We start from the raw sequence: 448,077 nt of genomic DNA, 5'->3' as shown, positions 1-448,077 counted from the left end.
CTTACCACTCACGAGTCCTGGAGCCGCGTCGTCCGGTTCGCGAGGAGCGGGCGCCACCTGGCCGTTGTCCTCCGGCGTCTCCTTCTTCGGCGTTTCCTTCTTCGGCGTGTTCGCGTCGAGGAAGCGCAGCAGTTCCACCGGGAACGGCAGGACCAGCGTCGAGTTCTTCTCCGCCGAGACCTGCACGACGGTCTCCAGCAGCCGCAGCTGCATCGCCGCCGGGGTGTCGGCCATGGTCGCGGCCGCCTGCGAAAGCTTGTACGACGCCTGCAGTTCACCATCGGCCGAGATGACCCGCGCGCGCCGTTCTCGTTCGGCTTCGGCCTGGCGTGACATCGAGCGTTTCATCGATTCCGGCAGCGCGACGTCCTTGATCTCGACCCGGTCGATGTGGATTCCCCAGTCCAGCGCCGGGTTGTCGATCATCAGCTCCAGGCCCTCGTTGAGCCGTTCGCGGTTGGACAGCAGGTCGTCCAGCTCGCTCTTGCCGATGATGGACCGCAGCGACGTCTGCGCGACCTGGCCGACGGCCGAGCGGTAGTCCTGCACGTTCACCGCGGCCAGTACCGGGTCGACCACCTTGAAGTACACGACCGCGTCGACCCGCACGCTGACGTTGTCGCGGGTGATGCCGTCCTGCGCGGGGATCGGCATCGTGATGATCTGCATGTTGACCTTCTGCAGCCTGTCCGCGAACGGGATCAGCAACGCGAGACCGGGCTCCCGGATCGTCGCGCGCACCCGGCCGAACCGGTAGACGAGGCCGCGTTCGTACTGTTTCACCACGCGAAGGCTCGTCGCGAGCCAAGCACCGCCCGCGACGGCGATCGTACTGAGAATCTCCACCACCATGACTGCTCCCGGGGTTGTGTTCTCCCTGTTGACGGTACGCCCGGCGGGTCACGGGGGAAACACGGTGGACAGGCCTGCCAAGGTGGGTTCGTGACCGGTTTCAAGATCCCGCCCAAGTTCCTCGACCGCGCCGCCGGCCTCGGCCCCGGAGCCGCCGAATGGCTCGACTCCCTCCCGTTCCTCGCCGAGAAGTACACGGCCAAGTGGAATCTCGAACTCGACGGCGAGGCCATGCACGGCTTCGTCGGCGTCGCCCAGCCCGTGCGCCGCGCGGACGGCTCCCCCGCGATCCTCAAGCTCGGCTGGCCGCACGAGGAATCCGACGACGAACCCCTTGCACTGTCCACTTGGGCCGGTCAGGGTGCGGTCCTGATGTACGACAACGTTCCTGAGGACGGCGTGCTGCTTCTGGAGCGCCTCGACGCCACCCGGTCGCTCGAAACGGAGCCGATCCAGGAGGCCGTCGAGACCATCGGCGCGATGGCGCGACGGCTGGCCGTCCCCGCTCCCGAAGCGCTGCAGCGGTCCCTTCGCGAGGAGGCCGCGGAGCTGGTCGCCGAACTCCCGGAGTCCTGGAGCGAGCTGGGCGAACCCTTCGACCGGAAGTACATCGACGCGGCGGTCGAGATCTGCGCGGACCTCGGTCCCACGGCCGGCGAGCTGATGGTGAACGAGGATCTGCACTTCGAGAACGTCCTGGCGGGTGAGCGCGAACCCTGGCTGGTGATCGACCCGAAGCCGCTTTCGGGCGACCTCGAGTTCGGTGCGATCTCGATCCTCTGGAACCGTGCGGACGAGTCCACAATGGACGACAAGATCGCGTGGTTCACCAAGGCGGCCGGGGTGGACGCCGAGCGCACACGCGCGTGGACTCTCGTCCGCGCGGTGGAGAACTGGATCTGGCTCCACGAAGACCTCGCCGAGGGCGCCTCGCCCGAATCCATCGCCGAAGACCCGGCCTACGCCGCCGTCCCCGGAATCGCCGCCTGGGCATTGCGGTGATCACACGAATCGTCTCCCGGCCCGGGAGCCGATAACCTTCGGGCATGGCCGCCTTGAACAGGGTATTCGCAGCTCAGCTGGCCGGTTTGCCGGTTTTCGGACCCGATGGTGAATCGATCGGCAAGGTGCGGGACCTGGTGGCGGGTCTCCGGCTCGACCAGCAGCCGCCGCGGATCCTGGGCATCGTCGTCGAGCTGACGACGAGGCGCCGGGTGTTCGTGCCGATGTTGCGCGTGACCTCGATCGAGCCGACCGCCATCACGCTCGCCACCGGTTCGGTCAACATGCGGCGGTTCCACCAGCGGCCCAACGAGGTGCTGGTGGTCGGGCAGCTGTTCGACGCGTACGCCACGCTCGCGGGCTCGGACACCCGGGTCACGGTCGTCGACGCCGCCATGGAGCCGACGCGGACCCGGGACTGGGTGCTCGCGAAACTCGCGATCCGCGAGCGGTCGAGCAGGCTCGGCCTCGGCAGGCGCCGCGCGCCGATGCAGGTGCTGCCGTGGTCGGAGGTGTCCGGCCTCGGGCTCACCGACCTGACCGGCCAGACCCAGGGCGCGGCGCAGCTGCTGATGCTGTTCGACACCATGCGCGCGGCGGACGTGGCCGCCACCGTGCGGGACCTGCCGCTGAAACGGCGGCACGAGGTCGCCGACGCGATGGACGACGAGCACCTCGCCGACCTCCTCGAGGAGCTCCCCGACGACGACCAGAAGGAACTGCTGTCCTACCTCGCCGAGGAACGGGCCGCCGACATCCTCGAGACGATGAACCCCGACGACGCCGCCGACCTGCTGGCCGAACTGGCGCCCGCCGAGCAGAGCCGCTTCCTGGAGCTGATGGAACCCGAGGAGTCGGCGCCGGTGAAGCGGCTGCTGAAGTACTCCTCCGACACCGCGGGCGGGCTGATGACGCCCGAGCCGGTGGTGCTGACGCCGGACGCCACCGTCGCGGAGGCGCTCGCGCACATCCGCAACGCCGACCTCCCGGTGGCGCTGGCGAGCATGGTGTTCGTCTGCCGTCCGCCGACGGAAACGCCGACCGGGCGTTTCGTCGGCGTCGTGCACTTCCAGCGTCTGCTGCGCGAACCGCCCGCGGAGATGGTGGCGAGCGCCGTCGACAGCCAGCTGCCCGCGCTGCGGCCGAACGCCACCTTGTCCGAGGTCACCCGCTACTTCGCCGCCTATAACCTCACCTGCGGGCCGGTGGTGGACGCCGAGGACCATCTTCTGGGCGCGGTCACCGTCGACGACGTCCTCGACCACCTGCTCCCGGAGGACTGGCGCGAGACCGGGCTGCACGACATCACCGGCGATATCACTGTCGACACAGAGGAGGCCGAACGTGCCTGAGCTGACGTCCGGGCGGCGGCTGGACCAGCCCCGCGGCCAAGGCCGGTTCAGGCTGAACATGGATCCGGACACCTTCGGCAAGCTCACCGAACGGGTCGCGCGGTTCCTCGGCACCGGCAAGTACCTGTTCTGGCAGACCCTGACCGTCATCGTCTGGATCGTGCTGAACCTGGTGGCGGTCTCCCTGCAGTGGGACCCGTACCCGTTCATCCTGCTGAATCTGGCGTTCTCGACGCAGGCCGCGTACGCCGCTCCGCTCATCCTGCTGGCGCAGAACCGGCAGGACGACCGCGACCGCGTCTCGCTGGAGGAAGACCGGAATCGGGCCGAGCAGACCAAGGCGGACACCGAATACCTCGCCAGGGAGCTCGCGTCACTGCGGATCGCGGTCGGCGAGGTCGCCACGCGCGACTTCCTGCGGAGCGAGCTCGACCGCCTCCGGGAGGATCTTGATGCCAAGCCGCGCAAGGGCAAACCCGACCGTGCCGCTACCGGTACGTAACATGGAGGCGTGACCAGTACGCAGCAACTCCCCAGCGTCGACGATGTCCGCACCGCGCTGAAGGCCGTGTACGACCCGGAGATCAAGAAACCGATCACCGACCTCGGCATGGTCAAGGGCGTGGAGGTGGGTTCGGACGGTGTGGTCACCGTCGGGATCTACCTGACGGTCGCCGGTTGCCCGTTGAAGGCGACGCTGACCAAGGACACCACCGATGCCGTCGCGAAGCTCCCTGGCGTCAGCGACGTCAAGGTCGAGCTCGACGTCATGAACGACGAGCAACGTACGGAACTGCGAAAATCGTTGCGCGGTGACGCCACCGAACCGGTGATCCCGTTCGCGCAGCCGGGTTCGCTGACGCGGGTCTACTGCGTCGCGTCCGGCAAGGGCGGCGTCGGCAAGTCCTCGGTGACGGTGAACCTCGCGGCCGCGATGGCCGAGCGCGGGCTCTCCGTCGGCGTGGTCGACGCGGACATCTACGGCCACTCGGTGCCGCGGATGCTCGGCACGCACGAAAAGCCGACCAAGGTCGACACCATGATCATGCCGCCGCAGGCGCACGGCGTGAAGGTCATCTCGATCGGCATGTTCACCCCGGGCAACCAGCCCGTCGTGTGGCGCGGGCCGATGCTGCACCGCGCGCTGCAGCAGTTCCTCGCCGACGTCTTCTGGGGCGACCTCGACATCCTGCTGCTGGACCTGCCGCCGGGCACCGGCGACATCGCGATCTCGGTGGCGCAGCTCATCCCGAACGCGGAGATCCTGGTCGTCACCACCCCGCAGCAGGCGGCCGCCGAGGTGGCCGAGCGCGCGGGCGCGATCGCGCTGCAGACGCGGCAGCGGATCGCCGGGGTCATCGAGAACATGTCGTGGCTCGAAACGCCCGACGGCGAGCGGATGGAGATCTTCGGCTCCGGCGGCGGGCAGTCCGTGGCCGACTCGCTGTCGAAGTCGGTCGGCTCGACCGTGCCGCTGCTCGGGCAGATCCCGATGGACCCGCACGTGGTCACCCTCGGCGACGCGGGCACGCCGATCGTGCTGGCGGAGCCGGACGCGCCGGCGTCGCTCGTGCTCAAGGAGGCGGCGAAGAAGCTGACCGTCCGGGCGCGCGGGCTGGCCGGGATGATGCTGAACGTGACTCCCGCGGGGCGCTGATCTCGGGTCCGTCCCCCGCTGACGCAATGAAGGGGACTTTCATTGCAAATTTTGCAATGAAAGTCCCCTTCATAGCATTCGGAGTACCACGCAACTAGAGGACTAAACGCGGGAGGGGTCAGGTGGCGTCGGGGTCGACCGGAGGGCGCTCGCCCGGCTTCAGCGGCTCGGGCTGCGCGGCGGTCGCGGGGTAGCCGTTGGGCTTCGAAGCGCCGTTCGTGGCACCGTTGGTCCCGTTGGCGCCATTGGTGCCGTTGACGTCCTTGAGCCCCAGCGGATCCGAGTCACCGTCGAACAAATGCTGGGTGACGACCCGCTTCGGGTCGAAGTTCCGCAGGCCACGCAGGTCCTCCAGCGGCTTGCGCAGCTGATCGAACTCCGGGCCCATCTCCTCACGCAGTTGCGTCTTGGCCCCGGTCGCGAACTCGCGGACTTTGCGGACGCTCTTCGCTATCCACGCCGCCGCTTCAGGGAGCCGCTCCGGACCGAGAATGAACAGACCCGCGACGATGATGATGAGGATCTCGCCCCAGCCGACACTTTCGAACACCCGTGTGAACCTCCGCCTCGGCGTCTTCCCCGTTCAGGGTACCCGTCCGAACTTGCTAGTCCGAGGCCAGTTTCACGTCCACGACGAGTGAAGACCCATCCCGGACAAGGCGGACAGGGACCATCTCGCCGACTTCGCGCGCGCGGACCGCGACGAGCAGCTCCGCCGAGTCGCGCACGAGCCGTCCGCCGACCTCGGTGATCACGTCGCCTTCCTTGATCCCGGCCGACGCGGCCGGGCCGCCGGGGGCGACATTGCGCACCTGCGCGCCCATGGTGCTGGAGCCCGCGACGGTCGACGAAGCGTTGATGCCGATGTCGGGGTGGACGACTTTTCCGTCCTTGATCAGTGTTTTCGCGATTTTCACCGCGTAGTCGCTCGGGATGGCGAAGCCGATGCCGATGCTGCCGCCCTCGGCGCTGGACGAGCGGATCGCCGAGTTGATCCCGACCAGCGCGCCGGTCGCGTCGACGAGCGCGCCGCCCGAGTTGCCGTGGTTGATCGCGGCGTCGGTCTGGATGGCTTCGTAGATCACCGGGGCGCTGCCGCCGTCGCCGCCCGCGGTCACCGGGCGGTTGAGCGCGCTCACGATGCCGGCGGTGACCGAGTTCTGCAGTGCCAGCGGCGAACCGACGGCGATCACCGAATCGCCGACGGCGAGGTCCGCGGACTTCCCGACCTGCAGTGCGGTCAGGTTCTTGACGTCGACCTTGACCACCGCCAGGTCGGTTTTGGCGTCGGCGCCGACGACCTTCGCCTCGACGCGCCTGCCGTCGAAGAACACGGCGGTGACCTTGGTGGCCGTGTCGGCCGTCGCGGCGGAGATCACGTGCTCGTTCGTGAGCACGTAGCCCTGGGTGTCGATGACGACGCCGGAGCCCTGCTGGCCGGAGTCGGCGCCGGGTTTGAACACCTCGAGCGAGACCACGGCGGGCGCCACCCGGTGGGCGATGTCCGCGATCGAGCCCGCCGGGCGCTCCTTGGCCGCGTCGGCCTCGGAAATGCTGGCCTGCCCTGTCAGCTCGGTGCCGGTGTCGGCGAACCACCAGCCGATCAGCCCGCCCGCGGCACCGATGACCAGCGCGACGCCGACGAGGATCGCCAGCGCCTTCGTCTGCACGCGACGCCCGAAGAGGACCTCCGGAAGACTCAGCAGCGCACCTTGCGGGCGCTTCGCGTCCTTCTCGGCTTCCGACTCCTGCTGCACGGCGGGCCCGGCGAGCACCGCGCCGGAGGAGGGGTCGCGCCACGGGTCCGACGTCGTGGTCCAGAGCGGGCTTTCCGCGCCGTTCGTGGAAGCTTCGGAGCCGTTGCTCCCGTGCGGCCGCTCCAGCACGACGCCCTCGGCGCCCGGCGGGCGGCGGAAGGCTTCGGCGAGCGATTCCGGCGTCGGCGGCGCCAGGTTCATCCCCGGCGCGGCCTGCCCGTTCGTCCCGGGCTGGTACAGCTTGTCGAAGGCGCCGTCGACGCCACGCGGCCTGCCGAACGTGGCCGCCTGCGCCGGATCGACGGCGGGCCTGGCCAGCGGGCGCGGTGCCAGCCGATCCCCCGCCGGGTCACCAGGCTGCTGCGGATTCGCGTTCGGCTGCTCGGTCATCATTCCCCGGGGCTGAGATCAGGTTGGCCGGACGCGAGAGTACGCCAGGCCTTGCCCTGGATTCTGCCGTGACCACGGTGAAGTGCGCGTTGATTCCCCGGATCGGCCAGAAATGTGACACTTGAAGCAACCATGTCTCACGTCTGGCAGTCTAACCGGCATGTCGGAAAATCACGGGGGACAGTTCCCGCCTCACCAGCAGTGGTCCCAGCAACAGCAGCAGTGGCCCCAGCAGCAGGGTTGGCCGCAGCAACCGCCCAAGAAGAAGGGTTTGTCCACGAAGCTGAAAGTGCTGCTGCTCGTCGGCGCGCTCGTCGTGGTCGGCGGCGGGATCGGCCTGATCTTCGTGCTGAAGGCGGCCGTCGGGCCGGAGAAACAGGCGAAGGGCCTGACCGAGGGCGACTGCGTCGTGCTGACCGGCTCCGGCAAGGAGGCGGACGCCGCCAAGACGTCGTGTGATTCCCCGCAGGCGCCCTACGCGGTGAGCCTCACCGGCGTCGCCAAGGGCGACTGGAACTGCAAGGACGGCTTTTACCAGTACACCGTCCCCCGGCCGGGTCGCGGCGACGGCGTCGCCCTGTGCCTGGCGATCAATGCCAAGGTCGGGCTGTGCTTCGACGACATCGAGAGCAAGACCCCGCCGCCGCTGAAGGACTGCGGCTCGGCGCGGCTGAGGATCAGCGAGGTCTTCCCGCAGATGAGCGTGGTGAACAGTCCGTGCGCCGAAGGCACGGCGGAGGTCATCTCCTACGCCAGCTACGGGACTTCGAACTTCAAGAGCGCGACGATCTGCTTCGTCAAACCCTGACGAAGCGGATCAGCGGGCCGAGATGGGCACGGGCAGGCTCGACGTGCTCGGGCTCGGCGCGGGGCTGTGCGACGGTTCCGGCTTGGTGCCGCCGCCCAGCTGCGCGGGCAGCAGACCGGCGTTGACACCCTGCGGGGGTACGAACGCGGGACTCGGCTGGTCTTCGACGCCCTCACCCGAGGTCGCGACCAGGGCCAGGGCGCTCAGCACCAGACCCGAAACGACGACGCCGGCGCCCTGCGCGTACTTCCGCCGTGCGAGGCCGAACTTTCCACCACCGAGGACATTCGGGGACTGGCCCAGTGGCGCCGATGAGCCCAACGGGGCTGTCCCGCCCAGCACTCCGGTGTCACGAAGGCCGGCGACCCTGTCGGGCCGCTGGATGGCCACCAGCTGACCGTCGGCCGTCATCGCCAGGTTGTCCGGCGCGCCGGGAAGTTCGGTGTTCTGCGGGATGGAGCACAGGCTGGCCAGGAAACCCGCCGACATCGACGGGGCTCCCGCCTGCTTCACGGCGGTGACGGCCTGGCGCTGCGCGGTGACCTCGGCCGCACACGACGGGCAGCGGGCGATATGCGCCGATGCCCTGTCCTGGGCGCCGAGGGTCAGCTCGCCGTCCACGAAGGCGACGATGGCGTCCGGAAGCAGATGCGACTCGGGGAGTCCCCAGCCTCGCGGTGCGGTCATACCCCCACCTTCGCAGACTCCTGCGCCGCGGCGCGACGACGCTCCAAAGAAGCGCGAAGCGCCTGGCGGCCACGGTGGATCCGGCTGCGCACGGTGCCGAGCTTGACACCGAGAGTGGCGCCGATCTCCTCGTACGAGAGGCCTTCGACGTCACACAGCACGACCGCGGCACGGAACTCGGGCGGCAGCTCGTCGAGCGCGGCCTGCAGGTCCGGGTCGAGATGGGTGTCCGAGTAGACCTGCTCCGGGCTCGGGTCGTCACCGACGATGCGGTCGGTGTCCTCGGGGAGGCCTTCCATCCGCACGCGTGAGCGGCGGCGGGCCATGTCGAGGAAGAGGTTCGTGGTGATGCGGTGCAGCCAGCCTTCGAACGTGCCGGGCTTGTAGGACGCGAGGGAACGGAAGACCCGGATGAAGGTCTCCTGCGTCAGGTCCTCGGCGTCGTGGGCGTTACCGGTCAGTCGGTACGCCAGCCTGTAGACGCGATCGGCGTGTTCACGCACGACCTCGTCCCACGAAGGTGGCGTCCATGCGGTCTCGTCCACGGTCACCGGCGTGACCTGGTCCGCGTGCTGGTCCTGCATCGTCTCCTGCATCGGGGAAGTAGGCACCTCCATCAGCGTCTTCTCCCAACTACTCCACCCAACGCGGGCGATGTGCACGGTGTTCCCGTTGTCGAGACCCAGTCTGTCCGGCCTGCTTATGTTTCTAGTGAGACAGGACTGAGAAGAGGCTGAGAAGTCGGTACCAGGGAGTCTTCGCTGTTTTGTCCACAGGCAGCGCTAACCTCCGCGTGTGAATTCCGGGACGCATGCGGGCTCGCCAGCCGAGGCCGCCGACGCCGACCTCGTCGACGGGTACCTCCCCGACGACGAGGTACTGGCCACCGCGCGGGCGCGGTCGGCCGATCTGGGGTGCGGTCCGCTGAGCGCGGGCGCGGGCGCGACGCTGCGTTTTCTCGCCACGACACTGCGCGCGAAAGCCGTCGTCGAGGTCGGGACCGGGGCGGGCGTGAGCGGGTTGTGCCTGCTCAGGGGCATGGTCGACGACGGGATCCTCACCTCGATCGACATCGAGCCCGAGTACCACCGGGCGGCCAGGTCCGCGTTCCGGGAGGCCGGCTACCCGCCGGGACGGACCCGGCTGATCATGGGCCGCGCGCTCGACGTCCTCCCCCGGCTCACCCCCGGCGGCTACGACCTGGTGTTCGTCGATTCGGCGCCGATCGAGTACCCGAGTTGCTACGAGAAGGCTGTCGCGCTGCTCCGGCCCGGCGGGATACTGGCGTTCCACAACGTCTCCGGCGCCCGAGTGACGGATCCCTCACGGCGCGATCCGGACACGCTCGCGCTGCGCGAGGTCGCGCGGGCCTTCCGGGAGGACGAGCGACTGGTCCCGGCGCTGCTGCCGGTGGGTGGCGGACTGCTGGTCGCCGCGATCGCGTAGCAAGGGACTCGCGCAGTCATCTGAAGGACGCTTTCACCGCGTCGGACGCGGCGAAGGGCGCTTTCACCACGTGCGATGCGGGGAAAGTCCCCTTCAGCACGGCGACCGCCGCGATGGCGAGCCAGGCGGCGGTGAGCACGATCAGCCAAGTCCAGCCCGCGTGCCCGTAGACGGTCGCGCCGACGGCGCCGCCGATGCTGCTGCCGAGGTAGTACGAGAGCGTGTAGAGCCCGCCGACCTGGCCTCGGGCGTTCTCGGGAGCCTCCGCGGCGGCCCAGCCGTTGGCGACCGCGTGCGCGGCGAAGAACGCGCCGGTCAGCACCACGAAACCGAGGATGACCAGCGACAGCGAGTCGGACAGCGTCAGCGCGGCGCCCGCGATCGTGAGCAGCAGCGCGCCCGCGAGCGACCGGCGGCGCCCGAACCGGCCGACGAGCCTGCCCGCGGTCGCCGACGAGACCGAGCCCATCGCGTAGGCGAGGAAGACGAGCGACGCGATCGCGGGCGAGAGGTTCAGCGGCTCGCCGGTCAGGCGGAATCCGGCGGCGTTGTACAGCGCGACGAACGAGCCCATCGCCAGCAGCGCGACCGCGTACTGGACCAGCAGGACCGGCTTCCGGACGGCCGCTCCGAGCCCGGCCAGCACTGCCCTGCCCTGCTCGCGCAGCCGCTCTGACCTGCGACGATCGTCGGAAGTGATAGCAAAGGTCCCTTGCTCCCCCGGTGGCAGGGCCAGCACCGTGACCACCGCGCAGACCAGCCCGATCCCGGCGACGACGAGCAGCGCGCCGTGGTAGCCGAACGGACCGGCGGTGAACCCGGCCGCGAGCCTGCCGACCATGCCGCCGACGGTGTTCCCGGCGATCATCGCGCCCACCGCGGCCGCGAGCCCGGCCTTGCCGAGCCGTTCCGCGAGGTAGGCCGCGGCCACTCCGGGGAACCCCGCGATGGCGATCCCCTGCAGTGCCCGCAGCACCAGCAGCGCCGGGTAGCTGGGCGCCAGCGGCAGCAGGAAACCGAACACGACCGACGCGACCACCGAGGCGATGATCACCGGACGCCGTCCCACCACCTCGGAGAGCGCCGCGATCGGCAGGACGGCGATCGCGAGCGCGCCGGTCGCGACGCTCACCGCGAGCGACGCGCCGCCGGGGTCGAGGTGGTACTGCTCGGCCAACTGCGGCAGCACCGGCTGTGGCGCGTAGAGAAGGGCGAACGAGGAGATCCCGGCCGCGGCGACGGCGATCGTGACCCGGCGGGTGGTTCCGGTGGCAGGCACGATCTTGAAGCTAAGCCGGGCTAATCAATACGTCCAATACGCTCATCTGTCACAATCGATACCGTGATGAATGAAAGGATGACCGCCCAGCTAGCCCCCCAGCTCGCGCTGCTCACCGCACTTCGCCGCACGACGAACGTCACACGCGCGGCCGAACTGCTCGGCGTCCCGCAGCCCACGGTAAGCCGCCGGATCTCGGCGCTCGGCGAGGCGCTCGGCGCCCCGCTGACGGTCCCCGACGGCCGCGGCATCCGGCTCACCCGGGCCGCCGAACTGCTGGCCGACGCCGCCGAACGGGCCCTCGCCGCCGTCGACGCCGGAGTCCGCCAAGCCCGCGAAGAGGTCGACCCGGGATCCGGGCACATCGTCCTCGGCTTCCTGCACCTGCTCGGCCGTTCGCTGGTCCCCACCCTGCTCCGCGGCTACCGCGCGGACCATCCCCACGTGCGCTTCACGCTGGTCCAAGGCTCACGTCAGGACATGGTCGACAGGCTGACCAGCGGCGAACTCGACCTCGCGCTGCTCGCGCCCGCCCCGGTCGACGACCCGCTTCTCGACACCGCCGTGCTCGCCGAGCAGGAGATCTTCCTCTCCGTCCCGACGTCACACCGCCTCGCCGAGCGGCCCAGCGCGGCCATCGAAGATCTCAAGGACGAGGAGTTCGTCCTCCTCGAGACCGGCTACGGCCTCCGCACCATCACAGACGACCTGTGCGCCGAAGCGGGCTTCGAGCCGAAGATCGCCTTCGAGGGCCAGGAGTCCGACACCGTCCGAGGACTGGTCGCGGCCGGGCTCGGGGTGGCGCTGCTCCCCCGGTTCGAACCCGGCAGCCCGGCGGGCGTCGCCGAAGTCCCGCTGGTGCCGCCGGTCGGGCGGACCATCGGGCTGGCGTGGCGGAAGGACGTCGTCCTGACTCCCGCGGTCATGCGGTTCCGGGAGCGAGTCCGCGCTCAGCAGTGGTGACGATCGTCAGGGGCGGCCTTTGACGATGGTGCAAGGCGGTGCCGATGTCGTTTTCGCTAACTTAGGGTGAATGTACGACGACATCGTGAAGATGGCCGGCGAGAGCCCCAGCTGGCTTCAGGCCTCCGGCATCCTGTTCACCGACGCGGGAATGCTGATCTTCGCCGCCTTGATGGTCTGGGTCGCCTGGCGGGCCCGCACCTCGCCCACCCGGCTCGCGGTGTCGCTGCTGGTGCCCGGCGCGTGCGCGATCGCGTACCTGATCAGCGAAGGGGCGAAGAGCGTGATCCGCGAGGACCGGCCGTGCCGGGGCCTCGTCACGCTCGTCGACTGCCCGCCGATCGGCGACTGGTCCTTCCCGAGCAACCACTCCACGGTCGCGGCGGCGGCCGCCGTCGGACTCGCCCTCGCCTGGCGACGGCTCGCGCCGTGGGTGCTTCCGGGCGCCCTGCTGATGGGCTTCTCCCGGGTCTTCGTCGGCGCGCACTACCCGCACGACGTCCTCGCCGGTCTCGTCCTCGGCTCCGTGACGGCGTGGCTCGTGTTCCGGTACCTGAAGGGCCCCGCGACCGGCATCGCCCGCAGGCTCACCGCGCATGCCGGTGACGCGCCGACCCAGCCCATGCCCAGGGTGCGCACGCGGGGCGACAGCAAAGGTCCCTTGCTGCCGCCCCGGCGGTGAACCGCAGGTCAGGCGTAGGAAGCGACCAGTTCGACCAGCGTCCGCGCGGCGAAACCGGTGGCTCCCGGCACGACGTCGGCGTAGGTCTTGTCGGCCCGCGCGGGGCCGGCGATGTCGAGATGCGCCCACGGCACATCGCCGACGAACTCCCGCAGGAACAGCGCCGCGACGATGCCGCCGGGGCCACCGGGCGCCTGCCGGACGTCACCGAGTGAGCCCTGCACGGTTTCGGCCAGGTCTTCCAGCAACGGCATCCGCCACCACGCCTCGCCGACCCGCTCGCCCGCCTTCGTGACCCGCTCCGCGAGCGCGTCGTCGGTGGCGAACACGCCGCCGGTCCGGACGCCGAGCGAGACCTTCATGGCGCCGGTCAGTGTCGCCGCGTCGATCACGGCGTCCGGTTTGTGCTTCTTGATGCCGTAGACGAGCGCGTCGGCGAGGACCATGCGGCCCTCGGCGTCGGTGTTGCCCACCTCGGTCGTCTTGCCGCCGTAGTGGCGGACGATGTCGCCCGGCCGGTACGACGAACCGGACACGTGGTTCTCGGCGGCGGGCACCAGCCCGGTCACCTTGACCGGCAGGCGCAGCGCGGCGATCGCGCGGACCGCGGCGATGATCGCCGCGCCGCCCGCCATGTCGGTGCGCATGAGGTGCATGCCGTCGGCCGGTTTGATCGACAGGCCGCCGGTGTCGAAGGTGATGCCCTTGCCGACCAGCAGCAGATGCGTCGCCGCCCCGCGCGGCCGGTACTCCAGCTCGATCAGCCGCGGCGGAGCGGCCGAGCCGCCGCCGACGGCGAGGACGCCGCCGAAGCCCTGCTCCGCCAGCCACTTCTCGTCCCGGACCGAAACGGTCAGGTTCGGGATACCGCCGGCGGCGCGCGCGGCGGTGTCGGCGAGCCAGGCGGGGGTCTTGATGTTCGAAGGCGCGTTCGCCAGGTCGCGGGCGAACGAGGCGGCCGCGGCGAGTTCGCGGATCCGCTCGAGCGCCTTGTCGTACGCGTGCACGGCGCGTTCGTGGCGAGTGAGCAAGCGCACGGTCCGCAGGCTCGGCTTCGGCTCCTCGGCCGTCACCGTGAACCGGTATCCGCCGAGCAGCAGCCCGAAAGCCAGCTCCTCGAGGTGCTCGGCGCCGACGTCCTCGGGCAGCTCGACGGCGAAGCCGCGGAACGCCTTCTCGCCCGCTTTGACGTCTTCGTCCAGCGCCGCCGAGACGGCGCGGACCAATGCGGCACCGGCCTTGCGGTACTGCCGTGGTTCACCGTCGCCGACACCTGCCAGCCAACGGGTGCGGCCGGTCGGCACGGTCTGCACGTCCCCGGCCTTGCCGGTGGGCCGCACACCGCCGATCTCCGCGAGTCCGGCGTCACCGTCCTCTTCGGACGGCGCCGCGATCAGCGTGGCCAGCGGCGTACCGCGCCGCAGATCGTCCGAGACCTCGATTTCGAGCAGCTTCCCCGGAACGGGGGGTAGCGGGTTACGCACAGTGAGCGACCTCCGGGCGCAGATGAACCGCGACCCCGGCCTCCGAACGGAGACCGGGGTGCGGGTGGTTGAACGTAGGTGCGGTCCGGGCTCAGCCGGTGACCTCCTGCAAGGCCGCGCCGAGATCCTTCGCTTCTTCCGCGGAGAGTTCGACGACGAGGCGCCCACCACCCTCGAGTGGTACGCGCATCACGAGGCCCCGCCCCTCCTTAGTCACTTCGAGGGGACCATCTCCGGTCCGGGGCTTCATGGCCGCCATAGCGTGCTCCCTCCGTCTCAACCGGCGCGCCCGGGTCGCGCTCGTCAAAGCCAGCCGGGTCTACTGTCCATTGTCCCTCATCAGCGGCCGAGCGCGAACGCGGACCGATCTTTTGCCGCCGTATCGGTGCTGGTATGCGGCTCGCGAGGCTGAAAGACTTCGTCTCAGACCGCAGTTTCGCCGACTAGGAGATCCCGTGACCACATCCGACGTTCTGCTGACCGCCGACGCCGATGGCGTGCGCACCTTCACGCTGAACCGGCCGCAGGCGTACAACTCGCTGACCGTCGAACTCAAGGAACTGCTGCTGGCGGGGCTGCGCGAGGCCGCGGCCGACGACAGTGTCCGCGCGGTGGTGCTGACCGGTTCGGGCAAGGCGTTCTGCGCCGGGCAGGATTTGAAGGAGCATGTCGGGCTGCTGCAAGCGGGTGACCCGGCTCCGCTACACACGGTCAAGGAGCACTACAACCCGATCGTCAAGACCATCGTCGGGATGCCGAAGCCGGTCATCGCAGCGGTGAACGGCCCGGCGGCCGGCGCCGGCGCCGCCTTCGCCTACGCGAGCGACCTCCGCATCGCGTCGACGTCGGCGAACTTCCTGATGGCGTTCGCGAACGTCGGCCTCGGGCCGGACTCGGGCGCGTCGTGGACGTTGCAGCGGCTGATCGGCCTCGGCCGCGCGGCCGAACTGATGCTGCTGGCGCGCACGGTCGACGCGGCCGAGGCGCTGACGCTCGGCCTGGTCAGTGAGGTCGTCCCGGACGAGGAACTGGCGGCCCGCGCACAGAAGCTCGCCGCGAAGCTCGCGGCCGGCCCGACGGTCGCGTACGCGAAGATCAAGAACGTGCTGTCCGTCGCCGCCGAGTCCTCGCTCGACGAGGCGCTCGCCGCCGAGGACGACGCTCAGGCCGCGCTCGGTGCGACCGCCGACCACACCGAGGCCGTCGAGGCCTTCGTGGGCAAGCGCAAGCCGACCTTCCAAGGCAAGTAAGCGCCCCCAAGAGACGCTATGAAAGGCCCGTTACTTGCAAAATTTGCAAGTAACGGGCCTTTCATAGCGCGCGGGAGGCGCATTCGGGACCGGTACCGAGCCTGAGCGGATAAAGTTCGGCGGTGACCCCGACCCCGGCCCGCCGCCAGGCGAAAGCCGCGGAGCACGACCTCGGCGACTGCGTCACCCGCTACCGCCGGAGGCCGGGCCTGACAGGCACCTTCTTCGCGTTCGCCCCGCTGGCGGGCGGGATCCTCATCGGCACTCTCGGCGGAGACCCGGTGAAGGCGCTCGGCGTCGTGCTGTTCCTGTGGCCGCCGCTGTTCCTCGCCTGGTGCTACTCGACGAGGAAACGCCTCGACGGCGGCATCTACGTCTTCACCGGCGGCTTCGCCGAGGTCCACGGGCGCAAGATCCCGCATGCGATCACCTGGGCCGAAGTCCGCGCAGTGCGCTACAAGAGCGTCGAGCACTGGCTGAACTTCATCCCCGTCGCCTACGTCGCGAAGTGCACGATCGAACTGCGCGACGGCGGAGTGATCGAGCTCGACGGCAGCTACCGGAAGCTGGAGCGACTGGCCGAAGACCTCCACCACCGAAGCAGCGCCTAACCCGCGCGGAAGCACTCCTTCACGTGGTCGTCGACCATCCCCGTCGCCTGCATCAGCGCGTAGCAGGTCGTCGGCCCCAGGAACGCGAAGCCGCGCTTCTTGAGCTCCTTCGCCATCGCCTTCGACTCGTCGGTGATCGCCGGGACGTCGCCCATCGTGCGAGGCCGTTTGTGCCGTGACGGCGCGAACGACCACAGCAGGTCGTCCAGCGAACCGTCCAGTTCCCCGATCGCCTTGGCGTTGTTGATCGCCGCCAGGATCTTTGCCCGGTTCCGCACGATCGACGCGTCCTGCATCAGCCGTTCGACGTCGTCGTCGGTGAAGACGGCGACCTTCTTCGGCTTGAACTTCTTGAACGCCTTCCGGAACGACTCCCGCTTCCGCAGGATCGTGATCCAGGAAAGCCCGGACTGGAAGGACTCCAGGCACAGGCGTTCGTACAACTCCTCGTCACCGTGGAGCGGGACGCCCCATTCGGTGTCGTGGTACTCCACGTAATCCGGGGCGGAGTTGCCCCATGAGCACCGCTTGATCCCGTCCGCGCCCAGCAGACCCGCCTCAGCCAACCCGGTACCCCTCCGCGTACTTCACGAATTTCTGCAGGCACAGCCGCAGTCCCAGCTCGAAGCCCGGTTTCGCGACCGGCCAGCCGAGCCGTCCGACGACGCCGAACGGCGGCCGCAGATGCTCCGCCCAGACGAACGTCGACGAATGCGGCCCCTTCTCGATCACCTGGAAGACCCCGGTGCCCTGCACGATCTTGCCGAGATGCCGCACGACGCAGCGCAGCGGCGGCTCCCAGCTGGTGATCTCCATGGTGTCGGTGAACCCGATCCCGGCGACGCCGGTGAAGGCCGACAGCTTCGAGCCGACACTGCGCCCGTTGCCCTCGACGACCTTGACCTCGGTGCCGAGCATCCATTCGCCTTGGCGTTCCCAGTCGGTCAGGGCGAGCCAAGCCGTCCCGGCCGGTACCCCGACGTCGACGGAGACGACGACATCGGTCACCTGGCGCCCTCGCGCTCGGCTTCCAGTTCGGCCACCCTGGACCGCAGCTCCTCGAGCTCGACGCCGAGCCTCCGCATCACCCAGTCCACTTCGGACATCTTGTACCCGCGCAGCACCATCTGGTAGCGGACGGCGTAGACGTCCTCGGCGGTGATGTCTTCGGCGGGCAGCCTGGTCGGCGAGCCGCCCGGGGGCAGCGGGGCCAGTTCCTCACCCCTGCCGAACACCACGGCGGCCAGCAGGAACACCACCGCGGCCACCAGCAGCATGACTACGAGATAGATCAGGGCGGTCGTCACGGCACGATCGTGGCACACGAACGCCACGATCGTCTCGCCAGCAACGCGAGTCGCACACTGACCACCACCCAAAGCACCATCAGGATCCCGCACGGCACCGACAGGAACAGCCGTGACGCGTCGATGAGCCCGGTGGCGAACACCAGCAGCGCCACCGAAAACAGGTTCAGCCCGACGGCCTCGCCGATCAGCACGCCCGCGGTCCTGACCAGCCGTCTCCCGTCCATCCGCCGGGAGAGCCAGCGCATGCAGACGAGCGCGAACACCCCCAGCAGCGGCACGACGAACACCGAGCCGTGGGTGAACTGGGCGACGTACTTGTACCAACCCGGTGTCGGCGTCGCGAGCTGCGACCAGTCGCCGAACGTCCACTTGCGGGCGAACTCCCAGGCCAGCTGCATCAACGGCACCCCGAGGATCAGCTTCCACAGGGTGCGGGTCCCGCTGTTCATGCCCAGTTCGGCCTGGTAGTCCCGCGCGATCAGGTGCACCGGCCCGAAGTCGTCGACGGCACGCCGTTGCGCGTCGTGCTCGCTCCAGCCGCCCTCCCGGTAGGCGTCGGCGGCGTCGTTGAGCCCGTCCCGCGCCTCGCGCAGCAGATCCCGCTTCGCCGACGCCGGGCCGTCCAGCCGGGTGCGCAGCTCACCGAGGTAGGCCTCGATCACCGTCATGCCGTGATTCTCCGGCTCCGCGCGGCGACCGTGAGCCGCAGGCTGAACAGGATCCACGCGCCGGACAGGACCGCGCACGGCACACTGACGAGCAGCCGGGCGGGCTCCAGGAACCCTGTCGCACCGCCGTACGTCGTGACCGCGAGAAGGTTCAGCCCCACCGCCGCGGCCAGCGACCACGAGACCACGCGAGCGACGGACGGCCCTTCCCGCCGCCGCGAGAGCAGCCGGGCGACGATCAGACCGCCGATCGCGACGATCGGGGACAGCGCGGCCAGCACGTCGGCCAGGCCGATCGCGCGGTAGTACCAGGACGGCGGCTGCCCCAACCGCGACCAGCCGCCGGAGCTCAGCACGCGCGCGAGATCCCAGGCGAGGATCAGCAGCGGGACACCGACGATCAGTTCCCACAGGACGCGGATGTCGCGCCGTAGTCCCAGTTCCGCCTGGTAGTCACGGGCGATCAGGTCGGCGGGGCCGAAGTCGGCGACGGCACGGCGTTCCGCGTCCGCCTCGTCGAAGCCGCCCATGCGGTAGGCCTCGGCCGCGTCGATCAGACCGTCTCTCGCCTCGGTGAGCAGATCGGCCTTGGCCCCCGCAGGCCCGCTCAACCGCCTGTCCAGGTCGCCGACGTAGGCCTCGATGGCGCTCATGCGACGGCCAGGGGCCGGGACCGGAAGACCGCCGGGAGCAGCCAGAAACTGAACACCGCCCAGCCGGCCGCCAGGACGTTGCACGGCAGGCTCATGTTCATCCTGGACGGGTCGAGGACCGAGGTGCCCACGGTGAGCAGCAGCAGCGCCAGCAGGTTCGTGATCGACGCGGCGCCCACCGTCCACCGCGTCACTTTCCCCAGCCGCACGCTGTCGAGCCTGCGCCCCAGCCGGCGGGCGCCGAAGAGCGCGACAGCTCCGATCAGGGGCGAAACGATGACCAGGACGCCGAAGAGTTCGATGACGGACAGGTACCACTCCGGGGGCATTCCCAGGTTGTCCCAATCCCCGTAGGTCCAGAGCCGTGCCAGCTCCCAGCTCACCTGGAACAGCGGGACACCGACGATGACCTTCCACAGGGTGCCGATGTCGCCGCGCAATGCCAGTTCGGCCTGGTAGTCACGGGCGATCAGGCCGGCCGGGCCGAAGTCCGCGACGGCGCGCCGCTCGGCGTCCCCCTGGCAGGCACCGCCCTCGCGATAAGCCTCGGCCGCGTCGGAAAGACCGTCCCTCGCTTCGGTGAGCAGATCGGCCTTGGCCCCCGCCGATCCGCTCAACCGTCTGTCCAGATCACCGATGTAGGCCTCGATGGCGCTCATGCCGTGCTCCCCCCGAGGACACCACCGATCACGGTGGTGAACTCCTGCCATTCGGCCCGTTCCGCCGCCAGCGCCTTCTGCCCGGAGCGGGTGAGCTTGTACGTACGACGTTTGCGGCCGGACACGACGTCCCATTCGCTGGCGAGGAAACCGGCGCGCTCCAACCGGCGAAGCGCCGGGTAGACGGTGCCCGTCGGCAGGTCGAGCGCACCGTCACTGCGGAGCTGGAGCGCCTCGATGATGGCGTACCCGTGCAGCTTCCGGCCGTCGAGGACGGCGAGGAGCAGCGCGTCGAGGTGCCCGCGCAGGCTGTCGGCCTTCATAGATAGACAGTCTACACATCGCCGCCTACCAGGGTAGCCGGGTCTTTCCGGGGACGGCCTCAGGGAATGTCCCGGAGATGACCCTTAATTCATAGATTTCGTGCCTACATGTAGCCAGCCTACGTATACAGTGCATCGGCATGGACGCACTCCCGATCGCGAGACTCCAGTTCGCGACGACGACCTCGTTCCACTTCCTGTTCGTTCTGCTCACACTGGGGCTCGTGACACTCGTCGCGGTGATGCAGACACGCTCCGCATTCGGCGGCAAGCCTGAACTGATGCGGATGACCCGCTTCTGGGGCAGGCTCTACGTGATCAATTACGCGCTGGGAATCGTCACCGGAATCGTGATGGAATTCCAGTTCGGGCTGACCTGGACAGGCTTGTCCACGGTCGCGGGCGACGTCTTCGGCGCCCCGCTGGCCATCGAGACGCTGGTGGCCTTCTTCGCCGAATCGACCTTCCTGGGGCTGTGGATCTTCGGCTGGGGGCGGCTGAACAAATGGGTCCACCTGACCCTGATCTGGCTGGTCACGCTGACCGCGTACGCCTCGGCGCTGTTCATCATGGTGGCCAATTCGTTCCTGCAGAACCCGGTCGGCACACATGCCGAGAACGGTGTGCTGAAACTCGACGACTTCGGCGCGCTGTTCACCAACCCGGCGCTGGCGATGTCGCTGCCGCACGTGCTGAGCGCGGCGCTCATGACCGGCGGTTTCTTCGTGGTCGGCGTCAGCGCGTACCACTTCATCAAGCGCACCAAGGAGATCGAGTTCTTCCGGACCTCCATGCGGATCGGCGTGCTCACCTCGCTGGTCGGCAGCACGATGGTGATCGGCTTCGGGTTCGCCCAGTTCGGCCCGCTCGGGGAGTACCACCCCGGCAAGCTCGAAGCACCGGAACCGCTGGTCGGCGCCCCGCTGGGGCTCATGATCCAGATCGGCTTCATCGCCTTCCTGGCCTCGATCCTCGGCACGCTGCTGTTGTTCCGGAACTGGATCACCAGGGTGCGGCCGTTGCTGTACCTGATGGTGCTGGCCATCCCGCTGCCGTTCTTCGCCGCGATCTCCGGCTGGCTGGTCCGGGAGATCGGCAGGCAGCCGTGGCTGATCCGCGGGCAGCTGACCACCGCCGACGCCGTCGCGTCGATCCCGGCGGGCCAGATCCTGTTCTCCTTCATCGCGTTCACCGTGCTGTTCGCGACACTCGCGATCGCCGACTGGGTGCTGATGTCCCGGGTCGCCAAACGCGGCCCGGAACCCGAAGAAGAGGCGGCGCCGCCTCGTGCCGAACTTCCCGTCCTGAGCGGAGTCTGACCCATGGTGATCCTGTGGTGGTGTGTGCTCGGTTTCCTGATCTCCGGCTATTTCGCGCTGGCGGGCTACGACTACGGCGTCGGGATGCTGCTCGGCAGGTTCAGCCGTGACGAGGAAGGACGACGGCGCGTCCTCGGTGCCTTCGGCCCGTTCTTCCTGGCCAACGAGGTCTGGCTGGTGGCCGCGGTCGGCGTCCTGTTCGGCGCTTTCCCGCATCTGGAAGGAAAAGTGTTCTCCGGGGCCTATCTCCCGGTCGTCACGCTGTTGCTCGGGCTGGTCGCGTTCACCGCGGCGGTGCAGTTGCGCAGCAGGCGGCCGGACGCCGGCCGCGGTGCCTGGACGCTGGCGATCACCGTCGGCGCCTGGGTGACGGCGGTGTCCTGGGGCGTGTTCCTCGGCAACCTCGTCCTCGGGCTCCCGCTCGACGCCGCCGGGCAGCCGACCGGCGGTGTCCTCGCCGTGTTCGATCCGTACGCGCTGATCTGGGGTGCCGGGTTCGTCGCGCTGTTCGCCTTGCAGGGAGCGGCTTTCCTCGCCGTCCGGGCGCCCGCCGACTTCACCGCCCGCGCAAACCGGATCGCCAAGGCCCTGCTCACGCCGGCGCTCGCGTTCCTGGTCGTGGCGGTCGGCTGGGGCGCCGTCGAGACCACCGCGTCGTGGACCGTGCTGCCCGCGATCGTGCTGGCGTTCGGCGCGCTCGGCGTCGCGGCCGCGGCACTGCGCGCGGGTCGGCACAAGGCGGCGCTGATCGCGACGATGGTCCTGTCCGCGTCGCCGGTGCTGGCCGTCGGGACACTGCGCCTTCCGGACGCGCTCGTGTCCTCTGTGGATGGAGGGTTTTCGCTGAGCCTGACGGAAGCGGCCACCAGTACCGAGACCCTCGATCTGCTCACCATCGTCGGTCCGCCCGCGCTGGTGGCGATCGCCGCCGTGCAGTGGGTGACCTGGCGCAGGCACGGCGACCGGGTCGACCAGCGCTCGCTGCTGCACTTCTAGGAGCCGATGATGCCTCCCCTTCCCGGACTGCGACGCCATTTCGGCGTTCTGGCCGTTCTCGGAACACTGACCGCCGCGGCGATCCTCGTCCAGGCGGACGGCCTCGCGACGCTGCTGACCGGCGGCGGTGTCACCTGGACGCTCGCGGCCGCCATCGCGGTCCGGGTGCTGCTCGCGGGCGTCCAGGGTTCCGTCGGCGGCCGATTCGCGGCGACGGTCAAAGCCGGGCTGCGCAAACGGCTTCTCGGCGCGGAAGCGGAAAAGCCCGGCGAGGTCGCGGCGCTCGTGACCAAGGGGATCGACGCGAGTGATGCCTATCTGACGGGATATCTGCCGACGGTGGTGCTGTCGGCGATCGTGCCGGTCGCGGTGCTCGTCCGGCTGTTCGCCGCGGATCTGGCGTCGGCACTGATCATCACCGCGACGCTGCCGCTGATCCCGGTGTTCGCGATCCTCGTCGGCCAGCACACGAAGGCGAAGACGGCCAAGCAGTGGGCGCTGCTTTCCAAGCTGGGCGGGCATTTCCTCGATGTCGTCCGCGGTCTCGGCACGCTCAAGGTGTTCGGCCGCGCCGACGCGCAGGCCAAGACCGTGCGGGCGATGGCGGACGCGCATACGGACGCGACGATGCGCACGCTGCGGGTCGCGTTCCTGTCCGCGCTGGTGCTGGAACTGGTGGCGACGCTGTCGGTGGCGCTCGTGGCGGTGCCGATCGGCTTCCGCCTGCTGGAAGGCGGGATGGTCGTGCACACCGCGGTGCTGGTCCTGCTGCTCGCACCCGAGGCCTATCTGCCGTTGCGGGCGGCCGGGGCGAAGTTCCACGCCAGCGCGGAAGGGCTCGCGACACTGAAGGAGGCGCTGGCCGTCCCCGCGGAGGAGATCGTCCGGGGTTCGCAGGTGGCCCGCCGCGGTGCGCCGCGGATCGTGCTGGAGCAGGTGAGCGTCGCGTACGGCGGCGAGACCGTTCTGTCCGAAGTGGACATGACGATCGAGGCGGGCGAGCACGTCGCGCTCGTCGGTCCCAGCGGTTCCGGGAAGAGCACCCTGCTGGCGGTGTTGCTGGGTTTCGTCACGCCGACGTCCGGCCGGGTCCTCGTCGACGGCGTCGACCTGCGCGAACTGGATCCGGCGCCGTGGCGCGCCGGGGCGGCGTGGGTGCCGCAGCGGCCGACGTTGTTCACCGGCACCGTCGAGGAGAACATCGCCATGGGCCAGGTACCGGACGTCCGGGCGGCGGCCCGCGCGGCGGCGTTCGACGAGGTCGTGCGGGGACTGCCCGACGGTTACCGGACCCGGATCGGGGAACTGGGCGCGCCGCTTTCCGCCGGGCAGCGGCAACGGCTCGGCCTCGCCAGGGCACTGGCCCGCACGGAAGCGGGCCTGGTGCTGCTCGACGAACCGACCGCCCGGCTCGACGCGGAAACCGAGGCGGCCGTGCTGGCCGCGACCCGCGAACTGCTCACCGGCCGGACCGCGGTACTCGTGGCGCACCGGCCCGCGATGGCCGCGCTGGCCTCCCGCGTCCTCGAAGTCCGCGATGGCGCCGTAAGAGAACGGGAACTGGTGTGAACGTGTGGGGTGTGTCCGCGAAGGACGTCGTCCGGCTGGTCCGCGCCGGGCTGATCGCGGCCGGTGCGGAACTGGCGGGCTTGGCGCTGATGGCCACCGCCGCGTGGTTGCTGCTGAAGGCGGCCGAGCAGCCGCCGCTGGCTTCGCTCACCGTGGCGATCGTCGCCGTCCGGACGCTGGCGTTGCTGCGCGGCGGGCTGCGCTACGCGGAACGGCTCGCCGGGCACGAGGTCGTCCTGCGTTATCTCGGCGCCTTGCGGACCCGCGTGTACACGTCGTTGCTGCCGCACCGGGTTTCCCGGCATTCCGGCGGTGACCTCGTCACGCGCCTGGTGTCCGATGTGGACGCCGTGCAGGACGCGATCCTGCGCTGCCTGCTGCCCGCCGGGGTCGCCGCCTTCGTGGGCATCGTGTCGACCACGTTCGCCCTGATCGTCAGCCCGACGGCCGGTCTGGTGCTGGCGCTCGGGCTCGTCGTCGCGGGGATCGGGCTGCCGTGGCTGTGCGTGCGGATCACTCGCGCGGCGGCGGAGAAGAGCGCTCCGGCGCGGGCCGATCTCGCCGAACGCGCGGTCGAGCTCATCACCGGGCGACGGGAGCTGATCGCCCACGGCGTGCACGAGTCCACTGTGGACGCCGCGCACACCGCCGTCGACGCGCTCGCCGTCCGGGACCGGGCGACGGCGAACCGGACCAGCCTGCTGACCGCGGCCGGGATGCTCGTCCAGCTGCTGACCTGCGTCACGATCGCGCTGACCGCCGGGGTTTCGCCGCCGCTGACCGCCGCGCTGGCCCTCGGCGCGCTGACCGTGTTCGAGCTGGTCCTCCCGCTGACCGCCGCCGCCCAGCGCTGGGTCGAGGTCCGGGCATCGGCGGGCCGGGTGCGCGCGCTGCTGACCGAGCCCGCTCCCGCGCGCGGGACACTGGTGCCCGAGCCTGGACACCTGCGGCTCGAAGGCGTCGGCGTGCGGTTCGAGGGCAGGGCTGCGGCGCTCGACGGCGTCGACCTCGATCTGCCGCCGGGCAAACGGGTCGGGATCCTGGGGCCGAGCGGCGCCGGGAAGACGACACTGCTGAACGTGCTGCTGGGTTCCGTGGCGCCGACCTCCGGGCGCGCTCTGCTGAACGGAAAGCCGCTGGACGTCTACGATCCGGCGCTGCTGCCGTCGGTGGTTTCGGGCGCGCTCGCGGACGCGCACGTCTTCCACACGACGGTCCGGGAGAACCTGCTGCTCGCGAAGCCGGGTTCTTCGGACGCCGAGTTGCTCGCCGCCTGCGCGACGGCGGGGTTCGACCTGCCGCTGGATCGCGAAGCCGGTTCCGACGGCGACGCTCTGTCAGGAGGGCAGCGCCAGCGGCTCGTGCTCGCGCGGGCGGTGCTGGCCGCGCCGCCGGTCCTGGTGCTGGACGAGCCGGTCGAGGGGCTGGACCCGGAGCACGGCGACGCCGTCCTGGCGGACGTGCTCGCGGCCGCGCGCGGCACCGTCGTCCTCGTGACGCACCGTGAAGCGCACGTGGCCGGGTTCGACGAGGTACTACGTTTAGTGCAACCAGTCAGGCGCAGCCTGTCCCTTGAGGGTGGTGGTGGGGCGGGGTCTGGGTTAGGCCGCGCACTTCCCGCATCGGCGGCCGGTCACTGATCGACACCTCGGCCACCTCAGGCAGCCACTCGTCCTCTACTTGCGCGAACTGTGTCAACAGCGCCGGGTCGTCCGACTTGATGCCGCAGCGCGCGAGCGCCGTCCCGAGGATCTGCCGGGCCATCACGCCCAGCTGAAGCAGCGAACGGTTGCGGTGCTTGCGTACGCCGAGGTTGACCTGCGCGAGCCCTTCGAGGCCGTAGCGCGCTTCGGCGTCGAGGATGAGCCCGATCTCGACGCCGTACCCGGCCGCGAAGGGCACTGACTCGAGGAACTCGCGCGTCGCGGCGTACTCGCCGCCCAAAGGCTGGATGAGCGCCGACAGCGACGGGCGCAGCGCCGAAAGGACCGGCCGCGCCAGTAGCTCGGTGACCCGGCCACCGCCGCTGCTCTCCAGCCGCAGCGGCCGCCGGTAGAACCCCTTGACCAGGTGGACACCGTTTTCGCAGAGCAGCGGCCCGAGCAGGGTCGGCACGAAGGCCGGGTCCGGGTCGACGAGGTCGGAGTCGAGGAACACGACGACGTCACCGGTCGTCGCGGCCAGCGACCGCCACAGCACCTCGCCCTTGCCGGGCACCGGCGGCAGCCCGGGGAGCACGTCCTCGCGATGCACCACCCGCGCGCCGGCGCGGGCGGCGAGCTCGACGGTGGCGTCGGTAGACCCGGAATCCATCACGACCAGCTCGTCGACGACCGTGCCCAGCAACGGGCGGACCGTGCCGACGACCTCGGCGACGGTGTCCTGTTCGTCGAGTGCCGGTAGCACGACCGAAACCGTCCGGTCACCCTTCGCAGCGACGATGTCGTCGAGCGTCCAACCGGGGTTCTGCCACGTACGCCGCTCGAACCAACTCATGAGTAGTGATCGTGCCATGCTGGAGTCCGACACCCCGTCGATGGAGGAACCTTGCTACCGCTACTCGTCCGTTTCGTACTCGGTCCGCTGGTCAGGGCCCTGTACCGCCCCGAGATCCGCGGCGTGGAGAACATCCCCGCCGACGGGCCGGTGCTCCTGGCGCCCAACCACCGGGCGGCTCTGGACACCGGCGTGATCACTTTCACGGCGATGCGGCAGGTCAAGTTCCTCGGCAAGGCGGAGTACTTCACCGGCCGTGGGCTCAGGGGCAAAATGATGGCCGGTTTCCTGGGCGGGCTCGGCTACGTCCCGGTCGAACGCGGCAACGCGCAGGCCGGTCTCGCCGCGCTGGAAGCGGCGCGGAAGGTGCTCGACGCGGGCGGCGCGTTCGCGATCTACCCCGAGGGCACCCGCTCGCTGGACGGACGGCTGCACCGCGGCCACACCGGTGTCGCGGCCCTGGCGCTCGCAACCGGCGCGAAGGTCGTCCCCGTCGCCCTGTCCGGCACCGAAGACCTGCAGCCCGCCGGGAAACGGATCCCGCGGCGCGCGAAGATCACGGTCACCTACGGCACGCCTCTGGACTTCTCGCGGTACGAGGGACAGGACTCGTCGCCGGCGATCCGGCGCTCGGTGACCGACGAGATCATGTACGCGATCCTGGAGCTCTCGGGGCAGGAGTACGTGGACTCGTACCACAAACGCCCTGACCAAAGCGCCGCCTGACACTGCCACTGGTCCTTCTCTCGTGTCATGAAAGGGGCTTTCAGGACATTTTTCGTCCTGAAAGCCCCTTTCAAGGCACTCGCTGCAGCACCCGGGCCCCGGCGATAGCAAAGGTCCCCTGCTCCCCCTCCGGTCCCGCGACCCCCGCCTGCCGACGCTATGAAAGGCCCGTTACTTGCAAAATTTGCAAGTAACGGGCCTTTCATTGCACGCGCGGGGGCTCGTCCGGTGTCCGTGAAGGTCCCCTTCCCTACCCTCAAGGTAGGGAAGGGGACCTTCACGGACCTTCGGTTCCCAGCTGGGCCCGGGCGCCGCGTAAAGGTCCCTTCCCTCGGCTCAGCCGAGGAAACTCGACCTTCGCTCTGCCCCAAGTACGTGAAGGACCCCTTCACTGCGTCTAGCGCAAGGAAGGGGTCCTTCACGTACTTACTTGGCCCACTTGGGTCGCGGAGGAGGGACGTAGTCCGCGAAGCCGTCCAGAAGAGAAGAAGCGTCCGAGTCGATCGCGAGCATGTCCCGGTACCCCGCCGACAGGAAGCCCTCCGACACCATGTGGTCGGCGAACTTCAGCAGCGGCGCGTAGTACCCGCCGACGTCGACCAGCCCGATCGGCTTCTCGTGCAGCCCGAGCTGCGCCCACGTCCAGACCTCGAACAGCTCCTCCAGCGTCCCCGCCCCACCGGGCAGCGCGAGGAAGCCGTCGGACAGCGCGGCCATCTTCGCCTTCCGCTGGTGCATGTCGGCGACGACGTGCAGTTCGGTCAGGCCGGCGTGCGCGATCTCGACGCTGCCGAGCGCCTCCGGGATCACACCGATCACCTCGCCGCCCGCGGCCAGCGCGGCGTCCGCGACGACGCCCATGGTCCCGACCGAGGCGCCGCCGTAGACGAGCCCGATCCCGCGCGAGGCCAGCAGGGTGCCCAGCGCCCGTGCCTCATCGGCATAGCGCGGGTCGAAGCCCATCGAGGAGCCGCAGAAGACGCATACCCGGCGCGGAGCCGCCATCAGTGGGTGTCCTCCCATGCCTGGTACGACGTCTGCACGACGCTCACGGCGTCGTCGATGTCGTCCGTGACGTGCAGCAGGTCGAGGTCCTTCTCGCCGATTTTGCCCTCGGCGAGCAGCGTCTTGGCGATCCAGTCGTACAGGCCGCCCCAGTAGTCGCTGCCGAACAGCACGACCGGGAACTTCGTGACCTTCTTCGTCTGCACCAGGGTGAGCGCCTCGAACAGCTCGTCGAGCGTGCCGAAGCCGCCGGGCAGGCAGATGAACGCCTGCGAGTACTTGATGAACATCGTCTTGCGGGCGAAGAAGTACCGGAAGTTGACGCCAAGGTCGACCCACGGGTTCAGGCCCTGCTCGAACGGCAGCTCGATGCCGAGGCCGACGGAGAACCCGCCCGCCTCGTTGGCGCCGCGGTTCACCGCTTCCATCGCGCCGGGGCCGCCGCCGGTCATCACCGCGAAGCCCGCGTTCGCGAGCGCGCCGCCGATCTTGCGGCCGAGCTCGTACTCCGGGTGGTCCCGTTTGGTCCGTGCCGAACCGAACACGGTCACCGCGCGCGGCACCTCGGCCAGCGCGCCGAAGCCCTCGACGAACTCCGCCTGGATCCGCAGCACGCGCCACGGGTCGGTGTGCACCCAGTCACTCGGTCCCCGCGAGTCCAGCAGGCGCTGGTCGGTGGTGCTGCCCTGGTCACGGCGATCCCGCCGCAGTACGACCGGGCCCTTGTGGCGCTCGATCGGACGTTCCGGGTACTGGCCGTCGGGGAACTCGCTTGTCTCACTCACCCCGCCAAGACTACGACGTCGTCACCGTCCGGAGCGGCAGCATCGCCGCGAACAGGAGTTGTCGGATTCGCGAACGCGGGGCCCGCCGGGAGAGCGGGCCCCGCGAAAGCGGTCAGGAACGTCCGGTCAGCGCGAACGCGAGCATGGCCGTCGAGGTGAAGTCGATGGCGGGCTCGTTGCTCGGCCAGGAGGCGAGGTCGTCGGTGTAGCGGGACTCGGTCGTGTCGAAGGCGTCGTACGGCTTCGTGCACTCCTTCGCCCCGGCCGGGAACGGCAGGTCCGCGAAGTGTTCCGCGCCGTTCGGTCCATTCACGACCGCGCCGTAGAGCACCTTCTGCTCACCCGCGAGGTTCGCCGCCTGGTGGTGCGGGCACTTCGGCGACGTCGTGCCGACGCCGACGACCAGCGAGACACCCCACGCGTTCGCGCCGAGGGTGAAGTTCCGCTGCTGCGAACCGAACGCCGCGTACTTCCGGTCACCGGTCACGTCCGCGTACAGCCGCTCGGTCGCGGCGAACCCGAAGCTCTTGCTGGCGGCGTCGAAGTCCTTGACCGAGACAGCCGTCCGGAAAGGACTCTTCGCCGCGTTCGCGACACCTTCGTCGAGCTGACGCCGCAGGTCGCCGATCAGTTCCTTCGGACCGAGCGCGGCACCCGGGACACCGTGCCGCAGGAGCTTCGCCAGTTCGGCGTGCGCCAGCGCGCTGGTGTCGTACAGGTTGAGCGTGCTCTTCTCTTCGAGGTCGATGTACGCCTTGGCCCAGTGCGCCGCCTGCCGCGTCCATTCGCCGGCCCTCGGGTCCCGCAACGCCTTGCCCGCCAGGGCGAGCTGCGTCGCACCGAGTTCCATGTCGTCCCGCCAGGACGATTCCGGGTAGTACGCGTGCGGGAAGGCGGTGACGAGTTCGCCGACGTCCTTCGTCTTGGCCTGCGCGAACACCGAAGCCGCTTCGGCTAGGTACTTCCGCGCCAGTGCCGGGTTCCGCTTCGCCTCGACCTGCGCGCCGAGCGCGAACGCCGCGGCCACCCGGCCCGCCAGGTTCGGGCTGAGCGCCGAACCACCGGGGTTCGCCGGGAAGACGGGCCGGTGCTTGACGAAGTACTTGGGGTCACCGGGTTTCACGTCGAGCGGGTCGTCGTCGTGCGGGTTCCGCCAGACGTCGTGGTCGCCGAGGAAGCCGAACTTGTCGCTGCCCGTCCCGATCCCGACCTGGGCGTACAGCGTCTTGCTCTGCTGGTCCCACATCTTGTCGAGCCAGTCGAGGCCGAGTTTGACCTCCTTGGCCAGTACCGGGTCGTAACCCTCGCGGAGCACGTATCCCAGCTCCGCCAGCGAATACGCCGTGTTCGAGGTGAACTTGACGAAGTCGCCCGCGTCGACCCAGCCGCCCTCGACGTCGATCGGCCCGCCGATCGGCTTGAGCGGTTCGGCGATCTCGTCGCCGCCCTCGCCGACGAACACCGGCCAGTCGTAGACCGTGGCCTGCTTGTCGGCCAGATGCGACGGTTTGCGGTCGAGACGGCCGGGGACGATGTCGTCGCCGTCGCGCTGTGCCTGGAAGAACTCGTTGGTGGCGCGGACGAGCGGCGTGAAGAGCCGGTCCTTCGTGTCCACCCGGAACGTCGGCGACGTCGCCTTGGTCTCGCCGCTGACCTCGATCCGGTACTTGCCCGGCAGCCAGACCTTCGACAGGTCGAGCTGGTACACCGCCGGGTACTTCGCGTTCCACGCGCCGAGCGACTGCCCTGTCCGTCCACGATGGACGGTCCGGCCACGTTCGTCGACCACCGAGAACGACCCCGGCGCGCTGGACAGCAGATAGGCGTACTTGGTCTCGGTGAGGCCGTAGCCGACCTGATCGACCCGCACCTCGCCTCGCACCGCCGCGGCGGCCGAAACCACCGGAACCGTCAAACCCCCGAGGACCAGTGCCGACACCGCGGCCACCGCCCGGGACCAGGAACTCACCATCATCGGCGCCCCGCTCGAATTAGTTAAGAAAGTTTCCTTTTTATTGCGCAAGACGCTAGCCGCCGGGGCCCGCGCCGTCAATATGTCCGATTCGCCGGGCAAAAGTCACACGATTCGACATCCGGTCAGTGGGTATCCCACCGGGATGAACTGGAACGAGCGCATGAGCGGTTGGCACAAATCCAGCTACACCCACTGGGAGGAGAACGCCTGCGTCGAAGTCGGCACCGACGGTGACCTCGTCGGCATCCGCGACACCAAGCAGCGCGAACTCCCGCCCGAGGTCAGACCGGTTCTCGTGGTGCCCGCCCCCGGATTCGCCGCGTTGCTCACCCACTTGATCGGCTGACCCCGGAAACCGCCGGGAAATCGTCTACCGTTGGTCCGGTGCCGTCGTTGCCGACCGAGGCCGAACCACTCGGCGCGCGGATCCGGCGGTTGCGCCAGGCCCGCGGGCTGACCCAGCGTGAGCTCGCCGAGCCCCGCTACGACCGCGGCTTCCTCGCCAAGGTCGAATCCGGCACCCGCGCGCCCTCGGACGACGTGCTGGCCCATCTCGCGCGGCGGCTCGGCCTGACCGCGGACGAACTCCGCTTCGGCAGGCCGCCGGGCGCGGCCGGGGAACTCACCGACGCACTGGAAAGTGCCTATCGGGAATTGCAACAAGGCGGGCTCGAAGCCGCCGAGCGCGAATTCGCGCGGATCGAACAGCGCGCGGCCGCGTACCGGCTGCCCGACGTCCAGTGCCACGCGCGGTTCTATCTCGGCGAGGTCGACTGGCAGCGCTACGACATCCCGCTGGCGGACAAAGGGTTCGCGCACGCCATGGAACTCGCCGAGGCGGCTTCACCGAGGTTGCGCGCGATGATCGTCAACCGCGTCGCCGCCTGCCGCGCACTGTCGGGCGACCTGGGTGCGTCGGTCGCGCTGACCGAAACCGCGCTCGCCGGACTCCGCGCCGCCGGCCCCGTCGACCCCGACGCCGAACTCGCACTGGTGACCGCGCTGATCCACCCGCTCATCGAAATGGGCGCGCTCCGCCGCGCGCGGCGGGCCGCCGAAGAAGGACGGCGCGCGCTGGCTTCCGCCCGCCGCAAGGACATCTCCGCCCGGTACCACCGGCAGGCCGCGCAGTTGTGGCAGGCGATCGGCCTCGCCGACCGTGCCGAAAAGGACCTTTCGCGGGCACTGCGGCTGTTCACGTCCATCGGGTACGACCGGGACGCCGCCCGGAGCCGGTGGGCCCGCGGCTTCCTGTGGCGACGACTGGGCAAACTCGACGACGCGCACACCGAACTCCTGCTCGCCCGCGACCTTCTGGCCAAGGCCGGTTCGCGCGAAGGCGTCCTCGGTGCGACCATCGAACTCGCCGACGTCCGCCGCCGTCAAGGCGCACTCGACGAAGCCGCCGAACTCGCCGAGGGGATCCGGCCGCTTCTGGATCGATCCCCCGACATCGAAGCCAAGGCGGAGGTTCTCCGGCTACTGGGACTCATCGCCCGCGCCCGCGGCGATCTGCCCGAAGCGACCGCGTTGCTCGAAGAAGCCGCCACCGCACAGGAAAAGTCGGAATTACGCGGCGCGCTCATCGCCACTTCACTGCATCTGGGTGACACGTTGCGGGCCCGCGGATTAATCGACAAAGCGGCGGACGCTTATCAGCGTGGCGTGCGCGCGGCCGCTATGTCCGATTCCGGGCCATCGGACTGAAAACCATACGAAAGTCGCCATATATCGCGGCCGACGGCAAAAGCCTTACTACACAGGGATTTCATTCCTCGCATATTGATCTTCACCAGTACCGCTAGGCCATCCGGCCCATTGACGGTGCCGTGACCGGCTCCTTTACTCGGACGTGTCCGTCGAGATAACTCCAGTTATCCGAATGGACACGCTCCCCGTCCCCCGCCGTGCTCCCCGACTCGGTCGAATTCCCCGTCGCGCCTATGGCCGTCCGGGTTCACGGTCCTGCCCATGGAAGGTTCCACATGACCGTTCAGCAAGGGCTCAGAACAGGGTTGGCGGCCATCGCCGGCCTTGCCCTGAGCGCCGCACTTCCGGTGATCCCGGCAAGCGCGGCCACCGCGACCATCCAACCCGCGAGCCCTGACGCCGTCGCCGCGAGCGCCGCCGACCAGGCCGCCGCAGCTGGTGTAGACCAGTTGCGGAAGGGTGCCGACGAAGGCTTCCAGCGCGTCGGGCTGACCCCGGGGGGCGGCGGACTCTTCTACGCCGCTTACGAACGGACCTACCGTGGCCTGCCGGTCGTCGGCGGGGACGCGGTGGTGGTCACCGACGGCGCCGGGCGCGTCCGCGGCACCACCGCCGCGGAGACCGCGACGATCTCGGTCGACACCAAGGCCAAGATCACCGCGGCGAAGGCGGCCGAGGTCGCCCGTGGGCAGCTGTCCAAAGTAGACAAGGCGGCCGCGCCGAAGCTCGTCGTGCTGGCGGGGAACTCTCCCAAGCTCGCCTACGAGGTCGTCGTCACGGGCACCAAGGCGTCGACGCCGAGCAACCTGCACGTCTTCGTGGACGGCGCCACCGGCGCGATCCTCCAGACGCGTGACGACGTCAAGATGTCGAACTTCGCGACCGCCCCGAAGGCCACGTCGGGCGAGGTCAGCACGCTGGGCGCCGGGAACAGCTACTACGTCGGCAACGTCACCATCGACACGACGAACTCCGGTGGCACCTACTCCATGCGCGACCCGCAGCGCCCCAACATCAGCTGCAAGCCGCAGAGCGGCGCGATCTACAGCGGCCCCGACGACAACTGGGGCAACGGTTCCGGCACCAACCTCGAAACCGCTTGTGTCGACACGCTCTTCGGCGTCCAGACCGAGTGGAAGATGCTCAGCGAGTGGCTGGGCCGCAACGGCATCAACGGCAACGGCGGCGGCTTCCCCGCCTCCGTCGGCCTCAACCAGGTCAACGCGTACTGGGACGGTTCCTCGACCACCTTCGGGCACTCGCAGGACAACCAGCGCCAGGCCACCCCGATGGACGTCGTCGCGCACGAGTACGGCCACGCCATCTTCCAGACCACGCCGGGCGGCGCGGGCAGCGGCAACGAGAACGGCGGCCTCAACGAGTCCACCGGTGACATCTTCGGCGCCATCACCGAGCACTACGCCAACAACGCCAAGGACACCCCGGACTACGACGTCGGCGAGGGCGTGAACCTGGTCGGCCAGGGCCCGATCCGCTACATGAACCAGCCGAGCCGTGTTTCGGGCAACCCGAACTGCTACTCGTCGTCGATCCCGAGCACCGAGGTGCACGCGGCGGCCGGTCCGCAGAACCACTGGTTCTACCTGCTGGCCGAGGGCACCGCGCCCGTCGGCAAGCCGGCGAGCCCGACCTGCAACAACACCTCGATCACCGGCATCGGTATCCAGAAGGCCGCGAAGATCTTCTACAACGGCCTGCTGAAGAAGACCTCCGGCTGGAACCACAAGGCCGCCCGCAAGGCGACCCTGGAAGCGGCGCTCGCGCTGTACCCGACTTCCTGCACCGAGTTCAACACCACCAAGGCGGCATGGGACGCGATCAGTGTCACCGCGGCCACCGGTGAGCCGACCTCGTGCACGCCGTCCGGTCCCGACTTCTCGGTCGGCATCACCCCGGCGGCCGGTACCGTCAAGCCCGGCGAGTCGGCCACCACCACGGTGAACACCGGGACCGTCAGCGGTGCGGCGCAGACCGTGGCGCTCACCGCCTCCGGCCTCCCCGCCGGGGCGACCGCGACGTTCAACCCGGCTTCGGTCCAGTCCGGTGCCTCCTCGACGCTCACCATCGCGACGTCGGCGAGCACCCCTGAGGGCACCAGCACCATCACGGTGACCGGGACCGGGACCAGCGGCGCGCACACCGTGCAGTACAAGCTGACCGTCGGCACCGGCACCAACATCCGGACGTTCAGCAACGAAACCGACTACCCGCTGAACGACTACGCCACGGTGAACAGCCCGATCACCTCGAGCGCGACCGGCAACGCCGTGTCGCCGGTGAAGGTGACCGTCACCGGTACCCACACCTGCTCCGAGGACCTTCGCATCAGCCTGAAGGCCCCCGACGGCAGCACGTACTCGGTCAAGGCCACCGGTTCCCTGCCCTGCACCGACCTCGGTACCCGGAACTACTCGGTCCCGGTGACCAACGAAGTCGCGGCAGGCACCTGGACCCTCGTGGTCTACGACGCCTACGCGCAGGACACCGGCACGCTCAGCAGCTGGTCGATCACTCTCTAGCTCTCTCTCGCGTGAAGGACTCCTTCCCTCGGCTCGGCTGAGGGAAGGAGTCCTTCACGCAAACCCCTCCAGGAAGGAAAACCCCGGCATGAAGTGGGGAAAGCGAATAGGAGCGGCCGTCGTCGGTATGGCCGCCGTACTGGGTGTCGTCGTGACACCCGCGCAGGCCGTCACGGCCGCGAACCTCAACGCCGCACCGGACATCTCCCTCGCCAATATCAAGGCGCACCTGAGTTCGCTGCAGACGATCGCCAACCAGAACGGCGGCAACCGCGCCTCGGGACGGTCGGGTTACACGGCGTCGGTGTCCTATGTGGCGCAGAAGCTGCGCGACGCGGGCTACAACGTCACGCTGCAGACCTGCACGAGTTGCGCGGGCCAGAGCCAGAACATCATCGCGGAATGGCCGCAGGGTGACGCCAACCAGGTCCTCATGCTCGGCGCGCACCTCGACAGCGTCGCCGCCGGTCCCGGCATCAACGACAACGGTTCGGGCTCGGCCTCGATCCTCGAAGTCGCGCTGACCCTGGCCCGCGAGAACCCGACGATGGCCAAGCGGGTCCGCTTCGGCTGGTGGGCCGACGAGGAATCCGGCCTGCGCGGGTCCAAGCACTACGTCGCCAACCTGCCCGCCGCCGAGCGCACGAAGATCAAGACCTACTTGAACTTCGACATGATCGGCTCCGACAACTGGGGCTACTTCGTCTACGACGACGTCGCTTCGGTCAAGTCGGTGTTCGACGAGTACTTCAGCTCGATCGGCATCCAGACCGAGGGCGACACGGAGGGCGACGGCCGGTCCGACCACGCGTCGTTCAAGAGCGCGGGCATCCCGGTCGGCGGTCTCGCGACCGGCGCCGGATACACGAAGAGCGCCGCGCAGCGGACGAAGTGGGGCGGCACCGCGGGTGCGCCGTTCGACAGCTGCTACCACCGCGCTTGCGACACGCTCTCCAACATCCCGGACACCCCGCTGGAGAAGAACAGCGACGCGATCGCCTACGCGGTCTGGAAGCTCGCCGTCGGCACTTCGACGGGTCCCGACTTCTCGCTCGGTCTCTCGCCTGCTTCCGGCACCGTCCAACCGGGACAGTCGGCGACCGTCACGGTGAACACCGCGACGACTTCCGGTGCGGCGCAAGCGGTTTCGCTGAGCGCCAGCGGTCTTCCCGCCGGGGCGACCGCGACGTTCAACCCGGCTTCGGTGCAGTCCGGCGCTTCCTCGACGCTCACCATCGCGACGTCGGCGAGCACTCCCAACGGCACCAGCACGATCACGGTGCTCGGTGACGGGACCGCGGTGGACCGCACGGCTCAGTACACGCTCACCGTCGGCAACGTCAGCGTGCGCACGTTCAGCAACGGCACCGACTTCGCGCTGAACGACTACGCCACGGTGAACAGCCCGATCACCTCCTCCGCGACCGGCAACGCCGTTTCCCCGGTGAAGGTGACCGTCACCGGTACCCACACCTGCTCCGAGGACCTCCGCATCAGCCTGAAGGCCCCCGACGGCAGCACGTACTCGGTCAAGGCCACCGGTTCCCTGCCCTGCACCGACCTGGGCACCCGGAACTACTCGGTCCCGGTGACCAACGAAGCCGCTTCCGGCACTTGGACGCTCGTGCTCTACGACGCCTACGCGCAGGACACCGGCACGCTCGACAGCTGGTCGATCACCGTCTGACCATCTGAATGAGAAGGCCATCTCACGAGGACACCCGGCCTCGTGAGATGGCCTTCGTGCGTGGAAGAGAATTTCGGACAACTCTTCGATATCTGGTCTAGACCACCCGATCGTCGGTAGCGCCACTCATGCACGGCGACCTATGTTGAGCCGAACGGCCGCTTCCTGTTCGTTCACAACCGCTTTCGAGATGGGAGCTGGGTATGTTCGGTCGCGTCTCACGGCTGCTCGCAATCACCGGCGCGGCGGTACTCGCCGTCACCACACTCGTCGTCCTGACCCCGGCGCAGGCCTCGGTGGACGCCGAAGTCTGCGCGGTCAAATCGAAGCCCGCGGGCAAGATCCTGCAGGGCTATTGGGAAAACTGGGACGGCGCCGCGAACGGCGTCCATCCGCCGATGGGCTGGATCCCGATCACCGACGCGCGGATCAAGGCCAACGGGTACAACGTGATCAACGCTGCCTTTCCGGTCATCCTGTCCGACGGAACGGCCAAATGGGAGGATGGGATGGACGCGACTGTGAAGGTCGCGACCCCGTCCGAAATGTGCGCCGCCAAGGACGCGGGCGCGACGATCCTGATGTCCATCGGCGGTGCCACCGCGGGCATCGACCTGAACTCGACGACGGTGGCGGACAAATTCGTCGCGACCATCGTGCCGATCCTGAAGAAGTACAACTTCGACGGGATCGACATCGACATCGAGACCGGCCTCGTGGGCAACGGGAACATCAGCACGCTTTCCGCGTCGCAGAAGAACCTCATCCGCATCATCGACGGCGTGCTCGCCGCGATGCCGCCGAACTTCGGGCTCACCATGGCACCCGAGACCGCCTACGTCACCGGCGGCAGCGTCGTCTACGGCTCGATCTGGGGCGCGTACCTGCCGATCATCAAGAAGTACGCGGACAACGGCAAGCTGTGGTGGCTGAACATGCAGTACTACAACGGAAGCATGTACGGCTGCTCCGGCGATTCGTACCAGGCGGGCACAGTTCAGGGCTTCGTCGCGCAGACGAACTGCCTCGACAAGGGCTTGGTGATCCAGGGCCAGACGATCCGCGTTCCTTACGACAAGCAGGCCCCGGGTCTGCCCGCTCAGGCCGGTGCCGGTGGCGGTTACATGTCGCCGAGCCTGGTTTCCCAGGCGTACCGCAGCATTCCGGCACTGAAGGGCCTGATGACCTGGTCGATCAACTGGGACGGCTCGCGGAACTGGACCTTCGGGAACAACGTGAGGTCACTGCAGGGCCGCTAAACAGCGCGAGCAGGTAGTGGGCCTCGTGAGTGGTAAGGACGGTTCTGGTGGACCGGTATTTGCCTAACCACTGGATCCTGATGTCATCTCGGCGAGCTTGTAGAGCTTGTTCTGGATGCCGATGTGGGCGAGTGGGGAGGATTTGAGACGTTCAACGTCCCAAATCCTCCCCACTCGGCTGCCGTCCGCGAGGTTGCGGGGTGACACGGTCTTGATCGACGGAGGATCGGAGACGTTGAGTGTCCCCGATCCTCCGTTGATCAAGCACCAAGACCGGAGCGACCCCTCGACGACGAAGGAATCGGGACGCTCAACGTCCCCATTCCTTCATCATCAAACATCCTCCGCTCTAACCGTCCCTACCACTCACGAGTCTCCGCGAGGGATCGGATCGTCGTACTCCCCCGACGGGCCCGAGTACTGCGTCCCGTCCGGATAGGGCCACGGATTCGGCGCGCAACCGTGCAGACCGAGGGTCTGCTGCTGCATCACCGGCGCGAGGGCGCCCGGCACGGGGCAGGTCTCGTGCCCGCGCCCGAGCCGGTGCCCCACCTCGTGCGTGACCATGTACTGGCGATAGACCGTCAGCGGCGCGCCATAACCGGGGACGCCGTTCGCCCAGCGCGCGACGTTGAGCACGACGCTGTTCCCGTTGCGGCAAGAGGTGTAGCCGTCCGGCCTGCCGCACAACACGTCGCGCGTCTTCGGCGTCGCGAGGTAGAGCGTGAAGTCGAACGGTCCGTCCGGGCCGACGCGTTGGAGCCGCCAACGTCCGCCGCCGGTCCAGCCGCGCGGATCGCTCAAAGTGGACTCGACGGCCTGGGCGAAACCGTCCGGGCTCACGCCGGCGACGTCGGCTTCGACGGCGACGCGGTACCGCAGCAGCCTTCCGGCCTGCCCGGCGACCGGACCTTCGCCGCCGGGGAAGAGCCACTGACCGGATCCCGCCGGCGGGAAGGCGATCGCGGCGGACGGCGGTGCCAGCACGGGCTTCGGCGAAGGAGTCGAAGACGGAACCGGAGCCGAAACGGCGGGCGCCGGGGTCACCACGGGAGGGGCGATCGAGTGAGCTTCGCAGCCGGCCACCACCAGGGCGCACACGACGACGGCCAGAGCCCGGCGCGCGGTCATCGGCCCTCCCTGAGGTCTTCGGTCACATATGGGGATACGTACCGGAGCCGCGAGAGGTTGTGGGACCACGCGCGCAACCTTGCAGCGCGTTCGGCCGTATCGTTCTCGGTCATGGGCGAGGAGGTCGGCGGACGACTGCGGCGGCTGCGCGCCGAACGCGGCCTCACCCAGCGCGAACTCGCCGAACCGCACTACACCGCCGCGTACGTCTCGTCCGTCGAAACGGGGGCGCGGACGCCGTCCGGCGACGCGTTGCGCCACTTCGCCGCGCGGCTCGGGGTGGACACCGGCGAACTGCTCGGCGTGACCTCGCCCCGCGACGACGTCCGGCTCGATCTGGACATCGCGGCGGCCGCGGCGGAGTTCCTCGCGGGGAACGGGTCGGCTCCCCAGATGCGGCGGCTGGCGCGGCGGGCGGAGAAGATCGGGCGCGACCGTCAGGCCGGACTCGCCTGGCTGTGGCTCGCGCGCTTCACCGAGGGCGACGCCCGGTCGCGGCTGGTGGCCGCCGCCGAAGGCGCCCTGGGAGACGACATCCCGCCGTACCGCGAAGTGGCCGCCGCGCTGCGGGCGAACGTCCTGATCGGCCGTGGCGAGCCGCACCACGCGATGCATCTGCTCCGGACGGCGCTCGACGCGAGCCTCGACCGCCATCCGCATCCGGTGCTCCTGCTGACCCTGCACGCGTACCTCGCCGACGGCAGGCTCCGCCTCGGCGAGACCGCCCAGGCCGCGCACCACGCGGGCGAGGCGCTGCGGTTGTCGCGCGGCGACGAGGAGATCCTGACCGAACTGACCGGGAACCAGCACCGGCTCGCCGAGACCTATCTCGCCGACGGACGGGTGGCCGACGCCGTCGCCGCCGTGTCGGTCCTGCACGACCTGCTCCACGAGCGCGCCCTGCGGCCGGTGCTGGCCCGGTGTCTGTTCGCGCGGGCGCTGGCCCGGCGTGCCGACGATCCCGAAGGCGCCCTCGCGGACCTTCGCGCGTCCCGAGCGGCCGTGCCCGATCACGCCGTCACCTTGGAACTCGCCGACGTCTGCCGCGATCTCGGCCGTCTCGACGACGCCGCCGCACTGCTCGCCGAAGCGGCCGAAGCCATCCCGGCGGACTCACCGCACTCCGCGTCACTCACGTTCCAGCAGGGCTCGCTGGCCCTGGCTCGCGGAGACCTCGAATCAGCCGAAGCGGGCTTCGCGCACGCCATCGACGTCGCCGCCCTCCGCGACGCCCGCGGCGTCCTGGCTGCTTCAATCGACAAGGCGGGAGAACTGCTTCGCGACCAGGGGCGCTCAGAAGAGGCCGCAGATCTGTTGCGGCGGGGACTCCTCCTGCTCGGCGCCGAGGAGGACGTTCCGAAATGACCGAAGTGGACCTGGAAGACGTCGGCGCCCGGTTGGCGAGCCGATTCGGCCCGGACGCCGAAGGGTGGCTCGCCGAGGTTCCGGCCCTCGCCGCGCGACTGGCCTCGCGGTGGGGCTTCGAGCTCGGCGAGTTGTTCGAAAGCGGAGCGTCGTCCGTCGTCCTGCGGTGCCGCTGGTCCGACGGGACCCCGGCGGTGCTCAAGCTCAGCCCGGACGGGGCACTGCTGGCCAAACAGGTCGAAATGCTGCGCGTGTTCGCGCCCTCGGGCCGGGTTCCCACCGTGCTGGCCGCCGACGCGGACGCCGGCGCGATGGTGCTGGAGGAGATCCAACCGGGCACCCCGGCCGAAGACCTGCCGGCGGAGACCTTGCCGCGTCTATGGGGTGATCTGCTCACCTCGCTGCACGCCGTGGCCCCGCCCGCGGGCTGGCCGTCGAGTCTGCGCGGCCGGTTCGAGGAGTCCTTCGCCCGGATCGGCAAGAGGCTGGCCGAACCGGCCATCAACGCCCGGATCGGCCAGGACACCTGGCAACGCGCGATCGACCGTTGTGCGGCGCTGCTGGACACCCAGACAGGCGTCGTACTGCTCCACGGCGATCTGCACCTCGGCAACGCCCTGGACGGCGGCCCGTCGCGCGGCCTGATCGCGATCGATCCGAAGGCGTGCGTGGGCGACCCGTGCTTCGACGCCGTGGACTACGTCGTGTCCGGCGCCGAGCACGAAGGGGTCGAGGCCCGGTGTCACGTGGTGGCGGACGCCTGCGGTCTCGACGGAGACAGGCTCTACGCCTGGAGCCGGGTGGTCGCGCCCATGTTCGCCATCTCGTTCCTCACCTACGGCGGTGCGGAGCGGGCGATCGACGAGCTGCTCGCCCTGGCTAGCTGAGGAACTCGCGCAGTACCGCGGCGACCCGCCGGATCTCGCCCGCCCGCACGTTCTCCTGCCGCGTGTGCGCCAGCGTCGGGTCGCCGGGGCCGAAGTTCACCGCCGGAATCCCGAGAGCCGCGAAGCGCGCGACGTCGGTCCAGCCCAGCTTCGCGACCGCCTTGCCGCCTGCCGCGGCGACCAGCTCGGCCGCGGCGGGGGCACTCAGACCAGGCAACGCTCCTGGCGACAAGTCGACAACTTTGACGTCATAGCCCTCGAAGACCTCGCGAAGGTGCGCCTCCGCGGCTTCGGCACTGCGGTCGGGGGCGAACCGGTGGTTGATCGTGAGCACGGCCTCGTCCGGCACGACGTTGCCCGCGACACCGCCGCCGATCTTCGTGGCCTGCAGGCCTTCGCGGTAGGTCAGGCCGTCGATGTCGACCACGCGCGGCGTGTACTCGGCCAGCCTGCGCAGCGGTTCGGCGAGGCCGTGGATCGCGTTGACGCCCATCCAGCCGCGCGCGGTGTGCGCTCGTACGCCTTCGACGCGGATCTCGATCCGCATCGTGCCCTGACAGCCACCCTCGATACCGCCGTTCGACGGCTCGCCGAGGATCGCGAGATCGGCGTGCAGCCACTCGGGCCGCTCGCGCTCGATACGGCCGAGACCGTTCTTCGTCGCTTCGATCTCTTCGCAGTCGTAGAACACGAAGGTGACGTCGTGCTTCGGCTCGCGCAGGGCAGCCGCGAGGTGCAGGAAGACGGCGTCGCCGCTCTTCATGTCGACGGTGCCCAGACCGTGCAGGACCTCGTCGTCACCGGTCCCCTCACGGCGCACCGGCATGTTCTCGTTGACCGGCACGGTGTCGAGATGCCCGGCCAGCAGCACCCGCGAAGGGCGGCCGAGGTTCGTGCGGGCGAGGACCGCGTCACCGTTGCGGATCACCTCGAGATGCGGGGCCTGCGTTTCCAGCGCGGCCTGCACGGCGTCCGCGACGACCTTCTCCTCTTCCGAGACGCTGAAGATGTCCACCAGCGCGGCGGTGAGGTCGACGGGGTCCGCGTGCAGATCGAGCGAAGGCATGCCAGCACCGTACCGGCGGAGCCGCAGGGCTACCGTGAAAGGTGTGCGCATGAGAACGATCTTGGTCGCCCTGCTCCTGGTGGTCAGCGGCTGCGGGGCGAACGAGGTCCCGGTCACCGTGAAGCCCACCCGCAGCACCGGGCCGGACGTGCTGCCGATCAAGCTCAAGGCGCTGACCACGGACCGGTGCTACCTGGCGCCGGGAACCGAATCGCCCAAGGGCTGCCAGAAGTACGTCACCGAACTCTCCGGCGCGGCGGGCAACGTCCGCAAGCGCAGGCCGGACCTGGTGCCGAACGCCGAGGCGCTCGACCGGCCGATCTCCGTCTTCCGCACCACGAACTGCCAGGACCAGGCGGCGCCCGGCGGGCCGTGCACCCAGGCGCTCACCGACATGTCGGCGGCGCTGACCACGGTGCAGAGCCTCGTCGGCGGTTGACGCAGGTCACTGGGTTACCGTTCAGGGCGTGAGCGAGCAGACCCCTGATCCCGAAACGACCGGCGCCACCGGCGTCGGACTGGCCACCGTCACCAGCGACGGGACGGTGCTGGACACCTGGTTCCCGCTGCCCAAGCTGACCAGCGGCACCGAGGGCAAGGCCGGCACGGTCCGGCTGACCGCCGAAGAGGCCACCGAGGCCCTCGGCGAGGCCGCCGCCGCCCAGCTCGGCCCGGACACCGATCGCGGTGTCGAGGTCGTCGCGGTCCGCACGACCATCGCCCGTCTCGCCGACGCCCCCGGCGACACGCACGACGTCTACCTGCGCCTTCACCTGCTGTCGCACCGGCTGGTCCGGCCGCACGGCGCGAGCCTGGACGGCATCTTCGGCCTTCTGGCGAACGTCGTGTGGACCAACCACGGGCCGTGCCCCGTCGAGGGCTTCGAGGCGACCCGGCTGCGGCTGCGGGCACGCGGCAACGTCACCGTCTACAGCGTGGACAAGTTCCCGCGGATGGTGGACTACGTCGTGCCCACCGGCGTCCGCATCGGCGACGCCGACCGCGCGCGTCTCGGCGCGCACCTGGCCAACGGCACCACGGTCATGCACGAGGGCTTCGTCAACTTCAACGCCGGCACGCTCGGCGCCTCGATGGTCGAAGGCCGCATCTCGGCGGGCGTCGTCGTCGGTGACGGCTCCGACGTCGGCGGCGGCGCGTCGATCATGGGCACGCTGTCCGGCGGCGGCAAGGAGACCATCTCGATCGGCGAGCGCTGCCTGATCGGCGCGAACGGCGGCGTCGGCATCTCGCTCGGCGACGACTCGGTCGTCGAGGCGGGCCTGTACGTCACCGCGGGCACGAAGGTGAGCTTCGAGGGCAAGGTCGTGAAGGCACTGGAGCTGTCCGGCATCTCGGGCGCGGTGTTCCGGCGGAACTCCGGGACCGGCGCCGTCGAGGTCGTCGCGCGCACCGGCGTCGGCATCGAGCTGAACGCGGCCCTGCACGCCAACTGACCTGCGGTCGCGCGTGACATGAAAGGCCCGTTACTTGCAAATTTTGCAAGTAACGGGCCTTTCATAGCGTCCGGTGCCGCTCTCACGGCCTGGACCACCTTGCCGGTTCACCTAGAATTCATCTTGTGACAGCCGAGACCCTGCCGCGCAAGAACGTCCCTTCGACCACTCCGGCCGCGCTCGGGCTCGGCGACCGTCCCGCGAAAGCCGGGCCGGACGATCCGGCGGCCACCCACGTCCGGGTCAAACTCGACGTCGAGATCCGCGCGCTCCTCGCGCACGAGCCCGGCACCAAATCCGGCGCCGACCCCGAAGACCTGCACCAGATGCGGGTCGCGCTGCGCCGGATGCGGAGCGTCCTCAAACTCTCGGGCCGCCTCGTCGGCCCGGACGCCGAGCCCGTCCGCGCCGAACTCGGCTGGCTCGGCCAGTCGCTCGGCGACGTCCGCGACTTCGACGTCCTGATCGGACATCTCCGCGAGGTCGTCGCCGAGTTCGAGGTGCGCGACCAGCCCGCCGCGCGCCGCCTGGTTTCGAAGTTCGTCACCGACCGCGGGGTCGCGAAACGGCGGCTCACCCGCGCGCTCGCCAGCCCCCGGTACGCCTCGATGCTGCAGGACATCGGCCGTCTCGCCCGGCAGCCCGCCGCCGAGGAACCCACGTCCGAGGCCGCTCCCACGTCGGCCGACCTGGTCGCCGGTCTCGCGAAGCCGCATCGAAAGCTCGCGAAGGCCGTGAAGGCGCTTCCCTCCAACCCGCCGGATGACGACCTTCACGCGCTTCGCATCTACGGCAAGAAGCTGCGCTACGCAGCCGAGATGGCGAAGCCGGCCGCGAAGAAGAAGCAGGCGGCGAGGATCCAGCAGCTGATCAAGGCGACGAAGGACCTTCAGACCGTTCTCGGTGACCACCAGGACGCCTGTATCGCGGCCGATCGCATGCGCGACGTGGTGAGTTCGGTCGATTCCGAAGTCGCCTTCATCGCGGGCCGGGTCGCGGAGAAGGAGTTGCTGCGCCGGGCCGAGGTCCGTGCCGTGTGGCGCGATGTCTGGGCGGGGGTCGACGCCGCCGCTCAGGCGGTGAGCCCGCGGATGTAGCCGTCCGGGCGGATCAGCACCTGCCGCCCGTTCCCGGCTTCGTACGCGGCGAAGGCGTGCCCGCCGACGTCCTCGAAGTCCTCGTCGGACAGCGTGCTGCCCGCGGGAAGGATCCGGCGCGCCCCTTCGGGAGCGGGACCGTCGCCGAACACCAGCACCGTCGCCCGCGGGCCGCGCAGCAGCTCGAACAGCCGGACGGGCTTGCCGTTCGCGTCCTTCAGCGGCGCGTCCGGCGCGCGGTCACCGGGCCGGATCCGGCCGGTCGCCTCCGGCGCGAGCGGGCCGCCGCGGTAGCCGATGTCGAGCTGGCGGGTGTTCTCGCCGCGCTCGAAGGCGTCGTCCGCGCCCTCGGTGTACTTCTCGAGGATCTCCGTGCTGATCTTCAGTACCCGCGCCGCGACCCCGCGCCGCTCGGGCTCGTAGCTATCGAGCAGCTCGCGCGCCCCGTCGGCGAGTTTCCAGCCCAGGTTGTACGCGTCCTGCACGCCGGTGTTGAGCCCCTGCCCGCCGGTGGGCGGGTGGGCGTGCGCGGCGTCGCCCGCGAGGAACACGCGGCCCTCCCGGAACCGCTCGGCCAGCCGGATGTTCGGCCGCCACACCGTCGACCAGGTCAGATCGTGCAGGCGGACCCCGCCGCCGGACAGCGCGTCGAGGTGGGCCTGCAGCGTGCCCAGTGACGCCTCGACCTCCTCCTCGCCGAGCGGCGCGCCGAACTGGAAGTGCGGGACGCCGGGCAGCGGTGTGAGCACGATCCCCGCCAGCGGGTCCTCGGGCTTCGCGAACCAGTGCCCGTACGCGCGATCGAGGCCCTCGGCCTGGACATCGCCCAGCAACATGCGGATCGATTCGTCGGTGGTGCCCTCGAACGCGATGCCGAGCGCCTTGCGCACGAAGCTCTTACCGCCGTCCGCGCCGACGAGGTAGTCGACCCGGATCCGCTCGCCCGGCAGTTCCGCGGTCACGCCATCGGCGTCCTGCTCGAAGCCGGTCAGCGGGGTACCGAGCTCGACCCGGACCCCGAACTCGGCGAGCCGGTCCCGCAGGATCCCCTCGGTCCGCGACTGGCCGAGGAAGTAGCTGTTCGGATAGGGCACGTCCGGGGTCGGCTCGGTGAGCTCGGCCATCATCCGCTCTCCGACGACCTCACCGCCCAGGTGGATCTTCAGGGGCACCGGCGCCTGCCCGGCGGCCAGCACCGCGTCCAGGACGCCGAGGTCTTCGAAGACCTCCAGCGTGCGCGGCTGCAGACCATCGCCGCGTGAACCCTCGAAAAACGTCTCGGCCTTCTCCACGATCCGCACGTCGACACCGCGGCGCGCGAGGTCGATGGCCAGCGTGAGCCCGGTCGGCCCCGCCCCCGCGATCAGTACCTTCATCATCCCACCCTCCAGTGAATTGCGATTCAGTGAATCTTGATTCACTATGACCGTTGCTAGCCTTCCGTGTCAAGGAGGTGCCGATGACGGCGACGAGCCGCAAGGAGAAGGCGGCAGAGACCGAGGCCGCGCTCAAGGACGCGGCGAAGCGCGTTTTCGCGGCGAAGGGGTACCTGAACACCAAGATCACCGACATCACGGCGGAAGCCGGACGCGCGGCGGGGTCGTTCTACAACCACTTCGCGGGCAAGGAAGAGCTGCTCGAAGCGCTCCTCGCGGACCTCGCGGCGGCGAGCGACGTCAACGCGTCCCTGCCGGAGCACAAAGCCGACTTCACCGACCCGGACGCGGTCCGCTGGCACGTCCGTGAGTACTGGAACTTCCATCGGGACAACGCCGCGACGATGCTCGCCCTGCGCCAGGCCGCCATGGTCAGCGACGACTTCGCGCGCACCTTCGCGCGGTTCGGCGCCCAGCAGGCGGCCGACATCCTCGACCACCTCGGGTACATCACCGCGGCGGGGATGGAACTCCCGGCGTCGGAACGGCTTTCGCTCGCGATGATGGCCGAACTGGTCAACGGCTTCGCGCACACGTGGCTGCTCGACCCTTCATCGGCTTCCGAAGAGGAAGCCATCGAGGCGCTCACGCGGTTCATCTACCGGGGGTTCACCGGCCGCGACGCGGTCTGAGTGCCCCCACCCTCCAGTGCTATGAAAGGCCCGTTACTTGCAAAATTTGCAAGTAACGGGCCTTTCATAGCACGCCGCGAGGCGCACCAACCCCGCCCGACTCAGGCGGTGAGCCGCTCCGCGGCAGCGTCGATCCGCTCGTCCGTCGCCGTCAAGGCGATCCGGACGTGCCGGCCGCCCGTCGGCCCGTAGAACGTGCCCGGCGCGGCGAGGATGCCGCGATCGGCGAGCCAGTCGACCGTGTCGAGCGCGGATTCCCCGCGCGTCGACCAGAGATAGAGCCCCGCCTCCGAGTGCGAGATCTCGAAACCGCTGTCCAGCAACGCCTTCCGCAGCACCAGTCGACGGCGCGCATAGCGTTCCCGTTGGACGGCAAGGGCTTCGTCGTCCTTCAGCGCGGCGACCATGGCCTCCTGCACCGGACGCGGCACGATCAGCCCGGAGTGCTTGCGGATCTCCAGCAGGCCGGCGACGAGTTTCGGGTCGCCGGTGACGAATCCGGCGCGATAGCTGGCGAGGTTCGCGGACTTCGACAGCGAGTGGACGGCCAGCAGACCGTCGAGCGAGCCGCCGTGCACGGACGGGTGCAGGATCGACACGGGCTCGTTTTCCCAGCCCAGCGCCAGATAACACTCGTCGGAGACCACGACGACGTCGCGTTCCCGCGCCCATTCGACCACCTTGCGCAGGTGATCGACACCGAGCACACGCCCGGTCGGGTTCGACGGCGAGTTCAGCCACAGCATCGACGGCCGCTGCGGGCCGAGCGCGAAGGTGCTGTCCGCGCGAAGCAGGGAAGCACCCGCCATCAGCACGCCGACCTCGTACGTCGGGTACGCCACCTCGGGAATGACAACGAGGTCACCCCGGCCGAAGCCCAGTTGCCGAGGCAGCGAAGCGACCAGTTCCTTGGAACCGATCGTCGGCAGTACGGCCGCTTCGGGAACGCCCTCGACGCCGTGTCGCCGCGAAAGCGCTTCGATCGCGGCGACCCTCAGCTCGGGGACGCCGTGCGTGGTCGGATACCCCGGGATCTCCGAAACGGACGCGAGCGCCGCGCGGATGCTCTCGGGGACCGGGTCCACCGGCGTGCCGATCGACAGGTCGACGATGCCACCGGGATGCGCCTGGGCCTTCGTCTTGGCTTCGGCGAGGGAGTCCCAGGGAAAATCAGGAAGGACGACCCGGCTCATTCGCCCTGCGGGGGAAGAGCCTTGATGAAGGCGGGGTCGTGGCTGGTCTTGCCGACCTTCGAAGCACCACCGGGCGAGCCGAGTTCGTCGAAGAAGTCGACGTTGGCCTTGGTGTAGTCGTTCCACTCGTCGGGGACGTCGTCCTCGTAGTAGATCGCCTCGACGGGGCAAACCGGCTCGCAGGCACCGCAGTCGACGCATTCGTCCGGGTGGATGTACAGCATGCGGTCACCCTCGTAGATGCAGTCCACGGGGCACTCGTCGATACACGCCTTGTCGAGCACGTCGACGCAGGGCTCGGCGATCACGTAGGTCACTGCGCACTCCTGCTTTATCTCTGCTTCACCAGTCTGCAACGGACATTACGCGCCCACGGGCGCGACCGGCCCGCTTAGGCCACCCTTATCCGTACCCCGGGTATGGGCTTTCAGCGGTCTTTCCGGCGAGGCGGCGGAGTGGCCCTGCTGTCCCCAGTGATGACGAACTTCGGCGCGGCGGGTTTCGCCTTTTCGGCGTCCGCCTTCTCGACGGCGTTCTCCGAGCCCAAAGCCCGGTTGAAGCCGTCGGAGATCTCGCGGACCAGGTCTTCGTTGTGCCGGTCGTCCTTGCGCGCGATGCTCATCGGGTTCCTCCCACTGCCTTCCTTGTCACAATCTAACCGTGAACACTGCGGAAATGCTCGAGCTCGCCTGCAGCCAGGCCTGGACGCCCCTGCTGGAGAGCCGGATCGGCGACTGGAGGCTGCGCTGGGCGGACGGGTTCACCGCCCGGGCGAACAGTGCCCTGGCGATCGGTGACCCGGGAAAACCCCTGCCAGAGGCCCTGCGGGCGGTCTGTGACTTCGCGCACGATCATGCCATCCCGCCCGTCGTGCAGGTGATCCAGAACACGTCCATCGAAGACGAAATTGCCGCGAACGGCTGGGTCCAGTATGTGGAACACCGCCCCGCGCACGAGGTTCGCCTGATGACGGGCCCGCTCTCGCGCGGGACCTCGGCGGGAGCGGTGGTTTTGGACGAGCCGACGCCCGGATGGTGGGAACTGACGACCGGCGGCGCGGAGCCGGCGGACGGGCCGCGGCACGTTCTCGGCACCGGCAAGATCGGCTTCGGGGTCGTGGAGCTGGACGGCGTCACGGCCGGGGCGGTGCGCGGCGCGATCGTCGGCGAGTGGCTGCACGTCGCCCGGCTGGAGGTCCGGGAGGAGTTCCGGCGGCGGGGGCTGGCACGCGGGCTGATGAACGCCGTGGGCGCCTGGGCCGCCGGTCAGGGCGCGAACGGGATGCTGCTGCAGGTCGCGGTGGCGAACTCCGGCGCGCTGAAACTCTACGAAGACCTGGGCTGTACGGAGCACCACAGGTACCGCTACTGGGCCCCGGGGCCGGACGCGTGCGAGGATCGCCCGTCGTGAAGGTCGTCATTTTGGTCGGCGGAGTGGGCGGGGCCCGCTTCCTGCTGGGGGTCAAGCAAGCACTGGGTCTGCCCGCGATCGGTTCCGCCCCGGAATCGCCGCACGAGGTGACCGCGCTGGTGAACACCGGGGACGACGTGTGGATGCACGGTCTGCGCATCTGCCCGGACCTGGACACCTGCATGTACACCCTCGGCGGGGGGATCGACAAAGAGCGCGGATGGGGCCACTCCGGCGAGACCTGGACCGTCAAGGAGGAGCTCGCCGAGTACGGCGCCGAGCCGACCTGGTTCGGTTTGGGCGACAAGGACATCGCGACGCATCTGATCCGCTCGCGGATGCTGCGCGCCGGCTATCCGCTCTCGCAGGTCACCGAGGCGTTGTGCGACCGCTGGCAGCCGGGCGTGCGCCTGCTGCCGATGTCGGACGACCGCGTCGAAACGCATGTCGTGATCGACGACCCCGAAGATCCGGACCAGCGCAAGGCCATCCACTTCCAGGAGTGGTGGGTGCGCTATCGCGCCGAGCCGAAGGCGCACTCGATCATCGCCGTCGGCGCCGACGAGGCCAAACCGGCGCCGGGCGTGCTCGACGCGATCGCGGGCGCCGACCTCGTGCTGTTCGCGCCGTCCAACCCGGTGGTGTCGGTGGGCACGACCCTCGGCGTCCCGGGAATCCGCGACGCACTGCGGAAGACGCGCGCCAAGGTCGTCGGCATCTCGCCGATCATCGGCGGGAAGGCGTTGCGCGGTATGGCCGACGCGTGCCTGAGCGCGATCGGCGTGGAGACCTCGGCCGAGGCCGTCGGGCGGCACTACGGCTCCCGCAAGGAATCCGCGGAGGGTGTGCTCGACGGCTGGCTGGTCGCCGAGGGCGAGACCGTGGACGTGCCGGGAGTCGCCGTTCGCGACGTCCCGCTGCTGATGTCCGATGTGGACGCGACCGAGGCGATGGTGCGCGCCGCTTTCGAGCTGGCCGGAGTGTCCGTTGACTGACCACGCTTCCGCGAAGATCGAGATCCTGCCGGTCGAAGGCCTCCCGGAGTTCCGCCCCGGTGACGACCTGACCGGGGCCTTCGTCGGCGCGGCCCCGTGGCTGCGCTCCGGCGACGTCCTGGTCGTGACGAGCAAGATCGTCTCCAAGGTCGAGGGCATGCTCATCCGCGTCCCGGCCGACCCCGAAGAGCGTGACGCCGCCCGGCGCAAACTCGTCGAGGACGAGTCCGTCCGCGTGATCGCGCGGATCAACCGGACGGTGATCACCGAAAACCGGCTCGGCATCGTGCAGGCCGCGTCCGGGGTCGACGCGTCGAACGTGGCCTCGGGCGAGGTCGCGCTGCTGCCGTCCGATCCGGACGCCTCCGCGCTCGCACTGCGGAACGGCTTGCGCGAACGGCTGGGCGTCGAGATCGCCGTCGTGGTCACCGACACGATGGGCCGCGCGTGGCGGGTCGGGCAGACCGACGCCGCGATCGGCTCGTCCGGCCTGCGGGTGCTGCATTCGTACGCGGGCGAGATCGACGGCCAGGGCAACGAACTCGCGGTCACCGAGGTGGCGATCGCCGACGAACTCGCCGCCGCGGCGGATCTGGTCAAGGGCAAACTCGGCGGGACACCGGCCGCCGTCGTCCGCGGGCTGCGCCTGACCGACGACGGGTCCACCGCCCGCAAGCTGATCCGCCCGGTCGAAGAGGACCTGTTCCGGCTCGGCACCAACGAAGCCCTCGCGCAGGGCCGCCGGGAAGCGGTGCTCGCGCGCCGCTCGATCCGGACGTTCACCGACGAGCCGGTCGATCCCGAGGTGCTGCGCCGCGCGGTCGGGACCGCGCTGACAGCCCCCGCGCCGCACCACACGAAGCCGGTCCGGTTCGTGTGGCTGCGCGAGGAAGGCTTGCGCCACAAGCTTCTCGACGCGATGAAGGCGTCTTGGCAGGCCGATCTCGAAGGCGACGACTTCACCCCCGAGCAGGTCGCGAAACGCCTCAGCCGCGGCGACATCCTGTACAACGCGCCCGAGGTCGTGGTGCCGTTCCTCGTCGCCGAGGGCGCGCACACCTACCGCGACGACCGGCGGAACGCCTGCGAGCACACGATGTTCACCGTCGCCGGTGGCGCCGCGGTGCAGGGCCTGCTGGTCGCACTCGCCGCCGAAGACCTCGGCTCGTGCTGGATCGGGTCGACCATCTTCGCCGCCGACCTCGTCCGCGAGATCCTCGGCCTGGACGCGCGCTGGGAACCGCTCGGCGCGGTCGCGATCGGGCACCCCGCCGCCCTGCCGCCGGCGCGCGGCCCCGTCGAACCCGGTGAAGGACTTCTCGAACTGTGACCCTGCACGAAGACACCGTGTCCACTTTGTCCCGTTGGCGACCGGCGGACGCCGCGCAGGAATCCTTGCGCCAGGCCTATTTGGGCTTCCTCGCCGCCCGCGACGACGTCTGCCGCCGCGAATGCGCGGCCGGGCACATCACCGCGTCGGCCGTCCTTCTCGACGCCGACGCGGAGAACGTCCTCCTCACACTGCACCCGCGGGTCGGGCGCTGGCTTCAGCTCGGCGGACACTGCGAGCCGGAGGACACCACGCTCGCCGCGGCCGCTTTACGTGAGGCACGCGAGGAATCCGGGATCGACGACCTGGTGATCGACCCGGTCCCGGTGCACCTCGACGTCCACCCGATCACCTGCTCGCTCGGCGTGCCGACCCGGCATTTCGACGTCCGTTTCGCGGTGCGCGCACCCCGGGACGCACAACCGGTCCAAAGCGACGAATCGGACGATCTTCGTTGGTGGCCGGTGAATTCCCTGCCGAAAGGGTCGGAAGATCTCGCCGAACTGGTGGAAGCGGCCCTCCCCGCGACGTCCGGCCGTTAGGGTGTCGGCTGACGTTCAAAAGGGGGAATGATGCTGACGACGCTGACGCCATACCTGGACCGGGTCCGGGTCCACAGCAGCGGGGACGGTGACGGCGCCGGCTGGGTCCTGCTGATCTTGGCGATCATCATTATCATCATCGTGGTCGTGGTGATCATCGTGAAGGTCAACCAGGCGAAGAAGCCGCCGATGACCTTCCCGCAGAACCCGAACTTCGGCGGTGGCGGCCCGGCTCCGGGCTTCCCGCCCCCTCCGCCGCCCGCCGGTGGCCCCGCCCCGCAGGGCAACTGGCAGCAGCCCGGCTTCCCGCCGCCTCAGCCCGGTTACGGCCAGGCTCCCGGCTTCCCGCCGCCCCCGGCCCCCGCTCCGATGGGTTTCGCGCCGCCACACGGCGCCCCCGGCCCCTTCGGCGCGCCCGGTATGTCGCAGCCGCCGATGCCGCAGCCTTCAATGCCGCAGCCTTCGATGTCCCAGCCCGGTTTCCCGCCGCCGCCTCCGCAGGCCGGGCCGCCGGTCGACGGCAGCGCCGACCGCACGCAGGTCGTGTCCCGGCAGCAGCAGGCGGACGCCGGCGCCGATCGCACGCAGGTCGTCGCACCCGCGGGCGGGGACCGGACGCAGGTGGTGCCCGGCGGCGGGGGCGACGCCACCCAGGTCGTCCCCGGTGGCGACCGGACCCAGGTCCTCCCGCCCCGCCAGTAACCCGAGCAGGGAGAAGAACCGCATGGTCAGGGTCGACCCGAACTCCTCGGTCCCGCCCTTCGAGCAGGTGCGCACCGCCTACGCGACGCGGATCAACGACGGCTCGCTGCCCGTCGGGGCGAAACTCCCGACCGTGCGGAAACTGGCCGAGGACCTCGGCATCGCCCCGAACACAGTCGCCAAGGCCTATCGCGAACTCGAAGAAGCGGGCCTGATCGAGACCCGTGGCCGGGCGGGCACTTTCGTCAGCGCCGTCGGCGACGAGACCCGCGAACGGGCCAGGCAGGCGGCCGCCGACTACGCCGCGCTGACCAGGAAACTGGGCCTCGACCGTGACGAGGCGAAGGCGATCGTCGACGCGGCCCTGGGCTGATCTACCGAGAAGCAAGGCCCTCGACCCACGCCACATCAAGATGCACGACAAGCCGAAGCCGTTGCAGCCTCCGCCCGGTTGGTGATCGCCGGACCGGTTAACCTCGGGACATGGTCTTCCTTCTCGTACTCATGGTCGGTTTCCTGGTCGTGGCCGGGATCGGGGTCGGCGTCTACTTCCTGGTGAAGTCGAACAGCAAGCAGCCGCCCGCGCTCCCCCACCACCAGTACCCGCAGCAGCAGCCGCAGTACCCGAGCCAGCAGCAGCCCTACCCGCCGCAGGGCTGGGGCAACTGAGTCACATCGCGCGGTAGTCGCGGAGTTCGATCTTCGGCCCGAACCTCGGACGGCGGAATCCCGCCGTCGACAGGTAGCGCACCGCGCGCTGGCGCTGCGGCGAATACGGCGCCAGCACCTCGGACATCCCGGCGTCGTCGAGTTTCGTGCCGACGAGCGCGTGCCCGACCATCGACGGGATGTTGTAGTCGCCGAAGCTCACCGCGTCCGGGTCTCCCCAGGCGCGCTGCGCGATCTCCGACGCGGTCCAGACGCCGATGCCGGGCACCTTCCGCAGCCAGGCCCGGCCTTCGGCACCCTTGAGTTCGACGGCCTTCTCCAGGCGAGGCGCCACGCGGGCCGCGGTGATCAGCGTCGTCCGCCGTTTCAGGTCCACCCCGGCGCGATGCCATTTCCAGTCCACAATGGAGCGGATGGCGACGGGCGTCGGCGGCACGCGCAACCGTGACGGCCCCGGCCCTGGCGCCTGTTCCCCGAACCAGCGGCACAGTTCGCTCCACGACCGCAGTGCCTCCGTGCTGGTCACCTTCTGTTCCAGCACGGCGAGCACCAGCGCGTCCCACACCCTGCCCGTCGAGCCGAGGCGCAATCCCGGATTGAGGCGGCGCGCCGACGCGACGACATCGTGGTGCGCGACGAATTCGGAGTCGTCGTCCTGCGCGCCCAGCATCGCCGGGACACCGTCGAGCAGCCTGTCCGCGCCGGGGCCCCAGGCCTCCGCCTCGATCTCGCCGTCCGCGCGCCGCAGCAGCGCGAGCGTGCCCGCACCATCCGCGGTGCTGGCGGCCAGCCAGGTGACCCCGCCCTCGGTGCGGACGACGTTGGGCGAGCGCGACCCACGGCTCAACGGACCCAGCACCGTGTCCAGGTCGAGTTCGAAGCCGGGGCGGAACAGCACACGGTGAAACTACCCGGCACTCGGCTAGGGTTGTCCGAGCCACCCGAACCGTAAGCCGATGGAGGACACCGACGATGACCGAGCGACCGGCGAAGGCCTCGATCGTCAGCGGGTACTTCAACCCGCTCCACCAGGGCCACCTCGACCTGTTCGAGGACGCGCAAGCGCGGTCCGGCTACCTGATCGTCATCGTGAACAACGATCACCAGCAAGTGCTCAAAAAGGGCAGGGTGATCCAGACCGAGGACATCCGGGCCAGGATCGTCCGCGCGCTGCGCATCGTCGACGACGTGTACGTCGCCGTCGAGCAGGGGCCGGGCATCAACGAATCGTTCGACCTGATCCGGGCGGCGTACCCGGACACGGAGCTCGAGTTCTGCAACGGCGGCGACAGGCGCAGCGTCGACGAGCTTCCCGCCGACGAGATCGAGGCGGGCGCCCGCAACAACATCGCGCTGCTCTACGGCATCGGCGGCACGGACAAGGCCGACTCCAGCACCCGGATCCTGTCGGACATGGAAGCCTGAGCTCTCCGCGGCCCGCCAGGTGCTCGCCAACATTTGTCGGAAGACGTTTGCGGGTCTGCTGACGGCGGCCGCTCCTAGGGCCTACCCTGAACACAACACAGTCGGCCCTGAACCCAGAGGGCCCCAGGTCAGTCGGGAGGCCTAGGGGAATGGACCCCCGTGCTCGGGCGGACGCCTTGCTCGCACGCGCCAGCGCGCGTGGAGCCTTCGTCGTGACACCGGACAACGCGACGTCGCCGATGGACTCCGCGAACACCCAGCAGATCCCCCGATCGGTGGTCGCCGAAATCGACCGTTCATCGGACCCGGACACGACCACCCAGCTACCGGCCTCGCTGATCGCGGAAAACGATCACCCGCTGGCGGGGCCCGAACCGACGACGCGGATGGACCTGCCGCCGGCGCGGGGCGAGGGCTCGACGCAGCCCCAGCCGTACCCGCGCCGTCCCGGCATGCAGCCGACCAGGCCCTTGCCGCAGGCGACGACCCCGCTCACCCGGCGGCCGCCCGCCGCGCCGGTGAGGAGCCCCCTGATCGAGCACCCGGAACCGGAGACCGCCGAGAACGAGGTCGGCGGCCTGGTCCCGACGGTGAAGCAGAACCCTTCGGGGCGTTCGAACCTTTCGCGCCGGCTGGACGGCATCTAGCCCCTCGCGCGCGCTATGAAAGTCCCCTTCATTGCAAATTTTGCAATGAAGGGGACTTTCATAGCATTCAGGGACCCACCACATCAGCCAGCCCGGATCACCCGATCGATCTCCTGGATCGCCGCGCCCCCGCCGTACGTGGCGTTCGACAACATGGCGACATCCAGCCCCTCACCCGGATAGTGCCGCGCGAGCGAGCAGACGCCGGCGTTGCCGCCGTCCTTGTAGTAGTTCCACACCGAGCCGTCCTGCTCCAGGACGAATTCGAGACCGAAGCCGTACCAGACACCCTTGCTGTGGAGCACCTGCGGCGTGAGGAACTCCTTCGTGCGCTCCGGCGACAGGAGTCGTTCTTCGCGGATCGCCCGCAGGAACAGGACGAGGTCGCCGACGGTGCAGTAGGCACCCCCATCGGGTGAACCGATCGGCGGGTAGCTGAAGATGTTCTGCTTCCACCCGGTGACCACGTCGCCGTCGAAGATCTCGTCCCAGCCCTCGGCGACCCTCGGCTGCGGATCGCGCCGGTCGAAGAAACCCGACTCGGCCATTCCCGCGCGGTCGAGCACGGTTTCCTGGACATACTCGCGATAGGGCCCGCCGACGATCGCCTCGATCACCAGACCGGCGAGGACGTATCCCGAATTGCAGTACCGGCAGCCCTCGCCGGGCGCGAAGTTCGCTGCCCGGTAAGCGAAATTGGGCAGGTGGTCGCGCGTGTTCACGACCGAGTACACCGGCTTGTCGACCCACAGCGCCTCGTAGCTCTCGCCCGCCTCTTCGTCGGCGTCGTCGGCGATGCCGGAAGTGTGCGTGAGCAGTTGCCGCGTCGTCGCCCCGGTCGCGATCGCCGTTCCGGTGAGATCGATGATCTCGCCGATCGGACGGTCGAGGTCCAGCCGCCCCTGCTCGACCAGCTGCAAGGCGGCGATCGCGGTGATGACCTTGGTGATCGACGCGGTGTCGTACCGGATGTCGGGCGCGTTCGGCACCGACCAGCGACGGCTGGCCAAGCCGTATCCGCGCTCGAACAGCGTCTCGTCGCCGCGGCGGATCAGCACGACCCCGGAGAAGCGATCCTCACCGGCACGTTCGGTCAACCAGGCGTCCAACTCGGCGAAATCCATGCACCGACGGTAACGACGGCGGGTTCGCGAGTCGCGTGAGTTCCGTTGACCGGAACGGCTACTTCTTGCGCGTCTCCAGCTTGAGCCGCAGCGCGAGCCCGGCCTTCACCGCGAGCATGACCGGCTTCCACAGGAGACCGCGGTGACGGTCCGCGAGGTAGCGGTACGCACTGTCGTGGTGCGCGCGCAGCATCTTCTCCGAAGCCTGCGAAGTCGAGTGCCCGCCGATGTGCATGACGCTGGACGAAGGCGCGTAAACGTTCAGCCAGCCCGCGCGGGACAGCCGCTCGCCGAGGTCGACGTCCTCGAAGTACATGAAGTAGCGCGTGTCGAATCCGTCGACCGAGTCGAAGGCCTCGCGACGGAACAGCTGGCAGGACCCCGAAAGCCAGCCCGCCGTCCGCTCGACCGGAGTGCCGGTCTCCTGCCGGTACTGGCGTGTCCACGGGTTGCCCGGCCAGATCTTGCCGAACGCCGCGTGCCCGATCCCCCGGCCGAACGACGGCAGCAGCCGGGCCGACGGGTAGACGGTGCCGTCGAGGTCGTGGATGAGCGGCCCGAACGCGCCACCGCGCGGCCAGCGCCCGGCGACCTCCAGCAGCGCGTCGAGCGAACCGGGTTCCCATTCGAGGTCCGGGTTCACCACGACGACCCAGCCATAGCTGTCGTCGAGCTCAGCGACGCCGCGGTTGGCGGCCGTGCCGTAACCGACGTTCTCGCCGATGCTGAGCAGCTTGACGTTCTCCCGGCGGGCGGCCTTCTCCGGCGCGCCGTCGGTCGAGTCGTTGTCCGCGACGACGACCTGGACGTCCCGGTCCGTCGCCTTCTCGAGCGTGTCGAGGAACTTCTCGAGGGTCTCGCCGGGGAAGTACGTCACGGTCACGACGGCGATCCCGTCGCCGTAGCTGGGGTGCTCAGTCACGCGGCCATTGTCCACCCGTCACCGAACGCGATTCCGGCCCCCACCCCCGACGCCGGCAGGAGCTGAAGGGGCCCATACCCGCATCCGACGCGGCGAAGGGCCCTTTCCCTGCATCTAAAGCGGGCAAAGGCCCCTTCAGCCCGCCCGCCGCTGCGCATGCCGGTACCAAGCCTTCGCGTAAGCCTCCCGATGGCGCTCCGCGGTCGTCGCCCACGAGAACTCCTTCGCCCGCAGCTGCGCGGCTTCGGCCAGTTCGGCCCGCCGCGCGGGAGCGTCGAGCAGTTCCGAAATGGCCGCCGCGACATCTCCGGCGCCGACACCGCAGTACGCGACCGCGTCCCCGCCGACCTCCGGCAGCGAAAGCCGCCGGGTCGTGAGCACACTCGCGCCGCACGCCATCGCTTCCAGCACCGGCAGCCCGAATCCCTCGCCGAGGCTCGGGTACGCGACCAGTTCGGACCCGCCGAGAAAACCGGCGAGTGTGTCGAACGGCAGATAACCCGCCCGGATCACCCGCAGCCGGTGTGGCACGGCGTCCAGCGCGCGCTCGACCTGCGAATCCCAGCCCGGCTGCCCGGCCAGCACCAGCGCCGGCGGGTTCGGCCTGCCGATCACGGCGTGCGCGAAGCCGCGGATCAGCGCCGGGACGTTCTTGCGCGGTTCCAGCGCGCCGAGGAAAGCGACGTAAGGCGTCTTCCCGAGGCCGACGGCCTGGCGCGCGGCCTCGATTTCGGCGGGGGACGGCGGATGGAACCGATCCGGTTCGACGCCGTGGTGGATGATCTCCAGTTCGGCCGTCCGCACCTGGCCGACGCGCTCCAGTTCGGCCGCCGTCGCGAGGCTCGGCACGACGCACAGGGTCGCGCGGCGAAGCGCCGTCGCGGTCCAGGCGCGGAAGAAGCGCGCCTTCACCGAAGAGTGCAGGACAGCGTCGGTGAAGAAGGTCGCGTCGTGCAGGGTCACCACCGAAGCGGCCGGGCTGGCCAGCGGCATCGTGTAGTGCGGCGAGTGGACGACGTCGGCGGCGAGCCGCCGCACCAGCCGGGGCAGGGTCGCCTGCTCCCAGGTCAGCCGGGCCGTCCTGGTCGACGTCGAGGGCGAAGTGGGCACGATCCGCGCACCGGGCGCCAGCCGGTCGTACAGCACCGCGTCCCGCGGCTGGCAGACGACGGTGATCCGCGCGCCGTCCTCGTCCAGCGCCGCGACCAGCGAATCCACGTAGCGACCGACGCCACCCCGGTCGGCCGGGACGGCTGTCGCGTCGATCAGCACGCGAGGGTCATCGCTCACCCTCGCAGGGTACGACGGCACCCCTCCCCCGCGGTGGGGAACCGACAAACTAACCGCGCAGGTGAAGGGCCCAAACAGCGGAAGCGGCACGCTGCCAGGTGAACTCACTCGAACGGCTGAGACCGCGGTCACGCAGCGACACGGCCTGCTCCGAATGGTCCAGTACGCCCCTCAGCGCGTCGGCAAGCGCTTGCGCCTTGCCGACCGGGACGACGACGCCCGCTCCCCCGGCCACCTCGACCAGTGCCGGGACGTCCGAGTGCACCACCGGCACCCCGGCCGCCATCGCTTCGATCAGCGGCAGCCCGAAGCCCTCCGCGCGGCTCGGCATCGCCAGCACCGACGCGCCCCGCAACACGAACGCCAGTTCCGCGTCGCTCACCTTCCCCAGCACCCGGACGTCGGCGCCGTGCTCACGCGCCAGGGCCGCCGGGTCGATCCCGCCCCAGCCGGGCTGCCCGGCCAGCACCAGCGGCACCCCGATCCGGCCCGCGGCGTCGATCAGCACGTCGATGCCCTTGCGCGGCTCGATCGTCCCGATCGCCAGCACGTACCGCTCCGGCACCGTGACCTCGGCGAACTCGGCATGCGGCCGCACGCCGTGCGGAATCACGCGCAGCGGCACCGAGACCGGCACCAGCCCGGCGAGCTCGTCCGCGATCGCTCGCGTCGGCACGGTCAGCGCGGTCGCCCGTGCCGCGGCCCGTGCGATCACCGCCTTGTGCCACGCGACGCCGCGCGGGGTCAGCGTCTCGGGATGCGTCCACGGCACGGTGTCGTGCACCGCGACCGACAGCGTCCGCCCCTTCGGTACCCGGGCGGGCGCGAGCGGCGTCGGCGCGTGGACCGCGTCGCCGCCCGGCCACCACGGCAGGCCCAGCTGCCAGGCCGCGATCAGCGCCCGGGGCGGGATCGGCAGCACGCGCGGCCCCTCGACCCCTTCGACGACGGCGGCTTCGACAGCGTCGATGCCGGTATGCCGTGCGACCACACTCGACACCGTCCAACCGGGCGGCGCGGTCTCGGCGAGCGCCCGCAGCAGCTCGCCGGTGTAGCGGCCGGTCCCGCCGGGGACGGGCGCCAACAGCTGCTCGGCGAGCACGACCAGTTCGGGCATGGTCTCTATTCTCTCTGGCATGACCAGCACCACCGTCGTCGTGGTCACCTGGCGCGGCGCCGCGCACATCACCGACTGCCTCGACGCCCTCGCGGCGCAGTCCCGTCCGCACCGCACCCTGGTCGTCGACAACGCCTCCGACGACGGGACGGCCGCGCTGCTCGCCGCCCACCCGTCGAAACCCGAGGTGCTCCGCCTGCGGCGCAACACCGGTTATGCGGGTGCCATCGCCGCCGCACTGGACAAAGTGGACACCCCGCTGATGGCGTGGCTGAACGACGACGCCGCGCCCACCCCGGACTGGCTCGCGACCTGCGAAGACACCCTCGGGAACGCCCCGCTCGCCGCGGCCGTGAGCGCGCGGCTGACGCTGGCCGACGGCACCGTCCAGTCCACCGGCGTCCGCCTGACCGCCGACGGGCACGGCGCGGACCTGCCCGAACCCGCCGCCGAGGTCTTCGGCTTCTGCGGGGGCGCGGCGGTGCTCGACGTGGAGGCGCTCCGTTCCATCGGCGGCGTCCCGGCCTCCTACTTCTGCTACTACGAGGACACCGACACCGCGTGGCGCCTCCGCCTCGCGGGCTGGGACGTCGTCGGCGCCGAAGCCGACGTCACCCACCTGCATGGCGCGAGCACTCAGCCGGGTTCGGTCCAGTTCCACCTGTGGAATGAACGCAACCGCCTGCTGACCCTCCTCCGGTGCGCTCCGCGCGCGGTGGCGATCCGCCAGCTGGTGAAGTTCGCCGCGCTGACCGTGATCCTCCCTCTCCGTGGGAAACCGGCGGCCCCGAACTTCCGTCTGAGCCTCCGATGCCGGGTCCTGGGCGCCGTCGCCGCCCGCCTGCCGCGCACGCTGTTCGAGCGGCGGGCCGTCGGGCGCCGCGCGGCGCTCGACCGAGGCGCGGTCTGGGAGGCGTGGGCCGGGCTTTAAGCTTGGGCCATTCGAGTAGCAGGGAGCACGACTTTGGCGCAGGGGGAAACGCAACCGGTCGTCTCGGTGGTCGTGGTGAACTATCGAGGAGCCGCCGACACCGTCACCTGCCTGCGCGCGCTCGCTGAACACGATTACCCGAACCTCGAGGTCATCTGCGTCGACAACGCCTCGGGCAGCAACGACGTGGCCGAGATCAAGGCCGCCGCTCCGGGCGTCAAGCTCGTCGAGTCCCCGGTGAACTCCGGTTTCGCGGGCGGCTGCAACCTCGGTGCGGAGCACGCCACCGGCACCGTCCTCGCCTTCCTCAACAACGACGCCCGCCCGGCGCCCGGCTGGGTCGGCGCGGCCGTCGCCGAACTGCGCGCGCAGCCGACGGTCGCCGCGGTGGCCAGCAAGGTCCTCGACTGGGACGGCACCGGCACCGACTTCGTCGACGCGGGCCTGACCTGGTTCGGCATGGGCTACAAACGCCACGCGGGCAGCCCGCTGGCCGACGTCCCCGCCGCCGAGCACGAGATCGCGAAGGACGTCCTGTTCGCGACCGGTTCGGCGATGTTCGTCCGCGCCGGGGTGTTCGCCGAACTCGGCGGGTTCGACGAGCGGTTCTTCATGTTCTACGAGGACGTCGACCTCGGCTGGCGGCTGAACCTGCGCGGCTGGCGCGTGCGGTACGTGCCGGAGTCGCTGACCTATCACAAGCACCACGCCACGATGTCCACAGTGGACACACCCGATTCGGGTCGCGAGACGTTCCTGCTGGAGCGCAACGCTTTGGCGGCGCTGTACAAGAACCTCTCCGACGAGACCCTCTCGCGCGCGCTGCCCGCCGCACTGGCGCTGGCCGTCCGCCGGGCGACAGCGCGCGGAGACCTCGACGCCACTCAGTTCGATCTCGCCCGGGGCGTCGGCCCGGCCGAAACCGGCCCGGTCGAGGTGCCGCGGACGACGTTGGCCGGCGTGCTGGCGATCGACCAGTTCGTCGAGTTGCTGCCGTCGCTCGCCGAGTCCCGCGCGGCCGAGCAGGCCGCCCGCGTCCGCACCGACGCCGATCTGCTTCCCTTGCTGCGCAAGCCCTTGGAGCCCGCGTATCCGCTGCCGCGCTATCTCGCCGCGCACGACATCCTGGTCGAGACGTTCGGCATCGACGCGATCTTCGGCCAGCGCCGCAAGGTACTGGTGATCACCGGCGACGCGATCACCGAACGAATGGCTGGCCCGGCGATCCGCGCGTGGAACATCTCCGCGACCCTGGCCGCCGAGCACGACGTCCACCTGGTGACGGTGAACCCCCTCGCCGACCCGCCGCCCGCGCCGTTCCGGGTCAGCGCGGCGACCCGGCGCGAGCTGGAAGCACCGATCGCCTGGGCCGACATCATCGTCCTGCAGGGCCACGTGCTCGAACTCGCGCCCTCGCTCAAGAAGCAGTACGCGCACAAGATCGTGGTCGCGGACCTGTACGACCCGATGCACCTGGAACTGCTCGAACAGGGCAAGGGCGTCCCCGACGACAAACGCGCGCTCGACCTCATCGGCGTCACCAAAGTCCTCGACGCGCAGCTGGAACGCGGCGACTTCTTCCTGTGCGCGTCGGAACGGCAGCGCCACTTCTGGCTCGGGCACCTCGCCGCGATGGGCAGGCTCTCGCCGCGGCTGTACGACGCCGATCCGACCACCCAGTCGCTGCTCTCGATCGTCCCGTTCGGCCTCTCGCCGCAAGCGCCGGTCCGCACCGGCCCCGGCCTCCGGTCCACTTTGGACGGTATCGGGGAAACCGATCACGTCGTGCTGTGGGCGGGCGGGGTCTACAGCTGGTTCGACCCGCTCACCCTGGTCCGGGCGATCGACCGGCTGCGGCAGCGCCGCGGTGACGTCCGCCTGGTGTTCCTCGGGATGAAGCATCCCAACCCCGAGGTCACCGAGATGGACATCGGCGCGCGCACGATGCTGCTGTCCGAAACGCTCGGGCTCACCGGCAAGCACGTGTTCTTCAACCAGCAGTGGGTGCCGTACGAGGATCGCCAGAACTGGCTGCTGGACGCGAACTGCGGCGTCACCACGCATTACGAACACGTCGAGACGACGTTCGCGTTCCGCACCCGGGTGCTGGACTACCTGTGGGCGGGCCTGCCGATCGTCACCACCGACGGCGACTCGTTCGCCGACCTGGTCCGTGAGGAACGGCTCGGCGTCGTCGTCCCGGCCGAGGACGTGGACGCGCTGGCCGACGCGCTGGAAAAGGCGTTGTACGACGAGGAGTTCGCGGCGGGTTGCGTCGAGCGGATGGCCGCCGTCGCCCAGCGCTACGCCTGGCCGGAAGCGCTGAAACCGCTGGTGGAGTTCTGCCGGAACCCGAGGCCCGCCGCGGACCGGCTGCCCGGTTCGGCGGACCTCGTGGTCACCGCGCCGGTGCGGGGCAAGGAAATGCTGCGCCGCGACGCCGACCTGATCCGCGAGTACCTCGCCGACGGCGGCCCGAAGGAACTCGTGCGGCGCGTCGGCGGCCGGGTACTCAAGGTCGCCAAGCAGAGGCTCGGCCGTGGCTGATCGCCCCTTACGCGTCCTGCTCGACGGGACCCCGCTTCTCGGTGCCAGGACCGGTATCGGCCGGTACACGGTCGCGCTGTCCGAAGAGCTCGCTTCGATGTCCGAAGTGGACACTCGCGCGGTGGCGTTCACCTTGCGCGGCTGGCGACGGCTGCGGCACGTGCTCCCGCACGGCGTCCGGGCCCGCGGGATGCCGGTGTCCGCACGGTTGCTGCGCAAGACGTGGCTGCGGTCGCAGCTACCGCCGGTGGAACTGTTCGCCGGGCCGACGGACGTCGTGCACGGCACCAACTTCGTGCTGCCAGGCCGGTTCCGCGCGGCGGGTGTGGTGACGATCCACGATCTGGCCTTTTTGGACGCTCCCGAGGAACTCGCGCCGAGCGATCACGAGCTCCCGCAACTGGTCCGCCGGGGTGCCCGGCTCTCCGACGTGATCTGCACGCCCACGAACGCCGTCGCCGACCAGGTCGCCGAACGGCTCGACGTGGACCGCCGCAAGATCGTGGTCACCCCGCTCGGGGTGAACCCGGCCTGGTTCACCGCGCGCCCGCCGGACAAGGAACGCCGCAAGGAACTCGGCCTGCCGGACAAGTACCTGCTCTTCGCCGGTGCCCCCGGCCCCCGCAAGGGCCTGCACTGGCTTCAGCAGGCCCACGAGGCCGCGCCGGACCTGCCGGAACTGGTGTTCGTCGGCCCCGGCAAGTTCTCCGTGGGCGACCGTTCGCGGCACGTCGGCTACCTGTCGGACGTGAACCTGCGGCGGGTCGTCGCCGGGGCCAGCGCGCTGGTGCTGCCGTCGCGCGACGAGGGTTTCGGGCTCCCGGTGCTGGAAGCGATGGCGTCGGACGTGCCCGTGGTATGCACGGACATCCCGGCGCTGCGCGAAGTCGCCGGGAACTGCGCGAGCCTGGTCCCCTACGAGGACGTCGACGGGCTCGTGGAGGCACTGCGGATCGCCGTCAGCGACCCGCACGCCGTCGCCACCTCGGCCGCGCGCCGCGCCCACGTCGCGAACTTCACCTGGCGCGCGTGCGCCGAACTCACCGTCGCCGCCTACCGCAAGGCCAGCACCACGCACTGACTTCCCCGCCGCGTTCGTCCTCTAGTTGCGGGAGTTGTACGCGCAAGTACCGCAACTAGAGGACTAAACGCGTGAGAGGTCTGCGCGACGCCGGACCTCTGACGCCGACTGTGTGGATTTTGGGACGTTAGATGACCAGAAATCCACACAGTCCCCGCGTGACCGGTCCGCCGGAGACGTGAGGGGTGTGTGGAAACCGGGACGCTCACTGTCCCTATTTCCACACACCCTGGGTAGCACTTCACGCGCTCACCAGCCAGTGGCCCAGGCTCCAATGCCGCAATTGGTCCTCTAGTTGCGGTAGTTGTACGCGCAAGCACCGCAACTAGAGGACGAAACGCGTGAGGGGTCAGGAAGCGAAGTAGGCCTTCAGCGCGTCATGCCAGTCCCGAAGCGGCGTGAGACCGGCTTCGCGCCATGAAGCGTTCGACAGCACTCCGTACGCCGGACGCGCCGCCGGACGCGGGAACTCCGCAGTCGTACAGGGCTTCACGCGCGCCGGATCCGCGCCGAGTTCCGCGAAGATCGCCCGCGCGAACCCGCACCACGTCGTCGACCCGCCACCCGTGCAATGCAGCACCCGCTGCGACGGCCCCTCGCCGGCGGCCACGCGACCGGCCAGTTCCAGCAGCCCGGCGGCGAGATCGCGGGACCAGGTCGGCGCACCGGTCTGATCATCCACAACGGACAGTTCTTCGCGCTCTTTCTCCAAGCGCGCCATGGTCTTCACGAAGTTCGACCCGGTCTTGCCATACACCCAGGACGTCCGCACGATCCAGGACCGGGCCCCCGATCCGAGAACCGCGTCCTCACCGGCCGCCTTCGTCCGGCCGTACGCGTTGAGCGGCCCCAGCAGATCATCGGTCTCGTACGGCGAAGTCGCGTCGCCCGCGAAGACGTAGTCCGTCGATACGTGGATGAGCGGCACCCCGCGCGACGAGCACGCCGCGGCGAGCACCCGGGGGCCGTCGGCGTTCACCGCGAACGCCCGCTCCTCATCGGTTTCCGCCGCGTCCACCGCGGTGTAGGCCGCCGCGTTGATCACCACCGGCGACGTCCCGGTGGCCCGTGCCCGGTCCGCCAGTGCGGTCACCGCGGCGATGACCTGGCCGGTGTCGCGCACGTTCAACTCGGACGAGGACGGTGTCAGGGCATCGGGCACCAGCGCCGCGATGTCCTGTCCCAGCTGACCGGATCCGCCCGGTACGAGAACACTCAGCACCCGTCACGCCCCCGCACGGTTCTTCAGCGACTCCCACCACGGCCGATTTCCGCTGTACCAGGCGACCGTGTCGGCCAGACCGTCCTCAAAGGACTTCTGCGGTGCGTAGCCGAGTTCCTGCGAAATCTTGGTGATGTCGACCGAGTACCGGCGATCGTGCCCCTTGCGGTCCTCGACCGGCTCGACGCTCTCCCAGCCGGCTCCGACGGCGGACAGCAGCAGCTCGGTCAGCTCGCGGTTGGTCAGTTCCGTGCCGCCGCCGATGTTGTAGACCTCGCCCGGCCTGCCGCCGTCGGCGACGAGCTGGATGCCGCGGCAGTGATCGTCCACGTGCAGCCAGTCACGCACGTTCAGCCCGTCACCGTAGAGCGGGACCTTCTTGCCGTCGAGCAGGTTGGTCACGAAGAGGGGGATGACCTTCTCCGGGAATTGGTACGGACCGTAGTTGTTCGAGCACCTCGTGACACAGACGGGCAGTCCGTGGGTGCGGAAGAAGGAACGTGCCAACAGATCCGAGGACGCCTTCGACGCCGAATACGGCGAATTCGGCTCCAGCGCGTGGTCTTCGGCCCAGGATCCCTCGTCGATCGAGCCGTAGACCTCGTCGGTGGAGACGTGGACGAACTTCCCGACCTCGGCCTCGAGCGCGGCCTGCAACAGGGTCTGCGTGCCGAGCACGTTGGTCAGCACGAAGTCGGCGGCCCCGGCGATCGAACGGTCCACATGGGACTCCGCGGCGAAATGCACGACCAGGTCGATGCCCCGCATCAGCTCGCTGACCAGGGTGGCGTCGCAGATGTCGCCCTTTTCGAAGCGGTAGCGCGGGCTCTTGCTCACCGGCTCCAGGTTCGCTTCGTTGCCCGCGTAAGTCAGCTTGTCGAGCACGACCACTTCGGCGTCGGCAAGGCTGGGATACGCACCCGTCAGCACCTGCCGGACGTAATGCGAACCGATGAAACCGGCACCTCCGGTGACCAGCACCCGCATCCCGTGATCCTCCTTTTACGACTTCCCGGACCAGCCGAGTGTGTCACGACCGGGGCAACCTTTCACCAGCCTACGGACGTCTAACACGAGGATCAGTAGAGTTACCGGCGAGGCACGAGTGTGCCCTGGGGAGATTCGTGGAGGACCGCACGTGACCGAGTGGCCCGGGCCACCCATCGCGGCGCGCCGTGGCGGCGGCGTCGTGGTGTTCGCCCGCCGTGGGGTGAAGGTCGTGTTCAGTCTGGTCTCGATCACGATCCTGGCGCTGACCTGGTGGGGCTGGCAGTTCATCGGTGACCCGTCGCAGGGCTTCGCCACCACGAACATCTTCGAGGACAACGGCCATCCGCCCGCGAAACCGCTGGACGGCGCGATCGACATCCTCCTCGTCGGCCAGGACAGCCGCACCGACGCGCAGGGCAACCCGCTGCCGCGCGAGGTCCTCGACATGCTGCACGCCGGCGTCTCCGACGGCGAGCGCCAGACCGACACGATGATCCTGGTGCACATCCCCCAGAACGGTAAGAAGGCGGTCGCGATCTCCTTCCCCCGCGACTCGTGGGTCGAGATCACCGGCGGTTTCGGCAAGCACAAGCTCAACAGCGCGTACGTGTACGCCTACAACGACACGTCGAAGACGCTGCAGCAGCAGGGCAACTCGAACCTCAAGGACGTCGACGCCAAGGCCAAGGACGCCGGCCGCAAGAACCTGATCGCGACGCTCGAGAAGTTCATCGGCAAGCCGAAGATGATCGACCGGTACGCCGAGGTCAACCTGTCGAGCTTCTACGAGATCACCAAGGCGATCGGCGGCGTCGAGGTCTGCCTCAACGGCCCGGTCAAGGAGAAGAAGTCCGGCGTCGACCTGCCCGCCGGACGGCAGTCCGTCGAGGGCGTCCAGGCGCTCGCGTTCGTCCGTCAGCGGTACGACCTGCAGAATGGCGACCTGGACCGGATCGCGCGGCAGCAGGCCTTCCTGTCCGGGCTGGCGAACAAGGTCCTCTCCTCCGACGTCCTGATCAACCCGGCGAAGATCTCGGACCTGATCGCCGCCGTGAAGAAGTCGGTCGTGCTGTCGGCGGGCTGGGACCTGCCGGAGTTCGCCGCCCAGATGCGCGGGCTGACCAGCGGCAACGTCGAGTTCCACACGATCCCGACCCAGGGCGACGCGAACATCGGCGGCGCCGCCGTGCTCCGGGTGGACCCGGCGCAGGTGCAGGCCGAGGTCACCCGCCTGACCTCCGACGGGCAGACCGCGCCCACCGAGACCCCGGCCAAGCTGCCGGGCGCGGAAGCGGTGACCGTCGAACTGTTCGACGGTTCCGGCTCCCCCGCCCTGGCCACCGAGACACGGAACCTCTTGCAGGGCAAGGGTTTCAAACTGGCGCCCGACAGCAAGCTCAGCACCCGCAACTCCACGGTCGTCCGCTACGCGCCGGGCGACGAAGACGCGCTGGCCCTGATCAAGCAGGTCTTCGGCACCACGATCCAGACCGAAGCGGATCGCGACGTCGCCCCCGGCAAGGTGCGGGTCCTGCTCGGCAAGGACTTCAAGGGCGCTTCCGCCGGCCCTGGCGGCGCGACCACGGCCCCGTCGAAGACGTCGCCCCCCTCGCAGCCGGCTCAGCCGCCCTCCAGCGCTCCGGCGGCGCCCACCACGACGCCGATCGTCGCGGGCAATGTGCCCTGCGTCAATTAATGTCCGGGTACTCAGCGTGGCCGCCCTACCGGTGGCCTAGCCTTCTCCTACGATCGGACCAGAGGCAGCGCCAGGGGAGGTGAACAGGGATGGGCAGCGAGGACAAGGACCTCGATGAACATTTTGAGCATTTGGACACCGAGGAATCGGAGCCGGAAGACGACACCGCTTCGGACACCGAGAGTGACGAAAAGTCCCGGTTCGTCCCGACGCCGTACCCGCGGAACCCACTCCCCCAGCCGTCAGTCCCGCCCGAGGACGAAGCGGTCTCGGGTGTGCTCGCCGTGCCCGAACGCCCGCTGCGCCGCGCCGGCCGGGTCACCCGCCGGATCGCGGTCGGCCTCGTCTCGCTGCTCGCCCTCGGCACGACGGGCTACGCCTACGTCACCAAGGACCAGCTGCAGAAGAACGTCCCCACGACGAACGCGCTGAGCAAGCCGGACGACCCCGCCGCGCCACCCGCCGACGACGGCGCGAACGACATCCTCCTGGTCGGCAGCGACGCCCGCACCGACGCGCAGGGCAATCCGCTGCCGCTCAAGGTCCTCAAGGAACTGCGCACCGAAGAGAAGCCGGGCGTCAACACCGACACCATCATCATCCTGCGCATCCCGAAGAACGGCGCGAAGCCGTCCGGCGTCTCGATCCCGCGCGACACGTGGACCGACATCCCCGGCCGCGGGCCGAACAAGGTCAATTCGGCGTACGGGGTCGCGAAGGCCAACTACGCCAACGCGCACCGCGGCGAGCCCGACCAGGCGAAACTCGAACGCGATTCCGACCAGGAAGGCCGCAAGGCACTGGTCCAGACCGTTCAGGACCTGACGCAGATCCGCATCGACCACTACGCCGAGGTCAACCTGCTCGGGTTCTACCTGCTGACCGAGGCGCTGGGCGGTGTCAAGGTCTGCCTGAACCACTCGACCGAGGACAAGGACTCCGGCGCGAACTTCCGGCGCGGTGAACAGACCGTCTCGGGCGGCGAGGCGCTTTCCTTCGTGCGGCAACGGAAGAACCTGCCGCGCGGCGACCTCGACCGCATCGTGCGGCAGCAGACCTTCCTGTCCTCGGCGCTGAACCAGGTGCTCTCGGCGGGCACACTGACCAGCCCGTCGACGATGAGCGGCCTGATGGACGTCGTGCGCCGGTCGATCGTCCTGGACGAAGGACTGGACCTGCTGGAGTTCGCGCAGCAGGCGAAGGGGATCGCGTCGGGCGACCTGACGTTCACGACCATCCCGGTGATCAACATCAACGGCCGCAGCGCGGACGGGCAGAGCATCGTCGAGATCGACCCCGCCGCCGTGCGGACCTTCGTGTCCGGGCTGGTGGGCCGCGGCGGTGGAGGCAGCGCCCCCGGTGCGGCTCTCGCCGCGTCGAGCGTTCCCTGCGTGAACTAGCGTGGAGGCGTGAGCCTCACCGAACTGCTGCTGCGGCCCGTGCTCGGGTCGCCCGCGAAACCGCTGATCACGCACTACGACGACAAGCAGGGCAGCCGCGTCGAACTGTCCGTGGCGACCACGGTGAACTGGGCCGCCAAAACGGCGAACTGGCTGGTCGACGAGTTCGACGTCGAACCGGGCGACGAGGTCGCCGTGGTGCTGCCGTCGCATTGGCAGACCGCCGGTGTCCTGCTGGGCGCGTGGTGGTGCGGCGCCAGGGTGGTGACGGAGACCGCGGGCGCGCGGGTGGCGTTCGTCGTCCCGGGCGGCGAGTCCGGCGCGGCCGCGACGGCCGTCGTCTCGCTGCATCCGATGGGTCTCGGACTGCCCGCCGGCTCCGTACCCGACGGCGCCCTGGACTACCTGACCGAGGCCAGGCTTTCGGGTGACCAGTTCAGCCCACTGTCCCCCATTCCCGGCGATACTCCGGCGCTGGGTTCGTCCACAGTGGATGAAGTGCTCGCCGAAGCCCGTTCCCGCGCCTCCGGCCTGGGACTGTCGGCCGACGACCGCGTTCTGTCCACTGTGGAGTGGGCGGGCGAGGAAGGGATTCTCTCGGGCTTCCTGACGCCGCTCGCGGCCGGTGCGCACCTGGTCCAGGTCACCGACGCGGATCCGGCCAAACTCGCTTCCCGGCGCGAAGCCGAGCGGACGACGGCGGATCTTCCCTCCTGAGCTGCAATGAAGGGGACTTTCCTTGCAAATTTTGCAAGGAAAGTCCCCTTCATTGCGTGCGCGAGAGGTCAGGCGTCCTGAAGCTGCTTCGCCTCACGCTTGCGTCCGAAGAGCACGTGGTCGAGCGACAGTTTTCCGGCGTTGAAGCCGAGCGCGAGCCCGGCCACCGCCAGGATGAGGACGAGTTCGTAACCGCCCTGACCGGTCAGGCCGTTGTCGAGGTGCACCGAGAGCAGAGCACCGACGGAGACCACGACGAAGCCGAGACCCACCAGCGGCGTCAGGAAACCGACGATGAACAAGATGGCTCCGACGATCTCCACCGCGATCGCGAAGATCGCCGCGAGCGTCGGCAGCGGGATGCCTGTCTGCTCGAAGAACTTCGCGGTGCCGTCGATCCCGTTTTCCCACTTCTGCAGGCCGTGTGCGAGGAAGACCACACCGACACCGATCCGGCCCAGCAGGAGGGCGACATCCTTGAAACGAGCGAACATCGGGTATCAGCTTTCTGGTCGGTGAATATTCAACTTACCCGGATCACGGTAGGGCACCGAACGCCTCCGGCGGCACCTCCGGAGCGTGATCGACAGGTACCCGACAGGAACCGGACACGGTCGGCGGCATGTCCTCTGTGGAAGGTCGCAGAGGTTATTCCCCCGTACGGCGCCGTCGCCCGGTACGCCCGGCGGGCACAATCTCCTGGGTGATGGATGAACGTCTGATCGGCCTCTGGTCGGACCGCATGCTGTATCCGAGCGATGTCGAGTCCGCCGAACTGGCGTTCCGCGGCGACGGCTCCGGATGGCTCTACTGGTCGAGCTGGAGCACCGAGTTCACCGTGTCGCGCTACACGTGGGCGGCGTTCACCCCCGGCAAACTGGCTTTGAAGTTCCACCGCACCCTCGGCGGTACGTGGTCGATCGACGACGGCGTCACCCGGCACGACGTCGAGTCCGACGAGAAGGAAGAGTCCGTGGTCGAGGTCGGCTATGAGATCACGCCGGGCGAGGACCCATTCGGCAGCCCGGTGACCCTGCTCTCGCTGGACCGTCCGCTGGACGACCACCTCGCGGGCTCGCGGTTCGCGTGGGCCGAGAAACCGGAATCGCTCAGCGATCCGTCCGCCGATGCTCCGCGGCCAGACCCGTCCAGCCCCCGCTGACGGCCAGCACCGCGAGCACCCGCTCGGCCTGCTCGGCGAAACCGGCCAGATCCGCGTGCAGCAACGCGATCCGCTCGGCGTCGAGAGGGACCTCGTCGTCGGCCCACAGCTCGATCACCGTGCTGACGGTCCACACGAGGAACTGGATGATCCGGATGAACTCGTCGGAGGGCTCCTCGACGGCCTTGCGGTAGCCCGTCTCGATCTCGTCGCAGGCCGCGACCAGCTCGCGCAGCGGTTTGACGACGTCGGCCGCCGTCCCGTCCCACGAGGCCGACGGCCACGTGCGATCCCCGAGCTCGAGCCACAACCGCCAGCCGGCGATCAGCTCGGCTTCGTCGTGCGGTGTCCACGACACCGGTGCGGACCAGAACATCCTTCGAGAGTGACACCGTCGGCCCATGATCGCCGTACTTCCGTGAAGCATCTCACCGGCCCACACCCACGCGTTCAGTCCTCTAGTTGCGGTAGTTGCGCGTGCAAGGACCGCAACTAGAGGACTAAACGCTAAAGGTGATCAGCCCTTGAGCAGGGCGCGTGCCATGACCATGCGCTGGATCTGGTTGGTGCCTTCGTAGATCTGGGTAATCTTTCGGCCGGTTTCGGCCCACCTGGCGATCTTGCCTGAAAATGGCCTCTGAGCTGCTGAACCATCTCTCGACACTTCACGGTGGATCTTGGCCTTACCTGACGTCTGACGGCCTGTAGACGGCCTGGCTCACGTCGGGACTTTGGGCATGACAGCCGCCAATCACGGGTTCGGCAGGGACTCACAGGTGCCGATCGCGCACCACGCATGCGAGATCCCCATATCGCTGCTTACCCTCGCCGGTTCGGCTTTCGCCTCGGGCGCCCTGCGCGCCTGTTGAAGGGGACTGCCCGAACTATGGCTCGCTGCCCGCTGGTCTTCGACTAGTTTCAGCCGTACCCGCCCCCGCTTGTGCCTCTACTCTGCGTTCCCTCACCCCCGCCATCTCTAGCGCCGGGTCGATCGCGTCAAGGCACGCTTTCCCGCCTTGATGCGGGCGGGCCGGTGTTAGACCCTGAGAAGCGAGGGACCTCCTGGTGATCACTGCGCGTCGGCTGGGTGAGCTAAGAGATTGAGCCGAAGTACTCCTTCGATCTCCGTCGGCGGCGGCGCGCTGCGCGGTGCTGCTCGTCGGCGGGCTCGCCGCGACCGGCGGCCGGAGCGGAGCGGCAGGCCGTCCGTGTCGCATGGGCGGAGCCCGCCGTACGGGTGGTGACGTGCGCCGCCGTCGGCGGTGCCTTGATCCCATAGAGCCAAGTTCGGCAGGACCAGAGACACGTAACGCAGCTACTGCTTGCCTGCCTAGCTCTCGCGTCCTTCAACAATCAGTAGCTAGACTCCGCCCATGTCTCTTGAGGCCGAGCTCCAGAAGTACAGGCGCCAGATCGCTACCGATGCCTACCCTATGTCCATAGGAGAGCTAAGCAACCTATACCGAGATGGTGAAATAGATATTCACCCCGAGTTCCAAAGAATCTTCCGCTGGAAGGATGAACAGAAAACTCGGCTTATCGAGAGCATATTACTAGGAATTCCGCTGCCAAGCATTTTCGTGGCACAGAACGAAAAGGGCGTCTGGGATGTAGTAGACGGTGTCCAAAGATTGTCTACCATCTTTCAATTCATGGGAATATTGAGGGGCGAGGATAACGAGCAAATAGAACCATTTACTTGCACCGAAGGGCCCTTTTTAAAGTCCATTAGCGGCATGACCTTTGACCCCTCTGAATCAAGCACGAGCAGCCTAGATACCACTCAGCGACTTGACTTCAAGCGGGCGAGGATCGACGTCAAGATCATCAAAAGGGAAAGCGACAAGCGCACAAAGTATGACCTCTTTCAAAGGCTGAACTCCTTCGGATCAATCGCCACCGAGCAAGAGCTGAGGAACTGCCTCCTTGTAAGCCTCAGCAAGACCCACTTTGAATGGCTGACTGAACTTTCCGACGACGCGACCTTCAAGGAAGTTGTCGAGCTTCCAAGCCGCCTTATAGAGGAGCAATATCACATGGAGTTGGCGCTTCGCTTCATATTGCTCCGCAATATTGAAGAGGATCACCTGAGCAAAATCGGCAATATCGGCGAGTATCTAACCGCAGAGATAGTGCAATTTGTGGAGTTAGACTCTGCCGCAAGAGAGCGCGAGAGTGCCATCTTCAAGAACACATTCAGGCTTTTATACGACGCTGGCGGGTCCCTACTCCTGCGACGCTGGAACAGCAAGCAAGAACGCCCAATTGGCCCCTTCTCGCTAACCGCTTTCGAAGCACTCGCGCTGGGAATCGGCCACTATGACGCGAATCCTCGAATTACCGCCGCAGAAGTTATTGCCAAGAGAGACGAACTCTGGAGTTCGCCAAGCTATCAGGCTGGATTTTCCACTGGCCAACGCGCCGATCAACGAATGCGCAAAACAATCCCATTAGGTCGCACTCTTTTTGCGTGACAGGGACACGCAATGGACATCGAAGCTTTTGCAAATAAGGTACATGGCAGCCTTGCCAGACGAAAAAGAGAACTGACGAGCATCCGACTCAAGATACAAGAGTCCAGCCTCGACCCGAGACATATTGACTGGATATCTCGGAGTGCAATCTTGTTCGCTTACGCGCACTGGGAAGGCTTTGTCAAAGAAGCTAGCGCAAAGTACCTAAAGTTGATCGTTGCACGCAAATTGAAAGTTGGCGACCTGAGCGTAGAGCTCCAAGCTGCTTGCTTAATATCCTGCTTCAAGCGAGCAAGCGGAAGCGAGAAAGTGCGATATCTCGCAAGCATACTTACGGAAATGGACAGCAAGCGGACAGAACTGTTCACCGTGACTCCAGAAAAAGTTATCAATACAGAGAGCAATCTCTCGTCAGTCGTATTCCAAGATCTACTTCTTGGCCTAGGCTTAAGTTACCACGCCATCTACGAGACGCGGCAAGCTTTTATGGATGAGAAGTTGCTTGCCGGCCGAAATCAGGTCGCACATGGCGAACTTGTCGCCTTCAAAGCCGAGGAAGCGTTGGAGAGAATCGATGGAGTACTTTTGCTTCTAGACTCATACGCCGATCAGCTGATTGATGCAGTAAGAGATGAGAAATTTCTATTGCAGAGATAAAACAAGAATTCGATACATAGGCTTCTGTTAAGTGAGTGCCGATCAGGCCTTGCTGGTATCCTGCACTTATGCGTGGTGCGGGTGATCAGCTCAGCATCGGGGAGCGTATTGCCTTCTACCGGAGGCGGCGTGGTCTGTCGCAGGCGGTTCTTGCTGACTTGGTGGGTCGGGACTGAGGACTGGCTGAGCAAGATCGAGCGCGGTGAACGCGAGATCCGGCGCCTCGATGTGCTGGCCGACGTGGCTCGTGGCCTGCGGGTGACGCTGGGAGACCTCCTCGGCGAACCGGTGCTGATGGAGGACGAGGACAAGAACGACGACGTCCCGGCCATCCGAGACGCCCTGATGGCACCGAGGCGCCTGTCACGCCCCCTGTTCTCTTCGGCCATGTCGCCGGAGTACATCGACCCGGCCCCGGTCGCTCAACTGGTCGAGGGTGCCTGGTCCAGCTACCAGAAGGGTGACCTCGGCCGCGTCGTCGCCGCGCTGCCGGGTCTGATCGAGACCAGCCAGGGCATGGAGTCCGCCTCGGCCGATGACGCGGCCTACCGGCGGGCCTGCGCTGCGGTGTCGGCCCGCGTTCACCACCTGGCCGCGACGACGTTGAGCAAGATCGGTGAAGCCGACCTCGCGTGGATCGCGGCGGAACGCGCTATGCAGGCCGCCGACGAGGCAGACGACCCGTTGGTCCTGGCCTCGGCTGCCCGTTCCGGTACTCACGCGCTCCTGGCGGTCGGTCGGTTCGATGACGCGCTTGAGCTGGGCGACGTGGCCGCGAGGTGGCTGGTCCCGAGGATGCGCGCTGGTGATCCGGCCGCGCTGAGTCTCTAGGGGATGCTCTACCTGCGGACGGCCTCGCCGCTGCTCGGCAACAGGACCGGTCGACGGCGAACGAGCTGCTGTCTCACGCAGGTCGCGCGGCTGATCAGCTCGGCGTGGACGCCAACCACTGGCAAACGGGCTTCGGCCCGGCCAACGTCGAGCTACACCGCCTGTCCGCCGCTCTCGACCTAGGCGACATTTCGCAGGTGATCGAGTCCGCTCCGAGAATCACCGTCGACCACCTGCCCATCGAACGCCAGGTGACGCATCTGATCGACTTCGCGCGGGCGTTGAGCCTGGTCGCGAAGGATGACGAGGCGTTGTCGGCGCTGCTGACGGCTGAGCAGAAGGCGCCGGGGATCGTCCGGCACAGTACGGCGGTGCGGGAGGTCGTGCGGTCGATGTATCGCCGTGCCCCGGCGACGGCTGGTAAGAAGTCCTCGCCCTTGTTGGCGTTGGCTGAGCGCTGCGGCGCGGTGAGGTAGGTCGGGTGGCGTCGCGTGTTCTGGGCCTGGTGGGCTCGGGTGCTGGTGGTGTTGAGGATCTTCTTCCGCGCGTGATCCGGCCCCTCCAAGAGGACGGCTGGACGGTCGCGGTGACCTTGACCCCGACGGCTGGGCGCTGGCTGGACGAGAACGGCGGCCGCGCCGAGATCGAGGAGGCCACCGGGTTCCCGGTCCGTGTCGAGTCCCGCATGCCGGCCGAATCCAGCCCGCATCCTGCCCCGGACTGCTACCTGGTCGCGCCCGCCTCGGCGAACATGGTCGCCAAGCTCGCGATGGGCATCGCTGACAATCAAGCTCTGACGCAGGTCAACGAGGCCATCGGCACCCTGAACCTGCCGGTCGTCGTCTTCCCGCGCGTGAATGCCGCGCACGCTCGTCATCCGTCCTGGGAAACCCACATCGACGCGTTGCGGCGTGCTGGCGTGCGTCTGGTGTACGGGGACGACGTGTGGCCGCTGCATGAACCGCGGAGCGCTCCAGGCCGTGAGCTGCCCTGGTCGGCAGTGCTTTCCGCGGTGAACGAGGCCGTTCCTCTCCCTCACTAGTCCCTACCCGGACAGTTTGTCCGGGGTGAGGCTGCTCACTGGGTGTCTCCTGTGTCCAGCGCGCCCGACCGGGCTCGCCGAGACCGAGACATCGGGAGAGCACACATGGGCATTCACGTGGTGATTCAGCCCCTCGTCGGCTACGGCGCGGCGGTGGTTTCACCCTCTCCTGGCGTTCGTCAGCTCGTCGCCGGAAGTGAAGAGACCTCCTTCATCGTCCAGGTGCCCGCCCGTATCGGCGGCCTGATGGACACCGCACGGTTCGCGCAGAGTCTCGCGACCGCTGCCAGCGAGTTCAGCGAATGGTGCGAAACCCAGCACCGCACGCGCTCGCATTCCTCCTCCTTCCACGACCAGTGGTCTGACGCTGCCGATGACGCCGTCACGCGCAAAAACGACTGATCACACGCATCTAGGAGCAAACATGGCTATCTACAAGGGTTTTCGGTTCCCCATCGAGTTCGACGAGGCGTTCGGGCAGGGCTTAGTCATGGTCGGTGAGGTGTCGCCGGACAACGAGTACCAGTCGCGAGAGAACCGGTCGTCGGGTCGTCCGGCTCGGCAGCGAGTCGACGAGATGACGGGCAAGCGTCAGTGGAAGGTCACGGTGACCGACCCGGACGAGGTCAAGGCGAAGCGGGCGTCGTTCGAGATCACGTTGCTGGCCGATGTGCAGCCGGTGCCGACCACATCGGAGGTGCTGCCGGGTATGCGGCCGATCGCACTGGAGGGCCTGACGGCTGAGCCCAAGGTGGCTGGTCAAGGCGAGTTCAAATACCAGTCCTACATGTTCCGCGCGACCGGCTTCAAGGCTGTGGCCTCGGGTGGGGCGTCGAAGTCGTCGCGGACCTCGGGCGCTGCCGAGTCAACGCCCAAGGCTGCGTGATGCCGGGCGGGGTGCCGGGGAGCCACGGTGTGGCCGTGGTTTCTCCGCATCTGGTCCAGGCGTGGGAGATGGCTTACCGCCACTACAGCGCCTTAAGGGCACAGACCGCCCAGGTCGTCGACCCCTTGGCGGCGCACGACGTGGGTGTTGCTTCCCTCGCGGTGGCATCTGCCTGGCGGGATCTCCTGACAGAAGGCCATTTGCCGTGGTGGGTGCTCGCGGCCGTGACAGCGGCGGCCGAGGGATTCGAGGAGAACGCGCGGTCATGGGAGATCCGCGCTCACAGCGAGGAGGGACAAGGCCGTGGCGTTCAACGCGATGTGGAAGCCAGGACGACAGGCGGTCGCGGGAATGCAGGGCAATGGTTCAGCGAACCCCGCCCTGGTGATCTACCTCGACCCGGACAGCCTGGCGATCCTTCCTCCCTCCGACCCCACCGAGTGGCCGGAGTTCATCCGGCTCCTTCGCCAAATCCGCGACAGCGCGGACGAACTGGCCGTGTTCTCGGCAAGCACGCGGCGGTGCGCAATGACGACACCAGGCCGGAATGAGCCACAAACCCTCAAAGACGCGCACCTGGTCGCCTCGACACGACGGCCGAAGCCTGGATCCAACCGGTCGACATGGTTGAAGTTCCACAAGGAGAACGCGCGCATATATCAAGCCGTGTCCGATGTAGACCGTGCGCACCACCACGAACTCAAGTACTGGGTCGACTATGAGAAGCGGAAGGCCGAGGAGGTGGCCTCGCATATCCAGAAGGAGAAGTCGCCAACCAGCTAGAATCGGGCGGCCTGGTGCCCATGACGGCCTGGAAACGGCCTGATCATGAGCAGCCAGAGCCGCCCGAACTACCGGATCAAGATCAAATCAGCCCTTGAGCAGGGCGCGTGCCATGACCATGCGCTGGATCTGGTTGGTGCCTTCGTAGATCTGCGTGATCTTCGCGTCGCGCATCATGCGCTCCACCGGGAAGTCGCGCGTGTAGCCCGCGCCACCGAAGAGCTGCACGGCGTCCGTCGTCACCGACATCGCGATGTCCGACGCGTAGGCCTTCGCCGCCGCGGCCATGTAACCGCCGCGCTTGTCGCCACGTTCGGTCGCCGCGGCGGAGGCGTAGACGAGGTTCCGGGCGGCCTCGATCTTGATGCCCATGTCGGCCAGCATGAACTGGACGCCCTGGAACTCCGAGATCGACTTGCCGAACTGCTTGCGCTCCTTGACGTACGCGATCGACGCGTCGAGGGCGCCCTGCGCGATGCCCAGTGCCTGCGCGCCGATGGTCGGGCGCGTGTGGTCGAGGGTGCGCAGCGCGGTCTTCAGGCCGGTGCCGGGCTCGCCGATGATGCGGTCGGCCGGGATGGTGCAGTTCTCGAAGTGGATCTCGCGGGTCGGCGAACCCTTGATGCCGAGCTTCCGCTCCTTCGAGCCGACGGTGAAGCCGGGGTCGTCCTTGTGCACGACGAACGCGGAGATGCCGTTGGCCTTCTTCTCGGCGTTGGGGTCGGTCACGGCCATCACGGTGTACCAGGAGGATTCACCCGCGTTGGTGATCCAGCACTTGGTGCCGTTCAGCACCCAGTGGTCGCCGTCGAGCTTCGCGCGGGTGCGCATCGAGGCGGTGTCCGAGCCGGCTTCGCGCTCCGAAAGCGCGTACGACGCCGAGGTCTCGCCCGAGGCGATCGACGGCAGCACCAGTTTCTTGAGGTCTTCCGACGCCGAAAGGATGATCGGCACGGTGCCCAGCTTGTTCACCGCCGGGATCAGCGACGCCGACGCGTCGACACGCGCGACCTCTTCGATCACGATGCAGGCGGCGATGGCGTCCGCGCCCTGGCCGTCGTAGGCCTCTTCGATGTGGACGGCGTTGAAACCCGACTTGACCAGCGCGTTGTACGCTTCGATCGGGTAGCGCTCGTCCTCGTCGACCTCGGCCGCGTACGGCTCGATTTCCTTTTCCGCCAAGGCACGGACCGCGGCCCGCAGCTCTTCGTGCTCCTCGGCAAGCTGGTACAGACCCGGGCCGTCAGACACCTTTGTCACCTCTTCTAACGCGAATGAGAGTTCGACCGATGTTAGCGCTCGTTCACATTGTGCGACATCGCGAGCGCTTGTGTCTTTGACCGCAAAGTCCGTACGTTCGAGTGATGCAGCTCACCCCGTTCCCCCGGTCGCTCGACTACCCCGAGGTCCCGGTCGGCTCGGTGCTGGCAGGCGCCGCTGCCCGCTGGGGCGCCCGCACGGCCTTCGCCCACGGAGAGCGGAGCCTCACCTTCGCCGAGACGTACAGCGCGGCCTGCCGGTTCGCGAACGCCCTGCGTGCCGAGGGCATCGGACGGGGCGACGTCGTCGCACTCCACCTGCCGAACTGCCTGGCGTACCCGGTCGCGTACTACGGGACGCTGCTCGCAGGGGCCACCTTCAGCCCGGCGAACCCCCTGCTCCCGCCCGAGGATCTCGCCTTCCAGCTGGCCGACGCCGGGGCGGTCGCCGCCGTCACCGTCGGTCCGGTCGCGCGGGTGCTCGCTTCGGTCCGTGATCGGACCTCGGTCCGGCTGAGCATCGTCGTTCACCCGCCCGAAGCCCTGGGCCAGGGAGAGGTCGAGTTCACGGCGTTCCACTCCGGTCACTCCGACGAGCGACCGGACGTGGAGATCGACATCTACCGCGATCTCGCCCATCTGGCGTACACGGGCGGCACCACCGGACGCTCGAAGGGTGTCCGCCTGCCGCACCGGAACGTCGTGGTCAACAGCCTGCAGAGTTCCTGCTGGCGGCTGGGCGCGATCCCCGCTGTCGACGACTCGGGCGAGGTGATCGTCGAGCAGCTCGGCGGTCCGGACGAGTGGCCGTCCCGGATCGGCACCGGCATCGCGCTCAACCTGACACCGTGGTTCCACGCCATGGGCACCATCGCCGCGCTCAACGTCCCGCTGCTCGACGGCGGCACCATCGTCCTGCACGACCGCTTCGACCCGGCCGCGTACGTGGCCGACGCCGAGATGCTGCGGGTCACCACCATCGGTGGCGCGCCAGCGCTGTTCGCCGCGTTGCTCGCCTGCCCCGAGTTTCACACAGCCGACCTGTCTTCGGTACTGACCATCGGTTCCGGGGCGGCGCCGATGAACCACGAGATGATCCGCGCTCTGCAGAACCGCTTCCCCGGCGTGCTCGTCATCGAGGGCTACGGCCTCACCGAGGTCACCATGGGTGCCGTCATCGCGCCGTCGTATCGCTCCGCCGTCCGCAAGGTCGGCTCGGTCGGCCTGCCCATCCCCGACACCGAGATCAAGATCGTCCCGGCCGAAGGCGGCGAGGATCCCTTGCCCGCCGGGGAACGCGGCGAGGTGTGCCTGCGTGGCCCGCAGGTGATGGCCGGCTATCTCAACCGCCCCGAGGAGACCGAGGCCGCGCTCGTCGATGGCTGGCTGCACACCGGCGACATCGGCATCCTCGACGAGGACGGCTACCTGTCCATTGTGGACCGCAAGAAGGACATGCTGCTCTACAAGGGATACAACGTCTTCCCGCGCGAGCTGGAGGAGCTGCTGATCACCCTGCCCGGTGTCTCCGCGGCGGCCGTCGTCGGGAAGCCGGACACCGAGGTCGGCGAGCTGCCGGTCGCGTTCGTGGTCCGCGACGACGAGAACGTCACCGCGGAGCAGCTCCTGGAGGCCGTCGGCGCCCGCGTCCTGCCCTACAAACGGCTGCGTGCGATCCATTTCGTCGACCAGATCCCGGTTTCGGCCGCCGGGAAGGTGCTCAAACGAGAGCTGCGGAAGCAACTCGCCGACTGACGCCAAGCGAAACGCGGTCAGCCTTCGACGCGTTTGCGCAGGGCCGCGTCCTTGTCGAGCACCAGCTGCTCGAGGTCCGCCTGGAACCGCGCCATCTTCGCCTGCAGCCCCTCGTCGGACGCGGCGAGGATGCGGACCGCGAGCAGGCCCGCGTTCCGTGCCCCGCCGACGGAAACCGTCGCGACCGGGACCCCGGCGGGCATCTGCACGATCGAGAGCAGCGAGTCCATGCCGTCGAGGTACTTCAGCGGCACCGGCACCCCGATCACCGGCAGCACCGTCGCCGAAGCGACCATGCCCGGCAGATGCGCGGCACCCCCGGCACCCGCGATGATCACGCGCACGCCGCGCGAAGCGGCCGACGTCGCGTAGTCGAGCATCCGCTGCGGGGTGCGGTGCGCCGAGTAGACGCCGACCTCGTACTCGATGCCGAACTCGGCCAGCGCCTGCCCGGCCGCTTCCATCGTCGGCCAGTCCGAGTCGCTGCCCATGATCAGGCCAACCTGCGGCGACATACTCATTACTCCTAGTGGATCTCGTAGCCGTCGAGCCAGACGGCGTGGGAAAGCCAATGCGCGGACAGCAGCGCGCGGTCGCGCAGCTCCTCCATGCGTTCGCCGACGAAGTTGACGTGGCCGAGTTTGCGGCCGGGACGTTCTCCCTTGCCGTACAGGTGAACGCGGATGTCCGGGTACCGCGCGAACAGGTGGTGCAGGCGCTCGTCCGGGCCCATCTCGGGCGTCTCGGGGGCGCCGAGGACGTTCGCCATCACGCAGGCCGGAGCGACCAGATCGGTCATCCCGAGCGGGTAGTCGAGCACGGCACGGAGATGCTGCTCGAACTGCGAAGTCCGCGAGCCGTCCTGCGTCCAGTGTCCCGAGTTGTGCGGGCGCATGGCGAGTTCGTTGACCAGCAGGCCCTCGTCGGTCTCGAACAACTCGACGGCGAGCAGCCCGGTCACGTTCAGCGTCGCGGCGATCCGCAGCGCGAGGTCCTGCGCCTCCTGCGTGCGCGCGACGCTGAGCCCCGGCGCCGGGGCGAGCACCTCGGTGTTGATCCCGCCGGACTGCACGGTCTCCACCACCGGCCACGCCGCGCCCTGTCCGAACGGGGACCGGGCCACCAGCGCGGACAGTTCGCGCCGCATGACGACCTTTTCCTCGACCAGCAAGGGGGTTCCGGCGTCGAGGAGTTCGGGGACGGTTTCGCGCGCCTGCTGCGCGGTGTCGAGCATCCAGACGCCGCGGCCGTCGTAACCGCCCTGCGCCGCCTTGAGCACCACCGGCCAGGAGTGCTTGTCCCCGAAGGTGATCACGTCGTCCACAGCGGACACTTCGGCGAACTCGGGGCCGGGGATCTCGAGTCCGGCCATCATCTCGCGCATGATGAGCTTGTTCTGCGCCATCGACAACGCGGCCGGATCGGGCCGGATGGTGACGCCTTCCATCGCGAGCGTCAGCAGGTGCTCGCCGGGAACGTGCTCGTGGTCGAAGGTCAGCACGTCGACCCCGGCGGCGAACGAGCGCAGCGCTTCGAGGTCGGTGTGGTGACCGTGCACGACCTCGCCCGCGACGAGGCCGGCGGATTCGTTCTCCCCGGCGGCCAGCACGCGCAGGGACTGGCCGAGGGAGATCGCCGCCTGGTGGGTCATCCTGGCCAGCTGTCCGCCGCCCACCATGCCCACGATCGGAAGACCGGTTCGTTTGTCCATAACGACGGAGAGATTACTTGGCCGCCACAGCCGCGACCTGGGCGGACCCGCGCCGCAGCTCACGCACGGCCAGGCCTGTGATGGCGATCGCAGCCGTGAGGACGTAGACGTTGCCGAGCAGCGACCAGCCCAGCCCCCAGCCGAACTCGATCTCCCCGCCGTTGGGCACGAACATGATCAAGCCGCTCGCGAACAGCACCGCGACGCCCGCGGCCGGAACCCACGCCCGGCGGACGACGAGCAGGACGAGCAGCGGCACCGTCCACACCCAGTGGTGTGACCAGGACACCGGCGAGAGCAGCAGCCCGTAGAACGCGGTCACCAGCAGCGCGCCGACCGGGTCGCCGCGGCGGTGCAGGCGCACGACCAGCCAGACGGCGGGGACGGCCAAGACCGCGGCGATCGCGATGGCCACCGTCAGCGACCACGGCGCGAGTTCCGAAGCGCGGTTCACCAGCCCGTTGAGTGACTGGTTGAAGATCCAGTGCACGGAGCCGACCCGGCTGGGATCGGTCGCCGATTCGGTCCAGAACCGGACGGCGTCGCCGGGGATCACCGCGAACATCACGGCTTCGAGCGCGACGAACGTGCCCAGCGCCCGCAACGCGTCCTTCCAGCGGCCGGTGAACAGCAGATGCGGCACGAAGATCAGCGGCGTCAGCTTGATCGCGGCCGAAACGCCGATCAGCACCCCGGCCCAGCGCGAACCGCGCGCCGAAAGCACCAGCACGTCGAGGACGATCAACGCCATCAGGATGAGATTGATCTGCCCGAGGAAGATCGTCTTCCAGACCGGCTCCAGCGCCAGCGCGCCGGCCGTGGCCAGCGGCAGGACCCACCACCGGGTGAGGGGCGCGCCGCAAGCGCGGGCGACCACGGAGATCACGACGCTCAGGCAGACCAGCGAGAGCGCGCCGACCACGCCCCAGGTCAGCCCGGCCGGGACGATCGCGAGCGGCAGGAACAGCGGCGCGGCGGCCGGGGTGTAGGTGAACGGCAGCAGCACCCACGGCGGCAGCGTCGTCAGCGCCTCGCGGGTGTAGAGCGGTTCACCCTTCAGCAGGGTGAGGGCACCGGCGCGGTAGACGGCGCTGTCCGCGCCGAGATGCCATTCGCCGAGCCAGGCCACGATGCCCAGCCCCAGCATCGCCAGTGCGAGCGCGCCCGCCAGCGCGGCCCCGACGACCCGAGGCTCAGCCGCCGGACGCGACTTCAGCATGCTTGTCGCCATCCCCCACAGCGTCGTCCCCCACGGCGTCGTTCCCCGCGCCCCGCTTCCGGCGCAGGTACCACCAGCGCCCGGCCAGCGCGAGCGCCAGCACCAGCGGCATGAAGATGTACGCGCTGCCGAGGATGTTCTGCCACACCTTCCAGTGCAGCTCGACATTGCGGCCGTTGGGCAAGATCAGCAGTACGCAACTGATGAAGACGAAGAACACCCCGAAGGTGCCGAGCCAGCGTTTCCACGCCGTGGCGGGCGTGGTCTTCGGCAGGCGCGAGACCAGCAGGACGACCAGCGGCGCCACCCACACCCAGTGGTGGGTCCAGGAGATCGGCGAGATCAGCAGGATCCAGAACGCCGTCACCAGCATCGCCGCGAGCGCCTGGCCCTTGCGGTGGAAGCGCAACACCAGCCAGATCGCGGGGATCGCGAGCAGCGCGCCGATCCCCATCGCCGCCTTCGACGCCCAGGGCGCGAGTTCGGTGAAGCGGTTCATCAGCGCGTTCAGTGATTGGTTGCCCGCCCAGTGCACCGGGCCGATCCGGCCGGTGTCGGGCAGCGTGTAGGTCCAGTACCGGGCCGCGTCGTGCGGGATGATCAGGAACATCAGGCCCTGCATCACGATGAACGTGATGAGCCCGCGGACGGCGTCCATCCGGCGGCCGGTGATGAACAGATGCCCCAGGAAGACGATCGGGGTGAGCTTGACCGCGGCCGCGACGCCGACGAGCACCCCGCCCCAGCGGCTACCCCTCGCCCCGATGACCAGGATGTCGAGCATCACCAGCGCCATCAGGATGATGTTGATCTGGCCGAGGAAGATCGTGCGCCACACCGGCTCGAGGCCGAGGAACACCAGGAAGAACGCGATGGTCGACCGGGCGGGCGAGGCCCACCAGCGGGGGCCGTCGGTCGAGGGCTTCGGCAGCGCGCCGATGGCGATCCGGACGCACAGCGCCAGTGCGAGCAGCGAGACCGCGGTCAGGAGCCCCCAGGCGACCTGCGTCGGGACCACGGCGAGCGGGATGAAGAGCAAGGCGGCCGTCGGCGGATAGGTGAACGGCAACAGCGCCCACCACGGCTCCACCGGAAGTGTGTTGGCGTCGTACAGCGGATCACCGTTGAGCAGTGTCTCGGCACCGGCGCGATACACCGCGCTGTCCACGCCCAGCACCCATTCGTGCTGCCATCCCCAGATGCCGAAACCGATCGCGACCAGCGGGATCACCGACAGGATCAAGATCGATCTCGGCCGGACGGACAAGCGGGCGAGCGACCTGCGCAACGAGAGACGATGCTGTGGTCGTTTCGCCGAAACGTCGCCGTTCGCGTCGGCGGGAACAGTCCGGGTCACGCAAACAGGAAATCATGAACCGGGTCGTCGCACGTCGAGTGGGTCGCCCGTGACCTGGAGAACGTCCTGCGCTAACCCTGCTCAGGACCGCGCGAGACCGGTGAGGAGATCGCACGCCTGGTCGTAGGTCGCCGGAAGCCGGACCGCCGAAATCTGCGGGCGGCCGGTGTCCCGCAGCTGGGCGTCCACCGAAAGCCGCTCGTTGAGCGCCCTTCGCAGCGCGACTCCGGACGAAGCGAGCCTCACGTCCTTCGGCACCAGCACGCCCGCGACGGACGGCCCGAGCGAAGCGACGCTCTCGCCGCCGTCGAACACCTGCTTCAGCGCGTCCGCGACCAGGATCATCCCGGTCAGCCGGGGCCAGCCCGCGACCGAGCTGAAGTCCATCGAGACCACGAGCAGGGTGTGTGCCTCCGCGACCGGCCGCTCGTCGCGGCGGGCCTGGCGGTACAGCTCGCTCAACCGGGTCCTCAGGTACGCGGCGGTGGGCAAGCCGGTGAGCGGTTCGGTGACTTCGGTGTTCACGAGCTGATCGGTCGCGACGTCCGCCCACGCCAGCGCCGTCACCCGGAGTAGCCGGGACGGCGTCGAGTCGACGTCCGGTGCGATGAAACCGTCCACCGCGTCCGGGTCGGCGAGCACGGCGTGCAGCGCCGCGAGGTCCGCGAGCGTTTCGGCCAGCCCGGCACCCGCGGCGGCGCGTGCCCTGCCCAGTCCCGCGAGAGCGGTTTCCGCCACTTCGGCGGTGACGGCCCGGCCGTTCTTGATCACCGCCGCGCAGACGGCGTCGACCTCGGGGAGGCCCCAGTCACTCGGGAAACGCCAGCCGGCGGCCAGGCTGGCGGTCCGCCAGCGAGCCCGCAGGGCGCGGAGAGAACGATCCCGCTCGAACCGGTTCCAGGCGGCTTGCCCGTCGGGTCCCCCGGACGGCGCACCGGTCGCCGGTACGTCCACTGCCCACCGCCCCTTCCGTCCCGATCTTTTCGATCTTGCGATCGCTTCACGGTGGGGACGCCGGTTCACGTCGTGCGTGACGGCGTTTTTCAAGGATCTTTCCGAACTCTTCAGTAACCCAGGGCGGGTGAAGGTGTTGGGCTCTCCGGGTCATCGGCGGGGCCGCGAGGTGACGTGCGTCGCCCAGTCCGTCACACTGAGCGTGTTCGGGCGTTTAAGTCAGTAGACCCGCCGAACCAGCAGATGAAGGAGTCCCGTGTCCACCGTTCCCGCCGATCTCACCGGTAAGAGTGACGCCGAGCTGATCGCCGAGGTGCGTGACGGGAAGATCGCGTCTTACGGAACGCTTTACGAGCGGCACGCCGGCGCGGCGCACAATCTCGCCCGCCAGCTCGCCCGCTCCAGTTCCGAAGCGGACGACCTCGTTTCGGAAGCCTTCGCGAAAGTGCTGGACACGCTGCGCGGCGGTAAAGGCCCCGATGCGGCGTTCCGCGCCTATCTGCTGACCGCGCTGCGGCACACCGCCTACGACAAGACGCGCAAAGAAAAGCGCGTCGACCTGAACGAGGACATGTCCGACGTCGGCGGTGCCGTCGGCGAAGCGCTGACCGTCCCCTTTTCCGACACCGCCGTCGCCGGGCTCGAGCGCACGCTCGCCGCGAAGGCGTTCACGCGGCTGCCCGAGCGGTGGCAGGCGGTGCTGTGGCACACCGAGATCGAAGGGCAGAGCCCCGCCGAGGTCGCGCCGCTGCTGGGACTGACCGCGAACGGTGTCTCCGCGCTCGCGTACCGGGCCCGTGAGGGCCTGCGGCAGGCGTATCTCCAGGTCCACTTGGCCGAGAACTCCGGCGAACGCTGCCGCGCGAGCGCGGACAAACTCGGCGCGTGGACCCGCGACGGCTTGTCCAAACGCGAGCGGGCCCAGGTGGAGAACCACCTGGACGAATGCGAAAAGTGCCGCGCGCTGGCCGCGGAACTGGCCGACATCAACGGCGGTCTGCGCGGGATCATCGCGCCGATCGTGCTCGGTGGCGCGGCTCTCGGTTACCTGGCCACGGCCGGGGCGGGCAAGGCGGGCGCGGTCACCGCGGCCGCGACGGCCGCCACCACGGCTTCGGCTTCGGCGGGCGCGGCCGGTGCCGCTGGTTCGACCTCGGGCTCGGGTTCGGGCGGAGCGGCAGGCGCCGCCGCGGCCGGACCGCGCCAGTTCGCCACGGTGGCCGGATCGAGCGCGGCCATCGTCGCCGCCGTCGCGGTGGCGCTCGCCGCCGGTGGCGGCACCCAGGAGATCCCGGCGGCCGCGGCGGTCCCGCCGCCCGCCGTGGCACCCGCTCCCATCAAGCCCGTGCCGCCCGGGGTCCCGCAACCCCAGCCACAACCGCAACCTCAGCCGCAGCCTCAGCCGCAACCGGAGCCTCAACCCCAGCCGGTTCCGCCCGCTCAGGAGCAGCCGCCGCCGACCCAGCCGACGCCTTCCGTTCCGGCGCCTTCGCCCTCCGAACCGCCACCGCCCTCGCCGGTGATCCCGTCACCTCCGGTGATGACGGCGTCGACCCCGACCGGCGGTGTCCAACTCGAGCCGGGTGAAGACACCAACCTGCCGATCACCGTGCGCAACGACGGTGGATCGAAGTCCGAACCCGTCGCGATCTCGCTGAACCTGCCGAAGGGTGTGACGGCCGTCCCCGCCGGTGGCGGTGGCGCGGCGGGCGTCCGGCAGCAGGCCGGACCGGCGCCGATCGCGGTGAACTGCCCCGGCGGCACCGGAACGGTGACCTGCAGGACCGGCACCGGTCTCGAACCGGGACAGGCCGCGGTGCTGACGTTCCGGCTGCGTGCCGACGAAACGGCCGAACCCGGCAGCATGGTGACCGGTTCGGTGACGGCGGGCGCCCAGATCAAGGTGTCGGTCGTGGTGAAGGTGACCGTGAAGCCGCCGCCGGACGACCTCGTCCTGCGGGCCGAGAGCGACGGGCTGTCGGCGTTCCCGTGGAACCGCAACCCGCTCGTGCTGGTCCGCGTGAAGAACACGGGCAAGACGACGAAGCCGGTGACGATCACGCTCGACCACCGCGTGCTCAGCTCATGGAGCGTGCACGGCATCCCGTGCAGCCCGACCGGCGAAGGCGCGTCGTGCACTTCGCGCGGCTCTCTGACTCCTGGGCGTCAGGTGAGCCTGTGGGTCCGGCTGAAGGGCCGTCCGGCGGACAACCTGCCGGTGACGGTGAACGCCACCCTCGGTGTCGCGAAGGCGAAGCCGGTGGAGGTCTACTTCGGCTGCTGGCACCACTGGTGTGACGACTCCGCGCTGCTTCCGCCGACCACGCCGCCGTCGATGCCTTCGCTGCCTTCGGTCACCTCGAAGCCTCCGGCCACTTCGGAGACGACGAAGCCGGGCCGGCCTGGGTGGCCTTCTCCGTCGAAGAAGCCTTCGCCGTCCGCAACGCCTTCAGAGCCGGCGAAGAAAGAACCCGCTCCGCCCGCCGCGACCACGAGCGCGCCGCCGCGGCCAGGCAAGACGAAGCCGACCACCGAGCCCAACGGGATCATCGACCGCATCTTCCAGTAGCGTTGGCCGCATGCTGGGGAGGCACCGGGAGCTGCTGCGGTTCGCCGTGGTCGGGGGCGCCAGTTTCGTCATCACGATGACGATCACCTACGGGCTGAAATTCACCGTGCTGACCGACAAACCGGTGACCGCGCTGATGATCGGCGTGCTGGTCGCGACCGTTTTCTCGTATGTCGCGAACCGTGAATGGTCCTTTCGCACCCGCGGCGGTCGTGAGCGCGCTCACGAAGCGGCACTTTTCTTCCTGCTCAGCGCGGTCGCGCTCGGCCTCAACGCGATTCCACAGCTGGTTTCGCGGTACGTGCTCCAGCTGGAACAGCCGCACGTCGGACTGCTGACACAGGAAATCGCCGACTTCGTCAGCGGCGCGATCATCGGGACACTGCTCGGCACGGTGTTCCGCTGGTGGTCGTTCAAGAAGTGGGTCTTCCCGCAGGCCGACGCGCGGCCGCGGCTGCTGCGGGGCGACGGGCGAGACGCTTCGGACATCCCCGACGAATCTGCCGCCTGACCCGCCCCCGCAGTCCGTGAAGGCCTCCTTCACTACCTTCAGAGTAGGCAAGGAGGCCTTCACGGACCTGCGACCAACTCCAGCCACAAGCAGCAGGTACCTAAGACCCCTTTGGTACTAACCGTCCCTACCACTCACGAGGTCATGGCTGCGCCCGGAATCGCCCAAAGGGTCCTATAACGCTCTGTCCAAGCCCCTGCCAGCCCGTTCGGTGGCCCGCGCGAATTAGACTGACCTGGTGACCGTGGTCGAATCCGTCCTTTCCCGGACGCCCGAGCCGCTCCGATCCGTGCTGATCAAGCACCGGGAGCTGTTGAAATTCGGAATTGTCGGTGGCACGACGTTCCTGGTCGACAACGGCGTCTGGTACCTGCTGAAGCTCAGCGTGCTGGAGTCGAAGCCGACCACGGCGAAGGCGATCGCGATCATCGTGGCGACGATCGTGTCCTACATCCTCAACCGTGAATGGTCCTTCCGGACCCGCGGCGGGCGCGAGCGGCATCACGAGGCGGCGCTCTTCTTCGTGATCAGCGGCATCGCCGTGGTGGTCAACCTGATCCCGCTCTACACGTCGCGGTACATCTTCGACCTCGAAGTGCCCCATGTGACACGGTTCGTCCAGGAGTTCGCGGACTTCACGAGCGGGTCGATCATCGGCATGCTCCTGGCGATGTTCTTCCGCTTCTGGGGTTTCAAGAAGTGGGTCTTCCCGGACGAGCTGGGCAAACGCCGCCGGGACAGCGACGAGCCGGACGACGACGTCGTACCCCTCCGCTAAGTACTTGTCAAAAGACATGTGATTGTTTAGAGTCATCCATGTCAACGTTCCTTCACTGATGACGCCGGCCGGGTTCGTACGGTCGAGCGGGACGAATCCGAGGTGATCGCCAAGCGCGAAGAGGACCGCATCCGGTTCGGATGACGGTTGAGCCTTTTCCCGTCTTGGCGGGGACCGGAGTGGCCCTCCGTGTCCTTCGCGTTCCCTCGTTTCTTCCAGTGAACGGATCCTTTTCTTGAGTACCGCTCTCGGTGCGCCTCCGCGTGCCCGAAACACCCTTGCCCTCGTCGGGCTCTTCGCCGCCGTTTTCCTGGCGATGCTCGACGCCCAGGTCGTCGCGACCGCACTGCCGCGCATGGTCGGCGAACTCGGCGGCGCCACGTCGTTCGCCTGGGTCACCACCGCGTACCTGCTGGCGGGCAGCGTCAGCGCGCCCGTCTACGGAAAACTCGGCGACCTCTTCGGCCGCAAGCGCGTCGTTCTCGTCGCGATCGCGCTGTTCGTCCTCGGCTCCCTCGCCTGCGCGCTCGCGCCGTCGATGCCACTGCTGATCGCCGCCCGTGTCCTGCAGGGCATCGGCTCCGGCGGGCTGTTCGTCGCGGTCGCCGCGATCATCGGCGAACTGTTCCCGGGCCGCGAAGGCGCGCGCTACTTCGCCTGGTTCTCGATCTGCTTCGCCGGGTCTTCGTTGGCGGGCCCTGTCGTCGGCGGCGTGCTGACCGACCTCGCGGGCTGGCGATCGATCTTCGTGGTCAACGTGCCGATCGGGCTGGTCGCGCTCGTCGTCGCCGCCCGCTTCCTGCGGCTCGAACGCCGCCGGACGGCCGCGCCGTTCGACTTCGCGGGCATCGTCGTCCTGTCCGGCGCGATCATCGGCCTGACCCTGGCGACGCCGCTTTCCGCGTCGATCGGCGTGGTACTGCTCGTCGCCTTCCTGGTCATCGAACGCCGGGCGGCCGAACCGGTCATCCCGCTCCGGCTGTTCCGCGCCAGGATGTTCAGCCTGAGCGTGCTGGCCAGTGCCGCGGCCGGGTTCGTCTTCCTGGGTTCGGTCAATTACCTGGCGCTCTTCCTGCAGACCGCGGGCGGCGCCGGGCCTTCGGAAGCCGGTCTCCTCCTGCTGCCGATGACGCTCGCCGTCGCCGCGTCGTCGATGGTCGCGGGCCGGATCATCGCCAAGACCGGCGCCTACCGCTGGGCACCGATCCTCAGCATGACACTCGGTCTCGCCGCCGCCCTCGCGATGTCCACAATGGACGAAACGACGCCCTTGCCACTCGTCGTCGCCTATCTCGTCGTGTTCGGCGCGGCGGCCGGGCTCAACATGCAGGTGCTTTCCATGGCGGCCCAGCAGAACGTCGCCCGGACCGATCTCGGCGCCGTTTCGGCGACCGTCGGCTTCCTGCGTTCCCTCGGCACCACGGCCGGGCTGACCGTTTTCGGCGCGGTGTTCACGAGTTCGTTCGGTGCCGACAGTCCCGGTGGTTACGCCTCCGCGCTCAACGGGGTGTTCTGGACGATGGTCCCCGCCCTCGTGATCGGCCTCGCCGCTTCCCTCTTCCTGCCGCGCGTTCCCTTGCGCCGCAACCACTAAGGAGTTCTTCGATGATCCTCGTTCTCGGTTCCACCGGTAAAATCGGCCGCGAACTCGTTCCCTCGCTGCTGGACAAGGGCGCCCACGTGCGTGCCCTGACGCGCGACCCCGCCCGCGCCCGGATCGATCCGCGTGCCGAAGTCGTCACCGGCGATCTCGACGCTTTCGATCCCGCGCTGCTCGACGGTGTCGATCGCGTCTTCGTCCTGACCTCCGGGCACGGCTCGGACCCGCTCGCACAGGAACGAGCGGTGCTCGAAGCGGCCACCGATGTCGCGCACGTCGTCAAGCTCTCCACCACCGGAGTCCATTTCGGACAGACCGATCCGATCTCCCTCGTGCACACCGCGGCCGAACAGGCCGTGCGCGAGGCCGGGCCGGACTGGACGATCCTGCGCCCGGGCACGTTCATGGACAACCGGTTCGCCTGGCTGCACGCCGTGCGCGGGGACGGCGTCATCCGCGTCACCGAAGGCGATCCGGCGTCCGCTCTGGTGCACGTCCGCGACATCGCCGAGGTCGCCGCGACCGTGCTGACCACCGACGGGCACGCGGGCAAGACGTATCCGATCACCGGCGGCGAAGCCCTCACGACCCGGCGACAGGTCGAGATCCTGGGCGAGGCCCTCGGCCGACAGCTGACTTACGCCGAAGAGCCCGAAGCCGACTCTCGTGCCCGGATGCTCGGGTACGGCTGGCCCGCTTCGGCGGTCGACGGGCTCTTCGAGCTCAAGCGGCAGTCCGCCGGGAACGAGGAGATCGTGTTCGGCACCGTCCGCGAACTCCTCGGCCGGGCGCCGCTGACGTTCGCCGACTGGGCCCGCGAGCACGCCGCCGCGTTCGCCTGACCTGCGGAAAGAAAGCAAGGGACCTTTGCTCACGCCTGAGTCGGGGTGATCCGCGGTCCGCGAGGGACTCCTTGAGGGACTCTGGGTCCCTCAAGGACTTGCGCCTCTCTCAATACTAAGAGAAGTGATAGCAAGGGACCTTTGCTCACGTTGGTTAGCGTGCTAACGAACGTGAGCAAAGGTCCCTTGCTACCCCGGCTGGGCCGAAAGGGTTAATGACTTGGGCGGATCCCCGCGATACGCGACACTCATCGGGCGTTTAATTCTCGCCGGTCCGCTGTCCGGACCACGCGTTGTCCGCGACCGGCCCTCTCGCTAACGTGCCGCGCGGGGAGACAGGGGGAGCCCGTATGAACGAACGCCTTCGCGTGCTCGTGGTCGACGACCATCCGCTGTTCCGGTTCGGGGTGTGCACACTTCTCTCCAACGAACCGGAGATCGACGTCGTCGGCGAGGCCGCGAGCGGCGCGCACGCGATCAGCGCGGCGAGTGCCCTCGGGCCCGACGTCGTGGTCATGGATCTGCATTTGCCCGACGTCAGCGGCGCCGAAGCGACCCGGCACATCGTCGCCGAACGGCCCGGCGTTGGCGTGCTCATGCTGACGATGGCGGACGAAAGCGAATCGGTTTTCTCCGCGATGCGTGCCGGAGCCCGCGGATATCTGCTCAAAGACGCGGAACCCGACGAAATCATCCGTGCCGTTCACGCGGTCGCAAGGCGCGAAGCGATCTTCGGGCCCGATATCGCGACGCGCGTTCTCGGCTTCTTCAATCACTCTCAGCCGAGTCCGGACACGGTGTTCCCGGAACTGACCGTCCGCGAACGAGAGGTCCTTTCGCTCATCGCCGGCGGCCACAGCAACACCGCCATCGCCAGCACTCTCTGTCTCAGCCCGAAAACCGTGCGGAATCATATTTCCAACGTCTTCAGCAAACTTCACGTCGCGGACCGCGCCGAAGCGATCGTCCTGGCCCGTGAAGCGGGCCTCGGCCGTTGAAAACCTCATTTAGGGCGGCTTTTCGGGCAATGTCGGGACCGGAGTCCCATGCGCCCGGGACACCTCACCCGGCAGGGTGAGCAGTGCGGGGGGTGGGGCCCTCGCACCGTTCGAGGGGAATGGGAATCACATGTTCGAACCGAACAGGACACCGGTGGTCGTCCGTGCCACCGATCCGATCCTGCACAACGGCGTCTGCATGACGCTCCGCTCCCGTGACGACGTCTGGCTGGTGGACGGGGAGGCGGCCGACCCGACGATGGTGGCCCTCCTGGTCACCGACCGCCTCGACGAGGCGATGACGCAACTGCTGTCCGCGCTGCACCACCAGGGGTTCACCCGCATCGTGCTCATCGCGGGTGAAGTCGACGACAACGAAATCCTGAGCGCCATCGAGCACGGCGTCTGCGCGGTCGCCCGCCGCTCGGAGGCGGGCGCCGACGTCCTGGTCCGGCTGATCAAGGCGGCCGCGGCCGGGGAGGGCGCGCTTCCGCCCGATCTGCTCGGCAGGCTCCTGCACCGGGTCTCCCGGTTGCAACGTCAGGTCCTGCAGCCGCGTGGCCTGCAGTTCGGTGGCATGAGCAGCCGGGAAACCGAGGTGCTCAAGCTGGTCGCGTCGGGGTTTTCGACGCAGGAGATCGCCGATCAGCTCTGCTACTCGCAGCGCACGGTGAAGAGCATCCTGCACGACGTGACCAACCGGTTCCAGCTCCGGAACCGGTCGCACGCGGTGGCTTACGCGCTGCGTGAGGGATTGATCTGACACCGTGATCAGCCAGGTCGACGAAGCCTTGTGCCTGCTCATCGCACCTCATCTGCCGGAGGGGACGGTGGTCCGGTTGGATCCGCCGAAACCCACCTGGCAGACGGAGACGCAGGTGTCGAGCGTCGATCTGTTCCTTTTCGCCCTGCACGGCACCGGCCCGGGAACCGGTGCCGTGCGGGCGAAGCGGTGCGAGCTGTCGTATCTGGTCACCGCGCGGGCGGACAAGGTCCGCGACGAGCACACCCTGCTCGACCGATCGCTGCGCGCCTTGATCCGGACCGAGTTCCTGATGGTCGACGAGCAGCCCTTTCCGCTGGCGCTCGGGAAGACCGATCCGACCGGGCTGTGGGTCAGCCTCGGCCTGCCCGCGCGGGCGGCGTTCGTCGTCACGGTCACGGCGGAGTACCGAGACTGAGCACCGAGGCCCGCCGCAGGACCACTCCTCCGATGGAGGCCAGCTGCCCGCCGAAGAACTCGCACCATTCGGACGCCGTCGCCGGCGGCCCGCAGTCACCGGCCCGCCGGGCCCACCCGGCACAGACTTCGAGGCGGTAGCCGAGCACGCCGGTCAAGGTCAGCCCGTTCTTGCCCGCGCCGACCACGCACCTGCCCCGGTAGATCCAGCGGTCCGGGGGCTGGAACACGACGGAATCCTGGACGAACCGGTGCCCCGCCGCGCCGGAGACGGCCGCGACCGGGGTGTCGATCCCGCTGACGAACAGGCCCTTCGAAAGCAGGTCCAGGGCCTCGGCCTCCATCCGTTCCACCACCCCGGGCGGACGGCGGCACGCGAACAGGTCGCCGTCGAAGGACAACCGCAGGGAAATCGCCACCTTGCCGATCTCCACGGTCGCCGCGGCGACCGGACTCACCGGTGGGCGGTACCGGAACGCCGTCGCATGCACCCTCCGACGGTAAGTCGGCGCGCTTCCGCGGCATTGCCCGAACGGGTGGTCCTTGGGGAGGTCTTAGCGAGGGACCCGTTCGGCGGGCCAGCGCACTTCGGCCACATCGCCCGGGCGAGGGACCTTCAGGAAGAGGCTGAACACCGCGGGCTGCTTGCTCGACAGCTCCAGCCGTCCGCCGTCGGCCTCGATGAGCGCACGGGCGAGGGCCAGCCCGACACCGGTCGACCCGCCGCCGGAGAACCCGCGTTCGAAGATGTGCGGCGCCAGCTCGTCGGGCACCCCCGACCCGGTGTCGGCGACCTCGATGACCACGGTGCCGTCCGTGTCACCGCGCCGCGCGGCCAGCGTGACGGTTCCCGCGCCGTGGCGCAGGGCGTTGTCGAGCAGGACGTTGACGACCTCGCGCAACCGGCCCGGCGTCGCCCGCACCCTCAGCCCGTCGGTGACGCGAAGCCGCAGATGCCTTCCTTCGGCGCGAAGCAGCTGTCGCCATTCCTCGGAAACCGCGGGAAGCACTTCCGGCAGGTTGACCGGTTCCGCGCCGACCTCGCGCGCCGCCCGCGCGGCGGCCAGCAGCTCGTCGAGCGCCTCCGCCAGCCGGTCCGCCTGTTCCTGCGCGGCCTTCGCCTCGTCGACGACGTCCTGATCGGGGTGGACGGTGAGCGGTTCGAGCCGCAGCTGCAACGCGGTCAACCGGCTCCGCAGCTGGTGGGAGACGTCGCCCACCAGCTGACGTTCTCGCTGGACGAGTTGCGCCAGCGCCGAACCGGACGCGTCGAGCGCCTCGGCGACCATGTCGAGCTCGCCGACGCCGTAGCGCTTCGGATCCGGCCGGAAATCGCCGCCGCCGAGTTTGACCGCGCGGTCGGCGACATGTCTCAGCGGTTTCGCGAGCCGTCGCGCGGTCACGGTCGCGACCACGGTGCCGGTGCCCACCGACAGCACGACCAGCAGCACCACGAGCAGCGTCACCTGGGTCTGGCGGGTGCGCATCGGCCCGGCGGGAATGGACAGCTCGACCTCGCCGTGCAACGCGATCGGCGCCCGCTCGGACACCACGTCGGGACCGGGGTCGGAGCCATACCGCTTCTCGATCTGCCCCTGCGCGCGGACGGTCAGCAGCCCGCCCTGTGGCACGCCCACCCGGAGCAGGTCGAGGTTGATCGGCTGGCCGACGGCGATCTCGTTGTCCAGCGTCGCCGCGATCCCGCGTGCCGAAGAAGCCAGGTTCTCGCGGTTGAGGTTCTCGACCAGCTGCCAGGCGGTGATCCCGAGCGGGATGCCCAGCACCGCCGCGGTGACCGCGACGGCGAGCAGGATCGCCAGGAGGATGCGACGGCGCATGCTATTCCGAGTTGAAGCGGAAGCCGACGCCGCGGACCGTCGCGATGCGCCGTTCGCCGTCGCCGTTCCCGCCGGGTTTGCCCGCCCTGCCCGCCGCTTCGTCGGCGGCGATGGCGAGCTTCCGGCGCAGCCACGACATGTGCATGTCGAGGGTCTTCGAAGTCTTCGATTCGAGGTCGTTCCACACCTCGGCGAGGATTTCGTCGCGGCTGACCACCTGGCCCGCGCGGTTCATCAGCACCCGCAGGAGCTCGAACTCCTTGTTCGCCAGCTGCACCTCGTGCAGGTCGACGGTGACCATCCGGGCGCCGAGGTCCATCCGCACTCCCCCGGCTTCGAGCACCTCGGGCGCCCGCCGTCGCAGCAGCGCCCGGATCCGGGCCAGCAGTTCGGCGAGCCGGAACGGTTTGGCGACGTAGTCGTCGGCGCCGGCGTCGAGCCCGACCACGAAGTCGACCTCGTCCGTGCGCGCGGTGAGCATCAGCACCGGCACCTCGGTACCGCTGGCGCGCAGGCGGCGGCACACCTCGAGGCCGTCCATCCCGGGCAGCCCGAGATCGAGGACCAGGAGATCGACGCGATCGCTTTCGGTCGCGTCGAGCGCGGCCGGGCCGTCACCGACGACACGCACCTCATACCCCTCCCGCTGAAGCGCGCGCGAAAGGGGATCGGCGATGGCCGGGTCGTCCTCGGCGAGTAGCACCATGCTCACCTGGCCAACTCTACGACTGCCGGGCGTGAAAGCATCGTGACCGTGCCTGGCTACGAGAATGATCTGGAACTCGCCACCCGGCTGGCCGACGCCGCCGACGCCATCACCACCTCCCGGTTCCGCGCGCTGGACCTGGCCGTGGAACGCAAACCGGACCGGACTCCGGTCACCGACGCCGACACCGCCGTCGAAGACACGATCCGTGCGATCCTCGCCACAGAACGCCCGGACGACGAGGTACTCGGCGAAGAGCGCGGCGGTTCGGCCGCGACCGGCCGGGCCTGGGTGCTCGACCCGATCGACGGGACCAAGAACTTCCTGCGCGGTGTCCCGGTCTGGGCGACGCTGATCGCGCTGGTCGAAGACGGCACCCCCGTGGTGGGCCTGATCAGCGCGCCGCTGCTCGGCCGCCGCTGGTGGGCGGCCACCGGGGACGGCGCCTGGATGAGCGACTCGGCGGGCGAACGCCGCCTTGCGGTGTCGAAGGTCGCTTCGCTCGAAGACGCGTATCTGTCCACAACGGACCTGAACTCGTGGGTGAAGTACCACTCGCGGGAGAAGTACATCGACCTCGTCGACGCCTGCTGGGAAAGCCGCGCTTTCGGCGATTTCTGGCAGCACTGCCTGGTGGCCGAGGGTGCGCTCGACATCGTCGCGGAATGCATCGTGAACCCGTGGGACGTCGCCGCCGCCCAGGTGCTGATCACCGAAGCCGGTGGCCGTTTCAGCGACCTGAACGGGGAAGCGCGCTACGACAACGGCTCGGCCCTGTCGACGAACGGCCTGCTCCACGACGAAGTCTTGGCCATCCTGCGGCGCTGAAGCTCACTGCGCGCCGGGGAGAAGACCGACGGCGCCGCGGGCGACCTGCGACCAGGCGAGCCGCCCGAAGAGGTAGTGGCAGGCGACCTGTTCGCTGGTGAACCGTGCCCAGTCGTACCGGTTGCCCTGCTCACGCCAGAACACTTCCCAGGCGGGCTCGGCGTCTTCCTCCTCGGTGCGCATGAGGCACCAGGCGTTGTCCGCCTCCGCGCCGACCGAGACCACCTCGGGCGGCACGCCCAGCGCCGCCAGCCACCGCAGGATCGTCCCCGTGTTCACCGAACCTCCCCCGTGACGTCCGCCAGGAAGCCCAGCGTGACGAGTTCATCGGCGCCCAGCACCGCGCGGAAACGTACTCCGCCACCGGGCTGGCCGAACCATTCGGCGGTCACCGAACGCCAGACCGGCAACGACCGGACGACCCGGTAGCGTCGGTACGCGGCGGCCTGGTCCGGCGGCAACGAGCGCATCGAATACAGGGTCGCGTCCTCGGCGAACACCCGGCCGTGCGGATCCCCGAAGCGGTCGAGATGGGTGCCCGCTTCGAGCATCACCGGTGTCGCCGGGTCGATCCCCCCCTCGGGAAAGAGCGCGCCGGGCGGCCACAGATAGCTCGTTTCGCCCACGAAGCGCTCTCGCCAGTCCTCTGGGGACTCTCCGCCCCAAGGGTCGTGCCCCCGGGTCAGTTCCGGCGGGGGAACCACGGACGGGGGCGTCGGCGATCGCCGGAAACCGCTGCTGACGTGCGACAACGCGTCCTGATCGTCCAGCACGCCAGCCTCGGGGTGGTCGTGCGGCCCGGAACCGCCGCCGGGAAGCGGCAGCTGGCGCGCGGGTTTCCCCATCGCGACCGGGAGATGCCCGATGGGGAACATGTGCACGAGGAACAGCGCGATCACGCTCTCCCGCTCGGTCCGCAGGGCACCCATGGGCGGCGGAGCGACGGGCTGTGGCGGGAAGGGGACTCGCAACGGCGCCACCGCGGGCGGCCACGGCGAAGGCGCGTACGGGGCGCGAGCGCCATGAGGAGGCGTCGGTGCGTCGGCCGCGCCGTAGTGGACGGGCAGCCGGATCGGGCCCGTCCCGGCCTCGCTCGGATCGGTCACCGCACCTCCCCCAAGGAATCGGTCCCACCGGTGAAGGGGGAGGCAGCGGACAGGACGCGCTAAGACCTTAGCGCCGACCGGCGTTCTCGTCGGCGGATACCCGAAAGCGCGGCTCTCAGCCCGCGAGCGCGTTGACCACCCGGGACGGACTCGGCCTGCCGAGCTTCCCGGCCATCCACTTGCTCGTCGAGACCAGCGCGTCGAGATCGACACCGGTTTCGACGCCGAGACCGTCGAGCATCCAGACCAGATCTTCGGTCGCGAGGTTCCCGGTGGCCGATTCGGCGTACGGGCAGCCACCCAGCCCACCGGCGGAAGAGTCCACAGTGGACACACCACAGCGGAGCGCGGCCAGCGTGTTCGCGAGCGCCTGGCCGTACGTGTCATGGAAATGGACGGCCAGGGTGCCGACGTCGGGGAACTGCCCGATCAGCGCCTCGACCTGCCCCGCGGTGGCGACGCCGATGGTGTCGCCGAGCGAGAGCTGCGAACAGCCCAGGTCCAGCAGCCGCTTGCCGACCCCGGCGACCTGCGAGGCCGGAACGGCGCCCTCCCAAGGGTCGCCGAAGCACATCGACACGTATCCGCGGACGTCGAGACCTTCGGCCCGTGCCCGGGTGACGACCGGCTCGAACATCGCGAACTGGTCGTCCACCGTCGAATTGAGGTTCTTCTTGGCGAAGGTCTCGGTGGCGCTGGCGAAGATCGCGATATGCGAAACCCCGGCCTCCAGGGCCCTGTCCAGCCCGCGCTCGTTCGGGACGAGCACCGGGTACCGGACGCCTTCGCGCTTGTCGAGCCCGGCGAGGAGCTGCTCGGCGTCGGCCAGCTGCGGAACCCATTTCGGGCTCACGAAACTGGTCGCTTCGAGCGTGGTCAGCCCGGCATCGGCGAGCCTGTCCAGGAACTCGAGCTTCACCCCGACCGGAACGATCGACTTCTCGTTCTGCAGGCCGTCCCGGGGGCCGACCTCCCAGATCGTGACGCGCTCCGGCAACGCGGCGGCGGACGGGACGCGATCGGGCAGCCCCAGCTCTCGCGTGCCCATCAACGGCGCCGGTTTCCGCGCGGCGGGGGTCCCTGCGGCGGCAGGGGTTCGGTCTGCTGCGGTCCGCCCGCGGCGGGCGGCGCGAAGTCGTCGTACGGGTTGTCGTTGACTTCGCGGTAGATGACCGTGTGCACGCGCTCGACCTTGGGGATGTCGTCGAACTTCAGCGGTTCGTCCGAAGCGGACTCGATCACCAGCGTGCCGCAGCCGAACACGCGGTCCAGCAGCCCGTGCTCGAACTGCACGCTGTTGATCCGCGACAGCGGGATGTCGATCCCGGTCCGCTTGAGCACGCCCTCACGGGCGATCAGCCTGTCCGTGGTCACGATGAAGTGCGTCGTGCGCCAGCGGACGAACGGCGCCAGGAAGAGCCAGACGACGAGCCCGAGACCGATCGCGGCGACCGCGATCAGCGAGATCAGGTCCCACGGGGCCGTGGCGTCCTTCGCCAGGATGCCCAGCCAGATGCCCACGCCGAGGGTGACGATCAGCGCGAGGAAGGGGAAGATCAGCATCTTGAAATGCGGGTGACTGTGCACCACGACGTGCTCGTTTTCGCTGAGCAAATCGTCCGGATAGGCCACGACGGACGCTCCCAAAGTGTGTTCGGCGCTGGTGAGCTCACCGTACCGGCGAACGGTCCCGGCGGAAGAGGAGACGCCGCAATTCGCGGCACACCCGATCAGGACGCGGCGGGCCGTACGTGGACGACGTCTCCGGCGAACACCGTGTACCGCTCACCACCGGGAACGTCGACCTGGAGCTGGCCGGCGGGATCGATGTCGGCGGCCCGGCCGGTCAGCGCCGAACCGTCGGGCAACTGGACCTCGACGTCCTGCCCCAGCGTGGCGCAATGCCGCCGGTAGTCCCCGAGCAGTCCCGCCTCGGCCAGCGACCCGCCGGCGAGCCGCCAGCGGCGTTCGAGGTCGTCGAAACCGGTGAGCAGCCGCGTGGCGATCTCGGCGCGATCGGTCTCGTCCGCCCCCTGCTCGGCCAGGGAAGTCGCAGGCAGGCCGCCTGGCCCGGCCGGGACGTTCTCGCCGAGCGGCAGCACGTTCAGGCCGATGCCGAGGACCACGGTGGTCTCTTCACCGGCGGCGGCCTCCGCCAGGATGCCCGCGCATTTGGCGCGGTCCGGTCCGGCCAGGACGTCGTTCGGCCACTTGAGGACGGCGTCGACGCCCAGGCTCGCGGCGACCTCCCGGACAGCGAGGCCCGCGACCACGGAAAGTGAACCCAAATTGGCGAACGGAACTTCGCGCGGACGCAGCAGCACGCTGACGTAGAGGCCTGATCCCTTCGGCGAAGACCACTGCCGGGCGCGGCGGCCGACACCGGCCGTCTGCTCTTCGGCGATCAGCACGGTGCGGTCTTCAGCCCCCTTCGTGGCGGCTTCCCGCAGGTCGGCGTTGGTGGACCCGGTGCTCGCCACGACCTGGATCGCGGCGTACCGGCCGGACAGCGCGGCACTCAGACGCTCGGCGTCGAGCGCTCCCGTCTCACTCATTCGTCCAGAATATGAGAGTCCCCCTAACGTGCAAGGCGTTCGCTCGTTACGCAGAGGTGGTCTCCAATAACCTGGACGGCGTGACCGAGCCCGAGTCCGCCCCGAGCGCGTCCCCCGCCAGCCCGAAGAAGTCCTGGGCGCGCGGTGTGGCGATGCGAAGCCTGGTCGCCCTCCCGCTGGTCGCGGGGCTCGCGACGGCGGGCTGGCTGCTCGCGGGCGGCAACGATCCGGCGCCCGCCGACGGGATCGGGCAGGTTCCCGTCCCCGCCGCCAACCGGGACCCGGCCACCGTCGGCGGCGGCGCGGGTCCGTCGGTCCTCGAAGTCAGCGCACCGGTCAAGGCCCAGGAGACGCCGAAGGGCGCCCGGCCGCTCGAAGAGTGGGCCGCCAAACTCGCGGGACCGCTCGACATCCCGGCGAAATCGCTGATCGGCTACGCGAACGGCGAGCTGGCGCTGCGCGGCGAGCAGCCGAACTGTCACCTGTCCTGGGTCACGCTGGCCGGGGTCGGCGCCGCGAGTTCGAATCACGGACGCGGCGGCGAAAACCCCCTCGGCCTGTCGGCACAGCAGTGGAAGAAGCACGGCTCGTCGATCCCCGGCATCGCGAAGCCCGCGCTCGCCGACCCCGACTCCGCCTCGGTCGCCGCCGGCCGCGCGCTGTGCGCCTCCGGAGCCGACCTCGGCGGCGGCAACGGCTGGTGGAAGGCGATCGCCGGCTACCAGGGCGGCAAGGGCAACGAGGCCGAACTGTTCCGCCAGCGCGTTCTCGGCAACGCCCAGCTCTACGCGACCCTGTCCCTCGACCCGGCGCGAGGCTCCAGCCCCGCCGTGAAGGCGACCCGGTTCGCCCTCGGCCAGCTGGGCCTCCCGTACGTGTGGGGTGGCAACGGGCCGGAAGCGGGCGCGGCGGGCTTCGACTGCTCCGGGCTGACGAAGGCGTCCTACGACGAAGCCGGAGTCGGGCTGCCGCGGACCGCGGACAGCCAGTTCCGGGCGCTGCCGCAGGTCCCCGGCGGTCAGGAACCGAAGCTCGGCGATCTCGTGTTCTACGGGAACCCGGCGACGCGGATCCATCACGTCGGGCTCTACCTCGGAAACGGCCTGATGATCAACGCGCCCACCGAGGGCCAGGCCATCCAGATCCACACGTATCACTCGAAGGGCGACGACTACACCGGCGCCGGACGGCCCTCGGCCTAGCGCCTCGTGAGTGGCAAGGACGGTTAGAGCGGGCGGCGGCACGGTCGAGCGTGAAGGAATCGGGACGTTGAGTGTCCCAAATCCTTCATCGTCGAGGAGTGTTCCGGCCTCGAAGCTTGATCAACGGAAGATCGGGGACACTCAACGTCCCCAAACCTCCGTTGATCAAGCCCGGACACTCCAGCACAAGCTCACCGAGACGACATCAGGAGCCAGTGGGCAGGCAAATACGGGACCACCAGAACCGTCCTCACCACTCACGAGCCCCGCAGGTCACAAGCGTTCGGCCAGCCACTCGAGCGCGGCTTCCCCGTGGCGGAGGACCGAGATGTGCCCGTCCTCGGGAAACGTGCGTGCCTCGGCCGTGGCGATCTGCCGGGCGAGCCACTCCCCGTGCCCGAGAGGCGCGATCCGATCCTCGCCACCGTGCAGCAGCAGCACAGGGGCCTCGACGTCGGACGGCCGGAACCCCCACGGCGCGACGTACGCGAGGTCGTCGTCGATCAGCCCGCCCGGCCCGCCCTCGACCGCGGGGCCGACGACGTCGAGGAGCCACTTCCAGTCGCCTGACAAGGCCGCGTGATCCGACGCGGTGAACATCTCGGCGTCGTACTCGGCCGTTGCCTCGTAGTTCTCCTTCTCCGCTCGCCCGGCCAAGGCCGCCGTCAGAGAGCCGACTCCCGCCGAGCTCATTCCCGCGAACCAGTCCAGACCGTCGCCGCCGTACGGAGCCATGCTCGCGACACCGACCACCGCCGAAACGCGTTCCGGCAGCAGGGCCGCGCAGGCGAGCGCGTGCGGGCCACCACCGGAATGGCCGAAGACCCCGAACCGCTCGATGTTCAGGGCGTCGGCGATCGTCGCGACATCGGCCGCCGCCGAGGCGACGTTCCTTCCCCGCCTCGGTGTCGAGCCGCCATAGCCGGGCCGGTCGTACGACACCCACCTCACGCCGAGTCGTTCGGCGGCGGGGAATAGCGGTGACGGCGGAGCACCGATGTTCGGGGTCCCGTGATGCCAGAAGACCACCGGACCGGTTCCGCCCGTGTCGTACGTGTGCAGCGTGGTCCCGTCCCCCAGGTCCACGTCGGACTCGTTCACCATGTGCCGAGCGTACTGACGGGGAACGACAAATCCGCTGTACCGTCGGCGACCATGACCGACCGGACGCGCCGGAGCTACGACCTCGTGGCCGACAGGTACGCCGAGGAACTGAGCGACGAACTCCGGCACAAACCCCTGGATCGCGCCTTGCTCGACGCCTTCGCCGAACTCGTTCGCGAAGGAACGGTCGCGGACATCGGCTGCGGCCCGGGACAGGTCGCCGCCCATCTGGCCTCTCGAGGCTCGCGCGTCATCGGCCTGGATCTCTCGACCGCGATGTGCGCGGCCGTCCGACGCCGCACCTCGCTACCGGCGTGTGCCGCGGACATGACGGCGTTGCCCCTGCGAGCAGCAGCGTTGGACGGGCTTGTCTGCCTCTACGCGACCATCCATCTCGACGACGACCAGCGGGCGGCGGCCTACCGCGAGTTCGCCCGGGTCCTGCGGCCCGGCGCGTACGCCCTGCTCTCCTTCCATGTCAGCGATCCCGACTTCCCCGACGGTGGGGTGAAGACCCTCGGCACCTGGTGGGGTCGCGACGTCGACCTGGATTTCCGGTTCCTCGACCCGGACGCCGAGATCTCGGCGTCGCGCGCCGCGGGTTTCGACCTCGTCGCCCGCCTCGATCGCGCGCCGCACCCCGGCTCCGAGCACCCCAGCGAGCGGTGCACGCTGCTGGTGCGTCGGTCAACCTTGACCTAGACCTCCCTCTTCGAGCTTCAGGAGCCACATGTCGCGCTTTCACGAAATCAAGCACCGGGTGGCCACGACCTTCCAGCGCCACGTGGGTAACCCGCTCCTCGTCCGGCTGCCGAATCAGCCGATCCTCGAGACCACCGGACGCAAGTCCGGGGTCCCCCGGCAGACGCCGATCGGTGGCCGCCGGGTGGGCCGCGAGTTCTGGATCGTCTCGGAGTTCGGCGAGAAGTCGCAGTACGTCCGCAACATCCAGGCCGATCCGCGCGTCCGGGTCCGGCTCAAGGGCCAGTGGCACACCGGCACGGCACATCTGCTCCCGGACGACGACCCCCGCGCCCGGCTGAAGGCCCTGCCCAGGTTCAACAGCGCCGCCGTACAGGCGATCGGCACGGACCTCCTCACCATCCGGGTCGATCTCGACGGCTGAGCGGATTTTGCCTTGACGCCAAGGTCAAGGTTTACGCTCGGAACCATGCGGATCGGCGAACTCGCCGCGCGTACCGGAACCACCACGCGCGCGCTGCGTTTCTATGAGTCACAAGGGCTTCTCGACGCACGGCGCGCGTCGAACGGATACCGGGAGTACGACGAGGACGATTACCGGCTGGTCAACGAGATCCTGACCCTGCAAGCGGTCGGGCTCAGCCTCGAGGACACCAGGCCGTTCGTCGAGTGCTTGCGCGCGGGTCACGAGACCGGCGACTCGTGCGCCGATTCGATCGAGGTCTACCAACGCAAACTCGCCGAGGTGGACGCCTGTCTGGCCAGGTTGAACGAAGCGCGGGACAGCCTGCTGGCCAAGCTGGCGGGTGCGTTGAAAACGCCGCCGGGTCCGTGTGTCGTCAGCCGGGAAACCGAGGAGACCTGAATGTCATCCCTTTCTGTCGTCACCGATGAGACCTTCCGAGAACTCGTCCTGGAGCAGGACAAGCCCGTCTTGGTGGACTTCTGGGCGCAATGGTGCCCGCCTTGCCACATGATCGCGCCGGTGCTCGCCGAGATCGCCGAGGAGCGCGCCGACGCGCTGATCATCCGTAAGCTGAATTCCGACGAAAACCCTTTGACGGCAAGGGATTATCAGGTCATGTCCTTGCCGACACTGATTCTCTTCCGTGACGGGAGTCCGGTGTGGACGACCGTCGGCGCCAAGCCGAAAGCCCGGCTGCTGGCGGACCTGGACGCCGTTCTGCAGACGACCGGCGTCTGAGCGCGGGCCGCGTGGGGCAGGTTGGTCGTGAGTGGCGATTCGGGTTCTAGCCCGAATCGCCACTCACGACCCGCCCGGCCTCGGTCCCGTTAATTGTGTTGCGCGCGAGGCCGTCCGTTCGCATCCTTCTGCACATGACTTCGACCCTCGCCTTCCTGCCGACGCCCTCCGTCCTCCGACGGGTGCGGGTGCAGCAGCAGGCCGGGGCCTGCCGGAGGCCGACACCAGTCCGACCGTGAGCACCGCGCTCGTCGCGGGTCTGCTCGCCGGCTTTGGCATCGCCATTCCGGTGGGCGCGGTCGCGACCTATCTGGTGGTGCTGACGGCGCGCTCAGGGCTCAAGATCGGCGCATACGCCGCGCTGGGCGTCGCCACGGCCGACGGCCTTTACGCCCTGGTCGCGGTCCTCGGCGGCAGCAAGCTCATCCCGGTCATCCAGCCGATCGCCGGGCCACTGCGGTGGGTTTCGGTGGTGGTGCTGCTCGGGCTGGCCGTCCACATCGGATTCACCGGGGTCCGGAACTTCCGCGACTCCGCGAAGGCCGACGTGACGCAGCCTGTCGCGATAGGGCCCTTGAAGGCCTACGTGAGCCTGCTCGGGATCACGCTGCTGAACCCGACCACGGTGGTCTATTTCGCGGCGCTCGTGCTCGGCAGCGAGGACATGGCCGCGGCGACCGGGGCGGAACACGTGGTGTTCGTGCTCGCCGCGTTCGTGGCTTCGGCGAGCTGGCAACTGTTCCTCGCGGGCGGCGGCGCGGTACTCGGCAAGGCGCTGACCGGACGTCGTGGACGGCTGGTCACCGCGCTCGCGTCCAGCGCGCTGATCACCGTCCTCGGAATCCGCCTACTCTGGTGAGCCTGGAGGCGACGGATGGCGGAGACACTGCTCGAAACGGCGCAGGCGGGTGACTCGGCCGCTTTCGGGCGGCTGGTCGCCCCGTTTCGCGGCGAGTTGCACGCGCACTGTTACCGCATGCTCGGTTCGGTGCACGACGCGGACGACGCGCTGCAGGAAACCCTCGTCCGGGCCTGGAAGAGTCTCGATCGCTTCGACGGTCGCGGGTCGATCCGGCCGTGGCTGTACAAGATCGCCACGAACCGCTGCCTGACGGCGATCGAGCGGCGGGGACGCCGCGAGCTGCCCGCCGATCTGGGCCCGGACGCGCCGGAAACCGAACGCCTCTGGCTCGAACCGTATCCGGATCAGGGGCCCGAAGCCGGGTTCCTGATCCGGGAGAACATCGAGCTGGCCTTCGTCGCGGCGTTGCAGCGTCTTTCGGCGGTGCAACGGGCGGTGCTCGTGCTTCGTGAGGTGCTGCAGTTTTCGGCGCAGGAGGTCGCCGATCAGCTGGAGACCACGGTGGCCTCGGTCAACAGCGCCCTGCAGCGCGCCCGCAAGGTCGTGCGGCTTCACGGAGAGCCCGGGCCGATCGGCGACTTCCGGGAAGTGGCGGGCAAATACGTCGCGGCTTGGGAAAACCGGGACGTCGACGCCATCGTCGCGATGCTCACCGAGGACGCCAGGTACAGCATGCCGCCGCTGCCCGAGTGGTATCAGGGCCCCGACGCCATCCGCGCGTTCCTGCTCGACGGCCCGCTGACCAGGGAGTGGCGGCTCCTCCCGGCGCGCGCGAACGGGCAGCTCGCGTTCGGCACGTACCTGTGGGACGAAAGGGAGAACGCCTTCGTCCCCGGCGGGCTCGACCTGGTCGTGCTGAACGGCGCGAAGATCGCCGAAGTCGTGTCGTTCCTGACAGCTGATCTGACCCGGTTCGGATTGCCGGGCAAGATTCCCTGATCGAGGACCGCAGGTGTCCGCATTGGTTGCCAAGCTCTGCCCATGACCGAAACCACGGCACGCCCCGCTTCCCTCCACTCCTACCTCGCCTACCGCGACGCTCCGAAGGCGCTTCGCTGGCTCGAAAGCGCCTTCGGCTTCGAGACCCTCATGGAGTTCCCCGACGACAAGGGTCTGATCCTGCATTCCGAACTGCGGCTCGGCGGAGCCTCCATCATCGTGTTCAGCGCGGAGGAGGACTACGACCATGCGACCCGCAAGGGTGAGACGGTCGGCCACGGCCTCTACGTCAGCCTTGCGACGCAAGAGGCCGTGGACGCCGTCTTCGCCTCCGCCGTCGAAGCCGGAGCGACGCAGGTCTGGGAACCGGCGAACACCGAATGGGGCAACTACCGCTGCCGGGTCGACGACCTCGAAGGGTACGAGTGGACCTTCGGCACGCACATCCCCGGACAGCCGCAGAACGGCTGAAAGCTAGAGCAGGCGCGCGAACCACTCGCGAGACCGGCGGAGCAGGTCCACCTGGTGTTCCCGCCCGCGGAGCGAATGCCCTTCGCCGGGATACACGACGAGGTCGTGTTCGACGCCGAAGTGGCGTAGCGCGCGGTGGAAGAATTCCGCCTGGGACAACGGGACGTTCGTGTCTTCCGCACCGTGCACGATCAGGACGGGGGTCTCGACCTTCGACGCGAAGGAGATCGGGCTGAGCTGATCGTGCCGGTGCGGGCCCGTCCCTTCCCAGCCGATACTCCCGCTGTGCGCGGCTTCCATCAGCGGACCGAGTTCACCGGTCGCGGCGAGCATGCTCCAGTCACAGATCCCGGCGACCATCAGCGCCGCCTTGAACCGGCGGGTCTGCCCGACGGCCCAGGCCGTCATGTATCCGCCGTGGCTCCCGCCCACGATCCCGAGCCGCTCCGGATCGGCCACTCCTTCGGCGATGAGGAGATCGATCCCGGTCTCGATATCGCCCCATTCCTCCAGGCCGACCCGTCCGGCGACGGAGGCCGCGAATTCATGCCCATGGCCTTGTCCCCCACGGGGATTCGGCAGGAAGACGGCGTGCCCTGCCAGGGCCAGCCACTGCGCGGACGGGAACCAGCCGAGCATGAAGCGGTCCGCGTGCCGGTCGTAAGGTCCGCCGTGAACCCGCGTGACCAGCGAGAAAGGCCCGTCGGCCCGAGTCTTTCCCGGCGGCAGAACGAGCAGGCCGTCCAACGCGAGGCCATCGGACGCCTTGTAGGACAACCGTTCCTGGGAGCCCCACGAAATCCCGGCGAACTCCGGCGCCGTGTCGCTGACCCGCGTCGACGCCCCGCCCACCGGTCCACAATAGACATCTTTCGGCCGGTGCGCGGTGCTCAGCACGGTCACCACGATCTCGCCGTTCGAGGCCAGCGCGTCAGCTTGCCCACGCCAGAACGACACTTCGCCGGACCCGAGCCGATGGAGGGCCGTGTCGAGCCCGTCGGCGACGAGCACCAGAGGAGCACCGGAATTGACCTGCGCGAGCTCGACCGGGCAGGTCGATTCCCCGGTCAGGTTCCGCTGTTCCCCTGTTTCCACGGAAACGTCGAAGACCGCCCGGCCACCCACCGGTTCCGGATTCCCGAGATACGCGATGTGCCAGCCGTCCTCGTCCCGCCACCAAACGGGGCCGGTGGCTTCGACCGCGACCCGGCCGAGATCGTGCCGCTCACCGGTTTCCAGGTCCAGCACGGAAAGCCGGGGTTCGAGACCACCCGGATCGGCCTCCGGCGTCGGCCAGGTGACGACGGCGAGCGCCTTGTGGTCCGGGCGGCGGGCGACGGCGACGACGTGGTCTTCGACCAGCGTTGCGATCTCGCCGGTCCGCGGGTCGAAACTCCGCAGCCGCGCCGGGCGAAGGCTCTCACTCCAGACCCAGATGGCCGGCGCGGGCGTCTCGTCCTCGGCGATGAATACGATCCTGTCGTGCATCGGAACGAACCCGGTGATCTCGCTCTGCCAGGCGAACAGTTCCTCGTCCCCCGAACAGACACGGCCGTCCCGAACGAAGTAGAGGGCGTCCGCGGACCACTGGGGCGAGGACCCTTCGGCCAGCTTCCGCGGCTTTTCGCTGCCGTCCACAGCGGCGAGCCAGATCTCGGGGACACCTTTCGTGATGGTCGAAACCTGGTAGGCGACCCATTTCCCGTCGGAGGAGAGCGCGGGTACCGACGGGAAACGGCTGTCGACGATCAGCTCAGCGGTCAGCATGTCCCCATCCTGCCGGAAATTGCTACGCCAACGCTTTGCCCAGTTCATCGAGCCAGTCGCCCGTTCCCTGCTCCCGCCAGCTCGGTTCTTCGTGACCGTCGAGGAAGGTGCCCTGTTCGATCAGCGTCAGCCGGGTGCCGCCCGCCTCGGCTTCGAACAAGATCGTCGTGACGGACACGGTCGCCGGGACGTCGTTCGCGGAGAGCGTCGACGCGTAGACGATCCGCTCGTTTTCGGCGATGTCCGCATAATTCGACGTGAAGGCCATCCGTTTCTCGTCATCGGGCGGGCCGGTGGTGACTTCTCGGCCGCCGACGCGGAAGTCCAAGGAGTGGCCGCCGCCCGGCACGGTGAACCAGCCCGCTTTCGCGGCAGGGTCGGACCAGGCGGCGAAAACGCGTTCGGGCGGAGCGGAGTAGACGCGTTCGAGGGTGAAAGTGGCGTGTTTGACGGTCATGACCGTTTCCCTTCATCGGAGTCCAGAAAGCCACCAAGGCGATCGAGCCGGTGTTCCCAGCCGGTGCGCTGCCCGCCGAGCCAGTCTTCGGCCATGCGCAGGCCGTCCGGTTCGAGGTGACAGGTGCGGACTCGCCCCGCCTTCTCCGTCCGGACCAGCCCGCAGGTTTCGAGCACCTGGAGGTGCTGCATCACGGCGGGCAACGACATCGACAACGGCTGCGCGAGCTCCCCCACCGAGGCAGGTCCCCGGGTGAGGCGCTCGATCATTTCGCGGCGCGTCCCGTCGGAAAGCGCCTTGAACACCTGATCCATCCTTTGGTTAGGCACATGCTTAACTATCCGCCCACGCCGAGCGATAGTCAAGTAAATGCTTAACTTTCTACTTCTCCGCGGTCATGCCTTCGACGAGCAGCCACTGCGAGGCGAGGTACGACGTCAGCACGAAGGTCTCGAGGTTCGCCCGCACCCGCTCGCTGGTGACGAAGTTGCGGCGGATCAGGATCGCCAGATCCGACGCGGAGAACAGCAGCGCGCCGGCGGCGATCCAGGTCCGGCGGTCGCCCGACGGGACCACCATTCCACCCGAGACCTTGGCCTTCGGCGCCAAGGCCGGGTCGGCCGCGAGGGTCGACGTAGTGCTCAACAGCCCTCCGTAGACCGAAAGCACCGAGGACACCGGAGACGGCTTCGGCAGCGCCATCGCGACAGCCGCCGCAGCCCAGGCTCCGAGCCGGGGCGACGCGGTCGCGGCACGCGGACGGGCACCGCGACGCCACAAGAACGCGGAGTACAGCACCTGCATCACGCCGAACGACGTCGCGCCCTTGATCAGTTCGCGATCCTCGTGCGACCGGCCCATGAAATGGTCGCCCGCACCGGCCGCGACCAAACCGGCGATGAGCAGGCCCTTCTCCCCTGGTGCAAGCGTTTGCGCGCGGGCGACACGAGCTGCGAGCACGGGGACCGCGGCCGGTTTCGTCACCAGTTGCAACCGCCGGTTGCCCGTCCTGGCGGAGTACACCGTGCCGATCGCGGCGACGCCGAACAGCACCCGTTCGGCGAACTTGAGGGCCTTCACGAACCACCTCCGGAACTTATTTCTGGGTAAGTTACCAGGAGGTCAGCTCACCGACGTCTCTTAAACGGCTTCGCGGAAGGTGTTCCGGTACGCGCTCGGCGAGACACCGAGCGCCGCCTGCAGGTGCTGGCGCAGCGAAGCGGCGGTGCCGAACCCGGCCTCGGTGGCGACCTTGTCCACCGGCAGATCGGTCTCCTCAAGCAGCTGACGTGCCCTCTCGACCCGCTGCTGAGTGAGCCACTGCAAGGCCGAAATCCCGACCTCGTCCCGAAAACGCCGCGTGAACGTCCGCGTGCTCATCGACTCCTTCGCCGCGAGCTCGCGCAACGTCAGCGGCCTGCCGAGGTTCTCCAGCGCCCAGGTCCGCGCCGCCGCCGTCGACGAGGACTGCGGTTCCGGAACCGGGCGGCGGATGAACTGAGCCTGCCCGCCCTCCCGGTGCGGCGAGACGACCGTCCCGCGCGCGACCTCGTTCGCGACCGCGGCACCGTGATCACAGCGGATCATGTGCAGGCAGAGGTCGATCCCGGACGCGACGCCCGCCGCCGTCAGCACATTGCCGTCGTCGGTGTAGAGCACGTTGGGATCGAGGGCGACCTTCGGGAACTTCGCCTGGAAGTCCAGCGCCGAACGCCAGTGCGTGGTCGCCTTCCGGCCGTCGAGCAGGCCGGCGGCGGCGAGCACGAAGGCACCCGTGCAGATCGACGCGATCCTGGCGTCCGGCCGGATCAGCTCCAGCGCCCGCGCGAGCGGTTCGGTGAGGTCCTGCCCGGTCGGCTCGTACTCGGTGGACGACGCGGGGATGACCACGGTGTCGGCCTCGGCCAGCACCTCGGGTCCGACCGGGACGGAGATGGTGATGTCGGCGTCGGTCCGGATCTGCCCCGGCTCCGGCGTGCAGGTGACGACCTCGTAGAGCCGCTCGCCGTCGGCCGATTTGGCCGTGCCGAATAGCCGGGTGACGATGCCCAGCTCCATCACCAGCATTCCGTGCCGGACCAGCACGGCGACCCGATGGCGGTCCGGATGCGCGAAAAAGCCCATGGCTCGATTCTTGCACATGTTGGCCATCGGGCCACTCGCGTCGACCTGAGCGCCGAGGGACGGTGGGGACATGAACGTGTTGTGGATCTTCGCCCATCCGGAACCTCGCTCCCTCGGCGGCGCGCTGCGCGACGAAGGCTTGCGCACGCTCCGCGCCCAGGGGGCGAACGTCCGGGAATCCGACCTGTACGCGATGAAGTGGAAGGCCGTCGTCGACGCCGACGACTTCGGTTCAGCGGCACCGAGTGATCGCTTGATCGTCGGCTCCACGTCGAAGCACGCCTTCGAGACCGGCGAACTCAGCGACGACATCCGCGCGGAACACGAGAAGCTGGACTGGGCGGACACCGTGATCGTCCAGTTCCCCCTGTGGTGGTACGGGATGCCCGCGATCCTCAAGGGCTGGTTCGACCGCGTGTTCGTCAAGGGTTTCGCTTACGGTGTGCGGCGCCCCGACGGCAAGACGTCGCGCTACGGCGAAGGAGCCCTGGCCGGGAAGCGCGCCATGGTCCTGCTGACCGCGGGCGCGCCGGAAGCCACCGTCGGACCACGCGGCGTGAACGGTGAGATCGACGACCTGCTGTTCCCGCTGCAGCACGGAACCCTGTGGTACGCGGGAATGTCCGTCCTCCCCCCGCTGATGATCTGCGGCGCCGACCGCGTTTCCCCCAAGCAGTACGACGACGCCGTCGCGGCCCTGCACGGCCGGCTGCGCACACTGTCCACTCGCGACCCGATCCCGTTCCGCTCCCAGAACGGCGGCGACTACGACGAGCACCTCGTGCTCCGTCCGGAGCTAGCTCCCGGCCGGAGCGGGAACGGCGTTCACCTCCTCTAGACCTACGAGGTCCGCATCGGCGAAGAAGGTTTCGGCCGCCTTGAGCGCGCCTTCGTCGAGCAGGACGTCACCGGGACGACTTCCGTTGCCGAGCAACTGCCCACCCCACCGCATTCCGAGATATTCGGCGGTTTTGCGCAACGTCCCGATCAACGGTTCCGCTTGCTCCGGGCGCTCGGCGAGCGCGCTCACCCCCCACAGGGTCTTGCCGCGCATCCGCGCCTTGAACTCCAGTTCCGGCTGATCCAGCCAACTCGCCCAGTGGTCGAAGTACAGCTTCACCGACGCCGAAACGCTGTACCAGTAGACCGGCGACGCGATCACCAGATCCGTGGCGGCGAAGGTCGCGTCGAGCAGCAACCGCTCGTTTCCGGCCGGTGGCACGAAGTCCTCACCGTCGTGCTTCCGGTCGACGAACGGCGTCAACGGGACCTCGGCCGTCCGGATCCACCGCTGCCCGACGCCGCGAGGAAGCTCTTTGGCCGCCCGCCTCGCCAGGATCTCCGTGTTGCCACCGGCACGGGCACTCCCGACCAGGAACAGAAAGCTTCGATCGTCGGCCATGGCGATCCCCCTCCGAAGTGATTTCAAAGTACATGTATGTGCAAGCAGATTCTGTCACTGCATGTAAACTGGTGTCAAGGAAACTAGGGAGGTCGCCTTGACCGCCGATGAACTGGCGTGGGGCCGCGTCCTCGCGCTGCACGGGCGCATCGAGCAAGAACTCGCGAAGGCATTGCAACGACGGCACGGACTCGGTCTTTCCGAGTTCCGCGCGCTCGGCAAGCTGGCCGCCACCGGGAAGGGTGTCCTGCGCATGCAGGAACTCGCCGAGGCGATCGGGCTCAACCAGAGTTCCGTGAGCCGGATGGTCGTCCGCCTCGAAGACGCCGGACTGACGGAGCGCGACCCGTGCGAGGCCGACCGCCGCGGCGTGTATTCGTGCATCACCAAAGAAGGCAGGAAGCGGCACGCCGAGACCGAGCCGACCTATCAGGAGGTGCTGGCGGCCGCTCTCGACAAGGCGGAAGCCGACCCTGAGCTGAAGGACGCCGTCGCCGCGCTTCGCGGCGTCTCGTGAGTGGCGCCGCGGGTTCTTGAAGGACTCCTTCACGTGGCGGAGTCGGTCGTGAGTGGCGATTCGGGTTCTGGTGGACCCGTATTTGCCTACCCGCAGGATCCTGATGTCGTCTCGGTGGGCTTGTTCTGTTTGCCGATGTGGGCGAGCGGGGAAGATTTGGGACACTCAACGTCCCGATTCCTTCACACTCGACCGTGCCACCGCTGCCACTTCGCACGTGCGCTGGTCAGGTGTAGGTAGGCAGACACCGGTCCGGTCTAAGCCGAATCGCCCCTCCCGACCGAGGCGTCGCTGACCAGTCCACCGTGAGGCCACACCAGCCGGTTCGGGTGTCGCGAAAGCCACTTTCGCGACGTCTGATGTCCCGAAAGTGGCTTTCGCGACACAGCCTCTGGGCATCCCGGACTCCGTGAAGGCCTCCTTCACTACCTTCAGGGTAGGTAAGGAGGCCTTCACGGACTTGCGATCACTCGCACCCAGAATCCAGCACGTACCTAAGACACCCTCGGCTCTAACCCCGAATCGCCACTCGGCCGACCCGCCCCCACCGCTCCCGAGAGCTGATCTCCACCCTGGGGATGACCTCCACCGGACGGACGCGCGAAAGCCCCGCGCCCGGCTAGGTTCGCCGTATGAAACAGCCGTCCGCGCTCCCCGGCCGGGTGCCGCACGTCCTCGACGTGATCGTCGCGCTGGTGCTGGTGGTGTCCGTCGGCGGGAACCTCGCCGCGAAGACGTGGACGTTCACCGTCGCCATCCCGATGTGGCTCGCCTGGGCGACGGTCGCCGCGTGCGCGATCGCGATCGTGGTGCGACGGCACTGGCCCGTGGCGGCCTACGGCCTCGGCCTGCTCAGCCTGACCCCGGCCGTCCTCGCGGGCAACGGGCTGGGCCCGGCCGCGATCCTGGCCATGGCGTGCGCCCTGTACACCCTGGCACTGGAATACCCGCGAGCCCGCTCGCTGATCGCCCTGGGCCTCGGCCTGCTCGTCGTCGCGGTCCTCGAAGTCGTGCAGCTCGGGCCCTCCACGTTCGCGTCGATCGCGTTCGCGGGCGGCGGGGTGGCGGGTTCGTGGGCGCTGGGCTGGACGGCGCGCCAGCGGCAGGCGAATCTCGCCCTGCTCACCGAGGCGCACGCCGATCAGGCGGTGTCCGACGAGCGCCTGCGGATCGCCCGCGAGATGCACGACGTCGTCGCCCACAGCATGAGCCTGATCGCCGTCAAAGCCGCGGTGGGCAATCACGTCGCCGAGGAACAGCCCGAGGAAGCGCGCGAAGCGTTGCGGGTCATCGAACTCACCAGCCGCGAAACCCTCGTCGAACTCCGGCGGATGCTCGGCGTCCTCCGTTCCGGTGACGGCACTCCTGAGGCCGCGCTCGGCCCCGCGCCGAAACTCGCCGATCTGCGGACCCTGGCCGAACGCGCCGGGCAGGCCGGGGTGCGCGTCGAGCTGACCGGCGAGGTGGTGGACGAGCTCCCCGAGGGCGTCGCGCTTTCGGTCTACCGCATCACGCAGGAGGCGGTGACCAACGTCGTGAAGCACGCGGGACCGTCGGTCTGCCGGGTCACCATCACCGAAGGCCCCGGTGAGGTCAGCGTCGAGATCGTCGATGACGGCCGCGGCGAAGGCTCGGCCTCTGCCACGGGCGGGCACGGCTTGATCGGCATGCGCGAGCGAGTCGCGGTCTACGGTGGTGACTTCGAGGCGGGACCACTTCCCGCCGGGGGATTCCGGGTGTTCGCGCGGCTGCCGTACGCCGTCAAGGAAGTGGGGACGCGATGATCCGCGTACTGATCGCCGACGACCAGGCGTTGCTGCGCGGCAGCTTCCGCGTGCTCGTCGACAGCGCGCCGGACCTCGAGGTCGTCGGCGAGGCGGGCAACGGCCTCCAGGCGGCGGAACTCGCCGAGAAGGAGCGTCCGGACGTCGTGCTGATGGACGTCCGCATGCCGGAGCTGGACGGGATCGAAGCGACGAGGCGGATCTGCGCGTCGGCCGCCACCGAAGGCGTCCACGTGCTGATGCTGACGACGTTCGATCTCGACGCCTACGTCTATTCGGCGCTGCGCGCGGGCGCCAGCGGATTCCTGCTGAAGGACACTCCGCCCGCCGAGCTGCTGACCGCGATCCGGGTCGTCGCGGCGGGTGAAGGACTGCTCGCCCCGTCGATCACGCGAAGGCTCATCGCCGAATTCGCCCGGCTGCCCGAGGCGGGCCAGCGCGTCGCGCCGTCGCTCGACGGCATCACCACCCGCGAACGGGAGGTGCTGAGCCTGATCGCGCGCGGCCTGTCGAACGACGAGATCGCCGGGACGCTGCATCTCGGGCTGGCGACGGTGAAGACGCACATCGGCCGTCTCCTGCACAAACTCGCGGCGAGGGACCGCGCGCAGCTGGTGATCGCGGCCTACGAATCCGGTCTGGTGCGCGCCGCGCTCTGATCCGGACGTTGTCTACGCCACACGCGAAGTGACCGTTGAGTAGCTAGGCTGCGGATTCATGAGCAGTGCGACGGAGCCGCTCGGGACGCCGCCCGAGGACGAACCGGACATCCACACCACGGCCGGCAAGCTGGCCGACCTGTACCGCCGGTATGACGAGGCGGTGCACGCGGGTTCCGCGAGGGCGGTGGAGAAACAGCACGCCAAGGGCAAGAAGACCGCTCGCGAGCGGATCGAGCTACTGCTCGACGAAGGCTCGTTCGTCGAGCTCGACGAGCTGGCGAAGCACCGCTCGGTCAACTTCGGCCAGGAGAAGAACCGGCCCTACGGCGACGGCGTCGTCACCGGCTACGGCACCGTCGACGGCCGTCCGGTGTGCGTGTTCAGCCAGGACGTCACCATCTTCGGCGGGTCGCTCGGCGAGGTGTACGGCGAGAAGATCGTCAAGGTGATGGACCTGGCGATCAAGACCGGCCGCCCGATCGTCGGCATCAACGAGGGCGGCGGCGCGCGGATCCAGGAAGGCGTCGTCTCGCTCGGGCTGTACGGCGAGATCTTCAACCGGAACGTCAAGGCGTCCGGCGTCATCCCCCAGATCTCGCTGATCATGGGCGCCAACGCGGGCGGGCACGTCTACTCCCCCGCGCTGACCGACTTCGTGGTGATGGTCGACAAGACCTCCCACATGTTCATCACCGGCCCCGACGTCGTGAAGACCGTGACCGGCGAAGAGGTCTCCTTCGAGGAACTCGGCGGCGGGCGCACCCACAACACCCGTTCGGGTGTCGCGCACTACCTCGGTTCCGACGACGAAGACGCCATCGCGTACGTCAAGGAACTGCTCTCGTTCCTCCCGGCGAACAACCTGTCGGAGGCGCCGCTGTTCGAGACGGACTCCGCACCCGGTGAAGGGTTCTTCGAGAACGTCACCGAGTCGGACCGCGAGCTCGACACGCTGATCCCGGACTCGCCGAACCAGCCGTACGACATGCACGAGGTCATCAACCGCGTGGTCGACGACGGCGACTTCCTCGAGGTGCACGAACTGTTCGCGCCCAACATCCTAGTCGGGTTCGGCCGGGTGGACGGGCGCAGCGTCGGCATCGTGGCGAACCAGCCGACCCAGTTCGCCGGCTGCCTCGACATCGACGCGTCCGAGAAGGCCGCACGGTTCGTGCGCACCTGCGACGCGTTCAACATCCCGGTCCTGACCTTCGTCGACGTCCCCGGTTTCCTGCCCGGCACCGACCAGGAGTGGAACGGCATCATCCGGCGCGGCGCGAAGCTGATCTACGCCTACGCCGAAGCGACCGTCCCGCTCGTCACCGTCATCACCCGCAAGGCGTACGGCGGCGCGTACGACGTCATGGGGTCCAAGCACCTCGGCGCGGACATCAACCTGGCGTGGCCGACGGCACAGGTCGCGGTCATGGGCGCGCAGGGCGCGGCGAACATCGTGCACCGCAAGACACTCGCCGCGGCCGCCGCCGACGGCAAGGACGTCGACGCGTTGCGCGCGGAGCTGATCCAGGAGTACGAAGACACGCTCCTGAACCCGTACGCGGCGGCCGAGCGCGGTTACGTCGACTCGGTGATCGTGCCCGCGCACACCCGCGGCCACGTCGCGAAGGCGCTCTCGCTGCTCCAGGGCAAACGCGAGACGCTGCCGCCGAAGAAGCACGGGAACATCCCGCTGTGAGCGCGCCCGAAACCCCTCTGCTGCGGGTCGTCCGAGGAGATCCGAGCGACGTCGAACTCGCCGCGCTGACCGCCGTCGTCGCGGCGGCGGCGAGTGCGCGGGCTCCGGAGCCCGCACCGAAACGGGAGTCGTGGTGGGCGGACAAGGCCTCGCTCGTGCGTGCCCCGCTCGCCCCGGGCGACGGCGCCTGGCGGGCTTCGGCACTCCCTCGCTGAACCGGCTCCCTCGCGAGAAGCGCGGAACGGGATCCCGCGGGCTATCGTGACAGATCTGGCGGTCCGGCTCGTCCGGTTCGCCAGGTCTTAGGTATCCGCGATCGCCCCAGAAAGCCGTGCGTGACGAACCAGGACCATCTCTCCGCCGAGTTGCGCCGTCTGCGCAAAGCCGCCGGGTTGTCCGGTACCGAGGCGGCGATTCTCACCGGCCTCAGCCAGTCCAAGGTCTCGCGGGTCGAAACCGGCGCGTTCATGCCGACCGAGGACCAGGTCGTCGCGCTGTGCCGCGCCTACCGCGCGCCCGCGAAGATCCGGCGGGCGCTGGTCGCGATCACCCGGGACCTCCGAGAGGAAGCGTCGTCCGCCCGCGTCGTGCTGCAGCGTGGTGCGTGGCGGATGCAGCAGCGCATCGGCAAGATCGAGACGGCGTCCGCCCGGATCCGGAGCTTCCAGCCGACCATCGTGTTCGGCCTGCTCCAGACCCGCGACTACATCACCGCATTGTTCCGCGACCCCCTGCCGGACAGCGAACGCGACCAGACCGTCGAGGCCCGGCTGGAGCGCCAGCGGATCCTAGATTCGAACCGTGAGTTCCACTTCGTGATCACCGAAGGCGCCCTGCGCTGGAACATGGGCGGCGCGGCGACCATGCAGGCCCAGCTCGGCCACCTCATCGAGCTGTCCTGCAGCGGCCGGGTGCGGCTGGGCGTGATCCCGTGGACCACGCCCGTCTCGGTCCCCGTCCTCCACGGTTTCGACATCTACGACTCCCGGGCGGTCCTTCTCGGGACGCAGACGGCGACTGCGATCGTCACGGACGAACGGGAAGTCGCCGACTACGAGAAGAACTTCGCCGAAGTCGAGCGCTACGCCACTTACGACGACGTCGCCTGCGCCCATTTGACGCGGATCGCCACCGACTACCGACAGCTCGCGGTCGAACCGCTTTAGTGACAAAAGACCCTTGGCGCTATGCACTCCGAGAGTGCATCGTGAGTAAAGCGGCTTGCGGTGAAGGTCCCTTTTCCTGCGCCGAACGCGATCACCGGAGCCGTTCACCGACCAATCGGAACAGATCACCCGATATCGCCAACCTTGCTGCCGCGCAACCCGTCTACTTGCCGAAACAGTCACTGGGGAAAGGCCCTCCGATGACCATCTGGCACGAACGCATGACCGACTGGCACAAGTCGACTTACACGCACTGGGAAGAGAACGCCTGCGTCGAGGTCGGCGGTTCGCCCGGCCTGATCGGCATCCGCGACACCAAGCAGTGGGCGCTGCCGGACGAGACCCGCCCGATCCTGGTCCTCCCGGCCGAGTCCTTCGCCGCGCTCCTCGATCACCTTGGCCGATGAACGACGTCGCCGAGCCGTACATGGTCCACGATCCGCGGGAGATGGCGGGCCAGCTGATCAACGGCAACTGGATCGTCGCGCGCTGGGAGCACCTCGGTGAAGACGAGGACCTGGAGCACTGGACCGCCGTCCTGCGTCAGAACTGCGAAGAACTCGATGTCGACCCGTACGTCATCAACATCCCGCGCAAGAGCCTGACGATCGTCTTCAACGGGGCACTCCCCGCGCCGACGTTCGAACAGCTGGAGAATTCGATAGCGGCCATCGAGTACCACCGCTTCCTCGAACGCGAAATCGGGCCGAGACGCCTGAACTAGGCGACCTTCGGGGCGGCACGCATCCCGATGTACACACAGTCCGTGCCGGTCGAGAGCGTCGAAAACACCACGGGCATCCAGTCCTCGCTGAACGACGGGCCGGCACCTGACGCGGCGAAGACGGTGTCGGTGACAGGCACCAGATCCATGTCCAGCGGGGGCGAAAAGTCCTTCATGCCGTCGACGAATTCGTACCTCAGCCGCGAATCCCCGGTCACCGTGATGACCACGCCTTCGCGGCGGTAGACGCCCTCGAAGCGCGCCAGGTCCACGATCGGCGGTTCGGCGGGCGGCGCGAAGGCGTCGGGAATGCGGACTCCGGCGAACTCGTCGAGCAGTTCACGGAACAGGGCCGCGTAAAGCTGCCGGGCGCCGCCGCCGTTGGTCACCAGCGCGACGGCCACTCCCGCCGACGGCACCACGCGCAGGTACGCGTACTGCCCGATGGACGCGCCGTCGTGACCGATGCCGGGCGTGCCGTCCCAGTCGTAGAGCGTCCAGCCGAGTCCCCAGCCGTCCGCGCTGACCGTCCACTTGTCGGGGACGTCGGTCTCGCGGTGCTGCATCGCCTCGACCGTTTCCGGCGCCAGGACACGGGTCCCGTCGGGCGCCAGGCCGCCGTCGAGGTGCATCCGCGCGAGCCGGACGACGTCGCCGGCGGAGGCGATCACCCGCGCGCCCGGTCCCGCCGACCGCGGCATCAGATCCCAGGCGGGCGCGGGGTCCGGCTCCTGTCCCGGTTCGCCGAGGTGGCTCATCGCCGCGCGGAAACTCAGCGCCTCCTCGGGCAGGGTCATCGACTGCTTCAGCCCGAGCGGCGTGAAGATGAACTCCTTCAGCGCCTGATCCCAGGTCAGCCCGGTGACCACCTCGGCGATGCGGCCGAGCACCTGGTACCCGACGCTGCTGTAGGAGACCGCGGTCCCCGGCGGGCAGTCCATCGCGATGCCCTTGCTCGCCTCGACGAAGCGGGCGATGCACTCGTCACCCCGACCGGTGTCCAGGTGGAAATCGCAGGTGAGACCGCTGGTGTGGCTCAGCAGCTGCCGGATGGTGATCGCCCTGGTCGCCTCGGGATCGATCGTCTCGAACTCCGGCAGCACCTCGACGACCGGCGCGTCGAGGTCCAGTTCGCCGGTTTCGGCCAGCCGCATGACCAGGGTCGCGGTGTAGATCTTGGCGATCGAGCCGAGCTGGAACACCGAATCGGTCGTCGTCTCGACGCCGGTCCCGCGATGCAGGACACCGCTCGCGAGTTCGTGGATCTCGCCACCCGCCAGCACGGCGAGCACGGCGCCCGGAACGTGGTGGGCGGCGCGGAGCTCGTCCAGCTTGGCCTGCCAGCGGCCGGCGTCCCAGTTCACGGTGTTCGTCATGGCTTTCCCCTTCGTTGCGTACGTCGTTCTCGTCTTGCGCACACTGTACGCACAAGCGATCGGCGTACGCAAGCAGTGGGCTCCCTTGAAAAGATCCGGACTCGTGCCATATAGTCCACGCGGAATAATCGATCCGGAATCTTCCGAGAGGACCATGCATGGCCGCGAAACTCACTCCGCTCGCCATGGCGGTGCTGGAGCTCCTCCACGAGCGGCCCATGCATCCCTACGAGATGGCGCAGCTGATGAAGGAGCGCTATGTCAGCACGCGCGTCAAGGTGAAGGCCGGATCGCTCTACCACACGGTGGATCGCTTGCAGCAGAACGGTTTCGTCGAGATCGTCGAAACACAGCGCGACGGGAAGCGCCCCGAGCGCACCGTGTACGCGATGACGGACGCCGGCCGCGACGAATTCGTGGACCGCGCGCAGGACATGCTGAGCACGCCTGCCGAGGAGTACCCCGAGTACCTCAGTGCCCTCGCCGTCATCGACGAACTCGGCCCCGAAATGTCGCTCACCCAGCTCAAGCACCGTGTCCTGCGCTTGCAGGCCTCCGCCGCCTCCGACCAGGTCGTCCTCGAAAGCCTGGTCGAAGAGCACAAACTCCCCGAGATCTATTGGCTCGACTGGTCCTACGCCACCGCGCGGCGGGCCTTCGAGCTCGAGTGGACCCAAAAACTGGTCGAGGACCTGGAATCCGGCCGCATCGACTTCCAGGGCCATTGCAAGCCCCATCTGAACCTGGTCACCAAGGACGACACCGATGAACGCAAGACAAGCTAATCCCTGGGCCGCGCTTTCCGCGCTGTGCCTCGGTTTCTTCATGATCCTGCTGGACACCACGATCGTTTCGACCGCGATCCCCGCGATGCTGCGCGAACTCGGCGCCGGGCTGAACGCGATCGTCTGGGTGATCAGCGTCTACCTGCTGGCCTACGCGGTGCCGATGCTGTTCGCCAGCCGCCTCGGCGACCGTTTCGGACCGAAACGCGTTTACCTGGCGGGCCTCGTGGTCTTCACGCTGGCCTCGCTGTGGTGCGGGCTGTCCGGCACGGTCGAGATGCTCATCGCGGCCCGCGCGGTGCAGGGCCTCGGCGCCGCTTTGATGACGCCCCAGACCCTGGCGTTCATCAGCCACCTGTTCCCGCCGTCGAAACGCGGCCCCGCCATGGGACTCTGGAGCGGTGTCGCCGGGATCGCGGCCATCGTCGGCCCGCTGCTCGGCGGCGTGCTCGTCGACCATCTCGGCTGGGAATGGATCTTCTTCGTCAACCTGCCGGTCGGCGTGGTCGCGCTCGCGCTGGCGCTGCTCAAGGTGCCGGACTGGCAGCCGAAACACTCGCATTCCTTCGACGTTCCCGGGATCCTGCTCTCCGGCGCGGGACTGTTCCTCGTGGTGTACGGAGTCCAAAATGGACAGCAGTACGACTGGGGACGTGCCCTGGGCCCGATCACCGTGTTCGAGATCATCGGCGCCGGTCTCGCCCTGCTGGTCGCTTTCGTGGTGTGGCAACGGTTCAACCGCAACGAACCGCTTCTGCCGCTGAGTGTCTTCTCGAACCGCAACTTCTCGGCCGGAACGCTGGCCGCGGTCACCGTCGGCTTCGCGATGACCGGCATGTTCCTGCCGCTGGTGATCTACATCCAGGCCGTCCTCGGCGAGTCACCGACGATGTCCGGCCTGCTGTTCGCGCCGATGTCGTTGCTGGCGGGCATGATCGGCCCGTTCGTCGGCCGGGCTTCGGACAAGGTCAACGGCAAGGTCCTGCTGATCATCGGGCTGACCGCGCTGGCGGCGGGCATGGGACTGGTGGCCCTGATCGCCCGGGCGGGCGCGAACGCGTGGACGCTCACCCCGGCGCTGCTGGTGGCGGGCGCCGGGATCGGGTTCATCTTCGCGCCGATGGGCAACATCGCGATGAGTTCGGTGGAGCCGCGGCTCACCGGGACCGCGTCGGGCATCTTCAACACCGCGCGTCAGGTCGGCGGCGTGCTCGGCAGTGCCGCCGTCGGCGTGCTGCTGCAGGCGCGGATCAGCGCCTCGATCGCCGACGAGGCGGCATCGGCCGCGACGGCGTTGCCGGAGCAGTACCGCGCGCCGTTCGCGGAAGGGGTCGCGAAGGCCGCGGAATCGACCGGGGAGTTCGGTTCCTCCGGGCAGACGGGCTTCTCGGGACTTCCCGCGGACGTGGCGGAGCAGGCTCAGCGGCTCGCTCTCGACGCCGTCCACAATGGACTCACGGACGCCGCCCGGGTGACGCTGCTGCTTCCGGCGGCCGTGCTGCTGCTGGGCGTGCTCGCGGCGCTGACGATGCGTCGTCCGGCTCCGCGTGTCCCTCCCGCTCCGGCTCCGGAACCCGCCACCAGCGCCGCCTGACCCCCCTCCCCCGTGCAATGAAAGGCCCGTTCCTTGCAAAATTTGCAAGGAACGGGCCTTTCCTTTCATCCGCGGGAGGGCGGAAGCTTCCTACCGGCGGTACCGCAGGCCGAAGCCGTACGGGTACAGCGCCTTCTTGCCGTCACCGACGTTCACCGGTTCCTGGGCCGCACTCGTCGGCCAGCTGAACGTCAGTTTCCCGGTCGGGTTGTAGTCGCCGTAAAGGACATCGGCGACACCGGCGCCTTCGCTACCCGGGAGCCAGGCGGCGACGAGGCCGTTGAATCCCGGCAGTTGCGAAGCGATGTCGAGCGGACGCCCGGACACGGTCACCACGACGACCGGGGCCCCGGAACTCTTCAGTTTGGCGATCGTGGCGAGGTCTTCGGCATCGAGCCCGAAGCCATCGGGCCGGTCTCCCTGCCCTTCGGCGTACGGCGTTTCGCCCACCACTGCGACAGCGACCTGGTAGCTGTTGTCGATTCCGTTACCCGCACGGTCATACGTCACCGTGGTTCCCTTCCCCGCGCCCGACTTCAGCCCGTCGAGAACGGTGGTGCCCGGGATGACCGGGCCGCTCTGGCCCTGCCAGGTGAGCGTCCAGCCGCCCGCCTGGTTGCCGATGTCGTTCGCGTTCTTGCCCGCGACGAAGATCTTGTTGTTCTTCTTCGCCAGGGGCAGCACACCGTCGTTCTTCAGCAGCACCTGGGATTCGCGGACGGCCTGCCGGGCCAGTTCGCGGTGTTCCTTGCTGCCGAACGTCTTCTGTAGCGAACGGTCGGTGTACGGGTGCTCGAACAGGCCGAGCTTGAACTTCTCCGCCAGGATGCGGCGGTTCGCGTCGTCGATCCGGCCACGCGAGACACGGCCCGCCTCGACCTCGGCCTTGAGGTAGGAGATGAACTGCGGCGCGTCCCACGGGACCATGAACATGTCGATGCCCGCGTTGACCGAAAGCCGCACTTCTTCGGGCGTGAAGCCTTCCTGCCCGTCGATCTGGTTGATCGCGTTGTAGTCCGAGATCACCAGGCCGGAGAAGCGCAGTTCCTTCTTGAGGACGTCGGTGATCAGGTACTTCTGGGCGTGCATGCGCACCCCGTGGAAGCTGGAGAACGAGATCATCACCGAGCCGACGCCGCGGTCGATCGCCTCGCGGAACGGCGGCAGGTGGATCTGGCGCAGTTCGCGTTCGCTGACCTCGGTGTTGCCCTGGTCGACGCCGTTCGTGGTGCCGCCGTCGCCGATGTAGTGCTTCGCGGTCGCGAGCACCGAGCCCGGCTTCTCGCCGAGCCTGCGCCCCTGGAGACCGGTGATGGCCGACGCGTTGGCGATGGCGTCGCGCGGGGTTTCGCCGAAGGACTCGTAGGTCCGGCCCCAGCGGTCGTCACGGGCGACGCACAGGCACGGCGAGAAGTCCCACTGCGGTCCTGTTCCGGCGACTTCCAGCGCCGTCGCGCGGCCGATCTTCTCGACCAGACGCGGGTTGTTGGCCGCGCCGAGGCCGATGTTGTGCGGGAAGATCGTCGCGCCGTAGACGTTGTTGTGGCCGTGCACGGCGTCGACGCCGTAGATCGTGGGGATGCCGAGCGGCGTCGAAACCGCCGCCTTCTGGTACGAGTCGACCATGTCGGCCCAGCCGGCCGGCGTGTTGGAGGCGGGGACGGAGCCACCGCCGGACAACAAGGACCCCAGTTTGAGGGCGGCGGCCTGGTCGGGGGTGACCGCGCCGCGTTCGGCCTGGGTCATCTGGCCGATCTTGTCGTCGAGGCTCATCCGCTTGAGCAGGTCGTTCACCCGCGCGGACGTCGAAGCGTGAGGATTCTTGTACACCGGGCCAGGACTGGCGGAAGCCGCCGGTGCCAGCGCCGAACCGGCCAGGAGCAGACCTGCGAGCAGGGTGGTTTGCGTCGTGCGAAGTGATCTTCTGACGCGGAGGCGGGACGACATTGTTTCCTCCGTAGCTCGAACAATCCATATGTTGCGCGCCACAACAAACTAGCTCCACGTTCGGGTGTCCCCGGTCACAATTAGGCAACGGCGGGCCGTCGAGTACCTTCCTCCAGGTGCGTTTCGTCCTCGCTTCCCAGTCCCCCGCCCGTCTCGGCGTCCTGCGTTCCGCCGGCTTCGATCCCAGCGTCGTCGTCTCCGGCGTCGACGAGGACGCGGTGGCCGCGTCCCTGACCGACCCCGCCCCGGCGGAGCTGGTCCGCGCGCTCGCCGTCGCGAAGGCCGAAGCGGTTTTCGAGACGCTCACCGGCTCCCACAGTGACCATGCCGGACACGCCGACATGGTCATCGTGGGCTGCGATTCGATGCTGTCGATCAAGGGCGAAATGGTCGGGAAGCCGATCACCCCGGAAGCCGCGCGCGAGCGCTGGGCGTCGATGGCGGGCGAAACCGGTGAACTTCTGACCGGCCACGCCATCATCCGCGTCGAGAACGGTGAGCGGACGAAGGAAACCTCAGGCACCGAGGGCACCACTGTTCGCTTCGGCACACCGTCGCAGGAGGAGATCGAGGCCTACATCGCGTCCGGCGAACCGCTTCAGGTGGCAGGCGGTTTTACGCTGGACGGGCTAGGCGGCTGGTTCATCGAGGGCATCGACGGCGACTTCTCGAGTGTCATCGGCATCAGCCTGCCGCTGACCCGGCGTTTGCTGACCGAGGTCGGCGTGAGTGTCATCGATCTCTGGACGCGTCCCGCATCCTGAGACAGCTCCCACACGATCGGGTGATCCGGAAGAGTCCTGCCTTGACGAACGTTCTTCACGTTCGGCCAATCAGGAAACTTTCACGCACCGGAGTCGCCCCGTGTCTTTCATTCGGACCTACACCAGGCCAAAAGTCTTCGCGGTGGCAGTTCTCGGCTCGCTCGTCGTGGGTGCCCTTCTCGGCCTCCTCGCCAGGAGCACCGAAACGAGCTGGCTGACCGAACTGCTCGGCCAGATCGGCACGATCTTCACCACGTTGCTGCAGATCGCGGTGATCCCGCTGGTCTTCACGGCGATCGTGGTCGGCATCAGCAGCCTGCGCAATCTCGGTGGCGGGAAGAAGGCCGCCCGGCTGGGCGGCAAGACCGTCCTGTGGTTCGCGATCACCTCGTTCATCGCGTCGCTGATCGGCATCGCCGTCGCGAAGCTGTTCAACCCGGGCAGCGGCGGCCTCGGCGAAGGCGTCGCCGCGACCGCGAAGAACACGGACAGGGCCGCCAAGGCCACTTGGGGATCGTGGAGCGACTTCATCAACGGGTTGCTGCCGAAGAACTTCTTCACCGCTTTCACCGAGGGCGAGACGCTTCAGGTGCTGTTCCTCGCCGTCCTGATCGGCGCGGCCGCCTACAGCCTCGGTGACAAGGCGAAGCCGTTCGTCGACTTCACGAGCAGCGTCTTCGAGATCATCCAGCGCTACCTCGGCTGGATCGTGCGCCTGGCCCCGATCGGCATCATCGGCCTGATCGGCGAGGCCGTGTCGACCTACGGTGACGCGCTGTTCAAGCCGCTGTTCACCGCCACTCTCGCGGTGTACGTCGGCTGCTTCCTGGTGCTGCTGGTGGTCTACCCGATCCTGCTGCAGTTCGTGGCGAAGGTCAGCCCGCTGAAGTTCTTCTCCAAGGCGGGCACGGCGATCCAGTTCGCGTTCGCGTCGTCGTCCTCGGGCGCCACGCTGCCGCTGACCCGCCAGGCCGCGGTGAACCTGGGCGTCCAGCCCGGTTACGCGGGCTTCGCGACCCCGCTGGCGAGCGCCACGAAGATGGACGGCTGCGCGGCGGTGTTCCCGGCGATCGGCGCGATCTTCATCGCGAACCTGTCCGGTGTCTCGCTCAACTTCTGGCAGTACCTCGGGATCATCGCGGCCGCCGTGTTCGGCGCGCTGGCGACCGCGGGCGTCACCGGCTGGCTGGCCGCGCTGACCCTGACCGCGTCGCTCATCGGGCTCGACCCGGCGCAGGTCGCGCTCGGCATCGCGCTGATCTACTCGGTGAACCCGATCATGGACATGATCCGGACCGCGACCAACGTCGCCGGCCAGATCGTCGTGCCGGTCATCGTCGCCCGCAGCGAAGGCCTGCTGGACGACGAAGTGCTCAACTCGCTGACGGACCCTTCGCCCACTGACGATGGAGAAGCGGCTACGTCGGAGAAGGAGCCTGTCGCGGCGGGCACGAAGTAGCTTTCCCAGTCCGTGAAGGCCTCCTTCCCTACTCTCAGGGTAGGCAAGGAGGCCTTCACACCTTCCCTCACTACGTGAAGGACCCCTTCATCGAGCTAGGCGCCAGGGTCTCGGCAAAGTCGGCTATTCGCACGGGTCAGGTTTCGAGGGTGTCCAGCGGGCGGGTTGTCGCCTGGCGGGGTGCGGCTGCCCACAAGGGGCTGCGTCAGGTTCTGGTCGCGATTCGGGCGCTGTGCGGTTTTGCGGGGGGTCGTGAGTGACAAAGAGCGTTAGAACGACACTTACCGCTCACGACCCCTCGTGGATATTCGAGGAGCGTGTCAGGCCGCAGGGGTGACGACCCCACGCCGTCACCCCTGCGACCAGCGGATAGCCGACTTTGCCGGAACCCTGGCGCTAGACGCAATGAAGGAGGCCATCACGTACTTCCCGCAGGCAAGGGTGACGGCAGGGCTCCGACGCAGAGAGGCGTGACCACGCCACCTTTGCCTTACTTCTCAATAACGAGAGCAAAGGTCCCTTGCTATCGCCTCAGGGACAGGCCCGCAGGTCCGCCTTCGTGAGCCGCACGTCCGGCCAGCCCCTCAGCTCCGAAGGCGAGGTGTACCGGCGCGTGCAGCCCACCGAGCCACTGGCGACCTCGTAGACCTCCGCGAGCACCGGCGCCGCCTGGCACCGGGCCGAGCCGGATTGCGCACCGGGGCATTCGTGCCGCACGACGATGACGTCCGCGACGCCGTCTGCGGTCACGTCGTTCAGGGCGATCGTCCCGGCGTCGGAGTAGTACGGCTTCCCGGGGTCCCGCCAGACCCCGCCGCGCGCGACGAACAGCTCGCCGGCCGAACCGCCACCGGTCTCACCGCGCACCAGGCACACCGGCGTCGCGCCGTCGATGCAGCGCAAAGAATCGCCCTTGAGGGTGACCCCCAGGTCGTTGATGATCAACGGGAACACCGCGTCCGCCCCGATCCGGACCACGCCCTGCTTCCCCGCTTCGTCGGCCAAGAGCACGACGGGCACCCCGCCGACGGTCATCGCGCCGATCTCCCGGCAGGCCGAGTGGCCGCAGTTGACCTTCGGTGCACTCGGGGCGCCATCGGGCAAAGGAGCCGCTCCGGGGTCACCGGCGGGGACCGGGGCGGACGGGCGGAGCAGGATCACGGTCACGATCACCCCAGCCGTGACCACCACGGCCAGCAGCGCGGTGAGCAGCACCGATCGCGACGTCCGCGCTTCCTGAGTCCGCATATCCGAGAGCGTAAGTGATCTAGCACAGAGTGCACGTCTATGTTGTTCCCGTGACGAACCCCGGATTGCCCAACGCCCTGTTCCTCCCCACGGCGAAAAAGCCGAAGGACTTCACGAGCGCCGAGATCGAGCTCCGCCGGACCAGCGACGGCCGGATGGCGCTGATCGCCTTCAGCTCGGTGCAGCGCCTGGTCGAATGCTGCGGGCAGCACCAGCCGTGGGCACTGGTCAAGGCCGAGCACCTCGGCCGCGTCTACCAGGTCCAGCCGTACGACCTGATCGTGCTCGATTCAGACCTTCCGGAAGAACTGCGACACCGTGAGGCGCTGGTGTAAGCCTTTCCAGGAGAACTGCGGCGCCGCGGAACGCTGCTATAAACAGTGTCACTGGGTGGCCTTGCTCTCATCAATCGGGGCGGGAACTTCCGTAAACTGCTGCGGAGCCGCATCGGGGCGGCCCGACGTGCGAACGCAGGAGGTACGGCGTGACCGAGCAGGCCGGCACAGGTGGTCCGGTGACCAAGATCCTGATCGCGAACCGCGGCGAAATCGCGGTACGGGTGATCAGGGCGGCGAAGGACGCCGGGCTGACCAGCGTGGCCGTCTACGCCGATCCGGACCGTGACGCACCCCATGTCCGCCTCGCCGACGAGGCCTTCGCCCTCGGCGGCACCACCGCGGCCGAGAGCTACCTCGTCTTCGACAAGCTGCTCGACGCCGCCAAGCGCTCGGGCGCGGACTCGGTCCACCCCGGCTACGGTTTCCTCTCCGAGAACGCGGAATTCGCCCAGGCGGTGATCGACGCCGGGCTGACCTGGATCGGCCCGAGCCCGCAGGCCATCCGCGACCTCGGCGACAAGGTCACCGCGCGCCACATCGCGCTGCGCGCGGGCGCCCCGCTCGTGCCCGGCACGAAGGACCCCGCCAAGAACGCGGACGAGATCGTCGCCTTCGCCGACGAGCACGGCCTGCCGGTCGCGATCAAGGCGGCGTTCGGCGGTGGCGGCCGCGGCCTCAAGGTCGCCCGCACCCGCGAGGAGATCCCGGAGCTCTTCGAATCCGCGACCCGTGAAGCGATCTCCGCCTTCGGCCGCGGCGAATGCTTCGTCGAGCGCTACCTGGACAAGCCGCGGCACGTCGAGGCCCAGGTCCTCGCCGACCAGCACGGCAACGCCATCGTCGTCGGCACCCGCGACTGCTCGCTGCAGCGCCGTCACCAGAAGCTGGTCGAGGAGGCGCCCGCGCCGTACCTGACCGACGAGCAGCGCAAGCGCATCCACGAGTCCGCGAAGGCGATCTGCAAGGAAGCCGGCTACTACGGCGCCGGGACCGTCGAGTACCTCGTGGCCGTCGACGGCACGATCTCGTTCCTCGAGGTCAACACGCGGCTGCAGGTCGAGCACCCGGTGTCCGAAGAGACCACGGGCCTCGACCTCGTGCGCGAGATGTTCCGCATCGCCCGCGGCGAGAAGCTCCGCATCACCGAGGACCCGGAACCGCGGGGCCACTCGATCGAGTTCCGCATCAACGGCGAGGACGCCGGCCGCGGATTCCTGCCCGCGCCCGGCACCGTGACGAAGTTCGTCGCGCCGAGCGGCCCGGGTGTCCGGGTCGATTCGGGTGTCGAGTCCGGCAGCGTCATCGGCGGCCAGTTCGACTCGATGCTCGCGAAGCTGATCGTCACCGGATCGGACCGGCAGAACGCGCTCGAGCGCAGCCGCCGGGCGCTGGCCGAGATGGTCGCCGACGGGATGGCGACGGTCCTGCCGTTCCACCGCGTGATCGTGGACGACCCGGCCTTCATCGGCGACGAGAACGGTTTCAGCGTGCACACCCGCTGGATCGAGACCGAGTTCGAGAACAAGATCGAGCCGTTCGTCGCCCCGGAAGCCGCCGAGGCCGAGGAAGAAGAGCCCCGCCAGAACGTCGTCGTCGAGGTCGGCGGGCGTCGTCTCGAAGTGTCGCTGCCCGGCGGGTTCTCGCTCGACGGCGGTGGCGGCGGCACGGCCGTCAAGGCCAAGCCGCGCAAGCGCGCGGGCGGCACCAAGGCCGCGGTGAGCGGTGACGCGGTCACTGCGCCGATGCAGGGCACCATCGTCAAGGTCGCCGTCGAAGAAGGCCAGCAGGTCGAGGCGGGCGAGCTGGTCGTCGTGCTCGAGGCGATGAAGATGGAGAACCCGGTCACCGCGCACAAAGCGGGCACCGTGACCGGCCTTGCGGTCGAGGTCGGCGCCGCTGTGACGCAGGGAACCCAGCTGTTCGAGCTCAAAGACTGACGGATGTCGTGGTTGACGGCACCTCGCTCGGCCTACCATCGCAAGGGTGAGCGAAGTGCCGTCTCCGCAGCTGCGGATCAGTGACCAGGATCGAGAGTCCGCCCTGACCGCGCTAGGCGAGCACATGAGCGTGGGCAGGATCGACATCGACGAATTCGGTGAACGGTCCGCCAAGATCACCGCGGCCAAGACGCGCGGTGAGCTGTCCGAGGTCTTCCTCGATCTGCCTGAGCCGCACCCTCTCCTCGACGCCCCCAAGACGGCAGTGAGCGAACCGGTGAAACCGGCGTCACCGCTGGCGGGCATCTCCCCTGCTCAGCGGGTCATGGGCGCGATCCTGCCGATCCTCTTCATCGCCTCCATCGCACTCATCGTCACCACCGGTGTGACCTGGTGGTTCATCCTCGTCCCGATCGGGATCAGCGCCCTCGGCGAGGGCATCTGGGGCAAGGGCTGGGAGAACGCCCACAAGAAGCTCACGAAGCAACGCCGCCGGGAACTGGACGGCTGATCCGCCCGTAGACTCGGAACGTGAGTGCCGAGAGACCGGACATGCGGCTGAGCGACGCCGAACGCCAAGACGCGCTCGACGCGCTGGAGGAGCACGTCCGCACCGGCAGACTCGACCTCGACGAGTTCGGCACCCGCTCGGCCAAGGTCAGCGCCGCGAGGATGGCGAGCGACCTCGAACCGCTGTTCACGGACCTGCCCTCACCCCGGCCCAGCGCCCTGCTGCCCCTGCCTCCGATGCCCGGTGTCGCGCAGGCGTCCGCGAAGAACGATGCCCCGCCGTCGAAATGGCTGACCGCCAGTGCCGTGCCGATCGCCGCGGCGGTGGCGATCGCGCTGTTCTTCTTCACCCGCGGGACGTTCATCGTGTTCCTGCTCCCACTGGCCGTGGCGCTGATCATGAGCCGCCGCCGCTGAAGATCCGGTTACCCTCGAAGAGTGGAACCGGTGGAGATCAACGCGGGCGAGTACTACCTGCGACAGCTGCGGGCGGACAAGGCCCTCGACGACCGTCCGGCGCTGGTCGCGGCCTTCGCCGATCCGACACACCGCAAATACGTGCTGAACTACCGCTTGCGGGACCTCGACGAGGCGACCGAGTACGTCGCGCTGCGCGCGGCCCAGTGGGCCGGTGACGAACGCTGCTCCTGGGCGGTGGCCGAACCGACGACCGGGGACCTGCTGGGCGAGGTCGGCCTGCGGGATCTCGATCTCGACGTCGGGTACGCGGAGGCGTCGGTCTGGGTGCGCGCGGCGTCCCGGGGCAAGGGCGTCGCGAGCACCGCGCTCAACGCGGCCCTGCGGTTCGGTTTCGGCGGCCTCGGCCTGCGCGAGGTCAGCTACCGCTACGAGGAGACGAACGAGGTTTCGGCCTCGGTCGCCCGGAAATGCGGGTTCACCCTGGTCGGGCCCGAACTGGAACCGGCCCCGACCGGGGAACGCCTCATCCGCTGGCGCCGCACCGCCTGACCTCTTCCCGCGTTTCGTCCTCTAGTTGCGGTAGTACGTCGTGCGAACTACCGCAACCAGAGGACGACTTGCGGTGGTCAGAAGGGGTAAGCGGGCGGCGGGTTCCGGACGGTGACCCAACGCGTCTCGGTGAAGGCCTCGATGTTCGCCGCCGCGCCGCCGAAGCGGCTTCCGGTGCCCGAAGCGGCGACGCCGCCGAAGGGGCTGTTCGCCTCGTCGCTGACCGTCTGGTCGTTGATGTGCACGATCCCGGTCGGGACGCGGTCGGCCAGCTCCAGTCCTTTGAGGACATCACGGGTGACGATCCCCAGCGACAGCCCGTATTCGCTCGCCGTGGCGAGCCGTACGGCCTCTTCCGCGTCGGAGAACCGCACGACCGGCGCGACCGGGCCGAAGATCTCCTGGGCGACGGCCGGCGCGTCCGGCGGCACGTCGGCGAGCACCGTCGCGGCGTAGAACAGCCGGTCGTATTCGGCACCGGCCGCGACCCGCGCCCCCGCGGCGACGCTGGCCGTGACGAGCTCGTGGATCTTGTCCCGCTGCCCGGCGTCGATGATCGGCCCGAGCGCGACCTCGTCCCGCGCCGGATCGCCGACCCGCAACGCGGCCGCCTTCGCCGCCAGCCGCTCGACGAAGTCGTCGTAGAGCCGCTCGTGCACCAGATGCCGCCCGGTGGTCATGCAGATCTGGCCCTGGTGGAAGAACGAGCCGAAGGCGGCGACTCCGGCGGCCTCGTCGACATCCGCGTCGTCGAGCACGATGAGCGCGGAGTTCCCGCCCAGCTCCAGATGGGCCCGCTTCAGGTGTTTCCCGGCGAGTTCGCCGACCTTGCGCCCGGCGCCGGTCGAGCCGGTGAAGGAGATGACCCGGACCGCCGGATGCGTCACCAGCGTCTCGCCGACGTCCGCGCCGCCCGGCAGCATCTGCAGCACACCCGGCGGCAGGCCCGCTTCCTCGAAAATCCGCGCGAGGACGACGCCGCCGGTGACGGCGGTGCGCGGATCCGGCTTCAAGATCACCGCGTTCCCCAGCGCGAGCGCCGGGGCGACCGAGCGGATGCCCAGGATGATCGGCATGTTGAACGGCGAGATCACCGTGACGACACCGGCGGGCACCCGGCGCGCCATCGAAAGGCGCGGTTCCTCGCTGGGCAGGAGTTCGCCGTACGGGCGGCCGGGCAAGGCCGCCGCCTCGTAGCACTCCTGCTCCGCGACGTGCAGCGAGAAGCCGGCCACGCCCGGCACCGCGCCGACCTCGCGCACGTTCCACCAGCTGATCTCGTCGGCGTGCTCGGACCACAGCCGGGCGGCTTTGCGCAGGACGGCGGCGCGCTGGACGTGCGGTGTCGCCGCCCAGGCCCGCTGCGCCTCGGCCGCGGTTTCCGCCGCCTTCGCGGCGTCTTCGGCCGAGGCCATCCCGACGCTGCCCAAAACGGCACCGGTCGCGGGCTCCGTGACGTCCCGGGTGCCGCCGGTGCCGGGCACCCACGAGCCACCGGCGAAGATCCGGTCCGTCCACGTCGACGAGTCGAGAAACACCACAGGGCCGCCTTCCGTCTCAGTGTCTGATCAGGGAGCCCGCGACCGCGATCGACGTCGGCAGGGCGCTGATCAAACTTCTCCCGTTCGCGGACGAAGGCCCCTGCCACCGCGATAGCGGGACCTTCGGCCGCGCGGGCTGGGACGGCCGACGCTATGCCAGATTCACCCAATCAGGCAATGATCCTTGCGCGCGTGGCACACCACTCGGCAGAACTGATCAACTCACCGGTTCGATGATCCCGGAGCGCGCTTCCGGCGCGGCCGAACGCAACGCGTCCGCGGCCTCGTCGCTCGGCTGCGACTGCGACTCCCGTTCCGCGTCGACCCTCGCCTTGTACACCTCGACTTCGCGTTTCTCCTCGTCCTTCGACCAGCCGAGCACCTCGCCCACCAGCGTGGCGACCTGCGCGGCGCAGTCGACCCCGCGGTGCGCGTACTCGATCGAGATCCGCGTCCGGCGGGCCAGGACGTCTTCCAGGTGCAGCGCGCCCTCGTGACTGGCCGCGTAGACGACCTCGACACCGAGGTAGTCCGGCGCGTGCTCCAGCGGCTTGAGCAGTTCCGGCCGTCCTTCACCGAGCGCGAGGACTTCGTGCACCATCGAGCCGTACCGATCGAGCAGGTGGCGGACGCGGTACGGGTGCAGCCCGTGCTCGCTGGCCAGGTGGTCGGCCTGGTTCACCAGCGCGTGGTAGCCGTCGGCACCCAGCAGCGGCACCTTGTCCGTGATGGACGACTGCGGCCTGCCGGGAAGGTCGACGGCCGCGGCGTCGACGGCGTCGGCCGCCATCACCCGGTAGGTGGTGTATTTGCCGCCCGCGATCGCGACCAGCCCCGGCGCGACCCGCGCGACGGCATGCTCACGCGAAAGCTTCGACGTCTCTTCGCTTTCCCCGGCGAGCAAAGGCCGAAGACCCGCGTAGACGCCTTCGATGTCGTCGTGCGTCAGCGGTGTCGCGAGCACGGTGTTGACGTGTTCGAGGAGGTAGTCGATGTCGTGCTTCGTCGCGGCGGGGTGCGCGAGGTCGAGGTTCCAGTCGGTGTCGGTGGTTCCCACGATCCAGTGATTGCGCCACGGGATGACGAACAGCACGGACTTCTCGGTGCGCAGGATCATGCCCGCTTCCGAGACGATCCGGTCGCGCGGGACGACGATGTGCACGCCCTTGCTCGCCCGGACGCGGAACCGGCCGCGGCCGCCGGAAAGCCGCTGCAGTTCGTCGGTCCAGACGCCGGTGCAGTTGACCACCGCGGAGGCGTGGATCTCGGTTTCACGGCCGTCTTCGACGTCGCGCACGCGGACACCGGAAATGCGGTCCGCCTCGCGGAGGAAACCGACCACCTGGGTGGAGGTGCGCACCACGGCGCCGTAGTGCGCGGCGGTGCGGGCGACGGTCATCGTATGCCGCGCGTCGTCGGATTGCGCGTCGTAGTAACGGATCCCGCCGATCAACGCGGACCGCTTCAGCGCCGGGACCATCCGCAGCGCGCCCGCGCGGCTCAGGTGTTTCTGGCCGGGGACCGACCGCGCGCCGCCCATCGTGTCGTACATCAGCAGGCCGGCCGCGGTGTACGGGCGTTCCCAGATCCGGTGGGTCAGCGGGTACAGGAAGCTGACCGGCTTCACCAGGTGGGGTGCGATCGTCGTCAGCATCAGCTCGCGTTCACGCAGAGCTTCACGCACCAGGCCGAATTCCAGCTGTTCGAGGTAGCGGAGCCCGCCGTGGAAGAGCTTGCTGGACCGGCTCGACGTGCCCGAAGCGAGGTCGCGCGCTTCGACGAGGGCGACCCGCAGGCCGCGCGTGGCGGCGTCGAGGGCGGTACCCGCGCCGACCACTCCGCCACCGATGACGACGAGGTCGAACTTGTCCTTGCCCAGCCGCTGCCACGACTCTTCCCGCTTGAGCGGTCCCAGCCTGGCGGGGCTGTTTTCGGCTTCGCGCTGAGAGCTTGCCACGTGACATTCCTCCTTGGGGCCGCTGTGGCTCCAGCATCGCACGATCGGCCGCGACCGGTCCGTTGTGCGGGTGACACGTGTGGCGTAACCCTCGTCGATCTTGAAAGAATTCGTCCGCTCAACGCCTGGAAGGAACAAATACGCGGCGGTAACGTGCGTCGGACGTGGGTCGGCAAGGGCGCCGTAGCACACCGTGTACGACCCTGCGCGGAATGTCCAATGTGGAGGTCGAACGGTGAGTGTGGGAGCCATTTTCGTCTGGGAGCTGCTGGGAACAGCGGTCCTGATCCTGTTGGGTAACGGCGTGGTCGCCAACCACGTGTTGCGGAAGAACAACGGCCACAACGGTGGCATCGTGATGATCACCCTCGGCTGGGCGTTCGCGGTCTTCGCCGGTGCCAGCATCGCCGCGCCGAGCGGCGCGCACCTCAACCCCGCGGTGACGCTGGGTCTCGCCATCGCGGACAAGACGAAGTGGGCGGACGTCCCGATCTACTTCGCCGGGCAGATGGTCGGCGCGATCCTCGGCGCCGTGCTCTGCTGGGCAACCTACAAGCTGCAGTTCGACGACCACCCCCAGCGGGACGAGACGCTCGGCATCTTCTCGACCGCGCCGCAGATCCCGAACAAGGCCTGGAACCTCGTCACCGAGATCATCGGCACCTTCGTGCTGGTCGCGTGGATCCTGCTCAGCCCGGTCTACGCCAACGCCTCGGGTGAAGGCGGAACGCCGAACTTCGGCAACTCCGCGCTCGGCTACGCGGGTGTAGCGTTCGTCGTGCTGGTCATCGGCCAGTCCCTCGGTGGCCCGACCGGTTACGCCATCAACCCGGCCCGAGACCTCGGCCCCCGCATCGCGTACGCGTTCCTGCTGCCCATCAAGAACAAGGCCAACCCGAACTGGGGTTACTCCTGGATCCCGGTCGCCGGTCCGCTCATCGGCGGTGCCCTGGCCGCCCTGCTGTTCCTCGCCGTCCACAACCTGACCTGAGACTGGAGCTTCGATGACTTCGTACGTAGCCGCGATCGACCAGGGCACCACGTCGACCCGCTGCATGATCTTCAACCACTCCGGCCGGGTCGTCGCCGTCGACCAGCGCGAACACGAGCAGATCTTCCCGAAGGCGGGCTGGGTCGAGCACAACGCCGAGGAGATCTGGGAGAACACGCGGGCCGTCGCGGCGGGCGCGCTCGCCAAGGGGGACCTGGTCGCGAGCGACATCGTCGCGGTCGGCATCACCAACCAGCGCGAGACCACGCTGGTCTGGGACCGCACCACCGGCAAGCCGGTCTACAACGCGATCGTGTGGCAGGACACCCGCACCGACAAGATCGTCAGCGACCTGGGCGCGCTCGGTGGCGGGCAGGAGCGCTACCGCGAGAAGGTGGGCCTGCCGCTGGCGACCTACTTCTCCGGACCGAAGATCAAGTGGATCCTCGACAACGTTGACGGTGCCCGTGCCAGGGCCGAAGCGGGCGACCTGCTCTTCGGCAACATGGACACCTGGGTGCTGTGGAACATGACCGGCGGGGTCGACGGCGGCGTGCACGTCACCGACCCGACCAACGCCTCGCGGACCATGCTGATGGACCTCGACACGCTGGAGTGGGACGCCGAGATCGCCAAGGAGATGACGATCCCGCTGTCGATGCTCCCGGAGATCCGGTCGTCCTCGGAGGAGTACGGCAAGGTCCGCGAGAAGGGCGCGCTGGCCGGGGTCCCGATCTCGGGCATCCTGGGCGACCAGCAGGCGGCGACCTTCGGGCAGGCGTGCCTCTCGCCGGGTGAAGCGAAGAACACCTACGGCACCGGCAACTTCATGCTGCTCAACACCGGCACCGAGAAGGTCATGTCGGACAACGGGCTGCTCACCACGGTCTGCTACAAGATCGGCTCGAACGACACGGTGTACGCGCTCGAGGGATCGATCGCGGTCACCGGCTCGCTCGTGCAGTGGCTGCGGGACAACCTGGGCCTGATCGGCTCCGCGGCCGAGGTCGAGCAGCACGCCCGCACCGTCGAGGACAACGGTGGCGCGTACTTCGTGCCGGCGTTCTCGGGCCTCTTCGCGCCGTACTGGCGCTCCGACGCCCGCGGCGCGATCGTCGGCCTCACCCGGTTCGTCAACAAGGGGCACATTTCGCGGGCGGTCCTGGAGGCGACCGCGTTCCAGTCGCGCGAGGTGATCGACGCGATGAACGCCGACTCCGGTGTCCCGCTGAAGTCGCTGAAGGTCGACGGCGGCATGGTCGTCAACGAACTGCTCATGCAGTTCCAGGCCGACATTCTCGGTGTGCCGGTGATCCGCCCGGTGGTCAACGAGACCACCGCGCTCGGTGCGGCGTACGCGGCCGGTCTCGCGGTGGGCTTCTGGAAGAGCGAAGACGACATCCGCAACAACTGGGCGCAGGACAAGCAGTGGGACCCGTCGATGGACGAGGCCCGCCGCGAGTCCGAGTACCGCAACTGGAAGAAGGCCGTCACGAAGACCTTCGACTGGGTCGAGGGCGAAGACTGACCTTTGAGTCCGTGAAGGCCTCCTTCCCTACCGTCAGAGTAGGGAAGGAGGCCTTCACGTGTTTCAGCCGAAAGCGCCGCCGCCGGTCTGCGGAGCACCCATCGGCGTGACCTTCACCTGCGGCTTCTTGCCGGAAGGCGGCGGCGTCCCGCACGGCTTCGTCAACGCGGCCGGGACGACGGCCCGCGAACTGCTGCCGGGCGGCGCGCTGGAACTCGACGGCGGCTGGCTGCTGGACGGCGGCTGGCTGCTCGATGGCGGCTTACTGCTGGACGGCGGCGCGGTGGGCGTCGTCGTCGGGGGCAGGCAGACGATCTCGAACTCGACGGTCGCCGTCCCGCTGGCGGCCGGGAGGTTCGGCCCGCCGTCGCAGTGGAAACTCGCCTTGTACTTGCCCGTCTTCCCCGCCGCGTTGCCGTGCCCGATGTACGGCGCCTGATTCCCCGAGCCCGGCTGGACCTGGAGCGTGACCGGACCGGTCAGGCCCGCCGACGTCACCGCGGTGCGTGTGCCGTAACAACTGGCGGTGAATTCCAGCGCCTGCCCGGGCGCGACCTTCGCCGGGCTGACCCACAGTTTCGGCGGCGGCGCGGTCGCCGACGCCTGCGGCGCGAGGATCACTCCCGCCGTCATCGCGAGCAAACCCGCGCCCGCGACGATTCTCTTCATTCCCATGATCTTTCTCCCTCAGTGCGAGCCCTCGCATCAAGAACACTTCCGGGAATGGGAAAAGGTTGCCTTTCACGACAAAAAACTCGTGAGTGGTAAGGACGGTTCTCACCGTCCTTACCACTCACGAGATCAAAACGTGGTTCCGCCGCCACCGGTTTGCGGAGCCCCCACCGGAATCTTCGAAACCTGACGACCCGCCGCGGGTTTCACCGGCGAAACCGAGCTCGTTTTCGGCGGCGTCGGCTTCGGCTTCGGCGGTTTGCTCGACGAGGTCGGCAGCGCGACCACTTCGAGATTGATCGTCACCGTCGTCGTCTTGCAGGTCGCCTTGACCGCGTAGAAACCCGGTCTCACCTTGTCGCCGATATGCGCGACGGCACCGAGGATCACCGGGTCCTCCGAAGTCACCTCGAACTTCGCGATGCGGTCCAGCGCCATGGACTTCACCTCGCCGAGGTCGGCGACCGGGCAGCCGACCGAGACCAGGATCTCCTCCCCCGGAATCGACTTCGTCGGGGAGAGGGCGACGAACGGGTACTGCATCGGCGGCGGACTGGGAGACGTCGTCGGAGTGGCCGAGACGTCCTCGGCGTACGCGGCGGCCGGGGCCATCCCGCACGCCACGACCGCCACCATCAGGGCGGACCGGTACCTGATCATGGAACTCACCTCTGGATCAGCCGAGCGAAGACGATGATGTTGTCGAGATAGTTGTGCGACGCCTTGTCGAAGACCCCGCCGCAGGTGATGAGCCGCAGTTCCGGCGCGGTGGTGTCGCCGTAGACCGCGTCGGTGGGGAATTTGTCCTTCGCCACCCGCTCGACCTTCGTGACCGCGAACTCGGCCGTCTTGCCGTCCTTGCGGGCGACCGAGACCTTGTCGCCGGGCGCCAGCTCCTTCAGCCGGAAGAAGATGCCCGGCTGCTTGTTCCCGTCGACGTGCCCGAGGACCACCGAAGGCCCGACCTCCCCCGGGGTCGGCCCGTTCACGTACCAGCCCGCCTGCATCGGCTGGGTCACCGGCGGCACCTCGACGGTGTTGTCCGCGTTGAGCCCCAGCGGGACCAACGTGGACTTCGCGCCGATCTTCGGCACGTCGATCGAGACCGGCTCCGCCTTCGGCATCCCCTCGACGGCGGCCCCGCCGTCAGCGACGGGCGCATCGGGTTCGCTCGGCTCGGCCGACGGTGTCTCCGCCTGGCTCGCGACCGCCTGCGGCGCCGCGGCCTGGCCGGTCTCCCCCGGACCGGACAGGACGAACGCCAGCGTCGCCAGTACGGCCAGCAGGACGACCGCGAGCACCAGCGGTGCCCGTCGTCCTCGCCACCATGTCGACTTCATGTTCACCCCTGTAGTGAAACGGCGTGGCGGTGACTGAGCCGGCCCCGGCCCCCAGACCGGAACCGGCTCGTCGTTCACCCCCACGCCTGCCTGACGCGAAGCGCGGCCGGACGGTTGCCCGCCCAGGTCACGAAATGATCGCGATCGCTACGCCCGGTCCGCACGACGACGGTACGCGGCCGCGCCGACCCCGCCCACCACCAGCGCGAGACCACCCGTGACGGCGGCAAGGACACCGACGTGGTCGGCGGGCCCCTCGGTGCCGCCGGTCTGCGGGGCACCGGCCGGCACCTTCGCGACCTGGCTCTTCTGCGGGAGCACCTCGAAGGTCACCGTCGACTTCTGCCCCCAGCAGGTCAGTGTCACCGGGTACTTGCCGGGCTTGATGTCCTTGACCGTCGCCGACCACTTCCTGGAGTCGACCGAGTTCGCGGAGTCGACCATGAGAGCAGCCGAAGTGACCTTCGGGCCGAGTTCGTTGTTGCGGTTGGCGCACTGGAAGCGCAGCTTCACCTTGTCCCCGGGCTTGCCCTTGGCGGGCGAGAGGCTCAAGTTCTCGAGGATCCCGACCGGGGACGCGTGCGGGCCGGGGCCGTCGGGGTCCTCGGTCGGGGACGCCGACGGAGAGGGAGACGGAGAAGGCGAAGCCGACGAAGAGGAAGGCGACGGAACACCCGTCGGAGAAGTCGCGAAAGCGGCTCCGGGCGCGAGAAGAAGGAATCCGGCAATGGTACCGGCAGTGAGCATGATGGTGCGCTTCATTGGATTACCCCTGAAAAAGGAATGTGGATGGAAATCGGAAAGAAGAATCCCGCGCCCCTGTTCCCCCAGTGGCGGTTCTCTGTTTCTCCGACACCCTCATGACGCCCCGGCCGGGGGCCGGGTTGCCCGGTTTCATCACGAAAAGGTCGCGAAATCCGGGCGAGGGAACTCGCCCTTCACGAGGCCCAACGCGATTCGCACCCTGGTCGCCATAAGTACGTGAAGGACTCCTTCCCTACCCTCACAGTAGGGAAGGAGTCCTTCACGGACCGGCAATCGACTACACAAGACCCGCCCCCACTCGCCCAAACAGAACCGCCCCCGGACAAAGTCCGAGGGCGGCACGAAACACTTGGTAACTCAGGAGGCCATACTGCCGTCACCCGCGCGGGCGCCACCGGAAGGAACCGCGCCCACCTGCCGGGCAGGAACGGAAAACGTTGCGGTGTAGGACTTTCCGTTGCAGTTCACGGTCAGCGGGTAGCTCCCGGGCGCGGTGCCCTCCTTGAGCTCGACCTCCGCGCTGACGTTCGCCGGGACCCCGATGAGCGGCCCGTAGTCGTACTTCCCGACGCTCAGCACCGGCGAGGAGAACGTCGTCGACGTCGGCGCCTTCAGCCCGTCTCCGGGGCACTGTGCCAGCGCCACATTGGAGTCTCCGTGCACGTATTTGTTGACGAGCCCGAGTTCGTAAGCGGTGTTGTCGTTGAGCTGAACCGTGACGCCGGGATCGGGCTGGGGTTGCTGAGCGAGACCGGTCGCCGGCCCCGCCAGCACCGCCGCACCGATCGCCACCACTCCGGCGAGAACCCTGCGAATCACGAAAAACCCCTAGCTGTCAACGAAACACCGACACGCGCTAGACGCGGTCACCCCCGCGAGGGTTGCTTCGCCGGAGAAGATCAGTCCAAGTCGTCGTGGCGCATCAGCTGGCGGCCCGCTTCGGTGATCGAGCCCGACAGCGACGGGTACACCGAAAATGTCAGTGCCAGGTGTTCCACTGTGAGCTGGTTCTGGACGGCGAGCGCGATGGGAAGGATGAGTTCGCTCGCGTTCGGCGCCACGACCACTCCGCCGACGACCACGCCGGTGGCGGGGCGGCAGAACAGCTTCACGAAACCGCGTCGCAGGCCTTCCATCTTCGCGCGGGCGTTCGTCGCGAGCGGGAGCATGATGGTGCGGGCGGGCACCTCACCCGAGTCGATCGCCTGCTGGCTGATGCCGACGGTGGCGATCTCGGGGTGGGTGAACACGTTGGCGGCGACGGTCTTGAGCTTGATCGGCGCGACACCTTCACCGAGCGCGTGCCACATCGCGATGCGGCCCTGCATGCTCGCCACCGAGGCGAGCATGAGCACGCCGGTGCAGTCTCCGGCGGCGTAGATGCCGGGCGCGCTGGTGCGGGAAACCCGGTCGACGCCGATGAAGCCGCCGGGGCCGGGCTCGATGCCGACCTTCTCCAGGCCGATGTCGACGGTGTTGGGCACCGAGCCGACGGTCATCAGCGCGTGGCTGGCTTCGATCACGCGGCCGTCGGCGAGGTGGATCTCGACGCCCTTTTCGGTGCGCTCGACCTTGTCGGCGCGGGCCTGCTTGGCGACCGTGGTGCCGCGCTGCGAGAAGACCTCTTCGAGCACGGCGGCGGCGTCGGCGTCCTCGTGCGGGAGGACGCGGTCGCGGCTGGACACGACGGTGACCTTGACGCCCATCTCGGTGTAGGCCGACGCGAACTCGGCGCCGGTGACACCCGAGCCGATGACGGCCAGGTGCTCGGGCAGTTCGCGCAGGTCGTAGAGCTGACGCCAGTCGAGGATGCGCTCGCCGTCCGGCACCGCGCCGGGCAGCACCCGCGGGGTGGCGCCGGTCGAGATGAGGACGACGTCGGCGTCGAGGGTCTCGACGGTGCCGTCGTGGGCGGTGACGGCGACCTTGTGCGTGGCGAGACCGGTCTCTTCGTCGTCGAACCGGCCCTGGCCGATGACGACGCGGACGCCCTCGCGCTGGACACGGGCGCGGATGTCGGCGGACTGCGCGAGCGCGAGGCCCTTCACGCGACCGTGGACGGTCGGCAGGTCGACACTGGTGTCGGCCATGTCGGTGTTGATCCCGAGTTCGCGGAGGTCGTGCATGTTCGCGAGCGCGCCGGAGGAGGCGATGAAGGTCTTCGACGGAACGCAGTCGTAGAGCACGCAGGCGCCGCCGAGACCGTCGCGTTCGACGATGGTGACGTCGGCTCCGTGCTGGGCCGCGACCAGTGCCGCTTCGTAACCGGCGGGGCCTCCGCCCATGATCACGATCTTGGTCACTGGTCTCCTCCTCGCAGCGGTGTCTGTGACTGCGTTTACCGTACGCGGGCGACCGTTGGGCGGATTGAGTGGCCGGACACGGCATGTGCGTCCAGCCGGGTGACCGCCGGGTCGCTAGGCTGTCGCCGTGCCGTTGTATGCCGCGTATGGATCCAATATGGAGCCCGCCCAGATGTTGGAGCGCGCTCCGCACTCGCCGATGGCCGGCACCGGCTGGCTGGAAGGCTGGAGGCTGACCTTCGGCGGCGAGGACATCGGCTGGGAAGGCGCGCTGGCGACCATCGTCGAAGATCCGGGCTCCCGGGTCTTCGTGGTGCTCTACGACGTCACCCCGCTGGACGAGGACGGCCTCGACCGCTGGGAAGGCGGCGAGCTCGGCATGCACACCAAACTCCGGTTGCGCGTGCAGACCATGGAGGGCTCCGTCCTGCCCTGGCTGTACGTCCTGGACGCCTATGAGGGCGGACTCCCGTCGGCGCGGTATCTCGGCGTTCTCGCCGACGCCGCCGAAGCCGCGGGCGCGCCCGCGGACTACGTCGACGCGCTCCGCACCCGCCCCTGCCAGGGGATCAGCGGCTGACACCCACCCTGTGGATACTTCGGCCTCTACGGCCGTCCACAGCTTTCACCCGACCTGGTGAAAAATCGGACTTTCGCCTGCTACCACCCCGAAATCAGTGCGCAGCACAGGCCCCCGGAAAGCTTTTCCGGGGGCCTGTGGACAACTCTGCGATCTGTGGATAACTCGGTCAGGCCAGGGTGGCCAGAGCGGTGTGGACCAGGGTGCGAACGCCGCACAGCAGCGACCGCTCGTCGAGGGTGAAGGTCGGGCGGTGGATGTCGGCCATCGGGCCTTCACCCGGCCACACGCCGAGCCGCGCGAAGGCACCCTGGACGTGCTCCAGGTACCACCCGAAGTCCTCGCCACCGGACGACTGCTCGGTACCGGCCACGGCGGACTCGCCCAGTGCGGCTTCGACACCGGCCCGCATCAGCGCGGTCGATTCCGGGTCGGAGACGACCGGCGGGACCCCGCGGCGGTAGTCGAGCGAGAACCCGACGCCGGTCGGCGCGAGCAGCGACTCGACCGAAGACGCGACGAGCGGTTCCAGCATCGTCCAGACCTCGTGGTCGGCGGTGCGGAGCGTGCCGCGCAGCACCCCGTCCTGCGGGACGGCGTTGGCCGCCTGCCCGGCGTGCACCGCACCCCAGACCAGGACGGTCCCGGACCGCGGGTCGACGCGCCGCGAGAGCACCGCGGGCAGCGACGTGATCACCGTGCCGAGCGCGTGCACCAGGTCCGCGGTCAGATGCGGCCGCGAGGTGTGCCCGCCGGGCGAGGTGAGCCGCAGCTCGATGAGGTCGGCGGCGGACGTCAGCGCGCCTTCGCGCAGGCCGACCTTGCCGACCTCGAGCCGAGGGTCGCAGTGCAGCCCGTAGATCCGCTCGACGCCTTCCATCGCGCCCGCCGCGATCATGTCCAGCGCGCCGCCGGGCATGACCTCCTCGGCGGGCTGGAAGATCAGCCGTACCCGTCCGGGGAGCTCCGGTGCGCCCGCCAGCGCCCGCGCCGCGCCCAGCAGGATCGCGGTGTGCGCGTCGTGGCCGCACATGTGCGCGGCGCCGTCGGTCTTGGAGGCGTACGGGAGCCCGGTGGCCTCGGTCAGCGGCAGGGCGTCCATGTCGGCGCGCAGCGCGACACAACGGTCGCCGCTGCCGATGTCGCAGACGACACCCGTGCCGACCGGCAGTACCCAGGGCTTGAGCCCGACCGAGCGGAGCAGGGACATGACCATTTCGGTCGTGGCGAACTCGTGGCGGGAGAGCTCCGGGTGCGCGTGGATGTGCCGGCGCCACGCGAGGACGTCGGTGGCGTTCGCGCGGAGCCAGTCATCGAGCCAAAAAGGGCCGCGTCCGGCACCCAGATCATGCACAGGTGCCATGCTGACGCCGGCCTCGGAGATCAGCGCGGTGGGCGCCTCTTTAGGGGCAATGACGCGACCCTCGGGGTCGCCTGGAATGTCCGGACGTGAATCGAGCACCGTCACGCCGCACCTCCTCCCGCAACACAGTTGCCTTCGTCTACCACCGTACGAGTGGTCACTGAAGACACGCTGGGTGCCGTTCGATCTGTGATACGCATTTGCGATAGATCGTGCACCATGCAGATGACAAGCCGCTCGTCGAGTGATCGAGCCCTAGACGGCCGGTAGTGGATCTGCGTTGAACGGCTTGGAGGAGTTCGGCCCGGGCTAAGCGGAGAGTTTCTCTACTTACCGGTAGCGGTTCAGGACTTCTTTTTCTTGGAACGGGAGCGACGGCCGAGGATCACCAGGCCCAGCAGGATCGCCGCGGCGATGCCCGCGATGACCTTGTTCTTGGTCTCCTGGCTGTTGGCCTTGTCGGTCTCGGCGGGGTCGAGCACCGGCCCCGGAGGTGCCTGCGACAGCACGTCCTGCACCGCCGCTGCCTGCATGATCACCGGCGCGGGCGCCTGGATCTCACCGGCCTGCGCGACCGGCGCGCAGACGACCAGCCCGGCGATCAGAAGCCCGGCCAGCTGCCCGAAACGAGACCTTGTAGCCATGACTCCCTTTCATCGGCGACGCGCGTTTTCGATTCTGCACTGTGCCGGGTTCCGGCGTCAGCCGCCACGCGGAGGACCGGAGAACGCCGCCAAGATCCGTTGGGCGGCCAGCGTCGGGGTCAGTTCACCGTCCCGGACCGCCCGTTCGACGTCCGGAACGACCGCTCGCACCTCGGGATGGGCGGCGAGCCGCCCGAGAAGCTGTTCGCGGACCATCGACCAGGTCCACTCCACCTGTTGCCGCCGTCGCCGTCCGTCCAGTTCTCCGGATGCGGTCAAAACGTCACGGTGACGGCCGATCTCGGCCCACACTTCGTCCAGCCCGACGTCGGTGAGCGCGCTGCACGTCAGCACCGGCGGGGTCCACTCGGCGTCACGCCCGTAGATCATCCGCAACGCGCCGGAGAGTTCGCGGGCCGCGCGTTTCGCGTCGCGTTCGTGGTCGCCGTCGGCCTTGTTGACCGCGATGACGTCGGCCAGTTCGAGGACGCCCTTCTTGATCCCCTGCAACTGGTCGCCGGTGCGGGCCAGGGTCAGGAACAGGAAGCAGTCGACCATGTTGGCCACGGTCACCTCGGATTGCCCGACCCCGACCGTCTCCACCAGCACGATGTCGTATCCGGCCGCTTCCATCAGCACGATCGTTTCGCGGGTCGCCCGCGCGACACCGCCGAGAGTCCCCGAAGTCGGCGAAGGGCGGATGAACGCCTTCGGGTCCACCGCGAGCCGGGCCATCCGGGTCTTGTCGCCCAGGATCGACCCGCCGGTCTTGGTCGACGACGGGTCGACGGCCAGCACGGCGACCTTGTGCCCGGCCTCGGTCAGATCCGTGCCGAGCTGGTCGATGAAGGTCGACTTACCGACCCCGGGGACGCCGGTGATGCCGACCCGCTGCGCGCCGCCCGCGTGCGGAAGCAGCTCGACGAGCAGTTCCTGCGCCTGCGCCCGGTGGTCTTCCCGGTTGGACTCGACGAGCGTGATCGCGCGCGACAGCACCCCGCGGTCGCCTGCGAGGACGCCCTTGGCCAGCTCGCCGACGTCGATCTTGCGCGGCAAGGTTCAGGACTCCACGGCCGTCAGCTGCCCGATCAGGTCGATCGCCGCGTCGGCGATGACCGTGCCGGGACCGAAGATCGCCGCCGCGCCCGCCGCGCGCAGCTCCTCGTAGTCCTGCGGCGGGATGACGCCGCCGACCACGACGATGATGTCCTCGCGGCCCTGGTCGGCGAGTTCGGCGCGCAGGGCGGGGACCAGCGAGAGGTGCCCGGCGGCCAGCGACGAAACGCCGATGACGTGCACGTCCGCCTCGATCGCCTGCCGCGCGACCTCGCCGGGAGTGGAGAACAGCGGGCCGACGTCGACGTCGAAACCGATGTCGGCGAAGCCCGTCGCGATCACCTTCTGGCCGCGGTCGTGGCCGTCCTGGCCCATCTTCGCGACCAGGATCCGAGGACGGCGGCCTTCCTCCTCGGCGAACTTCTCGACCAGCTCGCGCGCCTGCTCGACGTTCTCGGCCTTGCCGACCTCCTCGCGGTACACACCGGAGATGGTACGAATCTGGCCGGAGTGGCGCCCCCAGATCTTCTCCAGCGAGTCGGAGATCTCGCCGACCGTGGCCTTCGCCCTGGCGGCGTCGATGGCCAGCGCGAGCAGGTTGCCGTCGGACTGCGCGCCCGCCGTGAGCCGCCGCAGCGCGTCCTGTGTCGCGTCCTCGTCCCGCTCCTCGCGCAGCCGCCGCAATTTCTCCAGCTGCTGCGTGCGCACACCGGCGTTGTCGACCTTGAGCACGTCGATCTGCTCGTCGTCGGTGACCTGGTACTTGTTGACGCCGATCACCGGCTGGCGGCCGGAGTCGATCCGCGCCTGCGTCCGCGCGGCGGCCTCCTCGATGCGCAGCTTCGGGATGCCGGCGTCGATCGCCTTCGCCATCCCGCCCGCCTGCTCGACCTCGGTGATGTGCCCCCACGCCTTGCGCGCGAGGTCGTAGGTCAGCTTCTCGACGAACGCGCTGCCGCCCCACGGGTCGATGACGCGCGTGGTGCCGGATTCCTGCTGCAGCAACAGCTGCGTGTTCCGCGCGATGCGGGCGGAGAAGTCCGTCGGCAGCGCGAGGGCCTCGTCGAGGGCGTTGGTGTGCAGCGATTGCGTGTGGCCCTGGGTCGCCGCCATCGCCTCGACACAGGTGCGGACGACGTTGTTGTAGACGTCCTGCGCGGTCAGCGACCAGCCCGAGGTCTGCGAGTGCGTCCGCAAGCTCAACGATTTGGAGCTCTTGGGCTCGAAGCCCTTCACCAGCTTCGCCCACAGCAGACGCGCCGCGCGCAGCTTCGCGACCTCCATGAAGAAGTTCATCCCGATCGCCCAGAAGAAGGACAGGCGCGGTGCGAACTTGTCGACGTCCAGCCCGGCCTCGGTACCCGCGCGGATGTACTCGACGCCGTCCGCGAGCGTGTACGCCAGCTCCAGGTCGGCGGTCGCCCCGGCTTCCTGCATGTGATAGCCGGAGATGGAGATCGAGTTGTACTTCGGCATGTTCTGCGAGGTGAACGAGAAGATGTCCGAAATGATCCGCATCGACGGCTGCGGCGGGTAGATGTAGGTGTTGCGGACCATGAACTCCTTGAGGATGTCGTTCTGGATGGTCCCGGCCAGCTTGTCCGGCGTGACACCCTGTTCCTCGGCCGCGACGACGTAGAGCGCGAGCACCGGCAGGACGGCGCCGTTCATCGTCATCGAAACGCTCATCTTGTCGAGCGGGATGCCGTCGAAGAGCTGGCGCATGTCGTAGATCGAGTCGATCGCGACGCCCGCCATGCCGACGTCACCGGCGACGCGCGGGTGATCGGAGTCGTAACCGCGGTGCGTCGCGAGGTCGAAGGCGACCGAAAGGCCCTTCTGCCCGGCAGCGAGATTGCGGCGGTAGAAGGCGTTCGACTCCTCGGCGGTGGAGAAGCCCGCGTACTGGCGGATGGTCCACGGCTGGTTGACGTACATCGTCGGGTACGGGCCGCGAAGGTACGGCGCGACACCGGGATACGTGCCGAGGAAGTCCACTCCGGACAGATCGTCGGCGGTGTAGACCGGTTTGACGCCGATGCCCTCCGGCGTCTCCCAGGCGAGCGCGTCGGGGCCTTTGCCGGTCGCGGCGTGCAGCGCCTCGGTCCATTGAGGACGGTCGACCGGGTCCGGGGCGCCGAGGTCGACGCCTGCGAAGTTCGGGATGGTCATCACTGCACTCCGAGCTCGGTCAACGTGCCGGTCAGGACTTCGAGGGCGTCACAGCCAGTGAAGAGGTAGCCCGAGACGTCCGCGTGGTCGCCGGGTTTTCCGGCGAGAAGCACTGACGTGGCGCCTGCTTCCTTCAACGCCTTCGCGACGCTGTCCGCTTCTTCCGCGTAGGAAGTGTTGCTTCCGCAGAGACAAGCGACCTTCGTTCCGCTGGCCCGGAATTCCGCGACGACGTCTTCGGGGGCGCCCGGGTTCACGGCCTCGATGCCGCCCGCCTGGAAGAGGTTCGCCGCGAAACTCGCCCGTCCGGTGTGCGCCGCGACCGGGCCGAGCGTGGCGAGGAAGACGCGGGGACGGCTGGGGTGCGCGTCCGCCCGGTCCCGCAGGGCCTCGAACGCCTCGGCGTACCGATGCCGGGGCAGACCGCCCTCCGGCAGGTCCTCGACGGGATCGCGAACGACCGCTTTCTCCGTCAGATTGGGGAATTCGCTGACGCCGGTGATCGGGTCGCGACGGGTCGCGAGCCGTTTCGACCGCTTTTCCCAGGTTTCGGCGAGCCGTCCGGCGAGCGCGCCGGACGCCAGCTCGGCCTCGATCCCGCCCGCCGCTTCGATCGCGGTGAACTCGCGCCACGCGGCCTGGGCCAGGTCTTCGGTGAGCTTCTCGACGTACCAGGATCCGCCCGCGGGATCGATGACCCCGGCGAGTTTGGACTCCTCCAGCAGGACGGCGTGCGTGTTGCGCGCGATCCGCGCGGAGAACGCGTCCGGCTGGCCGATCGCGGCGTCGAACGGGAGCACGGTGATCGCGTCCGCGCCGCCGACCCCGGCGCCGAAACAGGCGAGCGTGGTCCGCAGCATGTTCACCCACGGGTCACGCTGGGTGAACATCGCGGGCGAGGTGACCGCATGCTGCCGCATCCCCGCTCCCGTGCCGCCCGAAACCTCAGTGACACGGGCCCACAGGCGCCGTGCGGCACGGAACTTGGCGATCGTGAGGAACTGGTCGGCCGTGGCGGCGAGCCGGAACTCGAGCTGACCCGCCGCGGTGTCGACGTCCAGCCCTGCCTCGGTCAGCGCCCGCAGGTACGCGACGCCCGCCGCGATGGTCGCGCCGAGTTCCTGCGAGTCCGAACCGCCCGCCTCGTGGAACGGCAGGCCGTCGGCGACGATCGTCCGCACCTTCGGGTGACTGACGGCGACTCGCGCCGCCAGTTCCGCGGCGGGGGCGAGCGGATGCGCCGAACCGGTGCGCGCGGTCAGGCCGATCGGATCGGCGCCGAGCGTCGCGGTGACCGCGCTCGCCGGGATCTCGCGTTCGGCGAAAAGCGTGAACAGCTCGTTCGCGGCGGCTTCGTACTCTTCGCCCGCTTCGAGGGTGACGGGCGCGAGGTCGACGTAGACCTCGTTCAGCGCGTCGGCCAGGTCGGCGACGGGAACCCCGGTGCCGCCCGCGCGCAGCCAAATCGAGCTGACGCCGCCTTCGAGGTCGGCGAGGATCGCGGTGTTGGTGACCTTGGCGTCGCGGCGCGCGTACCGGCCGCGGATGTCCCAGCCGGTCGTCACGGAACCCTCGGGCCGGGCGCTTCTCACGAACGGCGGAAGACCGGGGAAACCTGTTCCCTCGACCGTGTCATCGGCGGTGTAGAGCGGCTGGATCTCGAGGCCGTCGTACGTCCGGGTGACGAGCTTGCTTTCGGGCAGGCCGTCGAACCCGTCGTCGATCGCGCCGCTCTTGCGCAGCACTCCGGCGACGAGCTCGCGCCACTGCTCACGGCTCACTTCCGGGAACTCGGCGGCCAGCTTCAACTCGTCCGGAGCGTCCGGCTCGTCGGGTGTCGGCACTGACTCCGTCTCGGCCACTTCCGTCATAACCCACGATGCTAACGGCCCTTAACAGGACCTACCTGTGACGCTAGTCGCGCCGAGGAGTGGTCTTGAGTGGCCTTTGGGACCACGTAGTCCGTGAAGGGGGCCATCACGTACTTCCGGGTGACCGGGGTGCCGGAGCGGGCACTCACGAGAGGTCCGTTCACTCCGCCAGGGCACGGTGCATAGGCCCGCCACGGGGGCATACGACACAATTGGGGCCGTGCCGTCCGACACCCCCGAGTCCAGCGAGAGCCCCGCCGACGAGAAGCGTGTCGTCGCCGGGCGATATCGGTTGCGCTCGGTCATCGGATCGGGGTCGATGGGCACGGTCTGGTCGGCCTACGACGAGTTCCTGCACCGCCCGGTCGCGGTCAAAGAGGTCCGCCTCCCGCCCGGCGTCCCGACGGCGCAGGCCGACGAACTGCGCGAACGGACCCTGCGCGAAGCCCGCGCGATCGCCGTCCTGAGTCACCCGAACGTGATCATCCTGCACGACGTCGCGCGCGAGAACGACGAGCCTTTCGTGGTCATGGAGCTGCTGCCGTCGCGCAGCCTCGCGCACATCCTGCGCGACCACGGGCCGCTGACGGTCGAGCAGGCCGCGGCGGTCGGCATCGCGGTGGCGTCCGCGCTCGAAGCCGCGCACGCCGCCGGGATCACCCACCGTGATGTCAAACCGGGGAACGTGCTGGTCGCGGGCGACGGCCGCATCAAGCTCACCGACTTCGGCATCGCGCGCAACGTCTCCGAAGCCACCATGACCCGCACCGGGATGATGCTGGGCTCCCCCGCCTACATCGCGCCCGAAGTCGCCTCCGGCGGCGCGGTCGTCCCCGCCGCCGACCTGTGGGGTCTCGGCGCGACGCTGTTCGCGGCCGTCGAGGGCTCACCGCCCTACGACGCCGACGGCGACCCGCTCGAAACTGTCGGCAAGGTCGTCAACGGGAAGGTGCCGAAGCCCGGACCCGGCCCGCTGTCCGACGTCATCGGCGCGCTCATGAAGAAGGAGCCGTCGAAGCGGATCGCCCTGCGCGAGGTGCGGCGCCGCCTGTACCCGCTGCAGGCCAAGACGCTGATCGACCTCTTCCCCGCCGAGCTGTTCCACACACCCGACGGCAAGAAGACCACCGCGCACCTGGACGCGACCGACACCCAGGTGATCAAGCCGGTCGTTCCCGACAAGCCCAGTGAGGGCACGAGTTCCGAACTCGCCGCCGACCCGGGCCCGCTGCCGTTCCTGAACCAGCCGGCCGCGGCTCCGGAACCTCCGGCCGAACTCGCGCCGATGCCGACGGTCGTCCCGCTGCCGCCTCGCCCGCCGGGACGGTCCCCGGCGGCCAACGTGCTGCTGGCGCTCGCGTCGATCGTCATCTTCCTGCTGGCCGCGGGAGGCGGGTTCGTGCTGGCCAGGACCGTCGGCGGGCAGGATCTGCGGCCGCCGGAGGGTATGCAGGAGGGCGACACGATCGTCACTCAGCCGCCGCCGAAACTGATCACTCAGCAGGGTGACGCCAGCACGGTGAACGGCATCAAGGGCGGCCGGTTCAGCATCGGCGTCCCGGAAGGCTGGCAGAAGTTCGTCGCGCCGCACGTCACCAGGGGTGTGCCGAGCACGGTGGTCCAGTACGTCTCGCCCGACGGCCGTCAGGTCGTCCGGGTCGAGCGGCTGAGCGGTTTCCTGTCCGACAGCCCGCCGCCCGCCTATTTCAGCTGGCTGAAGAGCCAGCATCCGGACATCGACCCCATCGGCGAGCCCGACGTCGTGCCCGGCCGGGGCGACAACAGCATGCGGTACACCTACCGGACGACCGAGCGCTCCACCGAGACCAGGGACGCCACGAACGAGACGATCAGGCGCACGACGTTCATGGACCTGTTCAGCGGGGGCGCGGACCTGTGGATCCTCTCGGTGACCTCGCCGATCGAGCAGGAGACGACCGCGAAGACCGCGGTCTTCGAGCCCATCGCGCGGTCACTCGTCGTCGACGGCTAGCCGCGCGAAGTGCTCCTTCGAAGCACGCTGCTGCGCCAGCCTCCGCAACACCGAAAGCAGCCTGTCGCCGAGAACGGTCTCCACGACGGCGATCTCGATGATCCGCTCCAGTGACTCGACCCCGGCGATGCCTTCGAGGTCCAGGTCGGCGGTCCGGTCGGCGATCTCGGCGTAGTCGTCGAGTTTCTCGAGGTACCAGCCGTGCCCGACGTCCCGGATCGCGCACAGGACGCCGACGAGGGCCTGGATGATCAGGTCGTCGTAGTCCTTGCACGGCCAGTTCCGGCGCTCGGCGAGGTCCCGGACCGTGGCGAGCGCCCATTCCCGGCTTTCGCCGTCGACGACCTGGCGGGAGCTCGTGATGCCTTCCTGGGCCAAGCCGAGGATGCGATGGGGACTGGCCTTCCCTTCGTCGACCGCTGCCAGCACCTCGCCGACCGTCGCGAGCGAAAGGCCTCCGACGTCCATGAGTGCCCTGATCAGCTTGATCCGCTGAACGTGCCCGTCGTCGTACTTGGCCTGATTGGGGCTCGTCCGCTCGCCCGGCGGGACCAGCCCCTCCCGCAGGTAGTACTTGATCGTGGCGACCGGGACCCCGGCTTTTTCGCTCAGCTCCGCCATCCGCACGCGTTGTCACTCCGATCTCGGGGACGGTTCCAGGGTCATCCCTGAAGACTTCTCAGGATGGATAGCTTAGCTTCCCATAACGGAGAGCTTGACTATCCATCCCGGGAGGGACCCATGACCATCTTGACCGATCTCCGTGAGAGAACCCGCACCTGGCACCGGGGTTCGTACCGGCTGGCCCAGGCCTTGGCCGTGGTCACCGTGCTGTGCGTGCTGGCCATGCTGATCGACCAGCGGACGCTGGGCGGCGCGCCGCTCTGGGCCAAACCGTTCAAATTCGCCGTCTCCGGCGCGCTGTACTTCTTCACCTGGAGCTGGCTCGTCTCCCTGCTGCCGAAGTTCCGGCGGACCGCGAACTGGCTGGCGAACGCGCTCGTCGTGATCTTCGCGGCCGAGTACGTGCTGCTGGTGTTCCAGGCCGCCCGCGTCCGGGCGAGCCACTTCAACAACGAAACCCCGCTGGACAACACGATCTTCCAGGTCATGGGCGGGATGATCGCCATGCTGTGGGTGGTCAACCTCGTCCTGACGATCGGCGTCATGTTCACCCGGCTCCCCGACCGCGCGACGACGTGGGCGGCCAGGATCGGCGCCGTCCTCGGCATGATCGGGATCTCGCTGGCGACGCTGATGAGCAGCCCCACCCCGGACCAGCTGGCCACTCTCGACGCGACCGGCCAGTCCGCGATGATCGGCGCGCATACCGTCGGCCTCCCCGACGGTGGCCCCGGCCTGCCGATCCTCGGCTGGAGCACGGTCGGCGGCGACCTGCGGATCCCGCACTTCCTCGGACTGCACGGCCTTCAAGTGCTTCCGCTGCTCGCGCTCGCCCTCGGTGTCCTGGCCGCGCGTTACCCGCGGCTTCGCGACGACGCCGTCCGGCTGCGCCTGGTCGTGATCGCCGGCGTCGGCTACGCGGGCCTTCTCGCACTCCTCACCTGGCAGGCTCTCCGCGGCCAGTCGATCGTCGCCCCGGACGGCCTCACCCTGGCAGCCTTCGCCCTGCTCGTCGCCGGCGTCGCCTTTAGCGGGCTAATCGCGATCGGGCGGCCGTCGAGGGACCGGGAGCTGGAGGGCTCCGTCCGATGAGCGTCGAGACCTTGTTCACCTGGACCTTTCCGCTGGCGACGCCGTTCTGGCTGCTGATGATCTTCCTGCCTGGCTGGTCGTGGACCCGCCGGATCATGGCCTCGCCGTGGGTGCCGCTCGTGCCGCTGCTCCCGTACTTCGCGCTCGCCATCCCGCATCTCGGCGAACTCTGGACGGCGGTGAGCAAGCCGGATCTGGACGTCCTCAGCGCGTTCACCGGTTCGCCGTACGGGGCGGCCACGATCTGGGCCCATCTGATCGCCTTCGACCTGTTCATCGCGCGGTGGATGTACCTCGAATCGCGCGAACACCGCATCCACCCACTGGTGACGGGCCCGATCCTGGCGCTCACGATCTTCCTGTCCCCGTTCGGGCTGGTGGCGTTCCTGCTCGTGCGAACCGTCCGGATACGCTCGTCGGCATGAGTGAGAACGAGGTCGCGGCGGCCGCCGCCATCGCCGAACGCACCGGCGTCGAGAAGCACGACATCGCCGTCGTGCTCGGTTCGGGCTGGCGCCCGGCGGCGGACGTCATCGGGGAGCCCGAGGCGGAGATCCCGCTGGGCGAACTGCCCGGATTCGTCGCGCCGGGCGCGGTCGGGCACGGGGGAACCGTCCGGTCGGTCCGCGTCGGCGAGAAGCGCGCGCTGATCATGCTGGGCCGCACGCATTTCTACGAGGGCAAGGGCATCGACCCGGTCGTGCACAACGTGCGCACCGCCGCCGCCGCGGGCGCCCAGACCGTCCTGCTGACCAACGCGGCCGGTGGCCTGCGCGAGGGATTCCGCGTCGGGCAGCCGGTGCTGATCTCCGACCACCTGAACCTGACCGCGCGTTCGCCGATCGTCGGCGCGAACTTCGTCGACCTGACGGATCTCTACTCGAAGCGGCTGCGCGACATCGCGCGGACGATCGATTCTTCGCTGGAAGAGGGCGTCTACGCGGGGCTCACCGGGCCGCATTTCGAGACCCCGGCCGAGATCCACATGCTGCGGACGCTCGGCGCCGACCTCGTCGGCATGTCGACGGTGCTGGAGGCCATCGCCGCCCGCGCCGCCGGGGTCGAGGTGTTCGGGCTTTCGCTGGTGACCAACCTGGCGGCCGGGATGACCGGGGAACCGCTGAACCACGAAGAGGTCCTCGAAGCGGGCCGTCAGTCGGCGACGCGGATGGGCACCCTGCTCAGGGAGCTCGTCGCCCGCGCCTGAGAAGTGTCAGGAAAGGGGCTTTCAGGACAAGAAACGTCCTGAAAGCCCCTTTCCTGACATCTGGAGAACGTCAGCCCGCGAATTCGGGAAGCCGCTGGGCGACCTCCGCCGGTGACGGCATCGCGGCGACCTCGGCGGCGAGTGCCCGCGCGGCCCCGAGAACAGCCTCGTCGGTGAGCAGTTTCCGTGCCTGCTCGTGGATGACGTCCTCGACGATTTCGGCACCGATCAGCTGCGTGCCCACCCCCGCCGCGACGACGGCTTGGGCGTTCGTGAACTGATCCGCCCCCTGCGGCAGCACCAGCTGCGGCAGCCCCGCACCGAAGGCACCGAGCGTCGTCCCGCTGCCACCGTGGTGGACCACGAGGTCGACGTGCGGCAGCAGATCGACCTGCGGCACCCAGGCCTCGACCCGGACGTTGCCGGGGACTTCGCCCAGCAGCACCGGATCCACCGCCGGACCCGCCGCGACGATGACGTCCGCCTCGATCCGCGCCAGGCCGGCGATGGCCCGCTTGAACACGACTTCGTCCCCGAACGCGGTGCCGAGGGTGAGGTAGATCAGCGGGCGGCTCTTGTCCCGGCCCGCCACGCCCGCCGGGAGGTCTCCCGGCTCGGCCCAGCCGACGGGACGCAGCGGGATCCTGTTCGCCCCGGCCAGGAAATCGGGTGATTGCACCGATTCCGGGCAGATGTCGATGACGGGATCGCCGAAGGACGGCAGGTTCACGCCTTCGAAGCCGACCTCCGCGGCGAATTCCGCGAGGCGGCCGAAAATGACGTCCATGACGTCATCCGGCGAGAACCGGCCGAAACCGTGTCCGATCGCGGGGATGCCGGCGAGGCGGGCGGCGATGGCGCCCCCGGCGTTGCCGCTTTCGTAGACGACGAGATCCGGCCGGTGCCGCTCCAACAACGGCGTGAGATCGGCGGCGAACCGCCGGGGCATCACATTTCCGAACACTTCCCCGATGATCGGATGGAACGACTCGGGCGGGGCATCGGAGGCGTTGGGTTTGGGAGCGTCGGGCCCGACGACCGACTCGTACGCCTCCCGCATCCCGAATCCGGCGCTTTCCACGGCCAGACCTGCCTTTTCGACCACCGTCAGCATGTCGTCGCCGGTGGCGAACACGACTTCGTGCCCGGCGTCACGAGCGGCGACGGCGAGCGGTAGTAGGGGATAGAGATGACCATGACTCACCAAAGAAGTGAAGATCAATCGCACCCTTTCCAACGTACCCGTAGGCTGACTCGGTGACGACTTCCTTGACCCCGGAACTGCGGGATCGGGCGTTCCGCTGGATCGCCGACGATCCGGACGACGATTCCCGTGTCGAGCTGCAGAACATCCTCGCCCGCGCGATGGGCGGCGAGGCCGGTGCGGCCGGCGAACTCGCGGACCGGATGTCCGGCCCGCTCGAGTTCGGCACCGCCGGGCTGCGCGGCCCCGTGCGCGCCGGCCCGCAGGGCATGAACGTCGCGGTGGTGACCCGCACGACGGCCGGTGTCGCGGCCTGGCTGACCGCGCAAGGACATTCCGGCGGAGTCGTGGTGGTCGGCCGCGACGCGCGGCACGGTTCGGAGGCCTTCGCCAAGGCCGCCGCCGAGGTGCTGGCGGCCGCGGGTTTCGCGGTGAAGGTGCTGCCCGGTCCGCTGCCCACCCCGGTGCTCGCGTTCGCCGTCCTGGAACTCGGCGCGGTCGCGGGCATCCAGATCACCGCGTCGCACAATCCCCCCGCCGACAACGGTTACAAGCTCTACGACGCGACAGGCGGCCAGATCGTCCCGCCGTCGGACGGCCAGATCGAGCAGGCCATCGAAGCCGCTCCCCCGGCGATCAGCGTGCCGCGCGAGGCGGGCGCCGAGGTGCTGGGCGACGAACTCCTGGACGCCTACCTCGCCAAGGTCGCGCTTCTCCCGCGCGGCCCGGAACGCGGGGTCAAGGTCGCCGCGACGGCGTTGCACGGCGTCGGCGCGGAGACCCTGCGCGCCGCGTTCGCCCGCGCCGGTTTCACCGATCTCCACGTGGTGGCCGAGCAGGCCACGCCGGATCCCGACTTCCCGACTGTCGCCTTCCCGAACCCGGAGGAACCGGGCGCGACGGATCTCCTGCTGGCACTGGCGTCCGAGGTGGACGCCGACCTGGCGATCGCGCTCGACCCCGACGCCGACCGGTGCGCGCTGGGTGTCCGCGAACGGGACGGTTCGTGGCGAATGCTGCGGGGCGACGAAACGGGCGTCCTCCTCGGCTGGCACGTTCTGTCCACTGTGGACACAGTCGACGCGGATCCGCTCGTGGCCACGACGATCGTGTCGTCGTCGATGCTCGGCGAAGTGGCGAAGGAGTTCGGCGCGCGCTACGCGGAGACGTTGACCGGGTTCAAATGGCTGGTCCGCGCGGGTGACGGTCTCGTGTTCGCCTACGAAGAGGCGCTCGGCCTCTGCGTGAATCCCGGTTTCGTCCGCGACAAGGACGGCATCTCCGCCGCCGTGCTCGCCGCGGGACTGACCGCTTCCCTGCGCGCGGCGGGCCGCGGCCCGCTGGACGTCCTCGACGAACTGGCCGCGAAGCACGGAGTGCACGTGACGGACCAGGTTTCGTTGCGGGTCACCGATCTTTCGGTGCGCGAGAAGCTGATGGCGGGCCTGCGCGCCGATCCCCCGGCGTCGCTGGGCGGCACCGGCGTCACGATGGAGGACCTCCTGCCCGACGCCGACGTCCTGCGCCTGACCGGTGATGGCGTGCGCGTGGTCGTCAGGCCTTCCGGAACCGAGCCGAAGCTGAAGGCGTACCTGCAGGTGAAGCAGGCGGTGACCGGTGACCTCGCCGAGGCGCGCACCGCCGCGGACGCCCGGCTGGCCGCGCTCCGCGCCGACATCGAGTCCCGTCTGGCCTGACGACCGTGGCCCAGTTGCTGATCGTCCACCACACGCCGTCGCCCTCGACGCAGGCGATGTTCGAAGCCGTCCTCTCCGGCGCGAACCATCCGGACATCGAGGGCGTCGACGTCGTGCGGCGGCCGGCACTGGGCGCGACCGTGCCCGACGTCCTCGGCGCGGACGGCTACCTGCTCGGCACCCCGGCGAATCTCGGCTACATGTCCGGCGCGCTGAAGCATTTCTTCGACACCGTCTACTACCCGTGCCTGGACGCTACGCGTGGACGTCCATTCGGGTTCTTCGTGCACGGCAACAACGACACCGCCGGCACCGTGCGCGGAATCGAGAGCATCACCACCGGGCTCGGCTGGGAACGCGCTGCTTCGCCGGTTCTCGTCACCGGGGAACCGGGCAAAAAGGATCTGGCCGCCTGTTTCGAACTGGGCGGCACTCTCGCGGCCACGCTCATGGCCTGACGCTCTGCCGCATTCAGTCCTCTAAATGTGCAGAGTGTCCTCTAAATGCGAGGGGTGAAAGTAAAGGGGCCTGTCACCGGAAGCCCTGGGGGTCGACCTCCGGCAACAGGCCTAGGCCAAGGGTTCGCCGTGATGGCGATCAACCTTGGCTGCCCAAGCGTACTACATCGAGCACGATCTTGTGCACCCGCCTGGGAAAACGCCTCTCACTCCGGCGTCCGTACACCCCCAGGGCACGGAATCCGGAGCGAGAGGCCAGGACACGGCACGAAACCGCTCACAACTGTAAACCACTGCATACATACGCTGTCAACAGCTGCGGACAGGCCGAATCGCGTTACACTCCCACTACGCAACGGGACGATGAACGAACGGGGGGTCATGTCGCCGCACCAGACCTTCGCCCAAAAACTGAGCGCGCTGATCGACTCCGTGCGCGCGGACGAAGGCGCCCCGCACAGCTATCGCGAGCTGTCGGCGGCGATCGATCGCGCCGGCGGGCCCGCCATGTCGCCCGCGTACCTCCAGCAGCTCGCGACCGGCAAACGGATCAATCCGAAGATCCACTACGTCGAGGCACTGGCGCGGCTTTTCGGGGTCCCGATCACCTACTTCTTCGAAGAGCAGGAAGCGCAGCCCGTCGGCGAGGCGAAGCTCATGGCCATGCGCGCGCAGGAGCTCTCCCCGCAGGGCCGCCGCCAGGTCATGGATCTGCTCGAACTCGTCGAACGGTACGAACGGGCCGAGCGCGATCAGCCGGGCGAAAGCCGATGAAGGAACGCGAGCTCCGCAAACGCTGCCGCAAGATGCTGAACAAGCTCGACATCGAACCACCGCTCGACGTCGGCGTGCTCTGCGAGCGGCTGGGCGAGCAGCGCGGCAGGCCGATCCGGCTGATGCCGTATCCGCTGGAGGTACCCGGCCCGTTCGGCTGCTGGATCGCCACCGGGTCGGCGGACTACATCTTCTTCCAGCAGGAGACCACGAAGTCCCACCAGGATCACATCATCCTGCACGAACTCGGGCACATGCTCGCCGATCACCATCCCGGCGGGGACGCCGAACCCGCCGACTTCCTGCGCGGCCCCGCGCCCGGGCTCGACGGCGACGCCGTCCACCGCGCTTTACGCCGCACCTCCTACGATGAGGCGCACGAATGGGAAGCCGAGACCGTGGCGACCATCATCCTCGAATGGGCGTCGGTCTTGAACTACACGATTCCCCGTCGCGCCGACGACGATGACGTCCGCCGTGTCCAAGGCGCGCTGGGCGACCATCAAGGGTGGATGTGAACTCGCTGTTCTCCCCTCTCAACGTCGTGGCGATGGTGCTGTTCGCGACGGCGCTCGCCTGGCGGATCTACCAGACGTACCGGGCGCCGAGGGTCCTGCCGAACTGGGCGATCACCATCACGATCGTCTGCGTCGCCGGTTCCTTCCTCGCCCAGCAGAAGCTCATCTCCGGCTGGCTCGACGGGCTGACGGGCAAAGGCACCGGCCGTCTCGTCAACAACGTCCTGCTCGCCATCGGGGTCTGCGCGCTGCTGATCGTCTTCCTCGGCTCCGCGCTGGGCCCGCGCAGACCGCGCCGGGTCCTCTTCGAGCTGATCCCGCTGACCGGCGCGATCGCGCTGATGCTGGTCGCCATGGCCGTCACCCCGCCGCAGGCACGCGGGCTCGCGCTGAGCCCGAAACTCGTGCACGAGCCCGGGGTGGCGCTGTTCTACCTGGGAGCAGGGCTCTACCTGATCTACGGCCTGTCCGCCTGCGCCTGGTGGATCCTGCGGTACATCCGCACCGCAGACCGCCATCTGAGGACGGGCTTGAAACTCAGCGCCGCCGGACTGCTCTGCCTTTCGGTGGGCAGTGTCTTCCGCGCGCTCTACATCGTGATCGCCTGGGCGTTCGGGCCGTCGATCCCGCTCCTGCTCACCGTCGCCGTCCCCCTGGTGCTTCTCGGGATCGTGCTCTTCCTCGCGGGGATCACCTATCCGGGCGTACGCGCGCGGTTCGCCGCGCTGCGACGTCGTCGCCAGCACCGGCTCCACCACGAGCGGCTGACGCCGTTGTGGACCGTGTTGGCCGAGATCTACCCGAACATCGTGCTCCGGACCACGCCGCAGGGACCGTGGGAGCAGTGGCGCCCGCGCACGGTCCACCGCCACTACTACCGCCGCGTGATCGAGATCCGGGACGGGCTCGTGCAGCTGAGCCCCTATCTGGAAACCGATCTCACCGCGCTCGCCGTCGACGATCCGCGGGCGGCGGCGGAGGCGCTGAAGACGGCGATCGCCCGGCAGGCCGCGGGCGAGGAGAACGACGGGCGCGCGAAACTCGTGCTGCCCGGCGGCGGCGCCGACATCGAATCCGACGTACGGCCGTTGCTCGCGCTCTCGGCCGCGGTATCCCGGAACGAGGCATGACCTTGCAGCTTCTCCTTACCGCGGAAAGGATCCTGCCGCGTCCGAGCACACCCGTCGAGGACGGCGCCGTGCTCGTCGAGGGCGACCGGATCGTCGCGGCAGGCCCCCGCGCCGAGGTCGAGGCACAGGCGTCGCCGGACGCCGAAAGGCTCGACTTCCCCGGTGCCACGCTGATGCCCGGCCTGTTCAACGCGCATGTGCATCTGGCGTTCGACGCCACCCGCGAGATGCTGCCGAACTTCCTGGCGAGCGACGACGCCGCTCGCCGCGCCGGCGCCAAGGACCGCCTGGGACAGCTGCTGCGCAGCGGCGTCACGACGGTACGGGATCTCGGCGATCGTGACGCTCTGGGCGCGCGGGTCCGGGCGGAACTGGCAGCCGAAGGCGTTGCCGCGCCGCGGTTGCTGACCGCGGGAGCGCCCCTGACAGTCCCTAATGGACATTGCCACTTCTTCGGCGGAGAGGTCGCCGACGACGGCGCCATCCGGGCCATGGTCGACGCCAACGCGGCCGCCGGGGCGGACGTCGTCAAGGTGATGGCCAGCGGCGGCCAGATCACCGAGGGCGGCGCGGACATGTGGGAATCCCAGTTCGGCGTCCGGGAACTCCACCTGATCGTCGAGCACGCGGCGAGCCACGGGCTGCCGGTCGCGGCGCACGCCCACGGCGCCGACGCGATCGAGGCGTCGGTCGAGGCGGGCGTCCGCACGATCGAGCACTGCACCTGGATGACCGGCCCGCAGCGGCAGGACCGGCGCGACGGCGTCGCCAAACGGATGGCCGACGAGGGCATCGCGGCCTGCTCGACCAGCAGCCGCAACTGGCGGATGATGGCCGAGCGCATGGGCGAGGAGCTCGCGAAGACCGTCTACGGCAGGCTTTCCTGGCTGGAAGAACTCGGTGTGCCGCTCCTGTCGGGGACGGACGCCGGGTTGCCCGGTTCCGTTTTCGACGATCCGGTCGGCGCGCTCGAGCTCTACGAATGGCTGGGCTTCGGCCGTCGCCGGATCCTCGAGATCGCCACCGAGGACAGCGCCACCGGACTCGGCTTGGGCGACGTCACCGGACGGCTCGCCCCCGGCCTGAGCGCCGACGTCCTGGTGGTCGACGGCGACCCGCTCGCCGATCTTTCCGCCCTCCGGAACCTCCGCCTGGTCCTTTCGCGCGGCGCCAGGGTCTGACTCCCGAAAGTGGGACGGCAAATTTGGTGACAGCGTTTTAAAACAGTGTTATCTTCGCCTTCCCCACCACGAAGGGAAGAGCACATGGAAGGCCCGCTCAGACTGTTCACGGTCATCGCGCTCGTCTCACTGCCGACGGTGATGTACGGCGGGTACGCGCTGATGGGTGTCCTGCGCGACCGGAAACTGACCGAACACCAGCGGAACATGTTCCGCGCGGGTCACGCCCACGCCGGCGTCCTGCTGGTTTTGGCGCTCGTCGCGCTGCAGATCCTCGGGCAGACCGGACTCCCGGACGTCGCGTTGTGGATCGTGTGCTCCCTGCTCCTGTTCGGCGTGCTCGCCCAGTCCGGCGGCTTCTTCCTGCACCTGGCACCGGGCAAGGGCAAGCTCGGCGGACGGGTCACCAGCGCCGGAGCCGTCATGCTCGGGGCGGCGATGCTGACCACCGCGTACGGCGTGGCCTTCCCCTGACAAAAGCGCTGGCGACGGCTCGTTAAGCTTGCTGACGTGCCTGAATACCTGCCGACAGCCCCCGCGAAGGGGACCCGCGACTTCCTGCCCGCCGAGATGTCCGTCCGGACGCAGGTGTTCGGCCATCTCTACGACGTCCTCGAACTGCGCGGCTTCCTCCGCTACGACGGGCCGATCCTCGAACCCGCCGAGATCTACGAGCGCAAGTCCGGCCAGGAGATCGCGGACCAGCAGCTGTACACGCTGACCACCAAGGGCGGCGAGCGGCTGGCGCTGCGCCCGGAGATGACCCCTTCGGTCGCCAGGATGATCGCGGGCAACGCGAAGTCGCTGCAGTTCCCGGTGCGCTGGTACAGCCACCCGAACTGCCACCGCTACGAGCGGCCGCAGCGTGGCCGGGTCCGCGAGCACTGGCAGATCAACGCGGACATCTTCGGTTCGGACAGCGCGAACTGCGAGATCGAGATCTTCGAGCTCGTCCACGACATGATGAGCACGCTCGGGGCGACGCCGGACATGTTCCAGGTGCGCGCCAACGACCGGAACCTGCTCTCCTCGGCGCTCACCGACATCGTCGGCGTGACCGCGGAGCAGCTGCCGCAGGTGTTCACCCTGGTGGACCGCTGGGAGAAGTCGGACCGCACGAAGCTGAGCGACACCGCGGCCGAGATCGGCCTGACCGACAAGCAGTTCGAGAAGCTGACCGAGACCCTGTCGTCCGGTGTCGCTCTGCTCGACGAGCTGCCCGAGCAGGTCAAGGAAAACTCGAACCTGGTCAAGGTGCTGAACAGCGGCGCCGCGGACCTGATCACGTTCGACCCGATGATCGTGCGCGGGCTCGCGTACTACACGTCGACCGTGTTCGAGGTCTTCGACACCTCTCCGGAGAACCGCCGCGCCCTCTTCGGCGGCGGCCGGTACAGCGACCTGGCGTCGTTGTTCACGTCGCAGCAGATCCCCGGGATCGGCTTCGGCATGGGCGACGTCACGCTGATCGACTTTCTCGACACCCACGAACTGACGCCGAAGCCGCGCAGCGAGGCCGATGTCGTGGTGATCCCGGTGGTCGAAGAGCTCACCGACGCCGCTCGCGAGGTCGCGGGACGGCTGCGGAAGGCCGGTCTGCGCACGCTCACGCCCGTCGAGCTCCGCAAGCTGGGCAAGGAGCTCACCCGGGCCGACAAGGCCGGGGCGCGGGCCGTGGTGATCGTCGGCCAGGAGGACTGGGACGCCGGGAACGTGACGGTTCGCAGCCTCGAGACCCGCGAGCAGCAGACGGTCGACGTCGACGCCGTGGTTCCGACGGTCAACTCACTGCTCTGACAACGAAAAGCCGGCGCCCTTGAGTGGGGCGCCGGCTTTTCGTTTTCAGCGCGACAGGGTCTTCATGGACGCTTCGGGGTATCGCTCCCCCGCGACCGCGTCGGCCGGAACCGCGGCCTCGATCGCGGCCACGTCCTCGGCGGTCAGCTTCAAGCCGACGGACGCGACGTTCTCTTCGAGGTACTTGCGCCGCTTCGTACCCGGGATCGGCACGACGTCCTCGCCTTGGGCCTGCACCCACGCCAGCGCCAGCTGCCCCGCGGTCACCCCCTTCTGCCCGGCCAACGCGCGAAGCGCTTCGACCATCGCCAGGTTCCGTTCCAGGTTGCCGTCGGCGAAGCGCGGCTGGGTCGTCTGACGGAAGTCGCCGTCCGCGAAGTCCTCTTTGGACTTGAAGCGGCCGGTGAGGAAACCGCGCCCCAGCGGGGAATACGGCACCAGCCCGATACCGAGCTCACGGCAGACCGGGACGACCTCGTCCTCGATGTCGCGCGACCACAGCGACCATTCCGTCTGCACCGCCGTCACCGGGTGGACGGCGTGCGCCCGCCGGATCGTCTCCGGACCGGCCTCGGACAACCCGATGTGCCGGATCTTCCCCTGCTCGACCAGGGAGGACAGCGTGCCCGCGGTCTCCTCGATCGGCACGTCCGGGTCGACGCGGTGCTGGTAGTAGAGGTCGATGTGATCGACGTTCAGGCGTCGCAGCGAGGCCTCGACCTGTTGCCGCACATAGAATTCGTCGCCGCGGATCCCGCGCTTGCCGGGGTCGGCCTCGTCGCGCACGATGCCGAACTTGGTGGCCAGCACGACCTGGTCCCGTTTGCCCGCCAGCGCGCGGCCGACCAGTTCCTCGTTGCGGCCGAAGCCGTACATGTCGGCCGTGTCGATCAGCGTCACGCCCAGCTCGATGGCACGGTGGACGGTCGCGATCGATTCGGTGTCGTCGCCCTGGCCGTAGAACTCGCTCATGCCCATGCAGCCGAGCCCTTGCGCGCCGACTTCCAGCGTGCCGAGCCTGCGGGTGGGCAGGGTGGAACCCGTCATGATTTCTCTCGCAATTCTTTCGGTTTACTTGCCGGCGGCGCGGGCGAGCCGCTCCGGGTAACGCTCACCGGCGATCGCCTCGGCGGGCGCGGCCTTTTCGATGGCCTCGATGTCCACTTCGGACAGTTCCAGTTCCGCCGCTGCGGCGTTCTCTTCGAGGTACTTGCGACGCTTGGTGCCCGGGATCGGCACGACGTCGTCGCCCCGCGACTGCACCCACGCGAGCGCCAGCTGTCCGGCGGTGACGCCCTTCTCCGCCGCCAACGCGCGCAGGGCTTCGACGATCGCCATGTTGCGCTCGAAGTTGCCCTCGGCGAACCGGGGCAGCCCGCGGCGCATGTCGTCCGCCGGCAGGTCCTTCATCGAGGTCACGCTGCCGGTGAGGAAACCACGGCCGAGCGGCGAGAACGGCACGACACCGATCCCCAGCTCGCGAGTCGTCGCAAGGATCTCGCCTTCGATGCCGCGGGTCCACAGCGACCATTCGCTCTGCAGCGCGGCCACCGGGTGCACGGCGTGGGCGCGGCGGATCGTCTCGGCGCCGGCTTCGGAGATCCCGGCGAACCGGATCTTGCCCTCGTCCACCAGCTCCGCGAGCGCACCCCAGGTCTCTTCCACCGGCGTGTTCGGATCGACGCGGTGCTGGTAGTAGAGGTCGATGTGATCGACGTTCAGCCGGCGCAGCGACTCTTCGCAGCTCTGCTTGACGTAGGCCGCGTCGCCCCGAGCGGCCATCCCGCCGTCTTCGGTCCAGATGATGCCGAACTTGGTCGCCAGCACGACCTGGTCCCGCTTGCCCGCGATCGCGCGGCCGACCAGCTCTTCGTTCGCTCCGGCGCCGTAGACGTTCGCGGTGTCGAGCATCGTCACGCCGAGTTCGAGCGCGCGGTGGACGGTGGCGATCGACTCCGTGTCGTCGTCCCGGACGCCGTAGGCCTGGCTCATCCCCATGCAGCCGAGCCCCTGCGCCCCGACTTCCAGCCCGCCGAGCCTCCTGGTGCTGATCACGCTGAAATTCCCTCCACGGTGGTGCCGATGCCGAGCACCTTGCGTTCCACCTGGTCGTAGTGGTCGATCTTGTAGTCGAGGATGTCGAGGCAGGCCTGCAACTCGGCGATCCGGTCGGCGACCGACGTGCGCTGGTCGACGAGGATCGCCTTGCGCCGTCCCGCGCTCGACGCGCCGTGGTGACGAAGGGAGGCGTACTCCCGCATGCGCTTGATGGGCATGCCGGTCAGGCGCAGCTTGGTCAGGAACCCCAGCCACCCGAGGTCGTCGTCGGTGTAGGCGCGGCGCCCCGCGGCGTCCCGTGCCGGGGGCTCGACGAGTTTGATGCGCTCGTAGTACCGGAGAGTGTCGATGGACAACCCGCTACGTCGCGCGGCTTCCGCTATCGAGTAGCTCATGTGAACGACAGTACGACCTGGAGTGCGCTCCAGGTCAACTCCGAATTCCCGCGATTGATAACAGCGTTGCGTTACGCTCTGCTCATGCCCCGCCCCAGGACGCACGACGAGAACCTCCGGCTGAAACTGCTGGACCGCGCCGGTGAGCTCATCTCGGCCGACGGCCCGAAGGCCCTCAGCCTCCGCAAGCTCGCCTCCGACGTCGGCACGTCCACCACGGCGGTCTATTCACTCTTCGGCGGGAAGACGGACCTGGTCAGCGCCCTGTTCTCCGAAGGCTTCCGCCGCTTCGGCCAGCGGATGTCCGGGGTCTCGCTGAGCGGCGACCCAGTCGAGGACCTGGTGCGGCTCGGCGTCGCGTACCGGGAAAGCGCGCTGGCCGACCCGCATCTCTACGCGATCATGTTCACGAAGTCGGTGCCGGGTTTCGAACCGGCGGAGGAGACGTCCGAGCAGGCTCGCGCCACGATGGCGCCACTGGAGGAGACGATCCGCAAGGCCGTCGCGGACGGCGTCTTCATCGGCGCGCCGCCCGAGGTCATCGTCGTGAGCTGCTGGGGCACCGTGCACGGCCTCGTGTCACTGGAGCTGAACGGGAACCTGCCGGAGGCGTACACCGTGAGCCCGGCTTACGAGGTCGCGCTGCGGGCGAACGCCACCGGCTGGCTGCGCCGGTGACGGATCGCGTTTAGCCCGCTAAACGCGATCCGGTCCGGCCGCGCTCGGGTGTGGCAGGTCCGTGAAGGCCTCCTTGAGCGCGCGACTTGCCTTCGGTGGTGGCGCGTCGCGTTTAGCGGGCTAAACGCGACGCGGTGACGCGCTCAGACCGCCCCGTACTGCCGGTCACCCGCGTCCCCGAGACCCGGCACGATGAAGCCGGAGTCGTTCAGCCGCTCGTCGATGCTCGCGGTCACCACCCGCAGCGGCAGTCCGGTCTTCTCCAGATGCGCGATCCCCTCGGGCGCCGCCAGCGCGCAGATCGCGGTGACGTCGGTGGCGCCCCGGTCGGTGAGCAGCCGGATCGTGTACTCCATCGACCCGCCGGTCGCCAGCATCGGGTCGAGCACCAGCACCGGCCGGTCGGCGAGCGATTCGGGCAGCGACTCCAGGTACGGCGTCGGCTTGAGCGTCTCCTCGTCGCGGGCGAGCCCGACGAAGCCCATCTGGGCGTCGGGGATCAGCTTGTGCGCCTGGTCCGCCATCCCCAGCCCGGCCCGCAAGACCGGCACCAGCAGCGGCGGGCTCGCCAGCGCGTAGCCGTCGGTGCGTGCCACCGGCGTGTGGATCCGGTCGATGCGCACGGGCATGTCCCGCGTGGCTTCGTAGACCAGCATGACGGTCAGTTCGTGCAGCGCCGCGCGGAAGGCGGCGCTGTCGGTGCGCGCGTCGCGCATGGTGGAAAGCCTGGCCTTGGCCAGTGGGTGATCAACGACGTGCACATCCATGCCGGTCAATTTAGCTCGTCAGCCCTGTCGCGCGAACCAGCCGACCCAGCGGCGCTGCCACGGTGTCTCCACCGAACGCGCGTGGTGATTCGCCCGCGCCCACGCCACGGCCTCCTCGGCGGAGAGCCCCGAAAGGGTGGCCAAGCACGACATGACCGTGCCGGTCCGGCCGACTCCGCCGTAACAGGCGACCTCGACGCCTTCCCCGGCCGCGGCCCGCTCGTGCAGCGTCACGATCCGCCGCCGCGCGTCCGCCCAGTCCGTCGGCAGCAGGAAATCGGGCCAGCGGATCCATTCCCGCTCCCAGTCCATTTTGTGGTCGTGCTTCCGGCGCAGCTTCGCGCCGCCCAGATACAGGCCGAAGTCCGGCGAAGGCCCCTCGGGCCAGGGACGACCCAGTCCCCGCCCTCGTACCTTGACACCGTCCGGCAGTTCGATCGCACCAAGTAGTGAGTTCCCCATCACGGCAGAATCCCACTGTCGGCCATAAGATGGACGCCCGGCCCTCCCACCGGCGCTAGGCTCCTGCGCGTGAGCGAAGAGCCGGCCCTGCCAGGACCCGAACAGATGCGCATCTCCGACGCCGACCGTGAACAGGTCGCGCAGGTGCTGCACGCGGCAATGTCCGAGGGGCGCATCACCATCAACGAGCTGGAAGAACGGCTCACCATCGTCTACGCGGCCAAGACCGTCGGCGACCTCAAACCGGTCACCGCGGACCTGCCGCAGACCCGCTCGGCGATCCAGCCGGCGACGTCGCGCGCGCTCGGCCTGCCCGACGACCGCATCGGCGGGCATCCGGGCTCCGGTGCCTCGATCGCCGTCATGTCCGGCGCGTCGCGCAAGGGCAGCTGGGTCGTGCCGCCGCAGCACAACAGTTTCGCGTTCTGGGGCGGGACCGACATCGACCTGCGGCACGCGCGCTTCGCCGAGAAGAACACGACGATCACCGCGGTCGCGATCATGGGCGGGATCGACATCGTCGTGCCCGACGACATCAACGTGGACGTCACCGGAATCGGCTTCATGGGGGCTTTCGAGCTGGAGGACCGCGCGGGCACGCCCGCCGCGCCGCCGACCGCCCCGACGGTGAAGATCACCGGACTGGCGTTCTGGGGCGCCGTCACCGTCGTACGGAAGTCACGTAAGAAGGACACACCTGAACTCGAAGGCTGAGCCGAACCAGGGGGACCGTCTGATGCGCCGAAGTTTCGTAGCGATCGCTTGTGCCGCACTGCTTTCCGTCACCGCCTTGCCCGCGGCGGCCGCCGGGAAGGCCGACCCGCGCCAGGCCGCGATGGACGCGGCGGTCGCCGCGGGCATCCCGGGCATGGTCGCCGTCGCCGACGGTTTCCGCGGGGTCAGCGGCGTCGCGGACATCACCCGGCCCGGTAAGCCCACCGCGTCGGGACGCTGGCGGATCGCCAGTGTTTCCAAGGTGTTCGTCGCCACCCTGGTCCTGCAGCTCGTGGCCGAAAAGCGCGTCGGGCTGGACGAGCCCGTGCAGCGCTACCTGCCGGGGCTGCTGCCGTACCCGGAACCGATCACCGTCCGCCAGGTGCTCCAGCACACCAGCGGCCTCCCGCGTGACCTGCTCCCCGAGGACTCCTGGGCGACGGGGCCGGAGATCGACACCGAGCGCTTCGAGCATTTCGACAGCGACGACGAGATCCGTCTGAGCACGTCGAAGCAGCCACTGCAGTTCAAGCCCGGAACGAGCTGGGCGTACTCCAACACCGGCTACAACGTCCTCGCCCTGCTGGTCGAGAAGACCACCCGGAAGCCTCTCGAACGAGTGCTGGCCGAGCGCATCACCGGGCCGCTGCACCTGCGCGACACCTCGCTCCCCCGCGACTTCCCGTTCCTGATCGGCGCGGCCGCCCGCGGCTACGAGCAGCTGTACGACGCGCCGCGCGGCCTCACCGACGTCACCACCTACAACTACTCGCGCTACTACGGCGCGGGAGGCATGGTGTCTTCGGGCGCCGACCTCAACCGCTTCTTCGAGGCCCTGCTGGGCGGCCGTCTGCTGCCCGCCGACCTGCTCGCGCAGATGAAGAAGACGGTCCCGGCGGCCGGCATGGAATACGGCCTCGGCCTGATGAAGCTGAACCTCAAGGAACTCGGCGCCTGCGCGGAGGACATCACCATCTGGGGCCACGGCGGCGACCTGCCGGGCTTCAACACCCTCAGCTTCCACGACGAATCCGGCAAGAACATCTCCACGCTGGCCACCGTGGACCTCACCGCGTCGCCGGACGCCTCGCTCAAGCGTCAGCTGCCGATGGTCAACGAGTTCTGCACGCCGGTGATCCCGGTCAAGGCCGCCGCCCAGGCCCCGGTGCCCAGCTTGTAGGCCGCCTACACTCACCCGTATGACAGCTACGACCAGCTCGTCAGCGGCGACGGCTACCCCGGCGCCGCTGACGGACGCGACTCGCGACGAGGCGAGCCTGCGCCGGTTCCTGCACGGGCTGCCCGGCGTCGACCAGGTCGGCGTCGAGCAACGGGCAGCGGGCCTCGGCACGCGCAGCATCAAGAAGGCCGCCAAGCTCTGGGCGATCGACACCGCCATCTCGATGGTCGACTTGACGACCCTCGAAGGCGCCGACACGCAGGGGAAGGTCCGCGCGCTCGCCGCGAAGGCCAAGCGGCCGGACCCGGAACGGCCGGACACGCCGCAGGTCGCGGCCGTCTGCGTGTACCCGGACATGGTCGAGACGGCTGTCGAGGCCCTGCGCGGTACCGGCATCCACGTCGCGAGTGTGGCCACCGGGTTCCCAGCGGGCCGCACCAGCCGTGAGATCAAGCTGGCCGACACCAAGATCGCCGTCGACGCCGGTGCCGCCGAGATCGACATGGTGATCGACAGGGGCGCGTTCCTGGAGGGCCGTTACCTGGCGGTCTTCGAGGAGATCCAGGCGATCAAGGCCGCCTGTGGCAGCGCGCACCTCAAGGTCATCCTCGAGACGGGCGAGCTGGCCACCTACGACAACGTCCGCCGCGCCTCCTGGCTCGCGCTGCTGGCGGGCGGCGACTTCATCAAGACCTCCACCGGCAAGGTCTCGCCCGCCGCGACGCTGCCGGTCACCCACGTGATGCTGCAGGCCGTCCACGACTGGTTCGCCCAGACCGGTGAACTGCGCGGCGTCAAACCCGCCGGTGGCATCCGGACGACCAAGGACGCGATCAAGTACCTGGTCGCGGTGCACGAGGTCGCCGGCGAGCAGTGGCTGACCCCGGATCTGTTCCGGTTCGGCGCGTCCAGCCTGCTCAACGACCTCCTGCTGCAGCGCCGCACCCAGGCCGACGGCCACTACAGCGGCCCCGACTACGTCACGGTGGACTGATCCATGGGCATCTTCGAGTACGCGCCCGCGCCCGAATCGCGCGACCTCGCGAACCTCAAACCGCACTATCGGCCGTTCGTCAACGGCGAGTTCGTCGACGGCTCCGGTGAGCCGCTCAAGACGATCAACCCGGCCACCGAAGAGGTGCTCGCCGAGGTCGGCACCGCGTCGGTGTCCGATGTGGACACCGCGGTCAAGGCCGCGCGCAAGGCGTACACAGGCGTCTGGTCCAAGATGCCGGGCTCCGAACGCGCCAAGTACCTGTTCCGCATCGCGCGCCTGATCCAGGAGCGCTCGCGGGAGCTGGCGGTGCTGGAGAGTCTCGACAACGGCAAGCCGATCAAGGAATCGCGCGATTCCGACGTGCCGACGGCCGCCGCGCACTTCTTCTACCACGCGGGTTGGGCCGACAAGCTCGACTACGCGGGCTACGGCCCGAACCCGCGGCCGCTCGGCGTCGCGGGCCAGGTCATCCCGTGGAACTTCCCGCTGCTGATGCTGGCGTGGAAGATCGCGCCCGCGCTGGCCACCGGCAACACCGTGGTGCTCAAGCCCGCGGAGACCACGCCGCTGACCGCGCTCGTGTTCGCCGAGATCTGCCAGCAGGCCGAACTCCCGCCCGGCGTGGTCAACATCCTGCCCGGCGCCGGGGACATCGGTGCCGCGCTGGTGGGCCACGGCGACGTCAACAAGGTCGCCTTCACCGGATCCACCGACGTCGGCAAGGCCATTCAGCGCCAGGTCGCGGGCACGTCGAAGAAGCTCACGCTGGAACTGGGCGGCAAGGCCGCGAACATCGTCTTCGACGACGCCGCGCTCGACCAGGCCGTCGAGGGGATCGTCAACGGGATCTTCTTCAACCAGGGCCACGTCTGCTGCGCGGGCTCGCGTCTGCTGGTGCAGGAGTCCATCGCCGAGGAGCTGCTCGAAAAGCTCCGCTACCGCGTCTCGACGCTGCGGCTGGGCGACCCGCTGGACAAGAACACCGACATCGGCGCGATCAACTCCGCCGAGCAGCTCGCGAAGATCAAGGGCCTGGTGGAATCCGGCGACGCCGAGGGCGCGCAGCGCTGGACCAGCCCGTGCCCGGTGCCGGAACGCGGTTTCTTCTTCGCTCCCACGGTGTTCTCGGATGTCCAGCAGTCGATGCGCATCGCCCGCGAAGAGATCTTCGGGCCGGTGCTTTCGGTGCTGACCTTCCGCACGCCGGACGAGGCCGTGACGAAGGCGAACAACACGCCGTACGGGCTCTCCGCCGGTATCTGGACCGAGAAGGGCTCGCGCATCCTGTGGATGGCGAACCAGCTCCGCGCCGGCGTCGTCTGGGCCAACACGTTCAACCGCTTCGATCCCGCCGCGCCGTTCGGCGGCTACCAGGAGTCGGGTTTCGGCCGCGAAGGCGGACGCACCGGACTGGAGGCCTACCTCGATGTCTGACCGTATTTCGGTGGCGAAGACCTACAAGCTCTACATCGGCGGCAAGTTCCCGCGTTCGGAGTCGGGCCGGGTGTACCCGGTCACCGACAGCAAGGGCAAGTTCCTGGCGAACGCCTCGCACGCGTCCCGCAAGGACGTCCGTGACGCGGTTTCGGCCGCCCGCAAGGCTTTCGGCGGCTGGTCGTCGGCGACGGCGTACAACCGCGGCCAGGTGCTGTACCGGGTGGCGGAGATGCTGGAAGGCCGCCGCGAACAGTTCGTCGCGGAGGTTTCCGCGTCCGAGGGCGTGGCGGCGAAGAAGGCTCAGTCCCTTGTGGACGCCTCGATCGACCGCTGGGTCTGGTACGCGGGCTGGACGGACAAGATCGCGACCGTACTCGGCGCGGCCAACCCCGTCGCGGGCCCGTACTTCTCCTTCACCGTGCCCGAGCCGACCGGCGTCGTCGGCGTGCTCGCGCCGCAGCAGTCGTCGCTGCTGGGCCTGGTGAGCGTGCTGGCACCGGTGCTGGCCACCGGCTCGACCGCGGTGGTCGTCTCCAGCGCGGACCGGCCGCTGCCCGCGATCACGCTTTCGGAGGTCCTGGCGACGTCCGACCTGCCCGGCGGGGTCGCGAACATCCTGACCGGACGGGCGTCGGAGCTGGGTTCGTGGCTCGCCTCGCACGGCGACGTCAACGCCCTCGACCCGACCGGCGCGGAGCCGTCCGCGCGGGCGGACCTGGCGCGCGACGCCGCGGGCACCGTCAAGCGCGTCCTGACCGTGCCGGACACCGAACCGGACTGGACGGCCGACGCCGACATGGCGCGGCTGCGCCGGTACCTGGAGGCGAAGACCGTCTGGCATCCGCTGGGCGTCTGACCCCTGTACCCACCGCAATTGGTCCTCTAGTTGCGGTGGGTCACCCAGCGTCCAGCCGGATCTCACGCGAGTTCGGTCCCCAGACACGCGGGGTCGCGCCCTCCGGCGTGGCGCGGTTAGCGGGCTAAACGCGATCTAGGGGTCCAGGTCGGCGCCGGTCAGCACCCGGCCCGGAAGCGGCTCGTTCGAGCCGTCGGCCCGCAGCCCGTCGATCATGATCCCGATGCAGCGCCGGGTCGCCATCCGCGCGATCTCCTCGCCCTTGCCCGGCATCTGCCGCAGCACGGTCGCGAACAGGATCGCCACGTCGCCGGTCGCGACGTCCGGCCGGAGCCGTCCCTCCGCCTGTGCTCCCCGCACGAAGGCCTCCATCACCAGGAGCAACTCGTCACGCAGGGCCTTGATCGCGGGGTCGCTCGTGAGGATCACCAGCGCGCGGGGCGACACCATCGCGAGCTGAATGCTCAACTGCAGTTCCATCGACTGGTGCAGCAGCCGGATCAGGGCGTCCCAGTCAGAGGACTCCTGGTCCTTCGCGGCCTTCGCGTCCCTGAGCACCCGATCGAAGTTGTCGACGGCGACCGCGCGGATCAGCGCGTCCCGGTCCGGGAAACGCCGGTAAAGAGTGCCGACGCCGACACCCGCCGAGCGCGCGATCTCCTCCATCGGGACCTCGGCGCCCTGGGCGGCGAAGATCGTTCTCGCGGCGGCCAGGATCTGATCCCGGTTCCGGCGCGCGTCGGCGCGCAAGCGGGTCTCGGGGTCGGCAGTCATGGTCCTCGCCTCTCGAAGGTCCTTCAGGGCCGTGATTCTCGCACGTAAGGGCGTGCCCTTCACGCTTCCCGGGAAACCACCCCTTCGCGAGTGGACGACTTGTCTCCACTTGAGTACCTTGGAGTCATAAGCGGAATGAAACCATCCGCATACGTTTTGGGGCCTCCTGTCCGATATCGCCCGAACCCACCCGACACCCTGGGGAAGGACACCCGATGACTGACGTCGAGGAAACCACCGCAACCTTGCCGCTGGTACGTAAATGCCCGTTTTCGCCGCCTCCGGAATACGAGGCGCTTCGCACGGAAAATCCGGTTTCCCGGGTCGGTCTGCCGTCAGGCCAAACGGCGTGGGCGCTCACCCGGCTCGAAGACATCCGCGAAATGCTGAGCAGCCCGCACTTCAGTTCCGACCGGCTGGATCCGGCGTTCCCGATGATGGTCGCGCGCCAGATCCGGCGCGAGGACAAGCCGTTCCGCCCGTCCCTCATCTCGATGGACCCGCCGGAACACAGCCGGGCCCGGCGCGACGTCGTCGGGGAATTCACGGTCAAGCGGATGAAGGCACTGCAGCCGCGAATCCAGCAGATCGTCGACGAACACCTCGACGCCCTGCTCGCGGGCCCCAAACCCGCCGATCTGGTCCAGGCGCTTTCGCTTCCGGTTCCGTCGCTGGTCATCTGCGAACTGCTCGGTGTCCCCTATTCGGACCACGAGTTCTTCCAGGCCCGCAGCTCCAAGATGCTCAGCCGGGAGGTCAGCCCGGAAGACCGGCAGGCGGCGTTCGAGCAACTCGAGAACTATCTCGACGAACTCGTCACCAGGAAAGAAGCGAACGCCACCGAGGACGACCTTCTCGGCCGCCAGATCCTGAAGCAGCGGGAAGCAGGTGAAGGCGACCACGACGAACTCGTCAGCCTGGCGTTCCTGCTGCTCATCGCCGGTCACGAGACGACGGCGAACATGATTTCGCTCGGCACGGTGACCCTGCTGGAGAACCCCGAACAGCTGGCGAAGGTCAAGGCGGACCCGGACAAGACCCTCCCCGCGATCGAGGAGCTCCTGAGGGTCTTCACCATCGCCGAGACGGCGACCTCACGCTTCGCCACGGCGGACGTCGAGATCGGCGGCACGCTCATCCGCGCAGGTGAAGGCGTCGTCGGCTTGAGCAACGCGGGCAACCACGACCCGGACGGGTTCGAGAACCCCGACGCCTTCGACATCGAACGCGGCGCGCGGCACCACGTCGCGTTCGGGTTCGGCGTGCACCAGTGCCTCGGCCAGAACCTCGCGCGGATGGAACTCCAGATTGTTTTCGATACGCTGTTCAAGCGTATTCCGGGCATCCGGATCGCCGTTCCGGTCGACGAACTGCAGTTCAAGCACGATTCGACGATCTACGGCCTCCACGCCCTTCCGGTCACCTGGTAGGAGGAGCCATGAAGATCATCGCGGACACGGGCAAGTGCGTGGGCGCGGGCCAGTGCGTGCTCACCGACCCCGACCTGTTCGACCAGAGCGAGGACGACGGGACGGTCATCGTGCTGACCCCGGAGCCTGAAGGGGACGAGGCGGAAGAGAACGCACGCACGGCCGTGCACATCTGCCCCGGTCAGGCATTGTCACTCGCGTAAGACGAGGGTCTCGTGAGCGGTAAGGACGGCTAGACCGGACCGGCATTCGCTTAGCTAGCCCTGACCAGGGCGAGCGTGAAGGATTCGGGGCGTTGAGTGTCCCAATTCCTTCATCGTCGAGGGGTGTTCCGGTCTCGGAGCTTGATCAACGGAGGATTGGGGACACTCAACGTCCCCAATCCTCCGTTGACCAAGCCCAGACCATCCCCTCGCCCGTCGAGTGGGGAAGATTTGGGACGTTGAACGTCCCAAATCTTCCCCACTCGCCCACATCGGCAGCCAGAACAACTCACGAGGCGTTACTTGACCGCGCCCATCGAAAGGCCGCGGACGAGGTGGTTCTGCGCGATCCAGCCGACGATCATCACCGGCAGTGACGCGAGCAGGGCGGCCGCGGACAGCTGGGCCCAGTACAACCCCTCGCTGGTGATGAACCCGACCAGGAACACCGGCACGGTCCCGGCCCGCGCGGCGGTGAGGTTGACCGAGTAGAAGAACTCGGTCCACGAGAAGATCACGCAGATCAGCGCGGTCGCGGCCACCCCGGGCGCGACGACCGGCATGATGATCTTCCGCAACAGCACCGGCAGGGTCGCGCCGTCGATCCGGCCCGCTTCGATCATCTCGTGCGGCACTTCGAGGAAGAACGACCGCATCATCCAGATGGCCAGCGGCAGGTTCATTGACGTGTACAGGATGATCAGCGCCCACACGTTGTCCAGCAGCTGGGTGTTCTGCGAGATCACGTACAGCGGGATGATCGCCGCCACGATCGGCAGCATCTTCGTCGACAGGAAGAAACCGAGCGCGTTGCTCGTCCCCTTCACCGGCGCCAGCGACAGCGCGTACGCCGCCGGGATTCCCAGTAGAAGTACGAAAATCGTCGAAATGACGGTGACGAACGCCGAATTCGACAGGTACGGCAGGAATCCTCGTTCGAGCACCCCGGCGAACTGGTCGAGCGTCGGAGTGAAGAACAGCCGCGGCGGATCGGTGTAGGCGTCGGCCTCCTGTTTGAAGGCCGTCAGGATCATCCACAGCAGCGGGAACACGAACAGGATCGCGATCACCCAGGTCGCGACCGTCAGCGCGCCCGCGCCGAACCGGCCTTTCATTTCGCGCCTCCCTGCACCGAGAACGTGCGGAACATCAGCCGCAGCGCGAAGGTCGCGACGATCATCGTCAGGATCACGACGATCACGCCCATCGCGGACGACTGCCCGATGTCGAAACCTTGGAACGCCCGTTGGTAGATGTAGAAGGGCAGGTTCGTGCTCGCCGTGCCCGGACCGCCCTGGGTCATCAGGAAGATCGCGTCGAAGCTGTTCACGATGTAGATCGCGCCCAGCAACGTCGCCAGCTGCAGGAACCTGCTCAGATGCGGCAACGTGATCGCGGTGAACGTCCGCCAGCGGCCGGCGCCGTCGACCGACGCGGCCTCCAGGACGTCCTTCGGCTGGCTCTGCAGCCCGGCCAGGATCAGCAGCATCATGAACGGCGTCCACTGCCAGACGACCTGGGCCATCACCGCCGCGAGCGGGAACTCCGAAAGCCAGTCGACGTCCGTGCCGAACACGAAGTGCAGCAACCCGTAGGTCGGGTCGAACATCGTCGTCTTCCACAGCAGCGCGCCCGCCGCGGGCAGGATCAGGAACGGCGTGATCAGCAGCGTCCGGACCACGCCGCGGCCGAGGAACTTGCGGTCCAGCAGGATCGCGAGCCCCAGTCCGAGCAACAGGGAGAAGAAGACGCAGACGACCGTCAGCACGACGGTGTTCAGCAGCGCCCCGAGGAACGTCGAGTCCGCGAAGACGTCGATGTAGTTCTGCAGGCCGACGAAATGCCGCGAACCCGGCCGCACCAGGTTCCACGACTGGAACGAGTAGAACACCGTCAGCACGAACGGCAACTGCGTCACCGCGACGACGAACAGCAGAGCGGGCAACAACGGAAGCCGTCGTTTGAACGGCGTATCGGTGCCGCGTTTCGGCGGCGCCTTCTTGGTGTGGGCGGGTTCGGTGCGGGCAGGAGCGGAGATCGTGGACATCACTGCGCCTCCTGATACGACTTGCCGACGGTCTGCGCGTATTCCTGGGACTGCTTCAGCGCCTCGTCCACGGTGATCTGGCCCGCGATCGCCGCCGAAAGCTGCTGACTGACGCGAGTGCCGAGATCCTGGAACTCGGGGATGCCGACGAACTGGATCCCGGGGTAGGGCACCGGATTCGCCATCGCCTTCTGCTGGTTCGCGTCCGCGATCCCGTCCAGCGTCGGCTGCGCGTAGGCCTTGGCGGCCTCGCGATACTGCGGGATGTCGTAGGTCGACTTCCGCACGCCCGGCGGGACGCGGTTCCAGTCGCCGAACTCCTTGGCGACCCGCTGCACGTAGGCCTTGTCGGTCATCCAGGCCATGAACTTGAAGGCGGCGTCCTTGTCCTTGGCGACCTTCGGGATCGCCAGCGCCCACGTGTAGAGCCAGCCGCTCGCCTGCGTCTTCTCCACCGGCGCCGGGGCGTACCCGGACTTCCCGACGACCTTGCTCGCCGACGGGTCCTCGTTCGTGCCCGCCATGACCGTGGCGTCGTACCACATCGCGGCCTGGCCCTGGGTGTACCGCGTGCCGCATTCGGAGAAGCCCGCGCTCGACGCGCCGACCTCGCCGTGGTTCCGCACGAGGTTCACGTAGAACTCGGCGGCCGCCTTGAACTCGGGGCTGGTCAGCTTGGCGTTCCAGTCCTTGTCGAACCACTGCGCGCCGAAGGTGTTGGCGACCGTGGTGAACGGCGCGAGGCTCTCGCCCCAGCCCGGCTTGCCACGCAGGCAGATCCCGGCGAGCCCCTTCGACTTGTCGTCGAGTTTCGCGGCGTACTCGGCGATCTGCGACCACGTCGGCTTGGCGGGCATGGTGATCCCGGCCTGCTCGAACAGGTCCTTCCGGTAGGCCAGGAACGACGACTCGCCGTAGAACGGCACCGCGTACATCGATCCGTTGTGCGACAAGGATTCCTTGATGCTCGGGATGAAGTCGGCCGAGTCGTAGGCGGGGTTCGCCGCGATATGCGGCTCGAGGTTTTCGAGCCAGCCGTTCGCCGCCCACTGCGGGGCTTCGTAGTTGCTGATCATGACGACGTCGAATTCGCCGCCCTCGGTGGCCGTCGACGCGGTGATCTTCGCGCGTGCCTGGTTTTCGGGCAGCGACACGAACTTGAGGGTGACGCCGGGATTCGCCTTCTCGAACTCGCCGGAAAGCTCGATGGCGTCCTTCATCTGCGGGTTCGCGACGATCCCGACCACGAGCGTCCGGTCACCGGTCCCGAGCGCGCCCGCACCGGCGCAACCGGTGAGGGCCAGCGAGAGAACCGCGAGCAGAGCGACTGCTTTACGCACTTTCGCCTCCCGGTAAGACCTGCACCTTCAGGCCGGCGCCGCTGCGCATGAGGGCGAGCGCGTCGGGGTACTGCTCCAGCGGCAGCGTGTCGGTGAGCAGCGCGCCGGTGTCGACGGCGCCGTCGGCGACCAGATCGAGCGCGGCGCCGAAGCTGTTCATGACGGCCATCGAGCCGACGACGGTGATTTCGTCGTTGTAGATCCGGAACGGCGAAAGCGCGACGCGTGCTTCGGCGGGCGCGACCCCGAAGACCAGCAAGCGGCCTCCGCGCTGGAGGGAGTCGAAGGCGGCTTCGATGGCGGGCGCGGCGCCGGTGCAGTCCGCGGCGGCGTCGAACTTCTCGTCGTCCAGATCCTTCACGTCACCGGCGACCGCGACAGCGCCGAGGTCCTTGGCACGGCCGAGGCGGGAGGTGTTGCGGTCGACCACCGTCACGTGGGCGCCCGCACGCTGCAGCAACTGCTGCATGATCAGGCCCATCGTGCCCGCGCCGACGACGAGGAACCGCTCCCCCGCCTCGACACCGATCCGGCGCACGCCGTGGACCGCGCAGGAAACCGGCTCGACGAGCGCGCCCTGTTCCCAGGTCATCGTGTCCGGCATGCGATAGCAGTTCGCCGACGGAACGGCGACGTACTCGGCGAAAGCGCCGTTCACGGTGTCGCCGGTCGCATTCCAGTTCTCGCAGAGGTTGCCGCGGCCGGACCGGCAGGGTTTGCAGTAGCCGCAGAACAAGGACGGGTCGACGGCCACCCGGTCGCCGACCTTCCAGCCACCCGGCACGTCGGCGCCGAGTTCGACGATCTCACCGGCGAACTCGTGGCCGGGGACGATCGGATAGGGCGTCGGCGGGAAATGCCCGTCGGCGATGTGGAGATCGGTCCCGCAGATCCCGCAGGCGCCGACCTTGACGACGACCTGGCGATCCCCCGGTTTGGGATCGGGTACCTCGCCGACCCTGATCTCACCGGGCTTGTCCACGATCGCGGCACGCATGCCAGTTCCTCTTCTCTCCGCTCATTTGAGCGGGGTGGGCCCATGCTTCGGACTGCATGTCAGCGCTGTTAATGCACCAGCATGGTGAACTTTTCCCAGTTGTTACGTCAACCTTTCGGGTGGATTTCGCGCTATAGTGCTCAAATGAGCGGTAAGAAGCAGAGGCCCGGCCTGGTGGAGTCACTGCGCCTGGCCGCGGTGGCGCGGCGGTTCTACGAGCAGGGCGCCTCGAAACTCGAGATCGCCGACGAGTTCGGCATCAGCCGGTTCAAAGTCGCCCGGATGCTCGACACGGCCAGGGAGAGCGGCATCGTCAAGGTCGAGTTCCGGCTGCCGGCGCCGGTCGATCTCGTGCTGTCCGAAGAGATTCGCGCCGCGTACCGGCTGGACCGGGTGCTCGTGCTCGAACGAGCACCGGAACCGGAATCGCGCGAAGTGGCCCGGCGGAAGATCGGCACGCTCGCGGCCCGGCTCCTGACCGAGATCATCACTCCCGGCGACGTTCTCGGCCTGTCGTGGGCACGTTCCGTGAACGCGATGACCGAAGCGATCCAGTCGCTGCCGAAATGCCCGGTCGTGCAACTGTGCGGGGTGCAGGCGGGAATGGACATGCGGGACCGTTCGGTGGAGACGGTCAGCCGGGTCGCGTCGGTCTCCGGCGGGCAGGCGTACCCGATCTTCGGACCGCTCGTCCTCCCCGACCGCCGCACCACCGAGACGCTGCGCAGGCAGCCGGGGATCGCGGAAACCTTCGGGCAGTTCAAGAACCTGACCAAGGCCGTCGTCAGCATCGGCGCGTGGAAGCCCGAGGAATCGACGGTTTACGACGCGCTCGACGAAACGGAGCGGAGCGCCATAGCGAAACGAGGTGCCAAAGCGGAGGTTTCCGCGCGCCTGTTCGACGCCGACGGGACACCGATGTCGACCGGGCTGGCCCACCACGTGCTGGCCATAAGCGCCGAAGAACTCCTGGCGGTCCCCGAGGTGATCGCGCTGGGCTACACGGAGCCGAAGGCCGAAGCGATAGACGCCGTCCTGCGCTCCGGCATGGTCTCGACACTGATCACCGACGCCGCCGCGGCCGTCCCGCTCCTCAAGCTGGCCGAGGCTCGCCCGCCCGCTTAGCCGCCTCGTCCTGCGCCGCCATCACCTCGTCACCGTGACGGAAGGCCCACTCCCCGAAGGCCTCGATGGGCGCCAGCAAGGTGGTCCCGAGGTCCGTCAGCGCGTACTCGACCTTCGCCGTCCGGCCACAGTCACGCCTGCTGACCAGGCCGTTGAACTCCAGCCGCCGGACAGTCTCCGTGAGCACCTTCGTACTGATCCCGCCGAGCCGTCGCCGCAACTCGGCCGGGCGGAGCGCGCCGTCCCGCAGGGCCCAGAGAACGACGGGATTCCACGTGTTCGCCATCAGGTCGAAGGCCAGCCGGGCACGGCAATCGGCGAGGAAGACGTCGTTCATGGGACCTCCGGTAACCACTTGGTACCCGCGCGGCTTTCTACCGTCGTGCTGTAACTCGATCTTAGGGAGCGGCACAATGCGTATCGGTATTTTCGGCGCGGGTGGGATGGCGGAAGCGCTCGGGGGCCAGTGGACGGCGGCGGGGCACGAGGTGATGGTCGCCGCGCGCGACCGGGCCAAGGCCGCCGCGATCTCCGCCCGAGTGGGCACCTGGGCGGAAGCCGCCGCCGCGAGCGAGGTGATCCTGCTCGCCGTTCCCGCCGACGCGGTGACGGAAGTCGTTGCCGCCGCGGGGAATCTCGCCGGGAAGGTGCTGATCGACTGCACCAACGCGGTCGGCCCCGGCGCCGTGCTCACGATCCCCGACCAGGCCGCGCGCATCGCTCTCGCGGCAGGAGACGCGCACGTGGTCAAGGCGTTCAACCTGTGTCACGTCGACGTCTGGCGGATGACTCCCCCGGCGTTCGGCGGCCGCCCGCTCGCGGTCCCGCTCTGCGGCCCGCCGGAGGCAGTCGGGGTGGTGAGCTCCCTGGTCCGCGACATCGGGTGCACGCCACTGAACGCCGGCGGGCTCGACCGGGCGCGGCTGATGGAGGCGATCATGGCGTTCATGGTCGGGCTGTGGTTCGACGGCCACGACGCCCAGGCCTGTTTCCCTCCCCTTCCGGCCTGATCTCAGGGTCGCCCCGGATGTGCCGGGCCGGGTGCGCACGCGAATGTGTACGGCATGGCGAAGAAAACCTGGCGACAGCTGACCGTTTGGCTGCACGTCGTCTCTTCGGTGGGCTGGATGGGACAGGCCTTGGCGCTGTTCACCCTCCTGGCGATCGGGCGCACCACCGACGACGGCGCGATCCGCGTCGCGGCGACGTCCATGGCGCACGAGATCGACTCGCTTCTCCTGGCACCGCTCGCCAACGCGTCGGCCTTCACCGGCTTCATGCTCGCCGCGACGACGGCGTGGGGTTTCACCCGGCATTGGTGGGTGCTGGCGAAGTTCGTGATCACGCTCGTGCAGCTCTACGCCGGGATCTTCCTGCTGTCGGGCGCTTTGCGGGACTCCGTCGTGGCGGCGAGGGCCGGTGATCCGGCGCCCGCGTCGGTGGCGCTGGTGGCGGGCACCGCGCTGATGGCGAGCGCGCTGGCGTTCCAGGCGTGGCTTTCGGTGGCGAAGCCGTGGGGCAAGGCCCGGACCGGACCGAAACTGCCGACGGCGCCGACGTGGATGTTCGTCGCCGCCGTCGCCGCGCCGCTCGCCGACATCACGGTGGGCCTGATGCTCGGGTACCCGTTGCCGGCGCTCTCGCTGATCGTGCTGATCGTGCGGCTGGTCCAGCGCCGCCGGGAGCTGAAGGACGCCTTCCCCTCATCCCACGCGGTGAAGGGCGCTTTCCCCACATGACATGCGGGGAAAGTCCCCTTCAGCCCCCGAGCCGGTCCACCGCCGTGATCCGGATGACCGCCGCACCGGCTTCGTCCGAAGCGGCCAAGTCGACCTCCGCGCTGATGCCCCAGTCGTGATCGCCCGCCGGATCGTCGAAGATCTGCCGCAGCCGCCAGACCTCCGCCTCCTTCTCGATGATCAGCAGCTGCGGCCCGCGGGCGTCCGGCCCGATGCCGAGCGTTTCGTGCTCGTCGAAGTAGTCCTCGATGGCGTCTTCCCACGCGTCCGCGTCCCAGCCCGACGCCGCGTCCAGTTCACCGAGCGCCCAGAAGGACCGCCGCGACGCCAGCTCGACCCGCCGGAACAGCTCGTTCCGCACGAGCACCCGGAAGGCCCGCTCGTTCCGCGTGACCGCGGGCGGTTCGGACGGCGGCCGGACCGAAACCGGACCCTCTTCTTCGGGATGCCGCAAGGCTTCCCATTCGTCCAGCAGGCTCGAGTCGACCTGGCGCACCAGTTCACCCAGCCATTCGATGAGGTCCTGCAGCCCCTCGGTCTTGGCCTCGTCGGGAACCGTGTGCCGGAGCGAGTCGTAGGTGTCGGTGAGGTACCGCAGCACCAGCCCTTCCGAGCGGGCGAGCTGGTAGAACCCGATGTACTCGACGAAGTTCATCGCGCGCTCGTACATGTCGCGCACGACGGACTTCGGCTTGAGCTCGTAGTCGTCGACCCACGGATGTCCTTGCCGGTAGCGGGAATACGCCGCTTCCAGCAGTTCCTCCAGCGGCTTCGGGTACGTGACGTTCTCGAGCAGTTCCATCCGCTCGTCGTACTCGATGCCTTCGGCCTTCATCGCCTGCACGGCCTCGCCGCGCGCCTTGAACTGCTGCTGCGAAAGGACCGGACGAGGATTGTCCACTGTGGATTCCACAATGGACACGACGTCGAGCGGATAGGACGGCGATTCGACGTCGAGCAGTTCGATCGCGGCCAGCGCGAACGGCGAAAGCGGCTGGTTCAGCGCGAAGTCGAACTGCAGGTCCACGGTGAGCCGGACGATCCGGCCCTGCTCGTCGGGTTCGTCGAGCCGTTCCACGACACCGGCCGCGAGCAGCGCGCGGTAGATCGCGATCGCGCGCAGGATCAGTTTCCGCTGAGCGGGACGGTCGGAATGGTTGCCCTCCAGCAGATGCCGCATCGAATCGAACGCGTTGCCCGGCCGGGAGACGACGTTCAGCAGCATCGAGTGGCTGACGTGGAAGCTCGAAGTGAGCGGTTCCGGTTCGGCCGCGATCAGCCGGTCGAAGGTGCTCTCCGTCCAGTTGACGAACCCTTCGGGCGCCTTCTTGCGGACGATCTTCTTTTTCTTCTTGGGATCGTCGCCCGCCTTCTCCAGCGCCTTGGCGTTTTCGACGACGTGGTCCGGTGCCTGCACGACGACGTACCCGTCGGTGTCGTAGCCTGCCCGGCCCGCGCGTCCGGCGATCTGGTGGAACTCACGCGCCTTGAGGTGCCGCTGCCGCACTCCGTCGTACTTCGTCAGCGCGGAGAAGACCACTGTGCGGATAGGTACGTTGATGCCGACGCCGAGCGTGTCGGTTCCGCAGATCACCTTCAGCAGCCCGGCTTGCGCGAGCTGTTCGACCAGGCGCCGGTACTTCGGCAGCATCCCGGCGTGGTGCACGCCGATACCGTGCCGGACCAGCCGCGACAGCGTCTTCCCGAACCCGGCGGCGAAGCGGAAATCACCGAGCAGCTCGGCGATGGCCTCCTTTTCCGCCTTGGTGGTGACGTTGATGCTCATCAGCGTCTGCGCGCGCTCGATCGCCGCCGCCTGCGAGAAGTGCACGACGTAGACCGGCGACTGACCGCCGTTGAGCAGCTCGGACATCGTCTCGTGCAACGGCGTCAGCGCGTAGCGGAAGGTGAGCGGCACGGGCCGCTCCGCCGAAGTGACCACCGCGGTCGGCCGCCCGGTCCGGCGGGTGAGGTCCTTCTCGAAGAACGAGACGTCGCCGAGTGTCGCCGACATCAGCACGAACTGCGCCTTCGGCAGTTCCAGCAGCGGCACCTGCCACGCCCAGCCGCGGTCGGGCTCGGAGTAGAAGTGGAACTCGTCCGCGATGACCTGGCCGACCGGCGCGTCGGCACCGAACCGCAACGCCATGTTCGCCAGGATTTCCGCCGTGCAGCAGATGATCGGCGCGTCGGCGTTCACCGCGGAGTCGCCGGTCATCATGCCGACGTTCTCCGGGCCGAAGATCTCGATGAGCTGGAAGAACTTCTCCGAGACGAGAGCCTTGATCGGGGCCGTGTAGTAGCTGCGGCGGCCGTACGCGAGCGCGGTGAAGTGGGCCCCGACGGCGACCAGGCTCTTCCCGGACCCCGTCGGCGTCGACAGGATCAGGTTCGCGCCGGAGACCACTTCGATGATGGCCTCCTCCTGCGCGGGGTACAGCTCTAACCCGCGCTCGGCCGTCCAGGTGGAGAAGGCTTCGAACAGCGAGTCGGGGTCGGGATCCGCAGGCAGGAGGTCTGTAAGAGTCATCAGAGGACCTATCGTGCCATCCGTTGGTCGCTTCTTGCCCAGGGGTGATCGCGCCCATCGGTGGAAACCCGTAGGCTTCGCGGTACCGCGCACCCACCGGGCATGACATCATCCGGCCGCGCGTACACGGGCGGTAATCCGAGAGGGCTAAGGAATGGCACAGGACATCATCCCGATCGAACTCGGCCTGCCACAGGGTGACGTCGTCACTCTCTGGGCGCCGCGCTGGCGGGAAGACGGCGAGGAGTGGGAAGCCTTCCTCGGCGACGAGGAAGACCTGTACGCCTTCCCCGACGCCGCGCATCTCGCCGCGTTCGTGCGGACTTCGGAGCAGCACGACCTGCTCGACCACCCCGCGTGGGAGGTCGTACCGGCGCTGAACGTCCCCGAGCTGATCCCGGACGACGACCACACCTACGACCTGGTGGGTGTCCCCGAGCTCGTCGCCGAGAAGCCGGACCAGTGGACGCTGGGCGAGCTGGCCGAGATCATCGGCATCGTGCGTTCGCTCGCGGACGTGTGCGAGCTCGAAGACGTCCACGAGGTCCTGGACGCGCACGAGAGCTTCTCGCTGCTGGATCAGGGCACGCTGCCCTTCTCCGGCCGCGACGGCGAGCGCCTCTGGGCCGACCTCTCGCAGGCCGTCTCCGAGAAGTGGGACATCGTGCTCGACGCGATCGACGGTCTCGTGACCGCGCCCGACGTCGACGAGAAGCTGCTGGAGCAGACGGCGGAGGAGCTCGCGACCTTCCTCGCGGAGTCCGCCGAAGCCGAGGCCGCCGCCGCTGACGACGAGGACCTCGAAGACGTCGACGCGGACGATGACGAGGAAGACGACGAGCCCGTCGGCTTCTGGGGCGAGGTCGGCATCGACCCGATCAAGATCATCACCTCCGGCGCCGAGTACTACACCCTGCGCTGCTATCTCGACGACAAGCCGATCTTCCTCGGCAGTGAAGGCGAGATCGACGTCTTCTCCTCCGAGAAGGCCCTGATCCGCGCGATCGCGGACGGCAAGGAGCTGGCGGACAACGATCTCGCCCAAGTGTCCACTTGGGACGAGGTGACCACGAAGGCCACCGCGGGCGAGCTCGAGATCGAGGTCGACACCGAGAACACCTACGTGCTGACCGGGATCGCCGACGACATCGCCGAAGGGCCCGAGTCGATCGACCCGACCCAGCTGGAGCTGGCCGTCGAGCTGATCACCGACGCCGCCGAGTGGGCCGAGGACGACAGCGTCGAAACCGCGCTGGCCGCCAACGAAAGCCTCGGCTGGCTGGTGTCGTTCGTGCTGCGGCCGGACCCCACTCGCCTCGAGCCGAGTGCCCCGTTCGACGCCGAGCAGTCCGAGTGGCGCAAGCTCGTCGAGACCTTCGAGAACCGCCTCACGGTCGTCTGATCCACCCGCGAAAGGGCCCCTCAGGTTCGTCCTGAGGGGCTCTTTTCGTCTTTGACGGGCACCAGCGCGATGGCCAGCACCGGGAAGACCGCGGCCACGCAGAACGCCAGGGCGTACCGCGAATCGCCGATCACGAGGCCCAGCATCGGCGGGGTCAGCGCGGCGGCGATGTTCTGGCCGGTGTTCTGCGTGCCCATCGCCCGGCCCGCCCACGCGAGCCCGGCCATCTCCGCCGACGCGGTGAAGCCGAGTCCGTTGTCGGACACGGTGATCACCGCGGCCAGGACGAGCGCGAGCAGCACCAGCCACGGGCCCGTCGCGTCCCCGAGCGCGACCAACAGCATCACCGCGGCACTCGCGATCGCGAGTTGCCGCATCGGCCGCAACCGGCTGCCGACGCGGTCGGACCAGCGGCCCGAAACGAGCCTGCCCAGCGCGCCGAGGATCTGCACGGCCCCGACGAACCAGCCCGCCGACGCGGCCGTCCAGTGATGCATGGTCACCAGGTACACCGGCGTGAACGCGGAGACGGTGAACTGCGGGACGACGAGCAACGCGCTCGCGCCGTGGACCCGCCACAACGCCGGCTTCCGGTACGGCGACGGCGGCTTCTCCCCCGTGCCCGCCCCGGTCTCCGGACGCGGCGGGTCGACCAGCAGCCAGGCGACGAGCAGCGCGACGACGATCGCGGCCAGCGCGGGCAGCATGAGCGAGACCTGGAAACCCCAGCGATCCGCGAGCGGCGGGAGGCCGAACGCGGCGACGCCCACCCCGAGCGGCTGGGCCATCTGGCGGATGCCCATCGCGAAGCCCCGTTCGGCCGGGCCGAACCAGCCGAGGACGGCCCGGCCGCTCGCGGCGTTCACTGACGCGGTGCTCGCACCGGCGAGCAGGAACACTCCAAAGAGGATCCCGAGCGAGTGGTCACCGGCGGCCGCGTACACGAGGAGTAACCCCGAGACGCCCAGTCCGAGCGCCATTACCAAACGCTCTCCGTAACGGTCCGCGGCCGCACCCCACAGGATCAAGGTGAACAACAGGCCAAGACTCGGCGCCGCGACCACCGTTCCCGCTTCGGCGAGGCTGAGGCCCTCCGCACGCTGCATGGACGGCACCAGGAACGGGATCCCGTAGAGGAACGAACAGCTCGCGGTCTGCGCGGCGAGGCCGAGCGCGAGGATGAGCCAGCGTCGTTTTCCGCCGATCCCCACGTCCATGACCTGCGCCATCGTCGCCACCGTTCCACTATTTGGGAAAGTTCTCCTATATAGTGAAATATAGTTGGCTATGCTAACGAACGCAACCGCCCCTCGGGCGTCAGCGCAGCGCGGCGTACCCGGGCTTGATGACCGTGTTGATGATGTCGAGCCGCTGGTCGAAATCGAGGAACGCGGATTTCATCGCATTGATGGTGAACCACTCGAGATCGGCCAGCCCGAAGCCGAAGGCCTCGGCCAGCGCGGCGAATTCGCTGGTCATCGAGCAGCCGCTCATCAGCCGGTTGTCGGTGTTGACGGTGACCCGGAAGCGCAGCCGGGCGAGCAGGCCGATGGGATGCTCGCCGAGCGAGCGCACCGCTCCCGTCTGGACATTGGACGTGGGGCAGATCTCCAGCGGGATCCGGCGGTCGCGGACGTAGGCGGCCAACCGTCCCAAATGGACCGTGCCGTCACTGTCGGTCTTGATGTCGTCGACGATGCGCACACCGTGGCCGAGCCGCTCCGCGCCGCAATGCTGAATCGCCTCCCAAATGGACGCGAGCCCGAACGCCTCCCCGGCATGAATGGTGAAATGCGCATTATTCGTCCGCAAAAACTCGAATGCGTCGAGATTTCTGGTAGGCGGAAATCCGTCTTCCGGTCCGGCGATGTCGAACCCGACGACGCCGGCGTCGCGGTAGCGGACGGCGAGACCGGCGATCTCGAGCGCGCGGGCGTGCTGGCGCATCGCGCAGAGCAACGTCCCGACCCGGATCCGGCCGCCCGCGGCCGCCACTCTCCGTTCACCTTCCGCGAACCCGGCCTGAATAGCCTCGACCACCGCATCGAGTGACAGCCCGCGTTCGACGAAGAGTTCGGGGGCATAGCGCACCTCGGCGTACACGACCCCGTCGGCGGCGAGGTCTTCGACCGCTTCGGCGGCCACTCTGACCAGCGCTTCCTCGGTCTGCATCACGCCGCAGGTATGCGCGAACGTCTCAAGGTACGAGACGAGAGAGCCGGAATCAGCGGCGTCGCGGAACCATCGGCCGAGGTCGACGGGATCACTGGTGGGCAAGGCGGTGTACCCGGTCAGGTCGGCGAGTTCGGCGACCGTCGCGGGACGCAAGCCGCCGTCCAGGTGGTCGTGCAGGAGGACCTTGGGAGCGCGGGTCAGTACCGCCTCCGGGATGCGGGAACTGGTGCTTTCAGAGGACATACGTAACGGTAACCAGGCTGTCATTCCCCTACATGGAGGTAACTCTCCGGCGCCGGTTAACCCTCAGCTTTGTCGATCACGGGCTGAATCGGCCATCAGGGCAGAGCTCGGCATTGTCCGATACCCGGGGGCCATACGCACAGCAATTTCGCAATGGATAAGCTTCACGTCACGTCCCTCCCATTTCCCCGCCCACGAAGGACACCGCAGTGACCACTGACAACCACATTGCAGCCCCGTCCTTCGACCGGATGCGCAACATGCTGGTGCGCGCGGCCGAAGTGCGTGAGAGCGAACAGCAGCAGATCTTCGACGCGCTCGACGACATCTACGCACGTCTGGCGCCGGTCGACTCCCTCGGCGCGGTCCGCAAGCGCCTCTCGGAGATGCCCGACCGCACCGAGACCAGCGTGCTCGCCGAGCGCCTCGACGAGACCATGTCGCGGCTCGAAGCGCAGGACACCGCGATCGCCGCGCTGACCCGCGCCGTCGAAAGCATCGTCGACAAGCTCGCCAAGCCCTTCGCCCAGCTCGACGGCCGCCTCGACGGCATGGCCGCGAAGTTCGAAGGCGTCGCGGGCCGGATGGACGGGCTCGAGGACAAGCTCCAGAACATCCACCGTCGTCTCGACGAGCTCGGCTCGCACCTGGACAAGCAGGACGTGAAGACCGACTCGCTGCCCCAGTCGGTGATCGGCCCGGTGCGCGAGCGCGTCGAGCAGGCCGAGTCGGTCCTGCGCGACCGCGTCGACACCGTCGACCGCGAGCTGCGCACCCGCGTCGAGAACCTCGACAAGGCCACCAAGGAAAGCCTCACCGCGAACACCGAGGCGCTGAAGACCGCGCTGACCGAGACCGGCGAGATGATCGACGCCTCGGAGCGCCTCGACGGCCTCGGCGACCGCCTCGAGAAGGTCACCTCGCGGCTCGACGACCTGGCCGAGCGGCTCGACAAGGTCGAGGACGGCTTCACCGGGCGCCTCGGCGACCTCGACGGCTCGATCCGCAGCGGTCTGTCGAAGGTCGAGAGCACGCTGCAGAAGCAGCCGGACACCGACTCGGTCGACACCCTGGTGCGCAAGAGCAACGACGAGTCCGTGCGCCGCATCGGCGGTCAGCTGGACGAGGCCATGGCGACCTTCGCGGAGCTGATGCTCGGCGGCGGCCCGGCCGTGCAGCAGATCTCCCCGCCGCCGCCCGCCCCGCGTCAGCCGCGCCGCAGCTCGCGCAACGGCCGGGCTCCCAAGGCGGCCGACGCCAAGGCCAAGGCCGACGGCACCGACGAGACCACCGACTGACGTCTCGCCCCTTCCGCGTTAGTCCTCTAGTTGCGGTCGTTCGTACTACGCACCTCCGCAACCAGAGGACCACACGCGACTCGCCCCTTAGCGCATGAAGGCCCCCCTCCCACGGCTCAGCCACGGGAAGGGGGCCTTCACGCTTCCCGCCCCTCGCGCCCCCTCCGCCCACCTGCGTTTAGCCCCCTAATCGCGATCCGGTGCCCTAGCCCGGCACGTCGCGTTTAGCGGGCTAAACGCGATCCGAGCGGGGGGGGTGGGCACTCCGCGCCCGCGACCGCCTCGCGATCAGTGCCCGCCGCAAGTAGTCCTCTAGTTGCGGTAGTGCGTAATACCAACTACCGCAACTAGAGGACGAAGCTCGGTCAGGAGGGGCGCACGGTCTCCAGGACGAGCGGAGCGGAGGCCGGGGCCTCGGAGCTGACCGCGTAGGCGTCAGCGAGCGCAGCGAGAGCCGAAGGAACCGCATCAGGCGTGTCGGTGTGCAGCTCCAGCAGCGGCTGCCCGGCCGCCACCTCGTCGCCCGGCTTCGCCAGGCACAGCACACCCGCCGCGGCCTGCACCGGATCCTCCTTGCGCGCCCGCCCGGCCCCGAGCCGCCAAGCGGCGACCCCGACCGAATAGGCGTCCAGGGAAGACAAGACACCATCCGCGGGCGCCTCCACGACATGGACGTGCCGAGGCCGCGGCAGCGCGGCCTCCGGATCCCCGCCCTGAGCGGAGATCATCCGGCACCAGGTCTCGTACGCCTGCCCGGACGCGAGCACCGCGGCCGGGTCCACATCGGACAGACCTGCCAACGCCAGCATCTCCCTGGCCAAAGCCACGGTCAGCTCGACGACGTCCGCCGGGCCACCGCCGCGCAGGACCTCGACCGACTCCGCGACCTCGATCGCGTTGCCGACGGCGTATCCCAACGGCACGTTCATGTCCGTGATCAGCGCCGTCGTCGCGACGCCGTGCGCGGTCCCGATCTCCACCAGCGTCCGCGCGAGTTCACGGGCCTGCGGCAGCGTCTTCATGAACGCGCCCGACCCGGTCTTCACGTCGAGCACGAGACCGGCCGAGCCTTCCGCGATCTTCTTGCTCATGATCGAACTCGCGATCAGCGGGATCGACTCAACCGTCGAAGTCACGTCCCGCAGCGCGTACAGCTTCTTGTCCGCGGGAGCCAGCCCGGACGTCGCCGCGCAGACCACCGCGCCGACCTCGTCCAGCTGCCGGATGATCTCCGACGTCGACAAAGCGGCACGCCAGCCCTGAATCGACTCCAGTTTGTCCAGCGTCCCGCCTGTGTGCCCGAGCCCGCGCCCGGACAGCTGCGGCACGGCCGCCCCGCACGCCGCCACGAGCGGCGCCAGCGGAAGCGTGATCTTGTCGCCGACACCGCCCGTCGAATGCTTGTCGATCGTCGGACGGCTGACCTTCAGGTCCAGCCGCTCCCCCGACTCGATCATCGCCCCCGTCCAGCGCGAGATCTCGCCCGAGTCCATCCCCCGCAGGAAGATGGCCATCGCGAGCGCGGCCATCTGCTCCTCGGCGATGTCCCCGCGCGTGTACGCGTCGATGGTCCAGTCGATCTGCTCGTCGCTGAGCCGTCCGCCGTCCCGCTTCGCGCGGATGACGTCGACGGCGGCGAACGCGCTCATTTGTTCTCCGGCAGATCGTCGGGCCCGAAAGCGTCCGGCAGCACCGACGACATCGGCAGGATGCCGCTCGGGGTGTCCACCAGGCAGTCCGCGCCGCCGTGCTCGAACAGGATCTGACGGCAGCGCCCGCACGGCATCAGCAGATCGCCTTCGCCGCTGCGGCACGCGACGGCGACGAGCTTGCCGCCGCCGGTCAGCCGCAGCTGCCCCGCCATCGTGCATTCCGCGCACATTCCCAAGCCGTACGAAGCGTTTTCGACGTTGCAGCCGACGACGATCCGGCCGTCGTCCACCACACCCGCGACACCGACGTGCAGACCCGAGTAGGGCGCGTACGCCGACTTCGCCGCCTCGACGGCTTGAGCCCGCAGGGCTTCCCAGTCGTACTCCGCCATGTCAGTCCTCACCTCGCCGGTACAGTGCGCCGTCCGCCTTGGGCGGCCGTAGCCGCTGCGAAGCGACGGCCAGCACGATCAGCGTCACGAAGTGCGCGGTGTACGGGATGAGGTCGCCCGACAGGTCGTCGTTGGTCCAGTAGATCGCGTACAGCAGACCGGCGCCGGCGACACCGAGCGCGGAAGCGATCCACTGACGGCGGAACAACTGCACGACCACGATCACGGCGAGCAGGATCACCGCGCCGTACAGCAGCGCGAGCACCGCGGTCCCGCCACCGGAAAGCTGGAGCCCGTCCGCGTAGCCGAACAGCGCCGCGCCACCGAGCAGGCCACCCGGCCGCCAGTTGCCGAAGATCATCGCCGCGAGACCGATGTAACCGCGGTTGTTGGTCTGGTTCTCCAGATAGTCCGCCCCGCCGGCGAGCAGCACGAGCGACGCGCCACCCATCCCCGCCAGCCCGCCGGAGATGATCATGGCGACGTACTTGTGCGCGTACACGTTGACACCGAGGGACTCGGCCGCCACCGGGTTCTCACCGCACGACCGCAGCCGCAGGCCGAACCGCGTCCGCCACAGCACGAGGTAGCTGATCGGGACGAGCGCGATCGCGATCATCGTCAACGGCGCCACCTCGGTGATCAGGCCGTTGACGACCCCGGCGAGGTCGGACAGGAAGACACGCTGCATCTTCTCCAGGTCCGAAAGCCAGTCCGAGAGGAACGTCGCCGAGTAGGTGTCGAACTTCGGGACCGGCGGCGACTGGCGCGGGTTCCCCGAAAGCGGGGTGAACACCAGGTTCGCGAGGTACTTCGCGACGCCGAGACCGAGCAGGTTGATCGCCACACCGGAGACGATGTGGTTGACGTTGAAGGTCACCGTCGCGACGGCGTGCAGCAGACCGCCGAGCGCGCCGAACACGATCGCCGCGACCAGGCCCCACCAGACACCGCCGTAGTACGCGCCCCAAGCGGCACCCCAGGTGCCGAGGATCATCATGCCTTCGAGGCCGATGTTGATCACGCCCGCGCGTTCGGCCCAGAGGCCGCCGAGCGCGCACAGCAGGATCGGCAACGCCAGCCGCAGCGCGGTGTGCGCGGTGTTGGTCGAGGTCAGCGTGTTGACGCCGGTGGCGTACGAAGCGGCCGAAAGCACACCGATCGCGAGCAGACCCCAGATGGCGCCCTTGGCCCAGCCGGGAAGACGGCGCTTCTGCCGTTTCACCGGCATGGTGGTCCCGCCCGAGTTGGGCGAAAGAACGTCCGCGGTGGTCACACCGCACCTCCCTCGGACACGCTGGAACCCTTACCCGCCAGCGCGCGACCGACGCGTCGCTGTTCGGCGGCCAGGTCCGCGCGGCGCACGATCTCGTACGCGATGACGACCGACAGCACGATCACGCCCTGCATGATCACTGCGATCTCTTTGGACACGTTGATCTGCTCCAGCGAAACGGCGGACCGGTCGAGGAACGCCCACAGCAGGGCGCCCAGCGCGATCCCCGCCGGGTGGTTGCGCCCGAGCAGGGCGACCGCGATGCCGGTGAAGCCGTACATCTGGGTCGAGGTGATGCCGTAGGTGAAGTCGCGGCCGAGCAGTTCCGGCATCGCGATCAGACCGGCGACACCGCCGGAAAGCAGCATCGCGATCAGCGTCATCTTCTTGGCGTTCACGCCGCCCGCGGCGGCCGCCGTCGTCGATTCGCCGGAGGCCTTCAGCTCGAAGCCGAACCGGGTCCGGTTGAGCATGAACCAGTAGGCGGCGCCGATCAGGATCGCGATGAACACGAACCCGAACAGCTCACCGGAGCCGATCGGGATACCCGGGATCCGGCCGGTTTCGGCGATCTCGCGGGTGGCGATGTTGTTGCCGGTCTGCACGCCGAACTGGTCGGCGTTGACCAGGAACGCCACGATGCCACCGACGATCGCGTTCAGCATGATCGTCGAGATGACCTCGGAAACACCGCGGGTCACCTTCAGCACGGCCGGGATGGCCGCGTAGAGCATGCCGCTGGCCACCGCGACGACGAGGATCGCCAGCACGTGGATCACCGGCGGCAGCTTCAGCGCCCCGCCGATGATGGCGGTGACGATGGCGGCGAACCGGTACTGGCCCTCGACCCCGATGTTGAAGAGGTTCATCTGGAAGCCGATGGCCACCGCGAGACCGGACAGGTAGTACACGGTCGCGAGGTTGACCGTGTCGATCGCCGTCGAGCCCTTGAACAGCTGGCCGATCATGGTGCCGTAGGCCTCGAGCGGATTCGCGCCCGAGATGATCAGCGCGATCGCGGTCAGGATGACGGCGAAAACGATCGCGAGCAGAGGCGGCAGCAGCCTCGTACGCCAGGAACTCACGACACACCTTCTTCATCGGAATCTTCGGAAGCCCCGGTCATCGCGGAGCCCAGTTGCTGCGGCGTCACGGTCGCGGGGTCGGCCTCGCCGACCAGCCGCCCGCGGAGCATGACCTGGATGGTGTCGGACAGCCCGATCAGCTCGTCGAGGTCGGCCGACACCAGAAGCACGGCCAGCCCGGCCGCGCGCGCCTGCCGGATCTGTTCCCAGATCAACGCCTGCGCGCCGACGTCGACACCGCGCGTCGGATGCGAAGCGATCAGCAGCACCGGGTTCCCGGAGAGCTCGCGGCCGACGATCAGCTTCTGCTGGTTACCGCCCGAAAGCGCGGCGGCCGGGACGTCGATGCCCGGCGTGCGGACGTCGTACTGCTCGACGATGCGGCGGGTGTCCTGGCGTGCGCCGAGGATGTCGAGAAGCTGGCCTTTCGCGACCGGCTTCCGGGTCTGGTAGCCGAGGATCCGGTTGACCCACAACGGCTGGGTGAGCAGGAGGCTGTGCCGCGTGCGGTCTTCGGCGATGTAGCCGATGCCTGCCTCGCGGCGGGCGAGCGTCCCCAGTTTGTGCAGTTCGACGGCCTTGCCGTCGGTGTCGACGAGTTCGATCCGGCCGCCGCCCTTGCGCATGCCCATGATCGTTTCGACGAGTTCGGTCTGGCCGTTGCCTTCGACACCGGCGATGCCGAGCACCTCACCGGCGTGCACGGTGAAGGAGATGTGGTCGAGGACGTTCCGCTCGGAACCCTCGACGCTCAGGCAGACGTCGTCCAGGCGCAGCACGGGCCGGTCGGTCACGGTGGACTCGCGGGTTTCCGGGCTGGGCAGTTCCGAACCGACCATCATCTCGGCCAGCTGACGCGAGGTGATCGCCTTCGGATCGGCCGTGCCGACGGTGGTGCCGCGGCGGATCACGGTGACCGTGTCGGCGATCGCGCGCACCTCGTCGAGCTTGTGCGAGATGAAGAGGAAGGTGAAACCCTCCGCCTGCATGCCGCGGACCGTCTCGAACAGCGCGTCGACCTCCTGCGGCACGAGCACCGCCGTCGGCTCGTCGAGGATGATGATCCGCGCGCCGCGGTAGAGCACCTTCACGATCTCCACGCGCTGGCGATCGGCGACGCCGAGTTCTTCGAGCAGCGTGTCCGGGCGGACGTGCAGGCCGACCTGCTCGGCCAGCTTCCCGAGCTTCGCCTTGGCCGCGCGGCCGATGCCGTGCAGGCCCTCGGCGCCGAGGAAGACGTTCTCCCCGACGGTCAGGTTGTCGGCCAGCATGAAGTGCTGGTGGACCATCCCGATACCGGCTCGCATGGCGTCCTGCGGGTTGCGCAGTTTCACCGGTGAACCGTTGATCGCGATGCTGCCCTCGTCCGGCTGCTGCATGCCGTAGAGGATCTTCATCAGGGTGGACTTGCCGGCGCCGTTCTCGCCGCAGACGGCGTGCACCTCACCCTTGGCGACGGTGAGGTTGACGTCGGAGTTGGCCACCACACCCGGGAATCGTTTGGTGATCCCGGTCAGCTGCACGGCCGGTTCACCCCGGTCGGGGGCGTCGGTGACCTCGGCCTGGGGAGCGCTCATGAAAAGCCATCCAGTTCTGGGAGACAAAACAGGTGGGGGCTCGGAAGGGTTACCCTCCCGAGCCCCGCTGTCTGGTGGAGCTTACTTCTGCGGCTTGTCCGAGACGGTGATCGCCCCGGAGACGATCTGCGCCTTGTAGCCGTCGAGCACGTCCTTGATGTCGTCGATCTTGCCGCCGGAGGTGGCGTAGCCGACGCCGTCGACCTTGAGGTCGAAGCGCTTCGGCAGCGACGTCAGGTCACCCTTGGCCAGCGCGCGCAGGTAGTCGAACACCGCCACGTCGACACGCTTGAGCATCGAGGTGATGATGACGTCCTTCGACGCCTCGACCGTCTTCTGGTTGAACTGGTCGGAGTCGACGCCGATGGCGAGCGCGTTGTTGGTCTTCGCGGCCTCGAAAACGCCCTTACCGGAGGCTCCGGCGGCGTGGTAGACGACGTCCGCGCCCTTGGCGATCTGCGCGGCGGCCTTGACGTTGCCCTTCGCCGGGTCCTGGAACCCGGAGAAGTCGCCGGCCGGGGTGAGGTACTCGTCCTCGATGACGGCCTTGGACGAAGCGGCCTTCACGCCCTGCAGGAAGCCGGCCTCGAACTTCTGGATCAGCGGCGTGTTCACGCCACCGACGAAGCCGACGTGGCACTTCTTCGACTTGTAGACGGCGGCGACACCGGCCAGGAACGAGCCCTGCTCCTCGGCGAAGACCAGCGGGGTGACGTTCGGGGCCTTGACGGAGTCGTCGTCGACGATCGCGAACTGGGTGTTCGGGTACTTCGGCGCGATGGCGCCGACGGCCTTGGCGTAGGCGAAGCCGACCGCGATGATCGGGCTGAAGCCCTGAGTGGCGAGCTGGTCGAGACGCTGCGACTTCGCGGCCTCGTCTTCGGACGTCGCCGCGGTGCTCTCACTGACCGCGGTCACGCCGAGTTCGGCCTTGGCCTTGTCGGTGCCGGCGGCTGCGGAGTCGTTGAACGACGCGTCGCCACGACCGCCGACGTCGAAGGCCAGTGCGACCTTGAGCTTGCTGCCGTCGACCTTCTCACCGCTCTGGGTGCTGCTCGAGGCGGCGGCCGCGGCGGGCGGCTTCGGCGCGGTCACGCAGCTGGCGGACTGGTCCCCCGTGCTCGCGTTGTTGTTGTTCCCCGCTCCGGAATCCTTCGCGCACCCGGTCAGTGCGAGTGCACCGGCCATGGTGACGGCGGCCAGCGCGGTTCCACGCATGCGACGCAACGTGTGTCTCCCTCCCCGCTGATCCAGCGGATGGTCCGAAGAAACGACCCGGCGACACTGCCGGGTTCGACCGAGAGACGGTACCTAACGGCTGCTTAGCCGCCATAGGAAAGGCACGCTACGTAACACAAACGTTTACTCATGAGTCGTAAGCGCGACGGAGGGAGTACTTACGGTGATCATTGCTGGCAGTACTCGGCCCCCTGGCCGCGTGAAGGCCCGAAGATCGTCACGCACCGTTCAGGGCCATCCGGCGGGTGACCTGTGACGACCGTCGCGTCCACAGTGGACGAACTGGTGAGTTACGCGGTCCCCGTCACTCGATCGTGCGATGGCCTCGATGTCTGGTCCATCACACAGACGAACCCGGAGGTGAGCCCACCGTGAGGAGCGGGTCTAGCATCCCTTTTATCCACGCTCGATGACCATGATCTCGGCACCGTCGCCGGAGCCGTCCCCAGGTGGGCGACCCGGCGGCAGGCGCGGAAACCAGCGGTCAGCGGGCCCAAGCCATGACGTTGGAGGCCGTTCACCGATGTCCACCACGGCTAGCACCGCCTCTGAGGCGGCCGCGAGCGATCGGGCGGGTGCCTCACGCCGGCAGGGGACCTTCTACCGGGGCGACCCCGGTATGTGGTCCTGGGTGCTGCACCGCATCACCGGCGTGCTGACATTCTTCTTCCTCTTCGTGCACGTCCTCGACACGGCGCTCGTGCGCGTGTCGCCCGACACGTACAACGAGGTCATCGAGACCTACAAGACCCCGCTGGTCAACCTCCTCGAGGTCGGCCTGGTCGGCGCGGTGCTGTTCCACGCGCTCAACGGCATCCGGGTCATGCTGGTCGACTTCTGGGAGAAGGGACCGAAGTTCCAGAAGCCGATGCTCTGGACCATCCTGGCCATCTGGGTCGTGGTGATGATTCCCGGTGCCTTCTTCATGATGAAGCGCACCGTCGAGGTTATGTTCGGGGGGCACTGACCATGGCTGAACTCGCACTCGAGCGCCCGCGCGCACCGAAGCGCGCCGCCGCCCGCCGCAGCAATTTCGAGCTCTACAGCTGGCTGTTCATGCGCATCTCGGGCCTCGCCCTGATCGTGCTGGTGCTCGGCCACCTGTTCATCATGAACATCCTCGACGGCGGCGTGCACCGCATCAACTGGGGCTTCGTCGCCGGCCGCTGGGCTTCGCCGTTCTGGCAGTTCTGGGACCTGTCGATGCTGTGGCTCGCCGAAATCCACGGCGGCAACGGGCTGCGCACGATCATCGACGACTACGCCCGCAAGGACAGCACCCGGTTCTGGCTGAAGATCGTGCTCTACGTCTCGATGGTGCTCATCCTGGCCGTCGGCACGATGGTGATCTTCACCTTCGACCCAGGTATCTCGGCCAACTGACGCCCACCACACGTTAAGCGGAGTCCTCAATGCAGTTCCACAAGTACGACGTGGTGATCGTCGGCGCCGGAGGCGCCGGCATGCGCGCGGCCATCGAGTCCGGCCAGCGCACGCGCACCGCGGTCCTCACCAAGCTCTACCCGACGCGTTCGCACACCGGCGCCGCGCAGGGCGGCATGTGCGCCGCGCTGGCGAACGTCGAAGAGGACAACTGGGAGTGGCACACCTTCGACACGATCAAGGGCGGCGACTACCTGGTCGACCAGGACGCCGCCGAGATCATGGCGAAGGAAGCCATCGACGCGGTCCTCGACCTCGAGAAGATGGGCCTGCCGTTCAACCGGACGCCCGAGGGCAAGATCGACCAGCGCCGCTTCGGCGGGCACACCCGTGACCACGGCAAGGCCGCGGTGCGCCGCGCCTGCTACGCCGCGGACCGCACCGGGCACATGATCCTGCAGACGCTGTACCAGAACTGCGTCAAGCACGGCACGGAGTTCTACAACGAGTTCTACGTGCTCGACCTGGTGCTGACCCCGGACGAGAACGGCAACCCGGTCGCCTCCGGCGTCGTCGCCTACGAGCTGGCCACCGGCGAGCTGCACGTCTTCCAGGCGAAGTCGATCGTGTTCGCCACCGGCGGCGCGGGCAAGATCTTCAAGACGACGTCGAACGCGCACACCCTCACCGGTGACGGCCTCGGCATCATCTTCCGCAAGGGCCTGCCGCTGGAGGACATGGAGTTCTTCCAGTTCCACCCGACAGGTCTCGCCGGGCTCGGCATCCTCATCTCCGAGGCCGTGCGCGGTGAAGGCGGCATCCTCCGCAACGCCGACGGCGAGCGGTTCATGGAGCGCTACGCCCCGACGATCAAGGACCTCGCGCCGCGCGACATCGTCGCCCGGTCGATGGTGCAGGAAGTGCTGCAGGGCCGCGGTTGCGGTCCGAACAAGGACTACGTCGTCCTCGACGTCACGCACATCCCGGAAGAGACGCTGAACGCGAAGCTCCCGGACATCATGGAATTCTCCCGGACGTACCTGGGCGTCGACCCGGTGACCGAGCCGGTGCCGGTGTTCCCGACCTGTCACTACGTGATGGGCGGAATCCCGACGAACATCCACGGCGAAGCGTTGCGGGACAACGAGAACGTCATCCCCGGCCTGTACGCCGCGGGTGAGGTGGCGTGCGTGTCCGTGCACGGCTCGAACCGCCTCGGCACCAACTCGCTGCTCGACATCAACGTCTTCGGGCGTCGCGCGGGCATCGCGGCCGCCGAGTACGCGCTGGCACACGACTTCGTCGAACTGCCGGAGAACCCGACCACCATCGTCGAAGACCAGCTCTCGGGCCTGCTTTCGGAGCACGGTGACGAGCGCGTCGCCGACATCCGCACCGAACTGCAGCGGACGATGGACTCGCACGCTTCCGTGTACCGCACCGAGGACACGCTGAAGCAGGCGTTGACCGACGTGCAGGCACTGAAGGACCGGTACGAGCGGATCACCGTGTCGGACAAGGGGAAGCGGTACAACACCGACGTCCTCGAAGCCGTCGAACTGGGCTTCCTGCTCGAACTCGCCGAAGTTCTCGTCGTCGGCGCCCTGGCGCGCAAGGAGTCCCGCGGCGGTCACGCGCGCGAGGACTACCCGAACCGCGACGACACGAACTTCATGCGGCACACCATGGCCTACAAGCAGGGTTCTGGTCTTGCCTCCGATATCCGACTGGACTACAAGCCGGTGACCTTCACCCGCTACGAACCGATGGAGCGGAAGTACTGATGACCACGGCCACCCCCGAGAAGTCGGAGGCCGTGTCCTCCGACCACACGCCGATCACCGTCACGCTGAAGATCCTGCGGTTCAACCCCGAGATCGACAACGAGCCGCACTGGGAGTCCTACGACGTCCCGGCGCAGCGCACCGACAGGCTGCTGAACCTGCTCTTCTACGTGAAGGACTACATCGACGGGACGTTCTCGTTCCGCCGGTCGTGCGCGCACGGCGTCTGTGGTTCCGACGCGATGCAGATCAACGGCATCAACCGCTTGGCGTGCAAGGTCCTGATGAAGGACCTGCTGGAGACCAACGGCAAGAAGACCACCATCACCATCGCGCCGATCAAGGGCCTGACGACGCTCAAGGACCTTTACGTCGACATGGACCCGTTCTTCGAGGCGTACCGTGCGGTGAAGCCGTACCTGATCGCCTACGGGAACGAGCCCACGCGCGAGCGGATCCAGTCGCAGGCCGACCGCGACCGGTTCGACGACACGACCAAGTGCATCCTGTGCGCCTGCTGCACTTCCTCGTGCCCGGTGTACTGGAACGACGGCTCGTACTTCGGCCCGGCCGCGATCGTCAACGCGCACCGGTTCATCTTCGACTCGCGTGACGAAGGCGCCGAAGAGCGGCTCGACATCCTGAACGACTCCGAAGGCGTTTGGCGCTGCCGGACGACGTTCAACTGCACCGACGCGTGCCCGCGTGGCATCCAGGTGACGAAGGCGATCCAGGAAGTCAAGCGAGCGCTGCTCTTCAAGCGCGTCTAACGCTTCTAGCTGTCCGTGAAGGCCTCCTTCCCTACTCTCAAGGTAGGGAAGGAGGCCTTCACGGCATTCCGGGAGTTATCCACAACACCCCAGTTATCCACAGGTTCGCAAAGTGGGGCTGCCACGGCCGGGTCCCATGCGGACAGGCTGGACCACGTGGTCAAGAGGGGAAGATGGGCACAGCATCCCGAACTGCTGCTAGCGCGAAGCCGTAATGGCGTCGTCCGGGTCGCTGACCTGGAATCACTGGAGATGCCCAGCAAGACGATCTACAGCCGATGCTTGCCGGGTGGTCCATGGCAGCGACTTCTACCCGGCATAGTCCTGCTGCACGACCAGAAGCCGACCTCCACGGAACTGGTGACCGCGGCGCTCCTGTATTCAGGCGCGGAGGCAATGCTCACCGGCCTCGAAGCCTGTCGGCTCCACGGACTGCGGCCGTCCGCACTCCCGGACGCCCCTGGGCTGCACCTGCTGATCCCGCACGGCCGGAAGGTACGGAGCGTCGGCTTCGTCACCACCGAAAGAACCGTACGACTACCTTCGCCGAACACCCGGGACGGAGTTCCTCTCGCTCCTCTGATCCGCGCGACAACCGACGCTGTTCGGCGGCTCACCGATCCGCTGGTGTCGGAAGAATTGCTCGTCGAGGCGATCCAGCAAGGCAGATGCCATCCGAAGGCTTTACTACGCGAACTCGATCACGGCACTCAGCGAGGAACCGCAGTGCCGAGACGTCTCTTGACCGACTGGGTGGACATCCGCTCGATGGCCGAGTCTCGGGCGAAGGTGCTCAGCCGGCGCCTGAAAACGCCTCCCAGTCACTGGAATGCCGAACTCTTCGACGCTTCCGGTAGATACCTGGGACGGCCGGACGCGTGGTGGGACGACGTCGGCCTCGTGTGGGAAATCGATTCGTTCGACTTTCATTTCCGCCGAGCCGGATACCAACGGACCCTGGACAGGAACACCCGGTACGCGAAGTCCGGGATCGTCGTCGTCCAGACGCTGCCTTCGCAACTGTTGGAGGATCCGGCTGCCGTCCTCACGGACCTGACAACCGCCTGGCAGATCGCGGCTTCCCGCCCTCGCCCCCAGGTTCGTCTCGCCACCGCCGCCTGATGGTCCGTGAAGGCCTCCTTCCCTACCCTGAGCGTAGGGAAGGAGGCCTTCACGGACTTGAGAAAAACCCCTACTCCAGCACGCGTGCCGGTGCGGGTGCGAGTGCGGAGGAGTCGGCGGTACCGGGCAGCCGGTCGAAGGCCTCCGGATCGATGTACTCGACAGCGCCCGTGCTCACGTCCCGCAGCATGTTGTACAGCCCCGCCATCACCGCGCGCGTGAAGTGCTCCCGGTGCTGTTGCCCGAGCGTCTGCGTCTGGCCGCGCACCTCGAACAGCACCGTCCCCGTCCCGTTCAAGGCGAACGCACACCGCGCCTGCCCCGGCAGATCGCGATCCGGCGCATGCGGATAGCGCGCCCCGACGAACCCGCGCGACGTCATCCCGTTGAATCCGCTGATCGCCAGCTGCCGCGATTCGTCCTTTGTGTACACATCGCGGTACTTCGCGTATTTCTGGCCGGGCTCGAAGAACTTGTCGGGCAGCGGCGGGTAGTCGATGCCGACGTCGAGGAACCGGTTGCTGCCCTCCTGCCGGACGCACGCGCCTTGATGGTGCAGATCGACGTACACGTCAGGCACCTTCCCGCGCCGCGCGGTCAACTCGACGTACACCGAACGCAGCGCCCGCGCCTCGGGCGTGATGAACCAGCCCGGTTCGTCCGGCGCACCGGGGAAGTCCTCCGCGCGCGGGACGTAGTTCAGGTCCGGGTTGAAGTCGCGGTTGACGTCGAACCCGGGACGCTTCCGGTAGTCGTCACCCTGGAGGACGTCGCTCAGGTAGTTCCAGGCGGGCGGCCGGTCCTTGAGTTGCGGGAACCGCTGCTGGACCTCGGCCCACGACAGGTCGTTGCCGCGCCGGTCGAGTTCGGCGCCGTCCGGGTTCAGTTTCGGCACCGCGACGAACGTGATGGTCTTCCGCAGCCGCTCGGCGTCCCGCGACTCCGACGTACCGAGGTAGTCGAGGATGCGCAGCAGCGCGTCGGTGCCGGTCTTCTCGTTCCCGTGGATCTCGCTGGAGACCACGAAGACCTTCGGCCCGGTCCCGACGCTCGCCTGGTGGATCACCCGCCCGCGAGTGGACCGCCCGACCTCCTTGACCGCCACCCGCCCCTTGCTCACGCGCTCGAGCCTGCCGAGTTCCCGCACCATCTCGCGATAGTCGGTGAACTCGTTGATGGGCAGCTCCCGCGGTTCCTCACTGCAAGCCTGGGCGGGCGCCGCCACCGCGGCGGGCACGCTGACGAGCGGGAGCACCGCCAGGCCCACCATCACGGGAACCAACCGACCGAACACCGACATCGTGAACTCCCCACTGTCGAAGGTGTTCACAACGTAGCGAGGACGCAGTCGAAAGGGCCAGGAAAACGAAACGGGGCCGGCCCACGAACGTGGACCGGCCCCGTGACAGCCGAACTACTTCACCGCGTCCAGAGCGTTGACGCGGCCGTGGCCGTAGTACGAGTTGTCCTTCGCCGGGCCTTCACAGACCGGCGCAGCGGTGCCGCAAGCGATCGTGTCGGCCTGGTGCTCCAGCAGCCACCTCAGCGCGACGGGCGGAGCGTGGCGGTAGCGGGACGCGAGCAGCGCGGCGACACCGGCGGCGTGCGGGGACGCCATCGAGGTGCCGCACTTGGTGCCGTAGGCGCCGTTGAAGATCGTCGACAGCGGGCAACCGGCGCCCTGGCCGGTGGGCGGCAGCTGGGCGCGGTCGCCACCGGGAGCGGTGACCGAAACGTCGTTGCCGTAGTTGCTGTACGACGACTTCGAGCCCGCGTAGCCGATGGCCGAGACGTTGACGACGCCGTCGATGGCCTTCGGCAGGATGCCGCAGCTCTTATCGACCGGGTGCGGCCGGTTCGGGTCCACGGTCTGCTTGTCCGGGTCGAAGCCGCTGTTGCCGGCTGCGGCGACGTTCAGGACACCGCGGCCGGTCGAGTAGGTCACCGCGCGGCGGACGGCCTCGTACGCGGCCGCGTCACCCGGCTCCTTCGAGCAGTAGAACATGCCCGGGTCGATGTAGTAGCTGTTGTTCGTCACCGGGAAGCGGTGCTTCGCGGCCCACATGAACCCGCAGACGGCGGCTTCGGGGAGGATCAGGCCGTCGTCGTTCACGACCTTCACCGAGGCCAGCTTGACGCCGGGCGCGATGCCGGTGAAGCCGCGCGCGGTGTCCTTGCCCGCGATCGTGCCCGCGACGTGCGTGCCGTGGTCGGAGGTCGTCGGCGCCCAGGCGGCGGGCGTGGTGTCGGGGGCGCCCGTGTTGCAGCCCGCGGACGTCTTCGGGTCCAGGGCCGCCTTCAGCGCGGGGTGGGTGGGCTCGATGCCCGAGTCCAGCACGCCGACGGTCACCGAGCGGCTGCCACCGGAGACCTTGTTGGCCTCGGGAGCCTGGATCGCCCGCATGTCCCACTGCTGCGCCGACAGGTCCTCTTCGGCGGCGACGCTGGTGGTCTCTTCGTTCTCCTTGGTGTCGACCACGGCGGAGCGGGTCGACCTGGCCGAGGCCGCCGGCGGGAACGCCACGTCACGGCCGCCCGAGTAGGCGCGGAAAACGCCGATCTTCGCCTGGAAGTCGGCGTTGCGCGAGGTCGCCACCGCGACCCCGATCTCCGGGTAGTACGCCACCTTCTCGCCGCACTTGGCGCGCAGCTCGGTGTCGACCTTGCGCTCCGGGGTACGCGGGTTGTAGAGCACCACGTAGTTGAACGGCGCGCTCGCGGTGTCGCACTGCGGTGCGGGCGCGGCACTCGCCGACGGGGCCGCGAAGACACTTCCCGCCGCCGCCGCGACGAGCGCGGGGACGAGCAGGCGTCTGATCCGGGACATTCCACCTCCATGATTCGGTGAGGTGAACGTTAGGGAGCCGACGCCGGGCCCACCACCGTCAAAAGGACGACAAACCCGATCAGGCGTCAGCCTTTTCCGCGTCCCGTGACTTGGCGCCACGAAGCGTGCGCAGACCGATCAAACCGATGATGGTGCCGAGCACGAACGAGACGACCGTCAACACCGCGTGCACGATGAAGTACGCGGTGGGCGAGCCGTCGGCGGCCCAGGCGCGGTCGCTGTCCCAGAGGTTCTTGGCGAACGTGATCCAGATGATCCACGACCACACGCCGAAACCCAGCAGGAACATCGAAGTACCTCGCGAAATGCGCATGCCCCTGAGTATGAACCGGGCCTGGCGACGCTACATTGCTCGGGTGCACAGCGCTATCTCCCGGTCGCTCATGGTCCTCGTTTCCGGTGTGCTCGCCCTCGCGGTGACGCCGGTGGCCACAGCCGCGCCGAAGCCACCAGCCCAGGCGCAGCCGTGCGCGAACAAGACGACGCCTCCCGCGCCCATCGACACCTCCGAGAAGCCGCGCCCCGGCGAGGTCGTGCCGGAGCCGTTGCCGGTTCCGCCGGTCCCGGTGGGTGGCGACCGGATGGCCGAATGCGGGCTCGTGCTCCCGAAGCGCGCGCTGAACCCGCCCGAGGGATCCACCGCCGCGTCCTGGGTGCTGCAGGACCTCGAAACCGGCGACATCATCGCGGCGAAGGATCCGCACGCCCGGCAGCGGCCGGCGTCGCTGATCAAAACCCTGCTCGGGCTGGTCGTGGTCACCGAACTTCCGCCGAACAAGGTCATCACCCCGACCAAGGAGGACGCCGAGCAGGAGTGCACCTGTGTCGGCATCGCCGCCGGCGGTCAGTACACAGTGGACCAACTGCTGCACGGGCTGCTGATGCATTCCGGCAACGACGCGGCGCACGCGCTCTCCACCGTGCTCGGCGGTGTCGACGCCACCCTCGCGAAGATGAACGCGTTGGCGCTCCGCATCGGTGCCACGGACACGCGGGCCGCGACGCCGTCCGGGCTAGACGGCCCCGGCATGTCGACCTCGGCCTACGACATGAGCCTGATCTTCCACCACGCGATGAAACAGCCGGAATTCGCGAAGGTGGTCAAGACCAAGAGCTTCGAAATCCCGCCCACCGCGGGAAAGCCGGTCATCACGGTCTACAACGACAACAAGCTCCTCGGCGTTTATCCCGGATTCCTCGGCGGAAAGACCGGTTTCACCGACGACTCGCGCCACACCTACGTCGGCGGCGCTCTCCAGAACGGCCACCGGGTCGCGGTCGTGATGCTCCGCGCCGAGCAGCGTCCGACGCGGGTCACCGAACAGGCCGCGAAACTTCTCGACTACGGCATCGCGCTGCGCGAGGCCAAAGCCGAATCGGTCGGGCGGATCGACTACAAACCGGCGGAAGCCGTGAACCCGGAAGTGGCCAAACCCGCTCCGAACGGTGACGGCACGTCGAACAGCGGCGCCGCCGCCGCGGCGGAAGACCCGTTCGGAGTGACGGGCTGGATCATCACCCTGGTCGTCTTCCTGATCATCGTGGCTTCGTTCGTCATCGGTCACCAGCGCAAAAAGGCGTTGTCCGGGAACTGAACGGCCCGGAACGTGAAATCGGCGGACAGCGACGGCTCCGGCCGCTAACCTTTCGGTCTCCACCTGCGAGCCGTTCGGGGGACGGCCATGGGTGTCCCCGATTTCACGTACTCATTTCCGAGGTGTTTTCTCCATGCAGAGACTCGCGTTCCTGTTCATCCTGCTCGGTTTCGGCTCGGTCGCGCTGACCTACACCGACCGTCAGTTCGTCCTGCTGATGTGGGCCGAGGACTACCAGCCGGTGCTCGGCATCGTCGTCGGCGTTCTCGGCATCGCCCTGCTCGTCGCGGGCCTCGTCCGCAAGAACAAGGCAGCGCAGGCCGAGCCGGCGCCCGTCGCCCAGCAGGTTCCGCAGCAGCCCGGCCAGTAGCCGGTCAGGACTTCCGGCGGCCGAGCCAGCCCAAAAGCGCTCCGGTCGCGAAAGCCCCGCCGACGGCACCGAGCCCCGGCCCCTGCTGGACGGTCACCCTCGGGTGAATGGACACGGGGGCCGGCGGCTCGATGACCGTCGACATGTTCTCCTTCGCCGTCGCCGTCCACGCGGTGACGAACAGTAGGAACCGCGAAACCAGGTTCGCGAAAACCAGCAGGCCGATCACCGGGCCGAACAAGGTGAACGCCGGTGACTTCGTGACGCTGCCGAGGTAGAGGGTCGCGCCCTGCTGGAGCACGATGAACCCCACGGCGGCGAAGATCGCGCCCTTGACCGCGCTGCGCAGCGCGACGTGCTCGCGCGGAAGCCTCGCGATGACCCACAGGAACACCAGTGTGTTCGCGAGCAGACCGAGCAGGATCGTCGCGACCTTCAGCAGGAACACGGCCCAACCTTGGTCCTGCAGGCCGACCAGTTCGAGCAGGAACCGCCCGATGCCGCTGCCCGCCGCGGTGAGACCGAACGAGACCACCAGCGCGACACCGAGCCCGACCAGCGACAGCAGATCCTTGATCGTCGTCGAAACCAGCGGCAGCTGCTTCTTTTCCTGACCCCATTGGGCGGTCAGCGCGTCACGCAGGTTCGTCATCCAGCCGACGCCGGAGTACAGCGCGAGCACCAGACCGAAGATCCCGATACCGCCGCCGGACTTCAGCGCCGCGCCGACGATGCCGCCGACCAGATCGCGCAGACCGTCGGGCACCGATTTGTTGATGCCGTCGGTGATCTGGTTGAGCACCGTCTGATCGCCGGCGACGACCAGCCCGATGACCGCGAAGGCGACCATCAGGATCGGGATCACCGAAAGCACGCTGAAGTAGGTGATGGCCGCGGCGTAGTGGTTGCCGTAGCGCTCGGTGAAGGCGTCGTTCGCCCGGATGAGGTGATCGAGCCAGCCGTACTTCCGCCTCAAGCGCGGTAGCAGCTTGTCCTCGTCCGGCTTCGCGCCGTCATCTTTCGCCACCTGTTGACGCTAACCACGCCCACCGCGGCGCGCAGCGCGAATCAGCCTGCCGGGGGAAGGAATCCGATGTTCTCGTAGACGTTCCGCAAAGTCACCGAAGCGACTTCCCGTGCCCGCTGTGCTCCGAGGGCCAGCGCCTTGTCGAGCTCGGCGACGTCGTCCATGTAGGACTGGACGCGTTCCTGGACCGGAGTGACCCAGTCGACGAACGCCTCGGCGACGCCCTTCTTCAGGTCGCCGTAGCCCTTGCCCTCGAAGGCGGTTTCGAGTTCGGCGACCGGCTGTTCGGTCAGCGCGGAGAGGATCGTCAGCAGGTTGGAGACGCCCGGCTTGTTCTCGGTGTCGAAGACGATCTCGCGGCCGGTGTCGGTGACCGCCGAGCGGACCTTCTTCGCCGACTTCTTCGGGTCTTCGAGCAGCTCGATGAGGCCGTTGCCGGTCGACGAGGACTTGCTCATCTTCGCGGTCGGCTCCTGCAGGTCGTAGATCTTCGCCGTGTCCTTGACGATATGCGGCTCCGGCACGGTGAACGTCTTGCCGTAGCGGTTGTTGAACCGCTGCGCGAGGTTGCGCGTCAGCTCCAGGTGCTGCCGCTGGTCCTCGCCGACGGGGACCTCGTTCGCCTGGTACAGCAGGATGTCCGCGGCCTGCAGGACCGGGTAGGTGAACAGGCCGACGCTGGCGCGATCCGTGCCCTGTTTCGCGGCCTTGTCCTTGAACTGCGTCATCCGGCTCGCCTCGCCGAACCCGGTCTGGCACTCCAGCACCCAGCTCAGCTGGGCGTGCTCGGGCACCTGGCTCTGGACGAACAGCGCGCTGCGGGCCGGATCGACGCCGAGTGCGAGCAGCTGCGCGGCCGAGCGGCGCGTGCGGTCCCGCAGCACCTTCGGGTCCTGCTCGACGGTGATCGCGTGCAGGTCGACGACCATGTAGAAGGTGTCATGGGTGTCCTGCAGCCGCACCCATTGCCGCAGCGCACCCAGGTAGTTGCCCAGGTGGAACGAGTCGGCGGTCGGCTGGATCCCGGAGAGCACCCGCGGGCGCTTCAGTTCGTCGGACACGCCCGGATTCTCTCAGGCCACGCCGCGGCGGGTCATCCGGCCTCGCCCCGGCCGAAAGGTCTAAACGGTTAAACGCCACATACTTCCGACGGTTCTGGGCGCGGTGTCCGATTCCTAGCGTTCATGGCACCGGATCTTCCGGCCACACCGAAGGAGAACCCAGATGAAGGCACGATCCCTGCTGATGGGCTTGGCCATCGCGGCTGCGGCCGTGTTCACCCTCCCCGGCGTCGCGACGGCGGCCGAGCCCACCGGCGGCGTCCAGCCGAACATCGTCGGCGGCGGCAACGCGACGCAGGTCTATTCGTTCATGGTGTCCCAGCAGTCGAGCGGCGGCGGGCATCAGTGTGGTGGGTCATTGATCAGCTCGACCTGGGTGGTCACCGCGAAGCACTGCGGCACGCCGTACCAGGTGCGGGTCGGAACCACGAACCGCACCAGCGGCGGCACCGTGGCCCGCGTGGCCCAGCGGATCGCCCACCCGAGCGCCGACCTGGCGCTGCTGCGTCTCTCGACGGCGGTTTCGCAGGCGCCGGTCACGATCGCTGACGCGTCCGGGGCCGTCGGCACCGCGACGCGGATCATCGGCTGGGGCCAGACCTGCGCCCCGCAGGGCGGCTGTGGTGCCCCGGTCACCCTGCAGCAGCTGGACACCTCGATCGTCGCCGACAACCGTTGTCTCGGGATCAGCGGCGCGAGCGAGATCTGCACCAACAACCCCGGCGGGAACAAGGGCGCCTGCTACGGCGACTCTGGCGGCCCGCAGGTGAAGCAGGTCAACGGTGTCTGGCAGCTGGTCGGCGCCACGAGCCGCGCCGGGAACAACAGCAGCACCTGCGCGACCGGGCCGTCGATCTACGTGGACGTCCCCTACTTCCGCAGCTGGATCCGCACCAACTCCGGAGTCTGACCCGGCCCCCGCGTCGCCCCACCGCCCCCTGGGGCGACGCGGTCCCAGCCGGTTCAGCAAGGAACCGTGCGGAAGTTCGAAAAGCCGCTCCAGCAGCGCGACCGCCTTCAGGGAGTCGCACCGCTCGGGGCGGCTTCTTCCTGTCCGCCAGTAGCTCAGGGTCGCGACACTGACCTTGACGCCCTGCTGGGCGAGCCGGTGCCGGATCCGGTCGAGTCCAAGGCCGCTGTCGGTGATCGCCCGGTCCAAGGCACGCGGAAAGGGGTCACCGGGCCGGCTGCGACGCCGCGTCACCGTCATGCACCCGAGCGTGGCGATCAGCGAGCGCCTAAACAATCCGGGCCGGACTAGGTGCCCCTACTCAACAAATCCAGCGCGTCGCCTTTAGCAGGCTAATCGCGATCTACCGGGCTCCGCGCCGACCTGCGTTTAGCGGGCTAAACGCGATCCGGGAGCCGGTGGCGCACCCGCGGGCGGACTCGCCTTTAGCGGGCTAAACGCGATCCGCAACGAGACCGGCGCCAGGTCGACTTTCGCGGGCTAATCGCGATCCGGCGGGCGTGTCGCGTTTAGCGGGCTAAACGCGATCCGCAAACGAGAAGACGCAGGTCAGGGACGCTGCGGGCGGGCGAGGGCATCGCGCTCGCCGAGGACGGCCTCGGCCATCGCGGCGACACCCGGGCCGGTGGGCTGGACGGGAACGGGGGCGGCATTGGCCGCGGCGCGAGCCTTCCGGCGCTGCCGGAACACCCCGAACGCCATGCCGACGATGCCGAGCGCGACGGCGATCAGGCCGACCGGGCCCAAGAGACCGAACGCCATCTCCGAGCGCGACGTCGACTCAGCGGCCGACGCTGGCACAGCGCCCGCGACGAGCAGCGCGGCCGGGACCGCGATGACCGCCGCCACCCTGGCCGAGGCCAGGGCCGACCGCATCAGGAGATGAACTGGGTTCCGCACCGGAGTGCCTCCCGTGACGTGACTTTGCTGAACCGGAACGCTAACCCGAAAGAGTGAGCATTTCCAGGTTGCTGGTCAAAAAACTACCGAGCGTGTCAAGACCTGTGGGTTCTGATCAACTCGGGGCACGAGACTAGCCCCTCACAGGGGGGATCTTTCGAGCACCCCTCGTCTCAGAGTTGCCATGCCCCGAAACGGTTTCTGACAAAACCGGACAGGGTTAGGCCGTTCGGATGTCGCCACAGGGCCGAACAGGGACTATCCGACTTTCACCGGTTGGTTTCTTGTCCGCAATGGTCTATACCTGTTGGCCATACCCCTTAAAAGGTATAGACCAATCTCCCTGCATGGTCCCCTCGTACGAAGGAGCCACCGATGTCTCTTCGACGCATTCTCGCGGCGGTCGCCGCCACCTTCGCCGCCACCACGGTCGCCGTGGTCGTCCCGGCCCAGTCCGCCTCCGCCGCGGACTGCGTGGCACCGTGGAACGCGAGCTCGGTCTACTGGGGTGGCAACACCGCCTCCCACAACGGGCACAACTGGTCCGCGAAGTGGTGGACGCAGAACGAAACCCCAGGTACGGCGCAGGTATGGGCCGATCAGGGCACCTGTGGCGGCGGCGGGCAGCACCCGTCCGGTTTCGTGGTCAGCGAAGCCCAGTTCAACCAGATGTTCCCGAGCCGGAACTCCTTCTACACCTACAACGGCCTGGTCACCGCCCTCAGCGCGTACCCGGCCTTCGCGGGCACCGGCAGCGATACCGTCAAGAAGCAGGAGGCGGCGGCCTTCCTGGCGAACGTCAGCCACGAGACCGGCGGCCTGGTCCACGTCGTCGAGCAGAACCAGGCCAACTACCCGCACTACTGCGACACGAGCCAGTCCTACGGCTGCCCGGCGGGCAACGCCGCGTACTACGGCCGCGGCCCGATCCAGCTGAGCTGGAACTTCAACTACAAGGCCGCCGGCGACGCGCTGGGCCTGCCGCTGTTGACCAACCCGTGGCTGGTGCAGAACGACGCGGCGGTCGCCTGGAAGACCGGCATCTGGTACTGGATGACGCAGAACGGACCCGGCACGATGACCCCGCACGACGCGATGGTCAACAGCCGCGGCTTCGGCGAGACCATCCGCAGCATCAACGGGAGCCTCGAGTGCAACGGCGGCAACCCCGGCCAGGTCCAGAGCCGCGTGAGCAAGTACCAGCAGTTCACCGGGATCCTCGGCGTCAACCCCGGTGGCAACCTGTCCTGCTGACCCACCCGAAGAGCTGAAGGGGCCATTCACCGCATGCGATGCGGCGAAGGGCCCCTTCGTCACTCAAGGGAGTTCAGCAGCCGCCGCAACGAGGCATCCAGGACGTCGAGATCCTCGCCCAGCGGCGAAAGCAGCTTCGCGACGTTCGCGGTGTGCTCGGTCATCGCGGCGTCGACGACCTCGAACCCGCGCTCGGTCAGCGTGACCCGGAAACTGCGCCGGTCCTCGGGGTCGAGCGCACGCTCGACCAGCCCCGCCGACTCGAGCCGGTCGATCCGGCTGGTCATCCCGGCCCTGGACATCATCAGCGTCGCGGACAGCTCGGACGGGATGAGCGTGTACGGCTTCCCCGACCGCCTGAGCGCCGCGAGCACGTCGAACTCCCCCTGCTTCAAGCCGTGTTTCGCGAACACGGCCTCCACCATCGGCGTGGTCAGCAGTACCGCGCGGCCGAGCCGCCCGGCGACCCCGATCGCGGTCAAGTCCAGTTCCGGTCGCTCGCGCCGCCAGGCGCCGACCACCGCGTCGATCGCGTCGGCGTTTCGCACTTCGTTCACGGGCGCAGTCTATTCGACGGGAGATAGTTTGACAGCGAACTATCAGCAGTGGAACTATCCGGGTATGACTCAGCGCATCGAAACCCGCGAACCCGTCCTCGTCCGCGCCGGCGAAGCCGAGACCGTCGGCGCGGCCCCCACACTCGTCACGCTGCTCGCCGACGTCTCGACCACAGGCGGAGTGATGAGCAGTGCGAGAACACAACTAGGCGTCGGCGCAGATGGAGCGGCGCCGCACTACCACACCGGCTCGTCCGAGATGTTCTTCATACTCGGCGGAAAGCTGGAAGTCCTTGTGGGAGAAGAGATCGTCACCGTTTCCGAGGGCGACATGCTCGTCGTCCCACCGCTGACCACGCACGCTTTCCGCGCGGCTGCGGACTCCTCGGCGGACGTGCTGATCGTGTTCGTCCCCGGCGTGGAACGGTTCGACTACTTCCGGCTTCTGGAGAAGGTCGGACACGGCGAGGCGACTGTCCAAGATCTCTTGGACAGCCAGGAAAAATTCGACAACCACTTCACCGAGAGTCCAGTGTGGACGGAAAGCGCGAAGGCCCGTCAGTAGCCGCGCGGCGGGTATCCCGGCGGCGGTCCGTACGGCCCGGGCGGCGGATATCCGGGCTGGTACGGCTGCTGGCCGTACTGCGGCGGAGGCGGATATTGCTGCGGGTGACCGGGATTCTGCGGCGGATACGGCTGCTGCGGATACTGGGGCTGCTGCGGTGGTGGCGCGGCGGGCTGCCCGCCACCGAGGTGGAACGGCAGCATCGAAACCAGCTGCGCGAGCCTGCCCAGCGTCGCGAGCACGTCCTCCGGTTTGGTCCGGCCGAACGTCGGATTCTCGACGTAGACCAGTTCCGCCCCCACCAGCGACCACGTGTGCAGCTTCGACGACCGCATCAGGCCGGCGACCTGCGGCGTGAGCACCTGGACCGCGACGTTCGGATCCGTGTCGATCAGCTTGTACCAGCGGTTGAACTTCCGGTCCGCCGTGGCGGGCTCGGGATACTGCTCGACGTCCCAAGCGGATTCGATACTCGACACGATCTGGAAATTCGGCATCGGCGCGGGCAGGGTGATCACCCAGACCGAGTCGATCGAGAGCGTGTCGAGTTCGTTGACCTTCTTGTTCGTCCACCGGGTGTGCACGCTCGTGACCGTCGGGCGGCGGTGGTAGTCGAAGACGTTGAACCGCAGCCCTTGGTAGGCACCGCTCAGCGCGCCGAACGCGATCCGCTTGTCCCCGCGCTGGTTGAACGGCAGCACCGTCCAGCGTTCCAGGAGGTTCGGCGCGTCCGGGCTGAACTCCCACCCGTACTGACCGGACATCGCGTAGCGCTCGGCGTTCGTCGCCTCGATCCGCTTGGCTTCGTTCGTTTCCAACACAGCCCCCGATTTCTTCGTGTGTCAGCCGGAGCAGGCCGCCGTCACGAGGGGGCGGTGCATCGTTCGGACCTACGCATCCTGCAACCGCCGCAGAACGTCGATCAAGCCAGGAAGCCTCTCAGTGAGTACCTGCCACACCAAGGCGTCGTCAACCGTCGCGTATCCATGGATGAGGATATTGCGAAATGCGACGATACGCCCGAGGTCGGGCACTTGCGCCGCAAGACCGCTATCCAACTTGGACAGCTGGTTCAGCGCCTCACCGATGATCTCGAACTGACGCTCAACCGCCGAGCGCAGCATGGCGTTCGATCGATAGCTGTCGAAGTCCTCGCCCTCGCTGAACTCTCTCAGCAGTTCCGCTGCCCTGGATGCATCCCAAAGGTAAGCGCGAGCGTCACGCCGCATAGAGAAGCTCCCGGGTCTCCAGTACCTGTTGCTTGAAGTAAGGATTGCGGATGCTGGTCACACTGACGAGGTCGACCGGCCGGTCCAATATCCGCTCGAGGCCTTCCTTCAGATCGAAATACGTACCGAAGTAGTCGAACCCCGGCCCCGCGTCGAACTCGACGAGCACGTCGACATCGCTTGACACCGAGTCGAACCTGTCACTCACGGCGGAGCCGAACAAATCGAGGCGGCTCACCGAGTGTGTCCGGCAAAGCTCCTCGATTTCGCGCTTCTTGAGTTCGATCGACTCGTGCACGACCTCCACCTCCTGAGCCTGATTGTGCCTGACCTGATCTCTCAGGTCACGGCGAACGCTCAGTCCCTGTAGGTCGCGGTCACCGGCGCGTGATCCGACCAGCGCTGGTCGTAGGACTCGGCGCGCTCGACCACGACGGAGGTGCACCGCTCGGCGAGGCCGGGGGTGGCGATCTGGCAGTCGATGCGCCAGCCCGAGTCGTTGTCGAACGCCTTCCCGCGGTACGACCACCAGGTGTACGGGCCGGGGCCTTCCGGATCGAGTTTGCGCTGCACGTCGACGTAACCGGCCTCGGTGAACACGCGGCCGAGCCACTCCCGCTCCTCCGGCAGGAAGCCCGAGCTCTTCTGGTTCCCTCGCCAGTTCTTCAGGTCGATGTTCTCGTAGGCGATGTTCCAGTCACCAACGACGACCACCTCACGGCCGCCGGCCGCCGCCTTGGCGCGCAGGTCGACGAGATACGGCAGGAACGCCGCCATGAAGCGTTCCTTCTCGTCCTGGCGCGGAGTACCGACATCGCCGCTGGGCAGGTACAGGCTCGCGACCACGACGTTCGGCAGGTGGATCTCGGCGTAGCGGCCGCTGTCCTCGAATTCGGGCTCGCCGAAACCGATGCGGACCTCGTCCGGCTCGGCCCGGCTGAAGAGCATGACGCCGTTGCGCCCCTTCTGCGCCGAGGGCGCGTGCACCACGTGCCAGCCTTCGGGCGCGGCGGCACCGGCCGGGAGCTCCTTGAGCTCGGCCCGGACCTCCTGGCAGGCGACGACGTCGGCCTTGGTGGAGCCGAGCCACTCGATGAAGCCCTTTTTCGCGGCGGCGCGGAGGCCGTTGACATTCACAGTGGAGACGGTCAGCACCCTCCGCACGCTACTCGGAGGGTCCGACAGATTCGTCAGGGGTTGAGCCGCGCGGAGAGATCCCGTTCGTAGCGGTCCGAGATCTTCCGCAGCGACGGGCCCATGGTGAACTCCAGCAACCGCAGGAATCCGTGCGTCTCGATGACGACGTCGCAGATCACCTCGGTCCCGGTGCCGGTGCTCTTGAGATGCCAGGCGCCCGACACGGTGACCGGGCCCGGATCCAGCGTGCGGAACGCGACCTCGGCTGGCTTGTCGGCGCGGGTCAACTCGACTTCGCTGTCGATTTCCTTGCCTCGCGGTTTCACCCGCTGGTGGTACTTCGCCCCCGGCGCGCCGCCCTCTCCGGACGCGAGCGAGCACGACACGACGTCGAAGCGCCATTCCGGCTGGTTGGTGAAGTCGGCGAGATAGGCGTAGACCTCGTCGATCGGCTTCGGGGTGACGACCCGGCTCTGGACCTGCTTCATGACGGACCTCCGGTCACGAAGTCGCCGGAAAGCGCGCGCCGTTACCGCGCGGGTTCTGCGAGACTGCGCGCATGAGCGAGCTGACCGTGCTGGGCAGCTGCGGCGCTTGGCCGGAACCCGGCCGGGCCTGCGCCGGATTCCTCCTGGTCCACGAGGGTTTCAAGATCGTGCTCGACCTCGGCTACGGCGCCGCGTCGCGGCTGTTCGAACACTGCCCGGGCGGGCGGGTCGACGCGGTGGTGGTCACGCACGAACACCCTGATCACTGTGCCGATGTGAGCGCGCTCGGCCGTGCCCGCGCCTACGGGCTGCCGGGCGAGCCGAGGATCCCGCTGCATTGCACGCCGGGGACGGTCCGGCGGCTCGAAGCGCTGGAGCCGCGGCCGCATCCGACGACGATTTTCGACGTGTCCGGCCTCGGCCCGCCGCGAGAGGTCGGGCCGTTCCGGATGACGACGTTCCTGCTGCCGCACCATGTGCCGAACTACGGGGTCCGACTGACCGCGCCCGGGCTCACCGTCGCGTACACGGGCGACAGCGGACCCAGCCCGGTCCTGGCGGAGCTCGCGCGCGACGCCGACCTGCTCATCGCCGACGCCACGCTGCAGGGCCCGTCTCCCGACGAGACGCCGCGGCTGGTGTCGACGGCGGGCGAGGCCGGGTACTGGGCCGAACGCGGGGGTGCCCGGCGGCTGCTGCTGACCCACTTCTGGCCCGGTTCCGACCGCGAAGTCTCGGTGGCGGAGGCGCGGGAGGAGTTCAGCGGCGAGGTACTGGCGGCCGAGGAAGGCACCCACTTGCGTTTAGCGGGCTAAACGCGATCCCGCAGGTCAGCGCCCACTCGCGTTTAGCGGGCTAATCGCGACGCGTCTCGCCGGTCGCGTTTAGCGGGCTAAACGCGATCCGGCAGGTCAAGGGCCGCATTTGGAGCCTTCGACCGGGGGCGCGAACTGGGCGGAGACCCACTTGCCCTCGGCGATCTTGCGGAAGCCGTTCTCGACCACCGGCTGCGCGTCGATCTTCGCGTCCTTGACGTACTTGCCGACGATCTTCTGACCGCCGGGGGTGTCGCGCGCGTTGAGCACGTCGGCCGTCACCACGACCTGGCAACCGGTCGGGCTCGAAGCGCTCGACTCCCTGTCTTGTCCCGAAATGGCGACGACGACGATCAGCGCCGCACCGGCGCCGAGGAACAAGACCGGTTTCGAGATGGCCATGATGGTCACTCCTCGAACAAGGGAATCGTTTTCTGCCTCGACCAGAGTGGCAGAAGCCGGGGCGGTCGCCCAGTTCCCTGATTGCCAACCACCCGGAGGCGCCAACCGGACGGCGTTCGCGCTACCCACCGTCACAACGCTGCCCCGGATACGTGAAGGCCCCCTCCCGTGAGGAAGGGGGCCTTCAGGTACTTACCGCGAAGCTCAGCCCTGGGCGATCTTCTTGGCCAGGTTGTCGTCCAGCGTCGCGAGGAACTCCTCGGTGGTCTGGAACGCCTGGTCCTTGCTGATCAGCAGCGCGAGGTCCTTGGTCATCTTGCCGCTCTCGACGGTCTCGACGACGACCTTCTCCAGCTTGTTCGCGAACCCGATCAGCTCCTGGTTCGAGTCCAGCTTGCCGCGGTGCTCGAGGCCCCGGGTCCACGCGTAGATGGACGCGATCGGGTTGGTCGAGGTCGGCTTGCCCTGCTGGTGCTGGCGGTAGTGCCGGGTCACCGTGCCGTGCGCGGCCTCGGCCTCGACGGTCCGGCCGTCCGGGGTGCGCAGCACCGACGTCATCAGGCCCAGCGAGCCGAAGCCCTGCGCGACCGTGTCGGACTGGACGTCACCGTCGTAGTTCTTGCAGGCCCAGACGTAGCCGCCTTCCCACTTCATCGCCGCGGCGACCATGTCGTCGATCAGGCGGTGCTCGTAGGAGATGCCCTTGGCGTCGAAGTCGGCCTTGAACTCGGCCTGGTAGATCTCCTCGAACACGTCCTTGAACATGCCGTCGTAGGCCTTCAGGATGGTGTTCTTGGTCGACATGTAGACCGGGTACTCACGGTCGAGGCCGTACTGCAGCGAGGCGCGCGCGAAGTCCTCGATGGACTTGCGGTAGTTGTACATCCCCATGGCGACGCCGCCGCCCTCGGGGAACTTCGCGACCTCGAACTCCATCGGCTCGGAGCCGTCGTCCGGGGTGTAGCTGATGGTCAGCGTGCCGGGACCGGGGACCTTGAAGTTGGTCGCCTTGTACTGGTCGCCGTGCGCGTGACGGCCGATGATGATCGGCTTGGTCCAGCCCGGCACCAGGCGCGGGATGTTCTGGATGACGATCGGCTCGCGGAAGATCACGCCGCCGAGGATGTTGCGGATCGTGCCGTTCGGCGAGAGCCACATCTTCTTCAGGCCGAACTCTTCGACGCGCGCCTCGTCCGGCGTGATCGTGGCGCACTTGACGCCGACGCCGTGCTTCTTGATCGCGTTGGCCGAATCGATGGTGACCTGGTCGTCGGTGCGGTCCCGCTCCTCGATGCCCAGGTCGTAGTACTCCAGGTCCACGTCCAGGTACGGGTGGATCAGCCTGTCCTTGATGAACTGCCAAATGATGCGGGTCATCTCATCGCCGTCGAGCTCGACGACGGTGCCCTGGACCTTGATCTTGGCCATGAGCAGCGGTGCTCCTTCCGCGGATCTTCGCGTTCTTCTTAAGTCTCCGGTAGCGGTACAAGCGTACTGCTTAACCGCGCTGGATGGTTCCAGTAGTGGTGGGTATCAAGTCTCCACGAGGCCGATGTGGCCGACGTCACCCGGTCGGACGACGGCCATCCGGCCGTCACGGGACACCGGGGAACCGCGACATCATCGAACCGCACTCCTCAGCCGGCCACCGGAAAGGGCGGTCCCCATGTCCACCAACCCCTACGCGGTGCCACCGCACGAGCAGCCGCCCGCGCCGGAGCCGTACCTCCAGCCTAGGCAAAGCAGCCGCGTCGTGCCTCGCGTGATCAGCGCCCTCGGCGGGGTCCTGCTCACCCCGGTCGCGCTCGGGCTGGTGATCTACGGCGGCTCGCGGCTGCAGCGGATGTACGCGCAGGCCTACACCGTTGGCGAAGACCCGCTGGGCTTGATCCTGATGATCGTCGGTGGCCTTCTCCTGCTCGGCGTCGCGCTCCTCGGCGTGCTGTCCGGACTCGGTCCGGTGCTCGGCGGGTTGATCTGGGGCGTGGTGCCGGGGCTGACCACGCTCCTGGGCGGGCAGAGCGTCATGAGCACCATGTACGACATCGGCGGCCGCGAACTCGGCGTGGGCCTGGTGACCTGGCTGGTCATGGGTGCCCTGTTCGGGAGCGGCTTCCTCTTGGCGGGGGCAGGCCTGGTCGGCACCCTCACCCGGCGCCGCACGGATCGCGTTTAGCGGGCTAAACGCGATCCGCGGAGATCGAAGTGAACCGGGTGGGCCTCGGATCCGTAGTCCGGATCAGGGAGGTGGCCCGCCCATGTCATCGCACCGGTACGTCGCGGAGTACGACGACGAGGACTACCAGGAGTACGGCGAGTACGAGCAGCAACCGAAAGACCCGCGAAGGCCCTACGAGGACGTCGAGTCGTACGAACCGTACGAGCCTCCTTTCGACGACGACCTGGGCGTCGAAGACAGCCGTGCCGGCCGTGGCGTGCGCCGGGTGCTCAGCGGCGCGGGCGGCCTGATCCTGACGCCGGTCGCCCTCGGCCTGCTGGCCTGGGGCGGCCTGCGGCAGCAGATGCTCGTCCAGGCGACGCTCAGCACCCAGCGTGACGTCTTCAGCATCGGCCTGCTCGTCGGCGGCGGGATCCTGCTGCTCGCGGTCGGGCTGCTCGGCGCGCTCTCGGCGACCGGCCCGATCCTCGGCGGCCTCGTCTGGGGCATCGCGCCCGGCGTGGCCACCGCCGCGGTCCCGGAATGGGGCTTCCGCCTGGTGAAGTACCTGCCGCAGAACGACGTCACCTACGGCGTCACGAGCTGGCTGTTCATCGGCGGGCTGCTCGGCACGGGATTCCTCCTCGTCGGCGCGGGCCTCGCGTCGAGACTCGCCCGGCGGCGCCGCTGACCGGGCTGGGACCATCGGCGCATGGGTTTGTTCACCGTTCCTGAAGCCCGCGCCGAACTCGCCCGGCTAGGCCCCGTGCTCGACGAGCTCGTCCGCCTCCGCGCCGACGCGGCCGAACTCGCCGCGGCGCTGCGCCCCGGCGGCCGGGAGACCGCGCTCGGCGGGATGCCGGAGTGGAAGGCCGCGCAGGCCCGGTTGGACGACTTGATGACCACGGTCCAGCGGACGGGTGCGGAGCTGAAGGGGTTCGCCCCGCTCCTGATCGACTTCCCCGCCGAGCTCGACGGCGTCGACGTCCTGCTCTGCTGGCTCGAGGGTGACCAGGAACTGTGCTGGTACCACCGCGCCGACCTGGGTTTCGCCGGCAGGCGCCGCCTCCCGGCCAGGGTCGCCGTCGTGACCGAGGAGACCGCGGCAGGCCTCTTCGACGGCGTCGCCGCCCACTACGACGAAGACACCTTTCACGGCCTCGTGGCCGACGCGCTCGTCAACGGCCTCGGCCGCACGGCTCCCGAACGCGTTCTCGACGTCGCGACCGGGACCGGCGCGGCCGCGTTCGCCGCGCTGCGCCTGGAGCCGGGCGAAGTGCTCGCGATCGACATCTCGCCGGGCATGATCGCCCGAGCCGAGACGAAGGCCGCGACGCGCGATCCCGGCAGGCTCATCACCTGGCAGGTCGCCTCGGCGGTCCCGTCGCCGGTGGAGGACGACGGTGCGGACGCCGTGCTGTGCGCGTCTTCGCTGCATTTCCTCGGCGCGGCCGCGCTCCGCGACTGGCTGCGGGCGCTGCGCCCCGGCGGCCGCGTCGGCTTCAGCCTGCCGCTGGCGTCGGCGTTCCGGCCGTCGGAGGCGTTCGCCGCGATCGTCCCCGCCGACCTGAAGCTGCCGGAAACCGAGGACGACGCGGCGGAACTGGCCTCCGAAGCGGGCTTCACCGAGGTGACCGTGAAGCGCCTCGACGTCGAGTCAGGCGACAGGGTCCGGTCGGTGTTCGTGGTGCACGCGACCAAACCCTGAGCGGACCTACAGCGGCGCGAAGAACGGCACGCACTTGGGCGCGGGCGCGCCCGCCGGATCGAGGGCCTTGAGGATCAGGCTCGTCACGTTCGGGTCGATCGCCTGGCTCAGATGCCCGGACACGTCCACTCCGCAGCGGTCCTGCAGCACGATGTCGGTCGTCCCCGGTTCGCCCAGCACCCCGCTGGTGTACGGCGTGACCACTCGATCGTGGCGGCTCACGATGCTCGTGTAGGTCGGCCCCGGCACGCTCACGCCACCACGGGCGAGGTCGTCGAGGAAGTCCGACGGCGCGAGGTATTCGCGGCACGCCCCGCACACGCCGTCGGCGAGCAGATCGAGGCCGGGCAGCGAAAGCACGGCCCTGGCCAGCCCGGAAAGGCCGTTGAGCGACGTGCCCTTGAAGTTCGAGCCGAAGCCGACGAAATGCTTCACCTTCTCCGCGCCACCCTCGAACTTGAGGTAGTACGCGGGCATCGTCGTGCCCTCGGAGTGGCCGACGATGTCGACTTTGTCCGCGCCGGTGCTCGATCGCACGCGGTCCACGAACGCGCCGAGTTCGACGGCGCTCTTCCGCATGGAGCCGAGCCCGCCGAACAACTGTCCACCCAGGACAGTCGCGCCGTAGGTCAGCGAGTAGACGCAGTAGCCGGCGCTCTTGAGCTTCGGCGCGTGGTAGAACCAGTTGGTCGTCGCGTTGCCGCCGAGGCCGTGCACCAGCACGACGGGCTCGGGGTGCTTCGCGCTCGGCTTGCACGACCAGTCGTTCCAGCCGCTCGACGGGGCCGCGCTCGCGACGGCCGGGGCGGCGATCGTGAACGTCAAAGCCGCGACAAGCGTGGTGAGGATCCTTCTGGTCTTCGTGGCACCGCCGTTGGTGACCCGAGCCCGCATCCCTGCCTCCGGTTACTCGTCAGTATGTGATGCGAGTCATCATGCGTCACAAACCGGCGACCGGAACCGGGAGAACGACCAGACTTACCCGCAACGACTTGTGACAGATCACAAGGGCAGCAGCGCTCGTCGTTCGATCGGACTGGACATGATGATCGAAGTCGTCGTCGCCCCCAGCGTGGACAGGTCTTCGAGCAGGTCCTCCAGATGCGTGGTGTCGCGGACGGCGATCTTGAGGATCCAGCAGTCCTCCCCCACCACGTGGTGCAGCTCGAGGATTTCGGGGCGGTCCATGAGCTTCCGCGTGCGGGGATGCCGGACGGTGAACCCGCTGTGCGGCGCCATCCGCACGAACGCCCGCAGCCCGAGACCGACCCGGGACGGCGAGACGAGCGCCGCGTAGCCGGTGATCGTGCCATCGGCTTCGAGGCGTTTGACGCGTTCGCCGACGGCGGCCGGGCTCAGGGAAACGCGGCGCCCGAGCTCGCTCAGGGTGATGCGCCCTTCCTCCTGAAGGAGTTCGAGGAGTCGCCGGTCGATCACATCTAGTGAGCTTTCAGTGAAATCGCGATTCGACCGAGATTCTTTCAGTGATTCTGCTGATTCGCCCATGTTCTCCCCTTCAAGCCACTGGATCACCAACGTAACACTGGTCAGCATGAAGAAAGTGCTCGTTCTGGGCGGAAGCCGGTACTTCGGCCGCGGGGTGGTCGAGCGGCTGCGCGACGCCGGACTGGACGTCACCGTGCTCAATCGCGGCTCCTCTCCCACGCCGACCGGCGTCGCCCATCTGATCGCCGACCGCGACGACGAAGCCGGACTGAAGGCCGTGCTGGGTTCCCGTTCCTTCGACGTTGTGCTCGACCAGGTCTGCTACACCCCGGTCCAAGCGGGCATCGCGCGCCGCATCATCCGGACGGACAGGTACGTGATGACCTCGACGATCGACGTCTACGACCAGGTCCGGGCGGACACCCCGATGGCCGAATCGCTGGTCTCCCGGTCTCCTGTCGACGTCAGACTTCCTTGGCACGACGCGGATTTCCTCGAAGCGCACTACGGCGAAGGCAAGCGCCAGGCGGAGGCCATTTTCGCCGACGGTGACGTGGAGTTCGCCTCGGTACGGGTCGCGCACGTCCTCGGCGGCGACGATTTCACCGGACGGCTGCGCCATTACGTCGAACGGCTGGACGCGGGGGACGTCGTCGAGATCCACGCGGAACCACGGCCGTCGACGTTCATCCACGCGGATGAGATCGCGGACTTCCTGGCCTGGGCGACACGCGCGGACTTCGCGGGCCCGGTCAACGCAGGTTCGCACGGCGAGCTGTCCGCGCTGGATCTCGCCGCCGCCGTCACCGCCGAGCCCCGGTTCAAGATCGTCGAGCGGGACGCTTCGCCGTTCTCCTTCGACCGGTACGCCGTCCTGGACACCTCGCGCGCGACAGATCTCGGCTTCTCGTTCTCCACCACCACCGATTGGCTCGGCGAAGCCATCGAAAACCTCAGAAAGGCTTGAGCGAATGCACTACCGCAGCATCGGAGACGTCGAAGTGAGCGCGATCGGCCTCGGCGCGATGCCGTTGTCGATCGAGGGCCGCCCGGACGCCGGCCGCGCGATCGCCACGATCCACGCCGCGCTCGACGCCGGGGTCACGCTGATCGACACGGCCGACTCCTATCACTGGCACGCGGGGGAAACCGGGCACAACGAGGTGCTGATCGCCGAGGCGCTGGCGGGCTACGGCGGCGACCCGGACACGGTGCTCGTCGCGACCAAGGGCGGTCGTGGCAGGCCCGGTGACGGCTCGTGGACCGTCACCGGGACGCCCGCGCATCTCAAGAACGCCTGCGAAGGCTCGCTGAAGCGGCTCGGCATCGACGCGATCGGGCTCTACCAGTTGCACAAGCCCGACGAGAACGTGCCGTGGGCGGAATCCGTCGGCGCGATCAAGGAGCTGGCCGACGAAGGCAAGATCCGGCTCGCCGGAGTGTCCAATGTGTCCAGTGCGCAGATTCTCGAAGCGCGGGAGATCCTCGGCGAAAAGCTGGTTTCGGTGCAGAACGAGCACTCGCCCGCGAATCTGACGCACGAACCCGAGCTGGCGCTGTGCACCGAACTCGGCCTCGCCTACCTGCCGTGGGGTCCGCTCGGCGGGATCGGCGGGGAATTCCTTGCCGTGGCGGAGGAACACGGCGTCAGCCCGCAGCAGGTGTGCCTGGCATGGCTACTCGCGAAGTCGCCGTCGATGATCGCGATCCCCGGTTCGACGAGGCCCGCGACGATCCGCGATTCGGCGGCCGCCGCCGACCTCGTGCTCACCGCCGACGACCTGGCTCGCCTGCCGTGATCAGGCGCTGGCCACCAGCGTCACACCCATGGCGATCATCATCGCGGCGACCAGGCCGTCCAGCATCCGCCACGACGACGGCTTGCGGAAGAACCCGCTGAGCAGCCTCGCGCCGAAGCCGAGCGCGAGGAACCAGAGCACGCTGGCGGACACCGCCCCGACGCCGAACGCCCACCGGCCGCCGCCGTGCCCCGCCGCGATCGCGCCGAGCAGGAGCAGCGTGTCGAGGTACACGTGGGGGTTCAGCCAGGTGAGCGCCAGCGTGGTCAGCACGATGCGGCGCAGCGATCCGCCGGTCTCCGGGCCACCGGTTTCCAGTGCCGACGGCTTGAACGCGCGACGGGCCGCGAGAGCGCCGTAGCAAAGCAGGAAGGCGCCGCCGATCAGGGCGACGATGGTCAGGGCTTCGGGCGACGCCCCCACCAGCGCGCCGACTCCTCCGACACCCAGGCTGACCAGGATGACGTCCGAGACTATGCAGATCAGGACCACCACGGGAACCGCTTCGCGGCGGATGCCCTGGCGCAGCACGAACGCGTTCTGCGCGCCGATCGCGACGATGAGGGCCATGGTGGCGCCGAACCCGGCGACCGCGCTGAGCAGAACGTTTCCCATACGAAGGACACTAGGAAGCGGATAGTCAACAGTACAGCTAAAGATTCTTACGTAACATTAGCGTTCGTGATGAAAGAATTGCCGCTGGACCTCGTCCGCACGCTGCTGGCGGTCGCCGACGAAGGCACGTTCGACGCGGCGGCCTCGGCCCTGCACGTGACCCCGTCGGCGATCAGCCAACGCGTGAAAGCGCTCGAACAACGCACCGGCCGGGTACTGCTGATCCGCACGAAACCGGTGCGCCTGACCGAATCCGGGCAGGCGGTCGTGCGCTTCGGCCGTCAGCTGGCCCTGCTGGAGGCCGACACCCGGGCCGAACTCGGCCTGACCGCCGACGACGAACCGGTCCGGATGCCGATCGCGGTGAACGCCGATTCGCTCGCGACGTGGTTTCTGTCGGCGCTCACGCGGGTGTCGTTCGACCAGAAGATCTGCTTCGAGCTGCATCGCGAGGACCAGGACCACACCACCACTCTGTTGCGGGAAGGCCAGGTGATGGCGGCCGTGACGTCGTCCCCGGATCCGGTCGCGGGGTGTTCGGTGCACCGGCTCGGGCACATGCGCTACCTGGCCGTGGCGAGCCCGGCGCTCGGCACGGACCTCGACCTCGCCGAAGCCCCCGTCGTCGTCTTCGGCCGCCGAGACGACCTCCAAGACCGCTTCGCGCGCGAGCGGGGCACGATCGCGAGCTCGCTGCGGCACTGTGTCCCGTCGTCCGAAGGGTTCTACGACGCTGTCGCCGCCGGGATGGGCTGGGGCATGGTGCCGCTCACGCAGATCGGCGACCGCCTGCGCGACGGCACCTTCGTCTGCCTGGACCCGGACCACCCGATCGACGTACCGCTGTTCTGGCAGCGGTGGAAACTCGACTCCCCCGCGCTGGCGGCGGTGTCGGCCGCCGTCACCGCCGCGGCCGCGGACCTGCTCGTCGACCCACACGGATGAGGACGCGCGCGGCGGCGCGTTCGTGAGATCCTGGGCGCATGACGCGCGCATTGCACCTGGTCGGGGACGAGGAAGCGGACCGGCTGCTGACCGAAGACCCGTTCGCGCTGCTCGTCGGGATGCTTCTCGACCAGCAGTTCCCGATGGAACACGCGTTCCGGGGCCCGCAGAAGATCGCGGACCGGATGGACGGTTTCGACATCAAGAAGATCCACGCGATGGACACCGAGACCTTCGTCGAGCTCTGCGTGGTCCCGCCCGCGATCCACCGCTACGGCGGATCGATGGCCCGGCGGGTGAAGGATCTCGCGGAGCACGTCGTCGAACACTACGACGGCGACGCCGCCGGGATCTGGACCGCCGGACGCCCCAAGCCGGACGGCCCCGAGGTCCTCAAGCGGCTCAAGGCACTGCCCGGCTACGGCGATCAGAAGGCCGCGATCTTCCTCGCGCTGCTCGGCAAACAGCTCGGCGTGCAGCCGAAGGGCTGGCGCGCGGCCACCGGCTCCTACGGCGACCGCGGCTCCCGGCGTTCGATCGCCGACGTCGTCGACACGAAGACCCTCGGCGAGGTGCGGGCGTTCAAGAAGGCGGCGAAGGCCGCTGCCAAGGCGCCCGCGAAGTAGCTACTTCTTCCCCGCACCCGGCCACGGCCCCGGCGTCTCCGCGGGCAGTTCGGCCTGCTCGGTTTCGGTGCGGAACAGCCGGAAACCACGGGCCTGGTAGTTCTTGAGCGCGGCGGGGCCGTCGGTGGTGCAGGTGTGGACGGTCACGCGGCGCGTCGCCGTCTTGCCTGGCCAGCGCTCCGCGAGCGCCCATGCCTCCCGGAGCGCGACGGTGAGCAGGTGCCCGCCGATGCCCTTCCCGACGAAGGACGACATCAGGCCGAAGTACGCCAGTTCGACGTCACCCTCGCCGCTGCCGTCGAGTTCGAAGTAACCGCACGGCGTCCCCTTCGCGTACGCGACCCAGGTCTCGACGCCGGGCCTGTCCAGCCACTCGATCCACTGCGACCACGTCCAGCCGAGCCTGTCGATCCAGAACCAGTCGCCGCCGACGGCGGAGTAGAGGTAGCGGTTCAGCTCGGGGCTGACCAGCTCCGCGCGGGTGACCGTCACCGGGACGGCGGGCGGTTTCGCCGCGCTCAGGTCGTCCGGCGAGGTCTGTTCGAGGTGCCAGGTCGTGATCTCCATGCTGGGATCATTTCAGCCACACCCGGAGCGGCCCGAGTGCCGTGTAGCCGTTCCGCAGGGCCGCGTCGAGATCGTCGCCGCGTTCGTAGCCGGTGATCGGCAAACCGGGGAAACTCGCCGCGACGGCCGAGGTCGCGCCACGCCAGGCGTCGTCGAGAGCGCCGCGAGTGTACAAATTGGACAGTCCGGCGAAGTCGCCGTCACGGTTGGCCGTCACCCCCGAGACACCGTCGGACCACACCGCGACGGACGGATCGCCGAACCGGTCATCGTCCCGGGACCAGCCCGGTTCGAGGGGCGCCTGAGCCGTACAGGCGATCCACGTGGCTTCGAAGAGCACCGCGAAACCCGCTTGCGAAAGATCGAGGCAGCCGAAGCTGTCCTTCACCGAACAGCCCGGCGAAGTGTCGATCCCTTCCAGCACTTCCGGCACCGTCGCGTCCGGCGTCAGGGTCACCGCGTCCGGGTACAGCGGTGGCGTCCGGCGTGCCGACTTCCAGATGTGACGGGTGAAGGTCCCCGCTAACCCGTGTGCCCGGCAGACCGTGTCGCACCAGCGGGCGTTGACGCGCGCGGCGTCCGCTACGCCCGCGCGAACCACAGGACGTCCGGTTCGCCTTGCGGCACCGGGATCTTCAGCTCCCGCACTTCACTGAACCGCGCTCGCAGCCGCCTCGCGAACGACGGCGCCGACTCGGCGCTCCACACCGCGAGCACGCCGCCGGGCCGCAGCCGCGCGGCGAGCATGTCGAGCCCGTCGCTCCGGTACAGCTTCGCGTTGCCGTCGGTGACCGTCCACTCAGGACCGTTGTCGATGTCCAGGCACAGCGCGTCGAACCGCTCCTCCGTCCGGCGCAACCACTTCACCAGATCGGCCTCGACGACGGTGACCCGCTCGTCGGAAAGGGCGTCGTCGTGGACGTCCTTGAGCGGGCCCTCGCGGTTCCAGCCGATCACCGCGGCTTCGCGCTCGACGACCACGATCTCGCCGACGCCGGGGTGATCCAGCGCGGCGCGCAGCGAATAGCCGACGCCGAGGCCGCCGATCAGCATGCGTGCCTTGCCCGGCACCAGATCGGCCGCCACCGAGACGAGCAGCCGTTCGGATTCCCCGTTCCGGGTGTCCATCAGGAAGACGCCGTTGGCGATGACCTCGAAATCGTTCCCGGCCCGGCGAAGCACCAATTCGCCGCTCTTCCCCGCCACTGTGTCGAGCACGTCGGTCATCCGGGCAGCTTATCGGCGACGGTCACAGCAGGCCCGCCATTTTGTACAACACGAGACTGCCCGCGACGGCGACGTTGAGGCTCGCCCCGATGCCCACCATCGGGATTTCGACGACGGTGTCGAGCAGATCGAGCGCTTCCGGCGGAATGCCCTGTTGCTCGTGGCCCAGCACGACGATCGTCCGGCCCCGTGCGGACGGGAGATCAGCGAGGCGCACGGCTTCGTCGGCCAGTTCGACACCGACGATCGCCGTGCCCGCCGCCCGCTCCCGCGTCAGCCAGCCCGGCGGGTCGTGGACCCAGTGCACACAAGCCGGGCGCCGCAACGTGTTCCCGCGGCGCAGCGCCTCCGGCACCCACGGAAACCTCGGCACGGCGAGGCAGGCGCCCACCGCGTCACAGGTTCGCAAAAGGGTGCCGAGATTCGCGCCGTGCAGCGGCCACAGCGGTGCCGCGACGAGATGTCCCCAGCAGGAGTGGGTTTTCCTTCTTCTGGCCGCACGCAGTTCCGACGGTGTGCGGACCCGGATCGACGGGCTCACCGGCCGTGAGGCGTCGCGCCTCCAAGGATTTCGAGGATCATGCCCACACTGTAGCGGGATCACCTCCGGCACTCTTAACCTTGAAGCCTCGGAGGTGGTAGTCATGCAGGCGACCGTCGGAGACGAGATCCACGTGCACGGGCGCACGGTCGGATCCGTGGGACAGCGCGGCGAAATCCTCGAAGTACGCGGCGAACACGGTGGCCCGCCGTATCTCGTCCGGTTCACCGACGGGCACGAAGGACTGGTCTTCCCCGGTCCTGATTGCGTGGTCCAGTCTCGCGGCGATTAGGCGTCACTCGGCCAAAGCGGGCTGCCTCACGCGGCTTCGCCAGCCCGCCACGACCACGAGAGCGGCGATCGCGGTCAGTACCGCCGCGATCTCGGGCAGCAGGAGCGGTCCGCCGCCGCTGAGCACCGCTCCCCCGACCAGGCCGGAGAGGCCGACGCCGAGATAGATGGCGGACGCGTTGAGAGAGAGGACGAGACCGGCGTTCTGGCTGGAGAGTTCGATCAGGCGGTGCTGGATCGGCGGGTTGATCGACCAGGTGGCCAGTCCCCAGAGGAACAGCACGACGGCCGCGCCCGCGATGCTGGTCGCCACCAGCGGCAACAGCGCGAGGACCACGGTGATCCCGGCGAACACGACCAGCAGCGGTCCCCTGGCGCCCCAGCGGTCGGTCGCACGGCCGCCGAGGACGTTGCCGAGCGCGCCGCCGGCGCCGTAGACGAACAGCAGCAGGCTGACCGTCGTGCCGTGGACGCCCGCCGTGGCGGACAGGACCGGCGAGATGAAGGTGTAGACGGAGAACGCGGCGAGGCAGCCGAGCACGGTCGCGCCGAGCATGGCGAGGACGCGCGGGTCCTTGGCGACGGTGAACCGTTCGGCCAGGCGGACCGGAGGCGGCGCCGGGACGGCGGGCAAGACCATCCGGACCGCGAAGGCGCCGAGAAGCGAGAAGGCCGCGACGAGTCCGAAGACGGCCTGGTAACCGACGCTCTGCGAAAGCACGCTGCCGAGCGGGACCCCCAGGATCGTCGCGATGGTCAGGCCGCCGAAGACGAGCGCGACCGCGCGGCCCCGGCGTTCCGGCGAGGTGAGTTCGGCGGCGACGGCGCTCGCGGCCGGGGTGAAGACCGCCGCGCCGATCGCGGTGACGACCCGCGCGAGGAGCAGGGTCACGTAGCCGGGTGCGAGGGCGGCGAGGGCGTTGCCGATGGCGGTGACGACGAGGGCGGCGACCAGGAGCGTCCGCCGTTCCCAGCGGCCCGTGACCGCGGCGAACAGCGGTGAGCCGACGGCGTACGCGATGGCGAAGGCGGTGACCAGCTGTGCGGCGGCGGTCTCGGAGACCCCGAGCTCACCGGTCAGCGCGGGCAACAGCCCGGCGACGACGTAGCCGCTGGTGCCGACCGCGAAGGTGCCGAGCGCCAGCACCGCGGTCCTGGGTGGTGCGAAAGTCATGACTCCCCAGCTCCAGACCCCCTTTTGCGCCCGGTCCCGCTCCCGGCCGAGATCGCGATTAGGGGGCGGAAGTCGCTCCGGGCCCCGGTCGCCCAGGTGCCGCCCGGATCGCGATTAGCCCGCGAAAGTCGACCTGGGTCGCGGGGCACCCGGCCGGCGCCGGATCGCGTTTAGCCCGCTAAAGGCGCGTGGGGGTCATTGTTCGATGGTTGTCGTAGTTCGATGGAGACCGTACTACGAACTCGCGGAAAGTTCGAGGGGCGTCGTACTATGGACGGATGGCCGCGACCACGACCCCGCAGTACGTCTACCCCGGGCAGGACGAGATCCGGATCGAGGCGGTCCTCTCCGCACTCGCCGACCCGGTGCGGCTCGACATGGTCCGCCAGCTGGCCGAACCCGGCACCGAGATCTCGTGCAGCGGTTTCGACGTCGCCGTGACCAAGTCCACACTCACCCATCACCTGCGCACCCTGCGCGAAGCGGGCATCATCATGGGCCGCCAGCAGGGCACCGCGCGCTACAACTCCTTGCGCCACAACGATCTCGACGAGCTCTTCCCCGGCCTCCTCCAGGGAGTGCTCGCCGCCCGCCGCTGAGGGTGGGCAGCCTCACCCGAAACCGGGATGACAAAAGCCCCCGTGATCCGTTGAACTGGACGCAGGACAGCTCGTCGACGTCGGGGCCGAACGCGCTGTCTTCTTTTGCGTCCGAGACCTAAATCGATTCAGTTGCCCATCCGCGACGGTGGGCGAGTAATCGTTTACTCACGTACGACCCTCGAAGGGAGAGCCGTGCCCGTCGCGCTGCTCGCGCTCGCCATCGGTGCCTTCGGCATCGGGACCACCGAATTCGTCATGATGGGCGTGCTGCCCGAAGCCGCCGCCGATTTCGGCGTGTCGATCCCGTCCGCCGGCTACCTGATCTCCGGTTACGCCCTCGGCGTCGTGGTCGGCGCCCCGCTGCTCACCGCGGTCGCCGTCCGGCTGCCGCGCAAGACCATGCTGCTGGCGATGATGGGGCTGTTCACGCTCGGCAACGTCCTCTTCGCACTGTCGCCGAACCAGGAGTTCGGCGTCGCCTTCCGTTTCCTCGCCGGCCTGCCGCACGGCGCGTTCTTCGGCGCCGGCGCGGTCGTCGCGTCCAGCCTGGCCAAGCCGGGCGAACGCGCCAAGGCCGTCTCGATGATGTTCATGGGCCTGACCCTGGCCAACGTCGTCGGCGTCCCGCTGGGGACGTTGCTCGGCCAGAAGGTCGGCTGGCGCGCGACCTTCGGCGTCGTCGCGGTGATCGGCCTGGTCGCCATGGCCGCGATCGCGAAACTGGTCCCCCACCAGGGCAAACCGGTCGAGCCATCGCTGCGCGGCGAACTCGGCGCCTTCCGCCGTCCGCAGGTGTGGCTCGCGCTCGCGATCGTCACCTTCGGCCTGGGCGGCGTGTTCGCCTGCCTGTCCTACATCGCGCCGATGCTGACCGACGTCACCGGCTACTCGCCGTCGGACGTCACTCTGCTGCTCTCGCTGGCCGGGGTCGGCATGACGATCGGCAACTACCTCGGCGGCAGGCTCGCCGACAAGGCGCTGATGCCGAGCCTCTACGTCTCGCTGTCCGGACTCGCCACGGTGCTGGCGATCTTCACCTTCACCGCGAACGGCAAGGTCGGCGCGGCGGTGACGATCTTCTTCGTCGGCCTCGCCGGTTTCATGATCGGCCCGATGATGCAGGCCCGGATCATGGAGAAGGCCGGTGGGACGCCGTCGCTGGTCTCCGCGGCCGTGCAGTCGGCGTTCAACATCGCGAACTCGATCGGCGCCTACCTCGGCGGCCTGGTGATCGCGGGCGGGCTCGGCCTGGTCGCCCCCAACTGGGTCGGCGCCTCGCTGGCCGTGCTGGGGCTCTCGCTGGCCGTCGTCTCCGGCGGCCTCGACCGCCGCGAAGCCCGGCTCACGCCCGCCATGGCCTCCTGATCGACCACCGGCGGTCCTCTCAGGACAGAGGGCCGCCGGTGATCGTGAAGGCGATGAAAAGGATCAAGACAGAAAGCGCGCCATAAGTCAGGACGTCGACCGGCTTGCCCCGGATCGCCAGCAGCCCGGCCTTCGCGTTCGGCAGGACCGCCCTCAGCAGCCCCGCGAGCATCAGCGCCCCGCCGATCAGCGCGGCCCCCTGACGCCAGTGGTACTGCCCGATCCGCAGGGCGGCGACGGCCACCACCAGCATCACCAGCAGGAACGGCAGGTGATGGAGCAGTGCCCCACGGTCACGCCGCTGTCCGGCCAACGTCATCAGTCCTCGTCCTTCACGGCCTCGCGGGCAAATCGGGTCACGCCGTCAGTATCCCGGGTGAGTCATCCGGCAGCAGGTCAGGGCGTCTTCCACATTGTCAAGAGCGGCAAAACCCACATGCGGGGTGCACACGAGCGCGGATACGGTCAAAATGTGACCGTGGCACAACCGACGACTCAGCTGAACGCGACCGAGCAGGACACCCTGGTCAAGCAGATCGGCCTCGCCCTGCTGCGGGCCGCGCCTCGTGATTGGCGGAAGGTGACCGCCGAGTACCGAGCCGTCGGCAGGTACCACGAGATGACCGGCGAGATCATCACCGAGGACGGCACCGCGCACGAGTGGGTCGCGACCCACGACATCGCGACGCTGTTCGGCAGGCTGCGTGCCGGGATGTACCGCGACGGCCGCGGCACCTGGTTCAACGCCCGGTACCAGCTCGATCACCCGTCCAGCTACAACCTCGAGTACAACCGCGACGAGCCCCAGTGGCGCCTCGCGCCGCCTCCGCAGGCACTCTCCGACGAACTGCGCATGTTCCCCCGCTCCGAGGAGAACGTGCCCGAATGGCTGATCCGGCGCATGTCCGGCCTCAGCCCCGAGCAGCCCGGACCGCATTTCCGCATCGCCCGCATCTTCGACACCATCGGCCCGGCCGGGCGTCCGGTGATCAACCGGCCCGACCTGGAGATCGAGGAGCAGGACAGGCTGCTCGAATACCTCGACCACGCGCCGCTGGTGGTCACCGAGCGCGGCTACGACATCGACAGGCTCGCGCAGACCCCCGAGGCCACCGTCCCGGTCGCCTTCCACAGCGACGGACAGTGGATCTGGCCCGCCGCCGTCAACTTCTACCTGCGCGAGTACGGCGTTTCGCCGGAACTCGACCTGATCGACCACGTCCGGCAGAACGGCTTCACGCTGCCGGAGGTCGACGACCCGACACTGCAGGCCGCCGCGGGGTACCTCACCCGGGGGAATCCGCCCCCGCAACAGCGCCCCAACGGCCCGGGTGGCCCCAACGGCGGCCCGGGTGGGCCCGGGGGCCCGCCTCCGCAGGGCCCGCCCCAGAACGGCCTCTCGCAGAACGGCCCAGGACCGAACGGGCCCGTGCCGCCGCAGCAGGCCGCGGTCAACCAGGGCGGTCCCGGTCAGCCGGGGCCCAACGGTCCCGCAGGTCCCGGCCCGAACCAGGCCGCTCAGCCGCCCGTCCCGCCGCCGCACCAGCCGGGCCCGGACCCCGCGGTGGTGGCGGCCGCGGCAGCGGCACCGGTCGCCGCCGCGGCGGCCGTTCCCGCGGCCGAGGCGAGCGTTCCGGACCAGGCCGAGCAGGCCCAGCGGTACGAAGAGGACTACGACACCCAGGACTACCAGGCGCAGGACTTCCACGAAGCCGCTGCCGAGCAGCAGTACGAAGCCGGCTACGAAGACCAGTACGCGCACGAAGAGGCGCCGTTCCGCGAGTCCGAACAGGACGCGTACACCGACGAGGCCCGGCAGGACGACGCGCCGCATCAGCACGCGGAGCCCGAGCCGGAGCCTCAGGTCGCCGACCCGGAGGCCACCACGTACGCGCGGGCCCCGCAGGTCGACGCCTACGAGCAGCCTCGCGAGGAAGCTCAGGACGCGTACCCCCCGCAGGAGGAGAACCAGCCGTACACGCCCCCCGAGCTGGAGGCGACCACCGGCTACACGCCGGTCGAGCAGGCCGACGCCGGTCCTGAGCTGCCCCTCCTGACGCACGACGCGGAGCCCGACGTTCCTCCGCTCTCGGACTCCGAGGTCACGCAGGTCGACGGCCCACAGCAGGAGCGGGGGACCTTTGCTACCGCCCCCGTGTCCCGCCCGGAGCCCGAACCGCAGCGTGAAGAAGCCCCGCGCCGCGCCGCGCCGGAGCGGCCTCGCCGCGACGAGCACCCGGTGCCGGTGCTGAACGAGCTGCAGTCGAAGTTCGACGACCTCGACGTACCCGAAGACGTCTACCGCATCGGCGGCCCCGCGGAGCACGGCTGGAGCGTCGAGCAGGTGGACGGCGGCGGCTGGCGGGTCGGCTGGTACGACGGGAAGCTGACCAACCCGGCGGTGTTCGGCGACGCCGAGGATGCGGCCGCGTTCATGCTCGGCAAGGTCCTGCTGAACCCGAACGGTGCTCCGCCCGCCGACGAGCCGCACTTCGACGAGCCTGCCGCTGTCGAGGAGCAGCCGGTCGAGGAGCCGCCTCCGGCTCCGGCTCCGGCCCGGCCCGTGCTGACGACGCTCTCCCCCGAGATCGCGACCGGTTCGCATCCGGTGCCGCCGCGGGAGTCGATCCCGGCACAGGAGCAGACGGCGTTCACGACGGCAGAGGAGCTGCTCGGGGACGATCTGGACGACGAGCCCGCCCCCGCACCGGTCCCGCCCGCGCCTCCGGTGCGGCCGCCGAACCCGGCGCTGGCGAGCCCGCCGCCCGCCCCGCCCCGGCGCGAACCGCCGGTGACGCCGCCTCCGCCGCCGCCGATGCGGCGCGAGGAGCCGGCCCGCCCGCAGGTCTCGGCGGCCGGACCTCCCGACGCCAAGCAGAACTGGCCGATCTCGCCGCTCAACGGTGAGCCGCCGCTGACGCTGTTCCGCGGCAAGGAACTGCGTGAGCTGCCCGCGGGCAGCGAGCTGGACCGCTTCGGTGGCCCGAACGGCAACCTGACCTATGCGGCCGGGACACCGTTCGAGGAGCGCTCGCTCGTGCCGGAGTGGGTGAACCGGCCGTACCACGTCTACCGCGTGCAGCGCCCGCTCGAAGCGCTGGCCGGTGTCGCGATCCCGTGGTTCAACCAGCCCGGTGGCGGGTCGGCGTACCTGCTGCCGGCGTCGATCGAGGAACTGCTCGCCGAGGGCGACCTCATCGAGCTGGACCCGGGCGAACCGCCGATCGACTAGTCACCTCGCGTGCTATGAAAGGCCCGTTACTTGCAAATTTTGCAAGTAACGGGCCTTTCCTGGCGTTCAAGGGGTCAGTGGATGACGAGGCCGTGTGCGGCGGCGTAGGCCACCGCGGTCTCGGTGTCGACGTGGACGCCCGCGAGATTCGCCTGCACCAGGCCGTTGGCGTCGATCCGCGCTCCGCGCAGGTCGGCACCTTCGAGTTTCGCTCCGGCCAGCCGGGCACCGGTGAGGTCGGCGCCGCGCAGATCGGCGCCGGTGAGGTCCGCTTCGGTCAGGTTGGCCTCGCGCAGCCGCAGCCCGGAGAGATCCACTTTGGACAGTCGGTTGCGACTCAGCGAGACCAGCGAGAGATCGCATTCGGTGAACGCGACCTTCTGAAATCGGCAGTCCACAAAGGACGATCCGAGCATCGAACAGGAGCTCCACCGGGTACCGGCGAGCACACTGCGGTCGAAGGTGCAGGACCGGAACGCCGACGCCTCGTGGCGCGAGCCCTCGAAGTCGACCTTGGTGAAGTCGCATTGGTCGAAGGTGCAGCCCTGGGTGCGCAGCCCGCGCAGGTCGGCCTCGGTGAAGTCACAGCCGACGAAACTGCGTTTTTCCCACCATTGCTGGGAAAGGACGGCTTCTCGGTAGTCTTCCGCGGTCTCGATCACCCGTTCAGGATCGCATACCCGCTTAAGCCCAGGTGATCCCGTCGAACAACGCGCGCAGCTTCGCCGCCCGCGCCCCCGACGACGTAGCGATCCAGCCGATGCGGCCGAGCAGATGGGCGCGGAAGTCCGGATGCGCGGCCCGGTTCTGCGCCTCCGGCCCGGTCCGGACGCAGTTGTGGAGCAGCGCGCGCAGGGCGTCGTAGTCGGCGCGCGTCGCGGCGGGCGCGCTGTTGACCACCAGCCCGCGACCCGTTGCCGCTGGTGTGCGCCCGCGATCGACGTCTTGTCGTCCCGCAGCCGGAAGCCCTCGTCGGTCACGATCCGCCGGACGCCGGGCAGCAACCGGTGCAACGGCAGGGAATCCCCGGAGAACGCCAGATCGTCGGCGTACCGCGTGTAGGCCGCGCCCAGTGACCGTGCGAGACCGTCCAGCCGCCGGTCCAGATGATGCGTGACCGCGTTCGCCACCGCGGGCGAGGACGGCGCGCCTTGCGGCAGATGCGTGGCCGCCAGGTTCCTCAGCAACCGCACCCGCGCGGGATCCCGCCGCCCCTCGGGCACGGCGGCGAGAACGTCGGGCGGGGCGGCCGTGGTGAGCACGCCCGCGAGGGCTTCCGCCACGGCGGGCGGGTACCCGGCGAGCGCGAGCAGGGCCGAGATCCGGCGCGCGGACACCGCCGGGAAGAACCCTTCGAGATCCATCCTGACCACGGTCTCCCGGCCGGCGTGCGGGGTGGCACACGACATCGCCGAACGTCCGCGCCGGAACCCGTGTGCGGCCTCGTGCACCGGCAGCGCCTCGACGACGTGCCGCAGGATCCGACGCTGCAGTTCGGCGAGCCGCGGCTTCGGCCGCTCGATGAGCCGCACCCCGCCCGAAGCGGTCGGGATCCACCGGTGGCCGTAGTGCCGGACCGGATCCGCCGCGCGCCGGTTCCAGCCCTTCGTGTCGGCGAACCACGAGAGTTCACCGGTCGTCAGGTCGAGCGCGGCGGCGCAGTCGTCGAAGGTCGCCCAGCGGGCCACCTGCCACCGCCAGACCGGCATCGGCCTGAGGAGCGACGCGGAGGTGACTTTTTCTCCTGTCATCCGCGCGGACCCGTACGCGAAGCATGCCGAGCTCGCGCGGGGCGCCGTGTCTCGCTGTCGTCGTGCTCCCCGGGGTTGCCCCGGAGTGGGTGGTGATCCACCGGCTCACCTCCGCGTCGCTGTCACCACCCTACCGACTTCAGCGGCTCGGAATGATCTTCGAACCCGAGACGTACCGCATGGCCTCGACGAACTTCGGGTCGTTCATGCGGCGTTCCATCTCGGGGAAGTCGAGGTCGACCAGCCGGGTCTGGATCCACCACAGGTTGCCGAACGGGTCACGGACCCGGCCGACGCGGTCGCCGAAGAAGAGCTCGGTCTGCTTCGTGACCTCTTCGGCGCCCGCCTCGACGGCCCGGCGCTGTGTCTCCACGCTGTCCTCGACGTAGAGCCGCAGGTACGCCGGGGTCTCGACCCAGTCGTCCTGCGCGTCGAACAGCATGACGACCGAGTCGCCGACGCGAACCTCGGCGTGCCCGATCTTGCCGCCCTCGACGTACACCGGTTCGCCCATCGGCTCGGCGTCGAAGACCCGCTTGAGAAAGTCGATCATGCCCGCGGTGTCGCGCGAGATGATCCACGGGGTGACCGAGTGGTAGCCGGCGGGGATCGGGTTGCTCATCAGGGTTCTCCTCAGTCGTCGTGGTGCGTTGAGAAGAACGCTAAAGGGCGTATAGGACAGATCTTGTCCTAATGAGATTTCAGCAGGAACGACGGCTTCGCGTCCCGCCACTCCGGCATGTCCAGGGAGTCGAGCGCCTCGACGATGCGCTTCTCCTCGTACCGGAAATGCGTCTCCATGATCGCCGTGAGGCCGTCGAGTTCCCGCTGGACGTGCAGGATCTCGGCCGGGCTCGACGCCGGGCCGACGCCGCCGACCAGTTCTTCGAGCCGCTCGATGATCCCGGACATGACGTCGTGGTCGTGTGCGAGCTCTTCGAGCGTCGGCCGCAACTCGGGGAATTTCTCCGCCAGCACAAGGAAAGCGCCGCCGTCCTCCCCGGTGTGATGCCTGGTCAGCGCCGAGCAGAAGGTGAGGCAATGCGCGCGGAGATCGCGCAGCCGCTCGGCACGCCCGTCCGCGACCGAGCCGAGGTCGTCGTGCAGCCTGGCCAGCTCTTTACGCAGCCAGTTGTGAACCTGAACGAGTTGATTTCCGAACGCCGTCAACCGGCCGTTCGATGAAGAAGGGGTTTCCATGATTTCCCATGGTCCGACGCCTCCGCGCCCACGACGGTCTCTTTGCCGGGTGCACTGCGACGTTGATCGAACTACAACATGGACACCGCCGGGCCGTCAAGTGAGGTCAGTGGAAGTCACGGGACTTGGCGGTGATCCGCAGCGGCAGGTGCCGGATCTGTTCGGCGAGGACGTTCACCACCTCCCCGGTGCGCTCGACCACACCCCGGATCAACAGCGCCGGACTGCCGCGCGCGACCCGGTGATAGCGCTGCCACACCCCCATCGTGCAGATGATGTTGATCATCCCCGTCTCGTCCTCGAGGTTCATGAAGGTGACGCCGCCCGCGGTCGCCGGCCGCTGGCGATGGGTCACCGCGCCACCGGTCAGCACCCGCGTGCCGTGCGGGACCTCGCGCAGGCCCGCCGCCGTGACGACGCCGAGTTCGTCGAGGCTCTCCCGGATGAACTGGGTCGGGAAGCTGTCCGGCGACACCCCGGTCGCCCAGACATCCGCGGCCGCGACGTCGATTTCGTCCATCCCCGGCAACATCGGTGCCTTGACCCCGGTGGCGAGACCGGGGAGTTTCTCCAGGCTTTCGTCGGCGACCGCGCCCGCCGCCCAGAGCGCGCTCCGCCTGCTCTCGCCGAAACAACCGAACGCGCCTGCCGTGGCCAGCGCCTCGACCTGAGGTTTGGTCAGCCGCACCCGCCGGGCGACCTCGGGCAGATCCGCGAACGGGCCGCCGCGCTCTCGCTCTTCGACGATCTCCTTCGCCAGGTTCTCGCCGATCATCCGCACGGTGGACAGGCCACCCCGCACGGCGAGCAGTTCTCCCCCTTCCGGCAAGGGTTCCAGCGTCGCGTGCGGGAGGCTCGCGTTGATGTCGGGGCCGAGCACCTTCACCCCGTGCCGCCGCGCGTCGGCGACCAGCGACTGCGGCGAGTAGAACCCCATCGGCTGCGCGCGCAGCAAACCGGCCAGGAACGCGTCCGGGTGGTAGTACTTGAAGTACGCGCTCGCGAACACCAGCAGGGCGAAACTCAGCGCGTGACTCTCCGGGAAACCGAAATTCGCGAACGCCTTGAGCTTGCCGAAGATCTTCTCCGCGAGCTCCTCACCGATGTCGTGCTTCGCCGCACCTTCGAGGAATCGGCGTTTGAGCCGTTCCATCTTCTGCTCGGAACGCTTCGCACCCATGGCGTGCCGTAACTGATCGGCCTCCGCCGGGGTGAAATCGGCGACGTCGAGGGCGATCTGCATCATCTGTTCCTGGAACAACGGGACGCCGAGGGTCTTCTTCAGCGCGTTCTCCAGTTTCGGATGGTCGAAATCCCATTTCTCCTGATCGTTCTTTCGCCGGATGTAGGGATGCACCGAACCGCCCTGGATCGGACCGGGCCGGATGAGCGCGACCTCGACCGCGAGGTCGTAGAACTTCTTGGGGCGCAAGCGAGGCAGGGTGGCCAGCTGCGCGCGGCTCTCCACTTGGAAAACGCCGATCGCGTCGGCACGGCAGAGCATTTCGTAGACGTTCTGATCCTTGAGATCCAATTCGGAGATGTCGACCTCTTCCCCTTTGTGGTCGTGAACCAGATCTATCATATAGTGCAGGACCGACAACATCCCGAGTCCGAGCAGATCGAATTTGACCAGTCCCGCGGCGGCGCAGTCGTCCTTCTCCCACTGCACGACACTGCGGTTCTCCATCCTGGCCCATTCGATCGGCACCACCTCGCTCACCGGCTGTTGGCAGATCACCATGCCGCCGGAATGAATGCCGAGATGCCGGGGGAAGTCTTCGAGCGCGCAAGCGAGTTCGACGACTTCGCCGGGAATGTCGTGATCGTGATCCTTCTCCGTCGACCGCAACGCACCCCAGCGGTCGATCTGCTTGCTCCACGCGTCCTGCTGGCCGGGTGAATACCCCAGTGCCCGCGCCGCGTCCCGGACCGCGGACCGCGCCCGATAGGTGATCACGTTCGCCACCTGCGCGGTGTTCAGCCGCCCGTACTTTTCGTAGACGTACTGGATCGCCTCTTCGCGGCGGTCGGATTCGATGTCGAGATCGATGTCCGGATAACCGTCGCGGTCGGGGGCGAGGAACCGTTCGAAGAGCAGTCCGTAGCGCACGGCGTCGACCTTGGTGATGCCGAGCGCGTAACAGACCGCGGAATTCGCGGCCGAACCCCGGCCCTGGCAGAGGATGTCGTTCTCCCGGCAGAACCGCACGATGTCCCAGACGATCAGGAAGTAGCCGGGGAAGCCCAGCTTTTCGATGATCTCCAGTTCGTGCGCGATCAGTTTCCGGGCTTTTCGGCGGTACTCGGCGGTCTTGTTCTTCTCGTGGTCCTTCGCGCCCTTGAGAGTGAGTTCCTTCAAGTAGGACGCTTCGGTGTACCCCGCCGGAACGTCGAACGGCGGCAGCTTCGGTTCGATGTGATGCAGTTCGAACGCGCATTCCCGGCCGAGCAGCGCCGCGCGCTGCACCGCGCCCGGATACCGCGCGAAGATCTCGGCCATCTCCTCCCCCGACCGCAGGAACGCCGTCCCCGCGGCGGGCAGCCAGCCCTCCATGTCCTCCAGGCCCCGTCGGGCGCGGATCGCGCTGAGCGCGTCGGCGAGCGGGGCCCGCTCCGGCCGCGCGTAATGCGCCGCCGTGGTCGCCACCGTCGGCAGCCCGAACTCCGCGGCCATCTCGCTCAGCAGGTCGTTGTGCGTGCTGTCCAAGGGGAGGCTGTGGTCGATGAGTTCGACGTAGACGTTCTCCCGGCCGAAGCAGTCGACGAGTTCCTTCAGTTTCTCCACCGCCGCGACGGGACCTCCGGCGACGAGGGCCTTGCGCACCGCGCCCTTGCGGCAGCCGGTGAGCACGACGCACTTCCCGCTGACCTCTTCGGCGACCGCGCGCAGGTCGTAGACCGGCCTGCCTTTCTCGGCTCTTTCCTTGGGCGACAAGGATTCCCTGTCGAAGCCGTACAGCTGTCCGGCGGTGATCGCGCGGTTCAGGCTCAGGTAGCCGTCCTGTTTCTTGGCCAGCAAGAGAAGGTGTTCGCCTTCGGGATCGGCGAACCCGTTCTGCGGTCCGGACAGGCCGAAGCTGAGCTCCGTGCCGAAGACGGTGTGCACGCCCAGTTCTCTCGCCGCTTCGGCGAAGCGCACCACGCCGTACATGCCGTCGTGATCGGTGAGGGCGATCGCGTCCAGGCCCAGCCGCGCGGCCTCCTCCACCAGTTCCTCGGGATGGCTCGCCCCGTCGAGGAAGCTGAAGTTCGAATGGCAGTGCAGTTCGGCGTACGGCACCCGGCGCGCGGTGGCCCCGTCGTCTTCGCCGATCTGCCCCGTCAAGTCGGGGGGACGCTCGTAGCCCTCCCGTTTGGCGCTCCAGGCGGGGCTGTCACCGCCGTCGCCGGGCTGGACCTCGCCCGCGAGTTCGCGGGCGAGATCCTTCCACGGCTTCGGAGGGTTGTTCCAGCCCATCGGTCACCGATTCTCGATCGAGCGTCTCGGCGGGGGGACGAACACTTCCGCTCGCGGGACGCACGCCGCCCAAGCCGTGTTTCGTTCGAGGCACTCTTTACCGCCGAGAGCGCTTTGACACTGCTCGGCACGCTGTACCGGGATGGCCGGTTCCTCCAGCCACCGCCGCACCAGCCGCGTGTACTCCTCGTCCATGGTCAGTCGTACTTCCCTTCCAGCGTCCACATCGGGTTTTCGTGGTGTTCGAAGCGGAGCAGCACCGCCTCCTCCGCGTCCGGCCCGTCGGCCAGCAGCACCTGCAACCGGATCCGGGTCCCCGACCGCGCATGGCCCGCCCCGGCCCGGACGCCGACCAGCCACGGCCCCGCCCAGGCGAGGACCTGGCGCGGCTCACCGCCCTCGAAGCTCACGAGGAACGGTGTGGCGGTGACCCGGCGCCGCGCGGTGATCTCCACGACGCTCCCGTGTTCGTCCAGTACCTGGGCGGGCACCGGCCGGGGGAACACCGTCGCCGGGGAGGGCGACGGGAGCCGTCCGGCCCAGTTCGCGTCCGCTTGCGCGGACCGCTCCCGTCTGTCGCCCCACGGCACCAGCCGGACACGCTCGGCGGGATCGCGGCCGCCGTCGAGCACCGCGGTGAAGACGCTCTCCGGGCCGAGCAACCCCTGCACCCGCACCAGGGCGCGGGCGGCGCGCTCGCCGGACAGGCCTTCGTCCTCTGTGGACGGACGCAGCGCGCCTGCCGCACCTGCCTGCCACAACCCGAGCTGCAGCGACCGGCCCTCGACGGTCTCCTCCGGCTCCAGCCGCAGCCGCACGACGCCGGATCGGGGCCGCGCCGAGGTGTCCCGGACCTTCAGCCAGCCTTCGAACTGCCAGCGCACCCTGTCCGCGACGCCGGACGGGGTCAGCGGTTCGGCGCAGCGCCACACTCTGCCCAGTTGTTCGCCGGTCTCGGTGGTGGCGTAGATGCCGAGGCGAGTGCAGGCCAGCCCGTGCGCGGCGAGCCCGGCATGGAAGCGCTCACCGAGCCCTTTCGCCACGAACGCGGCGGCGTCGACCCTGTCGATCGGCGGGTCGAACGCCTTCGCGAGCGAGAGTTCCGGTGGTGGACGGCGGCGCAGCGGTGGACGTTCGGACCGCCCTCGTGCCAGCCGGTGAGCGAGGACGCCCTCCGTCCCGAAACGCGCGGAGACGTCGCTTTCGCCGAGCGCCGCGAAAGCACCCAGCGTGCGAAGGCCCAACTGCCGGAGCAAGGTGACCAGCTCGGTTCGCCCCGCTTCGGGCTGATCGAGCTCGCGGATGGGCAACGGGGCGAGGAAAGCCGCCGTCTCGCCCGGCCCGACCAGTGTCGAGCGGCGGGCGGCGAGCGTCGCGGCGAACAGGCCGTCGGCGACGCCGACCTGAGATTCCACCCCCGCCGCCACGGACACCTCGTCGACCAGCCTTTCGAGGAGACCGTGCTCGCCGCCGAAGTAACCGGCCGCGCCGTCGACCGGGACGGCGACGATCCCCGGACGGACGACCTCGACGCCGACCGCCAGCTCCTCCACCGCCTGCGCGACGGACTCGAAGAGCCGGGCGTCACGACCGTCGTCCTCGCCGAAGACCGCCAGATCCGGGCAGGACGACTGGGCCTCGCGCCGCCGCATTCCGCGACGGACGCCGAATCCCCTGGCCACCGCCGTGCAGGCGACCACGCGGTTCGCCGAGAAGACCGCGGCCGGACGGCCGACGGGCTCGCCCGCGACGGCCGCGGCGGCGACCGCGGGCCAGTCCGGGCACCACAGCACCAGCATGCGTACAGGTGGGTTCACGCCGTCCCCCACCTCGCCGCGGTCGCGGTGGGGAAGTCGGCCTTCTCGACTTCGCCCTCGCCGGGGAACCGCAGCAGCGCCGACATCGGCCGGGCGGCCGCACCCCGGCCACCGGCCCGCACCTCGACCTCACGGGTCCGCAGGTAGCCCGAGCCGCCGCCGGTGAAGCCCGTCCAGCGCGCGCGACGGCAGCTCAGCTCGACCTCCGCACCGGGCCAGGAACCCAGCGAAAGCAGCACCGAACCACGGTTGCGCGCGCGGGCGGACAGCCGTCTCGCCACGTCGGGCCGGGCGAGCCCCGGACCGACGACCACGAGATCGAAGCCGTCGAGCAAGGCTGCGGTCACCGCCGGGAACTCGGCACCGGGACGGGGGACCAGCGCGAGCCTGCCCACCTCGACCCCGAGTTCCGCGGCGGCGACCACCCCGAGCGCGGGCAGGCCGACCGCGACCGCCCACGCACCGCCGGCGGTGGCGGCGGCGAGCAGGGTGAGCATCAATGACGTGGACCCCAGCACCGAAACGGTGCTCCCGCGCCGGAGCCCCGCGGCGGGCAGCAGACCGGACAACGCCGCGGACACCGGGAGCACCCTTCCCGTCGTCCTCGCGTGTTCGGCCGCGGAGGCCACGCCACTGGCCGTGCTCACTCCTGGCAAAGCCGCCAGCCTCGCCAACGGCAAGGCCCGTGCTTCGACCACCTCCGCTGTCACCGGACCTCGCCTCCCCACGACACCTGAACCGTCCTTTGTGGACGGTTTGAGGGTGCCACGGGGAAGGCGGCACATCGAACGCCTGTTCGATGTCTCCAGTACACCGGTCGGCGCAGCGGTTGTCAAGCGATGAGGGAACCGTCACCGGACCTGTCATCCTGGACGCCATGTCCTCGGAAGCCTTGCGCCGCGCGCTGTCCGACCCCGGCGAGCCACCGCTGCGTCCGCTGCCGGACGAGGTCGCCGCCCTGCTGGAGCGACTGGCCGCTCCCCCTCGGCTCGCCGCCCATCTGCGGGCGGTCCACGACGTGGCCCGCACGCTGGCCGACTGGCTGGAGAAGGAGTATCCGGCGGTGGACCTCGACCGCGAAGCGGCCCTTTTCGGCGCCGCCGTCCACGACATCGGCAAGACGGTTCACCCCGGGGAGCTGTCCGGTCCCGGCTCCGCACATGAGCAGGCGGGCCACGAACTCCTTCTGACCCAAGGAATCAGCGAAGGGCGGGCTCGATTCGCGCGAACGCACGCCGCCTGGGGCGAAGACGTCGGCGTCGAGGATCTGCTCGTCAGCATCGCGGACAAGATATGGAAGGCGAAGCGGGTCGAGGATCTCGAACAGCTGCTGGTCGACCGCCTGACCGTCGCGAGTGGACAGTCGCCGTGGGAGGTCTTCATGGCGCTGGACGACCTGCTCGACCGGATCGCGGCGGACGCCGACGGGAGGCTCGCCTTCCAGGCGCGCCACCCCGTCGACGGCTGATCGGTCAGGCCACGCGAGGCAGCGGGGCCGGGTGATGGCGCCGGAAAGCGGGCGCGGAAGTGCCCGGCTCGCCGTGCAGCCAGTCGTAGAGGAAGTGGAACTCCGGCCCGAACCGGCTCGCCTCGGCGTTCAACCGCTCCGGTGACGTGGACGGCCAGCGACCGGTCTCGACGCGATCCCGCAGCAAGCGCAACGCCGTCAGCTCCTCGGCCGCGGTGTGCTGACAGTGACCGCCCCGGTTCACGAAAACCTGCCGGATCCGGGCGGGATCGACGCGGTCGCCATAGGTCCGCTCGTGTTCGGGGGCGACGCCGTCACCGATCGGGTGCAGCGTGACGATCGGCTGGTGGCCGCGTCCCGTCGGCGTCCCGATGCGGTCGAGCAGCCGGGCGGCGGCGTGGTCGGCCTTGACGCGGGGCGCGGCGGCGAGCTTGGCCAGATCGGCGCCGAGGTCCAGGCTCGCGGCGCGGTAGGCCTGCTTCACGAGGTCACGTTCGCTCGACCGAGCGAGCAGGCCGCGGTAATCCACTCCGGTGTTCCCGGTCGGGTTGCCGCCGGCCTGCTTCTCCAGATCGGCGCGGTGATCACCCCAGGAAAGCTGGTCGTAGACCGCTTGGACGAACTTCGTCTGCTGGCGGATCTGCTCGGTGACGTCCGTGGAGCGGGGATGGTGCGCCGTCGACCAGCCGGGGACGTCGGCGAACGCGTTGGCGAGGGCGAGCCGCGCCCGTCCGCCGGGTGATTCCAGCGCTTTCGCGATCACCTGATGGGCTTTCGCGAGGTTCGCCCGCGGGTCGGCGATACGGACGATCTCGAGTTCGGGCGCCAGCAGCGTCCGGACCGCGAACCCGAGGTCCAGCGCCTGACCGAACAACGCGGAGCCACCGGCGACCGGACCGCACATCGCCAGCGCGCCGTCGATCCGGTGCGGGAGCCGCTCGGACAGCAGTACCGCGTTGAGCCCGCCACCGGAAGCTCCCCAGGTGAGTACCTGCGCCGGGCGTCCGACGTTGCGGTCGAACCAGGACAGCAACGCCGTCTGATCGTGAACGGCTTCCCGGGCGGAGAAGCCGTTCGGCTTGCTGTAGAGCGACGCGGCCAGCGCGTACCCCTCGCCGAGGAGGACGGGCTTGGCCTCCGGCCGGTTGGCGAGCTCGATCTCTTCGGGAACGTAGCCCGGCGGGTAGATCCCGTGGTTGTACAGCAGGAGCTTGCCGTTCCAGTTCGACGGCACCTCGACCCGGTACTGGGCGCCGTCGATCGCTCCGGTGTGGACACGGACGTCGTCCGCGGTGAGGGCTGGCGCGCCGGTGACGATCAGCGCGGCGGCCAGGATTCCTGTCAACGTCATGCCGGAAATGCTGGCAGCGCAAAGCTTCACGGGAATCCGTCGAGACGCGGCTTCTCGCCTACGCCTCCCGACGTACGAGCTCTTCCGCCAATTCGACGACGATCCCCTCCGGGCTGCGGACGTAGCAAAGCCGGTAGCTGTCCTCGTACTGGACCAGTTCACCGACGAGTTCGGCGCCGTGCGGCCGCAACCGCTCGAGGGCGTCCTCGATGTCCTCCACGGAGAACACGAAGTGACGGATGCCGGGAGTGTTCATCGGAGCGCGCGAATCGTCTGCCCGACCGGACGGCGTCCGGTACTTGATGAGCTCCACACCGCCCTGGCCGTCCGGTGGCCGCAGCACCGCGATGTTCGTCAAGACCCCTTTCAACCCGGTGAGGCGATCGACCGTGTCACCCTCGAGCGACGCCTCGCCTTCCAGTTCGAGACCGAGTGCGACGAAGAACCCCTTGGCCGCTTCGAGGTCGTGGACGACGACGCCGACGTGTTCCAGTTTCTTGAGTGCCATGACAGTTCCTTTCAGGCGCTCTGACGGCGCATGAGCTCTTCGACGGCGGTGGGCAAGGTCGTTTCGAAGTCGATGAGCTTGACCCAGGTCGGGGTCACCACGATCCGGACCATGCCGTCGTAGAGCGACCGCACCTGCTTCTCCCACTCGACCCGCTGCTCGGGCGTCATCTCGTAGGTGCCGCTCCACTGCATGTACTCGTCGGGGATGCCGTCGACGTAGTCCAGCTCGACGGTGCCGCGGAGGAGCAGGATCTTCGGCGGGTGCGATTCGGTGTCGATGGTCAGGGCGACGGCGGGGTTGCGGCGCAGCGACGGCAGTTTCGGCGCGTTCGTCGGGGTGCACATGACGATCTCCTTGCCGTTCCAGTGGATGCCGATCGGGATCGACCGCGGCGTGCCGTCGAGCGCGGTGTAGGCCAGCCGGGCCAGGTCCCGGGCCAGGAGCTCCTGGCTGAGCGGGCGGTTCAGGATCTCGTCGATCGTGTTCTGCTGCATGTCGCTCTCCTCGGGTCGCTGTCTTCGCGGACGCCCCAGGGACGCCGCCGTCCTCCGCACTTCGACACCCCAGAATGTGACCCGCGTCACATCGCCTTTAGCGGGCTAAACGCGATCCGTTGTCGAAAGCGCCCCTGGCCAGGCGTCGCCTCTATGAAGGCACACGAGAGAGGACAGTCATGGCGAAGGAATCCGAGGTCCGCTTCGAGGGCTTGATGCCCACCACACCCGCCGACACCTGGGCCGCGATCACCACGGGCAGCGGCGGATGGCTCTGGCCGATCCGGTACGAGCCGCGCGACGGCGGCACCGAATCCGGCCTCACCCCGAACGGCGGCATGGTGACCGTCTGGAAACCGTCGAAACGCTTCGTCACCTATGCCGAAGACGAGAAGGGCTGGTTCAACACCCTCGAGTACGTCCTCGAGCCGAAGGACGGCGGCACGTACCTGCGCTACGAGCACACCACCGTCTTCGACGACTGGGACGTCGACTACGACGCGTGCGAGCGGCACACGGCGTTCTACTACCACTCGCTGAGCGAATACCTGACGCACTTCAACCGGCGTCAGGCGAAGTACTTCAAGGCCGACGCGCTCGAAGCGTCGACGGCACCGGAGGCGTTCGAGGCCGTGCGGGTAGCGATCGGCGCGACGGTCGCGGGCGATCAGGTGCGCTTCGAGGTGCCGGGCGCCGGCACCGTCGAAGGCGTCGTCGACTACCTGACGCCGGAATTCATCGGCGTCCGGACCGAGGACGCGCTGTACCGCTTCTACGGCCGGAACGCCTGGGGCTGGCCTGTCGGCATCGGCCATCACCTGTTCGCCGAAGACGCTGACGCGGACAAGGCCGAGAAGGCGTGGACGGCCTGGCTGAACGGCCTGTACGCCTAGCGGGGCAGGTTCTTCGCGAGCTCGGCGCCGACGGACTTCGCCGCTTCGGCGGACTCCGCGGGCGGGATCGGCGAGTTCGTGAAGAACCCCTTGTCCCAGCCCTTGTAGGTGACGAGGACGACGTACACGCCCTGGGTGAACCGCAGCTCGGCGCCACTGAAGGCACTGTCGGTGTCCAGGGAGACGAGAACCGCCTTCTCCCCGATCCCCTGCACCTGCTGCTGGCGCTCGGACGGCGCGGCCGACCCGACGGAGGACTTCGCCGCCCGCTCCTGGGCGTCCGGTCCTTCGTGGCGGTAGACCATGACCTGGAGGGTGCGGTCGTGGACGTTGTCGCCGTCCGGCGCCGACCAGGAGCAGCCGACCTGCTTGGTGACGATGTCACCGGCCTTGATCTCGTTCTCGCGGGTGCCTTGGAAGCTGTTGGTGACCGTCTTGTTCAGGGCCTCCGGGGAGACCTTGCACTCGGTGGGCGGCTGCTCGGAGACCGGCGCCTTGCCGACCGACGAGTAGTACTCCGACGCGAAGATGCCGCCGGGGATGCCCAGTCCGAGCAACACCACGCCGCCCACGATCAGGCCGACGATCAGCCCGGTCTTTTTCTTCTTGGGCGGCTGCCCGTAACCCGGCATCGGCGGGCCGTACCCGGGCGGCGGACCGTATCCCGGGCCACCAGGTGCGCCGTACCCCGGGGGCGGGCCGTAACCCGGCTGCTGCCCGTAGCCCGGCTGGCCTCCTTGCCCAGGTGGCGGACCCTGACCCGGTCCCTGGCCGTACCCCTGCGGCGGCTGGTGCACCGATCCTCCTAGCGATCCTCGCGTACGCGCGCGTCGCGATTAGCCCGCTAAAGGCGACACGCGGCCAGCATGGCACGGCGGCCCGGGGCGCGGGTGGCCGATGAGGTCAGCCCACCGAATCGAAGGCGACCGGCTTGCCCCCGGAACGCGTTTAGCGGGCTAAACGCGATCGGCCGGATCGCGATTAGCCCGCTAAAGGCGCTTTGACGTCAGTGAGCGAAGTGGCGCGTACCGGTGAGGTACAGGGTGACCCCGGCGGCCTCGGCGGCGGCGATGACCTCGGCGTCACGGATCGAGCCGCCCGGCTGGACGACGGCGCGGACACCGGCCTCCAGCAGGACCTCGAGCCCGTCCGGGAACGGGAAGAAGGCGTCCGAAGCGGCGACGGCGCCCTTCGCCCGGTCTCCCGCCCGCGAGACCGCGAGCCGCGAGGAGTCGACCCGGTTGACCTGGCCCATGCCGACGCCGACGGTCGCGCCGTCGTTCGCCAGCAGGATCGCGTTCGACTTCACCGCGCGCAGCGAACGCCACGCGAACTCGAGGTCGGCCAGCGTCCGCTCGTCGGCGGCCGCGCCGGTGGCCAGCGTCCAGTTCGCCGGGTCGTCGCCCTCGGCGGCGATCGTGTCGACGGTCTGCACCAGCACGCCGCCGGAGATCGGCCGGAACTCGATCGGATCCGGCGCCGTGATCGCGGGCAGCTTCAGCAGCCGCACGTTCTTCTTGCGCTGCAGGATCTCCAGTGCCTCGGCGTCGAAGTCCGGGGCCAGGACGACCTCGGTGAACACCTCGGAGATCTGCTCGGCGGCCTCGCGGCTCACCGGCCGGTTGGTCGCGATCACCCCGCCGTAGGCCGAAACCGGATCGCAGGCGTGTGCCTTCCGGTGCGCCTCGGCGATGTCCTCGCCGACGGCGATCCCGCACGGGTTGGCGTGCTTGATGATCGCGACGGCCGGGGCCTCGAAGTCGTAGGCGGCGCGGCGCGCGGCGTCGGTGTCGACGTAGTTGTTGTACGACATGGCCTTGCCGTGCAGCTGTTCCGCGTGCGCGAGGCCGGGGCGCCAGTGCTTGTACAGCGCGGCCTTCTGGTGCGGGTTCTCGCCGTAGCGCAGCACGTCGCCGCGTTCCCACGTCGCGCCGGTGAAGTCCGGGAAACCGGAGTCGTCCGCGGGCGCGTAGACGTTGGCGAACCACGCGGCGACGGCGGTGTCGTACGCCGCGGTGTGCGCGTAGGCCTGGGCGGCGAGCCGCTTGCGGTCGGCCAGCTCGAAACCACCGGCGGCGACGCGCTCCAGCACCCAGCCGTAGCGGGACGGGTCGACCACGACGGCGACGCTGCTGTGGTTCTTCGCCGCCGCGCGCACCATCGCCGGGCCGCCGATGTCGATGTTCTCGACGCAGTCCTCCGGGCTCGCGCCCGAGGCGACGGTCTGCGTGAACGGGTACAGGTTGACCACGAGCAGGTCGAACGGCGCGATGTCCAGCTGCTTGAGCTGCTCGACGTGCTCCGGGCGGTCACGGTCGGCGAGCAGGCCCGCGTGCACGCGCGGGTGCAGCGTCTTGACCCGGCCGTCGAGGGACTCGGGGAACCCGGTGACCTCTTCGACCGGCGTCACCGGCACCCCGGCGTTCGCGATGACCTTCGCCGTGCCGCCGGTCGACACGATCTCGACACCCGCCGCGTGCAGCCCGGTGGCGAGTTCGAGCAGGCCGGCCTTGTCCGAGACGCCGATCAGCGCGCGCCGGACGGGACGCTGTCCCTGTGCGGTACTCACGAAAACCTCACCTTTCGTCCCTCGACCGCGCACCCGCTCCGGCCGAGCTTTTCGATCGTTTCCACCAGGAGCCTGCGTTCCACGGCCTTGATCCGCTCGTGCAGGACGTGTTCGTCGTCATCGGATTCCACGATCACCGGCTCCTGCGCGATGATCGGCCCGGTGTCGACTCCGGCGTCGACGAAATGGACCGTCGACCCGGTGATCTTGACGGCCATCGCCAGCGCGTCGGCCACGGCGTGCGCGCCGGGGAACGACGGCAGCAACGCCGGATGCGTGTTGATCACGCGGCCGGGGAACCGCGCGAGGAATTCGGCGCCGAGGATCTTCATGAACCCCGCCGAGACGACCAGGTCGGGCTGGTAGGCGGCGACGGCTTCGGTGATCGCCTTGTCCCAGGCCTCGCGGTCCGGATGGTCGGCCATCCGCACGGTGAACGACGGCACGTCGGCGCGTTCGGCCCGCGTGAGCGCCTCGATCCCGGTGCGGTCGGCTCCGACGGCGACCACCTTCGCCGGGAAGTTCGGCTTTTCGACGGCGTCGAGCACGGCTTGCAACAGCGTGCCGGAACCGGACGCGAGGACGACGAGCTTCACCGGAGTGGGCAGATCCAACCGACTAGCCAGAACGGGCTCCTTGCCACGGCGGTACGCACTCGGGCGTACGGCGCTTCACCTGGTCGCGACAACCCTAACGGTCGCCGCCGGGCGCGCTTTCGTCGCCGGACCCGTCGGTGGACTCGGTCACAGCGTCGTCGACGACACCGTCCTGCTCGGGCTCGGTTTCGGGCTCTGGTTCCGCCGGGGGCTCGTCTTCGTCCTCACCCAGCTCGCGGGCGAGTTCCGCTTCGGCCTCGTCATCGAATTCGTCGTCGACGTCGGTTTCGGTTTCGTCAGCCGCTTCGTCTTCTTCGGACTCGACGGCTTCCTCCTCGACTTCGGCGAGGTCTTCGACGCCGGGTTCCCCTGGCGGCTCGGGAGCCTCGTGCGCTCCGGCGAAGAACGCGACGAAACCACCGGGGACGACGATCCAGCAGAAGGCGATCACCGACGCGACCCCGACCGGCACGCTGACCGGGTCGAACGGCCCGTCGCCGAGCCTGCCGCCGGCGACGGTCCCGAGGACGACGCAGCCGAACGCGACGAGCGCGCCCGCGACGGCGACCGCCCGCATCCGCAGCATCGGATCTTCGTCGATCGTGCGGATCTTCCAGCCGACCAGCGCGCCGGCCAGCGCGGGCAGGAGCAGCAACACGGGCCACCAGACAGCGTGGTGCGACGGGATCCCCGCCAGCACCGGCACCCCCGGCAGCTGTCCCTCCCGGTAGCCGAACATGCCGACGGTCAGCGAACCGACCGAGAACCCCGGCCCGGTGGTGAAGGACAGCGCGGCGACGACCGCGTTCGGCAGGTACGCCACGGAAAGCGCGAACAGACCGAAGCTCGCACCGAAACCGGGCTCGAACAGACTGTCCACAGTGGACCAAGAGAGCGCGGTGGCCGCGGTGAACACCACGGCGCCACCGGCGATCATCGCGGCGAGACCGAGCGCGCCCGCCCGCAGGCCTCGGACGGCCACCGGGTCGAACCGGTCCCGCACCGCGGCCGGAAGCCCGCAGCGTTTGGCGACTCCCGCGACGGCGGCCAGCCCGGCGATGAGTCCCGGCACGCAGAAGGCGGTCAGCGGGTTGACCCCGATCGGCGATCCGCCGGCCAGCAGGGCGATGAGCACGCCGAACAGCGCGTGCGCCCCGGCTATCACCGTCACCACCGGGACGGCGTCCGCCGGGGTCCGGCCGCCGATCCGGCGCGTGGCCCGCGCGGCCGCCCTCGCCGCGAGCCACCCGACGACGAGCGTCGGCAGCAGCGGCAGCACGCCGAGCGGATGACCGGCGAGTTCGAGTTCCACCTGCCAGGAGGCGAGCCAGCCCGGCCCGGCGGCGAGCAGCGCGCCGGTGGCGGAGAACCGGGACCGGTCGGCCGTGAACGCGACCACCGCGAGCACGGCCGCGACGGCGGTGTAGGAGAAGAGCAAAGGCGCGCAGGCCGCGGCGAGCAACACCCGAACCCGCTTGGCCCTGGACACCTCCGGCTCGGGGACGAGGTCGCTCACCGGCTCTTCGCCCGGCGGGCGTTCGTCGCGGGTGAGCAGCTTCATGATCCGCACCATGACATCCGGACTGAGCCGTCCGGGTGAGGCACGCCGCCATCGGGTGGCGCGCGTGGCCCAACCCACCCGGTCGGGTAACCCCGGAAACGAAAGCACCCGCTGTGACACGGAGAGTCACAGCGGGTGCTTTTGCGTGCGAGAGGTCAGCTCTGCCGGTCGAAACCGCCCGGCGGCGTGCCCGGGTTCTGGCCCTGCTCCGAGGACGGCGGCTGCTGGAAGAACTGGCCCTGCTGCGGCGCGTACGTCGTGGCCTGCTGGCCCGGCGGCTGCGTGACCGGCGGCTGGAACCCGCCCGGCTGCGCGAACGGGCCGGACGGCTCACCCTGCGGCTGGCCCTGCTGCTGCCCCGCCCCGGGGAACGGCTGGACCTGGGTGGCGGCCGGGCCCTGCTGACCCGGCTGGCCGAACGGACCCTGCGGGCCCTGCTGCGGGAACTGCTGGCTGTAGGGGGCCTGCGGCGCCTGCTGCTGCGGCTTCGCGGCCGGCAGCTTGAGGACGTCGTGCTCGAACAGCAGCGCCGCGACCGCGACCAGCATCTGAAGGATGCCGAGGATCAGGACCACGGTGAGGATGCCGGGAAGCGAGACCTCCGGGCGGCCCTCCCCGCCGTCGACGGTCGGGTAGCCGATGACCAGGTCCAGCGCGCCGAACGCGCCGAGAACGCTGAACAACGCGGCGAACGGCAGCGTCTTCGGGCCGCGCGGCAACGCGTGCAGCGCCGCGAGCAGACCGGAGACCAGGAGGAAGACCGACACCTCCTTGGCCGCGTCGGCCTCGTCGGAGAAGCCGATGAAGAACTGCACCAGGCCGAGGACGGTGACGGCGAGCGCGAGCAGCAGCGCCAGGTTCAGCGGGCTCGCCGGTGACGACGGCGCCTGCTGCTGCGGGAAGGCTCCCGAGCCTGGGTGGGGCTGAGGGTGTTGCTGGCCGCCACCCTGCTGGGGGTAGCCGGGCCCACCGCTGGGATAGGACATCCGAATGCTCTCCTGTCGTTGGACCGGCACCCCGGGGGCGCGCGGGACTCCCGGGACAAACGAGGCGGCTGTGATGCTCGAACGCTAGCGCACGCACGGTCACCCCACGCCTCGGGCTCTGAGACGTCTGTACACCCGATCGGGTTCCACGCGGAACCCCCTCGGCGACGCCCATTTCGCGTTTAGCCCGCTAAACGCGCTCCGGTGGCCGGATCGCGATTAGGGGGCTAAACGCAAGTCGGCGGGCCGGGCACCTGGTGAGGCGCCCGGCCCGCCGGGGAATGCGTCAGTCTCCGAAGGATCAGAGGCTGTTGTACAGCTCGCGCGCCAGGACGGCGGTCTCGCTCGGGGTCTTCCCGACCTTGACACCGGCGGCCTCGAGGGCCTCCTTCTTGGCGGCGGCCGTGCCGGAGGAGCCGGAGACGATGGCGCCGGCGTGGCCCATCGTCTTGCCCTCGGGCGCGGTGAAGCCCGCGACGTAGCCGACGACCGGCTTCGTCACGTTGTCCTTGATGTAGGCCGCGGCGCGCTCTTCTGCGTCGCCACCGATCTCGCCGATCATCACGATGACCTTGGTCTCGGGGTCCGCCTCGAACGCCTCGAGGGCGTCGATGTGCGTGGTGCCGATGATCGGGTCGCCGCCGATGCCGACACCGGTCGAGAAACCGATGTCACGCAGCTCGTACATCATCTGGTAGGTCAGCGTGCCCGACTTCGACACGAGACCGATCGGGCCGGCACCGGTGATGTCGGCCGGGATGATGCCCGCGTTCGACTTGCCGGGGCTGATCACGCCGGGGCAGTTCGGCCCGATGATGCGGGTCTTGTTGCCCGTCGCGACCGCGTGCGCCCAGAAGTAGGCCGAGTCGTGCACCGGGATGCCCTCGGTGATCACCACGGCGAGCGGGATCTCGGCGTCGATCGCCTCGATGACCGCGTCCTTGGCGAACTTCGGCGGCACGAAGATGACCGAAACGTCGGCGCCGGTCTCCTTGATGGCCTCCTCGACCGTGCCGAACACGGTGAGGTCCTTGCCCTCGACGGAGACGGTCTGGCCGGCCTTGCGGGCGTTGACGCCACCCACGATGTTCGTGCCGGACTTCAGCATCTTCGTCGCGTGCTTCATGCCCTCGGAGCCGGTGAGCCCCTGGACGATGACCTTGCTGTTCTCGTTGATGAAGATCGACATCTCACGCACCTGCCGCGGCGAGCTCGGCGGCCTTGTCGGCCGCGTTGTCCATTGTGTCCACCACGGTGACCAGCGGGTGGTTCGCGTCGGCCAGGATCTGACGACCCTCGATGACGTTGTTGCCGTCCAGCCGCACGACGAGCGGCTTGGTGGCCTCGTCGCCCAGGATCTTCAGCGCCTCGACGATGCCGTTCGCGACCGCGTCGCAAGCGGTGATGCCACCGAAGACGTTGACGAACACGCTCTTCACGTCGGTGTCGTTGAGGATGACGTCCAGACCGGCCGCCATGACCTCGGCCGAAGCGCCGCCGCCGATGTCGAGGAAGTTGGCGGGCTTGACGCCGCCGTGCTTCTCGCCCGCGTAGGCCACGACGTCCAAAGTGGACATCACGAGGCCCGCGCCGTTGCCGATGATGCCGACCTCGCCGTCGAGCTTGACGTAGTTGAGGTCCTTGGCCTTGGCCTTCGCCTCGAGCGGGTTCTCCGCGTCCTTGTCGACCAGGGCCTCGTGGCCCGGCTGACGGAACGAGGCGTTCTCGTCGAGGGTGACCTTGCCGTCGAGGGCGATGATCTTGTCCTGCGGGTCACGGACCAGCGGGTTGACCTCGACCAGCGTCGCGTCCTCGGAGACGAAGGTCTCCCAGAGCTTCACGACGACGTCGGCGGCCTCGTCGACCACGTTCTCCGGGAACTTGCCCGCGGTCAGGATCTCGACGGCCTTCGCCTTGTCGACACCGATGATCGCGTCGACCGGGATCTTCGCGAGCGCTTCGGGGCGCTCGACGGCCAGCTGCTCGATCTCCACGCCACCTTCGGCCGAAGCCATCGCGAGGAAGGTGCGGTTCGCACGGTCCAGCAGGAAGGAGAAGTAGTACTCCTCGGCGATGTCCGAGGCTTCGGCCACGAGCACGCGACGCGTGATGTGGCCCTTGATGTCGAGACCGAGGATCGCCTCGGCCTTTTCCGCGGCCTCGTCCGGCGTCTGGGCCAGCTTGACGCCGCCGGCCTTGCCGCGGCCGCCGGTCTTGACCTGCGCCTTGATGACGACCTGGTTGCCGATCTTCTCGGCGGTGGCCTTGGCTTCTTCGGGGGTGTTTGCCACGGCACCCGGCAGAACCGGTACTCCGTGGGCGGCGAAGAGATCCCTCGCCTGGTATTCGTAGAGGTCCACTACTCCAGTCTCCTGACGACACGCCACTGTGGTGGTCCGTTGCCGGACCGCGCTGTCGGACCAGTCGAGGTTAGCGACCTGCGCAGAAGCAGGGGACTCCGCACCTGGTGAAGTCGGTCACCGTACGCGGTCAGACGGTGTTTCCACGGTGTGAGACCGCACACCGGAGACCCAGTTCGCCGCCTCTTCCAGGCTTTCGAAGGCGTTCTCGAACTTGCTCGGGCCGTTACCGACCGCGAAGAGGAGGACGTCCGGGAGCGCTTCGGCGAGCCCCTCCGGCTCACTCGCGCCCCGCACGACGCCGAGGATGTCCGGATCCTCCTGTTCGGCCGTCCGGACCAAGTGCTCGAGGGTGTCGAGACGACCGGCGTAGACGACCTCGACCCCGTCGTCGCGCAGCAGTCGCCCGAGCACGGCGGCCGAACCTTCCTCGACGCCGAACTCGGCCAGCACCACGCGAAGGAGACGGCGCGTCACTCGGACCGCCGCGATCCCGCGACGGCCATCCCGGCCGCGACGAGGGAGACGACGGCGGCGCCCAGCGCGAGCCAGAACCCGATCCCCGCCGAAGAGCCGTCGTACTCCGAGCCGACGAGCGGCAGTTCCGCCGCGCGCAGGCCGAGCACCAGCGCGGCACCGGCCAACGCGGCCGCGGCCGCGATCGGCCTCGAACGCACGACGAGCGCGTACAGCCCGAGCACGACCGCGAGGGCGCCGAGCAGGCCCCACGACGCCGCGCCGAAGTCCGACCACAGACCCGGGGCGGTGTAGCCGGGCGCGGTGAACACGGGCGTGCCGAACGCGGCGATCGCCAGCACCGCCGCCGCGACGACCGGGGTGAGCACGGCGCTGTTCGCTCGCGGTTCGTCCATTCCACCGTCGTCCGAGTCGTCGCGCTCCACCACACCGGTGATCACGGCGGCGAGCGCCGCGACGGCCGCCAGCGCGAGCGCGACGAAAGTCCAGGTGACGCCTGGGCCCGCCGAGTAGCCGACCTTGTCGGGCAACGGCAGCGGCAGATCGACGCCGAACAGTGCCGGATCGACGGCCTTGTCCTCGGTCACGGACAAGGCCGCGCTCAGCACGGCCGCCCCCGCGAGGACGACCCCGGCCCACGTGGCCGCGACGACTCCCCTGACGAACGCCGAGAGCCGCGGCACGAACACGAACACGGCGGGCACGGCGAGCACGACGGCCGCGCCGAGCAACAGCCAGCGCGACGGCGTCTCCGGGACGGGCGTCTCACCGTTGGCCTTCAGTACCGGGGTCAGCGCACCCGCGACCGCGGCCGCGGCGGCGAGCAGCGCCAGGCCGCCGGTGGCCAGCCGCCACCAGAACAGCCCTGGCAGCCGGGCCTCGCCTGCCAGATCACCGGTGACCGCCTCACTGGCTTCCGCGACGTCGAACCTGGTGAAGGCCAGGCCGAACAGCCCGAGGCCCGCGACGGTCACCAGCACCGAACCCGGCGCGACCGAGAGCCGGTCCACGACCAGCCCCGCGACCACCGGCGGCACCCCGACCGCGAGCGCCGCCAAGCCCGCGCCCGCGAACCCGCCCTTGCCGACCCCGGCCGAGGGCGAACTCACCGCCACGAGCACGGTCAGCGGCAGCAGGGCCGCGAGCAGCAGGTACCCGGCCATCGCGACCGTCGGTCCCTCGAAGGCGTTCTTGGCCAGGAGGTACGCGTTGCCCGAACCCAGGGGCGCGAGCAGCAGGCCGATCCCGCCCGCCACGCCGAGCACGGGCCCGAGCAGCCGCCAGCGGCGATGTCCGTCGAGCTCGCCCGCCAGTTCGGCCTCGTCGCGGGCGGTCCCCGCGGCGAACGCCCCGGCGGCGAGGGTGAGGAGGTGGCCGGCCACCAGCGGCCACAGCCCCGGCCCCGCCGGGGGCAGCGCGAGCAGGCGATCAGCGAGGAACAGTTCCGGCCGTGCGGCGAGGGATCCGTCCGCGAGCAACTGCAGGTCCAGCAGCAGCCGTCCGGGTGCGAGCGCGGTCAGGCCGAGCACCAGTCCCGCCGTGAGTCCCGGACGTCCCGTCGACACCGCGTAGAGCACGGCCACCGCGGGCGCGAGGGCCAGCACGACCAGCAACGGCGCGGCGGTGAACCCGGGTGAACCGCCCCGGACGACGGGCATCAGCGCGCCGGCGGCCAGTGCGACCGCTCCGGCCGACACCAGTCCCGCCGACAGCACGAGCGCTCGCGGGCGGGCGCCCGGTTCACTCCGGAGAAGTTCGGCGGACGCGGTCCCGGGGACGGCCTGCCCGGCGGAGTTGTCATCGGGGTGCCGTGAGCGCGAAGTCATCGACGGCGACGCTAGCAAGCCGGGCCCGCCCAGGCCCGCCAGCAGGGGGATCGCGGGCCTCACCGGCACTCGGCCGGACCTCCCCGGACCGCTCGGTGCACTCACCGAAGGCCTGGATCGCGGTAAACGTCCTTCAACATCACCGGGCAACCGGTTATTTCCCTCGTTTGCCTCCTTTCCGGCCCTCCGGTACCCCCGAATGGCCGCTTGATCTTGTAACGCAGATCACAAGGTTACGAGTAAACCTCCTCTAACTTTGGGTAATCTTCACTGGATAACGGCCAGATCGTCGTCGCCCGATCGGCCGAGAGGGCGGTCAAATCTTGCTGATCGGGGTGCCGCTTCGTTACTGTCCCCAGGTCCCCATTACAGTCAGATCACGAATGAGAGCACCGAACGAACCACCCCCGAGGTCGTTCACCGGGTTCCCCCGCCCGGGCTCTTGATCCGACTCCCCGAACATGGAAGGCCCCGTCTTGGCTTCACACCGCTCCCCCGGCGGCCAAGCTCCTTCCCCGGCGCTCGAGAACGCACTCGATGGTGCGGTCGTTCGCGTCCGGGGCTCGCACCGACTGTCGCCCCCGTCCTCGGCCCTTCGCGGCCGTGTCGTGGTCGCAGCCGTCGCTGCCGGCGCCTTCGCGGCCGCCGCTGCCGGGCAGACCCTGAAGTCCGTTTCGGAATCCTCCGACGCCGCCGTCACGCCGCTGGCCAGCGCGCAGGACGCGAGCGCCTCGTTCGCCCTCGGCGGTGGAGCCGGTGGCGGCGCCCCCGAGCTGCTGCCGACCAGCCAGTCGGCGAACGCCTCCGCCGAGGCCCAGAAGCTCTCGGACAACAACAGCATCACCCAGGCCCGCGTGAAGCGTGAGGCCGAAGCGGCCCGCAAGGCCGAAGAAGAGGCCAAGCGCCCCAAGACCTGCATGCCGACCAAGGGCACCTTCACCTCGGGCTTCGGCGCCCGGTGGGGCACGAGCCACCTCGGCATCGACCTCGCGGCCCCGATCGGCACCCCGATCGTCGCGGCCTCCGACGGCACGGTCATCGAGGCCGGCCCGGCCAGCGGTTTCGGCCTCTGGGTCAAGGTCCAGCTCTCCGACGGCACCGTTCACGTCTACGGCCACATGAACTCCTTCTCCGTCCGCGAAGGCCAGAAGGTCAAGTGCGGCGAGGAGATCGCCGAGGTCGGCAACCGTGGCCAGAGCACCGGCCCGCACCTGCACTTCGAGGTGTGGCAGAACGGCTCCAAGAAGATCGACCCGCGCCCGTGGCTCGCCGCCCGTGGCGTCAGCGTCGGCTGACCGAGCCTCTTTCCCGCTTTTCGCATCCCGGCCAGTACCGCCGGAAGCACCGGCGCGCCGGGCAACGAAGCCCTGGCGCGCCTTCAGGACCTCCGCTCCCTCCGTTTCGGGCACAAGGGAGCGTCGCAGGTTCTCTGGTTCGGAGCACGTCCGGCTTTCCGGGCCCTCAACGGGCCCATGTGACGCCATCGGACAGTTTTCGGGCGAAGTACCCCACGGCGACCTGCCACTCCGCGCAGAGTCCCGCCGGGCGCCGTTCGATCGGCCGCCATCCGGCGAAGAACCCGTGGGAAGAAGGCCGGTACCCGGCTGATCGCGGCCCGAACGACCATCGCCGCGCGTGCCCGGATCCGACCCACCGTCCGGCCCCGACCGGTTCGTGCGTCCGCGGTAACGCGCGCCAGGCCGCGACCAGCCTGAGCACTTCCGGCGGTTCCGGACCCCGATCCGGCTCCGCCCCTTTTTCAACACCCCGCAAGTACTCCAGTACCCCAGTGGAGAAAAAACCAAACAAGACCCCGACCACATCGTGTGCCCCCTCCCCGTTCCGGGGGGCACACCGGCTTGCCCAGCATACCCCAGCGCATCGAACTCGTGTTCGATGACACAGGTATACGGGAAGGGTCCGACAGTTTTCGGGCGCGGCGAAGAAACCGCAGGTCAGCGCTACAGTTTGACCATCGGGACGCTGCCGATGAGCATCAGCCGGACCTTGCCGGCGGCACCGAAGTCGATCGTCGCGGTGGCCCGGGGTCCGGCGCCGTCGCAGGCGATGACGGTCCCGAGGCCGTACTTGTCGTGGCTGACCCTGTCGCCGACGTCGAGCTTGAGCGCGACGGTGTCCTTCCAGCCCTTGCCGAACGGGCTCGTGCCCGCCGACCTCGACGGCGACGCGGAGCCGCCGCCACGGCTTCCCCACGTCGTCGCGGCGCGCGGCGAGCCACCCGACGAACCGAAACCGCCGGAGGACGACGACGGTGCGAGCCTGCGCCAATCGACCAGGTCGGCGGGAAGCTCGTCGAGGAACCGCGAAGCCGGGTTCATCTGCGGCTGGCCCCAGGCGGAGCGCACCATCGAACGGGAGACGTACAGCCGCTTCCTGGCACGCGTGATCGCGACGTAGGCGAGCCGTCGTTCCTCGGCCAATTCGGTCGGGTCACCGAGCGCGCGCATGTGCGGGAAGATCCCGTCTTCCCAGCCCGTGCCGAAGACGACCGGGTACTCGAGGCCCTTCGCGGTGTGCACGGTCATCAGCGTGACCACGCCCGCGTCGTGCCCGTCGCCGTCCTCGCCGCCGTCGGCCGCGGGAATCGAGTCCGCGTCCGCCACCAGCGAAACCCGCTCCAGGAACGCGGGCAGCGAGCCCGGTTCCGGCACTCCGGGGTCCGCCTCGGGCAGTTCGCCGTCCGGACCGGCGACCTCGGCGGTGAATTCGGTGAACTCCCGCGCGACGGTGACGAGCTCCGTCAGGTTCTCCACCCGCGACGCGTCCTGCGGGTCTTCGGACTCCTCGAGTTCCGCGCGGTAGCCAGTGCGTTCCAGGACCGCTTCGAGGATGTCGGCGACCTCGGCGCCGCTCTCGGCGACCTCGCCCAGTTCGTCCAGCAGCTCGACGAAACCGGTGATCGCCTTGGCGGAGCGCGGGTTCAGCAGCGGCACCTCGCCGTTGACGGCACCGCGCAACGCCTGCGCGAACGAGATGCGCTCCCGCTCGGCGTACGTCGCGATGACCGCTTCGGCGCGGTCGCCGATGCCGCGTTTGGGGACGTTGAGGACGCGGCGCAGGCTCACCGTGTCCTCCGGGTTCGCCAGGACCCGCAGATACGCGAGCATGTCCCGGACCTCGCGCCGTTCGTAGAACCGCACGCCGCCGACGACCTTGTAAGGCAGGCCGAGGCGGATGAAGATCTCCTCGAAGACCCGCGACTGGTTGTTGGTGCGGTAGAAGACCGCGACGTCGGAGTAGTCCGCCTCGCCCTTGTCCGCCAGCGCGTCGATCTCGCCCGCGACGAACGCCGCTTCGTCGTGCTCGTTGTCCGCGACGTAGCCGACGATCTTCTCTCCGTCGCCGGAATCGGTCCACAACCGCTTCGCGCGCCTGTTGGGGTTGCGCGCGATGACCGCGTTCGCCGCGTTCAGGATCGTCTGGGTCGAGCGGTAGTTCTGTTCCAGCAACACGGTCCGCGCGTTCGGGAAGTCGCGTTCGAATTCCTCGATGTTGCGGATGGTCGCGCCGCGGAAGGCGTAGATCGACTGGTCCGCGTCACCCACGACGCACAGTTCGGCGGGCTCGAGCCCGGCCTCGTTCTCCTCGGTGCCGACCAGTTCGCGGATCAGCGTGTACTGCGCGTGGTTCGTGTCCTGGTACTCGTCGACCAGCACGTGCCGGAACCGCCGCCGGTAGTACTCGGCGACGTCCGGGAAGGTCTGCAGGAGTTCGACCGTCCGCATGATGAGGTCGTCGAAGTCGAACGCGTTGGCCTGGTTGAGCCGTCGCTGGTACTCGACGTAGACCTCGGCGACGCGGCGCTCGAGGTCGTTGCCCGCGTCGGCGACCGCCGTGTCCGGGTCGATCAGTTCGTTCTTGAGGTTCGAGATGTTCACGGCCAGCGTGCGCGCCGCGTACTTCTTCGGATCGATGTCGAGATCGCGGGCGACGAGCGTGATGAGCCGCTTTGTGTCGTCCGAGTCGTAGATGGAGAAACTCGACGACATCTCCAGCGTTTTGGCCTCACGGCGCAGGATCCGCACGCACATGGAGTGGAACGTCGACACCCACATCGCGTTCGCGCGGCGGCCGACGAGGTCGCTCACCCGCTCCCGCATCTCCGCGGCCGCCTTGTTGGTGAACGTGATCGCCATGATCTGGCCGGGGTGCACGTGCCGCTCGGCCAGCAGATACGCGATCCGCCTGGTCAGCACCCGGGTCTTGCCCGAACCCGCGCCCGCGACGACCAGCAGCGGTGAGCCCGCGTGGGTCACGGCCTCGCGCTGCGCCGGGTTCAGGTCGTCGAGCAGGTCGGAGTGCCGGGACTTGGCCGGGCCGTCCGCTGGGAGATCGAAGAGGGTGTTCATCGCCGGTCCACGCTACAGCGCCGGGCGTAGGCGCCGTTGCCGCCTGCCGTCCGACGCGCGGGCGGTGTTCGCGGCGGAGGATCGGATGCCATGGACACCAACGGAATTCCCTCCCGGCTCCGGGCCGCCGACGCCGACCGCGAGCGGGTCGCCTCGCTCATCCAGGCCGCCGGCGGCGAAGGCCGTCTCAGCCTCGAAGAAGTAGAAGACCGGCTAGGCACTGTGTATTCCACCAAGTACACGGACGAACTGGCCGCGCTCACCTCGGATCTGCCGAAACCCGTGCCGAAGCGGCGCGCGGTCGTCTTCGGGCATCGGGCGGTGCGGATCCACCTCGCGGTCGCCGTCGCGCTCTCGGTGCTGCTGATCGTCCGCTGGACGGTTTCAGGGGTGCCGTTCTTCTGGCCCGCGATGCCGATGTTCTGGCTGGCCATGAGCGTCCTGGTACACGCCCGCGTCCGCGGAGCGCGACGTGATTTCGGCCGGGGTGACGGCGTCGCTGTGGCATAATGATCGGTATGCGGCACGCGACGCGATTTTTTTACGGGACCCGGACTCCGGCTCCCGTGATCGCATAGTGCCTGATTGCCATCACCCGAAGCCCCGGAGTCCTCGGACCTCGGGGCTTTCGCTGTTCCGGGGGCCAGCAGGGAATCCGGACCGAAGAGAGGTCCCGATGAACACCACACAGAAGCCGGACGCCGAAGGCCCGATCGCGTCGGCCGAGGAGATCGGTGAGCTCCGCAAGGAGATCGACTGGCTCGACGGCGAGATCCTGCGGCTGGTCAAGCGCCGCGTCGAGGTCTCCAAGACGATCGGCGCGACCAGGATGGCCGCGGGGGGCACCAAGATCGTCTACAACCGCGAGATGGACGTGCTGGCGCGCTACCGCGAGCTCGGGCCGGAAGGACGCCAGCTGGCGATGGCCCTGTTGAACCTGGGCCGGGGCAGGCTCGGACGGTAGGCGACAGCAGGCTTCGGGGCTCGTGGTGGTCACCAGGTCGCGTTTCGGGTTGGCGCCATGGGGCCGGACCGCGAAGGGCCCCTTGCCTACCTTGACGGTAGTGAAGGGGGCCTTCACGTACTTCAGGGCGACCACGGCGCCGGTACCGAATGGGTCAGGTCGGTCGTGAGTGGCGTTTCGGGCCAGGGGCCCAGTCACACGGACGTACCGGCTCGGTCGCGCGGGGCAGGCTCGGGCGGTAGGCGACAGCAAAGGTCCCCTGCTCTCCCCGCCGCCGGTTCGCGTTTAGCCCGCTAAACGCGAACGGCCACCCCGCGCCCGCGTCACGATTGCGTGCAGTGAGGCGAAACTCAGGGTGTTCCCCGAGCCATGACGGCTCGGGACCAGGCAAACTGGACACATGATTAACCTCATCGCCGTGATCATCGCGATCGCCGGTGTCCTCGCGGCATTGGGCCATCTCGGTTACCTCGCCATGCTGAACAACGCGGCGGGTAAGCGCGCGGGCGGCACCCCTATCGCCCAGTACGTCAAATCGCGCTGGCCGATCGCAGCGGGTACCACCGCGGCCTCTTTGTTCGCGTGGTTGCTCACTAGTGGGGGAACGCCGCTCGACATCATCGCCATTTTGCTTGCAGCGGGTAGCGGAATCACCGCCACCAAAGCCTTGCAATCGACCCAGCAGAAGTACCGCAGCGGCAACTGAACGGCTTCACCAGCACGGATAGCACTGCGTAACGTCACCGAGGCCCGTTCGGCCGCGCCCGACCGAGTGAAACATCTGCAACTTGCAGAGCGGGTGAAGACTTGCGGGTGTCGAGCTTTTAGTGTGGATCCCGTGAGGACCCTTGCGTCTGGGTCGGGCGATGCCCGAATGGCGCGCGGGGGCATCGGCCCCGCGCGTCCACAGTCGCATGCGCGTGCATTTGCTCACGAGAGTGCCCGGGAGTCTGCAAGCGAGGGATCCCGTGAAACCGCTGCTCCGTTCGGCTTAATCGGTGTCACATCGCCGTCAGGGGTGGCCCATGAGGGGGTCGCTCGGACATGAACGGCAGGGTGGGACACCAGGAACGGGACGGCGCCGCGCACGCGGGTCGTCACCGGGCGGGCGGCACTGAAAGCTGGACACCACCCGTGCCGCCCCGGCGGCAGCGCCCGACCGGGCACGGGCATCACGCGCACAGCGAGTTCGCCCCGCCCTCCACCGGTTCCCTGCCCCTGCCGCCACCGCGGAACAGGAGGGCGCCGAGCCCCGGCTATGCCCCAACGAGCGGCCTGCTGCCGCTCCCCCAGCCCGCTCGCGAGGTGCCCGTGGAACGCCCGGCCCGCGTCGAGGTCTCGTTCACCGAACCCGTGCTGTCCCCCGCCGAAGAACGGCGCGTGAAGGCGGCCCAGCGCACGAAGGTGACACTGACCGCGCCCGCTCCCCGCCGTCCCGAACCGGTGGAGATCGACGAAGGTGACGACGACGTCCGCGTCTATGTAGCCCCTCCCCTCGACGGCCTGAGCACCTTCGACCTCGGATCGGTGCCCGCTTCGGTGACCCCGCCGAAGACCTGGCGCAAGGCCGCCTGGTTCGCCGCGGCCGCGTCCGCGCTGGTCGTCGTCGGCCTCCTCTTCGCCGGTTCGTTCCTGGTCGGCAAGCCCGCCCCGGAGCAGCAGAGCCAAGGCGGCTGGCCCGGTTACCGCGGCGGCAGCCCGCTGACCAACGAAGGTCTCGCCGGCAACGGCGACCCGGCCACGCCGCCGCAGGGTGGCGCGGCGGGCAACCCGTCCGGTTCCGCGACCGACTCCTCCTCCCAGGACGACCGCAGTTCCGCCAACTCCGGCACCTCCACGGACGACGACGCCACCGGCGACGGCGGGTCGCGGCCCGACGCGGGCGGACCGGCCACGACCGGGCGGCCCGCGCCGTCGTCGAGCGACCGGCCGCAGAAGCCGCCGATCATGCCCGCCGACCGCACCACCACGACCTCCCCCTGGTACGCGTCGCAGCCGGACGCGCAGGCGATGGGCGACAACACCGAGGTCTTCCTCAACTCCGTCACCACGAACCCGAACGAAGCCGCCGCGGTGACCTCCGGCGGCCTGCGCGAAGAAGGTGCGCAGGGCCTCCGTGAGCGCTACGCCGACGTCGCCTACTTCGAGGTGAAGAAGGTCAGCATCGACCAGCGCCGCGGGGTCACGGTCAACACCGTCGAAGTCACTCACAAAGACGGCACGAAGACCATGGAGCAGCGCACGCTGACCTTCGGTGACGACGACAAGATCGTCGACGACGGCATGTAGGTGCCACGCACGTGCAAGTGTCCTGTTCCTCTGCACGTGCGGTGCGGCGAGCGGTTGTCCCTGGTCCGGGTGGGTGACCTAAGCTGCCGTTCGTCGTATCGCGACGGCATTCCGGCGATAGAGCCTGGCCGCGGACCGTCTCGACAGGGTTACCTGGCGACTGCAGGGTCCGCACCGTTCAGAAGACGGCCGCGCGGACCAAAGGCGTCGGCCGAACGGCCTAGCGCCTGCCCCGGACCCAGAGCGAGGAATTTCGTGCTTGATCGACAGCGCATACGGCGTGAGGACGCCGTACGTGTCGAGGACGTCATCCCGGAAGAGATCCTGAACGACACCCGCGTCGACCGCGAGTACCTCGAGCAGGTCTTCCGGGAGCCGCAGAAGTTCGTTCCTTCCCGCTCTCGCGAAGAGCCGTCTCCGCGACCCGAGCCCGAAGAAGAGCCGGAAAGCCGCACGGCCCGGCGGGCCAAGCTGGCCGGCCTGGTCGCCGCCGGGCTGCTGGTCGCGGGCGCCGTCGTCACCGCGGGAGTCCTCGCGGGCACCCAGCGGCAGAACCCGGCACCGGGCGCCGCCGCACCCGAGGTGATGAGCGGAGCCGCCGCGCTCGGCGGGCTCGCCGTCCCGGACGCTTCCGAAGCGCAGCGCAAGCAGGAGACACCGACTCCCGCGGGCACCAGCACGACGGCCCAGCCGTCCTCGGGCACCGGCCAGGGTTCGGTCCCTCGGCGAGGTTCGGCGTCCAGCAGCACCAGTTCGCAGCCTGCCGCCAAGCCGGCCGCGGTCAGCACGGCCGAGGGCAAGCTCGACGCGGTCCGGAAGTTCTACCAGACCGTCGACGCGGATCCCTACGGCGCGATGTCGCTGCTCACGCCGGTGCTGGCCGAGTCCGAAGCGGGCAGGCTGATCCAGGGGTGGAGCGCGATGGACGCCATCCAGATCCAGGATCTCCGTGAACAGGCCGACGGCACGATCCTCGCCGTGGTGACCATGCGCAATCCGGACGGCGGCCTGTTGCGGGTCACCCAGGTGCTCGAATTCGCCGACGAGACGACGGGCCTGATCACCGACGCCCGGCTGCTGTCCGCGCAGCACATGTGACGAATACCCGGCGTTGAACAGCCCTCTACCCAGGGCGATCAGAGCGTACCGCGTGTGTGTGCGCAGAGTGAGCGCCTAGCCTTGTCACGAGTCGGTCTCGGAAAAGCCGGCACACAGACCACTACATGTGCATACGCTCCAACGCTGTGGCGTGCTGAAGGCCGCACCGCGTGCGCGGACCACTCCGCGACGTGAAGACGGAGCCCAAAGGGAGGTCGCGTGAGCGACGAGGGTCGCCTGGTCGCCGGTCGATATCGCATCGCCGGGCGGATCGGCACGGGCGCGATGGGTGCCGTCTGGCAAGCGCACGACGAGGTACTCGGCCGCACGGTGGCGATCAAGCAGTTGCTGCTGCAACCCGGCCTCGAGGCTCACGACGCCGAAGACGCCCGCCAGCGCACGATGCGCGAGGGCCGGATCGCCGCCAGGCTGCACCATCCGAACGCCATCTCGGTGTTCGACGTGGTCACCGACGACAACGGTCAGCCGTGCCTGATCATGGAATACCTGAACTCCACCAGCCTCGCCCAGGAGCTGCAGGAGCACCGGACGCTGCCACCGATCGAGGTGGCCAGGATCGGCGCGCAGGTCGCGGCGGCGCTGACCGAGGCGCACGCGGTCGGCATCGTGCACCGGGACATCAAGCCCGGCAACATCCTGCTGGCACCAAACGGCACCGTGAAGATCACCGACTTCGGCATCTCGCGGGCCAAGGACGACGTCACGGTCACGAAGACCGGGATGATCGCCGGAACCCCCGCCTACCTGGCGCCCGAGGTGGCCATCGGTGGCGACCCCGGCCCGGAGTCCGATGTCTTCTCGCTCGGCTCGACGCTCTACGCGGCCTGCGAGGGCCAGCCGCCGTTCGGCCTCAGCGAGAACACGCTGAGCCTGCTGCACGCGGTCGCGGCCGGGCAGATCATCCCGCCGCGCCAGTCCGGCCCGCTCGCGAGCGTGCTGGCCGTGCTGCTGCACCCGGAGATCCGGCACCGTCCCACCGCCGAAGAGTGCGAGGAGCTCCTCGCCGCTGTCGCGCGGGGTGAAACGCCGCTGGGCGGTCCCGCGGACGAGACCCTGCTCGCCGCCCCGGTCGCGGGCGCGCTCGCGGGCGCGGGCGTGACCCAGGCGCTCGACAGCGAATCGGCCGGGCACTCGGGCTCGCTCCTCGACGAACAGGCCGCGGCGGGTTCGTACTACGACGAAGACGACTACCACCAACCTGCCGCGTCGAGATACCCGGAAGACGACTACGACGGGTACGACAACTACGACGAGACGGCTCTGCTGTCCGAACGCGGTCACCCCGGCGGCCCGACGCCCACGCGCGCCGTCCCGATCCCCGCGGGTGACTACGTCGACGATCCCTACGACGACGACTACGACAGCCCGCCTCCGCCTCCGCCGCCGCCTCCCACCCGGGCGAAGACCAGCCCGGTGGACGAGGACGACGACGAGAAGCCGGGCGCGTGGAAGAAGCCCGCGATCATCGGCGGTGTCGTGGTCGTGGCGCTGGCCGCGCTGGGCTTCTGGCTGCTGAGCCCGAACAACCCGGAGACGCCCGCGCAGGTGGGGAACTCCTCGACGAAGCCGACCCCGTCGGCGACGTCCTCGGCTCCCGAGACGACGGAATCGCCGTCGGAGACGCAGTCGGCCGAGCCGCCCAAGGAGACGGCGAGCTCGTCGAAGAAGACTTCGACCAAGGCGACCCAGACGGACGAGCCGGATCGGCCGACCACACCGAAGTCGACCCCGAAGACGACTCCGAAGCCGCCGTCCTCATCGGAGAAACCGCCGACGAGCGATACTCCGAGCCCGACAACGACCCCGACTCCAGCCGGAACGTGATCCATTGAGTTCTGAAGGTTCCATCGTCGGCGGCCGATACCGCCTGGACCAGCCCATCGGGCGTGGCCGGGCGGGCATCGTGTGGCTGGCGTTCGACACACGCCTGCTTCGCACGGTCGCGATGAAGCGCATGTACCTGCCCGTCGGCCTTCCGACGGACCGGGCGGAACAGGCCAAAGCCGTCGTCGTCCAAGAGGGCAAGGACGCGGCCAAGTTCGAGCACGCCACCGCGATCAAGGTGTACGACGTGCTGCCCGACGGTCCGGACGTGTGGCTGGTGATGGAGTACATCCCGTCGCGCGGGATGTCGACCTTCCTGGCCGAGCACGGCAGGCTGACCGCGGAGCAGGCCGCCGCGTTGGGCATCATGCTCGGCCGCGCGCTGGCCGCGATGCACGAGGCCGGGGTGGTGCACCGGACCGTCGAGCCGGGCACGATCCTGCTGGCCGACGACGGCGGCGTGAAGCTCACCGACATCGGCATCACCGGTGGCGGCGCGAGTCCCGCGTACCGGGCGCCCGAGGTGGCGCGCGGCGAACCGGCGACTTCGGCGTCCGACGTGTTCTCGCTGGGTGCGACGCTGTACACGGCCGTCGAGGGCGTGCCGCCGTTCGGCGAGGACGGCGAGTCTTCGGAACGGCCGCCGCAGACCGCCGGTCCGCTGGCCGGTGCGCTGCGCAAGATGTTGCGGTCCGAGCCGGACGTGCGGCCGACGATGGCCGACACCGTCCGCTCGCTGGGCGCGATCACCGAGGGGCGGCAGACGGCGTTCATCCCGCCGACGGCGCCCGCCATGCCGACGATGCCCGCCTCGATGCCGTTCCCGATGCACCAGGCACCTCAGCAGCAGGCACCTCAGCAGCCGCCGGTTCCGCAGTTCCCCCAGCACCAGCCGCAGCAGTATCAGCCGCCGCAACAGCCGCAGCAGTACGTGCCACCGGCACCGCCGCAGCAGCAGTACGTTCCCGCGGCGGCGCCGGCCGCGGCGAAATCGCCCGACACCCGCAAGTGGCTGATCACGGCGGGTGCCGTCGTGGCGGCGATCCTCCTCGGTGTGCTGTTCGCGGAACTGTTCCTGATCTGAACAGCCAGGCGCAGCCTGTCCGTTGAGGGTGGCGGCGGGGCGGGGTCCGGGTTAGCTAGAGCCGCTCGAGAACCAGCGTCACCAGTTCGACGGGACGGCTGAGGAACGGGCTGTGGCTCGCCCGCCAGGTCACCTGCGTTTCGCACCGGGCGGCGAAGTGGGCGACCATTTCCGGTGCCAGCGCCCGGTCTTCGGAACAGGTGATGTAGGTGTTCGGAGTGTTCTTCCAGGCCGCCCCGATCGGCGATTCGGTGAAGATCGAGACGGGCTCCGGGCGCAGCAGGGCCGTGGCCCGCTCGGCGACGGCGTCCGAGCAGTCGGCGTACAGCGCCTCACGGACGGCGTCGAGATCGAGGTGGGTCATCCCCGCGTCGTCGAAGGTCAGGGGCAGTGACTCCGGTTCGCGGCCGGTTTCCTCTTTGACCCGCTCGATCCAGTACTGAGCGGTCTCACCCGGTTCGCTGACGATCGCGGCCAGGAGGATCAGGTGGGCGATCCCCTGGAGCCCGCTGGCGATCACTCCACCGTAGGAGTGCCCGAGCACCACCGGCGGTTCGGCCGCCTTGTCGACGATTTCCTGGACGATCCGGGTGGATTCGGCGACCGGGCGCGCGCCGATGTCGGGGACGGTGACCTCGGCGCCTTCCTGTCGCAGACGCTCGGCGACGTCGTCGAAATGGGCGGGCTGGTGCCAAGAGCCGTGCAGGATGATCAGGGGACGCACGGGGGTCCTTTCGCCGGCGGAGTTCGTGACTTCCTTGCCAGGCTGTCGACCGCCGGCCCGGCTGTTCAAGCTCAGCCGGTTTTCGTGCCCATCTGATCCCGGTTGTCTATCCGGTCAGGCGGCTTTCGCCGCTTCGCGGATCGCGCTGAGGAACCTTCGCACCGCGGGATGTTCCCTGGCGTGCGCGGCGACGGCCGCGTGGATGGAGCGCACCGGATCGGGGCGGCGGACCTTGCGGATGGCGACACCGGGATGCGGGGCGCCGAGACCGAGTTCCGGGATCAGCGCGACCCCGAGCCCGGCGGCCACGAACCCTTGTGCCGTCTGGTAATCCTCGGATTCGACGACATGGTTCGGAGCGAATCCCGCCGCGCCACAGGCATCGAGCAGGATGTCGCGGCAAGCGCCGGGAAGACCGTCGACACCGACCCACGGATCCTCCGCGAGCTCGCCGAGATCGAGGACGCGCTTGCGGGCGAGCCGGTGGTTCTTCGGCAGGATCGCGCGGTACGGGTCGTCGAGGAGGTGGATGTACTCGACGCCCTTGACGCGGGGAGTGCTGGTGGGGAGCACGATCATCGCGACGTCGGCCTTGCCGGACTCGATGTCGGGCATCGAATCGTCGGGCTCGACCAGTTTGAGGTCGAGGCGGACGCCCGGGAAGTCGCAGCGCAGCGCGGCGACGGCCAAGGGCACCAGGGAAGCGCCGGCCGTGGCGAAGTAGCGGATCGCGAGCCTGCCGGTGCGGCCTTCCTTGAGTTCGGTGAGCGCGGCCTCGGCCTTCGCGAGCTGGGTGCTCAGCGTTTCCGCGTGTTCGGACAGCAGCGAACCGGCGGGCGTCGGGCGCACGCCGCGCCCGACGCGTTCGAGCAGTTCGACGCCGGCTTCCCTTTCCAGGGTGGACAACTGCTGGCTGATCGCGGAAGGTGTGTAGCCAAGGTTCCTGGCGGCGGCGGTGATCGAACCGCTGCTGATCACGGCTCGGAGGACCTGCATGCGGCGGACGTCCAGCATGGTCCGATCTTACAGTTCTTCTTAAGGCTCCCTGCAGTTATTTTCGCTTGTCCTTACGCGTCGGCGCGGTGAAGCTGAGCCAGGCACTTAAGGAGGACCGGGTGGGCGAGACGAAGACCCTGCTGCGGATCGGCGCGCTGGCGCTCATGTGGGGATCGAGTTTCTTCTGGATCAAACTGGGGCTGGGCGCGTTCTCGCCGGTGCAGCTGGTGCTGGCGCGGGTGGCGCTCGGCGCGGCGGTGCTGATCGGGCTCTGCTACCTCGGGCGCGACAGGCTGCCGTCGGGGCGGCGGATCTGGGGACATCTGACCGTCGCGGCGTTCTTCCACAACGCGCTGCCGTTCCTGCTGTTCGCGTGGGGTGAGCTGACCGTCGACTCCGGGATCACCGGGGTGCTGAACTCGACGACGCCGCTCTGGGTGCTGCTGGCCGCGCCGATGCTGGGCACGCGCACGAAGATGACCGCGCTCCGCGTCGCCGGGCTGGTCGTCGGGCTCGCCGGGATCCTGCTGATCTTCGCGCCGTGGGAGGCCTCAGGGCTGCTCAGCTGGGGCGCGCTGGCCTGCCTCGCGGCGGCCGCGAGCTACGGGTTCGCGTTCGTCTACGAGGGCAAGTACCTGACCGGCACCGGAGACTCGCCGCTGTCGCTGGCCGGCGGGCAGATGCTGGTCGCGACCGGGTTCCTGCTGCTGGCGATGCCGATGGGCGGTTTCTCGCCGGTGCACCTGAGCACCGGCGCGATCGTCGCGGTGGTGATCCTGGGGATCGGGTCGACCGGGATCGCGTTCGCGCTGAACTACCAGCTCCTCGCGAGTGAGGGCGCCGTCGCGGCGTCGATCGTCGGGTACCTGCTGCCGGTGGTTTCGGTGCTGCTGGGGGCGGTGTTCCTGGCCGAGCCGCTCAACTTCCGGGTGATCGCCGGGATGGTCGTCGTGCTGGGCGGCGTCGCGCTGACCCGGCTCCGCCCGAAGGAGCGGGGGACCTTTGCTGCCGCCCCGGTGGTGGAGCGGCCGCTGGCGATCGCCGGGGAGACGGCGCCATGACGACGACCTTGTGGCGCCCGACCGGTCCGGTCGAGCTCGACCTCGTCCGCGAGTCGGGCTGGCGGGAGTGGCCGCCGCGCCTGCCGGAGCAGCCGATCTTCTACCCGGTGCTGAACGAGGACTACGCGATCAAGATCGCCCGCGACTGGAACGTGCGGTACGACGGTGCGGGCTTCGTGACACGGTTCGAGGTCGAGACGGACTTCGTCCAGCGGTACCCCGTCCAGCAGGCGGGTGGGAAGACCATCCTGGAGCTCTGGGTCCCGGCCGAGGAACTGGCCGAGTTCAACGCGCACATCGTGGGGAAGATCGAAGTGACCCACGAATTCAGGCGGCCCGTCTGACCTGCGTTTAGCGGGCTAATCGCGATGCGGTGGGGCCTGGGGCTCGGCGGATCGCGTTTAGCCCGCTAAACGCGACGCGTCGTCAGAGGACCGAGACGACGAGCAGGGCGGCCATGACCAGCTCGACCCAGAAGTAGAGCCAGCTCGGGTAGAACCGCTCGGGCCGCTCCGCGAACCGGGCGACCAGCCGCCCGAAGGCCATCCCGGCGAGCGCGACGGCCACCGCGATCGCGGCGCCCCGCTGGATCCCGCCGACGTCGAACGCCGCGAAACCGAGCAGCACGGCGATCGCCACCCCGAAGCCGCCGTAGACCGCCCGCACCTCGGTCCGCGCGGTCGCGGAGTCCAGTTTGATGCCGAACGGCCGGATCAACCGCCCTGGCGCGGCGAGCCCGAGCAGCCCCATCCCCAGGAAGAACACGGCCACCAGGCCGATGAGAACAGGCGCCATCTAGACGAGGCGCCGGTCGGAAGCCCAGCGCGAAAGCTCGTACCGGTTCGAAAGCTGCGTCTTCCGCAGAACGCTCGAAACGTGCGTCTCGACGGTCTTCACCGAGATGAACAGCTCGGACGCGATCTCCTTGTAGGCGTACCCGCGCGCGAGCAGCCGCAGCACGTCGCGTTCCCGCGGCGTCAGCAGGTCCAGGTCCGGGTCGCTGATCGGCGCGGAACCCGGCCTGTCGGCGAAGGCGTCGAGCACGAACCCGGCCAGCCGCGGCGAGAACACCGCGTCACCGTCGGACACCCGCACGACGGCGCGCACGAGTTCCTTCGACGAGATCGTCTTCGTGACGTAACCCCGGGCCCCGGCCCGGATCACGGCGATCACGTCCTCCGCGGCGTCGGAAACCGACAGCGCGAGGAACACGACGTCCGGCAGTTCCGGGCGGATCCGGCGCAGCACCTCGGCGCCGCCGCCGTCCGGCATGTGCACGTCGAGCAGCACGACCTGCGGCTTGGTCCGGGCGATTCCCGCGACCGCCTCGGCCACCGAGCCCGCCTCGCCGACCACACGCACGTCGTCGGTGATCGAGTCCAGTTCGGTGCGCACGCCCGCCCGGAAAAGCGCGTGGTCGTCGACGAGGAAGACCTTGACCGGTTCTCGCGTCTGCTGGTTCTCCGTCACGATGCTCCCTCACTCGCCCTGTCCCGTGAGCATAGCGACCTCACGCCGCGCCCTTCCCCGCCTTGACCGGCATCTCCAGCTGGACCTCGGTTCCTTCACCCGGTGCGGTACGCAGTTTGAGCTTCCCGCCGTGCCGCTCCATCCGGCCGCGGATCGAATCCGCGAGACCGTGGCGGTCGCTCGGCACGACGTCGGGGTCGAACCCCTTGCCCCTGTCGCGCACGAAAACCGTCACCGCTGTCGGCTCGACCTCGGCGTACACGCTGACTTCGTCGACACCCGCGTGCTTGGCGGCGTTGACGATCGCTTCGCGGGCCGCCTGGACCAGCGCGGTCAGCGGCTCGTTCAGCGTGGCCTCCCCCACGACCACCTGCTGCACCGAAATCGCGAACGCGTCCTCGACCTCGCCGCACGCGGCCGCGAGCACCTCGGACAGCTGCCCGCTGACAGCTTCCTCTTCGGTCTTCTGGCTCTTGCCGTATCCCGTCGGCCCGTACAGCCAGCCACGCAGTTCGCGTTCCTGACCGCGCGCGAGCCTGGCGACCTCACGCGGCGATTCCGCCTGCTTCTGGATCAGCGCGAGGGTCTGCAGGACCGAGTCGTGCAGGTGCGCGGCGATCTCGGCGCGTTCGTCGGTACGGACACGGGCGGTGCGCTCGTCGGAGAGATCACGGACCAGGCGCAGCCAGAACGGGACGGTCAGCACGGCCACCCCGAACAGCGTCGCGATCACCGCGACCAGCGCGAACTTGACCTGGTCGATGCTGCCGCTCTGCAGGACGACGACGCCGATCCCGGTCATCACCAGCGCGACACCCGCGACGACGCGGATCGCGGCCGACCAGCCCCCGCCACCGAGAAAGGCCCCGGCGACACTGCCCTTCCCGCTGAGACGCCAGCGCCTGCGCTGCGACTCGTCGGCCTCACGCCAGACGACCGCCGCACCGATCATGGCCAGTGCCAGCGGGATGGCGACCCAGCCGCTGATCAGGCCGGTCAGCGTGCCGCTGGCGACGGCGAGGCCGACACCCAGCGCCATCAGGCCGAAAGCCTGCTGCTTCTCCTTCGGCGCGGTTTTCTCCGGCTCGACGTCACCGCTCTGCTGCTGGACGAAGACCCAAAGCAGGCCGTACGCGAGCAAGCCGGTGCCGTTCAGCGCGGCCAGCAGCGCGAACGCCGTCCGGACCCAGAGCACCTTGACGCCGAGGTGATCGGCGAGGCCGCCGGCGACACCCGCGATGGCGCGGCCGGAGCGGCGGCGATACATCTTGGGCGGCTCGAACGGGGCCGGGGACAGGCTGCCGGGCACGGGCACCGGAGGGCGCTCGATGAGCATCGGCTTCACCTGCACGGTGAGCTCGTCGGGGGCGGATTCCTGCACGTTCTCCATGGTCACACGGAGCACGGAACCGATCCATCGGGGAAACCCCTGACTCTTCCCGCTGGGGGAAACCTCAGGGGACTTCCCGGATGTGGCGGGGGTCGGCCGGAGCGCATTCTTTGTGGCATGAGTGGGAGTGAGACACACACGCCGAAGCACGGCCCAGCGGCCGGCTTCGAAGCGACCGTCAAGGATTTCTGGCGGAGCAGGCCGGTACGCCCGGCACACGGCCGCAAGTTCGCCGGTGTCGCCGCGGGAATCGGCTACCGGTACGGCATCGACCCGACCGTGGTCCGGGTGGCGCTGGTCGCCGCGACCGTGTTCGGCGGCTTCGGTGTCTTCATCTATCTGCTGGGCTGGCTGTTCCTGCCGCAGGAAGGTGACCGCGTTTCCGCGTTCGAGGGCCTGATCGGCCGGGGCCGCGCGTCGAGTTCACCGGCGTTCGCGGTGCTGCTGCTGATCCTGCTGTTCCCGGGACTCACCTGGACCCTGAGCGGCGGCTGGCTGACCGACGGCACCGGGCTGATCGGTTTCGCACTGATGGCCGTCGCGCTGTACTTGCTGCACCGCAACCGCGGGCAGTTCAACCGGCCGGTGCCGCCCGCCCCGGCTCAGCCGACCGCCGCGTTCTCGATGGCGTCCGCGTCTACGGCGACCTCCGCTTCGGCTGCGACCGAAGGCGGCTGGGACCCGCTCGCGGCCGACCCGTCCGCTTGGGACCTGCCGAACGCGTATCAGTCCGGCGGTCTGCCGCCGCAGAGCCCTCCGCCGCCTCCGGCTCCGCCGGTGCCTCGCGGCCGGAAGTCGAAGATCGGCGCCGCGACCTTCGGGGTCGCCGTGCTGGTCGGCGGCGTGGGCACCGTCCTGGGCTTGGACGGCGAAGCGTGGTTCACCCTGCAGCACGTCATCGGACTCACCCTGGGTGTGGTCGGCATCGGGCTGGTGGCCGGCTCGTTCGTGCGGGGCGGTCGCGGGCTGATCGGGCTGGCGGTGCCGCTGGCGATCGTCGGGATGGCGCTGACCACGGTGCCGTTCGACAACTTCTCCGTGAAGGGCGGCCTCGGCGACCTGAAGGCGACGCCGAGCGCGGCGTCCGATGTGCTGCCGGAGTACCGCCACTCGGCGGGCGACATCGACCTCGACCTGACCAAGCTGCCCGCGGGGGCCTCGGTGACCACGAAGGTCTCCAACGGGGCGGGCAACTCGACGGTGCTCGTGCCGACGGGTGCCGAAGTGAAGGTCACCTGTGAGACGGGAGCGGGCGAAGTCGATTGCCTCGGCCAGTCCCGCTCGGGGGTCGGTGAGGACGCCGTCGACTTCACCTCGGCGGGCACCAACGGCCAGAAGATCGTCCTGCAGGTCAAGAACAGTGTCGGAAACGTGGAGGTGCGTCGTGGCTGAGTACGACTACGACAACTACGACAGCACGCAGACCCAGTCGGCTCAGCCCGCGAAGCGCGGGGTGGACCTCTTCACCCTGATCGTCGGGATCGCGACGCTGCTGGTGTCGGGTTACGTCCTCTCGGACGGCTCCTCGTGGCTCCCGCAGTTCGACTTCCGCTGGGTGATGGCGGGCGGCGCTATCTTCGTCGGCGTCCTGCTTCTCGCCGCTTCGCTGCGCAAGAGCCGCCGCTAGCGGCCGCACTCACGATCCACTCCACTCCGAAGGCCCCGGCCCCTCGCCGGGGCCTTCGCCTTGCCCCAGGGCCGCGCGACTTTAGCCCCCTAATCGCGATCCGATGGGCCTCGGGCACCTGAGGGACCCAGAGCGCGTTTAGCGGGCTAAACGCGATCCGGGTCGCGCAGGTGCCCTGGGTCGCCAGATCGCGATTAGGGGGCTAAACGCAAGTCGGGACGGGTGCGGGTCACTCCCACTCGATGGTGCCCGGCGGCTTGGACGTGACGTCCAGGACCACCCGGTTCACCTCGGCGACCTCGTTGGTGATGCGGGTCGAGATCCGCTCCAGGACCTCGTAGGGCAGCCGCGTCCAGTCCGCGGTCATCGCGTCCTCGGACGACACCGGCCGCAGCACGATCGGGTGCCCGTAGGTCCGCCCGTCGCCCTGGACGCCGACACTGCGAACGTCGGCCAGCAGCACCACCGGGCACTGCCAGATCTCGCCGTCCAGCCCGGCCGCGGTGAGCTCCTCACGCGCGATGGCGTCGGCCGCGCGCAGCGTCTCGAGACGCTCGGCGTCGACGGCGCCGATGATCCGGATGCCGAGGCCCGGGCCGGGGAACGGCTGCCGCTGCACGATCGTCTCCGGCAGCCCGAGCTCCAGCCCGACGCGCCGCACCTCGTCCTTGAACAGCAGGCGCAGCGGCTCGACGAGCTCGAACTGCAGGTCGTCGGGCAGCCCGCCGACGTTGTGGTGGCTCTTGATGTTCGCCGCGCCCTCGCCGCCGCCGGACTCGACGACGTCCGGGTACAGCGTGCCCTGGACCAGGAACTTGTAGTCGCCCTCGGCCTTGAGGTCGCGCTCGGCCTGCTCGAACACGCGGATGAACTCGCGGCCGATGATCTTGCGCTTCTCCTCGGGGTCGGTGACCCCGGCCAGCGCGTCGAGGAACCGCTCGCGCGCGTCGACGGTCACCAGGTTGACCCCGGTCGCGGCGACGAAATCGCGCTCGACCTGGGTGCGTTCGCCGGAGCGAAGCAGGCCGTGGTCGACGAACACGCAGGTCAGCCGGTCACCGATGGCCCGCTGGACCAGCGCGGCCGCCACGGCCGAGTCGACGCCGCCGGAAAGCCCGCAGATCGCCCGTCCGTCACCGACCTGTTCGGCGATGCGCTTGACCTGGTCGTCGACGATGGACGACGTCGTCCACTGCGGCCGGATGCCCGCGATGTCGTGCAGGAAGCGGCGAAGCACCTCTTGTCCGTGCGGCGAGTGGTGCACCTCGGGGTGGTACTGGACCCCGGCGAAGCGGCGCTCGACGTCTTCGAACCCGGCGACGGCGGCACCGTCACTCGACGCGGTCACGGTGGCGCCCTCGGGGGCCTTGGTGACGCTGTCGTTGTGGCTCATCCAGGCGGGCTGGTTGTTCGGCAGCCCGGCGTGCAGGACGCCGCCCTCGCCGGTGACGCGGACCTCGGTGCGGCCGAACTCGCGGATTCCGGTCGGCTCGACCGTGCCGCCGAGGGCTTGCGCGAGCACCTGGTGGCCGTAGCAGATGCCGAGGATCGGCACGCCCGCGTCGACCAGCCCGGGGGCGAGGGCGGGGGCGTTCTCCGCGTACACGCTGGAAGGACCACCGGAAAGGATGATCGCGGCCGGATCCTTCGCGAGGATGTCCTCGGCGGTGGCGGTGTGCGGGACGACCTCGGAGTAGACCTGAGCCTCGCGCACACGGCGCGCGATCAGCTGCGCGTACTGCGCCCCGAAGTCCACGACGATTACCGGACCGGTGGGACTGGGCACCTGAAACCTCCAGATCAGAGCAGTACGCTTCCCCACCATCGTCCCAGGTGGGCCGGGTCACCTCGCCGCCAACCCCCTCACGATTCAGGACAGCGGCTGACCGCTAGGGGCCCTACCGTCGGCGGACATGAGCATCGACTGGAGCAAGGAACTCTCCGAACAGCTCGAGTGGCACTGGACGCAGCACTTCCGCCCGCGGCTGGACACCCTCACCGACGACGAATACCTCTGGGAACCCGCCGCGGACTGCTGGTCGATCCGCCCTCAGGAGGACGGCCGCCTGATGATCGATTGGGCGTACCCGGAGCCCTCACCGCCGCCGGTGACGACGATCGCCTGGCGCCTCGCCCACATCGTCATCGGCGTCTTCGCGATGCGGAACGCGTCGCACTTCGGCACCGAACCCGTCGACTACCAGACCTTCCCGTACGCGGCTTCCGCCAAGGAAGCGCTGGAACAGCTCGACGACGCCTACGCGCGCTGGCGCGACGGCGTCCGCGGCCTCACCGCCGAAGATCTCGAGCGCCCCTGCGGCGAGGCCGAGGGCCCCTATGCGGAGTACCCGTTCGTGGCCCTGGTCCTGCACATCAACCGGGAGGCCATCCACCACGGCGCCGAGGTCCTCCTCCTGCGCGACCTCTACGCGCGTCGCGTTTAGCCCGCTAAACGCGCTCCCCGGCCCACGTCGCGTTTAGCGGGCTAAACGCGACGCGCTCATACTGAGGCGAGCCCAGGAAAGGACCCGTCTTGCGAGCGACTGTCATCTACGGCGCCGGCGACGTACGCGTCGAGACCGTCCCGGACCCGAAACTGAGCGAGCCGACCGACGCGCTTCTCCGCGTCGTCCGCTCCTGTATCTGCGGCAGCGACCTCTGGCCGTACGGCAGCATGCCCGCGCGCGACCGCGGCGTCCGCATCGGGCACGAGTTCCTCGGCGTCATCGAGGCCGTCGGCTCCGACGTCACCACGCTCAAGACCGGCGACCTGGTCGTCGCGCCCTTCGTCTACTCCGACAACACCTGCCGGTTCTGCCGCGAAGGCCTCCACACCTCGTGCGTCCACGGCGGCTTCTGGGGCGCGAAGGGCGTCGACGCCGGCCAGGGCGAGGCCGTCCGCGTCCCGCAGGCCGACGGCACGCTCGTGAAACTGCCGCACACCGAGGACGACGACCTGCTCGCGGGACTCCTCACCCTGTCCGACGTCTTCCCGACCGGCCACCACGCAGCGACCAAAGCGGGCGTGAACGAGCGCACGACGGTCACCGTGATCGGTGACGGCGCCGTCGGACTCTCCGCGGTCCTCGCGGCGAAACGCCTCGGCGCCGAGCGCATCATCCTGATGGGCCGCCATCAGGCCCGCACGGACCTCGGCCGCGAGTTCGGCGCGACGGACGTCGTGTCCGAGCGCGGCGACGAAGGCATCGAGAAGATCCGAGAGCTCACGAACGGCGAAGGCACCCACACCGTTCTCGAGTGCGTCGGCACGAAGCCCGCCTTCGAAATGGGCGTCGGCGCGGTCCGCCCCGGCGGCACGATCAGCCGCGTCGGCGTGCCGCAGTACGACGAGGGCCCGATCGGCCCGCCGCTCTTCCGCCGCAACATCACCGTCACCGGCGGCGTCGCCCCCGCCCGCCACTACATCCCCGAGCTGCTCGACGACGTCGTCGAGGGCAGGTACCAGCCGGGCAAGGTGTTCGACCGGACCATCGGGCTCGAAGAGGTCCCCGAGGGCTACCGCGCGATGGCGGACCGCGAAGCGCTCAAGGTGCTCGTCAAGCCCTGACTGGAATACCTTGTCATCCATGGACATGATCACCCCGGAGCCGCGCCCCGCTTGGATCGCAGGCCGCGCCGAGCAGGGCGCTTCGACGCTCACCGTGCACCACCCGTTCGACGGAAGCGAAGTCGCCACCGTCGCGGTGCCCGGGCCGGAGCAGGTCGAACGAGCGGTGAGCGCGGCGGCGAGCGTCGCGAAGGAGTTCCGGCGGTCCTCGGCGCACAGCCGCGCTTCGGCGCTCGATCACGTTTCGCGGGTTCTCGCCGGCCGCGCCGAGGAGATCGCCGAGGTCATCACCGCCGAGAACGGCAAACCGCTCAAGTGGGCCGACGCCGAGGTGCGGCGCGCGGTGTCGGTCTTCCGGATCGCGGCCGAAGAGGCCCGCCGGTTCAGCGGTGACCTGCAACGCCTGGACACCGACCCGGCGGGCGAGGGCAGGCTGGCGCTCACCCGCCGGATCCCGCGCGGCCCGGTGCTGGGCATCGCGCCGTTCAACTTCCCGCTGAACCTGGTGGCGCACAAGGTCGCGCCGTCGCTCGCGGTCGGCGCGCCGATCATCGTCAAACCCGCACCGCGAACGCCCCTCTCCGCGCTGATCCTCGGCGAGATCCTGGCCGAGACGGATCTGCCGGAAGGCGCGTTCTCAGTGCTGCCTCTCGGCAACGAGGAGACTTCGGCGCTGGTCGCGGATCCCCGGCTGCCGGTGGTGTCGTTCACCGGTTCGGGTCCGGTCGGCTGGTCGCTGGCGGACGCCGCGCCGCGCAAGCACGTCGTGCTCGAACTCGGCGGCAACGCGGCCGCCGTCGTGCTCCGCGACTGGCCGGATCCCGAAGGCGCCGCGCACCGCATCGCGACCTTCGGCAACTACCAGGCCGGGCAGTCCTGCATCGCCGTGCAGCGGGTCATCGTCGAACGTGAGGTCGCCGAAGAGTTCGTGCCCGCGTTGGTGGAAGCCGTGCGGGAACAGCGAACCGGTGACCCATACGACAAGAACACCGACGTGGGGCCGGTCGTCGACGAGGCCGCCGCGGAACGGATCGTGGCCTGGATCGACGAGGCCGTCGCCGCGGGCGCGAAGATCCTCACCGGCGGCAAGCGGGACGGCGCGACGGTGGAGCCGACCGTGCTCACCGACGTCCCACCGTCCACAAAGGCCTGGGCCGAGGAGGTCTTCGGACCGGTACTCGCCGTGTCCATTGTGGATGGTGTCGACGAGGCTTTCGCTTCGGTCAACGAATCCGCTTACGGGTTGCAGGCCGGAGTGTTCACTCGCGACGTGCATCTCGCCTTCTACGCGTCGACCGAACTCGAGGTCGGCGGCGTGATCATCGGCGACGTCCCGTCCTATCGCGCGGACCAGATGCCGTACGGCGGCGTCAAGGGATCGGGCATCGGCAGGGAAGGTGTGCTCGCCGCGATGCACGACCTCACCGAGGAACGGGTCACCGTCTTCACCGGCATCGATCTCTAGGCGGGGGTGACGGCCTGCGCGAAACCGAACACCTTGTCCGGGTCGTAGGTCTTCGCCACCTGCTTGAGGCGGGTGGCGTTGTCGCCGTAGTAGGCCGTCATCCAGTCGGGCAGAGCGGGGTCGATGTAATTGACGTAGCCCCCACTCAGCCCGATCCCTGTCACCACTTCGGCGACGGAATCCGTTGCCAGAGAACGATTGCGCGTATCCGCCTGGCTGTAGATCTGCACGCTTCCGATCGCCTTCCGGTGCCAGAAGGCGGTGGCGTCCGGGGCGATGTCTGCGACCGCTCCGCCGAGACCGTCGACCAGGAGGTCCATTCCTCGCCTGCCGCCGAGGATCGACGTCAGCTTCGCGGGATCCACCGCTTCACCGAGAATGCGCGATGAGGCCACAAAGGACTGACGATTCTCACTACCGGAGAAGTACTTCATGGCACCGAGATAGTCGAGCTGCTTCACCGTCCGCGTGCCCTTGACCTTGCCGGTCAGCTTGTCGAGTTCCCGGGCCAGCGAGGCGGAATCGCCGACGTAGCAGCCAGAAACCCGCGCACCGACCGGAGATCCTCCCGACAGCACGACGTTCGCCCACAACTCCGGCGGCGCTTCGGGCAGCCATCGCTGCCACTCGGCGAGGACCTCGTTCGCACTCCCCGCCGGGAAATGCAGGGAGAAGACCGAAACGACCGACGGCGACGGATCGGTGCGGAAGGTGAACGAGGTGACGACACCGAAGTTGCCGCCGCCTCCCCCGCGCAACGCCCAGAACAACTCAGGCTCGGAATCGGCCGATGCCGTCCGGAGCTTCCCATCCGCCGTGACGACCTGCGCGGAGACCAGGTGATCACAGGTGAGTCCGTATTTGCGGGCGAGGACACCGATTCCACCGCCGAGTGTCAGCCCGGCGATGCCGACACTGGGGCAGGAGCCCGCCGGCAGGCAGCGTCCCGCGCCACCGAGTGTGGCGTAGACATCCTTGAGTTTCGCGCCCGCGCCGATCACGACCTGCTCGCCTTGAACGTCCACTGAGGACATTCCGCCGAGGTCGATCATCAAGCCGCCATCGGGAACGGAATACCCGGCGTAGCTGTGGCCGCCGCTGCGAGCGGCGATCGGCACGCGTCGCGCGGCCGCTTCGATCGCTGCCTGCACGTCTTCCGGTTTGGCGCATTTCGCGATCGCGGCGGGCTTGAGGCCGTCGAAGGCCGGGTTGAACACGCGTTTGGTGTTCTCGTAGCCGGAATCACCCGGCAAGAGCAGCGAGACCTTGTTCCGCAAGGCCGCCCAGTCCGGCGGACCGGACGGCGGCGCGACACTGGAACTCGGCGGCAACGAGGTTCCGGGAGCCGAGGTGGGCGCTTGCACGGGAGGCGCGGCGGAACACGCCGTCGCGGCCGCCCCCGCCGCGGCCGCGCCGGCGAGTTTGAGGAAGTTCCTTCGCCCCAACTTCATACTTGTGAAGACGCGCGGACGCCGGCCAGGTTGCCGGGCTCACCCGACCGAGTCAGAGCCAATGCGGCAGCGGCGGCACTTCGCCGTCCAAAGTGGACCCATCGGAGCGGCCGGTGATCCAGGCGAGGGCGTCACCGGGCGCGCCGGTCACCTTGGCCGGATCGCCGGTGCCCATCCGCCATTCGTGCCGCGTCCCGTCGCCGTCGACGGCGACCAGGAGGACCGCGGGCAATCCGTCGCCGTACCAGGCGATCGCGCCGCTCACCACCACCTCGAACTCCCGGCCGAGCAGCCCGGAGACCCGGTCGAAGTCGTAACCGGAGTCCAGGTCGACGAGGTGGATCGAGGTTTCGGACAGCCGTTTGAGCAGCACTCCCTCACCGGTGAGGCGATTGCCCAACCGATCACGGGCCTCACCGGCCCACGCCTCGTCCGGCATGGACGCGGCCAGCTCCGCGAACCGCTCACCGGAGTCCACGACGTCGGCGACGATCACCGCGGCGGAGCGGTCGGCTCCGGCCTCGATGCCCTCGTCGCGAGCCGTGGCCGTGTCGTACATCGGCGTCTCGACGCCGGTCTTCGCCCAGGTCAAGAGGTTGCCGAGGCCGTCGGCGTTGCGCGCGACGTGCGAGAGCAGATGCGCCCTCGTCCAGCCGGGCAACGCGCTGGGGGCGTGCACGGCGTCCTCGCCGAGGCCGCGGGCCACGAGCACCCACTCGTCATGCAAGGCGCGGACGCGATCGAGCAGGACGTGGGCGCGTTCTGAGGCGGTCACGCCCTTGAATCTAGCCAGTCAGGCGAAGCCTGTCAGTTGAGGGTGGTGGCGGGGCGGGGTCCGGGTTAGCGCCGAAGGGCCGCCGGTGCGTCGGCTGGAACTGACGGGTTCTTGGGCGCGATCGGCTCCAGACGCGCGTACGGCAGCTCCTGCGACGGCCGATTGTCCGTTTCGCCCTTGTTGGGCCACAGCGAGAACGCGCGCTCGGCCTGTGCGGTGATGGTCAGCGAAGGGTTGACGCCGAGGTTGGCGGTGATCGCCGATCCATCCACAATGGACAGACCGGGATAGTTGAAGACCCGGTGGTACGGGTCGATCACGCCGTTGTCGGCCGCCGTGCCGATCGGCGCACCGCCGATGAAGTGCGCCGTCAGCGGGATGTCGAAGATCTCGCCCCAGGTGCCGCCCGCCATCCCGCCGATCCGTTCGGCGGTGCGGAGGTTGGCCTCGTGCCCGGCGGGGATGAAGCTGGGGTTCGGCTCGCCGTGGCCCTGCTTGGACGTGTACTTGCGGCGGCCGAAGAGACCGCGCTTGGTGTAGGTGGTGATGGAGTTGTCGAGGCTCTGCATCACCAGCAGGATCACCGTGCGCTCGCTCCAGCGGTAGCCGTTGAGCAGGCGGACCGTCTGGACCGGGTGCTTGACCATGAAGTTGACGGCCTGGCGCCAGCGCGGGACCCCCGAATCGCCTTCGGTGGCGATGGTCTGGAGCAGGCTCATCGCGTTGCTGCCCTTGCCGTAACGGACCGGCTCGATGTGCGTGTTGTCGTCGGGGTGGATCGACGACGTGATCGCGACACCGCGGCTGAAGTTCCGCTCCTCGTCGACCGAGGTGCGGGCGGCGCCGATGATGGCCTCGGAGTTGGTGCGGGTCAGCTCGCCGAGGCGCGGTGAGAGCTTCGGCAGCTTGGCGGTGTCACGCATGCCGTGGAGCAGGTTCTGCGTCCCCCACGTGCCGGCGGCGAGCACCACCTGCGCGGCGGTGAGCTTGTGGCGGAACTTGCGCGAGGTCGACCCGGTCTTCTTGATGCTCACCTCGTACCCACCTGCGTTTAGCGGGCTAATCGCGCTCACCGTGGTGAGCGGGATGACCTTCGCGCCGTCCTTCTCCGCGAGGTAGAGGTAGTTCTTGACCAGGGTGTTCTTGGCGCCGACGCGGCAGCCGGTCATACAGGCGCCGCACTCGGTGCAGCCGGTGCGCGCGGGGCCCGCGCCGCCGAAGTACGGGTCCTCGGCTCGCTCCCCCGGCTTGCCGAAGTACACGCCGACGGGCGTCGGGTGGTACGAACCGGCGACGCCCATGTCCTCGGCGACGCCCTTCATCACGACGTCCGACGGCGTGACGCTGGGATTGGTGACGACGCCCAGCATGCGGCTGGCCTGGTCGTAGTGCGGACCGAGCTCGGACTCCCAGTCGGTGATGTGGGACCACTGCGGGTCGACGTAGAACGGCTTCAGCGGGCGGTACAGCGTGTTCGCGTAGACCAGCGAGCCGCCGCCGACGCCCGCGCCTGCGAGCACCATGACGTCCTTGAGCATGTGGATGCGCTGGATGCCGAAGCAGCCGACCTGGGGCGCCCAGACGTAGCGGCGAAGGTCCCAGGACGTCTTCGCGAACTCGTCGTCGGCGAAGCGGCGGCCCGCCTCGATGACGGCTACGCGGTAGCCCTTTTCGGTCAGGCGGAGGGCAGCGACACTGCCGCCGAACCCGGAGCCGACGACGATCACGTCGTAGTCGAAGTCGTCTTCAGTGGTGGTGTTACTGGCAGTCACACCCTCGACTGTAACCCCGGCCACCCCTTCTGACCAGAGGTAAGTTACTGGCCGGTTACCTTCCACCCGGATGGTGCATGCTCGGAGTCGTGATCGACGAATTCGCGAAGGAATACCTGCACGGTGACCTGAAGGAGATCCGCGAGGCGATGCTCGGGAAGCTCGACGGGCTGTCCGAGTACGACATCCGGCGGCCCATGACCTCGACCGGAACCAACCTTCTCGGCCTGGTCAAGCACCTGGCGGCCTGGGAAGCCCGCTACTTCGGCGAGGTCTTCGGCCGGCCGTTCCCCGAGGCCATCCCCGAGCGGGGTACCGACCTGTGGGCGACCGAGCACGAAACCCGCGAGGAGATCATCAGTCTCTACCGGCGCGCCTGGGAGCACTCCGACGCGACCATCGCCACGCTCGCCGTCGACTCGCCCGGCCACGTGCCCTGGTGGCCGCGTCCCGACGTGAAGCTGTTCAACGTTCTTGTCCACATCCTCACCGAGACCAACAGGCACGCCGGACACGCCGACATCCTGCGGGAACAGCTGGACGGCCAAGTGGAAAGCCCGTCCCGGCCGGGACAGGACGCGACGTTCTGGGCGGACCGGCGCGCGGAAATCGAACGTGCGGCCAAGGCGGCGCCGGAGCGCGTTTAGCGGGCTAAACGCGCTCCGGGCCGGGGTCGGATGTCAGCGGCGCACGGTCAGACCGACGCGCTGGAACTCCTTCAGGTCCGAGTAGCCCGTCTTCGCCATCGCGCGACGAAGCGCTCCGAAGAGGTTTACGACGCCCTCAGCGTCCGAGGACGGCCCGAAGAGGAGCGTCTTGAGGTCGACGGCGTAGTCCGGACCCAAGGCCACGCGAGAACGCGGCAGGGACGGGTGCGCGGCCGCGGACGTCCAGTAGAGCCCCTGCCCCGGCGCCTCGGAGGCGGCGGCCAGCGGCGCACCCAGCATGACCGCGTCGGCACCGCAGGCGATCGCCTTGGCGATGTCGCCGGAAACGCTCATGCCGCCGTCGGCGAGCACGTGCACGTACCGGCCACCGGTCTCGTCGAGGTAGTCGCGGCGCGCGGCGGCGGCGTCGACGATCGCGGTCGCCATCGGCGTCCCGATCCCGAGCACGCTGTCGGTGCTCGTCACGCCGCGGCTGGCACCGTGACCGACGATCACGCCGGCCGCGCCGGTGCGCATCAGGTGCATCGCGGTGCGGTAGTCGCTGACGCCGCCCGCGATCACCGGGACGTCGAGACGTCCGATGAAGTCCTTCAGGTCCAGCGGCTCGGCGTCGCGCTGGACGTGCTCGGCCGAGATGATCGTGCCCTGCACGACCAGGATCTCGACGCCCGCCGCCAGCAGGTCCGGCGTGAGTTCGGCGGCGTGCTGCGGGCTGACCCGCGCGGCCACCGTGACACCGGATTCGCGGACGGTCTTGATCGCCTCGGTCAGCAGGTCCAGCCGGATCGGGGCGGAGTGCAGTTCCTGCAGCTCACGCACGATCGCGGTCGGGTCCGAAGTGTCCTCGGCCGCCCGGACGAGGCGGAAGATCGCGTCCTCGACGTTCGGGTGCCGCGCCCAGAGCCCTTCGGCGTTGAGGACGCCCAACCCGCCGAGCTCGCCGACGGCCACTGCGGTCCCCGGCGACACGATCGCGTCGGTGGGGTGCGTGACCAGCGGCAACTCGAACCGGTACGCGTCGATCTGCCAGGCGGTGGACACGACCGAAGACGACCGGGTGCGCCGCGACGGCACGATCTCCACGTCATCGAGGTCATACGCCCGCCGCGCGGTGCGGCCCATGCCGATCTCGACCAGATCCCGCACGTCAAGTCCCTTCTCAACGACGACCGTTACACCCCATTGTCGCTAGGCCGCGTGGGTGACCTGCGCACGGGGCTCCCGAACCGGCCCCGAAGTCACACCAGCCCCACCTGCCTCACCAGTTTCACGTTTAGCCCGCTAAAGGCGCGCCGGTGGGGCGAGTGGGGCTGGAGGGTCAGAACGAGACCTTCTCCACGGAGTCGGTCCGGAGGACGGATTCCTGCGAGAACGCCTTCTTGTAGTCGGTCCGGATCTCCTCGATCTCCCGGTTCGCGTCGCGGTCGCTGAAGGGATAAACGACGACGATCACCTTCGACTTCTCCCGCGAGATCTTCCCGTCCGAGCCGCGCCACTGCCCGCGCCCGGTCAGCTCGGTGAACCCGTCCGGGAACCGCGGCGTGACGACCTTGTCGGTGAAGGCGGTGAACTCGGCGTCGGTCAGCTCCCCGCCGCCCGGCTTCGTCGTGCCGAAGTACAGCTCGGTGCGCTTCCACAGGTCACCCGGCGATGCCTGGAGCCCCACGGCATCAGGCGTCGAAGGCGCCGCGGAAGCGGTGGGGACGGCCGAGGCCGCCACCCCGCCGCCGAGGCCGAGCGCCGCGGCGGCGAAGACGGCCAGCGCGGTCCGCCGTGAAGTGGTCAGCGAGAAAGACATCGGGTTCCTCCCAGGAGACTTGATCAGCGGACCAAGTCTCCTGGGAACGGAACCGGATGGGTAAGTGTCCTAACGGGCGGACTACCGGGTGGTGTAGTTCGGCGCCTCGACGGTCATCGTGATGTCGTGCGGGTGGCTCTCCTTGAGTCCGGCCGCGGTGATCCGCACCAGCTGCGCCTCCTGCAGCTCGGGGATCGTCGACGCACCCGCGTAGCCCATCCCCGACCGCAGCCCGCCCACCAGCTGGTGGACGACGTTCGCGAGCGGCCCGCGGAACGGGATCCGTCCCTCGATGCCCTCGGGGACCAGCTTGTCCTCGCTCAGCACGTCGTCCTGCGCGTAGCGGTCCTTCGAGTAGGACTTCGCCTGGCCGCGCGACTGCATGGCGCCCAGCGAGCCCATGCCGCGGTAGGTCTTGAACTGCTTGCCGTTGACCAGGATCAGGTCACCGGGCGATTCGGCGGTGCCCGCGAGCAGGCTGCCGAGCATCACGGTGGACGCGCCGGACGCGATCGCCTTCGCGATGTCGCCCGAGTACTGGATACCGCCGTCGCCGATCACCGGGATCCCGGCCGGGCGAGCGGCCTGGTCGGCCTCGTAGATCGCGGAGATCTGCGGCACACCGACCCCGGCGACGATCCGGGTGGTGCAGATGGAGCCCGGGCCGACGCCGACCTTGATCCCGTCCGCGCCCGCGTCCACCAGCGCCTGCGCGCCCGCCCGCGTCGCGACGTTGCCGCCGACGATGTCGACGGTGTCGCCCAGTTCCTTCTTCAGCAGCGCGACGGTCTCGACGACGGCGCGGGAGTGCCCGTGGGCGGTGTCGACCATCAGCACGTCGACCCCGGCGTCGGCCAGCGCCATCGCGCGCTTGTGCCCGTCCGGGCCGACGCCGACGGCGGCACCGACGATCAGGCGGCCGTTGGTGTCCTTGGAGGCGTTGGGGTACTGCTCGGTCTTCACGAAGTCCTTGACCGTGATCAGCCCGCGCAGCTTGCCGGCGCCGTCGACGATCGGGAGCTTTTCGATCTTGTGACGGCGCAGCAGCCCGAGCGCGGCTTCCGCGGTGACGCCGACCTGCGCGGTGACCAGCGGAAGCTTCGTCATCACCTCGTGCACCGCACGGGTGTAGTCGACCTCGAACCGCATGTCGCGGTTGGTGATGATGCCCACGAGCGTCCCGGCGGCGTCCGTCACCGGCACACCGGAGATCCGGAACCGCGCGCAGAGCGCGTCGACCTCGGCGAGGGTGTCTTCAGGCGAGCACGTGACCGGGTCGGTCACCATGCCGGCTTCCGAACGCTTCACGACCTCGACGGCGGACGCCTGGTCGTCGATCGGCAGGTTGCGCTGCAGCACGCCCATCCCGCCCTGGCGCGCCATGGCGATCGCCATGCGGCCTTCGGTGACCGTGTCCATGGCGGCGGAGACCAGCGGGATGTTCAGGGTGACGTTGCGGGAGAGCCGGGTGCGGGTGCTGACCGCACTGGGCACCACGTCGGACTCGGCCGGCAGCAGCAGCACGTCGTCGAAGGTCAGCCCGAGCATGGCGAACTTGCTCGGGACGGGGGCGGTGACGCTGTCGCTGGTCATAGCAGGCGAGGGGCCTTCCTAGCGGTGACTAATGGGGGCCGCCGTGGCTGAGGACATCACGGCGAGGGCCTGCCCCTCATGATATCCGGGCCGGGCGGCCGCTCGGCCCGGGTGGGCGCCCGGTAGCGTGCAGGCGTGCCGCAAGATGCGTTGCCCCCAGACCCGTTCGCGGATGACCCGGACGACCCGGCCCGCGCGTTCATCGACGACGCCGACCGGCTCGACGAGCCGATCAGCGACGAAGAGCGCACCGAGTTGCTGGCCGACCTCTCCGATCTCGCCGTCTACCAGGCGCTTCTCGAACCGCGCGGGGTACGCGGGATCGTGGTCGACTGCGGTGAATGCGACGAACCCCACTATCACGACTGGCATCTGCTGCGCGCCAGTCTCGAGCAGTTGCTCGCCGACGGCCGGATGCGGCCGCACGAGCCCGCGTTCGATCCGAACCCCGGTGACTACGTGAGCTGGGACTACTGCCGCGGTTTCGCGGACGGCGTCACCGCCAACGAGAGCGCCTACTGATCGCGTTTAGCCCGCTAAAGGCGATTTGGGACTTACGCGAAAGGGCCTGGTGAGAGGGATCTCACCAGGCCCTTCGGCGTTCTTGGGGTGTTACGGCGTCTCGGCCGCGGCGCCCGGTGCCTGTGCTCCGGCACCCGGCGACGGCTCGTTACGCGAGCCACCGGGGTCGTTGCCCGAGGCGGGCGGCGTCGTCGACGTGGTGGGCGGCGGAGGCTCACTCGTCGTGGTCGGCGGAGTCGGGGTGGGAGTCGTGGTGCCCGGCAGGCTCGTCCCCGGGTTGCCGCCTCCCGGCAGCGACGTCGGCGGAGCTGTCGGCTGCGGAGTGGGCTGCGGGGTCGTCGCGACCGGGGTCTGCGTCGGCGACTGCTGATCCGGCGGCAGTGGCTGCTGGCCGGGATTCTGCAGCTGGGCGCTCAACTGGCGATGCTGTTCGAGCAGCTGATCGCGGTTTTCTTCGTCTGTCACCTGGCTCAGCGCGGCCTGTGCCTCGTCGAGCGCCTTGCGCGCGTCGTCGAGGCGTCCGCCGGCGAGCGCGAGGTTGGCCTTCTCGAGATCGAGTTTGGCCGCCGCAGCGGCCTCGACCGACCGAGCGTGGTCGGCGTAAAGCACCTTGGTCAGGCCCCAGAGCGTGTCACCAGGCTGCGCGTCCTTCGCGGCGAGACCGGTACCGGCGAAGGCGATGGCCAGGACAGCCGCAGCGGCGGCCACCGGGACCAGCAGCCGGCGTCTTCCCCCGTGTTTGCGGGCCAGCGCGGCCGTCTTCACGGTGACGACGGCGGTGTCGATGTCGACGAGCTCCGCGAGCGGTTCGCTGTCGATGTCACGCCGCCAGGCCAGCAGGAGCGCGTTGAGCTCCTGATCGCCGAGGTCGTCGGCCATCTTCGGGTCCGAGCCGCCGAGAGCGTCGAGCAGCGCGTCATCGGCCTGAACAGCCGAAAGATCAGCGGCGAACTCCGCCTCGGAGGACGTCAGCCCTCTTTCGAAGGCCGTCAGTTCACGATCGGTCCCAGGGGAGAACCGATGGTCGCGATCGGTCACTCAGATCACCTCCTCAGCGGCCAGAACCTTACGTAGGCGCGCCAGGGCGCGATGCTGGGCCACCCGGACGGCGCCGGGGGTGGACCCCACGGCTTCGGCCGTCTCTTCGGCGGACAGTCCGACGACGACACGCAAGACGACGATCTCGCGCTGTTTGTCGGGAAGTACACGGAGCAGCTGCGACATACGCTCGTTCAGCTCGCCTTGGAGGGCACGCTGCTCGGGACCGACGCCGCCCTCGATCTCATCGGGGACTTCGGCGACCGGTTCAGCCCGGTTACGGGCGGCGGCGCGATGCGCGTCGGCCACCTTGTGCTGGGCGATCCCGTAGACGAAGGCCAGGAACGGGCGGCCCTGATCACGGTACGAAGGCAATGCCGTGAGCACCGCGAGACACACCTCCTGAGCAACGTCGTCTGCGGAAGCGAACGAACGCTCCTGCCTGCCAACCCGAGCGCGGCAGTACCGCACTACCAAAGGACGGATGGCCGCCAGCAACCGCTCGACCGCTTGAGGATCACCCTCAACAGCAGCGGCGACCGGCTCATCCAGTCCGTCCCCCACATTGGCCATCGCAGACAACAGTCCCAGTGTTACGTATAGGTGTGCAAAGAGTCCGGCGTGTGACTTCGGAGGCCACTACCGGTGATAGCTACCGTACCGCCCGGGCCCGCCGCCTTCGCTGACGGCCGCCATCGGCGCGCCGCCTTTCCGGCGAGCACGCTGAGACCCGGGTCTTCCTGGGTTCCCTTCGCTCGTAGTCGAACTTTCAACGAGCTGGAACGCAGTGGGATACGACGGTCCACCCGAAGGCGGACACGCTCGGGCAAGAGTGCCCGAGCGGTGAGCATAAAGGCGCGAAGCGTGACAGGGAACACAGGTACGGGCCAGGGGGTTCGCCCCCGGCCCGTTGTCACCCGTTGCGCAATCCAGCCAGTGAAATCAGGAAAGCATTGTCAGGAAACGAGTCCACGGCGGAATCCGTGGGCGACCGCTTGAGCGCGGTCTCGCACGCCGAGCTTGCGGAACAAGCGGCGCGCGTGGGTTTTCACGGTGTCTTCGGACAGATACAGCTCGCGGCCGATCTGTCCGTTGCTCTTGCCCTGGCTCATTCCGCGGAGCACCTGAAGCTCGCGCTCGGTGAGCTGGACACCGGGGTCGGACGGCTGGCGCGGCGCCGGCACCGAAGTGCTGGCGAGGGTGTGCGCCAGTGCGGCGACCAGCTCGGGACGCGAGGCGTCCCAACGCAGGTAGCCGCGGGCTCCGCCGGCGATGGCGGCGGCGATGCTGCCCGCATCGTCCGGGGCGCCGAACACGATCACGTTCGCTTGGGGGTTCGCTGAGACGAGCCGCCTGGTGGCTTCGACGCCAGTCGGGACAGCGCGCTGGGTACCGACCAGCACGACGTCGACCGGCTGACGGGAGTACCGGGCCAGCAGCTCGTCACCGTGCGCTACGCAGTCGATGCGACTGACCCCTGGGACCGCGGACATCACTCGAGTGAGCCCTTCGCGGACACTGCGTCGGTCGTCGCAGATCAAGACCGTCGTCACGGGGTTTCCTTCCTGCAGCCGGGTGACATTCCACTTCCCCTATCGGACGCTTTAGCCCGAACCTTGACACGATCCGGTGGCTTTTTTTGAAAACTCTTAGCCCAGTTGCCGGAATGGGCCCTCCAACAGGCTAGACGCCTCCGGCGGGGACCCACGGAGATTCCCGGGCGAGCCACCTCCCGCAAGGATCTGCGTGCCGTAACACTGCGTGCAACAGTTCGGGCACTCTGAATCGATACTCATCGGCGTGTCCTGCCCCGAGGTCGGCCGCGAGCAGGCAGGCCACCCACAGAAGTGAATTGAATTCGTATTTTTCGGCGGTTTCGCGAGCGCTCTCGACCAGCGCCTTCGCCCGCTCCCGCTGAGCGGAACTCCCATTCGCGATCGTCACGCCGAGTACAAGCTGTGATTTGACGACATGTCGGCACGCGCCCCGGATCCGCGCGGTTTCCCACGCCATTTCCGCAGGTGCGATCCCCGCCCCGGAAAGGTTACTCGCCAGTTCGATTTCCGCGCCCACCCAACCGGCCCTGGTTCGGCTCCGCCAGTTGCCGGTGTGCGCTCCCGCACGCGCCACCAGCCGCCGGGCGGCGGCCAGCCTTCCCCGCCCGAGGTTGTCCGCCGCGAGACCGAGGAGGGCGTCCGCCCGCGCCCCTTCGGCGTCCAGGCCGTCGGGATCGGGTTCGCCCCCTGGCACCCCGATCGCCAGCGCGAGCGCCTCACCGTCGAGCACGAGGGCCGCCGCGTGCCCGCCCAACTGCCGTCGATGCGACGCCAGCGTGCTCGCGGCCAACGACGCGAGCACCGGGTCCTTGCTCGTGCGCAAATCGTTCAGCAGGGTGGCCGCCGCCGCGTACCGGCCGCGTCCGCCGAGCACGATCGCGGCGAGCAGCCGTCCACGAGGCGACGCGGGCACCTCGAAGGGTTTCGGCGGCGGCACGCCGTCGCCGAACGCGGCGGACCGCAAGGACGCTTCCATCGGTCCTTTCTATCGCCTCGCACCGACAAGAACGTGCTCGATCCGGTCGGCGGCCGTCGTCAGCTCGCCGAGCAGTTCGATCTTGTCCGGGAGGGTCGCGGGATCCCAGCCGGGACCGCAGGCGAACAGCCTGCTGCGTTGACGGCCGCGGGACACCCTGGAGAACAGGCGCGGGTCCGCGGTCGCGGGCCGGCCCGACCACAGGACCACCGCGGCGGGGACGCTGCGGCGGACGGTCACCGCGAGCACCTCGGCGGGCAGGGAGGCGCCGAACAGCTGCGCCCCGATCCGGCGTCCGGCGAGCGCCGCGGCGAGGGCGTACATCGGCATGTTGTCGCGTTCGTCCGGGACGCAGGTCAGCAGGACCGGTCGCTGGTTGCGCGGCTCGCGGAGCACGGGCGTCGCGCGGACGAGGGCGGCGTACACGCATTCGGCGAGCAGGTACTCGACCTCCGCACCGGCGCTGACCCCGCGCCAGCGGGCGCCGAGCGCGGTCAGGACCGGCGACACCACGCCAGTCCAGGCGGGCAGGACACCGAGTTCGCGGATCGTGTCGGCGAGCATGCGCTGGACCGCGCCGAAGTCCATCGCGAGCGCGGCGGTGCTCAAGCGTCTGGCGAGGCGCGACGGGACGTCGTGATCCTCGGCCGGCGGCGAGGCGGCCTGTTCCTCCACTTGGACCACAGCGGTTTCAGGGCTCTCCGCCGCCGTTCGGGGCATCTGCTCGAGCGCGTACTTCGCCGCTTCGGCCGTCGAGGCGCCGCGGAGCAACGCGCGCTGCATCAGTTCGAGACGGCCGATGTCGGAGCTGCCGTAGCGGCGGTGACGGCCGTTGGTGTGGCGGCTCGGTCCTACGCCGTATCTGCGGTCCCAGGTTCGCAGGGTGGACGGTGCGACCCCGAGCCGGCGTGCGACGGAGGCCACCGGCAGGGTGGGTTCTTCACTGCTGATCCGAGATCCCACTCGACCCAATATCCAGGCAGGCCGGTGCCCCGGCAACCGGAACGGAAAGTACCGCTCACACATCCGGGGGATGCCTAACGGCTGAATCGTCTTGAATCCCTTGAACAAGTATTGGCGCGCTTCTAACGTTACGGCCGTTGCACCGAATGGAGTAGCCGCAGCGCAGCAGAGCAGGTTAAACGCTTCGACCGGATGACGGAGGCGGTCAGGATGGCGGACACACGCAGGCTCCCGGGACCCAACGCCGATGTATGGGACTGGCAGCTCGAAGGGTCGTGCCGAGGCATGGACAGCGCGTCCTTCTTTCACCCTGACGGCGAACGCGGGCCCGCCAGAGCCCGCCGTGAGGCGAGGGCCAAAGCCGTGTGCCTGGCTTGCCCGGTGCTGGCCATGTGCCGGACCCACGCACTCGCCGTGCACGAGCCCTACGGGATCTGGGGCGGGCTGTCGGAGTCGGAACGCGAGCACATCATCAAGGCGGACAAGCGCACATTGAGCATGTCGAACGGCTGATCCGGCCGGGTCGGCAACGCGGAAGGGCGGCATCCGGGTGGGGTGCCGCCCTTCCGCGCGTCCAGGCCCGGGTGCGCGTCGCGTTTAGCGGGCTAAACGCGATCCGCCCGCCGTCGCGCTCCCCCGCCGTCGGATCGCGTTTAGCCCGCTAAAGGCGCGCCTACGGGGTGGTCGGGACGACAAAACGGGGCGGCACTCCGAGTGGAGTACCGCCCCGCTTCGAGGGTGGAACTAGTGCGCGTGGCCGTGACCGCCCGAGGCGGGCTCCTCGTCGGCCGGCTTCTCGACGACGGAGCTCTCCGTCGTGAGCACGAGCCGGGCGATGGAGGCGGCGTTCGCCACCGCGGACCGGGTCACCTTGACCGGGTCGACGATGCCGGCGGCCAGCAGGTCGGTGAGCTCACCGGTGGCGGCGTTGAAGCCGTGCCCCCAGCTCTGCTCCTGGACCTTGTTCACGATGACAGCGCCTTCGTGGCCCGCGTTGGTCGCGATCCAGAACAGCGGGGCGGACAGCGCGTCGCGGACGATGCGGACACCGGTCGCTTCGTCGCCCTCGAGGCCGAGGCCGCCTTCGAGCTCCTTGACCGCGTGCACGAGCGCCGAGCCACCGCCGGGCAGGATGCCCTCTTCGACGGCCGCCTTGGTCGAAGCCACGGCGTCCTCGATGCGGTGCTTACGCTCGTTGAGCTCGGTCTCGGTGGCCGCGCCGACCTTGATCACCGCGACACCGCCGCCGAGCTTCGCCAGCCGCTCCTGCAGCTTCTCGCGGTCCCAGTCGGAGTCGGTGTTCTCGATCTCCTTGCGGATCTGCGAAACGCGCCCGGCGATGTCGTCCTTGGTGCCGGCACCGTCGACGAGCGTGGTGTCGTCCTTGGTGACGACGATCCGGCGCGCGCCGCCCAGCTGGGCGAGCGTGGTCTCGGACAGCTTGTGCCCGATCTCGGCCGAGATGACCTCGCCGCCGGTGACGACCGCGAGGTCGTCCAGGAACGCCTTGCGGCGGTCACCGAAGAACGGCGCCTTGACCGCGACGGCGGTGATCGTCTTGCGCAGCGAGTTCACCACGAGGGTCGACAGCGCTTCGCCGTCCACGTCCTCGGCGATGATCAGCAGCGGCTTCTTGGCCTCGACGACCTTCTCCAGCACCGGGAGCAGGTCGGCCAGGGACGAGATCTTCTCGCGGACCAGCAGGATGAAGGCGTCCTCGAGGATCGCCTTCTGCTCTTCCGGGTTGGTCGCGAAGTGCGCCGACAGGAAACCCTTGTCGAACTGCACACCCTCGGTGATCACGAGCTCGGTCGCCAGCGTGGACGACTCCTCGATCGTGATGACACCGTCTTCGCCGACCCGCTCGACGGCTTCGCCGAGCAGGGCGCCGATGGCCGCGTCACGCGAGGTGACGGTGCCGACCTGGGCGATGTTGTCGCGGCCCTTGACCGGGGTCGCCTTCTCCTTGAGGATCGCGATGACCTTCTCCGCGGCGGCCTCGATGCCGCGGCCGACGGCCGTCGGGTTCGCGCCGGCCGCGACGTTGCGCAGGCCGACCTTCACCAGCGACTGCGCGAGCACGGTCGCGGTCGTGGTGCCGTCACCGGCGACGTCGTTGGTCTTGGTGGCGACGCTCTTGGCGAGCTGGGCGCCGAGGTTCTCGAACGGGTCGTCGAGCTCGATCTCGCGAGCGACGGTGACACCGTCGAGGGTGATGGTCGGGCCACCGAACTTCTTGTCGAGCACGACGTGGCGACCGCGCGGGCCGAGGGTGACCTTGACCGCGTCGGCGAGCTTGTTCACCCCGCGCTCGAGCGCGCGACGAGCGTCCTCGTCGAAACTGATCTGCTTGGGCATGCCTGTTCCGCTTACCTTCCAGTCTTACTGCTCGGAAAACACGAACGCCCCGTTCCCCGGCAATGCGGGGCCCGGGGCGTCATGCGCTGAGAGCGGACGTCAGTTGATGACGGCCAGCACGTCGCGAGCGGAGAGGATCAAGTAGTCCTCACCGTTGTACTTCACTTCGGTGCCGCCGTACTTGGAGTAGATGACGACGTCGCCGACGGAAACGTCGAGCGGGACGCGGTTGCCCTTGTCGTCGATGCGGCCCGGGCCCACGGCCAGAACCTTGCCCTCCTGGGGCTTCTCCTTGGCGGTGTCGGGGATGACGAGGCCGGAAGCGGTCGTCTCCTCGGCCTCACTCGTCTGGACAACGATCTTGTCCTCGAGCGGCTTGATGTTCACGCTCACCGGGTTGACCTCCACGGTCGTCGAAAGCGTTGGCAGGATGAGTTACGGCTCCTACCACCCCCGCCGTCGCGGGTGCCGGGGCGTGTTCGGGCCGTGCAATTAGCACTCTAGCCATGTGAGTGCCAGCTTCGCAAGGAGGGTCCGATCACCTTGCGAAAACTGGGCCACCAGGCTCCTGACCGGCCGTTTTGTTCCGCCAAGGTTCCTCGGCGCTCTCGATCGCACTCGTCCGGCGTGCCCGTCCGTTGACGGCCTCTTGGCCCATGGTGCCGAGTCCGGGCGACGCGCGTGGCGGGCCCATTAGCTGGTGACCGGGCTGGAGGGACGGCTACTTCCGGGCGTTCGTGAGCAACAACCAGGTCGGGACGGTGCCCTTCCTGGGCTTGCTGGCGGATCGCGTTTAGCGCGCGAAAGTCGCCCGGCCAGCGGTCGCACGTCCCCGCCGCCCAGATCGCGATTAGCCCGCTGAACGCAAGTCCGCCATGTCGCCCACCAGGGCATCGGGGTCGACGGAGGCGAGGGCCTCGCGCTTCGCGGGCGTGACCGCCAGGGCGACTGAAGCGACACCCGCGGCGCGAGCGGCGAGGACGTCCGCGGCGGAGTCGCCGATCATCACGCACTGCCCGGGCGAGGCACCGAGAGCGCGCATCGCGGCCTCGATCAGTGTCGGGTTCGGCTTCAGCTGTCCCGGGTCGCTCGTGCTCCTCGCACTGATCCGGCGGACCTGCTCGGTGAGCTCGTACACCGTGAGGAACGACCGGATCGCGTCGACGGAGTTGTTGCTGACGATCGTCACCGTGAAGCCCTGCGCGGCCCACTCGCGAATCGTCTCCTGCGCACCCGGCGCGGGCGCGATCTGCGAGACGGCCTCCCCCTCCAGGCGGCTGAGCTGCCGCTCGACGACGTGCGCGGTGTTCGGACCGCACGACCACGCGTACTCCAGCACGTCGAACGGATCGGCGGTGGCGCGCACGTCAGCGGGCAGATCGGGTCCGACGAGGCGTTTGAGCCGATCGGCCACCTCCCGCGCCGGCAACTCGGCGAACACGTCGCACACCGGCCCGTCGAAATCGAGGAAGACATGGTCCTTCTCCTGCAGAAGCTCCTTCACCCCGGTCATGCCCCCACCTTGCCACCGGATCGCGTTTAGCCCGCTAAACGCAAGTCTTGGACAGACCTTACGGACGGGGCGGGTTTCTGGTTAGGTTCCGACCATTGGGGTCGGTCCTGTACAGCAGACCTAGACACTGGGGGTACACGCCCATGCCGCGTCCCTTCCGTCCCGTTGCCCTCGAACCGCTCCGGCGCCGGTCCAAACGGACCGCCGGACTCGCGGTCCTCACCCTCGCAGCCGGACTCCTCGCCGCCGTCCCCGCCGGCGCCGCCCCAGCGGATCAGCAGCGTCAGCGGGACTTCGCGGCCGCCGCGCGGGAGTTCGGCGTCCCCGAGCACGTCCTGCTCGGCGTCTCCTTCCTGGAATCTCGCTGGGACTTCAACGCCGGCACCCCGAGCACGTCCGCCGGCTACGGCCCGATGCACCTGACCGACCTGCGCGAAGCGGGCACCGGCACGCATCACGACGAAGGCGGGGAGGACCCGCGCGGCGACGACGCCCGCCAGGCGAAACTCCCGGCGACACCGGCGCCGAAGCCTCCCCCGCCCGGCCTCCAGACCATCGACGAGGCGTCCGCGCTGATCGGCCAAGACGTCGCGACGCTGCGTACGAACACCACGCAGAACATCCGCGGTGGCGCCGCTCTTCTGGCGAAGTACCAACGCGAAGCGGGTGACTGGTACGACGCCGTCGCGCGCTACAGCGGCGCGAAGGACAAAGCGGGAGCGCAGTCCTTCGCCGACGAAGTCTTCGACACCATCTCCAAGGGCGTCAGTCGCAAGACCGACGACGGCCAGAGTGTCGCTCTAGCCGCGACGCCGACGAGCGCGCCCCGCGCGCAGGCCGACGTCTCGAAGGCGGAGTGCCCGAAGAAGCTCTCGTGCCTCTCAGTGCCGGCGCCGTACCAGGAGTTGCCGGACAACGACTACGGCAACCACGACAAGGCGGATCGGCCGAAGAGCCAGAAGATCGAATACATCGTCATCCACGACACCGAGGGTTACTGGGACACGGCGATGGACCTCGTCACCGACCCGACGTACGTGAGCTGGCACTACACGATCCGCTCAGCCGACGGCCAGATCGCGCAGCACGTGCCGACCAAGGACGTCGCCTGGCACGCGGGCAACTGGTACGTCAACGCGAAGTCCGTCGGCATCGAGCACGAGGGCTTCGCCGCGAAGGGCACTTGGTACACGGAGGCGATGTACCGCACCTCCGCGAAGCTCGTGGGCTACCTCGCGCGGAAGTACGACGTCCCGCTCGACCGCGCGCACATCCTCGGCCACGACAACGTCCCGGGCACGATCCCCTCGACCATCAAGGGCATGCACTGGGATCCGGGCCCGTACTGGGACTGGTCGCACTACTTCGACCTGATGGGCGCCCCCCTGTCCGGCTTCGGGCGTCCCGGTTCGCCGCTGGTGACCATCACGCCGGACTTCGCGACGAACCAGCCCGCGTTCACCGGCTGCGAGACCGCCGGAAAGCCTTGCCCGGCAAGGGGTTCCGGTTCTGTCGTGCTGCGTAGCGAGCCGAACGACGCGGCGCCGCTGCTCAAGGACATCGGCCTGCGCCCGGACGGTTCGGTGAGCACGATGGCCGTCTCCGACATCGGCAGCCGGGCGGAGACCGGCCAGCGCTACGTCGTCGCCGAGCGGCGCGACGGCTGGACGGCGATCTGGTATCTCGGCCAGAAGGGCTGGTTCCGCGACGCGCGCACGACTAGCCCGGCGTTCGGCCTGGTCGTCACCCCGAAACCCGGTCTGGAGACCGTGCCGGTGTTCGGGCGCGCGTACCCCGAGCCTGAGGCCTACCCGGCGAACGTGCCGGTGCAGCAGGTCATCCCGCTCCCCTACACCTTCTCGGCGGGGCAGCGGTACTCGGTCGGCAACGTGCTCGGCTCCGAGTATTACTGGGCGACGACGTTCGACCCGGCGAACCACGTCGTCGTCAAAGGAAAGACGCGCTACGTGCAGATCCAGTTCGGACACCGCGTCGCCTTCGTGAAGGCGGACGACGTCCGGCTCCTGCCCGCCTTCTGACCTCCTGACCCGGATCGCGTTTAGCGGGCTAAACGCGATCCGGGTCAGGAATCGAGGGCGACCTTGACCCCGGGAGCGTGCTCGGTGTTCCGCCGCGTCTTCGACCAGCCGTTCCGGCCGCGCACCAGGCGGAGCAGCGCCCGCCACGACGTGATGTAGAACGTGTAGATGTACAGCGCGTAGACGAAACCCATCCCGATGCCACGCAGGAGATTGCGGCTCTTCAGGCATTTGAACTGGTAGATCGGGCCCCACACGATGAACGGCAGCAGCCCGAAAGAGCCGTAGATCGCGAACAGGATCCAAGCACCGTCGTCGGCGAACCAGGTCCACACCTGCGCCGGATCCCCCGCGGTGGTGAAGAACAGCAGGATGAACGGGATCGGGTACAGCAGCGAGCCGAGCAACTGCATCCACGGCTGCGCGAGGTAGTACATCATCTCCGCCGCGCCCAGCGTGCTCACGTGCGGCGAATCCCAGATCCGCCGCAGGTACCGCGAACACTGCATCGTGCCCTGGCCCCAGCGCGTGCGCTGCACCAGGAACCGCCGGAGGCTGTACAGCCCTTCCTGTTTCACATGGGAATCCGGCGTGTAGCCGGTCCGCCAGCCCGCGGTCAGCAGGTGCACGCCGAGTTCGAAATCCTCCAGCAGCGAACCGCGCCACGGCTGTCCGTCCGGCCCGGCGATCGAGTCCAACGCGGACAGTCGCGTGAACTGACCGTTGCCGCCCATGGAGATCGTGCCGGTGAACCCGCGCGAGGTCTGGATCGCCGCGATGGCCGTGCGGAACTCGAGATCCTGCATCTGGGCCAGCTTCAGCCCGAAGGCGCGCGAGAACCAGTTCCTCCCCGGCGGACGGCTGTCGGCGTTGCCCATCCAGACGTCGAGTTGCACGGCGCCGATCGTCTCGTCGCCGAACAGATGGTCCGCGGCGCACACTTCGAGGCAGTTCTCCGCCGGGCGGCCGTCCGCGTCGACCACCACGACGACCACGTCCTCCCGGCTCGCGTCCGGGCCCATCCAGTCGTTGAGCGCCTGGTAGGCGGCGTTGAGCGCGTCGCCCTTGCCCGTCCTCGCCTCCGGACGGCGCCGGGGAACCAGGTGCAGGTACGGGTCGTAGCCGCCGTTGCGCCGCCAGATCGACTTGACCACCCGGGCCGTGCGGTCCTCCGAGTCGTCGTCGACGACCCAGACGTGCGCGTGCCGGAAGGTCGAACGCAGGTACCGCACCGTTTCGCGGATGACGGACTGCTCGTCCCGGCACGGAACGAAGAAGTGCCAGGTGAAATCGGCGGCGTCGCCGACGGGTGCGGGTTTGCGCCGCAGGTACGGCACGACGATCACGACCACGTACACGATGAACGCCACGCTCATGGTGAGCGCGAACGCCTGGGTGATCGCGAGCAGGATCTTGAGCGAGCCGCCGCCCATCAGACGGCCTCGCGCTCGGCACGGGGCTTGCGGGTGCCCAGCCAGACGAAGAGCACGAGGGCGACCGCGCCACCGATGACGCTCACCATCGAACCGAGCAAAGTGTGTCCCCAGTAATAACCTTCGTCCACGCCGAGCCAGTTCACGAGTCCGACGATCGCCAAAACCCTCATCTGATTGACAAGAATCACCACGGCCGCCGAAATGGCCAGCGACACGAACAGTCTCTTCGCATTTCGCGGACGGAAATACAACATGGCGGCGGTCACCAGTAAGAGTGGTAGCAACATGAATGCCGAAGAGCATTCCGGCGTCATTCGCAACCCGAGTGGAGTATCGCCTGACAACCCAAAGTAGACCGTCTCGCGCTCGCCCGCGACAAAGACACCCGATGTGGTGATGACCCTCAGTATCAACCCGGAGAGTTGTACCTCGAACACGCGGTAGACGCGTTCGGCCAGCACCAGGCCTGCCGCGACGGCGATGACCGCCAGCACCGCGACACGGAGCGGGAACCGACTGGAACTGGGCAAAGGAGCGCTCGCGACGGCCACGGTGACCCTCTCAGGAAAGACGCTGCGGACGATGGGATTCGACGAAGCGGACAGGGACCTCGCTGACGAGGTTAAGCGAGCGGGAACCAGCCCTTTCGCCCGGGGTTCGCAATTCCAGTGCGATCATGGGGCCTTTCGGCACGATCGTGGACTAACTGACTAGGCCGAACGAGTGATGTTCTCCACGACCTGCGAAGAATGGCATCGAAACCACCTGATCCGGTGATCCTGGACGTTTTCTGTGCAATTTGAGAAACACTCGGCGATAGACGATCCGCGAGCCGAATCAGGCCACCCGGGATTCGTCCGCGACGGTCACGCCCAAGCGACGACCGGAGAAAACCCCACGAATCAATTCGGAGGACCAGTTGAAGAACACGCACCTCTTGCGACGAGGCGGATTGCTCGCCGCTGTGGTGGTGAGCGTTGCCCTCGCCGGCGCGGTACCCGCCTCGGCGGCCCCCGGTGACGGCTCCGCGTATGGCGTCAAGGTCGATGTATCGCTCCTCGGCCTCGACGCGGTGAAGGCCGGGCCGCTCGCCGAAGCGAAGACCTCGGGGCCGACCACCAACAGCCTCGCGACGGTCAACCTCGCCGGTGTGCTGACCGCGGGCGCGATCAACACCGAGGCCAAACGCGACGACAACTCCGGCGCGGTGACGGCCAAGGCCAGCACGGCCGACGTCGGGCTGCCGCTGCTCAAGGCCGCCCTCGGCAACGTCGGCGTCAAGGCCGTCGAAGCCACCTGCACCGCCACCCAGAAGGGTGTGCAGGGCGCGACCAGCCTGGTCGCCCCGAACCTCGGCAGTGTGGGCGCCGTCGACACGACGCCGGCACCGAACACCCAGATCAAGGTCGCTCTCGGCCTCATCAACGTCGCGACGATCACCCTCAATGAGCAGATCAAGAACGCCGACGGCAGCCTGACCGTCAACGCGATCCACGTGAAGCTGCTGGGCGGCGTCGTCGGCGCTCTCGGTTCCGGTGACGTGATCGTCTCGTCGGCCACCTGTGGCCCGGCCGGCCTGCCCGTGCCGCTCGCTTCGGGCGCGGGGCTGTGGATCGGTCTCGGCCTGCTCGGTGCCGTCGCCGTTCCGGTCGGTATCCGCGTCGTCCGCAACCGGCGTCCGGCGACCACCGCCTGACCTGGGTGAAGTGAGGTCCAGATGTACAAGTTGCCTGGCGCCGGAGTCGGCGTCGCCGGTGGTGGGGTGGGTGCCCTCGCCGCCACCGGGGCCGATGTCGGCTGGTGGCTGGCCGTCGGCGTGATCCTGCTGGTTCTCGGAACCATCGCGGTCATCGCCGGCTACCGCCGCACGAAACGGCTCGGCAAGGTGGGGAGCTGATCGCTCCCTTCGGCAGGACCGGCCGCCGGCGTGGGCCCTTCGCACGCCGGCGGCCGTCACCGGGATTTTCCGGGACACTCGAAATCGTGGACGAGGAGCGCGAACGCGTGGATGTGATGTTGCTGGCCGGGACCCGGCCGGAGGCGGTCAAGCTCGCGCCGCTGGCACTGGCGCTGGCGGAGCACCCGAACCTCCGGCCCTTCGTCGTCCACAGTGGACAGCATCAGGGCATGGTCGAGCAGGCGCTGATCCCGTTCGGCCTGCCCGTCGATGCCTGGCTCGACACCCCGCCGCGGACCACGGGCACGCAGTCGGAACTGGTTTCCGGACTGCTCCCCGCGCTCGACGCGGTGCTGCGACGGGTCGCGCCGTCTGCGGTCGTCGTCCAGGGTGACACGACGACGGGGCTGGCGGGCGCGCTCGCCGCGTTCTGGCTGGGCATCCCGGTCGTGCATCTCGAAGCGGGACTGCGCACGCACGACCTCGCCGCGCCGTTCCCCGAAGAGGGCACGCGGCAGATGATCTCGCGCATCGCCGCCCTGCACCTCGCGCCGACCCCGGGTGCCGCCGCCGCGCTGCGCACGGAAGGTGTTCCGCGCCAACGGATCGCCGTCACCGGCAACACCGTCGTCGACGCCGTGATCGCGATCGCCGAACGGGATCTCCCGGCGAGGGACACCGCGCTCGCGTTGCTGGAGATGGAGATCGCCGAGGCGAACGAACGCCTCGTGCTCGTGACGTCGCACCGGCGTGAGTCCTGGGGCGAGCCGCTGAGCCGGACGCTCGCCGCCATCGAACTGATCGTCGCCGAGCACTCCGACGTCCAGGTGCTGTTCCCGGTGCACCCCAATCCGGCCGTGCGGGAGCAGGTCTTGACCGCGCTCGGCGGGACACCGCGGGTGACGATCACCGAGCCGCTCGAGTATCCCGATCTCGTGCGCGCGCTGCGGCTGGCCGAACTCGTCCTGACCGATTCCGGTGGTATCCAAGAGGAAGCGCCGACCTTCGGCACACCCGTCCTCGTGCTCCGTGAGGTCACCGAACGGCGCGAGGCCATCGAGGCGGGCTGCGCCTGGCTGGTCGGGACGGACACCGCCCTCATCGCCGACACCGCCGCGAAGATCCTGCGCGGCGATCTTCATCCGACGCACGCCGGAAACCCTTACGGCGACGGCAATGCCGCCGCCTTGACGGTGGCCGCGCTGGAGGAGCTGCTCAATCTCGCCCCGATGCCGCGCACCGCCGCCGAATTGCGCTAGATCGAGACGATCCGGACCGGCAGCGCGGGATTCGCGGAGAAATCGAGCGATGCCCGCGGACGTCCGGCGGCGACCACGTGCGCGCCGAGCGCGGCGATCATCGCGCCGTTGTCGGTGCACAGGCGCGGCCGCGGGACTCGCAGTGTGATCCCGGCCTCCGCGCACCGCTCGGCGGCGAGTTCGGACAGCCGTGAATTCGCCGCCACGCCACCGGAAATCACCAGTGTGTCCACGCCGTGTTCCTTGGCCGCGCGGATCGCCTTCCTGGTGAGAACGTCGGCGACGGCTTCCTGGAACGACGCGGCGACGTCGTCGACGGGGATCTCCTCGCCGCGGCGCTCGGCGCCTTCGACCCAGCGTGCGACGGCGGTCTTCAAGCCGGAGAAGGAAAAGTCGAACTTGGCGTCGCGCGGTCCCGTCATGCCGCGCGGGAACGCGATGGCCTTGCCGTCACCGTTCTTGGCCGCTTTGTCGATGGGCGGGCCGCCGGGGTAGGGCAGGCCGAGGACGCGGGCGACCTTGTCGTAGGCCTCGCCCGCCGCGTCGTCCACAGTAGACCCGAGCTCGGTGATCTCGGACGCGATGTCGTCCACCAGAAGCAATTGCGTGTGCCCGCCGGAGACGAGCAGGGCGAGACAGCGTTCGGGCAACGGTCCGTGCTGGAGTGTGTCGACGGCGATGTGCCCGGCGAGGTGGTTGACGCCGTAGAGCGGGATGTCCAGCGCCGCGGCGTAAGCCTTGGCCGCGGCGACACCGACCAAGAGCGCGCCGGCGAGGCCGGGTCCGGCGGTGACCGCGATGGCGTCCACATCGGACAGTTTCAGCCCGGCCTTCGCGAAGGCTCGCTCGACCGTCGGGACCATCGCCTCCAGATGCGCGCGGCTGGCGACCTCGGGGACGACACCGCCGAAGCGGGCGTGCTGATCGACGCTGGAGGCGACCTCGTCGGCGAGGAGCTCGACCGTGTTGTCGTCGTGCAGGCGGACGAGGCCGAGGCCGGTCTCGTCGCACGAACTCTCGATGCCCATGATGATGCGTGGCATCAGCCCGCCACCTCGTCTCGGACCTGGGCCCGCGGGCGGGCCATCGTGTAGGCGTCGGCGCCGGAAGGCTGGTAGTAGCGCTTCCGGAGGCCGACGCGTTCGAAACCGTGCCGTTCGTAGAGCGTGATCGCCGCTTCGTTGTCGGTGCGGACCTCGAGGAACACCGGCGCGACGAGCTCGTCCGCACGAACGAGGAGCGCCTTCAGCAGCGTGGTGCCGATCCCGTTGCGCTGCCAGCCAGGGTCGACGCCGATCGTGTGGATGCTCGTCTCGTAGTCGCCGCGGCGGCCGACGACGGCGAGCCCGGCGTAGCCGATGACCTCGTCGCTTTCGTCCGGGCGCGCGACGAGATAGTGACCGCCGGCGTCGAGTTCCGCGTGGAAGGCGTAGGCGCTCCACGGTGAATCGCCGGGGAAGAGAATCTTCTCTATCTCGACACAGCGGGGAATATCCTTGCGGCGTAAGGGTTCCAGCCTCACGGCGTGGTCACCTTCTTGCGCGCGGCCGGCTCGACGGCGTCCGGGCGGCGGAGATAGAGCGGGGTGAGCGGAGCGGGATCGCTTCCGTTTTGGAGTGCCTCACGAGTGGCCTTGACCAGCCCGGCGGGCGACGGGAAGCGCGGCTCGATCGGTTGGACGCCGAGGGCGTCCGCGTACAGGAGGGCGCCGTCGCCCGCCGCGACCTTGATGGCGGTCTCGAGCTCGGCCGGTCGCTGGACGTGCGGACCGTCAGTGCGGGAACCATCGGCGGCGTACGCGGCCCAGTAGACCTCGCGCCGCCTCGCGTCGGTGAGGACGAGGAAGGGCGCTTCGCCGGGGGCGACGTCGGCGGCGATCGCGTCGAGGCTGCAGACCGGGTGGGCCGGGATGCCGAGGGCGTGGGCGAGCGACGCGGCTGTCGCCATGCCGGCGCGAAGGCCGGTGAAGGGGCCTGGGCCGACGCCGCAGACGATGGCGTCGAGGTCGCGAAGCGTGACGCCCGCGGCCTTGACCGCTTCGAGGGCGTGGGGCGTGATCAGCTCGCCGTGCGCGCGCGGGTCGACCGTCACGCGGTCGCCGCGGGATTCGAGCGTGTCGCCGTCCAGGGCGACGAGGCCCGCGGTGACCGCCGGGGTCGAGGTGTCGATGGCCAGTACCAGCACGGTTACCCAGCCTACGACCAGGCTCCCGCGTCGCGTTTAGCGGCCTAAGTGCGATCCGGCGCCGTGGCCGCTCCCCTGCCATCAGAGCGCGTTTAGCCCGCTAAACGCGCTCCACCGCTCGGCCCCCGCGTCCCGGCGCCGGATCGCGATTAGGGGGCGAAAGTCGCTCCCGCCGGGGGCCCGCCGACCTCGGCCCAGATCGCGATTAGGGGGCTAAACGCACGTCGGCGGCGGGAGGGAGCAGGGGTGTGAACCAGGTCGCAGGGGTGAAGGCGGGCGGAACGGTACGGTTCGGCGAGGGCCCTCGTGCCCCCGGCTGGCGGAGTCGAGCAGGAGGTCACACGGTGCCCGATCGGTTGTTCCCCACGCTGGCGAGCGGCTCCGACAAGGAGGCCCTCCGTTTCGGCGGCACCTCCCTGACCTACGCCGAGGTCGCGGCCGTCGCCGGCACCCTCGCCCGCGACCTCCCGAGCGGCCGCGTCGCTGTCTGGGCGACACCGACCGTGCACACCAGCGTCGCAGTGATCGCCGCGCTGCTCGCCGGCGTCCCCGCCATCCCGCTCAACCCGAAGATCGGCGAGCGCGAACTCGCGCACATCCTCGCCGACAGCGAGCCCGTCCTCGTCCTCGCCGAACCGGGCGCCGACCTGCCCGCCGGCCTCGACGACCTGCCACGCCGCGACATCCCCCTCGAAGGCACGCCCGTCGATCTCCCCGCGGAACCGGATGCCGAAGCCCCGGCGCTGATCGTCTACACCTCCGGCACCACCGGCCCGCCCAAGGGCGTCGTCCTCCCCCGCCGCGCGATCTCGACCACCCTCGACGCCCTCGAAGACGCCTGGGAGTGGACCGGCGACGACGTCCTGGTCCACGGCCTCCCGCTGTTCCACGTCCACGGCCTGATCCTCGGCATCCTCGGACCGCTCCGGCGCGGCGGCTCGGTCCGGCATCTCGGCCGATTCACCACCGAAGGCGTCGCACGCGAACTCGCGACCGGAGCGACGATGATGTTCGGCGTCCCGACCATGTACCACCGCATCGCGGGCGAAGTCGGCGACAACCCGTCGCTCGCCGAAGCCCTCAGCGGCGCCCGGCTGCTCGTCTCCGGATCGGCCGCGCTGCCCGTCCACGACCACCAGCGCATCACCGCGGCGACCGGCCAGCGCGTGATCGAGCGCTACGGGATGACCGAGACCCTCATGAACACCAGCGTTCGCGCCGACGGCGAGCGTGTCCCTGGCACCGTCGGCGTCCCGCTGGGCGGCGTCGAACTGCGGCTCGTGGACGAGGCGGGAAAGCCCGTCGAGGAGATCGAGACCGTAGGCGAGATCCAGGTCCGCGGGCCGAACCTGTTCACCGAATACCTCAATCGCCCCGACGCCACCGAAGCCGCCTTCGACGACGGCTGGTTCCGGACCGGCGACATGGCGACCCGCGACGAGGCCGGCTACGTGAAGATCGTCGGCCGGAAGGCCACGGACCTGATCAAAAGCGGTGGTTACAAGATCGGCGCGGGCGAAATCGAGAACGCGCTCATGGAACACCCCGGTGTCGCGGAGGTCGCCGTGACCGGTGAGCCCGACGACGACCTCGGCGAGCGCATCGTGGCCTGGGTGGTGCCCGACGGAGAACGCCCGACGGAGTCGGAACTCGCCGACCACGTCTCGCGCCTGCTGTCGCCGCACAAACGACCTCGTGTGGTCCGCTACCTGGAGGCGTTGCCGCGCAACGACATGGGCAAGGTCCTGAAGCGGGCACTCGGATGAGCAGGGCTTCCGCACGGTCCGTCATCAAGGAGATCGCGACCGGTTTCGAAGATCTGGACGTTTCGCGGTCCGACGAGCCGGAAGACGGGCCGATCGGCTGGCCGGGGTACCGCTCGGCACGGGAAGCCGCCGCGGAGCGATCGGGCGAAGACGAGTCCGTCGTCTGCGGAACCGCCGAGATCGGCGAGGTCGAGGCGGTCGTGATCGCCTTCGAATTCGGTTTCCTGGGCGGGTCGATCGGTCAGCGGACCGGTGATCGCGTCGAGGCGGCGTTCGCGCGGGCGGTGGAGTCCCGGTTGCCGGTGGTTTCGCTGATCGCGACCGGCGGCAGCCGGATGCAGCACGGGATGCGCGCGCTTTCGCAGTTGCAGCGCATCGCGCGGGCGGCGGCCGGAGCCCGGTCGGTGCCGCAGATCTCGGTGCTGCGCGATCCGACCACGGGCGGCGGCTGGGCGACACTCGGTGCGAGCGCCGACGTCATTCTCGCGTTGCCCGAGGCTCAGGTCGGTTTCGCCGGTTCCCGGGTTCGACCTTCCGACGCGCCCGCGGAGGCGTACACGGCCGAAGCGAAGCTCGCGTGGGGCCAGGTCGACAGGATCGTGCAGCCCGCCGACCTTCCCGCGGTCCTGGAACGGTGGGTGCGCTTGCTGACCTCGCCGACACCGGAAGCCGCTGAACCTCCCGGAGCGCTCGGGTCTGCGGGACTGCCCGACAGCGGGTGGGCTGCGGTTCAGGCGGCACGCTCCGCTGATCGGCCAAGGGCGGCCGAGTACCTCGACGCGTACTTCGACTGGCGCGAGGACGTCTCGGGCGACAGGTGCGGCGGAGTCGACTCCGGCGTGTTGTGCGGCTTCGGCCGGCGAGACGGCCGAACGATCGCGTACGCGGCGCAGTGCGGGACGGCGACTCTGCCCGCGGGCTTCCGCACGGCCGCGCGGCTGGTACGGCTCGCGTCGAGGCTCGGGATCCCGGTACTCACCCTGGTCGACACCCCCGGTGCGGCGAACGACGCGGCGGCCGAGCGGGCCGGTGCCGGTGCGGCGATCGCGGAACTGTTCGAGGCGGTCGCGAGCGCGGCCGTGCCGATCACGACGTTGGTGATCGGCGAAGGCGGATCCGGTGGCGCGCTCGCGTTCGCCGCGCCGGGATCGACCTGGGTGACGCCCAACGCGTACTTCTCGGTCACGACGCCCGAGGCGGCCGCGGCGATCCTCAAGCTGCCCGCCGACGACGTCCCTGCTCTCGCGGACCGGCTGCGGCTACGCCCTCAAGACATGGTCGACCTGGGAATCGCGCGTTCCGTGGTCGGCCCGGCGGAGCGCGTTTAGCGGGCTAAACGCGATCCGCGCGGGTGATTGAAAAATCATCGATACCTTCCGTGTCGACGTCGGTTGCGGCCTTTCGGCGCGGAATGGGAAGCGACAAACGGTCGGAGATCGGCGCTGAGCGGACGCGTTGCGCGAAGCATGACCATCTGCATGTGCGAATGCCGCTTTCGAATGTCCGTTCCTGAACATTTCCTTCCGCGCCGATAACTGCAATCCACCCGATAGCGTGAATTCGAAACACTCTAGGTGTACTCAGCTGCCACTATCTCGCCAATGTGCGTGTTACCCACGGCCGCAACTACTCTTTCGAGTTATGGCAGGGAAATCCGATGACCCGGGGTGAAGTGCGCCGACCGCTCGGCGCAAGAAGCAGCAACCTTTCACCTACCGCCCCGTAGGTCCGGAAAGTTCGTCCACAATGACTTGTGTTGCGGTCGGGCAACTGCCGAATGCCGCACAAAAAGGAAGCGGCTCCCCGCGCAAGGGGAGCCGCTTTGCGGTTCAACAGCTCCATCAACCCGAATTAGTCCTATGGAGGCGTCAAACATGCCCAGCGTAGCGCCGTGTTCCGGCGGTATGCCAGAGGAGCCACCCCAGTCGCAGGCGATGACCCCGGATACGAACCAGGATCACCGCGGCGGGTGTCACCCGGCAGAAGTCACTCTCGACGAATTGTTCGATCTGGCGGGCGAACCGGTCGGCATGGTCACCGACCCCGCGTGCCGTCGAGTTCATCTGCGTCCCGCAGCCCAGTGGCCCGATTTCTGGCGAAGCACGTTCTTCGGCAGCAAGGAGAACGCCAGGCGTGTCCTGCTCTGCTGGTTCGCCTTGATCGCCCCGCTTCTCGCGCTGGCTTTGGTCGCGACGCCCGCCGCGCAAACCGGCGTGCTCGGCCTGTGCGGATTGTGGTGGATTCACCATCGGCGCGGACCGCGGGCTGAGCCGGCCCCCGCCGTCTAGGGAGGGCAGGGGTGCGCATGCCGCTGTGGCTACCAGCGGCATGCGCACCCCCAAGCCCGCTTGGGGCATGGAGGGGACGCTTCGCCGGTACGGCCCTGATGCGGCATCCGGGTGAGATCGCGTTTAGCCCGCTAAACGCGCTCCGGCCCGCCTGCGGCGCAGGTCGCGTTTAGCCCGCTAAACGCAAGTCGGGCGTGCGGGACGCCCAGGTGCCGTGCGGCTCCAAGGTGACCACGCGGACATCGTCCTCGCGACGCTCCATGCGCACGACGAGGTAGTCGTCCGAAAGGCGCTCCGCCGCTCCCTCGCCCCATTCGACGACCAGGGCGGACCGCTCCAGTTCGGTGTCGAGGTCCAGGTCGTCCAGCTGCGAGAGATCCCCACCGAGCCGGTACGCGTCGACGTGCACCAGAGCGACCCCTGCCTCGCCCGCCGGATGCACCCGAGCGATCACGAACGTCGGCGAGCTGACCCGTCCACCGACGCCGAGACCGTCCGCGATCCCGCGGGTCAGCGTCGTCTTGCCCGCTCCGAGCGGTCCGGCGAGCAGCACCAGGTCGCCCGTGCGCAGCGAACGTCCGAGCGATCGCCCGAAGTCCATGGTCGACTCGGGAGTCGGGAAAGCGAAGTTCATCAGCGCTGCCACCACCAGGTTCGCCGGTCAGGATCTTCACCATCGGTGCCCGTGCACCGCTGCATCAAGTCGATCAGGTGACTGTTCACCAGTTCGGGTTGTTCCAGCTGCACCATGTGCCCAGCGCCGCGCACGCGCACCAGCTCCGCGTCCGGCAGCTCCGCCGCGATCCGCTCGGCGTGCGCGATCGGCGTGAACCGGTCGGAATCCCCGCCGATGACCAGCACGTGCGCGTGCTTCAACCCGGCGAGCGCGGCGTACCGGTTGTGGCTGCCGAGCGTGTCGACGAAATTCACGAGCCCGCGTACCGGCGTCACTTCGAGCATTTCCAGCATGAAGTCGACGAGTCGCGGAGACACGTCCCGGCTGCCGAAAGCCAGCCTGCGCACGGCTTGCCGGGTCAGCTGCCCTCCGGCGGCGCGCACGAACTCGACGAGTCCGGGCTGCCAGCCCGCCAGCCCGCCGACGCCTCGCGTGAGCGGGTTGTACTTCGAAAGCAGCGATCGCGGCAGTCCCCGAGCGCCGACTTCGCCAGCCGCGGTCGCGATGAACGCGACGCCGCCGACGCGGTCGTCGAACAGCTCGGGATGCTCCGCCGCGAGCTCCATGATCACCATGCCGCCCATCGAGTGCCCCATGAGCACGATGGGCCCCTCCGGCACCACCGAGCGCACGACCATGTCGAGATCGCGCGCCAGCTGCTCGATGGTGCTGGTCTCGGCGTTCGCGGCGCCGGATTGCCCGTGCCCGCGATGGTCGTAATAGACCTGACGCACGCGCGGCAACTTCAGCGACGCGAGATCTCGCCGCTGGAAATGCCAGCAGCGCTTCGACAACGCGAAACCGTGCACGCCGACGACGGTCAGCTCCGGTTCGCCCCCATCGGCCGGATCGATCTCCTCGACCGCGAGCGGCGTTCCGTCCTCCGCCGCCACTGTCGATGTCCGGTCCGGTTCAAGATCCCCCAACGGTTCGTCCACGAACGGATCCTCATTCTGCCGCCGCTGCTGTGCGGCGACGGCGATCGCGGCGGCGGTGCCGGTGGCCACCGCCCCGACGCCGCCGACGATGGCCAGCAGTCGTCGTGAAGGTGTCACGAGCCTGCCTCCAGATACGTCCGGTGGATTCGCGGGCGATACATCGAAGTCACGATCTCGTAGTCGATCGTCCCCAGCTTGTCGGCCCATTCCCTGGCCGTGGGCTCACCAAACGTGCCCTGCCCGAAGAGGACCACTTCGCTACCGACGGCGGGTTCGTCGTCTCCGCAGTCGACGACCAGCTGGTCCATGCACACGCGTCCGGCCACCGGACGACGGCGTCCGCCGAGCCAGACGTCCATCCGCCCGGACAGCGATCGCGGCACGCCGTCGGCGTATCCGACCGGGACCAGGGCCAGGGTGGTGTCGCGCTCGGCGGTCCAGGTGTGGCCGTAGGAAACCGATTCGCCGGCCGCGATCCGTTTGGTGAGCACGACCGACGATTTGAAGGTCATCGCGGGGCGCAGGTCCTCGGTGGCGGGGACCGGGTTCAGCCCGTAGATCGCGATCCCGGGGCGGACGAGGTCGAAGTGCAGATCCGGCCTGGTCAGCACGGCGGCGGAGTTCGCGAGGTGCCGCATCGGGTTCAGGCCCGCCGCGCGGGCGATGTCGTAGGCCTCGTCGAACCGCTTCGCCTGCGCGTCGACGGACGGGTGGCCGGGCTCGTCGGCGCAGGCAAGGTGCGACCAGATCGCGACGACGTCGATGAGCGGCTTCGCGGCGGCGGCCGCCTTGACCAGCGCCGGCCATTCCGCAGGTGGACAGCCATTTCGGGAGAGGCCGGTGTCAATCTTGAGGTGCACCCGACAGATCGCACTTAGCCCGCTAAAGTCGCGCGCCTGGCGCACGCCATCGGCAACGCGGGCGAGTTCGTCGAGGGAGCTGACGGCGACGTCGATGTCTTCGGCGACCGCGGGTGCGAAGTCGGCTTCGGGGGTGTCGAGCCAGCTGAAGAGCCGGGCGCCGATTCCGGCGCGGCGCAGCTTCAGGGCTTCGTCGAGGGAACAGGTGCCGAGCCAAGTCGCTCCGCCCTCGATGGCGGCACGCCCGGCCTCGACGGCTCCGTGGCCGTAGCCGTCGGCCTTGACCACGGCCATGGTCTGGGCCCCTGGGGCGCGGGAAGCGAGCAGGGCGACGTTGTGCCGGATGGCGGACAGGTCGATGACGACCTCGGCACGCGGGAAACTGGCGGTCATAACGACCACCAGTTTCCCACGGACCCGGCTCAGGACAGGCGTGCCCCGGTGGTGGCGGAGAACACGTGCAGCTCGTCGGGGCGGACCCGCAGGTGCAGGGTGTCGCCCATCACCGGCGGCTTGCGCGGGTCGACCCGGGTGACGACGTTGGACTTCGTGCCCTCGGCGTCGGTCTCGGCCAGCTTGCCGTAGACGTACGCGTCCGAGCCGAGCTCCTCGACGAGGTCGACCTTGATCGGCAGCGTGCCGTCTTCGCTGGTGGTCACCTCGAGCGATTCCGGCCGGAAGCCGAGAGTGACGGTGTCGCCGTCGGCCTTGGCGAGGATCTCGCGGGTCAGCGGCACTCGCGCACCACCGAGCTCAGCACCGTCTTCGGTGAGCTTCGCGGTGACGAGGTTCATCGCGGGCGAGCCGATGAACCCGGCGACGAAAGCGTTTGCGGGCTTGTCGTACAGCGCGCGGGGGGTGTCGCACTGCTGCAGGAGACCGTCGGAGAGGACCGCGACCCGGTCGCCCATCGTCATGGCCTCGACCTGGTCGTGCGTGACGTACACGGTGGTGACGCCGAGACGGCGCTGCAGGGCGGCGATCTGCGTACGCGTGGAGACACGCAGCTTGGCATCGAGGTTCGACAGCGGCTCGTCCATCAGGAAGACCTGCGGCTCACGCACGATGGCGCGGCCCATCGCGACACGCTGGCGCTGACCGCCGGAGAGCGCCTTCGGCTTGCGGTCGAGGTACTGCTCGATGTCGAGCAGCTTGGCCGCGTCGAGCACCTTCTGCTTGATCTCCGCGGCCGGACGGCCCGCGATCTTCAGCGCGAAGCCCATGTTCTGGCCGACGGTCATGTGCGGGTACAGCGCGTAGTTCTGGAACACCATCGCGATGTCGCGGGCACGCGGGGGCAGCTGCGTGACGTCGCGGTCGCCGATCCAGACGGCGCCTTCGTCGATGTCCTCGAGGCCGGCGAGCATCCGCAGGCTGGTGGACTTGCCGCAGCCGGAAGGCCCGACCAGCACGAGGAATTCGCCGTCGGCGATCTCGAGTTCGAGTGCGTCCACGGCGGGCCGCTCGGAACCGGCGTAGCGCCGGGTCGCCTTGTCGTAGGTGATCGTGGCCATCGGTTCAGTCCTCTTTCGGTTTCGCGGAAATGCCGTGCCCGAGTTCGCGGGCCTCGAGATGCCGTTGCTGGATCCGGTGTCCCTCGGCGTGGTCCGCCTCGGTCGGTTCGAGCGGGGTGGTGCCGTGGTCTTCCTGCCAGCGGGGAGGTTCCGAGCTGGAAGCGAGGGCCCAGGCCGCCTGCCGCGCGGCGCCGACCGCGACGTACTCGGCGACTTCGGGGATGACGACGGGCACGCCGAACACGATCGGCGCGACCGCGCGGACGGCGGCCGACTGCGCGCCACCGCCGATCAGCAGCACTCGACGGACTTCGAGTCCCTTCTCACGAAGGGCGTCGAGACCGGCTGCGAGTCCGCACAACATGCCTTCGACGGCGGCGCGGGCGAGGTTCTCGGACGTCATGTTCGCGCGGGTCAGGCCGAAGAGCGTGCCACTGGCGTCCGGGAGGTTCGGCGTCCGCTCACCATCGAGGTAGGGCAGGAAGGTGAGACCACCGGAGCCCGGCGCGGCCGCGAGGGCCAGCTCGTCGAACTCCGCGAGTTCGACGCCGAGCATCGCGGACGTGGCGGTGAGCACGCGGGCGGCGTTGAGCGTGCAGGCGAGCGGCAGGAACCGGCCGGTGGCGTCGGCGAATCCGGCGACGATGCCGGACGGGTCGGCGCTCGCGGTCTCGGAGACACCGAAGACGGTGCCGCTGGTGCCCAGCGAGACCACGACGTCGCCGGGAGCCAGTTCGAGACCGAGCGCGGCGGCCATGTTGTCGCCTGTCCCCGCCGAGACCAGGATCCCGTCCGGGGTGTGGCCCGCGGCTTCGGCGGGGCCGATGACCTTGGGCAGTTCGGGAGTGCGGCCGCCGAAGGCGTGCGAGAGAAGGTCCTGGCGGTACTCGCCGGTGGCGGGTGAGAAGTACCCGGTGCCGGAGGCGTCGCCGCGGTCGGTGACCGGCTCGGCGCCTTCGCCCAGCAACCGCCAGGTCAGCCAGTCGTGCGGAAGCAGGACGCGGGCGACGCGATCGGCCAGCTCGGGCTCGTTCTCGGCCATCCACCGCAGCTTCGTGACGGTGAAGCTGGCCACCGGCAGTGAGCCGACGGACTTCGCCCAGTTCTCGGGACCGAGTTCGCGGCCGAGGTCTTCGGCGGCCTTGGCGGACCGAGTGTCGTTCCACAGCAACGCGGGCCGGACGACCGCGCCGTCTTCGTCGAGGGTGACCATGCCGTGCTGCTGTCCGCCGATGCCGATGGCGGCGACGCCGTCGAGCAGGCCGTCCGTGGCCTCGCGGAACGCGTCCCACCACGCGGAGGGGGCGACTTCGGTGCCATCGGGGTGCGAAGCGCGGCCGGTGCGGACGATCTCGCCGGTTTCCGCGTCGCAGACGACGACCTTCGTCGACTGGGTCGACGAGTCGATTCCGGCGACCAGGTCAGATTTCATACTCCGGCCCTTCCGGATCGCATTCGACCTGCTCAATGGCCGTTCCCGCGTTCAGCGCGGCCTCGATCTCCTCGGTCGGTGTCAGGTCGTCGGTGATCAGGAGGTCGTAGTCGCCGATGTCGCCGTGCGCGAAGGTGGCGGTGCGGCCGAACTTGGAGTTGTCGACGACCAGGACGTTGTGGCTCGCGGTGCGCAGCGCGGCCTTCTTGAGCGCGGCGTAGTCCTGGACGGGGTGGAACAGGCGGCCGACCGCGACCGCGGCGACGGAGACGAACGCGATGTCGGCGTGCGTGCGCTCGAGGAACGCGAGGACGTCCGGACCGGCGCACGAGTCGTACTCGTGGTGGTACCGGCCGCCGGCGAGCACGACCTCGACGCTCTTGACCGGGCCGAGGATGCGGGCGGCTTCGAGCGAGTTGGTGATGACGGTGAGGTCTTCGATCGCGCCGAGGCGGCGGACGAGCGGGAAGAGCGTCGTCGAATCGTCGACGAAGACCGTCTGGCCGGAGTGGACGTGTGCCGCGGCGGCCTCGCCCAGCGTGTCCTTCGTGGCCTGGTTGAAGGTGTCACGGAAACGAGCGGCCGACTCCATGGTGGTCGCCGGGTAGGCCTCGACCTTGCCGCGCAGCTTGCGGAGGAGGCGGCGCTCGGCGAGTTCGTCGAGGTCGCGGTGCATCGTCATCAGGCTGACGCCGAAGCGGGTGGTGAGATCGTCGATGCGGGCTTCGCCGGTGGCGATGACGTGGTCGAGGATCTCCTGGCGCCGGTGCTCGACGGCGGCGTCCGAAGGCCTGGTCTTAGACATGGGCGACACCGTTCACGACCCGGACCATCGTGGTCTCGGCGGGGTGGGTGTCGGCGCTCACACCTGCTTCTTACCAGATTATTCGCCGGGAGTTAACACGTAACTCGATAACTCTCGCATTTCCGCTCACCCCGCGCCTCCGCCCACCGAAGTGCATTTAGCCCCCTAATCGCGTTCTGGGGGCGGCTGCCAGCAGAGCGCACTTAGGGGGCTAAACGCACGTCGGGGCCCTGGTCAGGACGTCAGGGAGCGGACGGACCGGATGGCGTCTGAGACGGCGCCGAGGATGCCGGAAGCCGAGGTGGGAGCGCCGTCGGCGGCCAGCGACCCGGCGAGCGAGTGGACGTACGCCGCGGCACCGGCCGCCAGCCACGGATCGAGCCCGGCCGCGAGCAGCGCGCCGATGAGACCGGACAGCACGTCCCCCGATCCCGCCGTCGCGAGCCATGATCCCCGCGGCGTGTTCACCAGCGCGCGGCCGTCCGGCGCCGCGACCACCGTGCAGTGCCCCTTCAAGAGCACGACGGCGTCGTACTTGCGCGCGGCCGCCCGAGCCGCCGCGACCCGGTCCGCTCCCGGCGGCGAACCCATCAGCCGCTCGAACTCCCCCGCGTGCGGGGTCAGCAAGAGCGGCGTGTCCGGATCGCGCGCGTCGAGCACGTCGGGCGAGCGCGCGATGATCGTCGTCGCGTCGGCGTCCGCACACACCGGCACGCCACGCCCGAGCACGAACCGCAGCACGTCCCGCCCCTCGTGCCCGGTCCCGATCCCCGGCCCGACGACCCACGCCTGCACCCGTCCGGCATCGGTCACCGACCCCGTCGCGATGACGTCGGGCCAGCGCCCTCGCACCACGTCGGCGGCGTGCCCGGCATACCGCACCAGTCCGGACGTCGCCCGCACGGCGGCGCCCGCCGCGAGCACGGCAGCACCCGGGTACGTCGCGGATCCTGCGGCCACCCCGACCACGCCTTGGCTGTACTTGTCGTCACCCGGCCCCGGCACCGGCCACGCCGCGGCGACGTCGGCCGTGTCGAGCCGCCGCAGATCGGGTTCGCCGAGTTCCGGTCGCAAGCCGATGTCGACCAGGGCGACCTCGCCGCAGGACGCGGGCGCGAGGACGTGCACCGGTTTGAGCGCGCCGAAAGTGACCGTGCGGTCGGCGACGACCGCCGGACCGTCGACGGCACCGGTGTCCGGGTCCACCCCGCTCGGCAGATCGACGGCCAGCACGGGCGAACTCACGTGCTCCAGCAGCGCGGCGGCATCCGGCCGCAGTGGCCCTCGCGCCGAGATCCCGACGATCCCGTCGAGAACGAGGTCCGCACGACCGATCCATTGTGGACCGTCCTCAACGGACACCACTCTGCCGCCGGATCGCTTCAAGGCGGCCAAACCCGGGCCGTGAGCGCGTTCGGGCTTCAGCAGGATCGCCGAGACGGCCACATTGCGGCGGCGCAGGAACGCGCCGGCCCACAAGGCGTCACCACCGTTGTTGCCCGACCCGACGAGCAGCGTCACCCGTCGTCCGGACACCGAACCCGTGTGGTCTTCCAGCATCGCCGCGGCGTGCACCGCCAGGCCGAAAGCCGCTCGCCGCATGAGCCCGCCGTCGGGAGTGACGGCGAGCAACCGGTCCTCCGCCGCGCGAATCCGTTCCGTGGTCCAGATTCCCTGCACGACGCCTCCGGTCCTTACTCGACGGTGACCGACTTCGCCAGGTTACGCGGCTTGTCGACGTCGTACCCGCGCGTACGGGCGATTTCCGCGGCCAGCACCTGCAGCGGAACCGTCGAAACCAGCGGTTGCAGCAGCGTCGGGACGGCCGGGATCTCGATCAGCTCGTCGGCGAACGGGCGGACGGTCTCGTCGCCCTCCTCCGCGATCACGATCGTGCGGGCGCCGCGCGCCTGGATCTCGCTGATGTTCGACACCAGCTTCGAGTGCAGCACCGCGCGCCCCTTCGGCGACGGCATCACCACGACGACGGGCAGGCCGTCTTCGATCAGCGCGATCGGGCCGTGCTTGAGCTCACCGGCGGCGAAGCCTTCGGCGTGCATGTACGCCAGTTCCTTGAGCTTAAGCGCGCCTTCGAGGGCGACCGGGAAACCGACGTGACGGCCGAGGAACAGCACCGCCTTCGAGTCGGCGATCCGGCGGCCGAGGTCACGGACCTGGTCCACAGTGGACAGAACCTTCTGCACCGCGGCGGGCATGGCCTCGAGCTCGGCGAACTCGCGGGCGACCTCGTCCGGGTACTTCGTGCCGCGGGCCTGCGCGAGCGCCAAGCCGACCAGGTAGTTGGCCGCGATCTGCGCGAGGAACGCCTTCGTCGAGGCGACACCGATCTCCGGACCGGCGTGCGTGTAGAGGACGGCGTCCGACTCACGCGGGATCTGCGCGCCGTTGGTGTTGCAGACGGCCAGGACGCGGGCCTTCTGCTCGCGAGCGTGACGGACGGCTTCGAGGGTGTCCGCGGTCTCGCCCGACTGCGAGACGGCGACGACCAGCGTCGCGCGGTCCAGCACCGGGTCGCGGTAGCGGAACTCGCTGGCCAGCTCGACCTCGACGGGGAGGCGGGTCCAGTGCTCGATGGCGTACTTGGCGACGAGGCCGGAGTGGTACGCGGAACCACAGGCGACGACGAAGACCTTGTCGACGTCGCGCAGGTCCTGGTCGGAGATGCGCTGCTCGTCGAGGATGATCCGGCCACCGTCGAAGTGGCCGCGCAGCGTGTTCGCCAGCGCCTCGGGCTGCTCCTCGATCTCCTTGAGCATGAAGTACTCGTGGCCGCCCTTTTCCGCGGCCGAGAGGTCCCAGTCGACGGTGAACGGTTTGGCCTGCGCGGCGTCGCCGTGGAAGTCGGTGACCTCGTAGCCGTCGCGGGTGATCACGACGAGCTGGTCCTGGCCGAGCTCGACGGCCTCGCGGGTGTGCTCGATGAACGCGGCGACGTCGGAAGCGACGAAGTGCTCGCCTTCGCCCACGCCGACGACCAGCGGCGAGGAGCGACGGGCGGCGACAATGGTGTCCGGCTGGTCGGCGATGGTCACGACCAGGGTGAACGCGCCTTCGAGGCGGCGGCAGACCGCGGCGACGCTGGCCGGGAAGTCGCCCTTGGTGTCGCCGTCGGTGTACGCGCGGGAGATGAGGTGCGCGGCGGTCTCCGAGTCGGTGTCGCTCGCCATCTCGACACCGTCGGCCTCGAGCTCGGAGCGCAGGGCGGCGAAGTTCTCGATGATGCCGTTGTGCACGACGGCGACGCGCTGGGAGGCGTCGCGGTGCGGGTGCGAGTTGCGGTCCACCGGGGCGCCGTGGGTGGCCCAGCGGGTGTGGCCCATCCCGGCGGTGCCGGTGAAGGCGTCCCTGCCGACGGTTTCGAGCTGGGTCTCCAGGTTGGCCAGGCGGCCCGCCTTGCGCTCGACGTTCAGCGCACCGGCGCCGTCGAGGACCGCGACGCCTGCCGAGTCATAGCCGCGGTACTCCATCCTGCGCAGGCCGCCGATGACGACGTCCAGGGCCGGGCGGTGTCCTACGTATCCCACGATTCCACACACGGCCACCACCCTAACGACGGAAATCCGGCCGTTTCGCGCGGGCGCCCGCACTCGCGTTTAGCGGGCTAAACGCGATCCGCGGGGCGGCGCGCGGGCCGGACGGGGGTGCGGGCAGTAAGGTCACGAACATGGCCAGCAAGCCCAAACAGCTGCTCGCGGAGCTGTCCCATCCAGGTCCGCACGAGGTGCTGCGCGGCAACCTCGCCCTGGTCGGGCTCCCCGGCGTCGTGTTCACCCCCCGCTCGGGGCTCGGTCTGCCCGCCGTCGCGTTCGGGCACGGATGGCTGCAGCCGACCGGGAGCTACCGGCATCTGCTCCGGCACCTCGCGAGCTGGGGCATCGTCGCGGCGGCTCCGGCCACCCAGCGCGGCCCGCTGCCGTCGCATCGGCTGCTGGCCGGAGACCTGCTGACCACGCTCGACCTGATCACGACGGTCCGCCTCGGACCGGACGGCATCAGCGTCGACCCGGCGAAGCTCGGCCTGGCCGGGCACTCGACCGGTGGCGGCTCGGCCATCCTCGCCGCCGCTCAGGCAGCCGAGAACGACGAGCGGCCCCGGATTCGCGCTGTCGCGACCATCACTCCCGCACAGACGCTGCCTCCCGCGACGGTGTCGGCCCAGTCGGTGACCGTGCCCGGCCTGCATCTCGCGGCGAGCGAAGACCTGGTCGCGCCGCCTGTCGGGCATGCCGAGGCGATCGCGGACGCGTGGGGCGGGCCGGTGCAGTTGCGGACGCTCGGGAAGTCGTCGCACCTCGGGGTCACCGAGGGCAGGCACTGGAGCCAGCTGTTGCTGCACGGGAAGCCGCACCGCGGGACCCAGCAGTTGACGAGGGCCCTGTTCACCGCGTTCTTCCTCACTCACCTGACGGGGACGACGAGGTACCAGCCTCTCCTGGACGCCGACGTCAAACGCGCCCCCATCGAGACCCAGGACGAACCCGCCGCCTGACCCCGGCCGACCTGCGTTTCGCGGGCTAATCGCGATCCGGGCCCCGGCGCGCGCCTCGTTACTTAGCCTGCCTACGCGTCGCGATTAGCCCGCGAAAGTCGACACGGTCCCGGGAGGGCACGCCGCGCGGCCAGATCGCGATTAGCCCGCGAAAGTCGACGCGGTCCGGGCGAGCGGAGCGAGTAAAAGAAGGGCCCGGCTCTGGTGAGCCGGGCCCTGAAGTGCGGTGAGACGGTCAGTCGACCATCCACGAGTTGTTCGAGAAGTCGTCGTCGTCGAAACCCTTGTCGTCGCGGGCGTGACGACCTCGACGACGCGCGGGCGCACCAGGCGCTTCGGGCGTCCCGGCACCCGGAGCGGGTGTCGGCGCCGCAGCCGGCGGGACGTCCACCGTCGCCGGCATTCCGGGCACCCCGGGCGCGACCGGAGGAGGCGGCGGGGGCGGGGGTGCAGGCCGCGACGCATCGGGCCGGCCACCGAACTCGGCGAACCGGGCGTCCGGCTTGTCGTCGTCCTCGAGGCCGAAGCCCATCGTGTGGCTGCGGTCGGCGGTCGTCTTGCCGGTCAGCCAGCCGCCCGCCTCCTTGCTCCGCTTCCCCAGTTCCTGCATGTGGGCCGCGTACTTGTCGTGGACGGCGGCGTCCTTCTGCATGGTTTCCATCGCCTGGGCCTTGGCGTCGGCGAGGTGCCGCTCCCGCAGTCCGCGCTGCTCCTGCTGCTCCGTGATGGCGGCGTCCTGCCTCGACATGGCGGCCGCCAGCCGGTCGACAGCGCTCATCGGTCCTCCCTCGTTCCCCGGTTACCGATCATCGCTCGTAGCTGATCGAACGGTCGCCGCCATCGTCGTCGAGCGACCCGCTGATCCGGCCGCCCGCGCCGCTGGTCTCGAAAATGCCACCCTCGACGCGGTACTGGCTCGAGCCGCGTTGCGTGTCACCGCCGCCACCGCCACCACCGGCCGCGCCGCCCATGGCACCCATTCCACCCATCATGCCGCCCATTCCGGCGGACGAGCTTCCGGCACCGGCTCCCGCGGGCGCCGGGTCCATTCCGCCGGGCGCCATCCCGAGGCCGCCTTCGACGGCGGCCGGCTGCGCGCCGCCCCCGGTCTGGATACCCGCTTCGAGCGAACCGGCCTCGTTCAGCGACCCCGCCGAACCACCTTCGCCGACGCCGCCGAGCGCTCCTTCGAAGCTGCCACCGCCTCCGCCTCCGCTAGCGGCCGGCGCGGTTCCCTCGCCACCCGAGCCCGACGCGGCGCCACCGGCGGCCTCGGCCTCCGCGGACACCGCGGCGGTCCCTTCGCCACCACCGACTGCAGCACCGACCTCGACACCACCCGGAGCGGCGAAACCGGCGCCGTCCGCCGGCGCGGGCATCGTGCGGATCTCGTCGACCCCGTCGACCTTGCCGGGCTGCGGATTGCCGGGATTCCGGTCGTCCAGGCCGTTCTTGACGTCGTCGGTGTCGATGACGTCGCCGGGCTTGAGTTCCTTCTTCTCACCCTTTTCGTCGAGGGTGTAAGTGGTCGGCTCGCCCTTGCCGTCGTCGACGGTCACCACGGTCGGGCCGTTCGGACCGTCCGGCTGCTCGGCCGTGATCTTGAGGTTGCCGTCCTGGATGTGGATCTTGCCGTCCGGGCCGGGCCGGTAGACGCCGTCCTTGCCGGGCTCGCCTTCCTTGACCGCGCCCTGCGGGCCGAAGTCGCCGTCCTTGCCGTCCTTGGCCTTTTCGCCGTCCTTGCCCTCTTCGCCCTTGGGGTCGTCGAAGTCGAGCTTGTAGTCCTTCTCGTTGCCCTTGCCGTCGTCGACCTTGATGTCCATTTTGCCGTCTTTATCCGGCTCGGTCATCTCGATCTTGTTGTCGCCCTTTTGGACGGTCATGGTGTCCTGACCGTCGATGCCGTCCTTGATCGCCTCACCCGTCGCCGGGTCGATCGGGTACGGCTTGCCGGTCTCGGGGTCCAGCTCGAGCGGCTTCCCGGTGACCGGGTTCGTGCCCTCGGCGGGCTTGTCCTCCGGTTTCGGCGCCTCGGGGACTTCCGCCGCCGGAGGTGTGCTGCTGCCGCCTCCACCACCAGGAGGCGTGCCGCCCCCGCCGCCGGGCGGGGTCCCGCCGCCACCACCGGGCGGCGTTCCGTTGCCCGGCGGCTTCTCGGTGCCCGGGGGCTTCTCGGTGCCCGGCGGCTTCTCGGACCCGGCCGCGGGGAACGGGTTCGTGTAGTCCTCCATGAACCGCGAAAGCTCGTGGTACTGCGTGTTGATCGTGTCGGTCGCGTTCTTGCAGAGCTTCTTGAAGTTCTCGTACCGCTCGCCGAACTCGGTGGCGAAAGAACCCTTCAGCCACTGCTTCGCGGCCCCAATCGCGTAGTCCTTGTTCTCGTCGTTCAGCTTGCAGTCGTCGTGACGCAGCCGTTCGGCGAGGTTGTTGCCCGGACACGCGGAGTCGAGCCAGTACGCGACGTCCATGAGCTTTTCTTTGGAGCCGACCTTGCCGTTCGCGATGTCGACGACCTGCTTCGCGATGTACAGAGGTGCCGTCGCGACCTTGTCGACCCGGAGCTTCAGCGTTTCGTCGACCTTCAGCTTGAGCGCGGTGTAGATCTTGTCGATGGTCGAGGGCACCAGTTTGATGGCGCCCTCCATCTGCGCGATGAGCTCCTTCGCGTCGGGCTGGATCCGCTGCTCGTACTTGACCTTCGCGGCCGTCGCGCCCTCGCCCTTCCAGTCGTGGAAGAGCGTGGTCAGCGCCGAAGTCGCGTCCTTCTGGGTCTGCTCGACGATCTTCTTGGCGTCGCCGAGATCCTCGACCTCGTCGAACATCTTCTGGAAATTGATCTCACGGTTCTCGTGGAACCGGTCCCAGATGTCGGTCTTGTAGCTGATTTCGCCCGACTTCTCCGGCATCTTGTTCCAGACCTGCTCGGCCCAATCGGAGAAGAAGTCCAGTGCCGGCTTTCCGAGGTCGAGCACCTGGTCGGATTTGGTGGTCGCGCCTCCGGCGGCAGGCCGGGACATGGAGTCGAGGTCCTTGTCGGCCTGTTTCGTCTCGGCCGCCTGCTTCTTGTCCCCCGCGGCGTTCGAGTCACGTTCGGCGACGGCCTTCTTGTAGGCAGCTTCCCTGGCCCACGGCAACATCAAAGCGTCTTTCGTGCCCTGAGTGACGTAGGGGTCGTTCAGCATTTCCTTGATCTGTGCGGGCGTCGGTTCACTCATTACTGGGTCCCCGCCTTGTTGGCAGCCGCGGCGTTCGCCTGGTCGGATGAGGTGTAGCGGGTCGACGCGGTGCTGACCCCGCCGGCGAGCTGGGTGAGCTGGCCCGCGTAGCCCTTCATCGCGTCGGAAATGGCGAGAATCCCGGTGGCGTAGCCCTTTTGGTAGTCCTTGTGGACTCGGCCGAAGTTCTCGGGCCCGACCTGGGTCGGCCCCACCTTCCCCGCCTCGGACGTCGTTTTCTCAGCCGCGCGCTCCAACGACGTCGACGCCGTGAGCATCGCCTCTGAATCGGCTTTGTAGCCCCCGTCCGGCATGACCGGTGCCCCCTTCGTCCCGCTCTGTGTCCGCCTCGTTGTCCTACCTACGACGCACGCCGACGGCATCAGGTGCCGTCGCATATGCACACAGAATGTACCCACCGGTCACCGAGGCCGCAGGAACATTCACACCTTTGCTAACTCAAACGGTTCCGGCGCAAGAAGCCTGGTAGACCGCGTTTTCGCGGTTTCGCCCCCGCCTCGACCGCCTCGGCGAGAACGGTCGCCGCGCCCCGGATGTCGACCAGGCGATCCAGCTCGTCGAGGTCGATGTCGATCCCGAACTCCACCTCGACCGTCGCCAGGAGCCGGACCCGGCGGCGGGAGTCGACGCCCATTTCGGCGAAGGGCGTGTTCTCGTCGATCGTGTCCGGATCGACGTCGAAGGTCTCGCAGACGAGGGCCTTGATCTCGTCGACGTACTCGCTCCCGTCAGCTGCCATGGGGGGATTCTGTCCCATCCGCGGGCCAGTACCGCGTTCTGGCCGCGGAACGCGCGACCTTGCCGCTGGAGGTCCGCGGCAGCCCGCCGGGTTTCACCAGGAGGAAGGCCCGGAGGCGCACGTCGTGCCGTTCGGCGACGGCTCGGGTGGCCGCCCGCGCGATCTCGGGTTCGTCGAAGTCGGGGGCCTTCCGGGCACGCTCGGCGACCACGACGACGCCCTCGCCTTCGTCGCCGTCGACCGAGAACGCGGCGACCCGCTCGGCCCCGAGAAGGGGGTGGGCGTCGGCGACCGTCTCTTCGATGTCGTGGGGGCTGTGGTTACGGCCGTCAATGATGATCAGGTCCTTCAGGCGTCCGGTGACGGAGAGCCTGCCGTCCCGGATCGAGCCCAGGTCGCCGGTGCGGAGCCAGCCGCCCTCCCCGTCGAGCTCGGCGCCGAACACCTCGGCGGTCAACTCCGGACGCCGCCAGTACCCGGCCGCCACGTTGGGCCCCTTGACCCAGATCTCGCCCGCGTCGACTTTAGCGGGCAAACCGCGATCCGGTGGGCCGTCGACTTTAGCGGGCAAAACGCGATCCGCCTGCGCGACGACGCGGACCCGCTGCCCCCTCGGCCAGCCGATCTCGACGACCTCACGGCCGTCCACTTCGGTCACCACCGGGCCGCCGGAGTCGCCGCTGGCGACGTAGACCGTCGCCTCGGCCAGACCGTAGGACGGCCGGAACGCACCCCTCGGGAACCCGTGGGGTTCGTACGCGGCGAGGAACCCCCGGACGGTCGCCGCCCGGACCGGTTCACTCCCGCTGAGCGCGATCGACACCGTCGAGAGGTCGTACTCGGCGCGCTTCGGCTCGGGCACGGCCTCGGTCACCAGGTCGTACGCGAAGTTCGGCGCCGCCGTGAGCGTGTTCGGATACGCCGACATCAGCAGCAGCCAGCGATCCGGGCGCCGGATGAACTCCAGCGGCGCGATGAACACCGTCCGGCCGCCGGAGTGCATCGTCCCCGCGAGCAGTTGCGCCAGCCCCATGTCGTGGAAGAACGGGATCCAGCCGACGCACGTGGTGTGCTCGCCGACGGCGTAGGCGTCGCAGATCTGCCAGCACGCGGCCGACAGTGCCCGCTGCGTGATGATCACGCCGGCGGGCGATCGCGTCGTGCCGGAGGTGTACTGCAGGTACGCGGGGTCTTCGGGGGAAACCGGCGCCGGCCGGGACCGGTCCGCCGGGTCCAGCGGCAGGGTGTCGACGGCGATGATCTCGCGGGGCGACGGCACCGGCTCGGCCTCGGCGAACTCCGTGAGCCGCTCGACCAGGGCTTCCGACGTGAGCCAGATGTCGGCGTCGCAGTCGTTGAGGACCCCGACGAGCCGCTCGCGGTGAGCGCGGACATCCGGCGCGGACAGCGGCACCGCGACGGCCCCGGCGTACAGCGCGCCGAAGAAGGCGACGACGTAGGAAAGGTCCTGCCGAGCCGTGATCGCGACGCGGTCTCCCGGCTGGATCACCTCACGCAGCTTCGCCGCGACAGCGCGGACGTGGACAAGAAGGTCGGCCCAGGTCAGCGTGTCCTCGACGGGCTCGTGCCGGTTCGAGCAGTCGAGGTGCGTGTACGCCGGGCGCTCGACGTCGGCGCGCTCGAGCAGGCGGAGCACGAGCGGGGTCCGCAACACTTCTTCCGGCACTTCTTCGGGCACTGGCACATCCTCCGGCCGCGGCATAGGCATCATACGAGCGTGGACGACTTCTTCGTGCTGGACGATCCGGCGGACCGCGTCAAGGCCCTGCGCGACCGCGAGCTCAGCTCGAACCCGGGCGGTGCCGCCGCCGAGACCCCGAACCTCCTGCTGATGGACGGCGCGGACCACCGTCGGCTGCGCGCCGTCGTCAAGGAGGTCATCGCCCTGGTCGAGCCCCTGCCGAACGCCCTGGTCACCGACCTGCGCGTCGCGATTAGCCCGCTAAAGTCGCGCGCCCGGTTCGACCTGGTGACCGACTTCGCCATGCCTGCGGCGGCCAGGGTGACCGAAGCGGTACTCGGCACTGTCGAGCCACTCGGCGAGAAGCTGCTGACGAAGCTGTCCGAGACCGCCGCGAACCTGGACGTCTGGTCGGGCGGACCGGCCGGAGCCGACATGGCCGCGCTCAGGGTCGCGATGTTCTTCCTCAAGGCGACCGCCGTCGAAGGGGGCGGGCTGGCGCTGCTCCGCGAAGCGCACGAAGCGGGCCGGATCACCGAAGACGAGCTGATGATCACGCCGGTGATGCTCGCCCACGCGGCGTACGAGAACTCCATGAACTTCCTCGCCCTCGCCGGCCTCGAACTCCTACGCCGCCCAGACGTCCTCGACGACGTACGCGGCCTGATCCACGAAGTCGCCCCGACCCGCTTCGCCGCCCGCCGCGTGACAGCGCCGTTCTCCTTGGGAGACAAGGATTTCACCGCAGGCGACAAACTGGCCATCCCGCTGGGACCCGCCACCGAACTCGCGTTCGGCCTCGGCCGCCACACCTGCCCCGGCTCGCGCATCGCGGTCGCCGAGGGCGAAGTGGCACTTCGCGCCCTGGCCGAAGTCCTGACTCCCGACCACGTCGTGGAAGACGTGCGATACAAGACGCACGCCGTCTTCCACGGCGTGGAGCGGGCCATCGTGACCCTGCGGACCTGACGGCTCAGGTCGCCAGCCAGTCGGTGTTGGCGAAATCGTCGTCATCGCCCCTCGCAGCCGCCCGCCGATGACGTCCGGCCGGACGTTCCTCCGGCACCGGCGCCGAGGGCGGCGGCGGAACCTGAGGCGCGGGAACCGCGGGCGGCGGCCGGAACGAGATCGGCGGCTCGTCGGCCGTCCGGTATCCGGCACGGCGCTCGTTCTCGGTCTCGTCTTCCTCGAACCCGAAATCGCCGTCGTCTTCGACCTTGTCGCCCAGGGTCGACTCGGTCTCCCAGCCTCCCGCGGCCTCCGCCCGCCGCTTCTGCTCGAGACGCGCGGTCAGCGCCGCACTCGTCTCCTGCTTGAGCTTTTCGCCCGCGGCCTGGGTCTCCTCGATCGCCTTGGTCGCCCGGTTGTCGACCAGGTACATCCGGTCGCCGTTCTCGCGCTCCAGCCCGGCGAGCTTGTGCCGGAGTCTGGCGAGATCCTCCTCAGGATTCACTGATCCCCTCCCCTGACCGCTAGCGGAAGCCGATGACGCCGTCGTCGTCGAGCGAACCGCTGATCCGGCTGCCCGTCGTCGTCGCGGTGTCGAACAGGCCGCCGTCGACCCGGTATCCGCTGGACGCGCGCTGCTGGTCTTCACCGGACCCTTGCCCGCCTCCGGCCGCTCCGCCGCCCATCATGCCCATGCCGCCCATCATCCCCGCACCGGCCGCGGCCGGATCCTGGGCGCCCCCGCCCGGCGTGGCCCCGAGCCCGGACGGCGCCGCGGGAGCGGACGCGCCGCCACCGGCTCCGGCGGGATCCGAAGCCTCGCCGAGATCACTTCCGAACGGGTCGCTCAGCGACTGGGCCGTCGTCGATTCGGAATCGGCCGCCGCGGCCACCGGCACCGGTTCGGCCGGGTGACCGGGCACCGGGGCGGGTGCTCCACCGCCGTCACCGCCGGACGTCGCGTCGTGCGGACGAACGCCCTGCTCGGCCTGCTGGCGAGCGACGTCTTCGACCGGCCTGGCCGCGACGCCTTCCGCGGCGTGCCTTCCGGCGGGCTGCGGCGTGGAGTCCGGGCTCGCGTGACGGCCGCCCGCGGGTTCGTCTTCGCCCAAGGTGTACTTCGACGGGTGCCCGGAACCGTCGTCGACGGTCACCAGCGTCGGCCCATCGGGACCGCCGGGCCGTTCCGCGGTGATCTTGAGCCCGCCGTCCTCGATGTGGATCTTGCCGTCGGGGCCCGGCTGGTAGACCTGTCCGGGGTTCGCGGCGGGACGCGACGCCGACTGCTGGTCCAGCCGCTCGGCGGTGTCCCGGTGCACGGGCCCGCCCGCCGCGTCGCCGGTGCCCGGCGTGGCCTTGCCGTCGCCGAAATCGAGGTTGTAGTCCTTGGCCTGACCGGCTCCGTCCTGGACGGAGATGCCCATCTTCCCGTCGGCGCCGGGCTCGGCCATGGAGATCTTGCGGTCGCCCTGCTCGACCGTCACAGTCTCGGGCCGGGTGCCGTCGGTGTCGCTCTTGATCGCCTCACCCGTGCGGGGATCGATCGGATACGGCTCCCCGGTGGCCGGGTCGACGTCGAGGGGCTTGTCCGTGACCGGGTTCTTCTCCTGTCCCGGCACTTCCGGTGGTTCCGGCTGCTTGTATTCGACGGCGCTCGGCGGCGGCATCTGCCCGCCGCCACCCGAAGACTTCCCACCGCCGCCGGAGGAGGGGCCACCGGCACCGGTGTCCTTGCCTCCGCCGCCCTTCTCGACGGGCTTTTCGCCACCCGTTTCCGGGGTCTTGCCCAGGTCTCCGTAGGGGTTCTCGACCACCTGACCGAGTGAATCGAAGTAGGCCTTCCACGCGCCGTTGATCGCGTCGCGCGTGTTCTTGCACACCAACTGGAAGTTCTCGATGTGCTTGCCGAACCAGCCGACGAAGACCTTCCCGAGCCATTCCACCGCTTGAGGCTTGAGGACCTCGTCGATGGTGCTCTGGTCGATGTCACCGCCGTCGTCGTTGAACGCGTTCTTGGCTTCGATGCTCAGGAACTTGATGCAGTGGATGATGTCGTTCTGGCTGCACGAACCGTCGGCGATGCGGATGATCCGCTCGATGTCCTGCGTCGTGGCACCGTCGATGTTGTCGGTGTACCACTTCTGCAGCCAATCGACCTTCTCCCGGCAGAACTTGCCCACCGAAGCATTGGTGCGCAGCAGCCCGTCACCGGCGGCTTTGAACGCCTCGGCGACCAGGCCGGTCTTGTCCGAATAGGCCTTTTGATAGGCACGCGCCTGATCGGCCGCCGCGCCGTCCCAGGTGCCGAGCGAGCTCCCGAGTTTCCCGGAGACGTCCTGCGCCGATCCCGCGATGGCCGTGCTGACCGCGGTCAGTTCGTCCGCGCTCGCCTTGAACAGGTTGAACGGGATGTTGTCCTGCTCGTGGTAGGCGGTTCGCAGGGTCTCGATCGCCACGACGGCGCCGACGGCCTTGGACAGGCTCACGGCACGGACGTAGAGCGGATGGAAGTTTTCGTAGACCTTGAACCCCGAAAGCCCGGGGACCATGATGTCGTTCGAATTCGCGCAGCCCGGATCGGTTTCGGTGGCGCGCCCGGCGATCTCCTGGTTTTTCGCCGCGTCCTTGTTCAGCGCGTCGCGATCGCCTTGCCGTCCCGCGGCCTGGCTCGCGTCGTACTTTTCCTGCGCGGTCTTGTAGGCCGCCTGGACGTCTTCGAGATAGGCGTCGTTGCTGCCGATGTCGCTCTCGGTGATCCAGTCACCGTTCATCGACTTGATGTAGTCCCGGAAGCCGTTCCGCTCGGCTTCGCTGGCGAAACCGCAGCTTTCCGGCGACTCGTCCTCGATGTAGTCGATGTAGTTGAGGGCGAGCTCGCGTTTGGTGTCGCGGTCGATGTTCGGGTCGTTGAGGATCTTCTCGACTTCGGCCCGGCTGGGAATGTCGTGCCCGGTGTCGCCACCGACGTCCGCGAGAGGCATCAGTGCTTCCTCATCTCGGCCGCGTTCGCGTCCTCATTGGACTGATAGAGGTCCTTGGACGCCGCGAGTTTGCGGCCGAACTCGTCCGACGCAGCGAGATAGCTGCGCGCGCATTTCGCGAGGCGCTGGATGCTCGCGGAGTAACCGGTGAAGCAGTCACCGTGCGCCGGCCCGAAGCTCGCCGCGCTCAGGTTGATCTGCTCGACCGCTCCGATCGGCCCTTCACAGGCCTGCTTGGGCAGATCCTGCAGGACCTTGGCGGCCTCGTTCAGCTGCGCCGGATCGACCTTGTGCCCTTTGCCCGTCACTCTTCACCCTCCCCTGAGTGCTCACGTCCAGTCCATGATCGGACGCGCGCGGCACCGTTTCGGTGCCGGTGACCCGCACACGGAATGTACCGGCCCGGTAACCCGGGCGCAGCGACTTGGGAAGATCGTGAGTGGGCTTACGAGGCGGAGGAGACGACTCCCGCGAGCCTGTCGGCGGCCGCCTGTGCGGTGTCGTGCGCGGGGGCTTCGACCATGACACGGACCAGCTGTTCAGTGCCCGACGGGCGCAGCAGGACACGGCCTTCGTCGCCGAGTTCGGCCTCGACGGCGCCGACGGCGTCGCGCACCGCGGCCGAGACGGCGACCGCCGCCTTGTCCGCCACGGGGACGTTCACCAGCACCTGCGGCAGGCGGTTCATGACGGCGGCGAGTTCGGCGAGCGACTTGCCGGTGGACGCCATGCGGCTCATCACCCGCAGCGCGGTGAGGAGACCGTCGCCGGTGGTCGCGAACGCGGGGAGGACGACGTGGCCCGACTGCTCGCCACCGAGGGCGAGCCCGCTCGCGCGGAGCTCCTCGAGGACGTAGCGGTCTCCGACGGCGGTGGTGACCAGGTTGATTTCGTGCGCGCGCATCGCCAGGTGCAGGCCGAGGTTGCTCATCACGGTCGCGACCAGGGTGTTCTTGGTGAGCTCGCCGGTCTCGGCGAGAGCGAGCGCGAGGACGGCCATGATCTGGTCGCCGTCGATGAGTTCACCCGCGGCGTCGACCGCGACGCAGCGATCCGCGTCACCGTCGTGCGCGATCCCGAGGTCGGCGCCGTGCTCGACGACGGCCGCGCGCAACGCGTCCGGGTGATTCGACCCACAGTGCTCGTTGATGTTCACGCCGTCCGGGTCGGCGTGGATCGCGATGACCTCGGCGCCGGCCTTGCGGTAGACCTCGGGGGCGGCGAAGGACGACGCGCCGTTGGCACAGTCGACGACGACGCGCAGGCCCGCGAGCGGGTGCGGGGTGGCCGAGAGCAGGTGCTGGATGTAGCGCTCACCCGCGTCGGGGACGTCCTTGACGCGGCCGACGCCGATCCCGGTCGGACGGGCTACGGGAGCGGCGAGACCGGCCTCGATCTCGTCTTCGATCCCGTCGGGAAGCTTGTGGCCGCCCGCCGCGAAGAGCTTGATGCCGTTGTCGGGCATGGGGTTGTGGGAGGCGGAGATCATCACGCCGAGGTCGGCTTCGAGCGCGCCCACCAGGTAGGCGACGGCGGGCGTCGGGAGGACGCCGAGACGGAGGACGTCGGCGCCGGCGGAGGTGAGGCCCGCCACCACGGCGGCCTCGAGCATCTCGCCGCTGGCGCGCGGGTCACGGCCGACGACCGCGACCGGCCGGTGCGAACGGTCGTGGGCGGCGAGGACGCGCGCGGCGCTGGCGGCGAGCGAGAGCGCCAGCTCCGGGGTCAGCTCCTCGTTGGCGAGGCCACGTACGCCGTCGGTACCGAATAGACGAGCCATCTGTCGACCTCCTTGAAAAACCACCACGACAACCTAGCGAGCCCCGAAAAAGTGCGTTTAGCGGGCTAAACGCGATACGCCTGAGGCGCATGGGGCAGGTGGGACCACCGGGAAAACGGGACCGAAAGACCCCGGAAACACGGAAGCGCCCATCCGAGAGACGGATGGGCGCTTCCGCGGGGTGCGCCAGAGGCGCGATCAGCGCTTGCTGTACTGCGGAGCCTTACGGGCCTTCTTGAGGCCGTACTTCTTCCGCTCCGTGGCGCGAGCGTCACGGGTGAGGAAGCCGGCCTTCTTCAGGGCCGGGCGGTCATCGGCGTCGACCTCGACGAGCGCGCGAGCGATCGCGAGACGGAGCGCACCGGCCTGGCCCGAGATCCCGCCACCGTGCAGGTTGGCGAAGATGTCGAACGAGTCGGGCTTGTCGACCGTCACCAGCGGCTCACGGATGAGCTGCTGGTGCACCTTGTTCGGGAAGTACTCTTCGAGCGTGCGGCCGTTGAGCTTGAACTCACCGGTACCGGGGACGACGCGGACCCGGACGACGGCTTCCTTGCGGCGGCCGACGGTCTGGGCGTTGCCACCGGCGGCACGCGACGGGCGCGCGGCGGCCGGGGTCTCGCTGGTCGCGACAGCGTCGCCGACTGCGGGGGTCTCCGTGGTCGCGACGGCCTCAACGGCCTCGGTCGCGGTCTCCTCGGTGCTGGTCACAGACTGTTCCTCACTCACTGCGCGACCTGCGCGATCTTGGTGATCTCGCGCGCCTGCGGCTGCTGCGCGGCGTGCGGGTGCTCAGGGCCGGCGTAGACCTTGAGCTTCTTACCCTGGGCGCGGCCGAGCTTGTTCTTCGGGAGCATGCCCTTGACGACCTTCTCGAGCAGGTGCTCGGGCTTGGTGTCGAGCAGCTCGCCGAAGGAACGCTTACGCAGACCGCCGGGGTAACCGCTGTGCCGGTAGGCGAACTTCTGCTCGCGCTTGTTTCCGGTGAGCGCGACCTTCTCGGCGTTGACGATGATGACGAAGTCACCGGTGTCCACGTGCGGGGCGAAGGTCGGCTTGTGCTTGCCGCGCAGCAGCGTGGCGACCTCGGTCGCGAGCCGGCCGAGCACGACATCCTCGGCGTCGATCACGTGCCAGGCACGAGTGACGTCGCCGGGCTTGGGGCTGTACGTGGGCAAGGGTCTACCTCGTCGTCAACATTGCGTGTGGGTTCTGTGCGGGCCTAGCGCTTACGCGCCGCAGCGCACAACGACATATGAAGATACCCCCACGCCCGACCCTACTGCGAAGCGGGGGTCGGTCCGGGGTCCCATACTAGGACCGGCGCCCGGCGGGCGCCCCGCAACTGTACCTCGCCGGTGTGGCGGAACCGCCCACGGCATCGTCCTTCGCGGGAGAGGATGAGACGATCCGGACGCGCACCGCGCGCGGGGACTCGATCAGGGGAACGGCGATGAACAAACGGCCAACGACCATCTTGTGCGTGCTGGGTGCCGTGCTGGCGCTCACCACCGCCTGCGGCCAGGCGCGTGCGGGCACCGCCGTGCCGAAGGGCGCCGACGCGGCGACCTACGTCGGCACGAAGTTCGAAGCGGCGATGAACAAGCTGCAGGACACCATCGGCGACCAGCGCGACGTCACCAGCGAATCGGGCGCCTACTTCCGCTTCGACGAGAAGTACATCCGCAGCACGATCTCCTCGGCCCGCACCGGTTCGCCGGAGAGCCGGGTCAGCCGCCACCGTTCGCAGAAGAACCCGGACGACAGCATCGACTGGTACACCCCGGGCGATGGGGCCGTCGAGTACGCGTACCTCGGGCCGGCCTACAAGAGCCTCGCGCCGACGCCGTGGATCTCGATGCCCAAACCCGAAGCCGGGCTGGCCATTCCGTGCGCGTGGAGCGGGATCATCACCGCCTGCAAGATGGCCGACGCCATCGCCGTGGCCTACAACGCGGACAAGAAGATCGTGAAGGGCGCCAAAAGCCTTCCGGAGAAACGGATCGAGCTGACCGCCGACGTCCCGTTCGGCAAGTTCCTCGAGCGGCGGGTGGAGATCCTGCCGGCGTCGATCAGCGACGCGATCACGGAAGAGATGAAGAAGTCCCCGGTGCCGACGACCGTCTCCCTCAACGCGGACGGGACGCTGAACCAGATCGTGATGGACGCCAAGTTCGAGGGCGGCGGGCACAAGATCGAGCTGCGCTACGACTTCCGGTTCTCGGGCAAGGCGTCCGCGCAGGACCTGCCGAAGCTGCCGGACGCGGCGCAGATCACCGTGCTGCCGGACAAGGCCGCCCGTGACGACTTCTACCGCCGGTTCACCGAACTGAAGGGCGTGTGAAGGATGACCGAACGCCTTCGTTCCGACGCCGTGAAGTTCTCGAAGCCCCGAGGTGACCACCGATGAGCCAGCCACCCGAACAGCAGCCACAACAGCCGCAGCAGTGGTGGCAGCCACCGGCGAATCCCGGGAACCAGCAGCAGGGCTGGCAGCAGGAGGGGCAGGCCACCGGGCCGCATGCCGGGCAGTGGCAGCAGAACGACGCGGGCGCGGCCACCGGTTCCTACACGGGGCAGTGGCAGCAGGCACCCCAGCCCGGTGTCACCGGCTCGTTTTCCGGGCCCTGGCAGCAAACCGGCGCCCCGGCTCAGGGCCAGGCGTGGCAACCGCAACCACAGCAGCCGATGCCGCAGCAGCAGGATTGGCAGGCGCCGCACCAGATTCCGGGCACTCCCCCGCAGGGGCAGTACGGCGGCGGGTTCCAGCCCGCGCAGTCGTCCCAGTACGGCGGACTCGGCGCTTTCGGTGCGGAGCCGGAAAAGAAGCCGAAGGTTTCGAAGAAGACGTTGCTGATCGGCGGGATCGCCGCGGTCGTCCTGCTCGGGGGTGGCGTCGGGGCCTGGCTGCTCGGCGCGTTCGCGGGTGACAGTCTCGATCAGAAGTCGGTCCAGGACGGTGTCGTCCGGGTGCTCAACGAGCACTACGGGGAACCGGACGTGAAGAACGCGGAATGTCCTTCCGGGCAACCGGTGGTGAACGGCACCACTTTCGATTGCTCGATCGACCTTTCGGGACAGCGGAAGAAGGTCACCGTCCGGGTGCTGAACACCACCCCGGAATTCGAGATCGGCGCCCCGCACTGACCGCCACTCGAAAACGACGGAAGCCGCGACGGGAACGCCCGTCGCGGCTTTTTTCTTTCACCCAAACGAAACGGCGGGCTCGGCATCCGAAGATGCCTGCCCGCCGTTGCTCGTTCGGAGCGTGAGACTCAGAACAGGCCGGTGACGCCCTGCTCCGTGCTCTGGTAACCGTCGGCCAGCTGCGGCAGCACGCCGGCGACCTGCGCGAGGAGCTGCTTGAGCTCGTCGAACTTGTTGTCCCACTCCTGCTGAGCGGCCAGGTACGCGGTCTGCGCGTCACCCTGCCAGGTGTTGACCAGCGGGGCGAGGTCGCTCTTCAGCTGACCGAACAGGGACTCAAGTTCGCCGCCGGTGCTCGAGCAGTCGTCCGCCGCCGCGTGGATCGTGGCGTAATCGACCTTCATCTCGGCCATGATTTCCTCCAGTGGTTAAGAAAGACTTTGGGTTTGGAAAAGGGTGGAACAGAAGATCAGCCGAGGACGCCGAAGCCCTTGTTGACCGAGTTGATGAGTTCCTGCTGCTGCTGCTCGGAAGCGTTGTACTTCGAGCCCGCCTGCTCCAGCAGTTCACCGATGTTCTGGAGAGCCTGGTTCAGCCCCCGGCCCGCTTCGTCGAAGCGCTTCATCACGTTGTTGAACGCAAGAGCCGCGTCACCGGTCCACCCCGCGCGGGTGGCCTCGATGTTGTCGCGAAGCTTGCTCAGGTTCTGGTCCATCGAGACGCGAACCTCGGTCACCCGCTTCTCGGACTGGGTGAACTGTTCGACGCTTCCTTGAAAACCAGCAGCCATGGGAGCTACCCCCTTCGTTCGTGGTTATCCGCACTTGGTGTGTTCGTTTCGTACGGACCTACGACGGAGACCCTGCCACGTCTGGTTCCCCCTTGTCGCTGTTTGGTTTCAAGTAGTTGCTTGCGTGAACGCTCCCCATGGGAACCGGGCATCGATGAGCCGTCCACACCTTGCGAATCGTCCGCGGAAATGGGCTTTCACCACGGGATTTCGCAAACGCACAGCGATCGATCATTCGACGCGGCGCATGATTCGCGACTGCGAAAAGTCCTCGTCGTCGTCACCCACACGTGGCCGTCTGGCCGCGGGTTCTGGCCGAAAGGGAACCAAGTCTGCCGCCGAGGGCAAAGCGGGAACCGGAAGACCGGCGCCCGCGCGGAACCGTTTCGCGGCGTTCCGGACGACAGCGGGGGTCGGCGCGGTCTCGCCGCCCGCGAGCCGTCCCTTGCCGAATTGCTTCGCCAGTTCGGCGTTCTCACCCCGGCGGCGTTCGAACCGCGCTTTGGCGGTGCGGGCGACCTGCCGGGCATAGGTGACCGCGTCGCGCCCTGTGCGCGCGAAATGCTCTGCGGCGGTCTCGGGTTCGGGTGGCATGTGCCTCCCCCTTCAGTTGACGACCACCATCGTTTTGACGACCTGCTCGCAGGCCGCGCTCACCCGCGGTTCGAGCGGTGAGCCGGTGCCGTACTGGCAACCGATGTGGACGCGGATCTTTCCCTGAGCGACGACGTACCAGTCGACGCGTGCCTTCGGCTTGGTCTCGCGGTAGTAGATGACGGTCTTGCCTGCGTAGTTCGCGGAACCGTTGAAGCCACTGTACTTCTCGGGCTCTCGCCCGGCCTCGGCACTGAGATCGTCGACGAGTTTCTGTCTGTCGGCCGTCGCGTCGTAGTTCATCACGTACTCCTGGGCGACCACGAGGTCGTCCCCGGCGAGGGAGTCGTTCGGATGGATCACCACCTGGCGCTTGGCGACGCGGTCGTCGGTCTGCGTCCAGTCCATCGGCGCGATGAAGCGGTAGTCGTACTGGGCGAGGGGCCGTCCTTCCGGCTCGGCCTCCCCGCTGTTGACCGCGAAGAGGACGCCGCCGACGACAGCCGCCACGGCCACGACGGCCGCCGCGATGATCCAGGGCGTCTTCTTGCTCTTCCCGCCCCGCTCGGCGGGCTTGGTCTCGCGGGAGGGCTCAGCGGGCCGCCACGGCGGCGGTGTCGCGATCCCCTGCTGTCCCATCGGAGGCGACGGTGGCCCCTGCCGCGTCGCGTTTAGCGGGCTAAACGCGCTCTGCGGGGGCGGGCCGGGCTGGTGGGGGCCGGGTGGGAACTGAGGGCGCCGGTCGGCGGGGGCAGGAGTGGGGGCGCCGCCGACGCGGGAGACCGCGGAGCCCGCCAGCGATCCCGTCCGGTCCGGGTCGATCAGCACCGCGCGCAGGGCGCCGCGGGCGACCACGGTCTCCGGCTGGTCCAGGGTGGTGGGCACGACGCCGGTCCGCTCGTGCACGAGCCGCGACACCATCGGGATCCGGCTCGACCCGCCCACGAGGAAGATCGCCGTCAGCTGCTTCGGCCGCAGCCCGGAATCCCCGATCGCGGCCACGGTCAGCTCGACCGCGCGCCCGAGCGGGCCCGCGATGAGCCGCTCGAGATCTTCCCGGGTCACGTGGGCGTCGGCGAACGGCGGCGGCATCGGCACGTCGGTGTACGCGTGCCTCGACAACGTCTCCTTCGCGCCGCGCACGTCCTGTCGCAGGACGCGGCGACGGCGCCTGTCGGTGAGCTCGCGGCCCTCGACCAGCTTCCGCCATTCCGGCGGATCCACGGACGACACCAGTGAACCCACGTGTTCCAGGAGCGCCTGATCGACGTCCGCGCCCCCGAAGCTCGGGTCCCCCCTGGTGGCCAGGACCTGGAACCCGGCGCGTTTAGCGGGCAAACCGCGATCCGCCGGGCTCCCGGGCATGCGCTGGACCACGGAGACGTCGACGGTGCCGCCGCCGAGGTCGAGTACCGCGAGGGCGTCCCCCGGCCTGCCGCTGAACTCGACGGTGCGCTCGGAATTGAGATCGGCCGGGGCGAACGTCGCCGCGTGATAGACCGCAGCGGCGACCGGCTCCGGCACGAGGGCGACCTGACGAGCGAGCCCGCCCGCCGCCTGCCGGAGCAGACGGGTCCGTGTCGCGCCCCAGTCGGCCGGGTGGGTCAGGACGAGCAACTCGACCTCGGCGTCACCCGCGAGCCGGCGCGCCTCTGTCACCGCGCGTTTCAGCACGGCGTGGACGACGTCGGTGACGCGGAGGACGTTGTCGCCCAGCAGCAGGTCGCCTTCGTCGATCCGGCGCTTCGGGTTCGGCTCGTAGCGCGACGGATCCACCGCCGCCTGCCGTTCCGCCTCCTGGCCGACGAACAGCGTCCCGTCCGGCGCGGCGTAGACCGCCGACGACATCAGGGGCTGCCCGTCCACCACGACGACCTGCGGTTCGCGGCCGTTGATCGAAGCGACTACGCAGGTGCTCGATGTCCCGAAGTCCACCGCTACCCGCACAGTCACTAGCCACTCCCGCAGATCGTCGTCGTCACCCCAAGCCCGGCCCGTACCTCACCTGGTTCCGCGGGAGGTCAGTCCGGCTGGATCCACGAGACCTGCATGAGCTGCTTGCCGTGCTTCCGGGTCACGAGGTTTCCTCGGCCCGGCGGCATCTGGCTCGGCTTCACGTTGGAGACGAGGTTGCCCTCGTCCCGCGAGCCGTTCATGACCATACCGGGCGCCGCGATCTCCCTGAGCTTGCCGAGGATCGGGTCGAACATCGCCCGGCTCGCGCCACCACTGCGGCGCACCACGATGACGTGCAGACCGACGTCCTTCGCCTGCGCGAGGAACTCGGCGAGCGGCTTCAGCGGGTTGCTCGTCTGTGTGGCGACCAGGTCGTAGTCGTCGACGATGATGAACAGCTCCGGACCGGTCCACCAGGACCGGGTCTTCAGCTGCTCCTGCGTCACGTCCGGACCGGGGAGCCGCCGGGTCATCGACCCGTGGACGTCCTTGACCATGCTGTCCAGCTGCGCGGCGGACACCGCGTAGCCGAGCAGCTGGTCTCCGCCGACGAAGCCGAGCATCGTGCGCCGGTAGTCGACGAGGATGACGACCGCTTCCTGCGTCGTGTACCGCTCGGTGATGCCCCGGGTGATCTGGCGCAGCAGGTTCGTCTTGCCCGACTCGCCGTCCGCGAACGCGTAGAAGTGCGAATCGGCGGCGAAGTCGAGGTAGATCGGCTGGAGGTCTTCCTCGTTGACGCCGATCGGCACCAGCTTCGTGTTGCGCTTGGTGTCGATGCTGAGGACCTCGTCGTAGGTGACCATCTCGGGCAGCAGGCGGACCTGCGGCGCCGGGCGACCCCGCCACGCGGCCTTGATCTTCGCCACCGCGTCGGCGACACCGGCGGCGACGTCGTCCGGGTTGCTCGATCCGTCGATGCGCGGGAGACCGGTCAGCAGGTGCAGCTTGTCCCTGGTCAGACCGCGGCCGGGACGGCCGGACGGGACGTTCACCGCGACCCGGCGGTCGATGTCCGACTCGCTCGGGTCACCGAGGCGCAGCTCGAACCGGGTGCCGATCATGTCCTTGATCGCCGGGCGGATGTCCGCCCACCGGTTCGCCGCGATCATGACGTGCACGCCGTAGGAAAGCCCCTGGGTGGCGAGCTTGGTGATCGAGGTCTCCAGCTCGTCGAAGTCGTCCCGCAGCGCCTTCCAGTTGTCGACGATCAGGAAGGCGTCACCGAAGGCGTCTTCTTCGGGCTTGATCTCGCCCCGCCGCTTACGGTTGCGGAACTCGTTCATGGAGTCGATGCCCATCGCACCGAACCGGCCTTCCCGCTCGGTGAGCAGGGTGGTCAGCTCGGCCACGATCCGGCGGGCCTTGTCCGGTTCGCGCCGGGCGACGGCGACACCACCGACGTGCGGCAGGCCCTGGAGACCGGCCAACGTACCGCCACCGAGGTCGAGCGCATAGAACTGCGCTTCCTCGGGGGTGTGGGTCAGCGCCATGGACATGATCAGCGTCCGGAGCATGGTCGACTTGCCCGACTGCGGACCGCCGACGATCACACCGTGTCCGGCGGCACCGGAGAAATCGGCCCAGAGCAGGTCACGACGCTGCTCGTACGGACGGTCGACGATGCCCATCGGCACCTGCAGCCGTCCGTTGCCGAAGAACCCGACCGGGGAAAGGCCGCGGTCGTCGGTGGGGTTCAGGTTCGGCAGCAGGGTGTCGAGCGAGTTCGGTTCCTTCAGCGGCGGCAGCCACACCTCGTGCGCAGGCGGGCCCTGGCCGATCAGCCGGGACACGATCACGTCGAGCTCACTGGGCTCGACGGCCTCCTCGGGCTTGGCCTGCTCGACCGGCGCGGCCTCGATCTGCTGCGGCTCCGGCTCCTTCGGCAGTTCGACGAAGTCCGGGACGAACAGCTGCGGGCGCTTGTCCGCGCGGACCACGGTCGCGACCGGGCCCGCCGCCTTGATCCCGGCGGGCCGGTACGGGCCCGAGACGTACGAGGCCTTGAAGCGGACCAGCGTCGAGGTGTCGTACTTGAGGTAACCGCCACCGGGCACGGACGGCAGCTCGAACGCGTCGGGCACGCCGATCGCGGCACGGGATTCCGCGGCGGAGAAGGTCTTCAGGCCGATGCGGTAGGAAAGGTGCGAGTCGAGACCGCGCAGCTTGCCCTCTTCCAGCCGCTGCGACGCGAGGAGCATGTGCATCTGCAGCGACCGGCCCAGCCGTCCGATGGCGACGAACAGGTCGATGAAGTCCGGCTTCGCGGCGAGCAGCTCGGAGAACTCGTCACAGACGATGAAGAGCGCGGGCAACGGGTCGAGGTCGGCACCGTTCTCGCGGGCTTTCTCGTACTCCCAGACGTTCTTGAAGTTACCGCCGTTCTTCAGCGCCTCCTGGCGCCGGTTCATCTCACCGGCGAGCGCGTCCTTCATGCGGTCGACCAGCGTGACTTCGTCCGCGAGGTTGGTGATGACCGCGGAGACGTGCGGAGCGGCGTCCAGACCCATGAACGTCGCACCACCCTTGAAGTCGACGAGGACGAAGTTCAGCGTGCTCGACGAGTGCGTGGCGAGCATGCCCAGCACCAGGGTGCGGAGGAACTCGGACTTACCGGAACCGGTCGCCCCGATGCACAGGCCGTGCGGGCCCATGCCCTCCATCGCGGCTTCCTTGATGTCCAGCTCGACCGGCTGGCCGTACTCGCCGACGCCGAACGGGACGCGATAGCGGTCTCGCACCGGGCGCGGACGCCATGCCTGCTGGACGTCGAAGGTCATCGGGTCGCCGGGGATGCCCAGCAGTTCGAGCAGGCCGGGGTTGGACAGCAGCGGCTCTTCCTCGGCGGCGTCCTGCGCGGCGGTGCCGACGCGGTACGGGGCGAGAAGTCGTGCCAGCGCTTCGGATTCGACCACGCTGAGGGTGTCCGGACGGCCGAACCACTCGACGCCGCCGGCGCTGCGCGCGCCGAGGCGGTCTTCCTCGACGACCAGCCGCAGGCCGCGACGGGCCGCGAGGTTGCCGATGGAGTCGGAAAGGTCGATCAGGGTGACGCCGACCAGACCCTCTTCGAGGATGATCTGCTCCTCGCGGGTGACCTCGGCGTCGTCGACGATGATGACGACGTGCGGCTGGTCCGGGGCGGGCGTCGCGTTGCGGGAGAACCGCTGGCGGTCACGGAGTTCTTCGTCGAGCCACTGTTCGATCTGCGCGAGGGAGCCCGCCATCATCCGCAGCTGGCCGATGCCGTCGGCGAGCGCCGGGTGCTGGGCGTGCGGCAGCCACTTCGCCCACTCCCACTCCTCCTTGGCGCGGCCCGCCGTCGCGACCGCGATGAGGACGTCGTCGGGGCTGTGGAAGGTGACCAGCTGGGCCAGCATCGCCCGGGTGAGGCCGCGGGTGAGGCCGCGGTCGCCCTGCATGCTGACCGCGGCGAACCCGCGGAGGGTGATCTGGGTCGGCAGGTCCGGGACGATCGAGTGCGCGCGGACGAACCGGCGCAGCGCCAGCGTGGCGATCGGCTCGAGTTCGTCGACAGGGCCGGTCTGCGGCGGCACGAGCCGCGTCGCGAGCCGATGCGAGCTGCGGCCGACGCGGAGGTGGAGGAAGTCCTGGTCGTTCTGGCGGCGTTCCCACATGCGGCGGCTCGCGGCCAGCGACCACAGCGTCTGCGGGTCGGGGTGGACCCACTCGAGCGCGGCGCGCTGGTCGACCATGGCCTCGCGGGCCCTGTCACGCATCTGGCCGAGGTAGCGCAGGTAGTCCTTGCGGTCCTCGTCCATCTCGGCCTTTTTGGCGCCGCCGCCCTTGCCCGCGCCGCCGGCCATCATGCCGACGGTGCTGAGCACCATCATCCCGCCCATCATCATCATCATGGGATTGCGTCCACCCGTGGTGAACATGAAGACCATCATCCCGAGGGACGCGACGATCATCACCGCGGGAAGCAGCTTCATGACGATGTTGCCCGGGATGGTGCGCGGCACCTCTGGCGGCGGTTCGAGATGCACCTCGCCGCCCGGCGGGCGCGGTGCCGCCAGGCGCGGTGACTTCTTGAACTGCAGCGTGCTCATCGAAGGACCCCTCTTCAAACTCGACGATGGCGGCCACCGTTGGTGCGCGTACTGGTGCGCGAGACAACCTATCGAACGTGGCCGGTGAAATCCGGACAACGCCGAGAACGACCCCGACCGGGGCCGTACGCATGTCGGGAGTGTAGGGCTCCGTACCGACAGTCCCCAACGAACCCGCAGGCCTCCGGCCAGGGCGCGGCGACTTTAGCGGGCAAAGTGCGATCCGGCGGCCGTCGACTTTCGCGGGCTAAGTGCGATCCGGCGGGCAGTGGACCTCCGGGATGCTTAGGGCCGCTAAGCGTCGCAGTTTGCCCGCTAAAGTCGCCGCGCCGGCCGCTGGCGAGAGGCCGAGGAGGGCGCCTGCCTACTTTTGCCGGTCTTTTTCCGACAGTCGATGATGTGGGCACCCGGGTTCGGTATAGGTTCCCCGGGGACCAGACTTTCAGGGCAGGGGGAAGGCAGTGGCAACGGGCACGACGGTATTCAGCAGGGTGACGGTGGTCGCGCCACGCACCCGGATCGACGTGGCTTTGCCGGCTGACGTCGCGGTGGCGGACCTGCTGCCCATGCTGTTGGAGATGGCGAAGGAGGCGACGCCCGACGGCGGCGCCCGCCACGGCGGCTGGGCGCTGGCGAAGCTGGGCGACGCGCCGCTCGACCCGAGCCGGACCCTCGCGTCCCTCGGCGTCGTCGACGGCGAACTCCTGCAGCTGCGCAAACGCAACGAGAACCCGCCGCCTCCGCTGTACGACGACGTCGTCGACGCGATCGCCGAGTCTTCCCCGGACAGCTTCCGTCCGTGGACCAAGGAGACGGCGCGCCGCTTCGGACACATCGCGGGCGGCCTGGCGCTGTTCTTCGCGGCCCTCGCTCTCTTCACCAGCGGGTCCTTCTACGGCGGCAACGCCCTCGCCGCCGCGATCGCGGGCGGCGTCGGCGCGATCGCGTGCGTCGCCGTCGGCGCGACACTGGCCAAGGCCTACAAGGCCGAGGCGACCGGCGTGCTGATCGCCGCGGCGGGCGGTCTGCCGCTGGCCTTCGTCAGCGGGTTCTACATCGTGCCTGGGCTGTCCCTGTGGGCGAACCTGCTGCTCGCGAGCGCTCTCGTGATCATCGTGGCGGCGGTCTGCATCCTCGTCATCGGGCACGGGATCACCACCTTCATCGCGGCCGCGACGACGGCGACGATCTCGGCGCTGACGTTCCTGGCCGCGACGCTCATCGACACCCCCATCGCCGGTGTCGCCGCCGGCGCGGTCGCGTTCTCGCTGGCCTGCATCTCGATCCTGCCGCGCGCGACGATCAAGCTCGCGGCCCTCCCGACGCCGCACGTTCCCGGCAGCGCCGAGGAACTCAAGGAAGACTCGGGCTTCCCGGACTACCGAGCCATCGAGCGCCGCACCGCGGTCGCCCACGAGTACATGACCGGTCTGCTGACCGGCTGCGGCGCGGCCACGGCACTGTTCGCGATCATCGCCTCGACGTCTCCGTCGATCTTCGGCCCGATCCTCGGCGTGATCGCCACGCTGGTCCTGCTCCTCCGGGCGCGGGCGTACGCGAACGGCGCGCAGGCCATCGCGCTGCTGACCACCGGAATGGTGTCGGGCGCGGGCATCCTGCTCGGCTGGATGTGGTCGGCGAGCCCGCTGAACCGCGTCCTGTTCGTGTTCGGCGCGCTGCTGCTGATCGGCGCCGGCGCGCTCGTGGTCGGCGTGATCTTCCCGAACCAGCGCTTCTCGCCGCCGCTGCGGCGGACCGTGGAGATCTTCGAGGCCGTCTTCATCGCGACGGTGCTCCCGCTGGCGCTCGGCGTCATGGATCTCTACACGACGCTGCGCCACCTCAACTTCAAGTGACGACCCGATCGGATGATGCTCTGATGGCTGTAGCGCGGAAGTCCAGGGGGACGCGCGTCCGCCACCTCGGCTTCGCCGGACGTACCGGAACGGTGCTGCTGGCGGCCGGTATCGGTGTTCTTTCACCGGCGTCGGTGGCGCTTCCCGCGTGGGCACAGCAAAGCAGCGTCGCGCCGGACGCCGGCGGCTACTACGCGACCCCGCCTCCGGTGGACAAGTCCAAGAAACCGGCGGACGAAAACAAGCCGGACAAGAACTACGAGCAGAAGACGCAGTGCGTGCAGCGCAGCAAGCTCGGCGGCGACCAGGTCGACATCAAGAACCGCCCGTGGGGCCAGGAGTACCTGCAGATCGAAAAGGTGCACCAGCTGATGCGCGGCGCCACCCAGTCGGTCGGCGGGGGCATCAAGGTCGCCGTGATCGACACCGGCGTCACCGCGCACCCGTACTTCGACGGCCGTGTCGAATCGGGGGGCGACTACGTCGCGACCCCCAACGGCGGCAAGGCCCCGGGACTCGAAGACTGCGACGGCCACGGCACCGAGGTGGCGGGGATCATCGCGGCGAACCCACCCGACGCGAGCATCGGGTTCAGGGGGGTCGCGCCGGATGCCACGATCCTGTCGATCCGTCAGTCGAGCCAGAACTACGAGGAAGCGGAGAAGAAGGCCGAGCCGCCGCCCGCGTCGAGCTCCGGTCCGCCTGCTTCGTCGAACAATCCGGGTTCACAGCTTCCGCCGTCCTCGCAGGGGAACGGCGCTGTCGGCGGCGCGGCGGACGGGACGGCGCCCGGCCAGGACAAGGGCGGCCGTCAGCAGGAGCAGGGCAAGACCGCGGGAACGCTGAAGACCCTCGCGCAGGCCGTGGTCCGGGCCGTCGACAGGGGCGCCCAGGTGATCAACATGTCGGTCGACAACTGTCGCCGGGCGGACGGGAGCATCACCCTCGGCGAGCAGCAGCTTCAGGCAGCGGTGAACTACGCCGTGGAGCGCGACGTGGTCGTCGTCGCGGCAGCGGGCAACGTCGGCGACAAATGCCCGCAGAACGATCAGCCGGACCCCAAGTCCCCCAGGATGATCGTCACTCCGCCCTGGTTCGCCGACGACGTCCTCTCGGTCGCGGCGATCGACGACACCGGCGGTGTCGCGGATTTCAGCGTCAACGGGCCGTGGGTCAGCGTCGCCGCGCCCGGCACCAAGATCATTTCGCTGGACCCGGCGGAAGGGTCGAGCAGCCTGGCCAACCTGACCATCGAGGGCAACGGGGAACCCGGCGCCATCCAGGGGACCAGCTTCGCCGCGCCGTACGTCGCCGGTGTGGCCGCACTCGTGCGCGCGAAGTTCAAAGGTCTGACCGCGCGTGAGGTGATGAACCGGATCAAGGCGACGGCGCAGCACCCGGCGGCGCCGGGCGGGCGTGACAACTTCGTCGGCTTCGGGGTCATCGACCCGATCGCGGCGCTGACGGCGATCGTGCCGTCGGAGGCGGACAAGGCCAAGCCGGTTCAGCTGCCCACGGATCTGCCGCCCCCGAACGACCGCGACTCCGCCCCGATGATCGTCGCCCTCGCCGGAACCGGCGGCGGCCTGGTGGCGCTGCTCGTCACGCTGTTCGTGGTGCATTCCGTCCGCCGCAACCGGCCGACCACCTCACCCGGCCGCAAAACCCCGTAGGACTTGCGTTTCGCGGGCTAATCGCGATCTGTCCGGGACTCGCCTCCGAGCCGCCCAGATCGCGATTAGCCCGCGAAAGTCGCTCTGCCCTTGGGGCACTTACTTGGCGGGCTTGGGCTTCTGTGCGGGTTTCGCGGGGGTGTCGTCCTCGCCGATCACGGGCGGGACGACCTGGCCCGGCTCGCCGACCACGTCGGACGGCTTCGACGCCGGCCGCGTCTTCGACTGGTGAGCCGTCTGGCCTCCCCCGCCTCCGCCCATCCCCATCATGGGCGCCATCCCCATCGGCATCATGGCCGAGCCCGTCCCGGTGGCTTGCCCCTGAACTGGAGCGGCCTGCACGGGTGCGACCTCGGGGACCAGCGCCTGCCCCTGCTCGATCAGCGGTTCCTGCGACCCGGTCTTGCGGCCGTCGGCGGGATCGGCGGCGGACGGCGACGTTGACTGTTCGTCGGACGCGGCACCGGAATCCGCTTCGCCGGCTTCCGCTTCGCCGGAGGCGGCCTTTCCCTGCTGCACCGGCGCATCCGCCGCAGCGGACTCGTCGTGGAGCTTGAACTCGTCCTGCGGGAACCGGTGAGCGATCTCGATGCTCCGCGAAGCGGCGTCAGGATCGTCGACACCGTCGCAAAGCCGCACGAAGCCCTCAAGGACATTGCGAGCTGCTTCGAAAAGCGCTTTGGCCGACTCCTGCGCCTCCTCCAGCTGAGTCCGCGCCCGCCGGACGCCGCCGACCGGCAGCATGGCGGTCTCGGAAGTCAGTTCGGCCGTATCGACCAGGACCTCGACGAGATCGGTCAGGATGCGACGGACCGACAGCACCAGCTCGTCGAGCGAGCCCGCCAGCGTGGTGAGGGCGTCTTCGACGTCGTTGCCCGCGACGTTGATGTCCGCGATGTACGCGACGAACGCATCGGCGTCCTTGCCTGACCACCCGGCGTCGAGACGGCCTAGGTCCTCCGAGAGTTCCTTCGAAACCGTCCCCGCGGTCGCTGCGGCTTTCCGGAGCCTGTCCGCCTCGGTTTTCAAGTCCTCCCAGCGCCCCGCCAGCGGGGTCAGGTAGGCCTCGACCGGATCGATCAGCCCCAGGTGGCCGGACAGCTCCGAAACGAAGTCGAGATGCGGCCTTGCCGCCTCGACCAGGTCCTCACCGCCCGCGCCGGTCGCGTTTAGCGGGCTAAACGCGACCGGGGCCACCTCGGGAGCGACAGGGCGTGCGGCCGCCATCGGGTGCGGGATGGAATCCGTCGGGTTCTCCGACTCGGCGATCATGCGGTTCAGAGCTCCACGGCGCGTTTGATGATCTGGGCTGCCTCGTCATCGTGCCCGGCGTGCCGCGCGGTCACCGTGTGCAGGGCCTCCGACGCCGACCGCAGCGCGGCAGCGCCTTCCACCAGCTGACGCCGGATGACCTCGGCCGCACGTCCGTAAGACGCACCGAGGCCCAGTTCCTCCCCCAGCGCGCCGTGGGACTCGACGGTGACGCCGTCCCCGGTCACGTCGGCGGCCGCCAGCTCGAGCTCTCCGGCGGCCGCGTCCACCCGCTTCGCGTAATCACCGACGACGACGCCGTCGATCTTCAGGCCGGCCACTGCACCCTCCACTCACCCGATACCGCTTGGGCGTTGAGACGCTCGCGCCGTCCTAAGGGTTCCCGCGATCAGTTACCCGCCGGAGCCTGCTGCGACTGCGGCGTGACCGAACCGGCCCGGTCGTCGATCGGCACGGTGTCGAACGCGCGAAGCACGTCCTGCGTGTTCAGTGAAGCACCGGTCGGCAGGATCCGGACGATCGACTCGGGTGCGGGCACCCGCTTGTTGAGCCCGATCGAGTCGGCCGTGACCGCGTCGGGGACGCCGTACCGGATCCCGCGATCGGAGATCAGCTGGATCGGTCCCTTGTCGAAGGTCTCCCTGCCCGTCGCCGACTGGACGACGGCCGCGAAACCGGGCTCCATGAAGAAACTGTTGATCGGCGCGCCGACCGGACCGGGGGTGCCGATCTTGACACCGGGCGCCGAACCGTCGGCGTTCCTGCCCTTCGGCAGCTTGTCGTCGACGAACACCGCGGTGTGCCCGTCCCTGCTGGCGCCTTCACCGGTGATGGACCAGCTCAGGCAGGAAACCCGCGAACCCTGGGTCGCGTTGAGCACCGTCGGCACGGCCTGGGGGTACGCGTCGAGCTCGACGAAGCCCTGCTGCCCCGCGGTCACCCGCGTGATGGTGCGGATCTTGCCCTGCGCCACGGACATCACCGAGGTGCTGCCGTCGTTCTTCCCGGTCTGGACGATGTCGGCGACCGCCGGGGAAACGGGCTGGATCCCTTCCTTCAGGATGATGTGGAAGTCCTTCCGCCCCTCGGCCTGCTCGGTGGAGAAGACGTCGCCGACCTTCAGGCCCTCGATCTGGAAGTTGGGGTTCTCCCCCTTGCCCTCGACGTCCGGCAGCTTCAGCTCCGGCACCTCGGGAATCGCGTCCAGCAGGCCCTGCGAAATCCCGCGAGGCTGATCGGGCAGCTTCAACGCGGAAAGGACCGCGCTCGCGTCAGGCTTGATCTCCGCCTTGACGGCGTTCGCGTTCGGGAGGTTGGGATTCGCCGCCAGCCGGTAGATCAGATAGGTCCTGCCGTTGGCCCCCTTGGCCAGCAGGGCCTCGTTCTGGCCGAGCTCACGGTTTCCGAGTTGCTTCACACCGGCGTAGACGGTCGTTTCCGTCTTCGTCAGATCGGGCTTCGGCACCGACGGGTCGTACATGACCTCGTCGCACACACCCCAGTCCGCGCTGACACGCTGGCCTTCCGTCGGCATCAGCTGCGGGCCGTTGGGAATGCCCATGAGCTGGCCGCGGGGAATGTTCTTCAGCTGTTCGTCCGAAACGACTGTGGGGTTCTTCACTTCGGAGGCCTGCGTGGGCCCGGAAGGCTTGGTTCCCGCCTGCTGCGCCCCCTGCTTCGACTGCGCGATGATCAGCAGCCGCGCGGAGGCGAGGTTGAAGGTCGGGATCAGTTTCTTCGGGTTCCCGGCCACGACGTAGACCGTCCCGGACTGTTCCCCGATGACGATGTTGCCCGCCTCCGGAACGGAGGGCTTCGGGCTCAGCAGTCCCCAGATCACGAAGACCAGGACGCCCAGCGCGGCCAGCACGACACCCACGATGGTGGCCCGCGTGTGCGTGCGCATCGGGTCGTGGAGCATGACTGCGTCGCGACGGACCAGCGCCGATTGCATTCGGCGCAGAACGAACTGATAAGCCTGAACTTGAGACTTAGTAGTCGGTGTTGATGGCATTCTCGACCTACAGTCCTCCCCGTCGCGGTACGGTTCCGCAGGATAGCCGTACGGGGACCGTCTGGTGTGGGGTTTCTACCAACTCCAGCTAGTGTCAAGTTCCTCGGGACCGGCTTTCCGGGTACGCAGCACGCACGAGGGGAAGAGAAAGCGCGGATGTCCGTCACCACTCCTCCACGTCCGCCCGGCCCTCCGGGGTCGCAACCTCCGGGCCGTCCTCCGGGACCGCCGCCAAGGCCAGGCAGACCAGGTGGTCCGGGTGGCCCGGCAGGGGGCCCGGGAGGCCCCGGTGTTCCTCGTGGCCCCGGCGGACCCGGTGGCCCTGGCGGACCGCAGGGCCCTGGTGGCCAGGGAGGGCCTGGGGGTCCCGGTGGGCCGGGAGGCCCCGGTGGGCCAGGTGGCCCTGGCGGTCCTCCGTCCGGTGGCCCTGGCCCGCAGTCCGGTCCTCCGCCCGCTCCCGTGACCCGGATCGCGGCGCCCTCGCGGCGCCGGACCGGTGGGATCAACCTCGGTCCGCTGCCCGTGGCGAATCTGGTCGTGCTCGAACTCGGGCTCGCGATCGGCCTCGTCCTGCTCGCGATCGAAATGAAGCTGAAGTACGTCGCGATCGGCGTGCTCGGGGTCGCGATCATCATCGCGTTCCTGCGCTGGGGCGGCCGCTGGTTCACCCAATGGGCTGGACTCACCCTGCGGTACATGTTCCGTTCGCACGATCGGGTGGCGAACCCGCTTCCGCCGAGCAGCATCGAGACGCTCGCCGCCGAAGAGGACGCCGTCACCGGCCCCGACGACGCCCGGGTGAACCTGCTGCGCCTCGCCGTCCCCGACCTCGTCGTCGCGCACGGTGTGGACCACGAACGCCAGCAGGTCGGTCTCGCTTGGAACGACGGGACGTGGACCGCGGTCCTGCTCGTCGAACCCGCGCCAGCGCTGATCACCCAGGCAGGTGGCGCGCCGAGCCTGCCGCTGTCCGCGCTCGCGCCGTGTCTCGAAGACCGCGGTGTGGTCCTCGACTCGATCCAGATGATCTGGCACTGCTACCCGGGTAGCGCGGCGCTTCCGTCGGACTCGCCGGCGCTCAGCTCCTACATGGAGGTGCTCGGCCCGCTGCCCGCGGCGGCGCGGCGCACAACGTGGGTCGCCATCCGGCTCGACCCGCGCCGGTGCCCGGCCGCCATCCGCGAACGCGGCGGCGGCGTCGTCGGTGCGCATCGCGCGCTGATCGGCGCGCTGTCCCGAGTGCGCAACGCCCTGGAGTCGCAGGGTGTGCCGACCCGGCCGCTCGATCCGGACGAGCTGCTGCGCTCCAGCATTTCGGCCGCGGAACTGACCGCGGTCGCCGGTTCGCCCGCGAAGGTCGGCCTGCAGGAACGCTGGACCGGCGTCACCGCGGCGGGCATCGGGCACGCGAGCTACGCGATCACCAGCTGGCCGAAGGGCAAGATCAGCGGCAGCCTGAACGCGCTGACCAGTGTCCGCGCGCTTTCGGCGACCGTGGCGATGTCGATCTCGCCGTCCGCGGACGAAGGCAAGATCGGCCTGCGGGGCATCGTGCGCCTGAGCGCGCGGAATCCGCGTGAACTGGACGCGGCCGACCAGCGGCTGCAGGGCGTCTCGGAGCGGCTGGGTGTGGCGCTGACTCCGTTGCGCGGCCTGCAGATCTCCGGGTTCTCCGCGACTTTGCCGATCGGAGGCACGGCATGAGCACCCGTATGCGTGACGCCGGGCAGAACGCCGGTGTCGCCCCGGAATTCACCGTCGACCCGGCGATGCTCGACGCGATCAGCCCGTCCGGCGACCGGGGCGGGATCGTCCTCGGCTCCGGGCTCAAGGGCGAGCCGCTGACGATCTCCGCGCTGCGCTCGACGCCGACCCGGATCGTGCTCGTCGGCGGCCTGTACCTGGCCCGCCAGGTGGCGCTGCGGGCGATGGCGGTCGGGGCGTGGGTCGTCGTGGCGACCGGTCGTCCGGCCGCGTGGCAGGTTCTTCCGCAGGCGGCGGGAAATCAGCCCAACGGCAGGCCTTCGCCGCTGGTGCAGATCCGGCGGCTGTCGCCGGTGGATCTCCCGCGCCCGTCCGAAGACGCGCCGCTGCTGGTGGTGACCGACGGCGGTCCGACGCCGCAGGACCTGTTCCCGCCGCGGTCTCCGTGGCAGACAACGGTCTACGTGCTGCCGTACCTGCACCCGCAGGCCGGGGCGACCGCGAACGCGGCCGACCTGGTGCTGATGCAGCGGCTCCCGCCGGGTCAGGCCGAACTGGCCGCGCGGATCTGGCGGCTCCCGCCGCAGATGATGAAGCAGCTCACGACGTTGAAGGACGACCAGGTCGTCGCGCTGGGCCGCAACCTCTGGCGTCCCCTTCGCCTGGTCACCACCGCGAAAGAACAGCAACTCCTGGGCCCAGTCCGGCGCGGCGACTAACCCAGACGCAGCGACTTTCGCGGGCTAATCGCGCTCCGCGGGGGCATTGTCCACATCGGACAGTGCCCCCGTTTTGCGTTCCGGCCGCGTCACGATTAGCCCGCGAAAGTCGACCTGGGGCGCGAGATTGGCTGTCAAGGGGCAATCGCGCTGGCTGTGGATAAGCGGGGGCTTGTGGATAAACTGCCCTCGGAAACCAGTGATGGGCATGGGTTGTCGGTCTTGCAGATCATCGTGTTCGCATGACCAAGCCATTTGATTCATCTCATCTCCCCGACATCTTCCGCGGCTCCGAGGCGCGCAAAGCGGGGCTCATCACGGCGAGCCGTCTGCGCGGTCCCAGCGTCCGGAGGCTGTTCCAGGACGTCTACACGCGCGCAGACGTCGAGGTCACACACGAATTGCGTTGCCGGGGCGCAGCGTTGCTGGCGCCTCCGGAAGCCGTGCTGACCGGACGATCGGCCGCGACCGTTCATGGTGTCGCACTGGCCAACCCCGGCGATCCGGTCGAGATGGTGGTACCCGAAAAACACCGCTTCGGCCCGATAGACGGCATCAAGATTCGGCGTACCGAGGTCAAGCCCGAAGAATCGAAGCCGTGGCACGGTATTCGTATCGCGCGTAGGAGCCGGATCGCACTGGATCTACTGCTCCGGCTTTCTCCGCGCAAATCCGGGTGGGTCCGACGGCTCCGCATCGGCGTCCCGGATCTGGACCAGTTCATGAGGGCTACGAAACTGACCGATCTGCATCTCAACGGGGAGTTCTACGGGCGCCGCAATCGGGGAATCCGCTTGGCCAGACATGCTTTGCGGCTGTCCGACCCTCGTGCGGAGTCACCCCCGGAATCGGAGGTCCGCATCGTGCTGGCCGCCGCGGGCATCACGGCGACACCTCAACTCGAGGTCTTCTCCCGAACCGGTCATTTCATCGCTCGCCTCGACCTCGGGGACGAGAAGTTCCGAGTCGCCATCGAGTACGACGGCCGATGGCACAACACACCGAAACAACAGGCGTACGACCGCAAACGCCGAAGACGGGCAGGAGCCGAAGGTTGGCGCTTCGTCATCGTCACCGCGGAAGACCTCGCGAACGACCTCAGAGACGTCGTCGAGGCCGTCTGGCGCGCCCGACGTGGCGCGTTTAGCCCGCTAACTGTGCCGCGGCCGGGTCAGGAGGAAGTGCGCATGGCGCGCGTTTGATCGGCACGGGAGGCGAGTTCGCTATCCGGCGGGTAGTCGACGGCCATCAGCGTCAGACCGTGTGCGGGAGCAACTGCGCTGTCGCGCGTGCGGCTCTCCAAGACGTCGCCGGGCCAATCCAGCGGACGACGACCGTCGCCGACCAGAAGCAGTGCCCCGACCAGGCTGCGCACCATCGAATGGCAGAACGCGTCGGCGGAGACGTCGACCTCGACCGCGTGCGGTCCGGTCCGCCGCCAGACAAGCCGCTGCAGCTCTCGAATAGTCGTCCCACCTTCGCGCTGCTTACAGAAAGCCGCGAAGTCTTGGAGCCCCATCAGAGACGCCGAAGCCTCGTTCATCGCGTCGATCGAGAGCGACCGTCCCCAGGCGAGCGTGTCGTGACGCCGTAAGGGATCCACGCCCCAAGGCGCATCCGAGACGCGGTAGAGGTAGTGCCTCCGCACGGCGGAAAACCGTGCGTCGAACCCGGGCGCGGCAACTCGGGCGCCCAGCACCCGCACGTCACCCGGCAGGTACCGGTTCCAGCGGTGCCGCATCCGCCCCAGGTCAGGAATGCCCTGCTCGTCCAGTTCCAGACGACCGGATCGCGTTTTGCCCGCTAAAGGCGACACGTCGACGTGGACCACCTGGCCGGCCGCGTGCACACCGGCATCGGTGCGGCCGGCGACGACGACGGACTTCGGGACCGAGGCTCCTGGAGGCTGTTTCGCGAGTGCCTCTTCGAGGACTCCCTGGACCGTCCGCCGCCCGGGCTGCCGGGCCCAGCCGGAGAAGTCGGTGCCGTCGTAGGAAACATCCAGACGCAGACGAACGAGCCCGCCCTCCGCAGTGGGAGTGGCGGGCTCGTCCGGGGTGTTCGGTGCCGTCAGGACGTCAGTCCTTCTTGCTGTCCGCGTCCGCGGCGGGGGCCTCAGCGGCCTCGTCGGCGGCGGGAGCCTCGGTGGCCTCCGGAGCCTCGGTGGCGGCCTTGTCGGCAGCCTCAGGGGCGTCGGTGGTCTCCTCGGCGGCCGGGGCGGCAGCCTTCGGCTCGTCCTTGGCGAACTTCGTCTTGCGCGCGGCCTCGGCCTCGGCGGTGACGGTCTTCTCGGCCACCAGCTCGATGACCGCCATGGGGGCGTTGTCGCCCTTGCGCGCCATCGTCTTGGTGATCCGGGTGTAGCCACCCGGACGCTCCGCGAAGAACGGGCCGATCTCGGCGATCAGCTTGTGCACGACATCCTTGTCGCGCACGATGCGCTGGATCTGACGACGGTTGTGCAGGTCGCCCCGCTTCGCCTTCGTGATCAGCTTCTCGGCCAGCGGGCGCACCCGCCGGGCCTTCGCCTCGGTCGTCGTGATCTTGCCGTGCTCGAACAGCTGGGTGGCCAGGTTGGCCAGGATCAGCCGTTCGTGCGCGGGCGACCCGCCGAGACGGGGTCCCTTTGTGGGGGTGGGCATCGGTTCTCCTCGTTCAGCTCACAGCTGGAGGCCGGGGCTCCCCCACCCCTACCGGTGAGGGAGCCGAAGCTGGCCTTACAGCTGCTCCGTCTCTGCGTAGTCCTGGCCATCGTCGTGGCCGTTGTCCGAAATTCCGTCCGTGATGCTGTCGACGCCCTCGGACCAGCCTTCACCGTCGTAGCTGGCCGCAGCCGCGGTCGGGTCGAACCCGGGCGGGCTGTCCTTCAGCGCGAGGCCGAGACCGACGAGCTTGAGCTTGACCTCGTCGATCGACTTCGCACCGAAGTTGCGGATGTCCAGCAGGTCGGCCTCGCTGCGCGAGACCAGTTCGCCGACGGTGTGGATGCCCTCGCGCTTGAGGCAGTTGTACGACCGGACGGTGAGGTCCAGGTCCTCGATCGGCATCGCGTAGGCGGCGATGGTGTCCGCCTCCTGCGGCGACGGGCCGATCTCGATGCCTTCGGCGTCGACGTTCAGCTCGCGCGCGAGACCGAACAGTTCCACCAGCGTCTTACCGGCCGACGCGACAGCGTCCCGCGGCGTGATCGACGGCTTCGTCTCCACGTCCAGGATCAGCTTGTCGAAGTCGGTGCGCTGCTCGACACGGGTGGCCTCGACCTTGTAGGTCACCTTCAGCACCGGGGAGTAGATGGAGTCGACCGGGATCCGGCCGATCTCCGCGCCCGCCTGCTTGTTCTGCAGGGCCGGAACGTAACCGCGGCCGCGCTCGACGACGAGCTCGATCTCGAGCTTGCCCTTGCCGTTCAGCGACGCGATGTGCAGATCCGGGTTGTGCACGGTGACACCGGCCGGGGGCACGATGTCGGCAGCGGTGACCTCACCGGGGCCCTGCTTGCGCAGGTACATGGTGACCGGCTCGTCCTCTTCCGAGGAGACCACGAGCTCCTTGAGGTTCAGGATGATGTCGGTGACGTCTTCCTTCACCCCGGGAACGGTGGTGAACTCGTGCAGCACGCCGTCGATGCGGATGCTCGTCACGGCCGCGCCCGGAATGGACGACAGCAGCGTACGACGCAGCGAGTTGCCGAGCGTGTAGCCGAAGCCGGGCTCCAGCGGTTCGATGGTGAACCGGGAGCGGGTCTCGTTGACCGTCTCTTCGCCGAGAGCCGGTCGCTGGGAAATCAGCATCTTTCCTATTTCCTTTCCAAACGGCGCCCGCCATATGACACCGAAAGGGATGGCGACGCGGCGGCGCATTCCGAGCGCCGCCGCGCGAACCCATACCGGGCCGGAGGATCTCCGGCCCGGTGATGGATCACTTCGAGTAGAGCTCGACGATCAGCTGTTCCTGAACCGGAACGTCGATCTGAGCGCGCTCCGGGAGCTGGTGGACCAGCACACGGAGATTGGACGGAACAACCTGGAGCCACGCGGGAACGGGACGTTCTCCGAACGACTCCTTGGCAGCGACGAAGGGCAGCATCGCGAACGACTTCGGCCGCACGTCGATGATGTCCCACTTGCTGACCTGGAACGAGGGCACGTTGACCTTGATGCCGTTGACCACGAAGTGACCGTGGCTCACCAGCTGACGCGCCTGACGGCGGGTGCGGGCGATACCGGCGCGGTAGATCACGTTGTCCAGACGGGACTCGAGGATCTGCAGCAGGTTCTCACCGGTCTTACCCGGACGCCGGACGGCTTCCTTGTAGTACCGGACGAACTGACGCTCGAGAACGCCGTAGGTGTAACGAGCCTTCTGCTTCTCCTGCGACTGCAGGAGGTACTCGGACTCCTTGATGCGCCCGCGGCCGTGCTGGCCCGGCGGGTAGGGGCGACGCTCGAAAGCCTGGTCGCCGCCAATGAGGTCAACCTTGAGGCGACGCGAAATACGCGTCGCGGGGCCGGTGTAACGAGCCATTTCTTCTTACTCCTCCCCGTTCCTCAGACCCGGCGCCGCTTGGGCGGGCGGCAGCCGTTGTGAGGCTGCGGGGTCACGTCCTGGATGGTGCCGACCTCGAGGCCGGCCGCCTGCAGCGAGCGGATCGCCGTCTCGCGGCCCGAACCCGGGCCCTTCACGAAAACGTCGACCTTCTTCATGCCGTGTTCGGCAGCCTTGCGGGCGGCGTTCTCGGCGGCCATCTGCGCGGCGAACGGGGTGGACTTACGCGAGCCCTTGAAGCCCACGTGACCACTCGACGCCCACGCGATCACGGCACCGGTGGGGTCCGTGATCGAGACGATGGTGTTGTTGAAGGTGCTCTTGATGTGCGCGTGGCCATGCGCGACATTCTTCTTTTCCTTGCGGCGGACCTTCTTGGCCCCCGCCGCAGTACGAGACTTCGGTGGCATGTTCTGAGGGTTCTCCTGTTAGCGCGCGTTCTCTTGGTGAGCGGCGACCGCTTCGGCCTGGCCGCGACGGATGATCGATCCGGCGTCGGTGTACAGGTTGCGGAGCGCCATCGGGCGGGCGTAGAGCGCCTTGGGCGAGACACAAGCCGAGCCGCGACGGCGGACGCCGCCCATCTGCACGACCTTCTTGCCCTGGACGCTCACTTCTTGCCAGCCTTCTTCTTGCCGGCGACCGTCTTCTTCGGACCCTTGCGGGTGCGGGCGTTGGTCTTGGTGCGCTGACCACGGACGGGCAGTCCGCGACGCCAGCGAAGGCCCTCGTAGCACCCGATCTCGATCTTCCGACGGATGTCGGCGTTCACCTCACGGCGAAGGTCACCCTCGACCTTGAAGTTCTCTTCGATGTAGACCCGCAGCTTGGCGAGGTCGTCATCGCTCAGATCCTTGACGCGAGTGTCCGCGTTGAGCTCGGCAGCCGCGACGAGCTGCTTCGAGCGGGTACGGCCGATGCCGTAGATGTAAGTCAGCGCGATCTCCAACCGCTTTTCGCGGGGGAGGTCTACGCCAGCGAGTCGTGCCATTGGCGTTGATGCTCCTTCATAGAATTCGTCTTCAGGTCTGCTCCCCGTCCGGTCCCGGGACCGACTCGCCTGTCGTGCCCTTGGCTTGCGCTTCGGGTGTCCCGGCCCCGGCCTGAAGTCCGGGGGTGAACCGGGCCGTTCGCACGGCCCGGCAGGTGCGGGGAGATTGTGTAGCCGTCAATCCACTCTGAACGAGTGCGAGTGATCAGCCCTGCCGCTGCTTGTGCCGCAGGTTTTCGCAGATCACCATGATCCGGCCGTGACGGCGGATCACCTTGCACTTGTCGCAGATCTTCTTGACGCTCGGCTGGACCTTCACGTCTCCTGCTCTCCTGCTTGTGCTAACTCGTCGTGATCACTTGTAGCGGTAGACGATGCGACCACGAGACAAGTCGTAGGGCGAGAGCTCCACGACAACCCTGTCCTCGGGCAGGATGCGGATGTAGTGCTGCCGCATCTTGCCGCTGATGTGTGCAAGGACCTTGTGGCCGTTCTCCAACTCGACGCGGAACATCGCGTTGGGGAGCGGCTCGACTACGCGGCCTTCGACCTCGATGGCCCCGTCTTTCTTGCCCATGTCCTCCGCATTTCCTGTCGCTACGCTGTGTTATCAGTCAGAGCTTGAGTGCTTGGCTGGGTGGTGCTTCGGCACACTCCTCCCCGGGTCCAATGTCCGTTCGCGAGAATTCACGAGCGCGCAGGATCCGGGCGCGATGAGTACACCGACTTGACAGTGTACGCAACCCGTGTCGTGAGCCCCAAACGGGGGGTAACCGTGTTAGGTGACCCGTGAGCCCACCGGTGGCGACCTCAACCATCGTACGCCTCCGCCGACCTGCGTTTAGCGGGCAAATCGCGCTCCGGCAGGCCTGTGACCTGGCGCGCTCGGCGGGGAGGTGCACCCGATGGGGCCAACGCCCGGGCGCCTCATCGGCGGGGCTCAGCACTGCGCCGACCAGCGGGCGGACTTGCGTTTAGCGGGCTAATCGCGATCCGGGGGCCACTTGCGTTTAGCGGGCTAAACGCGATCCGGGGCCAGGGGGATCAGGCGTCTTCGGGGGCTGTCAGCACCCACGGGCCGTCATCGGTGATGGCGACGGTGTGTTCCCAGTGCGAGGCCCGCGAGCCGTCCGCGGTCACGACGGTCCAGCCGTCCTCGAGTTCGACGGTCTCACCGCCGCCACCGGTCAGCATGGGCTCGATCGCGAGCGCCATCCCGGTCTTGAGCCGCGGGCCCTTGCCCGGCTTGCCCAGGTTCGGCAGGAAGGGGTCCATGTGCATCTGGCGCCCGATCCCGTGACCGCCGTATTCGACGATCATCCCGTACTCGACGCCGTCGTCCCGGCCCGCCTTCTCGGCTGCTGTCTGCACGGCGTACGAGATGTCCGTGAGCCGGCCACCTGCCGCCACCGCGGCGATCCCCGCCCACATCGCGGCCTCGGTGGCCGCCGAAAGCGCCAGATCCGCCTTCGACACCTCACCGATCGCGAGGGTGACCGCGGAGTCGCCGTGCCAGCCGTCGAGGATCGCGCCACAGTCGACGGAGATGATGTCGCCGTCGTTCAGGACCTGCGTCTTCGAGGGGATGCCGTGGACGATCTGCTCGTTCACCGAGGCGCAGATCGACGCCGGGAAGCCGTGGTAGCCCTTGAACGAGGGCACCGCACCGGCGTCGCGGATCGTCTGCTCGGCGAGTTCGTCGAGATCAGCCGTGGTCGCCCCCGGCTTGGCGATCTCGCGCACCGCGGTGAGGGTGCGCCAGACGACCAGGCCGGCGGCCCGCATCGCCTGGATCTCACCAGGGGTCTTGATTTCGATCATGCGCCCACGGCGAAGCCGTTGCAGTACACGCAGTCCTCCGAGGTTCACGTGCGGTCGCGCAGCGCTTCCAGCACGCGGGCGGAGATCTCGTCGACCGAGCCGACGCCGTCGACCGTGACGAGGATTTCCGCGTAGTACTCGAGCAGCGGAGCCGTCTCGGACACGTAGATCTGCTGACGGCGGCGAATGACCTCTTCGGTGTCGTCCGAGCGGCCGCGGGACAGCAGCCGCTCGACGACGACGTCTTCGGAGACCTGGAGCTGGATGACCGCGTTCAGCTCGGTGTCGACCTCGCCGAGGATCTCGCCGAGAACGTCCGCCTGCTTCGTGTTCCGGGGGAACCCGTCCAGCAGGAAGCCGACCTTGGCGTCGGGCTCGGCGAGGCGCTCCCGGACCATCTCGTTCGTGACCGAGTCGGGCACGAGTTCGCCGGAATCCAGGTAGCGCTTGGCCTCCTGACCCAGCGGCGTCTGCTCGCCCACGTGGGCGCGGAACAGATCGCCGGTCGAGATGTGCGGGATCCGGAGCTTCTCCGACAGTGCTACCGCCTGAGTACCTTTGCCCGCGCCAGGAGGGCCAACGAGAACCAGGCGCGTCACTTCAAGAACCCTTCGTAGTTACGTTGCATCAGCTGGCTTTCGATCTGCTTCACGGTGTCGAGACCGACACCGACCATGATCAGCACAGCCGTGCCACCGAACGGGAAGTTCTGGTTGTTCCCGCTACCGGTAACGGACAAGAAGAAGTTCGGAAGGATCGCGATGATGCCCAGGTACAGCGAGCCCGGCAGGGTGATCCGGCCGAGGACGTAGCTGAGGTATTCCGCGGTGGGACGCCCCGGGCGGATACCCGGGATGAAGCCACCGAACTTCTTCATTTCTTCCGCACGCTCGTCCACGTTGAACGTGATCGTGATGTAGAAGTACGTGAAGAAGATGATCAACGCGAAGTACAGCAGGACGTGCGCCCAGCTGGACTGGTTGACGATGTAGTTCTGGATGAAGACCTGCCAGCCGGAGTTGCTGTTGGCGTCGCCGACGAGGCGGGCGATCAGGTCCGGCAGGTAGAGCAGCGACGAGGCGAAGATGACCGGGATGACACCGGCCTGGTTCACCTTGATCGGCAGGTAGGTCGAGGTCCCGCCGTACATACGGCGGCCGATCATGCGCTTGGCGTACTGCACCGGGATCCGGCGCTGGCCCTGCTCGACGAAGATGACGCTGGCGATGATCACCAGGCCGAACACGCAGATCAAGGTGAAGACCACCGGGCCGGCGCTGCTGAGGATGTTGCCACCCTCGATCGGGATCCGGGCCGCGATGTTCAGGAAGATCAGGACGGACATGCCGTTGCCGACGCCGCGCTCGGTGATCAGCTCACCCAGCCACATCATGACGGCGGTACCGGCGGTCATCGTGACGACGATGATGGCCAGCGTGTAGACGCTGTTGTCCGGGATGATCGCGGTCTCGCACTGCGGGAAGAGCTGCTTGCGGTCGGCGAGCGCCACCACGCCGGTGGCCTGCAGGATCGCGAGCGCGATCGTCAGGTACCGGGTGTACTGGGTCAGCTTGCCCTGGCCGGCCTGGCCTTCCTTCTTCAGCTCCTCGAACCGCGGGATGACCACGGTGAGAAGCTGCACGATGATGCTCGCCGTGATGTACGGCATGATGCCGGTCGAGAACAGCGAGAGCTGCAGTAGCGCACCGCCGCTGAACAGGTTCAGCAGCTGATAGACGCCCTCCTGCGACCCGGTTTCCGTACATTGCTGGACGGCGGAGTACGAGATGCCCGGGGCCGGGATGGTGGCACCGATTCGGTAGACCGCGACGATGGCTAGCGTGAACAGGATCTTCTTACGTAGATCCGGCGTCGCGAGAGCCGAGCGGAAGGCGCTGAGCACGCGGGGGACCTCCTCGGCGTCGTCGGCTGTCTTACCGACGATCGGCTTGGCCGACCTGGGGCCGGCGGGAACACACAGCTTTCTGGCACAAGCCAGGAACGCTTCGGGGCACACTCGTCCCGAAGCGTGTCGCCGACTCTAACAGCTTCACAGGGCGTGTCCGCAGTGCGTGTGGGTTTTCCGAACGAAGGTTGGTCCGCAGGGTTGATCGACTTCCGCATCTTGCTCCGGAACCTTGACAGAACGCCCTGTCGTACCTTGCTTTCCGGGCCCATCAGATCGCGATTAGGGGCCTAAACGCACCGTGATCAGGGAGCGGGTTCAGGAGCTCGAAGCGGCGAGGGCGCCCGCCATACCGAGCAGCACGACTCCGGTGCCGCGATCGACGTTGCGAGTGGCCCGGCGGGACAGCCGGAGCGACTTCACGAGCGTGCCGACGCCGATGTAGGTCGCGCCCGCGACGAATTCGGCGAGCAGGTAGACGGCGCCGAGGATCGCGATCTGGGTGGAAAAGGAGCCGTGAGCTGCGTCGATGAACTGGGGCACGAACGCGGTGAAGATGAGGATCGCCTTCGGGTTCGTGATCGCGACGACGAATTCCTTCCTCGCGATCCGCAGGGCCGGTACGGATTCAGTGCCCCGAGGCTCCTGGAGCAGCGCGGTCCGGTCGCCGCGGAACGTCGACCACAACAGCCGTCCGCCGATCCAAAGCAGGTAGGCGACACCTGCCCATTTGATCACCGTGAGTGCAAGTTCAGAGGCGGCGAGGAGCTGTCCGAGTCCTGCGGCGACGGCCGTGATCAACACGGTGAACGCGGCCAATCGGCCTAACAGCCCGGCGAGCCCTTTCCATGTCCCTTGGGTCATGCCGTGGTGCAGGCCGAGCAGATTGTTCGCCCCTGGCGTAAAAGCCACGAGCACCGCCGCCCCGAAAAAGACCATCACCCAAGTCATCGGCCACCTCCTCCCCCACCGTATCGGCCGAGGCGAGCGCGTTTAGCGGGCTAATCGCGCTCTTTCGGGCCGGGATCCGGCGGTGGGGCGAAGGCCGAGTAGTCCGGCGGCGGCTCGGGCTGCGGCTCCGGCGGGAGCACCGTGATGGAGATGCCGTGTTTCGGCGTGGGCATATCCGCGAGACCCGGATCCTCGGCCAGCGAGAGCTCGGGCTCCTCGACGCGGTGACTCATGACCGCCGCGCCTGCCGCGGCGACGACAGCGGCGAAAAGAGCCCAGATACCCGCGTCGAACGTCAGCGTACCGTCGGTGGGTTCACCCAGTTGGTGTCCGAAGCCCTGCATGGCGGCGGTGACGACCACCCCGGTGAGGAACACCGCCGCGCAGGTGCTGAGCCATCGGTCCAGGCTGCCCGGCCGTCGCAGCCGGGCGGCGCGAGCGCTGACGATCGCGGCCGCCAGGAGGATCGCCGCGGCGATCAGCAAGGGAGCACCGACAGGCGACGCTGCCGTGACGAGGGAGGGACCACCGTCCTGGATGATCTTCGTTTCCCACGCGCCCTGGACGACCACGATCACGATCTTGTCGGCGCGATCGAAGCCGAGCCGATGCTCCGTGGTGAAGAACGGGAAGAAACAGCCCACGAGGGTCATGACCAGTGCGAGGGTGGCCAGCCCCGCGGCGACGAGCCTGCGGGGCTCGGGCTTGCCGGTTCGAGCGGGCTCTGCCACCGGATCCAGGGGACCCGCCACCGAGACGACCGTCGGCGGCGCGTCCGTCTGCTGCTGGAAGGGCCGCGGATCCTGCCCAGGAGGTGTGTCCACCTCGCGATCCTTCCAGCTCGCTCCCCCGCCCGCCACGCTCGCGACCCAGGTCCGACCTGCGTTTAGCCCCCTAATCGCGATCTGGGCACGGGGAGCCCAGGCGGCCTCCGGATCGCGATTAGGGGGCTAAACGCACGTCGGCCGACCGAGTGAGCGCAAGCGAAAGGCCCGCCGGGCGGAGCCGGGCGGGCCTTTCGGTGAAGCGAGCGAAGAAAGCTCAGAGCGTGGTGGCGGAGCCACCGGCGGCGGAGAGCTTCTCCTTGGCGGAGCCGGAGAAAGCATCGGCGGTGACGTCCAGCTTGACGCCGTTCACGTCACCGTTGCCGAGCACCTTCACGAGCTTGTTCTTGCGAACAAGACCCTTCGCGACGAGCTCCTCGTTGCCGACCTTGCCACCGTCCGGGAAAACGCGGGCGATGTCGCCCAGGTTCACCGGCTGGTACTCGGTGCGGAAGCGGTTCTTGAAGCCGCGAAGCTTCGGGAGCCGCATGTGGATGGGCATCTGCCCACCCTCGAAACCGGCGGGCACGTTCTTCCGGGCCTTGGTGCCCTTGGTACCGCGACCGGCGGTCTTGCCCTTCGAGCCCTCACCACGGCCGACGCGCATCTTCTCGCGCTTCGCGCCCGGAGCCGGACGAAGGTGGTGGATCTTGATGGCAGTCATGCCTTGACCTCCTCGACCTCCACCAGGTGGCGGACCGTGTGGATGAGGCCGCGAACCTGGGGGGTGTCTTCACGCACGACACTCTGCCGGATCTTGCGCAGCCCGAGGGTGCGCAGCGATTCGCGGTGGTTGTGCTTCGTGCCGATCTTGCTCTTGACCTGGGTCACCTTGAGCTGAGTCATGTCAGACCCCCTGGCCCGCACGCTGACGCAGCATCCGAGCGGGAGCGACGTCCTCGAGCGGGAGACCGCGGCGGGCCGCGACCTCTTCGGGACGCTGCAGACCCTTCAGGGCCGCCACGGTCGCGTGCACGATGTTGATCGCGTTGTCGGAGCCGAGAGACTTCGACAGCACGTCGTGGACACCCGCGCACTCCAGCACCGCGCGGACCGGACCACCGGCGATGACACCGGTACCGGCGGAAGCCGGACGCAGCAGCACGACACCGGCGGCTTCCTCACCCTGGATCGGGTGGGGAATGGTGCCACCGACGCGGGGAACGCGGAAGAAGTTCTTCTTCGCTTCCTCGACGCCCTTGGCGATGGCCGCGGGAACTTCCTTGGCCTTGCCGTAGCCGACGCCGACCTGACCGTCGCCGTCACCGACGACCACCAGGGCGGTGAAGCTGAAGCGACGACCACCCTTGACGACCTTGGCGACGCGGTTGATCGTCACGACCTTCTCGAGGTGCGGGGTCTTGTCCTGGCCGGCCCCGCCACGACCGCTGTCGCGACGATCCCGGCCGCCACCGCGGCGTTCATTGCGGTCGTTGCCGCCCTGCCCGCCGGGTCCGCCCTGGCCGCCGCCGAATTGCCGTGTACGTCCCGGCATCAGGCTTTCCTTCCATTCACGAGCATCTGCATCAGAATTCCAACCCCGCTTCACGCGCGGCGTCGGCGAGCGCGGCGATGCGGCCGTGGTAGGCGTTGCCGCCACGGTCGAACACCACGGTCGAGACACCGGCGTTCTTGGCGCGGGCGGCGACGAGTTCCCCGACCTTGGCGGCCTTGGCCTTCTTGTCGCCGTCCAGGGCGCGGACGTCCGCCTCGAGGGTGGACGCCGACGCCAGGGTCTTGCCGGCGAGGTCGTCGATCAGCTGCACGGCGATGTGCCGCGACGAACGCTTGACGACCAGGCGCGGACGCTGGTCCGTGCCGTTGATCTTCTTGCGAAGGCGGAAGTGCCGACGGGCCTTCGCGACGCGGCGGCGGGTCGAAATGTCCTTGCCGACCGGCTTGCGCTTCGTAGTCGTGTCGCTCATGATCACTTACCCGTCTTTCCGACCTTGCGGCGGATCTTCTCACCCTCGTAGCGCAGGCCCTTGCCCTTGTACGGGTCCGGGCGGCGCAGCTTGCGGATGACCGCGGCGATCTGGCCGACCTTCTGCTTGTCGATGCCCGAAACCGAGAACCGGGTGGGGGTCTCGACCTTGAAGGTGATGCCTTCGGGGGCCTCGATCTTCACCGGGTGGCTGTAGCCGAGGGCGAACTCGAGGTCCGAGCCCTTGGCCTGCACGCGGTAACCGACACCGTGGATTTCGAGCTTCTTCTCGTAGCCCTCGGTCACACCGACGACGAGGTTGTTGACCAGCGTCCGGGTGAGACCGTGCAGGGCACGGCTGGTGCGCTCCTCGTCGGGACGCTTCACCTGGAGCGTGCCGTCGGCGTGCTCCACGGTGATCGGCTCGGCGATGACGTGTTCAAGGGTGCCCTTGGGCCCCTTGACCTTGATCTGCTGACCTTCGATGGTCACCTCGACCCCGGAGGGGACGGCGACCGGCAGCTTTCCAATGCGTGACATGTCTGTGCCCCCTTCCTTACCAGACGTAGGCGAGGACTTCGCCGCCCACGCTGTTTCGCTTGGCCTGACGGTCGGTCTGGAGCCCGGAGGACGTCGAGATGATCGCGACGCCGAGGCCACCGAGAACGTTCGGCAGTTCGGTCGATTTTGCGTAGACCCGCAGGCCGGGCTTGGACACGCGGCGGAGGCCGGCGATGCTGCGCTCACGGTTGGGGCCGTACTTCAGCTCCACGATGAGGTTCTTGTGCTTCTCGCCCGGCTCGTCGCGGTAGCTCGCGATGTAGCCCTCGCGCTTGAGGATCTCGGCGATGTTCGCCTTGATCTTCGAGTGGGGAAGCACGACCTCGTCGTGGTAAGCCGAGTTCGCGTTACGCAGACGGGTCAAGAAGTCTGCGATGGGGTCGGTCATCGTCATGGTGACCTGTCAACCTTTCTCGCCCTGGTTCCCTGCACAACTGCGGGGCCTGTGGCGAAGTGGGAGTTCTGTATCCGATTGTTTGCCAATCCGACCGGCAGCCACGGCGGAAAGGGTCCAGATGAGCCGGTTGGCTCAGACCGTATCCGCCTGCTTTGGGGCCGGATTGGCAAAGGAGACTCTTACCAGCTGGACTTGCGGACGCCGGGCAGCTCGCCCGCGTGTGCCATCTCGCGAAGGCAGATCCGGCAGAGCCCGAACTTGCGGAACACCGAGTGCGGGCGACCGCACCGCTGGCAGCGCGTGTAACCGCGCACCTTGAACTTCGGCGTCTTCGCGGCCTTGTGGACCAGTGCTTTCTTGGCCATCGACTCAGTTCTCCTTGAACGGGAAGCCGAGCTTGCGAAGCAGCGCGCGACCCTCGTCGTCGGTGTTGGCGGTGGTGACGACAGTGACGTCCATACCGCGCGGGCGGTCGATGGCGTCCGGATCGATCTCGTGGAACATCGACTGCTCGTTGAGACCGAACGTGTAGTTGCCGTTGCCGTCGAACTGCTTCGGCGAAAGCCCGCGGAAGTCACGGATACGCGGCAGCGCGATGGTCAGCAGCCGGTCGAGGAACTCCCACATCCGGTCGTTGCGCAGCGTGACGCGCGCACCGATCGGCTGGCCCTCACGCAGCTTGAACTGCGCGATGGACTTGCGAGCCTTGCGAACCTCGGGCTTCTGCCCGGTGATCGCGGCCAGGTCCTTGATGGCGCCTTCGATCAGCTTGCTGTCACGGGCGGCGTCACCGACACCCATGTTCACGACGACCTTGACGACGCCCGGGATCTGGTGGACGTTCTCGAAGGAGAACTCCTCCTGGAGCTGTCCCTTGATCTCCTCGCGGTACCGCACCTTCAGGCGCGGGGCGATCTTCTCTGCGGTGGTCATGATCAGATGTCCTTACCGTTACGGCGCGAGACCCGGACCTTCTTGCCGTCCTCGCCGATGCGGTAGCCCACCCGGGTCGGCTTGCCGTCGGAGTCGACGACCATCACGTTCGACACGTGGATGGGCGCCTCCTGGGTGACGATGCCACCGGACTGCGCGCCACGCTGGGTCTGGGAGATCCGGGTGTGCTTCTTGATCCGGTTCACGCCCTCGACCAGCACGCGCTCGCGCTCGGGGTAGGCCTGAATGACCTTGCCCTTGGCGCCCTTGTCCTTGCCGGCGACGACGACGACCGTGTCGCCCTTCTTCACCTTCATGCTCTACAACACCTCCGGCGCGAGCGAAATGATCTTCATGAACTTTCGGTCGCGCAGCTCGCGGCCCACCGGGCCGAAGATGCGGGTGCCACGGGGCTCATTGTCGTTCTTGATGAGCACAGCAGCGTTCTCGTCGAAGCGGATGTAAGAACCGTCCGGACGACGGCGCTCCTTGCGCGTGCGAACGATGACCGCCTTGACGACGTCACCCTTCTTCACGCCGGCAGCCGGCATGGCGTCCTTCACGGTGGCGACGATGATGTCGCCGATACCCGCGTAGCGCCGCCCCGAACCGCCGAGAACGCGGATGCAAAGGATTTCCTTCGCGCCCGTGTTGTCGGCAACCCGAAGCCGCGACTCCTGCTGGATCACGTCAACTCCTGTATGTCGCGCTGGTTCTCGCGTGCGAACGCGAGCCTTGCGGAACTAAGGGACTCAAAAAGAGCCCTACTTACTTGGCCTTCTCCACGATCTGCACCAGGCGCCAGCGCTTGGTCGCCGACAGCGGGCGGGTCTCCATCAAGGTGACCTTGTCGCCCGTGCCCGCCTCGTTGTTCTCGTCGTGCACCTTGACCTTCTTGGTGCTGCGGAGAACCTTGGCGTAACGGCGGTGCTTCTTGCGGTCCTCGAGCTCGACCACGATCGTCTTGTTCATCTTGTCCGAGACGACATAGCCCTCACGGACCTTGCGGTCGTTGCGGCCGGCCGCCTCGGTGGGCTGCTCGCTCATGCGGCACCTTCACTCTCGGCGTCAGGGGAAACGGACAGGCCGAGTTCACGCTCGCGCATGACCGTGTAGATCCGCGCGATGTCCGTACGGACGGTACGCAGACGGCGGTTGTTGTCGAGCTGTCCGGTCGCCATCTGGAAGCGGAGGTTGAAAAGCTCCTCCTTGTATTCCTTCAGACGCAGGACAAGCTCTTCCGCGGTGAGCTCACGAAGCTCCGACGTCTGGGCGATACCAGCCTTCGCCATCAGAACTCACCACCTTCACGGGTAACGATGCGGCACTTCATGGGCAGCTTGTGGATCGCGCGACGGAGCGCCTCACGGGCGGTCTCCTCGTTCGGGAACGAGATCTCGAACATGACGCGGCCCGGCTTCACGTTGGCGATCCACCACTCGGGCGAGCCCTTACCGGAACCCATGCGGGTTTCCGCCGGCTTCTTGGTCAGCGGGCGGTCCGGGTAGATGGTCGTCCACACCTTGCCGCCACGCTTGATGTGACGCGTCATGGCGATACGAGCGGACTCGATCTGCCTGTTGGTCACGTAGCTGTGCTCAAGCGCCTGGATGCCGTACTCGCCGAAGCTGACCTTCGTACCGCCCTTGGCGGCACCGTGGCGCTTCGGGGAGTGCTGCTTCCGGTGCTTGACCCTGCGCGGGATGAGCACGTGTCAGCCCTCCGTCTTTTCTGCAGTCTCAGCAGCCGGGGCCTCGGTGGCCGCGGGGGCGGTGTCGTCGCTCTTGGCGGCGGCAGCTGCCCGACCGGCTTCGGTCGAGGTCGGCGTCGTACCCGACGCACCGGAACGGCGCGGGCGGGTCGGGCGGTCACCACGGTCACGGCGCGGGGCACGCTCGGCGGCCGCGGCGGCGTCGCGCGCCTCACGGGCCTTGAGTCCACCCACGAGCTCGCCCTTGTAGATCCACACCTTCACGCCGATGCGACCGAACGTCGTCTTGGCCTCGAAGAAGCCGTAGTCGATGTCGGCACGCAGCGTGTGCAGCGGGACGCGGCCATCGCGGTAGTGCTCGGAGCGGGACATCTCGGCACCGCCGAGACGACCGCCGCACTGCACGCGGATGCCCTTGACCTGCGGCGAACGCATGGAGGTCTGGATCGCCTTGCGCATCGCGCGGCGGAACGCCACACGGTTGCTCAGCTGCTCCGCGACACCCTGAGCGACGAGCTGGGCGTCGGCCTCGGGGTTCTTGACCTCGAGGATGTTCAGCTGGACCTGCTTGGCGGTCAGCTTCTCCAGCGCGCCGCGGATCCGGTCGGCTTCCGCACCACGACGGCCGATGACGATGCCCGGCCGGGCGGTGTGGATGTCGACGCGGACACGGTCACGGGTGCGCTCGATCTCGACCTTGGAGATCCCGGCGCGCTCCATGCCCGTGGACAGCAGCTTCCGGATCTTGACGTCCTCGGCCACGTACTCCGCGTACTGCTTGTCGGCGTACCAACGCGACTTCCAGTCCGTGGTGATACCCAGGCGGAAGCCGTGCGGGTTGATCTTCTGGCCCACTACCGGCCACCTGCCTTCTTCTTGCCCTGTGCCTTCTTGGCCTCGGCCTTGGGACGCGACTCCACCTCGACGGTGATGTGGCTGGTCCGCTTGCGGATCCGGTACGCGCGGCCCTGGGCCCGCGGACGGATGCGCTTGAGGGTCGGGCCCTCGTCGGCGTAGGCGTTCTTGACCCAGAGGGTGTCCGGGTCGAGATCGAGGTTGTTTTCGGCGTTGGCCACGGCGCTGGCGAGCACCTTCGCGACCGGCTCGCTTGCCGCCTGCGGGGCGAACTGGAGCACGGCCAAGGCGTCGGCGGCGCTACGTCCCTTGATCAGCTCGATCACCCGGCGCACCTTGGTAGGTGAGTCCCGGACGAAGCGAGCCCGCGCGTAAGCCGTCGGCAATGCCTCGGCCACGTCGTTCTGGGCGTTCATCGCTAGCTTCCTTGTTCTCTCGTGCCCGCTCAGCGGCGGCGCGACTTGCGGTCGTCCTTGATGTGGCCCTTGAAGGTCCGAGTCGGGGCGAATTCGCCCAACTTGTGACCCACCATCGCCTCGGTGACGAACACCGGGACGTGCTTGCGACCGTCGTGCACCGCGATCGTGTGACCCAGGAAGTCCGGGATGATCGTGGAGCGTCGCGACCAGGTCTTGATGACGGTCTTCTTGCCCGACTCGTTGAGAACGTCCACCTTCTTGAGCAGGTGGTCGTCCACGAAGGGGCCCTTTTTGAGGCTACGTGGCATGTTCTTCTACCTCCCTGCTCAGCGCTTCTTGCCGGTACGCCGGCGGCGGACGATCATGGCGTCGGAGGCCTTGCGGCGGCGGGTGCGGCCTTCGGGCTTTCCGTTCGGGTTCACCGGGTGGCGACCACCGGAGGTCTTACCCTCACCACCACCGTGCGGGTGGTCGACCGGGTTCATGACGACACCACGGACGGTGGGGCGCTTGCCGCGCCAGCGGTTACGACCCGCCTTGCCCCAGTTGATGTTGGAGTGGTCGGAGTTGCCGACCTCGCCGATGGTGGCGCGGTTGCGCACGTCGACGTTCCGGATCTCGCCCGACGGGAGACGAAGCTGGGCGTAAGGCCCGTCCTTCGCCACCAGCTGCACCTTGGCACCGGCGGACCGCGCCATCTTCGCGCCGCCACCGGGGCGGAGCTCGATCGCGTGGATCACGGTGCCGACCGGGATGTTGCGCAGCGGCAGGTTGTTACCCGGCTTGATGTCGGCGCGGGGGCCGTTCTCAACCGTGTCACCCTGCTTGAGCTTCTCCGGGGCGATGATGTAGCGCTTCTCGCCGTCGGCGTAGTGCAGGAGCGCGATACGAGCGGACCGGTTGGGGTCGTACTCGATGTGCGCGACCTTGGCGGGAACGCCGTCCTTGTCGTTCCGGCGGAAGTCGATCAGCCGGTACGCGCGCTTGTGGCCACCGCCCTTGTGACGGGTGGTGATCTTGCCGCTGGAGTTACGGCCGCCGGTCTTGCTCAGCGGACGCAGCAGCGACTTCTCCGGGGTGGACCGAGTGATCTCGGCGAAGTCGGAGACGCTGGAACCGCGACGACCCGGGGTCGTCGGCTTGTACTTGCGGATGCCCATGTGTCAGCTCAGTCCTTTACGCGGTGGGTCCGCCGAAGATCTCGATCGGCTTGCTCTCAGCCGAAAGAGTCACGATGGCGCGCTTGGTGTCCTTGCGCTTGCCGAAGCCGGCGCGAGTCCGCTTACGCTTGCCCTGGCGGTTGAGGGTGTTGACACTGACCACCTTGACGCCGAACACCTTCTCGACCGCGATCTTGATCTGGGTCTTGTTGGCGTCCGGGCGAACCACGAACGTGTACTTGTGGTCCTCGAGCAGCCCGTAGGACTTCTCGGAGATCACCGGCGCGAGCAAGATGTCGCGGGGATCGGGGATGGCGATCGCACTCACTGCTCGTCACTCCCTTCAACCTCGCTCGACCGGGCCGAAGCCTTCGCGCCCTTGCCCCTGACGGGACCGGCGACGAAAACGTCGTAAGCGGCCTTGGTGAACACCACGTCGTCGTTGACCAACACGTCGTAGGTGTTGAGCTGGTCGGGCGTGATGATGTGGACCTCGGCCAGGTTGCGCAGCGAGTTCCAGCTCAGCTCGTCGTCGCGGTGCAGGACCACGAGAACACGCTTGGCCTGGGTCACCGCGGCGATGATGGCCTTGGCGGACTTGGTGGACGGCCTCTCGCCGGTCACCAGTTCGGTGACGACGTGCAGCTGTCCGGCACGGGCCCGGTCGGAGAGGGCGCCACGGAGAGCGGCGGCCTTCATCTTCTTCGGGGTCCGCTGGGTGTAGTCACGCGGCGTGGGGCCGTGGACGACGCCACCACCGGTGAACTGCGGCGCACGGGTCGAACCCTGGCGGGCGCGGCCGGTGCCCTTCTGACGGTACGGCTTCTTGCCACCACCGCGGACTTCACCGCGGGTCTTGGTGTCATGCGTTCCCTGGCGCGCGGCGGCCAGCTGGCCCACCACGACCTGGTGCATGAGGGGCACGTTGGCCTGCACGTCGAAGATCTCCGAGGGGAGGTCGACCGTGCCGTCGGCTTTACCGGCCGGGGTCTTCAGCTCGACGCTGCTCATCTTCAGTTACCACCCTTCGCGGCGCTGCGAACGAACAGCAGGCCGCCCTTGGGACCGGGCACGGCGCCCTTGATCAGCAGCAGGCCGTCTTCGGCACGCACCGCGTGCACGGTCAGGTTCTGCGTGGTGACCCGGTCGTTGCCCATCCGGCCCGCCATGCGCAGGCCCTTGAAGACGCGACCCGGGGTGGCACAGCCACCGATCGAGCCGGGCTTGCGGTGCACGGCCTGGGCACCGTGGCTGGCGCCCTGGCCCTTGAAGCCATGACGCTTCATGACACCGGCGTAGCCCTTGCCCTTGCTGGTACCGGTCACGTCGACCTCGATACCGGCCTCGAACACCTCAGCGGTGATCTCCTGGCCGACCTCGTAGGTCTCGGCGTCGGTGGTACGCAGCTCCGCAAGGAAACGACGCGGGGTCACGCTCGCCTTGTCGAAGTGGCCGGTGCGCGGCTTGTTCACCCGGCGCGGGTCGACCGCACCGAAAGCCAGCTGCACGGCCTTGTAGCCGTCGGTTTCCTGGGTCCGAACCTGGGTCACCACGTTCGGGCCGGCCTGCACGACGGTCACCGGGACGACCCGGTTGTTCTCGTCGAAGACCTGGGTCATGCCGAGCTTGGTGCCCAGGATGCCCTTCACTTGCCTGTCAGACATGAGTCTCTTACTCTCCGCCGCTCGCCAGCCGCTACTGGATGTTGACGTCGACGCTCGCCGGCAGGTCGATGCGCATGAGCGCGTCGACCGTCTTCGGCGTCGGGTCGAGGATGTCGATCAGACGCTTGTGCGTGCGCATCTCGAAGTGCTCGCGCGAGTCCTTGTACTTGTGCGGCGAGCGGATGACGCAGTAAACGTTCTTCTCGGTGGGCAGCGGCACCGGCCCGACAACACGGGCGCCGGTGCGCGTGACCGTCTCGACGATCTTGCGCGCCGAGGTGTCGATCGCCTCGTGGTCGTAGGCCTTGAGCCGGATGCGGATCTTCTGTCCCGCCATGGTGGCTGCGTTCCTTGTCGTCTCGTGCCGCTTTGTCTCTTCAAACCTCGGTCGTGCCTGAGGTTTTCCCAGTTCAACGGCCCTGTCTCCGGTCCACGCGGTCGGGCGTGTCGTGCCCGACGCACAGACGGATCCCGTGGGATCTTCGTCTTCCTGGTCTTCCTCATGTGAGGAGGCGGTGATCCGGCCGTGCCGTCTCAACCACCGCGCCCGCTGGCCTCACCCGAAGGAAGAGCTCCACGGACCATGGCTACTCATACCAGGGCGGCCGGAACCCGTGTTCGGAAAGAACCGCGGATTCGGCCGCCCCAGGACGAGCAACCTGAATAGTGTCGCACACGTGATTTGACGCCCCTTACCCGGGGGTGTAATGCCCCCGGGCGGGGCGTCTAAATCACTTGGTGATCTTGGTGACCTGGCCGGCGCCGACGGTCCGTCCACCCTCACGGATGGCGAAACGCAGACCCTCGTCCATGGCGATCGGCTGGATCAGCACGACGCTGATGTCCGTGTTGTCGCCCGGCATGACCATCTCGGTGCCCTCCTTGAGGGTCACCACGCCGGTCACGTCCGTCGTGCGGAAGTAGAACTGCGGGCGGTAGTTGTTGAAGAACGGGGTGTGACGACCACCCTCGTCCTTCGACAGGATGTAGACCGAGCCCTCGAACTCCGTGTGCGGGGTGGTGGTGCCCGGCTTCACGACGACCTGGCCGCGCTCGACGTCCTCGCGCTTGATGCCGCGGACCAGCAGACCGACGTTGTCGCCGGCCTCACCCTGGTCGAGCAGCTTGCGGAACATCTCGACACCGGTGACGGTGGTCTTGGTCGACTTTTCCTTGATGCCGACGATCTCGACCTCTTCGTTCACGTTGACGCGGCCACGCTCGATACGGCCGGTCACGACCGTGCCACGGCCGGTGATCGTGAAGACGTCTTCGATCGGCATCAGGAACGGCTTGTCGAGCTCACGCACCGGGTCCGGCACGTTCTCGTCGACGGCCGCCATGAGCTCGAGAACACTCTCGCCCCACTTGGCGTCGCCCTCGAGGGCCTTCAGGCCGGAGACCTTGACGACCGGAGCGTCGTCACCCGGGAAGTCCTGGGAGGACAGCAGCTCGCGGACCTCGAGCTCGACGAGCTCCAGGATCTCTTCGTCGTCGACCATGTCGGCCTTGTTCAGCGCGACCACGATGTAGGGCACGCCGACCTGCTTCGCGAGCAGCACGTGCTCACGGGTCTGCGGCATCGGGCCGTCGGTCGCCGCGACCACGAGGATCGCGCCGTCCATCTGCGCCGCACCGGTGATCATGTTCTTGATGTAGTCCGCGTGACCGGGGGCGTCCACGTGGGCGTAGTGACGCTTCTCGGTCTGGTACTCGACGTGCGAGATGTTGATCGTGATGCCGCGCTGCTTCTCTTCCGGCGCGTTGTCGATCTGGTCGAACGCCGACGCCGTGTTCAGCTCGGGGTACTTGTCGTGCAGAACCTTGGTGATCGCCGCGGTCAGAGTGGTCTTACCGTGGTCGACGTGACCGATGGTCCCGATGTTGACGTGCGGCTTGGTCCGCTCGAATTTCGCCTTCGCCACTGGAATGTCCTCCTGGACTGTTTTGCTTACTCACCGGCCGACGTGGCTGTCGTCGGACGGAGATTCGTTTCTCGGTGGGTGGTGCGGACGTTCAGGAGTTTTCCTTATGCCCGCGAGCGAGAGGGAACTACTCCCCTGTCGCCTTCGCGATGATTTCCTTCGCGACGTTCGCGGGAACCTCGGCGTAGGAGTCGAACACCATGGAGTAGTTGGCCCGCCCCTGGGTACGCGACCGCAGGTCACCGACGTAACCGAACATCTCCGACAGCGGGACCAGTGCCTTGACGACACGGGTACCGGCGCGCTCCTCCATGGCCTGGATCTGGCCACGGCGGGAGTTGAGGTCGCCGATCACATCGCCCATGTAGTCCTCGGGCGTGGTGACCTCGACGGCCATCAACGGCTCGAGGATGACCGGGTTGGCCTTCCGCGCGGCTTCCTTCATCGCGATGGAGCCGGCGATCTTGAAGGCCATTTCCGAAGAGTCGACCTCGTGGTACGCGCCGTCCAACAAGGTGAACTTCAACCCGACGAGCGGGTAGCCGGCCAGCACGCCGTACTGCATGGCGTCCTGCGCGCCCGCGTCGACCGACGGGATGTACTCCCGCGGCACGCGGCCACCGGTGACCTTGTTGGAGAACTCGTAGAGGGCACCGTCGGTGGACTCGAGCGGCTCGAGCTTGACGATGACCTTCGCGAACTGACCGGAACCACCGGTCTGCTTCTTGTGCACGTAGTCGAGCTTCTCGACCGTCTTGCGCACCGTCTCGCGGTAGGCGACCTGCGGCTTACCGATGTTCGCCTCGACCTTGTAGTCGGACTTCATCCGGTTCACCAGCACCTCGAGGTGCAGCTCGCCCATACCCGCGATGATCGTCTGGCCGGTGTCCTCGTCCAGGTTGACCTGGAACGTCGGGTCCTCTTCGGCCAGCTTCTGGATCGCCAGGGACAGCTTCTCCTGGTCGGCCTTGGTCTTGGGCTCGATCGCGACGCGGATGACCGGCGCCGGGAACGTCATCGACTCGAGGACGACCGGGTTCTGCGGGTCGGCGAGGGTGTCACCGGTGGTGGTGTCCTTCAGGCCGATGACCGCGTAGATGTGGCCCGCCTGGGCCTCCTCGACCGGGTTCTCCTTGTTGGAGTGCATCTGGAAGAGCTTCCCGATGCGCTCCTTGCGCTCCTTGGTGGCGTTGATCAGCTGCGCGCCGGAGGAGACCTTGCCCGAGTACACCCGGATGTAGGTCAGCTTGCCGAAGAACGGGTGCGCGGCGATCTTGAACGCCAGAGCGGCGAACGGTTCGTCGACGGACGGCTTCCGCAGCACCGGGGTCTCACCGTCGGGCAGCGTGCCCTCGACGGCGGGGACGTCCAGCGGCGACGGCAGGTAGTCGATGACCGCGTCGAGCATGGGCTGAACGCCCTTGTTCTTGAAGGCGGAACCGGTGAGCACCGGGTACGCCTCGCGGTTCACGGTGAGCTTGCGGATACCGGCCTTGAGCTCGGCTTCCGTCAGCTCCTCGCCCTCGAGGAACTTCTCCATCAGGGAGTCTTCGGTCTCGGCGATGGCCTCGACCAGCTTCTCCCGGTACTCGGCCGCCTTGTCGGCGAGCTCGGCCGGGATCTCCTCGACGGCGTAGTCCTCGCCCTTCTGGACCTCGCCGCGCCAGGTCAGCGCCTTCATGCGGACCAGGTCGATGACGCCTTCGAACTCGTTCTCGGCGCCGATCGGCAGCTGGATGACCAGCGGGCGGGCGCCGAGGCGCTCCTCGATGGTGCGGACGGTGAAGTAGAAGTCCGCGCCGAGCTTGTCCATCTTGTTGACGAAGCAGATACGAGGAACCTCGTACTTGTCCGCCTGACGCCAGACCTGCTCGGACTGCGGCTCGACACCTTCCTTGCCGTCGAACACGGCGACGGCACCATCGAGCACGCGGAGCGAACGCTCCACCTCGACGGTGAAGTCGACGTGACCCGGGGTGTCGATGATGTTGATCTGGTGATCGGCCCAGAAGGTGGTGGTGGCAGCCGAGGTGATGGTGATACCCCGCTTCTGCTCCTCCTCCATCCAGTCCATGGTGGCGGCGCCATCGTGGACTTCACCGATCTTGTAGTTGACCCCGGTGTAGAACAGGATCCGCTCGGTGGTGGTGGTCTTACCGGCGTCGATGTGGGCCATGATGCCGATGTTGCGGACCTGGTTCAGGTCGGTCAGCACTTCACGTGCCACGAGAGTGTTCCCCTGTCTCAAAATTGGGGCCCGGCAAGGCTTTGATCGGCAGCCGGGCGGTCATCACCAGCGGTAGTGCGCGAAGGCCTTGTTGGACTCGGCCATCTTGTGCGTGTCCTCGCGCCGCTTCACGCTGGCGCCGAGGCCGTTGCTCGCGTCGAGGAGCTCGTTCTGCAGGCGCTCGATCATGGTCTTCTCGCGGCGGGCCGCGGAGAAGGAGACCAGCCAACGCAGGGCGAGGGTGGTCGAACGGCCCGGCTTGACCTCGATCGGCACCTGGTAGGTGGCACCACCGACGCGGCGGCTCTTCACCTCGATGGTGGGCTTCACGTTGTCGAGGGCGCGCTTCAGCGTGACGACCGGGTCGGTGCCGGTCTTCTCGCGAGCTCCTTCGAGGGCGCCGTAAACGATGCGCTCGGCCAGGGACCGCTTGCCGTCCTTCAGCACCTTGTTCACCAGCTGGGTGACCAGCGGGGATGCGTAGACGGGGTCAGAGATCAGCGGCCGCTTCGGGGCCGGACCCTTGCGGGGCATTAGCTCTTCTCCTTCTTCGCGCCGTACCGGCTGCGCGCCTGCTTACGGTTCTTGACACCCTGGGTGTCGAGCGAACCGCGGATGATCTTGTAACGGACACCCGGAAGGTCCTTCACACGACCACCACGCACGAGCACCATCGAGTGCTCCTGCAGGTTGTGGCCCTCACCGGGAATGTAGGCGGTGACCTCGATGCCGCTGGTCAACTTCACACGAGCGACCTTGCGAAGCGCCGAGTTCGGCTTCTTGGGGGTTGTGGTGTACACGCGAGTGCACACGCCACGCCGCTGCGGGCTCCCCTTGAGGGCCGCGGTCTTCTGCTTGGCAGCCTTGTCCTGGCGGCCCTTACGGACCAGCTGCTGGATCGTGGGCAATGGACCAGCTTTCTGTTCGCGATCTTGCTACTACGTGTCTGTCTCCGGCCCCCGCGGTCGGGCGTGTCGGCCCGCGTCACGGTCTTTCGACCGGTAACTTCCCGTAGGGATTTTCCGTCGGATCCCGTGTTGGCGAAGCCTTGGAACCGGATGCCTGAGCATCCCGTTCATGCCGCACGGCACACGGGACGGCCCGACGCCTGCCGGGCACGGTCTCCAAAGATACCCGCCCACTGACAGGGCGACCAAATCGGGGGGTCGATAACTATATCGTGCCGGGCGTCACGCCGCGGCCACCCTGATGGAACGGCGTTTCGGGCCGTTTCATTCCTCGTCGGCCCCGACGTGGTCCGCTCATTCCTCGTCGGGCTTGGCGTGATCCGCCCGGCCCGGATGCGGATCCCGATTGAGGTCGATCAACGGATGCACGGGAGCCCCCTCCGGCGCCGCGTGACTCCCCCGCCGGGGTTCCTCGGTGCTTTCCTGCTGCTCGGCGTCCACGACGCCCTCCCCTCACTGTGCTGATACCGCCTTACTCGGCGAACCACGCTACCTATTCCCCTGACGGGTGAGCCGGATGGATCCGGAAAGCACACCATCGCGTCCAAGCGGCGAATGGGTCACGATGACACCGGTCACAGTGATGACCGGTTGACGCAGCGCAAGCACGGGAGGGTCCATGTCGGCCGAGTTCGAACAGCTGGTCGCGGAATTCGAGAAGTTCCAGTCCAAGATCAAGAAGGCCGAAACGCAGTTCGCGAAGGTCGGCGAAATGCAGGCGGAACTGGCGGAACTGGAGTCGGTGGCGGCGTCGCCGGACCGTTCGGTCACCGTCGTCGCGGGGCCGGGCGGGTCGGTCAAGGACATTCGCCTGAGCCCGGAAGCCCTTAGGCAGCAACCACAACAGCTCGCCGCCGCCATTCTGTCCACTTTGCACACCGCGGTGGCCGACGCGGCGCGGAAACAGGCGGGGATCGTCGACGAGCAGTTCGGCGGGACCTTCCACCTGAACGTCGAAGAGCAGGTACTCGAAGCCCAAGCGGAAGCGTTGGGAACCACAACCGCCGATCTGCGGTCTCAGATGTCGGAGGAGCCACCACCGGAGGCCGCCCGCCCCGCCCGCCGACCTCGGAACGAGGACGACTTCAGCGAGGAGACGGTGCTCCGGCGGTCGGACGAAGCGACTCCCGGCCAGCCGCCGGCGGGCGGGAACTCGGCGGGTGACCAGTTCCTCAAGAACCTGTTCGACGAGGAGGACCACTGATGACCGGACCAGGCGCCGGCGGGCACGCGGTCAAGACGCAGGCCTTGACCGACTACGCGAACAACCTCGGTTACTACAAGGACGAGGCGGGCAAGTTCGGCGGCCTCGTCGACCAGGCCGACGTCACGGACAAGTCGTGGGGCCTGATCGGGCTCGCGGTGAAGCAGACCTACACGGGCAAGCTCTCCGACCTGCGTGAACTGCTCGAACTGATGAAGACCGGGGTCGATGCCTTCTCCGGGAAGCTCAACCAGGCCGCGTCGATCTACAACGGCTTCGAAAACGACGCGACGATCACCCTGGGGAAGTACGAAGCCAGGATCGACGGACCGAAGTGAGCTGGGGGACGGCATGACCGACGAGAAGGCGAGCATCGCCGGCGGCGTCAAGATCACGGGTGACGACAGTTTCGGCAAGAACGCGCTCGACGCGGCGAAGAAGGTGCCGGTCGCGGGCAAGGGCGTCACCACCGTGGCCAACGCCTACGAGAAGTTCAGCACCGCGCAGGGCCCAGGCGACCTCGCGGCCGCGGGCGGGCAGCTGGTGCAGGACGGCGCCGGGTTCATCGCGGGCGCGGGCGCGGACCTCGCGAGTTTCGTGCTCGACCCGGTGGGCTGGCTGGTCAGCAACGGCCTGAACATCCTGATCGAGCTGATCCAGCCGCTGCAGGACGCGCTGCACTTCGTCACGGGGGACGGTCCGGCGCTCAAGACCGCGGCGGGCAACTTCGGCAACATCGCCAAGGGTTTCGTCACGCTGGCCGACGACTTCGTCAAGACCGGCGACGAGTCGCTGAAGGACTGGGTGGGCGACGCGGGTGACGCCGCTCGCAACGCGCTCGGCGACTTCGCCGTCGGCATCAAGGGCATCGGCAACAGCGCCGGGACGGTGGCCGAGACGCTGCAGATGTGGTCGATGGTGATGACCGTCATCGAAGAGGTCGTCAAATCGATCATCTCCGAACTGGTCACCTGGGCGATCTACATCTGGCTGCCCGCGCTGGCCGCGTCCATCGTCAGCCTCGGCTCCTCGGTGGCCGCCGCGATGACCGCGACGATCGCCAAGGCCGCGAGCGCGATGGGCAAGATCACCAAGCACCTCGGGAAGCTCGGCAAGCTGCTCGACAAGTTCATGGGATTCATGCTCAAGTGGACCGATGACCTGGTCAAACAGGGTTCGAAGCTGACGAAGGCCGGCAAGATCGGGATGACGCCCGGTCAGGAGAAGTCGATCGTCGGCGCGATCGCCAAGGGCTCCAAGACGCAGCTGGGCACGTTCGGCGATGCCGCGGCGGACGTCCTCAAGGGCGTGCCGAACCAGGCGATCAAACAGGTGGTCGGGGTCAATCCGGCCGACATCTCGAAGGGGTCGGCGTACGCGGGCAAGGCCGGCTTCGACTTCGTGAACAAGACCATCGACAACTCGAGGACCACCATCGCCGGGCAGGAGTACGGCCGCACCGGCGGGCATCACAGCGAAGAGGAGACCCGCGAGAACCTCGACATGGACCAGTAGGGTCGCCCGATGGACGATCAGGCCGGGCCGTGGCTCGTCGCCGGTGGGTACGCCCTGGCTCTGGCGCTGCTGTTGCTCGGCGGGCGGTTCGACGGACGGCGGCCCACGGCGGCGGCCGTCAGCTACGCGCTCTGCGGGATCCTCGTCTCCGAGACGTCGCTGTACTGGCTCTCGGCCGGGTCCGGCAGCGCGGTGCCCGGCTGGCTGTGGTTCGCGTTCCCGCTCGTCATCGCGGCTCTGGCGGCGTGGCGGGGCTACCGGCAGAAGACGTGGATCCGCAGGCTCGACGGGTCCGGCGAGCCGAGTTTCGGCGTCCTCCCCCAGCGCGGCATCGCCGTCACCCACGCGTCCCCCGAGTCCGTGGTGACGGCGGTCGAGTTCGGGCACAACGGGCATCGGCTGCTGGGCGTCGAGTACCGGCTCGGCGGGTCGGAAGGCTTTCCGGAGTTGGCCAGGACAGCTGACCTGATGGACGGGACGTACGCCCTGATCCAGCTGCGGACGCCCGTCGTGCCGTCGGTCGTCATCACTCCCGTCATCGGTGCTTTCGAGCCGGAGCGGTTCACGCCGCTGGAGGACGCCCGCATCACGCGCAACACCGTCGGGGCGCCGAAGCCGGATGCGCTGCTGCAACGGTTCGAGACCGGTACGGAGTTCGACCGCCGGTTCACCGTGACGACGTCCGATCCGGAGTTCGCGCGCACCCTGCTCACCTCGGCTGTCCGTGAACTGCTGGGCGGCGATCCGTGGTTCCGGGTCCGCGAAGTGGCTTTCCACGGCGGCTCGCTCTGGGTCTCCGAAGCCGGGACGCTGACCGAAGAAATGATGCTCGCCGACTCCCGCCGTCTCGCTGTCCTGGCGTCCACAGTGGAGTGGCAGGATGCGGATTTCCGCGCTGTCGCAGCGGCTTCCGACACGAGCGACGCCGGATGGCTCGGCGGACGACGGGGTCCGCTCGCCGGGCTCCGCGGTCCGCTCAACCGGCGACGGGAAGCGGCCGGCCGTCAGCCGCTGTCCTCACTGTCGCTGGTGGCGCGTTCGGTCGTCGCGCTCGCTCTGGTGCTGCCGGGGCTGGCGCTCGCGGTGAACTCGCTGACCGCGTTGGCCGGGCTCGCTCCCGAGGCGCGGCTCACCGTGACCGCGACGCTGCGGGCGGAGGCGGGCACGTCGAGCTGCACGAGCTGTGGCAACAGCAACCTGGTGGACGGCACCTACGAACTCGACGGCGAGACGCACGAGGTCAAGGACCTGTGGTGGATGTCGTTCGGGACGTTCCCGGACAGGGGCGACGTCGTCGACATCGCCGTGACGCCGCTGTGGTGGCATCCGCTGATCGAAGGCAAGGACACGGGCGTCTTCCTGCTGCTGATCGGCCTGGCCCCAGTCCTCGCCGGCTCCCTCCTCGCGAAGGCGACCTACGCCCCGCGCCCGCGTCGGTCCGCGTCGCGTTTAGCGGGCTAAACGCGATCCGACAAAGCCTGGGCCAGGGGCTTCGCGAAGTAGTAGTGGGCGTAGGGGTCGTCGTTGAAGGGCTCGACCTCGTCGTAGCCGAGGCGCGCGTACAGGGCCCTCGCCTCGACGAGGTCGCTGCGGGTGTCCAGGCGGATGGTCGTGGCCCCCAGGCCGCGGGCGACGTCCTCGGCGGCGTCCACGAGCAGCGCCGCGCCACCCTTGCCGCGCTCGGACCGCCGGAGGAAGACTCGCTTGAGTTCGGTGATCTCGGGCGTCATGACCCTGAGCCCGGCGCAACCTGCCAGGACCCCATCGCGCCACGCGAGGAGGAAGGCGCCCTCCGGCGGAACCAGGTACCTGCTGTGGTTCTTCTCGAGCAGGTCGTCGAGCTCTTCCTCGTCGACCTGGCGCTCGTAGTAGCGGGACGCGATCTCGTCCAGGTACTCGCGCAGCAGCTGGGCGGCGTCCGGGTGATCGACGGGGGTGACTTCGAAGGTCCAGCTCATGCCCCCATTCTGCCCAACCCGGCCACCGATTTTCCCCGCCCACCGGATCGCGATTAGGGGGCTAAAGTCGCCGCGCGAGGCCGGGACCCAAATCGCACTTTGCCCGCTAAAGTCGCCGCGCGGCGCTGGTCAGGAGGGGGCCAGGCGGCCGGCGCAGGTGGCGACCTCACCGGGGGTGGACTTCTCCGACGTGACGACGGCGCCGCCCACGGCCACCCGGCATTCGACGGTGCCTTCGCCCTGCCCCATCAGCTGGACGGTCGGCGGCGTGCCGGTGTTCTTCCACGTGAGCTCCTTGCGCCACGGCAGCGTCACCTGCAACTCCTGATGCACCAGCCCCAGCCCGTTCGAGTCGTAGACCACGGTCGCGGTCCCCGTCCCGACGAGCTCATAGGCGATCTGCCAGTCGTTCGACACCGGCTGCGGCTGCGCCTGGCTCAGCGTCCGGGTGATCGTGCGGTCCGGCTCCCGCGACGGCGCGGCGCCGGTCGGCTCCCCGACGACGGCCACGCCCTCGGCCTGCGGTTCCTCACCGCCGTTGAGCAGCACCACACAGGTCGCGAGCGCGGCCACCACGATGCCCGCGATGGCGACGCGCCCGATCAGTTGTCTGTCGGCCATCGGTTCTCCTCACCGAAAGCGGCGGCGCGGCCCGAGAGCCGCGCCGCCACGGAAGTCAGGACGGCAGCAGCCGGCCGGGGACGCCGTTGAGGGACTGGATGAGGCCCAGCACCGGGACGCCGAGCGGCGCGAACGTCCAGATGTTGTTGAGGTCGCTCGTGTCGGGTTCGTCGACGACAACGACATCGCTCGGGGCAGCCTGCACGGCGAGTGCGGGAGCGGCCGAGCCGAGCACGACAAGGCCGGCGAGCGCCGCGCCGGTGACCGCGCGGACGAGGGTCTTCTTCATGAGATTCTCCTTTGCTGGTAACGGTTTTACGAAATCGGCGTGATGATCCCGTAGATCGGGGCGAGCAGATCGGTGGGCACGGGGACGCCTGCGCCGAGCAAGCCGCCGAGGTCGAGGCCGGGGATCAGCCACACGGCGGGGTTGCCGCCACCGGTCGGCAGACCCGGCAGCGGGTCGGCCGAGGCGACCCCGCCGGCGAGTCCGGACAGCGCGCCCGCGACGGCGAGCGGCAGCAGCACACGGGCCGCGATTCGCTTCATCTCTTCTCCCTTTTTTCCTTACCGCTGCTGGAATCGAGCGGAATCCTTCATCGCAGTACCGAGCTGATCGGCACGATCGTGCCGTCGGGGATCCATTGCCCCGCGTAGTTCCGGTCGGCGATCATCCCGACGGCGTGCGGCTCGCCCGGGTACATCGGCATGGCGTTGACCTGTGCCGCCGCGAAGATCTGGACGTCGCCGTTCAGCGACTTCCACTGGTCGCCCAGCCAGTTCCGGAATCCGCCGAGCGTCGGGCTTTCGCCACCGAAGGCGTTGCCCGCGGCGACGGCGAAGCTCACGGCGACCTGCTCGCGCGGGTCGAACCTCAGCGGGAGCGAGGAACTCGCGACGGAGTTGACTATCGGCCCGTTGAGCAGCCAGGGCGCCAGGTACAGGCCGTACTGGTGGGTCGGCTTGAGCCGCTGGGACTCGGCCGCGCGTGTCATCGCCGTGTAGCCGCCCGCCCAGCCGGACACCACGACCAGCGCGGTGTTCGGGCCCGCCTCGGCCTGCACCGGGAGCCCGGAGCGCGCGGCGGTCTCACGGACCAGCCTCGCGGCCGCCACACTGCGCGGCGAAGTGTCCTCGACGAGGGTGAGCGCGGATGGCTTGCGCGCGGCGAGGAACTCGACGAGTTTGACGAGCGAACCGCTGTCCTCGCCCGAAAGCGCGTCCGCGGGACACGAGGTGAGGACTTCGCGGCGGTCGGCGATCAGGCCGCCCAGCGCGGCCGAAGCGCACTCGGGCGCGTCCGCCTCCAAGATGGTGGGTCCTTCTTCTTCGCCCGCGTCGACCTCGATCGTCGTCTTCGCCCCGCCGCGACTGATGATCAGCTCACTGCGGCCCTTCGGCAGGTCGACTTCGGCCCAGGTCCCCTCGGCCCCGGGACGCACGATGGCCTTGCCGATCAGGCCGCCTTCGATTCCGGCGGACAGCTCGTCACCCGCGCTCGCGGGGAAATGGACGAGGTTCTTGCCCGGCCGCTGCGGGCTCACCAGCACCGGGAACTGACGCTCGCCGACGGACGCCTCGGCGAGCAGAGCGACGCCGGGAATCGGCAGGGCGGCCGGTTTCGGGATGGCCGCGAGGGCGCTCCACGCGACGAAACCGATGGCCACGGCGGCCGCGCCGAAGCGGTAAGCACGCGTGGATTCCTTACCGGAGAGGAAGAATCCGGCGACAACGGTGGCGACGACCGGCAGTACGGCGATCACCAGCAACGCGACGCCGAAGAGCGTTTCGTAGATCCGGCGGTCCAAGCCGAGTCCCGAGGAGAACAGCTGGACCGCACCCGCGACGACGAGAAGTCCGCCCAGTGTCAGGGAAAGCGGGCCGAGCCGGAAGTTCGTCTGTCGCCACTGGTCGGCGGGCACCCACCCGGAGAGAACGGTGACGCCGAACCACAAGGCCGCCGCGGCGACGTAAACGGTGTCGATGGCGAATTCGACGCCCGTCCGCCCCAGCGAGGTTTCGAGCACCACCAGCGCGGCGAGCGCGAGGGAGGCCCAGCGTCCGGCGGACGGCCACCGGACGAGGACCGGGATGGCCAGCGCGAGCACGAGATGCATGATCAGCGCGATGACGTTGACATCGGTCGCGAAGGCGGAAACCGCCGCGAGGACCGCGGAAACCCCGCCGAGCACGGCGATGGTGAGGTTCAGGCGCTTCGGCAGTTCGCCCACGAGCGGGCGCAGAATCCCGGTACCGGCGAGGAAAGCGGTCGCCAGCAGGAGGCCGAGCCGAAGCAGGACGAGGGCGATGTCGACTCCGGCGGAACCCGAACTCGCCGGTATGACGTGGTGATCCATGGGGACCTTCTCCGAACATGTCGGCGGGGTCGTGGGTGGCGGAGTGTGCCCACCACCCACGACCTTCCGCGCCGAGCAGGGTTACTTGAGATCCGCGTCAGCCACGACGAAGAGTTCCGAGTGCGGCTTGGCGTTGCCGAAGGACCCGTGTGGCCAGGTCTTCCGGTTGAAGTTGATCCCGACCTGTCCGGTGAACTCGTCCCGGAAGTTCTGGTCGACCGCGAGCTTCCCGTCCTGGGCGAGGTTCAGCAGGTTGACCTTGTGGTCACCGTCCAAACCGGACCGTGCGACGAAGTAGTTCGACACCGCGAGGTGCTGCGGCTTGTCGGTCTCGTGGTAGTAGCCGTCGTCACCGAGCACGAAGTTGTCGTACGCGCCCCAGTGCGGTCCGCCACCCGAGGTACCCGGGTTGATCGCGGCCGCGCCGACGACGGTCGGCAGGTCGCCGCCACCGCCCTGCTGGGACTTTTCCTTCGTGTCGATCCGGCCGTTGATGTTCTCGACCTTGTCGCCCGCGGCGAGCAACTTCTGGATGTCGAGGATGTACACGCCACCGGTGGTGCCGGGGTCGTCCGGGCCGAGCGCGCCCTTCGACCGTCCGGTGATCGCGCGGTAGAGGTACTTGTCGTCGGGGCTGGTCTGGATCCAGCCGCCGTTCGACCCGCCACCGTTGGAGTCGTTGTTCGGGTGGATCGCCTTGTTCGCGGCGCCGTCGTCGAACACCTGGATCCAGTGCGGCTCCTTGGCGGTGATGTCCGGCGTGTAGAACACCGCGCCGCCCTGCATGGTCTGGGCGAACGCGCCCTTGTGACCGGGCAGGTTGGTCACCGTGGTCTCCATGACCGCGCGGCTTTCGGCGTGCAGCGGGTCCGCGGGATCGGCGCGCGGGCCGTCCGGCAGGTACGAAACCGCCTTGAGCTTCGGCTTGTTGCGATCGGAGATGTCCCACGTGCGGACGGTCGGCCGCCGCAGGTACGGCGACGGCTGCTTCACCGGGTCGAGAATGATGTTGCGCGGCTCGGCGTAGTCACTGGTGACCAGGGTGTTGAGGTCCTCGCGCGCCTGGATGCCGTGCGGGTTGGCGCAGGTCGGCTTGTCCAGCTGCGGGAGGTTGTCGCACAGCTTCTTGTTGTCGCCCTGCGGCGTGGCCGCCGGGGACTCGGAGAGCACCTGTGCGTTCTGGTCGAAGCGGACGACCTCGCCGGGGCTGCCGGCGAAACCGTTGCCCACCACGGTGGAACCGTTGGCGTAGGTGTGCGGGCCCGGCACGACCGGGCCGCCCATGTACGTGCCGTACGCGGTGCCGTCCTTGAGCACCCAGTACGCGTCCGGCACGGAACCACCGAGGGTCTGGGTCGGGAGGCTGACGCCCTTGAGCTTCAGTTTCGGCAACGCGGAGACGTCGAAGGCGTACGTCGCGGCGGCGAACAGCGCGCCGGCGTAGATCGTGTCGCCCTTGTGCCACACGTATTGCATGTGGTGTGGCTCGTTCTCGACGAGCGGCCCGACGGTGGCGGTGTTGACGACCTTGCCGTAGGTCGGCGAGCCCTGCGTCGCGTCGATCACGGCGAGGAAGTCCGGGCCGGGCAGCGCGTTCTTGATCTTGTTCAGGCCGCCGCCGAGTGAACCCGGCAGGTTCTTGATGTCCTTGACCAGGGTGTCGGCGATGTTCTCGTCACCGGCCCAGACCAGCAGCCACTTCTTGCGCTGGCCGTCGGCACTCCGGGACGCCGCGACATCCTTGGACACCAGGTGGTTCTGGACCCAGTACTCCTTGCCGTCGGCCGCCTTCTTCGCGTCCTTGACGACCTGGACGTCGGCGTACGCACTCGTCGCGGAACCGGTATAGGTCACCGTGCCCACGGCGAGCGCCGCCGCCATGGCGCCAATCACCACTTTTCGCCACTTGGGCGAGTTGGATAGCATTCTTTCTCCCTGTTTTCGCTACCGAAGCGCCAGACAATTGGCACACCTCTCCCCTCTTTCGCGCAGGCGTCACCGACACGGATCAGGGGAAAGCAATCAACCGCCGGTTCGAGCAGGGAACCGTTGCGGCACAGCGGAAAGCGTCAGCGCACGAAGAACAGGCGCATCCGTTTCGGATACGCGAATTCATTGACGACGCGACGAGCCGGAATAGATCAGGAATCCATACACAGCGCGCTTGCTTGCTGCCGCAAGTCAACGTGCCGGCGCCACACCAAGGCGACTGGGGATTGCATGGGCGAAATACTCGTGTGAAGCCGCCCGAGTGTCAATCTCGTGATCAAAGAATGGGACATGCCACGGTCGAGTGAATTTCCCACGATGCGGATACGCCATTAGGCCGAACGGGTGGCGATATTCCGAGCACTGGGAATTAGGCCACCTGGCGGCACTACTACAGGTCACAACGGCCCAGTAACCTGCGTCCAGCGAACACTGGGCCGTTACGAGTTCGTTATGCGATCCGGGGAACTCTGGTGGATCCGCAGGTCCACGAGGCCCTTGGAGGCTCGCCGATGTCGCGCCGACGATCCTGCACGAGATCCGGTACCGCGGGCAGCACAACTTCGTCGGCCGGAAGATCGACGGGTACGTACGACCGTTCCGGCAGGCCGCGGAGGGGCCGCGCACGGCGCAACGGCGGCTGCTGCGGCGGGGCTACATGCTCAAGATGTACGACTGCTACCGGCCGCAGCGCGCCGTCGACCATTTCGTCCGGTGGGCCGAGGACCTGTCCGACGAGAAAATGAAGGCGGAGTTCTATCCGAACGTGGCGAAGGACCGTTTGTTCGCCGACGGGTACATCGCGGAGAAGTCCGGGCACAGCCGCGGGAGCACGGTGGACCTGACGATCGTGAGGCTGCCGCAGCGCCCCTTTCGGCCGGGCGAGGCGCTGAAGCCCTGCTTCGCGCCGAACCGGTTCCCGGACAACATGGTCGACATGGGGACCGGGTACGACTGCTTCGACACGCTCTCGCACACCGACGATCCGCGGGTCATCGGCGAGGCCCGGATGAACCGGCAACTGCTCAAGGGCACGCTCGCGGCAGCCGGGTTCCGGAACCTCGCCGAGGAGTGGTGGCACTACACGTTCAACGGGGAACCCTTCCCGGACACCTACTTCGACTTCCCCGTCTCCCGGCACTCCCTGACCTGTACTTCTCCCACTCCGGATCGCGTTTAGCCCGCGAAACGCAAGTCGCGCCTCCTCGCCAGCCGGATCGCGATTAGGGGGCTAAACGCACGTCGGCGGTGGGTCAGGCGGGGCCGCAGAGGGCTTGCAGCTTGAGGGCGGCCAGGGCGTCGTCGATGGGGTGCGGCGTTCCCTCGGCGTCCGGCTTGGCCCACCTCACCAGGTTCATTGCGGCGGAGAACTGCCGTCCGCCGTCGGGGCGGGTCCAGGCCATCGTCAAGGCTCCCCAGACCGTGCCGTCGTGGCCCCAGAAGGTGCCGTGACCGGGGTTCTCGGTCTTGTACAGGCCGAGGCCGTAGTCGAGCAGCCGCCCGTCCTGCGCGATGACCGGGACCGTGCGCTGCATCTGCGCCAGCGATGACGGGCTGACGATCTCGCCGCCGAGCAGCTTGCCGTAGAAGCGGTTGAGATCCTCGACGGTCGAAATCAGGCCCGCGCCGGTCATCACCCAGGACATCTCGTAGACGCTGTAGTCGCGCGGCGGATCGATCGCCCCGAACAGCGCCTCGTATATCCGCGAATGTGGCTCCTCGATCCTCGGACCGACGGGAAACCCGGTATGCGCGAGCCCAGCCGGCTCGATGACGGAGCGAGCGATGTGCTTCTCGACCGGGGTGCCGGTCACGTGCTCCAGGAGCTCACCCAGGAGCAGGTAGTTCGTGTTGGAGTACACCCCGGGAGTGTTTCCCGGCTCGCCGGTGGCGGGTGCGCCGACGCCCATCTCGATCAGCTCGGCCGGGCGGAACTGCCGGAACCGGTTGTCGTCGAGGCTCCCGGGAGCGAGTTCCTTGAGCGACGGGAACGCGTACGGCAGGTACTCGGCGAGGCCGCTGGTGTGGTTGAGCAGCATGCGGACCGTGATCCGGCGGCCGCGCTCACCGGGGACCAGCCGCGGCAGGTAGTCACCGATCGGCGCGTCTAGCCCGATCCGCCCGCTCTCGACTTCCAGCAGAACCGCGGCGGAGACGAAGGTCTTGGTGATGCTGCCGACTCGCTGGCGCATACCGGTCTCGACGGGACGGCCGGTTTCGAGGTCTGCGACTCCGGAGGCGCCGCGCCAGACCTGCTCGCCCGCGCGTACTTCGGCGAACACACCCGGCACGCCTGCCCGGTGGACACCGTCCAAAGCGGACTGCAGCTCCGCGGGGTCGAGGCCCGTGTTCTTGTCTGTCGCTAGGGGTTCCATGTCGACCATCCTTTCGATCGACAGTCCCGGGATCGCCCGCCATCCGTCGCGCATCCAGGCGGATACCGCACCGATCGTCGCCCCTGCCTCCGGATCGCGATTAGCCCGCTAAACGCAAGTCGCGCTCCCCCGCCGCCAGATCGCGATTAGGGGGCTAAACGCACGTCGTGCGGGAGGGAGGAGCGGAGCGTGGGGAAAGCAAAGCGCCCCCGGCCGGAGGCCAGGGGCGCTTTGGTGGAACGTGAGTGGGTCAGCGGAAGTCGCGGCCGAAGTCGTAATCGTCCAGCGGAACCGCGGCACCCGGGGTGGAGCCGAAGACATCCGGGGTGTAGTAGCCGTCGTCGTAGGACGGGATCGCGTAAGCGGCGACCCGCGCCTCCTCGGTCGGCTGCACCTGGATGTTGCGGTACTTGTTGATCCCGGTACCGGCCGGGATCAGCTTACCGATGATCACGTTCTCCTTGAGGCCCACGAGCCTGTCCGAACGGCCGTTGATGGCCGCGTCGGTCAGAACACGCGTGGTCTCCTGGAACGAGGCCGCCGACAGCCACGAGTCCGTGGTCAGCGAGGCCTTCGTGATCCCCATCAGCACCGGGCGACCCGAAGCCGGCTCGCCACCCTCGGCGACCGACGCACGGTTCTTCGCCTCGAACTTGGTCCGCTCGGGCAGTTCGCCCGGCAGGAAGTCCGTGGCACCGGAGTCGATGATCGTCACGCGGCGCAGCATCTGCCGCACGATGACCTCGATGTGCTTGTCGTGGATCGACACACCCTGCGCCCGGTACACCTTCTGGACCTCGTCCACCAGGTGCATCTGCGCCTCGCGCGGCCCCATGACCCGCAGGACCTCGTGCGGGTCCGGCGTGCCTTCGAGCAGCTGCTGACCGACGTTGACGCGGTCACCGTCGCCCAGCGGGCCGTTCGGGGTGTTCGCGAGCCGCTGACGCTTGGACAGCTTGTCGAAGACGATCTCTTCGCTGCCGTCGTCCGGGATCAGCGTGATCTTCCAGAACCGCTCGCTCTCCTCGATGCGCACACGGCCATCGACGTCGGCGATCGGCGCCTTGCCCTTCGGGACCCGGGCCTCGAACAGCTCCTGGACACGGGGCAGACCGGTCGTGATGTCGTCACCGGCGACACCACCCTGGTGGAACGTACGCATCGTCAGCTGCGTACCCGGCTCACCGATCGACTGGGCCGCGACGATACCCACGGCCTCGCCGACGTCGACGAGCTGACCGGTCGCCATGGACCGGCCGTAGCAGGTGGCGCAGATACCGACGGCCGACTCGCAGGTCAGCACCGAACGCACCTTGACCTTGGAGATCCCGCTCGAGATGAGCTTGTCCAGGGCCGGGTCGCCGATGTCGTCACCGGCGTTGAGCACGACGTTGCCCTTGGCGTCGACCGCGTCGGTCGCCAGGTTCCGCGCGTACACGCTGGTCTCGACGTGCTGGTCACGCAGGACCTTGCCGTCGCCGATGTCCTCGCCGATCGGCATGTTGATGCCGCGGGTGGTGCCACAGTCGACCTCGCGGACGATGACGTCCTGCGACACGTCCACCAGACGACGGGTCAGGTAACCCGAGTCGGCGGTACGGAGCGCCGTGTCCGCCAGACCCTTACGGGCACCGTGCGTCGCGATGAAGTACTCCGCCACCGACAGGCCTTCACGGAAGTTGGCCTTGATCGGACGCGGGATGTACTCACCCTTCGGGTTCGACACCAGACCACGCATACCGGCCAGCGACCGGACCTGCGTCATGTTGCCCGCCGCGCCCGACTTCACGATCATCGCGATCGGGTTGTCGTCCGGCAGCGCCGTCTCCATGATCTTGTGGACCTCTTCGGTGGCCTGCGTCCACACCTTGACGAGCTCGTTGTTGCGCTCGGTGTGCGACAGCTGACCACGCTGGTACCGCTTCTCGACCTGGTCGGCCTTGCCTTCGTACTCGTCCAGAATGGCTTTCTTGCCCGTCGGGACCAGCACGTCGGAGATCGCGACCGTGACGCCCGAACGGGTCGCCCAGTAGAAACCGGCGTCCTTCAGGCGGTCCAGGGTCTGCGCGACCTGCGTCATCGAGTACCGCTCGGCGAGGTCGTTCACGATCAGGGCCTGACGCTTCTTCGGCATCGGCTCGTTGATGAACGGGTAGTCCGCCGGCAGCAGCTCGTTGAACAGCACGCGACCAAGGGTGGTCTCGGCCAGCCAAGCCTTGCCCGGCTCCCAGCCCTTCTCCGCGAGCGCCGCTTCGTCGGCCTTGGCGGGCTGACGGTCGATGATGCGGATCTTGACCGGGGCGTGCAGGCTCAGCGCCTTGAGGTCGTACGCCATGATCGCTTCGGCGGGCGAGGAGTACGCGTTGCCGGCACCCTCGGCCTTCTCGGTGAGACGGGTCAGGTGGAACAGACCGGTCACCATGTCCAGACGCGGCATGGCGAGCGGGCGGCCCGACGCCGGCGAAAGGATGTTGTTCGCCGACAGCATCAGGATGCGGGCCTCGGCCTGCGCCTCCGCGGAAAGCGGGAGGTGCACGGCCATCTGGTCACCGTCGAAGTCCGCGTTGAACGCTTCACAGACCAGCGGGTGCAGCTGGATGGCCTTGCCTTCGACCAACTGCGGCTCGAAGGCCTGGATGCCGAGGCGGTGCAGGGTCGGCGCACGGTTCAGCATCACCGGGTGACCGGTGATGACCTCTTCGAGCACGTCCCACACCTGCGGGCGCGAACGCTCCACCATCCGCTTGGCGGACTTGATGTTCTGCGCGTGGTTCAGGTCGACCAGCCGCTTCATGACGAACGGCTTGAACAGCTCGAGCGCCATGTCCTTCGGCAGACCGCACTGGTGGAGCTTCAGCTGCGGGCCGACGATGATGACGGAACGGCCGGAGTAGTCGACACGCTTGCCGAGCAGGTTCTGACGGAACCGGCCCTGCTTGCCCTTGAGCAGGTCGGACAGCGACTTCAGCGGGCGGTTACCGGGACCGGTGACCGGGCGGCCGCGGCGGCCGTTGTCGAACAGCGCGTCGACGGCCTCCTGCAGCATCCGCTTCTCGTTGTTGACGATGATCTCGGGCGCGCCGAGGTCGATCAGCCGCTTCAACCGGTTGTTCCGGTTGATGACCCGGCGGTAGAGGTCGTTCAGGTCGGAGGTGGCGAAGCGGCCACCGTCGAGCTGGACCATCGGGCGCAGGTCCGGCGGGATCACCGGGACGGCGTCGAGCACCATGCCGCGCGGGTCGTTCCCGGTCATCTGGAAGGCCGCGACGACCTTGAGCCGCTTCAGCGCGCGGAGCTTCTTCTGCCCCTTGCCGTTGCGGATGGTGTCGCGCAGGTTGTCGGCCTCCGCCGAGACGTCGAACTCGGCGGCCAGCTTCTGGATGGCCTCCGCGCCCATGCCGCCGGTGAAGTACTCGCCGTAGCGGTCGATGAGCTCGCGGTAGAGCAGCTCGTCGGCGATCAGCTGACGGACGTCGAGCTTGGTGAAGGTCGTCCAGACCTCCTCGAGACGGTCCAGCTCGCGACCGGCGCGGTCACGCAGCTGACGCATCTCGCGCTCGCCGCCTTCCTTGACCTTGCGGCGGACGTCGGACTTGGCGCCCTCCGCCTCCAGCTCGGCCAGGTCGGCTTCCAGCTTCTGCGCCCGTGCCTCGATGTCCGCGTCACGCTTGGTCTCGAGGTTCTTGCGCTCGACGCCGATCTCGTTCTCGAGGGTCGGCAGGTCGTTGTGCCGCAGCTCGGTGTTCACACCGGTGATCACGTAGGCCGCGAAGTAGATGATCTTCTCGAGGTCCTTCGGCGCCAGGTCCAGCAGGTAGCCCAGGCGGGAAGGAACACCCTTGAAGTACCAGATGTGGGTGACGGGAGCGGCCAGCTCGATGTGGCCCATCCGCTCACGGCGCACCTTGGCGCGGGTGACCTCGACGCCACAGCGCTCGCAGATGATGCCCTTGAAGCGGACCCGCTTGTACTTACCGCAGTAGCACTCCCAGTCCCGGGTCGGGCCGAAGATCTTCTCGCAGAAGAGGCCGTCCTTCTCGGGCTTGAGCGTCCGGTAGTTGATGGTCTCCGGCTTCTTGACCTCACCGAAGGACCACTGACGAATGTCGTCGGCGGTGGCGAGACCGATGCGGAGCTCATCGAAGAAGTTGACGTCCAGCACGTCTTTGCATCCCCTTGGGGTTGAGTCGACTAGAGGGGTTGGCGGTCGAGGCGGGACCCACGGGAGGCAGGCCCCGCCTCGGACAGCCGTCAGTGCACGACGTCGTCCACCGAGGGCGACTCGTTGCGGGACAGGTTGATGCCGAGGTTGGCGGCGGCTCGCTCCAGGTCCTCGTCGTCGGAGTCGCGCATCTCGATCGCGGCGCCGTCGCTGGACAGCACCTCGACGTTGAGGCAGAGCGACTGGAGCTCCTTCAGGAGCACCTTGAACGACTCGGGGATACCCGGCTCGGGGATGTTCTCCCCCTTGACGATCGCCTCGTACACCTTCACGCGGCCGACCACGTCGTCCGACTTGATGGTGAGGAGCTCCTGCAGGGTGTATGCGGCGCCGTACGCCTGCATCGCCCAGCACTCCATCTCACCGAAGCGCTGGCCACCGAACTGCGCCTTACCACCCAGCGGCTGCTGCGTGATCATCGAGTACGGACCGGTGGACCGGGCGTGGATCTTGTCGTCGACGAGGTGGTGCAGCTTCAGGATGTACATGTAGCCGACCGCGACCGGGTACGGGTACGGCTCGCCGGAGCGGCCGTCCAGCAGCGTGGCCTTGCCGTTCTGCTTCACCATGCGCTCACCGTCGCGGTTCGGCTTGGTGGCACCGAGCAGGCCGGTCAGCTCGTCTTCCTTGGCACCGTCGAACACCGGGGTGGCGGTGTTCGTGCCGGGGTCGACGTCGTACAGCTCCTCGTTGAGGTTCTTCGCCCAGTCGGGGTTGCCCTCGATCTTCCAGCCCTGCGACGCCAGCCAGCCCAGGTGGAGTTCCAGGACCTGGCCGATGTTCATACGACGCGGGACACCGTGGGTGTTCAGGATGATGTCGACGGGCGTGCCGTCCTCCATGAACGGCATGTCCTCGGCGGGAAGGATCTTGCCGATGACACCCTTGTTCCCGTGGCGGCCGGCGAGCTTGTCGCCCGGCTGGATCTTCCGCTTCTGGGCCACGTAGACGCGGACCAGTTCGTTGACGCCCGGGGGCAGTTCGTCGTCGTCCTCGCGCGAGAACACGCGGATGCCGATGACCTTGCCGGTCTCGCCGTGCGGCACCTTCAGCGAGGTGTCGCGGACTTCACGGGCCTTCTCACCGAAGATCGCGCGGAGCAGGCGCTCTTCCGGGGTCAGCTCGGTCTCACCCTTGGGCGTGACCTTGCCGACCAGGATGTCGCCGTCGCGGACCTCGGCACCGATGCGGATGATGCCGCGCTCGTCGAGGTCGGCGAGGACCTCCTCGGAGACGTTCGGGATGTCCCGGGTGATCTCCTCGGCGCCCAGCTTGGTGTCGCGGGCGTCGATCTCGTGCTCCTCGATGTGGATCGACGTGAGCACGTCGTCCTGCACCAGGCGCTCCGAGAGGATGATCGCGTCCTCGTAGTTGTGGCCCTCCCACGGCATGACCGCGACGAGCAGGTTCTTGCCGAGCGCCATCTCACCGTTCTCGGTGGACGGGCCGTCGGCGATGACCTGACCCTGCTCGACCCGGTCGCCCTCGTTGACGATCGGGCGGTGGTTGAAGCAGGTGCCGTGGTTGGAGCGACGGAACTTGTACAGTCCGTAGCTCTTCCGCGTGCCGTCGTCGTGCATGATCGTGATCAGGTCGGCCGAGAGCTCCTCGACGACACCGGACTGCTCGGCGACGAGCACGTCACCGGCGTCGACCGCGGCGCGCAGCTCCACACCGGTGCCGACGTACGGCGCCTGGTTGCGGAGCAGCGGAACGGCCTGACGCTGCATGTTCGCGCCCATCAGCGCGCGGTTCGCGTCGTCGTGCTCGAGGAACGGGATCATCGCCGTCGCGACCGAGACCATCTGTCGCGGCGAGACGTCCATGTAGTCCACGTCGAGCGGGTCGATCAGCTCGACCTCGCCGCCCTTCTTACGGACCAGGACGCGGTCTTCGACGAAGGTGCCGTCGTCCGAGATCGGCGCGTTGGCCTGCGCCTTCACGAACCGGTCTTCCTCGTCCGCGGTGAGGTAGTCGACCTGGTCGGTGACACGGCCCTCGACGACCTTGCGGTACGGGGTCTCGATGAAACCGAACGGGTTGACCCGCGCGTACGAGCAGAGCGAGCCGATCAGGCCGATGTTCGGGCCTTCCGGCGTCTCGATCGGGCACATGCGGCCGTAGTGCGACGGGTGGACGTCACGGACCTCCATGCCGGCGCGCTCACGCGACAGACCACCGGGGCCGAGGGCGGACAGACGACGCTTGTGCGTCAGCCCCGACAGCGGGTTGTTCTGGTCCATGAACTGCGACAGCTGCGAAGTACCGAAGAACTCCTTGATCGCCGCCACGACGGGACGGATGTTGATCAGGGTCTGCGGCGTGATCGCCTCGACGTCCTGCGTGGTCATCCGCTCACGGACGACGCGCTCCATCCGGGACAGACCCACGCGGATCTGGTTCTGGATGAGCTCGCCGACGGTGCGGAGACGACGGTTGCCGAAGTGGTCGATGTCGTCGGTCTCGACCGGGATGGTCTGGTCGCCGATGGTGACCTTGTCCTCGCCGGCGTGCAGCCGGACCAGGTACTCGATCGTCGAGACGATGTCCTCTTCGGTCAGCGTCCCGGTGTCGTACGGCGTGGTGAGGGCGAGCTTCTTGTTGACCTTGTACCGGCCGACCTTGGCGAGGTCGTAGCGCTTCGGCTTGAAGAACAGGTTCTCCAGCAGCGTCTGCGCGCTTTCCTTGGTGGGGGGTTCGCCCGGGCGCAGCTTGCGGTAGATGTCGAGCAGCGCCTCGTCGGTGCCGGCGGTGTGGTCCTTCTCGAGGGTGGCGAGCAGCGTCTCCGAGAAGGAGAAACGCTCGCGGATCGCCTCGGTGGTCCAGCCCAGCGCCTTCAGCAACACGGTCACCGGCTGGCGGCGCTTGCGATCGATGCGGACGCCGACGGTGTCGCGCTTGTCGACGTCGAACTCGAGCCAGGCACCCCGGCTCGGGATCACGCGGACGTTGAAGACGTCCTTGTCGGTGGTCTTGTCGACACTGCTGTCGAAGTACACACCGGGCGAACGGACCAGCTGGGACACGACGACACGCTCGGTGCCGTTGATGACGAAGGTGCCCTTGTCGGTCATCACCGGGAAGTCACCCATGAAGACCGTCTGGCTCTTGATCTCGCCAGTGTTGTTGTTCACGAACTCGGCGGTCACGAACAGCGGGGCCGCGTACGTCATGTCCTTGTCCTTGCACTCCTCGACGGAGGCCTTGACCTCGTCGAAGCGCGGGTCGGAGAAGGACAGCGACATGGATCCGGAGAAGTCTTCGATCGGCGAGATCTCGTTGAGGACCTCTTCCAGGCCGCCGACCGGGTTTTCTTCACCTTCTTCGACGCGGCGTTCGAACCACGCCTCGTCGCCGGTGAACCATTCGAAAGACCTGATCTGCACGTCGAGCAGGTTCGGGGTGCTGAGCGGCTCGCGAATCTTTGCGAAGGAGACCCGTTTGGGGGCTCCCGGGATTCCCGTGGACTCCGAGCGAGATACAGCCGAGGTGGTCGCAGCAGTGGCCTGGTTCGCGGGAGAGACTGCCAAGATGCGTCCTTCCGGGGACAATGAGCGGTGAGCAGCCGCGTCAGCAACAGCTGATGCGGACTGTCAAGGGTGCCGTGTGCCCACTATCCTAACTACCGGCTCCGGGCAGCCTGAAAGAGGGCAGCGCAAAGAAGCAGTCTAGCCCGAACGTCACGGTATGTCCAGGGGGCGCTCCTGACGGGGCCCAGCCTGCGTCGCAACGTCTTCAGGTATGCCTCTCCTCGGCCTCCCCGTGGCTGTCCCTCCCGCAAGGGCGCCGCCGGTTCTCACCGTTGGCAGTAAGCGTGACCCCACAGGGGCTCTGAGTCAAGATGCCGCGCGGTGGTCCCGCCGGTTGGCGCAGCGTGGAAGAGGTTCCGCGCGGGGGCCTTCACAGGACGATCATCCTGGTTACCGACCGGTACCCGCAGGTGACGGCGTTGGGGCGCCGACCTGCGTTTAGCGGGCAAATCGCGACCTGTCCGGCGGGGTGTACCGGAGAGTCACCGGGTCAGGCGGGGGCGCTCTGGGGCCCGTAGGGGCCTGTGGCGGCTGTGGCCGGTGGGTTCGTTGGTGCGGCACACAGGGAGGGGCTCAGATCGCGTTTAGGGGGCTAAACGCGACGCGTCCTGGGGGTCGCAGGTGGGTGGCGGGGCGGGGCTGGGGGTGTGCGTCGCGGTTCGGGTCGCCGCGTCCGGCTCTGGCGAGCACGGCGCTCGCGCGTGAAGGCCCCGGCTCAGCCGAGGAAACTCGCCCCTCACGACCACCCCGACCGATGCGGCACCGGCGCCCCGCCCGGCCGGATCGCGTTTAGCCCGCTAAAGGCGCCGGGGCCGGTCACGGAGGGGCGGAGCCTCCTTGAGGGACTCAGGGTCTCTCAAGGAGGCCTTCACGTACCGGATCGAGCGGGGGTGACCGGATCGCGATTAGGGGGCTAAACGCAGGTCGCTACTTGGAGGGGGCCGGGGAGGCGGGAGGGGCCGAGGAGGCGGCCGGGTTGGACGGAGCGGCGTAGGTGTTCATCGCCGTGATCTTCCACTTGTCGCCCTGCAGCTCCGCGTTCAAATGCAGCTGCGCGCTGCCGGCGGTGGTCTTGTTCGTGTCGGCCCGCGTCGAGCTCTGGTCGACGAACACCATCACGTCGGCCCGTTCGCCTTCCAGCCGGATGACGGCACTGCGGGTGACCTTGCAGGTCACGACCATCTTCTGCTGCGGAGCCAGCCGCTTGACCTCGCCCATCAGCAGGTTGTACTTCGCCCGCACGTCTTCGTTGACCAGCAGATCGCCCGCCGCGGTCTCGGTCTTCGCGATGTTGTTGTAGTCGTACGAGAACAGCGCCTCGGTCGCCTTCGCGACCTGGTCCTTGACCTGCGCGGTCTTCGCGACGTCCAGCAGCGCCGTGTTGTCCGTCGAGCCGGACACCTCGTCGGCCTGGATCTTGAAGAGCACCGCGGTCGCGGCCAGCAGCAGCCCGACGACGACCAGCGCGCCCGCCAGGATCAGCTGGCGGGAGCCCGGCTTCTTCTCGGACTCCGAAGACTCCGAAGACTCGGACTCCTCGGAAGCGACCTCGGCTTCGGCCTCTTCGATGTCGTCCGGCTTCGCCTCGGCGGCCGCGCGGGTCTTCGCCCGCGGGCTCGGCTTCGCGACGACCTCGTCTTCAGGAGCCTCGACAGGCTCCGCAGAAGCCTCTTCAGGCGCCTCTTCGGGAGCCTCGACAGCCGCCACCTCTGGCTCGACCTCGGGCTCAGCAACGTCCTCAGCGACCTCAGCAACCTCAGGCGCAGGACGCGGAGCAGGCCGCGGCGACGGACGGCGAACCGGTGCCGGCTTCGTCACCGGCGTTTCGTCGACCTCGACCTCCACCTCGGCGGCGGAAGCGGGAGCCTCGTCGGCGGGAGACGCGCCTGGCCGGCGCAGACCGGCCACCCGGGGGCGGCGCACCGGCGGAGTGCTGCGAGGGGGCTGGCGGCGGGAGGGGGGCACTACGAGGCTCCGTTCTAGGTGACGCTCTTACTGACCGGCCGCGACGAGGGGCACGTTGTCGATCCCGGACAGCTTCCACTCATCGCCGACCCGGGTCATCGAGACCTCCAGGCGCAGCGCCTTCGAGCTCGCCTTGTCGCCCTGGGTGACCTGGGTGGTGATGGCGGCGAGGAAGCTCGCCTTGCCCTCGTGGTCGTCGAGTTCCTCGACGGCGATGTCCTGGATCGTGGTCGCGACCTTGGTCTTCGCGTCGCCGAGTGCCTTGCGGTAGGTCGGCTCCAGCTGGGCCAGCTGCTGGCCCATCTTGTCGTCGGAGACGGCCTTCTGCCGGTTGAAGAACTCGTCGAGCTTCTCGAAGTCGACCTCGGTGTACGCCTTGATCGCGGTGCCGCCCGCCTTGACGACGTCGTCCCGCGAGCGCGCCAGGTCGGCGTTGTCGTCCGAAGCGGCTACCGCCCACTGGACACCGAAGATCGCCGCGGCGACGAAGGCCGCCAGAGCGAACGCCGCCGCCCCCAGGACCAGGGTCCGCGATCGAGAAGAACTCATGACACTCCAGGGTAGGTAAACGGTCTCGGGCTCAGCCGGGCAGGCCCAGCAGCGAGCCGAGGCTGGCCAGGCTGACGCCCGGGCTCTGCAGGACGCTCGGCATGCCCTGCGCCGCCCGCAGTGCGGCCAGTTCCTCGGCCGACCGGCCCGCGTTCGCGGCGACTTCGCCCTGCGACGGGATCTGCGGGACCCCGTTGTACGGCACGTTCTGCGAACCGCGCACGTTGATCGGGCTGCCCTTCGGCTCGGCGCAGTACGCGTCGTCCTTCGGCGGCCGAACCGACGTGTCGGTGCCTTCGCGGTACTTGTCGAGGCCGATGTAGCCCTTGGTGCACGAAGGCGGGTTGAACAGGTTGAGCGCGAGGCCCAGGTGCGCGGTGCCGTCCTTGGCGACGCTGTTCGCGCCGGCGGCCAGCAGCGGATAGGTCACCAGGCCCTGCTCCAGGCCGTCGAGCCGGGTCACCAGCAGGTTCGACGTCGTGAGCAGGTTCGCGGTCAGCGCGCCCAGCCCCGGCCCCGCTTCCGCCAGCACCTCGCTGATCTGGGTCGCCACCTGCGGGGTGACCCCGATCAGTTTCCGGATGTCGGCGTCGGAGTTCTTCAGCGTGCCGGACAGCTTGTTCAGATCGGCGCTGAACGACTTCATCGAACTCGCCAGGTCGTTCTGCGTGTCGAGGACCTGCCCGCCCTTTTCCAGCAGCTGGATGGTCTGCGGCAGGTACTCCTGCGCCGTGGTGGTGAAGCTGCGCGCGGTGTCGAGCAGCGTCTGCAGGTCCGGACCGGTGCCGTTGAAGGCGTTGTACGACTCGTCGACGACCTTGCGCAGTGAGTCCGTCGGGACCGAAGCCGCGAGGCTGTCGAGGTCGCCGATGAGCTGCTCGGTGGGCACCGGCGTCTTGACCTTGTCCGCGGGGATGACCGAACCCGGCTTCAGGAACGGCCCCTTCTCGCTCTTGGGCCGCAGATCGACGAACTGCTCGCCGACCGCGGACCGGTTCGCGACCACGGCGTCCAGATCGGCGGGCACCTGCGGGGCGTCCGGCGCGAGGTTGAGGTCGGCTTCCAGCCCCGTCTTGGTGAGGCGCAGTTCGCCGACGCGGCCGATGTTGAAGCCGCGGTAGGTGACTTCGGCGTTCTGGAAGATGCCGCCCGACTGCTTGAGTTCGAGCTTCACCGTGTAGCCCTCGTTACCGAAGACCTGGCCGAGACCGGCGAACCGGATCAGCGCGTACACGATGGCGACCACGGAGATGATCGCGAAGGCGACCAACTGGAGTTTCGTCCTACGGACCAGCATCAGCCCGCACCTCCCGAAAGCAGGCCGAAGATCCCGGCGGGCCCGGTCTGTTGCGGCTGTCCGCCGCCCTGCGGCACGCCCGTCTGGCCGCCTGCCTGGGTACCGCCGACGCTGTCGGGGATCGGCAGCGGCGGGTTCACGCCCGGCCCCTCGGTCCCGCCGGTCAGCCCCGGCACCGGGATGACGTCCTGGAGCGGGTTCTGCCGGCTGCGGCCGAGGTTCGCGAGGATCTCTTTGAGGTTCAGATCGACCTTCGCGAACAGGTTGAAGTAGTCGCCCTTGACGCCGTCGTAGGACGCGTCGCTGAACGGGAAGGTCAGCAGGATCTCGAGCGCCTTGGGCAGATCCGCCCCGGTTTCGCCGAGCTTCTGCAGTGTCGGCTGCAGTGCCTTGAGGTCCGCGACGAGGTCTTCCTTGCTCTTGTTCACCGTGTCGATGGCGACGCCGGAGAGGCTGTCGAGCGCGTTGAGCATGGTCACCAGCTGACCCCGCTGCTGCTCCAGCACACCGAGCCCGGGGCCGAGGTTGTCGACCGCGCCGACCAGCTTGTCCTTCTGGCCGTTCAAGGTCGAGGAGAGCCGGTTCAGCCCGTCGAGCGCCCGCGTGATGTTCGCGGACTGCTTGTCCAGGTTCGTCACCAGCTGGTTCGTGTTGTTCAGCAGCGCCTTGAGTTCCGGCGACCGGCCGCTCGTGGCGTTGTTGAGTTCCTTGGTGATGGTGTTGAGCTGTTCCACGCCACCGCCGTTGAGCAGCAGCGAAAGAGCACCGAGGAGCTCCTCGACCTCGACGCTGCGGTTCGTGCGGGCCAGCGGGATCACCGCGTTGTCGGCGAGCTTGCCCTGGCCGTCGACGGGAGCGGCCAGTTCGACGTACTTCTCACCGAGAAGGCTCGATTGCCGCACGTTGGCCAGCGCGTTCGCCGGCAGCTTCACGTCCCCGTTGACCCGCAGGGTGACCTCGGCGTTCCAGCCGTCCTGCGTCAGCCCGATCGCCTCGACGCGGCCGATGGACACCTCGTTGACCTTGACCCCGGCCTGCGGGGTCAAGTCCAGGACGTCCCGGAACTGCACCTTGACCGTGTACGGGTGGTCGCCGAGTTCGGCGCCACCGGGCAGCGGGATGTCGTAGATGCCGCTGAACCCGCAGCCGCTCAACGTCAGCGCGGCGACGGTTCCACAGGCCACCAGAGCAAGTTTCCGCATCACTTCGCCGCCGATCCGTAGAGCTGACCCGCGATGGGAAGCGGAAGCGGCGGCAACTGCCCCGCCTGCGCGGACTGGATCACCTGCGCGATCGACGGCAGCGGCACCAGCCCGTCGACCAGCCCGGCGATCCCCTTGCACGCGTCGCCCAGCGCGTCGAGCGCCTCCGGGGTCTGCTTGAGCAGGTTGCACACCATCACCAGCGGCGGCTGGGTGAGCTCGTTCAGGTTCGCCCGCGCGTCGAGCGTGCCCGACGAGGCGTTGTACGTGTTGACCAGGTTCCCGAGGCCGACCGGGGCGACGTCGAGGATCTCGGCGAGCGCGCCTCGCTGGTCCACGAGCACCTTGGTCACACTGGCCAGCTTGTCCACATTGGACTTGAGCCGGTCGCGGTTCTTCTCGATGAACCCCTGCACCGCGGTGAGCGTGTCCGACAGCTGCTTCACCGTGGCCGCGAGGTTCTCCCGCTCCCCCGCGAGGAAACCGCTGACGTCGGCGAGCTGCCGCTCGAAGTCGCGGACCTGGGAGTCGCTGTTCACCAGCGTCTGGGAGAAGGAGCCGAGGTTCTCGACGGTCTTGAACAGGTCGTCCTTGTTGCCGGACAACGTGCCCGCGGCCTGGCCGAGTTTGGTGATCGTGTCGTGCAGTGCCTGCCCGTTGCCGTCGAAGTTCTTCGCGGCGGTGTCGAGCAGGTTCGACAGCGAACCGTTCTTGTTGGCGCCGTTGGGGCCGAGCGATTTGCTGACCCGCGAAAGGCTGGCGGCGAGTTCGTCGACTTCGAGGGGGACCTCGGTGCGGTCGAGGCCGATGACAGCGCCGTCCTCGATCCGCGGACCGCCCTTGTAGGCCGGGGCGAGCTGGACGTAGCGGTCGCTGACCAGCGACGGCGAAACGATGATCGCCTTCGCGTCCGCGGGCACCGCCACCGAACGGTCGTATTCGAGATCGACGCGGACCTGGTTGCCCTGCGGCTGGATCTTGGTGATGGTGCCCATGTCGACACCGAGCATGCGGACGCTGTTGCCCTCGTAAAGGCCGACGGCACCGGCGAAGTAAGCGGTCAGGTGGTTGCGGCCGGCGTCCTTGAGCGTCCACCACAGCGCACCGGCGACGACCAGCGCGAGCACGATCGCGATGGTGAAGCCGCGGGCGAGACCTTCTCCGAGACGGGTACTCATTTGTCGTAGCACCCCTTCTCGTTGATCGGCCCGAACGACGGGAGGACCAGGCCGCAGATGTAGTTGTCGAACCAGCGGCCGTTGCCGATCGTGTTGGTGAACACCCGGATGAACGGCGCGAACCGCGCGACGCCCTGGCCGAGTGCGTCCTGGTTGCGCTGCAGCATCGAGGTCAGCTGGTCGAGCTGGGTGAGCACCGGGTCGAGCTGCGCGTCGTTGTCGTCGACCAGGCCCTTCAGCTGGGTGGCCAGGTTGCGCGAACCGTCCAGCAGCGCGGAGATCGCGTCCTTGCGGCGCGACACCTCCCCGAGCAGTTTGTTGCCGTCGGCGAGCAGCTTCTGGAATTCGGCATCCCGGTCGACCAGCGTCTGCGAGACCTGCCGAGTGTTCGCGAGCAGGGTCGACAGCTGCGAGTCGCGCGAAGCGATCGTGTCCGAGAGGCGTGAAAGGCCGCTCAGCGCGCCCTTCACGTCGGCCGGGGTGTCGGCGAAGGTCTCCGAGATGACGTCGAAGCTCTTCGCCAGCTGCGTGGTGTCGATGTCGTCGACGGTCCGCGACAGCCCGCGGAACGCGTCGATGACGTCGAACGGCGACATCGTCCGGTCACGCGGGATGGTCACGCCCGGGTCCAGCGTGCGCTGCCCCTGCGGATCCAGCGCCAGGTACTTCTGGCCGAGCACGGTCTTGATCTTGATCGCCGCGCTGGTCTTGTCGCCCAGCCAGGCGTCCTTGACCTTGAAGGAGATCTTGACCTTGTCGCCGTCGAGCTTGATCTCGGAGACCTTGCCGACCTTCACCCCGGCGACGCGGACGTCGTTGTCCTCCTGCAAGCCCGAAGTCTCGGAGAAGTCGGCGCTGTAGGTCGTCCCGCCGCCGATCACGGGCAGGTCCTCGGAGTTGAGCGCGGCGAGGAAACCGAGCAGCAGCACCGAAACGCCGACCAGCGCGATCGGGATCGGATTGCGTTTCTGGAACGACTTCATGCCGTGCACCTCGCCCGGTTGACCGGCAGCAGCGGCAGGTTGATCGGCTCGTTGATCAGCGGAGGCAGGGCGACGGCTCCTGTCAGTTCACAGGCGAAGAAGTTGAACCAGGAGCCGTAGTCGGCGGTGCGGGTCAGCGCGGTCACCTTCTGCGGCAGGAACTGGATGAAGTGCTCGATGATCGGCTGGCTGTCGTTGAGGTTCTTCGTCAGCGTGCCGAGCGCCGCGATGTCCTGCTTGAGCGGCTCGCGGGCCTCGCCGAGCAGCCCGGACGTCGTCTGCGCCAGATTCCCGAGCGAGTCGATGGCGTCGCCGATCGGCTCGCGGTCCGCGGCCAGCCCGGAGACCAGCTGCTGCAGCTTGACGATCAGGTCGTTCAGCTGCGGCGTGTGCGCGTTGACCGTGTCGAGCACCGAGTTCAGGTTGTCGATGACCTCACCGATCACCTGGTCCTTGTCGGAGATCGTGGTCGCCAGCGACGCGGTGTGCTGCAGCAGGCTTTCGATCGTGCCGCCTTCACCCTGCAGGACCTGGATGACCTCGTAGGACAGCTTGTTGATGTCGTCCGGGTTGAGCGCGGTGAACAGCGGCTTGAACCCGTTGAACAGCTGCGTCAGGTCGAGCGCCGGCGTGGTCCGCTCCAGCGGGATGTTCCCGCCCGGTGCCAGCGTCTTGCCGGAGGAGTCGGTGCCCTGCCCGAGCGAGAGGTAGCGCTGGCCGACCAGGTTCCGGAACTTGATCTGCGCGGTCACCCCGGCGGGCAGTTTGCGGCCGGCGTCCACCTCGAACTCGATCTCGGCCTGGCGCCGGTCGACGATGCGGACCTCCTTGACCTGCCCGACCCGGACGCCGGCGATGCGGACGTCGTCGTTGGGCAGCACCAGGGTCGCGTCGCTGAAGCGTGCCTTGTAGGCGGTGGTGCTGGTGGTGTTGATGTTGGCGATGCTGATCCCGAGGATCGTCGTGAACAGCACGGTGACCACGACGAAGACGCAGAGCTTGATCAGCGGTGCGAGCAGTCCCCTCATTTGACGTGCACCTCCGCCCCGCGATAGAGCGGACCGACGAGCAGCGAGCCCCAGCCGGGCACGTCCGAGGCGGACATGCCGACCTGCGGGGCGACCAGCTGCGCGAGGAAGTCCGATTCCGACGTGCTGTAGGTCGGGTTACCGGCGGGCGCGCCACCGCCGTTACCGTTGTAACCGCCGTAGTTCGCGAAGTTGTTGGACGGCGAGAGACCGTCGTTGGTCGACCGGGCGGGCGCCTTGTGCGTGGTGCCGTCCTGGATCGGGCCGTCCGGCGGGTCCTGCGGGAACGGGTCCGGGAACTGCTTGAGGTCGTAGCAGCGCGGGCCGCGTTTGTCCTCGAACTTCGGCTCGTCCTTGCCGGGCAGGTACGGGCCGCGGTTGACGGTGATCTCGATGGTCGCGTGCAGGCCGGGCCGGTTGGTGCCCTTGCCCAGCGCCTGGTCGATCTTCGGCAGGACGTCGGCCATCTGCCCGATCACGCACGGGTACTCCGGCGCGTACTTCGCCAGCAGTTCCGCCGTCGGGCGGGCGCTGTCGGCGAGGCGGATGAGGTTGTCGCCGTTGTTCTGCAGGAAGGTCTGCAGGTCGACCGAAGCCTGCGTGACGCTGCCGTAGAGGTTCTGCAGGTTCAGCTTCTGGTCCACCACGGTGCGAGTGGTGGTGCTCAGGTTGTCCAAGGTCTGCACCAGATCCGGGGCGACGGCGTTGAGGTTGTCCGAGAACTCCGCCAGCTCCTTGAGGTTCCGCTGGAGCTGGGGCTCGTGCGGGTTCAGGTCGCCGACGTACGTGCCGAGCTGGGCGAGGGTGTCGCCGAGCTGGTCACCGCGGCCGTTGAGCGCGGTGGAGATCGCCGAGAGCGTGCTCGAAAGCTTCTGCGGCTGGACGGCCTGGAGCACCGGCATCAGATGGGCGAAGGCCTGCTCGAGTTCGACCGCGCTGGACGTGCGGTCCTGGGTGATCACGTCGCCCTCGGCGATCGTCTTCACCGAAGGGGCGTCCGGGATTTCGAGGGAAACGAAACGCTCACCGAACAACGTCTTCGGCAGGAATCGCGCGGAAACGTTCTGGGGGATCAGTTTCGCCGACTCCGGATTCAGCGCGAGCGTGAGTTCGGCGCCGTCCGGCGTCGCGGCGATGTCCTTCACCGAACCGACGATGAGACCGCGGACCTTCACGTCGGACTGCTTCAGCAACTGGTTCCCGATGCTGCTCGACTGGAGTTTCACACTCACCACGGGGGTGAACGCCTTTTCGTACAGCGCGATGCTCAGCGCCACTCCGCCGATGAGCACGGCGACAAGCAGCAGGCCCAGCAGCCTGCGCCGGACTGTCGCGATCATCCTGCGATCCTCACCGTGACGTCGGTTCCCCAGATCGCGAAACCGATGAAGAAGTTCATGACGGACACCGTGACGATGCTCAGCCGGACCGCCTTGCCGACGGCCACACCGACACCGGCCGGGCCACCGGTGGCCCGGTAACCGAAATAGCAATGGGACAGGATGATCAAGACGCTGAACAACAGCACCTTGATGAACGAATAGAGCACATCCTGTGGAGGTAGGAAGAGGTCGAAGTAATGGTCGTAGGTACCCGCTGACTGGTTGTAGATGTAGATAACGACCAACCGGGACGCCAGATACGAACTCAGCAGGCCGATGACGTACAGCGGGATGACCGCGACGAAACCGGCGATGATCCGCGTGGTCACCAGGTACGGCAGGCTCGGCACGCCCATGACCTCGAGCGCGTCGATCTCCTCGGAGATCCGCATCGCGCCCAGCTGGGCGGTGAACCCGGCGCCGACCGTCGCCGACAGCGCGAGGCCCGCGACCAGCGGCGCGATCTCACGGGTGTTGAAGAACGCGGTCAGGAACCCGGTGAAGGCCGAGGTGCCGATCGAGTTCAGCGCCGAGTAGCCCTGAAGGCCGACGAGGACACCGGTGAACAGCGTCAGGCCGACCATCACGCCGACCGTGCCGCCGATGACCGCGAGCGAGCCGGAACCGAAGCTCACCTCGGCCAGCAGCCGCAGGACCTCTTTCATGTAGCGGCGCAACGTCCGCGGCGTCCACAGCAAAGCGCGGCCGTAGAAGGACATCTGGTCGCCGAGGTTGTCCAGTGTCTGCAAAGGACGGTTGGCGATCCGCTTGGCGCCCTGGAGGAAGGTCATGCGTCAGTCCAGCTTTCCGGGCACGATCTGCAGGTAGATCAGCGTGATCACGAAGTTCACCACGAACAGCATGAGGAACGTGATGACCACAGCCTGGTTCACCGCGTCCCCGACGCCCTTCGGGCCGCCGGACGGGTTCAGTCCCCGGTAGGAGGCGACGACCGCGGCGATGAAGCCGAAGATCAGCGCCTTCAGCTCGCCGACCCAGAGGTCGGGAAGCTGGGCCAGTGCGGAGAAGCTCGCCAGGTACGCGCCCGGCGTCCCGCCCTGGAGGACGACGTTGAAGAAGTAACCGCCGAGCACGCCGATGACGCTGACCATGCCGTTCAGCAGGAGCGCCACCAGCATCATCGCGAGCACGCGCGGCACGATCAGCCGCTGCACCGCGGAGACGCCGAGCACCTCCATGGCGTCGATCTCTTCACGGATCGTCCGCGCGCCGATGTCGGCGCAGACGGCGCTACCGCCGGCGCCCGCGACCAGCAGCGCGGTGACCAGCGGACTGGCCTGCTGCACGGTGGCGAGCACCGACCCGGCGCCCGTGTAGGACTGGGCGCCGAGCTGGCGGGCGAGCGAACCGAACTGCAGCGAGATGACCGCGCCGAACGGGATCGCGACGAGCGCCGTCGGCAGGATCGTGACGCTCGCGATGAACCAGGCCTGCTGGATGAACTCCCGCAGCTGGAACGGGCGCTGGAAGATGCCACGAACGATGTCGAGGCCGAGAGCGAACAGGTTCCCGGTCTCGCGCAACATGCCGATGCCGGGAATCTTCGCCGATGAAGCGGGAGAGCTCACGCGCCACCTGACCCCGGATCATGTGGCCGCATGCGGTGGTTGCCCGGTCTCCCCGGATGCGGGATGGAGGCGACCTGGTCGTCGGGCAGCTGCCCCTGGTGGTGGTTCGGCATGGAGCCGTCGCTCTGCTGCGAACGGTGCCCCGCGGCGGCGAGGCGCTGCGGGCGGACGCCGTAGCGCTGCTGTTCCTCCGGGGAGAGCGACTCGATGATGCTCTGCTGGGCCTCGTGCGGGAGACCGCCGAGGATCTCCATGACGCGGTCCTTGCGGCGGACCGCGCCCATCCGCGTCGGCACGCCGGGCGTGGGCTGCATCTGCGGCGGCACCCCGCTGACGTCCTCGACACCGCCCGAGTGGTGGCCGGCCTCGAACATGGCGCGCTCGGCGGCGAGCTGGGCCGAGTCCTTCTCCTCGCTCATGCCGATGGGGCCGTCCATCTTGCCGTTGAGGAACTGCTTGACGACCGGCTCCTCGCTGGTCAGCAGCACCTCGCGCGGACCGAACATGACCAGTTCCTTGCGGAAGAGCATGCCCAGGTTGTCCGGGACGGTGCGGGCGAGGTTGATGTTGTGCGTGACGATCAGGAACGTCGCGTCGATCTGCGCGTTGACGTCCAGGAAGAGCTGGGAGATGTAGGTGGTGCGGACCGGGTCGAGGCCGGAGTCCGGCTCGTCGACCAGGATGATCTGCGGGTCCAGCACCAGGGCGCGGGCGAGGCCGGCGCGCTTGCGCATACCGCCGGAGATCTCGCCGGGGAGCTTCTTGTCGGCGCCGTTGAGACCGGTCATCTCGAGCTTCTCGAGCACGATCCGGCGGACCTCGGTCTCCGACTTCTTCGTGTGTTCCCGCAGGGGGAACGCCACGTTGTCGTAGAGGTTCATCGAGCCGAAGAGGGCGCCGTCCTGGAAAAGGACGCCGAAGAGCTTGCGCACCTCGTAGAGCTGGTGTTCGGAGCACGTCACGATGTCGACGCCGTTGATCATGCACCGGCCCTTGTCGGGCTTGAGCAGACCGATCATCGACTTCAAGAAGACGGACTTACCGGTTCCGGACGGACCGAGCATCGCCGAAACCTCGCCCGGAGGCAGGGTCAGCGTGACGTCCCGCCAGATGGCCTGCTTACCGAAGGACTTGCTCAGACCTTCGATGACCACCTCGGCACCCATCGCACCTCCAGGAGCTGTTCCGCGTCGTCGCGCACTGCCTTCCCGTCCCACTGGCTCGGGAGGGCGCATGCGTCCGCGCAGCGATACCCGCGTCAACCAGGTGCAACGAGCTGAGTGCGAACAGGTTACTCACCAGTTTTCTTTTCTGGCCAGACCCGCAGGTAACTTTTCGCGCAGCCCGCTCCGGCCCGTGCACCGCTAGCGGCACCGTAGTGCACGTCACCCCTCGGCGCAGATCCACAACTCGGCTCCGTTCCCAGGTCGGGGCGGTTTCGCGTCGCGTTTAGCCCGCTAAACGCAGGTCAACCCCCTCCCGCCCGCGTGCCCCCGGCCCCCTCTGCCCCGGCCTCCCGGAGCGCCTTTAGCGGGCTAAACGCGCTCCGGTGCCCTTGGGGCGCCCAGGTGCTTAGCGTGGCTACGCGTCGCGATTAGGGGGCTAAACGCACTCCGACCGGCTGGGGTGCGGACAGCGAAGGGGCGGGCATCCGTGTGGATGCCCGCCCCTTCGACGGTGCTGCGGTAGGCGCTGACGCGCCCGAGATCACTTGATGGCGATCTTGGCGCCCGCGGCCTCGAGCTTCTCCTTGGCGGCCTCGGCGGCCTCCTTGTCGACCTTCTCCAGGAGGGCCTTGGGAGCGGCCTCGACCAGCTCCTTGGCCTCCTTCAGGCCCAGGCCCGAGACGACCTCGCGGACGACCTTGATGACCTGGATCTTCTTCTCACCAGCGGACTCGAGGACGACGTCGAACTCGTCCTGCTCCTCGACCGGCGCGGCAGCGGCGGCACCCGGGCCGGCGGCGACGACGGCAGCCGGGGCGGCCGCGGTCACGTCGAAGGTGGTCTCGAATTCCTTCACGAACTCGGACAGCTCAAGAAGGGTGAGCTCCTTGAAGGCGTCGATCAGCTCGGTGGTGCTCAGCTTCGCCATGGTGGCTTTCCTCTCTGAAACGAACTAAAAGTTCGGGGTGGGGGGTGTTCAGCTCTCGGCGGGTGCTTCGGCTGCTTCGGTACCGGCGTTGCGCTGCTTGTCCTCCAGCGCGGCAGCCAGGCGAGCGACCTGGGACGCCGGCGCCTGGAACAGCGCGGCGGCCTGGGACAGCTTCGCCTTGAACGCGCCCGCCGCCTTGGCGAGCAGGACCTCACGGCTGTCGAGATCGGCGATCTTGTTGATCTCGTCCACGGACAGCGTCTTGCCGTCCATGAAGCCGCCCTTGATCACAAGCGCGTTGTTGTCCTTCGCGAAGTCGCGAAGCGCCTTCGCGGCGTCAACAGCTTCACCTTCGACGAAGGCGATGGCGGTCGGGCCGACGAACAGGTCTTCAAGGCCCTCGATGCCCGCGTCCGTGGCGGCACGCTTGACGAGGGTGTTCTTCGCGACCCGGTACTTGGCACTGGTGCCGAGAGCGCGGCGCAGCTGGGACAGCTGGGACACGGAGAGGCCGGTGTACTGGGTAACGACTGTGGCCGAGCTGCTGCGGAAGCTCTCCGCGATCTCGGCGACGGCCGCCTCCTTGTCGGGCTTCGCCATGGTCGCCTCCTCTCTTGGCTAGTGGTCCACTGGCCTTGAGAGCCCTGAAACGACGAAACGCCCCAGCGCAGACAGGCGCGGGGCGTCAGGGCACGCGACGGGATACGTCGCGGGCGAGCCTCGTTCCTCCTGCGCGGGTCGCCCGCCCTAGCGGGGCCTTCGTTCTCCAGGCCAGATGACCAGGAGAAGACCAGCGGTCTTCGGTAGAACCTTGACAAGAGTACGCGACCCCTTTTCACCTCCGGCGGCACCCCCTCCCAACTCGCGTTTAGCGGGCTAAACGCGACCGGCGGAGTGCATCGGGGGGTTCGCGGGGCATCATGGTGACGTGGCGGAGCAGCGTGATGACGGAAAGCCGGGCAGCGAGCCCGGCACGGACATCGAGCCCAAGGCGGGAGGTCAGCCCGCGCCTCAGCTGAACGACGAGCAACTGCGCCAGTTCCAGCAGTTTCAGCAGTTCCAGGACTATCTGAAGTTCACCGAGGCGCAGCAGCAGGGCCTCGTGCCGTCACAACCCAGTCAGCCCGTGACCCAGCACTACGCCGCGCAGCCGCCTGCGCCTCCGGGACCGCCTCCCGGTGAGCTCGTCCCGGCTCCTCGACCGCGAGTACCGCGCTGGCTGCGACGCATGGGCGGGAAGCTCCTGGCCTGGGTGATCGTGATCGTGCTGATCTGCGTCGGGGCCACCATCGCCTACCGGCAGTTCTTCCCCAGCGACGCCGGGCAGACCACCGCGGAGTTCGTTCAGGGCGGCGGCGGCAAACACCACACCAACCAGGTGCTTTCGACCAATCCCTGGGAAGCCGTGCGGGCCATCTACGACACGATCGGCAAGCCGTACCCGCCCGCCACCCGGGTCGAGAAGGTCTGCCTGTCGATGAGCGAACAGGCGCAGGCCCAGTTCGCCAGGGATCTCGGCTATCCGGACTGCGCCACCGCCGTCCCGGCCTTGAACGCCAAGGTCACCGACATCACGCCGTACATCTACGCCGTGCGCCCGATGTCGAGCGTGGTCCCGCGGCAGAACCTGACGATCCACTCGTGCTGGTACAGCATCCGCGGAGGCCCCCTGCTGGGCAGCTTCACCCTGCAGGAAGTCGAGATGGGCCAGTGGCTGATCACCGGGCACGCGAACTCCCCCGAGCCCTGCCCAGCCCCGCCCACCGGCAACTGACCTGGGCCTTCCTACCTTCGGATCGCGATTAGGGGGCGAAACGCACGTGCCCACCGGATCGCGATTAGGGGGCTAAAGTCGACTCGGGTCAGAGGTCGTGCGCGGTGAGGAAGGCCGCCAGCGTGGAGCCGAAGGCGGGGTGCATGACGGCCGTCATGTGATCGCCGGGGACGCGGACGAGGCGTGCGCCGGCGATGGCGGCGGCCAGGCGTTCGGGTTCGGCGGCCAGCGGGTCGGTGTCCCCGGCCAGGATCAGGGTCGGCACGGAGATCGCCGTCAGGTCCAGTTTCGGGTTCGCGGTCCCGCGCGCTACGGCGGCCAGCGCGATCCGGTCGGCGCGCAGGGCGTCCGCCAAAACCCGGAAAGGCGCCGAAGACGGCGGAAGCGTCGCCGGATCCTCCGAAAGCAGCGCTTCGCTGATCGCGTCCGGAGTGACCACTCGCGTGTCCACGCCCCCGAAGTCGACGATCCCCGAGCCGACCCCGCCGATCGCGAGGCACCGGATCCGCGGGTCGGCGGCCACCGCGCCGAGCGCGATCATCGCGCCCATCGAGTAGCCGACCATCGACACCTCGTCGAGGCCCAGCTCGTCCAGCAGCGCCGACACATCGCGGACCATCGCGTCGTCGGCGTAGCTCGCCTCGTCGTGCGGTTTCGCCGACCGGCCGTGCCCGCGCGCGTCGAGGCTGATCACGGGCAGTCCCGCGTCCTGGAGGGTGTCGACGACGCCGGGTGCGATCCAGTTGGCGTTCGTGTCCGCGGCGAAGCCGTGCTGCAGCAGCACGGGGCGCCCTTCGCCTTCCCAAGCGGTGTACCTCAGCTGGAGCCCGTCGAACGACGCGAAGGTAGGCATCCCTCCAGCAAACACGAAGAAGGGGCGGCCCCGCCGTAGCGGGACCGCCCCTTTCTCAGTGATGTCTAACTCAGACTCACGCGTCCTCGGAAAGGAGGTTGCGGGTCCGGGCGGGGTCGACCGGGATACCCGGGCCCATCGTCGTGGAGACGACGACCTTGCGCAGGTAGCGGCCCTTCGCCGACGACGGCTTGGCACGCAGGATCTCGTCCAGCGCGGCCGCGTAGTTCTCCACCAGCTTCTCGGTGTCGAACGAGGCCTTGCCGATCACGAAGTGCAGGTTGGCCTGCTTGTCGACGCGGAAGTTGATCTTACCGCCCTTGATGTCCGCCACGGCCTTCGCGACCGCGGGGGTCACGGTGCCGGTCTTCGGGTTCGGCATCAGGCCACGCGGGCCGAGGATGCGGGCGATGCGGCCGACCTTGGCCATCTGGTCCGGCGTCGCGATCGCGGCGTCGAAGTCGAGCCAGCCACCCTGGATGCGCTCGATCAGTTCGTCCGTGCCGACCACGTCCGCGCCGGCGGCTTCGGCCTCGGCGGCCTTGTCACCAACGGCGAAAACGATGACGCGGGCGGTCTTACCGGTGCCGTGCGGCAGGTTCACGGTGCCGCGGACCATCTGGTCGGCCTTACGAGGGTCGACACCGAGGCGCATGGCGACCTCGACGGTGGCGTCCATCTTCGACTTGGAGGTCTCCTTGGCCAGCTTCGCGGCCTCGAGCGGGGCGTACAGCCGCTCGCGGTCCACCAGCTCGAGGGCCTGACGGTAGGCCTTGCTGTGCTTGGTCATGCTTCTGTCCTCAACTCTTCAAAACGGATCAGTGTGGTGTTGGAGCCGGCACTGGCTCTCCCACGTGGTGCTGGAAAAACAGCGTCAGTCGACGACCGTGATGCCCATCGAGCGGGCGGTGCCCGCGATGATCTTCGCGGCCTGGTCGACGTCGTGCGCGTTCAGGTCGGATTCCTTGGTCTTCGCGATGTCGCGGACCTGGTCCCAAGTGACCTTGGCGACCTTGGTCTTGTGCGGCTCGCCGGAGCCCTTCTCCACGCCCGCGGCCTTCAGCAGCAGCTTCGCGGCCGGCGGCGTCTTGAGCTTGAAGTCGAACGAGCGGTCTTCGTACACGGAGATCTCGACCGGGACGACGTCCCCGCGCTGCGACTCGGTCGCGGCGTTGTAGGCCTTGCAGAACTCCATGATGTTGACGCCGTGCTGACCCAGCGCGGGGCCGACCGGCGGCGCGGGGTTGGCCGCACCCGCCTTGATCTGCAGCTTGATGATCGCCGCAAGCTTCTTCTTCTTGGGTGGCATTTCGTTTGTTCCTTCTTACTGACTTGAGTCCCCCGCACACCTGCCAGTACGCGGGGACTGCCGGCCGTCTGGCGGCCGTCAGATCTTGGAGACCTGGTTGAACGACAGCTCGACCGGGGTCTCCCGGCCGAAGATCGACACCAGGACCTTCAGCTTCTGCCCGTCCACGTTGACCTCGGAGATCGTCGCGGGGAGCGTCGCGAACGGACCGTCCATGACGGTGACCGACTCGCCGATCTCGAAGTCGACCTCGACCGCGGGGCCGCCCAGCTGCGACTCCGACGCGGCGGCCTCGCCCTTGCCGGACTTGGCGGGCGCGGCGGCCTCGACCTTGGGCGCGAGGAACTTCAGCACCTCTTCGACCGTCAGCGGCGAGGGACGCGACGTGGCACCGACGAACCCGGTGACGCCCGGCGTGTTGCGCACCGCGCTCCACGAGGCGTCGTTCAGGTCCATCCGGACCAGGATGTAGCCGGGCAGCACCTTGCGCTGCACCTGCTTGCGCTGGCCGTTCTTGATCTCGGTGACCTCTTCGGTCGGGACCTCGATCTGGAAGATGTAGTCCTCGACGTCCAGCGTCTGAGTACGGGTCTCGAGGTTGGTCTTCACCTTGTTCTCGTAACCCGCGTACGAGTGCACGACGTACCACTCACCGGGAGCGGCGTTGAGTTCCGCGCGCAGCTTCTCGACCGGGTCGAGGTTCTCGTCGACCTCGGGCTCGGCGGCGGCGGTGTCGTCGGCTGCGTTGTCGTCGGTCTCGTCGGACGCCTCTTCGGCCTCCGCGACATCTCCGGCTTCGTCGACCTCGTCGCCTGCGGCGGGCACCTCGACGGAGTCCAGGTGCTCGGACTGCTCGTCGCCGAGTGCCGCGTGCACCTGCTCGTCGGAAAGCTCGGTCAGCTCATGACCGGCTGCTGTGCCGTTGTCGGAGGTCACGTTCCGTCCTCTCAGTTGATCGGTTGCCGTGGCGCAGGCCACCGTGCGGTGCGCTCAAGCACCGCGACCGGCTGCCTCAGCTGCCGAAGACGGCACCGACGACCTCTTTGAAGGCCAGGTCGAGGCCGCTCACCAGCGCCACCATGAACACCACGAAGACCAGCACCACCGCGGTGTAGGTGACCATCTGCTTGCGGTTCGGCCAGATGACCTTGCGCAGCTCGGCCCAGACCTCGCGGATGAAGCGCATCAGCCGGGCGAAGATCGACGCCTGCTTCGGCTTGCGGTCGCGCTTCGGAGTCGCCGCGCCCTTGGCGTCCTTGGACTTCTCGGTCTTGTCCCCGGCCTTCGCCTTGCCGGCGGGACGGGTCTTGTCGTCCGACTTGGCGTCGGCCTTCCCGGACGGGCGCGCGGACGCACGGCGCTCACGCCGGGCAGCGGCGGTCACCGGGCGGGACTGTTCGTCGGGCTTCTGCCCGGCGTCGTCCTTCGCCTTATCACCGCTGGCGTCGCTGTCGCTCACGACCACTCCTCCGCCTTCACCAGTTCGCTTACGCAGGGGTGACAGGACTTGAACCTGCAACCTGCGGTTTTGGAGACCGCTGCTCTGCCAATTGAGCTACACCCCTTTGGAGCTCCGATGGTCTGGAGCTCCCGAGGACGCATTCCATCGTCCCCACCGCCGTGGCGGGGATGACCGTAGTGCGTTCCGAGACCAGAAGTCTACGGCAACCCCCGAACAGCTTCGCAACCGCGCCCCTCAAAGGCGGCGCGGAGCAGCCTTCCGTGAGGAAACTCCCCCACGGCCGACCCCATGATCGTGCCACGATGTCGCCATGAGCGCTCCCGCACCCTCGCCTTCGCCGGCTTCACGCGTCTCTGCCCGCATCGGCGGCATCACGCCGTCGGCCACGCTGGCCGTCGACGCGAAGGCCCGGGAGCTCAAGGCGCAGGGCCGTCCGGTGATCGGGTTCGGTGCCGGGCAGCCGGACTTCCCGACCCCGGCCAACGTGCTCGAAGCCGCCGAGGCGGCCGTCCGGGACAGGGTGAACCACGGCTACACGGCCGCGGGCGGGCTGCCGGAGCTTCGCGAGGCGATCGCGGCGAAGACCGTCCGCGACTCCGGGTTCGAGGTGGACCCCGGCCGCGTCCTGGTGACCAACGGCGGCAAGCAGGCGGTCTACTCGGCGTTCGCGACGCTGCTCGACCCGGGCGACGAGGTGCTGCTCCCCGCGCCGTACTGGACGACCTACCCGGAGTCGATCGTCCTCGCCGGCGGCGTCCCGGTGCAGGTGACCGCGGACGAGACGACGGGCTACCTGGTCACCGTCGAGCAGCTCGAAGCCGCCAGGACGCCGCGCACGAAGGTGCTGCTGTTCGTTTCGCCGTCGAACCCGACAGGCGCGGTGTACCCACGCGAACAGGTCGAAGCGATCGGGCGCTGGGCGCACGAGAACGGCCTCTGGGTCATCACCGACGAGATCTACGAGCACCTGGTCTACGACGGCGCCGAAGCGCCTTCGATGCCCGTCCTGGTCCCGGAACTCGCCGACCGGACGATCGTCCTCAACGGGGTCGCGAAAACGTACTCGATGACCGGCTGGCGAGTGGGCTGGCTGCTCGGTCCGCAGGACGTGGTCAAGGCGGCGACGGCGTACCAGTCGCACTTGTGCGGCAACGTTTCGAACGTCGCGCAGCGGGCCGCGCTGGCGGCCGTGAGCGGTCCGCTCGACGCCGTTTTCGCGATGCGCGACGCGTTCGATTCACGGCGCAAGACGGCACTTTCGCTGCTTTCCGGGATCGAGGGAGTGGAAACTCCGGTGCCGCTCGGCGCCTTCTACCTCTACCCGTCGATGAAAGCCTTGCTGGGCAAGGAGATCCGCGGCGAGCGACCGGCCGACACGGTGGCGCTGGCCGATCTGATCCTGCGCGAGGCCGAGGTCGCCGTGGTGCCCGGCGAAGCGTTCGGGACACCCGGGTACTTCCGGATTTCCTATGCCCTGGCCGAAAAGGATCTCACCGAGGGAATCACCCGGATGGGCCGGCTGCTCGCGGAAGCACGGTGACCGTGATGCGCTTGGGAATCACCCTTCCGCAGTATGGTCCCCTGGCGTCCATGGACGCTGTCACCGGCTTCGCGACGGCCGCCGAAGAACTCGGGTACGAGTCCTTGTGGGTCGGGGATCGGGTGCTGGCCCCGGTTTCGCCGTCGGACTTCTACCCCGGCGGCACCCCGGAACGGCCGTATCCGCCCGAATTCGTCACCTTCGCCGATCCGCTGATCCTGCTGACGGTGGCCGCGAGCGTCACGAAGAAGGTCCGGCTCGGCACCAGCACGCTCACCGGAACGGTGTATCCGGCCGTGGTGCTCGCCCGGATGCTCACTTCGCTGGATCAGGTGAGCGGCGGACGGCTGGACGTCGGGCTGGGCACCGGCTGGCTACGCGACGAGTACACCGCGACAGGCACCCCGTGGAAGGGCCGCGGCGCGCAGCTGGAGGAGCTTCTCGAAATCCTACGAAAGTTCTGGACCGAGGACCCTTTCGAGCACGAAGGCGAACGCTGGCGGATCCCCGCGTCGAAGGTGGGACTGCGGCCGGCACAGAGCCCGCATCCGCCGGTGCTGCTGGGCGGAGGGTCGGAGGCGGCGCTGGACCGCGTCGGGCGTCGCGCGGACGGCTGGCTGCCCGCCGGTCTGCCCGCGCCCTACCTCGCGAAGCTCTGGGCGACCGTGGTGAGTTCGGCCGAGAAGGCGGGCCGAGACCCCGGTGCGCTGCGGCGGGTGCTGCGGATCAATCCGAAGCCGGGCACCGGCCTCAAGGAGGTCGCGGCGAAGCTGGAGGAGGCCGCCGAAACCGGGATCACCGAGGCCTTCGTCGACCCGCATTACCTCGCGCGGGACGTCGGCCACGCCCTCGATCTCGCCGCTGAGCTGCGCGAACTCGTCCCGAAAGGCTGAAGGAAGGGCCTTCAGGGATGGCAGCAGGGGTCAGGATTCGCCGTCGGCGAGCTGAACGAGTGCGTGGGCCTTCGCGGCGTACTTCCAGTTGCCGAGGTCCCGGACGGTCTTGATCTTGAGTTCCGCGAGGAGTTCGTCGTGCTTCTTGGTCAAGCCCTCGAGCGCGGACGGCGGGGCGTCCAGCAGCTCGTTGATGCCTTTGTCCTCCCACGCCTTGTCGACCAGCTTGTTCAAGTTCAGGCTCACGTCTTCGCCTTTCCTCGGGTCTGGGTACGTGCCCACCCTGAACGTGATCCACGTCTCAGGCAACCGGTGATCACCCGTTCACGCGTAATTCACCGACGGTCGGACCAATGACAAGAGTGACCTGGGTCGCGTACAACGAACGGGTGACGCAGCGGAGAACTGGCGGCGGCTGTCTGTTCCTGGTGATCGTGTTGTCCGTCCTGGGGATCGCTTACCACCTGTGGGAGCGCGGGACGTCGGTGACACCGGCGGGGGTCACCACTTCGGATGGCGCGGGCCGATATGTGGCTCTGGGTGACTCCTACACGGCGTCGCCGGGCACTGGACGGCCCGTGGGCGCGCCGGCGGGCTGCGACCGTTCGGACAACAACTACCCGAGCCTGCTCGCCGCGGCGCTGCGTCCGGCCGAGTTCGCCGACGTCAGCTGCGGCGGCGCCACGACCGAGCACCTCACCGGCGAGCAGAAGACCCGGGACGGCACGAACGCTCCGCAGCTCGACGCGATCAATGGCGACACGACGCTGGTGACGGTCGGGATCGGCGGCAACGACGTGGGCTTCGTCGGCTTCGCGAGCCAGTGCGCGACGCAGCACCAGACCGCTTCGCCCTGTAAGACCCGACTGACCGCGGGCGGACGCGACCAGCTCGCCGAGCGGATCACCGCCGCGGCGGATCGGCTCGGCGGCGTTCTGGACCAGATCCGCTCGAAGGCCCCCGAAGCGCGCGTCGTGGTCGTCGGGTACCCGACGGCGCTTCCGGACGACAACGCCGGCTGTTGGCCGGTCCTGCCGGTCGGCGAGGGGGACGTCGCCTACTTCCGCGACTCGCTGGAGCTGCTGAACAGCACGCTGGAGGAGACGGCGAAGAAGCACGACGCGGGCTTCGCCGACATGTCGACCGCGAGCAAGGGTCGTGACATGTGCAGCGCCGCGAACCGGCGATGGGTCGAGGGCCCCGCGCCCGCGGTCCCCGCGGCGCCGCTGCATCCGAACGCCCGGGGCGAGGAAGGCATGGCGGAGGTCATCGGGAAGCTGCTCAAGCTCGCTTAGCCAGGTCCACCCAGGCTCGCCCCAGTAGTCCGTGAAGGCCCCCTTCACTACCTTCAGGGTAGGCAAGGAGGCCTTCACGGACCTGCGACCAACTCCACTCACGAGGGTCAGGCGCGGACGACCGCTTGGGCCTTCCCGAGGACGGCCTTGCCGTCGAACTTGGCGGTGATGTCGATCCGCGCGGTGCCGTCGTCGTTGACCACGGCGACCTTCCCGGTGAACTCGATCGTCGCCGCGCCGTCGTTCGGCACGACCACGGGGCGCGTGAAGCGTGCGAAGTAGTCGACGAGGCGGCCGGGGTCGCCGAGCCAGTCCGTGACGAGCCTCGCCCCGAGCGCCATGGTCAGCATCCCGTGCGCGATGACGTCCGGCAGGCCGACCTCCTTGGCGAAGGCCTCGTTCCAGTGGATGGGGTTGAAGTCCAGCGAAGCGCCCGCGTAGCGCACCAGCTGGTCCCTGGTGACGTCGATGGTCAGCGGCGACAGTTCTTCTCCGGCGGTGAACGTGCTCACGCGCCCTCCCCTCGGACCACGAGCTGGGCGTACGTGGTGGCGATCGGGCCGCCGTCGGCGCCGGAGATCTCGGCGCGCAGGTTGATGAAGTCGTTCCCGGCGCGGGTCATGATGTTGTCGATGTACGTGGTGAGCGACAGGACGTCGCCCGCGTGCACCGGCCGCGTGTAGGTGAACCGCTGGTCGCCGTGGACCATCCGCGAATAGTCGAGCCCCAGCTCGGGGTCGGAGACGATCGCGTTGATCGAAGCGAGGTTGATGATCGTGAGGAACGTCGGCGGTGCGATGACGTCGGGGTGACCGGCCGCCTTCGCCGCTTCGGTGTCGCGGTAGAGCGGGTTCGCGTCGCCGAGCGCGTCGGCGAACTCCCGGATCTTCTCGCGACTCACTTCATAGGTACTGGTCGGCGGGTATGCCCGCCCGGTGAACGACTGGTCCAAGGCCACCCGAGCAGGCTACCTAACCCGGAAATGCCCGAAGCCGCCCTGGTGACCAGGACGGCTTCGGGTGAGACTTTTGTAGAACCGCCAGACGCTCAGCGGGTCTCTTTGTGAGTCCGGTGCGTACCGCAGTTCGGGCAGAACTTCTTCATCTCCAGGCGATCCGGGTTGTTGCGCCGGTTCTTCTTGGTGATGTAGTTGCGGTGCTTGCACTCCTCACACGCGAGCGTGATCTTCGGTCGCACGTCAGTGGCAGCCACAGCATTTCCTTCTCTACTAGGCCTGGGATACCCAGGATTACCGCGTAGCGGTGGCCGGACTTGAACCGGCGACACAGCGATTATGAGCCGCTTGCTCTGCCAGCTGAGCTACACCGCCCTTACATAACCCTAACCGCGACACGCTAGCGTGACGCGGTTGAGGTTGCGAGCCCCTTTACGGAATCGAACCGTAGACCTTTTCCTTACCATGGAAACGCTCTACCGACTGAGCTAAAGGGGCCTTGCCCTCTCGCGAGGACTTGGAAAGATTAGCAGGCCGGTTGAAGGGCCTTGAGCGGGGGGCAGGTTACCGCAAAACCTCAGGTCAGCAGGGTCAAGACGGTCTCGGAGTGTCGTCCCGGCGAGCGCGCCGTGCGGGCCTGCAGCCACGCCTCCAGGCGGTCCTCCGGCAGCGGCCGTGAGATGAGGTAGCCCTGTGCCACGTCACAGCCCATCGCCTCGAGCTGATCCCGCGCGACGTCCTCCTCGACACCCTCGGCGACGACCGTGAGACCGAGCGAGTGGCCCAGTTCGACGATGGAGCGCACGACGGCGAGGTCGCCGAGGTCGGTGCCCATGCCGAGGACGAAGCTCTTGTCGATCTTGACCTGGTCGACCGGGAGCTGCCGCAGGTACGCCAGCGACGAGTAGCCGGTGCCGAAGTCGTCGACGGCGAGCACGATGCCCAGCGAGTGCAGTTCCCGCAGGATCGGCAGCGCCTTCTGCGGGTCGGACATCACACCGGATTCGGTCAGCTCGAAGGTGAGCAGCTCGGGCGGGATGCCGAAGCGATCGAGTTCGCGGGCGACCTTCGTCGGGAAGTCCTCGTCGGCCAGGTTTCGCACCGACAGGTTCACCGCGGCGGAGATGCGCAGTCCTTCGTCGAGCCACTTCCGTACGCGCTTCAGCGACTCTTCGAGCACGAAGGACGTCAGGACGCCGATGAGACCGGCCGCTTCGATCGCCGGGACGAACTCGTCCGGGCCGAGCCTGCCGAACTCCGGATGCACCCAGCGCACCAGCGCCTCGACACCCTGGATCTGCCGGTTCGGCAAGGTGATCTTCGGCTGGTAGTGGACGCTCAGCTGGCCTTCTTCGAGCGACTGCCGGAACTGCGTGACCATCTGGAACCGGCGCATGAAGATCTGGCCCATGCTGGCCATGTAGCCGCGGACCTCTTCGCCGCCCTTGGTCGCGCGGACGGCGACGTCGGCGCGCTGCAGGAGACCGTCGACGTCGACCTGGTCGTCGTCTTCCGCCGACGAGGTGGCGTAGCCGATCATCGCGTTGGCTTCGACGGAAAGCCGGTCCACCGGGTACGGGGCGACGAGTTCCGCGCGGAGCAGTTCCGCCGCGGCCTGGGCGCGCCCCGGCGCGCAGCCGACGAGGAGCGCCGCGAAGGACGCGCCTTCGAGCCTGGCGAGCGGGACGTCGGGGCCGAGCGCATCGCGGATACGGCGACCGGCGGCGATGACCATCCTGTCGGCCCATACGTAACCGAGGGCGTCGCTGACGGTGGAGAAGACGTCGAGGTCGACCCGCAGCACGACCGCGTCGACCTGTTCCCGCAACGGTTCCTTGGCGACCTGACGGAAGCCCGGCCGGTTGAGCAGGCCGGTCAGCGGATCGTGGTACGCGTCGTGGCGCAGGGTCGCGAGCAGGCGCCGGTTGTCCAGCGACGTCGCGAGGTGGCTGGCCATCGTGCCGAGCAGCTGGACGTCGTACTTGCCGAAACCACGCCAGCGGGACAGCCTGTCGTGCGCTTCGACGACGCCGAGGAGCTGGTTCGCACTACGGAGCGGGACGACCAGTGCCTCTTGGGCGCCGCGGTCGAGCAACGCGGAACGGACGTCGGGATTGGCTTCGGTGATCCGGAAGTGCCGGACGTGCGCGCCGGGCAGGCGCAGCAACGGGTCGTCGGCGGCCGGGTCGACGGGTGGCAGTTCGTCGCCCGCGACGACCATCCGCATGGTGTCCTTGGGTTCCAGCCGCAGCCTGAGCACGACACGGCCGGCGGCCAGCTGGTCCTTGATGCGTTCGGCGATGGTCGCCCACTCGCGGACGTCCACGCCGCCGACGAGCTCGTCGGCCCGCCCGGCGGGACGCGCGGCGGCCTGCTGACCGGATCGGGCGACCATCAGGCTGACGTCGGACAGCGCTTCCATGTCGCGCTGTTCGCGGAGCAGATCGGAGTACGCCCAGTACAACGCGGTGAGCCCGAGGAAGACGGCCAGCACGAGCGGCCAGGCCTTCGGCGTCCCGGAAATGACCAAATAGCCGGAAAGGCCGACCGAGGCGTTGACGAATCCGACGACGAGGATGCGGCCGGTCAGCCGGATCGCGGTGCTGACCCGCATGCGGCGGCGCAGGACGCGGACGGCGGCGAGCGCGAGCAGCGTGCTGACCAGCGGCGCGGTCAAAGTGCCTGCCAGCGCGGCGATCCAGGTCATGTCCTGGGCGCCGGAGGCCTGTTTCACCAGTCCTGCCACGGCGAACGCGCCGGTGATCTCCAGCAGGAACGCGCCGGCGTTGTAGAGCACCCTGCCCGCGACCTTGCGGGCCAGCAAGGTTCCGATGCCCGCCGCGAGATGCGCGGCGAGGACGACCTCGAAGGGAGCGACGAAGAATCCGATGACCAGGGGAATCTCGGTGAACGAGATCGTCCAGGAGATACCGCTGCGGACGTCGACGTTGATGCCGAGTTGTTCGGCGAGCAGGAACGCGAGCGCGAGGATCGGCCCGATCCACAACAGGTCGTCCGAGGCCTCGAAGTCCAGCCAGAGGCTGACCGCGGCCGCGGCGGCGATGCCCATGGTGAGTACCGCGAAGGTGTAGACGCGGAACCGTCGCTCGTCGGTACGAGCCTCCGTAACGGCGCCTCCCTTGCCCGGTGCTGCCTGTGCGGCGCTCACGGGCCTGCCGTTCGTGTCCGGCATCCGACCTTCCTTCCCGGCTGCCCAACCGGTCTTGTCCTACCGCGACCTCGGGGACGAGGGCAATACAGTACCCCGGAGGGCGTACCCAAGTCCCATTCGAGACAGTATGAGATCACCCCAGGGTTAACAATGGGCGCGTCGCGCTGACCTGCGTGGACCAAGGGGTGAAATGGGAGCGTTATTCGCGTTCCTTCCGACTACCGGAAGTCACCTGGCGCCACGGCCGAGCCAATGTCGTGAAGTTCCCTGCGGACCCGTCAGTAGGGGCTTGAATAGTCCTATGAATAGCCACGCCATCGCCGCCGGGCATGCCGAGCGGCTCGCCACCGTGGACGCCCTGCTCCCGGAAATGCCTGCACTGGAGCCTGTCGAGGGCTCCGTGTCACTCTCCGCGACAGAAGGCGACTCGGCCGCCGCCGGATTGTCGGTACGGACTGAGGCGGGCCCGGATTCTGTTGACTCTCCGTGGCGAGCGCTCGTCGAACATCGCCTCGAAGCGCGTCTCACCGGACCCCGCCCGGAAGCGGCCCTTGACGCATTACTCACCCGATGGGATGAACATCTGAAGGCGGTCGCCCCAGCTGGGGATGTCGAAACGGCGGCGACCGTGGTGCGGCCCAGCCGCGATTCGCCCGGCTCGGCCGAATTGCTGCGCCGCGGATTCGCTCCGGTGCTGGTGATCGCGGTCCGCCCGGCCGACCGGCTGGCCGTGACGGGACCGCCCGCCACTCCCGGAGTGCACATCCGGCCCGCCGAAGCCGATGATCTCGAAACCGCCGTCGGACTCGAGCTGGAATTGCAGCGCTATGACGCGCAGTTCGGTTCGGTCACTTTGCGCGAGGGCGCGGAGGAAGCGATCACCGCGGACCTGTCGAAACAGCTGGAGCGGGAAAACCCGACGCTGTGGATCGCGGAGTTGTACGGGCGCGCGCTGGGCATGGTGCGGGTGCAGTTCCCCGACGAGACTTCATGGATCGGGAACCGGGTCGCGGCCGAGCGGGTCGGCTACCTGTCTTCGCTGGCGGTGGCCGAGCCGGCGCGTTCGAGCGGGGTGGGGTCGGCGCTCGCGGCGCACGCGCACCAGATCTTCGACGAATGCGGGACCGAAGCCGTGCTGCTGCACCACGCGCTGGCCAATCCGCGCTCGACGCCGTTCTGGTACGCGCAGGGCTACCGGCCGCTCTGGACGTACTGGCAGCGGCGACCGGCGGTTCCCTGATCCCGATAGGCTGATCTTCGACGATCAGGGGGTTTTCCGTGACCAGGGAAGATGACGCGGCCCCGGTGGCGCCGACCGGGGTCGACACCGAAAAGCCGTCCGCGGCGAGGATCTACGACTGGTATCTCGGCGGGACCCACAACTGGGCCGTCGACCGCGAGTTCGCCCGCGGGCTGGAACGCCAGTGGCGGTGGGTCAAACCGGGCGCGCGGCACAACCGCGAGTTCATGAACCGTGTCGTGCGCGCGGCGCTGAACGCGGGGATCCGGCAGTTCGTCGATCTGGGTTCCGGCGTCCCGACCGCCGGGAACGTGCACGAGATCGTCGAAGAAGAGCTGGAGCCCGGTGACACGGCGAAGGTCGTGTACGTCGACTACGAGCCGGTGGCGGTGGCGCACGCGGAGCTGATCCTCGAGCGGCACGAGGCGACCGACTGGGCCGGGATCGTGCACGCCGACATGCGGCGGCCGAAGGACGTCCTGCGGCATCCGGAGACGTTGCGGCTGATCGATTTCTCGCAGCCGGTGTGCCTGATGATGATGGCCGTGCTGCATTTCGCCGGACCGCACGACGATCCGCCCGCGCTGGTCGCGACCTATCGGAACGCGCTGGCGCCGGGCAGCTGGCTGGGGCTTTCGCACATGAGCTTCGGCGGCCAGACCGGCGAGGACGCGGACGGGCTGCGCTGGATGGTCGAGCAGTACCGGAAGACGAGCAACCCTGTGTGGATGCGGGACCGCGAGGAGATCGAACCGCTCTTCGGGGAGTGGCCGCTGCTGGAGCCCGGCCTCGTCCACCTGCCCGACTGGCGGCCGGTGCGGGAGCTGCGACGGGACGAATTGGGCGCCCGGCCGTTCGCCTGGTGCGGCGTCTCGGTCCATCCCTGACGTCCGACCTTTGCGCGGTGCGCGTCGCGTTTAGCGGGCTAAACGCGACGCGTCGGGGCGTGAAGGTCGGAGGCGTGAGGTGCGGACGGGGACAAGTGTCGCGAAAGCCACTTTCGGGACACCTGACGTCCCGAAAGTGGCTTTCGCGGCGTCCGATCCACCCTACACATCCGATGTTTCCCGCGTCCGCGTCGCGTTTAGCGGGCTAAACGCGACGCGTTGGGGCGTGAAGGTCGGAGGGGTGGGGTGATCGCTGACGGCGAACAGCGGGAGGAAACAAACGGGTCGATCGGAGAGTTGAGCTAGGCAGACTCAACTAACCGAGGAGTGCACAGATGACCGACAACCGCCTCCTGCCCGTCCTCCCGCTCGATGACGACGTCGTGCTGCCGGGCATGATCGTCCCGCTCGACCTCGCCGACACGGAGACGCGCGCCGCGGTGGAGTCCGCCCAGGCCAACACGCCTGCCCAGGCTTCCTTCCCGGGGATCCGCTCCGGCACCGCCGCCAAGGCCGAGGTGCTGATCGTTCCCCGCGTCCACGGCGAGTACGCCGGACTCGGCACCATCGCGACGGTCGAGCGCATCGGCCGCGTGCCCGGCGGCAAGACCGCGGTACTGCTGCGCGGTACCCGCCGCGCCGTCGTCGGCCGCATCGCCGACGGTCCCGGCGCCGCCCGCTGGGTCCACGCCGAGCCCGCCACCGAGACCACCGACGACAATTCCGCGAAGCTCGCGACCGAGTACAAGAGCGTCGTCCTCGCGATCCTCCAGCAGCGAGGCGGCTGGCAGATGATCGACGCCGTCCAGGAGGTCGAGGACCCGTCCGCGCTCGCCGACCTCGCGGGCAACTCGTCGTACCTGAACACCGAGCAGAAGCTCGAACTGCTGTCCGCGCTCGATGTTTCGGCTCGTCTCGAAAAGGCTCTGGAATGGAGCCGCGAGCAGCTGGCCGAACTCGAGGTCACCGACACCATTCGCAAGGACGTCCAGGAGGGCATGGAGAAGCAGCAGAAGGAATTCCTGCTGCGCCGCCAGCTCGAAGCGATCCGCAAGGAACTGGGCGAACTCGACGGCACCGCCAACGACGACGACTACCGCGCCCGCGTCGAGGCCGCCGAGCTGCCGGACGCGGTCAAGAAGGCCGCACTGTCCGAAGTGGACAAACTGGAGCGGACGTCGGACCAGTCCCCCGAGGGCGGCTGGATCCGCACCTGGCTGGACACCGTCCTCGAACTGCCGTGGAACAACCGCACCACCGACGTCCACGACATCGCCGCCGCGCGCGAAATCCTCGACGCGGATCACGCCGGTCTCGACGACGTGAAGGAACGCATCATCGAGTACTTGGCCGTCCGCAAGCGCCGCGCGGAGTCGGGTCTCGGGCCGGTCGGCGGACGCCGTTCGGGTGCCGTGCTCGCGCTCGCCGGTCCTCCCGGGGTCGGCAAGACCTCGCTCGGCGAGTCCGTGGCGAAGGCGATGGGCCGTGAGTTCGTCCGTGTCGCGCTCGGCGGCATCCGCGACGAGGCCGAGATCCGCGGTCACCGCCGCACCTACGTCGGCGCGCTGCCCGGCCGGATCGTCCGCGCCATCAAGGAAGCGGGCTCGATGAACCCGGTCGTGCTGCTCGACGAGATCGACAAGGTCGGCGCCGACTACCGCGGCGACCCGACGGCGGCGCTGCTGGAGGTGCTGGACCCGGAGCAGAACCACACGTTCCGCGACCACTACCTCGAGGTCGAGCTGGACCTGTCCGACGTCGTGTTCCTCGCGACGGCGAACGCGCTCGAGACCATCCCCGGCCCGCTGCTGGACCGGATGGAGCTGGTCACCCTCGACGGCTACACCGAGCACGAGAAGGTCACCATCGCCCGCGACCACCTGCTCCCCCGCGAGCTGGACCGCGCGGGCCTCGGCAAGGACGACGTCACGCTGACCGACGACGCGTTCAGCCGCATCGCCGCCGAGTACACGCGGGAAGCCGGGGTGCGCAACGCGAACCGGACCATCGCGAAGGTGCTGCGGAAGGTGGCGACCAAGGTCGCGCTGGACGAGGCCGAGTTGCCGCTGACGATCGACGCCGACGGGCTCGAGACCTACCTCGGCCGTCCCCGGCACCTGCCGGAGTCTTCGCTGCCCGCGTCGACGCAACGCACGTCGACCCCCGGCGTGGCGACCGGGCTGGCGGTGACCGGCGCCGGCGGTGACGTCCTCTACATCGAAGCGTCGCTGGCGGATCCGGAATCCGGCTCGACCGGGCTGTCGCTGACCGGCCAGCTGGGTGACGTGATGAAGGAGTCGGTGCAGATCGCGCTGTCGTACCTGCGTTCGCACGGCGCGGAGCTGGAACTTCCGGTCGGCGACCTGAAGGACCGCGGCATCCACGTGCACGTCCCGGCGGGCGCGGTGCCCAAGGACGGGCCGAGCGCGGGCATCACGATGACGACCGCGCTGGCGTCCCTGCTTTCGGGCCGGGTCGTGCGGTCGGACGTCGCGATGACCGGTGAGGTGTCGCTGACCGGGCGTGTGCTGCCGATCGGCGGGGTCAAGCAGAAGCTGCTGGCCGCGCACCGGGCGGGGATGAAGACGGTGATCATTCCGCAGCGCAACGAGCCGGACCTCGACGACGTCCCGGCCGAAGTGCTGGCCCAGCTGGATGTCCACGCGGTGGCGAACGTCCGCGAAGTGCTGGACATCGCGCTGGCCCCGGCGACGGCTCCGGTCGCCCAAGCGGCGTAACGGCGCGAGGCCGAAGCCCCGGATCCTGCCCAGGATCCGGGGCTTTCGGCGTCATCACCGCGATGGCGGATGCGCTCCACTCGACCGGATACTCCTCGCCATCGACATCGCCGAACAACGCCGCGGCGCCGCTCCGCAAAGCGAGGGAAATAGGGCCTGGTGAAGGGTCCCTACGAAAGTTCTCTCCCACCGGTGAATACGCCGCGAATTCACCTGGAAGTCCCGTTCCGCCCGTACTCTCCGATCCGCTCCTTCCCGCACCACCACATCAGCGGATGTCTCGGAGGCACGAGTGAAGCGACGGAATTTCCTGCGCGCGGCCGTGGTCGGCGCCGGCGTCACGGCGTTCGGAAACAGGCTTTCGGGGACGGCACTGGCCGCTCCCGCGCAGAACGGTCCCAGCCCGTACGGCGCGCTCCAGGCCGCCGACGCGAACGGGATCCAGCTGCCGGCGGGATTCACCAGCCGCGTCATCGCGCGCTCCGGCCAGCAGGTCGCGAGCACCGGTTACACCTGGCACAGCGCGCCGGACGGCGGCGCGGTGTTCGCCGACGGCAGCGGCTGGATCTACGTGTCGAACTCGGAGATCACCCCCGGCGGAGGCGCGAGCGCGGTCAAATTCGACGCGAGCGGGAACATCACCGGCGCCCACCGCGTGCTGGCGAACACCCGGCAGAACTGCGCGGGCGGCAAGACCCCTTGGAACACTTGGCTTTCCTGTGAGGAGGTCGACCTCGGGTTCGTCTACGAGTGTCAGCCGAACGGACCGGCCACGGCCGCCGTCCAACGGCCCGCGATGGGGAAGTTCAAGCACGAGGCCGCCGCGGCCGACCCGGTGCGCAAGGTCGTCTACCTGACCGAGGACACCTCGGACGGCTGCCTCTACCGGTTCGTCCCGACGACCTGGGGCAACCTCTCCGCCGGAACGCTGCAGGTGCTGAAGGCGGGCACGGCGACTTCGGGCAGCTTCACCTGGGCGAACGTGCCCGACCCGGACGGCTCGCCGACGGCCACACGCAACCAGGTCTCCGGCGCGAAGCGGTTCAACGGTGGCGAAGGACTGCACTACGCCAACGACACCGCGTGGTTCACCACCAAGGGCGACAACCGCGTCTGGCAACTGAACCTGACCACCAGCACCTACGAACTCGCCTACGACGATTCGCTGGTGAGCCCCGGTTCGGCGCCGCTGACCGGCGTCGACAACGTCACCGGGACCTCGTCGGGCGATCTGTTCGTCGCCGAAGACGGCGGGAACATGGAGATCTGCATCATCACGCCGAACGACATCGTGGCGCCGTTCCTGCGGATCGGCGGCCAGAGCTCGTCGGAGATCTGCGGCCCCGCGTTCACCCCGGCCGGGAACCGGCTGTACTTCTCGTCGCAGCGCGGCACTTCCGGGTCTTCGTCCGGTGGGATCACCTACGAGGTGACCGGGCCGTTCCGCTCCTGAAACACGCGTACGGGGCGCCTGGATCCAGGCGCCCCGTACGGCTTCAGGCGTTGGTGCGGTTCTTTTCGCGGACGCGGCTGACGACGAAGAGGATCACCGCGACCGCGACGGCCGCGATCACGAAGTACTGGAAGAACCCGGCGTACTCCTCGACCAGGTGCCAGTTCTCGCCGAGGGCATAGCCCGCCAGGACGAACACCGTGTTCCAGATCAGGCTGCCCAGCGTCGTCAGAGCCAAGAACCGCCAGAACGGCATGCGCTCGATCCCGGCGGGCAGGGAGATGAGGCTGCGGAAGATCGGCACCATCCGGCCGAAGAACACCGCCTTGGTGCCGTGCTTCTGGAACCAGGCCTCCGTCTTGTCGAAGTCCGCGGCCTTGACCAGCGGGATCTTCGCCATCCAGCGGCGCGTGCGGTCGCGGCCGAGCAACTGGCCGAGGTAGTACACGATGATCGCGCCGGCGACCGACCCGAAGGTCGTCCACACCAGCGCTTCCACCAGGGTGAACGTCCCCTGGCTGGCGGAGAACCCGGCGAGCGGCAGCACCAGCTCGCTGGGGATCGGCGGGAACAGGTTGTCCAGCCCGACGATGATCGCGGCTCCCGGACCTCCCAATGAGTCCATCAGCGATACCGCCCAGCCGGCGAGGCCGCCCATCGGTTCGCTGGCGGCTTGGGCGAGGAGGAGGTTCATGGCGGCCTTTCGTGGTCGTCTTCGGTTTCAACGAACGTACGAATTGCCCGGGTTCCGCACCCTGCGGTGAAGCGGCACAGATCACTGCGGAAAACCTCAGTACCGATCTCCGGATACCCCGCTAGCCTGGCGTTATGCCTGTTCCGGCCGCCACGCGCCGCTACCTGCGCAAGATGCTCCGCGGCACGCTGGGCCTGGCCATCGGCTCCGCGACGGCGTTCGCCGAGTTCTTCTACGTCCTCTTCGGCGGCATCGCGCTCGCGATCCCCTCGCTGCGGCGGCCCGTCTTCGCCGGTGCCCGCGTTCTGTCCGAAGTGGAGCGACGGCGGCTGGAGAGGTACCTCGGCGCCGAGAACGCGACCGACTACACCGGACGCCGCGCGATGACCTACCTCGTCCCGCGGTGCGTCGTCGGCCTGCTCGGCGCCGGGGTCTTCGCCCTGATCCTCTGGGGCGCCCTCTCCGGCGCGATCATCGTCGTCCAGCTGTTCAACGGCGAGTCACCCGGCGGCGGCGCGCCCTCGACCTGGTACGACTTCATCACCATCGGCCTCTTCGGCGCCCTGCTCCTCTTCCTTGCCCTGCAAGGACTCGTCGGGATCGCGACGCTGGAACGCAAGCTGGCGAGGCGCTTTTTCGGGCCCAGCAAGAAAGAGCAGCTGCGCCGCCGGGTTTCCGAACTCGCGACGAGCCGCGCCGAAGTGGTCGAAGCGGTCAACGGCGAGCGCCGCCGGATCGAACGGGACCTGCACGACGGCGTCCAGCAGCGGCTCGTCGCGCTCGGGATGCTGCTCGGCCGGGCGCGGCGTACCGGCGATCCGGACCACTCGTCGGAGCTGCTCCGGCAGGCGCATGAGGAGTCCCAGCGCGCCCTCGAAGACCTGCGCGAGGTCTCGTGGCGGGTGTATCCGATCGCATTGGACTCCGACGGGCTGCACCCCGCGCTGGAGGCGCTCGCGGAACGCTCAGGCGTACCGGTCCACCTGCGCGTCGACCTGCCGGAACGGCCACCCGCGGCCATCGAGACCGTCGTCTACTTCGTCGCGTCCGAGGCGGTCACCAATACGATCAAGCACGCCGCGGCGACGCGGATCGACATCGAGGCCGGGTGGGACGGGGACAGGGTGCGGGTACGGATCACCGACGACGGCGCGGGCGGGGCGCGAGAGTCCGGCGGCGGCCTTTCCGGCCTCGCGCGGCGGGTGGCGGCGGCGGACGGGGAGTTCACCGTGTCCAGCCCGCCCGGCGGTCCGACCGTGGTGACGGCGGTGCTGCCGTGCGAGTGATCCTCGCCGAGGACTCGACCCTGCTGCGCGAGGGGCTGGTCCGGCTGCTGATCGAAGAGGGGCACGACGTCGTGGCGTCGGTCGGCGACGGCGAAGCGCTTCTCTCGACGACCGCCGCCTATCAGCCGGACGTGATCGTCACCGACGTCCGCATGCCACCGACGCATACCGACGAGGGCCTCCGCGCGGCGCTCGAGATCCGGAAACGCTGGCCGGACATCGGGGTGCTGGTGCTCTCGCAGTACGTCGAGAAGCGCTACGCCGCCGAGCTGATCACCGGTGACGGCGAACGCGTCGGCTATCTCCTGAAGGACAGGGTCGCCCAGGTGGGCGAATTCCTGGACGCGCTCGACCGGGTCGCCGCGGGCGGGGCGGCGTTCGATCCGGAGGTGGTCCGGCGGCTGCTGGCGAGGACCACGCACACCGATCCGCTCGCGAAGCTGACCGCCCGCGAGCGCGAAGTGCTGGAGAAAATGGCGCAGGGCCACACGAACGCCGGGATCGCCGAGTCGCTGTACGTGTCGCAGAGCGCCGTCGAGAAGCACGTGAACGCTCTCTTCGACAAGCTCGGCTTGACCAACACCGCCGGCTACAGCCGCCGTGTCCTGGCCATCCTGCGCTACCTGGGTTCCTGACCCCCGATTTGACAGGCAAGTGACGACTTGCCTATAACGGGAACGTGGACGACGACCTGTTCAAGGCGATCGGCGACCCGACGCGGCGAACCATCCTGGACGAGCTGACCGAGAAAGACGGTCAGACGCTGTTCGAGCTCTGCGGACGGCTGACCATGAAACACGGTCTTTCCTCGTCGAGGCAGGCCATCTCGCAGCATCTCGCGATGCTCGAACAGGCCGGTCTGGTGCACACCCGGCGGCAGGGCCGCTACAAGTTCCACCACCTCGACACGAGCCCGCTGCGCTCGATCGCCGAGCGGTGGCCCATCGACCGAGAGGAACCGAACCCGTGATCCGCATCAACATCACCAGCGTCTTCGTCGACGACCAGGCCAAGGCGCTCGCCTTCTACACCGAGAAACTGGGGTTCATCAAGAAGCACGACGTGCCCACCGGCGACGCCCGCTGGCTCACCGTGGTCTCCCCCGCGAATCCCGACGGCGTCGAGCTCCTGCTGGAACCGGACGGCCACCCCGCGGCGAAGCCGTTCAAGAACGCTCTCGTGGGCGACGGGATCCCGTTCACCCAGTTCGCCGTCGACGACGTGTTCGCCGAGGTCGAGCGACTCAAGGGACTGGGCGTCGAGTTCACCCAGGACGCCGTCGACCTGGGCCCGGTGGTCACCGCCGTCTTCGACGACACCTGCGGCAACCTGATCCAGCTCGCCACGATGAAGTAGTTCCCGCACGGGGCTCGGTTCACCGTGGACCGAGCCCCGGCGTCGTTTTTCCTTACCGCTGCACCCATTCCACGAGTTCCACGGGCACGCCGTTCGGGTCGGTGACCATGAAGAGACGCTCTCCCCACGGCTCTTCCCTCAGCGGCAACGTGATCTCGACACCCTCTTCGCGGAGGCGCTTCTCCTCGGCTTCGAGATTCTCGACCGTGAAGGCCACGATCACTCCGGACGCGCGCTGCTGCCGCAGATCCTCCGGCAGCACCTCGATCCCCGCCTGGAGCAGGACGATGGCCAGCTTCGCGCTTTCATGCCCGAGGGACACGAAACCCTCCGCGGCCATCTGCTCCGTGAAGCCGAAGTGCTCGATGAAGAAGCGGCTGGAAGCGGCGACGTCGTCGACGGTCAGCGAGACGGTGGAAGCAAGAACGTTCATGGGCTGTCCCCTTCGGTCGGCAGTGCGTTTCGGATGAGCTGATCGGTCAGTACGACCGGCGGCGCGGGACGCCGATCGAGCGGCGCACCGGCGTCGAGCGGCCGGGTAACGGCTGCTGATGGCGGCGGTCGCCCCGGCGGACCTGGGCGCGGTCGATGCCTTCGTTGCCTTGGGGGATTCGAGCGGTCAAGGAGCCTCTTCTCTCTCAGTCAGTAGTACGGACGTAAGTTTACATCCGACCTACCATAAGTCAAGGATATTTTTACGACGGTGGTAAACTTCGCCCATGACCAGCACGGATGTGGGTTTGCGAGAGCTCAAGAAGCAGGAGACGCGGCAGCTGATCTCCGACCAGGCGACGCAGCTCTTCATCGAGAAGGGCTTCGAGGAGACGACGATCGCCGAGATCGCCGCGGCGGCGAGGGTCGCGAAGAAGACCGTCACCAACTACTTCGCGCGCAAGGAAGACCTGGCGCTGGACCAGCACGAGGAGTTCACGAACGGGCTGGCGAACGCCGTCCGTGCCAGGAAGACGGGTGAGTCGGCGCTGGCCGCGCTACGGCGCACCTTCCTGGACGCGGTGGCGGCGCATTCGCCCGTGATCGGTTTCACCGGGCCGGTCTTCGCGAAAATGGTGCTGGAGAGCCCGACCCTGACCGCACGTCTGCGCGAACTGCACGAGCTCCGGGAAGAGGCGCTCGCCGACCTGCTCGCGACCGAGACCGGAGCCGACGCGGACGACGTCACCCCGATCATGGCGGCCGCCGAACTCAACGCGATCGACCGCGTCCTGTTCCGCGACGTCCTCCGGCGGTCACACGCGGGCGAAAGCAACGACGAGATCGCGGCGGCACTGACGAAGGCGACCCAGCGAGCCTTTGAGCTGCTGGAACCCGCCTTCGGTGACTACGCGATCCGCGAGTAGCTCACCGGTTCCGTCCCGCCATCACCACCGCGACGATGACGGCCCCGACGAAGACGATCGCCAGCAGCAGGATGAGCAGGTGCCACGGTTGGATCGCGAACACGTTGTCCCCCTTCGGTCTGAGGGGCATCCTAGGGGTCTTGTCGGGGGGACCCGCTAGGTTCGCCCCATGTCTGAGGGGACTTCGTTCGACGTCATCCACTGCGAGGGCTGGGATCCGGTCGCCCGCGCACTGGTCGGCAGGCTCGCCCCCGGCACCGCCCGGGAACGGGACGCCACCGGCGAGCAGTACGCCGTCGCACTGGTGCGTCCAGGCACCGAGATTCCGCCGGTGCTGCTCGAAATCGCCTGGCAGCACCGCTTCGCCCGCTGCCATCACATCGACGAACAGGGCAGGCGCCGCGCTTCGTTCGAGTATCGCCTGCTCGAAGACGGCGCCCTGTTCCTGATGAAAGTCGAGCAGTGGCACTACAAATCCGATGACCAGGAGGAGTTCGACAAGAAGACCGCCGGCCGGACGGAGTTGTCCTTCGGCCCCGACGGCGAGGGGTGGGTGCACCGGGCTCCCCGCGGCTACGGCGGCGGTTCCAGCAGTGGCCACGTACGGAAGGCGGTGTCCGAGCTGACCATGCCGAAGCCCGCCTTCGGCGACTGGGAACCGCTCGCGAATTCGGGGCCGCTGTTCCTCCGGACCCCGGACGCTCCCGAGACCGATCCTCCGATGCCCGCCGAAGAGCGTCCCTGGCGCCCTTCCGTTCCCCTGCGCCCTTCCGACCTGGACGGGATGTTCACCGCGGGTACACGCTTTTCGTTGAGCGACAGCCGAAGTCTCGTCGAAATCGAGCTTCGGGACGCCGGGGAACTCCGGATGCCCAGCGGCAGGCTGGTCGCCTCGGATCCGGCCTTCCTGGATGCGGAAGCCGGGCATTTCACGGTCACCGTGCCGCCCGGGGCGTACCGGGTCGAGCTCGCCATGATCCGGTTCGTCGACGAACCCGCCCACGAACGGGCCGCCGCCGCCAAACTCGTCGTCGCCGACGTTCCGGTGGTCACCTGGGAGGCCGCGCTCTGGCCGGGGCAGGACGCGCTCTTTCTCGGGGACGGGGAGTTCTACGGCTACGGCGTGGACAGCGGCACAGGCTGTTTCGCCGATGTCACGGCACTTCCCGAAGAGATGGACGACGAACTCCTGGAGAAGTTCACCGAGGTGGATCCCTACTGCGAAGTGACCCCCGCCGGAGCCGACGGGAACATCATCGCGTTCACCACCGGCTGGGGTGACGGGAGCTATCCGACCTGGATCGGCCGGGCGGCCGACGGCACCCCGGTCTGCTTCGTCACCGACATGCTGATCCTCAACGACGCTCGGATATCGACAGCTTGAGCGAGCATCATGGCTCCATGGCCTTCACAGACGAAGAGATCGCGTACCTGCGTTCGCAACCCGTGGCCCGCTTCGCGACCCTGTCGGAAGACGGCGAACAGCCCGACGTCGTCCCGCTGGCGTTCGAGTTCGACGGCACGCACTTCTGGGTCGGAGGCGGGGGCGAGTCGGTCCTCGCGACCCGAAAGTTCCGCAACATCCAAGCGGGACAACGCAAAGTCGCCTTGGTCATCGACGACCTCGTCTCGCTCGCCCCCTTCATCGCGCGCGGCATCCGGATCTACGGCGATGCCGCCGATCCTGTCGACCGCGTAGGAATGGTGGGCCCGGGGATCTACGCACGCGTCACGCCGACGGTGTCGTGGAGCTGGAACCTGGCGGGCGAACCCGTTGGCGAGGCCTGGTACGAATCGAGGCGCGCGGTTCACGGCGACGCGTAAAGGAGCATGTCCCGCGCGGTCCCGCCGATCTCCTGATGAGCCGGCTTCCGCCTGATCGTGCCGACAGCCGCTCCGTCGGCGGTGATCACAAAGGGGAAGCCCGCCCCTCCGCGTGACGGCCCTGCTGCCAGGCCAGGGCGGCGGCTCGGTCATGGGTCCGTTCTTGTCGGGGGGCGGCGGTACGGTCGGGCTCATGCGGGAGCTGATCGTCACGGAGAACAGCACCATCGACGGCGTGATCGAACTGGCGGGCGACTGGTTCAGCCCGGGCGACACCGACCTCTCGGACGTCATGGCCGCCCTCCGCGAACAACGTGAACGAGCGGACGCGTTCCTCGTCGGGCGCGTCACCTTCGAAGACCTGCGCGGCTACTGGCCGAAGCAGACCGAGGACAAGACGGGGATCTCCGCGTACCTCGACTCGGTGAGCAAGTACGTGGTCTCCAGCACGCTGATGGAGCCGGCGTGGGAGAACACGACGGTCCTCTCCGGCGACCTGCGCACGGAGATCGAGAGGCTGAAGGGGGCCGAGGGCAAGGACATCGTGACGACCGGGAGCATCTCGCTGGTGCGGGCGCTCATCGCCGAGGGCCTCGTCGACGAGTACCGGCTGTTCGTCTACCCCGTCGTGGTCGGGGAAGGCCGTCGGCTGTTCGAGGGCGCCACCGGAGTCCCGGAACTTCGCCTGGTGGAGGAGCGGACGTTCACCTCAGGGATCGTGCTGCTGCGCTACCGGGCTCGGTAGGGTCGTATTCCGGCGTAGCGGCGGGAGAACGACGGAGGTGGCGGTCATGGTCGACGCGTCGAAGTTCACGGCCGAGGTGTTCGGCCGTGCGGCGGCCAGGCCCGACGTCCCGCCGCGCCTGGCACGGGCGGCCGACTGCGTCCGGGAAGGCAAGTTCAGCTGGGAAGAGGTCGCCTCCGGGAACTGCGAGCACCCGCTCGCGCAGGCGCTGTTCGCGCCGAGGGCCCAGGAGAAGCTGTGGCCGCTGCTGGCCGAGGTCGCCGCGGAACTGGAGTCGGCGCCCGCTCCGGCGGCCCCGCCCCGGCGCGCGCGACGAGCACCCGCGACGGACGACGACTTCAGCGAGCACACCTACCTCGAAGACCTGGCCGAACCGAACACGCATCCGGCTTGGCCGCAGAAGCGGGGTCGTGGCCGGTAGCGCCTACGGCTCCGGCGGGATCGTTATCCAGAACCGATCCTCCCCGTCGACGCGGCCGTCCGGCTCACCGCCGTTGGCCAGGATGACCCGCCGGGAAGCCGTGTTGCCGGCGTCACAGGTGAGCAGAACCCGGTGCAGGCCGAGGCGGCGGCATTCAGCGAGCCCCGCGCCGAGCATCCGGGTGCCGTGCCCCTGCCCCCGCCACGGAGTCGCGACGCCGTACCCGAGGTGGCCCCCGGTTTCGGTCAGCGCCGGGGTCAGCTCGTGACGGATTACGAGCTCCCCCAGGTAATGCGGGCCGGAGACGTACCAGAGAACGGCGGTGGGAACGCCCCAGAGCTGTCGCAGTCCCCGCCGTTCGGCGACGAACCGCTCGAAGTCCGCGGTGGCGCGCTCCAGCAGCTCCGTCGAACCCCCGTCGGCCAGGCGATCCGCCAGCTCACCGTCCAGCCAGGACCGGCGCACCGCCGTCGTAGGCCGCGTGAGCCGAGGTGGTTCCGGCAGTCGCATGACCCCAGCGTATGAACAAGAGCGGCCCCGTGACTGGGTCACAGGGCCGCTCTGGTGTGGCGAGTGAGGGATTCGAACCCCCGAAGGCGTAGCCGTCTGATTTACAGTCAGATCCCTTTGGCCGCTCGGGCAACTCGCCGTGGCCGGGCAAGCCCGGTCGAGACGAAAGAATACCCAATGCCGTGGCGGGCCGGTCAACCGGGTTCCGCAGGGCTAGGGTGGAAGCTCCTGACAAGCGAGTACGAGGTGTGAGAACACGTGGCGGATCCCTCTTTCGACGTGGTGAGCAAGGTCGATCGCCAGGAGGTGGACAACGCCCTCAACCAGGCCAGCAAGGAACTCGGTACACGGTTCGACTTCCGGGGTACCGGGACCAAGATCGACTGGTCCGGCGAGGAGGCGATCGCGATCGAGTCGGAGACCGAAGAGCGGGCGCTGGCGGCGGTCGAGGTGTTCAAGGAGAAGCTGATCAAGCGCGGCATCTCCCTGAAGGCCTTCGAGGCGGACGAGCCGGCGTTGTCCGGCAAGATCTACAAGATCGGCGGCAAGATCCTGCAGGGGATCGCGTCGGACAAGGCGAAGCAGATCGCCAAGTTCATCCGCGACGAAGGCCCCAAGGGCGTCCAGGCGCAGATCCAGGGCGACCAGCTGCGGGTGTCCGGCAAGAAGAAGGACCAGCTGCAGGACGTGATCGCCTTGCTCAAGGGCAAGGACTTCGAGATCGCGCTGCAGTTCACGAACTACCGCTGACAGCGGCGTCGACAAGGCCACCTTCGGGAGCACCGAAGGTGGCCTTCGTCATACCTAAGACGCGGTGACCGTCCAGGTCCCGTCGCCTTCGAGCGAGACGTACGCGGGGCCGGGCACGGGCACGCTGCCCTTGTAGTCGCCGAGCTGGTTCACGGGGAGATCCGAGTAGTCGCCGCCGTGCACCCACACCGCGGTGTTGCCGTTGCCCTTGGTGGTGACGGCGACCGACGAGACGGCCTCGGGCACGAAGAAGACCACGTCGCGCTTGCCCGAGAGGGCCTTGCCCGGCTCCAGTACGGGCAGGCCGCTTTCGTCGGTGATGGTCAGCGTCCAGGCGGCGTTGGCCTTGATGGTGAACGTCTTCGCCTGGTAGCCGGGCATGTCGTTGATCCACTGCGTGCCCTTGTAGGGCCCGGCGTCGTTGACGATCAGCTCGTGCTCGGTGTTGACCGCGACGTGCCCGGAGCACTTCGGACAGTCGAAGGTCACGAAGCCGAGGCGCATCGGCCAGGTCGTGGGGACCGACGCGTTGCCCTTGCCCGAATGCTTCTCCACCGGCTGGGGGCCGGGTGGCGGGGTGGTGGTGGACGTCGGCGGCGGCGTGGGAGTCGCTGAAGGCGAGCGCAGTCCGTCCGACGCGGCCCGCGCGACGACGCGGCCCGTGTTCGGCGGCGAGCAGGCCAGCAGGCCCGCGGTCAGCAGCACGGCACTCGCGGCCGCGCACAAGCGCCTGATCACGTACGTCCCCCTAGATGGTCACTCCTGGGATCTTCGCGGGCCGATAGCCCAGCGTTACCGGGCCACCCGGCCGAGCGATTCACGCCACCCGGGCGTGGGTTTCTTCCGCAACGCCTTCGCTGGAGTCCGAAATGGACAAATGCCCGTGTTGTAATCCGGCGATCGCGTTCAAGGAAGGTTCCGATGAAGCGCCGTTTCAGCTCCGCACTCGCCCTAGCGCTGTCACTCACCGTGATCGCGTCGCTGTTCACCTCCGCGCAGGCCGCGGAACGGCAACAGCTCGTGCCCGGCTACGGCTCGTACGCACGGCTGATCCGCCTGGAGCATTCCGCGATCGGCCGCGGCCGCATTCTCGCGTCGCTGACCAGCGAAGACGCCAGCGGCAAGTTCACCCCGATCATGGAAAGCACCGACGAGGGGCAGAGCTTCCACAAGATCGGCGAGGTCCGCGACCGCGACGGCCGCTACGGCATGTGCTGCGGAACGCTGTACGAGCTGCCGCAGCGGGTCGGCAGGCTCCGCGCGGGCACCCTGCTGTGGGCCGCGAGTTACCGTCAGGACGCCGGTCCGCAGCGGCGGATCGGCATCAAGATCTGGTACAGCCGGGACGCCGGCCGCAGCTGGTCCTTCCTGTCCGAGGCCGCCCGCTCCCACAACCACGACGGCATCTGGGAGCCGGAGTTCGTCGTCGACGCGGGCGGCACGCTGTGGCTGCACTACGCCGACGAGACCGAGGCGCCGCAGTTCGCGCAGGTGATGAACCGGGTCGCTTCCACGGACGGGGTGCACTGGGGCACCAAGCAGCGCACGATGGCCATCCCGCCCCACCGGGTGCGGCCGGGGATGCCGATCATCCGCAGGCTCCCCGACGGCCGGTACTACCTGGCCTACGAGATCTGCAACTACGGCAACCGCTACTGCGACCCGTACTTCAAGATCTCCTCCGACGGCGCCAACTGGGGCGATCCTCTCGATCCCGGCACCCGCGTCACCACCGCCAGCGGCAACTACTTCCAGCACGCCCAGACGATCACGCTGTTCCCCGGCGGCCCGAACGGGGTGCGACTGGTGATGGTCGGGCAGATCTACACCAACGCCGCCGGCGTCCCCCAGCCCAAGAACGGCCAGGTCCTGCTGGCGAACGACAACTTCGGCGCCGGGAACTGGTACGAGCTGCCCGCGCCCGTGCACATCACCGGCATCCACAACAACTTCTGCCCCAACTACAGCTCGACCCTGCTGCCGGTCGACGGCGGAAAGAACGTGCTGCAGATCTCGACCGAGTACAACCTGGGCTGCAAGGCGTATTTCGCGAAGGGCCCCGCGTTCTGATCCACCCGGTAGTGTGAGCCGTCGAGCGAACGGCTACGAAGCGGGGGCTGAGAATGAAGGGCATCGTGCTGGCCGGGGGCAGTGGGACACGGCTGCATCCCATCACCCAGGCGGTCTCGAAACAGCTGCTGCCGGTCTACGACAAACCGATGATCTACTACCCGATCTCAGTGCTGATGTTCGCCGGGATCCGCGAAATCCTGATCATCTCGACCCCCGTCGACCTGCCGCATTTCCGCAGGCTGCTCGGCGACGGCAGCCAGTTCGGGCTCAGCTTCACCTACGCCGAGCAGGCCGCCCCC

General features: G+C 68.5%; 459 protein-coding genes, 4 tRNA genes and 3 pseudogenes (2 of these 466 cut by a window edge). 197 read left to right on the top strand and 269 right to left on the bottom strand.

Annotated elements, in window-relative coordinates:
• Positions 1 to 852, bottom strand: partial view of a slipin family protein gene (locus ACLJRM_RS13485; protein ID WP_410663122.1) — the 5' portion only. It extends 9 nt beyond the left edge of the window; the window shows 852 of its 861 coding nt (coding positions 1-852); it begins with the start codon at positions 850 to 852; its stop codon lies off the left edge, out of view.
• Between the two features lie 90 nt (positions 853 to 942).
• On the opposite strand from ACLJRM_RS13485, the gene ACLJRM_RS13480 reads away from it, so the two are divergent.
• The 4 genes from ACLJRM_RS13480 to ACLJRM_RS13465 are packed head-to-tail and all read left to right on the top strand — an operon-like array spanning position 943 to position 4,863.
• Positions 943 to 1,854, top strand: coding sequence for an aminoglycoside phosphotransferase family protein (locus ACLJRM_RS13480; RefSeq protein ID WP_410663121.1), 912 nt, complete (start codon positions 943 to 945; stop codon positions 1,852 to 1,854).
• A gap of 44 nt (positions 1,855 to 1,898) precedes the next feature.
• The gene (locus tag ACLJRM_RS13475; protein ID WP_101612483.1) at positions 1,899 to 3,206 is read left to right on the top strand and encodes a magnesium transporter MgtE N-terminal domain-containing protein; all 1,308 of its coding nucleotides are present in this window, start codon (positions 1,899 to 1,901) and stop codon (positions 3,204 to 3,206) included.
• Positions 3,199 to 3,708: a DUF1003 domain-containing protein gene (locus ACLJRM_RS13470; RefSeq protein ID WP_101612482.1), complete on the top strand. Its 510-nt coding sequence runs from the start codon at positions 3,199 to 3,201 to the stop codon at positions 3,706 to 3,708. The genes ACLJRM_RS13475 and ACLJRM_RS13470 overlap by 8 nt, the downstream gene beginning before the upstream one ends.
• A gap of 9 nt (positions 3,709 to 3,717) precedes the next feature.
• A complete protein-coding gene (locus tag ACLJRM_RS13465) occupies positions 3,718 to 4,863 on the top strand; it encodes an Mrp/NBP35 family ATP-binding protein (RefSeq protein WP_101612481.1) in 1,146 nt (381 codons plus the stop codon).
• A gap of 118 nt (positions 4,864 to 4,981) precedes the next feature.
• On the opposite strand, the gene tatB is transcribed toward ACLJRM_RS13465, so the two are convergent.
• Both tatB and ACLJRM_RS13455 read right to left on the bottom strand, forming a co-directional pair.
• A complete protein-coding gene (gene tatB / locus ACLJRM_RS13460) occupies positions 4,982 to 5,413 on the bottom strand; it encodes a Sec-independent protein translocase protein TatB (RefSeq protein ID WP_410663120.1) in 432 nt (143 codons plus the stop codon).
• 55 nt (positions 5,414 to 5,468) lie between these two features.
• Positions 5,469 to 7,010 carry a S1C family serine protease gene (locus ACLJRM_RS13455; RefSeq protein WP_101613744.1) on the bottom strand — a complete coding sequence of 514 codons (1,542 nt, stop codon included), beginning with the start codon at positions 7,008 to 7,010 and terminating at the stop codon, positions 5,469 to 5,471.
• Between the two features lie 160 nt (positions 7,011 to 7,170).
• Between ACLJRM_RS13455 and ACLJRM_RS13450 the strand changes: the two genes are divergently transcribed.
• A complete protein-coding gene (locus ACLJRM_RS13450) occupies positions 7,171 to 7,818 on the top strand; it encodes a hypothetical protein (RefSeq protein ID WP_101612479.1) in 648 nt (215 codons plus the stop codon).
• 9 nt (positions 7,819 to 7,827) lie between these two features.
• Here the strand turns inward: ACLJRM_RS13450 and ACLJRM_RS13445 are convergent, their stop codons facing one another.
• Positions 7,828 to 8,505: an anti-sigma factor family protein gene (locus ACLJRM_RS13445; RefSeq protein WP_101612478.1), complete on the bottom strand. Its 678-nt coding sequence runs from the start codon at positions 8,503 to 8,505 to the stop codon at positions 7,828 to 7,830.
• Positions 8,502 to 9,122, bottom strand: coding sequence for an RNA polymerase sigma factor SigE (sigE, locus tag ACLJRM_RS13440; protein ID WP_410663119.1), 621 nt, complete (start codon positions 9,120 to 9,122; stop codon positions 8,502 to 8,504). Before sigE ends, ACLJRM_RS13445 begins: the two co-directional genes overlap by 4 nt.
• A gap of 178 nt (positions 9,123 to 9,300) precedes the next feature.
• On the opposite strand from sigE, the gene ACLJRM_RS13435 reads away from it, so the two are divergent.
• Positions 9,301 to 9,951 (top strand): O-methyltransferase, encoded by a 651-nt coding sequence (locus tag ACLJRM_RS13435; protein ID WP_076163290.1) that lies wholly within the window; start codon positions 9,301 to 9,303, stop codon positions 9,949 to 9,951.
• Positions 9,952 to 9,967: 16 nt separating this feature from the next.
• Here the strand turns inward: ACLJRM_RS13435 and ACLJRM_RS13430 are convergent, their stop codons facing one another.
• Entirely contained in the window at positions 9,968 to 11,230 is a 1,263-nt protein-coding gene (locus ACLJRM_RS13430; RefSeq protein WP_101612476.1) for an MFS transporter, read from the bottom strand.
• Positions 11,231 to 11,308: 78 nt separating this feature from the next.
• On the opposite strand from ACLJRM_RS13430, the gene ACLJRM_RS13425 reads away from it, so the two are divergent.
• Together ACLJRM_RS13425 and ACLJRM_RS13420 are read left to right on the top strand one after the other, a co-directional pair.
• Positions 11,309 to 12,193 carry a LysR family transcriptional regulator gene (locus ACLJRM_RS13425; RefSeq protein WP_174720512.1) on the top strand — a complete coding sequence of 295 codons (885 nt, stop codon included), beginning with the start codon at positions 11,309 to 11,311 and terminating at the stop codon, positions 12,191 to 12,193.
• 70 nt (positions 12,194 to 12,263) lie between these two features.
• Positions 12,264 to 12,875, top strand: coding sequence for a phosphatase PAP2 family protein (locus ACLJRM_RS13420; RefSeq protein WP_410663118.1), 612 nt, complete (start codon positions 12,264 to 12,266; stop codon positions 12,873 to 12,875).
• Between the two features lie 8 nt (positions 12,876 to 12,883).
• Here ACLJRM_RS13420 and ACLJRM_RS13415 read toward each other — a convergent pair whose 3' ends face one another.
• Positions 12,884 to 14,359, bottom strand: coding sequence for a leucyl aminopeptidase family protein (locus ACLJRM_RS13415; protein ID WP_410663117.1), 1,476 nt, complete (start codon positions 14,357 to 14,359; stop codon positions 12,884 to 12,886).
• 91 nt (positions 14,360 to 14,450) lie between these two features.
• Positions 14,451 to 14,618, bottom strand: coding sequence for a DUF3117 domain-containing protein (locus tag ACLJRM_RS13410; protein ID WP_005155393.1), 168 nt, complete (start codon positions 14,616 to 14,618; stop codon positions 14,451 to 14,453).
• Between the two features lie 196 nt (positions 14,619 to 14,814).
• Between ACLJRM_RS13410 and ACLJRM_RS13405 the strand changes: the two genes are divergently transcribed.
• Entirely contained in the window at positions 14,815 to 15,609 is a 795-nt protein-coding gene (locus ACLJRM_RS13405) for an enoyl-CoA hydratase/isomerase family protein (RefSeq protein WP_101612472.1), read from the top strand.
• 122 nt (positions 15,610 to 15,731) lie between these two features.
• Complete coding sequence (locus ACLJRM_RS13400; protein ID WP_410663116.1) at positions 15,732 to 16,220, top strand: hypothetical protein; 489 nt, start codon at positions 15,732 to 15,734, stop codon at positions 16,218 to 16,220.
• On the opposite strand, the gene ACLJRM_RS13395 is transcribed toward ACLJRM_RS13400, so the two are convergent.
• The 7 genes from ACLJRM_RS13395 to ACLJRM_RS13365 are packed head-to-tail and all read right to left on the bottom strand — an operon-like array spanning position 16,217 to position 19,833.
• Positions 16,217 to 16,786 (bottom strand): DNA-3-methyladenine glycosylase I, encoded by a 570-nt coding sequence (locus tag ACLJRM_RS13395; protein WP_410663115.1) that lies wholly within the window; start codon positions 16,784 to 16,786, stop codon positions 16,217 to 16,219. The genes ACLJRM_RS13400 and ACLJRM_RS13395 overlap by 4 nt on opposite strands.
• The gene (locus ACLJRM_RS13390; protein WP_101612469.1) at positions 16,779 to 17,228 is read right to left on the bottom strand and encodes an SRPBCC family protein; all 450 of its coding nucleotides are present in this window, start codon (positions 17,226 to 17,228) and stop codon (positions 16,779 to 16,781) included. Before ACLJRM_RS13390 ends, ACLJRM_RS13395 begins: the two co-directional genes overlap by 8 nt.
• Positions 17,225 to 17,527, bottom strand: a complete 303-nt coding sequence (locus ACLJRM_RS13385) for a DivIVA domain-containing protein (protein WP_101612468.1) — start codon at positions 17,525 to 17,527, stop codon at positions 17,225 to 17,227. Before ACLJRM_RS13385 ends, ACLJRM_RS13390 begins: the two co-directional genes overlap by 4 nt.
• Positions 17,524 to 18,198, bottom strand: a complete 675-nt coding sequence (locus ACLJRM_RS13380) for a permease prefix domain 1-containing protein (RefSeq protein ID WP_101612467.1) — start codon at positions 18,196 to 18,198, stop codon at positions 17,524 to 17,526. The genes ACLJRM_RS13385 and ACLJRM_RS13380 overlap by 4 nt, the downstream gene beginning before the upstream one ends.
• Entirely contained in the window at positions 18,195 to 18,851 is a 657-nt protein-coding gene (locus ACLJRM_RS13375) for a permease prefix domain 1-containing protein (RefSeq protein WP_410663114.1), read from the bottom strand. The genes ACLJRM_RS13380 and ACLJRM_RS13375 overlap by 4 nt, the downstream gene beginning before the upstream one ends.
• Positions 18,848 to 19,510, bottom strand: coding sequence for a permease prefix domain 1-containing protein (locus ACLJRM_RS13370; RefSeq protein ID WP_101612465.1), 663 nt, complete (start codon positions 19,508 to 19,510; stop codon positions 18,848 to 18,850). The genes ACLJRM_RS13375 and ACLJRM_RS13370 overlap by 4 nt, the downstream gene beginning before the upstream one ends.
• Complete coding sequence (locus ACLJRM_RS13365) at positions 19,507 to 19,833, bottom strand: helix-turn-helix transcriptional regulator (protein WP_005155407.1); 327 nt, start codon at positions 19,831 to 19,833, stop codon at positions 19,507 to 19,509. The genes ACLJRM_RS13370 and ACLJRM_RS13365 overlap by 4 nt, the downstream gene beginning before the upstream one ends.
• A gap of 140 nt (positions 19,834 to 19,973) precedes the next feature.
• Here ACLJRM_RS13365 and ACLJRM_RS13360 point away from each other — a divergent pair, with 140 nt between their 5' ends.
• From ACLJRM_RS13360 to cydC, 4 genes are read left to right on the top strand one after another with little or no spacing between them, the layout of a single operon-like run.
• Entirely contained in the window at positions 19,974 to 21,152 is a 1,179-nt protein-coding gene (locus ACLJRM_RS13360; RefSeq protein ID WP_410663113.1) for a cytochrome ubiquinol oxidase subunit I, read from the top strand.
• Between the two features lie 3 nt (positions 21,153 to 21,155).
• Positions 21,156 to 22,148, top strand: coding sequence for a cytochrome d ubiquinol oxidase subunit II (locus tag ACLJRM_RS13355; RefSeq protein WP_101612463.1), 993 nt, complete (start codon positions 21,156 to 21,158; stop codon positions 22,146 to 22,148).
• A 9-nt stretch (positions 22,149 to 22,157) separates the two neighbouring features.
• Positions 22,158 to 23,717 (top strand): thiol reductant ABC exporter subunit CydD, encoded by a 1,560-nt coding sequence (gene cydD, locus ACLJRM_RS13350; protein WP_410663112.1) that lies wholly within the window; start codon positions 22,158 to 22,160, stop codon positions 23,715 to 23,717.
• On the top strand, positions 23,714 to 25,357 hold the full coding sequence (gene cydC / locus ACLJRM_RS13345) for a thiol reductant ABC exporter subunit CydC (RefSeq protein WP_410663111.1): 1,644 nt from the start codon (positions 23,714 to 23,716) through the stop codon (positions 25,355 to 25,357). The genes cydD and cydC overlap by 4 nt, the downstream gene beginning before the upstream one ends.
• Here cydC and ACLJRM_RS13340 read toward each other — a convergent pair.
• On the bottom strand, positions 25,272 to 26,213 hold the full coding sequence (locus ACLJRM_RS13340) for a glucosyl-3-phosphoglycerate synthase (protein ID WP_410663110.1): 942 nt from the start codon (positions 26,211 to 26,213) through the stop codon (positions 25,272 to 25,274). The two genes, cydC and ACLJRM_RS13340, sit on opposite strands and share 86 nt — an antisense overlap.
• A 51-nt stretch (positions 26,214 to 26,264) precedes the next feature.
• On the opposite strand from ACLJRM_RS13340, the gene ACLJRM_RS13335 reads away from it, so the two are divergent.
• Positions 26,265 to 26,939, top strand: coding sequence for a lysophospholipid acyltransferase family protein (locus ACLJRM_RS13335; RefSeq protein WP_410663109.1), 675 nt, complete (start codon positions 26,265 to 26,267; stop codon positions 26,937 to 26,939).
• Positions 26,940 to 27,365: 426 nt separating this feature from the next.
• Here the strand turns inward: ACLJRM_RS13335 and ACLJRM_RS13330 are convergent, their stop codons facing one another.
• From ACLJRM_RS13330 to ACLJRM_RS13320, 3 genes are all read right to left on the bottom strand, one after another.
• Complete coding sequence (locus tag ACLJRM_RS13330; protein ID WP_101612459.1) at positions 27,366 to 27,944, bottom strand: TIGR00730 family Rossman fold protein; 579 nt, start codon at positions 27,942 to 27,944, stop codon at positions 27,366 to 27,368.
• Positions 27,944 to 28,729: a TIGR00730 family Rossman fold protein gene (locus tag ACLJRM_RS13325; RefSeq protein WP_101612458.1), complete on the bottom strand. Its 786-nt coding sequence runs from the start codon at positions 28,727 to 28,729 to the stop codon at positions 27,944 to 27,946. Before ACLJRM_RS13325 ends, ACLJRM_RS13330 begins: the two co-directional genes overlap by 1 nt.
• 112 nt (positions 28,730 to 28,841) lie before the next feature.
• Positions 28,842 to 30,704: a glycoside hydrolase family 9 protein gene (locus ACLJRM_RS13320; protein WP_101612457.1), complete on the bottom strand. Its 1,863-nt coding sequence runs from the start codon at positions 30,702 to 30,704 to the stop codon at positions 28,842 to 28,844.
• Positions 30,705 to 30,846: 142 nt separating this feature from the next.
• Here ACLJRM_RS13320 and ACLJRM_RS13315 point away from each other — a divergent pair, with 142 nt between their 5' ends.
• From ACLJRM_RS13315 to ACLJRM_RS13295, 5 genes are all read left to right on the top strand, one after another.
• Positions 30,847 to 31,050, top strand: coding sequence for a DUF397 domain-containing protein (locus tag ACLJRM_RS13315; protein WP_168214499.1), 204 nt, complete (start codon positions 30,847 to 30,849; stop codon positions 31,048 to 31,050).
• 38 nt (positions 31,051 to 31,088) lie between these two features.
• Positions 31,089 to 32,411: a helix-turn-helix domain-containing protein gene (locus ACLJRM_RS13310; protein ID WP_410663108.1), complete on the top strand. Its 1,323-nt coding sequence runs from the start codon at positions 31,089 to 31,091 to the stop codon at positions 32,409 to 32,411.
• A 278-nt stretch (positions 32,412 to 32,689) separates the two neighbouring features.
• Complete coding sequence (locus ACLJRM_RS13305) at positions 32,690 to 34,954, top strand: M4 family metallopeptidase (protein WP_101612455.1); 2,265 nt, start codon at positions 32,690 to 32,692, stop codon at positions 34,952 to 34,954.
• Positions 34,955 to 35,042: 88 nt separating this feature from the next.
• A complete protein-coding gene (locus ACLJRM_RS13300; RefSeq protein ID WP_410663107.1) occupies positions 35,043 to 36,641 on the top strand; it encodes a M20/M25/M40 family metallo-hydrolase in 1,599 nt (532 codons plus the stop codon).
• A 203-nt stretch (positions 36,642 to 36,844) separates the two neighbouring features.
• A complete protein-coding gene (locus tag ACLJRM_RS13295; protein ID WP_101612453.1) occupies positions 36,845 to 37,900 on the top strand; it encodes a chitinase in 1,056 nt (351 codons plus the stop codon).
• A gap of 366 nt (positions 37,901 to 38,266) precedes the next feature.
• On the opposite strand, the gene ACLJRM_RS13290 is transcribed toward ACLJRM_RS13295, so the two are convergent.
• Positions 38,267 to 39,031, bottom strand: a complete 765-nt coding sequence (locus ACLJRM_RS13290; RefSeq protein ID WP_101612452.1) for a DUF3152 domain-containing protein — start codon at positions 39,029 to 39,031, stop codon at positions 38,267 to 38,269.
• 111 nt (positions 39,032 to 39,142) lie between these two features.
• On the opposite strand from ACLJRM_RS13290, the gene ACLJRM_RS13285 reads away from it, so the two are divergent.
• Entirely contained in the window at positions 39,143 to 40,396 is a 1,254-nt protein-coding gene (locus tag ACLJRM_RS13285) for a helix-turn-helix domain-containing protein (protein WP_410663106.1), read from the top strand.
• Positions 40,393 to 41,283: an aminoglycoside phosphotransferase family protein gene (locus tag ACLJRM_RS13280; protein ID WP_410663105.1), complete on the top strand. Its 891-nt coding sequence runs from the start codon at positions 40,393 to 40,395 to the stop codon at positions 41,281 to 41,283. The genes ACLJRM_RS13285 and ACLJRM_RS13280 overlap by 4 nt, the downstream gene beginning before the upstream one ends.
• Here ACLJRM_RS13280 and dapE read toward each other — a convergent pair.
• The gene (gene dapE / locus ACLJRM_RS13275) at positions 41,276 to 42,349 is read right to left on the bottom strand and encodes a succinyl-diaminopimelate desuccinylase (RefSeq protein WP_410663104.1); all 1,074 of its coding nucleotides are present in this window, start codon (positions 42,347 to 42,349) and stop codon (positions 41,276 to 41,278) included. The genes ACLJRM_RS13280 and dapE overlap by 8 nt on opposite strands.
• A 49-nt stretch (positions 42,350 to 42,398) precedes the next feature.
• On the opposite strand from dapE, the gene ACLJRM_RS13270 reads away from it, so the two are divergent.
• The 3 genes from ACLJRM_RS13270 (at position 42,399) to ACLJRM_RS13260 (ending at position 44,900) form a co-directional block, all read left to right on the top strand.
• Entirely contained in the window at positions 42,399 to 42,788 is a 390-nt protein-coding gene (locus tag ACLJRM_RS13270) for a hypothetical protein (protein WP_233223099.1), read from the top strand.
• A 28-nt stretch (positions 42,789 to 42,816) separates the two neighbouring features.
• Positions 42,817 to 43,803 carry a 2,3,4,5-tetrahydropyridine-2,6-dicarboxylate N-succinyltransferase gene (gene dapD, locus ACLJRM_RS13265; RefSeq protein WP_101612447.1) on the top strand — a complete coding sequence of 329 codons (987 nt, stop codon included), beginning with the start codon at positions 42,817 to 42,819 and terminating at the stop codon, positions 43,801 to 43,803.
• A 125-nt stretch (positions 43,804 to 43,928) separates the two neighbouring features.
• Positions 43,929 to 44,900, top strand: a complete 972-nt coding sequence (locus ACLJRM_RS13260) for a CHAD domain-containing protein (RefSeq protein ID WP_410663103.1) — start codon at positions 43,929 to 43,931, stop codon at positions 44,898 to 44,900.
• On the opposite strand, the gene ACLJRM_RS13255 is transcribed toward ACLJRM_RS13260, so the two are convergent.
• Positions 44,876 to 46,279, bottom strand: coding sequence for an FAD-dependent monooxygenase (locus tag ACLJRM_RS13255; protein ID WP_410663102.1), 1,404 nt, complete (start codon positions 46,277 to 46,279; stop codon positions 44,876 to 44,878). The genes ACLJRM_RS13260 and ACLJRM_RS13255 overlap by 25 nt on opposite strands.
• Before the next feature lie 80 nt (positions 46,280 to 46,359).
• Between ACLJRM_RS13255 and ACLJRM_RS13250 the strand changes: the two genes are divergently transcribed.
• Complete coding sequence (locus tag ACLJRM_RS13250; protein WP_101612444.1) at positions 46,360 to 46,968, top strand: TetR/AcrR family transcriptional regulator; 609 nt, start codon at positions 46,360 to 46,362, stop codon at positions 46,966 to 46,968.
• Positions 46,969 to 47,069: 101 nt separating this feature from the next.
• Here ACLJRM_RS13250 and dapC read toward each other — a convergent pair whose 3' ends face one another.
• The 3 genes from dapC to ACLJRM_RS13235 form a co-directional block, all read right to left on the bottom strand.
• Positions 47,070 to 48,161 (bottom strand): succinyldiaminopimelate transaminase, encoded by a 1,092-nt coding sequence (gene dapC, locus ACLJRM_RS13245; protein WP_410663101.1) that lies wholly within the window; start codon positions 48,159 to 48,161, stop codon positions 47,070 to 47,072.
• On the bottom strand, positions 48,158 to 48,478 hold the full coding sequence (fdxA, locus tag ACLJRM_RS13240) for a ferredoxin (RefSeq protein WP_016331413.1): 321 nt from the start codon (positions 48,476 to 48,478) through the stop codon (positions 48,158 to 48,160). Before fdxA ends, dapC begins: the two co-directional genes overlap by 4 nt.
• Positions 48,479 to 48,588: 110 nt before the next feature.
• On the bottom strand, positions 48,589 to 48,783 hold the full coding sequence (locus tag ACLJRM_RS13235) for a hypothetical protein (RefSeq protein WP_101612442.1): 195 nt from the start codon (positions 48,781 to 48,783) through the stop codon (positions 48,589 to 48,591).
• Positions 48,784 to 48,836: 53 nt separating this feature from the next.
• Between ACLJRM_RS13235 and ACLJRM_RS13230 the strand changes: the two genes are divergently transcribed.
• From ACLJRM_RS13230 to ACLJRM_RS13200, 7 genes are all read left to right on the top strand, one after another.
• The gene (locus ACLJRM_RS13230; protein ID WP_410663190.1) at positions 48,837 to 49,571 is read left to right on the top strand and encodes a GNAT family N-acetyltransferase; all 735 of its coding nucleotides are present in this window, start codon (positions 48,837 to 48,839) and stop codon (positions 49,569 to 49,571) included.
• Positions 49,568 to 50,566, top strand: coding sequence for a 2-phospho-L-lactate transferase (gene cofD / locus ACLJRM_RS13225; RefSeq protein WP_410605469.1), 999 nt, complete (start codon positions 49,568 to 49,570; stop codon positions 50,564 to 50,566). Before ACLJRM_RS13230 ends, cofD begins: the two co-directional genes overlap by 4 nt.
• Entirely contained in the window at positions 50,559 to 51,896 is a 1,338-nt protein-coding gene (locus tag ACLJRM_RS13220; RefSeq protein ID WP_410663100.1) for a coenzyme F420-0:L-glutamate ligase, read from the top strand. The genes cofD and ACLJRM_RS13220 overlap by 8 nt, the downstream gene beginning before the upstream one ends.
• Positions 51,893 to 52,438 carry an NUDIX hydrolase gene (locus ACLJRM_RS13215; protein ID WP_101612438.1) on the top strand — a complete coding sequence of 182 codons (546 nt, stop codon included), beginning with the start codon at positions 51,893 to 51,895 and terminating at the stop codon, positions 52,436 to 52,438. The genes ACLJRM_RS13220 and ACLJRM_RS13215 overlap by 4 nt, the downstream gene beginning before the upstream one ends.
• Positions 52,439 to 52,468: 30 nt before the next feature.
• On the top strand, positions 52,469 to 53,140 hold the full coding sequence (locus ACLJRM_RS13210; protein WP_410663099.1) for a hypothetical protein: 672 nt from the start codon (positions 52,469 to 52,471) through the stop codon (positions 53,138 to 53,140).
• A gap of 22 nt (positions 53,141 to 53,162) precedes the next feature.
• Positions 53,163 to 53,513 (top strand): GntR family transcriptional regulator, encoded by a 351-nt coding sequence (locus tag ACLJRM_RS13205; protein ID WP_101612436.1) that lies wholly within the window; start codon positions 53,163 to 53,165, stop codon positions 53,511 to 53,513.
• Between the two features lie 110 nt (positions 53,514 to 53,623).
• On the top strand, positions 53,624 to 53,809 hold the full coding sequence (locus ACLJRM_RS13200; RefSeq protein ID WP_101612435.1) for a hypothetical protein: 186 nt from the start codon (positions 53,624 to 53,626) through the stop codon (positions 53,807 to 53,809).
• 1 nt (position 53,810) lies between these two features.
• Here the strand turns inward: ACLJRM_RS13200 and ACLJRM_RS13195 are convergent, their stop codons facing one another.
• The gene (locus tag ACLJRM_RS13195) at positions 53,811 to 54,707 is read right to left on the bottom strand and encodes a DNA-3-methyladenine glycosylase family protein (RefSeq protein ID WP_410663098.1); all 897 of its coding nucleotides are present in this window, start codon (positions 54,705 to 54,707) and stop codon (positions 53,811 to 53,813) included.
• A gap of 74 nt (positions 54,708 to 54,781) precedes the next feature.
• Between ACLJRM_RS13195 and ACLJRM_RS13190 the strand changes: the two genes are divergently transcribed.
• Positions 54,782 to 55,234: an adenylyltransferase/cytidyltransferase family protein gene (locus ACLJRM_RS13190; protein WP_020633630.1), complete on the top strand. Its 453-nt coding sequence runs from the start codon at positions 54,782 to 54,784 to the stop codon at positions 55,232 to 55,234.
• Positions 55,235 to 55,383: 149 nt separating this feature from the next.
• Complete coding sequence (locus ACLJRM_RS13185; RefSeq protein WP_168214497.1) at positions 55,384 to 55,881, top strand: hypothetical protein; 498 nt, start codon at positions 55,384 to 55,386, stop codon at positions 55,879 to 55,881.
• An 83-nt stretch (positions 55,882 to 55,964) separates the two neighbouring features.
• On the opposite strand, the gene ACLJRM_RS13180 is transcribed toward ACLJRM_RS13185, so the two are convergent.
• From ACLJRM_RS13180 to ACLJRM_RS13165, 4 genes are all read right to left on the bottom strand, one after another.
• Positions 55,965 to 57,005 carry a serine hydrolase domain-containing protein gene (locus ACLJRM_RS13180; RefSeq protein ID WP_410663097.1) on the bottom strand — a complete coding sequence of 347 codons (1,041 nt, stop codon included), beginning with the start codon at positions 57,003 to 57,005 and terminating at the stop codon, positions 55,965 to 55,967.
• 58 nt (positions 57,006 to 57,063) lie between these two features.
• Positions 57,064 to 57,927, bottom strand: a complete 864-nt coding sequence (locus ACLJRM_RS13175; RefSeq protein ID WP_174720511.1) for a glycosyltransferase family 2 protein — start codon at positions 57,925 to 57,927, stop codon at positions 57,064 to 57,066.
• Between the two features lie 135 nt (positions 57,928 to 58,062).
• Entirely contained in the window at positions 58,063 to 59,199 is a 1,137-nt protein-coding gene (locus ACLJRM_RS13170; protein ID WP_101612432.1) for a glycosyltransferase family 4 protein, read from the bottom strand.
• Positions 59,200 to 59,266: 67 nt separating this feature from the next.
• Positions 59,267 to 60,334, bottom strand: coding sequence for a glycosyltransferase family 4 protein (locus tag ACLJRM_RS13165; protein ID WP_410663189.1), 1,068 nt, complete (start codon positions 60,332 to 60,334; stop codon positions 59,267 to 59,269).
• A 19-nt stretch (positions 60,335 to 60,353) separates the two neighbouring features.
• On the opposite strand from ACLJRM_RS13165, the gene ACLJRM_RS13160 reads away from it, so the two are divergent.
• Genes ACLJRM_RS13160 through ACLJRM_RS13150 form a run of 3 tightly spaced genes read left to right on the top strand, consistent with a single transcriptional unit; the run spans position 60,354 to position 64,893 of the window.
• Entirely contained in the window at positions 60,354 to 61,265 is a 912-nt protein-coding gene (locus ACLJRM_RS13160; RefSeq protein WP_410663096.1) for a glycosyltransferase family 2 protein, read from the top strand.
• A 33-nt stretch (positions 61,266 to 61,298) separates the two neighbouring features.
• A complete protein-coding gene (locus tag ACLJRM_RS13155) occupies positions 61,299 to 63,812 on the top strand; it encodes a glycosyltransferase (protein WP_410663095.1) in 2,514 nt (837 codons plus the stop codon).
• Positions 63,805 to 64,893, top strand: a complete 1,089-nt coding sequence (locus tag ACLJRM_RS13150) for a glycosyltransferase family 4 protein (RefSeq protein ID WP_410605479.1) — start codon at positions 63,805 to 63,807, stop codon at positions 64,891 to 64,893. Before ACLJRM_RS13155 ends, ACLJRM_RS13150 begins: the two co-directional genes overlap by 8 nt.
• A 349-nt stretch (positions 64,894 to 65,242) precedes the next feature.
• On the opposite strand, the gene rfbD is transcribed toward ACLJRM_RS13150, so the two are convergent.
• Together rfbD and rfbB are read right to left on the bottom strand one after the other, a co-directional pair.
• On the bottom strand, positions 65,243 to 66,115 hold the full coding sequence (gene rfbD, locus ACLJRM_RS13145; protein ID WP_101612427.1) for a dTDP-4-dehydrorhamnose reductase: 873 nt from the start codon (positions 66,113 to 66,115) through the stop codon (positions 65,243 to 65,245).
• Between the two features lie 3 nt (positions 66,116 to 66,118).
• On the bottom strand, positions 66,119 to 67,102 hold the full coding sequence (gene rfbB, locus ACLJRM_RS13140) for a dTDP-glucose 4,6-dehydratase (RefSeq protein ID WP_410663094.1): 984 nt from the start codon (positions 67,100 to 67,102) through the stop codon (positions 66,119 to 66,121).
• Between the two features lie 151 nt (positions 67,103 to 67,253).
• On the opposite strand from rfbB, the gene ACLJRM_RS13135 reads away from it, so the two are divergent.
• From ACLJRM_RS13135 to ACLJRM_RS13125, 3 genes are all read left to right on the top strand, one after another.
• Positions 67,254 to 68,801, top strand: coding sequence for an LCP family protein (locus ACLJRM_RS13135; RefSeq protein WP_410663093.1), 1,548 nt, complete (start codon positions 67,254 to 67,256; stop codon positions 68,799 to 68,801).
• 89 nt (positions 68,802 to 68,890) lie between these two features.
• Positions 68,891 to 70,201, top strand: coding sequence for an LCP family protein (locus ACLJRM_RS13130; RefSeq protein WP_410663092.1), 1,311 nt, complete (start codon positions 68,891 to 68,893; stop codon positions 70,199 to 70,201).
• A 9-nt stretch (positions 70,202 to 70,210) separates the two neighbouring features.
• The gene (locus ACLJRM_RS13125; protein WP_101612424.1) at positions 70,211 to 70,918 is read left to right on the top strand and encodes a TIGR03089 family protein; all 708 of its coding nucleotides are present in this window, start codon (positions 70,211 to 70,213) and stop codon (positions 70,916 to 70,918) included.
• 68 nt (positions 70,919 to 70,986) lie between these two features.
• Here ACLJRM_RS13125 and ACLJRM_RS13120 read toward each other — a convergent pair whose 3' ends face one another.
• Entirely contained in the window at positions 70,987 to 71,412 is a 426-nt protein-coding gene (locus ACLJRM_RS13120) for a DoxX family protein (protein WP_101612423.1), read from the bottom strand.
• Between the two features lie 212 nt (positions 71,413 to 71,624).
• On the opposite strand from ACLJRM_RS13120, the gene ACLJRM_RS13115 reads away from it, so the two are divergent.
• Positions 71,625 to 72,080: a hypothetical protein gene (locus ACLJRM_RS13115; RefSeq protein ID WP_410663188.1), complete on the top strand. Its 456-nt coding sequence runs from the start codon at positions 71,625 to 71,627 to the stop codon at positions 72,078 to 72,080.
• Here the strand turns inward: ACLJRM_RS13115 and ACLJRM_RS13110 are convergent.
• Positions 72,028 to 72,456 carry a hypothetical protein gene (locus ACLJRM_RS13110; RefSeq protein ID WP_101612421.1) on the bottom strand — a complete coding sequence of 143 codons (429 nt, stop codon included), beginning with the start codon at positions 72,454 to 72,456 and terminating at the stop codon, positions 72,028 to 72,030. The genes ACLJRM_RS13115 and ACLJRM_RS13110 overlap by 53 nt on opposite strands.
• 997 nt (positions 72,457 to 73,453) lie before the next feature.
• Between ACLJRM_RS13110 and ACLJRM_RS13105 the strand changes: the two genes are divergently transcribed.
• The 7 genes and pseudogenes from ACLJRM_RS13105 to ACLJRM_RS13075 all read left to right on the top strand — a co-directional run bounded on the left by ACLJRM_RS13105 (position 73,454) and on the right by ACLJRM_RS13075 (position 78,753).
• Positions 73,454 to 74,554 carry a DUF262 domain-containing protein gene (locus ACLJRM_RS13105; RefSeq protein ID WP_410663091.1) on the top strand — a complete coding sequence of 367 codons (1,101 nt, stop codon included), beginning with the start codon at positions 73,454 to 73,456 and terminating at the stop codon, positions 74,552 to 74,554.
• Between the two features lie 12 nt (positions 74,555 to 74,566).
• Complete coding sequence (locus tag ACLJRM_RS13100) at positions 74,567 to 75,211, top strand: MAE_28990/MAE_18760 family HEPN-like nuclease (protein WP_410663090.1); 645 nt, start codon at positions 74,567 to 74,569, stop codon at positions 75,209 to 75,211.
• A gap of 68 nt (positions 75,212 to 75,279) precedes the next feature.
• Positions 75,280 to 76,518 (top strand): annotated as a pseudogene (locus ACLJRM_RS13095) (helix-turn-helix domain-containing protein).
• Between the two features lie 5 nt (positions 76,519 to 76,523).
• Positions 76,524 to 77,084: a flavoprotein gene (locus ACLJRM_RS13090; protein WP_410663089.1), complete on the top strand. Its 561-nt coding sequence runs from the start codon at positions 76,524 to 76,526 to the stop codon at positions 77,082 to 77,084.
• Positions 77,085 to 77,189: 105 nt separating this feature from the next.
• Positions 77,190 to 77,486 carry a hypothetical protein gene (locus ACLJRM_RS13085; protein ID WP_125798323.1) on the top strand — a complete coding sequence of 99 codons (297 nt, stop codon included), beginning with the start codon at positions 77,190 to 77,192 and terminating at the stop codon, positions 77,484 to 77,486.
• Positions 77,487 to 77,508: 22 nt separating this feature from the next.
• Entirely contained in the window at positions 77,509 to 77,970 is a 462-nt protein-coding gene (locus tag ACLJRM_RS13080; protein WP_410663088.1) for a hypothetical protein, read from the top strand.
• Positions 77,971 to 78,273: 303 nt separating this feature from the next.
• Complete coding sequence (locus ACLJRM_RS13075) at positions 78,274 to 78,753, top strand: AMED_5909 family protein (protein ID WP_410663087.1); 480 nt, start codon at positions 78,274 to 78,276, stop codon at positions 78,751 to 78,753.
• Between the two features lie 87 nt (positions 78,754 to 78,840).
• On the opposite strand, the gene ACLJRM_RS13070 is transcribed toward ACLJRM_RS13075, so the two are convergent.
• Entirely contained in the window at positions 78,841 to 80,013 is a 1,173-nt protein-coding gene (locus ACLJRM_RS13070; protein ID WP_020633598.1) for an acyl-CoA dehydrogenase family protein, read from the bottom strand.
• A 104-nt stretch (positions 80,014 to 80,117) separates the two neighbouring features.
• Here ACLJRM_RS13070 and ACLJRM_RS13065 point away from each other — a divergent pair, with 104 nt between their 5' ends.
• Positions 80,118 to 81,767, top strand: coding sequence for a class I adenylate-forming enzyme family protein (locus ACLJRM_RS13065; protein WP_410663086.1), 1,650 nt, complete (start codon positions 80,118 to 80,120; stop codon positions 81,765 to 81,767).
• Positions 81,768 to 81,784: 17 nt separating this feature from the next.
• Here the strand turns inward: ACLJRM_RS13065 and purE are convergent, their stop codons facing one another.
• The 5 genes from purE to ACLJRM_RS13040 all read right to left on the bottom strand — a co-directional run bounded on the left by purE (position 81,785) and on the right by ACLJRM_RS13040 (position 87,008).
• The gene (purE, locus tag ACLJRM_RS13060) at positions 81,785 to 82,282 is read right to left on the bottom strand and encodes a 5-(carboxyamino)imidazole ribonucleotide mutase (protein WP_020633596.1); all 498 of its coding nucleotides are present in this window, start codon (positions 82,280 to 82,282) and stop codon (positions 81,785 to 81,787) included.
• An 11-nt stretch (positions 82,283 to 82,293) separates the two neighbouring features.
• Positions 82,294 to 83,478 (bottom strand): 5-(carboxyamino)imidazole ribonucleotide synthase, encoded by a 1,185-nt coding sequence (locus tag ACLJRM_RS13055; protein ID WP_101612419.1) that lies wholly within the window; start codon positions 83,476 to 83,478, stop codon positions 82,294 to 82,296.
• A gap of 13 nt (positions 83,479 to 83,491) precedes the next feature.
• Complete coding sequence (locus tag ACLJRM_RS13050) at positions 83,492 to 84,697, bottom strand: glycosyltransferase 87 family protein (protein WP_410663187.1); 1,206 nt, start codon at positions 84,695 to 84,697, stop codon at positions 83,492 to 83,494.
• Positions 84,672 to 86,054 carry a glycosyltransferase 87 family protein gene (locus ACLJRM_RS13045; protein ID WP_101612418.1) on the bottom strand — a complete coding sequence of 461 codons (1,383 nt, stop codon included), beginning with the start codon at positions 86,052 to 86,054 and terminating at the stop codon, positions 84,672 to 84,674. Before ACLJRM_RS13045 ends, ACLJRM_RS13050 begins: the two co-directional genes overlap by 26 nt.
• Positions 86,055 to 86,135: 81 nt before the next feature.
• On the bottom strand, positions 86,136 to 87,008 hold the full coding sequence (locus ACLJRM_RS13040; protein WP_101612417.1) for a GGDEF domain-containing protein: 873 nt from the start codon (positions 87,006 to 87,008) through the stop codon (positions 86,136 to 86,138).
• 256 nt (positions 87,009 to 87,264) lie between these two features.
• Between ACLJRM_RS13040 and ACLJRM_RS13035 the strand changes: the two genes are divergently transcribed.
• The 8 genes from ACLJRM_RS13035 to ACLJRM_RS13000 all read left to right on the top strand — a co-directional run bounded on the left by ACLJRM_RS13035 (position 87,265) and on the right by ACLJRM_RS13000 (position 95,487).
• Entirely contained in the window at positions 87,265 to 89,577 is a 2,313-nt protein-coding gene (locus ACLJRM_RS13035; RefSeq protein WP_410663085.1) for a sigma-70 family RNA polymerase sigma factor, read from the top strand.
• 10 nt (positions 89,578 to 89,587) lie between these two features.
• Positions 89,588 to 90,088: a GtrA family protein gene (locus tag ACLJRM_RS13030; protein ID WP_101612415.1), complete on the top strand. Its 501-nt coding sequence runs from the start codon at positions 89,588 to 89,590 to the stop codon at positions 90,086 to 90,088.
• 238 nt (positions 90,089 to 90,326) lie between these two features.
• Complete coding sequence (locus tag ACLJRM_RS13025) at positions 90,327 to 90,866, top strand: GtrA family protein (RefSeq protein ID WP_101612414.1); 540 nt, start codon at positions 90,327 to 90,329, stop codon at positions 90,864 to 90,866.
• A gap of 235 nt (positions 90,867 to 91,101) precedes the next feature.
• Complete coding sequence (locus ACLJRM_RS13020; protein ID WP_410663084.1) at positions 91,102 to 92,460, top strand: MDR family MFS transporter; 1,359 nt, start codon at positions 91,102 to 91,104, stop codon at positions 92,458 to 92,460.
• An 11-nt stretch (positions 92,461 to 92,471) separates the two neighbouring features.
• Complete coding sequence (locus ACLJRM_RS13015) at positions 92,472 to 93,308, top strand: NAD(P)H-binding protein (protein WP_410663083.1); 837 nt, start codon at positions 92,472 to 92,474, stop codon at positions 93,306 to 93,308.
• Positions 93,309 to 93,658: 350 nt separating this feature from the next.
• Positions 93,659 to 94,306 (top strand): response regulator, encoded by a 648-nt coding sequence (locus tag ACLJRM_RS13010; protein WP_101612411.1) that lies wholly within the window; start codon positions 93,659 to 93,661, stop codon positions 94,304 to 94,306.
• Between the two features lie 130 nt (positions 94,307 to 94,436).
• The gene (locus ACLJRM_RS13005; protein ID WP_101612410.1) at positions 94,437 to 95,069 is read left to right on the top strand and encodes a helix-turn-helix transcriptional regulator; all 633 of its coding nucleotides are present in this window, start codon (positions 94,437 to 94,439) and stop codon (positions 95,067 to 95,069) included.
• 4 nt (positions 95,070 to 95,073) lie between these two features.
• Positions 95,074 to 95,487 carry a hypothetical protein gene (locus ACLJRM_RS13000; RefSeq protein ID WP_101612409.1) on the top strand — a complete coding sequence of 138 codons (414 nt, stop codon included), beginning with the start codon at positions 95,074 to 95,076 and terminating at the stop codon, positions 95,485 to 95,487.
• Here the strand turns inward: ACLJRM_RS13000 and ACLJRM_RS12995 are convergent.
• The 3 genes from ACLJRM_RS12995 to ACLJRM_RS12985 form a co-directional block, all read right to left on the bottom strand.
• Positions 95,465 to 95,977 (bottom strand): hypothetical protein, encoded by a 513-nt coding sequence (locus ACLJRM_RS12995; RefSeq protein WP_174720510.1) that lies wholly within the window; start codon positions 95,975 to 95,977, stop codon positions 95,465 to 95,467. The two genes, ACLJRM_RS13000 and ACLJRM_RS12995, sit on opposite strands and share 23 nt — an antisense overlap.
• Before the next feature lie 63 nt (positions 95,978 to 96,040).
• Positions 96,041 to 97,324, bottom strand: coding sequence for an ATP-binding protein (locus ACLJRM_RS12990; protein ID WP_101612407.1), 1,284 nt, complete (start codon positions 97,322 to 97,324; stop codon positions 96,041 to 96,043).
• 1 nt (position 97,325) lies between these two features.
• A complete protein-coding gene (locus tag ACLJRM_RS12985) occupies positions 97,326 to 98,030 on the bottom strand; it encodes a response regulator transcription factor (protein WP_101612406.1) in 705 nt (234 codons plus the stop codon).
• 42 nt (positions 98,031 to 98,072) lie between these two features.
• Here ACLJRM_RS12985 and hisN point away from each other — a divergent pair, with 42 nt between their 5' ends.
• Complete coding sequence (gene hisN / locus ACLJRM_RS12980) at positions 98,073 to 98,858, top strand: histidinol-phosphatase (RefSeq protein WP_410663082.1); 786 nt, start codon at positions 98,073 to 98,075, stop codon at positions 98,856 to 98,858.
• A gap of 3 nt (positions 98,859 to 98,861) precedes the next feature.
• Here the strand turns inward: hisN and ACLJRM_RS12975 are convergent, their stop codons facing one another.
• The 5 genes from ACLJRM_RS12975 to ACLJRM_RS12955 form a co-directional block, all read right to left on the bottom strand.
• Positions 98,862 to 99,137: a hypothetical protein gene (locus ACLJRM_RS12975; RefSeq protein WP_101612404.1), complete on the bottom strand. Its 276-nt coding sequence runs from the start codon at positions 99,135 to 99,137 to the stop codon at positions 98,862 to 98,864.
• On the bottom strand, positions 99,134 to 99,964 hold the full coding sequence (locus ACLJRM_RS12970) for a TNT domain-containing protein (protein ID WP_410663081.1): 831 nt from the start codon (positions 99,962 to 99,964) through the stop codon (positions 99,134 to 99,136). Before ACLJRM_RS12970 ends, ACLJRM_RS12975 begins: the two co-directional genes overlap by 4 nt.
• Before the next feature lie 115 nt (positions 99,965 to 100,079).
• Positions 100,080 to 101,012: a hydroxymethylglutaryl-CoA lyase gene (locus ACLJRM_RS12965; protein ID WP_101612402.1), complete on the bottom strand. Its 933-nt coding sequence runs from the start codon at positions 101,010 to 101,012 to the stop codon at positions 100,080 to 100,082.
• Complete coding sequence (locus ACLJRM_RS12960) at positions 101,012 to 101,596, bottom strand: PH domain-containing protein (RefSeq protein ID WP_101612401.1); 585 nt, start codon at positions 101,594 to 101,596, stop codon at positions 101,012 to 101,014. The genes ACLJRM_RS12965 and ACLJRM_RS12960 overlap by 1 nt, the downstream gene beginning before the upstream one ends.
• Before the next feature lie 98 nt (positions 101,597 to 101,694).
• A complete protein-coding gene (locus tag ACLJRM_RS12955) occupies positions 101,695 to 102,519 on the bottom strand; it encodes a biotin--[acetyl-CoA-carboxylase] ligase (protein WP_410663080.1) in 825 nt (274 codons plus the stop codon).
• An 80-nt stretch (positions 102,520 to 102,599) separates the two neighbouring features.
• On the opposite strand from ACLJRM_RS12955, the gene ACLJRM_RS12950 reads away from it, so the two are divergent.
• Positions 102,600 to 103,721, top strand: a complete 1,122-nt coding sequence (locus ACLJRM_RS12950) for a C40 family peptidase (RefSeq protein ID WP_410663079.1) — start codon at positions 102,600 to 102,602, stop codon at positions 103,719 to 103,721.
• A gap of 273 nt (positions 103,722 to 103,994) precedes the next feature.
• On the opposite strand, the gene ACLJRM_RS12945 is transcribed toward ACLJRM_RS12950, so the two are convergent.
• On the bottom strand, positions 103,995 to 104,825 hold the full coding sequence (locus ACLJRM_RS12945) for an alpha/beta fold hydrolase (RefSeq protein ID WP_410663078.1): 831 nt from the start codon (positions 104,823 to 104,825) through the stop codon (positions 103,995 to 103,997).
• 51 nt (positions 104,826 to 104,876) lie between these two features.
• Between ACLJRM_RS12945 and ACLJRM_RS12940 the strand changes: the two genes are divergently transcribed.
• The 7 genes from ACLJRM_RS12940 (at position 104,877) to ACLJRM_RS12910 (ending at position 109,003) form a co-directional block, all read left to right on the top strand.
• The gene (locus ACLJRM_RS12940; RefSeq protein WP_410663077.1) at positions 104,877 to 105,527 is read left to right on the top strand and encodes a class I SAM-dependent methyltransferase; all 651 of its coding nucleotides are present in this window, start codon (positions 104,877 to 104,879) and stop codon (positions 105,525 to 105,527) included.
• A 28-nt stretch (positions 105,528 to 105,555) separates the two neighbouring features.
• Complete coding sequence (locus ACLJRM_RS12935; protein ID WP_101612397.1) at positions 105,556 to 105,951, top strand: nitroreductase/quinone reductase family protein; 396 nt, start codon at positions 105,556 to 105,558, stop codon at positions 105,949 to 105,951.
• Positions 105,952 to 105,996: 45 nt separating this feature from the next.
• Complete coding sequence (locus tag ACLJRM_RS12930; RefSeq protein ID WP_101612396.1) at positions 105,997 to 106,392, top strand: MerR family transcriptional regulator; 396 nt, start codon at positions 105,997 to 105,999, stop codon at positions 106,390 to 106,392.
• Complete coding sequence (trxA, locus tag ACLJRM_RS12925; RefSeq protein WP_410663076.1) at positions 106,393 to 106,731, top strand: thioredoxin; 339 nt, start codon at positions 106,393 to 106,395, stop codon at positions 106,729 to 106,731.
• Between the two features lie 235 nt (positions 106,732 to 106,966).
• The gene (locus ACLJRM_RS12920; RefSeq protein WP_410663075.1) at positions 106,967 to 107,590 is read left to right on the top strand and encodes a LysE/ArgO family amino acid transporter; all 624 of its coding nucleotides are present in this window, start codon (positions 106,967 to 106,969) and stop codon (positions 107,588 to 107,590) included.
• Between the two features lie 15 nt (positions 107,591 to 107,605).
• Positions 107,606 to 108,532 carry a sigma-70 family RNA polymerase sigma factor gene (locus ACLJRM_RS12915; RefSeq protein WP_410663074.1) on the top strand — a complete coding sequence of 309 codons (927 nt, stop codon included), beginning with the start codon at positions 107,606 to 107,608 and terminating at the stop codon, positions 108,530 to 108,532.
• A 42-nt stretch (positions 108,533 to 108,574) separates the two neighbouring features.
• Positions 108,575 to 109,003, top strand: coding sequence for a VOC family protein (locus ACLJRM_RS12910; protein ID WP_101612392.1), 429 nt, complete (start codon positions 108,575 to 108,577; stop codon positions 109,001 to 109,003).
• Positions 109,004 to 109,006: 3 nt separating this feature from the next.
• On the opposite strand, the gene ACLJRM_RS12905 is transcribed toward ACLJRM_RS12910, so the two are convergent.
• The 5 genes from ACLJRM_RS12905 to ACLJRM_RS12885 all read right to left on the bottom strand — a co-directional run bounded on the left by ACLJRM_RS12905 (position 109,007) and on the right by ACLJRM_RS12885 (position 113,378).
• Positions 109,007 to 110,770, bottom strand: a complete 1,764-nt coding sequence (locus ACLJRM_RS12905; protein ID WP_410663073.1) for a prolyl oligopeptidase family serine peptidase — start codon at positions 110,768 to 110,770, stop codon at positions 109,007 to 109,009.
• 22 nt (positions 110,771 to 110,792) lie between these two features.
• Positions 110,793 to 111,227, bottom strand: coding sequence for an SRPBCC family protein (locus ACLJRM_RS12900; RefSeq protein WP_101612390.1), 435 nt, complete (start codon positions 111,225 to 111,227; stop codon positions 110,793 to 110,795).
• A complete protein-coding gene (locus ACLJRM_RS12895; RefSeq protein WP_101612389.1) occupies positions 111,224 to 111,541 on the bottom strand; it encodes an ArsR/SmtB family transcription factor in 318 nt (105 codons plus the stop codon). Before ACLJRM_RS12895 ends, ACLJRM_RS12900 begins: the two co-directional genes overlap by 4 nt.
• 67 nt (positions 111,542 to 111,608) lie before the next feature.
• Positions 111,609 to 112,307: a lysoplasmalogenase family protein gene (locus ACLJRM_RS12890; protein ID WP_101612388.1), complete on the bottom strand. Its 699-nt coding sequence runs from the start codon at positions 112,305 to 112,307 to the stop codon at positions 111,609 to 111,611.
• Positions 112,308 to 112,367: 60 nt separating this feature from the next.
• On the bottom strand, positions 112,368 to 113,378 hold the full coding sequence (locus ACLJRM_RS12885) for a GlxA family transcriptional regulator (protein ID WP_410663186.1): 1,011 nt from the start codon (positions 113,376 to 113,378) through the stop codon (positions 112,368 to 112,370).
• A 43-nt stretch (positions 113,379 to 113,421) separates the two neighbouring features.
• On the opposite strand from ACLJRM_RS12885, the gene ACLJRM_RS12880 reads away from it, so the two are divergent.
• Positions 113,422 to 114,189: an NAD(P)H-dependent oxidoreductase gene (locus ACLJRM_RS12880; protein ID WP_410663072.1), complete on the top strand. Its 768-nt coding sequence runs from the start codon at positions 113,422 to 113,424 to the stop codon at positions 114,187 to 114,189.
• Here the strand turns inward: ACLJRM_RS12880 and ACLJRM_RS12875 are convergent.
• Positions 114,148 to 114,753 carry a flavodoxin family protein gene (locus ACLJRM_RS12875; protein ID WP_410663071.1) on the bottom strand — a complete coding sequence of 202 codons (606 nt, stop codon included), beginning with the start codon at positions 114,751 to 114,753 and terminating at the stop codon, positions 114,148 to 114,150. The genes ACLJRM_RS12880 and ACLJRM_RS12875 overlap by 42 nt on opposite strands.
• Before the next feature lie 97 nt (positions 114,754 to 114,850).
• On the opposite strand from ACLJRM_RS12875, the gene ACLJRM_RS12870 reads away from it, so the two are divergent.
• The 8 genes from ACLJRM_RS12870 to ACLJRM_RS12835 all read left to right on the top strand — a co-directional run bounded on the left by ACLJRM_RS12870 (position 114,851) and on the right by ACLJRM_RS12835 (position 121,302).
• Positions 114,851 to 115,270: a MarR family winged helix-turn-helix transcriptional regulator gene (locus ACLJRM_RS12870; RefSeq protein ID WP_101612384.1), complete on the top strand. Its 420-nt coding sequence runs from the start codon at positions 114,851 to 114,853 to the stop codon at positions 115,268 to 115,270.
• Positions 115,271 to 115,902: 632 nt separating this feature from the next.
• The gene (locus ACLJRM_RS12865; protein WP_101612383.1) at positions 115,903 to 117,054 is read left to right on the top strand and encodes a sensor histidine kinase; all 1,152 of its coding nucleotides are present in this window, start codon (positions 115,903 to 115,905) and stop codon (positions 117,052 to 117,054) included.
• Complete coding sequence (locus tag ACLJRM_RS12860; protein ID WP_101612382.1) at positions 117,051 to 117,713, top strand: response regulator; 663 nt, start codon at positions 117,051 to 117,053, stop codon at positions 117,711 to 117,713. The genes ACLJRM_RS12865 and ACLJRM_RS12860 overlap by 4 nt, the downstream gene beginning before the upstream one ends.
• A 58-nt stretch (positions 117,714 to 117,771) precedes the next feature.
• Positions 117,772 to 119,412: an acyl-CoA carboxylase subunit beta gene (locus tag ACLJRM_RS12855; RefSeq protein ID WP_410663070.1), complete on the top strand. Its 1,641-nt coding sequence runs from the start codon at positions 117,772 to 117,774 to the stop codon at positions 119,410 to 119,412.
• Entirely contained in the window at positions 119,409 to 119,627 is a 219-nt protein-coding gene (locus tag ACLJRM_RS12850) for an acyl-CoA carboxylase subunit epsilon (RefSeq protein ID WP_101612380.1), read from the top strand. Before ACLJRM_RS12855 ends, ACLJRM_RS12850 begins: the two co-directional genes overlap by 4 nt.
• A gap of 120 nt (positions 119,628 to 119,747) precedes the next feature.
• Positions 119,748 to 120,578: a helix-turn-helix domain-containing protein gene (locus ACLJRM_RS12845; protein WP_101612379.1), complete on the top strand. Its 831-nt coding sequence runs from the start codon at positions 119,748 to 119,750 to the stop codon at positions 120,576 to 120,578.
• A gap of 200 nt (positions 120,579 to 120,778) precedes the next feature.
• Positions 120,779 to 120,985, top strand: a complete 207-nt coding sequence (locus ACLJRM_RS12840; RefSeq protein ID WP_101612378.1) for a DUF397 domain-containing protein — start codon at positions 120,779 to 120,781, stop codon at positions 120,983 to 120,985.
• Positions 120,982 to 121,302, top strand: coding sequence for a hypothetical protein (locus ACLJRM_RS12835; RefSeq protein WP_101612377.1), 321 nt, complete (start codon positions 120,982 to 120,984; stop codon positions 121,300 to 121,302). The genes ACLJRM_RS12840 and ACLJRM_RS12835 overlap by 4 nt, the downstream gene beginning before the upstream one ends.
• Here the strand turns inward: ACLJRM_RS12835 and ACLJRM_RS12830 are convergent.
• Positions 121,299 to 122,678 (bottom strand): serine hydrolase domain-containing protein, encoded by a 1,380-nt coding sequence (locus tag ACLJRM_RS12830; RefSeq protein ID WP_410663069.1) that lies wholly within the window; start codon positions 122,676 to 122,678, stop codon positions 121,299 to 121,301. The two genes, ACLJRM_RS12835 and ACLJRM_RS12830, sit on opposite strands and share 4 nt — an antisense overlap.
• A 158-nt stretch (positions 122,679 to 122,836) precedes the next feature.
• On the opposite strand from ACLJRM_RS12830, the gene ACLJRM_RS12825 reads away from it, so the two are divergent.
• Both ACLJRM_RS12825 and ACLJRM_RS12820 read left to right on the top strand, forming a co-directional pair.
• Entirely contained in the window at positions 122,837 to 123,463 is a 627-nt protein-coding gene (locus ACLJRM_RS12825) for a PadR family transcriptional regulator (RefSeq protein ID WP_101612375.1), read from the top strand.
• Positions 123,444 to 125,057, top strand: coding sequence for a DHA2 family efflux MFS transporter permease subunit (locus ACLJRM_RS12820; protein WP_101612374.1), 1,614 nt, complete (start codon positions 123,444 to 123,446; stop codon positions 125,055 to 125,057). The genes ACLJRM_RS12825 and ACLJRM_RS12820 overlap by 20 nt, the downstream gene beginning before the upstream one ends.
• A gap of 90 nt (positions 125,058 to 125,147) precedes the next feature.
• Here the strand turns inward: ACLJRM_RS12820 and ACLJRM_RS12815 are convergent, their stop codons facing one another.
• Positions 125,148 to 126,953, bottom strand: coding sequence for a glycoside hydrolase family 3 protein (locus tag ACLJRM_RS12815; protein WP_410663185.1), 1,806 nt, complete (start codon positions 126,951 to 126,953; stop codon positions 125,148 to 125,150).
• A 167-nt stretch (positions 126,954 to 127,120) separates the two neighbouring features.
• Between ACLJRM_RS12815 and ACLJRM_RS12810 the strand changes: the two genes are divergently transcribed.
• On the top strand, positions 127,121 to 127,768 hold the full coding sequence (locus tag ACLJRM_RS12810) for a Maf family protein (RefSeq protein ID WP_101612373.1): 648 nt from the start codon (positions 127,121 to 127,123) through the stop codon (positions 127,766 to 127,768).
• 100 nt (positions 127,769 to 127,868) lie between these two features.
• The gene (locus tag ACLJRM_RS12805; protein ID WP_101612372.1) at positions 127,869 to 129,227 is read left to right on the top strand and encodes a dicarboxylate/amino acid:cation symporter; all 1,359 of its coding nucleotides are present in this window, start codon (positions 127,869 to 127,871) and stop codon (positions 129,225 to 129,227) included.
• 531 nt (positions 129,228 to 129,758) lie between these two features.
• Here the strand turns inward: ACLJRM_RS12805 and ACLJRM_RS12800 are convergent.
• A complete protein-coding gene (locus ACLJRM_RS12800) occupies positions 129,759 to 130,475 on the bottom strand; it encodes a hypothetical protein (protein ID WP_233223097.1) in 717 nt (238 codons plus the stop codon).
• 50 nt (positions 130,476 to 130,525) lie between these two features.
• On the opposite strand from ACLJRM_RS12800, the gene ACLJRM_RS12795 reads away from it, so the two are divergent.
• The 5 genes from ACLJRM_RS12795 (at position 130,526) to ACLJRM_RS12775 (ending at position 134,229) form a co-directional block, all read left to right on the top strand.
• Positions 130,526 to 130,810: an SAV_915 family protein gene (locus ACLJRM_RS12795; protein WP_101612371.1), complete on the top strand. Its 285-nt coding sequence runs from the start codon at positions 130,526 to 130,528 to the stop codon at positions 130,808 to 130,810.
• A gap of 149 nt (positions 130,811 to 130,959) precedes the next feature.
• Entirely contained in the window at positions 130,960 to 132,750 is a 1,791-nt protein-coding gene (locus ACLJRM_RS12790; RefSeq protein ID WP_101612370.1) for an acetyl/propionyl/methylcrotonyl-CoA carboxylase subunit alpha, read from the top strand.
• A 46-nt stretch (positions 132,751 to 132,796) separates the two neighbouring features.
• Positions 132,797 to 133,261: a DUF1707 domain-containing protein gene (locus ACLJRM_RS12785; RefSeq protein ID WP_101612369.1), complete on the top strand. Its 465-nt coding sequence runs from the start codon at positions 132,797 to 132,799 to the stop codon at positions 133,259 to 133,261.
• Between the two features lie 41 nt (positions 133,262 to 133,302).
• Positions 133,303 to 133,677: a DUF1707 domain-containing protein gene (locus ACLJRM_RS12780; protein WP_101612368.1), complete on the top strand. Its 375-nt coding sequence runs from the start codon at positions 133,303 to 133,305 to the stop codon at positions 133,675 to 133,677.
• Positions 133,678 to 133,698: 21 nt separating this feature from the next.
• Entirely contained in the window at positions 133,699 to 134,229 is a 531-nt protein-coding gene (locus tag ACLJRM_RS12775) for a GNAT family N-acetyltransferase (RefSeq protein ID WP_410604589.1), read from the top strand.
• Positions 134,230 to 134,306: 77 nt separating this feature from the next.
• On the opposite strand, the gene ACLJRM_RS12770 is transcribed toward ACLJRM_RS12775, so the two are convergent.
• Together ACLJRM_RS12770 and ACLJRM_RS12765 are read right to left on the bottom strand one after the other, a co-directional pair.
• A complete protein-coding gene (locus ACLJRM_RS12770) occupies positions 134,307 to 135,770 on the bottom strand; it encodes an aldehyde dehydrogenase family protein (protein WP_410663068.1) in 1,464 nt (487 codons plus the stop codon).
• A gap of 217 nt (positions 135,771 to 135,987) precedes the next feature.
• Positions 135,988 to 137,727: a glycerol-3-phosphate dehydrogenase/oxidase gene (locus ACLJRM_RS12765; protein WP_101612365.1), complete on the bottom strand. Its 1,740-nt coding sequence runs from the start codon at positions 137,725 to 137,727 to the stop codon at positions 135,988 to 135,990.
• Between the two features lie 235 nt (positions 137,728 to 137,962).
• On the opposite strand from ACLJRM_RS12765, the gene ACLJRM_RS12760 reads away from it, so the two are divergent.
• Positions 137,963 to 138,718: an MIP/aquaporin family protein gene (locus ACLJRM_RS12760; protein WP_174720508.1), complete on the top strand. Its 756-nt coding sequence runs from the start codon at positions 137,963 to 137,965 to the stop codon at positions 138,716 to 138,718.
• A 13-nt stretch (positions 138,719 to 138,731) separates the two neighbouring features.
• Positions 138,732 to 140,246 carry a glycerol kinase GlpK gene (glpK, locus tag ACLJRM_RS12755; protein WP_410663067.1) on the top strand — a complete coding sequence of 505 codons (1,515 nt, stop codon included), beginning with the start codon at positions 138,732 to 138,734 and terminating at the stop codon, positions 140,244 to 140,246.
• Between the two features lie 63 nt (positions 140,247 to 140,309).
• On the opposite strand, the gene ACLJRM_RS12750 is transcribed toward glpK, so the two are convergent.
• The 6 genes from ACLJRM_RS12750 to ACLJRM_RS12725 form a co-directional block, all read right to left on the bottom strand.
• Complete coding sequence (locus ACLJRM_RS12750) at positions 140,310 to 140,921, bottom strand: hypothetical protein (RefSeq protein ID WP_101612363.1); 612 nt, start codon at positions 140,919 to 140,921, stop codon at positions 140,310 to 140,312.
• 126 nt (positions 140,922 to 141,047) lie between these two features.
• Complete coding sequence (locus ACLJRM_RS12745; protein WP_410663066.1) at positions 141,048 to 141,578, bottom strand: hypothetical protein; 531 nt, start codon at positions 141,576 to 141,578, stop codon at positions 141,048 to 141,050.
• A 5-nt stretch (positions 141,579 to 141,583) separates the two neighbouring features.
• On the bottom strand, positions 141,584 to 142,258 hold the full coding sequence (locus ACLJRM_RS12740; protein ID WP_101612361.1) for a class F sortase: 675 nt from the start codon (positions 142,256 to 142,258) through the stop codon (positions 141,584 to 141,586).
• A 147-nt stretch (positions 142,259 to 142,405) separates the two neighbouring features.
• Complete coding sequence (locus ACLJRM_RS12735) at positions 142,406 to 142,810, bottom strand: hypothetical protein (RefSeq protein ID WP_233223096.1); 405 nt, start codon at positions 142,808 to 142,810, stop codon at positions 142,406 to 142,408.
• Positions 142,811 to 143,380: 570 nt separating this feature from the next.
• A complete protein-coding gene (locus tag ACLJRM_RS12730; RefSeq protein ID WP_101612359.1) occupies positions 143,381 to 143,818 on the bottom strand; it encodes a hypothetical protein in 438 nt (145 codons plus the stop codon).
• Positions 143,819 to 143,922: 104 nt separating this feature from the next.
• Positions 143,923 to 145,326, bottom strand: coding sequence for an NAD(P)H-quinone dehydrogenase (locus ACLJRM_RS12725; RefSeq protein WP_101612358.1), 1,404 nt, complete (start codon positions 145,324 to 145,326; stop codon positions 143,923 to 143,925).
• Between the two features lie 127 nt (positions 145,327 to 145,453).
• On the opposite strand from ACLJRM_RS12725, the gene ACLJRM_RS12720 reads away from it, so the two are divergent.
• Positions 145,454 to 145,906: a gamma-glutamylcyclotransferase gene (locus tag ACLJRM_RS12720; RefSeq protein ID WP_184899429.1), complete on the top strand. Its 453-nt coding sequence runs from the start codon at positions 145,454 to 145,456 to the stop codon at positions 145,904 to 145,906.
• Positions 145,907 to 146,075: 169 nt separating this feature from the next.
• Here the strand turns inward: ACLJRM_RS12720 and ACLJRM_RS12715 are convergent, their stop codons facing one another.
• From ACLJRM_RS12715 to ACLJRM_RS12695, 5 genes are all read right to left on the bottom strand, one after another.
• Positions 146,076 to 147,374, bottom strand: coding sequence for an amidohydrolase (locus ACLJRM_RS12715; protein WP_101612356.1), 1,299 nt, complete (start codon positions 147,372 to 147,374; stop codon positions 146,076 to 146,078).
• A 239-nt stretch (positions 147,375 to 147,613) separates the two neighbouring features.
• Positions 147,614 to 147,913: a hypothetical protein gene (locus tag ACLJRM_RS12710; protein WP_101612355.1), complete on the bottom strand. Its 300-nt coding sequence runs from the start codon at positions 147,911 to 147,913 to the stop codon at positions 147,614 to 147,616.
• Positions 147,914 to 147,970: 57 nt separating this feature from the next.
• Positions 147,971 to 148,969, bottom strand: a complete 999-nt coding sequence (meaB, locus tag ACLJRM_RS12705; RefSeq protein ID WP_101612354.1) for a methylmalonyl Co-A mutase-associated GTPase MeaB — start codon at positions 148,967 to 148,969, stop codon at positions 147,971 to 147,973.
• A gap of 3 nt (positions 148,970 to 148,972) precedes the next feature.
• Positions 148,973 to 151,141 (bottom strand): methylmalonyl-CoA mutase, encoded by a 2,169-nt coding sequence (gene scpA / locus ACLJRM_RS12700; RefSeq protein WP_101612353.1) that lies wholly within the window; start codon positions 151,139 to 151,141, stop codon positions 148,973 to 148,975.
• Positions 151,141 to 153,012, bottom strand: a complete 1,872-nt coding sequence (locus tag ACLJRM_RS12695; RefSeq protein ID WP_410663065.1) for a methylmalonyl-CoA mutase family protein — start codon at positions 153,010 to 153,012, stop codon at positions 151,141 to 151,143. Before ACLJRM_RS12695 ends, scpA begins: the two co-directional genes overlap by 1 nt.
• A 220-nt stretch (positions 153,013 to 153,232) precedes the next feature.
• Between ACLJRM_RS12695 and ACLJRM_RS12690 the strand changes: the two genes are divergently transcribed.
• Positions 153,233 to 155,005: a serine/threonine-protein kinase gene (locus tag ACLJRM_RS12690; protein WP_101612351.1), complete on the top strand. Its 1,773-nt coding sequence runs from the start codon at positions 153,233 to 153,235 to the stop codon at positions 155,003 to 155,005.
• On the opposite strand, the gene ACLJRM_RS12685 is transcribed toward ACLJRM_RS12690, so the two are convergent.
• Entirely contained in the window at positions 154,985 to 155,626 is a 642-nt protein-coding gene (locus tag ACLJRM_RS12685) for a MerR family transcriptional regulator (protein WP_101612350.1), read from the bottom strand. The two genes, ACLJRM_RS12690 and ACLJRM_RS12685, sit on opposite strands and share 21 nt — an antisense overlap.
• Before the next feature lie 120 nt (positions 155,627 to 155,746).
• Between ACLJRM_RS12685 and ACLJRM_RS12680 the strand changes: the two genes are divergently transcribed.
• From ACLJRM_RS12680 to ACLJRM_RS12670, 3 genes are read left to right on the top strand one after another with little or no spacing between them, the layout of a single operon-like run.
• Entirely contained in the window at positions 155,747 to 156,721 is a 975-nt protein-coding gene (locus ACLJRM_RS12680) for a hypothetical protein (RefSeq protein ID WP_101612349.1), read from the top strand.
• Complete coding sequence (locus tag ACLJRM_RS12675; protein ID WP_101612348.1) at positions 156,718 to 157,146, top strand: ABA4-like family protein; 429 nt, start codon at positions 156,718 to 156,720, stop codon at positions 157,144 to 157,146. Before ACLJRM_RS12680 ends, ACLJRM_RS12675 begins: the two co-directional genes overlap by 4 nt.
• Complete coding sequence (locus ACLJRM_RS12670; protein ID WP_101612347.1) at positions 157,143 to 157,928, top strand: purine-nucleoside phosphorylase; 786 nt, start codon at positions 157,143 to 157,145, stop codon at positions 157,926 to 157,928. The genes ACLJRM_RS12675 and ACLJRM_RS12670 overlap by 4 nt, the downstream gene beginning before the upstream one ends.
• Positions 157,929 to 157,998: 70 nt before the next feature.
• Here ACLJRM_RS12670 and ACLJRM_RS12665 read toward each other — a convergent pair whose 3' ends face one another.
• Positions 157,999 to 159,156 carry a glycosyltransferase gene (locus ACLJRM_RS12665; protein ID WP_101612346.1) on the bottom strand — a complete coding sequence of 386 codons (1,158 nt, stop codon included), beginning with the start codon at positions 159,154 to 159,156 and terminating at the stop codon, positions 157,999 to 158,001.
• Between the two features lie 29 nt (positions 159,157 to 159,185).
• Between ACLJRM_RS12665 and ACLJRM_RS12660 the strand changes: the two genes are divergently transcribed.
• The 8 genes from ACLJRM_RS12660 (at position 159,186) to hisS (ending at position 166,687) form a co-directional block, all read left to right on the top strand.
• Positions 159,186 to 160,829 (top strand): phospho-sugar mutase, encoded by a 1,644-nt coding sequence (locus ACLJRM_RS12660; RefSeq protein ID WP_101612345.1) that lies wholly within the window; start codon positions 159,186 to 159,188, stop codon positions 160,827 to 160,829.
• Positions 160,830 to 160,834: 5 nt separating this feature from the next.
• Entirely contained in the window at positions 160,835 to 161,287 is a 453-nt protein-coding gene (locus ACLJRM_RS12655) for a flavodoxin family protein (RefSeq protein ID WP_101612344.1), read from the top strand.
• A gap of 381 nt (positions 161,288 to 161,668) precedes the next feature.
• A complete protein-coding gene (locus ACLJRM_RS12650) occupies positions 161,669 to 162,061 on the top strand; it encodes a helix-turn-helix domain-containing protein (RefSeq protein WP_101612343.1) in 393 nt (130 codons plus the stop codon).
• Entirely contained in the window at positions 162,058 to 162,579 is a 522-nt protein-coding gene (locus tag ACLJRM_RS12645) for a hypothetical protein (RefSeq protein ID WP_101612342.1), read from the top strand. Before ACLJRM_RS12650 ends, ACLJRM_RS12645 begins: the two co-directional genes overlap by 4 nt.
• Positions 162,576 to 163,709 carry an MAB_1171c family putative transporter gene (locus tag ACLJRM_RS12640; protein WP_410663064.1) on the top strand — a complete coding sequence of 378 codons (1,134 nt, stop codon included), beginning with the start codon at positions 162,576 to 162,578 and terminating at the stop codon, positions 163,707 to 163,709. The genes ACLJRM_RS12645 and ACLJRM_RS12640 overlap by 4 nt, the downstream gene beginning before the upstream one ends.
• Positions 163,706 to 164,890 carry an amidohydrolase family protein gene (locus ACLJRM_RS12635; RefSeq protein ID WP_410663063.1) on the top strand — a complete coding sequence of 395 codons (1,185 nt, stop codon included), beginning with the start codon at positions 163,706 to 163,708 and terminating at the stop codon, positions 164,888 to 164,890. The genes ACLJRM_RS12640 and ACLJRM_RS12635 overlap by 4 nt, the downstream gene beginning before the upstream one ends.
• A gap of 84 nt (positions 164,891 to 164,974) precedes the next feature.
• Positions 164,975 to 165,364 (top strand): hypothetical protein, encoded by a 390-nt coding sequence (locus ACLJRM_RS12630; RefSeq protein WP_410604571.1) that lies wholly within the window; start codon positions 164,975 to 164,977, stop codon positions 165,362 to 165,364.
• A gap of 36 nt (positions 165,365 to 165,400) precedes the next feature.
• A complete protein-coding gene (gene hisS / locus ACLJRM_RS12625; RefSeq protein WP_410663062.1) occupies positions 165,401 to 166,687 on the top strand; it encodes a histidine--tRNA ligase in 1,287 nt (428 codons plus the stop codon).
• A 45-nt stretch (positions 166,688 to 166,732) separates the two neighbouring features.
• Here the strand turns inward: hisS and ACLJRM_RS12620 are convergent, their stop codons facing one another.
• The 3 genes from ACLJRM_RS12620 to ACLJRM_RS12610 are packed head-to-tail and all read right to left on the bottom strand — an operon-like array spanning position 166,733 to position 169,140.
• Positions 166,733 to 167,734, bottom strand: coding sequence for an aldo/keto reductase (locus ACLJRM_RS12620; RefSeq protein ID WP_101612337.1), 1,002 nt, complete (start codon positions 167,732 to 167,734; stop codon positions 166,733 to 166,735).
• A gap of 24 nt (positions 167,735 to 167,758) precedes the next feature.
• Positions 167,759 to 168,742, bottom strand: coding sequence for an aldo/keto reductase (locus tag ACLJRM_RS12615; RefSeq protein WP_174720507.1), 984 nt, complete (start codon positions 168,740 to 168,742; stop codon positions 167,759 to 167,761).
• A complete protein-coding gene (locus ACLJRM_RS12610; protein WP_410604568.1) occupies positions 168,739 to 169,140 on the bottom strand; it encodes a MerR family transcriptional regulator in 402 nt (133 codons plus the stop codon). Before ACLJRM_RS12610 ends, ACLJRM_RS12615 begins: the two co-directional genes overlap by 4 nt.
• A gap of 84 nt (positions 169,141 to 169,224) precedes the next feature.
• Here ACLJRM_RS12610 and ACLJRM_RS12605 point away from each other — a divergent pair, with 84 nt between their 5' ends.
• The gene (locus tag ACLJRM_RS12605; RefSeq protein ID WP_101612335.1) at positions 169,225 to 169,818 is read left to right on the top strand and encodes a TetR/AcrR family transcriptional regulator; all 594 of its coding nucleotides are present in this window, start codon (positions 169,225 to 169,227) and stop codon (positions 169,816 to 169,818) included.
• 143 nt (positions 169,819 to 169,961) lie between these two features.
• On the opposite strand, the gene upp is transcribed toward ACLJRM_RS12605, so the two are convergent.
• Positions 169,962 to 170,585 carry a uracil phosphoribosyltransferase gene (gene upp, locus ACLJRM_RS12600; protein ID WP_101612332.1) on the bottom strand — a complete coding sequence of 208 codons (624 nt, stop codon included), beginning with the start codon at positions 170,583 to 170,585 and terminating at the stop codon, positions 169,962 to 169,964.
• Positions 170,586 to 170,603: 18 nt separating this feature from the next.
• Positions 170,604 to 171,047, bottom strand: a complete 444-nt coding sequence (locus ACLJRM_RS12595; protein WP_410663061.1) for a protein-tyrosine phosphatase family protein — start codon at positions 171,045 to 171,047, stop codon at positions 170,604 to 170,606.
• Positions 171,048 to 171,152: 105 nt separating this feature from the next.
• Here ACLJRM_RS12595 and ACLJRM_RS12590 point away from each other — a divergent pair, with 105 nt between their 5' ends.
• From ACLJRM_RS12590 to ACLJRM_RS12570, 5 genes are read left to right on the top strand one after another with little or no spacing between them, the layout of a single operon-like run.
• Complete coding sequence (locus ACLJRM_RS12590) at positions 171,153 to 171,761, top strand: DUF1707 domain-containing protein (RefSeq protein WP_410604618.1); 609 nt, start codon at positions 171,153 to 171,155, stop codon at positions 171,759 to 171,761.
• A 22-nt stretch (positions 171,762 to 171,783) separates the two neighbouring features.
• The gene (locus ACLJRM_RS12585; RefSeq protein ID WP_410663060.1) at positions 171,784 to 172,941 is read left to right on the top strand and encodes a serine hydrolase domain-containing protein; all 1,158 of its coding nucleotides are present in this window, start codon (positions 171,784 to 171,786) and stop codon (positions 172,939 to 172,941) included.
• 19 nt (positions 172,942 to 172,960) lie between these two features.
• On the top strand, positions 172,961 to 173,935 hold the full coding sequence (gene deoC, locus ACLJRM_RS12580; protein WP_410663059.1) for a deoxyribose-phosphate aldolase: 975 nt from the start codon (positions 172,961 to 172,963) through the stop codon (positions 173,933 to 173,935).
• 3 nt (positions 173,936 to 173,938) lie between these two features.
• Positions 173,939 to 175,372, top strand: a complete 1,434-nt coding sequence (locus ACLJRM_RS12575) for an aldehyde dehydrogenase family protein (RefSeq protein WP_410604561.1) — start codon at positions 173,939 to 173,941, stop codon at positions 175,370 to 175,372.
• Positions 175,365 to 176,231 (top strand): aldehyde dehydrogenase family protein, encoded by an 867-nt coding sequence (locus ACLJRM_RS12570; protein WP_101612327.1) that lies wholly within the window; start codon positions 175,365 to 175,367, stop codon positions 176,229 to 176,231. The genes ACLJRM_RS12575 and ACLJRM_RS12570 overlap by 8 nt, the downstream gene beginning before the upstream one ends.
• Before the next feature lie 135 nt (positions 176,232 to 176,366).
• Here ACLJRM_RS12570 and ACLJRM_RS12565 read toward each other — a convergent pair whose 3' ends face one another.
• Positions 176,367 to 177,005, bottom strand: a complete 639-nt coding sequence (locus tag ACLJRM_RS12565; protein ID WP_101612326.1) for a TetR/AcrR family transcriptional regulator — start codon at positions 177,003 to 177,005, stop codon at positions 176,367 to 176,369.
• A 215-nt stretch (positions 177,006 to 177,220) separates the two neighbouring features.
• Between ACLJRM_RS12565 and ACLJRM_RS12560 the strand changes: the two genes are divergently transcribed.
• Positions 177,221 to 178,435 (top strand): cytochrome P450, encoded by a 1,215-nt coding sequence (locus ACLJRM_RS12560; RefSeq protein ID WP_101612325.1) that lies wholly within the window; start codon positions 177,221 to 177,223, stop codon positions 178,433 to 178,435.
• Between the two features lie 8 nt (positions 178,436 to 178,443).
• A complete protein-coding gene (locus ACLJRM_RS12555; protein ID WP_101612324.1) occupies positions 178,444 to 178,638 on the top strand; it encodes a ferredoxin in 195 nt (64 codons plus the stop codon).
• Between the two features lie 299 nt (positions 178,639 to 178,937).
• Here ACLJRM_RS12555 and ACLJRM_RS12550 read toward each other — a convergent pair whose 3' ends face one another.
• Genes ACLJRM_RS12550 through ACLJRM_RS12535 form a run of 4 tightly spaced genes read right to left on the bottom strand, consistent with a single transcriptional unit; the run spans position 178,938 to position 183,022 of the window.
• Positions 178,938 to 179,753, bottom strand: coding sequence for a carbohydrate ABC transporter permease (locus ACLJRM_RS12550; RefSeq protein WP_410663058.1), 816 nt, complete (start codon positions 179,751 to 179,753; stop codon positions 178,938 to 178,940).
• On the bottom strand, positions 179,750 to 180,685 hold the full coding sequence (locus ACLJRM_RS12545; protein WP_101612322.1) for a carbohydrate ABC transporter permease: 936 nt from the start codon (positions 180,683 to 180,685) through the stop codon (positions 179,750 to 179,752). The genes ACLJRM_RS12550 and ACLJRM_RS12545 overlap by 4 nt, the downstream gene beginning before the upstream one ends.
• Complete coding sequence (locus tag ACLJRM_RS12540; RefSeq protein WP_410663057.1) at positions 180,685 to 182,025, bottom strand: ABC transporter substrate-binding protein; 1,341 nt, start codon at positions 182,023 to 182,025, stop codon at positions 180,685 to 180,687. Before ACLJRM_RS12540 ends, ACLJRM_RS12545 begins: the two co-directional genes overlap by 1 nt.
• Positions 182,018 to 183,022: a zinc-dependent alcohol dehydrogenase family protein gene (locus ACLJRM_RS12535; RefSeq protein WP_410604557.1), complete on the bottom strand. Its 1,005-nt coding sequence runs from the start codon at positions 183,020 to 183,022 to the stop codon at positions 182,018 to 182,020. The genes ACLJRM_RS12540 and ACLJRM_RS12535 overlap by 8 nt, the downstream gene beginning before the upstream one ends.
• A gap of 144 nt (positions 183,023 to 183,166) precedes the next feature.
• On the opposite strand from ACLJRM_RS12535, the gene ACLJRM_RS12530 reads away from it, so the two are divergent.
• Positions 183,167 to 184,147, top strand: a complete 981-nt coding sequence (locus ACLJRM_RS12530) for a sugar-binding transcriptional regulator (RefSeq protein WP_101612319.1) — start codon at positions 183,167 to 183,169, stop codon at positions 184,145 to 184,147.
• On the opposite strand, the gene ACLJRM_RS12525 is transcribed toward ACLJRM_RS12530, so the two are convergent.
• Positions 184,116 to 184,484: a winged helix-turn-helix transcriptional regulator gene (locus ACLJRM_RS12525; RefSeq protein ID WP_410663056.1), complete on the bottom strand. Its 369-nt coding sequence runs from the start codon at positions 184,482 to 184,484 to the stop codon at positions 184,116 to 184,118. The two genes, ACLJRM_RS12530 and ACLJRM_RS12525, sit on opposite strands and share 32 nt — an antisense overlap.
• A 76-nt stretch (positions 184,485 to 184,560) precedes the next feature.
• On the opposite strand from ACLJRM_RS12525, the gene ACLJRM_RS12520 reads away from it, so the two are divergent.
• The gene (locus tag ACLJRM_RS12520) at positions 184,561 to 185,157 is read left to right on the top strand and encodes an NADPH-dependent F420 reductase (protein ID WP_410663055.1); all 597 of its coding nucleotides are present in this window, start codon (positions 184,561 to 184,563) and stop codon (positions 185,155 to 185,157) included.
• 54 nt (positions 185,158 to 185,211) lie between these two features.
• Entirely contained in the window at positions 185,212 to 185,886 is a 675-nt protein-coding gene (locus tag ACLJRM_RS12515; RefSeq protein WP_101612316.1) for a hypothetical protein, read from the top strand.
• Between the two features lie 19 nt (positions 185,887 to 185,905).
• Here ACLJRM_RS12515 and ACLJRM_RS12510 read toward each other — a convergent pair whose 3' ends face one another.
• Positions 185,906 to 188,416, bottom strand: coding sequence for a DEAD/DEAH box helicase (locus tag ACLJRM_RS12510; protein ID WP_410663054.1), 2,511 nt, complete (start codon positions 188,414 to 188,416; stop codon positions 185,906 to 185,908).
• 154 nt (positions 188,417 to 188,570) lie between these two features.
• Here ACLJRM_RS12510 and ACLJRM_RS12505 point away from each other — a divergent pair, with 154 nt between their 5' ends.
• On the top strand, positions 188,571 to 189,818 hold the full coding sequence (locus tag ACLJRM_RS12505; protein ID WP_101612314.1) for a primosomal protein: 1,248 nt from the start codon (positions 188,571 to 188,573) through the stop codon (positions 189,816 to 189,818).
• A gap of 20 nt (positions 189,819 to 189,838) precedes the next feature.
• Here the strand turns inward: ACLJRM_RS12505 and ACLJRM_RS12500 are convergent, their stop codons facing one another.
• Both ACLJRM_RS12500 and ACLJRM_RS12495 read right to left on the bottom strand, forming a co-directional pair.
• A complete protein-coding gene (locus tag ACLJRM_RS12500; RefSeq protein WP_410663184.1) occupies positions 189,839 to 191,047 on the bottom strand; it encodes an MFS transporter in 1,209 nt (402 codons plus the stop codon).
• A gap of 88 nt (positions 191,048 to 191,135) precedes the next feature.
• A complete protein-coding gene (locus ACLJRM_RS12495; protein WP_410663053.1) occupies positions 191,136 to 192,236 on the bottom strand; it encodes an adenosine deaminase in 1,101 nt (366 codons plus the stop codon).
• Between the two features lie 209 nt (positions 192,237 to 192,445).
• On the opposite strand from ACLJRM_RS12495, the gene ACLJRM_RS12490 reads away from it, so the two are divergent.
• Entirely contained in the window at positions 192,446 to 193,534 is a 1,089-nt protein-coding gene (locus tag ACLJRM_RS12490; protein ID WP_101612312.1) for a PA containing protein, read from the top strand.
• A gap of 365 nt (positions 193,535 to 193,899) precedes the next feature.
• On the opposite strand, the gene ACLJRM_RS12485 is transcribed toward ACLJRM_RS12490, so the two are convergent.
• From ACLJRM_RS12485 to ACLJRM_RS12460, 6 genes are all read right to left on the bottom strand, one after another.
• Positions 193,900 to 195,183, bottom strand: a complete 1,284-nt coding sequence (locus ACLJRM_RS12485; RefSeq protein WP_410663052.1) for a thymidine phosphorylase — start codon at positions 195,181 to 195,183, stop codon at positions 193,900 to 193,902.
• Positions 195,180 to 195,578, bottom strand: coding sequence for a cytidine deaminase (locus tag ACLJRM_RS12480; RefSeq protein WP_101612310.1), 399 nt, complete (start codon positions 195,576 to 195,578; stop codon positions 195,180 to 195,182). The genes ACLJRM_RS12485 and ACLJRM_RS12480 overlap by 4 nt, the downstream gene beginning before the upstream one ends.
• A 1-nt stretch (position 195,579) precedes the next feature.
• Complete coding sequence (locus ACLJRM_RS12475) at positions 195,580 to 196,854, bottom strand: ABC transporter permease (RefSeq protein ID WP_168214495.1); 1,275 nt, start codon at positions 196,852 to 196,854, stop codon at positions 195,580 to 195,582.
• A complete protein-coding gene (locus ACLJRM_RS12470) occupies positions 196,851 to 197,939 on the bottom strand; it encodes an ABC transporter permease (protein WP_101612309.1) in 1,089 nt (362 codons plus the stop codon). Before ACLJRM_RS12470 ends, ACLJRM_RS12475 begins: the two co-directional genes overlap by 4 nt.
• On the bottom strand, positions 197,936 to 199,516 hold the full coding sequence (locus tag ACLJRM_RS12465) for an ABC transporter ATP-binding protein (RefSeq protein ID WP_410663051.1): 1,581 nt from the start codon (positions 199,514 to 199,516) through the stop codon (positions 197,936 to 197,938). Before ACLJRM_RS12465 ends, ACLJRM_RS12470 begins: the two co-directional genes overlap by 4 nt.
• A gap of 81 nt (positions 199,517 to 199,597) precedes the next feature.
• The gene (locus ACLJRM_RS12460; RefSeq protein WP_101612307.1) at positions 199,598 to 200,734 is read right to left on the bottom strand and encodes a BMP family protein; all 1,137 of its coding nucleotides are present in this window, start codon (positions 200,732 to 200,734) and stop codon (positions 199,598 to 199,600) included.
• A 544-nt stretch (positions 200,735 to 201,278) separates the two neighbouring features.
• Here ACLJRM_RS12460 and sdhC point away from each other — a divergent pair.
• The 5 genes from sdhC (at position 201,279) to ACLJRM_RS12435 (ending at position 205,814) form a co-directional block, all read left to right on the top strand.
• Positions 201,279 to 201,722: a succinate dehydrogenase, cytochrome b556 subunit gene (gene sdhC / locus ACLJRM_RS12455; RefSeq protein WP_101612306.1), complete on the top strand. Its 444-nt coding sequence runs from the start codon at positions 201,279 to 201,281 to the stop codon at positions 201,720 to 201,722.
• Between the two features lie 2 nt (positions 201,723 to 201,724).
• Positions 201,725 to 202,138, top strand: a complete 414-nt coding sequence (locus ACLJRM_RS12450) for a succinate dehydrogenase hydrophobic membrane anchor subunit (RefSeq protein ID WP_005165555.1) — start codon at positions 201,725 to 201,727, stop codon at positions 202,136 to 202,138.
• A gap of 29 nt (positions 202,139 to 202,167) precedes the next feature.
• The gene (gene sdhA / locus ACLJRM_RS12445) at positions 202,168 to 203,922 is read left to right on the top strand and encodes a succinate dehydrogenase flavoprotein subunit (protein WP_101612305.1); all 1,755 of its coding nucleotides are present in this window, start codon (positions 202,168 to 202,170) and stop codon (positions 203,920 to 203,922) included.
• Positions 203,922 to 204,692, top strand: a complete 771-nt coding sequence (locus ACLJRM_RS12440) for a succinate dehydrogenase iron-sulfur subunit (RefSeq protein ID WP_101612304.1) — start codon at positions 203,922 to 203,924, stop codon at positions 204,690 to 204,692. The genes sdhA and ACLJRM_RS12440 overlap by 1 nt, the downstream gene beginning before the upstream one ends.
• Before the next feature lie 156 nt (positions 204,693 to 204,848).
• Complete coding sequence (locus ACLJRM_RS12435) at positions 204,849 to 205,814, top strand: hypothetical protein (RefSeq protein WP_410663050.1); 966 nt, start codon at positions 204,849 to 204,851, stop codon at positions 205,812 to 205,814.
• Between the two features lie 70 nt (positions 205,815 to 205,884).
• Here ACLJRM_RS12435 and ACLJRM_RS12430 read toward each other — a convergent pair whose 3' ends face one another.
• The 3 genes from ACLJRM_RS12430 to ACLJRM_RS12420 form a co-directional block, all read right to left on the bottom strand.
• A complete protein-coding gene (locus tag ACLJRM_RS12430) occupies positions 205,885 to 207,114 on the bottom strand; it encodes a M14 family zinc carboxypeptidase (RefSeq protein ID WP_410663049.1) in 1,230 nt (409 codons plus the stop codon).
• A gap of 114 nt (positions 207,115 to 207,228) precedes the next feature.
• Entirely contained in the window at positions 207,229 to 208,641 is a 1,413-nt protein-coding gene (locus tag ACLJRM_RS12425; protein WP_410663048.1) for a S8 family peptidase, read from the bottom strand.
• Between the two features lie 79 nt (positions 208,642 to 208,720).
• The gene (locus ACLJRM_RS12420; protein ID WP_026467335.1) at positions 208,721 to 208,975 is read right to left on the bottom strand and encodes an SCO4848 family membrane protein; all 255 of its coding nucleotides are present in this window, start codon (positions 208,973 to 208,975) and stop codon (positions 208,721 to 208,723) included.
• 43 nt (positions 208,976 to 209,018) lie between these two features.
• On the opposite strand from ACLJRM_RS12420, the gene ACLJRM_RS12415 reads away from it, so the two are divergent.
• Together ACLJRM_RS12415 and ACLJRM_RS12410 are read left to right on the top strand one after the other, a co-directional pair.
• Positions 209,019 to 210,257: a D-alanyl-D-alanine carboxypeptidase family protein gene (locus ACLJRM_RS12415; RefSeq protein ID WP_168214494.1), complete on the top strand. Its 1,239-nt coding sequence runs from the start codon at positions 209,019 to 209,021 to the stop codon at positions 210,255 to 210,257.
• A gap of 133 nt (positions 210,258 to 210,390) precedes the next feature.
• The gene (locus ACLJRM_RS12410; RefSeq protein ID WP_101612299.1) at positions 210,391 to 210,627 is read left to right on the top strand and encodes a hypothetical protein; all 237 of its coding nucleotides are present in this window, start codon (positions 210,391 to 210,393) and stop codon (positions 210,625 to 210,627) included.
• A 4-nt stretch (positions 210,628 to 210,631) separates the two neighbouring features.
• Here the strand turns inward: ACLJRM_RS12410 and ACLJRM_RS12405 are convergent, their stop codons facing one another.
• Together ACLJRM_RS12405 and trpS are read right to left on the bottom strand one after the other, a co-directional pair.
• The gene (locus tag ACLJRM_RS12405; RefSeq protein ID WP_101612298.1) at positions 210,632 to 211,654 is read right to left on the bottom strand and encodes a YhjD/YihY/BrkB family envelope integrity protein; all 1,023 of its coding nucleotides are present in this window, start codon (positions 211,652 to 211,654) and stop codon (positions 210,632 to 210,634) included.
• 41 nt (positions 211,655 to 211,695) lie between these two features.
• A complete protein-coding gene (gene trpS, locus ACLJRM_RS12400) occupies positions 211,696 to 212,715 on the bottom strand; it encodes a tryptophan--tRNA ligase (RefSeq protein ID WP_101612297.1) in 1,020 nt (339 codons plus the stop codon).
• Between the two features lie 163 nt (positions 212,716 to 212,878).
• On the opposite strand from trpS, the gene ACLJRM_RS12395 reads away from it, so the two are divergent.
• Entirely contained in the window at positions 212,879 to 213,625 is a 747-nt protein-coding gene (locus tag ACLJRM_RS12395; protein ID WP_101612296.1) for a S1 family peptidase, read from the top strand.
• 609 nt (positions 213,626 to 214,234) lie between these two features.
• Here the strand turns inward: ACLJRM_RS12395 and ACLJRM_RS12390 are convergent.
• Complete coding sequence (locus tag ACLJRM_RS12390) at positions 214,235 to 214,561, bottom strand: hypothetical protein (RefSeq protein WP_410663183.1); 327 nt, start codon at positions 214,559 to 214,561, stop codon at positions 214,235 to 214,237.
• Positions 214,562 to 214,960: 399 nt separating this feature from the next.
• Here ACLJRM_RS12390 and ACLJRM_RS12385 point away from each other — a divergent pair, with 399 nt between their 5' ends.
• Complete coding sequence (locus tag ACLJRM_RS12385) at positions 214,961 to 215,839, top strand: glycoside hydrolase family 19 protein (protein ID WP_101612294.1); 879 nt, start codon at positions 214,961 to 214,963, stop codon at positions 215,837 to 215,839.
• Between the two features lie 59 nt (positions 215,840 to 215,898).
• On the opposite strand, the gene ACLJRM_RS12380 is transcribed toward ACLJRM_RS12385, so the two are convergent.
• Positions 215,899 to 216,396, bottom strand: a complete 498-nt coding sequence (locus tag ACLJRM_RS12380; protein ID WP_410663047.1) for a MarR family winged helix-turn-helix transcriptional regulator — start codon at positions 216,394 to 216,396, stop codon at positions 215,899 to 215,901.
• A gap of 64 nt (positions 216,397 to 216,460) precedes the next feature.
• Between ACLJRM_RS12380 and ACLJRM_RS12375 the strand changes: the two genes are divergently transcribed.
• Positions 216,461 to 216,961, top strand: coding sequence for a cupin domain-containing protein (locus ACLJRM_RS12375; protein ID WP_410663046.1), 501 nt, complete (start codon positions 216,461 to 216,463; stop codon positions 216,959 to 216,961).
• On the opposite strand, the gene ACLJRM_RS12370 is transcribed toward ACLJRM_RS12375, so the two are convergent.
• The 5 genes from ACLJRM_RS12370 to ACLJRM_RS12350 form a co-directional block, all read right to left on the bottom strand.
• Positions 216,955 to 217,782 carry a hypothetical protein gene (locus ACLJRM_RS12370; protein ID WP_410663045.1) on the bottom strand — a complete coding sequence of 276 codons (828 nt, stop codon included), beginning with the start codon at positions 217,780 to 217,782 and terminating at the stop codon, positions 216,955 to 216,957. The genes ACLJRM_RS12375 and ACLJRM_RS12370 overlap by 7 nt on opposite strands.
• 69 nt (positions 217,783 to 217,851) lie before the next feature.
• Positions 217,852 to 218,190, bottom strand: coding sequence for a DUF86 domain-containing protein (locus tag ACLJRM_RS12365; RefSeq protein ID WP_101612291.1), 339 nt, complete (start codon positions 218,188 to 218,190; stop codon positions 217,852 to 217,854).
• Positions 218,180 to 218,488: a nucleotidyltransferase family protein gene (locus ACLJRM_RS12360; protein WP_101613723.1), complete on the bottom strand. Its 309-nt coding sequence runs from the start codon at positions 218,486 to 218,488 to the stop codon at positions 218,180 to 218,182. Before ACLJRM_RS12360 ends, ACLJRM_RS12365 begins: the two co-directional genes overlap by 11 nt.
• Before the next feature lie 59 nt (positions 218,489 to 218,547).
• Entirely contained in the window at positions 218,548 to 219,354 is an 807-nt protein-coding gene (locus tag ACLJRM_RS12355) for an exodeoxyribonuclease III (RefSeq protein ID WP_101612290.1), read from the bottom strand.
• Positions 219,355 to 219,380: 26 nt separating this feature from the next.
• Entirely contained in the window at positions 219,381 to 219,815 is a 435-nt protein-coding gene (locus tag ACLJRM_RS12350; protein WP_101612289.1) for an SRPBCC family protein, read from the bottom strand.
• 71 nt (positions 219,816 to 219,886) lie between these two features.
• Here ACLJRM_RS12350 and ACLJRM_RS12345 point away from each other — a divergent pair, with 71 nt between their 5' ends.
• Positions 219,887 to 220,630, top strand: a complete 744-nt coding sequence (locus tag ACLJRM_RS12345) for an MBL fold metallo-hydrolase (RefSeq protein WP_101612288.1) — start codon at positions 219,887 to 219,889, stop codon at positions 220,628 to 220,630.
• A 96-nt stretch (positions 220,631 to 220,726) separates the two neighbouring features.
• Here ACLJRM_RS12345 and ACLJRM_RS12340 read toward each other — a convergent pair whose 3' ends face one another.
• Positions 220,727 to 221,032 (bottom strand): hypothetical protein, encoded by a 306-nt coding sequence (locus ACLJRM_RS12340; RefSeq protein WP_101613722.1) that lies wholly within the window; start codon positions 221,030 to 221,032, stop codon positions 220,727 to 220,729.
• A 204-nt stretch (positions 221,033 to 221,236) separates the two neighbouring features.
• On the bottom strand, positions 221,237 to 222,460 hold the full coding sequence (locus ACLJRM_RS12335) for an NADP-dependent isocitrate dehydrogenase (RefSeq protein WP_101612287.1): 1,224 nt from the start codon (positions 222,458 to 222,460) through the stop codon (positions 221,237 to 221,239).
• A gap of 238 nt (positions 222,461 to 222,698) precedes the next feature.
• Here ACLJRM_RS12335 and ACLJRM_RS12330 point away from each other — a divergent pair, with 238 nt between their 5' ends.
• The 3 genes from ACLJRM_RS12330 to ACLJRM_RS12320 all read left to right on the top strand — a co-directional run bounded on the left by ACLJRM_RS12330 (position 222,699) and on the right by ACLJRM_RS12320 (position 224,898).
• Entirely contained in the window at positions 222,699 to 223,208 is a 510-nt protein-coding gene (locus ACLJRM_RS12330; RefSeq protein ID WP_410663044.1) for a hypothetical protein, read from the top strand.
• 82 nt (positions 223,209 to 223,290) lie between these two features.
• Positions 223,291 to 223,881: a hypothetical protein gene (locus ACLJRM_RS12325; protein WP_101612286.1), complete on the top strand. Its 591-nt coding sequence runs from the start codon at positions 223,291 to 223,293 to the stop codon at positions 223,879 to 223,881.
• Positions 223,882 to 223,902: 21 nt separating this feature from the next.
• Positions 223,903 to 224,898 (top strand): DUF2203 family protein, encoded by a 996-nt coding sequence (locus tag ACLJRM_RS12320; RefSeq protein ID WP_410663043.1) that lies wholly within the window; start codon positions 223,903 to 223,905, stop codon positions 224,896 to 224,898.
• 6 nt (positions 224,899 to 224,904) lie between these two features.
• Here ACLJRM_RS12320 and ACLJRM_RS12315 read toward each other — a convergent pair whose 3' ends face one another.
• On the bottom strand, positions 224,905 to 225,792 hold the full coding sequence (locus tag ACLJRM_RS12315) for an esterase/lipase family protein (protein ID WP_101612284.1): 888 nt from the start codon (positions 225,790 to 225,792) through the stop codon (positions 224,905 to 224,907).
• A gap of 108 nt (positions 225,793 to 225,900) precedes the next feature.
• Positions 225,901 to 226,335, bottom strand: coding sequence for an Lrp/AsnC family transcriptional regulator (locus ACLJRM_RS12310; RefSeq protein WP_199192953.1), 435 nt, complete (start codon positions 226,333 to 226,335; stop codon positions 225,901 to 225,903).
• Positions 226,336 to 226,450: 115 nt separating this feature from the next.
• Here ACLJRM_RS12310 and ACLJRM_RS12305 point away from each other — a divergent pair, with 115 nt between their 5' ends.
• Positions 226,451 to 227,311 (top strand): NAD-dependent epimerase/dehydratase family protein, encoded by an 861-nt coding sequence (locus tag ACLJRM_RS12305; RefSeq protein WP_410663042.1) that lies wholly within the window; start codon positions 226,451 to 226,453, stop codon positions 227,309 to 227,311.
• 4 nt (positions 227,312 to 227,315) lie between these two features.
• Positions 227,316 to 228,143 carry an aldo/keto reductase gene (locus ACLJRM_RS12300; protein ID WP_410663041.1) on the top strand — a complete coding sequence of 276 codons (828 nt, stop codon included), beginning with the start codon at positions 227,316 to 227,318 and terminating at the stop codon, positions 228,141 to 228,143.
• Here the strand turns inward: ACLJRM_RS12300 and ACLJRM_RS12295 are convergent, their stop codons facing one another.
• Positions 228,144 to 228,758, bottom strand: a complete 615-nt coding sequence (locus ACLJRM_RS12295; protein ID WP_101612280.1) for a LysE/ArgO family amino acid transporter — start codon at positions 228,756 to 228,758, stop codon at positions 228,144 to 228,146.
• A gap of 66 nt (positions 228,759 to 228,824) precedes the next feature.
• On the opposite strand from ACLJRM_RS12295, the gene ACLJRM_RS12290 reads away from it, so the two are divergent.
• Both ACLJRM_RS12290 and ACLJRM_RS12285 read left to right on the top strand, forming a co-directional pair.
• Complete coding sequence (locus ACLJRM_RS12290; protein ID WP_101612279.1) at positions 228,825 to 229,703, top strand: LysR family transcriptional regulator ArgP; 879 nt, start codon at positions 228,825 to 228,827, stop codon at positions 229,701 to 229,703.
• A gap of 38 nt (positions 229,704 to 229,741) precedes the next feature.
• A complete protein-coding gene (locus ACLJRM_RS12285) occupies positions 229,742 to 230,329 on the top strand; it encodes an HhH-GPD-type base excision DNA repair protein (RefSeq protein ID WP_410604519.1) in 588 nt (195 codons plus the stop codon).
• Here ACLJRM_RS12285 and ACLJRM_RS12280 read toward each other — a convergent pair whose 3' ends face one another.
• The 4 genes from ACLJRM_RS12280 to ACLJRM_RS12265 all read right to left on the bottom strand — a co-directional run bounded on the left by ACLJRM_RS12280 (position 230,330) and on the right by ACLJRM_RS12265 (position 232,664).
• Positions 230,330 to 230,896 carry a GNAT family N-acetyltransferase gene (locus ACLJRM_RS12280; protein WP_410663040.1) on the bottom strand — a complete coding sequence of 189 codons (567 nt, stop codon included), beginning with the start codon at positions 230,894 to 230,896 and terminating at the stop codon, positions 230,330 to 230,332.
• Between the two features lie 7 nt (positions 230,897 to 230,903).
• Entirely contained in the window at positions 230,904 to 231,353 is a 450-nt protein-coding gene (locus ACLJRM_RS12275; protein WP_410663039.1) for a hypothetical protein, read from the bottom strand.
• Between the two features lie 125 nt (positions 231,354 to 231,478).
• Positions 231,479 to 232,123, bottom strand: a complete 645-nt coding sequence (locus tag ACLJRM_RS12270) for a spermidine synthase (RefSeq protein WP_101612275.1) — start codon at positions 232,121 to 232,123, stop codon at positions 231,479 to 231,481.
• A gap of 22 nt (positions 232,124 to 232,145) precedes the next feature.
• On the bottom strand, positions 232,146 to 232,664 hold the full coding sequence (locus ACLJRM_RS12265) for a TrmH family RNA methyltransferase (RefSeq protein ID WP_233223092.1): 519 nt from the start codon (positions 232,662 to 232,664) through the stop codon (positions 232,146 to 232,148).
• A gap of 103 nt (positions 232,665 to 232,767) precedes the next feature.
• Here ACLJRM_RS12265 and ACLJRM_RS12260 point away from each other — a divergent pair, with 103 nt between their 5' ends.
• A complete protein-coding gene (locus ACLJRM_RS12260) occupies positions 232,768 to 232,956 on the top strand; it encodes a DUF1918 domain-containing protein (RefSeq protein ID WP_101612274.1) in 189 nt (62 codons plus the stop codon).
• A 3-nt stretch (positions 232,957 to 232,959) separates the two neighbouring features.
• Here the strand turns inward: ACLJRM_RS12260 and ACLJRM_RS12255 are convergent, their stop codons facing one another.
• A complete protein-coding gene (locus tag ACLJRM_RS12255) occupies positions 232,960 to 234,129 on the bottom strand; it encodes an MFS transporter (protein WP_101612273.1) in 1,170 nt (389 codons plus the stop codon).
• A gap of 278 nt (positions 234,130 to 234,407) precedes the next feature.
• Here ACLJRM_RS12255 and ACLJRM_RS12250 point away from each other — a divergent pair, with 278 nt between their 5' ends.
• Positions 234,408 to 234,728, top strand: a complete 321-nt coding sequence (locus tag ACLJRM_RS12250) for an ArsR/SmtB family transcription factor (protein WP_101612272.1) — start codon at positions 234,408 to 234,410, stop codon at positions 234,726 to 234,728.
• Between the two features lie 195 nt (positions 234,729 to 234,923).
• Positions 234,924 to 236,096, top strand: coding sequence for an MFS transporter (locus ACLJRM_RS12245; protein WP_101612271.1), 1,173 nt, complete (start codon positions 234,924 to 234,926; stop codon positions 236,094 to 236,096).
• A gap of 19 nt (positions 236,097 to 236,115) precedes the next feature.
• On the opposite strand, the gene ACLJRM_RS12240 is transcribed toward ACLJRM_RS12245, so the two are convergent.
• Positions 236,116 to 236,415, bottom strand: a complete 300-nt coding sequence (locus ACLJRM_RS12240; protein WP_101612270.1) for a DUF3017 domain-containing protein — start codon at positions 236,413 to 236,415, stop codon at positions 236,116 to 236,118.
• A 153-nt stretch (positions 236,416 to 236,568) separates the two neighbouring features.
• Between ACLJRM_RS12240 and ACLJRM_RS12235 the strand changes: the two genes are divergently transcribed.
• Positions 236,569 to 239,328, top strand: a complete 2,760-nt coding sequence (locus ACLJRM_RS12235; RefSeq protein ID WP_410663038.1) for a glycohydrolase toxin TNT-related protein — start codon at positions 236,569 to 236,571, stop codon at positions 239,326 to 239,328.
• A gap of 74 nt (positions 239,329 to 239,402) precedes the next feature.
• On the opposite strand, the gene ACLJRM_RS12230 is transcribed toward ACLJRM_RS12235, so the two are convergent.
• From ACLJRM_RS12230 to ACLJRM_RS12200, 7 genes and pseudogenes are all read right to left on the bottom strand, one after another.
• Positions 239,403 to 239,990 (bottom strand): pentapeptide repeat-containing protein, encoded by a 588-nt coding sequence (locus tag ACLJRM_RS12230; RefSeq protein ID WP_101612269.1) that lies wholly within the window; start codon positions 239,988 to 239,990, stop codon positions 239,403 to 239,405.
• Between the two features lie 327 nt (positions 239,991 to 240,317).
• Positions 240,318 to 241,037, bottom strand: a pseudogene (locus tag ACLJRM_RS12225) (reverse transcriptase family protein); the annotation flags it as partial.
• Between the two features lie 181 nt (positions 241,038 to 241,218).
• Positions 241,219 to 241,701, bottom strand: a complete 483-nt coding sequence (locus ACLJRM_RS12220; RefSeq protein ID WP_101612267.1) for a VOC family protein — start codon at positions 241,699 to 241,701, stop codon at positions 241,219 to 241,221.
• Between the two features lie 68 nt (positions 241,702 to 241,769).
• Positions 241,770 to 242,279, bottom strand: coding sequence for a hemerythrin domain-containing protein (locus tag ACLJRM_RS12215; RefSeq protein WP_101612266.1), 510 nt, complete (start codon positions 242,277 to 242,279; stop codon positions 241,770 to 241,772).
• 106 nt (positions 242,280 to 242,385) lie between these two features.
• Complete coding sequence (locus tag ACLJRM_RS12210) at positions 242,386 to 245,739, bottom strand: error-prone DNA polymerase (RefSeq protein WP_410663037.1); 3,354 nt, start codon at positions 245,737 to 245,739, stop codon at positions 242,386 to 242,388.
• Between the two features lie 197 nt (positions 245,740 to 245,936).
• A complete protein-coding gene (locus tag ACLJRM_RS12205; protein WP_410663182.1) occupies positions 245,937 to 247,538 on the bottom strand; it encodes a DNA polymerase Y family protein in 1,602 nt (533 codons plus the stop codon).
• A 14-nt stretch (positions 247,539 to 247,552) separates the two neighbouring features.
• Positions 247,553 to 248,266 carry a hypothetical protein gene (locus tag ACLJRM_RS12200; RefSeq protein WP_410604507.1) on the bottom strand — a complete coding sequence of 238 codons (714 nt, stop codon included), beginning with the start codon at positions 248,264 to 248,266 and terminating at the stop codon, positions 247,553 to 247,555.
• 167 nt (positions 248,267 to 248,433) lie between these two features.
• On the opposite strand from ACLJRM_RS12200, the gene ACLJRM_RS12195 reads away from it, so the two are divergent.
• Positions 248,434 to 249,024, top strand: a complete 591-nt coding sequence (locus ACLJRM_RS12195; RefSeq protein WP_410663036.1) for an HD domain-containing protein — start codon at positions 248,434 to 248,436, stop codon at positions 249,022 to 249,024.
• A gap of 4 nt (positions 249,025 to 249,028) precedes the next feature.
• Here ACLJRM_RS12195 and ACLJRM_RS12190 read toward each other — a convergent pair whose 3' ends face one another.
• From ACLJRM_RS12190 to ACLJRM_RS12180, 3 genes are read right to left on the bottom strand one after another with little or no spacing between them, the layout of a single operon-like run.
• Complete coding sequence (locus ACLJRM_RS12190) at positions 249,029 to 250,375, bottom strand: hypothetical protein (RefSeq protein WP_410663035.1); 1,347 nt, start codon at positions 250,373 to 250,375, stop codon at positions 249,029 to 249,031.
• A gap of 58 nt (positions 250,376 to 250,433) precedes the next feature.
• Entirely contained in the window at positions 250,434 to 250,883 is a 450-nt protein-coding gene (locus ACLJRM_RS12185) for a VOC family protein (RefSeq protein ID WP_101612259.1), read from the bottom strand.
• 11 nt (positions 250,884 to 250,894) lie between these two features.
• Complete coding sequence (locus ACLJRM_RS12180; RefSeq protein ID WP_410604503.1) at positions 250,895 to 251,380, bottom strand: pyridoxamine 5'-phosphate oxidase family protein; 486 nt, start codon at positions 251,378 to 251,380, stop codon at positions 250,895 to 250,897.
• A 179-nt stretch (positions 251,381 to 251,559) separates the two neighbouring features.
• Between ACLJRM_RS12180 and ACLJRM_RS12175 the strand changes: the two genes are divergently transcribed.
• Positions 251,560 to 252,273, top strand: coding sequence for an SRPBCC domain-containing protein (locus tag ACLJRM_RS12175; protein WP_410663034.1), 714 nt, complete (start codon positions 251,560 to 251,562; stop codon positions 252,271 to 252,273).
• On the opposite strand, the gene ACLJRM_RS12170 is transcribed toward ACLJRM_RS12175, so the two are convergent.
• The 9 genes from ACLJRM_RS12170 to ACLJRM_RS12130 all read right to left on the bottom strand — a co-directional run bounded on the left by ACLJRM_RS12170 (position 252,270) and on the right by ACLJRM_RS12130 (position 262,648).
• Complete coding sequence (locus ACLJRM_RS12170) at positions 252,270 to 253,070, bottom strand: hypothetical protein (RefSeq protein ID WP_410663033.1); 801 nt, start codon at positions 253,068 to 253,070, stop codon at positions 252,270 to 252,272. The genes ACLJRM_RS12175 and ACLJRM_RS12170 overlap by 4 nt on opposite strands.
• Before the next feature lie 209 nt (positions 253,071 to 253,279).
• Complete coding sequence (purH, locus tag ACLJRM_RS12165) at positions 253,280 to 254,842, bottom strand: bifunctional phosphoribosylaminoimidazolecarboxamide formyltransferase/IMP cyclohydrolase (RefSeq protein ID WP_101612255.1); 1,563 nt, start codon at positions 254,840 to 254,842, stop codon at positions 253,280 to 253,282.
• The gene (gene purN, locus ACLJRM_RS12160; RefSeq protein WP_101612254.1) at positions 254,839 to 255,456 is read right to left on the bottom strand and encodes a phosphoribosylglycinamide formyltransferase; all 618 of its coding nucleotides are present in this window, start codon (positions 255,454 to 255,456) and stop codon (positions 254,839 to 254,841) included. Before purN ends, purH begins: the two co-directional genes overlap by 4 nt.
• A gap of 76 nt (positions 255,457 to 255,532) precedes the next feature.
• The gene (locus ACLJRM_RS12155; RefSeq protein WP_410663032.1) at positions 255,533 to 257,011 is read right to left on the bottom strand and encodes a DUF6350 family protein; all 1,479 of its coding nucleotides are present in this window, start codon (positions 257,009 to 257,011) and stop codon (positions 255,533 to 255,535) included.
• Between the two features lie 143 nt (positions 257,012 to 257,154).
• Positions 257,155 to 257,985: a DUF5336 domain-containing protein gene (locus ACLJRM_RS12150; RefSeq protein WP_410663031.1), complete on the bottom strand. Its 831-nt coding sequence runs from the start codon at positions 257,983 to 257,985 to the stop codon at positions 257,155 to 257,157.
• A gap of 301 nt (positions 257,986 to 258,286) precedes the next feature.
• Positions 258,287 to 259,174 carry a succinate--CoA ligase subunit alpha gene (sucD, locus tag ACLJRM_RS12145; RefSeq protein ID WP_076163092.1) on the bottom strand — a complete coding sequence of 296 codons (888 nt, stop codon included), beginning with the start codon at positions 259,172 to 259,174 and terminating at the stop codon, positions 258,287 to 258,289.
• Between the two features lies 1 nt (position 259,175).
• Positions 259,176 to 260,345, bottom strand: coding sequence for an ADP-forming succinate--CoA ligase subunit beta (sucC, locus tag ACLJRM_RS12140; protein ID WP_101612251.1), 1,170 nt, complete (start codon positions 260,343 to 260,345; stop codon positions 259,176 to 259,178).
• 117 nt (positions 260,346 to 260,462) lie between these two features.
• On the bottom strand, positions 260,463 to 260,822 hold the full coding sequence (locus ACLJRM_RS12135; protein ID WP_410604497.1) for a hypothetical protein: 360 nt from the start codon (positions 260,820 to 260,822) through the stop codon (positions 260,463 to 260,465).
• Positions 260,819 to 262,648 carry a hypothetical protein gene (locus ACLJRM_RS12130; RefSeq protein ID WP_410663030.1) on the bottom strand — a complete coding sequence of 610 codons (1,830 nt, stop codon included), beginning with the start codon at positions 262,646 to 262,648 and terminating at the stop codon, positions 260,819 to 260,821. Before ACLJRM_RS12130 ends, ACLJRM_RS12135 begins: the two co-directional genes overlap by 4 nt.
• Before the next feature lie 608 nt (positions 262,649 to 263,256).
• Between ACLJRM_RS12130 and ACLJRM_RS12125 the strand changes: the two genes are divergently transcribed.
• On the top strand, positions 263,257 to 263,943 hold the full coding sequence (locus ACLJRM_RS12125) for a M23 family metallopeptidase (RefSeq protein WP_101612249.1): 687 nt from the start codon (positions 263,257 to 263,259) through the stop codon (positions 263,941 to 263,943).
• Positions 263,944 to 264,609: 666 nt separating this feature from the next.
• Here the strand turns inward: ACLJRM_RS12125 and pcrA are convergent.
• The gene (gene pcrA / locus ACLJRM_RS12120; RefSeq protein WP_101612248.1) at positions 264,610 to 267,018 is read right to left on the bottom strand and encodes a DNA helicase PcrA; all 2,409 of its coding nucleotides are present in this window, start codon (positions 267,016 to 267,018) and stop codon (positions 264,610 to 264,612) included.
• Positions 267,019 to 267,108: 90 nt separating this feature from the next.
• On the opposite strand from pcrA, the gene ACLJRM_RS12115 reads away from it, so the two are divergent.
• The 7 genes from ACLJRM_RS12115 (at position 267,109) to ACLJRM_RS12085 (ending at position 274,298) form a co-directional block, all read left to right on the top strand.
• Entirely contained in the window at positions 267,109 to 267,528 is a 420-nt protein-coding gene (locus tag ACLJRM_RS12115) for a DUF1707 domain-containing protein (protein ID WP_410604494.1), read from the top strand.
• Between the two features lie 166 nt (positions 267,529 to 267,694).
• On the top strand, positions 267,695 to 267,982 hold the full coding sequence (locus ACLJRM_RS12110) for a chorismate mutase (RefSeq protein ID WP_101612246.1): 288 nt from the start codon (positions 267,695 to 267,697) through the stop codon (positions 267,980 to 267,982).
• Positions 267,983 to 268,382: 400 nt separating this feature from the next.
• Positions 268,383 to 268,688: a hypothetical protein gene (locus ACLJRM_RS12105; RefSeq protein WP_101612245.1), complete on the top strand. Its 306-nt coding sequence runs from the start codon at positions 268,383 to 268,385 to the stop codon at positions 268,686 to 268,688.
• A 338-nt stretch (positions 268,689 to 269,026) separates the two neighbouring features.
• Positions 269,027 to 270,271 carry a hypothetical protein gene (locus ACLJRM_RS12100; protein ID WP_233223089.1) on the top strand — a complete coding sequence of 415 codons (1,245 nt, stop codon included), beginning with the start codon at positions 269,027 to 269,029 and terminating at the stop codon, positions 270,269 to 270,271.
• A 255-nt stretch (positions 270,272 to 270,526) separates the two neighbouring features.
• The gene (locus tag ACLJRM_RS12095) at positions 270,527 to 271,369 is read left to right on the top strand and encodes a hypothetical protein (RefSeq protein ID WP_410663029.1); all 843 of its coding nucleotides are present in this window, start codon (positions 270,527 to 270,529) and stop codon (positions 271,367 to 271,369) included.
• A gap of 219 nt (positions 271,370 to 271,588) precedes the next feature.
• Complete coding sequence (locus ACLJRM_RS12090; protein WP_410663028.1) at positions 271,589 to 273,214, top strand: serine/threonine-protein kinase; 1,626 nt, start codon at positions 271,589 to 271,591, stop codon at positions 273,212 to 273,214.
• Positions 273,215 to 273,218: 4 nt separating this feature from the next.
• Positions 273,219 to 274,298, top strand: a complete 1,080-nt coding sequence (locus tag ACLJRM_RS12085) for a serine/threonine-protein kinase (protein WP_410663027.1) — start codon at positions 273,219 to 273,221, stop codon at positions 274,296 to 274,298.
• Positions 274,299 to 274,353: 55 nt separating this feature from the next.
• On the opposite strand, the gene ACLJRM_RS12080 is transcribed toward ACLJRM_RS12085, so the two are convergent.
• Together ACLJRM_RS12080 and ACLJRM_RS12075 are read right to left on the bottom strand one after the other, a co-directional pair.
• Positions 274,354 to 275,022 (bottom strand): alpha/beta hydrolase, encoded by a 669-nt coding sequence (locus tag ACLJRM_RS12080; protein WP_101612240.1) that lies wholly within the window; start codon positions 275,020 to 275,022, stop codon positions 274,354 to 274,356.
• Between the two features lie 114 nt (positions 275,023 to 275,136).
• Positions 275,137 to 276,036 carry a LysR family transcriptional regulator gene (locus ACLJRM_RS12075; protein ID WP_410663026.1) on the bottom strand — a complete coding sequence of 300 codons (900 nt, stop codon included), beginning with the start codon at positions 276,034 to 276,036 and terminating at the stop codon, positions 275,137 to 275,139.
• Positions 276,037 to 276,137: 101 nt separating this feature from the next.
• Here ACLJRM_RS12075 and ACLJRM_RS12070 point away from each other — a divergent pair, with 101 nt between their 5' ends.
• Both ACLJRM_RS12070 and ACLJRM_RS12065 read left to right on the top strand, forming a co-directional pair.
• Positions 276,138 to 277,079, top strand: coding sequence for a DMT family transporter (locus ACLJRM_RS12070; RefSeq protein ID WP_410663025.1), 942 nt, complete (start codon positions 276,138 to 276,140; stop codon positions 277,077 to 277,079).
• Positions 277,076 to 277,423 carry a hypothetical protein gene (locus ACLJRM_RS12065; protein ID WP_410663024.1) on the top strand — a complete coding sequence of 116 codons (348 nt, stop codon included), beginning with the start codon at positions 277,076 to 277,078 and terminating at the stop codon, positions 277,421 to 277,423. Before ACLJRM_RS12070 ends, ACLJRM_RS12065 begins: the two co-directional genes overlap by 4 nt.
• An 82-nt stretch (positions 277,424 to 277,505) precedes the next feature.
• Here ACLJRM_RS12065 and ACLJRM_RS12060 read toward each other — a convergent pair whose 3' ends face one another.
• The 3 genes from ACLJRM_RS12060 to ACLJRM_RS12050 are packed head-to-tail and all read right to left on the bottom strand — an operon-like array spanning position 277,506 to position 279,945.
• Positions 277,506 to 277,874, bottom strand: coding sequence for a DUF4345 domain-containing protein (locus tag ACLJRM_RS12060; protein ID WP_101612236.1), 369 nt, complete (start codon positions 277,872 to 277,874; stop codon positions 277,506 to 277,508).
• Entirely contained in the window at positions 277,875 to 278,549 is a 675-nt protein-coding gene (locus ACLJRM_RS12055; protein ID WP_076163075.1) for a response regulator, read from the bottom strand. It lies immediately after the preceding gene.
• 40 nt (positions 278,550 to 278,589) lie between these two features.
• Positions 278,590 to 279,945, bottom strand: coding sequence for a PspC domain-containing protein (locus ACLJRM_RS12050; protein WP_410663181.1), 1,356 nt, complete (start codon positions 279,943 to 279,945; stop codon positions 278,590 to 278,592).
• Between the two features lie 111 nt (positions 279,946 to 280,056).
• Between ACLJRM_RS12050 and ACLJRM_RS12045 the strand changes: the two genes are divergently transcribed.
• The gene (locus ACLJRM_RS12045) at positions 280,057 to 281,331 is read left to right on the top strand and encodes a PspC domain-containing protein (protein WP_410663023.1); all 1,275 of its coding nucleotides are present in this window, start codon (positions 280,057 to 280,059) and stop codon (positions 281,329 to 281,331) included.
• Positions 281,324 to 281,566 (top strand): hypothetical protein, encoded by a 243-nt coding sequence (locus ACLJRM_RS12040; protein ID WP_101612234.1) that lies wholly within the window; start codon positions 281,324 to 281,326, stop codon positions 281,564 to 281,566. The genes ACLJRM_RS12045 and ACLJRM_RS12040 overlap by 8 nt, the downstream gene beginning before the upstream one ends.
• A gap of 229 nt (positions 281,567 to 281,795) precedes the next feature.
• Here the strand turns inward: ACLJRM_RS12040 and guaA are convergent, their stop codons facing one another.
• Entirely contained in the window at positions 281,796 to 283,352 is a 1,557-nt protein-coding gene (guaA, locus tag ACLJRM_RS12035) for a glutamine-hydrolyzing GMP synthase (protein ID WP_410663022.1), read from the bottom strand.
• A 127-nt stretch (positions 283,353 to 283,479) separates the two neighbouring features.
• On the opposite strand from guaA, the gene ACLJRM_RS12030 reads away from it, so the two are divergent.
• The 3 genes from ACLJRM_RS12030 to ACLJRM_RS12020 all read left to right on the top strand — a co-directional run bounded on the left by ACLJRM_RS12030 (position 283,480) and on the right by ACLJRM_RS12020 (position 286,599).
• The gene (locus tag ACLJRM_RS12030; RefSeq protein ID WP_410663021.1) at positions 283,480 to 284,010 is read left to right on the top strand and encodes a DinB family protein; all 531 of its coding nucleotides are present in this window, start codon (positions 283,480 to 283,482) and stop codon (positions 284,008 to 284,010) included.
• Positions 284,011 to 284,099: 89 nt separating this feature from the next.
• The gene (locus ACLJRM_RS12025; RefSeq protein WP_410663020.1) at positions 284,100 to 285,134 is read left to right on the top strand and encodes a zinc-dependent alcohol dehydrogenase family protein; all 1,035 of its coding nucleotides are present in this window, start codon (positions 284,100 to 284,102) and stop codon (positions 285,132 to 285,134) included.
• 19 nt (positions 285,135 to 285,153) lie between these two features.
• Positions 285,154 to 286,599 (top strand): aldehyde dehydrogenase family protein, encoded by a 1,446-nt coding sequence (locus tag ACLJRM_RS12020; protein ID WP_410663019.1) that lies wholly within the window; start codon positions 285,154 to 285,156, stop codon positions 286,597 to 286,599.
• On the opposite strand, the gene ACLJRM_RS12015 is transcribed toward ACLJRM_RS12020, so the two are convergent.
• The 3 genes from ACLJRM_RS12015 to ACLJRM_RS12005 form a co-directional block, all read right to left on the bottom strand.
• Positions 286,596 to 288,050, bottom strand: a complete 1,455-nt coding sequence (locus tag ACLJRM_RS12015; RefSeq protein WP_410663018.1) for an FAD-binding oxidoreductase — start codon at positions 288,048 to 288,050, stop codon at positions 286,596 to 286,598. The genes ACLJRM_RS12020 and ACLJRM_RS12015 overlap by 4 nt on opposite strands.
• A gap of 52 nt (positions 288,051 to 288,102) precedes the next feature.
• Positions 288,103 to 288,825, bottom strand: a complete 723-nt coding sequence (locus ACLJRM_RS12010) for a maleylpyruvate isomerase N-terminal domain-containing protein (protein ID WP_410663017.1) — start codon at positions 288,823 to 288,825, stop codon at positions 288,103 to 288,105.
• Positions 288,826 to 288,890: 65 nt separating this feature from the next.
• Entirely contained in the window at positions 288,891 to 290,597 is a 1,707-nt protein-coding gene (locus tag ACLJRM_RS12005) for a GMC oxidoreductase (protein ID WP_410663016.1), read from the bottom strand.
• A gap of 77 nt (positions 290,598 to 290,674) precedes the next feature.
• On the opposite strand from ACLJRM_RS12005, the gene ACLJRM_RS12000 reads away from it, so the two are divergent.
• Positions 290,675 to 291,244, top strand: a complete 570-nt coding sequence (locus ACLJRM_RS12000) for a DinB family protein (protein ID WP_410663015.1) — start codon at positions 290,675 to 290,677, stop codon at positions 291,242 to 291,244.
• A 33-nt stretch (positions 291,245 to 291,277) separates the two neighbouring features.
• Here the strand turns inward: ACLJRM_RS12000 and ACLJRM_RS11995 are convergent, their stop codons facing one another.
• From ACLJRM_RS11995 to guaB, 3 genes are all read right to left on the bottom strand, one after another.
• Complete coding sequence (locus ACLJRM_RS11995; protein ID WP_101612227.1) at positions 291,278 to 292,411, bottom strand: GuaB3 family IMP dehydrogenase-related protein; 1,134 nt, start codon at positions 292,409 to 292,411, stop codon at positions 291,278 to 291,280.
• A gap of 172 nt (positions 292,412 to 292,583) precedes the next feature.
• Positions 292,584 to 293,063 carry a DUF3574 domain-containing protein gene (locus ACLJRM_RS11990; RefSeq protein ID WP_101612226.1) on the bottom strand — a complete coding sequence of 160 codons (480 nt, stop codon included), beginning with the start codon at positions 293,061 to 293,063 and terminating at the stop codon, positions 292,584 to 292,586.
• Positions 293,064 to 293,144: 81 nt separating this feature from the next.
• On the bottom strand, positions 293,145 to 294,656 hold the full coding sequence (gene guaB / locus ACLJRM_RS11985) for an IMP dehydrogenase (protein WP_101612225.1): 1,512 nt from the start codon (positions 294,654 to 294,656) through the stop codon (positions 293,145 to 293,147).
• A 135-nt stretch (positions 294,657 to 294,791) separates the two neighbouring features.
• Here guaB and ACLJRM_RS11980 point away from each other — a divergent pair, with 135 nt between their 5' ends.
• The gene (locus ACLJRM_RS11980) at positions 294,792 to 295,178 is read left to right on the top strand and encodes a DUF5319 domain-containing protein (protein ID WP_005166667.1); all 387 of its coding nucleotides are present in this window, start codon (positions 294,792 to 294,794) and stop codon (positions 295,176 to 295,178) included.
• Positions 295,179 to 295,268: 90 nt separating this feature from the next.
• Here the strand turns inward: ACLJRM_RS11980 and ACLJRM_RS11975 are convergent, their stop codons facing one another.
• The 5 genes from ACLJRM_RS11975 to ACLJRM_RS11955 all read right to left on the bottom strand — a co-directional run bounded on the left by ACLJRM_RS11975 (position 295,269) and on the right by ACLJRM_RS11955 (position 299,672).
• Complete coding sequence (locus tag ACLJRM_RS11975; RefSeq protein WP_410663014.1) at positions 295,269 to 296,216, bottom strand: anti-sigma-D factor RsdA; 948 nt, start codon at positions 296,214 to 296,216, stop codon at positions 295,269 to 295,271.
• Positions 296,217 to 296,789, bottom strand: coding sequence for a sigma-70 family RNA polymerase sigma factor (locus tag ACLJRM_RS11970; RefSeq protein WP_037314832.1), 573 nt, complete (start codon positions 296,787 to 296,789; stop codon positions 296,217 to 296,219). It lies immediately after the preceding gene.
• Positions 296,790 to 297,172: 383 nt separating this feature from the next.
• Positions 297,173 to 297,769, bottom strand: a complete 597-nt coding sequence (locus ACLJRM_RS11965) for a response regulator transcription factor (RefSeq protein ID WP_003073605.1) — start codon at positions 297,767 to 297,769, stop codon at positions 297,173 to 297,175.
• A gap of 130 nt (positions 297,770 to 297,899) precedes the next feature.
• Complete coding sequence (locus ACLJRM_RS11960) at positions 297,900 to 298,748, bottom strand: hypothetical protein (protein WP_101612224.1); 849 nt, start codon at positions 298,746 to 298,748, stop codon at positions 297,900 to 297,902.
• A gap of 9 nt (positions 298,749 to 298,757) precedes the next feature.
• Positions 298,758 to 299,672: a MerR family transcriptional regulator gene (locus ACLJRM_RS11955; protein WP_410663180.1), complete on the bottom strand. Its 915-nt coding sequence runs from the start codon at positions 299,670 to 299,672 to the stop codon at positions 298,758 to 298,760.
• Positions 299,673 to 299,921: 249 nt separating this feature from the next.
• Here ACLJRM_RS11955 and ACLJRM_RS11950 point away from each other — a divergent pair, with 249 nt between their 5' ends.
• Positions 299,922 to 300,224 carry a WhiB family transcriptional regulator gene (locus ACLJRM_RS11950; protein WP_037315007.1) on the top strand — a complete coding sequence of 101 codons (303 nt, stop codon included), beginning with the start codon at positions 299,922 to 299,924 and terminating at the stop codon, positions 300,222 to 300,224.
• Between the two features lie 231 nt (positions 300,225 to 300,455).
• Here ACLJRM_RS11950 and groL read toward each other — a convergent pair whose 3' ends face one another.
• The 3 genes from groL to ACLJRM_RS11935 all read right to left on the bottom strand — a co-directional run bounded on the left by groL (position 300,456) and on the right by ACLJRM_RS11935 (position 303,582).
• Complete coding sequence (gene groL, locus ACLJRM_RS11945; RefSeq protein WP_101612222.1) at positions 300,456 to 302,069, bottom strand: chaperonin GroEL; 1,614 nt, start codon at positions 302,067 to 302,069, stop codon at positions 300,456 to 300,458.
• 99 nt (positions 302,070 to 302,168) lie between these two features.
• Positions 302,169 to 302,462, bottom strand: coding sequence for a co-chaperone GroES (gene groES / locus ACLJRM_RS11940; RefSeq protein WP_007031106.1), 294 nt, complete (start codon positions 302,460 to 302,462; stop codon positions 302,169 to 302,171).
• 457 nt (positions 302,463 to 302,919) lie between these two features.
• Complete coding sequence (locus tag ACLJRM_RS11935; RefSeq protein ID WP_410663013.1) at positions 302,920 to 303,582, bottom strand: HAD family hydrolase; 663 nt, start codon at positions 303,580 to 303,582, stop codon at positions 302,920 to 302,922.
• A gap of 143 nt (positions 303,583 to 303,725) precedes the next feature.
• Between ACLJRM_RS11935 and ACLJRM_RS11930 the strand changes: the two genes are divergently transcribed.
• Positions 303,726 to 305,621 carry an N-acetylmuramoyl-L-alanine amidase gene (locus ACLJRM_RS11930; protein WP_410663012.1) on the top strand — a complete coding sequence of 632 codons (1,896 nt, stop codon included), beginning with the start codon at positions 303,726 to 303,728 and terminating at the stop codon, positions 305,619 to 305,621.
• 44 nt (positions 305,622 to 305,665) lie between these two features.
• On the opposite strand, the gene ACLJRM_RS11925 is transcribed toward ACLJRM_RS11930, so the two are convergent.
• Both ACLJRM_RS11925 and xrtP read right to left on the bottom strand, forming a co-directional pair.
• Positions 305,666 to 307,054, bottom strand: a complete 1,389-nt coding sequence (locus ACLJRM_RS11925) for a glycosyltransferase (protein WP_410663011.1) — start codon at positions 307,052 to 307,054, stop codon at positions 305,666 to 305,668.
• A complete protein-coding gene (gene xrtP, locus ACLJRM_RS11920) occupies positions 307,054 to 307,551 on the bottom strand; it encodes an exosortase P (protein WP_101612218.1) in 498 nt (165 codons plus the stop codon). Before xrtP ends, ACLJRM_RS11925 begins: the two co-directional genes overlap by 1 nt.
• A gap of 425 nt (positions 307,552 to 307,976) precedes the next feature.
• Between xrtP and ACLJRM_RS11915 the strand changes: the two genes are divergently transcribed.
• The 3 genes from ACLJRM_RS11915 (at position 307,977) to wecB (ending at position 310,213) form a co-directional block, all read left to right on the top strand.
• A complete protein-coding gene (locus ACLJRM_RS11915) occupies positions 307,977 to 308,753 on the top strand; it encodes a choice-of-anchor P family protein (protein ID WP_101612217.1) in 777 nt (258 codons plus the stop codon).
• 21 nt (positions 308,754 to 308,774) lie between these two features.
• A complete protein-coding gene (locus ACLJRM_RS11910; RefSeq protein WP_044855691.1) occupies positions 308,775 to 308,954 on the top strand; it encodes an LPXTG cell wall anchor domain-containing protein in 180 nt (59 codons plus the stop codon).
• Between the two features lie 107 nt (positions 308,955 to 309,061).
• The gene (gene wecB, locus ACLJRM_RS11905) at positions 309,062 to 310,213 is read left to right on the top strand and encodes a non-hydrolyzing UDP-N-acetylglucosamine 2-epimerase (RefSeq protein WP_101613709.1); all 1,152 of its coding nucleotides are present in this window, start codon (positions 309,062 to 309,064) and stop codon (positions 310,211 to 310,213) included.
• Here wecB and tsaD read toward each other — a convergent pair.
• From tsaD to tsaB, 3 genes are read right to left on the bottom strand one after another with little or no spacing between them, the layout of a single operon-like run.
• On the bottom strand, positions 310,210 to 311,256 hold the full coding sequence (tsaD, locus tag ACLJRM_RS11900; RefSeq protein ID WP_410663010.1) for a tRNA (adenosine(37)-N6)-threonylcarbamoyltransferase complex transferase subunit TsaD: 1,047 nt from the start codon (positions 311,254 to 311,256) through the stop codon (positions 310,210 to 310,212). The two genes, wecB and tsaD, sit on opposite strands and share 4 nt — an antisense overlap.
• The gene (gene rimI, locus ACLJRM_RS11895) at positions 311,256 to 311,735 is read right to left on the bottom strand and encodes a ribosomal protein S18-alanine N-acetyltransferase (protein WP_410663009.1); all 480 of its coding nucleotides are present in this window, start codon (positions 311,733 to 311,735) and stop codon (positions 311,256 to 311,258) included. The genes tsaD and rimI overlap by 1 nt, the downstream gene beginning before the upstream one ends.
• Complete coding sequence (gene tsaB, locus ACLJRM_RS11890; RefSeq protein ID WP_410663008.1) at positions 311,732 to 312,397, bottom strand: tRNA (adenosine(37)-N6)-threonylcarbamoyltransferase complex dimerization subunit type 1 TsaB; 666 nt, start codon at positions 312,395 to 312,397, stop codon at positions 311,732 to 311,734. Before tsaB ends, rimI begins: the two co-directional genes overlap by 4 nt.
• A gap of 344 nt (positions 312,398 to 312,741) precedes the next feature.
• Between tsaB and ACLJRM_RS11885 the strand changes: the two genes are divergently transcribed.
• From ACLJRM_RS11885 to ACLJRM_RS11875, 3 genes are all read left to right on the top strand, one after another.
• Entirely contained in the window at positions 312,742 to 314,163 is a 1,422-nt protein-coding gene (locus ACLJRM_RS11885; protein ID WP_410663007.1) for an acyl-CoA synthetase, read from the top strand.
• On the top strand, positions 314,160 to 315,491 hold the full coding sequence (locus tag ACLJRM_RS11880; RefSeq protein ID WP_410663006.1) for a carboxyl transferase domain-containing protein: 1,332 nt from the start codon (positions 314,160 to 314,162) through the stop codon (positions 315,489 to 315,491). The genes ACLJRM_RS11885 and ACLJRM_RS11880 overlap by 4 nt, the downstream gene beginning before the upstream one ends.
• A 672-nt stretch (positions 315,492 to 316,163) precedes the next feature.
• Positions 316,164 to 316,451 carry a hypothetical protein gene (locus ACLJRM_RS11875; RefSeq protein ID WP_410663005.1) on the top strand — a complete coding sequence of 96 codons (288 nt, stop codon included), beginning with the start codon at positions 316,164 to 316,166 and terminating at the stop codon, positions 316,449 to 316,451.
• Between the two features lie 169 nt (positions 316,452 to 316,620).
• Here ACLJRM_RS11875 and tsaE read toward each other — a convergent pair whose 3' ends face one another.
• The 8 genes from tsaE to glmS all read right to left on the bottom strand — a co-directional run bounded on the left by tsaE (position 316,621) and on the right by glmS (position 326,233).
• Positions 316,621 to 317,085 (bottom strand): tRNA (adenosine(37)-N6)-threonylcarbamoyltransferase complex ATPase subunit type 1 TsaE, encoded by a 465-nt coding sequence (tsaE, locus tag ACLJRM_RS11870; protein WP_410663004.1) that lies wholly within the window; start codon positions 317,083 to 317,085, stop codon positions 316,621 to 316,623.
• A complete protein-coding gene (locus ACLJRM_RS11865) occupies positions 317,085 to 318,182 on the bottom strand; it encodes an alpha/beta fold hydrolase (protein ID WP_168214488.1) in 1,098 nt (365 codons plus the stop codon). The genes tsaE and ACLJRM_RS11865 overlap by 1 nt, the downstream gene beginning before the upstream one ends.
• Positions 318,179 to 319,318, bottom strand: coding sequence for an alanine racemase (alr, locus tag ACLJRM_RS11860; RefSeq protein WP_410663003.1), 1,140 nt, complete (start codon positions 319,316 to 319,318; stop codon positions 318,179 to 318,181). Before alr ends, ACLJRM_RS11865 begins: the two co-directional genes overlap by 4 nt.
• Positions 319,319 to 319,347: 29 nt before the next feature.
• Positions 319,348 to 320,439, bottom strand: coding sequence for an ABC transporter ATP-binding protein (locus tag ACLJRM_RS11855; RefSeq protein ID WP_101612209.1), 1,092 nt, complete (start codon positions 320,437 to 320,439; stop codon positions 319,348 to 319,350).
• 4 nt (positions 320,440 to 320,443) lie between these two features.
• On the bottom strand, positions 320,444 to 321,871 hold the full coding sequence (xylB, locus tag ACLJRM_RS11850) for a xylulokinase (RefSeq protein ID WP_410663002.1): 1,428 nt from the start codon (positions 321,869 to 321,871) through the stop codon (positions 320,444 to 320,446).
• Complete coding sequence (locus tag ACLJRM_RS11845) at positions 321,861 to 322,676, bottom strand: DeoR/GlpR family DNA-binding transcription regulator (protein ID WP_101612207.1); 816 nt, start codon at positions 322,674 to 322,676, stop codon at positions 321,861 to 321,863. The genes xylB and ACLJRM_RS11845 overlap by 11 nt, the downstream gene beginning before the upstream one ends.
• 234 nt (positions 322,677 to 322,910) lie before the next feature.
• Positions 322,911 to 324,356, bottom strand: a complete 1,446-nt coding sequence (locus ACLJRM_RS11840; protein WP_410663001.1) for an NAD(P)H-hydrate dehydratase — start codon at positions 324,354 to 324,356, stop codon at positions 322,911 to 322,913.
• Positions 324,357 to 324,370: 14 nt separating this feature from the next.
• Positions 324,371 to 326,233: a glutamine--fructose-6-phosphate transaminase (isomerizing) gene (gene glmS, locus ACLJRM_RS11835; protein ID WP_101612205.1), complete on the bottom strand. Its 1,863-nt coding sequence runs from the start codon at positions 326,231 to 326,233 to the stop codon at positions 324,371 to 324,373.
• Positions 326,234 to 326,361: 128 nt separating this feature from the next.
• Between glmS and ACLJRM_RS11830 the strand changes: the two genes are divergently transcribed.
• Positions 326,362 to 327,186 (top strand): dienelactone hydrolase family protein, encoded by an 825-nt coding sequence (locus ACLJRM_RS11830; protein ID WP_410663000.1) that lies wholly within the window; start codon positions 326,362 to 326,364, stop codon positions 327,184 to 327,186.
• A gap of 235 nt (positions 327,187 to 327,421) precedes the next feature.
• On the opposite strand, the gene ACLJRM_RS11825 is transcribed toward ACLJRM_RS11830, so the two are convergent.
• From ACLJRM_RS11825 to ACLJRM_RS11805, 5 genes are all read right to left on the bottom strand, one after another.
• On the bottom strand, positions 327,422 to 327,964 hold the full coding sequence (locus tag ACLJRM_RS11825) for a hypothetical protein (RefSeq protein ID WP_101612203.1): 543 nt from the start codon (positions 327,962 to 327,964) through the stop codon (positions 327,422 to 327,424).
• Between the two features lie 28 nt (positions 327,965 to 327,992).
• The gene (locus ACLJRM_RS11820) at positions 327,993 to 330,401 is read right to left on the bottom strand and encodes a hypothetical protein (RefSeq protein ID WP_101612202.1); all 2,409 of its coding nucleotides are present in this window, start codon (positions 330,399 to 330,401) and stop codon (positions 327,993 to 327,995) included.
• Positions 330,401 to 330,715, bottom strand: coding sequence for a hypothetical protein (locus ACLJRM_RS11815; RefSeq protein WP_101612201.1), 315 nt, complete (start codon positions 330,713 to 330,715; stop codon positions 330,401 to 330,403). The genes ACLJRM_RS11820 and ACLJRM_RS11815 overlap by 1 nt, the downstream gene beginning before the upstream one ends.
• Before the next feature lie 140 nt (positions 330,716 to 330,855).
• Entirely contained in the window at positions 330,856 to 331,161 is a 306-nt protein-coding gene (locus ACLJRM_RS11810; RefSeq protein WP_020633351.1) for an acyl carrier protein, read from the bottom strand.
• A complete protein-coding gene (locus ACLJRM_RS11805) occupies positions 331,151 to 332,884 on the bottom strand; it encodes a fatty acyl-AMP ligase (RefSeq protein WP_410663179.1) in 1,734 nt (577 codons plus the stop codon). The genes ACLJRM_RS11810 and ACLJRM_RS11805 overlap by 11 nt, the downstream gene beginning before the upstream one ends.
• A gap of 15 nt (positions 332,885 to 332,899) precedes the next feature.
• Here ACLJRM_RS11805 and ACLJRM_RS11800 point away from each other — a divergent pair, with 15 nt between their 5' ends.
• Positions 332,900 to 333,832 (top strand): cytochrome P450, encoded by a 933-nt coding sequence (locus ACLJRM_RS11800; RefSeq protein WP_410662999.1) that lies wholly within the window; start codon positions 332,900 to 332,902, stop codon positions 333,830 to 333,832.
• Positions 333,833 to 333,836: 4 nt separating this feature from the next.
• On the opposite strand, the gene ACLJRM_RS11795 is transcribed toward ACLJRM_RS11800, so the two are convergent.
• From ACLJRM_RS11795 to rplM, 6 genes are all read right to left on the bottom strand, one after another.
• Positions 333,837 to 334,316, bottom strand: coding sequence for a hypothetical protein (locus ACLJRM_RS11795; protein WP_101612199.1), 480 nt, complete (start codon positions 334,314 to 334,316; stop codon positions 333,837 to 333,839).
• 19 nt (positions 334,317 to 334,335) lie between these two features.
• Positions 334,336 to 336,792 carry a hypothetical protein gene (locus ACLJRM_RS11790; RefSeq protein WP_410662998.1) on the bottom strand — a complete coding sequence of 819 codons (2,457 nt, stop codon included), beginning with the start codon at positions 336,790 to 336,792 and terminating at the stop codon, positions 334,336 to 334,338.
• On the bottom strand, positions 336,792 to 337,100 hold the full coding sequence (locus tag ACLJRM_RS11785) for a type VII secretion target (RefSeq protein ID WP_101612197.1): 309 nt from the start codon (positions 337,098 to 337,100) through the stop codon (positions 336,792 to 336,794). The genes ACLJRM_RS11790 and ACLJRM_RS11785 overlap by 1 nt, the downstream gene beginning before the upstream one ends.
• A gap of 137 nt (positions 337,101 to 337,237) precedes the next feature.
• Positions 337,238 to 338,572, bottom strand: coding sequence for a phosphoglucosamine mutase (gene glmM / locus ACLJRM_RS11780; RefSeq protein WP_410662997.1), 1,335 nt, complete (start codon positions 338,570 to 338,572; stop codon positions 337,238 to 337,240).
• Between the two features lie 198 nt (positions 338,573 to 338,770).
• Positions 338,771 to 339,283, bottom strand: coding sequence for a 30S ribosomal protein S9 (gene rpsI, locus ACLJRM_RS11775; protein WP_037314753.1), 513 nt, complete (start codon positions 339,281 to 339,283; stop codon positions 338,771 to 338,773).
• Positions 339,284 to 339,297: 14 nt separating this feature from the next.
• Entirely contained in the window at positions 339,298 to 339,750 is a 453-nt protein-coding gene (gene rplM, locus ACLJRM_RS11770; RefSeq protein WP_101612195.1) for a 50S ribosomal protein L13, read from the bottom strand.
• Between the two features lie 275 nt (positions 339,751 to 340,025).
• Between rplM and ACLJRM_RS11765 the strand changes: the two genes are divergently transcribed.
• Entirely contained in the window at positions 340,026 to 340,916 is an 891-nt protein-coding gene (locus tag ACLJRM_RS11765) for a hypothetical protein (protein WP_410662996.1), read from the top strand.
• Positions 340,917 to 340,978: 62 nt separating this feature from the next.
• Positions 340,979 to 341,719: a DUF4333 domain-containing protein gene (locus ACLJRM_RS11760; RefSeq protein ID WP_410662995.1), complete on the top strand. Its 741-nt coding sequence runs from the start codon at positions 340,979 to 340,981 to the stop codon at positions 341,717 to 341,719.
• Positions 341,720 to 341,847: 128 nt separating this feature from the next.
• On the opposite strand, the gene ACLJRM_RS11755 is transcribed toward ACLJRM_RS11760, so the two are convergent.
• The 5 genes from ACLJRM_RS11755 to eccCa form a co-directional block, all read right to left on the bottom strand.
• Entirely contained in the window at positions 341,848 to 342,132 is a 285-nt protein-coding gene (locus tag ACLJRM_RS11755) for a WXG100 family type VII secretion target (protein WP_410604444.1), read from the bottom strand.
• A 56-nt stretch (positions 342,133 to 342,188) separates the two neighbouring features.
• Positions 342,189 to 342,509 (bottom strand): WXG100 family type VII secretion target, encoded by a 321-nt coding sequence (locus tag ACLJRM_RS11750; protein WP_005166828.1) that lies wholly within the window; start codon positions 342,507 to 342,509, stop codon positions 342,189 to 342,191.
• A 231-nt stretch (positions 342,510 to 342,740) separates the two neighbouring features.
• Positions 342,741 to 343,103, bottom strand: a complete 363-nt coding sequence (locus tag ACLJRM_RS11745; RefSeq protein WP_101612191.1) for a hypothetical protein — start codon at positions 343,101 to 343,103, stop codon at positions 342,741 to 342,743.
• A gap of 12 nt (positions 343,104 to 343,115) precedes the next feature.
• A complete protein-coding gene (locus ACLJRM_RS11740; protein ID WP_410662994.1) occupies positions 343,116 to 345,056 on the bottom strand; it encodes a type VII secretion-associated protein in 1,941 nt (646 codons plus the stop codon).
• Positions 345,057 to 345,124: 68 nt separating this feature from the next.
• Positions 345,125 to 349,132 carry a type VII secretion protein EccCa gene (gene eccCa, locus ACLJRM_RS11735; RefSeq protein ID WP_101612189.1) on the bottom strand — a complete coding sequence of 1,336 codons (4,008 nt, stop codon included), beginning with the start codon at positions 349,130 to 349,132 and terminating at the stop codon, positions 345,125 to 345,127.
• Between the two features lie 491 nt (positions 349,133 to 349,623).
• On the opposite strand from eccCa, the gene eccD reads away from it, so the two are divergent.
• Both eccD and mycP read left to right on the top strand, forming a co-directional pair.
• Positions 349,624 to 350,988 (top strand): type VII secretion integral membrane protein EccD, encoded by a 1,365-nt coding sequence (gene eccD / locus ACLJRM_RS11730; RefSeq protein ID WP_101612188.1) that lies wholly within the window; start codon positions 349,624 to 349,626, stop codon positions 350,986 to 350,988.
• A 23-nt stretch (positions 350,989 to 351,011) separates the two neighbouring features.
• Positions 351,012 to 352,661, top strand: a complete 1,650-nt coding sequence (gene mycP / locus ACLJRM_RS11725; protein ID WP_410662993.1) for a type VII secretion-associated serine protease mycosin — start codon at positions 351,012 to 351,014, stop codon at positions 352,659 to 352,661.
• Between the two features lie 99 nt (positions 352,662 to 352,760).
• Here mycP and ACLJRM_RS11720 read toward each other — a convergent pair whose 3' ends face one another.
• The 3 genes from ACLJRM_RS11720 to eccB form a co-directional block, all read right to left on the bottom strand.
• Positions 352,761 to 353,933 (bottom strand): WXG100 family type VII secretion target, encoded by a 1,173-nt coding sequence (locus ACLJRM_RS11720; protein WP_410662992.1) that lies wholly within the window; start codon positions 353,931 to 353,933, stop codon positions 352,761 to 352,763.
• Between the two features lie 5 nt (positions 353,934 to 353,938).
• Positions 353,939 to 354,253 carry a hypothetical protein gene (locus tag ACLJRM_RS11715; RefSeq protein ID WP_101612185.1) on the bottom strand — a complete coding sequence of 105 codons (315 nt, stop codon included), beginning with the start codon at positions 354,251 to 354,253 and terminating at the stop codon, positions 353,939 to 353,941.
• Positions 354,254 to 354,321: 68 nt separating this feature from the next.
• Positions 354,322 to 355,947, bottom strand: coding sequence for a type VII secretion protein EccB (gene eccB, locus ACLJRM_RS11710; RefSeq protein ID WP_101612184.1), 1,626 nt, complete (start codon positions 355,945 to 355,947; stop codon positions 354,322 to 354,324).
• A 259-nt stretch (positions 355,948 to 356,206) separates the two neighbouring features.
• Here eccB and ACLJRM_RS11705 point away from each other — a divergent pair, with 259 nt between their 5' ends.
• The 4 genes from ACLJRM_RS11705 (at position 356,207) to ACLJRM_RS11690 (ending at position 359,572) form a co-directional block, all read left to right on the top strand.
• Complete coding sequence (locus ACLJRM_RS11705) at positions 356,207 to 356,410, top strand: hypothetical protein (protein WP_410662991.1); 204 nt, start codon at positions 356,207 to 356,209, stop codon at positions 356,408 to 356,410.
• Between the two features lie 59 nt (positions 356,411 to 356,469).
• Positions 356,470 to 357,651, top strand: coding sequence for a type VII secretion protein EccE (eccE, locus tag ACLJRM_RS11700; RefSeq protein ID WP_168214643.1), 1,182 nt, complete (start codon positions 356,470 to 356,472; stop codon positions 357,649 to 357,651).
• Entirely contained in the window at positions 357,648 to 358,370 is a 723-nt protein-coding gene (locus tag ACLJRM_RS11695; protein ID WP_101612183.1) for a hypothetical protein, read from the top strand. Before eccE ends, ACLJRM_RS11695 begins: the two co-directional genes overlap by 4 nt.
• Before the next feature lie 242 nt (positions 358,371 to 358,612).
• On the top strand, positions 358,613 to 359,572 hold the full coding sequence (locus ACLJRM_RS11690; protein WP_410662990.1) for an endonuclease domain-containing protein: 960 nt from the start codon (positions 358,613 to 358,615) through the stop codon (positions 359,570 to 359,572).
• Here ACLJRM_RS11690 and truA read toward each other — a convergent pair.
• The 40 genes from truA to ACLJRM_RS11490 all read right to left on the bottom strand — a co-directional run bounded on the left by truA (position 359,542) and on the right by ACLJRM_RS11490 (position 384,593).
• Positions 359,542 to 360,375 (bottom strand): tRNA pseudouridine(38-40) synthase TruA, encoded by an 834-nt coding sequence (truA, locus tag ACLJRM_RS11685; RefSeq protein ID WP_410663178.1) that lies wholly within the window; start codon positions 360,373 to 360,375, stop codon positions 359,542 to 359,544. The two genes, ACLJRM_RS11690 and truA, sit on opposite strands and share 31 nt — an antisense overlap.
• Before the next feature lie 73 nt (positions 360,376 to 360,448).
• The gene (gene rplQ, locus ACLJRM_RS11680) at positions 360,449 to 361,012 is read right to left on the bottom strand and encodes a 50S ribosomal protein L17 (RefSeq protein WP_101612181.1); all 564 of its coding nucleotides are present in this window, start codon (positions 361,010 to 361,012) and stop codon (positions 360,449 to 360,451) included.
• A 75-nt stretch (positions 361,013 to 361,087) separates the two neighbouring features.
• Positions 361,088 to 362,161, bottom strand: coding sequence for a DNA-directed RNA polymerase subunit alpha (locus ACLJRM_RS11675; RefSeq protein WP_005166811.1), 1,074 nt, complete (start codon positions 362,159 to 362,161; stop codon positions 361,088 to 361,090).
• Between the two features lie 127 nt (positions 362,162 to 362,288).
• Positions 362,289 to 362,894 (bottom strand): 30S ribosomal protein S4, encoded by a 606-nt coding sequence (gene rpsD, locus ACLJRM_RS11670; protein WP_101612180.1) that lies wholly within the window; start codon positions 362,892 to 362,894, stop codon positions 362,289 to 362,291.
• A 23-nt stretch (positions 362,895 to 362,917) separates the two neighbouring features.
• Positions 362,918 to 363,325 carry a 30S ribosomal protein S11 gene (gene rpsK, locus ACLJRM_RS11665; RefSeq protein WP_004558885.1) on the bottom strand — a complete coding sequence of 136 codons (408 nt, stop codon included), beginning with the start codon at positions 363,323 to 363,325 and terminating at the stop codon, positions 362,918 to 362,920.
• 18 nt (positions 363,326 to 363,343) lie between these two features.
• A complete protein-coding gene (locus tag ACLJRM_RS11660; RefSeq protein WP_034304268.1) occupies positions 363,344 to 363,529 on the bottom strand; it encodes a hypothetical protein in 186 nt (61 codons plus the stop codon).
• Positions 363,526 to 363,906 carry a 30S ribosomal protein S13 gene (gene rpsM, locus ACLJRM_RS11655; protein ID WP_101612179.1) on the bottom strand — a complete coding sequence of 127 codons (381 nt, stop codon included), beginning with the start codon at positions 363,904 to 363,906 and terminating at the stop codon, positions 363,526 to 363,528. Before rpsM ends, ACLJRM_RS11660 begins: the two co-directional genes overlap by 4 nt.
• 205 nt (positions 363,907 to 364,111) lie before the next feature.
• Positions 364,112 to 364,225, bottom strand: coding sequence for a 50S ribosomal protein L36 (rpmJ, locus tag ACLJRM_RS11650; RefSeq protein WP_004558882.1), 114 nt, complete (start codon positions 364,223 to 364,225; stop codon positions 364,112 to 364,114).
• Between the two features lie 36 nt (positions 364,226 to 364,261).
• On the bottom strand, positions 364,262 to 364,483 hold the full coding sequence (gene infA, locus ACLJRM_RS11645) for a translation initiation factor IF-1 (RefSeq protein WP_005166804.1): 222 nt from the start codon (positions 364,481 to 364,483) through the stop codon (positions 364,262 to 364,264).
• 467 nt (positions 364,484 to 364,950) lie between these two features.
• On the bottom strand, positions 364,951 to 365,727 hold the full coding sequence (gene map, locus ACLJRM_RS11640) for a type I methionyl aminopeptidase (protein WP_101612178.1): 777 nt from the start codon (positions 365,725 to 365,727) through the stop codon (positions 364,951 to 364,953).
• Positions 365,728 to 365,771: 44 nt separating this feature from the next.
• Complete coding sequence (locus ACLJRM_RS11635; RefSeq protein ID WP_101612177.1) at positions 365,772 to 366,326, bottom strand: adenylate kinase; 555 nt, start codon at positions 366,324 to 366,326, stop codon at positions 365,772 to 365,774.
• Positions 366,323 to 367,630, bottom strand: coding sequence for a preprotein translocase subunit SecY (secY, locus tag ACLJRM_RS11630; RefSeq protein WP_101612176.1), 1,308 nt, complete (start codon positions 367,628 to 367,630; stop codon positions 366,323 to 366,325). Before secY ends, ACLJRM_RS11635 begins: the two co-directional genes overlap by 4 nt.
• Before the next feature lie 321 nt (positions 367,631 to 367,951).
• Positions 367,952 to 368,584 (bottom strand): LysE family translocator, encoded by a 633-nt coding sequence (locus ACLJRM_RS11625; RefSeq protein ID WP_410662989.1) that lies wholly within the window; start codon positions 368,582 to 368,584, stop codon positions 367,952 to 367,954.
• 50 nt (positions 368,585 to 368,634) lie between these two features.
• Positions 368,635 to 369,408 (bottom strand): hypothetical protein, encoded by a 774-nt coding sequence (locus ACLJRM_RS11620; RefSeq protein ID WP_410662988.1) that lies wholly within the window; start codon positions 369,406 to 369,408, stop codon positions 368,635 to 368,637.
• Between the two features lie 217 nt (positions 369,409 to 369,625).
• On the bottom strand, positions 369,626 to 370,072 hold the full coding sequence (gene rplO, locus ACLJRM_RS11615; protein ID WP_101612174.1) for a 50S ribosomal protein L15: 447 nt from the start codon (positions 370,070 to 370,072) through the stop codon (positions 369,626 to 369,628).
• A complete protein-coding gene (gene rpmD / locus ACLJRM_RS11610) occupies positions 370,069 to 370,254 on the bottom strand; it encodes a 50S ribosomal protein L30 (RefSeq protein ID WP_076163011.1) in 186 nt (61 codons plus the stop codon). Before rpmD ends, rplO begins: the two co-directional genes overlap by 4 nt.
• Before the next feature lies 1 nt (position 370,255).
• A complete protein-coding gene (gene rpsE / locus ACLJRM_RS11605; protein ID WP_076163010.1) occupies positions 370,256 to 370,903 on the bottom strand; it encodes a 30S ribosomal protein S5 in 648 nt (215 codons plus the stop codon).
• Between the two features lie 31 nt (positions 370,904 to 370,934).
• Positions 370,935 to 371,333: a 50S ribosomal protein L18 gene (gene rplR, locus ACLJRM_RS11600; RefSeq protein WP_076163415.1), complete on the bottom strand. Its 399-nt coding sequence runs from the start codon at positions 371,331 to 371,333 to the stop codon at positions 370,935 to 370,937.
• A gap of 2 nt (positions 371,334 to 371,335) precedes the next feature.
• Complete coding sequence (gene rplF / locus ACLJRM_RS11595) at positions 371,336 to 371,872, bottom strand: 50S ribosomal protein L6 (protein WP_101612173.1); 537 nt, start codon at positions 371,870 to 371,872, stop codon at positions 371,336 to 371,338.
• 16 nt (positions 371,873 to 371,888) lie between these two features.
• Complete coding sequence (gene rpsH / locus ACLJRM_RS11590; RefSeq protein WP_101612172.1) at positions 371,889 to 372,287, bottom strand: 30S ribosomal protein S8; 399 nt, start codon at positions 372,285 to 372,287, stop codon at positions 371,889 to 371,891.
• A gap of 182 nt (positions 372,288 to 372,469) precedes the next feature.
• On the bottom strand, positions 372,470 to 372,655 hold the full coding sequence (locus ACLJRM_RS11585; RefSeq protein WP_005166789.1) for a type Z 30S ribosomal protein S14: 186 nt from the start codon (positions 372,653 to 372,655) through the stop codon (positions 372,470 to 372,472).
• A 4-nt stretch (positions 372,656 to 372,659) separates the two neighbouring features.
• Positions 372,660 to 373,223 carry a 50S ribosomal protein L5 gene (rplE, locus tag ACLJRM_RS11580; protein WP_101612171.1) on the bottom strand — a complete coding sequence of 188 codons (564 nt, stop codon included), beginning with the start codon at positions 373,221 to 373,223 and terminating at the stop codon, positions 372,660 to 372,662.
• Between the two features lie 2 nt (positions 373,224 to 373,225).
• The gene (rplX, locus tag ACLJRM_RS11575; protein ID WP_076163007.1) at positions 373,226 to 373,540 is read right to left on the bottom strand and encodes a 50S ribosomal protein L24; all 315 of its coding nucleotides are present in this window, start codon (positions 373,538 to 373,540) and stop codon (positions 373,226 to 373,228) included.
• 3 nt (positions 373,541 to 373,543) lie between these two features.
• Positions 373,544 to 373,912, bottom strand: coding sequence for a 50S ribosomal protein L14 (rplN, locus tag ACLJRM_RS11570; RefSeq protein WP_005166785.1), 369 nt, complete (start codon positions 373,910 to 373,912; stop codon positions 373,544 to 373,546).
• A 79-nt stretch (positions 373,913 to 373,991) separates the two neighbouring features.
• Positions 373,992 to 374,270 (bottom strand): 30S ribosomal protein S17, encoded by a 279-nt coding sequence (gene rpsQ, locus ACLJRM_RS11565; protein ID WP_101612170.1) that lies wholly within the window; start codon positions 374,268 to 374,270, stop codon positions 373,992 to 373,994.
• Positions 374,267 to 374,515 (bottom strand): 50S ribosomal protein L29, encoded by a 249-nt coding sequence (gene rpmC, locus ACLJRM_RS11560; RefSeq protein WP_076163005.1) that lies wholly within the window; start codon positions 374,513 to 374,515, stop codon positions 374,267 to 374,269. The genes rpsQ and rpmC overlap by 4 nt, the downstream gene beginning before the upstream one ends.
• A complete protein-coding gene (gene rplP / locus ACLJRM_RS11555; RefSeq protein WP_004558864.1) occupies positions 374,515 to 374,934 on the bottom strand; it encodes a 50S ribosomal protein L16 in 420 nt (139 codons plus the stop codon). The genes rpmC and rplP overlap by 1 nt, the downstream gene beginning before the upstream one ends.
• A 3-nt stretch (positions 374,935 to 374,937) precedes the next feature.
• Complete coding sequence (rpsC, locus tag ACLJRM_RS11550; protein ID WP_101612169.1) at positions 374,938 to 375,789, bottom strand: 30S ribosomal protein S3; 852 nt, start codon at positions 375,787 to 375,789, stop codon at positions 374,938 to 374,940.
• Complete coding sequence (rplV, locus tag ACLJRM_RS11545; RefSeq protein ID WP_005166780.1) at positions 375,789 to 376,205, bottom strand: 50S ribosomal protein L22; 417 nt, start codon at positions 376,203 to 376,205, stop codon at positions 375,789 to 375,791. Before rplV ends, rpsC begins: the two co-directional genes overlap by 1 nt.
• Before the next feature lie 29 nt (positions 376,206 to 376,234).
• Positions 376,235 to 376,516, bottom strand: a complete 282-nt coding sequence (gene rpsS / locus ACLJRM_RS11540; RefSeq protein WP_026468892.1) for a 30S ribosomal protein S19 — start codon at positions 376,514 to 376,516, stop codon at positions 376,235 to 376,237.
• 18 nt (positions 376,517 to 376,534) lie between these two features.
• Positions 376,535 to 377,368: a 50S ribosomal protein L2 gene (gene rplB / locus ACLJRM_RS11535; RefSeq protein ID WP_101612168.1), complete on the bottom strand. Its 834-nt coding sequence runs from the start codon at positions 377,366 to 377,368 to the stop codon at positions 376,535 to 376,537.
• 16 nt (positions 377,369 to 377,384) lie between these two features.
• Positions 377,385 to 377,696, bottom strand: coding sequence for a 50S ribosomal protein L23 (rplW, locus tag ACLJRM_RS11530; RefSeq protein ID WP_101612167.1), 312 nt, complete (start codon positions 377,694 to 377,696; stop codon positions 377,385 to 377,387).
• Complete coding sequence (rplD, locus tag ACLJRM_RS11525; protein WP_101612166.1) at positions 377,693 to 378,379, bottom strand: 50S ribosomal protein L4; 687 nt, start codon at positions 378,377 to 378,379, stop codon at positions 377,693 to 377,695. Before rplD ends, rplW begins: the two co-directional genes overlap by 4 nt.
• Positions 378,380 to 378,381: 2 nt before the next feature.
• The gene (gene rplC / locus ACLJRM_RS11520; RefSeq protein WP_061979959.1) at positions 378,382 to 379,032 is read right to left on the bottom strand and encodes a 50S ribosomal protein L3; all 651 of its coding nucleotides are present in this window, start codon (positions 379,030 to 379,032) and stop codon (positions 378,382 to 378,384) included.
• A gap of 31 nt (positions 379,033 to 379,063) precedes the next feature.
• Positions 379,064 to 379,369, bottom strand: a complete 306-nt coding sequence (gene rpsJ, locus ACLJRM_RS11515; RefSeq protein WP_003102098.1) for a 30S ribosomal protein S10 — start codon at positions 379,367 to 379,369, stop codon at positions 379,064 to 379,066.
• Positions 379,370 to 379,763: 394 nt separating this feature from the next.
• Positions 379,764 to 380,957, bottom strand: coding sequence for an elongation factor Tu (gene tuf, locus ACLJRM_RS11510; RefSeq protein WP_101612165.1), 1,194 nt, complete (start codon positions 380,955 to 380,957; stop codon positions 379,764 to 379,766).
• 127 nt (positions 380,958 to 381,084) lie between these two features.
• A complete protein-coding gene (fusA, locus tag ACLJRM_RS11505; protein WP_101612164.1) occupies positions 381,085 to 383,184 on the bottom strand; it encodes an elongation factor G in 2,100 nt (699 codons plus the stop codon).
• Positions 383,185 to 383,247: 63 nt separating this feature from the next.
• On the bottom strand, positions 383,248 to 383,718 hold the full coding sequence (gene rpsG / locus ACLJRM_RS11500; protein WP_005166770.1) for a 30S ribosomal protein S7: 471 nt from the start codon (positions 383,716 to 383,718) through the stop codon (positions 383,248 to 383,250).
• Positions 383,718 to 384,092: a 30S ribosomal protein S12 gene (gene rpsL / locus ACLJRM_RS11495; RefSeq protein ID WP_003102113.1), complete on the bottom strand. Its 375-nt coding sequence runs from the start codon at positions 384,090 to 384,092 to the stop codon at positions 383,718 to 383,720. The genes rpsG and rpsL overlap by 1 nt, the downstream gene beginning before the upstream one ends.
• A gap of 354 nt (positions 384,093 to 384,446) precedes the next feature.
• Entirely contained in the window at positions 384,447 to 384,593 is a 147-nt protein-coding gene (locus tag ACLJRM_RS11490; RefSeq protein ID WP_020633314.1) for a hypothetical protein, read from the bottom strand.
• Between the two features lie 178 nt (positions 384,594 to 384,771).
• Between ACLJRM_RS11490 and ACLJRM_RS11485 the strand changes: the two genes are divergently transcribed.
• Genes ACLJRM_RS11485 through ACLJRM_RS11470 form a run of 4 tightly spaced genes read left to right on the top strand, consistent with a single transcriptional unit; the run spans position 384,772 to position 388,332 of the window.
• Positions 384,772 to 385,356: a YbaB/EbfC family nucleoid-associated protein gene (locus ACLJRM_RS11485; RefSeq protein WP_101612163.1), complete on the top strand. Its 585-nt coding sequence runs from the start codon at positions 384,772 to 384,774 to the stop codon at positions 385,354 to 385,356.
• Positions 385,356 to 385,694, top strand: coding sequence for a hypothetical protein (locus tag ACLJRM_RS11480; protein WP_101612162.1), 339 nt, complete (start codon positions 385,356 to 385,358; stop codon positions 385,692 to 385,694). Before ACLJRM_RS11485 ends, ACLJRM_RS11480 begins: the two co-directional genes overlap by 1 nt.
• A gap of 13 nt (positions 385,695 to 385,707) precedes the next feature.
• Positions 385,708 to 386,871 carry a hypothetical protein gene (locus tag ACLJRM_RS11475; protein ID WP_101612161.1) on the top strand — a complete coding sequence of 388 codons (1,164 nt, stop codon included), beginning with the start codon at positions 385,708 to 385,710 and terminating at the stop codon, positions 386,869 to 386,871.
• A 9-nt stretch (positions 386,872 to 386,880) separates the two neighbouring features.
• Complete coding sequence (locus tag ACLJRM_RS11470; protein WP_410662987.1) at positions 386,881 to 388,332, top strand: hypothetical protein; 1,452 nt, start codon at positions 386,881 to 386,883, stop codon at positions 388,330 to 388,332.
• Here ACLJRM_RS11470 and ACLJRM_RS11465 read toward each other — a convergent pair.
• From ACLJRM_RS11465 to ACLJRM_RS11440, 6 genes are all read right to left on the bottom strand, one after another.
• The gene (locus ACLJRM_RS11465) at positions 388,329 to 388,829 is read right to left on the bottom strand and encodes a GNAT family N-acetyltransferase (RefSeq protein ID WP_410662986.1); all 501 of its coding nucleotides are present in this window, start codon (positions 388,827 to 388,829) and stop codon (positions 388,329 to 388,331) included. The two genes, ACLJRM_RS11470 and ACLJRM_RS11465, sit on opposite strands and share 4 nt — an antisense overlap.
• A 129-nt stretch (positions 388,830 to 388,958) precedes the next feature.
• Positions 388,959 to 389,450 carry an MmpS family transport accessory protein gene (locus tag ACLJRM_RS11460; RefSeq protein WP_101612158.1) on the bottom strand — a complete coding sequence of 164 codons (492 nt, stop codon included), beginning with the start codon at positions 389,448 to 389,450 and terminating at the stop codon, positions 388,959 to 388,961.
• A gap of 55 nt (positions 389,451 to 389,505) precedes the next feature.
• On the bottom strand, positions 389,506 to 389,739 hold the full coding sequence (locus ACLJRM_RS11455; RefSeq protein WP_101612157.1) for a hypothetical protein: 234 nt from the start codon (positions 389,737 to 389,739) through the stop codon (positions 389,506 to 389,508).
• A gap of 26 nt (positions 389,740 to 389,765) precedes the next feature.
• Positions 389,766 to 389,999 carry a hypothetical protein gene (locus ACLJRM_RS11450; protein ID WP_101612156.1) on the bottom strand — a complete coding sequence of 78 codons (234 nt, stop codon included), beginning with the start codon at positions 389,997 to 389,999 and terminating at the stop codon, positions 389,766 to 389,768.
• Between the two features lie 47 nt (positions 390,000 to 390,046).
• A complete protein-coding gene (locus ACLJRM_RS11445) occupies positions 390,047 to 391,807 on the bottom strand; it encodes a hypothetical protein (protein WP_410662985.1) in 1,761 nt (586 codons plus the stop codon).
• Positions 391,808 to 391,888: 81 nt separating this feature from the next.
• Entirely contained in the window at positions 391,889 to 393,688 is a 1,800-nt protein-coding gene (locus tag ACLJRM_RS11440) for a hypothetical protein (RefSeq protein WP_410663177.1), read from the bottom strand.
• Between the two features lie 613 nt (positions 393,689 to 394,301).
• On the opposite strand from ACLJRM_RS11440, the pseudogene ACLJRM_RS11435 reads away from it, so the two are divergent.
• Positions 394,302 to 394,976, top strand: a pseudogene (locus ACLJRM_RS11435) (M15 family metallopeptidase); the annotation flags it as partial.
• 73 nt (positions 394,977 to 395,049) lie between these two features.
• Here the strand turns inward: ACLJRM_RS11435 and ACLJRM_RS11430 are convergent.
• The 16 genes from ACLJRM_RS11430 to rplJ form a co-directional block, all read right to left on the bottom strand.
• Positions 395,050 to 396,171 (bottom strand): serine hydrolase domain-containing protein, encoded by a 1,122-nt coding sequence (locus tag ACLJRM_RS11430; protein WP_410662984.1) that lies wholly within the window; start codon positions 396,169 to 396,171, stop codon positions 395,050 to 395,052.
• Between the two features lie 250 nt (positions 396,172 to 396,421).
• Entirely contained in the window at positions 396,422 to 400,333 is a 3,912-nt protein-coding gene (locus tag ACLJRM_RS11425; RefSeq protein ID WP_101612151.1) for a DNA-directed RNA polymerase subunit beta', read from the bottom strand.
• Positions 400,334 to 400,422: 89 nt separating this feature from the next.
• Positions 400,423 to 403,923, bottom strand: coding sequence for a DNA-directed RNA polymerase subunit beta (locus ACLJRM_RS11420; protein WP_101612150.1), 3,501 nt, complete (start codon positions 403,921 to 403,923; stop codon positions 400,423 to 400,425).
• 927 nt (positions 403,924 to 404,850) lie between these two features.
• Positions 404,851 to 405,831 (bottom strand): hypothetical protein, encoded by a 981-nt coding sequence (locus ACLJRM_RS11415; RefSeq protein ID WP_410662983.1) that lies wholly within the window; start codon positions 405,829 to 405,831, stop codon positions 404,851 to 404,853.
• An 84-nt stretch (positions 405,832 to 405,915) separates the two neighbouring features.
• On the bottom strand, positions 405,916 to 406,437 hold the full coding sequence (locus ACLJRM_RS11410; RefSeq protein WP_101612148.1) for a hypothetical protein: 522 nt from the start codon (positions 406,435 to 406,437) through the stop codon (positions 405,916 to 405,918).
• A 31-nt stretch (positions 406,438 to 406,468) separates the two neighbouring features.
• Positions 406,469 to 407,734, bottom strand: a complete 1,266-nt coding sequence (locus tag ACLJRM_RS11405; protein WP_410662982.1) for an MCE family protein — start codon at positions 407,732 to 407,734, stop codon at positions 406,469 to 406,471.
• Positions 407,734 to 408,936 carry an MCE family protein gene (locus ACLJRM_RS11400; protein ID WP_410662981.1) on the bottom strand — a complete coding sequence of 401 codons (1,203 nt, stop codon included), beginning with the start codon at positions 408,934 to 408,936 and terminating at the stop codon, positions 407,734 to 407,736. The genes ACLJRM_RS11405 and ACLJRM_RS11400 overlap by 1 nt, the downstream gene beginning before the upstream one ends.
• Positions 408,936 to 410,114 (bottom strand): MCE family protein, encoded by a 1,179-nt coding sequence (locus ACLJRM_RS11395; RefSeq protein WP_101612145.1) that lies wholly within the window; start codon positions 410,112 to 410,114, stop codon positions 408,936 to 408,938. Before ACLJRM_RS11395 ends, ACLJRM_RS11400 begins: the two co-directional genes overlap by 1 nt.
• The gene (locus ACLJRM_RS11390) at positions 410,111 to 411,097 is read right to left on the bottom strand and encodes an MCE family protein (RefSeq protein ID WP_101613698.1); all 987 of its coding nucleotides are present in this window, start codon (positions 411,095 to 411,097) and stop codon (positions 410,111 to 410,113) included. The genes ACLJRM_RS11395 and ACLJRM_RS11390 overlap by 4 nt, the downstream gene beginning before the upstream one ends.
• Positions 411,094 to 412,125, bottom strand: a complete 1,032-nt coding sequence (locus ACLJRM_RS11385; protein WP_101612144.1) for an MCE family protein — start codon at positions 412,123 to 412,125, stop codon at positions 411,094 to 411,096. Before ACLJRM_RS11385 ends, ACLJRM_RS11390 begins: the two co-directional genes overlap by 4 nt.
• On the bottom strand, positions 412,122 to 413,465 hold the full coding sequence (locus ACLJRM_RS11380; protein ID WP_410662980.1) for an MCE family protein: 1,344 nt from the start codon (positions 413,463 to 413,465) through the stop codon (positions 412,122 to 412,124). The genes ACLJRM_RS11385 and ACLJRM_RS11380 overlap by 4 nt, the downstream gene beginning before the upstream one ends.
• The gene (locus ACLJRM_RS11375; RefSeq protein WP_101612143.1) at positions 413,462 to 414,298 is read right to left on the bottom strand and encodes an MlaE family ABC transporter permease; all 837 of its coding nucleotides are present in this window, start codon (positions 414,296 to 414,298) and stop codon (positions 413,462 to 413,464) included. The genes ACLJRM_RS11380 and ACLJRM_RS11375 overlap by 4 nt, the downstream gene beginning before the upstream one ends.
• A 3-nt stretch (positions 414,299 to 414,301) precedes the next feature.
• The gene (locus tag ACLJRM_RS11370; protein ID WP_101612142.1) at positions 414,302 to 415,054 is read right to left on the bottom strand and encodes an MlaE family ABC transporter permease; all 753 of its coding nucleotides are present in this window, start codon (positions 415,052 to 415,054) and stop codon (positions 414,302 to 414,304) included.
• Between the two features lie 38 nt (positions 415,055 to 415,092).
• Entirely contained in the window at positions 415,093 to 416,262 is a 1,170-nt protein-coding gene (locus ACLJRM_RS11365; protein ID WP_101612141.1) for an ABC transporter ATP-binding protein, read from the bottom strand.
• Positions 416,263 to 416,803: 541 nt separating this feature from the next.
• On the bottom strand, positions 416,804 to 417,190 hold the full coding sequence (gene rplL / locus ACLJRM_RS11360; protein ID WP_101612140.1) for a 50S ribosomal protein L7/L12: 387 nt from the start codon (positions 417,188 to 417,190) through the stop codon (positions 416,804 to 416,806).
• 48 nt (positions 417,191 to 417,238) lie between these two features.
• Entirely contained in the window at positions 417,239 to 417,790 is a 552-nt protein-coding gene (gene rplJ, locus ACLJRM_RS11355; RefSeq protein WP_101612139.1) for a 50S ribosomal protein L10, read from the bottom strand.
• Positions 417,791 to 418,118: 328 nt separating this feature from the next.
• Between rplJ and ACLJRM_RS11350 the strand changes: the two genes are divergently transcribed.
• Positions 418,119 to 418,964, top strand: a complete 846-nt coding sequence (locus tag ACLJRM_RS11350; protein WP_101612138.1) for a hypothetical protein — start codon at positions 418,119 to 418,121, stop codon at positions 418,962 to 418,964.
• A gap of 88 nt (positions 418,965 to 419,052) precedes the next feature.
• On the opposite strand, the gene ACLJRM_RS11345 is transcribed toward ACLJRM_RS11350, so the two are convergent.
• The 6 genes from ACLJRM_RS11345 to ACLJRM_RS11320 form a co-directional block, all read right to left on the bottom strand.
• The gene (locus ACLJRM_RS11345; protein ID WP_410662979.1) at positions 419,053 to 419,817 is read right to left on the bottom strand and encodes an alpha/beta fold hydrolase; all 765 of its coding nucleotides are present in this window, start codon (positions 419,815 to 419,817) and stop codon (positions 419,053 to 419,055) included.
• Between the two features lie 76 nt (positions 419,818 to 419,893).
• Positions 419,894 to 420,607: a 50S ribosomal protein L1 gene (gene rplA / locus ACLJRM_RS11340; protein WP_101612136.1), complete on the bottom strand. Its 714-nt coding sequence runs from the start codon at positions 420,605 to 420,607 to the stop codon at positions 419,894 to 419,896.
• Between the two features lie 84 nt (positions 420,608 to 420,691).
• The gene (gene rplK, locus ACLJRM_RS11335; RefSeq protein ID WP_076164368.1) at positions 420,692 to 421,126 is read right to left on the bottom strand and encodes a 50S ribosomal protein L11; all 435 of its coding nucleotides are present in this window, start codon (positions 421,124 to 421,126) and stop codon (positions 420,692 to 420,694) included.
• 78 nt (positions 421,127 to 421,204) lie between these two features.
• The gene (gene nusG, locus ACLJRM_RS11330; protein ID WP_101612135.1) at positions 421,205 to 422,062 is read right to left on the bottom strand and encodes a transcription termination/antitermination protein NusG; all 858 of its coding nucleotides are present in this window, start codon (positions 422,060 to 422,062) and stop codon (positions 421,205 to 421,207) included.
• Positions 422,063 to 422,138: 76 nt separating this feature from the next.
• Entirely contained in the window at positions 422,139 to 422,591 is a 453-nt protein-coding gene (secE, locus tag ACLJRM_RS11325; RefSeq protein WP_101612134.1) for a preprotein translocase subunit SecE, read from the bottom strand.
• Positions 422,592 to 422,618: 27 nt separating this feature from the next.
• Positions 422,619 to 422,691, bottom strand: a tRNA-Trp gene (locus tag ACLJRM_RS11320).
• Between the two features lie 207 nt (positions 422,692 to 422,898).
• Here ACLJRM_RS11320 and ACLJRM_RS11315 point away from each other — a divergent pair.
• Positions 422,899 to 424,128, top strand: a complete 1,230-nt coding sequence (locus ACLJRM_RS11315; protein ID WP_101612133.1) for a pyridoxal phosphate-dependent aminotransferase — start codon at positions 422,899 to 422,901, stop codon at positions 424,126 to 424,128.
• Positions 424,125 to 425,021, top strand: coding sequence for a TIGR03619 family F420-dependent LLM class oxidoreductase (locus ACLJRM_RS11310; protein WP_101612132.1), 897 nt, complete (start codon positions 424,125 to 424,127; stop codon positions 425,019 to 425,021). The genes ACLJRM_RS11315 and ACLJRM_RS11310 overlap by 4 nt, the downstream gene beginning before the upstream one ends.
• 30 nt (positions 425,022 to 425,051) lie before the next feature.
• On the opposite strand, the gene ACLJRM_RS11305 is transcribed toward ACLJRM_RS11310, so the two are convergent.
• Positions 425,052 to 425,267, bottom strand: coding sequence for a hypothetical protein (locus tag ACLJRM_RS11305; RefSeq protein WP_101612131.1), 216 nt, complete (start codon positions 425,265 to 425,267; stop codon positions 425,052 to 425,054).
• Positions 425,268 to 425,383: 116 nt separating this feature from the next.
• Between ACLJRM_RS11305 and ACLJRM_RS11300 the strand changes: the two genes are divergently transcribed.
• The gene (locus ACLJRM_RS11300) at positions 425,384 to 426,316 is read left to right on the top strand and encodes an SGNH/GDSL hydrolase family protein (protein WP_101612130.1); all 933 of its coding nucleotides are present in this window, start codon (positions 425,384 to 425,386) and stop codon (positions 426,314 to 426,316) included.
• A 107-nt stretch (positions 426,317 to 426,423) separates the two neighbouring features.
• Here the strand turns inward: ACLJRM_RS11300 and ACLJRM_RS11295 are convergent, their stop codons facing one another.
• The 6 genes from ACLJRM_RS11295 to ACLJRM_RS11270 all read right to left on the bottom strand — a co-directional run bounded on the left by ACLJRM_RS11295 (position 426,424) and on the right by ACLJRM_RS11270 (position 430,464).
• Positions 426,424 to 426,828 carry a MaoC family dehydratase gene (locus tag ACLJRM_RS11295; protein ID WP_101612129.1) on the bottom strand — a complete coding sequence of 135 codons (405 nt, stop codon included), beginning with the start codon at positions 426,826 to 426,828 and terminating at the stop codon, positions 426,424 to 426,426.
• A complete protein-coding gene (locus ACLJRM_RS11290; protein WP_101612128.1) occupies positions 426,825 to 427,274 on the bottom strand; it encodes a MaoC family dehydratase N-terminal domain-containing protein in 450 nt (149 codons plus the stop codon). The genes ACLJRM_RS11295 and ACLJRM_RS11290 overlap by 4 nt, the downstream gene beginning before the upstream one ends.
• Positions 427,275 to 427,363: 89 nt before the next feature.
• On the bottom strand, positions 427,364 to 427,528 hold the full coding sequence (gene rpmG, locus ACLJRM_RS11285; protein WP_005152047.1) for a 50S ribosomal protein L33: 165 nt from the start codon (positions 427,526 to 427,528) through the stop codon (positions 427,364 to 427,366).
• A 45-nt stretch (positions 427,529 to 427,573) separates the two neighbouring features.
• A tRNA-Met gene (locus tag ACLJRM_RS11280) sits at positions 427,574 to 427,646 on the bottom strand.
• 50 nt (positions 427,647 to 427,696) lie between these two features.
• Positions 427,697 to 427,769 (bottom strand) — tRNA-Thr (locus ACLJRM_RS11275).
• Positions 427,770 to 427,848: 79 nt separating this feature from the next.
• Positions 427,849 to 430,464: a putative bifunctional diguanylate cyclase/phosphodiesterase gene (locus tag ACLJRM_RS11270; protein ID WP_101612127.1), complete on the bottom strand. Its 2,616-nt coding sequence runs from the start codon at positions 430,462 to 430,464 to the stop codon at positions 427,849 to 427,851.
• Between the two features lie 280 nt (positions 430,465 to 430,744).
• Here ACLJRM_RS11270 and ACLJRM_RS11265 point away from each other — a divergent pair, with 280 nt between their 5' ends.
• The 4 genes from ACLJRM_RS11265 to ACLJRM_RS11250 all read left to right on the top strand — a co-directional run bounded on the left by ACLJRM_RS11265 (position 430,745) and on the right by ACLJRM_RS11250 (position 436,761).
• Complete coding sequence (locus ACLJRM_RS11265; RefSeq protein ID WP_410662978.1) at positions 430,745 to 431,683, top strand: GNAT family N-acetyltransferase; 939 nt, start codon at positions 430,745 to 430,747, stop codon at positions 431,681 to 431,683.
• Positions 431,684 to 431,721: 38 nt separating this feature from the next.
• Positions 431,722 to 432,570: an SAM-dependent methyltransferase gene (locus ACLJRM_RS11260; RefSeq protein WP_101612125.1), complete on the top strand. Its 849-nt coding sequence runs from the start codon at positions 431,722 to 431,724 to the stop codon at positions 432,568 to 432,570.
• Positions 432,571 to 432,905: 335 nt separating this feature from the next.
• Positions 432,906 to 435,308, top strand: coding sequence for an endopeptidase La (gene lon, locus ACLJRM_RS11255; protein ID WP_410662977.1), 2,403 nt, complete (start codon positions 432,906 to 432,908; stop codon positions 435,306 to 435,308).
• A gap of 292 nt (positions 435,309 to 435,600) precedes the next feature.
• On the top strand, positions 435,601 to 436,761 hold the full coding sequence (locus ACLJRM_RS11250) for an alkaline phosphatase PhoX (protein ID WP_410662976.1): 1,161 nt from the start codon (positions 435,601 to 435,603) through the stop codon (positions 436,759 to 436,761).
• 43 nt (positions 436,762 to 436,804) lie between these two features.
• On the opposite strand, the gene ACLJRM_RS11245 is transcribed toward ACLJRM_RS11250, so the two are convergent.
• Positions 436,805 to 437,455, bottom strand: a complete 651-nt coding sequence (locus ACLJRM_RS11245) for a DedA family protein (RefSeq protein ID WP_101612122.1) — start codon at positions 437,453 to 437,455, stop codon at positions 436,805 to 436,807.
• Between the two features lie 134 nt (positions 437,456 to 437,589).
• On the opposite strand from ACLJRM_RS11245, the gene ACLJRM_RS11240 reads away from it, so the two are divergent.
• From ACLJRM_RS11240 to ACLJRM_RS11225, 4 genes are read left to right on the top strand one after another with little or no spacing between them, the layout of a single operon-like run.
• Positions 437,590 to 438,741, top strand: a complete 1,152-nt coding sequence (locus ACLJRM_RS11240) for a sensor histidine kinase (protein ID WP_410662975.1) — start codon at positions 437,590 to 437,592, stop codon at positions 438,739 to 438,741.
• Positions 438,732 to 439,376 (top strand): response regulator transcription factor, encoded by a 645-nt coding sequence (locus ACLJRM_RS11235; protein ID WP_101612120.1) that lies wholly within the window; start codon positions 438,732 to 438,734, stop codon positions 439,374 to 439,376. The genes ACLJRM_RS11240 and ACLJRM_RS11235 overlap by 10 nt, the downstream gene beginning before the upstream one ends.
• Before the next feature lie 44 nt (positions 439,377 to 439,420).
• Positions 439,421 to 439,711, top strand: coding sequence for an ArsR/SmtB family transcription factor (locus ACLJRM_RS11230; protein ID WP_101612119.1), 291 nt, complete (start codon positions 439,421 to 439,423; stop codon positions 439,709 to 439,711).
• On the top strand, positions 439,708 to 440,097 hold the full coding sequence (locus ACLJRM_RS11225) for a VOC family protein (RefSeq protein WP_101612118.1): 390 nt from the start codon (positions 439,708 to 439,710) through the stop codon (positions 440,095 to 440,097). The genes ACLJRM_RS11230 and ACLJRM_RS11225 overlap by 4 nt, the downstream gene beginning before the upstream one ends.
• Positions 440,098 to 440,149: 52 nt before the next feature.
• Here ACLJRM_RS11225 and ACLJRM_RS11220 read toward each other — a convergent pair whose 3' ends face one another.
• Entirely contained in the window at positions 440,150 to 440,530 is a 381-nt protein-coding gene (locus ACLJRM_RS11220; protein WP_101612117.1) for a VOC family protein, read from the bottom strand.
• A gap of 46 nt (positions 440,531 to 440,576) precedes the next feature.
• Positions 440,577 to 440,720 carry a hypothetical protein gene (locus ACLJRM_RS11215; RefSeq protein ID WP_410662974.1) on the bottom strand — a complete coding sequence of 48 codons (144 nt, stop codon included), beginning with the start codon at positions 440,718 to 440,720 and terminating at the stop codon, positions 440,577 to 440,579.
• A 96-nt stretch (positions 440,721 to 440,816) separates the two neighbouring features.
• Between ACLJRM_RS11215 and ACLJRM_RS11210 the strand changes: the two genes are divergently transcribed.
• The 5 genes from ACLJRM_RS11210 to ACLJRM_RS11190 all read left to right on the top strand — a co-directional run bounded on the left by ACLJRM_RS11210 (position 440,817) and on the right by ACLJRM_RS11190 (position 444,445).
• Complete coding sequence (locus ACLJRM_RS11210; protein WP_101612116.1) at positions 440,817 to 441,455, top strand: TetR/AcrR family transcriptional regulator; 639 nt, start codon at positions 440,817 to 440,819, stop codon at positions 441,453 to 441,455.
• 169 nt (positions 441,456 to 441,624) lie between these two features.
• Positions 441,625 to 442,839, top strand: a complete 1,215-nt coding sequence (locus tag ACLJRM_RS11205) for a DUF4241 domain-containing protein (RefSeq protein ID WP_410662973.1) — start codon at positions 441,625 to 441,627, stop codon at positions 442,837 to 442,839.
• Between the two features lie 17 nt (positions 442,840 to 442,856).
• Complete coding sequence (locus ACLJRM_RS11200; RefSeq protein ID WP_410662972.1) at positions 442,857 to 443,279, top strand: PPOX class F420-dependent oxidoreductase; 423 nt, start codon at positions 442,857 to 442,859, stop codon at positions 443,277 to 443,279.
• Between the two features lie 193 nt (positions 443,280 to 443,472).
• The gene (locus ACLJRM_RS11195; protein ID WP_101612113.1) at positions 443,473 to 444,024 is read left to right on the top strand and encodes a dihydrofolate reductase family protein; all 552 of its coding nucleotides are present in this window, start codon (positions 443,473 to 443,475) and stop codon (positions 444,022 to 444,024) included.
• 46 nt (positions 444,025 to 444,070) lie between these two features.
• On the top strand, positions 444,071 to 444,445 hold the full coding sequence (locus ACLJRM_RS11190; RefSeq protein WP_101613695.1) for a hypothetical protein: 375 nt from the start codon (positions 444,071 to 444,073) through the stop codon (positions 444,443 to 444,445).
• Between the two features lie 3 nt (positions 444,446 to 444,448).
• Here ACLJRM_RS11190 and ACLJRM_RS11185 read toward each other — a convergent pair whose 3' ends face one another.
• Together ACLJRM_RS11185 and ACLJRM_RS11180 are read right to left on the bottom strand one after the other, a co-directional pair.
• Positions 444,449 to 444,955, bottom strand: coding sequence for a GNAT family N-acetyltransferase (locus ACLJRM_RS11185; RefSeq protein WP_410662971.1), 507 nt, complete (start codon positions 444,953 to 444,955; stop codon positions 444,449 to 444,451).
• A gap of 57 nt (positions 444,956 to 445,012) precedes the next feature.
• A tRNA-Tyr gene (locus tag ACLJRM_RS11180) sits at positions 445,013 to 445,094 on the bottom strand.
• Positions 445,095 to 445,213: 119 nt separating this feature from the next.
• Here ACLJRM_RS11180 and ACLJRM_RS11175 point away from each other — a divergent pair.
• A complete protein-coding gene (locus ACLJRM_RS11175; RefSeq protein ID WP_007030975.1) occupies positions 445,214 to 445,705 on the top strand; it encodes a YajQ family cyclic di-GMP-binding protein in 492 nt (163 codons plus the stop codon).
• A gap of 54 nt (positions 445,706 to 445,759) precedes the next feature.
• Here the strand turns inward: ACLJRM_RS11175 and ACLJRM_RS11170 are convergent, their stop codons facing one another.
• Positions 445,760 to 446,443, bottom strand: coding sequence for a hypothetical protein (locus ACLJRM_RS11170; protein ID WP_101613694.1), 684 nt, complete (start codon positions 446,441 to 446,443; stop codon positions 445,760 to 445,762).
• 183 nt (positions 446,444 to 446,626) lie between these two features.
• Between ACLJRM_RS11170 and ACLJRM_RS11165 the strand changes: the two genes are divergently transcribed.
• Both ACLJRM_RS11165 and rfbA read left to right on the top strand, forming a co-directional pair.
• On the top strand, positions 446,627 to 447,775 hold the full coding sequence (locus ACLJRM_RS11165; RefSeq protein WP_101612111.1) for a sialidase family protein: 1,149 nt from the start codon (positions 446,627 to 446,629) through the stop codon (positions 447,773 to 447,775).
• Positions 447,776 to 447,828: 53 nt separating this feature from the next.
• A protein-coding gene (rfbA, locus tag ACLJRM_RS11160) for a glucose-1-phosphate thymidylyltransferase RfbA (RefSeq protein WP_101612110.1) crosses the window boundary here: on the top strand, positions 447,829 to 448,077 show its beginning. Its footprint extends 633 nt past the window's final position; the window shows 249 of its 882 coding nt (coding positions 1-249); its start codon is at positions 447,829 to 447,831; its stop codon lies beyond the right edge, outside the window.

The organism is Amycolatopsis sp. lyj-84 (assembly GCF_046549075.1).
In the GTDB taxonomy this organism is placed as follows: Bacteria; Actinomycetota; Actinomycetes; order Mycobacteriales; family Pseudonocardiaceae; genus Amycolatopsis.
Note: the sequence above shows the minus strand (reverse complement) of the source record. Positions and strands in the feature narration are given on the sequence as shown.

Bases quoted from the DNA above. Each gene is read 5' to 3' on its own strand.
- groL (WP_101612222.1), bottom strand. From the start codon at position 302,069: ATGCCCAAGCAGATCAGTTTCGACGAGGACGCTCGTCGCGCGCTCGAG.
- ACLJRM_RS12065 (WP_410663024.1), top strand. From the start codon at position 277,076: ATGACGACGACCTTGTGGCGCCCGACCGGTCCGGTCGAGCTCGACCTC.
- ACLJRM_RS12650 (WP_101612343.1), top strand. From the start codon at position 161,669: ATGTCGCCGCACCAGACCTTCGCCCAAAAACTGAGCGCGCTGATCGAC.
- ACLJRM_RS13185 (WP_168214497.1), top strand. From the start codon at position 55,384: ATGGACCCCCGTGCTCGGGCGGACGCCTTGCTCGCACGCGCCAGCGCG.
- sigE (WP_410663119.1), bottom strand. From the start codon at position 9,122: ATGGAGGTGCCTACTTCCCCGATGCAGGAGACGATGCAGGACCAGCAC.
- ACLJRM_RS11270 (WP_101612127.1), bottom strand. From the start codon at position 430,464: ATGCCGGACACGAACGGCAGGCCCGTGAGCGCCGCACAGGCAGCACCG.
- ACLJRM_RS12620 (WP_101612337.1), bottom strand. From the start codon at position 167,734: ATGACGGGTTCCACCCTGCCCACCCGCAGGCTCGGCACGCTGGAAGTC.
- ACLJRM_RS11755 (WP_410604444.1), bottom strand. From the start codon at position 342,132: ATGGCCGAGATGAAGGTCGATTACGCCACGATCCACGCGGCGGCGGAC.
- rplV (WP_005166780.1), bottom strand. From the start codon at position 376,205: ATGAACGCCCAGAACGACGTGGCCGAGGCATTGCCGACGGCTTACGCG.
- ACLJRM_RS12605 (WP_101612335.1), top strand. From the start codon at position 169,225: ATGCCCCGCCCCAGGACGCACGACGAGAACCTCCGGCTGAAACTGCTG.
- deoC (WP_410663059.1), top strand. From the start codon at position 172,961: ATGACAGCTACGACCAGCTCGTCAGCGGCGACGGCTACCCCGGCGCCG.
- ACLJRM_RS12675 (WP_101612348.1), top strand. From the start codon at position 156,718: ATGAGCGTCGAGACCTTGTTCACCTGGACCTTTCCGCTGGCGACGCCG.
- ACLJRM_RS13130 (WP_410663092.1), top strand. From the start codon at position 68,891: ATGGGCAGCGAGGACAAGGACCTCGATGAACATTTTGAGCATTTGGAC.
- ACLJRM_RS12495 (WP_410663053.1), bottom strand. From the start codon at position 192,236: ATGTCCTCTGAAAGCACCAGTTCCCGCATCCCGGAGGCGGTACTGACC.
- ACLJRM_RS11430 (WP_410662984.1), bottom strand. From the start codon at position 396,171: ATGGAACCCCTAGCGACAGACAAGAACACGGGCCTCGACCCCGCGGAG.
- ACLJRM_RS12260 (WP_101612274.1), top strand. From the start codon at position 232,768: ATGCAGGCGACCGTCGGAGACGAGATCCACGTGCACGGGCGCACGGTC.
- tsaD (WP_410663010.1), bottom strand. From the start codon at position 311,256: ATGCCACGCATCATCATGGGCATCGAGAGTTCGTGCGACGAGACCGGC.
- ACLJRM_RS12315 (WP_101612284.1), bottom strand. From the start codon at position 225,792: ATGCGGGCTCGGGTCACCAACGGCGGTGCCACGAAGACCAGAAGGATC.
- rplK (WP_076164368.1), bottom strand. From the start codon at position 421,126: ATGCCACCCAAGAAGAAGAAGCTTGCGGCGATCATCAAGCTGCAGATC.
- map (WP_101612178.1), bottom strand. From the start codon at position 365,727: ATGATCGAAATCAAGACCCCTGGTGAGATCCAGGCGATGCGGGCCGCC.
- ACLJRM_RS11190 (WP_101613695.1), top strand. From the start codon at position 444,071: ATGGTCGACGCGTCGAAGTTCACGGCCGAGGTGTTCGGCCGTGCGGCG.
- ACLJRM_RS11855 (WP_101612209.1), bottom strand. From the start codon at position 320,439: ATGGCCACGATCACCTACGACAAGGCGACCCGGCGCTACGCCGGTTCC.
- ACLJRM_RS12340 (WP_101613722.1), bottom strand. From the start codon at position 221,032: ATGGCCATCTCGAAACCGGTCTTGTTCCTCGGCGCCGGTGCGGCGCTG.
- mycP (WP_410662993.1), top strand. From the start codon at position 351,012: ATGGCTGTAGCGCGGAAGTCCAGGGGGACGCGCGTCCGCCACCTCGGC.
- ACLJRM_RS13005 (WP_101612410.1), top strand. From the start codon at position 94,437: ATGTTCGAACCGAACAGGACACCGGTGGTCGTCCGTGCCACCGATCCG.
- rplD (WP_101612166.1), bottom strand. From the start codon at position 378,379: ATGAGCAGCGTCGAGCTGAAGACCCCGGCCGGTAAAGCCGACGGCACG.
- rplB (WP_101612168.1), bottom strand. From the start codon at position 377,368: ATGGGCATCCGCAAGTACAAGCCGACGACCCCGGGTCGTCGCGGTTCC.
- rplQ (WP_101612181.1), bottom strand. From the start codon at position 361,012: ATGCCCACCCCCACAAAGGGACCCCGTCTCGGCGGGTCGCCCGCGCAC.
- ACLJRM_RS13250 (WP_101612444.1), top strand. From the start codon at position 46,360: ATGACGGCGACGAGCCGCAAGGAGAAGGCGGCAGAGACCGAGGCCGCG.
- ACLJRM_RS12505 (WP_101612314.1), top strand. From the start codon at position 188,571: ATGGCACAGGACATCATCCCGATCGAACTCGGCCTGCCACAGGGTGAC.
- ACLJRM_RS12635 (WP_410663063.1), top strand. From the start codon at position 163,706: ATGACCTTGCAGCTTCTCCTTACCGCGGAAAGGATCCTGCCGCGTCCG.
- ACLJRM_RS12185 (WP_101612259.1), bottom strand. From the start codon at position 250,883: ATGGCACTCAAGAAACTGGAACACGTCGGCGTCGTCGTCCACGACCTC.
- ACLJRM_RS13210 (WP_410663099.1), top strand. From the start codon at position 52,469: ATGCTGACGACGCTGACGCCATACCTGGACCGGGTCCGGGTCCACAGC.
- ACLJRM_RS12460 (WP_101612307.1), bottom strand. From the start codon at position 200,734: ATGCGTGGAACCGCGCTGGCCGCCGTCACCATGGCCGGTGCACTCGCA.
- upp (WP_101612332.1), bottom strand. From the start codon at position 170,585: ATGGATGTGCACGTCGTTGATCACCCACTGGCCAAGGCCAGGCTTTCC.
- ACLJRM_RS11395 (WP_101612145.1), bottom strand. From the start codon at position 410,114: ATGAGTACCCGTCTCGGAGAAGGTCTCGCCCGCGGCTTCACCATCGCG.
- ACLJRM_RS13165 (WP_410663189.1), bottom strand. From the start codon at position 60,334: ATGCCCGAACTGGTCGTGCTCGCCGAGCAGCTGTTGGCGCCCGTCCCC.
- ACLJRM_RS13445 (WP_101612478.1), bottom strand. From the start codon at position 8,505: ATGACCGCACCGCGAGGCTGGGGACTCCCCGAGTCGCATCTGCTTCCG.
- ACLJRM_RS12215 (WP_101612266.1), bottom strand. From the start codon at position 242,279: ATGGAAACCCCTTCTTCATCGAACGGCCGGTTGACGGCGTTCGGAAAT.
- ACLJRM_RS12205 (WP_410663182.1), bottom strand. From the start codon at position 247,538: ATGCTGGTGCTGTGGTGCCCGGACTGGCCCGCGGTCGCCGCCGCGGCC.
- ACLJRM_RS12100 (WP_233223089.1), top strand. From the start codon at position 269,027: ATGAACGGCAGGGTGGGACACCAGGAACGGGACGGCGCCGCGCACGCG.
- ACLJRM_RS12375 (WP_410663046.1), top strand. From the start codon at position 216,461: ATGACTCAGCGCATCGAAACCCGCGAACCCGTCCTCGTCCGCGCCGGC.
- ACLJRM_RS12305 (WP_410663042.1), top strand. From the start codon at position 226,451: ATGAAGAAAGTGCTCGTTCTGGGCGGAAGCCGGTACTTCGGCCGCGGG.
- ACLJRM_RS13180 (WP_410663097.1), bottom strand. From the start codon at position 57,005: ATGGATTTCGCCGAGTTGGACGCCTGGTTGACCGAACGTGCCGGTGAG.
- rplX (WP_076163007.1), bottom strand. From the start codon at position 373,540: ATGAAGGTGAAGAAGGGCGACACGGTCGTCGTCGTCGCCGGCAAGGAC.
- glmM (WP_410662997.1), bottom strand. From the start codon at position 338,572: ATGGCTCGTCTATTCGGTACCGACGGCGTACGTGGCCTCGCCAACGAG.
- sucD (WP_076163092.1), bottom strand. From the start codon at position 259,174: ATGTCGATCTTCATCAACGAGAACAGCAAGGTCATCGTCCAGGGGCTC.
- trxA (WP_410663076.1), top strand. From the start codon at position 106,393: ATGTCATCCCTTTCTGTCGTCACCGATGAGACCTTCCGAGAACTCGTC.
- ACLJRM_RS11930 (WP_410663012.1), top strand. From the start codon at position 303,726: ATGCCGCGTCCCTTCCGTCCCGTTGCCCTCGAACCGCTCCGGCGCCGG.
- ACLJRM_RS13365 (WP_005155407.1), bottom strand. From the start codon at position 19,833: ATGAAGGCCGACAGCCTGCGCGGGCACCTCGACGCGCTGCTCCTCGCC.
- ACLJRM_RS13235 (WP_101612442.1), bottom strand. From the start codon at position 48,783: ATGAGCATCGCGCGCAAGGACGACCGGCACAACGAAGACCTGGTCCGC.
- ACLJRM_RS13360 (WP_410663113.1), top strand. From the start codon at position 19,974: ATGGACGCACTCCCGATCGCGAGACTCCAGTTCGCGACGACGACCTCG.
- ACLJRM_RS12430 (WP_410663049.1), bottom strand. From the start codon at position 207,114: ATGTCGGTGTTCGGTCGGTTGGTTCCCGTGATGGTGGGCCTGGCGGTG.
- ACLJRM_RS12385 (WP_101612294.1), top strand. From the start codon at position 214,961: ATGTCTCTTCGACGCATTCTCGCGGCGGTCGCCGCCACCTTCGCCGCC.
- ACLJRM_RS12190 (WP_410663035.1), bottom strand. From the start codon at position 250,375: ATGACGTTGACAGGAATCCTGGCCGCCGCGCTGATCGTCACCGGCGCG.
- cydD (WP_410663112.1), top strand. From the start codon at position 22,158: ATGCCTCCCCTTCCCGGACTGCGACGCCATTTCGGCGTTCTGGCCGTT.
- ACLJRM_RS11935 (WP_410663013.1), bottom strand. From the start codon at position 303,582: ATGACCGGGGTGAAGGAGCTTCTGCAGGAGAAGGACCATGTCTTCCTC.
- ACLJRM_RS11820 (WP_101612202.1), bottom strand. From the start codon at position 330,401: ATGAGTGAACCGACGCCCGCACAGATCAAGGAAATGCTGAACGACCCC.
- ACLJRM_RS12285 (WP_410604519.1), top strand. From the start codon at position 229,742: ATGACGCGCGCATTGCACCTGGTCGGGGACGAGGAAGCGGACCGGCTG.
- ACLJRM_RS11720 (WP_410662992.1), bottom strand. From the start codon at position 353,933: ATGATCGCCGAGTCGGAGAACCCGACGGATTCCATCCCGCACCCGATG.
- ACLJRM_RS12535 (WP_410604557.1), bottom strand. From the start codon at position 183,022: ATGCGTGCCGCGATCGTGGACAAGCCCGGTGAGATCAGGGTCGGCGAG.
- ACLJRM_RS12930 (WP_101612396.1), top strand. From the start codon at position 105,997: ATGCGGATCGGCGAACTCGCCGCGCGTACCGGAACCACCACGCGCGCG.
- ACLJRM_RS11765 (WP_410662996.1), top strand. From the start codon at position 340,026: ATGAACAAACGGCCAACGACCATCTTGTGCGTGCTGGGTGCCGTGCTG.
- ACLJRM_RS11195 (WP_101612113.1), top strand. From the start codon at position 443,473: ATGCGGGAGCTGATCGTCACGGAGAACAGCACCATCGACGGCGTGATC.
- ACLJRM_RS12410 (WP_101612299.1), top strand. From the start codon at position 210,391: ATGCAGAGACTCGCGTTCCTGTTCATCCTGCTCGGTTTCGGCTCGGTC.
- ACLJRM_RS11825 (WP_101612203.1), bottom strand. From the start codon at position 327,964: ATGAGCGCTGTCGACCGGCTGGCGGCCGCCATGTCGAGGCAGGACGCC.
- ACLJRM_RS12905 (WP_410663073.1), bottom strand. From the start codon at position 110,770: ATGCTGACCGCTGAGCTGATCGTCGACAGCCGTTTCCCGTCGGTACCC.
- ACLJRM_RS11185 (WP_410662971.1), bottom strand. From the start codon at position 444,955: ATGCGACTGCCGGAACCACCTCGGCTCACGCGGCCTACGACGGCGGTG.
- ACLJRM_RS11910 (WP_044855691.1), top strand. From the start codon at position 308,775: ATGTACAAGTTGCCTGGCGCCGGAGTCGGCGTCGCCGGTGGTGGGGTG.
- ACLJRM_RS12015 (WP_410663018.1), bottom strand. From the start codon at position 288,050: ATGAAGTTGGGGCGAAGGAACTTCCTCAAACTCGCCGGCGCGGCCGCG.
- ACLJRM_RS12740 (WP_101612361.1), bottom strand. From the start codon at position 142,258: ATGAAGTCGACATGGTGGCGAGGACGACGGGCACCGCTGGTGCTCGCG.
- ACLJRM_RS12685 (WP_101612350.1), bottom strand. From the start codon at position 155,626: ATGGCGGAGCTGAGCGAAAAAGCCGGGGTCCCGGTCGCCACGATCAAG.
- ACLJRM_RS12545 (WP_101612322.1), bottom strand. From the start codon at position 180,685: ATGTCCACGATCTCCGCTCCTGCCCGCACCGAACCCGCCCACACCAAG.
- ACLJRM_RS12745 (WP_410663066.1), bottom strand. From the start codon at position 141,578: ATGATCAGGTACCGGTCCGCCCTGATGGTGGCGGTCGTGGCGTGCGGG.
- ACLJRM_RS12565 (WP_101612326.1), bottom strand. From the start codon at position 177,005: ATGACTGCCGACCCCGAGACCCGCTTGCGCGCCGACGCGCGCCGGAAC.
- ACLJRM_RS12440 (WP_101612304.1), top strand. From the start codon at position 203,922: ATGACCACGGCCACCCCCGAGAAGTCGGAGGCCGTGTCCTCCGACCAC.
- ACLJRM_RS11390 (WP_101613698.1), bottom strand. From the start codon at position 411,097: ATGAAGTCGTTCCAGAAACGCAATCCGATCCCGATCGCGCTGGTCGGC.
- ACLJRM_RS13270 (WP_233223099.1), top strand. From the start codon at position 42,399: ATGAGAACGATCTTGGTCGCCCTGCTCCTGGTGGTCAGCGGCTGCGGG.
- ACLJRM_RS11315 (WP_101612133.1), top strand. From the start codon at position 422,899: ATGAGCGCTCCCGCACCCTCGCCTTCGCCGGCTTCACGCGTCTCTGCC.
- rplO (WP_101612174.1), bottom strand. From the start codon at position 370,072: ATGACTGCCATCAAGATCCACCACCTTCGTCCGGCTCCGGGCGCGAAG.
- ACLJRM_RS11810 (WP_020633351.1), bottom strand. From the start codon at position 331,161: ATGGCAGCTGACGGGAGCGAGTACGTCGACGAGATCAAGGCCCTCGTC.
- ACLJRM_RS12325 (WP_101612286.1), top strand. From the start codon at position 223,291: ATGTCATCGCACCGGTACGTCGCGGAGTACGACGACGAGGACTACCAG.
- ACLJRM_RS13055 (WP_101612419.1), bottom strand. From the start codon at position 83,478: ATGGACAAACGAACCGGTCTTCCGATCGTGGGCATGGTGGGCGGCGGA.
- ACLJRM_RS12320 (WP_410663043.1), top strand. From the start codon at position 223,903: ATGGGTTTGTTCACCGTTCCTGAAGCCCGCGCCGAACTCGCCCGGCTA.
- ACLJRM_RS13290 (WP_101612452.1), bottom strand. From the start codon at position 39,031: ATGACCGCGCGCCGGGCTCTGGCCGTCGTCGTGTGCGCCCTGGTGGTG.
- ACLJRM_RS12500 (WP_410663184.1), bottom strand. From the start codon at position 191,047: ATGGCGCAGGTCATGGACGTGGGGATCGGCGGAAAACGACGCTGGCTC.
- ACLJRM_RS13190 (WP_020633630.1), top strand. From the start codon at position 54,782: ATGACCGAGCGACCGGCGAAGGCCTCGATCGTCAGCGGGTACTTCAAC.
- ACLJRM_RS13280 (WP_410663105.1), top strand. From the start codon at position 40,393: ATGACCGAAGTGGACCTGGAAGACGTCGGCGCCCGGTTGGCGAGCCGA.
- ACLJRM_RS12520 (WP_410663055.1), top strand. From the start codon at position 184,561: ATGCGTATCGGTATTTTCGGCGCGGGTGGGATGGCGGAAGCGCTCGGG.
- ACLJRM_RS12670 (WP_101612347.1), top strand. From the start codon at position 157,143: ATGAGTGAGAACGAGGTCGCGGCGGCCGCCGCCATCGCCGAACGCACC.
- ACLJRM_RS11365 (WP_101612141.1), bottom strand. From the start codon at position 416,262: ATGGGTGCCGAGGTGGTCATCGAAGGTCTGAGCAAGTCCTTCGGTAAG.
- ACLJRM_RS12955 (WP_410663080.1), bottom strand. From the start codon at position 102,519: ATGAGTGAGACGGGAGCGCTCGACGCCGAGCGTCTGAGTGCCGCGCTG.
- ACLJRM_RS11750 (WP_005166828.1), bottom strand. From the start codon at position 342,509: ATGGCTGCTGGTTTTCAAGGAAGCGTCGAACAGTTCACCCAGTCCGAG.
- ACLJRM_RS12550 (WP_410663058.1), bottom strand. From the start codon at position 179,753: ATGAAAGGCCGGTTCGGCGCGGGCGCGCTGACGGTCGCGACCTGGGTG.
- ACLJRM_RS12485 (WP_410663052.1), bottom strand. From the start codon at position 195,183: ATGAGCGCGTTCGCCGCCGTCGACGTCATCCGCGCGAAGCGGGACGGC.
- ACLJRM_RS13100 (WP_410663090.1), top strand. From the start codon at position 74,567: ATGGACATCGAAGCTTTTGCAAATAAGGTACATGGCAGCCTTGCCAGA.
- ACLJRM_RS13455 (WP_101613744.1), bottom strand. From the start codon at position 7,010: ATGACCGAGCAGCCGAACGCGAATCCGCAGCAGCCTGGTGACCCGGCG.
- ACLJRM_RS12155 (WP_410663032.1), bottom strand. From the start codon at position 257,011: ATGGTGCGGATCATGAAGCTGCTCACCCGCGACGAACGCCCGCCGGGC.
- ACLJRM_RS12280 (WP_410663040.1), bottom strand. From the start codon at position 230,896: ATGGAGATCACGACCTGGCACCTCGAACAGACCTCGCCGGACGACCTG.
- rpsJ (WP_003102098.1), bottom strand. From the start codon at position 379,369: ATGGCGGGACAGAAGATCCGCATCCGGCTCAAGGCCTACGACCACGAG.
- rpsQ (WP_101612170.1), bottom strand. From the start codon at position 374,270: ATGAGCGAGCAGCCCACCGAGGCGGCCGGCCGCAACGACCGCAAGGTC.
- rpsH (WP_101612172.1), bottom strand. From the start codon at position 372,287: ATGACGATGACCGACCCCATCGCAGACTTCTTGACCCGTCTGCGTAAC.
- ACLJRM_RS12295 (WP_101612280.1), bottom strand. From the start codon at position 228,758: ATGGGAAACGTTCTGCTCAGCGCGGTCGCCGGGTTCGGCGCCACCATG.
- rpmC (WP_076163005.1), bottom strand. From the start codon at position 374,515: ATGGCGAAGGCTGGTATCGCCCAGACGTCGGAGCTTCGTGAGCTCACC.
- ACLJRM_RS12240 (WP_101612270.1), bottom strand. From the start codon at position 236,415: ATGACGTTGGCCGGACAGCGGCGTGACCGTGGGGCACTGCTCCATCAC.
- ACLJRM_RS12585 (WP_410663060.1), top strand. From the start codon at position 171,784: ATGCGCCGAAGTTTCGTAGCGATCGCTTGTGCCGCACTGCTTTCCGTC.
- ACLJRM_RS13255 (WP_410663102.1), bottom strand. From the start codon at position 46,279: ATGATGAAGGTACTGATCGCGGGGGCGGGGCCGACCGGGCTCACGCTG.
- ACLJRM_RS12150 (WP_410663031.1), bottom strand. From the start codon at position 257,985: ATGTCCTATCCCAGCGGTGGGCCCGGCTACCCCCAGCAGGGTGGCGGC.
- xylB (WP_410663002.1), bottom strand. From the start codon at position 321,871: ATGAAATCTGACCTGGTCGCCGGAATCGACTCGTCGACCCAGTCGACG.
- ACLJRM_RS12175 (WP_410663034.1), top strand. From the start codon at position 251,560: ATGGCGAAGGAATCCGAGGTCCGCTTCGAGGGCTTGATGCCCACCACA.
- ACLJRM_RS12335 (WP_101612287.1), bottom strand. From the start codon at position 222,460: ATGGCCAAGATCAAGGTCCAGGGCACCGTCGTCGAGCTCGACGGCGAT.
- ACLJRM_RS11970 (WP_037314832.1), bottom strand. From the start codon at position 296,789: ATGGCCAATGTGGGGGACGGACTGGATGAGCCGGTCGCCGCTGCTGTT.
- ACLJRM_RS12875 (WP_410663071.1), bottom strand. From the start codon at position 114,753: ATGGCCGACGATCGAAGCTTTCTGTTCCTGGTCGGGAGTGCCCGTGCC.
- ACLJRM_RS12880 (WP_410663072.1), top strand. From the start codon at position 113,422: ATGAACGTGTTGTGGATCTTCGCCCATCCGGAACCTCGCTCCCTCGGC.
- alr (WP_410663003.1), bottom strand. From the start codon at position 319,318: ATGACCGCCAGTTTCCCGCGTGCCGAGGTCGTCATCGACCTGTCCGCC.
- ACLJRM_RS11380 (WP_410662980.1), bottom strand. From the start codon at position 413,465: ATGATCGCGACAGTCCGGCGCAGGCTGCTGGGCCTGCTGCTTGTCGCC.
- ACLJRM_RS12555 (WP_101612324.1), top strand. From the start codon at position 178,444: ATGAAGATCATCGCGGACACGGGCAAGTGCGTGGGCGCGGGCCAGTGC.
- ACLJRM_RS11345 (WP_410662979.1), bottom strand. From the start codon at position 419,817: ATGCCTACCTTCGCGTCGTTCGACGGGCTCCAGCTGAGGTACACCGCT.
- ACLJRM_RS13105 (WP_410663091.1), top strand. From the start codon at position 73,454: ATGTCTCTTGAGGCCGAGCTCCAGAAGTACAGGCGCCAGATCGCTACC.
- ACLJRM_RS12820 (WP_101612374.1), top strand. From the start codon at position 123,444: ATGAACGCAAGACAAGCTAATCCCTGGGCCGCGCTTTCCGCGCTGTGC.
- ACLJRM_RS12985 (WP_101612406.1), bottom strand. From the start codon at position 98,030: ATGGTGCTACTCGCCGAGGACGACCCGGCCATCGCCGATCCCCTTTCG.
- ACLJRM_RS12130 (WP_410663030.1), bottom strand. From the start codon at position 262,648: ATGACTTCGCGCTCACGGCACCCCGATGACAACTCCGCCGGGCAGGCC.
- ACLJRM_RS13085 (WP_125798323.1), top strand. From the start codon at position 77,190: ATGGGCATTCACGTGGTGATTCAGCCCCTCGTCGGCTACGGCGCGGCG.
- ACLJRM_RS12000 (WP_410663015.1), top strand. From the start codon at position 290,675: ATGCTCGGAGTCGTGATCGACGAATTCGCGAAGGAATACCTGCACGGT.
- ACLJRM_RS12780 (WP_101612368.1), top strand. From the start codon at position 133,303: ATGCGGCTGAGCGACGCCGAACGCCAAGACGCGCTCGACGCGCTGGAG.
- ACLJRM_RS12570 (WP_101612327.1), top strand. From the start codon at position 175,365: ATGTCTGACCGTATTTCGGTGGCGAAGACCTACAAGCTCTACATCGGC.
- ACLJRM_RS11760 (WP_410662995.1), top strand. From the start codon at position 340,979: ATGAGCCAGCCACCCGAACAGCAGCCACAACAGCCGCAGCAGTGGTGG.
- ACLJRM_RS13410 (WP_005155393.1), bottom strand. From the start codon at position 14,618: ATGGCGGCCATGAAGCCCCGGACCGGAGATGGTCCCCTCGAAGTGACT.
- ACLJRM_RS11585 (WP_005166789.1), bottom strand. From the start codon at position 372,655: ATGGCCAAGAAAGCACTGGTCCACAAGGCCGCGAAGACGCCGAAGTTC.
- ACLJRM_RS13425 (WP_174720512.1), top strand. From the start codon at position 11,309: ATGACCGCCCAGCTAGCCCCCCAGCTCGCGCTGCTCACCGCACTTCGC.
- ACLJRM_RS12855 (WP_410663070.1), top strand. From the start codon at position 117,772: ATGAGCAGTGCGACGGAGCCGCTCGGGACGCCGCCCGAGGACGAACCG.
- ACLJRM_RS13420 (WP_410663118.1), top strand. From the start codon at position 12,264: ATGTACGACGACATCGTGAAGATGGCCGGCGAGAGCCCCAGCTGGCTT.
- ACLJRM_RS13050 (WP_410663187.1), bottom strand. From the start codon at position 84,697: ATGCTGAAGTCGCGTCCGGCGGCTGAGCCTCGGGTCGTCGGGGCCGCG.
- ACLJRM_RS11745 (WP_101612191.1), bottom strand. From the start codon at position 343,103: ATGCCACCCGAACCCGAGACCGCCGCAGAGCATTTCGCGCGCACAGGG.
- ACLJRM_RS12110 (WP_101612246.1), top strand. From the start codon at position 267,695: ATGAACACCACACAGAAGCCGGACGCCGAAGGCCCGATCGCGTCGGCC.
- ACLJRM_RS13300 (WP_410663107.1), top strand. From the start codon at position 35,043: ATGAAGTGGGGAAAGCGAATAGGAGCGGCCGTCGTCGGTATGGCCGCC.
- ACLJRM_RS12560 (WP_101612325.1), top strand. From the start codon at position 177,221: ATGACTGACGTCGAGGAAACCACCGCAACCTTGCCGCTGGTACGTAAA.
- ACLJRM_RS12645 (WP_101612342.1), top strand. From the start codon at position 162,058: ATGAAGGAACGCGAGCTCCGCAAACGCTGCCGCAAGATGCTGAACAAG.
- ACLJRM_RS12590 (WP_410604618.1), top strand. From the start codon at position 171,153: ATGCGCATCTCCGACGCCGACCGTGAACAGGTCGCGCAGGTGCTGCAC.
- ACLJRM_RS12270 (WP_101612275.1), bottom strand. From the start codon at position 232,123: ATGACCGACGTGCTCGACACAGTGGCGGGGAAGAGCGGCGAATTGGTG.
- ACLJRM_RS12800 (WP_233223097.1), bottom strand. From the start codon at position 130,475: ATGCGGACTCAGGAAGCGCGGACGTCGCGATCGGTGCTGCTCACCGCG.
- glpK (WP_410663067.1), top strand. From the start codon at position 138,732: ATGACTTCGTACGTAGCCGCGATCGACCAGGGCACCACGTCGACCCGC.
- ACLJRM_RS13010 (WP_101612411.1), top strand. From the start codon at position 93,659: ATGAACGAACGCCTTCGCGTGCTCGTGGTCGACGACCATCCGCTGTTC.
- ACLJRM_RS12250 (WP_101612272.1), top strand. From the start codon at position 234,408: ATGGCCGCGACCACGACCCCGCAGTACGTCTACCCCGGGCAGGACGAG.
- ACLJRM_RS12330 (WP_410663044.1), top strand. From the start codon at position 222,699: ATGTCCACCAACCCCTACGCGGTGCCACCGCACGAGCAGCCGCCCGCG.
- ACLJRM_RS12630 (WP_410604571.1), top strand. From the start codon at position 164,975: ATGGAAGGCCCGCTCAGACTGTTCACGGTCATCGCGCTCGTCTCACTG.
- ACLJRM_RS11375 (WP_101612143.1), bottom strand. From the start codon at position 414,298: ATGACCTTCCTCCAGGGCGCCAAGCGGATCGCCAACCGTCCTTTGCAG.
- ACLJRM_RS11690 (WP_410662990.1), top strand. From the start codon at position 358,613: ATGACCAAGCCATTTGATTCATCTCATCTCCCCGACATCTTCCGCGGC.
- ACLJRM_RS12990 (WP_101612407.1), bottom strand. From the start codon at position 97,324: ATGCGCCGTCGCATCCTCCTGGCGATCCTGCTCGCCGTCGCGGTCACC.
- ACLJRM_RS13355 (WP_101612463.1), top strand. From the start codon at position 21,156: ATGGTGATCCTGTGGTGGTGTGTGCTCGGTTTCCTGATCTCCGGCTAT.
- ACLJRM_RS12865 (WP_101612383.1), top strand. From the start codon at position 115,903: ATGAAACAGCCGTCCGCGCTCCCCGGCCGGGTGCCGCACGTCCTCGAC.
- ACLJRM_RS11205 (WP_410662973.1), top strand. From the start codon at position 441,625: ATGTCTGAGGGGACTTCGTTCGACGTCATCCACTGCGAGGGCTGGGAT.
- ACLJRM_RS11410 (WP_101612148.1), bottom strand. From the start codon at position 406,437: ATGAGTTCTTCTCGATCGCGGACCCTGGTCCTGGGGGCGGCGGCGTTC.
- ACLJRM_RS13295 (WP_101612453.1), top strand. From the start codon at position 36,845: ATGTTCGGTCGCGTCTCACGGCTGCTCGCAATCACCGGCGCGGCGGTA.
- ACLJRM_RS12395 (WP_101612296.1), top strand. From the start codon at position 212,879: ATGAAGGCACGATCCCTGCTGATGGGCTTGGCCATCGCGGCTGCGGCC.
- ACLJRM_RS11845 (WP_101612207.1), bottom strand. From the start codon at position 322,676: ATGTCTAAGACCAGGCCTTCGGACGCCGCCGTCGAGCACCGGCGCCAG.
- rpsK (WP_004558885.1), bottom strand. From the start codon at position 363,325: ATGCCACCGAAGTCTCGTACTGCGGCGGGGGCCAAGAAGGTCCGCCGC.
- ACLJRM_RS11460 (WP_101612158.1), bottom strand. From the start codon at position 389,450: ATGGCCGACAGACAACTGATCGGGCGCGTCGCCATCGCGGGCATCGTG.
- ACLJRM_RS11455 (WP_101612157.1), bottom strand. From the start codon at position 389,739: ATGAAGAAGACCCTCGTCCGCGCGGTCACCGGCGCGGCGCTCGCCGGC.
- ACLJRM_RS13080 (WP_410663088.1), top strand. From the start codon at position 77,509: ATGGCTATCTACAAGGGTTTTCGGTTCCCCATCGAGTTCGACGAGGCG.
- rplA (WP_101612136.1), bottom strand. From the start codon at position 420,607: ATGACCAAGCACAGCAAGGCCTACCGTCAGGCCCTCGAGCTGGTGGAC.
- ACLJRM_RS13370 (WP_101612465.1), bottom strand. From the start codon at position 19,510: ATGAGCGCCATCGAGGCCTACATCGGTGATCTGGACAGACGGTTGAGC.
- rpsG (WP_005166770.1), bottom strand. From the start codon at position 383,718: ATGCCCCGCAAGGGTCCGGCCCCGAAGCGGCCGCTGATCTCTGACCCC.
- lon (WP_410662977.1), top strand. From the start codon at position 432,906: ATGACCGACAACCGCCTCCTGCCCGTCCTCCCGCTCGATGACGACGTC.
- dapE (WP_410663104.1), bottom strand. From the start codon at position 42,349: ATGCCTTCGCTCGATCTGCACGCGGACCCCGTCGACCTCACCGCCGCG.
- ACLJRM_RS12425 (WP_410663048.1), bottom strand. From the start codon at position 208,641: ATGTCCCGGATCAGACGCCTGCTCGTCCCCGCGCTCGTCGCGGCGGCG.
- ACLJRM_RS12450 (WP_005165555.1), top strand. From the start codon at position 201,725: ATGGCTGAACTCGCACTCGAGCGCCCGCGCGCACCGAAGCGCGCCGCC.
- purE (WP_020633596.1), bottom strand. From the start codon at position 82,282: ATGTCGCCGCAGGTTGGCCTGATCATGGGCAGCGACTCGGACTGGCCG.
- ACLJRM_RS12105 (WP_101612245.1), top strand. From the start codon at position 268,383: ATGATTAACCTCATCGCCGTGATCATCGCGATCGCCGGTGTCCTCGCG.
- eccCa (WP_101612189.1), bottom strand. From the start codon at position 349,132: ATGAGCACGCTGCAGTTCAAGAAGTCACCGCGCCTGGCGGCACCGCGC.
- sdhA (WP_101612305.1), top strand. From the start codon at position 202,168: ATGCAGTTCCACAAGTACGACGTGGTGATCGTCGGCGCCGGAGGCGCC.
- ACLJRM_RS12530 (WP_101612319.1), top strand. From the start codon at position 183,167: ATGAGCGGTAAGAAGCAGAGGCCCGGCCTGGTGGAGTCACTGCGCCTG.
- ACLJRM_RS11245 (WP_101612122.1), bottom strand. From the start codon at position 437,455: ATGAACCTCCTCCTCGCCCAAGCCGCCAGCGAACCGATGGGCGGCCTC.
- ACLJRM_RS12345 (WP_101612288.1), top strand. From the start codon at position 219,887: ATGAGCGAGCTGACCGTGCTGGGCAGCTGCGGCGCTTGGCCGGAACCC.
- ACLJRM_RS12940 (WP_410663077.1), top strand. From the start codon at position 104,877: ATGACCGACCGGACGCGCCGGAGCTACGACCTCGTGGCCGACAGGTAC.
- ACLJRM_RS12060 (WP_101612236.1), bottom strand. From the start codon at position 277,874: ATGGCGCCTGTTCTCATCGGCCTGGTGGCCGTGTTCTTCCTGGGGATG.
- rplR (WP_076163415.1), bottom strand. From the start codon at position 371,333: ATGAGCGACACGACTACGAAGCGCAAGCCGGTCGGCAAGGACATTTCG.
- ACLJRM_RS13340 (WP_410663110.1), bottom strand. From the start codon at position 26,213: ATGAGTTGGTTCGAGCGGCGTACGTGGCAGAACCCCGGTTGGACGCTC.
- ACLJRM_RS11165 (WP_101612111.1), top strand. From the start codon at position 446,627: ATGAAGCGCCGTTTCAGCTCCGCACTCGCCCTAGCGCTGTCACTCACC.
- ACLJRM_RS12710 (WP_101612355.1), bottom strand. From the start codon at position 147,913: ATGGCTACAAGGTCTCGTTTCGGGCAGCTGGCCGGGCTTCTGATCGCC.
- rplJ (WP_101612139.1), bottom strand. From the start codon at position 417,790: ATGGCGAAGCCCGACAAGGAGGCGGCCGTCGCCGAGATCGCGGAGAGC.
- rpsD (WP_101612180.1), bottom strand. From the start codon at position 362,894: ATGGCTCGTTACACCGGCCCCGCGACGCGTATTTCGCGTCGCCTCAAG.
- ACLJRM_RS11200 (WP_410662972.1), top strand. From the start codon at position 442,857: ATGGCCTTCACAGACGAAGAGATCGCGTACCTGCGTTCGCAACCCGTG.
- ACLJRM_RS11405 (WP_410662982.1), bottom strand. From the start codon at position 407,734: ATGCTGGTCCGTAGGACGAAACTCCAGTTGGTCGCCTTCGCGATCATC.
- tsaE (WP_410663004.1), bottom strand. From the start codon at position 317,085: ATGAACTTCGCTTTCCCGACTCCCGAGTCGACCATGGACTTCGGGCGA.
- ACLJRM_RS11815 (WP_101612201.1), bottom strand. From the start codon at position 330,715: ATGCCGGACGGGGGCTACAAAGCCGATTCAGAGGCGATGCTCACGGCG.
- ACLJRM_RS12515 (WP_101612316.1), top strand. From the start codon at position 185,212: ATGGCGAAGAAAACCTGGCGACAGCTGACCGTTTGGCTGCACGTCGTC.
- rplL (WP_101612140.1), bottom strand. From the start codon at position 417,190: ATGGCGAAGCTGAGCACCACCGAGCTGATCGACGCCTTCAAGGAGCTC.
- ACLJRM_RS12220 (WP_101612267.1), bottom strand. From the start codon at position 241,701: ATGAGCAACCCGATCCCCGCCGGCTACCACTCGGTCACCCCGTGGATC.
- ACLJRM_RS11480 (WP_101612162.1), top strand. From the start codon at position 385,356: ATGACCGGACCAGGCGCCGGCGGGCACGCGGTCAAGACGCAGGCCTTG.
- ACLJRM_RS11625 (WP_410662989.1), bottom strand. From the start codon at position 368,584: ATGACTTGGGTGATGGTCTTTTTCGGGGCGGCGGTGCTCGTGGCTTTT.
- ACLJRM_RS12885 (WP_410663186.1), bottom strand. From the start codon at position 113,378: ATGGCCAACATGTGCAAGAATCGAGCCATGGGCTTTTTCGCGCATCCG.
- ACLJRM_RS13285 (WP_410663106.1), top strand. From the start codon at position 39,143: ATGGGCGAGGAGGTCGGCGGACGACTGCGGCGGCTGCGCGCCGAACGC.
- ACLJRM_RS12420 (WP_026467335.1), bottom strand. From the start codon at position 208,975: ATGCGCATTTCGCGAGGTACTTCGATGTTCCTGCTGGGTTTCGGCGTG.
- ACLJRM_RS11470 (WP_410662987.1), top strand. From the start codon at position 386,881: ATGGACGATCAGGCCGGGCCGTGGCTCGTCGCCGGTGGGTACGCCCTG.
- ACLJRM_RS12965 (WP_101612402.1), bottom strand. From the start codon at position 101,012: ATGGGCACGCGAGAGCTGGGGCTGCCCGATCGCGTCCCGTCCGCCGCC.
- ACLJRM_RS11675 (WP_005166811.1), bottom strand. From the start codon at position 362,161: ATGCTGATTTCCCAGCGACCGGCTCTCGGCGAAGAGACGGTCAACGAG.
- ACLJRM_RS12390 (WP_410663183.1), bottom strand. From the start codon at position 214,561: ATGCGGTCGGCCCTGGCCTCGGCCAGGGTGGCGGCGGTCATCGCGGTC.
- rplF (WP_101612173.1), bottom strand. From the start codon at position 371,872: ATGTCACGCATTGGAAAGCTGCCGGTCGCCGTCCCCTCCGGGGTCGAG.
- ACLJRM_RS12680 (WP_101612349.1), top strand. From the start codon at position 155,747: ATGACCATCTTGACCGATCTCCGTGAGAGAACCCGCACCTGGCACCGG.
- ACLJRM_RS11990 (WP_101612226.1), bottom strand. From the start codon at position 293,063: ATGTCTTTCTCGCTGACCACTTCACGGCGGACCGCGCTGGCCGTCTTC.
- ACLJRM_RS11445 (WP_410662985.1), bottom strand. From the start codon at position 391,807: ATGGATCACCACGTCATACCGGCGAGTTCGGGTTCCGCCGGAGTCGAC.
- ACLJRM_RS12365 (WP_101612291.1), bottom strand. From the start codon at position 218,190: ATGCGGCGTGACGCTCGCGCTTACCTTTGGGATGCATCCAGGGCAGCG.
- ACLJRM_RS13380 (WP_101612467.1), bottom strand. From the start codon at position 18,198: ATGACGGTGATCGAGGCCTACCTCGGTGAGCTGCGCACCCGGCTGGAC.
- ACLJRM_RS11265 (WP_410662978.1), top strand. From the start codon at position 430,745: ATGAATAGCCACGCCATCGCCGCCGGGCATGCCGAGCGGCTCGCCACC.
- ACLJRM_RS11950 (WP_037315007.1), top strand. From the start codon at position 299,922: ATGGCGGACACACGCAGGCTCCCGGGACCCAACGCCGATGTATGGGAC.
- ACLJRM_RS12945 (WP_410663078.1), bottom strand. From the start codon at position 104,825: ATGGTGAACGAGTCCGACGTGGACCTGGGGGACGGGACCACGCTGCAC.
- ACLJRM_RS12480 (WP_101612310.1), bottom strand. From the start codon at position 195,578: ATGGCGGAGTACGACTGGGAAGCCCTGCGGGCTCAAGCCGTCGAGGCG.
- ACLJRM_RS13305 (WP_101612455.1), top strand. From the start codon at position 32,690: ATGACCGTTCAGCAAGGGCTCAGAACAGGGTTGGCGGCCATCGCCGGC.
- ACLJRM_RS13230 (WP_410663190.1), top strand. From the start codon at position 48,837: ATGCTCGAGCTCGCCTGCAGCCAGGCCTGGACGCCCCTGCTGGAGAGC.
- ACLJRM_RS12595 (WP_410663061.1), bottom strand. From the start codon at position 171,047: ATGGGGAACTCACTACTTGGTGCGATCGAACTGCCGGACGGTGTCAAG.
- ACLJRM_RS11210 (WP_101612116.1), top strand. From the start codon at position 440,817: ATGACCAGCACGGATGTGGGTTTGCGAGAGCTCAAGAAGCAGGAGACG.
- ACLJRM_RS13030 (WP_101612415.1), top strand. From the start codon at position 89,588: ATGCTGGGGAGGCACCGGGAGCTGCTGCGGTTCGCCGTGGTCGGGGGC.
- ACLJRM_RS12180 (WP_410604503.1), bottom strand. From the start codon at position 251,380: ATGCAGCAGAACACGATCGACGAGATCCTGAACCGCCCGCTCAGCCAG.
- ACLJRM_RS11925 (WP_410663011.1), bottom strand. From the start codon at position 307,054: ATGGGCGGCGGCTCGCTCAAGATCCTGCTCGCGATCACCCAGGCGTTC.
- ACLJRM_RS12750 (WP_101612363.1), bottom strand. From the start codon at position 140,921: ATGGGAATGAAGAGAATCGTCGCGGGCGCGGGTTTGCTCGCGATGACG.
- ACLJRM_RS12900 (WP_101612390.1), bottom strand. From the start codon at position 111,227: ATGACCGTCAAACACGCCACTTTCACCCTCGAACGCGTCTACTCCGCT.
- ACLJRM_RS12510 (WP_410663054.1), bottom strand. From the start codon at position 188,416: ATGACTCTTACAGACCTCCTGCCTGCGGATCCCGACCCCGACTCGCTG.
- ACLJRM_RS12610 (WP_410604568.1), bottom strand. From the start codon at position 169,140: ATGAGCTACTCGATAGCGGAAGCCGCGCGACGTAGCGGGTTGTCCATC.
- ACLJRM_RS13200 (WP_101612435.1), top strand. From the start codon at position 53,624: ATGGTCTTCCTTCTCGTACTCATGGTCGGTTTCCTGGTCGTGGCCGGG.
- ACLJRM_RS13115 (WP_410663188.1), top strand. From the start codon at position 71,625: ATGGATGAACGTCTGATCGGCCTCTGGTCGGACCGCATGCTGTATCCG.
- ACLJRM_RS12915 (WP_410663074.1), top strand. From the start codon at position 107,606: ATGGCGGAGACACTGCTCGAAACGGCGCAGGCGGGTGACTCGGCCGCT.
- rpsS (WP_026468892.1), bottom strand. From the start codon at position 376,516: ATGCCACGTAGCCTCAAAAAGGGCCCCTTCGTGGACGACCACCTGCTC.
- ACLJRM_RS13065 (WP_410663086.1), top strand. From the start codon at position 80,118: ATGCAGCTCACCCCGTTCCCCCGGTCGCTCGACTACCCCGAGGTCCCG.
- ACLJRM_RS11790 (WP_410662998.1), bottom strand. From the start codon at position 336,792: ATGCCTCTCGCGGACGTCGGTGGCGACACCGGGCACGACATTCCCAGC.
- ACLJRM_RS13110 (WP_101612421.1), bottom strand. From the start codon at position 72,456: ATGTTCTGGTCCGCACCGGTGTCGTGGACACCGCACGACGAAGCCGAG.
- guaB (WP_101612225.1), bottom strand. From the start codon at position 294,656: ATGACCAGCGACAGCGTCACCGCCCCCGTCCCGAGCAAGTTCGCCATG.
- ACLJRM_RS11475 (WP_101612161.1), top strand. From the start codon at position 385,708: ATGACCGACGAGAAGGCGAGCATCGCCGGCGGCGTCAAGATCACGGGT.
- ACLJRM_RS12860 (WP_101612382.1), top strand. From the start codon at position 117,051: ATGATCCGCGTACTGATCGCCGACGACCAGGCGTTGCTGCGCGGCAGC.
- ACLJRM_RS12935 (WP_101612397.1), top strand. From the start codon at position 105,556: ATGTCGCGCTTTCACGAAATCAAGCACCGGGTGGCCACGACCTTCCAG.
- ACLJRM_RS13205 (WP_101612436.1), top strand. From the start codon at position 53,163: ATGGTCAGGGTCGACCCGAACTCCTCGGTCCCGCCCTTCGAGCAGGTG.
- ACLJRM_RS12825 (WP_101612375.1), top strand. From the start codon at position 122,837: ATGGCCGCGAAACTCACTCCGCTCGCCATGGCGGTGCTGGAGCTCCTC.
- eccB (WP_101612184.1), bottom strand. From the start codon at position 355,947: ATGCCATCAACACCGACTACTAAGTCTCAAGTTCAGGCTTATCAGTTC.
- ACLJRM_RS12075 (WP_410663026.1), bottom strand. From the start codon at position 276,036: ATGCTGGACGTCCGCCGCATGCAGGTCCTCCGAGCCGTGATCAGCAGC.
- ACLJRM_RS11450 (WP_101612156.1), bottom strand. From the start codon at position 389,999: ATGAAGCGAATCGCGGCCCGTGTGCTGCTGCCGCTCGCCGTCGCGGGC.
- ACLJRM_RS12895 (WP_101612389.1), bottom strand. From the start codon at position 111,541: ATGGATCAGGTGTTCAAGGCGCTTTCCGACGGGACGCGCCGCGAAATG.
- rpsM (WP_101612179.1), bottom strand. From the start codon at position 363,906: ATGGCACGACTCGCTGGCGTAGACCTCCCCCGCGAAAAGCGGTTGGAG.
- ACLJRM_RS13330 (WP_101612459.1), bottom strand. From the start codon at position 27,944: ATGGCGGCTCCGCGCCGGGTATGCGTCTTCTGCGGCTCCTCGATGGGC.
- ACLJRM_RS11695 (WP_101612183.1), top strand. From the start codon at position 357,648: ATGAGCACCCGTATGCGTGACGCCGGGCAGAACGCCGGTGTCGCCCCG.
- ACLJRM_RS12695 (WP_410663065.1), bottom strand. From the start codon at position 153,012: ATGACGGAAGTGGCCGAGACGGAGTCAGTGCCGACACCCGACGAGCCG.
- ACLJRM_RS11880 (WP_410663006.1), top strand. From the start codon at position 314,160: ATGAGCAGGGCTTCCGCACGGTCCGTCATCAAGGAGATCGCGACCGGT.
- ACLJRM_RS13375 (WP_410663114.1), bottom strand. From the start codon at position 18,851: ATGAGCGCCATCGAGGCCTACGTCGGCGACCTGGACAGGCGGTTGAGC.
- ACLJRM_RS12115 (WP_410604494.1), top strand. From the start codon at position 267,109: ATGGACACCAACGGAATTCCCTCCCGGCTCCGGGCCGCCGACGCCGAC.
- ACLJRM_RS13120 (WP_101612423.1), bottom strand. From the start codon at position 71,412: ATGTTCGCTCGTTTCAAGGATGTCGCCCTCCTGCTGGGCCGGATCGGT.
- rplC (WP_061979959.1), bottom strand. From the start codon at position 379,032: ATGTCTGACAGGCAAGTGAAGGGCATCCTGGGCACCAAGCTCGGCATG.
- ACLJRM_RS11440 (WP_410663177.1), bottom strand. From the start codon at position 393,688: ATGGCGGCGGCGCTCGCCGTGGGCACGGTGACCTATACCGGTTCCGCG.
- ACLJRM_RS13015 (WP_410663083.1), top strand. From the start codon at position 92,472: ATGATCCTCGTTCTCGGTTCCACCGGTAAAATCGGCCGCGAACTCGTT.
- rplE (WP_101612171.1), bottom strand. From the start codon at position 373,223: ATGACCACCGCAGAGAAGATCGCCCCGCGCCTGAAGGTGCGGTACCGC.
- ACLJRM_RS11805 (WP_410663179.1), bottom strand. From the start codon at position 332,884: ATGCCGCGGCCGGAGGATGTGCCAGTGCCCGAAGAAGTGCCGGAAGAA.
- ACLJRM_RS12030 (WP_410663021.1), top strand. From the start codon at position 283,480: ATGAGCATCGACTGGAGCAAGGAACTCTCCGAACAGCTCGAGTGGCAC.
- ACLJRM_RS12910 (WP_101612392.1), top strand. From the start codon at position 108,575: ATGACCGAAACCACGGCACGCCCCGCTTCCCTCCACTCCTACCTCGCC.
- ACLJRM_RS12835 (WP_101612377.1), top strand. From the start codon at position 120,982: ATGAACGACGTCGCCGAGCCGTACATGGTCCACGATCCGCGGGAGATG.
- dapC (WP_410663101.1), bottom strand. From the start codon at position 48,161: ATGAGCCGGGTCGTCCTTCCTGATTTTCCCTGGGACTCCCTCGCCGAA.
- ACLJRM_RS11385 (WP_101612144.1), bottom strand. From the start codon at position 412,125: ATGAGGGGACTGCTCGCACCGCTGATCAAGCTCTGCGTCTTCGTCGTG.
- ACLJRM_RS12575 (WP_410604561.1), top strand. From the start codon at position 173,939: ATGGGCATCTTCGAGTACGCGCCCGCGCCCGAATCGCGCGACCTCGCG.
- ACLJRM_RS12045 (WP_410663023.1), top strand. From the start codon at position 280,057: ATGAGTGGGAGTGAGACACACACGCCGAAGCACGGCCCAGCGGCCGGC.
- pcrA (WP_101612248.1), bottom strand. From the start codon at position 267,018: ATGAACACCCTCTTCGATCTCCCAGCGGACGGCCCGGCCAAGTCCCGG.
- ACLJRM_RS12255 (WP_101612273.1), bottom strand. From the start codon at position 234,129: ATGACTTTCGCACCACCCAGGACCGCGGTGCTGGCGCTCGGCACCTTC.
- ACLJRM_RS13450 (WP_101612479.1), top strand. From the start codon at position 7,171: ATGTCGGAAAATCACGGGGGACAGTTCCCGCCTCACCAGCAGTGGTCC.
- ACLJRM_RS12830 (WP_410663069.1), bottom strand. From the start codon at position 122,678: ATGACGAACACCGTGAACTGGGACGCCGGCCGCTGGCAGGCCAAGCTG.
- ACLJRM_RS11465 (WP_410662986.1), bottom strand. From the start codon at position 388,829: ATGAGCTGGACCTTCGAAGTCACCCCCGTCGATCACCCGGACGCCGCC.
- ACLJRM_RS13475 (WP_101612483.1), top strand. From the start codon at position 1,899: ATGGCCGCCTTGAACAGGGTATTCGCAGCTCAGCTGGCCGGTTTGCCG.
- ACLJRM_RS13320 (WP_101612457.1), bottom strand. From the start codon at position 30,704: ATGATGGTGAGTTCCTGGTCCCGGGCGGTGGCCGCGGTGTCGGCACTG.
- rpmD (WP_076163011.1), bottom strand. From the start codon at position 370,254: ATGACTCAGCTCAAGGTGACCCAGGTCAAGAGCAAGATCGGCACGAAG.
- ACLJRM_RS12300 (WP_410663041.1), top strand. From the start codon at position 227,316: ATGCACTACCGCAGCATCGGAGACGTCGAAGTGAGCGCGATCGGCCTC.
- rpsE (WP_076163010.1), bottom strand. From the start codon at position 370,903: ATGCCGGGACGTACACGGCAATTCGGCGGCGGCCAGGGCGGACCCGGC.
- ACLJRM_RS12465 (WP_410663051.1), bottom strand. From the start codon at position 199,516: ATGAGCGCTCCCCAGGCCGAGGTCACCGACGCCCCCGACCGGGGTGAA.
- ACLJRM_RS11830 (WP_410663000.1), top strand. From the start codon at position 326,362: ATGGCCAGCAAGCCCAAACAGCTGCTCGCGGAGCTGTCCCATCCAGGT.
- ACLJRM_RS11370 (WP_101612142.1), bottom strand. From the start codon at position 415,054: ATGTTGCGCGAGACCGGGAACCTGTTCGCTCTCGGCCTCGACATCGTT.
- scpA (WP_101612353.1), bottom strand. From the start codon at position 151,141: ATGACCATCCCGAACTTCGCAGGCGTCGACCTCGGCGCCCCGGACCCG.
- ACLJRM_RS13160 (WP_410663096.1), top strand. From the start codon at position 60,354: ATGACCAGCACCACCGTCGTCGTGGTCACCTGGCGCGGCGCCGCGCAC.
- ACLJRM_RS12210 (WP_410663037.1), bottom strand. From the start codon at position 245,739: ATGGGCTGGAACAACCCTCCGAAGCCGTGGAAGGATCTCGCCCGCGAA.
- ACLJRM_RS12350 (WP_101612289.1), bottom strand. From the start codon at position 219,815: ATGAAGCAGGTCCAGAGCCGGGTCGTCACCCCGAAGCCGATCGACGAG.
- ACLJRM_RS12195 (WP_410663036.1), top strand. From the start codon at position 248,434: ATGTCCTCGGAAGCCTTGCGCCGCGCGCTGTCCGACCCCGGCGAGCCA.
- sdhC (WP_101612306.1), top strand. From the start codon at position 201,279: ATGTCCACCACGGCTAGCACCGCCTCTGAGGCGGCCGCGAGCGATCGG.
- ACLJRM_RS11240 (WP_410662975.1), top strand. From the start codon at position 437,590: ATGCCTGTTCCGGCCGCCACGCGCCGCTACCTGCGCAAGATGCTCCGC.
- ACLJRM_RS13315 (WP_168214499.1), top strand. From the start codon at position 30,847: ATGAACTGGAACGAGCGCATGAGCGGTTGGCACAAATCCAGCTACACC.
- ACLJRM_RS12525 (WP_410663056.1), bottom strand. From the start codon at position 184,484: ATGAACGACGTCTTCCTCGCCGATTGCCGTGCCCGGCTGGCCTTCGAC.
- ACLJRM_RS12840 (WP_101612378.1), top strand. From the start codon at position 120,779: ATGACCATCTGGCACGAACGCATGACCGACTGGCACAAGTCGACTTAC.
- ACLJRM_RS11220 (WP_101612117.1), bottom strand. From the start codon at position 440,530: ATGAACGTTCTTGCTTCCACCGTCTCGCTGACCGTCGACGACGTCGCC.
- ACLJRM_RS11400 (WP_410662981.1), bottom strand. From the start codon at position 408,936: ATGCGGAAACTTGCTCTGGTGGCCTGTGGAACCGTCGCCGCGCTGACG.
- ACLJRM_RS11485 (WP_101612163.1), top strand. From the start codon at position 384,772: ATGTCGGCCGAGTTCGAACAGCTGGTCGCGGAATTCGAGAAGTTCCAG.
- rfbB (WP_410663094.1), bottom strand. From the start codon at position 67,102: ATGCGGGTGCTGGTCACCGGAGGTGCCGGTTTCATCGGTTCGCATTAC.
- ACLJRM_RS12020 (WP_410663019.1), top strand. From the start codon at position 285,154: ATGGACATGATCACCCCGGAGCCGCGCCCCGCTTGGATCGCAGGCCGC.
- ACLJRM_RS11960 (WP_101612224.1), bottom strand. From the start codon at position 298,748: ATGGAAGCGTCCTTGCGGTCCGCCGCGTTCGGCGACGGCGTGCCGCCG.
- infA (WP_005166804.1), bottom strand. From the start codon at position 364,483: ATGGGCAAGAAAGACGGGGCCATCGAGGTCGAAGGCCGCGTAGTCGAG.